417 protein-coding genes, 3 tRNA genes, 1 other RNA gene, 6 pseudogenes and 1 riboswitch (2 of these 428 only partly in view) are annotated in these 454,823 nt (G+C 64.8%); of the genes and pseudogenes, 260 read left to right on the top strand and 167 right to left on the bottom strand.

Annotated elements, in window-relative coordinates; translation table 11 throughout:
• From tssC to hisE, 14 genes are all read left to right on the top strand, one after another.
• Positions 1-1,065, top strand: partial view of a type VI secretion system contractile sheath large subunit gene (tssC, locus tag C7450_RS03285; RefSeq protein ID WP_170147019.1) — the 3' portion only. The gene continues 300 nt to the left of window position 1, outside the view; the window shows 1,065 of its 1,365 coding nt (coding positions 301-1,365); its start codon lies beyond the left edge, outside the window; its stop codon occupies positions 1,063-1,065.
• Positions 1,062-1,625, top strand: coding sequence for a type VI secretion system baseplate subunit TssE (locus C7450_RS03280; RefSeq protein WP_146227245.1), 564 nt, complete (start codon positions 1,062-1,064; stop codon positions 1,623-1,625). Before tssC ends, C7450_RS03280 begins: the two co-directional genes overlap by 4 nt.
• Complete coding sequence (gene tssF / locus C7450_RS03275; protein ID WP_110372921.1) at positions 1,618-3,429, top strand: type VI secretion system baseplate subunit TssF; 1,812 nt, start codon at positions 1,618-1,620, stop codon at positions 3,427-3,429. The genes C7450_RS03280 and tssF overlap by 8 nt, the downstream gene beginning before the upstream one ends.
• Positions 3,426-4,430, top strand: a complete 1,005-nt coding sequence (tssG, locus tag C7450_RS03270; RefSeq protein ID WP_110372920.1) for a type VI secretion system baseplate subunit TssG — start codon at positions 3,426-3,428, stop codon at positions 4,428-4,430. Before tssF ends, tssG begins: the two co-directional genes overlap by 4 nt.
• Before the next feature lie 134 nt (positions 4,431-4,564).
• Positions 4,565-5,428 (top strand): type 1 glutamine amidotransferase, encoded by an 864-nt coding sequence (locus tag C7450_RS03265; RefSeq protein ID WP_342588484.1) that lies wholly within the window; start codon positions 4,565-4,567, stop codon positions 5,426-5,428.
• A gap of 353 nt (positions 5,429-5,781) precedes the next feature.
• Positions 5,782-7,035, top strand: coding sequence for a glutamate 5-kinase (gene proB / locus C7450_RS03260; RefSeq protein ID WP_110372918.1), 1,254 nt, complete (start codon positions 5,782-5,784; stop codon positions 7,033-7,035).
• 73 nt (positions 7,036-7,108) lie between these two features.
• Positions 7,109-8,458 carry a glutamate-5-semialdehyde dehydrogenase gene (locus C7450_RS03255; protein ID WP_110372917.1) on the top strand — a complete coding sequence of 450 codons (1,350 nt, stop codon included), beginning with the start codon at positions 7,109-7,111 and terminating at the stop codon, positions 8,456-8,458.
• Complete coding sequence (locus C7450_RS03250) at positions 8,455-9,102, top strand: nicotinate-nucleotide adenylyltransferase (RefSeq protein ID WP_110372916.1); 648 nt, start codon at positions 8,455-8,457, stop codon at positions 9,100-9,102. The genes C7450_RS03255 and C7450_RS03250 overlap by 4 nt, the downstream gene beginning before the upstream one ends.
• Positions 9,103-9,207: 105 nt before the next feature.
• A complete protein-coding gene (gene rsfS / locus C7450_RS03245) occupies positions 9,208-9,675 on the top strand; it encodes a ribosome silencing factor (protein ID WP_110372915.1) in 468 nt (155 codons plus the stop codon).
• A 4-nt stretch (positions 9,676-9,679) separates the two neighbouring features.
• A complete protein-coding gene (gene rlmH / locus C7450_RS03240; protein WP_110372914.1) occupies positions 9,680-10,159 on the top strand; it encodes a 23S rRNA (pseudouridine(1915)-N(3))-methyltransferase RlmH in 480 nt (159 codons plus the stop codon).
• A gap of 78 nt (positions 10,160-10,237) precedes the next feature.
• Positions 10,238-11,605 (top strand): murein hydrolase activator EnvC family protein, encoded by a 1,368-nt coding sequence (locus C7450_RS03235; RefSeq protein ID WP_245449478.1) that lies wholly within the window; start codon positions 10,238-10,240, stop codon positions 11,603-11,605.
• Positions 11,605-12,954, top strand: a complete 1,350-nt coding sequence (locus C7450_RS03230) for a S41 family peptidase (protein ID WP_110373236.1) — start codon at positions 11,605-11,607, stop codon at positions 12,952-12,954. The genes C7450_RS03235 and C7450_RS03230 overlap by 1 nt, the downstream gene beginning before the upstream one ends.
• A gap of 183 nt (positions 12,955-13,137) precedes the next feature.
• Positions 13,138-13,692 (top strand): RNA pyrophosphohydrolase, encoded by a 555-nt coding sequence (locus tag C7450_RS03225; protein WP_110372913.1) that lies wholly within the window; start codon positions 13,138-13,140, stop codon positions 13,690-13,692.
• 207 nt (positions 13,693-13,899) lie between these two features.
• Complete coding sequence (gene hisE, locus C7450_RS03220; RefSeq protein ID WP_110372912.1) at positions 13,900-14,259, top strand: phosphoribosyl-ATP diphosphatase; 360 nt, start codon at positions 13,900-13,902, stop codon at positions 14,257-14,259.
• Positions 14,260-14,312: 53 nt separating this feature from the next.
• On the opposite strand, the gene C7450_RS03215 is transcribed toward hisE, so the two are convergent.
• From C7450_RS03215 to C7450_RS03200, 4 genes are all read right to left on the bottom strand, one after another.
• Positions 14,313-15,713: a surface polysaccharide polymerase gene (locus C7450_RS03215; RefSeq protein WP_110372911.1), complete on the bottom strand. Its 1,401-nt coding sequence runs from the start codon at positions 15,711-15,713 to the stop codon at positions 14,313-14,315.
• 87 nt (positions 15,714-15,800) lie between these two features.
• A complete protein-coding gene (locus tag C7450_RS03210; protein ID WP_110372910.1) occupies positions 15,801-17,936 on the bottom strand; it encodes a GumC family protein in 2,136 nt (711 codons plus the stop codon).
• Positions 17,937-18,210: 274 nt separating this feature from the next.
• Positions 18,211-19,587 (bottom strand): glycoside hydrolase family 5 protein, encoded by a 1,377-nt coding sequence (locus C7450_RS03205; RefSeq protein WP_110372909.1) that lies wholly within the window; start codon positions 19,585-19,587, stop codon positions 18,211-18,213.
• A 2-nt stretch (positions 19,588-19,589) separates the two neighbouring features.
• Positions 19,590-20,636 carry a glycosyltransferase family 4 protein gene (locus C7450_RS03200; RefSeq protein WP_110372908.1) on the bottom strand — a complete coding sequence of 349 codons (1,047 nt, stop codon included), beginning with the start codon at positions 20,634-20,636 and terminating at the stop codon, positions 19,590-19,592.
• 104 nt (positions 20,637-20,740) lie between these two features.
• Here C7450_RS03200 and C7450_RS03195 point away from each other — a divergent pair, with 104 nt between their 5' ends.
• On the top strand, positions 20,741-22,126 hold the full coding sequence (locus C7450_RS03195) for a lipopolysaccharide biosynthesis protein (RefSeq protein ID WP_245449450.1): 1,386 nt from the start codon (positions 20,741-20,743) through the stop codon (positions 22,124-22,126).
• A gap of 5 nt (positions 22,127-22,131) precedes the next feature.
• Here the strand turns inward: C7450_RS03195 and C7450_RS03190 are convergent, their stop codons facing one another.
• Positions 22,132-22,959 carry a WecB/TagA/CpsF family glycosyltransferase gene (locus tag C7450_RS03190; RefSeq protein ID WP_110372906.1) on the bottom strand — a complete coding sequence of 276 codons (828 nt, stop codon included), beginning with the start codon at positions 22,957-22,959 and terminating at the stop codon, positions 22,132-22,134.
• A gap of 246 nt (positions 22,960-23,205) precedes the next feature.
• On the opposite strand from C7450_RS03190, the gene C7450_RS03185 reads away from it, so the two are divergent.
• A complete protein-coding gene (locus C7450_RS03185; RefSeq protein WP_110372905.1) occupies positions 23,206-23,862 on the top strand; it encodes a class I SAM-dependent methyltransferase in 657 nt (218 codons plus the stop codon).
• A gap of 54 nt (positions 23,863-23,916) precedes the next feature.
• Here the strand turns inward: C7450_RS03185 and C7450_RS03180 are convergent, their stop codons facing one another.
• The 3 genes from C7450_RS03180 to C7450_RS03170 all read right to left on the bottom strand — a co-directional run bounded on the left by C7450_RS03180 (position 23,917) and on the right by C7450_RS03170 (position 27,073).
• Positions 23,917-24,672, bottom strand: a complete 756-nt coding sequence (locus C7450_RS03180) for a polysaccharide deacetylase family protein (protein ID WP_110372904.1) — start codon at positions 24,670-24,672, stop codon at positions 23,917-23,919.
• Positions 24,669-25,805, bottom strand: coding sequence for a GNAT family N-acetyltransferase (locus C7450_RS03175; protein ID WP_110372903.1), 1,137 nt, complete (start codon positions 25,803-25,805; stop codon positions 24,669-24,671). The genes C7450_RS03180 and C7450_RS03175 overlap by 4 nt, the downstream gene beginning before the upstream one ends.
• A 122-nt stretch (positions 25,806-25,927) precedes the next feature.
• The gene (locus tag C7450_RS03170; protein ID WP_170147018.1) at positions 25,928-27,073 is read right to left on the bottom strand and encodes a glycosyltransferase; all 1,146 of its coding nucleotides are present in this window, start codon (positions 27,071-27,073) and stop codon (positions 25,928-25,930) included.
• Positions 27,074-27,474: 401 nt separating this feature from the next.
• Between C7450_RS03170 and C7450_RS03165 the strand changes: the two genes are divergently transcribed.
• The 4 genes from C7450_RS03165 to C7450_RS03150 all read left to right on the top strand — a co-directional run bounded on the left by C7450_RS03165 (position 27,475) and on the right by C7450_RS03150 (position 31,591).
• Entirely contained in the window at positions 27,475-28,917 is a 1,443-nt protein-coding gene (locus C7450_RS03165; protein WP_110372901.1) for an undecaprenyl-phosphate glucose phosphotransferase, read from the top strand.
• Between the two features lie 628 nt (positions 28,918-29,545).
• Positions 29,546-30,130 (top strand): phosphatase PAP2 family protein, encoded by a 585-nt coding sequence (locus C7450_RS03160; RefSeq protein ID WP_110372900.1) that lies wholly within the window; start codon positions 29,546-29,548, stop codon positions 30,128-30,130.
• Positions 30,131-30,496: 366 nt separating this feature from the next.
• Positions 30,497-31,045 (top strand): Fur family transcriptional regulator Irr, encoded by a 549-nt coding sequence (gene irr, locus C7450_RS03155; protein ID WP_410369399.1) that lies wholly within the window; start codon positions 30,497-30,499, stop codon positions 31,043-31,045.
• 138 nt (positions 31,046-31,183) lie between these two features.
• On the top strand, positions 31,184-31,591 hold the full coding sequence (locus C7450_RS03150; protein WP_245449449.1) for a lysozyme inhibitor LprI family protein: 408 nt from the start codon (positions 31,184-31,186) through the stop codon (positions 31,589-31,591).
• A 25-nt stretch (positions 31,592-31,616) separates the two neighbouring features.
• Here the strand turns inward: C7450_RS03150 and C7450_RS03145 are convergent, their stop codons facing one another.
• Positions 31,617-32,903, bottom strand: coding sequence for an MFS transporter (locus tag C7450_RS03145; RefSeq protein WP_110372899.1), 1,287 nt, complete (start codon positions 32,901-32,903; stop codon positions 31,617-31,619).
• 489 nt (positions 32,904-33,392) lie between these two features.
• Here C7450_RS03145 and C7450_RS03140 point away from each other — a divergent pair, with 489 nt between their 5' ends.
• Complete coding sequence (locus C7450_RS03140) at positions 33,393-34,406, top strand: hypothetical protein (protein ID WP_110372898.1); 1,014 nt, start codon at positions 33,393-33,395, stop codon at positions 34,404-34,406.
• 103 nt (positions 34,407-34,509) lie between these two features.
• Here C7450_RS03140 and C7450_RS03135 read toward each other — a convergent pair whose 3' ends face one another.
• The 5 genes from C7450_RS03135 to C7450_RS03115 form a co-directional block, all read right to left on the bottom strand.
• Positions 34,510-35,025, bottom strand: coding sequence for a copper chaperone PCu(A)C (locus tag C7450_RS03135; protein ID WP_110372897.1), 516 nt, complete (start codon positions 35,023-35,025; stop codon positions 34,510-34,512).
• Between the two features lie 139 nt (positions 35,026-35,164).
• A complete protein-coding gene (locus tag C7450_RS03130; RefSeq protein ID WP_146227242.1) occupies positions 35,165-35,524 on the bottom strand; it encodes a DUF2946 family protein in 360 nt (119 codons plus the stop codon).
• Positions 35,525-35,801: 277 nt separating this feature from the next.
• Positions 35,802-35,875, bottom strand: a tRNA-Gly gene (locus C7450_RS03125).
• 283 nt (positions 35,876-36,158) lie between these two features.
• A complete protein-coding gene (gene dapA, locus C7450_RS03120) occupies positions 36,159-37,076 on the bottom strand; it encodes a 4-hydroxy-tetrahydrodipicolinate synthase (RefSeq protein ID WP_110372895.1) in 918 nt (305 codons plus the stop codon).
• 115 nt (positions 37,077-37,191) lie between these two features.
• Positions 37,192-37,479 (bottom strand): hypothetical protein, encoded by a 288-nt coding sequence (locus C7450_RS03115; protein ID WP_110372894.1) that lies wholly within the window; start codon positions 37,477-37,479, stop codon positions 37,192-37,194.
• 665 nt (positions 37,480-38,144) lie between these two features.
• Here C7450_RS03115 and C7450_RS03110 point away from each other — a divergent pair.
• Together C7450_RS03110 and C7450_RS03105 are read left to right on the top strand one after the other, a co-directional pair.
• Positions 38,145-39,263, top strand: a complete 1,119-nt coding sequence (locus tag C7450_RS03110) for a mandelate racemase/muconate lactonizing enzyme family protein (protein ID WP_110372893.1) — start codon at positions 38,145-38,147, stop codon at positions 39,261-39,263.
• 12 nt (positions 39,264-39,275) lie between these two features.
• Positions 39,276-40,775: a M81 family metallopeptidase gene (locus tag C7450_RS03105; protein ID WP_110372892.1), complete on the top strand. Its 1,500-nt coding sequence runs from the start codon at positions 39,276-39,278 to the stop codon at positions 40,773-40,775.
• 290 nt (positions 40,776-41,065) lie between these two features.
• Here the strand turns inward: C7450_RS03105 and C7450_RS03100 are convergent, their stop codons facing one another.
• A complete protein-coding gene (locus C7450_RS03100) occupies positions 41,066-41,785 on the bottom strand; it encodes a FadR/GntR family transcriptional regulator (protein ID WP_170147017.1) in 720 nt (239 codons plus the stop codon).
• 117 nt (positions 41,786-41,902) lie between these two features.
• Between C7450_RS03100 and C7450_RS03095 the strand changes: the two genes are divergently transcribed.
• The 6 genes from C7450_RS03095 to C7450_RS03070 all read left to right on the top strand — a co-directional run bounded on the left by C7450_RS03095 (position 41,903) and on the right by C7450_RS03070 (position 48,864).
• Entirely contained in the window at positions 41,903-42,835 is a 933-nt protein-coding gene (locus C7450_RS03095; protein WP_110373233.1) for a dihydrodipicolinate synthase family protein, read from the top strand.
• 14 nt (positions 42,836-42,849) lie between these two features.
• On the top strand, positions 42,850-44,070 hold the full coding sequence (locus tag C7450_RS03090; protein WP_110372890.1) for an aminotransferase class V-fold PLP-dependent enzyme: 1,221 nt from the start codon (positions 42,850-42,852) through the stop codon (positions 44,068-44,070).
• A 15-nt stretch (positions 44,071-44,085) separates the two neighbouring features.
• Positions 44,086-45,240, top strand: a complete 1,155-nt coding sequence (locus tag C7450_RS03085; RefSeq protein ID WP_110372889.1) for an amidohydrolase/deacetylase family metallohydrolase — start codon at positions 44,086-44,088, stop codon at positions 45,238-45,240.
• A 97-nt stretch (positions 45,241-45,337) separates the two neighbouring features.
• Positions 45,338-46,897 carry an ABC transporter substrate-binding protein gene (locus C7450_RS03080; RefSeq protein ID WP_110372888.1) on the top strand — a complete coding sequence of 520 codons (1,560 nt, stop codon included), beginning with the start codon at positions 45,338-45,340 and terminating at the stop codon, positions 46,895-46,897.
• A gap of 40 nt (positions 46,898-46,937) precedes the next feature.
• A complete protein-coding gene (locus C7450_RS03075; protein ID WP_342588487.1) occupies positions 46,938-47,846 on the top strand; it encodes an ABC transporter permease in 909 nt (302 codons plus the stop codon).
• A 64-nt stretch (positions 47,847-47,910) separates the two neighbouring features.
• Complete coding sequence (locus tag C7450_RS03070) at positions 47,911-48,864, top strand: ABC transporter permease (protein WP_110372886.1); 954 nt, start codon at positions 47,911-47,913, stop codon at positions 48,862-48,864.
• Between the two features lie 21 nt (positions 48,865-48,885).
• Here the strand turns inward: C7450_RS03070 and C7450_RS03065 are convergent, their stop codons facing one another.
• Positions 48,886-49,197 carry an NIPSNAP family protein gene (locus tag C7450_RS03065; RefSeq protein ID WP_170147016.1) on the bottom strand — a complete coding sequence of 104 codons (312 nt, stop codon included), beginning with the start codon at positions 49,195-49,197 and terminating at the stop codon, positions 48,886-48,888.
• A gap of 65 nt (positions 49,198-49,262) precedes the next feature.
• On the bottom strand, positions 49,263-49,781 hold the full coding sequence (locus C7450_RS03060; RefSeq protein ID WP_170147015.1) for an Lrp/AsnC family transcriptional regulator: 519 nt from the start codon (positions 49,779-49,781) through the stop codon (positions 49,263-49,265).
• Positions 49,782-49,974: 193 nt separating this feature from the next.
• On the opposite strand from C7450_RS03060, the gene C7450_RS03055 reads away from it, so the two are divergent.
• The 9 genes from C7450_RS03055 to C7450_RS03015 all read left to right on the top strand — a co-directional run bounded on the left by C7450_RS03055 (position 49,975) and on the right by C7450_RS03015 (position 59,746).
• Positions 49,975-51,039, top strand: coding sequence for an ABC transporter substrate-binding protein (locus C7450_RS03055; protein WP_110372883.1), 1,065 nt, complete (start codon positions 49,975-49,977; stop codon positions 51,037-51,039).
• Between the two features lie 78 nt (positions 51,040-51,117).
• A complete protein-coding gene (locus C7450_RS03050) occupies positions 51,118-52,227 on the top strand; it encodes an ABC transporter ATP-binding protein (protein ID WP_110372882.1) in 1,110 nt (369 codons plus the stop codon).
• A complete protein-coding gene (locus tag C7450_RS03045; protein WP_170147014.1) occupies positions 52,205-53,089 on the top strand; it encodes an ABC transporter permease in 885 nt (294 codons plus the stop codon). The genes C7450_RS03050 and C7450_RS03045 overlap by 23 nt, the downstream gene beginning before the upstream one ends.
• Positions 53,089-53,934: an ABC transporter permease gene (locus C7450_RS03040; RefSeq protein WP_110372880.1), complete on the top strand. Its 846-nt coding sequence runs from the start codon at positions 53,089-53,091 to the stop codon at positions 53,932-53,934. The genes C7450_RS03045 and C7450_RS03040 overlap by 1 nt, the downstream gene beginning before the upstream one ends.
• Positions 53,931-55,691: a M28 family peptidase gene (locus C7450_RS03035; RefSeq protein ID WP_110372879.1), complete on the top strand. Its 1,761-nt coding sequence runs from the start codon at positions 53,931-53,933 to the stop codon at positions 55,689-55,691. Before C7450_RS03040 ends, C7450_RS03035 begins: the two co-directional genes overlap by 4 nt.
• A gap of 3 nt (positions 55,692-55,694) precedes the next feature.
• Positions 55,695-56,489 (top strand): SDR family NAD(P)-dependent oxidoreductase, encoded by a 795-nt coding sequence (locus tag C7450_RS03030; RefSeq protein WP_110372878.1) that lies wholly within the window; start codon positions 55,695-55,697, stop codon positions 56,487-56,489.
• Positions 56,486-57,550 (top strand): ketopantoate reductase family protein, encoded by a 1,065-nt coding sequence (locus C7450_RS03025; protein ID WP_110372877.1) that lies wholly within the window; start codon positions 56,486-56,488, stop codon positions 57,548-57,550. Before C7450_RS03030 ends, C7450_RS03025 begins: the two co-directional genes overlap by 4 nt.
• A 24-nt stretch (positions 57,551-57,574) precedes the next feature.
• Positions 57,575-57,892, top strand: coding sequence for an NIPSNAP family protein (locus tag C7450_RS03020; RefSeq protein ID WP_110372876.1), 318 nt, complete (start codon positions 57,575-57,577; stop codon positions 57,890-57,892).
• A gap of 3 nt (positions 57,893-57,895) precedes the next feature.
• Positions 57,896-59,746, top strand: a complete 1,851-nt coding sequence (locus C7450_RS03015; protein WP_110372875.1) for a gamma-glutamyltransferase family protein — start codon at positions 57,896-57,898, stop codon at positions 59,744-59,746.
• A 328-nt stretch (positions 59,747-60,074) separates the two neighbouring features.
• Here C7450_RS03015 and C7450_RS03010 read toward each other — a convergent pair whose 3' ends face one another.
• Positions 60,075-60,656 carry a peroxidase-related enzyme gene (locus C7450_RS03010; RefSeq protein WP_110372874.1) on the bottom strand — a complete coding sequence of 194 codons (582 nt, stop codon included), beginning with the start codon at positions 60,654-60,656 and terminating at the stop codon, positions 60,075-60,077.
• Positions 60,657-60,667: 11 nt separating this feature from the next.
• The gene (locus tag C7450_RS03005; RefSeq protein ID WP_110372873.1) at positions 60,668-61,171 is read right to left on the bottom strand and encodes a CMD domain protein; all 504 of its coding nucleotides are present in this window, start codon (positions 61,169-61,171) and stop codon (positions 60,668-60,670) included.
• Between the two features lie 197 nt (positions 61,172-61,368).
• Here C7450_RS03005 and C7450_RS03000 point away from each other — a divergent pair, with 197 nt between their 5' ends.
• The 9 genes from C7450_RS03000 (at position 61,369) to C7450_RS02960 (ending at position 73,250) form a co-directional block, all read left to right on the top strand.
• Positions 61,369-62,406, top strand: coding sequence for a LysR family transcriptional regulator (locus tag C7450_RS03000; RefSeq protein ID WP_425351146.1), 1,038 nt, complete (start codon positions 61,369-61,371; stop codon positions 62,404-62,406).
• 23 nt (positions 62,407-62,429) lie between these two features.
• A complete protein-coding gene (locus C7450_RS02995; RefSeq protein WP_110373232.1) occupies positions 62,430-63,908 on the top strand; it encodes an NAD(P)-binding domain-containing protein in 1,479 nt (492 codons plus the stop codon).
• Complete coding sequence (locus C7450_RS02990; protein WP_110372871.1) at positions 63,895-64,755, top strand: alpha/beta fold hydrolase; 861 nt, start codon at positions 63,895-63,897, stop codon at positions 64,753-64,755. The genes C7450_RS02995 and C7450_RS02990 overlap by 14 nt, the downstream gene beginning before the upstream one ends.
• On the top strand, positions 64,752-65,675 hold the full coding sequence (locus C7450_RS02985; RefSeq protein ID WP_110372870.1) for an ABC transporter permease: 924 nt from the start codon (positions 64,752-64,754) through the stop codon (positions 65,673-65,675). Before C7450_RS02990 ends, C7450_RS02985 begins: the two co-directional genes overlap by 4 nt.
• Positions 65,672-66,523, top strand: coding sequence for an ABC transporter permease (locus C7450_RS02980; protein WP_110372869.1), 852 nt, complete (start codon positions 65,672-65,674; stop codon positions 66,521-66,523). The genes C7450_RS02985 and C7450_RS02980 overlap by 4 nt, the downstream gene beginning before the upstream one ends.
• Before the next feature lie 4 nt (positions 66,524-66,527).
• Positions 66,528-67,709: a M24 family metallopeptidase gene (locus C7450_RS02975; protein ID WP_110372868.1), complete on the top strand. Its 1,182-nt coding sequence runs from the start codon at positions 66,528-66,530 to the stop codon at positions 67,707-67,709.
• Between the two features lie 48 nt (positions 67,710-67,757).
• Entirely contained in the window at positions 67,758-69,254 is a 1,497-nt protein-coding gene (locus C7450_RS02970) for an ABC transporter substrate-binding protein (protein ID WP_110372867.1), read from the top strand.
• A 31-nt stretch (positions 69,255-69,285) separates the two neighbouring features.
• Complete coding sequence (locus C7450_RS02965) at positions 69,286-71,562, top strand: molybdopterin-dependent oxidoreductase (RefSeq protein WP_110372866.1); 2,277 nt, start codon at positions 69,286-69,288, stop codon at positions 71,560-71,562.
• Positions 71,563-71,852: 290 nt separating this feature from the next.
• Positions 71,853-73,250, top strand: coding sequence for a chloride channel protein (locus C7450_RS02960; protein WP_110372865.1), 1,398 nt, complete (start codon positions 71,853-71,855; stop codon positions 73,248-73,250).
• A 292-nt stretch (positions 73,251-73,542) separates the two neighbouring features.
• Here C7450_RS02960 and cysW read toward each other — a convergent pair whose 3' ends face one another.
• The 5 genes from cysW to C7450_RS02935 all read right to left on the bottom strand — a co-directional run bounded on the left by cysW (position 73,543) and on the right by C7450_RS02935 (position 78,812).
• Complete coding sequence (cysW, locus tag C7450_RS02955; protein ID WP_110372864.1) at positions 73,543-74,409, bottom strand: sulfate ABC transporter permease subunit CysW; 867 nt, start codon at positions 74,407-74,409, stop codon at positions 73,543-73,545.
• Positions 74,410-74,411: 2 nt separating this feature from the next.
• The gene (cysT, locus tag C7450_RS02950) at positions 74,412-75,248 is read right to left on the bottom strand and encodes a sulfate ABC transporter permease subunit CysT (protein ID WP_110373231.1); all 837 of its coding nucleotides are present in this window, start codon (positions 75,246-75,248) and stop codon (positions 74,412-74,414) included.
• Positions 75,249-75,335: 87 nt separating this feature from the next.
• Positions 75,336-76,370, bottom strand: coding sequence for a thiosulfate ABC transporter substrate-binding protein CysP (gene cysP, locus C7450_RS02945; protein WP_110372863.1), 1,035 nt, complete (start codon positions 76,368-76,370; stop codon positions 75,336-75,338).
• Between the two features lie 55 nt (positions 76,371-76,425).
• On the bottom strand, positions 76,426-77,532 hold the full coding sequence (locus C7450_RS02940) for a sulfate/molybdate ABC transporter ATP-binding protein (RefSeq protein WP_110372862.1): 1,107 nt from the start codon (positions 77,530-77,532) through the stop codon (positions 76,426-76,428).
• A gap of 173 nt (positions 77,533-77,705) precedes the next feature.
• On the bottom strand, positions 77,706-78,812 hold the full coding sequence (locus C7450_RS02935; protein WP_110372861.1) for a 2'-deoxycytidine 5'-triphosphate deaminase: 1,107 nt from the start codon (positions 78,810-78,812) through the stop codon (positions 77,706-77,708).
• A 527-nt stretch (positions 78,813-79,339) separates the two neighbouring features.
• On the opposite strand from C7450_RS02935, the gene apaG reads away from it, so the two are divergent.
• Positions 79,340-79,735, top strand: a complete 396-nt coding sequence (gene apaG, locus C7450_RS02930; protein WP_110373230.1) for a Co2+/Mg2+ efflux protein ApaG — start codon at positions 79,340-79,342, stop codon at positions 79,733-79,735.
• A 227-nt stretch (positions 79,736-79,962) separates the two neighbouring features.
• A complete protein-coding gene (gene argE / locus C7450_RS02925; protein WP_245449446.1) occupies positions 79,963-81,123 on the top strand; it encodes an acetylornithine deacetylase in 1,161 nt (386 codons plus the stop codon).
• 84 nt (positions 81,124-81,207) lie between these two features.
• Here argE and C7450_RS02920 read toward each other — a convergent pair whose 3' ends face one another.
• Genes C7450_RS02920 through C7450_RS02910 form a run of 3 tightly spaced genes read right to left on the bottom strand, consistent with a single transcriptional unit; the run spans position 81,208 to position 84,367 of the window.
• Positions 81,208-82,197 (bottom strand): Hsp33 family molecular chaperone, encoded by a 990-nt coding sequence (locus C7450_RS02920; protein WP_110372859.1) that lies wholly within the window; start codon positions 82,195-82,197, stop codon positions 81,208-81,210.
• A complete protein-coding gene (gene argF / locus C7450_RS02915) occupies positions 82,194-83,156 on the bottom strand; it encodes an ornithine carbamoyltransferase (protein WP_110372858.1) in 963 nt (320 codons plus the stop codon). Before argF ends, C7450_RS02920 begins: the two co-directional genes overlap by 4 nt.
• Positions 83,153-84,367, bottom strand: a complete 1,215-nt coding sequence (locus tag C7450_RS02910) for an aspartate aminotransferase family protein (RefSeq protein WP_110373229.1) — start codon at positions 84,365-84,367, stop codon at positions 83,153-83,155. Before C7450_RS02910 ends, argF begins: the two co-directional genes overlap by 4 nt.
• Positions 84,368-84,877: 510 nt before the next feature.
• Between C7450_RS02910 and C7450_RS02905 the strand changes: the two genes are divergently transcribed.
• A complete protein-coding gene (locus C7450_RS02905) occupies positions 84,878-85,417 on the top strand; it encodes a GcrA family cell cycle regulator (protein ID WP_110372857.1) in 540 nt (179 codons plus the stop codon).
• Between the two features lie 117 nt (positions 85,418-85,534).
• On the opposite strand, the gene phoB is transcribed toward C7450_RS02905, so the two are convergent.
• The 9 genes from phoB to C7450_RS02860 all read right to left on the bottom strand — a co-directional run bounded on the left by phoB (position 85,535) and on the right by C7450_RS02860 (position 93,742).
• Complete coding sequence (phoB, locus tag C7450_RS02900; protein WP_110372856.1) at positions 85,535-86,236, bottom strand: phosphate regulon transcriptional regulator PhoB; 702 nt, start codon at positions 86,234-86,236, stop codon at positions 85,535-85,537.
• Between the two features lie 55 nt (positions 86,237-86,291).
• The gene (gene phoU, locus C7450_RS02895; protein ID WP_110372855.1) at positions 86,292-87,011 is read right to left on the bottom strand and encodes a phosphate signaling complex protein PhoU; all 720 of its coding nucleotides are present in this window, start codon (positions 87,009-87,011) and stop codon (positions 86,292-86,294) included.
• Between the two features lie 31 nt (positions 87,012-87,042).
• Complete coding sequence (pstB, locus tag C7450_RS02890) at positions 87,043-87,822, bottom strand: phosphate ABC transporter ATP-binding protein PstB (protein ID WP_110372854.1); 780 nt, start codon at positions 87,820-87,822, stop codon at positions 87,043-87,045.
• The gene (pstA, locus tag C7450_RS02885) at positions 87,819-88,676 is read right to left on the bottom strand and encodes a phosphate ABC transporter permease PstA (RefSeq protein ID WP_110372853.1); all 858 of its coding nucleotides are present in this window, start codon (positions 88,674-88,676) and stop codon (positions 87,819-87,821) included. The genes pstB and pstA overlap by 4 nt, the downstream gene beginning before the upstream one ends.
• Before the next feature lie 5 nt (positions 88,677-88,681).
• Positions 88,682-89,677 carry a phosphate ABC transporter permease subunit PstC gene (gene pstC / locus C7450_RS02880; protein ID WP_110372852.1) on the bottom strand — a complete coding sequence of 332 codons (996 nt, stop codon included), beginning with the start codon at positions 89,675-89,677 and terminating at the stop codon, positions 88,682-88,684.
• A 32-nt stretch (positions 89,678-89,709) separates the two neighbouring features.
• A complete protein-coding gene (locus tag C7450_RS02875; protein WP_110372851.1) occupies positions 89,710-89,955 on the bottom strand; it encodes a hypothetical protein in 246 nt (81 codons plus the stop codon).
• A gap of 2 nt (positions 89,956-89,957) precedes the next feature.
• On the bottom strand, positions 89,958-91,007 hold the full coding sequence (gene pstS, locus C7450_RS02870) for a phosphate ABC transporter substrate-binding protein PstS (RefSeq protein ID WP_410369401.1): 1,050 nt from the start codon (positions 91,005-91,007) through the stop codon (positions 89,958-89,960).
• A gap of 211 nt (positions 91,008-91,218) precedes the next feature.
• On the bottom strand, positions 91,219-92,583 hold the full coding sequence (locus C7450_RS02865) for an ATP-binding protein (RefSeq protein ID WP_110372849.1): 1,365 nt from the start codon (positions 92,581-92,583) through the stop codon (positions 91,219-91,221).
• Between the two features lie 85 nt (positions 92,584-92,668).
• The gene (locus C7450_RS02860; RefSeq protein ID WP_245449444.1) at positions 92,669-93,742 is read right to left on the bottom strand and encodes a lysylphosphatidylglycerol synthase domain-containing protein; all 1,074 of its coding nucleotides are present in this window, start codon (positions 93,740-93,742) and stop codon (positions 92,669-92,671) included.
• A 301-nt stretch (positions 93,743-94,043) separates the two neighbouring features.
• On the opposite strand from C7450_RS02860, the gene ilvD reads away from it, so the two are divergent.
• A complete protein-coding gene (gene ilvD / locus C7450_RS02855; protein WP_110372847.1) occupies positions 94,044-95,897 on the top strand; it encodes a dihydroxy-acid dehydratase in 1,854 nt (617 codons plus the stop codon).
• 139 nt (positions 95,898-96,036) lie between these two features.
• Here the strand turns inward: ilvD and C7450_RS02850 are convergent, their stop codons facing one another.
• Entirely contained in the window at positions 96,037-98,790 is a 2,754-nt protein-coding gene (locus tag C7450_RS02850; RefSeq protein ID WP_110372846.1) for a DNA translocase FtsK, read from the bottom strand.
• Positions 98,791-99,496: 706 nt separating this feature from the next.
• On the opposite strand from C7450_RS02850, the gene C7450_RS02845 reads away from it, so the two are divergent.
• Together C7450_RS02845 and C7450_RS02840 are read left to right on the top strand one after the other, a co-directional pair.
• On the top strand, positions 99,497-101,203 hold the full coding sequence (locus C7450_RS02845) for an IlvD/Edd family dehydratase (protein ID WP_110372845.1): 1,707 nt from the start codon (positions 99,497-99,499) through the stop codon (positions 101,201-101,203).
• A 401-nt stretch (positions 101,204-101,604) separates the two neighbouring features.
• Entirely contained in the window at positions 101,605-102,678 is a 1,074-nt protein-coding gene (locus tag C7450_RS02840; protein WP_245449443.1) for an acyltransferase family protein, read from the top strand.
• A 219-nt stretch (positions 102,679-102,897) separates the two neighbouring features.
• Here C7450_RS02840 and C7450_RS02835 read toward each other — a convergent pair whose 3' ends face one another.
• The 3 genes from C7450_RS02835 to C7450_RS02825 all read right to left on the bottom strand — a co-directional run bounded on the left by C7450_RS02835 (position 102,898) and on the right by C7450_RS02825 (position 105,984).
• Positions 102,898-104,088: a M48 family metallopeptidase gene (locus C7450_RS02835; RefSeq protein ID WP_110372843.1), complete on the bottom strand. Its 1,191-nt coding sequence runs from the start codon at positions 104,086-104,088 to the stop codon at positions 102,898-102,900.
• Positions 104,089-104,124: 36 nt separating this feature from the next.
• The gene (locus C7450_RS02830; RefSeq protein ID WP_110372842.1) at positions 104,125-104,682 is read right to left on the bottom strand and encodes a LemA family protein; all 558 of its coding nucleotides are present in this window, start codon (positions 104,680-104,682) and stop codon (positions 104,125-104,127) included.
• A 120-nt stretch (positions 104,683-104,802) separates the two neighbouring features.
• The gene (locus C7450_RS02825) at positions 104,803-105,984 is read right to left on the bottom strand and encodes an alginate O-acetyltransferase AlgX-related protein (RefSeq protein WP_110372841.1); all 1,182 of its coding nucleotides are present in this window, start codon (positions 105,982-105,984) and stop codon (positions 104,803-104,805) included.
• A gap of 29 nt (positions 105,985-106,013) precedes the next feature.
• Between C7450_RS02825 and C7450_RS33835 the strand changes: the two genes are divergently transcribed.
• The gene (locus C7450_RS33835) at positions 106,014-106,247 is read left to right on the top strand and encodes a hypothetical protein (protein ID WP_170147012.1); all 234 of its coding nucleotides are present in this window, start codon (positions 106,014-106,016) and stop codon (positions 106,245-106,247) included.
• Between the two features lie 176 nt (positions 106,248-106,423).
• On the opposite strand, the gene C7450_RS02815 is transcribed toward C7450_RS33835, so the two are convergent.
• The 4 genes from C7450_RS02815 to C7450_RS02800 form a co-directional block, all read right to left on the bottom strand.
• Positions 106,424-107,602, bottom strand: a complete 1,179-nt coding sequence (locus C7450_RS02815) for an alginate O-acetyltransferase AlgX-related protein (protein ID WP_110372839.1) — start codon at positions 107,600-107,602, stop codon at positions 106,424-106,426.
• 266 nt (positions 107,603-107,868) lie between these two features.
• Positions 107,869-109,200: an MBOAT family O-acyltransferase gene (locus C7450_RS02810; RefSeq protein ID WP_146227241.1), complete on the bottom strand. Its 1,332-nt coding sequence runs from the start codon at positions 109,198-109,200 to the stop codon at positions 107,869-107,871.
• Positions 109,201-109,422: 222 nt separating this feature from the next.
• A complete protein-coding gene (gene polA / locus C7450_RS02805; protein WP_110372837.1) occupies positions 109,423-112,470 on the bottom strand; it encodes a DNA polymerase I in 3,048 nt (1,015 codons plus the stop codon).
• 66 nt (positions 112,471-112,536) lie between these two features.
• Positions 112,537-113,811, bottom strand: a complete 1,275-nt coding sequence (locus C7450_RS02800) for a peptide ABC transporter permease (protein ID WP_146227240.1) — start codon at positions 113,809-113,811, stop codon at positions 112,537-112,539.
• A 153-nt stretch (positions 113,812-113,964) separates the two neighbouring features.
• Here C7450_RS02800 and tal point away from each other — a divergent pair, with 153 nt between their 5' ends.
• Positions 113,965-114,942, top strand: coding sequence for a transaldolase (tal, locus tag C7450_RS02795; protein WP_110372835.1), 978 nt, complete (start codon positions 113,965-113,967; stop codon positions 114,940-114,942).
• 441 nt (positions 114,943-115,383) lie between these two features.
• Positions 115,384-116,637: a multidrug effflux MFS transporter gene (locus C7450_RS02790; protein ID WP_110372834.1), complete on the top strand. Its 1,254-nt coding sequence runs from the start codon at positions 115,384-115,386 to the stop codon at positions 116,635-116,637.
• A gap of 10 nt (positions 116,638-116,647) precedes the next feature.
• Here C7450_RS02790 and C7450_RS02785 read toward each other — a convergent pair whose 3' ends face one another.
• The 5 genes from C7450_RS02785 to amaB form a co-directional block, all read right to left on the bottom strand.
• On the bottom strand, positions 116,648-118,330 hold the full coding sequence (locus C7450_RS02785) for a thiamine pyrophosphate-binding protein (RefSeq protein WP_110372833.1): 1,683 nt from the start codon (positions 118,328-118,330) through the stop codon (positions 116,648-116,650).
• Entirely contained in the window at positions 118,327-119,538 is a 1,212-nt protein-coding gene (locus C7450_RS02780; RefSeq protein ID WP_110372832.1) for a CaiB/BaiF CoA transferase family protein, read from the bottom strand. Before C7450_RS02780 ends, C7450_RS02785 begins: the two co-directional genes overlap by 4 nt.
• 212 nt (positions 119,539-119,750) lie before the next feature.
• On the bottom strand, positions 119,751-120,212 hold the full coding sequence (locus tag C7450_RS02775; RefSeq protein ID WP_245449442.1) for a DUF559 domain-containing protein: 462 nt from the start codon (positions 120,210-120,212) through the stop codon (positions 119,751-119,753).
• Between the two features lie 211 nt (positions 120,213-120,423).
• Positions 120,424-121,614, bottom strand: a complete 1,191-nt coding sequence (locus C7450_RS02770; RefSeq protein ID WP_110372830.1) for an acyl-CoA dehydrogenase — start codon at positions 121,612-121,614, stop codon at positions 120,424-120,426.
• A 12-nt stretch (positions 121,615-121,626) separates the two neighbouring features.
• Positions 121,627-123,195, bottom strand: a complete 1,569-nt coding sequence (gene amaB, locus C7450_RS02765) for an L-piperidine-6-carboxylate dehydrogenase (RefSeq protein WP_110372829.1) — start codon at positions 123,193-123,195, stop codon at positions 121,627-121,629.
• 279 nt (positions 123,196-123,474) lie between these two features.
• On the opposite strand from amaB, the gene C7450_RS02760 reads away from it, so the two are divergent.
• Together C7450_RS02760 and C7450_RS02755 are read left to right on the top strand one after the other, a co-directional pair.
• A complete protein-coding gene (locus tag C7450_RS02760) occupies positions 123,475-124,380 on the top strand; it encodes a LysR family transcriptional regulator (RefSeq protein WP_110372828.1) in 906 nt (301 codons plus the stop codon).
• A gap of 130 nt (positions 124,381-124,510) precedes the next feature.
• On the top strand, positions 124,511-125,320 hold the full coding sequence (locus C7450_RS02755) for a hypothetical protein (protein WP_210206346.1): 810 nt from the start codon (positions 124,511-124,513) through the stop codon (positions 125,318-125,320).
• Positions 125,321-125,347: 27 nt separating this feature from the next.
• Here C7450_RS02755 and C7450_RS02750 read toward each other — a convergent pair whose 3' ends face one another.
• The gene (locus tag C7450_RS02750) at positions 125,348-126,562 is read right to left on the bottom strand and encodes a fumarylacetoacetate hydrolase family protein (RefSeq protein ID WP_110372826.1); all 1,215 of its coding nucleotides are present in this window, start codon (positions 126,560-126,562) and stop codon (positions 125,348-125,350) included.
• Between the two features lie 410 nt (positions 126,563-126,972).
• On the opposite strand from C7450_RS02750, the gene C7450_RS02745 reads away from it, so the two are divergent.
• Positions 126,973-127,197 (top strand): hypothetical protein, encoded by a 225-nt coding sequence (locus C7450_RS02745; protein WP_110372825.1) that lies wholly within the window; start codon positions 126,973-126,975, stop codon positions 127,195-127,197.
• Positions 127,198-127,284: 87 nt separating this feature from the next.
• On the opposite strand, the gene C7450_RS02740 is transcribed toward C7450_RS02745, so the two are convergent.
• From C7450_RS02740 to C7450_RS02690, 11 genes are all read right to left on the bottom strand, one after another.
• On the bottom strand, positions 127,285-127,623 hold the full coding sequence (locus C7450_RS02740) for a hypothetical protein (RefSeq protein ID WP_110372824.1): 339 nt from the start codon (positions 127,621-127,623) through the stop codon (positions 127,285-127,287).
• Positions 127,624-127,813: 190 nt separating this feature from the next.
• Entirely contained in the window at positions 127,814-128,998 is a 1,185-nt protein-coding gene (locus tag C7450_RS02735) for a Gfo/Idh/MocA family protein (RefSeq protein WP_245449441.1), read from the bottom strand.
• Positions 128,995-130,044 carry a sugar phosphate isomerase/epimerase family protein gene (locus C7450_RS02730; RefSeq protein ID WP_110372823.1) on the bottom strand — a complete coding sequence of 350 codons (1,050 nt, stop codon included), beginning with the start codon at positions 130,042-130,044 and terminating at the stop codon, positions 128,995-128,997. Before C7450_RS02730 ends, C7450_RS02735 begins: the two co-directional genes overlap by 4 nt.
• 56 nt (positions 130,045-130,100) lie before the next feature.
• Positions 130,101-131,153, bottom strand: coding sequence for a LacI family DNA-binding transcriptional regulator (locus C7450_RS02725; protein WP_110372822.1), 1,053 nt, complete (start codon positions 131,151-131,153; stop codon positions 130,101-130,103).
• A gap of 120 nt (positions 131,154-131,273) precedes the next feature.
• On the bottom strand, positions 131,274-132,227 hold the full coding sequence (locus C7450_RS02720) for an ABC transporter permease (RefSeq protein WP_110372821.1): 954 nt from the start codon (positions 132,225-132,227) through the stop codon (positions 131,274-131,276).
• Entirely contained in the window at positions 132,224-133,165 is a 942-nt protein-coding gene (locus tag C7450_RS02715; protein ID WP_110372820.1) for an ABC transporter permease, read from the bottom strand. The genes C7450_RS02720 and C7450_RS02715 overlap by 4 nt, the downstream gene beginning before the upstream one ends.
• Complete coding sequence (locus tag C7450_RS02710; protein ID WP_110372819.1) at positions 133,162-134,703, bottom strand: sugar ABC transporter ATP-binding protein; 1,542 nt, start codon at positions 134,701-134,703, stop codon at positions 133,162-133,164. The genes C7450_RS02715 and C7450_RS02710 overlap by 4 nt, the downstream gene beginning before the upstream one ends.
• A 2-nt stretch (positions 134,704-134,705) precedes the next feature.
• Positions 134,706-135,755 carry a substrate-binding domain-containing protein gene (locus tag C7450_RS02705; RefSeq protein WP_110372818.1) on the bottom strand — a complete coding sequence of 350 codons (1,050 nt, stop codon included), beginning with the start codon at positions 135,753-135,755 and terminating at the stop codon, positions 134,706-134,708.
• A 159-nt stretch (positions 135,756-135,914) separates the two neighbouring features.
• Complete coding sequence (gene rnk, locus C7450_RS02700; RefSeq protein ID WP_110372817.1) at positions 135,915-136,331, bottom strand: nucleoside diphosphate kinase regulator; 417 nt, start codon at positions 136,329-136,331, stop codon at positions 135,915-135,917.
• A 377-nt stretch (positions 136,332-136,708) separates the two neighbouring features.
• Entirely contained in the window at positions 136,709-137,659 is a 951-nt protein-coding gene (locus C7450_RS02695; protein WP_210206345.1) for a DMT family transporter, read from the bottom strand.
• Between the two features lie 291 nt (positions 137,660-137,950).
• A complete protein-coding gene (locus tag C7450_RS02690) occupies positions 137,951-139,378 on the bottom strand; it encodes an FAD-dependent oxidoreductase (RefSeq protein ID WP_245449440.1) in 1,428 nt (475 codons plus the stop codon).
• 145 nt (positions 139,379-139,523) lie between these two features.
• On the opposite strand from C7450_RS02690, the gene leuC reads away from it, so the two are divergent.
• From leuC to C7450_RS02595, 19 genes are all read left to right on the top strand, one after another.
• Positions 139,524-140,942: a 3-isopropylmalate dehydratase large subunit gene (leuC, locus tag C7450_RS02685; RefSeq protein ID WP_110372814.1), complete on the top strand. Its 1,419-nt coding sequence runs from the start codon at positions 139,524-139,526 to the stop codon at positions 140,940-140,942.
• A complete protein-coding gene (leuD, locus tag C7450_RS02680) occupies positions 140,942-141,559 on the top strand; it encodes a 3-isopropylmalate dehydratase small subunit (protein WP_110372813.1) in 618 nt (205 codons plus the stop codon). The genes leuC and leuD overlap by 1 nt, the downstream gene beginning before the upstream one ends.
• A 1-nt stretch (position 141,560) precedes the next feature.
• Positions 141,561-142,532, top strand: coding sequence for an oxidoreductase (locus C7450_RS02675; protein ID WP_110372812.1), 972 nt, complete (start codon positions 141,561-141,563; stop codon positions 142,530-142,532).
• A gap of 92 nt (positions 142,533-142,624) precedes the next feature.
• Positions 142,625-143,485: a GntR family transcriptional regulator gene (locus C7450_RS02670; protein ID WP_110372811.1), complete on the top strand. Its 861-nt coding sequence runs from the start codon at positions 142,625-142,627 to the stop codon at positions 143,483-143,485.
• A gap of 87 nt (positions 143,486-143,572) precedes the next feature.
• Complete coding sequence (locus C7450_RS02665; protein WP_110372810.1) at positions 143,573-144,796, top strand: ABC transporter substrate-binding protein; 1,224 nt, start codon at positions 143,573-143,575, stop codon at positions 144,794-144,796.
• 67 nt (positions 144,797-144,863) lie between these two features.
• The gene (locus C7450_RS02660) at positions 144,864-145,736 is read left to right on the top strand and encodes a branched-chain amino acid ABC transporter permease (RefSeq protein WP_110372809.1); all 873 of its coding nucleotides are present in this window, start codon (positions 144,864-144,866) and stop codon (positions 145,734-145,736) included.
• Positions 145,733-146,716, top strand: coding sequence for a branched-chain amino acid ABC transporter permease (locus C7450_RS02655; RefSeq protein ID WP_110372808.1), 984 nt, complete (start codon positions 145,733-145,735; stop codon positions 146,714-146,716). Before C7450_RS02660 ends, C7450_RS02655 begins: the two co-directional genes overlap by 4 nt.
• The gene (locus C7450_RS02650; RefSeq protein WP_110372807.1) at positions 146,716-147,462 is read left to right on the top strand and encodes an ABC transporter ATP-binding protein; all 747 of its coding nucleotides are present in this window, start codon (positions 146,716-146,718) and stop codon (positions 147,460-147,462) included. Before C7450_RS02655 ends, C7450_RS02650 begins: the two co-directional genes overlap by 1 nt.
• Positions 147,455-148,156 carry an ABC transporter ATP-binding protein gene (locus C7450_RS02645; RefSeq protein WP_110372806.1) on the top strand — a complete coding sequence of 234 codons (702 nt, stop codon included), beginning with the start codon at positions 147,455-147,457 and terminating at the stop codon, positions 148,154-148,156. Before C7450_RS02650 ends, C7450_RS02645 begins: the two co-directional genes overlap by 8 nt.
• An 11-nt stretch (positions 148,157-148,167) precedes the next feature.
• Positions 148,168-149,586: an MmgE/PrpD family protein gene (locus C7450_RS02640; RefSeq protein ID WP_110372805.1), complete on the top strand. Its 1,419-nt coding sequence runs from the start codon at positions 148,168-148,170 to the stop codon at positions 149,584-149,586.
• A gap of 1 nt (position 149,587) precedes the next feature.
• The gene (locus C7450_RS02635) at positions 149,588-150,466 is read left to right on the top strand and encodes an isocitrate lyase/PEP mutase family protein (RefSeq protein WP_110372804.1); all 879 of its coding nucleotides are present in this window, start codon (positions 149,588-149,590) and stop codon (positions 150,464-150,466) included.
• The gene (locus C7450_RS02630) at positions 150,463-152,196 is read left to right on the top strand and encodes a hydantoinase B/oxoprolinase family protein (protein ID WP_110372803.1); all 1,734 of its coding nucleotides are present in this window, start codon (positions 150,463-150,465) and stop codon (positions 152,194-152,196) included. Before C7450_RS02635 ends, C7450_RS02630 begins: the two co-directional genes overlap by 4 nt.
• A complete protein-coding gene (locus C7450_RS02625) occupies positions 152,193-154,283 on the top strand; it encodes a hydantoinase/oxoprolinase family protein (protein ID WP_110372802.1) in 2,091 nt (696 codons plus the stop codon). Before C7450_RS02630 ends, C7450_RS02625 begins: the two co-directional genes overlap by 4 nt.
• A complete protein-coding gene (locus tag C7450_RS02620; protein ID WP_110372801.1) occupies positions 154,280-154,894 on the top strand; it encodes a cysteine hydrolase family protein in 615 nt (204 codons plus the stop codon). Before C7450_RS02625 ends, C7450_RS02620 begins: the two co-directional genes overlap by 4 nt.
• A gap of 78 nt (positions 154,895-154,972) precedes the next feature.
• Positions 154,973-155,464 (top strand): tautomerase family protein, encoded by a 492-nt coding sequence (locus C7450_RS02615; RefSeq protein WP_110372800.1) that lies wholly within the window; start codon positions 154,973-154,975, stop codon positions 155,462-155,464.
• A gap of 4 nt (positions 155,465-155,468) precedes the next feature.
• Complete coding sequence (locus C7450_RS02610) at positions 155,469-156,863, top strand: FAD-dependent oxidoreductase (protein ID WP_110372799.1); 1,395 nt, start codon at positions 155,469-155,471, stop codon at positions 156,861-156,863.
• A 21-nt stretch (positions 156,864-156,884) separates the two neighbouring features.
• Positions 156,885-157,643 (top strand): aspartate/glutamate racemase family protein, encoded by a 759-nt coding sequence (locus C7450_RS02605; RefSeq protein ID WP_110372798.1) that lies wholly within the window; start codon positions 156,885-156,887, stop codon positions 157,641-157,643.
• 10 nt (positions 157,644-157,653) lie between these two features.
• Positions 157,654-158,334: an aspartate/glutamate racemase family protein gene (locus tag C7450_RS02600; protein WP_110372797.1), complete on the top strand. Its 681-nt coding sequence runs from the start codon at positions 157,654-157,656 to the stop codon at positions 158,332-158,334.
• Between the two features lie 178 nt (positions 158,335-158,512).
• The gene (locus tag C7450_RS02595; protein ID WP_110372796.1) at positions 158,513-158,908 is read left to right on the top strand and encodes a (R)-mandelonitrile lyase; all 396 of its coding nucleotides are present in this window, start codon (positions 158,513-158,515) and stop codon (positions 158,906-158,908) included.
• A gap of 85 nt (positions 158,909-158,993) precedes the next feature.
• On the opposite strand, the gene C7450_RS02590 is transcribed toward C7450_RS02595, so the two are convergent.
• Positions 158,994-159,974 (bottom strand): LacI family DNA-binding transcriptional regulator, encoded by a 981-nt coding sequence (locus tag C7450_RS02590; protein WP_110372795.1) that lies wholly within the window; start codon positions 159,972-159,974, stop codon positions 158,994-158,996.
• 227 nt (positions 159,975-160,201) lie between these two features.
• Between C7450_RS02590 and C7450_RS02585 the strand changes: the two genes are divergently transcribed.
• The 6 genes from C7450_RS02585 (at position 160,202) to C7450_RS02560 (ending at position 168,299) form a co-directional block, all read left to right on the top strand.
• Positions 160,202-161,482, top strand: a complete 1,281-nt coding sequence (locus C7450_RS02585) for an ABC transporter substrate-binding protein (RefSeq protein WP_110372794.1) — start codon at positions 160,202-160,204, stop codon at positions 161,480-161,482.
• 108 nt (positions 161,483-161,590) lie between these two features.
• Positions 161,591-162,532 carry a carbohydrate ABC transporter permease gene (locus tag C7450_RS02580; RefSeq protein WP_110373227.1) on the top strand — a complete coding sequence of 314 codons (942 nt, stop codon included), beginning with the start codon at positions 161,591-161,593 and terminating at the stop codon, positions 162,530-162,532.
• Between the two features lies 1 nt (position 162,533).
• On the top strand, positions 162,534-163,628 hold the full coding sequence (locus C7450_RS02575; RefSeq protein WP_110372793.1) for a carbohydrate ABC transporter permease: 1,095 nt from the start codon (positions 162,534-162,536) through the stop codon (positions 163,626-163,628).
• Between the two features lie 18 nt (positions 163,629-163,646).
• Positions 163,647-164,726 (top strand): ABC transporter ATP-binding protein, encoded by a 1,080-nt coding sequence (locus tag C7450_RS02570; protein WP_110372792.1) that lies wholly within the window; start codon positions 163,647-163,649, stop codon positions 164,724-164,726.
• Between the two features lie 18 nt (positions 164,727-164,744).
• Positions 164,745-167,063: a glycoside hydrolase family 31 protein gene (locus C7450_RS02565; protein WP_110372791.1), complete on the top strand. Its 2,319-nt coding sequence runs from the start codon at positions 164,745-164,747 to the stop codon at positions 167,061-167,063.
• A 510-nt stretch (positions 167,064-167,573) separates the two neighbouring features.
• The gene (locus C7450_RS02560; protein WP_170147010.1) at positions 167,574-168,299 is read left to right on the top strand and encodes an alpha/beta hydrolase; all 726 of its coding nucleotides are present in this window, start codon (positions 167,574-167,576) and stop codon (positions 168,297-168,299) included.
• A gap of 328 nt (positions 168,300-168,627) precedes the next feature.
• On the opposite strand, the gene C7450_RS02555 is transcribed toward C7450_RS02560, so the two are convergent.
• The 5 genes from C7450_RS02555 to C7450_RS02535 form a co-directional block, all read right to left on the bottom strand.
• Complete coding sequence (locus C7450_RS02555; protein WP_110372789.1) at positions 168,628-169,893, bottom strand: TRAP transporter large permease; 1,266 nt, start codon at positions 169,891-169,893, stop codon at positions 168,628-168,630.
• Complete coding sequence (locus C7450_RS02550; protein WP_110372788.1) at positions 169,890-170,390, bottom strand: TRAP transporter small permease; 501 nt, start codon at positions 170,388-170,390, stop codon at positions 169,890-169,892. Before C7450_RS02550 ends, C7450_RS02555 begins: the two co-directional genes overlap by 4 nt.
• 64 nt (positions 170,391-170,454) lie before the next feature.
• Positions 170,455-171,459 carry a TRAP transporter substrate-binding protein gene (locus C7450_RS02545; protein WP_170147009.1) on the bottom strand — a complete coding sequence of 335 codons (1,005 nt, stop codon included), beginning with the start codon at positions 171,457-171,459 and terminating at the stop codon, positions 170,455-170,457.
• A gap of 935 nt (positions 171,460-172,394) precedes the next feature.
• Positions 172,395-173,891 (bottom strand): amidase, encoded by a 1,497-nt coding sequence (locus tag C7450_RS02540; protein ID WP_170147008.1) that lies wholly within the window; start codon positions 173,889-173,891, stop codon positions 172,395-172,397.
• Positions 173,892-174,835: 944 nt separating this feature from the next.
• Complete coding sequence (locus C7450_RS02535; RefSeq protein ID WP_245449439.1) at positions 174,836-176,395, bottom strand: class I adenylate-forming enzyme family protein; 1,560 nt, start codon at positions 176,393-176,395, stop codon at positions 174,836-174,838.
• A gap of 315 nt (positions 176,396-176,710) precedes the next feature.
• On the opposite strand from C7450_RS02535, the gene C7450_RS02530 reads away from it, so the two are divergent.
• From C7450_RS02530 to C7450_RS02460, 15 genes are all read left to right on the top strand, one after another.
• Positions 176,711-177,898 carry an ABC transporter substrate-binding protein gene (locus C7450_RS02530; protein ID WP_110372784.1) on the top strand — a complete coding sequence of 396 codons (1,188 nt, stop codon included), beginning with the start codon at positions 176,711-176,713 and terminating at the stop codon, positions 177,896-177,898.
• A 280-nt stretch (positions 177,899-178,178) separates the two neighbouring features.
• Positions 178,179-179,045 carry a branched-chain amino acid ABC transporter permease gene (locus tag C7450_RS02525; protein WP_110373226.1) on the top strand — a complete coding sequence of 289 codons (867 nt, stop codon included), beginning with the start codon at positions 178,179-178,181 and terminating at the stop codon, positions 179,043-179,045.
• A 4-nt stretch (positions 179,046-179,049) separates the two neighbouring features.
• A complete protein-coding gene (locus C7450_RS02520; protein ID WP_110372783.1) occupies positions 179,050-180,075 on the top strand; it encodes a branched-chain amino acid ABC transporter permease in 1,026 nt (341 codons plus the stop codon).
• Positions 180,072-180,815, top strand: a complete 744-nt coding sequence (locus tag C7450_RS02515; protein ID WP_110372782.1) for an ABC transporter ATP-binding protein — start codon at positions 180,072-180,074, stop codon at positions 180,813-180,815. The genes C7450_RS02520 and C7450_RS02515 overlap by 4 nt, the downstream gene beginning before the upstream one ends.
• Complete coding sequence (locus C7450_RS02510; RefSeq protein WP_110372781.1) at positions 180,815-181,507, top strand: ABC transporter ATP-binding protein; 693 nt, start codon at positions 180,815-180,817, stop codon at positions 181,505-181,507. Before C7450_RS02515 ends, C7450_RS02510 begins: the two co-directional genes overlap by 1 nt.
• Entirely contained in the window at positions 181,507-182,889 is a 1,383-nt protein-coding gene (locus C7450_RS02505; protein WP_110372780.1) for an MmgE/PrpD family protein, read from the top strand. The genes C7450_RS02510 and C7450_RS02505 overlap by 1 nt, the downstream gene beginning before the upstream one ends.
• Positions 182,886-183,695 carry an SDR family NAD(P)-dependent oxidoreductase gene (locus C7450_RS02500; RefSeq protein ID WP_110372779.1) on the top strand — a complete coding sequence of 270 codons (810 nt, stop codon included), beginning with the start codon at positions 182,886-182,888 and terminating at the stop codon, positions 183,693-183,695. Before C7450_RS02505 ends, C7450_RS02500 begins: the two co-directional genes overlap by 4 nt.
• 93 nt (positions 183,696-183,788) lie before the next feature.
• A complete protein-coding gene (locus tag C7450_RS02495) occupies positions 183,789-184,952 on the top strand; it encodes a CaiB/BaiF CoA transferase family protein (protein ID WP_170147007.1) in 1,164 nt (387 codons plus the stop codon).
• Positions 184,942-185,736, top strand: a complete 795-nt coding sequence (locus C7450_RS02490; RefSeq protein ID WP_110372777.1) for an enoyl-CoA hydratase/isomerase family protein — start codon at positions 184,942-184,944, stop codon at positions 185,734-185,736. Before C7450_RS02495 ends, C7450_RS02490 begins: the two co-directional genes overlap by 11 nt.
• Before the next feature lie 16 nt (positions 185,737-185,752).
• Complete coding sequence (locus C7450_RS02485; protein WP_110372776.1) at positions 185,753-186,688, top strand: hydroxymethylglutaryl-CoA lyase; 936 nt, start codon at positions 185,753-185,755, stop codon at positions 186,686-186,688.
• 11 nt (positions 186,689-186,699) lie between these two features.
• Positions 186,700-187,905, top strand: coding sequence for an acyl-CoA dehydrogenase family protein (locus tag C7450_RS02480; RefSeq protein WP_110372775.1), 1,206 nt, complete (start codon positions 186,700-186,702; stop codon positions 187,903-187,905).
• A 10-nt stretch (positions 187,906-187,915) separates the two neighbouring features.
• Positions 187,916-189,289 carry an MmgE/PrpD family protein gene (locus tag C7450_RS02475; protein WP_170147006.1) on the top strand — a complete coding sequence of 458 codons (1,374 nt, stop codon included), beginning with the start codon at positions 187,916-187,918 and terminating at the stop codon, positions 189,287-189,289.
• Between the two features lie 21 nt (positions 189,290-189,310).
• A complete protein-coding gene (locus C7450_RS02470) occupies positions 189,311-190,102 on the top strand; it encodes an aspartate/glutamate racemase family protein (RefSeq protein WP_110372773.1) in 792 nt (263 codons plus the stop codon).
• Complete coding sequence (locus C7450_RS02465) at positions 190,099-190,986, top strand: MBL fold metallo-hydrolase (protein WP_110372772.1); 888 nt, start codon at positions 190,099-190,101, stop codon at positions 190,984-190,986. The genes C7450_RS02470 and C7450_RS02465 overlap by 4 nt, the downstream gene beginning before the upstream one ends.
• 48 nt (positions 190,987-191,034) lie before the next feature.
• Positions 191,035-192,060, top strand: coding sequence for a LacI family DNA-binding transcriptional regulator (locus C7450_RS02460; protein WP_110372771.1), 1,026 nt, complete (start codon positions 191,035-191,037; stop codon positions 192,058-192,060).
• A 95-nt stretch (positions 192,061-192,155) separates the two neighbouring features.
• On the opposite strand, the gene C7450_RS02455 is transcribed toward C7450_RS02460, so the two are convergent.
• From C7450_RS02455 to C7450_RS02445, 3 genes are read right to left on the bottom strand one after another with little or no spacing between them, the layout of a single operon-like run.
• Positions 192,156-192,710: a DsbA family protein gene (locus tag C7450_RS02455; protein WP_110372770.1), complete on the bottom strand. Its 555-nt coding sequence runs from the start codon at positions 192,708-192,710 to the stop codon at positions 192,156-192,158.
• Positions 192,707-193,216 (bottom strand): redoxin domain-containing protein, encoded by a 510-nt coding sequence (locus C7450_RS02450; RefSeq protein ID WP_110372769.1) that lies wholly within the window; start codon positions 193,214-193,216, stop codon positions 192,707-192,709. Before C7450_RS02450 ends, C7450_RS02455 begins: the two co-directional genes overlap by 4 nt.
• Before the next feature lie 36 nt (positions 193,217-193,252).
• Entirely contained in the window at positions 193,253-193,771 is a 519-nt protein-coding gene (locus C7450_RS02445) for a Dps family protein (protein ID WP_110372768.1), read from the bottom strand.
• 432 nt (positions 193,772-194,203) lie between these two features.
• Between C7450_RS02445 and C7450_RS02440 the strand changes: the two genes are divergently transcribed.
• The 4 genes from C7450_RS02440 to C7450_RS02425 all read left to right on the top strand — a co-directional run bounded on the left by C7450_RS02440 (position 194,204) and on the right by C7450_RS02425 (position 198,330).
• Positions 194,204-196,093: a PAS domain-containing sensor histidine kinase gene (locus tag C7450_RS02440; RefSeq protein ID WP_245449438.1), complete on the top strand. Its 1,890-nt coding sequence runs from the start codon at positions 194,204-194,206 to the stop codon at positions 196,091-196,093.
• Complete coding sequence (locus C7450_RS02435; protein WP_110372767.1) at positions 196,090-196,743, top strand: response regulator transcription factor; 654 nt, start codon at positions 196,090-196,092, stop codon at positions 196,741-196,743. Before C7450_RS02440 ends, C7450_RS02435 begins: the two co-directional genes overlap by 4 nt.
• A gap of 118 nt (positions 196,744-196,861) precedes the next feature.
• Positions 196,862-197,239, top strand: a complete 378-nt coding sequence (locus tag C7450_RS02430; protein WP_110372766.1) for a response regulator transcription factor — start codon at positions 196,862-196,864, stop codon at positions 197,237-197,239.
• Between the two features lie 248 nt (positions 197,240-197,487).
• Positions 197,488-198,330 carry an alpha/beta fold hydrolase gene (locus tag C7450_RS02425; protein WP_170147051.1) on the top strand — a complete coding sequence of 281 codons (843 nt, stop codon included), beginning with the start codon at positions 197,488-197,490 and terminating at the stop codon, positions 198,328-198,330.
• 709 nt (positions 198,331-199,039) lie between these two features.
• Here C7450_RS02425 and C7450_RS02420 read toward each other — a convergent pair.
• Positions 199,040-199,759 carry a TetR/AcrR family transcriptional regulator gene (locus C7450_RS02420; RefSeq protein ID WP_410369404.1) on the bottom strand — a complete coding sequence of 240 codons (720 nt, stop codon included), beginning with the start codon at positions 199,757-199,759 and terminating at the stop codon, positions 199,040-199,042.
• 179 nt (positions 199,760-199,938) lie between these two features.
• On the opposite strand from C7450_RS02420, the gene C7450_RS02415 reads away from it, so the two are divergent.
• The 12 genes from C7450_RS02415 to C7450_RS02360 all read left to right on the top strand — a co-directional run bounded on the left by C7450_RS02415 (position 199,939) and on the right by C7450_RS02360 (position 212,534).
• A complete protein-coding gene (locus C7450_RS02415) occupies positions 199,939-201,165 on the top strand; it encodes an ABC transporter substrate-binding protein (protein ID WP_110372764.1) in 1,227 nt (408 codons plus the stop codon).
• A 36-nt stretch (positions 201,166-201,201) separates the two neighbouring features.
• Positions 201,202-202,185, top strand: a complete 984-nt coding sequence (locus C7450_RS02410) for an amidohydrolase family protein (RefSeq protein WP_110372763.1) — start codon at positions 201,202-201,204, stop codon at positions 202,183-202,185.
• Between the two features lie 21 nt (positions 202,186-202,206).
• The gene (locus C7450_RS02405) at positions 202,207-203,748 is read left to right on the top strand and encodes an aldehyde dehydrogenase (protein WP_170147005.1); all 1,542 of its coding nucleotides are present in this window, start codon (positions 202,207-202,209) and stop codon (positions 203,746-203,748) included.
• 33 nt (positions 203,749-203,781) lie between these two features.
• Positions 203,782-204,633, top strand: a complete 852-nt coding sequence (locus tag C7450_RS02400) for a branched-chain amino acid ABC transporter permease (protein WP_110372762.1) — start codon at positions 203,782-203,784, stop codon at positions 204,631-204,633.
• Entirely contained in the window at positions 204,630-205,610 is a 981-nt protein-coding gene (locus tag C7450_RS02395; RefSeq protein WP_110372761.1) for a branched-chain amino acid ABC transporter permease, read from the top strand. Before C7450_RS02400 ends, C7450_RS02395 begins: the two co-directional genes overlap by 4 nt.
• On the top strand, positions 205,607-206,344 hold the full coding sequence (locus C7450_RS02390) for an ABC transporter ATP-binding protein (RefSeq protein WP_110372760.1): 738 nt from the start codon (positions 205,607-205,609) through the stop codon (positions 206,342-206,344). The genes C7450_RS02395 and C7450_RS02390 overlap by 4 nt, the downstream gene beginning before the upstream one ends.
• Positions 206,331-207,056: an ABC transporter ATP-binding protein gene (locus C7450_RS02385; protein WP_110372759.1), complete on the top strand. Its 726-nt coding sequence runs from the start codon at positions 206,331-206,333 to the stop codon at positions 207,054-207,056. Before C7450_RS02390 ends, C7450_RS02385 begins: the two co-directional genes overlap by 14 nt.
• Before the next feature lie 73 nt (positions 207,057-207,129).
• Positions 207,130-208,374 (top strand): FAD binding domain-containing protein, encoded by a 1,245-nt coding sequence (locus tag C7450_RS02380; protein WP_110372758.1) that lies wholly within the window; start codon positions 207,130-207,132, stop codon positions 208,372-208,374.
• 39 nt (positions 208,375-208,413) lie between these two features.
• Positions 208,414-208,827: a cupin domain-containing protein gene (locus C7450_RS02375; protein WP_110372757.1), complete on the top strand. Its 414-nt coding sequence runs from the start codon at positions 208,414-208,416 to the stop codon at positions 208,825-208,827.
• A 33-nt stretch (positions 208,828-208,860) separates the two neighbouring features.
• Positions 208,861-209,940, top strand: coding sequence for an alkene reductase (locus C7450_RS02370; RefSeq protein WP_110372756.1), 1,080 nt, complete (start codon positions 208,861-208,863; stop codon positions 209,938-209,940).
• A gap of 187 nt (positions 209,941-210,127) precedes the next feature.
• The gene (locus C7450_RS02365) at positions 210,128-211,789 is read left to right on the top strand and encodes an FAD-dependent oxidoreductase (protein ID WP_110373222.1); all 1,662 of its coding nucleotides are present in this window, start codon (positions 210,128-210,130) and stop codon (positions 211,787-211,789) included.
• Between the two features lie 79 nt (positions 211,790-211,868).
• A complete protein-coding gene (locus C7450_RS02360) occupies positions 211,869-212,534 on the top strand; it encodes an alpha/beta hydrolase family protein (RefSeq protein WP_110372755.1) in 666 nt (221 codons plus the stop codon).
• A 100-nt stretch (positions 212,535-212,634) separates the two neighbouring features.
• Here the strand turns inward: C7450_RS02360 and C7450_RS02355 are convergent, their stop codons facing one another.
• Positions 212,635-214,530: an ABC transporter ATP-binding protein gene (locus C7450_RS02355; protein ID WP_110372754.1), complete on the bottom strand. Its 1,896-nt coding sequence runs from the start codon at positions 214,528-214,530 to the stop codon at positions 212,635-212,637.
• Positions 214,531-214,838: 308 nt separating this feature from the next.
• Here C7450_RS02355 and C7450_RS02350 point away from each other — a divergent pair, with 308 nt between their 5' ends.
• Positions 214,839-215,846: an ABC transporter permease gene (locus C7450_RS02350; protein WP_110372753.1), complete on the top strand. Its 1,008-nt coding sequence runs from the start codon at positions 214,839-214,841 to the stop codon at positions 215,844-215,846.
• Positions 215,839-216,747 (top strand): ABC transporter permease, encoded by a 909-nt coding sequence (locus C7450_RS02345; RefSeq protein WP_110372752.1) that lies wholly within the window; start codon positions 215,839-215,841, stop codon positions 216,745-216,747. The genes C7450_RS02350 and C7450_RS02345 overlap by 8 nt, the downstream gene beginning before the upstream one ends.
• 24 nt (positions 216,748-216,771) lie before the next feature.
• Here C7450_RS02345 and C7450_RS02340 read toward each other — a convergent pair whose 3' ends face one another.
• From C7450_RS02340 to C7450_RS02330, 3 genes are read right to left on the bottom strand one after another with little or no spacing between them, the layout of a single operon-like run.
• Positions 216,772-218,040: an NAD(P)/FAD-dependent oxidoreductase gene (locus tag C7450_RS02340; protein WP_110372751.1), complete on the bottom strand. Its 1,269-nt coding sequence runs from the start codon at positions 218,038-218,040 to the stop codon at positions 216,772-216,774.
• Positions 218,037-218,783, bottom strand: coding sequence for an N-formylglutamate amidohydrolase (locus C7450_RS02335; protein WP_110372750.1), 747 nt, complete (start codon positions 218,781-218,783; stop codon positions 218,037-218,039). Before C7450_RS02335 ends, C7450_RS02340 begins: the two co-directional genes overlap by 4 nt.
• Before the next feature lie 6 nt (positions 218,784-218,789).
• Entirely contained in the window at positions 218,790-219,824 is a 1,035-nt protein-coding gene (locus C7450_RS02330; protein WP_210206344.1) for a MurR/RpiR family transcriptional regulator, read from the bottom strand.
• Between the two features lie 189 nt (positions 219,825-220,013).
• On the opposite strand from C7450_RS02330, the gene C7450_RS02325 reads away from it, so the two are divergent.
• Positions 220,014-221,711, top strand: coding sequence for a peptide ABC transporter substrate-binding protein (locus tag C7450_RS02325; protein ID WP_110372749.1), 1,698 nt, complete (start codon positions 220,014-220,016; stop codon positions 221,709-221,711).
• Between the two features lie 121 nt (positions 221,712-221,832).
• On the opposite strand, the gene C7450_RS02320 is transcribed toward C7450_RS02325, so the two are convergent.
• A complete protein-coding gene (locus C7450_RS02320; RefSeq protein WP_110372748.1) occupies positions 221,833-223,053 on the bottom strand; it encodes a helix-turn-helix domain-containing protein in 1,221 nt (406 codons plus the stop codon).
• A 107-nt stretch (positions 223,054-223,160) separates the two neighbouring features.
• Here C7450_RS02320 and C7450_RS02315 point away from each other — a divergent pair, with 107 nt between their 5' ends.
• On the top strand, positions 223,161-223,451 hold the full coding sequence (locus C7450_RS02315; RefSeq protein ID WP_110372747.1) for a hypothetical protein: 291 nt from the start codon (positions 223,161-223,163) through the stop codon (positions 223,449-223,451).
• 2 nt (positions 223,452-223,453) lie between these two features.
• Entirely contained in the window at positions 223,454-224,158 is a 705-nt protein-coding gene (locus C7450_RS02310) for a DUF899 domain-containing protein (protein WP_110372746.1), read from the top strand.
• Positions 224,159-224,380: 222 nt separating this feature from the next.
• Here the strand turns inward: C7450_RS02310 and C7450_RS02305 are convergent, their stop codons facing one another.
• Together C7450_RS02305 and C7450_RS02300 are read right to left on the bottom strand one after the other, a co-directional pair.
• Entirely contained in the window at positions 224,381-225,430 is a 1,050-nt protein-coding gene (locus C7450_RS02305; protein WP_110373221.1) for a DUF1214 domain-containing protein, read from the bottom strand.
• Positions 225,431-225,446: 16 nt separating this feature from the next.
• On the bottom strand, positions 225,447-226,883 hold the full coding sequence (locus C7450_RS02300; RefSeq protein WP_110372745.1) for a DUF1254 domain-containing protein: 1,437 nt from the start codon (positions 226,881-226,883) through the stop codon (positions 225,447-225,449).
• On the opposite strand from C7450_RS02300, the gene C7450_RS02295 reads away from it, so the two are divergent.
• Complete coding sequence (locus tag C7450_RS02295) at positions 226,882-227,670, top strand: Crp/Fnr family transcriptional regulator (protein ID WP_245449437.1); 789 nt, start codon at positions 226,882-226,884, stop codon at positions 227,668-227,670. The genes C7450_RS02300 and C7450_RS02295 overlap by 2 nt on opposite strands.
• Positions 227,671-227,840: 170 nt before the next feature.
• On the opposite strand, the gene C7450_RS02290 is transcribed toward C7450_RS02295, so the two are convergent.
• The 4 genes from C7450_RS02290 to C7450_RS02275 form a co-directional block, all read right to left on the bottom strand.
• The gene (locus C7450_RS02290) at positions 227,841-228,248 is read right to left on the bottom strand and encodes a hypothetical protein (protein WP_110372743.1); all 408 of its coding nucleotides are present in this window, start codon (positions 228,246-228,248) and stop codon (positions 227,841-227,843) included.
• Positions 228,249-228,364: 116 nt separating this feature from the next.
• Positions 228,365-230,059: an FAD-dependent oxidoreductase gene (locus tag C7450_RS02285; protein ID WP_110372742.1), complete on the bottom strand. Its 1,695-nt coding sequence runs from the start codon at positions 230,057-230,059 to the stop codon at positions 228,365-228,367.
• Positions 230,056-231,822, bottom strand: coding sequence for a SulP family inorganic anion transporter (locus C7450_RS02280; RefSeq protein ID WP_110372741.1), 1,767 nt, complete (start codon positions 231,820-231,822; stop codon positions 230,056-230,058). The genes C7450_RS02285 and C7450_RS02280 overlap by 4 nt, the downstream gene beginning before the upstream one ends.
• Before the next feature lie 111 nt (positions 231,823-231,933).
• Entirely contained in the window at positions 231,934-233,028 is a 1,095-nt protein-coding gene (locus C7450_RS02275) for an ABC transporter substrate-binding protein (protein WP_146227237.1), read from the bottom strand.
• On the opposite strand from C7450_RS02275, the gene C7450_RS02270 reads away from it, so the two are divergent.
• The 10 genes from C7450_RS02270 (at position 233,015) to C7450_RS02225 (ending at position 241,105) form a co-directional block, all read left to right on the top strand.
• Positions 233,015-234,316, top strand: coding sequence for an AraC family transcriptional regulator (locus C7450_RS02270; protein ID WP_210206343.1), 1,302 nt, complete (start codon positions 233,015-233,017; stop codon positions 234,314-234,316). The genes C7450_RS02275 and C7450_RS02270 overlap by 14 nt on opposite strands.
• A 156-nt stretch (positions 234,317-234,472) precedes the next feature.
• On the top strand, positions 234,473-235,933 hold the full coding sequence (gene atpD / locus C7450_RS02265) for a F0F1 ATP synthase subunit beta (RefSeq protein WP_110372738.1): 1,461 nt from the start codon (positions 234,473-234,475) through the stop codon (positions 235,931-235,933).
• Positions 235,930-236,412 (top strand): F0F1 ATP synthase subunit epsilon, encoded by a 483-nt coding sequence (locus tag C7450_RS02260; RefSeq protein WP_110372737.1) that lies wholly within the window; start codon positions 235,930-235,932, stop codon positions 236,410-236,412. Before atpD ends, C7450_RS02260 begins: the two co-directional genes overlap by 4 nt.
• A complete protein-coding gene (locus C7450_RS02255; protein WP_245449436.1) occupies positions 236,409-236,711 on the top strand; it encodes an AtpZ/AtpI family protein in 303 nt (100 codons plus the stop codon). The genes C7450_RS02260 and C7450_RS02255 overlap by 4 nt, the downstream gene beginning before the upstream one ends.
• Positions 236,708-237,001 (top strand): N-ATPase subunit AtpR, encoded by a 294-nt coding sequence (locus tag C7450_RS02250; protein WP_245449435.1) that lies wholly within the window; start codon positions 236,708-236,710, stop codon positions 236,999-237,001. Before C7450_RS02255 ends, C7450_RS02250 begins: the two co-directional genes overlap by 4 nt.
• Positions 236,998-237,699: a F0F1 ATP synthase subunit A gene (locus tag C7450_RS02245; RefSeq protein WP_110372735.1), complete on the top strand. Its 702-nt coding sequence runs from the start codon at positions 236,998-237,000 to the stop codon at positions 237,697-237,699. Before C7450_RS02250 ends, C7450_RS02245 begins: the two co-directional genes overlap by 4 nt.
• Positions 237,696-237,944, top strand: coding sequence for a F0F1 ATP synthase subunit C (locus tag C7450_RS02240; RefSeq protein ID WP_110372734.1), 249 nt, complete (start codon positions 237,696-237,698; stop codon positions 237,942-237,944). The genes C7450_RS02245 and C7450_RS02240 overlap by 4 nt, the downstream gene beginning before the upstream one ends.
• Before the next feature lie 13 nt (positions 237,945-237,957).
• On the top strand, positions 237,958-238,707 hold the full coding sequence (locus C7450_RS02235; protein ID WP_110372733.1) for a F0F1 ATP synthase subunit B family protein: 750 nt from the start codon (positions 237,958-237,960) through the stop codon (positions 238,705-238,707).
• Positions 238,704-240,245 (top strand): F0F1 ATP synthase subunit alpha, encoded by a 1,542-nt coding sequence (locus C7450_RS02230; protein WP_110372732.1) that lies wholly within the window; start codon positions 238,704-238,706, stop codon positions 240,243-240,245. The genes C7450_RS02235 and C7450_RS02230 overlap by 4 nt, the downstream gene beginning before the upstream one ends.
• Complete coding sequence (locus tag C7450_RS02225; RefSeq protein WP_110372731.1) at positions 240,242-241,105, top strand: F0F1 ATP synthase subunit gamma; 864 nt, start codon at positions 240,242-240,244, stop codon at positions 241,103-241,105. Before C7450_RS02230 ends, C7450_RS02225 begins: the two co-directional genes overlap by 4 nt.
• 397 nt (positions 241,106-241,502) lie before the next feature.
• Here the strand turns inward: C7450_RS02225 and C7450_RS02220 are convergent, their stop codons facing one another.
• The 3 genes from C7450_RS02220 to C7450_RS02210 all read right to left on the bottom strand — a co-directional run bounded on the left by C7450_RS02220 (position 241,503) and on the right by C7450_RS02210 (position 243,477).
• A complete protein-coding gene (locus tag C7450_RS02220; protein ID WP_110372730.1) occupies positions 241,503-242,147 on the bottom strand; it encodes a flavin reductase family protein in 645 nt (214 codons plus the stop codon).
• A 5-nt stretch (positions 242,148-242,152) separates the two neighbouring features.
• Complete coding sequence (locus C7450_RS02215; protein ID WP_110372729.1) at positions 242,153-243,121, bottom strand: carbon-nitrogen hydrolase family protein; 969 nt, start codon at positions 243,119-243,121, stop codon at positions 242,153-242,155.
• A 122-nt stretch (positions 243,122-243,243) separates the two neighbouring features.
• On the bottom strand, positions 243,244-243,477 hold the full coding sequence (locus C7450_RS02210; RefSeq protein ID WP_110372728.1) for a hypothetical protein: 234 nt from the start codon (positions 243,475-243,477) through the stop codon (positions 243,244-243,246).
• 159 nt (positions 243,478-243,636) lie between these two features.
• Here C7450_RS02210 and C7450_RS02205 point away from each other — a divergent pair, with 159 nt between their 5' ends.
• Entirely contained in the window at positions 243,637-244,569 is a 933-nt protein-coding gene (locus C7450_RS02205; protein ID WP_245449434.1) for an IclR family transcriptional regulator, read from the top strand.
• Between the two features lie 43 nt (positions 244,570-244,612).
• Here C7450_RS02205 and C7450_RS02200 read toward each other — a convergent pair whose 3' ends face one another.
• From C7450_RS02200 to C7450_RS02140, 13 genes are all read right to left on the bottom strand, one after another.
• Positions 244,613-245,122 (bottom strand): flavin reductase, encoded by a 510-nt coding sequence (locus C7450_RS02200; RefSeq protein WP_110372727.1) that lies wholly within the window; start codon positions 245,120-245,122, stop codon positions 244,613-244,615.
• A 37-nt stretch (positions 245,123-245,159) separates the two neighbouring features.
• Positions 245,160-245,915, bottom strand: coding sequence for an SDR family NAD(P)-dependent oxidoreductase (locus tag C7450_RS02195; protein ID WP_110372726.1), 756 nt, complete (start codon positions 245,913-245,915; stop codon positions 245,160-245,162).
• Between the two features lie 31 nt (positions 245,916-245,946).
• Positions 245,947-246,315, bottom strand: coding sequence for a hypothetical protein (locus C7450_RS02190; RefSeq protein ID WP_110372725.1), 369 nt, complete (start codon positions 246,313-246,315; stop codon positions 245,947-245,949).
• An 11-nt stretch (positions 246,316-246,326) separates the two neighbouring features.
• Entirely contained in the window at positions 246,327-247,475 is a 1,149-nt protein-coding gene (locus C7450_RS02185) for an acyl-CoA dehydrogenase family protein (protein ID WP_110372724.1), read from the bottom strand.
• A 399-nt stretch (positions 247,476-247,874) separates the two neighbouring features.
• Positions 247,875-248,327 carry a MarR family winged helix-turn-helix transcriptional regulator gene (locus C7450_RS02180; RefSeq protein WP_110373218.1) on the bottom strand — a complete coding sequence of 151 codons (453 nt, stop codon included), beginning with the start codon at positions 248,325-248,327 and terminating at the stop codon, positions 247,875-247,877.
• 76 nt (positions 248,328-248,403) lie between these two features.
• Positions 248,404-249,276 (bottom strand): alpha/beta hydrolase, encoded by an 873-nt coding sequence (locus tag C7450_RS02175; protein ID WP_245449433.1) that lies wholly within the window; start codon positions 249,274-249,276, stop codon positions 248,404-248,406.
• 12 nt (positions 249,277-249,288) lie between these two features.
• Positions 249,289-249,990, bottom strand: coding sequence for an ABC transporter ATP-binding protein (locus C7450_RS02170; RefSeq protein WP_110372723.1), 702 nt, complete (start codon positions 249,988-249,990; stop codon positions 249,289-249,291).
• Positions 249,984-250,763, bottom strand: coding sequence for an ABC transporter ATP-binding protein (locus tag C7450_RS02165; protein WP_245449432.1), 780 nt, complete (start codon positions 250,761-250,763; stop codon positions 249,984-249,986). The genes C7450_RS02170 and C7450_RS02165 overlap by 7 nt, the downstream gene beginning before the upstream one ends.
• Positions 250,756-251,727, bottom strand: a complete 972-nt coding sequence (locus C7450_RS02160; RefSeq protein ID WP_245449431.1) for a branched-chain amino acid ABC transporter permease — start codon at positions 251,725-251,727, stop codon at positions 250,756-250,758. The genes C7450_RS02165 and C7450_RS02160 overlap by 8 nt, the downstream gene beginning before the upstream one ends.
• A gap of 3 nt (positions 251,728-251,730) precedes the next feature.
• Positions 251,731-252,645: a branched-chain amino acid ABC transporter permease gene (locus tag C7450_RS02155; protein ID WP_210206342.1), complete on the bottom strand. Its 915-nt coding sequence runs from the start codon at positions 252,643-252,645 to the stop codon at positions 251,731-251,733.
• Positions 252,646-252,706: 61 nt separating this feature from the next.
• Positions 252,707-253,906: an ABC transporter substrate-binding protein gene (locus C7450_RS02150; protein ID WP_110372722.1), complete on the bottom strand. Its 1,200-nt coding sequence runs from the start codon at positions 253,904-253,906 to the stop codon at positions 252,707-252,709.
• Between the two features lie 51 nt (positions 253,907-253,957).
• Positions 253,958-254,869 (bottom strand): fumarylacetoacetate hydrolase family protein, encoded by a 912-nt coding sequence (locus C7450_RS02145; RefSeq protein ID WP_110372721.1) that lies wholly within the window; start codon positions 254,867-254,869, stop codon positions 253,958-253,960.
• Positions 254,870-254,881: 12 nt separating this feature from the next.
• A complete protein-coding gene (locus C7450_RS02140; protein ID WP_110372720.1) occupies positions 254,882-256,006 on the bottom strand; it encodes a cupin domain-containing protein in 1,125 nt (374 codons plus the stop codon).
• Positions 256,007-256,117: 111 nt separating this feature from the next.
• Here C7450_RS02140 and C7450_RS02135 point away from each other — a divergent pair, with 111 nt between their 5' ends.
• Entirely contained in the window at positions 256,118-256,876 is a 759-nt protein-coding gene (locus C7450_RS02135) for a GntR family transcriptional regulator (RefSeq protein ID WP_110372719.1), read from the top strand.
• A 20-nt stretch (positions 256,877-256,896) separates the two neighbouring features.
• Here the strand turns inward: C7450_RS02135 and C7450_RS02130 are convergent, their stop codons facing one another.
• Positions 256,897-258,054 (bottom strand): ABC transporter substrate-binding protein, encoded by a 1,158-nt coding sequence (locus C7450_RS02130; RefSeq protein ID WP_245449430.1) that lies wholly within the window; start codon positions 258,052-258,054, stop codon positions 256,897-256,899.
• Between the two features lie 412 nt (positions 258,055-258,466).
• Here C7450_RS02130 and C7450_RS02125 point away from each other — a divergent pair, with 412 nt between their 5' ends.
• Together C7450_RS02125 and C7450_RS02120 are read left to right on the top strand one after the other, a co-directional pair.
• Positions 258,467-260,617, top strand: coding sequence for a ferredoxin family protein (locus tag C7450_RS02125; protein ID WP_110372717.1), 2,151 nt, complete (start codon positions 258,467-258,469; stop codon positions 260,615-260,617).
• 8 nt (positions 260,618-260,625) lie between these two features.
• Positions 260,626-262,173, top strand: coding sequence for an indolepyruvate oxidoreductase subunit beta family protein (locus C7450_RS02120; RefSeq protein WP_110372716.1), 1,548 nt, complete (start codon positions 260,626-260,628; stop codon positions 262,171-262,173).
• Positions 262,174-262,379: 206 nt separating this feature from the next.
• Here C7450_RS02120 and C7450_RS02115 read toward each other — a convergent pair whose 3' ends face one another.
• Positions 262,380-263,015 carry a MarR family winged helix-turn-helix transcriptional regulator gene (locus tag C7450_RS02115; RefSeq protein ID WP_245449429.1) on the bottom strand — a complete coding sequence of 212 codons (636 nt, stop codon included), beginning with the start codon at positions 263,013-263,015 and terminating at the stop codon, positions 262,380-262,382.
• Between the two features lie 50 nt (positions 263,016-263,065).
• Here C7450_RS02115 and C7450_RS02110 point away from each other — a divergent pair, with 50 nt between their 5' ends.
• On the top strand, positions 263,066-263,554 hold the full coding sequence (locus C7450_RS02110) for an acyl-CoA thioesterase (protein ID WP_110372714.1): 489 nt from the start codon (positions 263,066-263,068) through the stop codon (positions 263,552-263,554).
• A gap of 35 nt (positions 263,555-263,589) precedes the next feature.
• Here the strand turns inward: C7450_RS02110 and C7450_RS02105 are convergent, their stop codons facing one another.
• Positions 263,590-265,206 carry an ATP-dependent acyl-CoA ligase gene (locus tag C7450_RS02105; protein ID WP_245449428.1) on the bottom strand — a complete coding sequence of 539 codons (1,617 nt, stop codon included), beginning with the start codon at positions 265,204-265,206 and terminating at the stop codon, positions 263,590-263,592.
• A gap of 157 nt (positions 265,207-265,363) precedes the next feature.
• Here C7450_RS02105 and C7450_RS02100 point away from each other — a divergent pair, with 157 nt between their 5' ends.
• A complete protein-coding gene (locus C7450_RS02100; RefSeq protein WP_110372712.1) occupies positions 265,364-266,992 on the top strand; it encodes an AMP-binding protein in 1,629 nt (542 codons plus the stop codon).
• A 166-nt stretch (positions 266,993-267,158) separates the two neighbouring features.
• Here C7450_RS02100 and C7450_RS02095 read toward each other — a convergent pair whose 3' ends face one another.
• From C7450_RS02095 to C7450_RS02070, 6 genes are all read right to left on the bottom strand, one after another.
• Positions 267,159-267,944 carry a cyclase family protein gene (locus C7450_RS02095; protein ID WP_110372711.1) on the bottom strand — a complete coding sequence of 262 codons (786 nt, stop codon included), beginning with the start codon at positions 267,942-267,944 and terminating at the stop codon, positions 267,159-267,161.
• 32 nt (positions 267,945-267,976) lie between these two features.
• Positions 267,977-269,215 (bottom strand): SDR family NAD(P)-dependent oxidoreductase, encoded by a 1,239-nt coding sequence (locus C7450_RS02090; RefSeq protein ID WP_110372710.1) that lies wholly within the window; start codon positions 269,213-269,215, stop codon positions 267,977-267,979.
• Positions 269,212-270,396 carry a thiolase family protein gene (locus tag C7450_RS02085; protein WP_110372709.1) on the bottom strand — a complete coding sequence of 395 codons (1,185 nt, stop codon included), beginning with the start codon at positions 270,394-270,396 and terminating at the stop codon, positions 269,212-269,214. The genes C7450_RS02090 and C7450_RS02085 overlap by 4 nt, the downstream gene beginning before the upstream one ends.
• A gap of 1 nt (position 270,397) precedes the next feature.
• Positions 270,398-270,829 (bottom strand): organic hydroperoxide resistance protein, encoded by a 432-nt coding sequence (locus C7450_RS02080; RefSeq protein WP_110372708.1) that lies wholly within the window; start codon positions 270,827-270,829, stop codon positions 270,398-270,400.
• Complete coding sequence (locus C7450_RS02075; RefSeq protein ID WP_110372707.1) at positions 270,826-271,641, bottom strand: aspartate/glutamate racemase family protein; 816 nt, start codon at positions 271,639-271,641, stop codon at positions 270,826-270,828. Before C7450_RS02075 ends, C7450_RS02080 begins: the two co-directional genes overlap by 4 nt.
• 363 nt (positions 271,642-272,004) lie before the next feature.
• The gene (locus tag C7450_RS02070; RefSeq protein WP_110372706.1) at positions 272,005-272,814 is read right to left on the bottom strand and encodes an alpha/beta fold hydrolase; all 810 of its coding nucleotides are present in this window, start codon (positions 272,812-272,814) and stop codon (positions 272,005-272,007) included.
• A gap of 101 nt (positions 272,815-272,915) precedes the next feature.
• Between C7450_RS02070 and C7450_RS02065 the strand changes: the two genes are divergently transcribed.
• The 6 genes and pseudogenes from C7450_RS02065 to C7450_RS02030 all read left to right on the top strand — a co-directional run bounded on the left by C7450_RS02065 (position 272,916) and on the right by C7450_RS02030 (position 279,562).
• A complete protein-coding gene (locus tag C7450_RS02065) occupies positions 272,916-274,067 on the top strand; it encodes an ABC transporter substrate-binding protein (RefSeq protein ID WP_210206341.1) in 1,152 nt (383 codons plus the stop codon).
• A 33-nt stretch (positions 274,068-274,100) separates the two neighbouring features.
• Entirely contained in the window at positions 274,101-275,144 is a 1,044-nt protein-coding gene (locus tag C7450_RS02060; RefSeq protein ID WP_110372705.1) for a branched-chain amino acid ABC transporter permease, read from the top strand.
• Positions 275,141-276,910, top strand: coding sequence for a branched-chain amino acid ABC transporter ATP-binding protein/permease (locus tag C7450_RS02055; RefSeq protein WP_110372704.1), 1,770 nt, complete (start codon positions 275,141-275,143; stop codon positions 276,908-276,910). Before C7450_RS02060 ends, C7450_RS02055 begins: the two co-directional genes overlap by 4 nt.
• Positions 276,910-277,620, top strand: a complete 711-nt coding sequence (locus C7450_RS02050) for an ABC transporter ATP-binding protein (RefSeq protein ID WP_425351129.1) — start codon at positions 276,910-276,912, stop codon at positions 277,618-277,620. Before C7450_RS02055 ends, C7450_RS02050 begins: the two co-directional genes overlap by 1 nt.
• A gap of 787 nt (positions 277,621-278,407) precedes the next feature.
• A pseudogene (locus C7450_RS35050) lies at positions 278,408-278,837 on the top strand (transposase); the annotation flags it as partial.
• A 26-nt stretch (positions 278,838-278,863) separates the two neighbouring features.
• Complete coding sequence (locus C7450_RS02030; protein WP_110372701.1) at positions 278,864-279,562, top strand: nucleotidyl transferase AbiEii/AbiGii toxin family protein; 699 nt, start codon at positions 278,864-278,866, stop codon at positions 279,560-279,562.
• Positions 279,563-279,941: 379 nt separating this feature from the next.
• Here C7450_RS02030 and C7450_RS33430 read toward each other — a convergent pair whose 3' ends face one another.
• Positions 279,942-280,655, bottom strand: a complete 714-nt coding sequence (locus tag C7450_RS33430; RefSeq protein WP_146227236.1) for an HNH endonuclease — start codon at positions 280,653-280,655, stop codon at positions 279,942-279,944.
• Between the two features lie 85 nt (positions 280,656-280,740).
• Here C7450_RS33430 and C7450_RS02020 point away from each other — a divergent pair, with 85 nt between their 5' ends.
• The 9 genes from C7450_RS02020 to C7450_RS01980 all read left to right on the top strand — a co-directional run bounded on the left by C7450_RS02020 (position 280,741) and on the right by C7450_RS01980 (position 291,825).
• Entirely contained in the window at positions 280,741-281,493 is a 753-nt protein-coding gene (locus tag C7450_RS02020) for a restriction endonuclease (protein ID WP_170147002.1), read from the top strand.
• A gap of 164 nt (positions 281,494-281,657) precedes the next feature.
• Entirely contained in the window at positions 281,658-281,855 is a 198-nt protein-coding gene (locus tag C7450_RS02015; RefSeq protein ID WP_110372698.1) for a type II toxin-antitoxin system Phd/YefM family antitoxin, read from the top strand.
• Between the two features lie 2 nt (positions 281,856-281,857).
• Positions 281,858-283,483 (top strand): DNA cytosine methyltransferase, encoded by a 1,626-nt coding sequence (locus C7450_RS02010; RefSeq protein ID WP_110372697.1) that lies wholly within the window; start codon positions 281,858-281,860, stop codon positions 283,481-283,483.
• Positions 283,483-283,902: a very short patch repair endonuclease gene (locus C7450_RS02005; RefSeq protein WP_170147049.1), complete on the top strand. Its 420-nt coding sequence runs from the start codon at positions 283,483-283,485 to the stop codon at positions 283,900-283,902. The genes C7450_RS02010 and C7450_RS02005 overlap by 1 nt, the downstream gene beginning before the upstream one ends.
• A complete protein-coding gene (locus C7450_RS02000; protein WP_110372695.1) occupies positions 283,902-285,380 on the top strand; it encodes an ATP-binding protein in 1,479 nt (492 codons plus the stop codon). The genes C7450_RS02005 and C7450_RS02000 overlap by 1 nt, the downstream gene beginning before the upstream one ends.
• A complete protein-coding gene (locus C7450_RS01995; protein ID WP_110372694.1) occupies positions 285,377-288,034 on the top strand; it encodes a Z1 domain-containing protein in 2,658 nt (885 codons plus the stop codon). Before C7450_RS02000 ends, C7450_RS01995 begins: the two co-directional genes overlap by 4 nt.
• On the top strand, positions 288,027-288,992 hold the full coding sequence (locus tag C7450_RS01990; protein WP_110372693.1) for a PD-(D/E)XK motif protein: 966 nt from the start codon (positions 288,027-288,029) through the stop codon (positions 288,990-288,992). The genes C7450_RS01995 and C7450_RS01990 overlap by 8 nt, the downstream gene beginning before the upstream one ends.
• On the top strand, positions 288,992-291,046 hold the full coding sequence (locus C7450_RS01985; RefSeq protein ID WP_110372692.1) for an AIPR family protein: 2,055 nt from the start codon (positions 288,992-288,994) through the stop codon (positions 291,044-291,046). The genes C7450_RS01990 and C7450_RS01985 overlap by 1 nt, the downstream gene beginning before the upstream one ends.
• A 209-nt stretch (positions 291,047-291,255) precedes the next feature.
• The gene (locus tag C7450_RS01980) at positions 291,256-291,825 is read left to right on the top strand and encodes a hypothetical protein (protein ID WP_110372691.1); all 570 of its coding nucleotides are present in this window, start codon (positions 291,256-291,258) and stop codon (positions 291,823-291,825) included.
• A 221-nt stretch (positions 291,826-292,046) separates the two neighbouring features.
• Here C7450_RS01980 and C7450_RS01975 read toward each other — a convergent pair whose 3' ends face one another.
• Complete coding sequence (locus C7450_RS01975; RefSeq protein WP_110372690.1) at positions 292,047-294,545, bottom strand: ATP-binding protein; 2,499 nt, start codon at positions 294,543-294,545, stop codon at positions 292,047-292,049.
• Complete coding sequence (locus C7450_RS01970) at positions 294,545-294,772, bottom strand: hypothetical protein (protein ID WP_110372689.1); 228 nt, start codon at positions 294,770-294,772, stop codon at positions 294,545-294,547. Before C7450_RS01970 ends, C7450_RS01975 begins: the two co-directional genes overlap by 1 nt.
• Before the next feature lie 370 nt (positions 294,773-295,142).
• Here C7450_RS01970 and C7450_RS01965 point away from each other — a divergent pair, with 370 nt between their 5' ends.
• The 7 genes from C7450_RS01965 (at position 295,143) to C7450_RS01935 (ending at position 301,933) form a co-directional block, all read left to right on the top strand.
• A complete protein-coding gene (locus C7450_RS01965; RefSeq protein WP_110372688.1) occupies positions 295,143-297,239 on the top strand; it encodes a ParB/RepB/Spo0J family partition protein in 2,097 nt (698 codons plus the stop codon).
• Positions 297,240-297,389: 150 nt separating this feature from the next.
• Complete coding sequence (locus tag C7450_RS01960) at positions 297,390-297,806, top strand: hypothetical protein (RefSeq protein WP_110372687.1); 417 nt, start codon at positions 297,390-297,392, stop codon at positions 297,804-297,806.
• An 89-nt stretch (positions 297,807-297,895) separates the two neighbouring features.
• Positions 297,896-298,591: a helix-turn-helix domain-containing protein gene (locus tag C7450_RS01955; RefSeq protein WP_110372686.1), complete on the top strand. Its 696-nt coding sequence runs from the start codon at positions 297,896-297,898 to the stop codon at positions 298,589-298,591.
• A 741-nt stretch (positions 298,592-299,332) separates the two neighbouring features.
• Positions 299,333-299,650 carry a DUF736 domain-containing protein gene (locus C7450_RS01950; RefSeq protein WP_110372685.1) on the top strand — a complete coding sequence of 106 codons (318 nt, stop codon included), beginning with the start codon at positions 299,333-299,335 and terminating at the stop codon, positions 299,648-299,650.
• A gap of 348 nt (positions 299,651-299,998) precedes the next feature.
• Positions 299,999-300,841: a DUF932 domain-containing protein gene (locus C7450_RS01945; RefSeq protein ID WP_110372684.1), complete on the top strand. Its 843-nt coding sequence runs from the start codon at positions 299,999-300,001 to the stop codon at positions 300,839-300,841.
• Positions 300,842-301,149: 308 nt separating this feature from the next.
• Positions 301,150-301,353 (top strand): transcriptional regulator domain-containing protein, encoded by a 204-nt coding sequence (locus C7450_RS01940; protein WP_105383659.1) that lies wholly within the window; start codon positions 301,150-301,152, stop codon positions 301,351-301,353.
• 70 nt (positions 301,354-301,423) lie between these two features.
• A complete protein-coding gene (locus C7450_RS01935) occupies positions 301,424-301,933 on the top strand; it encodes a DUF2285 domain-containing protein (protein WP_210206340.1) in 510 nt (169 codons plus the stop codon).
• Between the two features lie 2 nt (positions 301,934-301,935).
• Here the strand turns inward: C7450_RS01935 and C7450_RS01930 are convergent, their stop codons facing one another.
• Entirely contained in the window at positions 301,936-302,241 is a 306-nt protein-coding gene (locus C7450_RS01930; RefSeq protein WP_110373212.1) for a DNA -binding domain-containing protein, read from the bottom strand.
• A 134-nt stretch (positions 302,242-302,375) separates the two neighbouring features.
• Here C7450_RS01930 and C7450_RS01925 point away from each other — a divergent pair, with 134 nt between their 5' ends.
• From C7450_RS01925 to C7450_RS01885, 10 genes and pseudogenes are all read left to right on the top strand, one after another.
• Positions 302,376-302,597 (top strand): helix-turn-helix domain-containing protein, encoded by a 222-nt coding sequence (locus C7450_RS01925; RefSeq protein ID WP_092715099.1) that lies wholly within the window; start codon positions 302,376-302,378, stop codon positions 302,595-302,597.
• A 203-nt stretch (positions 302,598-302,800) separates the two neighbouring features.
• Entirely contained in the window at positions 302,801-303,070 is a 270-nt protein-coding gene (locus tag C7450_RS01920) for a helix-turn-helix transcriptional regulator (protein WP_110372682.1), read from the top strand.
• Positions 303,071-304,198 carry a replication initiator protein A gene (locus C7450_RS01915; RefSeq protein ID WP_110372681.1) on the top strand — a complete coding sequence of 376 codons (1,128 nt, stop codon included), beginning with the start codon at positions 303,071-303,073 and terminating at the stop codon, positions 304,196-304,198. It begins immediately after the preceding gene.
• Positions 304,195-304,713, top strand: coding sequence for a DUF2840 domain-containing protein (locus C7450_RS01910; RefSeq protein WP_110372680.1), 519 nt, complete (start codon positions 304,195-304,197; stop codon positions 304,711-304,713). Before C7450_RS01915 ends, C7450_RS01910 begins: the two co-directional genes overlap by 4 nt.
• Entirely contained in the window at positions 304,710-305,255 is a 546-nt protein-coding gene (locus C7450_RS01905) for a S26 family signal peptidase (RefSeq protein WP_110372679.1), read from the top strand. The genes C7450_RS01910 and C7450_RS01905 overlap by 4 nt, the downstream gene beginning before the upstream one ends.
• Positions 305,256-305,322: 67 nt before the next feature.
• Complete coding sequence (locus C7450_RS01900) at positions 305,323-305,658, top strand: DUF736 domain-containing protein (protein WP_110372678.1); 336 nt, start codon at positions 305,323-305,325, stop codon at positions 305,656-305,658.
• Between the two features lie 4 nt (positions 305,659-305,662).
• Positions 305,663-306,586 (top strand): lytic transglycosylase domain-containing protein, encoded by a 924-nt coding sequence (locus C7450_RS01895; RefSeq protein WP_110372677.1) that lies wholly within the window; start codon positions 305,663-305,665, stop codon positions 306,584-306,586.
• Positions 306,583-307,893, top strand: a pseudogene (locus C7450_RS34995) (relaxase/mobilization nuclease domain-containing protein); the annotation flags it as partial. The gene C7450_RS01895 and the pseudogene C7450_RS34995, both read left to right, overlap by 4 nt.
• 68 nt (positions 307,894-307,961) lie before the next feature.
• Complete coding sequence (locus C7450_RS34865) at positions 307,962-308,579, top strand: DUF3363 domain-containing protein (protein ID WP_281421450.1); 618 nt, start codon at positions 307,962-307,964, stop codon at positions 308,577-308,579.
• A gap of 331 nt (positions 308,580-308,910) precedes the next feature.
• A complete protein-coding gene (locus C7450_RS01885) occupies positions 308,911-311,070 on the top strand; it encodes a TonB-dependent receptor (protein WP_110372676.1) in 2,160 nt (719 codons plus the stop codon).
• A 69-nt stretch (positions 311,071-311,139) separates the two neighbouring features.
• Here the strand turns inward: C7450_RS01885 and C7450_RS01880 are convergent, their stop codons facing one another.
• Entirely contained in the window at positions 311,140-311,868 is a 729-nt protein-coding gene (locus C7450_RS01880; RefSeq protein ID WP_245449426.1) for an AraC family transcriptional regulator, read from the bottom strand.
• Positions 311,869-312,079: 211 nt separating this feature from the next.
• Here C7450_RS01880 and C7450_RS01875 point away from each other — a divergent pair, with 211 nt between their 5' ends.
• From C7450_RS01875 to C7450_RS35045, 20 genes and pseudogenes are all read left to right on the top strand, one after another.
• Positions 312,080-312,550: a hypothetical protein gene (locus C7450_RS01875; RefSeq protein WP_245449425.1), complete on the top strand. Its 471-nt coding sequence runs from the start codon at positions 312,080-312,082 to the stop codon at positions 312,548-312,550.
• A gap of 29 nt (positions 312,551-312,579) precedes the next feature.
• A complete protein-coding gene (locus C7450_RS01870; RefSeq protein WP_110372674.1) occupies positions 312,580-312,984 on the top strand; it encodes a hypothetical protein in 405 nt (134 codons plus the stop codon).
• A gap of 105 nt (positions 312,985-313,089) precedes the next feature.
• Complete coding sequence (locus C7450_RS01865) at positions 313,090-313,980, top strand: LysR family transcriptional regulator (RefSeq protein ID WP_245449476.1); 891 nt, start codon at positions 313,090-313,092, stop codon at positions 313,978-313,980.
• Positions 313,981-314,149: 169 nt separating this feature from the next.
• The gene (locus tag C7450_RS01860; protein WP_110372672.1) at positions 314,150-316,138 is read left to right on the top strand and encodes a conjugal transfer protein TraG; all 1,989 of its coding nucleotides are present in this window, start codon (positions 314,150-314,152) and stop codon (positions 316,136-316,138) included.
• A 10-nt stretch (positions 316,139-316,148) separates the two neighbouring features.
• Positions 316,149-316,613, top strand: coding sequence for a ribbon-helix-helix domain-containing protein (locus C7450_RS01855; RefSeq protein WP_110372671.1), 465 nt, complete (start codon positions 316,149-316,151; stop codon positions 316,611-316,613).
• 141 nt (positions 316,614-316,754) lie between these two features.
• Positions 316,755-317,738, top strand: a complete 984-nt coding sequence (trbB, locus tag C7450_RS01850) for a P-type conjugative transfer ATPase TrbB (RefSeq protein WP_110372670.1) — start codon at positions 316,755-316,757, stop codon at positions 317,736-317,738.
• A complete protein-coding gene (locus tag C7450_RS01845) occupies positions 317,735-318,067 on the top strand; it encodes a TrbC/VirB2 family type IV secretion system protein (RefSeq protein WP_110372669.1) in 333 nt (110 codons plus the stop codon). The genes trbB and C7450_RS01845 overlap by 4 nt, the downstream gene beginning before the upstream one ends.
• Positions 318,067-318,345 (top strand): VirB3 family type IV secretion system protein, encoded by a 279-nt coding sequence (locus C7450_RS01840; protein ID WP_069459779.1) that lies wholly within the window; start codon positions 318,067-318,069, stop codon positions 318,343-318,345. Before C7450_RS01845 ends, C7450_RS01840 begins: the two co-directional genes overlap by 1 nt.
• 13 nt (positions 318,346-318,358) lie before the next feature.
• Complete coding sequence (gene trbE, locus C7450_RS01835) at positions 318,359-320,803, top strand: conjugal transfer protein TrbE (protein ID WP_110372668.1); 2,445 nt, start codon at positions 318,359-318,361, stop codon at positions 320,801-320,803.
• Positions 320,800-321,567, top strand: a complete 768-nt coding sequence (gene trbJ / locus C7450_RS01830) for a P-type conjugative transfer protein TrbJ (RefSeq protein WP_110372667.1) — start codon at positions 320,800-320,802, stop codon at positions 321,565-321,567. The genes trbE and trbJ overlap by 4 nt, the downstream gene beginning before the upstream one ends.
• 20 nt (positions 321,568-321,587) lie before the next feature.
• Positions 321,588-321,866: a putative entry exclusion protein TrbK-alt gene (trbK-alt, locus tag C7450_RS01825; RefSeq protein WP_110372666.1), complete on the top strand. Its 279-nt coding sequence runs from the start codon at positions 321,588-321,590 to the stop codon at positions 321,864-321,866.
• 3 nt (positions 321,867-321,869) lie between these two features.
• The gene (trbL, locus tag C7450_RS01820; RefSeq protein ID WP_110372665.1) at positions 321,870-323,222 is read left to right on the top strand and encodes a P-type conjugative transfer protein TrbL; all 1,353 of its coding nucleotides are present in this window, start codon (positions 321,870-321,872) and stop codon (positions 323,220-323,222) included.
• Positions 323,219-323,908 carry a conjugal transfer protein TrbF gene (trbF, locus tag C7450_RS01815; RefSeq protein ID WP_110372664.1) on the top strand — a complete coding sequence of 230 codons (690 nt, stop codon included), beginning with the start codon at positions 323,219-323,221 and terminating at the stop codon, positions 323,906-323,908. The genes trbL and trbF overlap by 4 nt, the downstream gene beginning before the upstream one ends.
• The gene (gene trbG / locus C7450_RS01810) at positions 323,905-324,864 is read left to right on the top strand and encodes a P-type conjugative transfer protein TrbG (protein ID WP_110372663.1); all 960 of its coding nucleotides are present in this window, start codon (positions 323,905-323,907) and stop codon (positions 324,862-324,864) included. The genes trbF and trbG overlap by 4 nt, the downstream gene beginning before the upstream one ends.
• On the top strand, positions 324,861-326,012 hold the full coding sequence (locus tag C7450_RS01805) for a TraB/TrbI/VirB10 family type IV secretion system protein (RefSeq protein WP_110372662.1): 1,152 nt from the start codon (positions 324,861-324,863) through the stop codon (positions 326,010-326,012). Before trbG ends, C7450_RS01805 begins: the two co-directional genes overlap by 4 nt.
• Positions 326,013-326,014: 2 nt before the next feature.
• Positions 326,015-326,233 carry a DUF2274 domain-containing protein gene (locus tag C7450_RS01800; protein ID WP_110372661.1) on the top strand — a complete coding sequence of 73 codons (219 nt, stop codon included), beginning with the start codon at positions 326,015-326,017 and terminating at the stop codon, positions 326,231-326,233.
• Positions 326,234-326,692: 459 nt separating this feature from the next.
• On the top strand, positions 326,693-327,022 hold the full coding sequence (locus C7450_RS01790; RefSeq protein ID WP_110372659.1) for a hypothetical protein: 330 nt from the start codon (positions 326,693-326,695) through the stop codon (positions 327,020-327,022).
• Positions 327,019-327,372 carry a toxin-antitoxin system TumE family protein gene (locus C7450_RS01785; protein ID WP_110372658.1) on the top strand — a complete coding sequence of 118 codons (354 nt, stop codon included), beginning with the start codon at positions 327,019-327,021 and terminating at the stop codon, positions 327,370-327,372. The genes C7450_RS01790 and C7450_RS01785 overlap by 4 nt, the downstream gene beginning before the upstream one ends.
• Complete coding sequence (locus C7450_RS01780; RefSeq protein WP_110372657.1) at positions 327,369-327,758, top strand: HVO_A0114 family putative DNA-binding protein; 390 nt, start codon at positions 327,369-327,371, stop codon at positions 327,756-327,758. The genes C7450_RS01785 and C7450_RS01780 overlap by 4 nt, the downstream gene beginning before the upstream one ends.
• A pseudogene (locus C7450_RS35045) lies at positions 327,755-329,413 on the top strand (recombinase family protein); the annotation flags it as partial. The gene C7450_RS01780 and the pseudogene C7450_RS35045, both read left to right, overlap by 4 nt.
• Here the strand turns inward: C7450_RS35045 and C7450_RS01770 are convergent.
• Positions 329,384-329,460, bottom strand: a tRNA-Arg gene (locus tag C7450_RS01770). The pseudogene C7450_RS35045 and the gene C7450_RS01770 sit on opposite strands and share 30 nt — an antisense overlap.
• 205 nt (positions 329,461-329,665) lie before the next feature.
• The gene (locus tag C7450_RS01765) at positions 329,666-329,983 is read right to left on the bottom strand and encodes a plasmid stabilization protein (protein ID WP_110372656.1); all 318 of its coding nucleotides are present in this window, start codon (positions 329,981-329,983) and stop codon (positions 329,666-329,668) included.
• Positions 329,984-330,202: 219 nt separating this feature from the next.
• Here C7450_RS01765 and dapE point away from each other — a divergent pair, with 219 nt between their 5' ends.
• Positions 330,203-331,444 (top strand): succinyl-diaminopimelate desuccinylase, encoded by a 1,242-nt coding sequence (gene dapE / locus C7450_RS01760; protein ID WP_110372655.1) that lies wholly within the window; start codon positions 330,203-330,205, stop codon positions 331,442-331,444.
• A gap of 236 nt (positions 331,445-331,680) precedes the next feature.
• On the opposite strand, the gene truA is transcribed toward dapE, so the two are convergent.
• From truA to C7450_RS01745, 3 genes are all read right to left on the bottom strand, one after another.
• The gene (truA, locus tag C7450_RS01755) at positions 331,681-332,421 is read right to left on the bottom strand and encodes a tRNA pseudouridine(38-40) synthase TruA (RefSeq protein WP_110373210.1); all 741 of its coding nucleotides are present in this window, start codon (positions 332,419-332,421) and stop codon (positions 331,681-331,683) included.
• Between the two features lies 1 nt (position 332,422).
• Positions 332,423-333,355, bottom strand: coding sequence for a methionyl-tRNA formyltransferase (gene fmt, locus C7450_RS01750; RefSeq protein ID WP_110372654.1), 933 nt, complete (start codon positions 333,353-333,355; stop codon positions 332,423-332,425).
• A 152-nt stretch (positions 333,356-333,507) separates the two neighbouring features.
• Complete coding sequence (locus tag C7450_RS01745) at positions 333,508-333,840, bottom strand: DUF6968 family protein (RefSeq protein WP_110372653.1); 333 nt, start codon at positions 333,838-333,840, stop codon at positions 333,508-333,510.
• Positions 333,841-333,999: 159 nt separating this feature from the next.
• Here C7450_RS01745 and C7450_RS01740 point away from each other — a divergent pair, with 159 nt between their 5' ends.
• From C7450_RS01740 to fghA, 3 genes are all read left to right on the top strand, one after another.
• The gene (locus C7450_RS01740) at positions 334,000-334,293 is read left to right on the top strand and encodes a metal/formaldehyde-sensitive transcriptional repressor (RefSeq protein WP_110373209.1); all 294 of its coding nucleotides are present in this window, start codon (positions 334,000-334,002) and stop codon (positions 334,291-334,293) included.
• An 81-nt stretch (positions 334,294-334,374) separates the two neighbouring features.
• Complete coding sequence (locus C7450_RS01735; protein ID WP_110372652.1) at positions 334,375-335,487, top strand: S-(hydroxymethyl)glutathione dehydrogenase/class III alcohol dehydrogenase; 1,113 nt, start codon at positions 334,375-334,377, stop codon at positions 335,485-335,487.
• Positions 335,488-335,498: 11 nt separating this feature from the next.
• A complete protein-coding gene (gene fghA, locus C7450_RS01730; protein ID WP_110372651.1) occupies positions 335,499-336,344 on the top strand; it encodes an S-formylglutathione hydrolase in 846 nt (281 codons plus the stop codon).
• A gap of 70 nt (positions 336,345-336,414) precedes the next feature.
• Here fghA and aroB read toward each other — a convergent pair whose 3' ends face one another.
• Positions 336,415-337,554 (bottom strand): 3-dehydroquinate synthase, encoded by a 1,140-nt coding sequence (aroB, locus tag C7450_RS01725; RefSeq protein ID WP_110372650.1) that lies wholly within the window; start codon positions 337,552-337,554, stop codon positions 336,415-336,417.
• The gene (locus C7450_RS01720) at positions 337,551-338,153 is read right to left on the bottom strand and encodes a shikimate kinase (protein ID WP_110372649.1); all 603 of its coding nucleotides are present in this window, start codon (positions 338,151-338,153) and stop codon (positions 337,551-337,553) included. Before C7450_RS01720 ends, aroB begins: the two co-directional genes overlap by 4 nt.
• Before the next feature lie 98 nt (positions 338,154-338,251).
• Between C7450_RS01720 and C7450_RS01715 the strand changes: the two genes are divergently transcribed.
• Together C7450_RS01715 and C7450_RS01710 are read left to right on the top strand one after the other, a co-directional pair.
• Positions 338,252-338,395, top strand: a complete 144-nt coding sequence (locus C7450_RS01715; RefSeq protein ID WP_110372648.1) for a histidine kinase — start codon at positions 338,252-338,254, stop codon at positions 338,393-338,395.
• Positions 338,396-338,400: 5 nt separating this feature from the next.
• The gene (locus tag C7450_RS01710) at positions 338,401-339,384 is read left to right on the top strand and encodes a site-specific tyrosine recombinase XerD (RefSeq protein ID WP_110373208.1); all 984 of its coding nucleotides are present in this window, start codon (positions 338,401-338,403) and stop codon (positions 339,382-339,384) included.
• A gap of 174 nt (positions 339,385-339,558) precedes the next feature.
• Here C7450_RS01710 and metW read toward each other — a convergent pair whose 3' ends face one another.
• Together metW and metX are read right to left on the bottom strand one after the other, a co-directional pair.
• Positions 339,559-340,185 carry a methionine biosynthesis protein MetW gene (gene metW, locus C7450_RS01705; RefSeq protein WP_267211302.1) on the bottom strand — a complete coding sequence of 209 codons (627 nt, stop codon included), beginning with the start codon at positions 340,183-340,185 and terminating at the stop codon, positions 339,559-339,561.
• Between the two features lie 51 nt (positions 340,186-340,236).
• Positions 340,237-341,406 carry a homoserine O-acetyltransferase MetX gene (gene metX / locus C7450_RS01700; protein ID WP_110372647.1) on the bottom strand — a complete coding sequence of 390 codons (1,170 nt, stop codon included), beginning with the start codon at positions 341,404-341,406 and terminating at the stop codon, positions 340,237-340,239.
• Positions 341,407-341,673: 267 nt separating this feature from the next.
• On the opposite strand from metX, the gene C7450_RS01695 reads away from it, so the two are divergent.
• The 3 genes from C7450_RS01695 to C7450_RS01685 are packed head-to-tail and all read left to right on the top strand — an operon-like array spanning position 341,674 to position 344,673.
• Complete coding sequence (locus tag C7450_RS01695; protein WP_110372646.1) at positions 341,674-342,564, top strand: chorismate mutase; 891 nt, start codon at positions 341,674-341,676, stop codon at positions 342,562-342,564.
• A 47-nt stretch (positions 342,565-342,611) separates the two neighbouring features.
• Positions 342,612-343,724 (top strand): histidinol-phosphate transaminase, encoded by a 1,113-nt coding sequence (hisC, locus tag C7450_RS01690; protein WP_110372645.1) that lies wholly within the window; start codon positions 342,612-342,614, stop codon positions 343,722-343,724.
• Positions 343,717-344,673, top strand: a complete 957-nt coding sequence (locus C7450_RS01685) for a prephenate/arogenate dehydrogenase family protein (protein WP_110372644.1) — start codon at positions 343,717-343,719, stop codon at positions 344,671-344,673. Before hisC ends, C7450_RS01685 begins: the two co-directional genes overlap by 8 nt.
• 11 nt (positions 344,674-344,684) lie before the next feature.
• Here C7450_RS01685 and C7450_RS01680 read toward each other — a convergent pair whose 3' ends face one another.
• Positions 344,685-345,839 (bottom strand): DNA recombination protein RmuC, encoded by a 1,155-nt coding sequence (locus C7450_RS01680; protein WP_110372643.1) that lies wholly within the window; start codon positions 345,837-345,839, stop codon positions 344,685-344,687.
• 159 nt (positions 345,840-345,998) lie between these two features.
• Here C7450_RS01680 and C7450_RS01675 point away from each other — a divergent pair, with 159 nt between their 5' ends.
• A complete protein-coding gene (locus C7450_RS01675) occupies positions 345,999-346,520 on the top strand; it encodes a peptide deformylase (protein ID WP_110372642.1) in 522 nt (173 codons plus the stop codon).
• 59 nt (positions 346,521-346,579) lie between these two features.
• On the opposite strand, the gene recR is transcribed toward C7450_RS01675, so the two are convergent.
• From recR to ffs, 4 genes are all read right to left on the bottom strand, one after another.
• Positions 346,580-347,182 (bottom strand): recombination mediator RecR, encoded by a 603-nt coding sequence (gene recR, locus C7450_RS01670; RefSeq protein ID WP_110372641.1) that lies wholly within the window; start codon positions 347,180-347,182, stop codon positions 346,580-346,582.
• Between the two features lie 233 nt (positions 347,183-347,415).
• A complete protein-coding gene (locus tag C7450_RS01665) occupies positions 347,416-347,739 on the bottom strand; it encodes a YbaB/EbfC family nucleoid-associated protein (RefSeq protein WP_110372640.1) in 324 nt (107 codons plus the stop codon).
• Positions 347,740-347,764: 25 nt separating this feature from the next.
• On the bottom strand, positions 347,765-349,654 hold the full coding sequence (locus C7450_RS01660; protein WP_110372639.1) for a DNA polymerase III subunit gamma/tau: 1,890 nt from the start codon (positions 349,652-349,654) through the stop codon (positions 347,765-347,767).
• A 118-nt stretch (positions 349,655-349,772) separates the two neighbouring features.
• An RNA gene (gene ffs, locus C7450_RS01655) (signal recognition particle sRNA small type) lies at positions 349,773-349,870 on the bottom strand.
• Positions 349,871-350,038: 168 nt separating this feature from the next.
• Between ffs and nudC the strand changes: the two genes are divergently transcribed.
• The gene (gene nudC / locus C7450_RS01650) at positions 350,039-351,016 is read left to right on the top strand and encodes an NAD(+) diphosphatase (protein WP_110372638.1); all 978 of its coding nucleotides are present in this window, start codon (positions 350,039-350,041) and stop codon (positions 351,014-351,016) included.
• Between the two features lie 47 nt (positions 351,017-351,063).
• On the opposite strand, the gene C7450_RS01645 is transcribed toward nudC, so the two are convergent.
• Together C7450_RS01645 and C7450_RS01640 are read right to left on the bottom strand one after the other, a co-directional pair.
• Positions 351,064-351,660: a GNAT family N-acetyltransferase gene (locus C7450_RS01645; RefSeq protein ID WP_110372637.1), complete on the bottom strand. Its 597-nt coding sequence runs from the start codon at positions 351,658-351,660 to the stop codon at positions 351,064-351,066.
• 162 nt (positions 351,661-351,822) lie between these two features.
• On the bottom strand, positions 351,823-352,683 hold the full coding sequence (locus C7450_RS01640) for a prephenate dehydratase (RefSeq protein WP_210206339.1): 861 nt from the start codon (positions 352,681-352,683) through the stop codon (positions 351,823-351,825).
• 227 nt (positions 352,684-352,910) lie between these two features.
• On the opposite strand from C7450_RS01640, the gene C7450_RS01635 reads away from it, so the two are divergent.
• On the top strand, positions 352,911-353,468 hold the full coding sequence (locus C7450_RS01635) for a c-type cytochrome (RefSeq protein ID WP_110372636.1): 558 nt from the start codon (positions 352,911-352,913) through the stop codon (positions 353,466-353,468).
• A 430-nt stretch (positions 353,469-353,898) separates the two neighbouring features.
• Here C7450_RS01635 and thiC read toward each other — a convergent pair whose 3' ends face one another.
• Positions 353,899-355,782 carry a phosphomethylpyrimidine synthase ThiC gene (gene thiC / locus C7450_RS01630; RefSeq protein ID WP_110372635.1) on the bottom strand — a complete coding sequence of 628 codons (1,884 nt, stop codon included), beginning with the start codon at positions 355,780-355,782 and terminating at the stop codon, positions 353,899-353,901.
• A 228-nt stretch (positions 355,783-356,010) separates the two neighbouring features.
• Positions 356,011-356,131, bottom strand: a riboswitch (TPP riboswitch).
• Between the two features lie 216 nt (positions 356,132-356,347).
• Between thiC and C7450_RS01625 the strand changes: the two genes are divergently transcribed.
• A complete protein-coding gene (locus tag C7450_RS01625) occupies positions 356,348-356,740 on the top strand; it encodes a PRC-barrel domain-containing protein (protein ID WP_110372634.1) in 393 nt (130 codons plus the stop codon).
• 128 nt (positions 356,741-356,868) lie between these two features.
• Here C7450_RS01625 and C7450_RS01620 read toward each other — a convergent pair whose 3' ends face one another.
• A complete protein-coding gene (locus C7450_RS01620; protein ID WP_110372633.1) occupies positions 356,869-357,696 on the bottom strand; it encodes a pyrimidine 5'-nucleotidase in 828 nt (275 codons plus the stop codon).
• Between the two features lie 292 nt (positions 357,697-357,988).
• On the opposite strand from C7450_RS01620, the gene C7450_RS01615 reads away from it, so the two are divergent.
• On the top strand, positions 357,989-358,198 hold the full coding sequence (locus C7450_RS01615) for a hypothetical protein (protein WP_110372632.1): 210 nt from the start codon (positions 357,989-357,991) through the stop codon (positions 358,196-358,198).
• 63 nt (positions 358,199-358,261) lie between these two features.
• Here the strand turns inward: C7450_RS01615 and argB are convergent, their stop codons facing one another.
• From argB to map, 3 genes are all read right to left on the bottom strand, one after another.
• Positions 358,262-359,182 carry an acetylglutamate kinase gene (gene argB / locus C7450_RS01610; RefSeq protein WP_110372631.1) on the bottom strand — a complete coding sequence of 307 codons (921 nt, stop codon included), beginning with the start codon at positions 359,180-359,182 and terminating at the stop codon, positions 358,262-358,264.
• Positions 359,183-359,432: 250 nt separating this feature from the next.
• Positions 359,433-359,810: a DUF423 domain-containing protein gene (locus C7450_RS01605; RefSeq protein ID WP_246573143.1), complete on the bottom strand. Its 378-nt coding sequence runs from the start codon at positions 359,808-359,810 to the stop codon at positions 359,433-359,435.
• A gap of 24 nt (positions 359,811-359,834) precedes the next feature.
• The gene (gene map, locus C7450_RS01600; RefSeq protein WP_110372630.1) at positions 359,835-360,686 is read right to left on the bottom strand and encodes a type I methionyl aminopeptidase; all 852 of its coding nucleotides are present in this window, start codon (positions 360,684-360,686) and stop codon (positions 359,835-359,837) included.
• Between the two features lie 366 nt (positions 360,687-361,052).
• Between map and C7450_RS01595 the strand changes: the two genes are divergently transcribed.
• The 9 genes from C7450_RS01595 (at position 361,053) to C7450_RS01555 (ending at position 369,973) form a co-directional block, all read left to right on the top strand.
• On the top strand, positions 361,053-362,081 hold the full coding sequence (locus tag C7450_RS01595; RefSeq protein ID WP_425351127.1) for a bile acid:sodium symporter family protein: 1,029 nt from the start codon (positions 361,053-361,055) through the stop codon (positions 362,079-362,081).
• Between the two features lie 217 nt (positions 362,082-362,298).
• The gene (gene rpmH, locus C7450_RS01590) at positions 362,299-362,433 is read left to right on the top strand and encodes a 50S ribosomal protein L34 (protein ID WP_099056420.1); all 135 of its coding nucleotides are present in this window, start codon (positions 362,299-362,301) and stop codon (positions 362,431-362,433) included.
• Positions 362,434-362,449: 16 nt separating this feature from the next.
• Positions 362,450-363,007: a ribonuclease P protein component gene (gene rnpA / locus C7450_RS01585; protein ID WP_170147001.1), complete on the top strand. Its 558-nt coding sequence runs from the start codon at positions 362,450-362,452 to the stop codon at positions 363,005-363,007.
• Positions 363,004-364,854: a membrane protein insertase YidC gene (gene yidC, locus C7450_RS01580; protein WP_110372627.1), complete on the top strand. Its 1,851-nt coding sequence runs from the start codon at positions 363,004-363,006 to the stop codon at positions 364,852-364,854. Before rnpA ends, yidC begins: the two co-directional genes overlap by 4 nt.
• Before the next feature lie 224 nt (positions 364,855-365,078).
• Entirely contained in the window at positions 365,079-365,747 is a 669-nt protein-coding gene (gene yihA, locus C7450_RS01575; protein ID WP_110373204.1) for a ribosome biogenesis GTP-binding protein YihA/YsxC, read from the top strand.
• Complete coding sequence (locus C7450_RS01570; protein ID WP_110372626.1) at positions 365,740-367,173, top strand: FAD-dependent oxidoreductase; 1,434 nt, start codon at positions 365,740-365,742, stop codon at positions 367,171-367,173. The genes yihA and C7450_RS01570 overlap by 8 nt, the downstream gene beginning before the upstream one ends.
• Positions 367,174-367,317: 144 nt before the next feature.
• Entirely contained in the window at positions 367,318-368,655 is a 1,338-nt protein-coding gene (locus tag C7450_RS01565; protein ID WP_410369482.1) for a sensor histidine kinase, read from the top strand.
• Positions 368,656-368,900: 245 nt separating this feature from the next.
• The gene (catB, locus tag C7450_RS01560) at positions 368,901-369,536 is read left to right on the top strand and encodes a type B chloramphenicol O-acetyltransferase (RefSeq protein ID WP_110372624.1); all 636 of its coding nucleotides are present in this window, start codon (positions 368,901-368,903) and stop codon (positions 369,534-369,536) included.
• A gap of 360 nt (positions 369,537-369,896) precedes the next feature.
• A tRNA-Arg gene (locus tag C7450_RS01555) sits at positions 369,897-369,973 on the top strand.
• A gap of 106 nt (positions 369,974-370,079) precedes the next feature.
• Here C7450_RS01555 and C7450_RS01550 read toward each other — a convergent pair.
• The 5 genes and pseudogenes from C7450_RS01550 to C7450_RS01530 all read right to left on the bottom strand — a co-directional run.
• Positions 370,080-370,340: pseudogene (locus C7450_RS01550) on the bottom strand (TrbI/VirB10 family protein); the annotation flags it as partial.
• A 304-nt stretch (positions 370,341-370,644) separates the two neighbouring features.
• On the bottom strand, positions 370,645-371,847 hold the full coding sequence (locus C7450_RS01545; protein ID WP_110372623.1) for a M20 aminoacylase family protein: 1,203 nt from the start codon (positions 371,845-371,847) through the stop codon (positions 370,645-370,647).
• A gap of 84 nt (positions 371,848-371,931) precedes the next feature.
• Complete coding sequence (locus tag C7450_RS01540; protein ID WP_110372622.1) at positions 371,932-373,545, bottom strand: ABC transporter substrate-binding protein; 1,614 nt, start codon at positions 373,543-373,545, stop codon at positions 371,932-371,934.
• 221 nt (positions 373,546-373,766) lie between these two features.
• A pseudogene (locus tag C7450_RS34410) lies at positions 373,767-373,979 on the bottom strand (P-type conjugative transfer ATPase TrbB); the annotation flags it as partial.
• 181 nt (positions 373,980-374,160) lie between these two features.
• Positions 374,161-374,964 carry an AraC family transcriptional regulator gene (locus tag C7450_RS01530; RefSeq protein WP_281064258.1) on the bottom strand — a complete coding sequence of 268 codons (804 nt, stop codon included), beginning with the start codon at positions 374,962-374,964 and terminating at the stop codon, positions 374,161-374,163.
• Between the two features lie 133 nt (positions 374,965-375,097).
• Here C7450_RS01530 and C7450_RS01525 point away from each other — a divergent pair, with 133 nt between their 5' ends.
• The 3 genes and pseudogenes from C7450_RS01525 to C7450_RS01515 all read left to right on the top strand — a co-directional run.
• The gene (locus tag C7450_RS01525) at positions 375,098-376,276 is read left to right on the top strand and encodes a trans-sulfuration enzyme family protein (RefSeq protein WP_110373203.1); all 1,179 of its coding nucleotides are present in this window, start codon (positions 375,098-375,100) and stop codon (positions 376,274-376,276) included.
• An 82-nt stretch (positions 376,277-376,358) separates the two neighbouring features.
• A complete protein-coding gene (locus C7450_RS01520; RefSeq protein ID WP_210206338.1) occupies positions 376,359-376,541 on the top strand; it encodes a tautomerase family protein in 183 nt (60 codons plus the stop codon).
• Positions 376,542-376,793: 252 nt separating this feature from the next.
• A pseudogene (locus C7450_RS01515) lies at positions 376,794-377,099 on the top strand (FAA hydrolase family protein); the annotation flags it as partial.
• A 409-nt stretch (positions 377,100-377,508) separates the two neighbouring features.
• Here the strand turns inward: C7450_RS01515 and C7450_RS01510 are convergent.
• Positions 377,509-378,678 (bottom strand): ROK family transcriptional regulator, encoded by a 1,170-nt coding sequence (locus tag C7450_RS01510; protein WP_110372619.1) that lies wholly within the window; start codon positions 378,676-378,678, stop codon positions 377,509-377,511.
• 120 nt (positions 378,679-378,798) lie between these two features.
• Here C7450_RS01510 and C7450_RS34270 point away from each other — a divergent pair, with 120 nt between their 5' ends.
• Genes C7450_RS34270 through C7450_RS01485 form a run of 5 tightly spaced genes read left to right on the top strand, consistent with a single transcriptional unit; the run spans position 378,799 to position 384,244 of the window.
• Positions 378,799-379,806, top strand: a complete 1,008-nt coding sequence (locus tag C7450_RS34270) for an extracellular solute-binding protein (protein WP_110372618.1) — start codon at positions 378,799-378,801, stop codon at positions 379,804-379,806.
• 56 nt (positions 379,807-379,862) lie between these two features.
• Entirely contained in the window at positions 379,863-380,861 is a 999-nt protein-coding gene (locus C7450_RS01500) for an ABC transporter ATP-binding protein (RefSeq protein WP_210206337.1), read from the top strand.
• A 2-nt stretch (positions 380,862-380,863) separates the two neighbouring features.
• Positions 380,864-382,561, top strand: coding sequence for an ABC transporter permease (locus C7450_RS01495; protein WP_110372616.1), 1,698 nt, complete (start codon positions 380,864-380,866; stop codon positions 382,559-382,561).
• Positions 382,562-382,592: 31 nt separating this feature from the next.
• Positions 382,593-383,513, top strand: a complete 921-nt coding sequence (locus C7450_RS01490) for a sugar phosphate isomerase/epimerase family protein (RefSeq protein WP_110372615.1) — start codon at positions 382,593-382,595, stop codon at positions 383,511-383,513.
• On the top strand, positions 383,510-384,244 hold the full coding sequence (locus tag C7450_RS01485; RefSeq protein WP_110372614.1) for an inositol monophosphatase family protein: 735 nt from the start codon (positions 383,510-383,512) through the stop codon (positions 384,242-384,244). The genes C7450_RS01490 and C7450_RS01485 overlap by 4 nt, the downstream gene beginning before the upstream one ends.
• A gap of 415 nt (positions 384,245-384,659) precedes the next feature.
• Here the strand turns inward: C7450_RS01485 and C7450_RS01480 are convergent, their stop codons facing one another.
• The 5 genes from C7450_RS01480 to C7450_RS01460 all read right to left on the bottom strand — a co-directional run bounded on the left by C7450_RS01480 (position 384,660) and on the right by C7450_RS01460 (position 389,534).
• Positions 384,660-385,802, bottom strand: a complete 1,143-nt coding sequence (locus C7450_RS01480; protein WP_110372613.1) for a pectin acetylesterase-family hydrolase — start codon at positions 385,800-385,802, stop codon at positions 384,660-384,662.
• Positions 385,803-386,017: 215 nt separating this feature from the next.
• Positions 386,018-386,692, bottom strand: coding sequence for a TetR/AcrR family transcriptional regulator (locus C7450_RS01475; RefSeq protein ID WP_110372612.1), 675 nt, complete (start codon positions 386,690-386,692; stop codon positions 386,018-386,020).
• Positions 386,693-386,772: 80 nt separating this feature from the next.
• A complete protein-coding gene (locus C7450_RS01470; RefSeq protein WP_110372611.1) occupies positions 386,773-388,032 on the bottom strand; it encodes a TRAP transporter large permease in 1,260 nt (419 codons plus the stop codon).
• Positions 388,033-388,037: 5 nt separating this feature from the next.
• On the bottom strand, positions 388,038-388,532 hold the full coding sequence (locus tag C7450_RS01465) for a TRAP transporter small permease (RefSeq protein ID WP_110372610.1): 495 nt from the start codon (positions 388,530-388,532) through the stop codon (positions 388,038-388,040).
• 12 nt (positions 388,533-388,544) lie between these two features.
• Positions 388,545-389,534 carry a TRAP transporter substrate-binding protein gene (locus C7450_RS01460; protein ID WP_110372609.1) on the bottom strand — a complete coding sequence of 330 codons (990 nt, stop codon included), beginning with the start codon at positions 389,532-389,534 and terminating at the stop codon, positions 388,545-388,547.
• A 111-nt stretch (positions 389,535-389,645) separates the two neighbouring features.
• Here C7450_RS01460 and C7450_RS01455 point away from each other — a divergent pair, with 111 nt between their 5' ends.
• Genes C7450_RS01455 through C7450_RS01435 form a run of 5 tightly spaced genes read left to right on the top strand, consistent with a single transcriptional unit; the run spans position 389,646 to position 394,237 of the window.
• On the top strand, positions 389,646-390,467 hold the full coding sequence (locus tag C7450_RS01455; protein ID WP_110372608.1) for a nuclear transport factor 2 family protein: 822 nt from the start codon (positions 389,646-389,648) through the stop codon (positions 390,465-390,467).
• 21 nt (positions 390,468-390,488) lie between these two features.
• Positions 390,489-390,725 (top strand): hypothetical protein, encoded by a 237-nt coding sequence (locus C7450_RS01450; protein ID WP_110372607.1) that lies wholly within the window; start codon positions 390,489-390,491, stop codon positions 390,723-390,725.
• Entirely contained in the window at positions 390,722-392,053 is a 1,332-nt protein-coding gene (locus tag C7450_RS01445) for a hypothetical protein (RefSeq protein WP_110372606.1), read from the top strand. The genes C7450_RS01450 and C7450_RS01445 overlap by 4 nt, the downstream gene beginning before the upstream one ends.
• Positions 392,054-392,065: 12 nt before the next feature.
• Positions 392,066-393,481, top strand: coding sequence for an aldehyde dehydrogenase family protein (locus C7450_RS01440; RefSeq protein ID WP_110372605.1), 1,416 nt, complete (start codon positions 392,066-392,068; stop codon positions 393,479-393,481).
• A gap of 9 nt (positions 393,482-393,490) precedes the next feature.
• A complete protein-coding gene (locus C7450_RS01435; RefSeq protein WP_110372604.1) occupies positions 393,491-394,237 on the top strand; it encodes a sulfite exporter TauE/SafE family protein in 747 nt (248 codons plus the stop codon).
• A gap of 121 nt (positions 394,238-394,358) precedes the next feature.
• On the opposite strand, the gene C7450_RS34405 is transcribed toward C7450_RS01435, so the two are convergent.
• Both C7450_RS34405 and C7450_RS01425 read right to left on the bottom strand, forming a co-directional pair.
• On the bottom strand, positions 394,359-394,505 hold the full coding sequence (locus tag C7450_RS34405) for a hypothetical protein (protein WP_245449422.1): 147 nt from the start codon (positions 394,503-394,505) through the stop codon (positions 394,359-394,361).
• A gap of 561 nt (positions 394,506-395,066) precedes the next feature.
• Positions 395,067-395,825, bottom strand: a complete 759-nt coding sequence (locus C7450_RS01425) for a rhodanese-like domain-containing protein (protein WP_110372603.1) — start codon at positions 395,823-395,825, stop codon at positions 395,067-395,069.
• Positions 395,826-396,005: 180 nt separating this feature from the next.
• Here C7450_RS01425 and C7450_RS01420 point away from each other — a divergent pair, with 180 nt between their 5' ends.
• The gene (locus C7450_RS01420) at positions 396,006-397,226 is read left to right on the top strand and encodes a helix-turn-helix transcriptional regulator (protein WP_110372602.1); all 1,221 of its coding nucleotides are present in this window, start codon (positions 396,006-396,008) and stop codon (positions 397,224-397,226) included.
• A 546-nt stretch (positions 397,227-397,772) separates the two neighbouring features.
• The gene (locus C7450_RS33425) at positions 397,773-397,982 is read left to right on the top strand and encodes a hypothetical protein (protein WP_146227235.1); all 210 of its coding nucleotides are present in this window, start codon (positions 397,773-397,775) and stop codon (positions 397,980-397,982) included.
• Positions 397,983-398,282: 300 nt separating this feature from the next.
• Here the strand turns inward: C7450_RS33425 and C7450_RS01415 are convergent, their stop codons facing one another.
• Genes C7450_RS01415 through C7450_RS01395 form a run of 5 tightly spaced genes read right to left on the bottom strand, consistent with a single transcriptional unit; the run spans position 398,283 to position 404,143 of the window.
• Positions 398,283-399,107 carry a sugar phosphate isomerase/epimerase family protein gene (locus C7450_RS01415; protein WP_110372601.1) on the bottom strand — a complete coding sequence of 275 codons (825 nt, stop codon included), beginning with the start codon at positions 399,105-399,107 and terminating at the stop codon, positions 398,283-398,285.
• On the bottom strand, positions 399,104-400,777 hold the full coding sequence (locus tag C7450_RS01410) for a dipeptide ABC transporter ATP-binding protein (protein ID WP_110372600.1): 1,674 nt from the start codon (positions 400,775-400,777) through the stop codon (positions 399,104-399,106). The genes C7450_RS01415 and C7450_RS01410 overlap by 4 nt, the downstream gene beginning before the upstream one ends.
• On the bottom strand, positions 400,774-401,610 hold the full coding sequence (locus C7450_RS01405) for an ABC transporter permease (RefSeq protein WP_110372599.1): 837 nt from the start codon (positions 401,608-401,610) through the stop codon (positions 400,774-400,776). The genes C7450_RS01410 and C7450_RS01405 overlap by 4 nt, the downstream gene beginning before the upstream one ends.
• The gene (locus C7450_RS01400; protein WP_146227234.1) at positions 401,610-402,563 is read right to left on the bottom strand and encodes an ABC transporter permease; all 954 of its coding nucleotides are present in this window, start codon (positions 402,561-402,563) and stop codon (positions 401,610-401,612) included. The genes C7450_RS01405 and C7450_RS01400 overlap by 1 nt, the downstream gene beginning before the upstream one ends.
• Before the next feature lie 29 nt (positions 402,564-402,592).
• Complete coding sequence (locus C7450_RS01395; protein WP_146227233.1) at positions 402,593-404,143, bottom strand: ABC transporter substrate-binding protein; 1,551 nt, start codon at positions 404,141-404,143, stop codon at positions 402,593-402,595.
• Between the two features lie 180 nt (positions 404,144-404,323).
• Between C7450_RS01395 and C7450_RS01390 the strand changes: the two genes are divergently transcribed.
• Both C7450_RS01390 and C7450_RS01385 read left to right on the top strand, forming a co-directional pair.
• Positions 404,324-405,226, top strand: a complete 903-nt coding sequence (locus C7450_RS01390) for a LysR family transcriptional regulator (protein WP_110372596.1) — start codon at positions 404,324-404,326, stop codon at positions 405,224-405,226.
• Positions 405,227-405,267: 41 nt separating this feature from the next.
• On the top strand, positions 405,268-405,846 hold the full coding sequence (locus C7450_RS01385) for a TetR/AcrR family transcriptional regulator (RefSeq protein WP_170147000.1): 579 nt from the start codon (positions 405,268-405,270) through the stop codon (positions 405,844-405,846).
• Between the two features lie 139 nt (positions 405,847-405,985).
• Here the strand turns inward: C7450_RS01385 and C7450_RS01380 are convergent, their stop codons facing one another.
• Positions 405,986-407,548 (bottom strand): FAD-dependent monooxygenase, encoded by a 1,563-nt coding sequence (locus C7450_RS01380; protein WP_110372594.1) that lies wholly within the window; start codon positions 407,546-407,548, stop codon positions 405,986-405,988.
• A 244-nt stretch (positions 407,549-407,792) separates the two neighbouring features.
• Positions 407,793-409,079 (bottom strand): porin, encoded by a 1,287-nt coding sequence (locus C7450_RS01375; RefSeq protein ID WP_110372593.1) that lies wholly within the window; start codon positions 409,077-409,079, stop codon positions 407,793-407,795.
• Between the two features lie 502 nt (positions 409,080-409,581).
• Here C7450_RS01375 and C7450_RS01370 point away from each other — a divergent pair.
• The gene (locus C7450_RS01370; protein WP_170146999.1) at positions 409,582-410,043 is read left to right on the top strand and encodes a MarR family winged helix-turn-helix transcriptional regulator; all 462 of its coding nucleotides are present in this window, start codon (positions 409,582-409,584) and stop codon (positions 410,041-410,043) included.
• 243 nt (positions 410,044-410,286) lie between these two features.
• Here C7450_RS01370 and C7450_RS01365 read toward each other — a convergent pair whose 3' ends face one another.
• Together C7450_RS01365 and C7450_RS01360 are read right to left on the bottom strand one after the other, a co-directional pair.
• The gene (locus C7450_RS01365) at positions 410,287-411,069 is read right to left on the bottom strand and encodes a CoA-transferase subunit beta (protein ID WP_110372591.1); all 783 of its coding nucleotides are present in this window, start codon (positions 411,067-411,069) and stop codon (positions 410,287-410,289) included.
• Positions 411,066-411,923 (bottom strand): CoA transferase subunit A, encoded by an 858-nt coding sequence (locus C7450_RS01360; RefSeq protein WP_110372590.1) that lies wholly within the window; start codon positions 411,921-411,923, stop codon positions 411,066-411,068. Before C7450_RS01360 ends, C7450_RS01365 begins: the two co-directional genes overlap by 4 nt.
• Before the next feature lie 115 nt (positions 411,924-412,038).
• Here C7450_RS01360 and C7450_RS01355 point away from each other — a divergent pair, with 115 nt between their 5' ends.
• Positions 412,039-412,812: an IclR family transcriptional regulator domain-containing protein gene (locus C7450_RS01355; RefSeq protein WP_110372589.1), complete on the top strand. Its 774-nt coding sequence runs from the start codon at positions 412,039-412,041 to the stop codon at positions 412,810-412,812.
• Positions 412,813-412,887: 75 nt separating this feature from the next.
• On the opposite strand, the gene C7450_RS01350 is transcribed toward C7450_RS01355, so the two are convergent.
• Positions 412,888-414,006, bottom strand: coding sequence for a mandelate racemase/muconate lactonizing enzyme family protein (locus C7450_RS01350; RefSeq protein ID WP_110372588.1), 1,119 nt, complete (start codon positions 414,004-414,006; stop codon positions 412,888-412,890).
• 65 nt (positions 414,007-414,071) lie between these two features.
• Positions 414,072-414,845, bottom strand: a complete 774-nt coding sequence (locus C7450_RS01345) for an amino acid ABC transporter ATP-binding protein (protein WP_110373201.1) — start codon at positions 414,843-414,845, stop codon at positions 414,072-414,074.
• A gap of 228 nt (positions 414,846-415,073) precedes the next feature.
• On the opposite strand from C7450_RS01345, the gene C7450_RS01340 reads away from it, so the two are divergent.
• From C7450_RS01340 to C7450_RS01220, 25 genes are all read left to right on the top strand, one after another.
• Positions 415,074-415,757, top strand: coding sequence for a GntR family transcriptional regulator (locus C7450_RS01340; protein WP_110372587.1), 684 nt, complete (start codon positions 415,074-415,076; stop codon positions 415,755-415,757).
• Positions 415,758-416,052: 295 nt separating this feature from the next.
• The gene (locus C7450_RS01335) at positions 416,053-416,724 is read left to right on the top strand and encodes an amino acid ABC transporter permease (protein WP_110372586.1); all 672 of its coding nucleotides are present in this window, start codon (positions 416,053-416,055) and stop codon (positions 416,722-416,724) included.
• An 11-nt stretch (positions 416,725-416,735) separates the two neighbouring features.
• Positions 416,736-417,404, top strand: a complete 669-nt coding sequence (locus C7450_RS01330) for an amino acid ABC transporter permease (protein WP_110372585.1) — start codon at positions 416,736-416,738, stop codon at positions 417,402-417,404.
• A 10-nt stretch (positions 417,405-417,414) separates the two neighbouring features.
• A complete protein-coding gene (locus C7450_RS01325; protein ID WP_110372584.1) occupies positions 417,415-418,197 on the top strand; it encodes a transporter substrate-binding domain-containing protein in 783 nt (260 codons plus the stop codon).
• Between the two features lie 74 nt (positions 418,198-418,271).
• The gene (locus C7450_RS01320; protein WP_110373200.1) at positions 418,272-418,613 is read left to right on the top strand and encodes a UxaA family hydrolase; all 342 of its coding nucleotides are present in this window, start codon (positions 418,272-418,274) and stop codon (positions 418,611-418,613) included.
• On the top strand, positions 418,610-419,839 hold the full coding sequence (locus C7450_RS01315; protein ID WP_245449421.1) for a UxaA family hydrolase: 1,230 nt from the start codon (positions 418,610-418,612) through the stop codon (positions 419,837-419,839). Before C7450_RS01320 ends, C7450_RS01315 begins: the two co-directional genes overlap by 4 nt.
• A 32-nt stretch (positions 419,840-419,871) precedes the next feature.
• A complete protein-coding gene (locus C7450_RS01310) occupies positions 419,872-420,522 on the top strand; it encodes an RraA family protein (RefSeq protein ID WP_110372583.1) in 651 nt (216 codons plus the stop codon).
• Positions 420,523-420,532: 10 nt separating this feature from the next.
• Entirely contained in the window at positions 420,533-421,642 is a 1,110-nt protein-coding gene (locus tag C7450_RS01305) for an enolase C-terminal domain-like protein (protein WP_110372582.1), read from the top strand.
• Between the two features lie 12 nt (positions 421,643-421,654).
• The gene (locus C7450_RS01300) at positions 421,655-422,683 is read left to right on the top strand and encodes a zinc-binding alcohol dehydrogenase family protein (RefSeq protein WP_170146998.1); all 1,029 of its coding nucleotides are present in this window, start codon (positions 421,655-421,657) and stop codon (positions 422,681-422,683) included.
• A 111-nt stretch (positions 422,684-422,794) separates the two neighbouring features.
• Complete coding sequence (locus tag C7450_RS01295; RefSeq protein WP_110373197.1) at positions 422,795-423,565, top strand: SDR family NAD(P)-dependent oxidoreductase; 771 nt, start codon at positions 422,795-422,797, stop codon at positions 423,563-423,565.
• 126 nt (positions 423,566-423,691) lie between these two features.
• A complete protein-coding gene (locus C7450_RS01290; protein WP_110372581.1) occupies positions 423,692-424,402 on the top strand; it encodes an alanyl-tRNA editing protein in 711 nt (236 codons plus the stop codon).
• A 112-nt stretch (positions 424,403-424,514) separates the two neighbouring features.
• A complete protein-coding gene (locus C7450_RS01285; protein WP_110372580.1) occupies positions 424,515-425,690 on the top strand; it encodes a mandelate racemase/muconate lactonizing enzyme family protein in 1,176 nt (391 codons plus the stop codon).
• Complete coding sequence (locus C7450_RS01280) at positions 425,687-426,421, top strand: GntR family transcriptional regulator (protein ID WP_110372579.1); 735 nt, start codon at positions 425,687-425,689, stop codon at positions 426,419-426,421. The genes C7450_RS01285 and C7450_RS01280 overlap by 4 nt, the downstream gene beginning before the upstream one ends.
• A 39-nt stretch (positions 426,422-426,460) precedes the next feature.
• Positions 426,461-427,774 (top strand): ABC transporter substrate-binding protein, encoded by a 1,314-nt coding sequence (locus C7450_RS01275; protein ID WP_110372578.1) that lies wholly within the window; start codon positions 426,461-426,463, stop codon positions 427,772-427,774.
• Between the two features lie 161 nt (positions 427,775-427,935).
• The gene (locus tag C7450_RS01270; RefSeq protein ID WP_170146997.1) at positions 427,936-428,793 is read left to right on the top strand and encodes a carbohydrate ABC transporter permease; all 858 of its coding nucleotides are present in this window, start codon (positions 427,936-427,938) and stop codon (positions 428,791-428,793) included.
• A gap of 10 nt (positions 428,794-428,803) precedes the next feature.
• A complete protein-coding gene (locus tag C7450_RS01265; protein ID WP_170146996.1) occupies positions 428,804-429,685 on the top strand; it encodes a carbohydrate ABC transporter permease in 882 nt (293 codons plus the stop codon).
• A gap of 5 nt (positions 429,686-429,690) precedes the next feature.
• The gene (locus tag C7450_RS01260; RefSeq protein ID WP_170146995.1) at positions 429,691-430,440 is read left to right on the top strand and encodes an SDR family NAD(P)-dependent oxidoreductase; all 750 of its coding nucleotides are present in this window, start codon (positions 429,691-429,693) and stop codon (positions 430,438-430,440) included.
• Between the two features lie 11 nt (positions 430,441-430,451).
• Entirely contained in the window at positions 430,452-430,889 is a 438-nt protein-coding gene (locus tag C7450_RS01255; RefSeq protein ID WP_110372574.1) for a GlcG/HbpS family heme-binding protein, read from the top strand.
• On the top strand, positions 430,879-432,630 hold the full coding sequence (locus C7450_RS01250) for a GMC family oxidoreductase (protein WP_110372573.1): 1,752 nt from the start codon (positions 430,879-430,881) through the stop codon (positions 432,628-432,630). Before C7450_RS01255 ends, C7450_RS01250 begins: the two co-directional genes overlap by 11 nt.
• A gap of 101 nt (positions 432,631-432,731) precedes the next feature.
• Entirely contained in the window at positions 432,732-433,703 is a 972-nt protein-coding gene (locus C7450_RS01245; protein WP_110372572.1) for a GAF domain-containing protein, read from the top strand.
• Positions 433,704-433,855: 152 nt separating this feature from the next.
• Positions 433,856-435,373, top strand: coding sequence for an aldehyde dehydrogenase (adh, locus tag C7450_RS01240; RefSeq protein ID WP_245449420.1), 1,518 nt, complete (start codon positions 433,856-433,858; stop codon positions 435,371-435,373).
• 76 nt (positions 435,374-435,449) lie between these two features.
• Positions 435,450-436,481: an alcohol dehydrogenase AdhP gene (gene adhP, locus C7450_RS01235; RefSeq protein WP_110372570.1), complete on the top strand. Its 1,032-nt coding sequence runs from the start codon at positions 435,450-435,452 to the stop codon at positions 436,479-436,481.
• 103 nt (positions 436,482-436,584) lie between these two features.
• Positions 436,585-436,986, top strand: a complete 402-nt coding sequence (locus C7450_RS01230; RefSeq protein WP_110372569.1) for a DUF779 domain-containing protein — start codon at positions 436,585-436,587, stop codon at positions 436,984-436,986.
• A 215-nt stretch (positions 436,987-437,201) separates the two neighbouring features.
• Positions 437,202-438,503 carry an MFS transporter gene (locus tag C7450_RS01225; protein ID WP_110372568.1) on the top strand — a complete coding sequence of 434 codons (1,302 nt, stop codon included), beginning with the start codon at positions 437,202-437,204 and terminating at the stop codon, positions 438,501-438,503.
• 144 nt (positions 438,504-438,647) lie between these two features.
• Complete coding sequence (locus C7450_RS01220) at positions 438,648-439,883, top strand: MFS transporter (RefSeq protein WP_110372567.1); 1,236 nt, start codon at positions 438,648-438,650, stop codon at positions 439,881-439,883.
• Here C7450_RS01220 and mnhG read toward each other — a convergent pair whose 3' ends face one another.
• Genes mnhG through C7450_RS01190 form a run of 6 tightly spaced genes read right to left on the bottom strand, consistent with a single transcriptional unit; the run spans position 439,884 to position 445,941 of the window.
• Complete coding sequence (mnhG, locus tag C7450_RS01215) at positions 439,884-440,246, bottom strand: monovalent cation/H(+) antiporter subunit G (RefSeq protein ID WP_110372566.1); 363 nt, start codon at positions 440,244-440,246, stop codon at positions 439,884-439,886.
• A complete protein-coding gene (locus C7450_RS01210; RefSeq protein ID WP_110372565.1) occupies positions 440,243-440,524 on the bottom strand; it encodes a K+/H+ antiporter subunit F in 282 nt (93 codons plus the stop codon). The genes mnhG and C7450_RS01210 overlap by 4 nt, the downstream gene beginning before the upstream one ends.
• Positions 440,521-441,006: a Na+/H+ antiporter subunit E gene (locus C7450_RS01205; RefSeq protein WP_110372564.1), complete on the bottom strand. Its 486-nt coding sequence runs from the start codon at positions 441,004-441,006 to the stop codon at positions 440,521-440,523. Before C7450_RS01205 ends, C7450_RS01210 begins: the two co-directional genes overlap by 4 nt.
• Positions 441,003-442,655, bottom strand: a complete 1,653-nt coding sequence (locus tag C7450_RS01200; RefSeq protein WP_110372563.1) for a monovalent cation/H+ antiporter subunit D — start codon at positions 442,653-442,655, stop codon at positions 441,003-441,005. Before C7450_RS01200 ends, C7450_RS01205 begins: the two co-directional genes overlap by 4 nt.
• Entirely contained in the window at positions 442,652-442,996 is a 345-nt protein-coding gene (locus C7450_RS01195) for a Na+/H+ antiporter subunit C (protein WP_110372562.1), read from the bottom strand. Before C7450_RS01195 ends, C7450_RS01200 begins: the two co-directional genes overlap by 4 nt.
• Positions 442,996-445,941 carry a monovalent cation/H+ antiporter subunit A gene (locus C7450_RS01190; protein ID WP_110372561.1) on the bottom strand — a complete coding sequence of 982 codons (2,946 nt, stop codon included), beginning with the start codon at positions 445,939-445,941 and terminating at the stop codon, positions 442,996-442,998. The genes C7450_RS01195 and C7450_RS01190 overlap by 1 nt, the downstream gene beginning before the upstream one ends.
• 106 nt (positions 445,942-446,047) lie before the next feature.
• Between C7450_RS01190 and C7450_RS01185 the strand changes: the two genes are divergently transcribed.
• A complete protein-coding gene (locus C7450_RS01185) occupies positions 446,048-446,302 on the top strand; it encodes a helix-turn-helix domain-containing protein (protein WP_110372560.1) in 255 nt (84 codons plus the stop codon).
• An 85-nt stretch (positions 446,303-446,387) separates the two neighbouring features.
• Here the strand turns inward: C7450_RS01185 and tenA are convergent, their stop codons facing one another.
• From tenA to C7450_RS01165, 4 genes are all read right to left on the bottom strand, one after another.
• Positions 446,388-447,065: a thiaminase II gene (tenA, locus tag C7450_RS01180; protein WP_110372559.1), complete on the bottom strand. Its 678-nt coding sequence runs from the start codon at positions 447,063-447,065 to the stop codon at positions 446,388-446,390.
• 78 nt (positions 447,066-447,143) lie between these two features.
• Positions 447,144-448,439, bottom strand: coding sequence for a saccharopine dehydrogenase family protein (locus C7450_RS01175; RefSeq protein WP_110372558.1), 1,296 nt, complete (start codon positions 448,437-448,439; stop codon positions 447,144-447,146).
• Between the two features lie 44 nt (positions 448,440-448,483).
• Complete coding sequence (gene nspC, locus C7450_RS01170; protein WP_110372557.1) at positions 448,484-449,581, bottom strand: carboxynorspermidine decarboxylase; 1,098 nt, start codon at positions 449,579-449,581, stop codon at positions 448,484-448,486.
• Between the two features lie 667 nt (positions 449,582-450,248).
• Positions 450,249-450,752, bottom strand: a complete 504-nt coding sequence (locus C7450_RS01165) for a PTS sugar transporter subunit IIA (protein ID WP_110372556.1) — start codon at positions 450,750-450,752, stop codon at positions 450,249-450,251.
• A gap of 1,173 nt (positions 450,753-451,925) precedes the next feature.
• Here C7450_RS01165 and C7450_RS01160 point away from each other — a divergent pair.
• The 3 genes in view from C7450_RS01160 to C7450_RS01150 are tightly spaced (at most 2 nt apart) and all read left to right on the top strand, a layout consistent with a single transcriptional unit that may run on beyond the window.
• Positions 451,926-452,696, top strand: a complete 771-nt coding sequence (locus C7450_RS01160; RefSeq protein ID WP_110372555.1) for an enoyl-CoA hydratase-related protein — start codon at positions 451,926-451,928, stop codon at positions 452,694-452,696.
• Between the two features lies 1 nt (position 452,697).
• Entirely contained in the window at positions 452,698-454,239 is a 1,542-nt protein-coding gene (locus C7450_RS01155) for a 3-hydroxyacyl-CoA dehydrogenase (RefSeq protein WP_110372554.1), read from the top strand.
• A gap of 2 nt (positions 454,240-454,241) precedes the next feature.
• Positions 454,242-454,823: the 5' portion of an IclR family transcriptional regulator gene (locus C7450_RS01150; protein WP_110372553.1), read on the top strand. 231 nt of this gene lie beyond the right edge of the window; only the first 582 of its 813 coding nucleotides appear in the window; its start codon is at positions 454,242-454,244; the stop codon falls past the right edge of the window.

The following is a 454,823-nucleotide window of genomic DNA, read 5'->3' as shown; positions in this document are numbered from 1 at the left end:
GGCTTGCTGCTGGTTGATATCCCGGTGTCGCATACGCGGCGGGCGGATGGACAGGGGGATGATCTCGGCTGGCTGGCGGGGCTCGCTGCCATCGGCGCAGCGGCTTTCGCGCCGGTGATCCTGCCTGCCTCCCCCGGCCTCTTTGGCCTTTCGTCCTTCGACGAGATGTCGGCGACCGGCGATATCGAGGCCTTGCTCGCCGACAGGGATCACAGGCGTTGGCAGGCTCTGCGGCAGGCCGAAGGCGCGCGCTTTCTCGGCGTCGTCATGCCGCGCGTGCTGATGCGCGCGCCTTACCGCGACGACGGCTGCCGGCGCTACGGCTTCCGCTACAGCGAGGGGGCGCCGCGCGGCCATGATGACTATCTCTGGGGCAGCGGCATCCATGCTGTTGCCGCCCGGGTCGTTGCGGTCTTCGCCCGTCATGGATGGCTCGGCGACCTCTGCGGCATAGGGGCCGACGATGACAGGCGCGGCGTGGTCGCCGATCTGCCGGCCAGTCCCTTCGGATTGGGGTGCGGCGACAGCGATGGCATCGGCTTCGAGCGGCGCGCGGTGGAGGTCAACCTGCCCGAGGATCTCACCCATCGTCTGGCCGACTGCGGTTTCATCGCTCTCACGCCCTGCGCCTATCGCCCATGGCTCGCCCTGTTCGATTGCCCCTCGCTCGGGAATGGGGCCGCCCAAGGGCGTTCCGTCAGGGCAGCGGACCGGATCGCCGGCATGCTGCCGCATATCCTGAGCCTCTGTCGCTTCGCCCATTACATCAAGGTCATCGCGCGCGACCGCATCGGCAGCTTCACGGACATCGGCCGCTTCGAGGATGTCCTGAGCGGATGGCTGAAATCCTATTGCATCGGCAATCTCGATGCGAGCCCGGCGCAGAAGGTTCGCTACCCCCTGCGGGATGCCCGCTTGCGGATCCGCGAGGTTCCCGGTCGCCCCGGCGCTCTGGCCTGTCTTATTCATCTCGTCCCGCACATCGAGCCGCGGCAGGCTGTCGTCGGGTTCGATCTCTATACGGAGTTCGAGGGGCGCGTGGACAACCGGACGCGGCCGATATGAAGGACACGTGGCGTCGGAACGGCCCCCGGCATCAGATGGCCGGCGGGCATGAGGCGAAGACCCGGGATGAGGCGGGGACCCGGCCTCGATCCGGCGGGACAGGGCGTTTCGCCGCCGCTCTCAAGGAGCGGCTGGCGTCTGATGGCGTCGTTCATGTGGATTTCCCGCGCCTGCGCGACCGCCTGCGCGCGGATATCGAAATGGCGCTGAACGCGCGGCGGCCGGCTGTACCGTTGCCGCCTGCTCTGCCCGAGCTGCAGCGATCCCTGCTGGCGTTCGGGCTTGCGGATTCGTCCGGCGGTCCGGGCCTTGACGCTGCCGACAGCGAAGGCTTCCGCCGGCAGGTCGAGCTGTGTCTGCCCACCCTCCTGCCGCAACTCATGTCGGTCTGCGTCGAGGTCGCCGACACCGACAACAGGGGAGACGAGAGCGACATCTGCATCCGGCTGCGGATCAGTGCGGTCATCAGCGTTGCGCAAGGGCCGCAGGCGCTGACGTTCGACACGCGCTACAGCGTCGACACCGGACGGTTCGAGGTTGAGGGCGCCGGCGATGACTGACGATTTCCTGCGCGCCTACAACGACGAACTCGCTCATCTCCGCCAGGCGGGGCGGCGCTTTGCCGCCGCGCATCCGGACGTTGCGGGCCGCCTGCACTTCAGCACAGAGGGGGTGGACGATCCCTTCGTGGGCCATCTCACGGAAGCCTTCGCCTTCCTTACGGCCCGGCTGCGGCAGAAGCTCGACGACGACCTGCCGGAACTCACGGATCCCTTCCTGGAGCAGCTCTATCCTCATCTCATGGCGCCGGTACCGTCCACCGCCATCCTGCAGTTCACGCCCAGGCCGGATCTGACGGCGTCCTACCATCTTCCGGCCGGGGCGATGGTCGAGACCGAACCGGTCGACGGGCATCGATGCCGCTTCCGGACGGTCTATCCCGTCGCCCTTTGGCCCCAGACCCTCGTTTCGGCCGAACTTGGGGGCGGCGCGCCAGCGGCTGGAGCCGGAGCGCCGGTGCATGGCGCCCGTGGGATGCTGAAGCTTACGTTTGCGCCGCTGGCGAATGGCGCCGCGCCGGCGCCCTGGCCACACCGCTTGCGGCTCTACCTGCGCGGCGCACCGCTGGAGGCGAGGCGTGTCTATGCGCTTCTCGGCCAGGATGTCACGGCGGTTGGCTTTCGTCCTTGCGGTGCGAGCCCGCCCGCTGGGGAGCGGGTCCATCTGGGCGAGGCGGATTGCCTTGCGCCGGCAGGGCTCGCGGTGGATGAAGGGCTCTTGCCCTATGGCGGGCAATCCCTGCTCGGCTACCGGCTCCTGGGCGAGCTTTTCGCCTGTCCCGACAAGTTCATGTTCCTCGACATCGCCTTTCCGCCGGCGCTCGCCGGGCAGATGCCAGAGCCCGGCAAGGCCGGGATCGAGATATCCATCCACCTCAAGCAGTGGCCGGCAGCTCTCGAACGCCAGATTTCCACGGAGAGCTTCGCCTTGGGCTGCACGCCGGTGATCAACCTGTTTCCCCACAGTGCCGAGCCCCTGCGCATCGCCCATGGCATGGGAGAATATCGCGTCGAGCCGGATGCGCGACGCCCGGAGGCCTTCGAGATGTACCGTGTGGACACGGTCGAGGTGATACGCCGCGATGGCAGCGTCGCGCCTTGCACGCCGTTCTTCGCGGCAGCCGCGGGGCGGGGGCCCTGCTGGCAGGCGCGCCGGCGGGACAATCCTCTCGGCGATGCCGGCGAAATGGCCCTGATCCTCACCGATGGCGAGGGCGGGCCGCTCGATCTCGTGGGATCGACGCTCGCCATCTCCGGCCTTTGCAGCAATGGCGACCTGCCGGCGCGTCTGCCCTTCGGCGGCCGGCGGCCTGTCTTCACGCTGGCGGCCGAGGCACCGGTGGAGGCGGTCACCTGCATGACGCCGCCGGCACCGGTGCTGCGCCGCCGCGATGCCGCGGGGAGCCACCGCCGTCTCATGTCGCATCTCGTGCTGAATCACCTGTCCTTGGCGGGCGGGGAGGAGGCACTCACCGCCCTCAAGGATATTCTCGCGCTGCACGATCTACGCGGCACCGCGGAAAGCCGGGCCGCGATCGACAGCTTGCGCGGCCTGACTGCTCGGCCGGCCGTGGCCCGCCCGCCGGGGAGCCACGGCGCGCTGTGCCGCGGCATCGATCTTGTCGCGACATGCGATGCCGGCCGTCTCGACAGCGGTGAAGGCTTCCTGCTCGCCACCGTCCTGGAACGCTTCTTTGCGCTCTATTGCGGGATCAATGCCTTCACGCGGCTCTCGCTGGCCCGTGAGGGCGGCGAGATCGTCAAGACCTGGCCGGCCCGGGCCGGCGACCGGATCATCCTGTGAACCGCACCGTCGTCGCAGCGCTCGACGCCATCGGGCTTGACGCGTTCTCCTTCGTCGAGGCCATGCGTTTTATCGAAGCCATGCGTTTTATCGAGGCCGCCGGGCCGTCGGGGCGCCGCGCCCGCCGCGTGTTCCTGAAGGGCAGCACCGGTCTGGCATTTCCCGCCGCGGAGGTAGAGCGGATTGAGGAAACGCCGGACGGTGATATCGCCATGACGGTCGCCGTCATGGGGCTGACCGGTGCGCTCGGGGCGCTGCCGATGGCGCATACGGAAGCTCTCCAGCGGCTCATCCGCGCCAAGGACTTCGGCCTTCGCGATTTTCTCGATATCTTCAACGGTCGCCTGCTCGATCTCCTCTACGAGGTGCACGCCAAATACCGGCTGCCGATCGCCTTTGGCCGCAGACGGGGCGCGGCGCCGGATGCCATCACCGAGGCGATGCTGGCTTTGATCGGGCTCGGCCAGCCGGGCCTGCGGGGGCGCCTTGGCTGGGATGACGAGCGCCTGCTCCCCTTCGCGGCGGTGCTGGCCCGCCCGTGCCGCGCGGCGGGCGATGTCGCGGGGGTGATGATGGCGGTCACCGGCTGGCCGGTCCGCATCGAGCCCTTCCATGGCGAATGGGTCGATCTGCCGGCCGAGGAGCAAAGCCGCCTCGGGGCGGGACGCGGAGGGCACGGCCGCCTTGGCATCGATACGATCGCGGGGGCGCGGATCTTCGATCTTGCCGGCGGCGTCCGGGTGGATGTCGGCCCGCTGCGCTACACGGATTTCATGGCCCTGGCCAGCGGCGGCGATACGGCCGGCGCTCTGACGGCGCTCGCCCGTTTCGCGCTCGGGCCGGAGTTCGCCATCACGCTCAGGCTCATATTGCGGCGCGATGACGTGCCGGCCTTTGAGCTTAAGGCAGGCGCCGGGCGGGGACGCCGGCTGGGCTTGGACAGCTGGCTCGGACGCCCTGATGGCGATCCGGCCGTGACACGGCGCTGCCGAAATGTGTAAACGGCGCCTCTATGCGGGAATAATGGGGCCCCGAGCCCCTTTCACCATTTTCGTCGGCCTTTGAATTGCCCATATGTAGGGCGTTATCGATTACTGCGAAGGTGTCCGAATTGTCTGATCGAGGAATGTCCAGCATGCGGCCGCGCATACTTGTTGCCGAGGGCAATACGGCGGAGGCGCGTCAGCGCCGGGTTTCGCTGGCCGGCGCCACCTATAGCGAATCATACGCCGACGTGCTGCACCGGCTGGCGCCGCATGCCGTCATCGATATCTGCTACCTCGCCGATGCGGGCGCCAACCTGCCGGACGCCGCCGGACTGGAAGGTTACGACGGCGTCGCCATCACCGGCTCGTCGCTCAACGTTTATTCCGCCGAGCCGGAAGTGACGCGGCAGGTCGACTTCGCGCGGGCTGTCTTCGCGTCGGGCGTTCCCTTCTTCGGCTCCTGCTGGGGGCTGCAGGTCGCGGCCACGGCCGCAGGCGGCAGCGTGCGCCGTTCGCCCAAGGGGCGCGAGATGGGGCTCGCCCGCAAGATCCATGTCACGGAAGCGGGGCGCAACCACCCGCTGCATCAGGGCAAGGCGCCCGTTTTCGATGCGCCGGCGATCCACACCGACGAGGTCGATGTGCGGCCCGCGGGCATGATCGTGACGGCGACCAACGCCTTTTCCGAGGTGCAGGCGGCCGAAATCCGTCATGACGGCGGCACCTTCTGGGGCGTGCAGTATCACCCGGAATTCACGATCACCGACATCGCCATCATCGTCGCGAGCCGCGCCGAGACGCTGCTCGATGAAGGGCTGTTCCGCGATGCCGCCGACATTCGGGCCTATGTGGCCGATATCGAGGCGCTGGCCGCGGATCCCACGCGTGCCGATATCGCCTGGAAGTTCGGCATCGACGCGGATGTCATCGATCCCGGCCTGCGGACGCGCGAATTGCGCAACTGGTTGGAAGCCATGGTGGCCCCCGCGATGAGCGCGCGGGGACGGGCCTGAGCTTTGCCGGTCATTCCGGGACGCGCGAAGCGCGGGCCCGGAACCTATGAACACCGTCGGGCCTCCATGAGTTCGGGCCTCCATGAGTTCGCGTGGTGTTCATGGATCCCCTTCCCGGCGCTGCGCGCCGCCGGGGATGACAAGAAAGCACCGACGCTTACGCAGCTTGTCATCCCCGGCGGGCTGCTTTGCAGCCCGGGAAGGGGATCCACGGAATTCGTGGATCAACGAAGGGATGGCGGGCAATTCCTGTGGTGTCACCGCCGCAGCCGCGGTCGGCCCCGCCGATTCCCATCCGCACACCATTGTGCAGGGCGGGCAGGTTGATCTATTGCGATGGCCGAGGTCCGAACATGACAACCATCGCCACCCCGTCTCTTGCCGATTTCCGCCGCGTCGTCATCAAGGTGGGGTCGTCGCTCCTGGTCGACAGCGCCACATCCCGGACGGGCAGTCGCCTGCGCCATGCCTGGCTTGCAGCGCTTGCCGAGGACATTGCCGAGCTGCACGGCCGCGGGACCGACGTGCTCGTGGTGTCATCCGGTGCCATTGCGCTCGGCCGCACCGTGCTCGGCCTGCCAAGCGGCCAGCTGAAGCTGGAGGAGAGCCAGGCGGCTGCCGCCGTCGGCCAGATCGCGCTGGCGCGGAACTGGGCCGAGGCCCTCTCCCATCACGGCATCACGGCAGGGCAGGTGCTGGTGACGCTGGCCGATACGGAAGAGCGCCGCCGCTATCTCAATGCCCGCGCGACGACCGCGAAGCTCCTCGAGATGCGGGCCGTGCCCGTCATCAACGAGAACGACACCGTCGCCACCAGCGAGATTCGCTACGGCGACAACGACCGCCTGGCGGCGCGCATCGCCACCCTGGCGGAGGCCGATCTCCTCATTCTCCTGTCGGACATCGATGGGCTCTATACGGCGCCGCCGGCGACCGATCCGACGGCGCGCCCCATTCCGGTCGTCGAGGCGATCACCGCCGGCATCGAAGCCATGGCGGGCGGGGCGGCCTCCGAGTTCTCGCGTGGTGGCATGCGCACCAAGATCGAGGCCGGCAAGATCGCCACCGCGGCCGGCGCCCACATGGTCATTGCCGACGGTCGCGTAAAAAATCCCCTGAAGGCGATTGCCGATGGCGCCCGCTGCACCTGGTTCCTCACGCCGTCCAACCCGGTCACGGCGCGCAAGCGCTGGATCGCCGGCACGCTGGAGCCGCGCGGCACGGTCCATGTGGACGCCGGCGCCGCCCGGGCCTTGCGCGGTGGCGCGAGCCTGCTCCCTGCGGGCATGACGCGCGTCGACGGTGCCTTTCGCCGTGGCGATGCGGTCATTCTCCGGGATGAGGCTGGCCGCGAGATCGGCCGTGGCCTCATCGGCTACGACGCCGAGGAGGCGCAGCGCATCGCGGGCAAGTCGAGCCGCGCCATCGCGGCAGTGCTGGGCTATGGTGGCCGCGCGACGGTCATCCATCGGGACGATCTGGTGCTCGTCGGTCGCGACGATGCGGATATGGCGGGCGGTGCGACGGGTCCGGCCGCGCAGGATCTGCGCGATCCAATTGGGCTTGACCCAAATGGGCTTGACCCAAGCCCGCAATCCCTTACCTAACAAGGTCAAGGTTCGGTAAGGGCGCGCGACGCGACAGGGCGAGGGGCGGCTCGTCGATGGTGGAGGCAAGGCGATGGGCAAGGTGGTGAGCTTCGGCGAGGCAGGCAATGCGGCGCGGCATGCCGGCTTGCCGCCAGCCAGCGCCGCATCCGAAACCCCCACCGTCGATGTGCCGCAACTGATGGCCGACATGGGCCGGCGGGCCAAGGCCGCCGCGCGCGTGCTGGCCCTGGCGCCTGCCGCGACCAAGGCCGCTGCGCTGGAGCGGGCGGCCGATGCCATTCTTGCGGCAGCGCCTGCCATACTCGCCGCGAATGCCGACGATATTGCCGAGGCGCGGGCCAACGGGCAGGCGGCTTCCTTCATTGAACGGTTGGAATTGAACGAGGCCCGCGTGGCCGGCATGGCGGATGCGGTCCGGCTCGTGGCCGGGCTTCCGGATCCCGTCGGCCGCGTGCTGGCCAGTTTCGAGCGGCCGAACGGGCTCAGGATCGAGCGCGTGGCGACGCCGCTTGGCGTGGTCGGCGTGATCTTCGAGAGCCGCCCCAATGTCACCGCCGATGCGGCCGCGCTCTGTGTGATGGCTGGCAATGCCGTGATCCTGCGTTCCGGCTCGGACGGCCTGCGGTCTGCCACGGCCATCGCCACCGCTTTTGCCAAGGGCTTGAGCGAGGCCGGTCTTCCGGCCGATAGCGCGCAGCTCGTGCCGGTGCGCGACCGTGCGGCGGTCGGTGCGATGCTGACGGGGCTCGATGGCGCCATCGATGTCATCGTGCCGCGCGGTGGCAGGAGCCTCGTGGCGCGCGTGCAGGAGGAAGCCCGCGTGCCCGTCTTCGCCCATCTCGAAGGGCTGTGCCATGTCTTCGTGCATGGCGCGGCCGACCTCGGCATGGCGCGCGACATCGTGCTCAACGCCAAGATGCGCCGTACCAGCGTCTGCGGGTCCGCGGAGACGCTGCTCGTCGACAAGGCCTGTGCCGCCACCCATCTCTCCCCGCTGATCGCCGCGCTGGCGGACGCCGGCTGCGAGATCCGTGGGGATGCGGCGGCTCAGGCCGCCGACCCGCGCGTGAAGGCGGCAAGCGAGGAAGACTGGCGGACGGAGTATCTCGACGCCATCATCGCGGTGCGCGTGGTCGACGGGCTCGACGGTGCGCTCGCACATATCGGTGCCTATAGCTCGCATCACACCGATGCGATCGTCACGGCCGATGACGCGGCGGCAGAGCGTTTCCTGCGCGAGGTCGATTCGGCCATCGTGCTCCACAATGCCTCCACCCAGTTCGCCGACGGGGGCGAGTTCGGCTTCGGCGCCGAGATCGGCATCGCCACCGGCCGCATGCATGCGCGGGGACCGGTTGGCGTGGAGCAACTCACCTCATTCAATTATCGCGTACACGGCAGCGGTCAGACACGGCCTTGAACGACAGTCAGTCGCGCCGGCGGGCGCCTTTCCCCGTCCTGCCGCCGCACGGCCCGGGTCTTGCGATCGGGCTGTTCGGCGGCTCGTTCAATCCGCCGCATGAAGGACACCGGCTGGCAAGCCTCGCCGCCATGAAACGCCTGGGGCTCGACCGGGTCTGGTGGATCGTGACACCCGGCAATCCCCTGAAGGACAACGCGCGCCTGCCGCAGCTGGCGGCGCGGCTGGCTGTGGCAAAGGCCGTGGCCGATCATCCGCGCATCGATATCACCGGCTTCGAGGCGGCTATCGGGACGCGTTTTACCTATGACACGCTGGCCTATCTCAGGCGGCGCTGCCCGCGCACCCGATTCGTCTGGATCATGGGGGCAGACAATCTTGCCACCTTCCATCGCTGGCAGAACTGGCGGGGGATAGCCGCGCTCATGCCGATCGCCATCATCGATCGCCCGGGAGCGACGATCAGGGCTGCGCGCGCGCCGGCGGCGGTTGCCTTGCACCATGCACGGGTGCCCGAGCGATACGCGGCGGCTTTGCCGGAAGCCACTCTTCCCGCATGGATTTTCCTGCATGGGCCGCGGTCCGCGCAATCCTCGACGGCCCTGCGGGCGCGGGCGAGAGGATCCTCAGGGGCCGTTGGCTGAAGATACGCGTGCCATGGTCATTGAAGATAAGGCCAACCACGGCTATCTTGGTGTTGTGGCGATTGCGCCACGTGAAGCGAGGAACTGGCACTGAATCCTTTGCCCATGCTTGGAGCGAACAATGGGTCGCTCCATCCGGCAGCCGGAGTTACAGCCGAGGCTCCCGGGAATGGTTATGGCGGCGACGCAACGGCGATCGCTGTTCATTGTCTCGAGGACATGAAAGCCGAGGAAACGGTCGTTATCGATCTTGTCGGCAAGACCTCGATCGCTGATACCATGATCGTCACCTCCGGTCGTTCGCATCGCCATGTCGGTGCGATCGCGGAGAAGGTTGTCGAAGCCCTCAAGGCGGCGGGCTATGGTCCCGTGCGTGTTGAGGGCATGACGACCTGCGATTGGGTGTTGATCGACGCCGGCGACATCATCGTCCATATATTCCGGCCGGAAGTCCGGGGCTTCTACAATCTCGAAAAGATGTGGGGCGCGGACAGACCGAACGAGCGCGCGGCGCCGGACGCCGCGCGGGACGATCACGAGCAGGCTTCCGTCAGTAAACGGGCGCACGGCTGAAACCATGCGCTTGACGGTGATGGCGGTCGGCCGCCTGAAGGCGGGGCCGGAACGCATCCTCGTTGAGCGCTATCTGGAACGGTCCGCGCCGCTGGCGCGGACGCTGGGTTTCGGCACGGTCGACGTGGTGGAATTGCCCGAGAGCCGCGCCAAGCGCGCGGCGGAGCGCAAGGCCGAAGAAGCGGCGGCGATTGTCGCGCGCTGCGACAATGGCATTGTTCTGGCCTTTGACGAGACGGGCGCGTCCATGCCGAGCCCCGTTTTCGCGGAGCGTTGCGCATCCTGGCGCGACAAGGGCGTGGACAGCATTAATTTCGTCATCGGGGGAGCTGACGGGCTCGATGCGCGCGTGCATGCACGGGCCGACGGCCTGATGGCCTTTGGCGCAGCCACCCTGCCTCACCAACTCGTGCGCATCCTGGTCGCCGAGCAGATCTATCGCGCTATGACAATCCTAACGGGTCACCCCTATCATCGGGTATGATCGATTCGCATGGCCGCGCGGTCTCCTTCTCGAAGCTACAGATCTTATGACGCTTTCGCGAGTTCATCCTTGTCTGTGATGCCCGGCTTCTCGATGTCCAGGAGGGATGGAACGCGGCTGGCGACGGTGGCGGTTGCAGCGGGCACGCTGCTGGTCGCCGGCCATGGCTGGGCGCAGAACGCATCCCCGCCGCCCGCGACATCCTATGCGCCGCTCGAACAGGCCCAGCGCGCCCAGGAGGACAAGCTCCGCCACGAAGAGGAGCTCAAGGCGATCGAGAACGAGATGCGCGCGCGCGCCGATGCGCGGGCCAAGCTCGAAGGCGAGATTGCGTCATTGCGGGAGGATCGCGCCCGCCTCAACGCGGCGCTGATCGAGACGAATCAGCGCACCAACGCCGCCGAGACGCGGGTCAGTCAGATCGAGCAGCGCTTGTCCGTGCTCAATGCCAGCGAACAGGCGATTCGCCGGTCGCTCGCCAGCCGGCGCGACGTGATCGTCGAGGTTCTGGCGGCCCTCCAGCGCATGGGCCGGCGACCGCCGCCGGCCGTGCTGGTTCACCCCGACGACATGCTGGAGGCCGTGCGCAGTTCCATCCTGCTCGGCGCAGTCGTGCCTGAATTGAAGGCAGAGACCGAGGCGCTGGCCTCGGATCTCGCCGAACTCGTGCGCCTTCGCGAGACGATTGCCCATGATCGCGAAGCTTTGAAGACCGATCTCGCCACCCTTGCAGGCGAACGGGCACGGCTTTCCGGGCTCGTCGTGCTGCGCCAGCAGCAGCTCGGCGATGTGGAAAAGACGGCAGGCGACGAAGCGTCGCGCGTCGCGGCGCTGTCGTCCCAGGCCAAGAACCTCAAAGATTTGATCGATCGCATGGAGAGCGAGATCGCCTCGGCCCAGCGTGCGGCGGAGGCAGCGCGGCGGGCAGCGGCAGCCCAGACGACGCAGGAAAACGTTGCTGGCACTGCGTTCCGTGATCCGGCGCGGCTCTCGCCGAAGATTGCCTTTGCCGAGGCACGGGGGCTTTTGCCCCTGCCGGTCAGCGGCTCAAGATTGCGTGACTTCGGCGCATCCGATGGTTTCGGTGGAACCACCAAGGGCATATCTCTGGCAACGCGTCCGGCGGCGACCGTCGCATCGCCGGCGGACGGGTGGGTGGCCTTCGCCGGACCCTTCCGCTCTTTCGGACAACTCTTGATCATCAATGCGGGTGGCGGGTACTATATATTGCTAGCCGGAATGGAGCGGATCAACGTGGCGCTCGGGCAGTTCGTGCTGGCGGGAGAGCCAGTCGCTGTCATGGGTGAGACGGCGTCGCCGCTCTCGACGGCATTTGTAGGCGGATCGAACGGTCCCGTTCTGTATGTGGAGTTCCGCAAGGACGGTGGATCGATCGATCCGAGCCCGTGGTGGGCGAAATCGCAAGGCGAAAAGGTACGCGGATGATGCGTAAAGTTACTCTCGTGATGGTTGGCGCGCTGATCGGCGCGAGTGCGGCCGTGGTCGCCACGCAGTCGCCTCTTCTGACGAGTACGAGTGCGATTGCCGCTTCCGCTGAGACCTATCGTCAGTTGACGCTGTTCGGCGACGTGTTCGAGAAGATCCGCTCGGATTATGTGGAAAAGCCGGATGAGAGCAAGGTGGTCGAAGCTGCGATCAGCGGCATGCTTTCCTCGCTCGATCCGCATTCGAGCTACATGGATGCCAAGAGCTACCGCGACATGCAGGTGCAGACGCGCGGCGAGTTCGGCGGCCTCGGCATCGAAGTGACGATGGAAGACGGCCTCATCAAGGTGGTGAGCCCGATCGACGATACGCCCGCGGCACGCGCCGGCATATTGGCGAATGACATCATCACATCGATCGACGGCGAGCAGGTGCAGGGGCTGACCCTCAATCAGGCCGTCGACAAGATGCGCGGCCCGGTGAAGACCGACGTGAAGCTGAAGGTCGTCCGCTCGGGCCAGAAGGATCCGCTCGACATCACGCTGACGCGCGACGTCATCCGCATCAAGGCGGTGCGCTCCCGCGAGGAGGACGACGTCGGCTATCTACGCGTGTCCCAGTTCAACGAGCAGACCTTCGAGAATCTGAAGGAAGGCATCGAGAAGATCTCGGCGGCTATCCCCCAGGACAAGCTGAAGGGCTATGTGATCGATCTGCGCAACAATCCGGGCGGTCTGCTCGATCAGGCGATCCTGGTGTCGGATGCCTTCCTCGATCGTGGCGAGATCGTCTCGACCCGTGGGCGCAATGCCGACGAGACGCAGCGCTTCAACGCAAAGGCCGGTGATCTGGCCAAGGGCAAGCCGGTCGTGGTGCTCATCAACGGCGGCTCGGCTTCCGCGTCGGAAATCGTGGCCGGCGCGCTGCAGGACCACAAGCGTGCGACCGTGCTCGGCACCCGTTCCTTCGGCAAGGGCTCCGTGCAGACGATCATTCCGCTCGGCTCCAATGGTGCACTGCGCCTGACGACGGCCCGGTACTACACGCCGTCCGGCCGTTCCATCCAGGCGCGCGGCATCGATCCCGACATCGACATCGTGCCGAACGTGCCGGACGAGATAAAGGGCAAGGACGAGACCAAGGGCGAGGCGGGACTTCGGGGCCATCTGAAGAACAGCGACGACGAGCGTGGTGCGTCCTCGAGCTACATGCCGACCGACGCGACCAAGGACAACCAGCTCATAGCGGCATTCGATTTCCTGCGCGGCAAGGCCAATCCTGCCTTGCAGCCGAAGAAGGCGGATGCCTCCGCGGCTCAGAAGGACGGGGCGGCCCCGGCCAAGAACTAGGTTGATCTGAAAGCCGGTTTTTGCCGGGCGAGACCCCCGGCAATTGCCATCGGCAGTGCCGACCCGTAGAAGGGCGGCAGTCACGTTGCAGCACGGCCCCTGCGCAACCCGCGCAGGGGCCGTCCGCATTTGTCCGGCCGGCAGGGATGGCCCTTGCCGGGCCACGCATGCAGGGAGAGCGTCATGGCGGGGAACGATGCCGTTGAAGCGGGCGCGAGCCTTGGCCGGGAGGGCCAGGCCGAATTGCCCTATCGCCCCTGCGTCGGCGTGATGTTGCTCAATGGGCGCGGCGAGGTTTTCGTCGGGCGGCGTGCGGCTGGCAACGATCCGGAGCGCGTGGCCGCGCATTTCGCCTGGCAGATGCCCCAGGGCGGCATCGATGACGGCGAGGATCCTCTGACAGCCGCCCATCGCGAGCTCTACGAGGAAACCAATATTCGCTCGTCACGCCTCCTGGCGGAAGCGCCGGAATGGTTCAACTACGATCTGCCGTCGGAACTGATCGGCAAGGCCTGGAAGGGGCGCTATCGCGGTCAGACCCAGAAATGGTTCGCGCTCGGCTTTACCGGCGATGAAACGGAAATCGACATTCACACGCCGGGTGGGGGCGCCCATAGACCCGAATTCGAGGACTGGCGCTGGGAACCGATGGCGCATCTGCCTGAGCTCGTCGTGCCCTTCAAACGGCCGGTCTACGAGCAGGTGGTGGCGGCTTTCCGGCATTTGGCGGGGTCGTGAGAAGCCCCTGCGCATCTGGCCGGCGCAAAGGTATGGCACCCTGATCCGTGAATCGGGATGCGTTATGGTTGTGTTCTTCGTATAGTAACCAACCATGAGGCGTGGGACTTGATTTGCAAGTGATTGTCTGAGCGATGCCGCGTCGAGTGTGGTAGGGCGTCTTGCGACGAGCGGGGGGCGCGATTGTGAGGTCGCGGACGGACGACAATGAAGCATAGTGATGAATTGGGGCTATCCCCCGGGAGCGATTGCATCGAGCGCCTCTATGAGGCCGTGGTGGCGATCAAGCGTCATGGGCAGGGGGCTCCGCGGACGGTCAAGCTCGCCCAGGAAGGCGTCGCCAAGATGGCGAAGAAGCTCGTCGAGGAAGCCGCGGAAGTCGGGCTCGACGCCGTGCAGGGCGACCGCCCGCAGGTCATCCGTGAGAGCGCGGACCTTCTCTATCACCTCACCGTTCTGTGGGCGGAAACCGGCATCGATCCGGCTGAGGTTTGGGACGAGATGGAGCGCCGCGAGAAGCTCTACGGCATTGCCGAGAAACTGCTGAAGCCGGGCAGTCGCCTCTGACCGAGGCGGCAGGCGGGAGCACCTCCGTCGCTTGATCTCATCGGTCGGACCGGTCAGGTCGCATCCGCGAGGTTTAGAGCATTTTCGAGCGAAGTGGACACCGGTTCGCGTGAAGAAAATGCGCTAAAACAAAGACATGGATCATTTTCGCGATTCGGAGAAACGCGAAAATGCTCTAGTCCCGCGTTCTGCCTCTTGAGCCTGTCGGCGAAGTCCTTTCGCCGGACATCCTGGGCCATGGCCTCGGGGCTGCGCGCGCAGATGCCGGCGAGGAACCACAAGAGGGCGGCTGTCTTGATGGTTGCGAAAGAGACGCTGATGCACAGAAGCAGGATGATGTAGAAGGCGACAAAGAGTGTGAAACGCCGGGGCTGGCCGTCCGGCACGCGGATGAACACGAACACGGCCCATATCGCCGCGAATCCCAGGACGCCGAGCTGCGACAGGGCATAGGCATAGCCGGAGTCGTTGAAATCGGTGCTGGTATAGACAAGACCCATGGCCTCGCCGAGGTCGAGCGTGTTGATGAGCTGCCCAGCCAGCAGGAACCGGCCGAAGATCGTGTTGTCCCAGGCGATGTTGCCCTTCACCGCGGCATAGGTGATGAGGGCGATGATGGCGAGAAAGGGCGCGACGAAGATCACACCGGGGCGCACCAGCGGCGCGACGAGATAGAGCGCGAGCGTAATCCCGCAGAGATACATGCCGAAGCGCGCATCGCCGAGCACGAGGATCGTCATGATGGCGAGCGTTTTGGGGATCAAGGCCGCGGGTCGGTGAAAATCGCGGCTCAGCACCCAGGCGAAGGCAACCGCGCCGAAGTTTCCAACGGACACGGGTTCCAGGAAAACCGACGAAACGCGGTGCTCGCCCAGGAAAGGGAGAAGCGTCCGTCCCTCGAAGCGCGTGCCGGAGATGAAAAGCCCGGATTCGCCAGTGGATGCGGCCGCATCGACTGAACCACGCGACACATAATAGCCGATCACGTCGAAATATTTGAGGAAGGTGTCGAGGAACATCCATTCGAACAGAGCGGCCCCGAGCACGATAAGGATCGACCAGGTCACGGCTCTGTCGCCAAGGGCGAGATTGCCCCGCTTGAGGCCGAGACTATAGAAGACGACCGGAATCATGAGGTCGCGCAGGATCTTCGGGTCGATCACGCCGCGAAACAGCATCAATGCGCCGACGTAGGAGAAGATGCCGAGCAGCACGAAATAGAGCGCTTGGCTCCGGTCGGCCACCAGGAGAAACGCACAGCCGACCAGGACGACCTCGACCAGCATGACCATGCTGGCACCAACCCCCATGACATTCGTATTGACGAAGCACAGGGCGAAGTTGAAGGCGAGCGCAGCCAGCAGGATCGGAAGCACCAGGGACTGGCGAAAGTCGCTCTGCACTGGAGCCATGGCCACGGTCTGAATGCGGTTTGCTGCGTCTGCAACGCTCATAGCGTGATGCCATCACGGGGGCTAGGCCCAATCAACAGCCGGGGATAGGCGGCGTCCCTCGTCTGGAGGGACGCCAGGCCAAGATGCCTACGCCTCGATAAACACCAGGCCGACCGCGCGCGGACGCAGAGCGCGGATCGAGGCAACCGTCTCGTTCAAGGCGTGCTGGCGGGTCACGCCCTGGTCGACGAGGACGAGGACCATGTCGGCGGAGGCAATGAACCGCTGGACGGAGAGGTCATCCTGGGGCCGGGCCGCATCAACGAGCATCAGGCTCGGAGCATCGGCGCCCGCAGCGCCGATGTCGTCGAGCAGCGCGCGCTGGGAGCGCGCCATCTGCCCGGTGGCCGTGGCGCCCATCGGCAGGATGCGCAGGCTTGCGCCGGCGGGCAGGGGGGTGATGACGTTCTCGCTGGTCGCCTCGGTTGCCAGGACACGCTGGGAGAGCTGGCGGCTACGCGAGTCGCCGTCCACAAGCAGCGTGCGCTCGCCGTCCTGGGTGAAGGTCACGGCCAGGTCCACCGCCACCTTCGCCCGCAGGTCGTTGGCGTCCGGCGAAACGATGACGACGGTACGGGTATCGGACGGGGGCAGCATGCTCTCCAGGGAGAAGGCAAGTTGCCCAAGCAGGAATGGCTTGGTGACGGCCAGCTTCTCGATGGTCTTGAGATTGCTGCGGCCGCCGCGGCTCGAAGCCGGGAAGTTGAACTGGCTGCCGGGCGCGCGGCGCCAGGCGCCGGGCACGCTGGCGAGGATAGGCAGGGCGCTCGCGGCTGCGGCCTGATTGGCATCGCGCAGGCGGTCGTCGATCTGGTCGAGCCCCCAGGCCAGCGTGGTGCCAAGGCCGGCGCCAAGCAGAAGGCCGGCAGCGATGATCAGGAGAGGGGAGGCGCCGCTGCGGTCCTGCGGCAGCACGGCATCGCTGATGATGCGGGTGTTGCTCGTGTTCACGCCCTGCTGCTCGCTCAGTTCCTTGCTGCGCTGCAGATAGGACGCATAGACCGTGCGCGACGAGTCCGCTTCACGCTCCAGCTCGCGCAGCTGCACGCTCGTCTCATTGGTCGACAGCACGTTGTTCCTGAGGGCGGCGGCGCGCTTTTCCAGATCCGCGGCAGTCGCCTTGGCGCGGTCGAGATTGGCCGACATGGCGGTAGCGATGCGGCCGATCTCGGCGCGGATGAGCTGGCGGACCTGCTCGGCCTGGGCGGCGACAGCCTTCATTTGCGGGTGTTGCGGCAGCAGCGACTGGCCGAGCTCGGCCTGCTGGCGCATCAGCGCCGCATACTGCTCCTTGAGGGCCGAAATGCTGCTCGCCTGCAATGTCTCCGGCAGGACCAGCGCGTCGACGGCGCGGTTGTTCTGGACGGCTTTGACCTGGTCGACGCGCGACTGCAACTCAGCGACCTGGGCCTGTGCCGCCAGCAGCTGGGTGTTGAGGCCGCGCAGGTCCTGCTCGTCGGCGCGGCCACCGTCGATGCCGATGATGCGGTGGTCCTTCTTGTAGGCCTCCACCTTGCCCTCGGCGACCGTCACGCCCTCGCGCAGCTCCGAGAGGCGCGCCGCAAGCGCCGCATTGGCGCGGCCCACGGCTTCGGCGCGGGCGCGCTGTTCCTCGCCGATATAGACGTCGGCGACGGTGTTGGCGACGTGCTGGGACGTCTGCGGGTCTTCGGTCACGACGCCGATGTCGATGACGAAGGAGCGGTCGCCGCGGCGCACCGTCAGGCTCTTCTGCAAGGCCTTGAGAGCCTTGGAGAACCGGTCCTCGCGCGTGTCGGCGCCGAACAGTGCCATGACCCGGCTGCGCAGGCCGGCCGGGCGGGCCCCGAACTGGGGGTCGTTCTCGAGACCGGCCTTGTCGATGACCTTTTCGAGCACACTGCGGGACTCGATGACCTGCCGCTGGCTTTCCATGGCGATCAGGTCGTTGTCACCGGTCGTGGCGCGGTTGGCGATGTCGTTGTCGAGAATGCGCAGGCCGCGCGTGTCGATGAGCACCTGCGTCGTCGCGGTGTATTTGGCCGGCGTCACGGCGACGTAGCCGATGGCAAGAAGGGTCGTCGCGGCCGCGACGGCGCCGATGAGCGGAAGCCTGCGACGCAAACCCTGGAGCGTCGCCCATGGATCGAAACGGGCTGTGGCTTCGCCGATAAAGGGTTCGCTGACCGCGTTCATGGCGCGCAGATTGCCCAGGGGTTCGAAGCGAGAACTCATAACAGCCATGGTTGCCTCTCAGGCTCCGCAGGAGCGTCCGCCGGACCTTTCCCTCGCCTGCTCGAAACGTAATTGTCTCATTTCGGGACAATTACACAGGCTTGGGAGCGCCGACACACTCTGTTCAGCAAGCGGCAGGCCATGGCCCGGCATCCGTTCGGAACGCGGCGCTCTGGCTGATGAAGTTATTGATTCCTAATATCTTATGTAGAAAGGGATCGCTCGCTGCCGCGGCGCCTCTGTAAGGGCCCGTCTGTCCCGCGGCTGGATTCGGGGGCATTCCTCATCGCTTTGATACAGGCTGGCAGGATGCCGGCACCGTGAGGCCGATGGCCTGTATGAGAGCGGCGGCGGGACAATCGGCGCGCTCCATATCCTCCAGTCCGAAGGGCGGGCTCGCGAGGAGCCACAGTGTCCAACCCCATCCGTTGTCCGCGATGGCGGTTGCGACGTCACGCAGCCAGCGGGCACGTGAGGCATCATCGCCCGCTGTCGCGCCTTCCGGCCGCATCGCGCCGAATTCCGTAAAGACGATCTGCGCGGGGCGGATGTCGTTGCGCGTCTGCCACGCCTTCAAGCGGTCGAAGGCCTTGTCGATCGTGGCGCGGTCTGTGGCCGCCGTGAAATACCAGCGGATCGCCTTCTCCGCGGCGGCGTGCTGCCTGTCGCGCTCGGCCGGCTGCCAGCGGGACGTAGCGGCGAAGGCCGCCTCCGTCCGCGCAAGGGTGTCCTCGACACGGCCGCTTGCGGCCGGATAGGGCACGCCGCGTACCTCGGCGAGAAAGGGCAAGGTCCAGGTCGAGCCCTGGTGGGTGAAGACGAACGGGTCGTAGAAATGCGCGCTCACCAGGTTGCGTCGATCCCTGAAAAGGGAACCGTCGAGCCTGACGAGCCCCTTGATGGTCGACCAGCAGCCTCCTGTCAGCAGGAGCGGCAGCGTCCGACCGTCCTTGCGCAGCGTCTCGACGAGGGCTCGCTGGTGCACGGTCCAGTCCGTTCGCGTCTGCGCGCGGCAGGCCTGCTGCGGCTCATTCATGAGTTCGAGCGCGACGGGCGGGCCGGCCGGCAGACCATCGAGCCTGCGCGCGATATGGCGGGCGAGCGCCCGATAGCGCCGAAACTGCGGGCCATGGACCCCGTCGAGAAAGGCGTCCGGCAAGGCCCCGTTCAGGCCCGGTGCCATCAGCGTAATGATGACCCCGAGGCCCTCCGTGCGATAGCGCCTGACGGCCTGCTCCACGTCATCGAGCAACTTGTCGCGGCCGTGCCGGTCATTCTCCAAGAGGGGCCCGAAATCCATCGGCAGCCGGACATGGTCGAATCCGAGGGTCTTGAGGCGGGCGGGCTCGGTTATATCAGGCGCTGCATAGGGCGCGGACGCATAGACGGTGCGCCCGGCGCGGACATCCGTCGCGGGGAAAGCAAACCAGGTGACATTGGTGCCGCGCCGGAATGCGGGGACGGCATCATCCGCACGAAGCGCATCCATGGGGGCAGAACCGACAGGCGCAGACCCCGCGGGCGCAGGATCCGCGGAGGCGCCAGCCAGCGCAGGCGACTGCGCCGCGGCCAGCGTGACGAGCGTGACGCCGGTCAGCACGCTCCGCAGAAGCCGGCCCATGGAATCGCCCGTTCGGACGGCCATGCCGTGGAAGGACATGCTCAATGCGCGACTTGCAGGAGATCGAGATAGGAATCGACCATGCGCTCGCGCGCATATTTGGCCGTTACCGCGCGGGCCGCCTCCCGACGCATCGCCGGCGGCGGCGGATTGCGCAGCATCTGCCCCAGCGAATCCTTCCAGCGCTTCACATCATGCGGATTGGCGAAGCGGATCGGTGCGATTTCGCCGGTGGCGAGGACCTCGCGCAGCACATCGAGATCGGCGACGACCGAGGGCAGGCCGACCATGGCCGCCTCGACCGCCGCAAGCCCGAATGTCTCCCAGACGGAGGGAAAGGCGAAGACATCGGCGGCCGCAAACAGTTCCGGCACGTCGGCCGGCGCGACATTGCCGAGCAGGATCAGCCGCTCCTGCACACCAAATGCCTGAGCGAGCGCTTCGATTTGCGCGCGCCGCGGGCCGTCTCCGGCGATGACCAGCGTCGCACCCGGCAGCGCCGGCAGGGCCTTGACCAGCACGTCCTGGTTCTTCTGGTCCACGAGGCGGCCGACATTGAGGATGAGCTTGCCCGTGGCAGGCAGGCCGAAACGCTGCCGCGCCTGCGCCATCGTCAAGCTGGGACGCGGCGCATCGAGGCCATGCTCGATCAGCTTGAGGCCGCGCCGATATGTCATCGGGTATTGCGTGAACTCGTTCTGCGTGAAGACGGAATTGGCGATATTGGCGGTGTAGCCGCCGGTGGTTCCGACGAGGCGGTCGAGCCACCGCACAATGGGCGCGGTTTCGCGGGGAACCGCGGTCTGATGCACGATGCGGTGCTTGTAGCCCGCGAGGCGGCCCGCGGTGCCCACCAGGATGGACGCCGTCGCCTGATAGGCGATCGCCGCGTCGTAGCCGCCGCGCATGATGCGCCGCGCCATGGAAATAGCCGCTCTGAGCTTGTCCTTCGCCGGCATGAAGGGACGCGGGAACATGATCGCCGTCTCGACATCGACGCCATGCTGGGCGAGCCCCTGTCCGATCATATTGGCGAGGGTCTGGATGCCGCCAATCTCGTCGGTATGGAGGATTTGCAGGACTTTCATCACATTCCCTGACGGTCGGTGGCTTGTAAGGGCGCGCGAGACATTGGATAGGATGCGGGGCGGGCGTCTTGGCCCGGTCGCAATAGCCAATGAAGCAAGGTCACATGCTGCTTTTCCTTGCCGCGCGCGTTCTGTCGGCGGTCGGCAATCTGGTCGCCCTTGCCATCTTCTCGCGGATGGCAGGTCCAGTGACCTATGGTGAATATCTCCTGATCTTCGCCTGGACCAGCATCGTCTATGGCTTCTCCACGCAATGGATGCGCTTCGCCTTCTTCGGCGTATACCGTCGTGAGGCTGCTGGCGACTATATCGCCTCTTTCGGCGTACTGTTGAGCATAGCGCTCGTCGGTGTTGCCGGCGTCCTCTCGGGGCTGTGGGTTGTGGGGATCGCCGGGCCCGAGTTCCTCGTGGCCGTGTTCATCCTGCTCGTCAGCATGGCCGGTTACGAGGCGCTGCTCGAAATCAGCCGCACGCGCCTGAAGGCCGGCACCGTCGCCGTGCTCATGCTGTTGCGCGCGGGCCTGGTCATTGCTTTCGGTGCGGCTGCGCTGACGATGACCGGCAGCGCCGTCTCGCTCGCCTTTGCCGTGGCGCTGGCCCATGCCGGTGCCGCCATCCCCGGCATCATGGCCATTCGCGACGTGCGACTCGTGCCGAGCCGGCACGCCATGCGCTCGCTGGTGGTATACGGCTGGCCGTTGCTGATCTCCTTCGGCGTCATGGCCGTGGGACAAAGTGTCGACCGCCTGCTGCTCGCCCATTTCGGCGGCCCCGGAGCGCTTGGCCCCTATGGCGTCGTGGCCGATTTCCTGCGCCAGGCCTTCATGGTTGTTGGCGAATCGATCGCCATGGCGCTCGTCACCGTCGCCAAGCAGCATGCCAATTCCGGCGAGCGCGACGATGCGGATCGGGTTTTGCGCCATGCTTTCAATGCCTGCATGGCCACGGCCACCTTCGGTGCGGTGTTCTTCCTCGTCTTCGGCGACGTGGTGGTGCGGCTTCTCGTTGGCGAGGCCTTCTATGAGCCGACGCGGACCCAGATCCCCCTGTTCGCGATCGCCTTCGGCTTCATGACCATGCGCAACTTCTACTTCGCGCAGGTCATCTATTTCTCGAGCGCCAGCCATCTCGAACTCGTCGTGTCGCTCATCTTCGTGGCGACATCCGCTCTGCTCGCCACCCTCCTGGTTCCCTGGGAAGGCGCCATGGGCGCGGCGATCGCGCTGATGTCCGCGCATATCCTCGCCTGCGTCATCTTCGTCATTCTCGGTCGCCGGTATTACCGCATGCCGGTTGACAAGACGGGACTCGTTGTCATCAGCCTTCTGGCGCTCGCGACCCTCGTCGCGGATATCGCCATTGAGCAATTCATCACCGCCCCCATGGCCGCGCTCGCAGCCAAGGCACTGGTCTTCGCTGCCTTGGGTGGCGTAGCCATTCTGCGCTTTGATCTGCTGCATCTGTCGCGTCCGCGCAAGGGCAGGGCTTAGTCTGGTCATCCCCGTGTCCAGACAGGCGTGCTGTGGGGTGCGAGGCGTTCTCTTGCAACCCGCGCGAGGAAAGCGAAGTTCCCCCGAAGGTAACGGCGTGCCATGCGGCGCGGTTCCAGCAGGAGGCGGAAGACCCATTCACATTGCAGGCGCCGCACGAGCGCCGGGGCTCGCGGCTTGGTGCCTGAGGCAAAATCGAACAGTCCACCGACCGAGATGCCGATGCGGCAGCCGGTGTCGGCCAAATAGCGGCTCATCCAAAGCTCCTGGCGCGGGCTTCCCAGCGCCACGAGCACGAGATCGGCTCCCGAGGCCGCGATGGCGTCGGCGACGCCAGACGCCTCCCGATCGGTGAAATAGCCGTGCCGCGTCCCGACATAGCGATGCTGCGGCGCGCGGGCCTGGAAGGCTGCGCGCACCTTCTCGGCAACCCCCTCGGTGCCGCCCAGGAGGAAGATGCGAAAGATCCGGCTCGTCCTCTCAAGATAAAGCGGTACGAAATCAGTGCCGTTGAGGTTGTCCGGGAAGGCCTCGCCATGCAGGAGGCGCGTCGCGATATCCAGTCCGATGCCGTCGTTGAGGACGAGCCCACGCCGAAAGGCGGCCGCGACGTCGGCATTCTCCCAGCAGAGATTGGCATTGTGGGCGTTGAGAAAAGCGACCTGCAGCGGTTCGCCCGCTTCTGCGGCGCCGCTCAGACGATCGAGCTCGTCGATCATGACATCGCTCGTCGCCGCGGTGACCGGAATGCCGAAAATCGGCCGGTTGCCATTGGGACGGTCTGCGCCGGTTAACGCGCGCTGTCCGGGAATTGTGCAATCGGCATGTGCCATTTTAATACACTCCACACGCTTCTGGCGGGTCTCGCTGTCCGGGTTGCAAGAGCTGAACCACACCGCCGAAGTCTGCGTAGGACCATTTGGAGCCAAGCGGGACTTGGGTTTCAGGCCGTTGGCATGGTCTGTCGCGTTGCAGCGCGTCAACTGGCGCGGCCTTTGCTCTCAGTGGTAGCGAAGCGGCGGTTGGTCCCAAGCAAACACACTGTCCGCCCCTCATTTTTTCCCTAAAGGGGATTTGTCATGTCGCTCGCTACCACCGAAACCGCCGTCTATCAGAACAAGTTCCGCCGTCGCCGGCTGGAACGCTTCCTCGGCCTCGTCGACGAAGTCCTCAAGACGAAGCGCCATTGCCGCGTGCTCGATGTCGGCGGCGGCGTTTCCTACTGGAAGGGGCTTGAGGACCTGTGGAGCGACAGGCCGCTCCATATCACCCTGGTGAACCTGACCGCCGAGACGGTGCCGGACAGCCGCTTCGTGAGCCTCGCCGGCGACGCCTGCAGCATGCCGGATTTCGACAACAATGCCTTCGACATCGTCCATTCCAACTCGGTGCTGGAGCATGTCGGCAGCTTTGCCAACAAGCGCCGCATGGCGGACGAAATCCAGCGCCTCGCGCCGCGCCATTTTGTGCAGACGCCGAATTTCTGGTTCCCGATCGAGCCGCATTTCCGCACGCCGATGATCCACTGGCTGCCTGAGCCGCTCCGGGTTGCCGCGGTGATGCGCAGGAAGCTCGGCTTCTACCCCAAGGCGGAGACGCGTGATCAGGCCTATGAGATCCTGGGCGATGCAAGCCTGCTCGATGTGCGCGACATGCAGTCGCTTTTCCCGAACTCCGCGATCGAGCGCGAAAAGTTCTATGGCTTCACCAAGTCGCTGATCGCCGTTCGCGGCTGAGCGGCGTAACGTCCGGCGGGCTTGCCGCGTCGGCCCTTGCCGTCCTTCGCGGCCTCAGGCCTCCGGCAGGCCGATCCGCGCGAGCGCTTCCCGCACTGTCACGCAGGGAAAGCCGCGGGCCTCCACGGCTTCGATCACCTCGGTCATGAGCCGGGGGGAGGCGCCAATCCAGCTCGGGTTGTCGGCGACGTCATGGGTGTAGAAGATGACCCAGCCGTTCTGCGCCGCCGCCGCATCGAGCGTCCGGGCCAGTTTGTCCGCTGTCAGCGTCCGGTCGTAGAGTTCGGTGACCCGCAGCATGGCTCGGTCGATGCGGCCGGCGTTCAGGCCTTCATAGACGCTGCGGCAACTGGTGAAGCGGCGTTGCAGATCGCGCTTGCGCGGCAGCGACTGGCGGCCGAAGGGATAGGCGAAGTTCGGCAGGTCGATCGGGCCGCAGATGGCGGTCAGCGCGGCGTGGTTGGCGTCGCATTGCGCGGCGAGTTCCGCCGCGCTCAGCTCATCCACCTTGCGGTGGTCATGGGTATGGCAGCCGATTTCGTGCCCGGCCGCATTCAAGCGGCGGATATCGTCGGCCGTCGCCAGGTTCCAGAATTCGTCACGGGTGCCGAGAAGGCCCGCGGCGACATAGAAGGTGCCCTTGATGCCATGGGCGTCGAGAATGGCCGCGCCGTGACGCGCCGCGGAATCGGCAATATCGTCGAAGGTGAAAGAGACCAGCGGTTCGCGGTTGCGCATTCCCAGCGGCTGCGTGTTGAGGTGGCGGCCCGCCTTGCGGGCGAGGCCCGCCATGAACTCCCTGAGCTTCATCCCCTGCGGCCTCCTTCGTTCCTGTGTTGCCGCCCGGCGGGCTCTTGCCGGTGCAGCCGTTCGCGCAGGCGAAAAGCGGCACAATAGGCAAGTCCCGCTGCCGTCCGGGCCGACAGATGCGTGGAGAGGGGGAACGACCCGGTGATCCACGCATCCTTCCAGCGCTCGGCGCCGCAGCCGAGGTCGACGATCCCGTCGCCGGAACGGGCGACATGCCGCAGCACCTCCAGCAGAAGCGCGGAGCCGATCGACGTCTTGCCGAAGCGCGCCCGGTCGAGGCTTGGCAGGATGTAGTAGAGGTGGTTGCCGCAGAGGTAGCCGAGATGCGTGGCCGCGAGCTGCCCATCGATGGTAGCGGTTGCGACGGTGCGCAGCGCCTTCGCTTGCGATCTCTCGGCCAACCCGGTGAAAAACGCGCGCTGTCCGGGGAGTTCCAGCACGTCGAGGCCGATGGTCGCGACATATTGCGCGCTCTTCTGCCGGAAGGTGAAATCGAGAATGGCCGGCAGCGCGGCTGAGGGCGGATCGAAGTCGATCGTCACCGCGCCCCGGCGCTGGAGCTGACCGAGCTTGCTGGCGGCCTGCCGCGCCTGTCCGCGGCGGGCGGGATCCTTGATATAGGCGTCGAGATCCGGCCCCGGTGCGATGAACGTGCCGCGATCGCCGCTCACGCGGAGCGCCAGATGGGCCAGCGGGTTCGGCGTTCCGAGGACGGTGGGCGGAACCTTGCGGAGGTCGACGGCGTCGATGCGCGGCAGGGCGCGCAGGATGCTCTGCCACAGGCGGTGAAAGACATCGGCCTCGAATTGATAGCCGCGGCGGATGATCGGGGCGCCATAGTCCGCAACGCCACCGTCCATGAAGCGCAGGATCTGCAGGCCCCAGCGCGCCTCGCGCGCGAAAGCGAAGCGGCAAACCGCACCATCGCCGTCGCTGACCGTGACGAGAAGCCCTTGGGAGCGCCGCGCGGCGCCGATGGTGTCCATCCACAGGGCGAGGAATTCGCGCGTCTGAAAGGCATGGACATCAAAAGAGCCGCTGTCCGCGGCCGAAGGCCAGTCGACGGCGGCGAGGTCTTCGCCGGCATGGATCTCGATCAGGTAGGGCTCATGACGAAGGCGGGCAATGGGCAAGGAACGGCGGATCCATCTATCCGGGGTAATGGCAGAAACGGCCGGTCAAATCATCGACGCGATCTATTGCAAAAGACAAGCGAATGATCGGGCTGAAATGGGCAATCTCGGCCGTATCGGTTTTACGGGGTCGCGAGGCTGAGGTGCCTGACAGATGCTCTAATATGCCAGGCTATGCTGAGAAATTCCGCGGCTGCACGATCGGTCCGGTGCTCGAGCCCCCGCTCCATCAAGGCGTTACGATCAACCTCCCGCCCGAATTCACCGGAAATGGCGGCTGCGAGGTCACGCGGGTCGCGGGTTGGCACGAGCCTCCCGAAGCGCCCATGATCCAGGATCTCGCGGGGGCCATAGGGGCAGTCGGTGGCGACGACCTGCGTCCCGCAGGCCAGCGCCTCGACGAGCGAATTGCCGAAACCTTCATAGAGCGAGCAGGATACCGCGATCTCCGCACGCTGGAACCAGGGGAACGGATCACGTGCATAGCCGGCAAAGGCGATTCGATCATCGAGGCCAAGCCGGGTCGCCAGTCGCTCGAGACGGGCGCGCTCCCGCCCCTCGCCGACGAGGAGCAGCCGCCAGGCGACGTCGCGTGGTACGAAGGCCATGGCGCGGATCAAATCGCGGTAGCCCTTCTCCGCCGAGAGGCGCCCCATGGCCACGATGAGGCCGGCTTCGCGTGCCGATTGCGACGCATGGGCGCGCAGCGATGCCGCGACGGCCGGTGTGATGATCGGCTTTGTGCGCAGCACGGAGATCATGGCCGCCGGAACGCCAAACAGATCAATCAGATCCCGGCGCGCACCCTCCGTCAGGGTCACGACATGATCGGCATGGCGGTAGAGCCGCGCCATGCGGTAGGCCAGCCTGTTCTGCACGTAGGGATCGTGCTTGATGCCGACCGAAGGAACGCCGACCTCGCGCAGGATAAGCCCGGGGCGATCGGAGCGGGGGAGCAGGCGAACGGCCAGCACGCAGGCGATGTTGAGGCTGGCCTCGGAGCTCAGCACGATATCGAAACGCGCGTCGAGGAAGACACGACGTAACCGATGGACGGACATGCGGATGCGCGGTGCCAGTTCGACCACGGGGATGCCCTTGTCGAGCAGGCAACTGAGCGGCCCCTGGCTGCGCAGCACCATGACCGTGACCTTGGCGCCCGTCCGCGCAAGCGCATTCGCGAGCAACACCGCGTCCCGCTGCGCGCCGCCGCCGGCAAACCCCCCGAGGATGACGCCGATGGATATCTGTCCGGCTGGCTGATCCATTAATCCCGCTGACATGCGGGCCTGATATGCCGCAGCCCGCTCCCCGTTCACACGCTATCGGTTCTTAACGCGGGCCGCACCTGCCTTCAACACGTGCCTGGGGCGTCCACGGCGCATGACCGCCGGCCGGGGTGCGGCGTGCACCCGCGGCTGTGCCAATGCCGGGCAGCGCTGTGTCGCGAAGACCGCGCCGACATATTTCGTTAACCTTTGCAGGAGCGGCCCGGACCCCAGGGGTCCGCCGGATTCTTGAAAAAATTAATGAAATCAAAACCCTAACGGGAGGTTGAGGGCATCTGCGAATGCTGGCATGCGGCCTGCAACCCATGGGCTCGCAGGCGACGGTTGTTTCAATAAGAGACAATGGGCCGCCTCCGCGAGTTCCTTAGGGCTTAACGCGCATGGCCGAGACCGACACCATCCCTACGCATGCTGATTTTTCCGCCGAGGGCACGACCTTGTCGCGGAGTGTGTTTTCCGCGGCCGCCTTGGTGGGGGACGTCGCCGTCATCGTCGGTGCATCGTGGCTGACAGGCATAGCCTACCATTGGCTGGCCTACGGTGACGCCGGGCCGCTCGCGCTTTTTCTCAATGCGGGGCTCGCAACTGCGGTGCTCTTCGTTGCCTTCGGGGTGCTCTCAGGCGCCTATCATCATACGCGGTATCTCTCGTTCCGCTCGCATGCGACGAGCGTTGTGCGCTTGTGGACGCTGGCCTTTCTCTCGGTCGTGCTGCTTCTTTTCGTCCTGAAGACGTCGGAAGACTATTCCCGCGGCGCCTTTCTCCTCCTTTACGCGGTTTGCCCGATCGCGCTCCTCGTCGGCCGCTACGCCATGGTCGCCCTGGTATCCGCTGCCAATGACCGCGGACTGATCGCGAGCCAGCGCCTGTATGTCGTTGGCGGCAAGAGCGATATCGCGGCGTTTCTCAAGCGCTACCGGCCGGGCAAGTTCGGCGTGAAGGTGGTCGGCACCGCCATCATTGAGCCGCGCCAGGCCGGTGAAGACGCGGAGGATGCAGCCGGCCTGCGCCATGCCGTGGAGAGCGCGCGCCGCCTGAACTCCGACTCGGTGTTCATCGCCTTGCCTTGGTCCGATCTCGCGACCATCGACCAGACCGTCAAGGCATTCTCGAAGATCCCGGCCGAGATCCATCTCAGCCCGGAGCGGATTCTCGAGCGCTTCGAGGATGTCAGCCTCGTGCAGCGCGGTCCGCTGTCCAGCCTGCAGCTCGCGCGCCCTCCGCTTGCACCGTACGAAGTCATTTTCAAGCGCAGCTTCGATATTGTGGTCGCGAGCCTTGCGCTGATCATGCTCAGTCCGTTGATGCTGATCGTGGCCGCGCTCGTGCGGCTCGACTCCAAGGGACCGGCGCTCTTCGTCCAGCGGCGCTTCGGCTTCAACCAGAAAGAGTTCCGGATCTATAAGTTCCGCACGATGATGACGCAGGACGACGGTGACGTCATTCGTCAGGCAACCCGCAACGATCCGCGCGTGACGCGCATCGGGCGCCGCCTGCGCCGCTGGAATCTCGACGAGTTGCCACAGCTGATCAATGTCCTGCAGGGACATATGTCGATTGTCGGGCCGCGCCCGCATGCGCTGGCCCATGACCGGGAGTATGAGGCCAAGATCGGCTCGTATGCCCGCCGCCACAACATGAAGCCCGGTATCACCGGCTGGGCGCAGGTGAATGGCTATCGCGGCCAGACCGACACGGATTCGAAGATGGAGAAGCGGGTCGAATTCGATCTCTACTACATCGACAACTGGTCCCTTTTCCTCGACATCAAGATCATGGCCATGACGGTGTTTCACCCGCATTCCTACCGGAATGCCCTCTGATCGATGGGCTTTGACCAATTCACAGGCCTGGTGGGATCAGAATGTTCCCGGCGATGGAGCGACGCGGTCGGTCCATCGCCTTGGTCTTGCTCGCCACGCAAGCCGTAACGCGCGGGTGACCGGCCGGCGCCCACGCGCGCGGGACAGTCCAAAATCAGCATGCGATCAAGGGCCTGTGGCGGCTTTCGCCGAGCAGGTTTTCACCAAACGCTGGATGTGCCAGTCCCGGGAGGCTCGGCTCGTCATCCCCAAGTTCGCTGCAAAAGCAAGTTCGCTGCCCAAGCAAGTTCGCTGCGCGAGACAGCGCTGCGGCGAATTTTTCGATCAGAACGAAAATGGAAGCAACGGATGCTAGTGGTTCTGCTCCGACATTTGCATCCGCCTGATACGGGCCTCGGAGCAAATGTCGGAGTCAAGAGAACCACTAGCAAGTTAATGGTTCTAGTGGAGCTTTTGAATTTGACATTTGATCCGGAGCCTGATGTGAGGCGGGACTCAAATGTTAAATTCGCTCCACTAGTGTCCTTGTGATTCTGAAACGCATCGGCACTGTGATCGAGATTCGTGCGTTTCGGGCGTGGGACATCTGGCTGCGTCCGCCAGCCGGGAATAATGGATTGCGATCGATATGCTGCACCGTGTGACGGGCTTGGGGGACGTGGGTATCCTGTTGCCCGTCGGCGTCGTCATCACGTTGTTTTGCTGGTTTGGCGGCCATCGCCGCCTGGCGCTGCAGTGGCTCATTCTCCTCATTGCCGGCATGGGGCTGACGGGTGTCGCCAAGCTGGCGTTCCATGTCTGTGGCGACGTGCTGACGGGCGATCGCATCCGCAGCCCGAGCGGGCATGTCGCGCTGAGCCTCATCGTCTATGGCGGATTGGCGATCAGCTTGTCCGGCGGTCGTTCGCTCCTCACCAAAGTGCTGTTCGCAGCGGGAGGGACACTGCTCATTCTGCTCATCGCCTGGAGCCGCGTGCGGCTTGGGTATCACACGCGCTCGGAGGTCCTCGCCGGTTTTCTTCTGGGCGGCTTCTGCCTTGCCGGCTTCGCCGCAACCTATCGCCAGGAGCGCCTTTCCATCGTCAGCCTCATCTTGGTCGCTGTGGTCCTGGCGAGCCTGGCCTATCTGCTCCGCCAGCTATCTCTGACGCCCGAGCACCACGTGCAGGACCTTGCCGAAGAGATCCAGCAATGGCTCGACCTATGCCGATGAAGACGGACGCGATGATGGGGGAGGTCGCGGGCATGGCGCGCTGCGGACATCGCGCCATGGGGCGGCTGTGTGAAACGGCGGCTCTGAGCTGTAAAGGCGGGAGACGGTGCACTTTCGTGCTGTTGCGTCAGCGGCGAGAGTCTCTGCGCTGGGTTGCGCATGCTTCCTCACTTGCCCTGCACGATCTCGTCGCAATAAGCCATGATCCTGTTTGTAGAACTGTTCTGAATCGGAGCAAAATTTAATTTAAAACAGTTATAAACTGAGAATAGATCGATCGACTTGATGATGGCTCGGTGGATTTTATTGCTAAATCATGTTGCAATGGAGAATGCCTCGCGTATAGGTGTGATCGAGGAATTTGATATGTCAGATCATCTACGCCTTCCCACAGCGCGCGGGATCCCCGTGCATTCCGAGCTGGCCGCTCTGCTCGAAAGTCCGATGGCGCCGGTGAAGACCGGTTGTGGCTTCCATGATGTGCGGGAGATCCTGCGTGCGGCCGGTCTCCGGCCGACGCGCCAGCGCCTCATGCTGGGTTGGCTCCTGTTTTCCAAAGGCCACCGCCATGTGACGGCAGAGCTTCTCTATACGGAAGCGACCCGTGCCAAGGCGGCGGTGTCGCTCGCCACGGTCTACAATACGCTGCACCAGTTCACGGAAGCGGGCCTCCTGCGCCAGTTGGCCGTCGATGGGACCAAGAGCTACTTCGACACCAATGTGTCCGTGCATCACCACTATTTCATCGAGGATGACCAGGCCCTCGTCGACATTCCGGAAGGGGTGATTTCGGCCAGCGCGCTTGCTGGCCCCCCGCCGGCTGCACCGGAAGGCATGGAACTCCTCGGCGTCGAACTCATCGTGCGGGTTCGCCGCATGGTTCGCAAGGGCTCGCGGCATACCGGCGAGGCCTGACAAGGTGCGCAGGGCCAAGGAAGGTGCCGCCAGGAGGCCGGTAAGGCGCTGAAGGTTCCGCTGCCCTTCGTCATCAGAGCTTCAATCATCGCGGCAATCACTCTATACCGGCACGTCCGACGGTGTGAGGAATGCACAATGGCGATGAACAAGCCCTTGGCCGCGCTGGTTGCGCTGACGCTCGGCCTCTCGTTTGCCTTACCGGCGGCATGGGCGGATGAGGCCTATGATCGCTGCATCAAGCAGGCGAACGCGACCACCATAACCTATAGCACCTGCGGCAGCGACTGGCTGAAGCGCGAGGACGGCAAGCTCAACGCCGCGTGGAAGCGCGTTTTCGCGCAGGCACAGGGCCAGACCAGGACGGATCTGCTCGACGCGCAGCGCGCCTGGATTGCCTACAAGGAAAAGGCCTGCGGCTTCTACGCAAATGGGGATTGGGGAACGGATGGCCGGGCTATCCAGTATCCCATCTGTCAGGCCGCCGTCATCGCTGCACGCACGCATGATCTGGAGGCGATCGGCAAGTTCCTCGCGCCGCAATAGCAAGCGCGCGAAGCCTCTCAACGTCTCAACGCTCATGCATCGTCGGGGCCGTGCGTATGATCCGCGCGCGATGACCGGTTCGGGACGTCATCGCCGCAAGGCCAAGCCCAAGCGCGATGATGGCGATGCCCCAGGCCCGATAGTAAAGGCTGATGTCATTGATGGTCACCAGCGTAGGCAGCAGGTAAACCGCCATCCCGATGGCACTTGTCAGCATCGCGGTCAATGCCTGCGTGCGGCCGATCTGCGCCGGATCGGTGAGCATCAGGAGGCGGCCGTTGCATAATGCCCGGGACAGGGAGAACAGGCCGCCCATGATCGCATAGATGATAACCGACAGGCTGACCCATTGTGACAGGGAGAAGCCGATCATCGTCAGGCCGAGAAGCGCAAGCAGCAGAAATTCAAGCCAGCTCTTGTAGGTGCGGCGCTGCAGGGTCGCCGATACGGCCAGGATCAAGCCGCCGCCAGCCGACCAGGCGGCTTCGAGGAGGCCGAAGACATCGCTGCCGGCGTGGAGCGTATCGCGCACGAAGCCCGGTACAAGCGTATTCGTCATTTGTGCGACCGAGAAAAGAAGAGCGACGCCAATCATCAAGGGCAAGATATGGCGAGTCTCGAAAGCATAGCGAAGACCGGCGCGCCAATCTTCCGAAAAACTCGCGCGTGTTTTCTCCGGCGCCTGCGACATGCCCCGTGTGAAATACTCGCCAAGTAGCAGCAATGCGATAGCGATTACGATGAAGATTATGATGCACGTCTGGGCACCCCAGAGATGGAGCACGATGCCTGATGCGCCGCTGCCCAGGATGAAGCCGGCCTGCCCGACGATGGACAGGCGCAGAATGATGTTCATGCGCTTGTCGGCGGGAAAGAAGGATTGAAAGGCGCCACCCATGGCGCCGACGCTGATGGCCGGGCCCGCCGCACTGAGAATCGTGAAGCTGAACAGGCCGAGGGTCAGCCAGGCCTGGTCCTGAAGCCCGGCGAGAAGGGTGCAGGCGGCGATCACGCGTAGAAGCTGGCTACGCAGAATCATGCTGCGGCGGCTCTGGCGGTCGACGAGCACGCCGCCGACAGCGGAGAAGCTGATGCTGACGGCGCTGCCCGTGAAATAGAGCTGGCCCACGAGGGCAATGGACGTGTGGTCGATAGCGATCCACGAGACGACAATGAGCCCGGTGCCGACGAGGAACATCGAAAAAAAAGAGAACAAGACATAGCAGGTGAAGGCCCAGTTCGGGCCACGTTCGCCGTCGCCGGAATCCGGCTGTTTTTGCCGTGAAGGGGCGTTCGTTTGGGGAACTTGCATGCCTACCGTCAACTATCCGGCTTTTCATGGGGCGGACCCGGCGGAGTCGCCGTGTCGGGCACTCTCGTTCCAGGCAAATAGCGCAATCGCCGCGCTCGTATTCTTGAGCTATTATAAATCATAGTCGTGGTCAACTTCATAATTTGCCAGCAAATTGAAACCATATTTTGCTTAATTAAGTTGAGTAAATAATATTCACAATGTGTATTGACGCTCGATTGCGATTTGTTATTTGTTTGAAGTTGGCATTACATGTATCGGTAATGCGAGTGTATCGCGCAATGTGAATAATATATTGCGTGGATACAACTGATATACAGAAAGGTAAAGAGATGGATATTGATACGGAAATGGTCCTCGATCTTGACGCTCTCATGGGTGACATGGAGGCCTGCTTGCAATCGCCGGAATGCACCGACAACGGCCCGACGGAGACCCAAACCTGAGGCGGACAAAGGGACGCGTGCCATCCGAGACATGACAGGACGCATGGAGGCTTTTTTGGCAAGTAAAAGTCAGGGCAGAGGGGACTGCCAGGAGGGAACGTTCGTTCGCCTGCCGCTGGATGGCTGCGTCGACTTCATCAAGACGCTGCAAAGTGATGGGCGGTGCCCCGCGACCCTGGCGGGGGTGCAGGGCGCCGCCTTTTTTGCCGACTATACATTCGCAATTGATACGTTGTTGGCGGAAAAAATTCGTCTCATCCGGAGCCGGCTGGGCGATGCGGATTGCGGAATTGTCGCCATTGATATTCCCGAGGGTATTGTCGCCGATCCGACGGCCGATGCCTTGATGGGCGCCATCATTGCATCGGCCATTACGTCGGCTTTCATGGTGCCGTCGGTCGATCGGCGCAACGGCACGCCCTTCACGATCTATACGGCCTCACAAGCGAATGAAGCGGCACTACAGAAGGCTGGGGTGAAATTTTATTCGCCGAACGAGCGCTTAGGGTTCCATACCGATGGAATGTTGCGAGAGTCGGCCGTTTATGTTCCACGCTATATTGCGCTGTACAACATCATTATTGCCTATAACAAGCCGGGTTGCTTCTACTGGGTGCCATTTGCTGGTTGGCCGCAGTTCGATGTATGGGCTGGCATGTTGGGGTGGAACAGGCCCTATCGTTTCGAGGCGACGCCGATCGTCTATGCGGGGGCGCTGGACAGGGCCGAGGACACGCGCGGCCATGTCATCGAAGCGCCAGTGTTCTGGCACGACGCGGGCGGGGGTGATCGCGCGGTGTTCATGAACGGGGAACTGTTGGGACCCGTCGATGGCGACGAGGCGTTCGACTATGGCCTCGTTGCGCGCATGAAACGGTCGATTGCGTGCGACGCCAGCCGCATCGCGCTGCCGCAGCGGCAGCGCCGCCTTCTCCTCATGAACAATACGGCGGGGTTCCATGCGCGTGATCTGTTTGACGAACCCATCCCCGGGGCTCGCTATACGCGATCCTTCATGCGCAGCGTCGCCTCGGAGGGTCCGCGGATCACGGCGTGATCCGCGCGATCGGCGCAAGTCCGGCTTGGGCAGTATCAGACGATTCCATCGAAGCCGGATTTGCTTCGCAGTGTCGAGGCGAGCCGAAGTCGCCAAAGCTCGTCTAGTGGCTGTGGCCGTCCTTTCCGGAGGGTGAAGCGCCGATCGCTTCGACCGTGAAGGATACGGGAACGGTGCCTGCCTTCTCGAAGGTCAACGTGCCGGAGAAGGGTTCGCCCTGTTTCGGTGCCTTCTTGAGGTCGAGAAACATCACGTGATAGGAGCCGGGCTGGAACGCGACTTCGCCCTTGGCCGGCACTTCGATTCCCTTGGGCATCTCCCGCATCGTCATGACGCCGTCCTTCACATTCATCTCGTGGATCTCCGTGCGGCCGGCGATTTCCGCGGTCGCGGATATCAGACGGTCAGCGGTATCACCGGAATTGACGATGACGAAATAGCCGCCAGCGACCTTCGCCCCAGGGGGCGTGGCGCGCGACCATGGATGTTTGACCTCCAGGTTGCCGGCCTTGAACTCGTGGGCGACGGCTGCGGGCTGAGCCGCAACCAGCAGAGGGGCGGCGAGGGCGAGGGCGGTCAGGACGCGAACGACCGGACGGTGGATGGCTGACGAGACCATGAAAAGCTCCGTGAATAGCCAAGGCTCAGAAGTCGAGCCGGGTATGGAAATGCGAACGGGCGGTATCGCAGCGCCCTGACCGGCGTGAAACCGGTCGTCGCAAGAGCGAAGGCTTGAGTATCAGAAGAAGGCTTGGGTTTCAGATCAGGATGAGGACTTGCCGTGGCGGTGCACGCGCGTGTCCCGCCCTGCGCGGATGCGCATGGGGCGGAGCGTCCGGAACCCAGGTGAGGACGCGCGTCATCGCGGAGGGATCGCGGCCGATGACGGCAGAAAGGGGAGGCGGCGGGGCCATGCCCTGCCCGGACATCCCGCAGCCAAGAACGCAGCAGGCCAGTATATGCCCCCGCTCAGGCGAAGAGGAAGGCGGTTGTTCGCCGCTCGGCGTGCAGAGAATGGTGGCGGGACCGACGGGCATCGCAGCCGCCTGCATGCCGACGATCACACCCATGAGCAGCATCTCGATGGCGACGACATAGGCCATCCCGAGCGCGATCATCGCGCTCCAGCCCATGCTGCGCCTTTGCCTCTGCCTGCTCAGGACGTTGCCCTCATGTTTTGATCGCCATCGACCTAGCATGCGGCCGGGGGGAGGGAAACCCGCCGGTTGATTGATGTCGCCATGGCTTCGCCGGGTCTGGCCCGGACGGCCCCTCATCGTTGACCAGGAGAGGCCGCCCCGACAGGAGGCTTGGCGCGACTAGACGACATTGATGGTGCTAGCGGCAGGCTTGACACCCGCGGGCCGCGCCGCGAGGAGACGAAGGGGGGAGGGCTGGAGCGGGCGAAGGGAATCGAACCCTCGTATGCAGCTTGGGAAGCTGCCGTTCTACCATTGAACTACGCCCGCCTGAAACGCGCTTGATATCGCAGCGTTTTTCCCAATGCTGTCCGGCAAGAACCGTAAGCGGGACACCTCAGGTTCCTGATTGGTAGCCTACCGGCCTGTGCTGATCAAGCCCATTGATATGTCGTTTTAGGAGGCTCGCTCCGCGTGCGCTGAGCTGCATATAAGCTTCCATCCGCTGCTGGATGAGCTGTCCGATATGGAAGATATATCGGCGAAGGCGTTGCATCGCTTGAACCGTCAATACTACGCCACCTCATCAGGACTGATCGCTCGGGGCAACGCCTCAGGCGGCCACGGATGTTTTCGCCAGGCCGATTTCATCGTCAGCGAGAAGCCGCTGGGTGATCTCGGCCAGGCGGTCCATTGTCTGTGCCGTGGCCGGCAGAAGGGGAAGCCGGGGCACAGGGTTACAAAGGCCGAGCAGGCCAAGCGCTGCCTTGACGGGCGTGGGGTTCGTTTCAAGAAACATGAGGTCATGCATCGGCGAAAGCCGCTCCGCGATGTGCTGAGCCTTTCTGACGTCGCCGCGATCCCAGGCGGCATGCATGTCGGCGCAGAGGGCTGGCACGAGGTTGGCCGTCACCGAGATGCATCCGGCGCCTCCCGCGGCCCTGTAGGCCAGCGCGGTCGCGTCATCGCCTGAGAGCTGGACGAAATCGTCACCACACAGGCGACGGAGCCGTGCCGGACGGGCGAGATCCGCCGTCGCATCCTTGAGGCCCTCGATGACGCCCTCCGCGCTGAGCTGGGCGATCGTCTCGTCGCGGAAAGCTACGCCCGTGCGGGATGGCACGTCGTAAAGCAGGATGGGCAGCCGTGCGGCCGCGTAGACCGCGCGAACATGAGCCTTCAGGCCCTCCTGCGTGGGCCGCACATAGGGAGGCGCGGAGACCAGCAGCGCGGTCGCGCCGGCCTGCCGCGCGGCCACAGCGAGACTGGCGGCTCGCTGCGTCGAGGGCGCCCCCACACCCGCGATGACGGGAACGCAATCTCGCACGGCGTGCGCGACAACGGCGATGGCCTCACCATGCTCCTCAGCGCTGAGAGCGGGGGCCTCGCCGGTGCTCCCACAGACGACCAGGGCTGACGATTTCTGCTCGACCGCGCGGATGGCAAGCCGCGCCAGCGCCTGCTGGTCCAAGAGCGCGAGATCGTCCGGATGAAAGGGTGTGACGAGGGCGGGGATTGACCCCGTTAACATGTGGCAGGGCCAGGAACGCATGACGGAAGACCTTTCCGTAACATCTGTTATGGAGCCGCGATGGCAAAGTCTGATGGGGAAGGCGCGTTGAACGGTCTGCTCGCGCGCTTCCGCATCAAGCTGCGCGCCTCATCCGATGGAGTATTGTAGGGTCGGCATGGCCCTCGACGCCGGGTGAGGCCGTTGTCAGGCTGAGCTCGATGATGCCTGCGACGAGGGCGATGGCCTGGGGCCGCTTGCCGCATTCGGACAGCGCGAATTTCATCGCGTGCTCACGACTGGTGAACAGGCCGCCTTTGCTGCCGCTTTGATTGCGGACCACCCATTCGCCATGTCGGTTCTGGCCGACGAGAAAAATCAGACCTGATCGGGAGTTGGAACTTGGAGGCTCTTTGTCGTCCATGATCTCAAGCTGTCCTTGTCTATAAGGCTCTCAGTGCCGATACTGCGGTGAACGATGGGTTGTTGAACCGATTGTCGATTGGGTATCGCTGGCCGCGGATGATGACGAGGTCATGCGCTGAATGGCCGCCGGAAATTCGCTCTGCATGAATGGCTTGGACTGACGCTGTTCAGGCATCGACAGTCCTTGTCGATGCGGTCATCGCATCGCGTGCTGTCATGCTCCGAACCTGTCCCGCGACAATGAAGTCGCATCTGTGCCTCCGAACGACCGGTCGCGCTTCTGCCTCGATCCGGCACCCCATTAAGATGCCGAGCGACGCATAGGAAAGCGAGAGGAGCCTCGACCGATTTTCATAAGAAAAGAAAAGTCGCGGTCTGCGTCTTTGATCGCGAAGACTTGTCGTCAACCCGTTGATCCAAAACATGGCGTGATCAGCGCCTCCTGTTCGCCGCACTCAGGGCGACGCGGCCACGGGGTGCTTGCGGATTTTCCCAAAGTTGTATATTTGTCGAACATCATCGTAGCGCGTCTCAGGAGAGCACGCTTTGCACAGGCGGGCGCCGTTGTTTTTGTCCATCCTCGCTGTGGAGCGGAGATGGGTAACAGCGCAACCGCGATAATCCGGCGCATCAACGGCCGGCCGGTCCGGGTGGGGAAGAACCGTGAAGATAACGGATATCGAAGGCATCATCCTGAGGCTTCCGGTGGTGCGCGCCATCGGCGACGGCTGCCAGTCGGTGCTCCTGATCCGCGTGCATACGGACGAGGGGCTCGTCGGTATCGGGGAAGCCCATACCAATCCGCTCGTCAGCAAGGCGATCCTCGATGCGCCGCTATGCTCGGTTTCCGCGGAGGGCCTGCGCAGCCTGCTGATCGGCGAGGATCCGCGCGACATCGGCCGGCTCTGGGACAAGATGTACAAGCACTCGGCGACCTATGGCCGGCGGGGCGCCCTCATGCATGCGATGAGCGGGGTCGATATAGCGCTGTGGGATCTCCTGGGAAAGATCGCGGGTCTGCCGATCCATCGCCTGCTGGGCGGGCCACGCCGTGACGCTGTCCGCGCTTATGCGAGCGACCTGTCCCAGCCGGATCTCGGCGATACCATCGCGCTTGCGCGCCGCCACTGCGAGGCCGGCTTCAGGGCCATGAAATTCGGCTGGGGGGGCCTCGGGCAGAATCCGCGCGCCGATGCCCGGGCGGTCGCGGCGATCCGCGCCGAGATCGGCGACGCCATGGATCTGATGATCGACATCGGCGTGCCGATGCCGCTCGACGATGCGCTTTATCTCGGCCGCGCCTTTGCCGATTCCGGGGTGTATTTCCTCGAGGAGCCCCTGTCGCCGGATGACGTCGCGGGCTTTGCGCGGCTTGTCGCCCAATCGCCGACGCCGATTGCCACGGGCGAGAAGGAAACGACGCAATATCCCTATCTCGACCTGATGGACCGTGGCGGCCTGCGCATCATCCAGCCGGATGTCGCGCGCGTCGGCGGAATTTCGGAAACCTTACGCATCGTGCATCACGCCGAGGCCCGCGGCGCCCGCGTCATCCCGCATTGCTGGTCGACCGATATCCTCGTCGCGGCGACCCTGCACGTGCTGGCCGTGCAGCGGGATGCGCCCTATCTCGAGTTCAACGCCACGGACAACCCGCTGCGCACGGATCTCCTGGTCGAACCCATGCGGGTCGTCGACGGCTTCGTGCGCGTGCCGGACGGGCCGGGCCTCGGCATCACGCTGAACGACGACACCATCGCGCGCTATCGCTGGACCGGCTGAGGATTTGCGGACATGCCCAATATTGCCATTGCTCGTTTGGGGCACGAAGGAAACAGTTTCGCGAGCATCAAGGCGACGCTGGACGACTTCAGGAATTTCGAATGGGCGAAGGGCGAGGAGGCCGTATCCTTCTATCGCGGCAGCAACACCGAGATCGGTGGTGCCGTGGCCTTCTTCGAAACCCATCCGGAGTGGCAGCCCACCTATCTGCGCTGCACCTTTGCGACCCCGTCCGGCGAAGTCACCCGCGATACCTATGAAGAGCTTCTCGCCGAGCTTTTGGCCGGGCTCGCAGCGGGACCGCCGGACGGCTCCGGCCGGTGGGACGCCGTCTATCTCGGCCAGCATGGCGCGATGCAGGTCGAGGGGATCGACCACGCCGACCACGACCTCCTCACCCGCGTGCGCGCGGTCATCGGCGAGACCCCGCTCGGCGTGTCCTACGACCTCCACGCCAATATCACGCAGCCGCAGCTCGACCTGTGCGATATCGTCGTGGGCTACAAATGCCACCCGCATACCGACATGGCGGAAACCGCGCAGAAATGCCTGACCTTGCTGCTGCAGCGCGTGGCCGGCAAAATTCGCCCTGTCGGCGTAGTGCGGCCGATGCATGCGCTTCTGCCGAGCATCAACGCCCGCACGACCGACGGCCCGATGGCCGAGGCCGCGGCTTTCGCCCGGGGCTTCGGCGAGGGCGCGGGCCTGCTCGATCTCACGATCTACCAGGGCTATGCCTATGGCGACCGGCCGCATGCCGGCGCTTCTGTCGTCGCCTATGCCGACGGCGACGCTGCGGCGGCGGAGCGGGCGGTGGAGGCCACGCTCGGCGAGCTCCGGCGGATCCGTGATCGCCTGTTCATCGCCATGCCGACGGCCGATGTCGGAATGGCGCGCGCGCTGGGTATCGCCAGACAGGGCCAGGGCCCTGTCGCGGTGATCGATTCCGCGGACTATCCCGGTGCCGGCGCCAATGCCGACACGCCCGGGCTGCTCCGGGCCGTGCTCGACGCCCGGCCCGATGTGCCGACGGTGATGGCCTTCTTCTGGGACCCGGCGACGGTTGCGCGAGCGGTCGAGGCCGGCATCGGCGGGGAGATCGAGGTTGCGCTGGGCGGGCGGCTGACGTCTGACTTCGGTTCGCCGGTCACCGCGCGGGCCAGGGTGACGCGCCTGACCGACGGGCGGATCGTCAATACGGGGCCTTTCTGCAACGGTCTTGCCTTTGACTACGGCCAGACGGCCGTTCTGGACATCGAGGGCATTCAGGTGATCATCACCGAGACCTGCCTGACGGTGACGGATCCGAGCTTCTTCGACCTGCACGGCATAGACTTGAGCCGCATCGGCATTCTTGCCATCAAGGCGAAGAACCAGTTTCGCGCGGCTTTCACCAGCGTCTTCCCGACCATGATCGACGTGGATGTGCCGGGGCCGGCGGCCTACGACTTCGCCAGCCTGCCGTTCCGGCGGGTGCCGCGGTCGCATTTTCCCTTCACGCGGGAGGCGTGAGCGGGCTGTTGCAAAACGGTTTCTCGAGCCATTCGCGTGTCATCCCCGGCGCGATTGGCTAAGCCAATCGTGGGAAGGGGATCCATCATCATCAAGCGTTACGTCATTGTCCTGGATTCCCTTCCCCTCGGGCCTTGCGGCCCTCGGCCGGGAATGACATTGCCACGAATGACATTGCCCCAGCAAAGCCTGCGCTGCTCAACAGCCTGATCTAGGCGTCCTAAGGTCGCCTTCATCCTGAACTCGGCCTGATGGCCGCCAGGGGGGGGCCAGATCGGTCCGGACCGCCGCTACGGCTCCGTATCGGACACGAGCCGTGTCCGGGCGTTATCGATGTGATGACGCATGGCCGTGCGCGCCCGGTCGGCATTACCCTCGACGAGGGCCGAAATGATCGCCGCATGCTCGTCCTGGACGAGGCGGTGGCGTTCCGGGCGCTTCTTCAGCGACAGGCCGCGCGTCATTTTCAGGCCCGCATCGAACAACGGACGGAGATTGCGCAGGGTCGCGACGAAGAGCTCGTTATGGGCCGCCTCCGCGATCGCCTCATGCAATTCGATGTCGATCTCGCTGCCCACCTGGCGCGCACCGATGATGGCCTCGAGCCGCTGGTTGATCGACTGGATATGCGCGAGATCCGCCTCCGTGCGGCGCTGCGCGGCGTGATAGGCAGCCTCGCCCTCGATGGCGATGCGCAGCTCGAAAAACCGCAGGACGTCCGCAACCGCCCCTTTGGGGGCGTAGTCGAAGAATTCGGAATTCGGCCGGCGCTGGACATAGGTGCCGGAGCCTTGGCGCGCTGCAACCAGTCCATCGACCTGAAGCCGCGACAGCGCTTCGCGAACGATGGAGCGCGAAACTCCAAAGACGTCAGACAACTGATTCTCCGAGGGCAGGCGTGCCCCCTCGGCATATTCGCCGGATACGATGCGCTGGAGGATCTGCTCATAGAGCTGGTCTCCTAGCCGCAAACGCTGGGCCGGCCGATATTTCGCAATGCTGCCGCTCATCTCTGTTCCATTATCCGCCATAGGTTTCGACATGGGTTGGCATGGCACGCCGGTCGCTTGACTCGGGTTTCAATCAAGCTATAAATACATCTGACATTTATACAAGTGGGGGGTGGCGTGAAGATTGATGCGGTGGCCTTTCACGATCTCACACGGTCTGTCATCGCGGTTCCTCCCTTGGCGCAGACGCCTGCGCTGACCTTGGCGAAAGCCGCCAATGCCACCTTGATCAATTATCTCGAGCAAGGTGGGGTCTCGACCCTGATGTATGGCGGCAACGCCAATTTTTACAACCTTCCCGTTAGCGCCTACGCCGAAACCCTTACTTTCCTCGCTGAGGCCGTCGCGCCGGACACATGGATCATTCCGGCCGTCGGGCCGGATTTCGGCCGCATGATGGATCAGGCGCCCGTCGTACGTGATTTGAAATTCCCGACCGCGATGGCGCTTCCGGCCTATGCCGGCAGCTACACATCCGCGGGGCTGGCCAGGTCGCTGCGCTACTTGTCCGACAAGATCGGTGCCCCGGTCCTGATGTATGCCAAGCATGACCGCTGCATCGCGCCCGCCGACCTCCGCCGCCTCGTGGATGACGGCGTCGTCGGCTGGGTGAAATACGCGGTCGTGCGCCAGGATCCCGCGGAGGACGATTTCCTGCGCGCGCTGATTGATGTTGTCGATCCACGGCGCATTATCAGCGGCATCGGCGAGCGCCCCGTGATCACGCATTTCGAGACCTTCGGGCTATCGAGTTTCACCTCGGGTTCGGTGGCGGTGGCGCCGCGACTGTCGAGCGCCCTGCTGAGGGCGCTTCAGGCCGGTGACCGTGCCGCCGCCCATGCCATCAGGGATTTGTTCATGCCGCTCGAGGATTGCCGGGACGCCTTCGGGCCGGCCCGCACCCTCCACGATGCGGTGACGCTGGCTGATGTGGCCGACATGGGGCCGATCGCGCCCTTGCAAAGCAATCTCAACGAGACGGAGCGGGCGCAGGTGGCTGCGGCAGCGCGCGATCTCGCCAACAATGACGTCGCTGCCCTTGCAGCCTGAGCGGGTTCACCATCATGTCCTCCTTTTTCGAACAGCACGGCTTGCGGCGCGTCATCAATGCATCGGGAACCGAAACCGTTCACGGTGCGAGCCGGTGCTCGCCGGCGGTCGTGCAGGCTGTCACCGATATCCTGCCGAACTGGGTGGAGATCGCCGATCTGCAGCGCGCGGCCAGCGAGACGATTGCGGCTGTCACCGGCGCTGAAGCCGGGATCATCACCGGCTGCTCGGCGGCGGGCATCGCCATCTGCGTGGCGGCTGCCATGACCGGTCAGGATCTCGCGAAGGTCGAGCAACTGCCGGACACCACCGGCATGAAGAAGCGTGTGATCCTGCAGAAAGGCCACGAGGTCAATTTCGGCGCGCCGGTCAGCCAGATGGCGCGGATCGCCGGCGCTGAGGTCGTCGAGATCGGGACGGCGACGTCCTGCGCCGTCTTTCAGCTCGAGGCCGCGCTGGCCGGCGACGTGGCCGCGGCGCTCTATGTCATTTCCCACCACACCGTGCAAAGCGGGATGATCGATCTCGCCACGTTCTGCGCGACATGCCGGAAGCGCGGCGTGCCGGTCATCGTCGACGCGGCGGCTGAATATGACTGGCCCGCGATGATCGCGGCCGGCGCAACGGCCGTCATTTTCAGCGCGCAGAAGGCGGCCGCCGGAACCACCGCCGGCATCATCGCCGGCGAGGAGGCCTTCATCCGCGCCTGCTATTATCAGGATCGCGGCGTCGGCCGGGTCATGAAGGCGGGCAAGGAAAGCATGGCCGGCGCCATGGCCGCCTTGGCCCAGTGGCAGGCGGCAGACCGCGCGGCGATCAAGCGCGGCGAAGAAGAGCGCCTGGCCACGGCCGAGAGGCTGCTCGCCGGCATTCCCGGGCTTCGGCTGGAGCGCCAGCCCGACCCGCCCGGCAATCCTTTCGAGCGCCTCATGCTGCATGTCGACCCTTCCGTCGCGGGCCTGAACGCCCATCAACTCGGCGAGGCGCTCGCCGCGGGTGACGTCAAGGTGGTGCTGCGGTCGCTCCACACCGACCGCGGCTACCTCCTGCTCGATGTCCGCCGGATCGATGACGCCGAGCTTCGGCTGATCGCCGACAAGGTCCGCGACAGCCTCGCCAATGCCACCGAGACGGACAGGACCGCCGCAGTTCCCGCGAAGGGCGACGTCGCGCGACGCGCCCTCGCGGCATGGCCCGCCCGCTCAGCCCCGAAATCGCCGGTTGATACGGCCTGAACAGAAGAGTTCGACATGGCTTATGATCTCCTCATCAAGAACGGCCATGTCATCGACCCCGACCAGGGCATCGATGGCCTCTTCGACGTCGCCTTTGCCGACGGCCGCGTGGCGGCGCTAGCGCCGTCGATCAGCGATGCATCAGCCGGGGAGGTGCGCGATGCGGCCGGGCTTTATGTCGTGCCCGGATTGATCGATCTGCACACGCATGTTTATTGGGGCGGCACCCTGCTCGGCGTCGAGGCCGAGCGCGTCGCCCGGGCGTCCGGCATGACGACGGCCGTCGATGCCGGCAGCGCCGGAGCCGGCAATATTCGCGGGTTGATCGACCTCGTCGCCCCGCGTTCGCCGGTACGGATCCTCGCCTTCCTCAATCTGAGCCTCGTCGGTATTTTCGTCGGTGACGGCGTTCACGTCGGCGAAGCCGAGGACCTGCGCTTTCTCGACATTCCGCTCTGCGTCGGGGCTGCCAGGGCCAACGCCGAGCATGTCGTTGGCGTGAAGATCCGCGTGGGCGCATCGACGACAGGGGCGCTTGGCGCCATCCCGCTGCATATGGCCATCCGCGCCGCCGAACTGGCGGGGGATCTGCCCGTCATGGTGCATGTCGGTGCCGGCATGCCGCCGCGCATCGAGGACATCGTCGATCCGCTGCGGCCGGGTGATGTGCTGACCCATTACTGCACGCCTAAGGAAAACTCGCCTCTGACCAGCCGCGGGCAGCTGCGGGATTGCATGATCGCTGCGAAAGAACGCGGGGTCATCATGGATGTCGGGCATGGATCGGGATCCTTCGGCTTCGACGTCGCGCGTGTCATGCTCGAATCCGGCCTCTCGCCGGATGTGATCTCCAGCGATGTCCATATGAAATGCATCGACGGACCTGCCTATGACGTCCTGGCGACCATGTCGAAGTTCCTGGTGCTCGGCATGCCCCTGGCAGAGGTGATCCGCGCGGCCACCGCCACGCCGGCGGCGGTCTGCCGGCGGAGCGATCTCGGCACGCTGCGGCCCGGTGCCCACGGCGACGCAACGCTCCTCGAAATCCGCAAGGGCGCGGTCGTCTTCAAGGACAGCATCGGCGGATCGTTGCAGGCCGACCGACGCTTCGTCCCGCGTGGCACGGTGATCGCGGGCCAATGGTGGCACGATGGTGCGGCGGCAGCCTGATGGTCGTCCCGGCTTGTGCCGTCGGCTGCGCGTTCCTTTGGAGATGAAGAAAATAAGTAGATCCGGCTGAAATACAAACAAGAGGGGAAATACAACTATGTTGATTTCACGCAGAGGACTGATTGCGGGGGCGCCGGCGACGGCCCTCATGTTGGCGAACCGCAAGGCTTTCGCGCAGATCGCCGGAAAGAAGGGCGGCGATATCATCGTCGGTATCGGCAGCCCCATTCCGTCGCTCGACATCATGGGGACGACCGACGACGTCGGGCGGATCATCAACCTGCATCTCTATGAAGCGCTGGTGACCCGCGACGAGAAATTGCAGCCCTCGGCTGGGCTCGCGGAATCCTGGGACATTTCGCCGGACGGGCTCACCTATACCTTCAAGCTGCGCAAGGGCGTCAAGTTCCATAACGGCAAGGAGATGACGGCGACGGACGTCAAGGCATCCATCGAGCGCTATCAGCGCATGAGCCTGCGCCGGCGCTATCTCGACCAGATCGCTGAGGTCAGCATCGTCGATCCCGGCACGGTGGCGGTCAAGCTCAAGGCGCCACAGCCGCTTTTCCTGAACAACTTCAGCCAGCCGGAAGTCTTGGTGGCCATCCTGCCGGCCGAAGACGGCGACAAGGATCCGGGCAAGACCAGTTTCATTGGTACGGGCCCCTATAAGCTCGTCGAGAACAAGGCCGACAGCCATGTGAAGCTGGCGCGTTTCGACGACTACGCGCTCGATACGCGCTATCCCGGCCCGAGCGGCTATGGCGGGCGCAAGGACGCCCTGTTCGATACGCTCACCTTCCGCATCATCGCCGAGCCCTCGGCCATGGTGGCGGCCATCGAGACCGGGGAGATCCATCTCGCCGATCTCGTGCCGGAACATGCGGTCCCCGGTCTCAAGAACAACACGGCGCTCACCGTCATCAACCGCATGCCGACGGCCATGCAGAATATGAACATGAACATGGCCGTGGCGCCCATGGACAAGCTCCCGTTCCGCCAGGCGATCGCCTCCATCCTCGATATGGACGAGATCCTCGCGGGCGCGAGCGACGGCAACTATCGCCTCAACCCCTATTTGCAATATCCGGGCTATCCGCTGTATCCCGAAGGGGTCAAGGCGCCGCTCTACAATATAAAAAACGCCGAAAAGGCCAAGAAACTTGTAGCGGAGTCGGGCTATAAGGACGAGGTTATTCAGATCATCGGCGCCAGCACCTTTCCCTGGCACTCCAACACGGCCCTCATCGTTTCCGAGCAGTTGAAGTCGATCGGCATCAAGACGCAGATCGAAACCATGGACTGGCCGGCCGTCGTGGCGCTGCGCGTGAAGAAGACAGGCTGGTCGCTCAACCCCGGCCAGTTCGGCACCGGCCCGTGGCTGGGCGATCCCGTGTTGTCGATCGGCGATCTCGGCGGCAAGACGTCGGCCAATAACGTGGAAGATCCCGTCCTGGCGCAGATGGTGGCCGACATGCAGTTGAAGCCGACAGCGGAGGAGCGCAAAGAGGCGTGGTACAAGGCGCAACAGCACATCATCGACAATGTTCTGTCGATCAAGCTGGGCGATATCGGCCAGACCCAGGTGCGCAGCAACAAGGTCGTCGGTTTCACGCCGTTCCGCACCACGCGTCTGTGGGGCGTCAGCTTTGCATGACAACGTCAGCCTGAGCGAGGCCCCCCGGGTTTCGACCGTTGTGGCCTCGCAAGCCGGAGCCTCTTCTGCTGACGTCTTGCCCGTGGCACCCCGGCAGCGCTTCTGGCGCTCCCGGGTTTTCCGGCAGTTGCTGGCGCACCGGAGCTTTGTGTTAGGATTTACGATCGTCGCCTTCATGACGCTGGTCGCGATCCTGGCGGGATGGCTGATCACCCAGGATCCGCTGCGCATTCAGATGCGTTACCGCTTCCAGCCGCCGTTCAGTGGCCAGTTCTGGCTCGGCACGGACCATCTCGGGCGTGATCTCTACAGCCGCCTGGTGATGGGGGCGCGCGTATCGCTGCGGATCGGCTTCTGGGTGATGATCGTCTCCGGTGTACTCGGGACCATCATCGGAGCCTGCGCAGGCTATTTCCGAGCCTTCGACGGCATCATCATGCGCTGCATGGATGCCTTGATGGCCTTTCCCTCGATCATGCTGGCCATCGCCATCGCCGCGGCGCTGGGGCCTTCCGACCTCAATGTCGTGCTTGCTCTCTCGGCGATCTATGTCCCGACCACGGCGCGGATCGTCCGGGCGTCGGTGCTCGTCGTGCGCGAGATGAGCTATGTCGAGGCCGCCGTCTCGGCCGGAGTGAAGCCCTTCATCGTGCTCCTGCGCCACGTCCTGCCCAACAGTTTCGCACCGCTGATCGTGCAGCTCAGCTTCATCTTCGCTTATGCGGTTCTCGCCGAAGCGGTGCTGAGCTTTCTCGGCGTCGGCACGCCGCCGCCCACGCCGAGCTGGGGCAACATCATCGCCGACGGGCGGTCCTATATCCGCGAGGCGCCCTGGATCACGCTTATTCCCGGAATTGCCGTCACCTTGACGGTGCTCGCGCTCAACTTGCTCGGTGATGCGCTGCGCGATGTGCTCGATCCACGCTTGAAGGACAGGGCGGACGCATGAGCGCGCGGCAGATCTCCAGGATGGCGCCCAGCCCTGCTTTCCGCCGGCCCGGAGGGACCGCAGCATGACACGCTATATCCTGCATCGGCTGATCGCCTCGATCCCGGTGATCTTCCTGGTCACGCTGATCGCCTTTTCGATCATGCAGCTCGTGCCGGGCGATCCCGCCGCCGTCATCGCCGGCGCGAATGCCACGCAGGAGGAGGTCGAGCTCGTCCGCCAGCAACTCGGGCTCAACGAGCCGTTCCTCGTCCGGCTGATGCAGTGGTACGGTTCCCTGCTGCAGGGCGACCTCGGCCAGTCCATCCTGCTGCAGCGCAGCGTGACCAGCGCCATTATCGAGCGCATTCCGGTGACATTGTCGCTCACCGCCTATGCCATGGTGCTGACGGTGACCTTCGGCGTGGCCGCGGGTGTCGTCGCCGCGGTCTATCGCGGGAGCTGGGTCGACCAGGCCTGCATGGCGAGCGCGTTGCTGGGCGTCTCGCTGCCGAACTTCTGGCTGGCGCTCATTCTGATCTTCGCCTTTGCGGTGGGGCTCGGCTGGTTTCCGACCGGTGGCTACGTGCCGTTCAGCGAGGATCCCGCGGGCTGGCTGAAGGCGCTGACCTTGCCGGCCTTCACGCTCGGCTTCCTGCAGATGGGCCTTCTGGCGCGCATCACGCGGTCCAGCATGCTGGAGGTGCTGAACCAGGACTATGTGCGCACCGCCCGCGCCAAGGGGCTGCCGAGCTGGCAGATCATCAACAGACATGCCCTGCGCAATGTCGTCGTGCCGGTCGTCACCGTCATCGGCATCATCACCAGCCACATGGTGAGCGGCTCGGTGGTGATCGAGACGGTCTTCTCGCTGCCCGGCATCGGGCGGTTGGTAATCCAGGGCATCCTGCGCCGGGACTATCCCGTCATTCAGGGCGGCTTGCTCGTGACGGCCGTCGCCTTCGTCCTGATCAACCTCATCGTCGACGTGCTCTATTCCCGCCTCGACCCGCGGATCCGCCTCGCCGCCCGCGCCTGAATCCGTGCAACATGGAGGCCTTTACGGCGCGGCAAACGGCACGGAGCGGAAGATCTGGCTGTCTTTGCTCTGGATGAGCGGGTGCAGTTCCTCGCTCATGGCTTTGAAGCTCGCGTCGGCATAGAGCGCCGCGCGGCGGTGGTCCCGGTCCTCCCAGCTCTCATAGCCGAAGATCTGCACGACCTGCTCGATCGGCCCGGTCTCCGAGGTGAGGAAGCCGAGGCATTGGCCGAGATGTTTCTTTTGCAGGGCAAAGCCGATGCGGTGGAAGGCCGCGAGATACTGCGCCATCGTCCCCGAGCGGAAGGTGTAGGTGCGGATTTCAACGATCATTGGCGAGGGTCCATCTTTGGACATCGGTTGACGAGGCCGCGGGAGACGGCATGAGGGGCACGGACCTATTCGGGATCATCGATCGGTGATGCGGGCGGAAAGCCCGCTTCCTGTTCGAGCCCGAACCAGGTTTCCCAGGTCCACGAACTCTTCAGCGTCTCCACCTGCGGGAACACCTCCACTGACGTGATATGCGGCAGTTGGGCCGGCATTTCGTTGCGGATGAAGTTGTGCAGCGAGTGCATCGTGGTGTGTAGGCTCTGCAGGATGATGTCGGCGCTGCCGAAGGAAATCGAAACGAAGCGTACGGAGGCATATTCGGCGATCCGGCGCGCATAGTCGTCGACATAGGCCGGCGGCACCTTGAGATGGATGAGGGCGACGACGTCGAAGCCGAGCGCGATGAAATTGCCGACGGCTGCAATGCGAATGAGGCCGGAATCCGTGAGGCGGCTGACGCGCTGGCGGACCGTTGCCTCCGACACTTTCAGGTCGCGCGCGATCTCGCGATAGGGCTGGCGGCCGTTGCGGGAGAGCGCGGCGATGATGCGCTTGTCCAGCGCATCGAGATTGATCCCATTCACGTCTCTCTCCTCTGGCTTCGCGATAGGCATATTGCTGCTCAAAAAATTCATATTTTGCGCATGAGAGTCGCATTCATATCTATTGACTGCGTATCAAACCGACGTTTAGCATTACGCATTGCGTATCATAAAGCCGCTTTTGCGCAAATACACAGCCAAAGCGCCAAAGGCAACGAACAGAGAGGGTGCAACGATGTCGGCGAAAGCCCTGTTATTCGCGACGAGTCTCCTCGCAGCAGCCGTGGCAAGTGGTCCGGCGGCGCTGGCGCAGGCTGAGCGGGATGCGAAGATCTCTTTTTTCATGTTCGCAGGTTCCGGCTCCGACGTGGTGCCGAAGGAAGTCATCGCCGATTATCTGAAGAAAAATCCGAAGGTCGGCATCGATATCGTCGAGACGACAAACGCGATCATCTATCCGAAGATGGTCACCGCGCGTCGTACGACACCGGACCAGCCGCTCGTCCATTGCGGCTTCTTCAATGCCGATACAATCAATCGCGGCGATGCCGATGACATGTGGGAAACGCTGAACAAGGCGAACATCCCCAATATGGCGAATACGCTGCCGTCCTATGCGCGTCCTGAGGCCCGCGGTGTTCCCTACCAGGCGATGGGCATCGGCCTGCTCTACAATACGCGCGTGATGAAAGAGCCGCCGACCTCCTGGAGCGTGCTCTGGAGCCCGGACAGCCGGGGCAAGATCGTCACTTTTGATAATGACCTGCGGCTTGTTGGCCTTGTCTCGAAGCTCAACGGTGCCGATGAAAAGAATCCCGACATCGGCTTCAAGCTCTTGTCCGAAAATGCCAAGAACTTCCGGGCCCTGGTCGATTCCAACGACGCGCTCAAGAATCTCGTGATCAGCGGCGATGCCCCGATCGCACCGTGGTTCTCGTCCGTCTCGGATGTCTGGATCAAGGAAGGCTCTCCCGTGGGCTTTGCCGTGCCGAAGGAAGGGGCGATCGCCTTCCCGATCTATATGGCGATTGCGAAAGGCGTGACGCCGGCCCAGCGCGCCGTCTGTGAGGATCTCCTCAATGAGCTTCTGACGCCGGACCGGGCAGGCCGCTATGCGCTCGTCACGTCGTCGATACCCCTCGTCACCAATGCGACCTTGTCCAAGGAGCAGGTCGAGAATCCCATTCTCAACCCTGCCATCGCAAAGAACGCTGTTCAGATCGATTTCGCCTATATCGCGACCGTCGCCGCCGACTGGCGTGATCGCTGGGCGCGCGAGATCAAGCTGAAGATGCGTTGAGTCGTCGGTGGGTCGTGCCGCGCGCACCGCCCGCGAAGTCTTATCCTTTAACGTGGATCGTATCCGGGACCTAGCCACGTGTCAGGAACTGTAGAACTGGTCGGCGTGACGAAGCGTTTCGGCTCGCATCTTGCGGTCGATGCCATTTCGTTCGGGATCGGCAGCGGGGAGTTCTTCTCGCTGCTGGGGCCGTCGGGCTGCGGCAAGTCGACGACGCTTCGGATGCTGTCGGGTTTCGAGGCGCCCGATGAAGGCATAATCCGCATCGCCGGACAGGACATGGCTGATGTGCCGCCCTACCGGCGGCCGACCAACATCGTCTTCCAGCGCTGGGCCTTGTTCCCGCATATGAGCGTCGAGGCCAATGTCGCCTTCGGGCTGGAGGCGGAAGGCCGGCCGCGCGCCGAGATCCGCAGCCGGGTCGGCGACGCGCTGGCGCTCGTCGGCCTGTCGGGCTTCGCCGCGCGCAAGCCCGGCCAGCTTTCCGGCGGGCAGATGCAGCGCGTGGCGCTGGCGCGCGCCCTGGTGAAGCGGCCGAAGGTGCTGTTGCTCGACGAGCCCCTGAGCGCGCTCGACCTCAAGCTGCGCCACCAGATGCAGATCGAGCTGAAGCGCATCCAGCAGGAGATCGGCACGACCTTCGTCTTCGTTACCCACGACCAGGGCGAGGCGCTTGCCATGTCGGACAAGGTCGCCGTCATGAACGCCGGCCGGGTGGAGCAGATCGCTTCCCCGCAGGAGCTTTATGACGCGCCGGCGACGCGCTTCGTGGCGGGCTTCATCGGCCATGCCAATCTCCTGCCGGTGACGGTGGACGGCGTGGCCAATGGGCTGGCGATGGTCCGGCTCGGCGACCTCCATTTTGCCGCCGCGCTGCGCGAGACGTCCATCGGGGACATGCCGTCCGGGGAGGCGATCCTGGCGCTGCGCTTCGAGCGGGTGCGCATCGGCGCGGGACCTGCGGCGGAAGCGGCCGGGGCAGCGGGAGCCGGCGTCGCGCGCGCGACCGGCGTCGTGCGGCAGATGATCTTCGGCGGCGCCAGCGTGCAATATGTGGTGGGGCTCGATGCCGCACCGGTGGAGATCACCGCCGAGCAGCCCCATGGCGCGGGCGCCCCGGTCTTCGCCCAGGGCACCCCCGTCACCCTCTCCTGGGAGCCCGCCGATGGCCGCCTCTTCAAGGCGTGACGGCGGCGCGGCGGGGCGCGCGAAGGCCGAGCGCTCGGCCTGGGTGCTGCTGACGCCGATGTGCCTCCTGATGGCGGTGGCCTTCATTCTGCCGGTCGGGCTTTTCCTGCTCTACAGCTTCTATCGTTTCCGGGGTGGGCGGCTCGAGGAGACCTTCACCCTGGAGACCTACTGGCGTTTCATGACGGATGAGCTCTATCTCATCACGATCTACGACACGCTGCAGCTCGCGGTGCTGGCGACACTGCTCTGCCTGGTGATCAGCTATCCGCTGGCCTATGCGATGTGGCGCATGCGCAGCCCCGGATTGCAGAAGCTCATCGCCTTCATCGTCTTTGCGCCGGTTCTCGTCAGCGTCGTGGTCCGCAGCTACGGCTGGACCGTCGTGCTCGCCGACCAGGGACCGGTGAACTTCATCCTGACCCGCCTCGGCCTGACCTCCGGGCCTGTATCCCTCGTCTATAACATGACGGGCACGGTCATCAGCCTCGCCCATGTCTTCCTGCCCTTCGTCGTGTTTCCGATCCTGGCCTCCATGCTGCGGCTCGACCCGACCCTGCGCGAGGCGGCGGAAGACCTCGGCGCGAGCTGGTGGAAGACCTTCCGCAGCATCACGCTCCCCCTCACGCTTCCCGGCGTCGTGGCGGGCGCGCAGATCTGCTTCACCCTGTCGCTCGGCTCCTTTGTCACGCCGGCGATCCTGGGCGGCGGACGCGTGCTCGTGTTGCCGATCCAGATCTATACCGCCACGAGCGACATCAACTGGCCGGTCGCGGCCGTCGGCGGGCTCTGCCTGCTCGTCATGGCCTTCATCGCGGTGGTCGCCTTCGGGCGCCTGTCGCAATACAGCGAGGCCGTGTGATGGCGGCTCGCATTGCTCGCGCCGGAAGGCTGCCGGCCTGGCGGCATCTCGCGCTCGGGATCTTCACGGTGGCGGCCGTCGTCTTCATCCTGGCGCCGCTCGTCATCGTGATCCTGACCTCGTTCTCCGCCCAGAGCTACGCGATTTTCCCGCCGGAGGGCTATTCCCTGCGCTGGTATGCGAACCTCGCCGCGCAGACCACCTTCTATGTCGCGGCCCTGCGGAGCCTCATCCTGGCCTTGGTCGCCACCGCGGCATCGCTGGTGATCGGCACGATGACCGCCTATGCGCTGGTGCGCTATCGCCCGCGCGGCCATTCGGCGCTCAAGGCAATTTTCCTGTCCCCCGTCGTTCTGCCCAAGATGGTGCTTGGCGTCGCGGTCTTCATGCTGGTCATCAAGATCGGCTTCTACGGCAGCAGCTGGAACCTCGTTCTCACCCATACCCTGATCTGCGTGCCGTTCGTCATCGCCATCGTCGCGGCATCGCTGGCCAATTTCGACTGGTCGCTGCAGGAGGCCGCCCTCGATCTCGGCTCGAAGCCGCTCCCCACCTTCCTCAAGGTCATCCTGCCGCAGATCTCCGTCAGCGTCTTCATCTCCGGGCTCTTGGCTTTCGTCACGTCCTTCGACCAGGTGGAAACGACGATGTTCCTGATGCGCCCGGGCGAGAGCACCCTGCCGATCGAGATGTTCCTCTATCTGCAGCGTTGGCAGGATCCGACCATTGCCGCGCTCTCATCCGTCCTGATCGTCTTCGCCATCTTCCTGCTCGTCATGACGAGCCTCGTGCTGGGCCGGCGCAAGATCACCACCCTGCAGACCTCAGCGGAACCTCAACCATGAACGACATCGCGCTCCACGCGCTTGCCGCGCGCGTCGAAGGCCCGCGCCTGATGAACCATCTCACGGCTTTCGCGCGATGGACGAAACATGCGGGAACGCAGGGTGAGCTGGACAGCCTGGCCTATGTCCGCGCCGAGCTCGACGCCTATGGCTACGCGACCGAGCTCATCCTGCATGACGCCTATATCAGCCTGCCGGGACGGGCGTCGGTTACCGTTGCGGGCGAGACCCTGCCGGCCATCACCCAGTCCTTTTCGCGGAGCGCCCCGGAAGGCGGCCTCGCAGGCGAGGTCGTGCCGGTCGGCTCGGGCAGCCCGGCGGATTTCGCCGCGCGTGACGTGCGCGGCAAGATCGTGCTGGTGGAGGGCATCGCGACGCCCGCGGTCTCGCAGCGCGCCGGCCGTGCCGGGGCGATCGGCCAGATCCACCTCAGCCCGAGCGTCCACGCGCATGAGATGTGCATTTCACCGGTGTGGGGCAGCCCGACGGACGAAACCGTCGGCGATCTCCCCGCGACCGTCGTCGTGACGCTCGCAAAGGCCGATGGCGACCGCCTCAAGGACAAGCTCGGCGCGGCCCCGGATACGCCGGTCACGCTCAATGCCGTTGTCGACACGGGCTGGCGCAAGACGCCGATCCTCGTCGCGTCACTGGATCGCGCCGGCGCCGCGGCGGATGAGCCCTTCGTCCTGTTCTCCGGCCATCACGACACCTGGTACTACGGCGTCATGGACAATGGCGGCGCCAACGCCACCATGCTCGAAGTGGCGCGGCTCTGTGCCGAGGCGAGGAGCGAATGGCGGCGCGGCCTCAAGATCTTCTTCTGGTCGGGCCATTCCCAGGGGCGCTACTCCAGCTCGACCTGGTATGCCGACACGCACTGGGAAGAACTCGCCACCCGCGCCGTCGCCCATGTGAACATCGACTCCACCTGCGCCAAGGGCAACACGGTGCTGACGGATGTGCAGGCGGCGGCCGAGCTCGTCCCCTTCGGCCGCAAGGTCATCCGCGCCGAGGGCGATCAGGAGCTGTTCGGCCATCGCATCACGCGGGCGGGCGACCAATCGTTCTGGGGCATCGGCATTCCCGCCATGTTCTCGAACCTCGGCGAGCAGCCGGCGAGCGGCGCCGCGCCGGCCGCCTCCTTCCTGTTCGGCGGCCCGAACAAGCAGGGCGCCGGCACCGGCTGGTGGTGGCACACGCCCGAAGACACCCTCGACAAGATGGATGAGGCGATCGGGGTCCGCGACACGCGCGTCTATCTGCATGCCGTGGCGGGGCTTTTGACGGCCGAGATCCTGCCGATCGACTACGCGGCCCATGCGGCCGTGCTTCTTGCGCAGATCGACGGCTTCGCCAAGAGCCTGGGCGAGCGTTTCGATCTCGCGCCGCTCCGGACGCGCGCCGAAGGCCTGAAGGCAAGGGCGGAGGCGCTGGCGACACAGGTCGCCAAGGGCGTCAAGGACAAAGAAGCCGGCCGGATCAATGCCTGCCTGATGGCGGTGTCGCGCGCCCTGGTGCCGGTCGACTACACCTCCGGGGACCGCTTCGACCATGACCCGGCGCTTGCCCAGCCCGCCTATCCGTCCCTGGCGGCCCTCGGCCGGCTCGCGGCGACCGAGCCGGGATCGGATGCCGAGAAATTCGCGACCGTTGCCGCGCGGCGCGGTGTGAACCGCGTGCTCTTCGCCCTGCGTGAAGCCAATGCCGCGCTCGTTACCTGCCTCGCCGATCTCGCTTCGGGTAAGGGAGCCTGACCCATGCGCCTTTCAGGCCACACCGCCTTCGTCACGGGAGCCGCCGGACTTCTTGGCCGCGCCATCGTCGCCGATCTCAGGCGCGAGGGTGCAAAGGTCGTCGCCTCAGACATCAATGCCGAGGGATTGGCGGCGCTTGTCGCCGGCGCCAAGGCCGATGGTCCTTCGCTCGCGGCCGTTATCGGTGACGTCACCGCCGAGAACGACGTCGCGCGGATGGTCGATGAAGCGGACAGGCTGGCCGGCCCGGTGGATATCCTGGTGAATTGCGCCGGCAAATATCTGAACCAGCCGGTTGTCGCCATGACGGTCGAGGAATGGGACCGCGCCATGGCCTTGAACCTGCGCAGCACCATGCTGATGTGCCGCGAATACGGCCGACGCTGGATCGCCGCCGGGACGCGCGGCGCGATCGTCAACATCTCGTCAGGCGCCGGCACGTCCGCACGCGCCGGCAGCGCGCACTATGCGGCGGCCAAGGCCGGCGTGAACATGCTGACTGAGGTGCTCGCCATCGAATTCGGCCGGGAGGGAATCCGGGTCAACGGCGTGGCGCCGGGGGTCGTGCTCGACCATGTGGTCGAGGAGGAAAGCCCGGATAATCACGCCTATATCAACCTCAGCCTGCGCGGCATCCCGCTCGGGCGAACGGGCCGGCCGGACGACATCGCCCGGGCCGTCAGTTTCCTCGCGTCCGACGACGCGGAATGGATCAACGGCGTGACGCTCGAGGTTAACGGCGGCTCGCATTGCGGCCGCACCCATGTGCCGCTCACCTTCGACGCCAATTTCAAATGAACGCGATCACCGCCAAGGAACCCATCCTGATCATCGGCGCCGGCGCCATCGGCGGCACGCTCGCGGCCTCTCTCACGGCAGCGGGCGAGCATGTGGTAGCCGTCGACGGCAATGCCGCCCATGTCGAGGCGATCCGCGCGAATGGCCTTGTGGTTTCAGGGGTGCGCCCCCTCCACGTGCGGGTGGAGGCGCATCATCCGTCGACGCTCGTCGGCGCGTTCAACCGGGTCATCCTCGCGGTGAAGGCCAAGGACACGGAGGCGGCGCTCGCCACGGCGCAGGCGCATCTGGCGCCGGATGGCTGGGTGCTTCCGCTGCAGAACGGCCTCGGCATGCTCGCCGTCGCGGCGGCGGTCGGGCAGGAGCGCACCGTCGGCGCCGTCATCGCCATCGGCGCCCACTACAAGGTGCCGGGTCAACTGGCGCTCCTCGGCTATGGCGAAACCCACGTCGGCGAGCTCGATGGCGTGGCGCGGCCCCGCACCCATGAGGCGGTCGCGTTGCTCAGCCATCTCCAGCCGGCCGAGTTGACCGGCAATATCCTCGGCCATGCCTGGGGCAAGCTGGTCCTTGCCGCGATCTATTCGGCGACGGCGCTCGCCGACCGCGATGTCCCGGCACTCTACGATGATCCCGAGGCCTGCGCCATTCTCGCGGCGGCCGGCAGCGAGGTGGTCACGGTGGCGCTGGCGGAGCGCGCGCAGCTCGAGCCGGCGGACGGCCTGGAGCCGATGCGGCTGCTCGATCGCGACAGCCTTGCCTTCGGCCCCGACGATGTGTGGTCCGGCCAGCGCGCGGCCTGGCGGCGCTACGCCAACACGCGCACCGGCATCTGGCGCGATCTCGCCGAGCTGCATCGCCCGACCGAGGTGAATGCGATGCTCGCGCCCGTCGTGGCCGCGGCGCGGCGGCATGCCATCGCAACGCCCTGTCTCGACCAGCTTCTTGCGCTCGTCCGCAGGGCCGAAGCGCATGAGATCGCGCTGGGGTCGGCGACATTCATGCAGTTGGCGCCGCGCACGAACAGCCGCGACGGAAAGCCGGCCACGGCCCCTTTTTAACCGTCCCAGCAGGAAGATAACCCGATGATCTATGAGCTTCGCCACTATACGCCTGCCCCGGGCAAAGCTGACGCCCTGGCGCGCCGTTTCGAGGAGCATGTCTTCCCGCTTCTCGCCAAATATAGCTTCAAAGTGCACGACTACTGGGAGACCACCGATGGCGCCCGCGAGATCTGGTATGTGATGGAATGGGCCGATGAGGCGGCGATGAAGGCTGGATGGGACATGTTCCGCGACGATCCCGCCTGGGCCGCCGCCAAGGCCGCCACCGAGACCGATGGTCCGCTTACGGCGGGGTTGCGTTCCATTGTCCTGAAACGCCCCGGCTATTTCCGCCGCTGAGCCATGGTCACCGTCTATTCCAACGGCCCCTTTACCACCCGGCCGGAAATCCGCGGGACGTTCGGCTGTGCTGCGGCCACGCACTGGCTGGCGGCGGCAACGGCGATGCGTATCCTTGAACGGGGCGGCAATGCCTTCGATGCGGCGGTTGCCGCGGGCTTTGCGCTGCAGGTCGTCGAGCCGCATCTCAACGGCCCGGCGGGCGAGGTCCCCATCCTTTTCTATGATGCGCGGAGCGGCAAAGCCGAGGGCATCTGCGGACAGGGCGTAACGCCGGCAGCCGCGACGCCTGAACGCTTCCGTGAACTGGGGCTCGATATGGTGCCCGGCACCGGACATCTCGCCGCCTGCGTGCCCGGTGCTTTCAGTGCGTGGCTTCTGCTCCTGCGCGACCACGGAACGTTGCGGCTCAGGGACGTCCTGGAGCCGGCCATCGCCTTCGCCGGCGGCGGCTTTCCCCTGACGCTCCGCGTGGCGCGTACGATCGAATCCATGCGCGGGCTCTTCGAGAGCGAGTGGACCGATTCCGCGGCCGTGTATTTTCCCCACGGAAGGGCTCCGGAGGCCGGCGCGCTGTTCCGCAACCCGGCACTGGCCGCGACCTATCGGCGGATCGTCGATGAAAGCGAGGGCGGCAGCCGCGAGGCTGAACTGGGGAAAGCCGAAAGGCTCTGGTACGAAGGCTTCGTCGCCGAGGCCATCGATCGCGCGAGCCGGTTGGCGGTGCTCGATTCCTCCGGCAGACGCCACGCCGGGCTTTTGACCGCGGATGATCTGGCGCGCTGGCGGGCAAGCTATGACGCGCCGGTCAGCCGCGACTACAATGGCGTGACCGTTCTGAAATGCGGTGCCTGGACGCAGGGGCCCGCCTTCCTGCAATGGCTCGGTTTGCTCGAGGGGTTCCCGCTCGGCGATCTCGATCCGCTGGGGGATGAATTCGTCCATCTCGTCACCGAGACGGGCAAGCTCGCCCTGGCCGATCGCGATGCCTGGCTCGGCGATGGCGACGCGCCGCTCGACGCGCTCCTTGACCCGGCCTATATTGCGCAGCGGCGCGCGCTCGTTACGGCGGCAAGCTCGGCGGAATTTCGGCCCGGCGCGCCGGGAGGGCGGGAACCCGCCGCCATCCCGCTGCGGGAAGCGGTGGGTAAGGCGCCGGCGGGTGCCGGCGAGCCCACATTCCAGGCAGCGCTCGGCGAGCCGACTTTCCAGGCCGGTGGCATCGCTGAGGCGGCGCTCGCGGCCCATGTCGAGCGGCGCGAGGGTGACACCTGCCACATCTGCGTGACGGACCGGCACGGCAACATGGTGGCCGCCACCCCGTCCGGCGGCTGGCTGCAGGCGAGCCCGGTCATCCCCGAGCTCGGCTTCGGCCTGTCGACGCGCACGCAGATGTTCTGGCTCACGCCGGGCCTGCCTTCGTCGCTGGCGCCCGGCAAGCGTCCGCGGACGACGCTGACGCCGACGCTGGTCCTGCGGGACGGCTTGCCCTATCTCGGCTTCGGAACCCCGGGCGGGGATCAGCAGGAGCAATGGTCCATGGCCTTCCTGCTCAGGGTGCTCCACCACGGTTACGGCTTGCAACAGGCAATCGACGCACCGGCCTTCCACACCAGCCATCTCATCGCGTCGTTCTGGCCGCGGGACTTCAAGCCCCGATCGTTGACCGTGGAAGGGCGCTTTTCGCCGGAGGTCATCGCCGCCCTAGACAGGCGCGGCCATGACGTGACGGTGGCAGGCGACTGGACGCTCGGCCGATTGTGCGCGGTCGGCCGCGAGACGGCGGAGGGCGCCCCGATCCTGCGCTCCGCCGCGAACCCACGCGGCATGCAGGACTACGCGGTGGGGCGATAGGCTGAATCGACATTCGAGACTTGCCGTAAGAGTTATCACCGTCATCACCGGGCTTGTCCCCGAAATCGGATTTATCCGAATTTCGGCTTTTGGTCAGGAACGCGGCAACAGCCGAGTTCCAATGATCCCGATCGGAAAGGCGCCTCGATATATCGGGATGGCAACGGAACTCGGCTGTTGCCGAGTTCCGCGTTGGACAGACTGAAGTCGGGCAAGCCCGACTTCAATGACAAGCCCGGCCATGACAGCTGAAAGCGCTGAATGTCGATTGATCCTGGAGCAAGTCCGACTTGGATGGTGTCGGACGATTCCATTCAAGCCCCTGTCCTCAGGCGGACGGGCGCCGCGGCTCGCCGAGCGTGTGCATGAGCCGGTTGGCCCAGCCGAAGATGGCGGCCGAGAGCACGAGGTCGGCCATTTCCAGCGCCGACAAGCCGGTGTCGCGCAGCGCGACGGCATCCTTGTGCGTCACTGCCGGCGGTGTCTCTGACAGCTTCACCGCGAAATCGAAGATCGCCTGCTGGTGTTCCTCCAGCTCGGCCGCCGGTCCGTCGGCGAAGATCCGTGCGATGACGTCGGTTCTTTCCGTCAGGCGGTTGAACTGGGCTGCATGGACCGAAGCGCAATACACGCAACGGTTGACGATGGAGGCGCCGACCGCGCCGAGCTCGCGCTCAGCGCGTGACAGGCCGTCGCGGCCATACATGATGGCGTTGAAGAGCGGCGAGCGCACGGCGAGCGATTCCGGATCATGCGCCAGGGTCAGCACATAGTCCGACACCTTCTTGTTGGAGGGCGTCACCTTCATCGCGTCGAGCTGCTCGGGGGTCGCCTCATCGAGCCGGACCGGCGTGAGATAGGGCGACCATTGCAGGGGCTCGGCGGTGAAAGTGTGGACCGGTTCGCTCATGACAGTTCCCTTCACATCACGTCCTGGAGGCAGCGAAAGCCGGCGATGACGCGGGCCTGGTAATTCACGAAGGCCGCAAGCTCTGAGAGCCGCACGATATCGGCCTCGTCGAGCCCGGCCGCCCTCAGCGCCTCGATGTCGGCGCGGGTGGCTTCGCGGGGTTCGCGCGTCACCAGATCGACGTGCCGGACGATGGCTGCGAGCCGCCGCTCCGCCGGCAGGGACTCTGTCGTCGCCACCGTGGCGGCGAGGTCTTCGGCCGCTTGTCCCGATCCGGCTTCCTGGAGCAGGGCCCGATAATGCGCCGCCAATGCGTCGTTGCCGAGCCATGCGGCCATGCGCGCGGCTAATGCGGCGCGCAGGGCATGGCTCAACCCTCCGGGCGTCTTCGGCCGCAGAACGGCTTCGTGGCTCGCGTCGCTCAGCCGCATGATTTCGGCCCGTGCCTTCAAGGCCTCCGCCAATGGCGATCCGCTGCCGATGCCGGCGAGCCGCTCGATGATGTCAGTCTGCATTGCGTCGCTGCTCCCATGCGCAGGCCGTCCAGCCCGGCGCTTCAACCCGTTGTCACCCGTCTGGCGGCCCGCAACTTAATATGCGTTTTCCAAATTTATATTGCCATATAATTCAAATCATAGATAGTAGGATGCGCAGAGGGGCAGTGGAGCCACGCAAAAGCTTCACTGTTGATAAAAATGATAGAAATAATAAGATACGAAATATGAATTTTGAGACATTAGACCTCCGGCAGCTGGATGCTTTCGCCGCCGTCATGTCGGCCGGCAGCATCACCGGTGCTGCGCGCCTGCTTGGGCGCTCGCAGCCAGCCGTGACGCGTCTCATTCAGGAGCTCGAGGCCAATCTCGGCTTTGCGCTCTTGCATCGCAACGGCCCTCGCATCACGCCCACCAACCGCGGGGTTCTGTTCCACGAAGAGGTCGAGCGGCTGCTCGTCAGCCTTAAGCACATGCGCGAGCGCGCCCTCGCCATCAGCCAGGATGCTCCGCTCGCCATCGAGATCGCCGCAATTCCCGCCCTGGCGGCCGGCCTCGTGCCGCGGGCGCTTGCGGTCATCGATGCAGCGGTGATGCCGAAGCAGGTGCATGTCCAGTCTGCACCTGCGGAACGCGTGGTGCAGTCGGTGTTGGCGCGTTCTGCGGATGTGGGCTTCGCGAGCCTTCCGCTGGAGCATCCCGGCCTCGATATCCAGTGGATCGGCGAGGCCCCCTGTGTGGCGGCTGTGTCGGCGAGCGATCCGCTCGCGCGCGGCGAGGTGGTTCGTCTCGCCGATCTCGCCGACCGACGTATCGTGACCATGGCCAATCCCTACCGGCTGCGCGGCCGGATCGACGAGGCCCTGGCGAAAGCGGGCGTGAACCCATCCGACATTCTCGACACCAACGCATCCTTCACGGCGCTCGGTGTCGCGCGGTCCGGCCTCGGGGTGGCGCTGGTCGAGCCGGCGACCGCCTACAGCCTGCCGATCGAGGGCTTGGCGATCCGGCCGCTCGACGTCCACATCCCCTTCGTCTTCGGCATCGTCACGCCGCTCGCGAAACCGCTGACTCCTGGCGTCGAGGCCCTGATCAGCGCCTTCGATGTCGTGTCCGCCGCGCTCGTGCCGCGGCTGAAGCGACTCGATCCCGGCGGGCGCGAGAGCCTCGCCGACGTCCTCTATGGTCACGACCGCCGGCCCCCCGGCGAGGACGGTGACCGATCCGCTCCCGGTGAGGAAGGGACCGACCAATGACAGTGACTGCAGACGCGACCGCGATGACCGCCGGTGCCGATGCCATCGGGCTCGAAGCCCTGGAGGCGCGGCTGCGGCAGGACCTCGCCTGGCTCGAACTGCCGGCCAAGCCGTGGGTGCCCGAGCGCGTCGCTGACGGCGAGACGGTGCGTGACGTGGTGATCGTCGGTGCGGGAATGGCCGGGCTCGTCGCATCGGCCATGCTGAAGCGCTACGGCGTTGCCAATCACGTCGTCTACGACAAGGCACCGGCCGGGCGGGAAGGGCCGTGGGTCACCTATGCCCGCATGCAGACCCTGCGCTCGCCGAAGCAGCTCACAGGCCCCGCCATGGGCCTGCCGGCCCTGACCTATCGCGCCTATCATGAGGCGCGCTTCGGTCTCGCGGCCTGGGAGGCGCTCGACAAGATCCCGCGCGAGATCTGGATGGACTATCTCGTCTGGTATCGGCGGGTGCTCGACCTGCCGGTGGTCAACGAGACGACCATCACCCATGTGGCGGCGCGTCCTGACGGTCTTCTTGACGTGGCCATCAAGCAGGGCGGCCAGCCCGGCCGCGTCATCGCGCGCCATCTCGTGCTGGCCACCGGCCGCGATGGCCTCGGCGGCCCCTATGTGCCTGACTTCGTCAAGCGGCTCGATCCGCGCTTCTGGGCGCATTCCGCCGACGCGATCGATTTCGAAGCGTTGAAGGACAAACGCGTCGGTGTGGTCGGCGCGGGCGCCTCGGCCATGGACAATGCCGCGACCGCGCTCGAGGCCGGCGCCGCCCGGCTCGACCTCTTCATTCGCCGCACGGACATTCCGCGCATCAACAAATTCACCGGCATCGGCAGCCAGGGCGTCGTCCATGGCTTTGCCGGCCTGCCGGATGAGTGGAAGTGGCGCTTCCTGCACACGACGCTGTCGGCACAGACGCCGCCGCCGCGCGACAGCACCTTGCGCGTTTCACGTCACCCCCATGCCTTCTTCCACCTTGGCAGCCCGGTGACGGACGTTCACGAGAAGGGCGATCATCTCGAAATCGTTACGCCCAAGGCGCGCTACGCCATCGATTTCATGATCTTCGCCACGGGCTTCAACGTCGATCTCGGCCTGCGGCCGGAATTGGCCGCCTTCGCACCCTATATCCGCTTCTGGGGGGATCGCTTCGCGCCGCCCGACGGCATGGCGAATGCCGAACTCACCTATTCGCCGGATCTCGGGCCGAGCTTCGAATTCCTGGAGCGCGAGCCCGGCACCTGTCCTGCGCTCCGTTCCATCCATGCCTTCAATTTCCCGGCGACGCTCAGCCACGGCAAGCTCTCCGGCGACATCCCGGCGATCAGCGAGGGCGCGGAACGCCTCGCGCGGGGCATCGTGCAGGCCCTGTTCGTCGAGGATCGCGAATTGCACTACGCCAATCTCGTCGCCTTCTCGACGCCGGAACTTGTCGGCGACGAATGGGTCGATGCGGATCAACGGAACGAGGCAAAGCAGGGGCTCGATCATGCAGCCGAGTGAAGCACGCCGCATCGCACTCAACGGCGCGACCTTCGTCTATGACGTCGCCGGCGACGACAAGGATGAGACGATCGTCGTGCTCCACGGCGGGCGCGGGATCGGCGACCACAGAGGCGACTTCAAAGCGTTCCTGCCGCTCGCGGACCGCTATCGGCTCCTGGCCTATGATCAGCGCGGCTGCGGGCTCTCCTCGCTCACGCCGCCCTACAATTTCGAGCAATATGCCGACGATCTCGAGGCATTCCGCCAGACGCTCTGCGGCGGCCGGCGCATCATCCTGATCGGCGGCTCCTTCGGCGGCATGATCGCGCTGACCTATGCGGTGAAATATGGCAGCCGCGGCCTCTCGCGGCTCATCCTGCGCGGCACGGCGCCGAGCCACCACCATGAGGCGGAAGCGGTCGAGAACTTCAAGGCGCGCCTCCACAAGGCCACCAGCGCCTCGCTCGGCATGGTGGAGAAGATGTTCTCGGACAAGGTGGTCGACGATACCGAGCTCCGGCTCATCTGGCTCGCGCTGCAGCCGCTCTATTTCGAGACATTCGACCCGGACGCCGCACTGGAGCGCACGCGCGTCATGCATCTTCACGCCGAGACGCACAACGCGCTGTTCACCGCCAAGGACTATGACCTGCGCGACAAGCTCCCCGCTATCGACGTGCCGACCCTGGTCGTTGTCGGCGGCGCGGACTGGATCTGCCCGCCGAGCCAGTCGCGGCTGATCGCGGAGAAGGTGCCGGGCGCGGAACTCCTGGAGATCGAAGGCGCCAATCACGCGGTGCATGTCGAGGCCAACGCGCGCGTGCTCGCCGGCATTCGCGACTTTCTCGCCAGGACCGCCGCGTGATCCGCTACGTCATCGGCAAACTCGGCGAGGCGATCGTCGCCGTCTGGGGCGTGGTCACGATCGTCTTCTTCGTGACGCGCCTCCTCGGCGACCCGGCGGCCCTGTTGCTGCCGGTCGGCGCCTCGGCGGAACAGCTCGATGCCTTCCGCGCCGCGCTCGGGCTCGATCAGCCGCTCTGGCAGCAATATCTGAGCTTCCTCGCCCAGGCCGTGCAGGGCGATTTCGGGCAGTCCTTCGTCTTCAACCGTCCCGCCATCACCGTCGTGCTCGAACGGATGCCGGCAACGATCACGCTCGCGGTGACGGCGATGGTGTTTGGCGTGCTGATCGGCGGCGGCGCGGGCGCCATCGCGGCGACCCAGCGCGGCAAGTTCGCCGAATTCGCCGTGATGACGCTCGCACTGCTCGGCCAGGCGACGCCGGTCTTCTGGCTCGGCATCATGCTGATCCTGTTCTTCGCCGTGGACCTCGGCTGGCTGCCGACCGGCGGCTACGGCAGCCTCGCCCATCTCGTGCTGCCGGCCTTCACACTCGCTGTCTTCGTCAGCGCCTCGATCGCGCGGCTCCTGCGATCGAGCCTCCTTGATTCCATGAAGGAGGATTATGTGCGCACGGCGCAGGCCAAGGGCTTGCCGCCCGGGCAGGTCTTCGTCTGGCATGCCTTGCGCAACGCCCTCATCCCCGTCGTCACCATGGTCGGCATCCTGTCCGGCGAACTCCTTGGCGGCTCGGTTGTGACGGAAACCGTTTTCGCCTGGCCCGGCGTCGGCCGGCTCATCGTCCAGGCCATCGAATCCAAGGATTTTCCCGTGGTGCAGGCGGGCGTCGCGGTGATCGCCACCGTCTATGTGAGCATCAATTTCCTGGTCGACCTGCTCTACGGCGTGCTTGATCCGCGCATTCGGAGGAAAGGGCAATGAAGGCTTTTCTCCGGGCCCTTGTGCAGAGCCGCGGCGGGCTCTTCGGGATCCTCATCCTCATGCTGCTCGTCGCTGGCGCGTTGCTCGCGCCCACGCTCGGCCTGCCGGATCCGGTCCGCGGCGACCTCCGCGCGCGCATGGCGCCGCCGACCTGGACCGGCCTCTTCGCGCCCGGCGCTCACCCGCTCGGCACGGACCAGCTCGGCCGCGACATCCTGAGCCGCATCGTCTACGGCAGCCGGATCACGCTGACGATCGGCGCCTATGCCGTCGTGCTCGGCGGCATCGTCGGGGTCATGCTCGGCATCGTCGCCGGCTATTGCGGCGGCATCACCGACCGGCTCCTGATGCGGCTCGTCGACATCCAGCTCGCCATACCGCTCATGCTGCTGGCGCTGCTCGTGGTCGCCGCGCTTGGACCGAGCCTCACCAATCTCGTCATCGTGCTCGCGCTGACGAGCTGGATCCGCTACGCGCGCATCATCCGCGGCCAGGTGCTCGCCCTGCGCGAGCGCGAATTCGTGCAGTCGGCACGGACCATCGGCGCGAGCACGGCGCAGATCATGCTGCGGCATATCCTGCCCAATGTCATGACGCCGGCCCTCGTCGTCGCGACGCTCGAACTCGCGCGCATCATCATCATGGATGCAGCCCTCAGCTTCCTCGGGCTCGGCGTCCAGCCGCCTGCCGCGAGCTGGGGGCGCATGCTCGCCGAGGGCAGGGTCTATATCTCAACCGCCTGGTGGGTCGTGACCTTTCCCGGGCTCGCGATCATGCTCACGGTGTTGAGCGTCAACCTGCTCGGCGACTGGCTGCGCGACTATTTCGACCCAAGGCTGAGGACCTGACGACATGAACACGATGTCCCATCAACCCCGTCTCGAACGCCTGCGTCGGCGCATGGAAGAAGCCGGCATCGACGTGATGCTGTGCTTCAAGCCGGAAAACAGCTTCTACCTCACGGGGTTCAACCCGATCATCTACAGCCATCCGGTTGTGGCTATCCTGCCGCGCGAGGGCAAGGCCTCCATGCTGGTGCATGCGCTGCGCGACGACCATGCGCGCGCCTCCACATTTCTCGAGGACATCCGCCTCTATGGCGCCTGGTCGACCAAGGTCACCATGGGGCCGAGCTGGCTCGAAGCCCTCAAGACCATGCTCACGGAAGGCGGCTTCGCTGAGGCGGTCGTCGGCATCGAGGAAGATTTCCTCCCGATGACACGCTATCGCGACCTGCAGGGCATCCTGCCGGGGGCGCGCTTCGCCGATGTCTCGCAGCTCGTCTTCGAGACGCGGCTCATCAAGGATGCGGACGAGATCGCGAATGCCCGCGCGGCCGCCGCCATCGCCGATGTCGGCATGTATGCAGCCGTCGATGCGGTCGGCCAGGGCGGGAATGAACGCGAGATCGCCATCACCTCCATGGCCGCGATGAACCGCTACTGGGCCGAGACCTATCCCGACGCCGAGGTTTGTGATTTCGGCAGCCTCGAAGGGGGCGTGCAGAACGGACTGTGGACCTGGGTGTTCACCCACGAGCGGATTTTCATGAACTGCGACAACCCGACGGTGCGCAGGCCCGTCAAGGGCGAGCCGGTCTTCATCGACATCTGGACGATCGTCAACGGCATTCATGCGGAGAATGAGCGCACGGTCGCGGTGGGCACGCTGCCGGACGAGATCAAGCGCGCGATCGAGTCCATCATCGCCATCCGCGAGAGCATCGTGCCGCTGATCAAGCCGGGTACGCCGATTTCCGAGCTTTATGCCCAGGCGCGCCGGGGGCTGGAGGAGAACGGCTACGGCCGGTTCCTGCCGGGCCGCATCGGCCACGGCATCGGGCTCGGCGCCCATGAGGGGCCTTCGCTCGATGCGAAGACGAGCTTTCCGCTGGAGGCGGGCATGCTCCTCACGCTGGAGCCGAACCTGCGCATGCCGGGCGTGTGCGGCACCCAGATATCCGACACGATCCTGGTGACGGAGACAGGCTGCGAATGTCTCACCCGCTCGCCCAACGGCTTTCTGCAAGTCTGAACCTGCAAATCTGGAAGAACCTGCAAGTCTGAAAAAAGGGGAACTGTCATGCGTCACTGGTCACGGATTATCGGTGCGACAGCGGCGGTGGTCGCGGTCAGCCTGCCGGTCTTGGCGAGCGCTGAAACGCTCACCATCGCGCTCGGCACGAACGTCAATACGCTTGATCCGCATATGTCGGCATCCGTCGGCACGGACTTGAGCGTCCTCAGCCATATCTATCCTTCGCTCGTCATCCGCGGGCCGGATCTGAAGCTCCAGCCTGCCGTGGCGAAGTCCTGGAAGCAGGTGGACGATCTCACCTGGCGTTTCACGCTTGTCGATAACGCCAGCTTCGCCAATGGCGAGAAGGTCGACGCCGAGGCGGTGAAATGGAACCTGGACCGCGTGCGCGACCCCAAGGTCAACGCGCGCATCAAGGCTTGGTTCGACCTCGTCAAGGACGTGAAGGTGGTGAGCCCCACCGAGATCGAGGTGACGACCTCGGCGCCCTATCCGGCTTTCGCCGACCAGCTCTCGATGTTCTTCCTCTTGCCGCCGCAATGGGCAGCGAGCCACAAGCCCGCCACCGAGACGCTCTCCGGCGGGCGCTATGAACTCGCCGAGAACGTGCCGGGCGATCACATCACCCTGAAGGCCAATCCCAAGTGGTGGGGCGAGAAGCCGGCCTTCGACACCGTGATCTTCCGCAATATCCCGGAGAGCGCGAGCCGCGTCGCCGCGCTTCTGGCCGGCGAGGTCGATCTCATCACGAGCATCCCGCTCACCGAGGTCAAGCGCATCAAGGACAGCGGGAGTGCTACGGCCGGCTCCGTGCCGAGCACGCGCAGCCTGTTCATCAAGTTCAACACGCAGAAGCCGCCGTTTGACAACAAGGTCTTCCGCCAGGCCCTGAACTATGCGGTCGACAAGCAAGGCATCACAGAGGCCATCTTCGATGGCGCGGCGGACGTGTCCCAATGCCAGGTGCTGTCGCCGAACTATTTCGGCTTCAATCCGGACCTGAAGCCCTACCCCTATGACCCCGCCAAGGCGCAGCAGCTCCTGAAGTCCTCGGGCGTCGATTTGAGCCAGCCCATTGCGCTCGACGTGCCGACCGGCGTCTATCTCCAGGGCACGGAAGTCGCGCAGGTCGTTGCCGACCAGCTCACGCAGGTCGGCCTGAACCTGAAGATTTCCGAGATGGATTTCAGCACCTATATGAACAAATATCTGCGCTCGCGCGAGCTGGCGCCGATGTCGGTGCTGGCGCAGGCCTGGCCGACGATCGATGCGGATGGATTGCTCACGCTCTTTGCGCCGGGCAACCAATATGCCTATTGGGACAACGCGGCCTTCGGCAAATTGCTCGAACAGGGCCGCTCGACCACCGATAAGGCTGCGCGGCAGGGCTTCTACACCAAGGCGACCGCGCTGATGTGCGAGGAGGCGCCGGCGCTCTTCCTCTATGTGCAGCCGGCGACCTATGGCACATCGAAGCGCGTGTCCTGGGCCGCGCGTGGCGACGACTGGGTGCGGGCGTTCGATCTGAAGCCCGTGCAGTAGCGAGCTTCACGCAGAATATTCGGAGTAAAGCATGCACCTCTTCGGCACGCATTTCGGCACCTATGAGGTTGTGCATGACGGCGAGGGGCGGCCGGAACTGCGTGGCTTCCGGCACGATCCGAGGCCCTCGCCGATCGGCGCGGGTTTCCTCGAGCTCGCCGATCACCCCGAGCGCCTGCGCCAGCCCATGGTGCGGCAAGGCTGGCTTGATACCGGCGAGGGCGCGCGCGACGGCAGCGGGCGCGGCCGTGAGCCCTTCGTCCCGGTAGACTGGGATACGGCCGTAAGGCTGGTCGCCGACGAGATCACGCGGATCCGGGCGACGCACGGCAACACGGCGATCTTCGCCGGCTCCTACGGCTGGGCGAGCGCCGGGCGCTTCAACCACGCGCCGAGCCAGCTCAAGCGCTTCCTCAATCTGTGCGGCGGCTTCGTGTCGTCGGTCAATACCTACAGCTACGGTGCTGCCGCCGTGCTGCTGCCGCATGTCATCGGCCCGGCCTTCGTCGGCGCCACCGATGCCGCGCCGAGCTGGGATCTCATCGCCGCCCATGCGCGGATGGTCATCTCCTTTGGCGGCTTCCGCCTCACCAATGCCCAGGTGGAAGCCGGCGGCACCGGCCAGCATCGCGCCGAGCGCTGGCTGGAGCGCCTCGTGGCGAAGGGCGTGCGCGTCGTTGTCGTGAGCCCCGTCGGGACGGACGTGCCCGATATCGCCGGACGCGCGCAGATCGAGCATGTCGCCATCCGCCCGAACACGGATACCGCCGTCATGCTGGCGATGGCTGAGGTCCTGCTGGCGGAGGGCCTCGCCCGGCGCGATTTCCTCGATCGCTACACCACCGGCTTCGACACCTTCGCCGCCTATCTCACGGGTGCCAGCGACGGCGTCGCCAAGACGCCGGAATGGGCGGAGGCCATTTCCGGAATGCCGGCGGAGACGATCCGCGGCCTGGCACGCGCCTTCGCCGAGGCCCCCGCCCTCGTCAACGCCTCCTGGTCCCTGCAGCGCGCGCGCTTCGGCGAGCAGCCCTATTGGGCGGCGATCGCGCTGGCGGCGATGGCCGGGCAGATCGGCCGGCCCGGCGCGGGCTTTGCCTTCGGGCTCACGGCGGTGAGCTCCGTCGGCCAGCCCATCCGCCACCTCAAGGGGCCCGCCCTGCCGCAGGGACCGAACCCGGTCAAAGCCTTCATTCCGGTGGCGCGCATCACCGAACTGCTGACGCGTCCGGGGGAGAGGCTCGCCTATAACGGCCGCGATCTCACGCTGCCGGACATCCGGCTCGTCTGGTGGGCCGGCGGCAACCCTTTCCACCACCACCAGGACCTCAACCGCCTCGCCGAGGCGTGGCGCCGCCCGGAGACGGTCATCGTCAACGAGAGTGTGTGGACGGCGACCGCCCGCCACGCGGATATCGTGCTCCCGGCGAGCCTGCCCTTCGAGCGCGACGATATCGCCGCGTCCTCACGTGACAACTGGCTGGTCGCGAGCCGGCAGATCATGGCGCCGCCGCCGGGCGTGCTGAGCGACTTCCGCATTTTCGCGCGCATCGCCCGGGAACTGGGACTGGAGGAGGCCTTCACCGAAGGCCTCAACGAAGACGGCTGGCTGCGCCGGCTCTATGGCGGCTACCGCGAGCGGCACCCGGAGCTGCCGGATTTCGAGACCTTCCAGGCCGAGGGCTATGCCGGCCTCGATCTCGGCGAGGAGGCGGCCGCCCCCGGCGTGCCCTTCGCCGATTTCATCGCCGATCCCTTGGCCCATCCGCTCGCGACGCCCTCGGGGCGCATCGAGATCGTGTCGGACACGATCGCCGGGTTCGGTTATCCCGATATTGCCGGCCATCCCGTCTGGATGCCGCCGGAGGAATGGCTCGGCGCGCCGCTCGCCGAGACCTATCCGCTGCATCTCCTGTCGCCCCAGCCGGCGCATCGCCTGCACAGCCAGCTTGAACTCGTCGGGGAAAGCCAGCGCGCCAAACGGACTGGACACGAGGTCGCGCTGCTCAATCCCGTGGACGCGGGGTCGCGCGGCATCGCTGACGGCGACATCGTCGAGATCTTCAACGATCGCGGCCGTAGTCTGGCCGCCGCGCGCCTCTCCGCCGAGGTCATGGCCGGCGTCGTGGTGTTGCCGACCGGCGGCTGGTTTGATCCGGTGGTAATGCCGGACGGCACCAGCGTGGACCGGGGCGGCAACCCCAATGTGCTGACGTCGGACCGTCCGACGTCCCACCTCACGGGCGGCGCGGCGCCCAACAGCTGCCTGGTGGACGTGCGGCGAGCCCAGAGCAAATCCGGCCTATAGGGAACCGTCCGGTTTCACATAAGATTTTGAATTTGCTCGTTAATTATATTTAAGTGGAGCAAGTCCGCAACAGACGGACTTGCTCTGAGCACGCCCGGTCTCGCGCGACGTTCTTCCAGCAGTGCGCGCCTCCGGCCCCCCGCGCGCTGCCGCCTTTTCCCCGGCGTTAGCCCCCTTGCGGCAATGCGTCCACCTCGCGGCTGGACTTGAGCGCTGCGGGCAGGCAGGTTAAGCCTCTGCGCATCTGACGATTTCTCCTCGAAATCTGACTAAAATGGAGAGGTTTATCCTTGCTTAAGCCCCGTCGCACAGGAAGGGCGAAGCTGTGGCGCAGATCCCGTGTCATCTGGGGTAATGCAGCACAGTGGAAGCCAAGGCTCGTCTTCTGGCTGGGTGCCATCTCCATTGGCATTTTCGGGGTTTTTTTCGCAAAGGCTGCGGACTTCGCGCAGGCAATATTCCACGCCATTCGTGGGTCCGGCGAGTGGGGCTATCTTATTCCTCTTGCCTTGACGCCTGTCGGCTACCTCGTTTGCGCCTATCTGACATTGAGAATTGCGCCGAACGCGCAGGGCAGCGGCATTCCCCAGGCCATGGCCGCCCAGAACATCGTGACGCAGGCCGGGCGGGCACGGCTGCTCTCGCTCAGGATCGCCGTCGTCAAGGTCGTCATGACCATCGTCGGGCTCGGCTGCGGCGCCTCGATCGGACGCGAAGGCCCGACGGTGCAGGTCGGCGCCTATATCATGCAACTGTCGGCGCGCTGGGGCGGTGTCGGCAACGCCCGCGGTCTCATTCTCGCCGGCTCGGCGGCAGGCATCGCCGCCGCCTTCAACACGCCGCTCGCCGGTATCGTGTTCGCCATCGAGGAGATGAGCCGCTCCTATGAGTCGCGGGCCAACGGGCTTGTCCTGAATGCCGTCATTCTTTCGGGCCTTGCCGCCCTCGCGCTCGTCGGCAACTACACCTATTTCGGCGAGACCCATGAGGTAATGCTGCAGGCGCACGACTGGCTGCTGGTGATCGCCTGCGGCGTGGCGGGTGGCTTCCTCGGCGCAGCCTTCAGCCTCGCCGTCCTGCGCGGGACGCTGCGTCTGAAGCGCTGGGCCCAGCCGCAGAAGATGCTCAGGCTCGTTCTGGCCGCCGGGGTCTGCGGCTTCCTGGTCGCAATCCTCGGCGTCGTCTCGGATGGAAATGCCTTCGGCTCCGGTTACGAGCAGGCCCGCCACGCCATCGAGGGACAGCCGGCGCCGCCGCTCTATTTTCTGAGCAAGCTGCTCGCGACCTTTCTTTCCATGATGTCCGGCATTCCAGGGGGCATTTTCGCGCCGTCGCTCTCGGTGGGCGCAGGTCTCGGCAGCAGCATCGCCCTCCTTCTGGGGAGCAAGGTTGGCCTTGGCGCTCTGTTCGGTATGGCCGGTTACTTTGCCGGCGTCGTTCAATCGCCGATGACGGCCTTTGTCATCATCCTCGAGATGACGGAGAGCTCCGACAATATCCTCGCCTTGATGACGGCGTCCGTGCTGGGCTACGTCACGTCCCGGCTGATCTGTCCAGAACCGCTCTATCACGGCCTCGCCCGCAACTTCCTGGCGGAGGACCTGCGCGCCACGCGCGCTGAGGATCGCGCGCCGGCTAATGCTTCCGCCAGCGCTTCAGACGCTGTCGCCACCGCTCCGGAGCGTTGAGGATGAAGAAGAAGCCGACGATGACGACGGCCCCGATGACGAGCGAAACGGCGATGACTTCCCAGGTATTGAGAATGTAAGTTTCTTCGCCCATACCAGCCACACAACCCGTCAGATTAAAAACCCGGCAGCTCCAGATGAGCTCAATCGGGGCCAATCTAGAGCATTGGCCCGCGCAAGGGAAAGCTCATTCCGGTAGGCCCGGCGCGCATCACGCGCATGGACGATGGCCGACGGATTTGATCTTGCTCCTTGACAGGCGGTCTCGTCGCGAAGTCTGGCGGGGAAGGCCTTATCCGGCGCCGCCGATCCGCCGCTCGATAATCGCCTTGATGAGAAGCGTGATGAGCGCGATCACCGTCAGTGTGGAGGCTGCGGCAAAGGCGCCGGCGGCGTTGTAGTCGTTGTAGAGTAGCTCGATCTGCAACGGCAGGGTGTTGGTTTCGCCGCGGATGCGGCCGGATACAACCGAGACCGCGCCGAACTCGCCGATGGCCCGCGCGCTGCACAGCACCGTGCCATAGAGCAGCGCCCAGCGGATATTCGGGAGGGTGACGCGCCGGAAGATCTGGAAGCCGGTCGCGCCCAGCGTGGCGGCGGCCTCTTCCTGCTCGGATCCCTGCGCCTGCATGAGCGGAAGCAGTTCGCGCACCACGAAGGGGCTCGTCACGAACAGCATGACGAGCACGATCGCCGCCGGCGTGAACATGATGCGGATGTCGTGATCGGCGAGCCACTCGCCGAAGAGGCCCTGCGAGCCATAGACGAGCAGATAGGCGACGCCGGCGACGATCGGCGAGATCGAGAAGGGGATCTCGATCAGGCTGATCAGGGTCTTCTTGCCGGGGAAGCGGAACTTCGCGATGGCCCAGGCCGCCGCCACGCCGAAGACCATGTTGATCGGCACCGCGATCAGCGCGGTGACGGCGGTCAGCCAGATCGCGTGCAGCGTCTCGGGCTGAACGATGGACGCGCGATAGGCGGCGAAGCCGCGTGAGAAGGCCTGGGCGAAGATTACGGCGACGGGCGCGACCAGGAAGAGGGCGGTGAGCACGAGCCCGGCCGTGATCAGCACGCGCTGCCCCGACCGCGTCGTCCGCCCGTTGGCGCCGACGGCGGCCGCCTGCGGGAAGGCGCGCGCCGGGTCCAGTGCAGCCATACTCATGATGCGGCCTCCCGGCGGCGCAGCCACCGTGCCTGCAGCACATTGGTGGCAAAGAGGATGATGAAGGCGAGCGCCAGCAGCACCGCGGCGATCGCCGACGCGGCTGGGTAGTCGAACTCCTCGAGCCGGATGAAGATGAGGAGCGCGGCGATCTCCGTCTTGAAGGGCAGGTTGCCGGCGATGAAGATGACGGCACCGAATTCCCCGAGCGAACGGGCGAAGGCGAGTGCGCAGCCGGTGAGATAGGCCGGCGCGATCATCGGCAGGATGATCCGGCGAAAGATCGTGAAGGGATAGGCGCCGAGCGTCACCGAGGCCTCCTCGATCTGGCTGTCGAGGCTCTCCAGCACCGGCTGCACCGTGCGGATGACGAAGGGGACGCTGGTGAAGGCCATGGCGATGGCGACGCCCGTAATGGTGTAGGCGACCTGAATGCCGGCCGGCTCCAGCCATCGGCCATACCAGCCCGTTCCGGCGAACAGCGTCGTGAGCGCGACGCCGGCGACGGCCGTCGGCAGGGCGAAGGGCAGGTCGACCAGCGCATCGACGAACCGCTTGCCGGGGAAGTCGTAGCGCACGAGGATCCAGGCCATCAGGAGGCCGTAGGCCGCGTTGATCGCGGTCGCGATGAGCGCGGCGGTGAAGGTGAGCTGGAAGGAGGCGAGGACCCTCGGGCTGCTCAGGACCTGCCAGAAGCCGTCAAGGCCGATCTCCGCCGATTTCAGGATGAGGGCGGCGAGCGGCAGCAGCACGATGACGCCGAGATAGGTCAGCGTCAGCCCCATGGTGAGGCCGAAGCCCGGCAGGACCCGGCGCGCCCTGACGGCCTTCATCACCGGCGGGGGGATGAACTGGCCCCCATCATCGCTATGCAGGGGCCCGATCACTGTCGCTGTCACGGCTTTGTTCCTTCGCGGTGGTCAGCGGTTGACGAAAACCTTGTCGAGGATGCCGCCGGAGGCGAAGTGCTCCTTCTGCACCTTGGCCCAGCCGCCGAACACGTCCTCGACCTTCACGAGGCGCACCTCCGGGAACTGCTCCTTGTATTTCGCAATGACGGCCGGAGCGTGCACGCGGTTGAAGAAGCTCGCCAGGATGTCCTGCCCCTTGTCGGTGTAGAGAAATTCCAGATAGGCGGTCGCCACCGCGCGGGTGCCCTTGCGATCCACCACCTTGTCGACCACGCTCACGGGGAATTCCGCGAGCAGGCTGATGGGGGGAACGATGACCTGGAAGCCCTTGTCGCCGTATTCGCGGCGGATGCCGTTGACCTCGGACTCGAAGGTGATCAGCACGTCGCCGAGGTTGCGCTCGACGAAGGTCGTGGTCGCGCCGCGCCCGCCCGTATCGAACACCGGCACATTGGCGAAGAGCTGACGCACGAAGTCCTGCGCCTTGGCCTGGTCGCCACCGTTTGTCTCGAGCGCGTAGGCATAGGCCGCGAGATAGGTGTAGCGGGCGTTTCCGGAGGTCTTCGGGTTAGGGAAGATAACCTTGACATCACTTCTGATGAGGTCATTCCAGTCCTTGATGCCCTTGGGGTTATCCTTGCGCACGAGGAAGGCGGGCAGCGAATAGAAGGGCGAGGCGGCATTGGGGAGGCGCTTCTGCCAGTCGGCCGCGACAAGATTGCCGCGGTCATGCAGGATCTCAACGTCGGTCACCTGGTTGAAGGTCACGACGTCAGCCTGCAGACCCTCCAGGATCGCACGGGCCTGCGCGGAGGTGCCGGCGTGAGACTGCTTGATTTCGACCTTCTGGCCATTCTTCGCCTGCCATTCCGCAGCGAAAACCGGGTTGATCGCCGCGAACAGCTCCCGCGCGACGTCATAGGAGGCGTTGAGGAGTTCCACCGGCTGGGCCGGTTTGGCATCCTGCGCGCGTGCGGCGGGGGAGGCGGCGAAAGCAAAGGCGCTCGCCGCGAGCGCGAGGGCAATGCCAAATGGACGTTTCATGGTCGAAGGCTCCGGTCAGGGCAGGCGGCATCATCGCCGCCGCCGTCTTGATCGATCAATGTGTGCGGGCGGCTTGGCCGGCCCTGCCGCTTGCGCTCGCCAGGGGCTGGCGTTTCGGCGGGTGGAAGACGCGACCGCGCAGGATGTTCACGCGCACCGCGTCGCCGCGGGTCAGCGTGCGGTCGCGCGCCGCCTCCCGCGCAAGCTCCACCTCGATGACCTTGTCGGTCTGGGGCAGGGCGACCTCGTAGCGGATGAGGGCGCCGCTCGGCACAATATCCTTGATGACGGCGGTGCCGGTGGCATCCGGCACGAGATCGATCTCGTGCGGCCGCACGAAGAGCATGGCCTGGCCATCGCCGAGTGCGAGGCGGCCGACGCGGCTCGTGTCGGCGCCTGCCACATGGACATGGCCTGCGTGCAGTTCCGCCGGCAATTCGTTCACCCCGCCGAGGAACCGCGCAACGAAGGGGCTCGCCGGCTGCTCGTAGATGTCGTCGGGCGTGCCGATCTGCTCGATGACGCCTTCGCCCATCACGACGACCCGGTCGGCCAGTTCGAAGGCCTCCTCCTGGTCGTGCGTCACGAAGATGGTCGTCATGCCGAGCCGCTCGTGCAGCCCGCGCAGCCAGCGCCGCAGATCCTTGCGGATGCGGGCATCGAGCGCGCCGAACGGCTCGTCGAGCAGAAGCATTTTCGGCTGGATGGCGAGGGCGCGGGCGAGGGCCACGCGCTGGCGCTGGCCGCCGGAGAGCTGGGCCGGATAGCGACTGCCGTAGGCGCCCATCTGCACGAGGTCGAGCAGCTCGACGACCCGCCGCGCGATATCGGCCTTCGCCGGCCTGGTCTCGCGCGGGCGGATGCTCAGCCCGAAGGCCACGTTCTCGAAGACGCTCATATGCGGGAAGAGCGCATAATGCTGGAAGACGAAACCGATCTGGCGTTCCTGTGGGTTGAGCCGCAGCCAGTCGGTATCATCGACGAACACCTCGCCGGACTGGGGCCAGTCGAGGCCCGCCAGAATACGCAGCAGGGTGGTCTTGCCGGAGCCGGACGCGCCGAGAAGAGCGATCAACTCGCCGTCGGCAATCGACAGGTCGACGCCCTTCAACACGGGCGTGGTGCCGAATTGCTTGAAAATATTGCGGATTTCGATGCTCATGCAGACTGCCCAGCTTGCCCCGACCGGCGGCTGCACGCAGCGCACCGAGGACGGCACGATTTCACAGCGCGCTGCATGGCGTCAACAATAAAATACTTAAATCAGTGTGAGATTATAAATAATTACATCATTATAATGTAATTAGACGGCGGCGACCTTGAAGCCTCGTCGGGTTATTCACCCATACGGAAGTGCTTGGAGAGCTTCAGGCCCTGAGCCTGATAATTGGATCCCGCGCCCGCGCCATAGAGAACGCGCGGCCGTGCGGCCATATGCTCATAGACCAGCCGGCCGACGATCTGGCCGTCTTCGATGATGAAGGGCACGTCGTGGGAGCGTACCTCGAGCACGGCGCGCGATCCCGCGCCGCCCGCCCCCGCATGGCCGAAGCCGGGATCGAAGAAGCCGGCATAGTGCACGCGGAACTCACCCACCAGCGGATCGAAGGGCACCATCTCGGCCGCATAATCCGGCGGCACGTGCACGGCCTCCTTGGACGCGAGGATATAGAACTGGCCGGGGTCGAGCACCAGTGAGCCCTCGCCATGGCCGTAGAGTGGCTCCCAGAAGTCGTGCACGGCATAGGCACCGATCCTGTCGACATCGACGAGGCCGGTATGGCGCTTGGCGCGGTAGCCGATGAGCCCGCCGCTGTCGAAGCCGGACAGGTCGACGCTGACGGCAACGCCGTCCTGGATCGAGGGGGCGGCCGATGTGACGATACGCTCGCGGTCGTGAAGCGCCGCAAGCGCCGCATCGTCGAGCCGGCTCACGCCCGCGCGGAACCGCACCTGCGAGAGACGCGCGCCCGTGCGCACGAGGACCGGGAAGGTCCGCGGCGAGATCTCGGCATAAAGGGGGCCGGTATAGCCGGCATCGATGATGTCGAATTCGCGCGAACCGTCGACGATCACCCGGGTGAAGACGTCGAGGCGACCGGTCGAGCTCTTGGGGTTGGCGGAGGCGGCGAGTTCCGCCGGGAGTGCGAGCCCCTCGAGGATCTCGGCGATATAGACGCAGCCTGTTTCCAGGACTGCCCCCTGGGTCAGGTCGATCTCGTGCAGGGCAACGCTCTCCAGCCGCTCCACCACGCGCCGTCCAAGGCCGGGCAGGAAGCTGGCGCGCACGCGATAGGCGCGGCGCCCGAGCCGGAGGTCGAGGCTCGCCGGCTGCACCTGGTCGCCCGCAAAGGGCATCTCCGTCGTGATGACGCCAGCCTTCTCGAGCTCCAGAATGGCTTCGGCCGGCTGAATGCCGGGTCGGATCGTGGAAAAGGCCATGGCGTTTCTCTGGCTATGCGGGCGCGGCGACCATCGACGAAGCGATGCCTGCCCTCCTAGTGGAGCGAATTTGACATTTGAGTCCCGCCTGACATCATGCTCCAAATCAAATGTCAAATTCAAAAGCTCCACTAGAACCAATAACTTGCTAGTGGTTTTCTTGACTCCGACATTTGCTCCGAGGGTGCTATCGGGCGGATGCAAATGTCGGAGCAGAACCACTAGAGCAAATCGGGCTTGGATGGAATCGTCTGATACCTGCTTCCAACACTTACCCGCGGGGCCGACACACATGGGATGCACATGTTGGAAGCGAACCACTAGAGCAAGAGCGACGCGCATCAAAGCGAAATGAGCGGTTCCAACCGTGCGTAGCAATCTTGTCGCGATGCAGCGGAGTTCATGCCGCCGGGATTGACGCTCACACATGCAGAGGCTTAACCAAGGGCGGGCTGTTGCAAACGGCCCTTGTGTTCGGGCGCCGGCGTTCCCTCGTCGAGGCGGCGTCCCAATCGGAGGCGGCAGCCATGTATGAAGCGGTCACGCGCAACATTCGCGTCGGTGTCGTGCCGCGCTTCCTGGAAAAGGAGTCGGCTCCGGCGAAAAAAAGGTTCTTCTGGGCCTACACGATTGAAATTACCAATCTCGGCGAGGAGACAGTGCAGGTCATGGGGCGGCACTGGCATATTACCGATGGGCAAGGGCGCCAGCATGAAGTGCGGGGTGAAGGGATTGTCGGCGAAAAGCCGGTGATCGCGCCGGGCGATAGCTTCAACTATACCAGCGGCTGCCCGTTGCCGACGCCGCATGGCACCATGACGGGCACGTACCAGGTGCAAAGCCGGACCACGGGCGAGACCTTCGCGGTCGATATCCCGCTGTTTCCATTGGAAAGCCCGTATGTGAAGCGCGTTGTGCACTAGAGCAAGTCCGTCTGTTGCGGACTTGCTCCGCTCAAGAATTAACGAGCAAATTCAACGGCGTAGATGGTATCAGATGATACAATCTATGCCGGATTTGCTCTGGTTAAAGATCCGTAATCGACGGACCGGCCCTATCAGTCGCCGTTGGACATGCCGGGGCCGCGACGTTCTATCCGCATGGACCGTGCTCGCTTGGAGCTCAAGATACGATGACCGGAAGACACGCTATGGGTGGTACACGCCTGACACCGCTCGATCTCCTCACTGATCTCGTTGCCTTCGATACGGAGACGCCGAAGTCGAACCTGGCGCTCATCGCCTATGTCGAGGCCTACCTCGCGGGCTGGGGGGTGCCATTCGTGCGGCTGCCGAATGCCGACGGCGACAAGGCGGCCCTTTTCGCAACGATCGGCCCGGCGATCGACGGCGGTGTCGTGCTCTCCGGCCATACGGATGTGGTGCCTGTCGCCGGCCAGACCTGGACGAGTGATCCCTATCGGCTTCGTGTCGAGGACGGGCGCGCCTACGGGCGTGGCGCCGTCGACATGAAGGGCTTCGTGGCGCTGGCGCTTGCCCACGTGCCCGATTTCATCGCGGCCGATCCGGCGAAGCCGATCCACCTGTTCCTGTCCTACGACGAGGAAACGACCTGTCTCGGCGTGGTCGACGGCATCAATCGCTTCGGCGTCGATCTGCCCCGTCCGGGCGCCGTGATCGTCGGCGAGCCGACCGATCTCACCATCGCCGATGCGCACAAGAGCGTGGTGACCTTCACCACCACGGTCAAGGGCAAGGAGGCCCATTCCGCCAAGCCCGCGCTCGGCGCCAGCGCCGTGATGGCGGCGGGCCTCCTGGTGGCGGAGCTGGTGCGCCTGGCCGATGTCTATGCCGCACGGGGTGATGCGTCGGGGCGTTTCGATCCGCCGTGCTCCACCATCCATGTCGGGACCATCGCCGGCGGCACCGCCCGCAATATCATGGCCAAGGAATGCCATTTCCACTGGGAGTTTCGCGGGCTGCCCGATCTCGATGGTAACGAGATTCCCGCGCGCTTTTCGGCCTACGCGGACGAGGTCCTCGCCCGCATGCGCCGCACCGCGCCCGAGGCGTCGATCGAGACCATCTGCCATGCGGACGTGCCGGGTCTGCGGCCGCTTCCCGGCTCGCCGGCGGAAGAGCTTGTCAAGGCGGTCACGGGGCGCAACAGCACGCTCACCGTCTCCTATGCGACGGAGGCGGGCCGGTTCCAGAACGCAGGTGTGCCGACCGTCGTCTGCGGTCCGGGCTCCATCAACCGCGCCCACCAGCCGGACGAGTATATCACGCTGGCAGAACTCGAGGCCGGCGCGGACTTCATGCGCCGGCTCGCTGCCAAGCTGAAGGGATAGGGCAAATCGGCCGAGCCGGCCGATAGGGGAGAGCCGACCGTCCTGCCGGGCAGCCCCCGCCATGCAGGCCGGGAGACGGTCGCCTCAGACCGGCTCGTCTGCGAGTTCCGCGGGCTCGACCTCGTAATGACGCGAGCAGAACTCGCACGTGATACCGATACAGCCGTCGTCGCCGACCATGTCGTCACGGTCCTGCTGCGAAAAACTCCGCAGCGTTGCGAGGATGCGCGGGCGCGAACAGCGGCATTCCTCATGCACGGACTGGCCTTCGAAGACCCGCACGCCGCGTTCGTGAAACAACCTGAGCAACAGGCGTTCGCTCTGCAGCGTCGGATCGATGAGCTCGTGGTCCTCGGTCGTATCGGCGAGGAGCTTGGCCTCCACCCAGGCGTCATCCTCGAATGCGTCGGCATCCGCAATGTCATGCCCCTCCGGCGCGTCGCCGGGGGGAAGGTCCGCCTGCCGCTGCCGCTCGGCCGAGTGGGGCAGGAATTGCACCATCAGCCCGCCGGCACGGTAGCGCATGCCGGAGGCGTCATTGTCGCTGGTGAAAGCCTCGCCGACGGCAAGCCGGACCCGCGTCGGGATCTGCTCGGACTGGAGGAAATATTGATGCGCCGCCGCTTCGAGATCATTCCCCTCGAGCGCCACGACGCCCTGGTAACGGGACATCTCGGCGCCCTGATCGACGGTGAGCGCGAGATGGCCATGACCGAGAAGGTCCCCGGTCGTCAGGGTCCCCGCCTCGGCCATGGCAGCCAGGCGTTCGGCATCGAAACGCGCACAGGCGCGCAGCCGGTCGGGCGCATCGAAATCGACCACCAGCATGTCGATCACGCCGTCGGTGCGTGTCTGCAATTGGAAACGCCCGTTAAACTTCAGGGCGGAACCGAGCAGGGCCGTTAAGGCTGTCGCCTCGCCGAGGACACGCGCCACCGGCGGTGGATAGGCGTGGCGACGCAGGATGCGGTCGAGTGCCGGGCCGAGCTTGACCACCCGGCCGCGCACGTCGAGGCCTTCGACGGCGAACGGCAGGACCCGGTCGTCTTCGGTCCGAACACCCACATCCCTCATTCCTGAACGGCCCCCATGCACCACGCCAGAATGCCCTTTTGGGCATGCAGGCGGTTCTCCGCTTCGTCGAAGACAACGGACTGCGGCCCGTCCATGACCTCATCCGTCACCTCCTCGCCGCGATGGGCGGGAAGGCAATGCATGAAAATGGCGCCTTTATTCGCTGCCCCCATAAGCTTGGTGTTGACCTGGTAGGGTTGCAAGAGGTTGTGGCGGAAGCTCTCATCCTCATCACCCATCGACACCCAGCAGTCGGTGATGATGGCGTCGGCCCCCTTCACGGCGGCGAAGGGGTCGTCCGTCAGCATGATCTCGGCACCCTCGCGCCTCGCGCGGGCAATGAGATCCGAGCGCGGCGCCAGCTCCGGCGGCGTCGCGATATTGATGCTGAAATCGAGGCGTGAGGCGGCTTCCACCCAGGACGCAAGGACGTTGTTGGAGTCCCCCGTCCAGGCGACGGTGCGCCCTTTGATCGATCCCTGGTGCTCCTCGAAAGTGAGGATGTCGGCCATCACCTGGCAGGGATGGGACAGCTTGGTGAGGCCGTTGATGACCGGCACCTCGGCGAATTCCGCAAGCTCCAGCATGGCGGAATGGTCGAGAATGCGGATCATGATCGCATCGACGTAGCGCGAGAGCACGCGCGCCGTATCGGCGATCGTCTCGCCGCGACCGAGCTGCATCTCCGCGCCCGTCAGCATCAGCGGCTCGCCGCCGAGTTCACGCATGGCCACGTCGAAGGATACGCGCGTCCGGGTGGAGGGCTTGTCGAAGACCATGGCCAGCACCTTGCCGTCGAGCGGACGGGTGGCCTGGGGCTGGCCTTTGCGGCGCACCGCCTTCAGGGATGTGCTCGCCGCGAGGACACGGCGCAGCTCATCTCCCGAGAAGTCCGCGAGATCCAGGAAATGCCGCGGTGCGGGACTGGATGCAGTCGTTGGTGTCGAAGAGGACGTCATGGAGCCAACTCCGGCTGGCCTGCATTGGCCTTCTTATGCGCCTCCGACACCGCCTTGGCTGCGGCGTCGATGCGTGCCAGGCCTTCTGCCATCTCGGCTTCTGTAATGGTCAATGGCGGGATCAGCCGCACCACATTGGCGCCGGCCGCCACCACCAGCGCTTTCTGCGCACGGGCCGCGTCAACGAATTCGCCGTTCGGGGTCGCGAGTTTCAGGCCGAGCAGCAGCCCTTCACCGCGGATCTCCGTGATGACGTCGGGATAACGATCCTTCAGTTCGGCAAGACGTTGCTTGAACAGGAGGCTTTTCTGGCGAACCTGTTCCAGGAACCCGTCTTCAAGGATCACGTCGAGGACAGCGTTGCCCACCGCCATGGCGAGCGGATTGCCGCCGAAGGTCGTACCATGGGTACCGACCGTCATGCCCTTGGCTGCCTCGGCGGTCGCGAGGCAGGCGCCCATCGGGAAGCCGCCGCCGATGCCCTTGGCCACGGCCATGATGTCGGGGGTCACGCCGGCCCATTCGTGGGCGAACAGCTTGCCGGTGCGGCCGACGCCGGTCTGGACCTCGTCCAGGATCAAGAGCAGGCCCTTGTCGTCGCAGATCTGGCGCAGGCGCCTGAGATCGGCCGGCGGCACGGAACGGACCCCGCCTTCGCCCTGGATCGGCTCGATCAGGAGCGCAGCCGTCGCATCGGTGATCGCGGCTTCCAGCGCGTCGAAATCGCCGAACGGCACCTGGTCGAAGCCCTCGACCTTCGGGCCGAAACCTTCCAGATATTTCGCCTGGCCGCCAGCGGCGATGGTCGCCAGCGTCCGCCCGTGGAACGCACCTTCAAAGGTGATGATGCGGAACCGCTCGGGATGCCCGCTGACCGCATGGTATTTCCGTGCCATCTTGATCGCGCATTCCAAGGCTTCCGCGCCGGAATTCGTGAAAAAGACCTTGTCGGCGAAGGTGGCATCGACCAGCCGCTGCGCCAACCGTTCACCGCCCGGGATGCGATAGAGATTGGACGTGTGCCAGAGCTTGGAGCCTTGTTCTGTCAGGGCTTCCACGAGATGCGGATGGGCATGGCCGAGGGCGTTCACGGCAATGCCGGCGCCGAGGTCGATGTATCGCTCGCCTTGTCGCGTGATCAGCCATACGCCCTCTCCCTTTTCGAACTCAACGTCGGGACGCGCATAAGTCGGCAGCAACGGCGAAATCACGATTTCAACCTCCGCAAGGGGCAAGTTTCCAGAAAACGACGGCCGGAAGACACTGATATCGGCCCGCGTCTCGGAAAATCAAAGTGCCGCCCATGGAGGGGCGGCACCGTGCTAATTCTAAAGGTCATACTTTCCATGTCAATTCAAAGACTGTGATCGCTTGCATCAACGCGTGTGGGGCCGCGGGGCGTTCGGGAGGCCGACCAGAGGCGATACGGGGCGCGTGCGCGCCCCTGCCAGCCGGGGGATTTTGATATGTGCCGGAACCGAAGGCGTTTTTTCGGCCCTGGCCGCTACACGAGGTTCTTGGGGAAAACGGCAGGTGTGGCAGGGGGACTCTTGCCCCCGAGTCGCGGCATATTGTAGTTTCCCCTTCAACGACTACGACATCTCGTGTAGCGGAACTTATCACTCGCGTTCGTTGTCAAGTTGCAACGGGGTTTGGCTTCTGTGGGGCTGGCCGCGAGAGACAAGGGATTCCGCGCATGTCAACCGCTGACGGAGAAGGCGATGACCGACCCGAGCCAATCTTGGAGCGATGAGCGCGTTGAGCTCTTGCGCAAGCTCTGGTCTGATGGCCTCAGCGCCAGTCAGATCGCCGCCGAGCTTGGCGGCATTACGCGCAACGCCGTGATCGGCAAGGTGCATCGCCTCGGCCTGTCGGGCCGTGCGAAGAGCACGGCAAGCGCGGCGCCGCGCCCGCGCAAGCCCACCCGGCAGCCCGGGCCCGCGGCCGCCGCGCCGGCCGCGGTCATGCCGGGGGCTATGCGCACCAGCGCGGCACTTGCGCCCCAGCCCGCCGCCGAACCCGCGCCCATGCTCATGCGTCTGCCTCAGCCGCGCGAGGAGGTGGTGATCCCCATGTCCGAGCGGGTCACGATCATGGAGCTGCGTGAATCCATGTGCCGCTGGCCGATGGGCGATCCAACGACACCAGAGTTCCGGTTCTGCGGCGCGCGATCCGAGCTTGGCATGCCCTATTGCGCGCATCATTCGCGTATCGCCTATCAGCCGGTTGCAGACCGCAGGCGGGATCGCAAGCGCGCCTGACGCACGCGCTCACAATTCGAAGACAAGCCGTCACGGCCTCGCCGCGGCGGCTTTTCTATGTGTATCCCGCAGCCGGCCCGTTAGAGACGGCCGCGGCCTGGAGGCTCCCGGACGTTGTCAACCGGCCTTTGCGAAGGTCTCGTCAAAGGAATAGCCGGCCCCTCGGACGGTGCGGATCGGATCGGGACGGCGCATGCGGTTGATCGCCTTGCGCAGGCGTCCGACATGCACATCGACCGTGCGCTCGTCGATATAGACGTCGTGGCCCCAGACGCGGTCAAGCAGCTGTTCGCGGGTGAAAACGCGGCCTGGGCTCTGCATCAGGAATTCGAGCAGCTTGAATTCCGTCGGCCCGAGATGCAACTCGCGCCCACCGCGCTTGACCCGGTGGGTTTCACGGTCGAGCTCGATGTCGCCGGCGATGAGTTGCGCTGCGACCTGCCCCGGCTTCGTGCGCCGCAGCAGAGCGCGGATGCGTGCCAGAAGTTCCGGCACGGAGAAGGGCTTGACGATATAGTCGTCGGCGCCGGTGGCGAGACCCCGCACGCGCTCGGCCTCCTCGCCGCGCGCCGTCAGCATGATGATCGGCAGCCGCTCCGTCTCTTCCCGCGCGCGGATGCGCCGGCACAGCTCGATCCCCGAAAGGCCCGGCAGCATCCAGTCCAGCAGAACGAGGTCCGGCACCGCCTCGCGCAGCCGGATTTCCGCCTCATCGCCGCGGGCGACGCTGTCGACCGTATAGCCTTCGGCCTCGAGGTTGTAGCGCAGGAGCAGCGTCAGCGGCTCCTCGTCCTCGACGATCAGAATACGTGGTCCCATTGAAGATCCTATGGTGCCACTGATTGGCCCGCCCCCGCATCAGGCCTCAGTGGATTCAGCTGCTGGGATCGGCCGGCGCCTTGGTGAAGCTTGACGTGTCACCCTTGGGGCGGTCGACGGACAATGTGACACCCGTCGCCAGATAGTGAACCGTCTCGGCAATGTTGGTCGTGTGATCGCCGATACGTTCAATATTCTTGGCGAGGAAAAGGAGATGCGTGCAGGACGTGATGTTGCGCGGATCTTCCATCATGTAGGTCAGCAGTTCCCGGAAGATCGAGGTGTATAACGCGTCGATGCGGTCATCACGCTGCCACACATCGAGGGCCTGCGCATCGTCGCGCTGCACATAGGCATCGAGCACGTCCTTGAGCTGCGCCTGCACGAGGTCGCTCATATGCTGCACGCCGATCACGAGTTTCTGCGGCTGCGTTTCGCCGCTGATGGCGACGACGCGCTTGCTCGTGTTCTTGGCGAGATCGCCGATGCGCTCGAGATCGGCCGCCACGCGAATGACCGAGATCAGTTCGCGCAGATCGACCGCCATGGGTTGGCGCCGCGCGATGGTGAGCACGGCGAGCTCCTCGATGTCGCGCTGCAGCCCGTCGAGGCGGGCGTCGGCGGCGATGACCGATTGGGCGAGCGCGCTGTCGCGCTTGACCAGGGCGAGCGTGGAGTCGGCGAGCATCTTCTCGGAGACGCCGCCCATCTCGACGATCCTGGTCCGCAGTTCGTCGAGATCCTCGTCGAAGGATGAGACGATATGTTCGGGCATTGCCTCGGGTCCTCTAGCTTTGGCCATCGGCTCAGCCGAAGCGGCCGGTGATATAGTCCTGCGTACGCTTGTCATGCGGCGCGGTGAAGATCTTCGAGGTATCGTCGAACTCGATGAGGTCGCCGAGATACATGAAGGCCGTATATTGGGAGACGCGTGCCGCCTGCTGCATGCTGTGTGTTACGATGGCGATCGTATAGTCACGTTTAAGTTCGTCGATCAGCTCTTCGATCTTGGCCGTCGAGATCGGATCGAGTGCCGAGCACGGCTCGTCCAGCAGAATGACTTCGGGTTTCACGGCAACGGTGCGCGCGATGCACAGGCGCTGCTGCTGGCCGCCGGAGAGGCTGAGGCCGCTCGCGTGGAGCTTGTCCTTCACCTCTTCCCACAGCGCGGCGCGGCGAAGCGCCGATTCCACGCGATCGTTGAGCTCGCTCTTCGAGAGGCTCTCATAGAGACGCACACCGAACGCGATGTTGTCGTAGATCGACATCGGGAAGGGCGTGGGTTTCTGGAAAACCATGCCGATCTTGGCGCGCAGGAGGTTCAGGTCCTGCTTTGGCGAGAGCACGTTCTCACCATCCAGCAGAATCTCGCCCTCGGCGCGCTGCTTCGGGTAGAGGTCGTACATGCGGTTCAGCACCCGCAGGAGGGTGGACTTGCCACAGCCCGACGGTCCTATGAAGGCCGTCACGATATTCTCATACAGCGGCAGGTTGATGCCCTTCAATGCGAGCGAGTCACCGTAGAAGAACTTGAGGTTCTTCACCGAGACCTTCTCCGCGTGCGGCTTTTCCGTAACAATGGTCATTTCTGGTTCCTCGGCGAAGCGAGCGTCCGTGCCGTGATGCTGAGGGCAAGAACGGCGAAGGTAATGATGAGGGCGCCGACCCAGGCGAGCGCCTGCCAGTCCTTGTAGGGGCTGAGAGCAAACTGGAAGATCACCGCGGGCAAGCTGGCCATCGGCGCATTGAGATCCGTGCTCCAGAACTGGTTGTTGAGTGCCGTGAAGAGAAGCGGCGCGGTTTCGCCGCTGATGCGCGCCACGGCGAGGAGAACGCCGGTGACCATGCCCGCCTTGGCGGCGCGATAGGCGATCTTGCGGATCACCACCGAACGCGGCAGGCCGAGTGCCGAAGCGGCTTCCCGCAACTGGTTCGGCACCAGGTTGAGCATGTCCTCGGTGGTTCGCACGACCACCGGCACCACGATGATGGCGAGCGCGACGGCACCCGCCCAGGCGGAAAAGTGCCCCATCCGCGCGACCATGATTTCATAGACGAAGAGGCCGATGACGATCGAGGGGGCGCTGAGCAGGATGTCGTTGATGAAGCGGATCACCATCGACAATTTCCCGTAGCGTCCGTATTCGGCCATGTAGGTGCCGGCGAGGATGCCGAGCGGCGTGCCGAAGAGCGTCCCCAGGACCGTCATGACGAGGCTGCCGACGATGGCGTTGGCAAGGCCTCCCTGGCTTCCGGGCGGCGGCGTGTTCTCCGTGAACACGGCGACGGAGAGGCCGCCGAAGCCCTCCCACAGAAGCGTGCCGAGGATGAGGATCAGCCAGCCGAGGCCGATGCCCGCCGCGGCGATGCACAGGCCCATCGCGATCGAGCTCGCGCGCTTGCGCTTCGCGTAGGCTGCGGGGTTCTTCGCAACGTCCATGACGATCAGCCCCCGGTGCGCTTTTCGATCTTGAGCAGCAAGAGGCGAGCCGCTGCAAGAACGAAGAAGGTGATGACGAAGAGAATGAGGCCAAGGGCCACCAGCGAGGACGTGTAGACGTCGCCTACGGCCTCGGTGAATTCGTTGGCGATGGTGGCTGATATCGTCGTGCCCGGCTGGAGGATGGATGCCGAGATGCGGTGCGCGTTGCCGATGACGAAGGTGACCGCCATCGTCTCGCCCAGTGCGCGGCCGAGGCCGAGCATGACGCCGCCGATGATGCCGACGCGCGTGTAGGGAATGATGACGCTGCGAACCACTTCCCACCGGGTGCAGCCGAGACCGTAGGCGGCCTCCTTCAGTACGGCGGGAACCGTCTCGAAAACGTCGCGGGAGATCGAGGCCACGAAAGGCAGGACCATGATCGCCAGGATCAGGCCGGCGGTCAGGATGCCGATGCCGTAGGGCGGCCCTGCGAAAACCGCGTTCAGCACCGGGATCGGCCCGAACAGCGAGATGAGGAAGGGCTGCACCGTGCTCTGGAGGAACGGCGCGAAGACGAAGAGGCCCCAGATGCCGTAGATGATGCTGGGGATGCCGGCGAGGAGCTCGATCGCCGTGCCGATGGGGCGGCGTAGCCACGGAGGGCAGAGCTCGGTGAGGAAGATCGCCGTGCCGATGCCGATCGGGATGGCGATCAGCATGGCGATGAACGACGTCATGATCGTGCCGTAGATCGGTGCGAGCGCGCCGAACTTCTCCGTCACCGGGTTCCAGGACTGGCCCCACAGGAAGCCGATGCCGAAGGCCCGGAAGGCCGGCATGGCGCCCTCGAAGAGGGCAATGATGACTCCGCCGAGGAGGATGAGAACGGTGACGGCGGATCCAAGCGTCACGTATTTGAAGGTCGCATCGCCAAATTTAAAGCGGGTCAGAACGCGGCTGCGATCGACGGATGCGCTCGAGGAAAGCCCGCTATTTTGCAGCGCCAAGTCTGCCATAGCCCGTTGCCTTTGCGTGGATGTCATGGAAATCAGCCGCCCTCGTCCTCATCGCGCTTGCGGACATTAGGCGAGGTCGAGCGTGGTACGCCAGCCTTCAGGGCCGACGGGGCGTCGTAATTCTCGGACCTTCCGGAGGCGATTCCTGTTGTCTCAACGGAAGGGTCGGGGAAGACCATGGCGGCCGGGATGACGGCCTGTCGACTGTCAAGCGGCTTCGATTGCTCGATGAGCCCCAGGTCATCAGGCGGGCCAAAGCCCGCCTGATCCTGTCGCATGCTTAGTTCGAGACGCTGTAGAGCGGCTTGCCGGCGGCGTCCTTGATGTCCGAAGCCCACTTGGCCTTGACCGTCGAGACGACGCTGGCCGGCATGGGGATGTAGTCGAGCTCTTCGGCCAGCGTGCCGCCCTTGGTGTAGGCCCAGTCGAAGAAGCGCAGGGCTTCCGCGGCGTGCTCGGCGTTCGCGGGGGTCTTGTGCACCAGGATGAAGGTAGCGGCGGTGATCGGCCAGGAGTCGGCGCCGGGCTCGTTCGTCAGCACCACGCCGAAGCCGGGGACGCTGTTCCAATCCGCATTGGCGGCAGCCGCCTGGAAGCTCTGCGTGACGGGCGCGACGACCTTGCCGTCCTTGTTGACCATCTTGGTGTGCGAGAGCTTGTTCTGCTTGGCATAGGCATATTCGACATAGCCGATGGAGCCCTTGGTCTGGCTCACATTGTTGGCCACGCCCTCGTTACCCTTGGCGCCGATGCCGACGGGCCATTCGACGGCAGTGGCCGAACCCACCTTGGACTTCCAATCCGCGCTGACCTTCGAGAGGTAGTCGGTGAAATTGAAGGTCGTGCCCGAGCCGTCCGAACGGCGGACGACGGCGATGCCCTGCGACGGCAGGTTGATGCTGGCATTCAGCTTCTTGATGGCCGGGTCGTTCCAGTTGTTGATCTGGCCCATGAAAATCTTGGCGAGCGTGTCACCGTCGAGAACGAGCTCGCCGGGCTTCACTCCGTCCAGGTTGACGACCGGCACGATGCCGCCCATGACCATCGGGAATTGGACGAGGCCGTCCTTCTGAAGCTCTTCGCCGCTGAGCGGCGCGTCGGTGGCACCGAAGGTGACGGTCTTGGCCTTGATCTGCTTGATGCCGCCGCCGGAACCGATGGACTGGTAGTTGATGCCGTTGCCCGTTTCCTTTTTGAAGGCCTCGGCCCATTTGGCATAGACGGGATAGGGGAAGCTGGCGCCGGCGCCGGAGATGTCGAGGGCTGCCGCTGGCGTCGCGAAGGCCGCGACGGCGAGCCCTGCCGCGGCGATGAGTGAAGACAGTTTCACGAGAAGTCTCCCAAATTGGCGAACGTTGCCTTTGCCCCGCGCGTCGCGGGCGGATCTGAAGGCTGGATGAGCGAACGCTGTATCTCTAATGTCTCTGCGCCTCGTCTCTATGACGCTTGCATGACAGTTGGATGACATCGCTTGAGCTTGGCGGGTCGGGAGCACGTGCGTCGGTCGTGCGCCGCCGCCTGACATGAGCCAGCCGGCTTTGCTAGGCCACGCGCGACCGATCGGGCTGCGGGTCTCCAGCGGGCGGCGGCGCGACGACCGGCAATTCGCGCATTGTACTCGCCGCCAGCGGCAACTGCACGCGGAAGGTTGCCCCCTCGTTGAAGGTGGAGTCGATGAGCAAATGCCCGCGATGGCGATTGACGATATGCTTGACGATGGCGAGCCCGAGGCCGGTGCCGCCCTTCTGGCGGCTATCCGTGGCGCTGACCCGGTAGAACCGTTCCGTAAGCCGTGGCAGGTGCTCCGGTGGAATGCCGGGCCCGAAGTCGCGGACCGCCACCTCGACCTCGTCCCGCCCGCCGGGCCGGTCGTGGGAGGTGGTTACGGTCACCTCCACCCGCTGCCCGGATTGGCCGTATTTGACGGCGTTCTCGATGAGGTTCTCGAAGACGCGCAGCAGTTCGTCCCGATCGCCCTTGACCTCGATGGGGCCTTCCGGCGCGTCCAAGGCGATGGTCACACCACTCTCGGCCGCGAGCGGCGAGAGCGTGTCGATCATATGGCGCACGATCGCGAGAAGATCGACGGTCGTCGCGGGTTGGACATGCGCATGCATCTCGATGCGCGACAGCGACAAGAGATCATCGATCAGGCGCGACATCCGCCGTGCCTGTTCACGCATGATGGCAAGGAAGCGCTCGCGGGCCTTGGCATCGTCACGGGCAGGGCCCTGCAGGGTCTCGATGAAGCCGAGCACCGAGGCGAGCGGCGTACGCAATTCGTGGCTCGCGTTGGCGACGAAGTCGACGCGCATATGTTCCAGCCGCCGGGCCGCGGTGAGATCGCGGAACATCAGCACGGCACCACGTCGCTCCTGGCTTGCGCCGTCGAGGGCCTCCAGCGGCGCGATATGCACCTCATAGCTGCGCTCGATCGGCACGCGCTCGATAAGCTCCACGCTGCGTGTCTCGCCATTGCGCAGGACGGCCTCGATCCCGCCCAACACATCCGGCGAGCGCAGTGCGAAGGAGAGCGGCGTCGCCTCCCGCAGCGCCGGCAGCATGGTCTTGGCTGCGGCATTCATGCCCGTGACGAGGCTGCGCCTGTCGACGACGACGACGGGCTCCGGCAGGGCGGCGAGCACGGCCGCCGGCGGAATGCCTTTGTCCCCTCGCCTGGCCGGCGCCTTCAGGCGTTGCTGCAGGGGCGTGGTGTTGCGGAACAGCACAATGGCAGCCAGCAAGGTCAGGACGGCGCCGCCTGCCATCCACAGGAAGGAGCCGTCCCCCAGGATCGCCGCAAGCGCGAAAATGCCGATGGCGACGAGAGCCGTCCTGACGGCGATGCCACGGGCGCTGAGGGACAGGGATCCGTCCCGTCTCGTGGAATCTCCGCCGCCCGTCATCCCGGTCACCTCCCGTATCGGTCCCGTTCGCCCGCCTGCGAAGCGGGAGGGAAACGATCCATTATCGACAATATCTGTGACAGTTTCACTTGGAATCAGGCCCGGCAGCCCGGGCATTGGCGCGGTTGACGCGTCGGCGGGTCTCATGGACGAACAGCATCGCCAGGGCGATCACGAAAGGCACGAGATAATAGAGCAGCCGGAACAAGAGCAGCGCGCCGAGCACGCCGCCCGTCGGCAGGCGGTCGAGCGCGATCAGGATGGTTGCCTCGAAGACGCCGATGCCGCCAGGTGCGTGGCTCGCGATGCCGAGCATGCAGGCGACGACATAGACGGCGAGGAACGTCTCGTAGCTGAGCCCATGGCCGCCCGGAAGCAGCACGAACAGCACGCCCGCCGCCGCGCAGACGTCGCCGGCGCCGATCAGCATCTGGATGAACGACAGTCTCGCCCGCGGCAGCTCCAGCCGCCATCCGCGCACGTTGACAACCGGGTGCTTCCAGATGACCCAGATGAAATAGGCGGCCAGCGCCGCAAAGCCGGCGACCCCGGTGAGCTGGGTTAGGCTGAGCCCGGTCTTGGCCAGCACCGACACCTCGGCCGCATGGCGCACGAGGCTCCAGGACAGAACGACGCTCATGCCGAGCCAGAAGGTGATGCCGGCGATGACGGTGAGGCTCGCGATCTTCGCGGCCTTGATGCCATGCGGCGAGTAGACCCAGTAGCGCACGGTTCCGCCTGTCACCAGGGGAAAGCCGAGCGTGAACGAGATCGCATAGCTGGTGAAGGACGCGAAAGCCGTGATGCGGTAGGCGATGCGCTCGCCGAGCTGCTTCAGCGCCACGTAGTCATAGCCTGTGAGCAGCGCATAGCTCACGGCCGTGAGGATGATCGCGATCGTGATTTGCCGCAGGCTCGCCGAGCGAAAGGCCGTCGACAATTCATCGAGATCGATCTTGCCGAGGATGCGCCACAAGACGACGAAGGAGCCGAGAAAAAGCGCGGCACTGAAGACGGTGCCGATGATGGAAAGCCGCCGCCGGCGACGATCCGCCGCCGTTTCCCGATCGCCGGAGACGCTCACCGCGAGGTCCTTGCGGTCGGCGGCGGCCGTTTCCGCGGTGCGCCTTGTGGGCGATGCCTGGTCAAGGTCGGCCACGGATTCAGCCTCGTTGTCTTGCATGCACCCTTGCCGCATTTCTGTCCCAAGTGGTCGATCGTCCCGCCGAGGGTGCATGACCAGCCTGCCGGTCGACGTTATGATGGCGGGTCGCCCGGATCGCAAGCGGCTCCATGCATGGCTCGGTCCCGCCTGCGGCAGGGCGGCTATGTCGCTCAGGCACATCGCAAGGGATGCGCGCGCGGCGGCGATGCGCTAAAGAGAAGTGGAATTGCTCTATAATTCGCCCTTTGCGCGGCAATCGCCTGCCGCGCGACAGGGCGCCCAAGGACACCGCGTTATGCCAAGCTATCGTTCCCGTACTACGACCCATGGCCGCAACATGGCCGGCGCGCGCGGCCTGTGGCGCGCCACAGGCATGAAGGACAGCGATTTCGGCAAGCCGATCATTGCCGTCGTGAATTCGTTCACCCAGTTCGTGCCGGGCCATGTACACCTCAAGGATCTTGGCCAGCTCGTCGCTCGCGAAATCGAGAAGGCAGGCGGTGTCGCCAAGGAGTTCAATACGATCGCCGTCGATGATGGCATCGCCATGGGCCATGACGGCATGCTGTACAGCCTGCCGTCCCGAGAGATCATCGCCGATTCCGTCGAATATATGGTCAATGCCCATTGCGCCGACGCGATGGTGTGCATTTCCAACTGCGATAAGATCACGCCCGGCATGCTGATGGCGTCGCTCCGCCTGAACATCCCGACGATCTTCGTGTCCGGCGGGCCGATGGAGGCCGGCAAGGTGACCATGCACGGCAAGAAGGTCGCGCTCGATCTCGTCGATGCCATGGTCGCGGCTGCCGACGACAGAATTTCCGACGCGGATGTCGCCGTCATCGAGCGTTCAGCCTGTCCGACCTGCGGCTCCTGCTCCGGCATGTTCACGGCCAATTCGATGAACTGCCTGACGGAGGCGCTCGGCCTGTCTTTGCCGGGCAACGGTTCCACCCTCGCCACCCATTCCGACCGCAGGGAGCTGTTCCTCGAGGCCGGCCGGCGGATCGTCGCCCTGGCCAAGCGCTACTACGAGCAGGACGACGCCACGGCGCTGCCGCGCACCATCGCCTCGAAGGCGGCGTTCGAGAACGCCATGGCGCTCGACATCGCCATGGGCGGCTCGACCAACACCGTGCTGCATATCCTGGCGGCCGCGCACGAGGGCGAGGTCGACTTCACGATGGACGACATCGACCGGCTGTCGCGTCGCGTGCCCTGCCTGTGCAAGGTGGCTCCGGCCAAGGCAGACGTGCATATGGAAGATGTGCATCGCGCCGGCGGCATCATGGCGATCCTCGGCGAGCTGAGCCGCGCCGGCCTGCTCAACACCGACCTGCCGACCGTGCATGCCCCGACGCTGGGCGAGGCCATCGCCCAGTGGGACATCGCCGTCACCGACAACAAGGCCGCGCTTGACCTGTTCAGCGCCGCGCCGGGCGGCGTGCCGACCCAGGTGGCCTTCAGCCAGAGTTCACGCTGGGAAGAGCTCGACACCAATCGCGAGACCGGCGTCATCCGCGACGCCCAGCATCCCTTCTCCAAGGATGGCGGCCTGGCCGTCCTCTACGGCAACATCGCGCTCGACGGCTGCATCGTGAAGACCGCCGGCGTCGACGAATCCATCCTCAAGTTCTCGGGCCCTGCACGCATCTTCGAGAGCCAGGATGCGGCGGTCGAGGGCATTCTCGGCGGCAAGATCAAGGCCGGCGACATCGTGCTGATCCGCTATGAAGGCCCGCGCGGCGGTCCGGGCATGCAGGAGATGCTCTATCCCACGAGCTACCTGAAGTCGAAGGGCCTCGGCAAGGCTTGCGCCCTTGTCACCGACGGCCGCTTCTCTGGCGGTTCGTCTGGTCTCTCGATCGGTCATGTCTCGCCGGAAGCGGCGGAAGGCGGCGCCATCGGGCTGGTCGAGGACGGCGACGTCATCGACATCGACATCCCCAACCGCCGCATCAACCTCGCCGTGTCGGACGAGGTCCTGGCGGAGCGCCGCCGCGCCATGGAGGCCAAGGGCGCAGCCGCCTGGCATCCGGCCGCGCCGCGCAAGCGCAACGTCACGACGGCCCTCAAGGCCTATGCGGCCTTCGCCACCAGCGCCGCCCGCGGCGCCGTCCGCGACGTCAGCGCGTTCAAGCGCTGACGGACGCCGCCCTTCACCTCTCCCATGCCAAGTTGGCGACAGCCAACTTGGCGTTCTTATAGTACCCAACACGGCAACAGCCGTGTTGGGCAGGGAGAGGTAGGACGCGCAGCGTCCGGGTAAGGGGTGGGGGAGCGTCTCACAATTCCTTCAGGATCTCGCGCTTGCCGGCGTGGTTGGCCTGGCCGACGATGCCCTCGTTCTCCATCCGCTCCATGATCGAGGCGGCGCGATTGTAGCCGATCTGCAAGCGCCGCTGGATGTAGGAGGTCGAGGCCTTCTTGTCCCTCAGCACAATCATGACGGCCTGGTCGTAGAGATCACCGCCTTCCTCGCCGAAGCCCATGCCGGTCTTGTCGAAGACGGCGCCGTCCTCACCTTCGGCGGCAGCCTCGGGTGCAGGTTGCTCATCCTCTTCGCTCGTCGTGACGGCGTCGAGATAGTCCGGACGGCCCTGCAGCTTGAGATGATCGACGACCTTCTCGACCTCGCGATCAGAGACGAAGGGCCCGTGCACACGGGTGAGACGCCCGCCGCCCGCCATATAGAGCATGTCGCCCTGGCCGAGGAGCTGCTCGGCGCCCTGCTCGCCGAGGATGGTGCGGCTGTCGATCTTCGACGTCACCTGGAAGGAGATGCGCGTCGGGAAGTTCGCCTTGATCGTACCGGTGATGACGTCGACCGAGGGGCGCTGCGTCGCCATGATGAGGTGGATGCCGGCGGCGCGAGCCATCTGCGCGAGGCGCTGGATCGCGCCTTCGATGTCCTTGCCGGCGACTATCATCAGGTCGGCCATCTCGTCCACCACCACCACGATATAGGGCAGGGGGGTCATGTCGATGGGCTCGCCATCGCTGTCGAGGAAGTCGTCCTGGGTGCCCTGGGCGCGCGCCTCGACGGCGCGGGCGTTGAAGCCGTCGATGTTGCGCACACCGAGCTTCGACATCTTCCTGTAGCGGTCCTCCATCTCGCGGACTGCCCATTTCAAGGCGACCACAGCCTTGCGCGGATCGGTCACGACAGGCGTGAGCAGATGCGGGATGCCCTCGTAGATGGAGAGCTCCAGCATCTTCGGATCGATCATGATGAGCCGGCATGCCTCCGGCGAATGCCGGTAGAGCAGGCTCAGGATCATGGTGTTGATGGCGACCGACTTGCCCGAGCCGGTGGTGCCGGCGACGAGCAGATGCGGCATGCGGGCGAGATCGACGATGATGGGCTCGCCGCCGATGGTCTTGCCGAGGCACAGGCCGAGCTTGGTCTGTGCCGTCTCGAAGTCGCGGCTGGCGAGAAGTTCTCTCAGCCACACCGTCTCGCGCGTCTTGTTCGGGAGTTCGATGCCGATGACATTGCGGCCGGGCACCACGGCGACGCGGGCGGAGATCGCGCTCATGGAACGGGCGATGTCGTCGGCCAGCCCGATCACGCGCGAGGACTTGGTGCCGGGGGCGGGTTCGAGCTCGTAGAGCGTCACCACCGGGCCGGGATTGGCGTCGATGATCTCGCCGCGGATGCCGAAATCATGCAGGATCTGCTGCAGGCCGACGGAGTTCTTCTCGAGGACTTCCTCGGCATGCTCGAGGTTGGGCTCGCTGGCGGACGGCTCCGTGAGAAGTTCGAGTGACGGCAGATCGAATGTGGTGCCGAGCAGGCGCGGCGCGGGACGCGCGTCGGGCGTCGGCTCCGTTGCCGCCTCCGTCACCTTCTCCGAGGCCGCCACGGGGGCGGCAGCGAGGGCGGCAGGAAGCTCGGGTTCCTCCGCGGTTGGTGCCGCGATCGCGACGGTGACCGCCGGACGGGCGTCTTCGAGGGATGCGACGGCGGGAGCCTCGGCTGCGTCGCCCTGTTCAGGGCCACCGGCAGGCACGTCGGGGGCTGCAGCGGGCGTCGCGGTGAGCGGCAGCCAGCCGAAGGAGACATTGACCGAGACCGATGGGGCGATCGGCGCGGCCGCGGGCGTCGGAGCCGGGCTGGATGCGGCCGGAGGCTCACCCTTCCGGCGTGCGATCAGCGGTGGCGGACGCCGGACTGGCGGCGCCTCGGCGGGAGCTGGCGCCGTGCTGTCCGCGCATGGCTTGTCGGCGTCGGGATCGTTGTCCTGCAAATCCGACTTGCGCGGCAGCGTCGCGAGGCCGATCTGGATGATCTCGGCGAGATTCTTCAGGCGCGACACGCGCGCGGGCATTGCCGCCGTCTCGGTCGGTTCCTCATCATCGATCACCTGGAACGGGTCCGTCTCCGGCCATTCGAGTTCTGACATGTCCCAGACGCCGTCGGGCCAGGGCTCGCCTGCCGATGTCGCGCTGGTGCCATAGGCTTCGCTGGCCTTGTGCGTTTCATGGCCCTCGTCGACCACATGAGGCGCGGTGACGCGGGCGACGGATGATGGGGACGCGGCAACAGGCGGGTCGGCCTCCTCGGACGAGGCTGGACCGCTCGCGCTCAACTGGCGCGGTGCCTCACGCCAGACATACTGCCTTTCGGCAGCCGATGGGACACTGGCAGGCATCAGCGAGGGCGGCGGGAGGACGGTCGGAGGCAGCCGCGTTTCCATGGCGGCACGGTCTTCGCGATAGAGCGCGTCGGCAATGTCGCTCGCGGCCGGCATCAACCGGGCGCTGTCACCCGCCGCGGCAGGGGAATCATAGTCCGTCCGCAGGAGGTAATCCGGTGTGCGGGTGAAGCGCGCGTTCGAGCCCATCGCGAAGAACTGCAGCCAGCTTGGGGCTGGTGGGCCTTCCAGCGGATCGGGCCGCAGCCCGATCGGCGCATAACCTGACCGCTCATGGACATCGGAAGCCGCAGCCGGCTTATGTCCACGCTCCCCGCCCTTGGCGAGGTACGAGTCACCACGCGAGTTGTTCAGTTTCGGAGGCTGTGCCGGAGATTGCATGTGCCGTCGACTACCCTGTTACGCCTACGCTCAACGCTTCGAGTGGTGACCTTGGCAGGGAATAGTGAATTACATCCTTAACGAAGGATGGGTTCGTCGCGCTATTCTGTGCGCTGGGGCACGCCATCCGCCTATGCGCCTTTCCAGGCGGCTCTCCATGCCCGCCTGTGTGCCGGCGCTGCAAGCCGCATCACGGGACATCGCACCGGCGCGGGGAGCCCGGCGACCGACAGGACGCGGGCTTCGGTCCGGGCACAGGGGCGATTGCGACGTCATCCTACCCGCCGCGGAGGCTTGCGGCTTTCAAGCCGGTCATCCTTTTCTCTGGCCATGTGGCGCATGGGGCACAGTCCAGGGCGGGGCTGCGCCGGAGGGTGGCGCTCGGACTTGCTCGGGAAGCGCGCGCCGGCTCTTTAGAGCATTTTCGAGCGAAGTGGACACCGGTTCGCGTGAAGAAAATGCGCTAAAACAAAGACATGGAGCATTTTCGTGATTCGGAGAAACGCGAAAATGCTCTAGGCCGGACCAGACGCCTGTGATCGCGCGCTGAAAGATCAATCGCCACCGCCAAAAAATCGCCGCCCTGGCCCCTCCCGAAGGTCGCCCCCGCGCGGGGATGACTTTAGAGTGGTTCCATCGAACCGCCGAGAAGCTCAGTTTTCAAGGAGGTTCGGGATAACCAACAGACGATGGCGAGGAAACGGATATGACCCGTGGGTTGCGCAAGGGTTTGACCAGCTACGGCGACGATGGCTTCTCGCTGTTTCTTCGCAAGGCCTTCATCAAGGCGATGGGTTATTCCGACGACGCTCTTGATCGACCGATCGTCGGCATCACCAACACCTACAGCGACTACAACCCCTGCCACGGCAACGTGCCGCAGCTCGTGGACGCGGTGAAGCGCGGCGTCATGCTGGCGGGGGCCATGCCGATGGTTTTCCCGACGATTTCCATCCACGAGAGCTTCGCGCATCCGACCTCCATGTTCCTGCGCAACCTGATGGCGATGGACACCGAGGAAATGATCCGCGCCCAGCCCATGGACGCGGTGGTGGTGATCGGCGGCTGCGACAAGACACTGCCCGCGCAGATCATGGCGGCGGCCAGCGTCAACCTGCCGACGGTGGTCGTGCCGGTAGGACCCATGGTCGTCGGCCATCACAAGGGGGAGGTGCTGGGCGCCTGCACCGATTGCCGCCGCCTGTGGAGCGCGCATCGCGCCGGCGAGATCGATGCGGCGGAGATCGATGTCGTCAACGGCCGCCTCGCCCCTTCGGTCGGCACCTGCATGGTGATGGGGACCGCCAGCACCATGGCCTGCGTGATCGAGGCGATGGGCCTGTCGCTGCCGATGAGCGGCACCATCCCCGCGCCCCATGCCGAACGCATCCGCCTGGCCGAGGCAAGCGGGCGGCGCGCAGCCGAGATCGCGGTATCCGGCGGGCCAAAGCCCGGCGACCTCCTGACGCCGGCCGCGTTCCGCAACGCGGCGGTTGTCCTGCAGGCCATCGGCGGCTCCACCAACGGCGTCGTCCATCTGGCGGCCATCGCCAGCCGCACCCCGCACGCCTTCACGCTGGACGAACTCGACGCGATCGGGCGACAGGCCCCGGTGCTGGTCGATCTCAAGCCCTCCGGCCAGCATTATATGGAGCATTTCCATCATGCCGGCGGTGTTCCCAAGCTCCTCGCCCATCTCGGCGACCTCATCGATCTCGATGCGCCGACCGTGGCGGGCGGAACGCTGCGTGATGCGGTTGCTGCTGCCGAGGACGTGCCGGGCCAGGACGTCATCCGGTCGCGGGACAAACCGATCAAGGCCGTTGGCTCCATGGCGGTGCTCTATGGCAATCTCGCGCCGCGCGGCGCCATCATCAAACAGGCTGCGGCGAGCCCGGCCTTGCTCCAGCACACGGGGCGGGCCGTCGTGTTCGAGAACGTCGCCGATATGGGCGCCCGGATCGACGATCCCGACCTCGATGTCACCGCCGATGATGTGCTCGTGCTTCGCAACACCGGGCCGAAGGGCGCGCCGGGCATGCCCGAGGCCGGTTATCTCCCGATCCCGAAAAAACTCGGCCGTCAGGGCGTCAAGGACATGGTGCGCATCTCGGATGCCCGCATGAGCGGCACGGCTTTCGGCACGATCGTGCTGCACATCACGCCGGAATCGGCCGTCGGCGGGCCGCTGGCGCTGGTGCGGACCGGCGATCTCATCCGCCTGGATGTCGCCGCGCGGCGCATCGATCTCCTCATCGACGCGGCGGAAATGGCAGCGCGGCAGTCGGCGTGGGACGCGCAACCGCCGCAGCCTGTTCCGGAGCGCGGCTATGCCCGGCTGTACCATGAGAGTGTCACGCAGGCCGACGAGGGCTGCGACTTCGCCTTCATGGCACGGCGGCCCGGCGAATAAGCCGCCCTCACGAGGGCGAATATGGTTGCCGCGGCGCCCCCACCCCTTACCCCTCCCCGCAAGGGGGAGGGGCGACGGCAGCGTGGAGCTTTTCCGTTAGATTTTTGCGTATCGGGACGCTTTGGAGCGCCAGCGCGCTGTCAAGAAGTCGCGACGCCGAACGCGCCCCTCCCCAACGCAAGTCGGGCTTGCGCGACTTGCGTAGATGCCTGCGGATCTTGGACAAGCCCAAGATCCGTGGGGGAGGGGTAACGGGACGTGACAGACGGCGAACGTCTTGAAGAGGCGAGCTCCCTCCAAGCGGCACATCTCTTGCTCCCGTGAGTTTCAGCGGCACCATGCAATGGTTGCCTTAACCGGCCTGTGCCAGGCTGAAACTGTCCTGTATCGCGGAGGCGTCCTTGGCTGGCTTGAATGGATATAGCGGAACCGTGCCGGCGCCGGGGCGCGTGGCGTGGGTCGACATCGCCAAGGGCATCTGCATCATTCTCGTCGTCATGATGCATTCGACCCTCGGGCTCGAATATGCCGCCGGCCGCGAGGGCTTCATGAACGCCATCGTCGTCTTCGCGCGACCATTCCGCATGCCCGACTTCTTCCTGATTTCCGGCCTGTTCCTGGCCCGCGTGATCAACCGCGACTGGCGCAGCTACGGCGACAAGCGCGTGCTGCACTTCATCTATTTCTACGTGCTCTGGTACCTCATCCAGTTCGGCATGAAGGGCTGGGGCATGGCCGAGGGCAACCCGGCCGAATTCCTGCGGCTGTTTCTGCTCGGCTTCATCGAGCCGCTCGGGACGCTCTGGTTCGTCTATCTGCTCGCCGTGTTGTCGGTCGTGACCAAGCTCCTCAAGGGCGTGCCGGGCGTGATCCTCTTCGCGGTCGCCGCCGCGCTCGAGATTGCGCCCATCGCGACCGGCTGGACCGTCATCGACGAATTTTGCGAGCGCTGGGTCTTTTTCCTCGTCGGCTATCTCTGCGCGCCGATGATCTTCCGTTTTGCCGCGCAGGTGCCGAAGCATCGCCTGGCAGCCCTCGGGGGGCTCGCGGTCTGGGCGCTCGTCAACGGCTTCTTCGCCTTCAGCGCGAGCCCCGTCGAAGGCTTTCCGACCTTCGCCAGCCTGCCTGTGCTGAGCCTCGTCCTCGGCATTGCGGGCGCGACGGCGATCATCACCGTCGCGGCCCTGCTCGTCTCGCTCAACACCGGCGAAGCGCTGCGCTATTGCGGCGAGAACTCCATCGTTATCTACCTCGCCTTCTTCCTGCCGATGGCAGTGACGCGCGTTCTCCTGATGAAGACAGGCGCGCTCGACGTCATCGGCGTGGGCTGGGGCGCGTTCCTCGTCACGGCCACTGCGGTCGTCACGCCGCTGATCCTCGCACGCATCATCCGCGGAACGTGGCTCGATTTCCTCTTCGTCCGCCCGGCCGCCTTCCGCCTGGGCCCGAAGCGGAGGCTCTCGCCGGCCGAATAGCGGCGATCCGGATTCAACTGGGCGAAGCACTCTCGGCTCGTGTCATCCCCGGCGTCGCGCAGCGACGGGAAGGGGATCCATGAACCGGGACGGCTCGATCTTTGGATCCCCTTCCCGGCCGGTTGCACCGGCCGCCGGGGATGACACCGGGGTGCCGCGCGGCCTCCACTCCCGCCCCTCGGCAGGGCTACCCTGATCCCTGAAGAATATCGATGGAGTCTAACGCCCGCCCCCGGGCGGGAAAAGCGGCCCCCATGGTCCTTGCGGGATCGAGCCTTGGGACTGGGAAGAGGATTGCCCGGGGCCGGGCTGCTGCGCAGAGCCCTCCGGCAAGGCGGTGCCCCACGGACCGGCGTGAGGCTCCGCGCCCGTGTCCGTACTGTCACCAGATGCTTCTTTGGTGGGCGGCGGCAGTTCCGGCATGCGGCCCCCGGCAAATCGCACGAGCCGGTCGACGCGCGATGCGATCGAGGGATGGGTCGCAAAAAGATCCGTGAAGCCCGAGCGCGGATTGTCGATGCACATCTCCATCACCGCCGAGGGGGCGCTCGGCAATTCGCCCCGGCCGTCGATCTTGAGGAGGGCGGAGATCATCGCATCCGGGTTCTTGGTGAGCTCCACGGCCCCGGCATCGGCGAGATATTCGCGCGCGCGTGACAGCGCGAAGCGGATGACCTGGGACAGGAGCCAGGACAGGACGATCAGCGCGACTGCGATGAGGATGGCGACAAGCGCCCCGCCTCCGCCGCCCTTGCGGTCGCCGTTCGAGGACCTGCGCGGCATGCGGATGCCTCCCGCACCGAAGGACATCCGGGTGAGGCTGCGGAACAGGATCTCGCCGAAAAAGGAGATGACGCCGGCGATGACGACCGCGATCACCATCATGCGGACATCGCCGTTGCGGATATGGGTCAATTCGTGCGCCAGAACGGCTTCCATTTCCTGGTCGTCGAGCGCTTCCATCAGGCCGCGCGTCACCGTCACCGCATATTGCTTCTCGTTCATGCCCGAGGCGAAGGCGTTGAGGACGGGGCTCTCCATGATGTAGAGCCGCGGCATCGTGAGGCCGCGCGAGATGCAGAGATTTTCGAGGAGCTGGTAGAGCTTCGGTTCCTCCGCACGCGTCACCGGATGGGCGCCGGTGGCGAGCGCGATGATCCCGCGGTTGAACCGATAGGCGATGAACAGCCAGACGAGCGCGGCGATCGTCGCCCAGGGGAAGGCCGCGATCAGATCACGGAAGGCGCGCGCCAGGATCACGTCAAGCGGCGGCTCGCCATAGGCGAAGGCCTCGACGACCAGCGCCCCCGCGAAGACCATCACATAGATGAGCAGGAACAGTCCGGCGAGGAGGAAGCCGGAGCGGATCCTGTTCGCGCGAATATGGGTATAGAGGCCGAAGGCTTGCATAAGGCGCGGCCCTCAATGCGGCCCGGCGGGCTGGTGTCAGAACTTGACGGTGGGCGCGACGTCCAGCGTCTGCCGGGCCTCTGTCCCGACATCGAAGAACTCGCGCGGGGTGAAGCCCATCTGTGCCGCGAAGAAGACCGCCGGGAAGGCCTGGATCGACGCGTTGTATTCGCTGACCGCATTGTTGAAGAAGCGCCGCGCCGATGCGAGCTTGTTCTCGACATCCGACAGGTCGTTCTGGAGCTGCTGGAAGTTGGCGCTCGCCTTCAGGTCCGGATAGGCCTCGCCCAAGGCGATGAGGCGGCCGAGCGCACCGGACAGCTGCTGCTCGGCGGCCGCCTGCTGCGCCGGTCCCTGCGCGGCGATGGCCTTGTTGCGCGCCTCGACGACCGCCTCGAAGGTCGCGCTCTCGTGCTGGGCATAGCCCTTCACCGTCTCGACGAGGTTCGGAATGAGATCGTGGCGCTGCTTGAGCTGGACGTCGATATCCGCGAAGGCCTGATTCACGCGTTGCCGCAGCCCAACGAGGCCATTGTATGTTGTAATGCCATAAATCACCAAAACGGCGATGATGGCGAGGATCACCCAGCTCATGAGCCTGCTCCTTGCGTCCAGCTCTGCTATGTGGCGGATTCTTATGGCATTTTAACCGGGCTTGGGAAAGCACCGAAACCGCGGCTGCAGGGTCCGCCGGACAAGCCCTGACGATCGCGATCAGGGATCCGGCAGGCGTCCGTTCGCACCTTCGCCGGTCAGCGCCGCCAGAGCCGTCTCGAAGGCCTCGATATGCGGCGAGCCGAGCGCCGTCTCGTTCGCTTCCAAGATGACGGCATTGCTCAAGGGGAACGTCTTCGGCAGGTCGGGCGCGGCCTGAAACGGCACCTTGGACTCGAAGATGCCGCCATCGCGGAAATCGACGATGCGGCTGAAATAGAAATAGAACTTGCTGTCGCCCAGGGCCTTGTTCATCGACAGGATGCGCAGGAACTGCCACATGAAGCTCGAGCCCACCACCATGAGTCTTGGCGGCGTGCCCTCCGGCGAGGCGGTGAACCGGCCATGCGGCGAGGGATAGACCGGGAGCGTGATGGGCAGGTTGAGGAGCCGGGCGAGGTCGTCCTCGTCGTCGAAGGGCCAGTTGTCGACGTCGACATGGCTCAGCGTGAGCCGGCGCGGCGGGGCGTCGAGCTGCTCCCCGATGGCGGCGAGCGTGTCGCGGATGGCGGGATAGACGCTGATATCGTTCCAGTGGATGCCGTCGCGGTTGAAGACCGGCAGGTCCTGGGACGCCTTGGCGGCCTGCGCGAGCCTGTGGCCGTCGATCACGGGCAGATCGTAGCGGTCGAGTGCCGCCCGCAGCCGGTCATAGTCGCGGCTGACCGCTGGCGTGCAAGGTTCCGGCAGGCCCTCCGGGTAAAGCGCGACTTTGCTCGGGCTGATGATGAAGACGAAGGCCTTGCCGGCTCGCTTCACCGCCGCCACGATACGGGCGATGCGTGCGGCCTGGGCCTCGGCATCGATGGGCGTGCCGCGCCCGCACCAGTCGTCGATATAGGTGGTCTCGTAGAGCATCCGGTTTTGGCCGATGACAATGCTTGGCACCGTGCTGCGGCCGAGCGCATAGGCGATGCCGTTATTGATGCGGATATAGGTTTCACGCGGCTGGCCCATGCGCTCGGTGAGGGCGGCCGCGACGCTGGCTTGTAGGGCGCCGGAGCGCAGCGTGGCGAGGCTCGGTTCGATCGGCGGCAATGTGGGCGTGACGCCCGCCAGCTTGGCGACGGAAAAGCGCTGCGGCCCTTTCAGCGGAATGGCGCGCGCCACCATCGCCGCGGCCGGCGCCAGCACGAGGAGCGCGACCGCGATCAGGAACCAGTGGCGGGTTATCGCTTTCAAGCGTCTCTCCGCTTTAGAACCGGAAATAGATGAACGGCTTGAAGGTCTCCGTAAGGGCTCCGCCGAAAGCCCAGACGGCGAGACAGAGCATCACGATCTGCTGCGCGAACGGGAGGGCAGACCCCGCGATAGACATCGACGAGATAGGTGATTGCCTCGAAGACGATGAAGGAGATGCCGAGCGGCAGGATCACCTCCGGCCTGGGCACATCCATCTTCACGAGCAGCGCATGCCGGTTGTCGAAGAGGAAAAGGAAGACTGAGGAGTTGAAGGCCGTAATGTTATCATAGCTTCCAAACCGGCAATGATGGCGAGGGTCGCTCGACTCATAAGCATGCTCCCTGCTTACGAGCCCTGCCATATCGCGGATTCTTATGACATTTCCTGTGGCGATGCGAAAGCGACGAAAGACGCGTCCGCACCGCACTTAAGCCTTGTTCACGGATCCGGCAGGCGCCCTTTCGAGCTTTCGCTGGTAAGGGCGGCGAGTGCGTTCTCGAAGGCCTCGATATGCGACGAGCTAAGAACAGCTTCATTGGCTTCAAGGACGACCGCATCGGCGGATAAAAAGCCCTTCGACAAATCGGACGCGGGTTGCCGCGCCTTCCCGGCTTCAGTCAGGCTGTCGTCATGATATTCAAAAGTACGGCTGAAATAGTAATAGAATGTGCTGTCGGCGAGCGCGCCGTTCAACGAAAGGATCCTCAAGAAGCGCCACATGAAACTCGTCCCAACGACCAGCAGGCGTGGTGGCGTGCCTTTGGCCGAAACGATGAAACGCCCGTGAGGCCAAGGGTAGACTGGTGTGTTCGGCAGGTTAAGGAGTAGGACGAGGTCATTGTCGTCGTGAACGGGCAGTCTGTCGGCGTCGACACGGCTTAGCGTGAGCTGGCGCGGCGGAACATCGAGCTGCTCCCCAAGCACCGCAAGTGCCTCGCGTATGGCGGCGTAGGCGCCGAGGTCATTCCAGTGAGTGCCGTCACGATTGAAGACGGGATGCTCCTGGCTGGCCTTTACGGCAAGCGCGAGCATATGGCCATCGATCACGGGCAGGTCGTAATTGGTGAGCGCCGCCCGCAGCCGGTCGTAGTTGCGGGTGGCGGCCGGAGCGCAGGGTTCGGGCAGATTTTCCGGATAAAGCGCCGCCTTGCTGGGGCTTATGACGAACGCGAAGCCTTTGCCGGCCCGCCTCACGGCGGCTGCGATACGTGCGATGCGTGCGGCCTGGACTTCAGCATCGATGGGTGTGCCGCGCCCGCACCAATCATCGACATAGGCGGTCTCGTAGAGCATCCGGTCCCGGCCGATGATGATGCTCGGCACCGTGCTGCGTCCCAAGGCATAGGCGATGCCATTGTTGAGGCGGATATAGGTTTCGCGCGGCTGGCCCATGAGTCTGATAAGCGTGTCAATCACCGCCGTTTGCCAAATGCCTGAGCGAACTGTGGTCAGGCTTGGCTCGATCGGTGGCCGCTCGGGCGTCACGCCCGCCAATTTTGCGATGGAGAAACGCTGCGGCCCCTTGAGCGGAATGGCCCGCGCCATCATGGCAGCCGCCGGCGCCAGCACGAGAAGCGCGACCGCAATCAGGAACCAGTGGGGGACAATCGATTTCAAGCGTCTCTCCGCTCCAAAATACACGAGCCAATTCACTGGAATGTCCAATCCGGATTTGCTCAAGGTCAAGTCTGTCTGTTGCGGACTTGCTCTGCTCAAAAATTGACAAGTAAATTCAACGTTTTATATGGTATCAGACGATTCGATCTAAGCCGGATTTGCTCTAGAGCATTTTCGCGCGAAGTGGACACCGGTTCGCGTGAAGAAAATGCGTAGAAACAAAGACTTCAAGCATATCCGATGAACCGGAGTTCACCGGATTTGCTCTAGAACCGAAAGTAGATGAACGGCTTGAAGGTCTCCGTAAAGACCCGGCCGAAGGCCCAGATGGCAAAACAGAGCATCACGAGTTGCTGCGCGACCGGGAGGGCGCGCGCCAGAATGCGGCGCCCGAGGTGCTGCATGGCGCCGAGCGGGAGGAAGGACAAGACGAGGCCGGCCACGAGGCACAAGGCCGTGTCCAGTTGCACCCACGGCAGAGGCGGGGCATCGCCCCAGGGCGTTACCATCGCGGCCAGGAAGCCGCCGGCCTGCGCGAGGCTCGCGGAGCGGAACAGCACCCAGCCGATCACGACGAGGAAGAACGTGATCGCGATGCCGGCCGCGCGCGGCAGCAAGGGCCAGACGCGCCTCATGCCGAAATGGTCCGCCGAGACGAACAGCCCGTGGAAGGCGCCCCAGATCACGAAGGTCCAGCTCGCCCCATGCCACAGGCCCGAGGCGAGGAAACAGATCCACAGGTTGAGATAGACGCGCCAGGGCGGCACGCGGTTGCCGCCGAGCGGCACATAGAGGTAGTCGCGGATGAAGGTGGACAGCGAGATGTGCCAGCGCCGCCAGAAATCGGCGAAGCCCACCGCCAGATAGGGCTGGTTGAAATTCTCGCGCAGGCGGAAGCCGAGCATGCGGGCAAGCCCGATCGCCATATCGGTATAGCCGGAGAAATCGAAATAGATCTGCACCGTGAAGGCAAGCGCGCCGAGCCAGGCGGTCGCGAAGCCGAGTTCGCCCGGCGGCATGGCGAAGACCTGGTCGGCCAGCACCGCGACCTGGTCGGCGACGAGGACTTTCTTGGCGAGGCCTTGCAGAAAGCGGAAGGCGCCTTCCTCCAGGTCGTTGATCGTGACCCGATGGTGCTCGATCTGGCCCTTCATCTCGTGGAACTTGAGGATGGGGCCGGCGAGCAGCTTGGGAAACAGGAAGACGAACAACAGGTAGTCGCGGATCGAGCGGGCCGTGCCGCAGACCCCGCGATAGACATCGACGAGATAGGTGATTTTCTCGAAGACGATGAAGGAGATGCCGAGCGGCAGGATCACCTCCGGCCGCGGCACGTCCATCGTCACCAGAAGCGCGTGCAGGTTGTCGAAGAGAAAGCCCGTGTATTTGCAGTAGATCAGCAGGCCGAGATTGGCCGATACCCCGAGCGCAAGCCAGAGCTTGCGCAGGCGCGGCGCCCGGCTGCGGACGATCGCCTCGGCGAAGGCCATGTCGATCAGGCTGGAGGCGATCGCCACCAGCACGAAGACGGGTTCGCCCCAAGCATAGAAAAAGATGCTGGCGACGACGAGGAAGGTGTTGCGCCAGCCCGCCGGCATGGTCGCGTTCACAGCGACGACGAATGGCACGAAAAGAAAAAGAAAAATTGATGAGGTGAATTGCACGAAAAATACCTTAAAATTTCCTTAATCTCACCGATACCTCTTCCTCCGGCGACGCAAACAGGGTCATCGATATCGCGTTCCCTGCAGAGCGGTCGGCTTTTGCCATTCCGCCTAAATTATATGCGACATCGAAGAACGATCGCTCCCACGATCGCCTCAATGTGCTTCCTCCCAGTTCGATGCCGCGCGCGCATCCACATGCAGCGGCACCTTGAGCGCCACCGCCGGCAAGGGCGCATGCTCCATCACCTGCCGGACGAGCGGCAGCGTGTCGGCCACCTCGGCATCGGGCACCTCGAAGACGAGCTCGTCATGCACCTGCAACAGCATGCGGGCGGAGAGGCGAGCCTCGGCCAGTGCCGCCTCCATGCGCGTCATCGCCCGGCGGATGATGTCGGAGGCGGAGCCTTGCAGCGGCGCGTTGATCGCCTGGCGCTCCACGAAGGCGCGCTGCGACGGGTTGGAGGACTTGATGTCGGGGTAGTGGCAGACCCGGCCGAAGATGGTCGTCACATAGCCATTGTCCCGACAGAACGCCTTGGTCTGGTCCATGTACTCGCGGATGCCGGGGAAGCGTTCGAAATATTTGCGGATATAGGCGCCCGCTTCCTCGCGCGGAATGCCGAGCTGGTTGGCGAGGCCGAAGGCCGAGATGCCGTAGATGATGCCGAAATTGATGGCCTTCGCCCGGCGCCGGATCATCGGGTCCATGCCCTGGACCGGCACGCCGAACATCTCGGAGGCCGTCATCGCGTGGATGTCGATGCCGTCCGAGAAGGCTTTGCGCAGCTGCGGGATGTCGGCGATATGGGCGAGCAGGCGCAGCTCGATCTGGCTGTAGTCCGCCGAGATCAGTTTCATACCCGGCGTCGCGACGAAGGCGGTGCGGATCTTGCGCCCTTCCTCCGTACGCACGGGGATGTTCTGCAGGTTGGGCTCGGACGATGACAGCCGCCCCGTCGTGGTCGCCGCCAGCGAATAGGACGTGTGCACCCGCTGCGTCTGCGGGTTCACATAGCCGGGCAGCGCGTCCGTATAGGTCGATTTCAGCTTGGCGAGCTGGCGCCATTCCAGGATCTTGACGGGCAGGGCATGCCCCTCGGTGGCGAGATCCTCGAGCACGCTCGCCCCGGTGCTCCACTGCCCGGTGGCGGTCTTCTTGGCGCCGGGCAGGCCCATCTTGCCGAACAGGATATCGCCGAGCTGCTTGGGCGAACCGATGGTGAAACGCTCGCCCGCGAGTTCGTAGATCTCCTCTTCCAGCCGCGCGAGCGTCTGGGCGAAACTTCCCGAGAGCCGCGACAGGATCTGGCGGTCGATGGCGATGCCGCGCCCCTCCATGCGGGCGAGCACCGCGAGCAGGGGACGCTCCAGCGTCTCGTAGACCGTCGTCTTGCCTTCCGCGACGAGGCGCGCCTTGAACACCTGCCACAGCCGGAGCGCGACGTCGGCATCCTCGGCCGCATAGGCGGTCGCCCGGTCGAGCGGCACCCGGTCGAAGGTGACGGCGTTGCGTCCCTTGCCGGCGACGTCGCCGAAGGCCAGCGGCGTATGGCCGATGAATTTCTCGGAAAGGGCGTCCAGCCCGTGGCCGGCTATCCCGGAGCGCCCGGCATCGAGCGCATAGGACATCAGCATCGTGTCGTCATAGGCGCTGATGGTGATGCCGTGCCGGCTGAAGATCAGCCAGTCATATTTGAGGTTCTGCCCGATCTTGAGAACGTCGCGGCTCTCCAGCACGGGTTTCAGCCGCGCGATGGCCTCGCTGATGGCGATCTGGCCCGAAAGAAGGCCGCCGCCGAACAGGCCGTCGCCGCCCTCGGCCTTGTGTTGCAGCGGGATGTAGCACGCTTGCCCCGGCGCAACGGCGAGCGAGATGCCGACGAGATCGGCCTGCATGGCGTCGAGCGAGGTCGTTTCCGTGTCGATCGCGACGCGGCCGGCGTCCCGCGCCATGGCGACCCACTGGTCGAGGCGCTCGAGCGTCGTCACCATTTCATACGCGTCGCGATTGACCGGCGTCGCCAGGGCCTCACCGGCGCGTTTGGCCGCGAGATCGGCGGGCGTGCCCAGGCCGTTCTCGGCTTGGCCCCGGGCCGCACCTGCGCTGGCCGGCGCGGGCGCGGCTTCGGTCGCGGATGTCATGTCCGCGGATGCAGCGGGGATGCCCGGATCGCCAGCCGTTGCGGCCGCGCCGCTCCAGATTGCGCCCGTGCCGACGGCGAGCCGCGGATCCGGCTCGATCTCGGCGGCATCGACGCCATAGAGCTCGGACACGCGCTTCGTGATGGTGGTGAATTCCAGCGACTTGAGGAAGGCGACGAGCGGCGCGGCGTCCGGCTCGACGAGGCCGAGATCGGTGAGCGGTGTCTCGACCGCGACATCATTGACGAGGGACACGAGCTGCCGGGAAATCTGGATCTTCTCGACGATCTCCGGATTGGTGAGCGTCTCGCGCCGCTTGGGCTGCTTGATCTCGCCGGCGCGCGCCAGCAGCTCATCCAGGCTGCCATATTCGCTGATGAGCTGCGCGGCCGTCTTGATGCCGATGCCGGGTGCGCCGGGCACATTATCGGTGGAATCGCCAGCCAGGGACTGGACATCGACGACCTTGTCCGGCGTCACGCCGAAATAGTCCACGACCTCGTCGAGGCCGATGCGCCGCTCGGGACGGAAGCTGCCCTTGGATTGCGTGCCGGACGCCGGGTCATACATCGCGACGCGGGGGCCGATCAGCTGCATCAGATCCTTGTCGGCGGAAATGATCAGGACATCGGCGCCGGCGGCGGTCGCCTGTTTGGCATAGGTCGCGATGAGATCGTCCGCCTCGTAGCGGTCCTGCTCCACCGGTTTCAGGCCAAAGGCGCGCACGGCCTCGCGCATCAGCGGAAACTGGGGGACGAGATCCTCCGGCGGTTCCGAGCGGTTGGCTTTGTAGAGCGGATAGAGCTCCTTGCGGAAGGAATTCTCCGACTTGTCGAAGATGATGGCGAGGTGGGTCGGTCTCACCCCGACAGCCCCTTCGCGCACGAACTGAAACAGCTTGGTGCAGAACAGCCTGACCGCGCCGGTGGGCAAGCCATCGGAGCGATAATTGTACTTCCGGTCCTGGTTCATGGACTGGAAATAGGCGCGGAAGACGAAGGACGAGCCATCGACCAGGAAAACGTGGTCGCCGGGCTTCAGAGGGGCTGCTTCACTCATGCCCAGAGGGATACCGCAATGCGGCCTCCCACACCATATGCCTCGGCGATTTGGGAACCGTCGCTCTCAGCGATCGTTGGCCGCCATCCACAGCCGTGCCTTCGGCCGGCTGGTGCGGAACTGCCCGCGCTCGATGGCGACGAAGGCAATGGCGGTGATGCTCAAGGTGGTCACCCACCAGGCAATGGCCGTGCCGGCGCCCATGCAGGCCAGGACGAAGCCCGCAGTCAAAGCCGCCGCGATGCCGGGCACGAGCACCGCATGCGCCGCCGCCGCGCGCTGCGCGGCCCAGCCCAGCGCCAAGGCCAGCGACACCGCGCCGACGAGGCCGAGCTCATACCAGATCTCGAAAGGCAGGCCGATGGGTGCACTCATCGGGATTTCGCCGGCGACACGACCCCGCAGGCTCGCGTCGAATCCATAGCCGGTGATGAGCCGGAGCGGATCGGCGCGGACGATGCTCGTCCAGGCGCGCATCGTCTCCGTCCAGGGATGGGCGACGCCCAAGGCGAGCTTGACCAGGGGTTGCAGGACAAATGGCATGAAGGGCGCGGCCAGGATGATGCCGGCCATGCCCCACGACACCACGCGGATCCCGATGTTCGGGCGAATCGAGGTGAGCCCGAAGATGAAGGCACTGATCGCGAAGGCGAGGATGGCCATGGGCATGGTCCCGGCAACCACGGCGACCGCCGCGACGGCGGACAGCGCGAGCGCGAGCGTGTTGCGTTGGCGCGAGACAAGCCAGGCCAGCGCCGGCCAGACCATCAAGGCGAGGCCGGCAAGGCCGCGTCCGAGGCTCGCTGTCGCATCGGGATCGTCGTCGGGACGGTCGATCATCGCCAGCGCGATCGCCAGAACAGCCGCTGCCGCGACGCCGATGCCGGTGAGATAGAGATTGGACGAACGCACCCGTTCCGGCAGGGCGGCGGTACCGGCGAGAGCCAGCACGATTGCGCCGACGATATTGACAAGCTTGTTGCCACCGGTGCTCGGAAAGCGCGTCCAGATCAGGGACAGGCCGGCCCAGGCGACCAGCATGAGCAGGGCGAGACCGGCACGCGACGTCACGATGCGGCGAACCGTCGCAAGCATACGGGCCTGGCCGTCGAGCAGGGCCGCCATGACGAGAAGCGCAACGCCGATCGGCTCCATGACCACAGCGGCGCGGCGTGTGACCAGCGCGGCGACCGGCACGGCGACGACGAGCATGGCGAAGCCAATGCGCCGCAAAAGGGCAGCTGCGTCGGCCGCTGGATCGAGTACCGTGGATTGCGAACGCGTGACCATGAGCAGCCCGAATGGAGTGGCGGTGCCCCCGTTGGCCACGCCAGAGTGCACGCTAGCCTGCTCACCGTGCAGAAGCTGTAGGTCGAATGCAACACTCCTGTATTGTTCTAACGAGCAATCGCCGCAGCTTGAGCCGGGACAACGGGCTCATCATGGATTATGAAGCAGGCCAACACCATATCTCATGTTTTAGGGAGAAGCGTGATGGCTTCGGCGCTGGCAACCTCAACGAAACTCGACGATCTGCGGGAGATGACCGTGGTGGTCGCCGACACCGGCGATATCGAGGCGGTGCGCCGGCTCAAACCGCAGGATTGCACCACCAATCCGACCCTCCTGCTCAAGGCGGTCGAGACGCCGGCCTATGCCACGCTGGTTGACGAGGCCCTTGCGTGGGGCGCCAAACAGAGCGCCGGCGGGGCGGGCCTCGCGGAAGCCGTCTGCGACCGTTTGGCTGTGAATTTCGGCGCCGAGCTCGCCGGTATCGTGCCGGGGCGTGTATCGACCGAGGTCGATGCGGACCTCTCCTTCGACACGGCCGCCACCATCGCCAAGGCGCGTGCCTTGATCGCGGCCTATGACGCGCGCGGCATCGGCCGCGAGCGCATCCTCATCAAGGTCGCAGCCACGTGGGAAGGCATTCGCGCGGCTGAGCAACTACAGCGCGAGGGTATCGACTGTAACCTGACGCTCCTGTTCTCGTTGACCCAGGCGGTTGCCTGCGCGGATGCCGGCGCTTTCCTTATTTCGCCTTTCGTCGGGCGGATTCTCGACTGGCATGTGAAGGCCGGCGGCGGACCCTATTCAGGAGAGACGGACCCCGGCGTCGTGTCCGTGCGCAATATCTACACCTATTACAAGTCCCACGGCATCAAGACCGTCGTCATGGGCGCCTCCTTCCGCAACACGGGGGAGATCGAAGCCCTGGCAGGCTGCGATCGCCTCACCATCGGGCCGGCCCTCCTCGATCAGCTTGCCGCGGAACCGGGGCCACTGCCGCGCAAGCTTGATCCCGCTCACGTCGCCGAGACGCCGGCGCGGCTTGAGCTCGACGAGAAGCGGTTCCGCTTCCTGATGAATGAAGATGCGATGGCGACGGAAAAGCTGTCTGAAGGCATCCGCTCCTTCGTCAAGGATCTCAAAGCATTAAGAACTCTTGTCGCTAAGCGGCTCGATGCGTGATGTGACATGCGTGACGCGCTAGAGCATTTTCGAGCGAAGTGGGCACCGGTTCGCGTGAAGAAAATGCGTAAAAACAAAGGCCTGGAGCGAATTTGACATTTGAGTCCCGCCTGACATGAGGCTCCAGATCAAATGTCAAATTCAAAAGCTCCACGAGAACCAATGACTTGCTAGTGGTTCTCGTGGCTCCGACATTTGCTCCGAGGCCCGTATCAGGCGGATGCAAATGTCGGAGCAGAACCACTAGGTGCGATTTTGCACCACACGATTGCGCGGGACATCGCAATATCCGCAAATTAGCGCTATTTAATCTCAATCAGTTCGTATCGATCATGCCGCCCGCATCCAGCGGGCGGTATTTGTTTGGGCGTCCGGCAAGGCCTGGTTAGCCCAGCCAAGTCTTTGCGTCTTTGGCTCGTCTTGCTTCTTGGATTGCGTGTCATGCCTGCACCAGTGTCGCCCGCCGGCGCGCCGCGCCCGAAATTTCTCGGCCATGCCATCATCCTCGGGCTTCTGTCCGCGATCGGCCCCTTTGCCATCGACATGTATCTGCCTGCCTTGCCGGCCATCGGCGAGAGCCTGCGCGCAGACAGCAATACGGTTCAGGTCAGCATCATGGCCTATTTCATGGCGCTGGGATTCGGACAGCTCTTCTACGGCCCCGTGTCCGACATGGTCGGCCGCAAGCCGCCGCTTTATTTCGGTATCACGGTGTTCGCCATCGGCAGCCTGGGCTGTGCCTTGGCGCCGGATATCACGACGCTGATCGCCTTCCGCTTTGTCCAGGGTATCGGCGCCTGCGCCTGTTCGGCGATCCCGCGCGCCGTCGTCCGCGATCTGCATCGCGGCCCGGATGCTGCGAAGCTGATGTCGCTCCTGATGCTGGTGTTCAGCGTCTCGCCGATCCTTGCGCCGCTGGCCGGGAGCCTCGTCATCGGCGTTGCCGGCTGGCGGGCCATCTTCTGGGTCATTGCCGCGAGTGCTATACTTGGCCTCGTCCTGACGGCCATGGGGCTCAAGGAGACCCGGCCGGCGTCACAGCGGGTGGAAAGCAGCATCGGCGGGGCCTTCCGCGCCTACGGCAGCCTCCTGAAGGACCGGCATTTCCTGGGGCTCGTCTTCATCGGGGCCTTCGGGATGTCGGGCTTTTTCGTCTTCCTGGCGAATTCGTCCTTTGTCCTCATCAACCACTACGGCCTGTCGCCGACGCTCTACAGCTTCGCCTTCTCCATCAACGCGGTGTCCTTCATCGGCGTCTCGCAGTTCACCAGCATGCTGGGCCGCCGCTACGGACTGCGCGCCATCGTGCGGCCTGCGGTGACCATCTATGCCGTCCTGATGGTGCTGCTGTTCGTGCTGTTCGCCCTCGGCTTCGATCATCTCGCGATCATGGTCGTGCTGCTGTTCATCGCGAATGGCGCGCTGGGCCTGGTCATCCCCACCTCAGCGGTGCTGGCTTTGGAGGATCATGGTGCGCTCGCAGGGACCGCCTCCGCGCTCATGGGCACGTTGCAATTCGCGACCGGGTCGGCGGTGATTGCCCTGGTCGGGCTTTTCGTCGACGGGTCCGCTCTGCCCATGATCGGCGGCATGGCGGCCTGCGCGGTGACCAGCTTCACCTTCGCCTTTGTCACTTTGCGGCATGCGTCCCGAGGCGGCACAGCCCATGCCTCGGTGAAGGCCCCCGCGGAATGACCGCGGGGCGCTAGCGGGCCGCTGCTTGCGCCTTCTCGCGGATCGCGGTCAGGGTGGTCGTCGGCGTGATCACTTCCGGATCGAGGATCATGTGCAGGATCGCCGGCTTGCCCGAGGCGATGGCGCGGGCGAGTGCCGGCGCGAATTGCTCGGTCGTCTCGACCCGCTCGCCATAGCCGCCATAGGCGACGGCGAGGGCCGCGAAATCCGGGCTTTTCATCGACGTGGCGGAGACGCGGCCGGGATACTCCCGCTCCTGGTGCATGCGGATCGTGCCGTAGATCGCGTTGTCGATGACGAGCACGATGATCGGCAGGTCATATTGCACGGCGGTGGTGAATTCCTGCCCGTGCATCAGGAAGCAGCCATCGCCGGCGAAGGACACGACCGTGCGTTCGGGATAGAGCTTCTTCACGCCGACGGCCGCCGGCAGGCCATAGCCCATGGAGCCGGAGGTCGGCGCCGCCTGGGTGCCGTAGCGGCGGAAACGGTGAAAGCGGTGCAACCAGGTGGCGTAATTGCCGGCACCGTTGGTCATGATGGCGTCATCCGGCAGCACTTCCGCCAGATGTTGCATGATGGCGCCCATCTGCAACGGCCCGACGTTCGTCACCGCACGCGGGTCGCTCCAGGCGAGATAATCCGCATGGGCCTGCGCCGTCCCGGCGGCCCAGGGCAGGTCCTCGGGTGGACTGACGCTGTCGAGCGCCGCGGCGAAAGCCGTCGGTGAGGCGTTGATGGCGAGGGCCGGCGCATAGACGCGCCCGAGCTCGCCCGAATCCGGATGGACGTGGATCAGTTCCGTGCCGGGGCCGGGAATGCCGAACAGGGTGTAGCTCTGGCTCGGCACTTCCGAGAGGCGTCCGCCCACCATCAGCACGAGGTCGGCGTCCTTGATGCGGGCGAGAAGCTTCGGGTTGACGCCAAGCCCGAGGTCGCCGGCATAGCAGGCGTGGTCCGCCGGAAACAGCATCTGGCGCCGAAAAGAGCAGACGACGGGAAGCTTGAAACGCTCGGCGAAGCGGGCGAATTGGGCGACGGCATCCGCCGACCAGCGGCTGCCGCCGACGATGGCGATGGGGTTCCTGGAGGCCGACAGGCGCCTCTGGAGATCGGCCATCTGCGCCGGGGCGGGATAGGTCTCGACAGCCTCGACGTAAGTTGCATCGGCAACCGCGGCGACATCCGTCAGCATGTTCTCGGGCAGGGCGATGACCACAGGGCCGGGCCGTCCGGACATCGCGACATGGAAGGCGCGCGAGACGATCTCGGGGACACGCGCGGCATCGTCGATCTCGGTCGCCCATTTGGCGATGGGGCCGAAGGCCGCGCGGTAGTCGACCTCCTGGAAGGCCTCGCGCTCGCGCATGCCCGTCTCGATCTGCCCGACGAACAGGATCATCGGCGTCGAATCCTGCTTGGCGATATGGATGCCGGCTGAGGCGTTGGTGGCGCCGGGGCCGCGCGTCACGAAGCAGATGCCGGGGCGGCCGGTGAGCTTGCCCTGCGCTTCCGCCATCATCGCGGCGCCGCCTTCCTGCCGGCAGACCGTGACAGGGATCGCAGCGTCATGCAGCGCGTCGAGCACCGCGAGATAGCTTTCGCCCGGCACGCAGAAGATATGCTCCACCTTTTGCTTCACGAGTTGGTCGACCAGGATCTGCCCGCCGGTCCGGGGCTTCAACGCGGTCATGGCTGGCCTCCCCAGTTCGGATCGCGCAGGATCTCGTCTGTTTGCTCGCCGACGGCGGGCGATGAGCGTTGCGCCACCTGGGGCACGCCGTCGATGACGATGGGTGAGCGGACCGCGGGAATCGCGCCGCCGGCAGCAGCCGCATTCGCCAGGTCGACCCTCATGCCGCGCGCCAGCACCTGCGGGTCGGCAAAGACATCCGCGACGGTATTGATCGGCCCGGCCGGCACGCCCTGCGCCTCCAACTGGCCGAGAAGATCGGCCCGGCTGTGCTGCGCCGTGAGCTGGGCCAGCAGCGGGCAGAGCTGGTCGCGGTTGGCGACCCGCGCCTTGTTGGTCGCATAGGCTTCCACATCCGCCAGCGCCGGAGCGCCGAGGACCGTGACGAACCGCCGGAACTGCCCGTCGTTGCCCACGGCGACGATGATATGGCCGTCGGACACAGGGAACACCTGGTAGGGCACGATGTTCGGATGGGCGTTGCCGAGCCGCTTGGGCGATACGCCGGAGACGAGAAAATTCAGCGCCTGGTTGGCGAGCACGCTGACCTGCGTGTCGAGCAGCGCCATATCCACCATGCCGCCGAGGCCCGTCGCGTCGCGGCGGCGCAGCGCCGCCATGATGCCGATGGTGGCATAGAGGCCGGTGAAGATGTCGACATAGGCCACGCCGATCTTCATCGGCTCGCCGTCCGGCTCGCCCGTCAGATCCATGCTGCCGCCCATGCCCTGGATCAAGTAATCATAGCCGGCGCGGGCGGCATAGGGGCCGTCCTGGCCGAAGCCGGTGACCGAGCAGTAAACGAGCCGCGGGTTCACCGCCTTCAGGCTGTCGTAGTCGAGGCCGTATTTCTTGAGGCCGCCGACCTTGAAGTTCTCGATGAGCACATCGGCTTCCGCCGCGAGCCGGCGGATGAGCGCCTGGCCTTCGGGGCTCTCGAAATCGGCTGTTATCGAGCGCTTGCCGCGATTGGTCGCGTGGAAATAGGCTGCCGAGAGGTCACCGTCACCATCCGCCCTGGCCACGAAGGGCGGGCCCCAGCTGCGGGTGTCGTCGCCGGCGCCGGGCCGCTCCACCTTGACGACATCGGCACCGAGATCGGCCAGGAGCTGGCCGGCCCACGGCCCGGCCAGGATCCGCGCGAGTTCCAGGACTTTCAGTCCATGGAGGGGCGGAAGCGCCGCCGGCTTGTCGTCGGTCGTACTCATCGTCTCTCTTTCAAGCCCTGCGGATGCGGTCTGCGACGGAAAACCCCGCCCGACCCGGCGCTGCGCGCCGGGCCACCCTCCTCACACAACGCGGGTGTTCCCGCGTTGTGCGATGAGTGCGCAAGTCGCGAACACCCGACTTGCGTAGGGGAGGGATCGGTGCCTTGCTTGTCAGCGTCATCGCTTGTCGTTTCGCCCCATCCGGTCCAGCTTCATGATCCCTCCCCCTTGGGGGAGGGTGGCGGCAAAGCCGCCGGGTGGGGGCCACTTGCCGTCAATGCCGTATAGATGGTGTCGAGGACGGCCCGCTTGTCGCGGTCGACGTCGCCATTGGTGAAACGCAGGACGCGGAATCCAAGGGCCGCGAGCTTGGTGTCGCGTGTCCGATCGGCCGCATGATCGTCGAAACCATGCTGGATACCATCGATTTCGACGACAAGGCTGTGTTTGAGACAAGCGAAATCGACGATGAAGCGATTGATGGCGACCTGCCGGCGAAAATGAAACCCCGCCGGTATGATCGCCTCGCGCAGCCAGTTCCAGACCTTGACCTCCTGCGGGGTCATCTCATGGCGCAGCTTGCGCGGAAGAGCCGTGGGTAGATGCGAGCGTGGCCGGCGGCGGGCGGCCCCACCCGACCCGTCGCCAAGCGCCGGGCCACCCTCCGCACACAACGCGGGTGTTCCCGCGTTGTACGATGAGTGCGCAAATCGCGAACACCCGACTTGCGTAGGGGAGGTATCGGTGCCTCGCTCGTCAGCGTCGCTCATGGCATCGCCTGTTGCTTCACCACATCCGGCCTAGCTCGGATTGATCCCTCCCCCGAGGGGGAGGGTGGCGGCAAAGCCGCCGGGTGGGGTAGCCGCCGGGTGGGGCTGAAGGCGCTCAGAAGAACGCCTGGATCCCTGTCTGGGCGCGCCCGAGGATCAGCGCATGCACGTCGTGCGTGCCCTCATAGGTGTTGACCGTCTCCAGGTTCTGCGCGTGGCGCATCACGTGGAACTCTTCCTGGATGCCGTTGCCGCCGTGCATGTCACGCGCGACGCGGGCGATGTCGAGCGCCTTGCCGCAGTTGTTGCGCTTGACGATGGAAATCATCTCAGGCGCCATCCGGCCCTCGTCGAAGAGGCGGCCGACGCGCAAGCTCCCCTGCAGGCCAAGCGAAATCTCGGTCTGCATGTCGGCGAGCTTCTTCTGGACGAGCTGGGTGGCGGCGAGCGGCCGGCCGAACTGCTTGCGGTCCAGCGTGTACTGGCGGGCGCGGTGCCAGCAGTCCTCGGCGGCGCCAAGCACGCCCCAGGAGATGCCGTAGCGGGCGCGGTTGAGGCAGCCGAACGGCCCCTTCAGGCCGGATACGTTCGGAAGAAGCGCGCTTTCCGGCACCTCGACGCCGTCCATGACGATCTCGCCGGTGATGGAGGCGCGCAGCGACAGCTTGCCGCCGATCTTCGGCGCGGAAAGCCCCTTCAGGCCCTTTTCCAGCACGAAGCCGCGGATCTGGCCCTCATGGGCGGCGGATTTCGCCCAGACCACGAAGACATCAGCGATCGGCGAATTGGAGATCCACATCTTCGTGCCGATCAGCCGATAGCCGCCGTCGATCTTTTCGGCGCGGGTGGTCATGCCGCCCGGGTCGGAGCCGGCGTCCGGCTCGGTCAGGCCGAAGCAGCCGACCCACTCGCCCGAGGCGAGCTTCGGCAGGTAGCGCTTGCGCTGTTCCTCGGAGCCATAGGCATAGATCGGGTACATCACGAGCGAGGACTGCACGCTCATCATGGAGCGATAGCCGGAATCGACACGCTCCACCTCGCGGGCCACGAGCCCGTAGGAGACATAGGACGCAGCGGCGCAGCCGTATTCTTCCGGCAGGGTCACGCCGAGCAGGCCGAGCTCGCCCATCTCGTTGAAGATTTCGCGGTCGGTCTTCTCATGGGCATAGGCTTCCAGGATGCGCGGCTGGAGCTTCTCCTGCGCGTAAGCCTGCGCCGTATCGCGGATCATCCGCTCGTCATCGGTCAGCTGGCTGTCGATCAGGAACGGATCGGCCCAGTCGAAGGAGCCCTTCTTGTCGCTCATTGTTACGCCTCGTCAGATCACGATGGGGTGGGTGGGGCGGAGCTTTTCGGCTGACGCATCCACGTCGAAGGTCACGCCCTGGGCCAGGGGCAGGGTCGTGCCGTAGTTGATGGTGTTGGTCGCGCGGCGCATATAGGCCTTCCAGGCATCGGAGCCGGCCTCGCGGCCGCCGCCGGTCTCCTTTTCGCCGCCGAAGGCGCCCCCGATTTCCGCGCCCGAGGGGCCGATATTGACGTTGGCGATGCCGCAATCCGATCCCGCGACGGAGACGAAGCGTTCGGCCTCGCGCAGGTCGAGCGTGAAGATGGAGGACGACAGCCCAGCCCCGACTGCATTGTGCAGCGCGAGGGCGTCGTCGAAATCGGTGTAGCGGACGACATAGAGGATCGGCGCGAAGGTCTCGTGGAGCATCGGGCCGGCCTGGGACGGCATCTCGACGAGCGCCGGCGCGGCATACCAGGCGTCCGCCCCGCCGATCTCCCGGCGGCCGCCGCCATGCACGGTGGCGCCGAGCGCCGTCACCTCGGCGAGCGCCTTCTCCATGCCGTCGAAGGCAGCCTTGTCGATCAGCGGGCCGACGAGTGTGCCCGCGGTGCGCGGATCGCCGATGGAGACGGTTGCATAGACCTTGGCGAGACGCGGCACGAGCGCGTCATAGACGCTGTCGTGAACGAACAGGCGGCGCAGCGTCGTGCAGCGCTGGCCGGCAGTCCCCATGGCCGCGAAGGCGATGCCGCGCAGGGCGAGGTCGAGATCGGCCGTCGGCGCCACGATGGCGGCGTTGTTGCCGCCGAGCTCCAGAATGGCGCGGGCGAAGCGCTCGGCAAGCTTGGGGCCGACCTTGCGGCCCATGGCGGTGGAGCCCGTCGCGGAGACGATCGGCACGCGGGCGTCCTCGACCAGGGCCTCGCCGGCCTCGCGACCTCCGACGATGACTTCGAGCAGGCCGGCCGGGACCTCGCCGAAGCGCTTCGCGGCGCGGTTGAAGATGGCCGCGACGGCGAGTGCCGTCAGCGGGGTCTTCTCCGAGGGCTTCCAGACCACGGAATCACCGCAGACGAAGGCGAGCGCCGCGTTCCACGACCAGACGGCGACGGGGAAGTTGAAGGCCGAGATGACGCCGCAGACGCCGAGCGGGTGCCAGGTCTCCATCATGCGGTGGTCCGGGCGCTCGGTGGCGATCGTCAGGCCGTAGAGCTGGCGCGAGAGGCCGACGGCGAAATCGCAGATGTCGATCATCTCCTGGACCTCGCCGAGGCCCTCGGACGTGATCTTGCCGGCCTCAATGGTGACGAGGCGGCCGAGGTCGGCCTTGGCGGCGCGCAATTCCTCGCCGAGGAGGCGCACCAGTTCGCCGCGCCGCGGGGCCGGGACGCTACGCCAGACCTTGAAGGCTTCATCCGCCCTGCCGATGGCGGCTGCCGTCGATGCCCTGTCGTCCTCGCGCAGCACCGCGACGGTCTCACCGGTGATCGGCGAGCGTGCGTCGAGCCCGGAGGCGGCATAGGCGCTGTCGGCGACACCAAGGCCTTTCAGGATGGCAAGCGCTTCGTCTTTCACCGTCGGGATCGCTGCGGGCATCGTTTGTCCAATCTTGTGTCACGCGCATAGCGGCGCCTTGTGACCAAGGCGCCGTTGCGGCTTCATCATCGCTCAATCGAAGGGCGACCGGTTAAGACCACCCCCGCGGCTGGCGGGCGACAAGACATGCGAGCCATGTCAGCGAAAATCACCTCAAGCGGCACGGCACATTGCGCCAGTCTCGCGGACAATGCCGATGTGCGGCCTGCCTTTCAACCGATATGTTCTCACCAAGTCATGAACGCTTGGAATGATCTCGATCCGTTGTAAGGTCGCGCCATGCACAAACATCGCCTCTCGATCCCCCCGCTCGCGGCGCTGACCGCCTTCGAGGCAGCCGCGCGCCACGGCAGTTTCACCAAGGCGGCGGAGGAGCTCAATCTCACCCAGGGGGCGGTCAGCCGCCAGGTGGCGCTGATCGAGGATCAACTCGGCCTCAAGCTGTTCGAGCGCGTGCGCCAGCGGGTCATGCTCACGCCCGCAGGCGCGGCTTATGCCGCCGACATCCGCGACAGTCTCCGGCAGTTGTCGGCGGCAACCATCAATGCCATGGCATTCCGTGGCACGGGCGGCGTCTTGAATCTCGCCATCCTGCCCACTTTCGGCACGCGCTGGCTCATTCCCCGCCTTCCCGGCTTCTTCCAGACCTATCCCGGCGTCACCGTCAATTTCGCGACGCGCCTTGTACCCTTCGACTTCAAACCTGAGGGGCTCGATGCGGCGATCCATTTCGGCGATCCGATCTGGCCGGGCGCGCGGCTGCACCGCCTGATGGGCGAGGTCATCGTCCCGGTCGCGAGCCCGGAAATGATCGCGCGCTTCCGTCTGCGGGAACCTGCCGATCTCTTGAACGTGCCCCTGCTGCAGCAGGCGACGCGCCCGCATGCCTGGAAGAACTGGCTGCAGGCGCAGGGCCTGCCGACGGAGAGCGCGGTGATGGGGCCGCGCTTCGAACAGTTCGCCATGGTCGCGCAGGCTGCCTGTGCCGGCCTCGGCGCCGCCATCGTTCCGCATTTCCTGGTTGAAGATGAGATCCGGTCAGGGGCGCTCGCCGTGCCTTTCGAGCGCCCGTTGATGAGCAGTGAGGCTTACTATCTGGTCTACCCGGAAGAAAAAGCGGAGCGCCCGGCGGTTGTCGCTTTTCGGGAATGGCTTCTCGCGCAATGCGTCAAGCCTGACATATAGGTCTTGTGCAAATCTATCAGTCGAATTCTTCGCATATAAGTATATTTTTGAAAATTTAAGTAAAAAATATCATAGTCCGTGCTAAATTTTTCTGAAAACTTATGGTCTAATTTGGAATACGGTTCTTATTATGATTGATGAAATTCATATCCCTATTTTATATCAACAGGGTTCGTCGGTATCTTACGGAGCTATCGATGTTCGGCAGGGTGGGGCGGGGAGCATTCTTGCCCTGCAGATTCGCGATGCCTTGGCGAAAGCCGTGCCGCTTGCGTTATCCTCGGCGGCCGGCACGGCGGTGGTTATAGGCGGAGGCGATATTGGTGCTCGACTTGCGTTCCAGGGCGGCGACGGGATCAAGCTCATCGGCCGTACGCTCGGGCGCATGGCGGTGCAGCCGCTCTGGGGAAGCGCTGAGGCCGGGTTGATCACGCCCATCACCGATCGGATGTCATCCCTGATGCTACCGAGGGATCGTCCGCTGCCATGTCCCAATGTTCCGGTCGACCGCATCATGTTCGGCGTCTCCCTTTTGACGGAGACGGCGAAGGCGGTGCTCATCGCGGTCTTTTTCCCCGCAGGGGCATCGATGGCCGTCTTTGTCGTGATCGAATTGGGCGCGACCTGTGCCGCATCGGCGGTCGCGCATTTTGCGATGAATCGCTACGATCAACAGCTGGAATGGCCGCAGCCGCCGGCAGGCGTCGGCTGCACAACGGTCCTGTGGGGCATGGCCGCCGGGGTCGTAGACGCTTTGGTCACCGCACTCGGAGCCGGATACACCTACCTCGTGCACTCCCCCGGAACGATGTCCCGTAGCGTCATGGCTGGAATTGTCGCCTGCACGGCCACAGGTCTCCGAGGTTGCATGAAGGGCGGTCTGATGCGCCTTCGAAACTGGGTGCCGAGCACGTCGACACCCGCCTATGCGGACCTTTGAGGGGGACTGTCCGGTTCGGCGCGGCCTCTACAGGAGCCCGCGTCCGGCGAGATTGCGCATCAGGTCGGCAAAACCGAAGCTCCAGGGCTCGCAGCGATCCGTATGGCGGATGCGGTTGACGAGCCGGCCGAGCTGCGGGGTGGCGATGGTGACGATGTCGTCCTGCTTGTGGGTGAAGCCCTTGCCGGGCGCGTCGCGGTCTTCGACCGGTGCGAAGAGCGTGCCGAGGAAGAGCACGGCGCCGTCGGGGTAATGGTGATGCTTGCCGAGCATCTGCCCGACGAGATCGGCGGGATCGCGGCTGATCTTCGCGATGGTCGAGAAGCCGTCGAGCCGGAAGCCTTCCGGCCCTTCAACGGTCAGCGTGACGTCCATGCGGCGGATATCGTCCAGGGTGAAGTCATTGTCGAAGAAGCGCAGGAACGGCCCTATCGCGCAGCTCGCGTTGTTGTCCTTGGCCTTTGAGAGGAGAAGCGCGGAGCGGCCCTCGACGTCGCGCAGGTTGACGTCGTTGCCGAGCGTCGCGCCGACGATGCGGCCGGTGGAGGCCACCGCCAGCACCACCTCCGGCTCCGGATTGTTCCAGGTGGACATGGGGTGGATGCCGGCATCCATGCCGGTGCCGACGGCCGACAGCGGCTGGGCCTTGGTGAAGATCTCCGCATCCGGGCCGATGCCGACCTCCAGATACTGGCTCCACGCGCCCTGCGCGATGAGCACCTCCTTGAGGCGCATGGCTTCCGGGGAGCCGGGCTTCAGCTTGGCGAAATCGTCGCCCACCAGGCCCACGATCTCGGCGCGGATGGCGGCGGCGGCATTGGCGTCGCCGCGCGCACGCTCCTCGATGACGCGTTCCAGCATCGATACGGCAAAGGTGACGCCGGCGGCCTTGATGGCCTGCAGGTCGATGGGAGCGATGAGCCACGGCGCGGACGGGTCGCGCTCGTCCGGCAGGGTGTTGGCGAGCACGACGTCGAGCGGCCCGAGCGGCTCGCCATCGGCCTGGCGCAGAGCCGCTGCAGGGTCCGGTGCCTCGCACAGGTCGCGCATGGTCGGAAATTCGGCCGTGATGTCGACGAGCTGGCCGTCGCGAACGGCGACGACGGATGGGCCGCCCACATCAGGACGGAAGACGCGTCCGGCCAGGGCGGCCTTGCCCGCATCATCGGGGAGAGTGGATGCGAGCGTGACCCGGCTGCGCAGGGCCGCGTCCTGTGTCTGATGTCCCGAAGTCGCTGTCATCACTCATCCATCCCCATGCTGACCGGTCGTCCTTGCCGTGCGAGGCCTTCCGGCATCCATGCGGTGATCGGTCGCCACGGTCAAGCCGGAAGGATTTTTGCGGTGCAGTAAAAGATGATGTCCAAGGCGAGGTTGTGCTCGGCCATGCATGAGGTGCAACCCTGCCCGTCAAAAGCCCGATTTCATGCGTTTTTAAGCCCTTCGTCGCGAAAAAAGGCCGATTGGTGCTGCAACGCACTGGAAGTTTGTGCGTCGCAGCATTAAAGATGAGTCGGTCATCGCCGCCTTGGCGAGGACGAAGGAATGAACGTTTCGGAGTAGGATCGTTGAGAGCGAGAACAGAGCAGCCCCCGCGCATTTTGCGTCCTCGGCATGAGCCGCCGACCATTCGGGAAGCTTTCGAGGCTGCGATGGATCTGGCCGATCGCTTCGAAGATCGGGTCAGCATCGCCGCAGGTCTCATGGGATGCAGCGAGGACGAGGTCCGCGAGCAGGCCATTGCCTTCAAGGCGGCCACGGCCCGTCCTCGGCTGTCAATTTCCGTTCCCCAGATGTCGTCACCGCGCTCCCGCACCATGGCGCCGCGCCGCGAGGTCATCGTCGAGCGTGTCCGCCCGCGCATGATCATGCGCTGACGCGACGGCCGTGCCGCCTCGGCATGGGGTAGCCCGGCATACCGGTTATGAAGCTCGCTGGCTTGAGTTTAGAGGCCAGCGAGCGGTTTACCAGAACTCGTCGCGCCAGTCGCAACGCCCGTCCGCAATCTTGAAATCCGGCGGGTCGCACGGATTCGTGTCACGTGGGCACCACGGCCGGCATTGTTGCGGCACGGCCTGGCGGTTGCGGTAGACCTTTTTCTTCTTCTTGTTCTTTTGGGTCTGGATCAGCACGACCTCGCTGCTCGGCTCGGATATCGCCGCCCTCGGCTGGCTGGCCGCAGCGGGCCCCTCCATGCCGAAATTGGCGGCGAGTAAGAAAACCGCCGCCCCAAGCATCGTGACGCCGGTTCTGCCGAAGTCGGCTTGCGGGCGCGGGCCCTGGCTTCCTTGCGGTTCGGACATCCTGCCCTCCTCTCCGCGGCTCGTGTCACACACGGGGGTCCAGCGTTAACCGCCGGGGCGTGGCGAACGTTCCAGGGGGGCGAAGCTGACGGGGCCCTGCCGCTATGTCAGACGTGCGGTGCCAAGCGCTGCTCCCTTGGCCCGTTGCTCCCTCGGCCCTCTGCTCCGCTGGCCTGCCGACCTCTCAGCGTTACGTCGCGATCGTCGTCCAGCGCCCGTCGTCGCGTGACGAGGCAATCGCGGCCTCGATGAAGGCCATCCCCGCAAAGCCGTCGGCGATCGTTGGAAAGTCCACCTCGGCGGGCAGGGCAGCGCCCGCCTGCCGCGCACGGATGGCGCGCGCCACCTCCGTATAAATGGTCGCGAAGGCCTCCAGATAGCCTTCCGGATGGCCGGACGGCACGCGCGTCACCCGCGCGGCCGACGCATTCGCCCCCGCTGCGCCGCGCGCGATGATGCGCGGCGCCTCGCCGAGCGGCGACCATCTGAGCTGGTTGGGATGCTCCTGCGCCCATTCCAGTCCGCCTTTTTCGCCATAGATGCGGATACGCAGGCCGTTTTCGTTGCCGGGCGCGACCTGGCTCGCCCAGAGCGTGCCGCGCGCGCCGCCGGCATAGCGCAGGTTGACCTGGACATTGTCGTCAAGCCGCCGGCCGGGGACGAAGCTGGTCAGTTCCGCGCTCAGGGCGACAGGATCGAGACCGCTCATGAAATGGGCGAGTTGATAGGCATGCGTGCCGATATCGCCGATGGCACCGCCGGCGCCGGACTGCGCCGGGTCCGTGCGCCAGGCCGCCTGCTTCTGGCCGGTCTGCTCGACCGGCTCGCTCAGCCAGTCCTGGGCATATTCAACCTGGATGACCCGGACTGCGCCGATCTCCCCGGCGGCGATCATGGCGCGCGCTTGCCGCACCATGGGGTAGCCGGAATAATTGTAGGTGACGGCGAAGATCACCCCGCTTTTCGCGGCGGCCTCCCGCAACGCCCGCGCTTCCGCGAGGCTCGTCGCCAGCGGCTTGTCGCAGATGACATGGATGCCCTGCTCCAGGAAGGCGAGCGCCGCCGGTGCATGCCGGTGGTTCGGCGTGACGATCGAGACGGCGTCGATGCCGTCCGGCCTTGCGGCCTCCGCTTTTGCCATGGTCGCGAAGTCGGGATAGCTGCGTGCCGGATCGAGCCCGAGCGCCGCGCCTGATCGCAGCGATTTCTCAGGCGTCGAGGAGAGCGTCCCCGCGACGAGCTCGTAATCCCCATCGAGGCGTGCCGCCATGCGGTGGACGGCGCCGATGAAGGCGCCTTCGCCGCCGCCGACCATGCCGAGGCGGATGCGCCGGGGGGCTGCGGCCGATGGTGTTTTGTCCGTCGCGTCAATCATGGCTTCAGCCCCAGGAGCTTGCGGTTGGTGGCCTTGTCGCTCTGACTGGCCGCGAAGTCGTCGAACATGCGCTCAGAGCGCTTGATCATGTGGCTCAGAATGAAAGGCGCACCTTCGGAGGCCCCCTGTTCCGGGTCCTTCAAGGCGCATTCCCATTCGACGACGGCCCAGCCCTCGTAGTTGTATTGGGCGAGCTTCGAGAAGATCGCGGCGAAATCCACCTGCCCGTCGCCCGGCGAGCGGAACCGGCCGGGACGCTCCACCCAGCCCTGGTAGCCGCCGTAGACGCCGGAGCGGCCGGTCGGGTTGAACTCGGCATCTTTCACGTGAAAGGCGCGGATGCGCGCGTGGTAGATGTCGATGAAGGCGAGATAATCGAGCGCCTGCAGCACGAAATGCGAGGGATCGTAGAGGATCGAGGCGCGCGGGTGGTTGCCGACCGCCTCCAGGAAGCGCTCGAAGGTGATGCCGTCATGCAGGTCCTCACCCGGATGGATCTCATAGGCGAGATCGACGCCGGCCTCCTCGAAGGCGTCGAGGATGGGCTTCCAGCGGCGCCCGAGTTCCGCGAACGCCTCTTCCACGAGGCCGTTGGGGCGCTGCGGCCAGGGATACATATAGGGCCAGGCCAGCGCCCCGGAGAAGGTGGCGTGGGCATCGAGCCCCAGATGGCGCGAGGCCTTGGCAGCGAGCTTGAGCTGCTCGACGGCCCAGGCCTGGCGTGCCTCCGGCTTGCCGCGCACCTCCGGCGGGGCGAAGGCGTCGAACATCAGGTCGTAGGCCGGGTGGACCGCGACGAGCTGGCCCTGCAGATGGGTCGACAGCTCGGTGACGACGAGGCCGTGCTTGTCGAGGCGCGCGCGGATGTCGTCGCAATAGGCCTGCGACTCGGCGGCCTTCTCCAGATCGAAGATGGCGGCGTCCTTCGTCGGCATCTGCACACCGGCATAGCCATGGCCGGCCGCCCAGCCGGCGAGGCCGTCGAGCGTGTTGAAAGGCGGACTGTCGTCGACGAACTGGGCAAGAAAGATGGCGGGACCCTTCATGATGTCGTCCTCCTGCGTTGGAACGGGCGGTCAGCCCGATTATTGGCCGGCTTCCTTCATGCGGATGATACGTGTCCCCGCAGGCGTGAGCGCCTTGCGACGCCGTGTCTGGGACCGGTCGAGCCCCGGATGATCAGCCGCGTTTCCATGAGGATATCCGGCGTCGTCGCGGGCGCCTTGTTCGAGAGCATCGCGATCATTTGCGCCATGGCCTGCCGGCCGATTGCGAAACGCGGCTGATGCACGGTCGTCAACGGCGGTTCGAAGGCATCGGCTAGAACGATATCATCGAAACCGACCACGGAGATGTCGGCCGGTACGTGGTGTCCGCGTGCCCGGAGCTCACTGATCGCGCCCACGGCCATCTGGTCACTGGCGGCGAAGATCGCGGTGAAGGCGGTATCCGTCTCGAACAGCCGCCGCACGGCGCGACGGCCTGCGGCGAGGCTGAAATCCCCGTTGAGGACGAGGGCCTCGTCCTCGCCAATGCCATGCTCGGCCAAGGCGGCGCGATAGCCGGCCAGCCTGTCGAGGGCCAGTCGCTCCGGCATCGGGCCGGTGATATGGGCGATACGCCTGTGGCCAAGGCCGATGAGATGGTTCACGGCCTCGCGGGAGGCGGCGATATTGTCGATCCTGACCGTCGGCAAGGCGATGTCGGGGAAGGTCTCGAGCGCGATGACGATCGGCGGCAGGCGCGGGATCTCCGCCTTCAGCGCCTCGGGGAAGCGACCGATCATCAGGATGAGGCCGTCGGCGTGGCGGGCGCGCACGGTGTCGACATAGTGCTGGATGCGCTGGTCGTCGTCGCGGGCATCGCCCATCAGCACGCTGTAGCCGGCCTCGACGGCCGCTTCCTCCACGCCCTTGTAGATCTCCAGATAGAACGGGTTGGAGATGTCGCGTACCAGGAGGATGACGGTGCGGCTTGCCCGGCTGCGCAGGTTTCGCGCCTGGGAATTGGGCACGAAGCCCGTCGCCGCCACCGCCTCCATGATGCGCCGGCGGGTCTCCGGCTGCACCTTGTCCGGCCGTTGCAGCGCGCGCGACACCGTGGCGGTGGAAACGCCCGCGAGTTTCGCAACGGTTGCAAGGGTCGGTGTGGCCATGGCGAGCCCGTTGTCCTCTCGAGCAAGTCCGTCTGTTGCGGACTTGCTCCAATCACAAATTAACGAGCAAATTCAACGACTTGGATGGAATTAGACGATTCCATCCAAGCTGGATTTGCTCTAAACGCGCAGACGGCCCTGGCGCCCGTAGAGCAGCATGAGCACAAGGAGCGTCATGCCGAAGATGATCTGCCGGCCGTAGTTTTCGAGCTGCAATGTCGTCAGGACGCTCTGCAGCAGCACGAGTGCCACCGCGCCGAGGACAGTGCCGATGTAGCCGCCCGCGCCACCGGCGAGCGATGTGCCGCCGATGACCACGGCGATGATCGACGACAGCACATACTGATCACCGACGCTGATGAAGGAATTGCCGGTATAGCCGATGACGCAGACGCCCGTGAGGCCGGCGAAGAAGCCGGACAGGCCGTAGAGCAGGCAGCGGATGCGGTTCACCGGCAGGCCGACCAGCATCGCCGCCCGTTCGTTGGCGCCGATGGCATAGACCGCATAGCCGAAGGCGGTGCGCCGCAAGAGAAAGGTGAGGCCAACGGCGATGATTGCCCAGACGAAGAGGATGCCGGGCAACCCGAGGACGAGCGGGCGGTTGATGAAGGCCATCAGTGCCGGCGCCGCGTTGCCGGAAGGGATGCCCTGCGAATAGACGACGAGCCCGCCCTGGACGATCGCCGTCATGCCGAGCGTCATGACAAGCGGGGGAATGCGCACCAGCGTGACGCCGAGCCCGTTGACGATGCCGATGAGGAAGGTCACCGCCGTCGCCGCGAGGATGGCCGGCAGGATCGCCGCATTGGCTCCAGCCATGATGTTGCCGGCGATGACGGCGCCGAGCGAGATCATCGGGCCGACCGAGAGATCGATGCCTTCGCGCCCGCCGAGAATGACGAGGTTCTGCCCGGCGGCGACGATGCCGAGGATCGCGGCGACGGTGAGCAGCCGGACGATCTGGTCGCCGCGCGCGAAGCCGGGTGACAGGGTCTCGCCGACGGCGAGCAGGGCGAGGATGGCGATGGCCGCCAGCGTCAGGGGATTGGTGAGGCCGGATCGCAGCGTCATCGGCGTGTCACCAGCACACCGCCGGCGAGCGCGGCGAGCACGATCAGCCCCTGCACCAGCGTCTGCCAGGCGAAGGGCAGGCCGGCGAAGAAGATGACATTGCCGATCATGCCCAGGACGAGCGCGCCGAGGATGGAGCCGACCGGCCCGCCTGAGCCGCCGGAGAGGGCGGTTCCGCCGAGCACCACCGCTGAGATCGACGACAAAGCGAGGCTCTGGCCAAGCAGCGGGTCGCCGCTCGCCGTCTCGCCGGTGAGGCACAGGGCGGCGAAGCCCGCGAAGAGCGCGGACAGGACGAAGGCGCCGATGCGCACGCGCGACAGGCTGAGGCCCGTCTGGAAGGCGCCGACGCGGCTGCCGCCGACCGCCGTGAGATGGGCCACGAAGGGCCTGCGTCCGAGGAATAGCGCAAAGGCGAGGCCGGCGAGGAGGATCCACAGCACCACGGGCAGGCCGATGAGCGTCGCGCCATAGCTGCGCCAGAAGGCCTCCGGAACCGGCAGGCCCGCCTGCGGAAGGACGAACAGGGCGGTGCCGGCGAAGACGATGCCGGTGGCGAAGGTGGTGACGATGGCCTGCAGCCTGAGCACGGCTACGAGAACGCCGTTGATGACGCCGCAGACGACGGCCGTGGCGAGGCCCGCGGCGAGCCCGGCGATGATGGGCGTGAGCCCGTCACCGCCGACCGCCGCGATGGCGCTGACGGTGACCACATTCACGAGCGCCGCGATCGCGCCCACCGAAAGGTCGATGTCGCCGCCCATGACCACATAGGTCTGGCCGATGGCGACAAGGGTCAGCGGCAGGAAGGTGGTGAGATTGGATTGCAGCACCGCGGGCTGGACAAAGCTCGGCTGCAGCGCCGTATTGACGGCGACCAGCACGGCAAGCGCGATGAGCGTCAGTAGCCAGGGGCGGGAGCGGACAACCGCGCTCATGCCGCCTCTCCATAGGCGGCGCGGGCGAGGTGGAAATGGTCCAAGGTCGGCCCGGCGAGCTCGGTGACGATCCGTCCGCTGTTGAACACCAGCACGCGGTCGCACCATTCGATGAGTTCGGCATCTTCCGAGGAATAGATGAGGATGCTGGCGCCTTCGTCGGCAAGCTTGCGCATGATGGCGAGGAGATCGCCCTTGGCGGCGAGGTCGATGCCCTTCGTCGGGTCGTCGAGCAGGAGCACGCGCGGGCCGGTGGCGAGCCAGCGGGCGATAAAGATCTTCTGCTGGTTGCCGCCGGAGAGCGTGCCGATGGGGGCATCGAGCCCGGCATATTGGGTGTTCAGGCTGTCGGCATGGCGCGTCGCCAGCGGATCGAGCTCGGACGGCCGCACCAACCGGCGTTTTTCGCGCACGAGAAGCGCGGCCACCAGATTCTCGAAGATGGAGCGGCCGGTGAGCGCCGCATCCCGCCCGCGATCGCCGGAGACATAGGCGAGGCCGCGCCGGATGGCATCGGCCGTGCGGGTGAGGGCGACCGTCTCGCCGGCAATGGTGACGCGCCCAGCTGTGAAGGGCAGGGCGCCGAACAGGCCCTGCAGCAGCGCCGACTGCCCTTGCCCCTGCAGGCCGCCGAGGCCGACGATCTCCCCCGGCCGGAGCGAAAGGGACACGTCGTGGACCCGCGCATTGCGCACGCCCTGCGCCGTGAGGCGCGGCTCCGCCAGGGCCGGGGGCATACGCTGGCTGGTGACGGGATGGATGCGCGCATCGCCGACCATGTGGCGGACCACCTGGTCACGGTTTGTCCCGGCGGTGACGAGCTGCGCCACGGTTGCGCCGCCGCGCATCACCGTGATGCGGTCTGACACCGCGAAGACCTCGTCGAGGCGGTGGGAAATCATCAGCGTGGAGACGCCCTCGGCCTTGCGCGCGCGCAGGATCTCGAACAGGCGGGCAGACTGGCGCCCGTCGAGGGCAGCCGTTGCCTCATCGAGAATGATGAGGCGCGGGCGCCGCGCGAGGACTTTGAGGATCTCGACGATCTGCCGCAGGTCCGGCGTCAGGTCGGCAACGATGGCCTCAGGCTTCAGCTCCGCCCCCGCGACGCCGGCGAACAGCGCGATCAGAGCCTCCGCCTCGCTATTGAGCCGGCGGCGATCGACGAAGCCGAGGCCCGTGCGCGGCTCGCGGCCGAGGCCGATATTGGCCGCGACGCTCAATTGCGGGATCAGGCTGAGCTCCTGGTAGAACAAGGCGATGCCGGCCTGTTCGGCATCGCGCGGATTGCGGAACTGAACCACGTCGCCGCCGACGGCGATGGTGCCGGAATCGGGAGCCACCGTGCCGGCGATGACCTTGCAGAGTGTGGACTTGCCGCAGCCGTTGGCGCCGAGGAGGGCGTGGATCTCGCCCGCCTCGACCCGCAAACGCCCGTCCGACAGGGCGACGACCGCGCCGAAGCGCTTGCCGACACCCTGGGCATCGAGAAGCGCCGCGTCTTGCCCGCCTGCCGCGGTCGCGGCCTCTCCCGGCGTCATGGCTATTTGAAATACTGCTGGGCTTCTTCGGGCGTGACGACCGCCGTGACCGACCAGTAGCCCGGCTTGCCTTCCGCCTGTTTCAGCGCCTGCGCGAGGTTGCTGTTATCCACGAAGGGGATCGGGATATAGATGGCGTTGCCGTACTGGCCCTTGAAGATGCCGTCCTTGAATTCCTTGCCCATCAGGCGATGCACGGCGACGTTGAGCGCCGAGGCCATGACGCCGGGCGGGTTCACGGAGGCGCCGGAATTGAGCTTCTGCTCCGACCAGCGCGTCAGAAAGTCCTTGCGGATCTCGCCGGTCGCGGCGATCTGATCCTTCTTGCCCGCGGCCTCGATGGCGCGCCAGGCGCCGTCGGCCATGCCGTCCTGCACCCAGACGCCGTTGATATTGGGATAGGTGGCGAGGAGATTCTGCATCACCTGCTGACCCTTGGCCTGGTCCCAGTCCGCATTGGCCTGGTTCAGCAGCTTGATGTCGGGATGCTTGGCGAAGACCTCGCGATAGCCCGCGACGCGCATCTCATTGGCGGGGTGGCCGGCGATGCCGTTGATGGTGACGACATTGCCCTTGTTGCCGAGCGTCTTGGCGAGCCACTCGGCCGATTTCACCGCCCAGTCCTTCTGGTCGATGCCGACATAGATCGCGTCCTTGGAGGACACCTCCGCGTCCGTCGAGACCACCAGGATGTTGCGCGCCTTCGCCTGCGCGAAGACGGGGTCGAAGGCCGTCGGGCTGTTCGGGTTGATGATGATGGCATTGACGCCCTGGTTGATGAAGTTGCGCACATGGCCGATCTGCCCCTGCACATCGACGGTTGCGCTTTGCACCACCACCTCGACATTGACGCCCTTGGCCTTCCAGGCCGCGGCGGCGGCCTGCGCCTCCTCGATCATCTGGGTGCGCCATTCGCTGCCAACCCAGCCGTTCGACAGCCCGATCTTGAAGGATTGCTGGGCTTGGGCGGTGCCACCGAAGGCAACCAAGCCGCCTGCCGCGAGCAAGGCAGCGGCGCCGAGAACGGCCCGGCGCGTAGCGGTTCTTTTCATCATCGTTTCCTCCCCGATCGTGTTCACTGCGGAACCTGTCGGGGAAGGATGTAATCGATTGCATCGGGCGTCAAGACAGCATTCGGTCGACCTTTGGCGAATGCCGAGCCATGTGGTCCGCGACGGGCGGACGGGTAGCGCGGCCGGGCCGCACCGCCATTACGATGTCGTGGCGGGTTGCTCGACGGCGACGACCGTCAGTTCATGCTGGCGTCCATCGCGGGCGATCCAGTTGATCGACTGGCCGGGCGACAGACCGATCAGGGCCGTGCCGATGGGGGTCATGATCGAGATCTTACCGTCGGCGATGTTCGCGTCGCCGGGATAGACCAGCGTCACGCGGCGCTTTTCACCGTCGGCCGTCTGGTACTCCACGGTCGATCCCATCCTGACCGCGTTGCGCGGCACGGACTTCTCGGCCACCACAGAGGCGCGGTCCATTTCGGCGAGGAGCTCTTCTGCGACCTCGGGGATACGGTCGAGCGCAGCCGTCGCGAGGCCGACGAGACGATCGTATTCCGCCTCGCTCACGACAATCTTGGGCTTGCGTCGCTTCTTGGCTTGCGTGCTGGACATCGGGCTTAAGGATCCTGTGGCTGGAGGGTTTCCAAGTCGAAACGCGGGCCCGCGCACGGCGCGCCGTGGACAATCCGGTTCGACAGGGGGGAAAGGGAAGAGCGCCTGTTCTGTGACCGGCCACCGCGATGGCGGTTGCGTCAACGCGCCCCCGGAGCTCGGGGCGCACGGGGCCGAGCTCGGGGGCTAAAGGCCCGCGATCGGGCAAACCCGATGAAAATTGACGAAGAGAATGGCGCCCGTGGTGATCATGGGCTTAACGTTGGCCTGTTCGCGCCGGAAGTCAAGGGAGCGCCGAAGGACGGATGTGCGCGGCCTGCATAGGCCGGCACGACCCACGCGCCACCCCCCGAGGGGCGCGGGAGGCCGGGGCTCCGCTAGGCCCTCCCGACCGCGGCGGTGATCTGGCGGTGAAGCAGACGCCAGGGACGGCCGTCGATGGCGGCGAGCCCGAGGCTGATCAGCGCCATGCCGGCGAGCTGCTTCGGCATGAGCGTCTCGTTCAGGACAAGGACGCCGAGCAGGATCGCGCTGACGGGAATGAGGAAGGTCACCAGCAAGAGGTTGGTGGCGCCGGCCGTGGCGAGGATGCGGAAGAAGAGCACATAGCCGAGCGCCGTTGACAGAGCCGCCACGCCGATGAGGGCGCCGATCGCCTCGAGGCTCGGCATCGGCAGCGTCCATGGGCGATCGACGATCAGCATGACGGGGATGAGCATGAGGCTCGACGCGGTCACTTGGCCCGCCGCAGTCACCATGGGCGCGACCCCCATGGCATGGAAGCGGCGCCCGAAGATGCCGGCGAGGGCATAGGATATCGCGGCGGCAAGGCACATAAGTTGTGCCGCGACATGCCCGCCCAGCGTCGAGAGGGCATCGAAGCCGACCATGACGGCGACGCCCAGGAAGCCGATGAGGACGCCGAGAAGCCGGTTGCCGGTCAGCTTCTCGTCGGTCGTCAGGACGTGCGCGAAGAGGACCGTGAACAACGGCGTCGAGGCGTTGAGGATCGAGGCGGCCCCGGACGCGATCTGCTGCTGGCCCCAGACGATCAGCGAGAACGGGATGGCATTATTGAGGAGGCCCATGCCGAAGAAGGCCGCCCAGATGCGGCGGCTTGTGGGCATGGGTTGGCCCATCATCCTGAGGACCGTGAGCAGAATGATGGCCGCCAGCCCGACACGGGCGACGACGACCGTGAAGACCGGTAACTCCTTGACCGCGACGGCATTGAAGAAGAACGATCCGCCCCACAGGGCCGACAGGGCGATGAGCATGGCCCATTCCCGCCACGTCATGGCGCGATTGGCAGATGGGGATACCGACATCGACCGTCCTCCGACCAGTGGCGCCACGCAATCCTTAGCGCACGCAATCCTTAGCGCAGTCTTGCCATGGCGCAGTCTTGCCACGGCGCACTCTCGCGCGAACGGGGCAACTGCCCGGAGATATGCCGCGATCACAGGCGCGACGATATCCGTTTCTTGCGGCCGAACTGCAACGCCCAAGATGCAAAATGCCGCGGACGTCGTCCGTCTAGTGGAGCGAATTTGACATGTGAGTCCCGCCTCACATCAGGCTCCAGATCAAATGTAAAATTCAAAAATCAAATAGAACCACTAGCCGGCCCCGCCGCCCGCTATCTTCTCCCCCGCAGCCCGGCCCGCGACGCGGCCGAGGGTGACGGCGGTGAGGAGGCCGTTGCCGGAGAGGTAGCCGGCGGCCTTCGCGCCGGAGACGCCGCAGGCGGCGCCGCCCGCGGCAAAGAGGTTCGGCAGGGGACGGCCGGCGCTGTCGAGGACCCGGGCTTCGTCGTCCACCACCAGTCCGCCCTGGGTATGGAAGAGCGCGCCGGTCACCTTCACCGCGCAATAGGGCGCCGAGAGCTGCGGTACGCCGGTGAAGTCCCGGCCGAAGGCATCGCGCGCGCCGGCTGTGCGGGTGCTTGCGGCCTTGGCCTCCGCGGTTGCGGTCATCGTCGCCGTAAGCGCCTCGGCCGGCACGCCCATGCGCGCGGCCAAGGTCGGCCAGTCGTCGGCGGTGACGATCGCGCCCATGGCCTCGGCGCGCTTGTAGTCCTCGAACTGGCGGGTGATGGCGGCGATGCGGTGGTCGAAGACCGTCCAGGCAAGACCCTGCGGCTGCGCCAGAACTTCGGCCGCCTGCTCGGAATAGCCGCGGGATTCGTCGCAGAAGCGCTCGCCCGCCAGGTTCACCTGGACGCCGCCCTCGCTGATCGTCGCCCAGCTGATGAGGATGCCGGCGGGATAGGCGACGGAGCCGTGGCCCTGATGGCCGGAGAGGTGGCGGGTGGCCGCGCCGAGCGCCTCGCCCCACAGGAGCGCGTCGCCCTTGTTGCCCTCATGGCCGAAATAGAGCGCCTCGGCGAGGGACGGAATATGCGCCTTCACGAGATCTTTATTCCCGCCGTAGCCGTTGCAGGCGAGAATGAGCTGGTCGCAGCCGACCTCGTCGCGCGAGCCGTCAGGCCTCACGAAGGCGAGGCCGGTGACGCGGTTGTCGGCGTCGGCGAAGAGCGTCGTGACATGGGCCTCGCAGAGAATGTCGATGCCGGCGTTCTCGGCGGCGCCCCGCAGGGCGTCGATCAGTTCCTCGCCGGAGCGGGTCGGCAGGCCATGCATGCGCCGCGCGCTGTGGCCGGGATAGCTGAAGTCGGCGATCACGGAGAAGGGCAGGCCATAGGTGGTGCCGAGCCATTCGATGGTGGGGCCGGCTTCTCGGGTGACCAGCGCGACGAGGCCGGGGTCCGGCTCGTTCTTGGCCTTCGCCATGACGTCGGCGGCGAAGACCTCTGGGCTGTCGGTGATGCCGGCGTCCTTCTGCCAGCGGGTGCCGGCGGCGGGAATAAGGCCGGCGGACAGCGCGGTCGAACCGCGGGGGAGGGCGTCGCGTTCGAGGACCAGCACGTCCGCGCCGGCCTCCCGGGCGGCGAGCGCGGCGATGAGGCCGGCGGCGCCGGCACCGATGACGACGACGGGTACGGCGAACGCGAAGGTCTTGTCGCCGTCACGGATCACTTCACTCACGGAAAGCCTCCCTGCACCGTCTGGTCACACACTTAGCTGTCCCATTTATGCGATATAAATCTGTATTAGAATTAAAACAAGATTTGCCTTGGAAGGCCAGTTGGGCGTAACCTTCATCAAGGAGAGGCAACAAGGAACAAGGCCGATGGCATTGGTCGCGGGCCCGCGCGCATTATTCGACAAGGTCTGGGATGCGCATGTCGTCGTTCAGCGTGAGGATGGACAGAACCTCCTCTGGATCGACCGGCATTTCCTGCATGAAGGCTCCTTCCATGCCTTCGACAAGCTGAAGGGGCGCGGCGCCGAGGTGGCGCGGCCGGATCTCACCTTCGGCATCGAAGACCACTATGTCCCCACGCGCGTCCGCGACCTCGCCAAGATCGATCCGGCGATCCGCGACATGATCGAGCGGCTGCGCGGCAATGCATCCCGCCATCATCTCAAGCTGTTCGGCCTTGATGATCCCGGCCAGGGCATCGTCCATGTGGTCGGGCCGGAGCAGGGGCTGACCCTGCCGGGCCTCACCATCGTCTGCGGCGACAGCCACACGGCGACCCACGGGGCGTTCGGCGCTCTCGCCTTCGGCATCGGCGCATCCGAGGTGGCGCATGTGCTGATGACCCAGACCCTGTGGCAGAAGCGCCCGAAGCGCATGCGCATCAATGTGGATGGCAAACTCGCGCCCGGCATCGTCGCCAAGGATATCGCCCTGTCGATCATCGCGGCCATCGGCGCCGACGGAGCGGCGGGTCACGCCATGGAATATGCCGGCTCGTCGGTTCGGGCGTTGTCGATGGAAGGGCGCCTCACGCTCTGCAACCTGTCCATCGAGGCGGGCGGGCGCTGCGGCATGGTCGCGCCGGACGAGACGACCATCGCCTATCTCCGGGGCCGCCCCTTCGCGCCCCAGGGTGCGGATTTCGACCGCGCCGCTGCCGACTGGCTGGCGCTCGCCAGCGATGCCGACGCGGTCTTCGACAAGGAAGTGAGCCTCGACGGGTCCGGGATCGCGCCGATCGTGACCTGGGGCACGAGCCCCGAGGATGCGCTCCCCATCACCATGGCCGTGCCGGACCCGGACAAGGCGGGTGACCCCGGCCGCGCGGCGCATATTCGCGACGCCATCGACTATATGGGCCTGAAGCCAGGGCAGAAGCTCACCGATATCCGGGTGGACCGCATCTTCATCGGCTCCTGCACCAACAGCCGTATCGAGGACATGCGCGCCGCAGCCGCCGTGCTCGCCGGCCGCAAGGCGCAGGTCCCGGGCCTCGTCTCGCCGGGCTCCGCGCAGGTGAAGCGCCAGGCGGAGGAGGAAGGCCTCGACCGCATCTTCACCGCGGCGGGCCTCGAATGGGTCGATTCCGGCTGTTCGATGTGCGTCGGCATGAACGGCGACCTCGTTGCGCCGGGCGAGCGCTGCGCCTCGACCACCAACCGCAATTTCCGCGGCCGCCAGGGGCCGGGCTCCCGCACCCATCTCATGTCGCCCGCCATGGCCGCGGCGGCGGCTGTCACCGGCCATCTCACGGACATGCGTCCGCTTTTGAAGGGGCGCAACTGATGGAGGCCTTCACCAAGCTGAACGGCATGGCCTGCCCGCTGCCGCTGTCGAGCGTCGACACCGACCAGCTCATTCCGGCCCGTTTCATGAAGCGTTCGCGCGCCGAGGGCTATGGCGGCTTTCTCCTGCACGACCTGCGCTTCGACGAGGCGGGCGCGCCGCGGCCGGACTTCCCTCTGAATGCGCCGGAACGGGCCGGCGCGCAGGTCATCGTCGCGAGGCGCAACTTCGGCAGCGGCTCCTCCCGCGAGGCGGCGGTCTATGCGCTTGTGGACTACGGGATCCGCTGCGTCATCGCGCCGAGCTTCGGCGACATCTTCGCCTCCAATGCGGTGAACAACGGCCTCCTGCCGGCCAAGGTCACGGAGGCCGATGGCGAGAGCCTCATCGCGGCGCTGGAGGACGGCGCGCACGACATGCTGGTCGATCTGGAGGATTGCCGCATCGTGGTCGGCAATCTCAGTGTGCCCTTCACGGTTGACCCGGTGTGGCGCACCAAGCTCCTCAACGGCTGGGACGACATCGACCTCACGATGAGCCAGGCGGATGCCATCAAGGCTTTTGTCGCGGCCGATGTGCAGGCTCGGCCCTGGGCCATGCCGCGGCGGGGTGGTTGAAATGAGCCTCGCCTCCACGCCCTTCACCATCGGCGGGCTCACGCTCAAGAACCGCATCGTCATGCCGCCGATGCAGCAGTATCAGGGCACGGCGGAGGCCTTCGCGACGGACTATCACGTGCATCACTATGCGCGGCGGGCGCGAGGCGGGGTCGGGCTTGTCATCATCGAGTCGACGGCGGTCGCGCCGGAAGGGCGGCTGATGGCTGATGACATCGGCCTGTTCAGTGACGCCCATATGGCGCCGGTCGCGGCGATCGCTGCGGCGGTCAAGGCCGAGGGCGTTCCGATCATCATGCAACTGAGCCATGGCGGCCGGAAGTCCCGCCCGCATCCGGGCTCCCGGCTGATCGCGCCGAGCGCCATTCCCCATGACGACGACTACGGCATGCCGGAGGCCATGAGCCGCGACGATATCACCCGTGTCGTCATGGCTTTTGCCACGGCGGCCCGCCGGGCGCTTGCCGCAGGTTTCGACGGTTTGGAGCTGCACGCGGCCCATGGTTACCTGCTGCATCAGTTCCTCTCGCCGCTGTCCAACACCCGTACCGATGCCTACGGCGGGGATCTCGAAGGGCGCAGCCGCATCATCGCCGATGTCATTCGCGCGGTGCGGGAAGCGGTGGGGCGCGACGTACCCGTCACCATCCGGGTGTCGGCGAGCGATTATCAGCCAGGCGGGCTGACCGCCGATAGGGTCGCCGCGGCGCTGGAGAGGCTGGTGCCGCTTGGCCTCGATGCCGTGCATGTGTCGTCCGGCGGTCTCTCGCCTGAGCCGCCACCGAATGCCGGGCCGGGCTACCAGGTCGGCTTCGCGCGGACCATCCGCGAGAGGATCAAGGTGCCGGTGATTGCCGTGGGTAATATCAGGACAAAGGCTCAGGTCGAGGACATCCTGGGTGAAGGCCACGCCGATCTCGTGGCGATCGGCCGGCCCTTGCTGGTACATCCGGATCTGGGCCGCGTCTTATGAAAAGGCCACTTTGCCGCGCTTGACAGGCCGCAGAGACGTGTCATGAATAATACAGGTTTCTGTATCTGATATAGAACAGAAAGAGGGGCGGGATGTCGAGCGTCGAGCCTTTAAAGGCGCGCAGACTCTATTTGCTGTTGCGTGACCGCATCGTCAGTGGCGAGGAGCGTCCGCAAAGCCGCCTGCCCAGCGAGCCCACCCTTGCCGAGCAGCATGGCGTGTCCCGCGTCACCGTGCGTCGCGCCCTCGACAAGCTTGCCAATGAGGGTCTCATCGAGCGCCGCCCCGGCTCCGGCACCTTCGTCAACGGCAGCAAGGCGAATTTCCCCGTCACGGCCGATTTCTCGAACCTGTTGTCCCATCTCGTGGAGATGGGGCGGCGCACCGAGGTCAAGCTTCTGTCCTTCGGCTATGTCCCGCCGACTCCCGTCCTCGCCGAAGCGCTGCGCCTGGAAGCTGGCGAGCGGGTGCAGCGTTCGGTGCGCCTGCGCGTCATCGACGGGCAGCCCTTCTCCTATCTCGTGACGCATGTGCCGGAACGTATCGGCGTGTCCTATTCGGAGGCGGATCTGGCGTCGAAACCGCTGCTCGAACTGCTGGAGCGCTCCGGGCTCGTGGCCGAACGCGCCAGCCAGACGATCGGCGCGACGCTCGCCGGGCCGGACATCGCCGAGGCGCTGGGGCTCGAGATCGGCGCAGCCCTTCTTGCCCTGACGCGCGTCGTCTACGCCCCGTCCGGCCAGGGCATCGAGCATCTGCACGCCTTCTACCGGCCGGATCGCTATTCGTTCCAGATGGATCTGGTGCGCACGGGGGCTGGCAATTCACGGTCCTGGACGCCCGTCGAGCGTGCGCGGAAAGGTGATGCAAAGCCGCGCAATGAAGCCTCGGCGCGGCCGGAATCGAACCCCCAGATGCGGCGGGGGGATGTGCCGCGCAGGACGAAGGCCTGAGGATCGCAACCGCCCGCCGGTTGTGAACGATGTCACCAAAAGCAAGGAGGCCGCCACCGAGGGGGCGGTTGTCAGAGGAGATTTGTGATGACCCTGTTCATGAAACCAGTGAGCCGCCGTGGCGCTCTCAAGGGGGGGATCGCCGCTGCTGCTGCCATCGCCGCACCGTCGGTGCTGCGGGCGGCCGAGCCGCCGGCGGTGAAAGTCGGCATCCTGCAGCCGGTGACGGGCGCGCTCGCCATGGATGGTGAGTTCGGGCGCACGGGTGCCGAACTTGCGATCGCCGATATCAACGCGGCGGGCGGTATCAAGGCGCTCGGTGGTGCCAAGATCGAGATGGTGTTCGGCGATGCGCGCTCCAATCCGGAGGCGGGCGTGCAGGAAGTCGAGCGCATGCAGAGCGAAGGCGTTGCGGCCATCGTCGGCGGTTTCGCGAGCCCGATCTGCCTCGCGGCGACCCAGGCCGCCGCGCGCTATGACCTGCCCTATATCGTCGACGTCGGCGTGTCCGATCAGATCATCCAGCGCGGGCTGAAGAACACCTTCCGCTTCGCGCCGGGCTTCGCGATCTGCACCCAGGCCGCCATCCAGAACCTGGTGCGCATCAACGAGGCCGCCGGCAAGCCCGCCAAGACCATTGCGCTCGTCCACGAGGACGGCCTGTTCGGTTCCGGCCTCGCCAAGCTGATGCAGACCGAATTGCCGAAGCACGGCTTCGAGATTGCCGAGACCATCGCCATCCCGACGCCTTCGCGCGACCTGTCCAACGTCGCGCTGCGCCTGCGTTCGCTCAACCCGGATCTCGTCATCCCGAGCACCTACTACGGCGAGACGGTGCTCCTGGCGCGCACCATGCAGCAGCAGCGCGTGCGGCCCAAGGCCGTCTATGCCGTGCTCAACGGCGCGGCCTCGAACATGCGCTTCGTCAAGGAGTTCCCGGAAGCGGCCGAGAACATCATGGACGTCAACCATTGGCAGGACCCGCGCAACCCGAAGAATGCCGAGCTGCAGAAGCGGGTCGTCGATGCCGGCAAGCAGTGGAACTACAACACCCCGCTCAACTACTCCTGCGTCATGCTGCTGGCCGATGCCATCGAGCGCGCGGGCTCTGCCGATCGCGCCAAGCTGATCGATTCCATCGCCGCTTCCACCTACGACAAGCACCTGATGCCCTACGGGCCGACGAAATTCGTGGGCGGCCAGAACCAGGGCGCGGCGCCGGTGTCGACCCAGGTGCAGAAGGCGACGATCCGGGTGGTCTATCCCGAGGCCTTCTCGGACGCCAAGCCGATCTTCCCCGTCCGGGGTTGATCTTCCCGCCGGGCGGCGCCTTCGCGGGCGCCGCCCGCTCCTCCCGTATTTGCAAGCGGATCGCTCGATGTACTCCCTTCCCATCGTCGCGGAAGCCATGCTCAATGGCCTTCTGACCGGTGCGGTCTATGCGCTGATCGCGCTGGGTCTGACGCTGGTGTATGGCGTCCTGCACATCATCAACTTCGCGCATGGGGCCTTCCTCACCTGCGCGATGTTCGCCGTCTGGCTGGCCAATACCTTTCTCGGCCTGGACCCCTATCTGGCGATCCTGCCGCTCACCCTGATCTTCTTTGCGATCGGCTATGCCGTTCAGCGCTTCGTCATCGGCCCGGCGAGCCATGGCGACGATGGCAATATCCTGCTCATCACGCTCGGGCTTTCCATCGTCATCGAGAATGCGCTGCTCGCCGGCTTCCGGTCCGATACGCGCTCACTCATGACGGATTATTCGTTCAACGTGTTTGAGGTCGGCCCCCTGCTCATCTCGCAGGCGCGGCTCTTCGGCTTCCTCGGGGCGGTTGTCGTCACGGGCCTCCTATGGCTGCTGCTTGCAGCCACCGATACCGGCAAGGCCATCCGCGCCGTCGCCAAGGAAAAGCTCGGCGCGCGCCTCGTCGGCATCAACGTCAGCCATGTCTTCGCGGTGACCTTCGGCATCGGCTGCGCCACGCTCGCCATCGCCGCCTGCCTGCTGATGCCGACCTTCTACGTCAATCCGCGCGTCGGCGGTGCCTTCGTGCTCGTCGCCTTCACCATCGTCGTTCTCGGCGGCATGGGCTCGATCACCGGGGCGCTCATCGGCGGGCTCTTCATCGGTGTCGTGGAAAGCCTCTGCGGCCTGTTCCTGGGCGAAAGCCTCGGCCAGATCGGCATCTTCATCATCTTCATCCTGGTGCTGCTGTTCCGGCCCACCGGTCTGTTCGGAGCACGGGCATGACGCGACGCGGCTATCTTCCCATCCTTCTCGTCCTCGCGGTCCTGGCGCTGCTGCCTTTCGCGGTGACATCGAACGTCGTGCTCAACTTCGTCGTCTTCGTGCTCATCATCACGCTGGCGGCGCAGGGCTGGAACCTTCTCGGCGGCGTCGGCGGGCAATCCTCCTTCGGCCATGCAGCCTTCTTCGGCACCGGCGCCTATGTCTCGGCCATCCTGCAGGTGCGCTTCGGCATCAATGCCTGGGTGGCGACGGCCGTCGCGGTCGCCGCAGGCGCGGCGGTCGGCTGGATCATCGGCTTCCTGTCCTTCCGGGCCGGGCTGCGTGGCTCCTATTTCGCGCTCGTCACGCTCGCCTTCGCCGAGGTGCTGCGCATTCTCGCCAATGCCGCCGGCTTCACGGGCGGCGCCGCCGGCCTGCTGATGAAACTGGACGTCGGTTTCTGGAACATGCAGTTCACCAGCCGCGCGGCCTTCCTCTGGCTCGCCCTCGGCTTCGTGGCGGTCGGGCTCATCGTCTCCCAGATGATCGCCAACTCTCGCTTCGGCGCGCAACTCGTCGCCGTGCGCGAAAACGAGGAGGCGGCGCGCGCCCTCGGCGTGGACGTGCTCTCCGTCAAGCTGAAGGCGATCACCGTGTCGGCGGCGCTGACGGCGGTCGCCGGCTGCCTCTATCTCCAATATTTCCTCTATATCGATGCCAATATCGCCTATGGCCTGTGGATCTCGGTCGAGGCGCTGCTCGCGCCGATGGTCGGCGGCCGCGGCCTCGTGCTCGGGCCGATCATCGGCGCCTTCACGCTGCATGGGCTCGGCGAGGCAAGCAAGCTTCTCGCGGGGCGCGTGCCGGGCATCGATCTCGCCGCCTATGGGGCGGTGCTGATCCTGGTCGTCGCCTTCGCGCCGGGCGGTGTGCTCGGCCTCCTGCGCAAACTCCGCTTCCGGTCGCAGCCCGTGGCTAAAACCGCCGAGGAGACCGCGTGATGCTCGAGGTCAAGGATATCACGATGCGCTTCGGCGGGCTCACCGCCGTCGGCGGCGCCTCCCTCAAGGTCGACAAGGGCCGCATCGTCGGGCTCATCGGCCCGAACGGCGCGGGCAAGACCACGCTGTTCGCCATCATCGCCGGCTTTCTCGATCCGACCGCCGGGCGTGTCATTTTCGAGGGCAGCGATATCACGCCGCTGCCGGCGCATGAGCGGGCGAAACTCGGCATCGCCCGCACCTTCCAGATCGTGCAGCCCTTCGCCGGCCTCGACGTGCGCGAGAATATCGCTGTCGGCGCCTATCTGCGCCATGCGCGCGCGGCGGAGGCTCACGCGAAGGCGGAGGCCGTGGCAAGGCGGGTCGGCCTCGGCGGCGATCTCGACAAGCAGGCGTCGAGCCTCACGGTCGCCGGCCGCAAGCGGCTCGAACTGGCGCGGGCCTTGGCGACCGAGCCGAAGCTCCTGCTGCTGGACGAGGTGCTGGCGGGCCTCAACCCATCGGAAATTCGCGACATCGTGCCGGTCATTCGCGCCATCCGCGACGAGGGCGTGACGATCCTGATGATCGAGCATGTCATGCAGGCGGTGATGAACCTCTGCGACGAGGTCTATGTCCTGGCGCAGGGCAAGATGATCGCCCAGGGCACGCCGCGCGAGGTCTGCGTCGATCCGCATGTGGTCGAGGCCTATCTCGGCAAGGGCGCGGCCGACCGTCTGCGTGCCGAGGAGGCGTCCCATGCTTGAGATCTCCGGTCTGCGCGCCGGCTACGGCGAGGTCGAGGTGCTGCGCGGCATCGATATCGCCGTGCACAGCGGCGAGATCGTCGCGGTGCTCGGCTCCAACGGCGTCGGCAAGACGACGCTGAATCATGTGCTCTCCGGCGTTCTCACGCCCCGCGCCGGATCGATCACATTCGAAGGCCGTTCCCTGATGGGCGCCGCTTCCACCGCGATCGTCGAGGCCGGGCTGATCCATGTGCCCGAAGGCCGCAAGATTTTCCCGAACATGAATGTGCGTGAAAATCTGGAGCTCGGCAGCTACCGTCGCGCGAAAAACAACCGGGCCCGCAATCTGGAGCGCGTCTTCGAGACCTTCCCGCGTCTGCGCGAGCGCATGGGCCAGGCGGCCGGCACACTCTCCGGCGGCGAGCAGCAGATGGTCGCCATCGGCCGTGGCATGATGGCGGAACCGCGTTTGCTCATCCTGGACGAGCCCTCGCTCGGCCTGTCGCCGCTCCTCGTCGAGGAGATGTTCACGCTGATCCGCAAGCTCAATGCGGATGGCATGCCGATCATGCTGGTCGAGCAGAACGTGGTGCAGTCGCTGGAAATCGCGCAACGCGCCTACATCATCGAGAACGGCATCGTCACCATGGCGGGGACGGCTGAAAGCATCGCGAGCGATCCCGAGCTCAAACGCGCCTATCTCGGATTGTAAGGAAAAGCCAAATGGGCATCGTGACCCCAAACGTTGTGCCGGCCTCGGTCCTGCTGGCCGAGCCGCAACCGGCCTGGCTCATCTGTTTCGCGGAATTCGCTAGGGCGCTTGATTTCGACGATCTCGACGCGGCGCTCGTCGCCCAGGCCAAACTGGTGCTGCTCGATTGCATCGGCGCGGTCGCGGCGGGCATGCAGGAGCCCGAAACACATGCGCTGGTGGCGCGTCTTGCGCGCCGGGGCGGACAGGAAGGCGTCGCCGCCATCGGCGCCGGGCGCCGCCTGCGCGCCGATGATGCGGCTTTCGCCAACGGCGTGGCCGGCACCATGCTGGAACTCGACGAGGGCAATTCCTTCGCCCGCGGCCATCCCGGCATCCACGTCCTGCCGGCGGCGCTCGCCGCGCGGCCGCTCGCCGAGGTCAATGGCCGGGATTTCCTGCTCGCCTTCATTCTCGGCTATGAGGTGGGCGCGCGGGTCGGCGCGGCCTCGCGCCTGCGCCCGACCGTGCATCCCCATGGCACCTGGGGCACCGTGGGGGCTGCCTTCGCGACGGCCTATCTGGACGGCGCCGACACCGACGCGCTCGTCGAGACCATCAATGTCGCCTCGACGCTCAGCATCGGCGCGAGCCTGCGCGCCATGCTCGAAGGCGCCACCGTGCGCAACAGCTTCGCCGGCTTCTCCGCCCGCAACGGCCTTTCCGCCTGGGATCTGGTGGCGAGCGGCTTCACCGGCGAGATCGACGGCGTGCGGACCGTCTACAGCGGCATCCTCGCGGAGGGCTTCAACCCCGACGTGATGGTGGAGGAGCTCGGTGCCCGCTGGGAAATCCAGCGCAACTATTTCAAGCGTCACGCCGCCTGCCGCTTCACTCACGGGGCGCTCGACGTGGTGGCGAAGCTGCTCGCCGCGCATGGCCCAATCGATCCGGCCGAGATCACCGGCATCGACGTGGTGACCTATGTCTGGGCGGCGCAACTCGACGGGCAGGAGCCCGCCAACATGCTCGCCGCGAAATTCTCGCTGCCCTTCGCCGTCGCGACCACGATCGCCCATGGCAGCGCCTCCGTGCCGGCCTTCCGCGCGCCGGCCCTGGGCGACGCCCGCATCGTCGCGCTCGCCAAGCGCGTGAAGGTCGACGAGGACCCGGCGATGAGCGCCATGCTGCCGGACAAGCGCCCGGCGCGCGTCACCATCCGCCTCGCCGACGGCCGTGTGCTCGCGGGCGAGACCTTCACCAACCGTGGTGACGCGGTCGATCCCTATGGGCCGGATGAGGTTGTCGCGAAATTCATGGAACTCGCCGTGCCGGTCTGGGGCGAGAGCCATGCAAACCGCATCCGGCAGGCGATCGACGGGCTCGATGAGATGACCAGCCTGACGGATTTGGACGCGCTGCTCGCGGAGCCGGCGCTCGAGGATCATTGAGATGAGTCTGAAACAACGATTGACCAAGAGCGGCCCGGTGGTCGCCCCCGGGATCTATGATGCGCTCACCGCATCGATCGCCGCGGCGGCCGGTTTCGAGGCGCTTTATCTGTCCGGCGCGGCGATCGCCTATACGCGCCTGGGGCGCTCGGACATCGGGCTCGTCTCGATGAATGAGGTGGCCGACGTCATCACCCTCGTGCGGGATCGCGTGCCGACCCCGCTGATCGTCGACGCCGACAACGGCTACGGCAACGCCCTCAATGTGCAGCGCACCGTGCGCCTGTTCGAGCGGGCCGGCGCCACGGCCATCCAGCTCGAGGACCAGACGCTGCCGAAGCGCTGCGGTCATCTGCAGGACAAGAGCCTGGTCAGCGCCGGCGAGATGGCCGGCAAGGTCAAGGCCGCCGTCGATGCGCGCGACAGTGAAGACACGCTGATCGTCGCGCGCACGGACGCAGTGGCGGTCGAGGGGCTCGAGAGCGCGCTCGAACGCGCGCATCTCTATGCCGAGGCCGGCGCTGACGTGCTCTTCGTCGAGGCGCCGCGCTCCAAGGAGCAGCTCGTGGCCGTGACCGGCGCGCTCGGCGGCACGCTGCCACTGCTCGCCAATATGGTGGAAGGCGGCGACACACCGCTCGCCAGCGCCGACGAACTCGGCGCTCTCGGCTTCAAGATCGTGATCTTCCCCGGCGGCATCGTGCGCGCGCTCGCCCGCGCCGCGCAGGATTATTACGGCTCGCTGAAGGCCCATGGCACGAACGATCCGTTCAAGGAGCGGATGTTCGATTTCAACGCCCTCAACGCGTTGATCGGCACGCCGGAGCTGCTGGCGCTCGGCCGCACCTACGAGGACTTCAAGAAGGGACCCGGGGCATGACCAGTATCGATCCTGTCACCCTTGCCGTGCTCAAGGGGCGCCTGGAGCAGATCGCCGACGAGATGGACGCCACGCTGTATCGCTCGGCGTTCAACCCGATCATCGCCGAGGCGCGCGATGCCTGCCACGGGCTCTACCACGCGACCACCGGCGCGACGCTGGTGCAGGGCACCAACGGCCTGCCCATCTTCGTCGGCGCCATGGCCTTCGCGGTCAAGGCGGTGATCGACAAGGTGGCGCGCGAGGGCGGCCTTGAGGAGGGCGACACCTTCCTGTTCAATGACCCCTATGTGGGCGGCACCCATCTCAACGACTTCCGCCTCGTGCGGCCGATCTTCCGCAGCGGCGAGCTGTTCTGCTGGCTCGCCTCCGCCGGCCATTGGCTCGATATCGGCGGCAACGTGCCGGGCGGCTATAATCCCAAGGCGACCGAAAGCTTTCAGGAGGGCGTGCGCTTCCCGCCGGTCAAGCTGTTCTCCGCCGGCAAGCTGAACCAGGATATCGTCGATCTGCTCGCCGCGAATTCGCGCGTACCGACCTCGAACTGGGGCGATCTCAACGGCCAGCTCAACGCGCTCGATCTCGGCCAGCGCCGCTTCGAGTCGCTTCTCGACGAATACAGCCCGGCGACCGTATCGGCCGCCTTCGAGGCCTTCTCCGATCGCGCCGAAGCCCTGATGCGCAGCGCCATCCGCGCCCTGCCGGACGGCCGCTATTCCTTCGAGGACGTGCTCGACAACGACGGCATCACCGACGACATGCTGACCGTCGCGCTCGATCTCACCATCGCCGGCGAGACGATGACGCTTGATTTCTCGCGCTCGTCGCCGCCGGCGCAGGGGCCGATCAACATTTCCTACGCGACGACGGCGGCCGCCTGCTACGTGGCGCTGAAGCACATCTTCACGGATGTGCCGGCCAATGCCGGCTGCCTCAGGCCGATCGATTTCGTCATCCCGCCGACCACCTTGCTCGGCGCCACCGCCCCGAAGCCGATGGCCGGCTACACCGAGACCATCCTGCGCCTCATCGGCGTTGTGCTCGGCGCGCTGGCGAAGGCCGATCCGGAGCGCGCGACCGCCGCGCCCTTCGGCACCATCAACGCGCTCTCCTTCGCCGGCCATCGCGCCAATGGCGACCGCTGGGTGATGTTCTCCTTCTTCGGCGGCGGCATGGGCGGCAACCCGGAAACGGATGGCCTCAACCACGCCAACAACCCGATCTCGACGGCGACGATCCCGCCGCTCGAAATTCTCGAGGCGAGCTATCCCGTGATGTTCCGGCAATGGGCGCTTCGGCCGGATTCGGCCGGCCCCGGCACCCACCGCGGCGGTCTCGGCGCGATCTATGAGGTGGAGGCACTGTCTGATGCGGAGGTGTTCCTGCTTGGCGAGCGCGGCAAGGTGGCGCCCTTCGGCGTGCGCGGGGGTGGGCCGGCCGGGCTCAACCGCTTCACCTGGGAGGCTGAGGACGGCGAACATTCGCCGCCGCTCGTCTCCAAGGTCACCGGCGTGCCGGTGCCGACCGGGCGCGCCGTGAAGCTGCAGACGCCGGGCGGCGGCGGCTGGGGCAGTCCGCTGGCGCGTGCGGCCTCGCTCGTCGCGCGGGACGTGCGCCTCGGCTACATCAGCGCGGAAAGCGCGCGCCGGGATTATGGGGTCGCCGTGAGCGACGACGGAGAACTCGACGAGGCGGCGACGGCCAGCCTCCGCAAGGGAGCCGCGGCATGAACGCGCCTGTCAAGAACGCGCCAGTCAAGAACCGCGAAGGGCGCATCGTCGGCGTCGACGTCGGCGGAACCTTCACCGATCTGTTCTTCTATGACGAGCCGGCCAAGGCCTTCCGCACCGCCAAGGTGCCCTCCAACCGGGGTGACGAGGCGGTCGGCTTCCTCAACGGCCTGAAGGTCTTCGGCGCGATCGCCGATCTCACGTCGGTCGTGCACGGGACCACGGTCGGCACCAATGCGCTCCTGGAGCGCAAGGGCGCGCGCTGCGGCCTCATCACCACCAAGGGTTTCCGCGACGTGCTCGAGATGCGCCGCCGCGACCGGCGCCATACCTGGGGCCTGTGGGGCGATTTTGTGCCCGTGATCGACCGTGATCTGCGGCTTGAGGTCAACGAGCGGACGCTCGCCGACGGCACCATCCGCGAGGCGCTCGACGAGGATGCCGTGCGCGAGGCGGCGCTGGAGCTCGTCGCCGCGGGCTGCGAGGCGCTCGCCATCGTCTTCGTCAACGCCTATGCCAACCCCGAGAACGAGCAGAAGGCACTCGCCATCGCGTCCGAAGTCTGGCCGAACGGCAATGTCGCCTGTTCCAGCCAGATCCTGCCGGAAATCCGCGAGTTCGAGCGCACCTCGACGACGGCACTCAATGCCTATCTGCAGCCGGTGGTCGGCAGCTATCTCGCCAAGCTCGACGATGCCCTGCAATCCGAGGGCTTCGGCGGACGCTTCCATATCGTGCAGTCGAACGGCGGCGTCATGTCCACCGAGACGGCGCGCCGCCTGCCGGTGCGCACCGCGCTCTCCGGTCCCGCGGCCGGCGTCATCGCCGCGGCGGCGATTTCGGAGGCGGCCGGCTTCCCCAATGTCATCACCGGCGATCTCGGCGGCACGTCCTTCGACGTCTCGCTCGTGGTCGGCGGCAAGACGGCGCTCGCCGCGCAGACCACCATCGATTTCGGCCTCGTCATCCGCACGCCGATGATCGAGATCACGACGATCGGCGCCGGCGGCGGCTCCATCGCCCATGTCGATGCCGGCGGCATGCTGCAGGTCGGCCCGGAAAGCGCCGGCTCGCGGCCGGGTCCCGTCTGCTACGGGCAGGGCAACACCCGGCCGACCCTGACAGACGCCAATGTCGTGCTCGGGCGCATCAATTCCGACCGGCCGATCGGCGGCATGCTGAAGCGCCTCGACATCGAGGCCGCGCGCGCCGCCATCGATGAGCATGTGGCGAAGCCCCTCGGCCTCGATGTGATGGTGGCGGCCGAGGCGATCGTCCGTATCGCCGATGCCAAGATGGCCGGCGCCATTCGCCTCGTGTCCATCGAGCGCGGGCATGATCCGGCCAAGTTCGCCGCCGTGCCCTTCGGCGGCGGCGGGGCGCTGCATGTCGGCGCGCTGATCAAGGACGTCGGCCTCAAGGCCGCGCTCGTGCCGCGCTATCCCGGCGTGACCTCGGCGCTCGGCTGCGTCATCGCCGATATCCGGCATGACCAGGTGCAGACCGTGAACCTGAGCCTCGAGGGCATCGACGCCGCCGCGCTCGACAAGCGGATGGTCGCCGAGGCGGAAGAGGCGCGGGCTGTCGTCGAGGCGGCGGGCCTTGCGGTCGATCGCATCGACGTGCTGTTCGAGCTCGACATGCATTATGTCGGCCAGACGCACACCGTCTCGGTGCCGCTGCCGGTGACCATTGCGAACGGCACGACCGGCGTGACGGAGGCCGTCATCCGCACAGCCTTCGAGGAGGCCTACCGCAATTCCTTCAGCCGCCTCCTCAACGGCGTGCCGGCGCGCATCGTCAACCTGCGCACCGCCGCCATCGGCCGTCGTCCGCGCTTCGACCTCGCGGCGCTCCGGCCGAGCGGCGACGCGAGCCTCGACAAGGCGCATCTCGGCCACCGCAATGTGTGGTTCGACGGCGCCTGGCATGAGGCGGCGATCTACGCCCGCCTCGACCTGCCGGTCGGCACCGTGGTGCGCGGCCCCGCCATCCTCGAGCAGCCCGATGCGACGACGGTGGTCGATCCCGACCTCACGGCGCGCATCGACGATTATGGCAACGTCATCGTGGAGCGCGCATCATGAGTCACGCGGAGATCCCGCTGTCGAAGACGGCCCTGCTGACGGTCGACCTGCAGAACGACTTCATCCATCCGGATGGGGCCTATGGCCGGGCAGGCCAGGGCGCGCCTGAGATCGCGGCGCTGCCGGCGCGCATCAAGCCGCTGGCCGACCTCCTGCGCCAGAAGGGCGGGTGGTTCGTCTCCACGCAGTTCACGCTGGTGCCGGCCAAGGGCGGCGAGCCCCTGATCTCGCCGCATCTGAAGGAGCTGCGCCCCTTCCTCAAGAAGGGTGATTTCCTGCCCGGCGCCTGGGGCCACAGCCTCGTGGACGAACTGCAACCGGCCGATCTCACCGTCGAGAAGATCGCCTATTCCGCCTTCTACATGACCCGGATGGAGTGGGTGCTGCGCAAATGCGGCATCGAGAAGCTCATCATCGGCGGCATCGTCACCAATGGCGGCGTCGCCTCGACGGTGCGCGATTCGCATGTGCGCGACTTCGCGACGGTGGTGCTCTCGGATGGCTCGGCGGCCTTCAACACGGCAACCCACGAGACGGCGATCGCCGCTTTGAAGCCGGTGTGCCGCGTCGCGACCATCGCCGAGATGATCGACGAGATCGCGGCCGCCTGAGCGCCGCGGCTACTTCGTGAATACCAGCGCCGGCCGCGCCCGTGGCCGGCACCCCCAGGATCAATCGGGAGGCCATGGATGCCCGTCGTCGAAACAACCGTCATCGAAGGCTATGACGCCGCCACCAAGGCGCGGCTGCTGAAGGGCATGACGCGCGTCGTGCGCTCCGTGATGGCCGCGCCGCCGGACGGCGTCGTCACCATCCTGCGCGAGGTCTCGCCGAGCGCCTATGCCCGCGGCGGCGTCTCGCGCGTGCCCGGTCCGCCGCTGCCGCCGGCCACCGAGGTCGCGGCCCAACTCGCGGAATCGCTCGCCAAGGGCGATGCCGCCGCGGCTTCGACGCTGGTGACGGAGGATTTCGTCGCCGTCGATAGCGAGGGGCGTGGCACGGGCCTTGTGGATGCCCTGGCGGCTGCGCAGCAGGCGGGCAAGCGCTATGAGAGCTTCGTGGAAGCCCTGACGGACGACGGCAGCCTCGTCTTCGGCCATGGGACGCTCGCCAGCGGCAAGCGCTTCATCGACCGCTTCCGCCTGGCCGGGCCGGTGATCGCCGAACAGGTGAGCTGGTAAGGCCATGGCGCAGGTTCGCCCCGCCGGCGAGGCCACGGCGTCCACAACGGCTGATGTCGTCATCATCGGGGCCGGCGCGGCCGGGCTGTGCGCCGCCCTGGCGGCGCGCGATGCCGGCGCATCGGTTACCGTTCTGGAGCGCGACGCGGTGCCCTCCGGCAACACTGCGCTGACGCTCGGCATGCTGCCCGGTGCGGGCACGCGTTTCCAGCGCGAGAAGGGCATCGCGGACAGTCCCGAACTCTTTCTCGCCGACATCCTGAAGAAGGCCAAGGGCCGGACTGATGAGGCTCTGGCGCGCGCCGTCACGGCGGCCTCGGGCCCTGCCGTGGAATGGCTGGCCGACAGCCACGGCCTCGGCTTCGAGCTGCTCGACGATATCCTCTATCCCGGCCATTCTCGCCATCGCTACCACGTGCCGAAGAGCCGGACGGGTACCGAGATGGAGGAGGGGTTGCTGGCGGCGGCCCGCAAGGCCGGCGCCACCCTCATCACCTCCGCGACGGTCGAGACGCTCTATGCCGACGCTGACCGCCGCGTGACGGCGGTCGGCTACCGGGACGCCGACGGCGCAGAGCGCATCATCGGCTGCCGGGCGCTGGTTCTGGCGACGGGCGGCTACGGCGCCGATCCCGCCGTCGTCGCCCGGCACATCCCCGAGATGGCCGACGCCGTCTATTGCGGCCATGACGGCAGCCGCGGCGAGGCGCTCGACTGGGGCGATGCCCTGGGCGCCGCGCAGGCCGATCTCGGCAGTTATCAGGGCCACTGCGTCGCCAACGGCCCGAAACTGCCGCTGACATGGGCACTCGTGATCCGCGGCGGCTTCCAGGTCAACCGCGACGGCGAGCGCTTCTCGAACGAGATGAGCGGCTATTCCGAACAGGCCTCCGCCGTGCTGGCCCAGCCCGAGGGGACGGCCTGGACGATCTACGACCGGCGCTGCGAGGAGCCGGCGCTCACCTTCCAGGACTATCACCGCGTCTTGGAGAAAGACGCCGTCGTGACGGCCGAGACTGTTGGTGAACTGGCCGACGCCATCGGCGTGCCGCGCGCGGCCCTCGAAGCGCGTTTCGCGGAGGTTTCCTCCTATGCGGCGGGTGAGGCATCGGACCCCTTCGGCCGCGACTTCACGGACAATCCGCCGCTTAAGGCGCCCTATCTCGCGGCGAAAGTGCGTGGCGCGCTCTTCCACACGCAGGGCGGGCTCGCGGTCGACACGGAGGCGCGCGTGCTCGGCCGCGATGGCGTGCGCCTGCCCAATCTCTTTGCCGCCGGCGGTGCCGCCCGTGGCCTCTCGGGCCCCTCGTCCTGGGGCTATCTCGGCGGCAACGGCCTTCTGACCGCCGTCGTGCTCGGCCGCTTCGCGGGCGCGGGCGCGGCGCGGCTCTCGTCATAATTGCAGGGAGATCAGTCCACCATGGCCAGGGTACTGGTGATCGTGCCGTTTCCGATGGATGCGGACAATCTCGAGAAGCGCAAGGCGCAGCTCGGCGCCGTGAAGCTCGGCCCGGATATCGCATTCGACTTCAAGCCGGTGCGCATCGCGCCCGTCAACTACGTCAGCCAGCAGGATTCCGTGCTCGCCGATGTCGGCATGCTCGAAGCGGGCCTTCAGGCGGAGGCCGACGGCTATGATGCGGTCTGCATCGACACCGTCAGCGATTCCGGCATGGCGCCACTGCGCTCCGTGCTCAACATCCCGGTGATCGGGGCGGGCCGCCATGCCATGCTCACCGCGCTCATGCTGGGCGACCGCTTCTCTATCCTTGCCATGTGGGACCGCTGGCGCCATCTCTATGCCAAGACGCTGGCCGAGCTCGGCCTTGGCGCCAAATGCGCCTCGGTGCGCTCCGCCGGCCTGCAGCCCAACAACCAGAGCCTGCTCGCCGGCAAGGAGGACGAGTTCTTCCCGGCACTCCACGAGGCGGCGATGCGTTGCATCGAGGAGGACGGCGCCGATGTCATCATCCTCGGTTCCACCACGATGCACGAGGCCCATGCCTATCTCGCCGCGCGCCTGCCGGTGCCGATTATCAATCCGGGGCCGCTGACCTACCGCCTGGCGGAAACCGCGATCCGGCTGAAGCTCAGCCACAGTCGCGTCACCTTCCCGTCGCCGGCCGCGCCCGCGACCGCGCGCCTCGCCGCCATGGGCGACGCCGCGGCGCGTGTCTGAGGAGAGAGCGATGTCCCGCATCCTGATGATTGTCGCCGCCGATCGCGCCGCTCCCCTCAGCGGCGAGGCCGAGGTCGAGCTCCGTGTCGCGCCGGGCATCCCGGCCGCGCCGATCAGCGCCCATGACTGGACCCTCGCCGATCTCGCCGTGCTCGCCGCCGGACAGAACGCGGAGGCGGAAGGCTTCAGCGCCGTCTGCGTCGGTGAGTTTGGCGATTTCGGCGCCAATGCGCTGCGTTCCGTGCTCGACATTCCCGTGGTCGCGGCGGGTCGCAGCGCGATGCTCTATGCGCTGACCCTCGGCGCGCAGTTCGGCATCATCGCGCCGCCGGCGGGTTATACCCGCGCCAAGAAGCTCGTGCAGGAATACGGCCTCACCGCTCAATGCACCGGCGTGCGCGCCTATGCGGAAACGGCAACCGAGGGCGCCATCCTGACCGCCGCCAAAGTCGCGATCGAGGAGGACGGCGCCGAGGTGCTCGTGCTTGGGGAGCCTGTGTCCCCGGACATGGCGGCGCGGCTCGCGGCGGCGCTGCCTGTGCCGGTGGTGGAGCCTGCCTCGCTCGCCGTGATGCTGGCGGAGAGCTTCCTCGGCCTCGGCCTTGGGCAGAGCCGCCGCACCTATCCCGTGCCGCAGGCGCGCAAGCCGGAGCTGATCGCCAAGCTCATCGCCGCGGGAGAGGGGGCGTGATCGGGCTGAACGGCCAGCTCCAGCCCGTCATGACCGAGCAGTCGGATGAGGCGAGGGCGCTCGAGCGCGTTATCGCCGGGTTGGAAACCGTGGAGCGCATCGAGACGATGTGAAACCGTCTGTTGCGAGCGGGCGGTCATGCCAGTTTCGATGGTGCAGGACAGCGAGGAGACGTGACATGGACATCGCGCGGAACGGATCGCGACCCTCGGGACGGGGGCCGGCGGAATATTTCACGGGAGCGGTTCGTATTGATCCCCTTCTCGACGCGCCGGAGCCGGCGCGTGTCGCAGGCGCCCTCGTCACCTTCGAGCCTGGTGCGCGGACGGCCTGGCATACGCATCCGCTCGGACAGACGCTGATCGTCGTGTCCGGCTGTGGCTGGGCGCAGCGCGAGGGCGGCCCGATCGAGGAGATCCGGCCGGGTGATGTGGTCTGGTTTCCGCCGGGCGAAAAGCACTGGCACGGCGCCACGCCGACGACGGCCATGAGCCACATCGCCATCCAGGAAAAGCGCAACGGCACGGCTGTGGACTGGATGGAGCATGTGACCGACGCGCAATACCGGAAGTAGCGCCCGAAATTTTCGCGCGCCGCGCCGCGGGTCAACGGAGAGCGAGTCGCTGGCGGCCATTCCGTGAGGCGCTGCGGGCGGCCCGTCAGAAGCGATAGGGAAGCAGGCGGTCCATGCTTGCCGAGCCGGTCCAGATGGCATTGAGGCTGGCGAGGACTTCCTGCCCATAGGCGATATAAGGGATCTCTACTGAGACCAGCCAGGGCGCGACCCATTTGTTGAGCGGGCTCCCGTCGATGCTGACGAGCGAGCAGTCGCCGGGCACGTCGAGCCCGCGCTCCAGCGCGCGCCGGCGCACGCCATAAGCGATCTGGTCGCTCACGCACAGGATCGCGTCCGGCTTGTCGCCGGCCGAGAAGATCTTTTCCGCCGCTTCGTAGCCCACCTGCAGGTGCGACAGGCCCGATCCCTCGCCCTGGATGACCGAGGCGGCCGGCCGTCCGCGTTCGGCCAGCCGCGCAAGGAAGCCTAAGACGCGGTCCCGGGTCGCCGATGAGCCCTGTTGCGGAAAGGCAACCGCCGGGGCACGCCGGCCCTCGTCGATGAAGCGGTCCGCGACTGCGGCCCCTGCAGCGCGATCGTCGATCCCGACGAAGGGGCCGCGCCCGGCGGGCGCCCGGCGCGTCACGAAGACCATGGGCGCCCCCTCTGCCGAGAGGTCCGCCAGGCCCTTGCTGGGCACGGACGCGACCATGACGAAGCCGCGGACGAGCTGCGCGCGCAACGCGCTCAGATAATCGTCCTGGAGATCGGCGCGGTCATGCGTATCGCAGAGCATCATGACATAGCCCGCGCTCCGCAGCGCCGCCTCGGTCGAGGAGGCGATGGTGGCCATGGCCGGATTATCGAGATTGGCGACCAACATGCCGACGACCTGGCTCTGGCGCCGTCTGAGGGCACGCCCGACCGGGTTCGGCCGATAGCCGACGGCCTCGATGGCATCGCGGACGCGGGCGATCGTCGCGGCGGATGCGCGTCGTGTTTCGCCGTTGACGATCCGCGAGACCGTGGAAATCGACACGCCGGCTCTGGCTGCGACCGTCGTCAGTGAAACGTCTTCCGGCATTATCCCGCTCGAATGTCTATGAATCTCTTGTTTCATCGACGCCAGCGCTTGTCGAGTGCGCAAAGGAGCCATTGACAGCTTTGGCAAACGTTTGCCAAATGAGAAAGAGAGGCCAAGGAATGGCCCGAAGCAGTTTTCCACATCCGGATCTGCCCACGGCAGCCGGCGCGGGAGTGCTTCGCAAAGCGGCTCGCCGCCGAACGGGCGATAGGGAGGAACGAACGACCATGCGCTTATTCAAACCCCTCATGTTGGCATTGCTCTCCGCCGCTGCGATCTGGGGACCTGCCCGGGCCGAGACTGCGACCATCCGGATGACCTGGTATTCCGATGGCAACGAAGGCGAGGTGATGGCGGATCTGCTCAAGCGTTTCGAAGAGCAGAACAAGGACGTCAAGGTCGTTCTCGACCAGGTGCCGTTCAAGGCGATCAATGAGAATCTGCCCGTGCAGGTGGCCTCCGGGCAGGGGCCGGATATCGCGCGCGTCGTCGATATCGGCGGTCTGTCGCGCTATTATCTCGACATGCGACCGCATCTGAAGGATGCAGCCTATTGGGAGCAGAATTTCGGCCCGTTCCTGGAGTGGATGCGTCCTGCCGGCGATACGCAGTCTATACCCGGCTTCATGACGCAGCTCACGGTGACCGGCCCCTTCGTCAACAAGACCCTGTTCGATCAGGCCAAGGTGCCCATGCCCGGCGCCAAGGCCACCTGGGAGGATTGGGCCAAGGCGACGAAGGAGGTGGCCGCCAAGGTGCAGGTGCCGTTCCCCATCGCGCTCGACCGCTCCGGCCACCGCTTCTATTCGCTGGCGATGTCGCAGGGCACCAAGGTGTTCGGCGCAAACGGCGAGCCCGAGGTGGTGGACGAGGGCTTCAAGCGCGCCGCTCAGCTCGTCTATGATTGGCACGCCTCCGGCGTGATGTCGAAGGAGCTGTGGGGCTCGGTCTCCGGCACCGCCTATCGCGGCGCCAACGACGAGTTCAAGAACGCCCAGGTCGTGCTGTACCTGTCCGGGTCCTGGCAGACGAGCCAGTTCGACAAGACGGTCGGTAACGCCTTCGACTGGATCGTGGTGCCGAACCCTTGCGGCCCCGGCGGCTGCAGCAGCATGCCGGGTGGCGCAGCACTGGTCGCCTTCAAATCGACGCAGCATCCCAAGGAAGTCGCCCGGCTGATGGACTATCTGGCGAGCGAGCCTGTCCTGTCCGAGTTCTATTCACGCACGCTGTTCGTTCCCGGCCATCTGGGGCTGGCGAAGAAGGGCGTCGCCTATCCCTCCGCAAGCCCGCAGGCTGCTGCCGCATTGAAGACCTTTACGGCAAGTGCCAGCGAGATCTCGCCGCTCGCTTACCGCACGCAGGGCTATACCAATAGCCGCATCATCTTCAATGCGGTGATCAGCCGGCTCGGCCAGGCGATCGCCGGGGAGACGACGCTCGACGAAGCCTACAAGCGCATCACGTCCGATGTCGCGCAGCAGATCGCAGAACGCGCGAAGAAGTAACGCGGCGTGGCAGTGGAGACGTCAGTGCCCTCCGGGGAGAGGATAGGTCTGCGCGGCCGGGTCGGGGCCGCGCTCGGCGCGGTCGCCGGCGCGCTCGCCGCGCTCCCCATGCGTCTTCTCGACGGACCGATGCAGGCGTGTCAGCGCCTCATCGGCGCAGGACGTATGCCCTACGTCTTCCTCGTCCCGAATTTCGTTGTCTTCGGCCTGTTCGTCTTCCTGCCGATCGCCATCAATATCGTCTTCTCGGTGACCGGCGGGCCGGCGCTGTTTCCCTCCGAGCGTCCCTATGTCGGGGCCGGGCAATATGCCTATCTCTTCGATTGCGGCTCCTATCTCGACCCCAATTCCTGCCGCGAGGACCATTTCTGGCGTGGTGTTGCCAATACGGCGAAGTTCGTCCTGTTCCAGGTCTCGGCGATGGTGCTGTTCTCCCTGGTCACGGCCCTCGTGCTCAACATGAAGATCAGGGGGCGCGGTTTCTTCCGCGCGGTGTATTTCTTCCCCGTCTTGCTGTCGCCCGTCGTCGTTGCGCTGATCTGGAAATGGATCCTGCAGCGCGACGGGCTCCTCAATGCAGCCATCACGACGCTGGGCGGCCAGAAGGTCCTGTTCTTCATCGACCCGAGCTGGGCGATGTTCTGGGCGGTCTTCGTCTCGGTTTGGGCCCATATGGGCTTCTACACCCTGATCCTTCTCGCCGGCCTCCAGGCGATCCCGGCGGATCTCTACGAGGCGGCGGAAATGGACGCGACGCCGCGCTGGCGCGTCTTCCGCCGCATTACGCTGCCGCTTCTGTGGCCCAACATGATCGTCGTGATCGTGCTCGCGCTCATCAAGGGCGTGCAGACCTTCGACGAGGTCTTCGTCCTCACCGGCGGCGGGCCGGGCACGGCAACCTTGATGGTGGTGCAATACATCTATGAGACGGCCTTCGCCAACCAGGTCCAGAACTTCGGCCTTGCCGCGGCGGCCTCGGTCGTGCTCGGGCTCGTCCTGTTCCTGCTGACCCTCGCACAGCTCGCCCTCGCGCGCCGGAAGGAGAGCTGAGATGGCCTCCCTATCTCTCGGCAGGCTCTCCCTCGCAAGGCTCTCCCTCGCCAGGCTCGCGGGCCAGCGCCGTGGCGGTCGCGGCGCTCCGCTCCACTGGACGGATATCGCGGCCTACGCCTATCTCGCGCTGGGCGTCCTCCTGATGTTCGGCCCGGTGGCGTGGCTCGTCCTGTCGTCCTTCAAGACGCAAAGCGCGCTTCTTGAATTTCCGCCGTCCTTCCTGCCCTTCGCGCAGCAGGAGGTCAGCGTGCCCGGCCAGCCGCAGCCGCTGCCTTTGTTCCGCGTCACCTTGCCGGACGGGTCCGTGCGGGAGCTCGCGCAGGTGCGGCGCATCGGGATCATGGCGCAGATGGTGGATCCGAAGGATCCCGCGCTTGAGTTCAGCATCCCGATCGACAAGCGCGAGCCCGTGCGCAAGGTCGCCTTCGCGGTCGAGAACTATACCGAGCCGCTCGCGCAATTTGCCTTCCTGCGCTTCCTCGGCAATTCGGTCTTCGTCACGGTGGTGGCGACGCTCATCACGCTCCTCATCAACTCGATGGCCGCCTATGCGCTCGCCATCTACGAGTTCAAGGGCAAGGGTGCGGCGATGCTGGCGGTGATCGGCACGCTGATGATCCCGATCACCATCATCCTCGTTCCGGTCTATCTCGTGGTCACGGAGCTCGGGCTGGTCAATTCGCTCTGGGCGGTCATCCTCCCGGGCGCGGCCACGCCAACCGGCGTTTTCCTGCTGCGCCAATACATGCTGACCCTGCCGCGGGATCTGATCGAGGCGGGGCGCATGGACAAGGCCTCCGAATGGCAGATCTACTGGCGTATCGTCATGCCATTGACGCTGCCGGCCTTGTCGGTGCTCGCGATCTTCTCCGTCATGTGGCGCTGGAACGAGTTCCTCTGGCCGCTGGCCGTCTTGACCAAGACGGAGGTCTATACGCTCCAGATCGGCCTCAACGCTTTCCAGGGCGAGCTGCAGACCCAGTGGCACTATCTCCTCGCGATGACCGTGGTGACGCTCATTCCCGTCACCCTCGTCTTTGTCTTCCTCCAGCGCCTCATCACGACGGGCATCGGCTCGACGGGGATGAAGTGATGAACCAGGGCGTGTTTCATGGCTGAACTCAGGCTCGTCGGCGCGCGCAAGTCCTTCGGTCCGGTGGATGTGCTGCACGGCATCGATCTCGCGGTGCAGGACGGCGAATTCGTCGTGTTCGTCGGCCCGTCCGGTTGCGGCAAGTCGACGCTGCTGCGCGTCATCGCCGGCCTGGAGACCGTGACCGAAGGGGAGGTCTATATCGACGGCCAGCGCGTGACGGATCGCCCTGCATCCGAGCGTGACCTCGCGATGGTGTTCCAGTCCTACGCGCTCTATCCGCATATGAGCGTCCGGAAGAACATGGCCTTCGCGCTCGAGAACATGGGTTTGAAGTCCGCCGAGATCGATGCGCGGGTCACCCGCGCCGCGACCATGCTGCGCCTCACGGACTATCTGGAGCGCCGGCCCAAGGCGTTGTCGGGTGGGCAGCGCCAGCGCGTCGCCATCGGCCGCGCCATCGTGCGCGATCCCAAGATCTTTCTGTTCGACGAGCCCCTGTCGAACCTCGATGCCGAGCTGCGCGTCGCCACCCGCAAGGAGCTCGCGGCGCTCCATGCCGAGATCGGCGGCACGATGATCTATGTGACCCACGACCAGGTCGAGGCGATGACCCTCGCCGACCGGATCGTCGTGCTGCGGGCCGGACGCATCGAGCAGGTGGGCTCCCCGTTGGAGCTCTACAACAGCCCCTGCAATACCTTCGTGGCGGGTTTCATCGGCTCGCCGCGCATGAATCTTTTGCCGGCTACGGTGACCGGCGATGACGGGACGCTGCGCCTCAATCTCGCCGGCCGCGCCATCGCGGTTGAGCGTCCGGCAGCGGGCCTTGCGCCGGGAAAGCCCGTCACCCTGGGAATCCGTCCCGAGCATATCGTGATGGCGAAGGCCGATGCGGATCTCACCCTGACGGTTGATCTCGTCGAACATCTCGGCGGGGAGACCTTCGTCTATGCATCCGCGCCCGGCCTGCCGCAGATCACCCTGCGCCAGGACGGCCAGGCGCGTCTCGCGCGCGGTGAGGTGATCGGGATCCGCTTCGACCCCCCGCATCTTCATTTCTTCGACGAGGCGGGCGCAACGCTCGCCCGGCCGTGACCGATCCGGAGACCGATCATGAAAGCCCTGACGCACGGCCGCTATCGCGGCCTGGATGGCAATGCTGCCGTATTCGAGGTGGGGGCCGTCGCCACGCCGCTCGCGACGATCCGCGTGGCGATCCTCGAACCCGATATCGGCCGCGTGACATTGAAGCGCACGGAGGGCTATCGCCTCGATCGCGGCTGGGCCATCGCGCCAAACGGCCAGGAACCGCCGTTCGCAGGCCGCGCCAGGGATGATCTGTCGGGCTTTGCCAATCCCGCCGTTACCGTGAGGGAGGGGGACGGCACCGTCGTCGTCGCTGCGGCGGGCCTCTCCGCCACGGTGACGCTCAATCCCTTCGGGATCGTCTGGCGGCGCGCGGGCGAGGCCGAGCCTTTCCTGAGAGATCGCCCGACCCAGGCCTATTTCCTCTCGCGGAAGACCGGCGCCCTTGCCCATAGCATGGCGCGACATGCCGATGAGCGCCACTACGGATTGGGCGACAAGGCGGGCCCCCTCGATCGCACTGGGCGGCGTTTTGCCATCGATGCGGTCGACCCCTGCGGCTTCGATGCGGAATTGTCAGATCCGCTCTACAAGATGCTGCCGTTCTTCATCGTCGATGGGCCGGCAGGCGCGCACGGCTTATACTATGATAATCTTGCCGTGGGTGAGGTCGATTTCGGATGTACGATCGACAACTACCATGGCCTCTTCCGCTCCTACAAGGCCGACGACGGCGATCTCGACTATTACGTCCTCGCCGGCCCGACCGTGCCCGACGTCACGCGGCGCTTCTCCTGGCTGACCGGGGGGCAGGCCTTCGCCCCGCGCTGGTCGCTCGGTTTTGCCATGACCAGCATGGCCATCGCCGACGCGCCCGATGCCGACGCGCGTATCTCGGCCTTCGTCGCGGACTGCAAGGCCCATGGCATCCGCTGCGACAGCTTCCACTTCGGCTCGGGCTATACGTCAATCGGGCCGCGCCGCTATGTCTTCAACTGGAACAACGACAAGTTCCCCGATCCCGCCGCCACCATGGCCCGGTTGAAGGCGGCCGGCATGCAGCCGGTGACGAATATCAAGCCGTGCCTCCTCGACGACCATCCCCGCATAGCCGCGGCAAAGCGTGATGGCATTCTCGTCATGGACGGGAGCTCGGGCGAGCCGGCCGTCGCCCAGTTCTGGGACGGGCTCGGCTTTCACGTCGACTTCACCAATCCCAGGGGGCGCGACTGGTGGGCGAACGGGATCCGCACTCAGCTTCTCGACTATGGGGTCGTCTCGATTTGGAGCGACAACAACGAATTCGAGATCTGGGACGAAGATGCCGAATGCGCCGGTGACGGGCGCCCCTTCGCGCAGAGCCTGGCGCGCCCTGCACAGGCGCTCCTTATGCACAAGCTCGCCTATGAGGTGCAGGCGGCGCATGCGCCCGGCAAACGCCCCTATGTCATCACGCGCGCCGGCGGCGCCGGCATTGCCCGCTATGGCCAGACCTGGACGGGCGACAACGAGACCGCATGGAAGACGCTGCGCTTCAACCTGACGCAAGGGCTCGCCATGAGCCTGTCGGGTCTGTTCAACATCGGCCATGATGTCGGAGGATTTCATGGGCCTGTGCCCGGACCGGAACTCTTCTGTCGCTTCGTCGAATTCTGCGCGCTGTGGCCGCGTATGGTGATGAATTCGTGGAAGGACAACGGCACCGTCAACACACCGTGGATGCATCCCGAAGTCTTGCCGCAGGTGCGCGCGGCCATCACGCTGCGCCATAGTCTCATTCCCTATATGTATACGCAGATGTGGCGCGCGTCCCGCGATGACATGCCGGCGGTCCGGCCGTTGTTCTGGGATTTTCCGGAGGATGACACCGCGCGCCTCGTTGAGGATGCATTCATGCTTGGGTCGGACCTTCTCGTCGCGCCCGTGCTGGAGGAGGGCGCGGCGACACGCGACGTCTATCTCCCCGCCCATCCCGGCGGCTGGTATGACTGGCACGACCATTCGCATTGGGAGGGCGGCCGCGTGGTGACGGTGCCGGCGCCGCTCGGGCGGCTGCCGCTTTTTGCGCGCGCGGGTGCGATCATCCCTGTCGCGGAAGGGGCGGAGACGACGGCGGTGATCTTCGGGACCTCGGCGGATACCGCGTCAGGCGTCATCTATGCTGACGACGGGGAGACGGTTGACTGGCGGCAGGCCGGCAATGTCATCACCCTCAGCCTCCGGCCGGAAGATGGAAGCCCTACATTGACAGCGAGCGCTTCGACAGCGCTCCCGCGGATCAGTGTAAGGGCCGTCGGCCTCCAGAGCGTGCGGCTTGCAACGGCAGGGCTCGTCCTGAAGTCTTGAAGGTTCGCGAGGGACCCGCCGCGACATCCTCTCTGCGGATATTCCTTTGCTGCCAGTCGACGCAGCTTAAGCAGGGCCAGCACTTGCTGGCAGCCATGGTGGTCGGGCTATCGCACAGATGACTTGCGCTGCACTATCAATGGAGCATGCCCAAATTCGTCTTTATGCACGAATTGCATTGAGCGGCCGTTGTCCGCCAGCAGCGCCGCGGAACCTGTGATACCCGGTCTCCTTCCGCACGCATTTGCGGGAGCAGGTCATGAATGCGGCGCCGCGTCGCCGCGCCGACCTTCCTCAGGAATGCGCGAATACGCCGGCTCCGTCACCATGCTGGGGTTGGAACGTGGAGGTCAATCGGCATTGAGGCGCCCCACCAAGGACTTGCGCAGGGGCGTTATTCTGATATATGAATTAGTTTGCGTTTGCGCACGGGAGGCGGGCATTAATAGAAGACGGCTTCTCGAGACTGTCGCGGTCGGTGTGATCGCCGCCGCATCATCAGGGGTTGCTATGGCACGGGAGGTCAGCCCGGAAGCCACCTTCGTACTCGTCCATGGCGCCTGGCATGGCGGATGGTGCTGGAGCCGTGTGCGGCCGTTGCTGGAAGCATCAGGCGCCCGAGTGACGACACCCACCCTGACCGGCCTTGGCGAACGTCGGCACCTTATTCGCCGTGAAATCAATCTCAAGACGCATGTCGCCGATATCGTGCAGCACATTGAGAATGAGCAACTGACGAACGTCGTCTTGGTCGGCCACAGTTATGGTGGCTTCCCGGTGACGCTGGCCGCCACGCAACTCCCCGGGAGAGTTTCGCAACTTGTGCTGCTGGATGCCTTCTTCCCGCACGAAGGCGAGACGATCTTGCTCCATGCTGGGCCAGAGATCGCCAACGACTACAACGCCAAGGCAGCCGCCACTCTTGACTGGAACATTCCGGTGCTTCCGGCCTCCGTCTTCGGCCTCGTCGGCGAAGACGCAGCATGGGTTGACAGCCGTCTCACGCCCCATCCCATTGCAACCTATACGCAGGCGGCAGCTTATGGCGGCGGGGGATTGCCAGCAAACCGCAGCTTTGTGCTATGCAAGCAAAGCTCGGTCGGCGCAGTCCTCGCAACCTCCCTAGATCACGTCAGGGCGGACCCGGACTTCAATCTCGTGGAGATCGAGGCGGGCCACGACGTCATGGTGGACAATCCGCAATTGCTTGCTGACACTTTATTGGCGTTGCTTTGATACCTCCCCGCAGGGCGGGCGGCGCTCCGGTGCAAGCGCCGTAAGCCATCGGCAAGTTGCGAGCGTTTTCAAGCGAAGTCGGCACCGGTTCGCGTGAAGACAATGTGCGGGAACAGAGATTGAGAGCATTACCGGTGAACCGGAGTTCACTGGTAGTGCAATGAAGAGCAAATCCGGCTTAGATGGAATCGTTTGATACCATCTAAGCCGGTTAATTGGCTCGTCAATTTTCAAGGGGAGCAAGTCCGCAAAAGACGGACTTGCTCTAGGCTGGCCCGGTCTGCAATCGGGCAGCCGCCTTGGCACCTTGCGGAATCGGCCCTGCCCGTTATCCGCGGCCGAGGAACACCAGGGACAGTTGCGGCACCATGATGGTGATCAGCAATACGACCAGCATGATGACGATAAAGGGCAATACGGACTTGCACACCTCGGCGAAGGACGCCTTGAACACCACGGTCGCGACGATGAGGTTGATTGCGACCGGGGGGACGACGTAGCCGAGCTGCAGGTTAACGATGACGATCATGGCGAAGTGCACCGGGTCATAGCCGTAGGCCGCGCCCAGTGGTGCCATCAGGGGAGCAAAAATAACGATGGCCGAACCTTCGTCCATCAGCGCTCCGGCCAGCACCAGCAATGAATTGACCACCAGCATGAGCTGCCATTGGGAATGGATGGCTTGGCTGGACCACGCCACGACGGCCTGTGGGACGCCCTGATAGTCCAGGATGGTATTGAGGCTGCCGGCCACCGCCAACAGTGGTAAAATACTACCTATTAGCGAAATGGATTCGGTGGCGATGCCACGGATATAGTGTGGCTTTAGGTCGCGATGAATGAGCAACTCGATGATAAGCGCATAGCCCAGTGAGATTGCGGAGGCCTCGGTGACGGTAAAATGGCCCGAATAGATGCCGCCGAGCAGGATGACGGGCATCATGATCGACCAGATGCCGTCGCGCAGCGCTTGAAGGAGCTCCTTGCCGCTGAACGGCGTCGTCGGTGTCCGGCTGTTGAGCAAGAGGGTATAGGCGCAAAGAGCCGCCACCATGGTGAGGCCCGGGCCCCAGCCCGCCTTGAACATATCCGTGATCGAGACTTCGGTGGAGACGCCGTAAAGCACCATCAGTATCGAGGGCGGGATGATGACCCCCAGCGTGCCTCCCGAGCACATCAGCCCCAGAGAATAGGACCGGCTGTAGCCGGCGGAAATGAGCGCCGGGAACATCAGCGTGCCCACCGCCATCATAGTCACCACCGACGCACCGGAAATGGCCGAGAACAAGGCCATCGTGAGCACCGCAGCGATGCCCAGCCCGCCCGGGACGGGACCGGTGATCGCCTTCATCACGCGCACGAGCCTTGCGGCGATGGACCCGCGGGACATGATCACGCCGGCGAAGATGAACATGGGCAGGCTGAGGAGGACTTCCCGGTCCACGGTGAACCAAAAGTCCTGGAGCAGGAATTCGAATGAACTGTCGGCGTACCAGACGTGGATGAGCCCCACCACGAGGGCGAGCGTTATGGCGACATTCACCCTGAGGATGGTAAGGGCCACAAAGATTGCGACAAGAACGAACACGTTCATGCTGCCACCGCCGGTTCTTCAGGGCGCAATTGCGGCCAGATGGCGAAGACCACATAGCGGCTCGTTGCAGACAGGAACATCCAAGGAAGGACCATCTGGAACGGCCAGACCGGCATGCCCAGCGACAGGGCCATTTCGTTCTGCGTGATGGTGCCGGCGACGAACCGTATGGCCCAGTAGGCCAGCAGCGCACAGATCAGCGCAGAAGCGATATCGCCGAGCCGCGTAACAATCGGTCGCAAGCTGATGGGCACGATGCCGTCCAAAGCGCTGATACGGACGTGGCTGTTGCTGGCGACACAAAGACCGAAGCCCAGGAGTCCCGAGATGGCCATGGCATAGACCGCGCCGCGCAGGGCGCCGAACAGACCATGATTGAAAAACTCACGACCGACGACATCGGCAAGAAGGAGGCCGGCGATGATGAACAGAGCAATCGACGCGATGAGACTCTCAAGCACCCACAGGATTTGCAAATATTGACGTGCCACGTTCATGCGGCCCCCCACTGACTTGAGGTGGAAGCAATAGGTTTCTTCCGCCCTGCCGCCGTAAGACCAACTACCGCGCCGCGAATTCCGCACGCGCCTTCTGGATGAAGTTGTAGTACGCGACCGCTGCTTCGCCCGCTTTCGCGACGAAAGCGGCCTGTCCGGCGCTCACGGCATCAAACCACAGCGCCTTCTGCTCCTTGCTGAGGTCCCAAATCTTGCCCCCCGTGGACTTGAAGGTCTCTGCGAGGGGTGTTTCGGCTTGGGCGAATTCCTCATTGAGCTGATGCAGTGTGGGCAGATTATCGCGAATATTCTGTTGGGCAGCTGTATTCAGACTGTTCCAGGCCTTGCTGTTTACCACCACCGCACTGAAGTTGTAAGCGTGCCGGGTCAATACATAGTTCGGGGCCAACACCGCCGCCGGTGAACTGACATAGAAGGTGAAGGGCATATCCGCCCCCTCAACCACGCCGAGTTCCAGAGCACTGAACACTTCACCTATCGGCAACTGCACCGGATTGGCCCCTACGGCCGACCAGAAGAACTGCGAAGCCGGTGCCGGGGATGCGCGGATCTTACGGTTGATTACGTTCGCCGGGGTGAGGAAGGGCTCTTTGCCGACCACATTCGTCCAGCCGCCTGCTGCGTAACCGACCAAGGTCAGTCCCTTCTCGGCCAGCAATTCGGCCAGGCGCGGACCGGCCTTTTCGGCGATCACCCATTCAGCTTCTGCTTCCGATGCCCAGAGATACGGGGTGAGCAAGACGCCGGCTTCGGGCGTGACCGCCGCCAGCGCGATCATGGAGATCACTCCCCCTTTGAGCCGTCCGCGAGCAATCTGTTGAAGGGCCTCTCCCTCGCCGCCGACATACTGGAAGGTCGAGATCACCGCGCCATTGCTTTTGGCGCCGATAATAGCGGCTATGCGCTCATGATGTTCGCGCAGTATGCCGGTCGCGGGAGCCGCCGAAGCAATCCGCCAGTTGTCTTGTGCAAAGGCCGCGTTTTCATACGTATTCGCAAATAAAAATACGGCGATACCCAGAGTAAATAGTGCCTTTCGTCTAGTCACGTCAGGTCTCCAATATGAGATGACTTTTTTCGTGTCTGGAAGTGCCTTGAACACATGATCGTGGATGACATGACGCCAGGGGCCATCAGTGCTCAGTCGGACTTTCGGCGTGCCCAGCGCCTGCTGGACACAATGGCACGATCTGGCTTTGCTTTACCCCTCAATCAGTTCTTATTTTAGAACTCATGCACTTATGTGAACAAACGACAGATAGCGGGCCAAGTCAAGCCCTTGAAGCAAGGGATGGCGCGCAGATCGGGAGCGAAGTAAGTATCGGAAAAATATGAGAAATGATCACAGTCGCGGACGCGATCAGCCGACTTGGCTCCACATCAATTCGCGGATGTCATCTTTCGCCTCATATGTGAACAGGCTCGGATCCTGTGTCCGTCGATGCCCCGGCGTGCCGTATCATCTGCCGTCAGGGTCATTGAACCGCTGGCATCTTCGGGGAGTTGAGGCGACGGCTGGACGCACATCCATCATGGACGCACGCGACGTCCGCACGATCCGAGAGCAAGTCCGTCTGTCGCGGACTTGGCGGCGCTCCAAATTGACGAGCAAATTCACCGGCTTGGATGGTATAAGACGATTCCATCTAAGCCGGATTTGCTCTAGTGAAGCGAATTTGACATGTGAGTACCGCCTGACATCAGGCTGCAGAACAAATGTCAAATTCAAAAGCTCCACTATAACTATTAACTTGCTGGTGGATCCCGTTGCTCGGACATTGGCTGCGAGGCCGTATCAGGCGGATGCAAACGGCGGAGTCCAACTACGAGAGCATTGTCGAGCGAGGTGGACACCGGTTCGCATGAAGACACTGCTTGGAAACGAAGATTGCGAGCATTGCCGGTGAAACGGAGTTCGCCGGCAATGCACGAGCGACCGATCGACCCGCCGGTCGGCCTCTTGTCAGAAGCCTTTGCGCCGCATCACGCAAACGTCGGGAAGCGCCCGTCGGCGAAGAGCGGCGGGCGCAGCTGAGACCAGTTGGACGCGAACTGGAACGTATCGAGATCGGCGAAAGTCTGGCCAATGGCCTGCATGCCCGAAGGCATCCGATCCTCAACCACACCGAGCGGAACGTCCATGACCGGGTAGCGGTTGAGGAGGTTCCACGGCCATGTCAGCGCATATCCGAACCCGGTGCCCGCCCACACGTCCACCTTGTCTTCCTTGCTCTTGAACATGTCGGCCTTGACCAGCGGCGTCGCGATGGTGGGCATGAGCAGGAGGCGATAGCCCTTGCCGAAGACGCGCTGCTGGACCTGCCGGTGGAGCTGTTCCAGCAGGGTCTCCGCTGCCTCGGCCTGCGCCGGCCCGACGGGTCCGACGAGGTCGATCACCTCCGCCATGTAAGGCGAGAGCAGATCCCGATGGGCGTTCGAGGTCTCCAGCAACGTGCCGATCGACGTCGCGAAAAGCCCGCGCATGTAGACGAACTTCTGGTCCTTCGAGAAACCGCAATCCACCTCGTCCACGACGCATCCCGCGGCGCGCAGCGCGTCGATGCCCTTGAGCATGGCCTCCTTCACCGATGGTATGACGGTGGCAATGCCGGCGCCCCAATCTACCGCGATCCGCCACCCCGACAGGTCCGCATAGCGGGCGGGATAGTCGAGGCGAGGCCGGATCGCCGCCATCACTTTGTCGGACGGGCCGACGATAGCGTTCTGGAGATGGACGAGATCGTCGCAGCGGCGCGCCATGGGGCCAGAGGTCGAATAGGGGATCTCCCCGCTTGCGACTCGGCCGAACGTCGGCCTGAAGCCGTAGAGGCCGTTTTGCGAGGCGGGGAGGCGGATCGAGCCACCCATGTCCGAGCCGAGCGCAAGCGTGGCGAAGCCGGCGGCCAGCGCCGCTCCCGATCCCGCCGACGATCCGCCCGGAGAATAGTCGAGGTTCCACGGATTATGGGTGGTGCCCCAGGCGCGGGTGGAGGCACCGATGAAGAGGTAGAATTCCGGCACTGTCGTCTGGATGGGCATGACGGCGCCGGCCGCCTCGAGCAAATCGATGATGGCGGCGCTTTCCGTCGCGCGGGGCGAGTCCTTGTAGATGAGCGAGCCTTGCGTGATCCGCCAGCCCGGCCGGGCGAATTCGTCCTTGATGGCGACCGTGATCCCTTCGAGCGGTCTCGCCTCGCCGCGCCGGTAGCGCGCCTCGGACTCCCGCGCGTCTTTGCGCGCCTCGTCGAAGTGCGCGTCGGTGATACAATTGACTTTTGCGTTAAGAGCTTCGATCCGCTTGATCTGCGCCTCCAGGAGATCGACCGGCGAAGCCTTCTTGGCCTTGAACATGCCGATGAGCGTGTCGACCGAGGCATAGCTGAACGGATCATCGGCCTTGGCCATGGCGGCCGGAGAATCGAGCGCCGAGGCTACAACCGCCGCTCCGACACCCTTGACGAGACTTCTTCTGTCGATCATGTGCGCCTCCGCGCTGTGGGGGGATCGGTGCGAGGCCCCTGAATTCGCGGCACGCATCGGTCGCCGAAGCAACACAAGGTGGCGACGCACGCGCGCCCATCACAGTCCACTGCGTTCATTGCCATTATTTGCCTCGTTGATGGAGGCCTGCGGTCTGCACAGAATACCTACATCGTGGAATTCGCGTTTGATCTCGCTCAAATGCTGAGAGAGTGCGAGGCATCTTCTGGTTGTTGACTATGTATTGAGTCCCGAAACGTGGTGCCTGTCGTAATCTCCGTCGGCGGGGATGCTTTATCGGGCAGGTTTTACAAGGGAAGCGAAACGCCGCGACCGCGCGCGCCCTTCGAGCGGAGCGACAGCGAGCGCATCCGGTCCGCCGTCAGGCAAGTCACGCCATGCTGGGACCACGGATTGCGGTCCTTCTGGCGAAGTCCGGTTCACCGCAATGCTCTCGATCTTCGTTTCCAAGCCGTGTCTTGACGCGAACCGGTGTCCACTTCGCTCGACAAGGCTCTCGTGGTTCGTCGACATTTGCATCCGCCTGATACGGGCCTCGGAGCCAATGTCGGAGCAACGAGAACCATTGGCAAGTTATTGGTTTTAGTGGAGCTTCTGAGTTTGACATGTGATCTGGAGCCTCATGTCAGGCGAGACTCACATGTCAAATTCGCTCCACTAGGGTCAGGACCCATTAATATGATGGAAATGGCGCCTGAAACGGCAAAGAGATGCCAGGAGAGACGCGAAGGTCGATGGGGTTCCATCGGCCGAGTGGCTCGACGCCGCAGGTCGCAGCCGTTTCGGCGTCCTTCGGATGTGGTCCATTTGGCCGGCAACTGCGTCGCGGAGGGCTCGAAAGCCGAAAGGCTTCCTTCACCTCCGCTTCTTGTATCCGGCCAAATGGCCTCACACCATTTCAACCAGATTAATGGGTCCTGACCCTAGTCCAATGCACCGGCGCGCGAGGAGCGCGACGGGCTGGCGCGTTCCTCTAGCGCCGGATAGGCACCTTGCGTCAGCCGGAAGCGCGACAGGATCTCACTGCGGATCGTGCTGCGCATGATCTTGCCGATGCCGTTGCGCGGCAATTCGTCGAGGGCGATGAGGAGGCGCGGGCGCTTGTAGGGCGTCATCGCCTGGAGAGCCGGCTCCAGCCGCGCCTCCCAGCCGGGCGCGGGCGATTCGACCGCCGCCAGGACGATCTCCCCCCAGTAGTCGGATGGAATGCCGACCACGGCGATCTCCGACGGCTGCAGCGCCGGCGCGAGTTCCCGCTCCACTTCGTCCGGGGAGATCTTGTAGCCGCCGGATTTGATGACGTCGGCGAGCCGCCCGGTCAGATGCAGCCTGCCATCGCCATCGAGGTGACCGAAATCCCCGGTGTCGTGATAGCCGTCCGCGCGGATCGGGCGGAAGCCCTCCGTCGTGACGTAGCCGGTCATCAGATGCTGCGCGCGGATCATCACCTCGCCGGTTTCGCCGGGCGGGAGGGGGTGACCATTCTCGTCATGGATCGCGATCTCGACGCCGGGCGCCGGCCAGCCGACGCAGGCATCGCCATTGCCCTGCGCATACCAGGCCTCGGTCTCGGCGGCCTCGAGCACGGTGATCGGATTGAAGACCTCGCTCTTGCCGTAGGTGACGCGCACGACCGGCCCGAAGATCGCTTTGGCACGACGGTAAAGCGTCGGCTTCAGCACGGCCGTGCCGCAGAAGATGGTATGCAGAGCGGTGATGACCAGGCCGTCGGCAGCATCGACGATCTTTGCCAGGACGGTCGGCGGCGCAAACATCGCGTCGCATGTCCCGCTTTCGAGCAGTGGCAGGACGAGAGTGGGATCAACACCGTCAATGAGCGCAACGGAGGCCCCCGCGGAGAGATAGGCGAAGGTCATCAGGGATGTGCCGTGCGAGAACGGCGTCATCAGCAGCACGCGGCTATCCCGGTTGGGCGCATGCGGCAGGGCGGCGCGCAGCATCAGGTTGGCGATCCAGCGCCCCTGCTGCGCGTGCACCGCCCCCTTCGGCTTGCCTGTCGTGCCGGACGTGAAAACGATTCGCGCCGGGGCGTCTGGCGCCACGCTGGGGAAATCTTCCGGCCGCAAGGGCCGCCCGTCGATGGAATCGACCGCGATGACGCGCCCCAGCCCGGCCTCGCAGCCCGCCGCAAGCGCCTCGCTCGTCAGCACGAGGCGCACCTGCGCGACAGTGTGGCAATGGAGGCGGTCGGCCGCGCCCAGCGCCGGGTTGATCGGCACCTCGACCGCGCCGCTCATCATGACCGCGAGCATCGCGGCGGCGGCGTCGGCGGTGTTGCGGAACAGGGTTGCAACCGCATCGCCCGGGGCTATCCCGGCGGCCATGAGCGTATGGGCGATGCCCGATGCCTTGGCCATGAGGGCGGAATAGGTGACCGTGTCTGTCGCGTCGGCGATGGCGACGCGGTCGCCGTAGCGCTGCCCCAGGACGGCGATTTCTGCGGCCCAGCTGATCGGTCTCAAGAGTGTCCTCCCATCAGTCACTTTTTGATGAAACGTTTCATTGACAGTGCCCGCATACCAGCATAACTTTTGGCTCAACGCCACCAGGCAAAGGCGATCCGGGAGAGATGCTGACGATTGAGGGCGCAGAACTTCGGTTCTGCCAATGCGGGAATGCGGTCGCTCCTGACACCACCCGCACGGACAAGCCTGATTCCAGCAAGACGTGAAGACCGCTTGCGCTGCACGCGCCGGCGGACCTGCGTCTCGCCCGTTCCTGTCCACCTTAAGAATATCGGCCACACGAGCCGAAAGAGATCACGCAGGGAGGAACCAATGAAGACGACGCGACGCAATGTCATTCTGTCGGGAGCCGCGGTCGGCGCGGCCATGGTCGTGCCGCGCATGGCCGCATTCGCGGCTGCGCCCGAGGTTAAGCTCGGGGTCGTCGGCGTTCTGTCGGGTCCCGCGGCGCAATGGGGGCTTGCCCTCAGAGGTGCGGTGGAATTCGTCGCCGCCGAAGCCAATCGGGACGGGCTGATCAAGATCGACGGCCAGCCGGCCAACGTTTCGGTCGTGGCGATCGACAGCAAATATACCGCCGAAGGCGCCGCCGCAGCCGCCAATTCTCTTGCCGGGCAAGGGGTCAAGATGATCCTCGGACCGATCGGCTCGCCGGAATTGACCGGCATCAAGCCGATCGCCCTGCGCAATTCCATGCTGGTGATGGGGAATGGCTATGCCAAGGATGCGATCGGCCCGCAATGGCCGCTCGTCTTCCATCAGGGGCCGGGACCATCGGGCTGGGCCGATCCGATCATCAAGATCGCCAAGGCAAAATTCGGCATGAAGAGCGTCGTCGTCGTTGCGCCCAACGACCAGGGCGGCACCGACATCGCCAGTGTTGACGCGCAGGCCTATAAGGCAAATGGCATCGCCGCGACGGAGGAATACTATCAGCGCGGCACGACGAACTTCGCCCCGATCGTCACCCGGATCATGAACCAGAAGCCCGAGGCCGTGGATCTCGCATCCTCGCCGCCGGGCGATGCCGGCATCATGGTCAAGCAATTGCGGCAAGCGGGTTTCGAGGGGGCGATCGGTCGCCTCGGCGGTCCAGGTTACAGCGAGATTTCACGTGTCGCCGGTGGCGACGAAGTCTTGAAGGACTTTTACTGGTACGAGCCCGTCTTCATCGACGAAAAGGTCCTCAAGATCGCCGACGATTACAAGACGCTGATGAAGACTGAAAGGCCGGAGAACAATCTGTTCTTTCAGTGGGTCTCTGCGGCGCGGATGGTGGCCAAGGCGATCGCGAAGGCAGGAACCGCCACCGACACACAGAAGATCGCCGCGGCGCTGCGTTCGCTCCCCGTCGAGGACCCGAATTTGGGCGCCGGCGGCTGGATCGGTCAGAAGTTCTTCGGCGTCAACCAGGAACTCTCCTTCCCCTTCGGTGTCGGGCTTGTCGTCAATGGCAAGGTCCAACCCGTCCAGCGGGTCGACGCGGCCACCGAGACATAACCCCTCCTGGCCAGCGGCGTGCGCCGCCAGCGCGAATGCCGTTCGCGTTCGTCCCATCCCCGAGCCTGTCCTGTGATGGGACGGGGGTGGCCCGAGGTCAGTAAGAAAGCCGTGCCTGGGGAGCTATGCCCATGATCTCGTCAGTATGTGCCCAAATCGCCTTGGTCGTGATGGCCGGTTGTTCTTTCGAAGGTGGTGCTCGCGCATCGGGTTTGGAAACAGACGGACCGCTTCGGAGTGCACCTCTGCGGCCTGCACAAGCAAGAAACTGGAGATGAATGTGGAAGGCCTTGTCGCGACCGGCCTCATCGGCATCAGCCTGGGCGCGCAATATGCGCTGCTTGCCCTCGGCTTCACCCTGATCTTCGGCATTCTGGGCGTGGTCAATTTCGCCCATGGCGGATTCTATGTGCTGGGCGGCTACATCGCCTATGCGACGACGACACATCTCGGTGCGCCTTATCCCGTGGCGGTCGTGATCGCCGCGCTGGGCACGGCAGGGCTGGGCTACGTCTTCGAACGCTTTCTGCTCGAACGGCTGGTCGATGACCATCTCGCCACCCTGATGCTGACGCTTGGCCTCTATCTCATGATGTCGAGCGGCATCCTGGTCGTCTTCGGCCCTGAATCACCGAGTTTCGAGTTCCCGATCACGGGCGTTCTGCGCGGAGGCGGCTTTTATTTCCCGCTTCAGAACCTCATCGTCCTGGCCGTCTGCATCGTCGCGATCGTGACCCTGTACTGGCTGGTCTACCACACCGATTTCGGCCGTGCGCTGCGGGCTTTGGCCGATGATCGGGCGGTTGCGGCTGCGCAGGGATTGCGGCCCAAACTACTGTTTCCGCTGGCTTTTGCTCTGGCGACCGGGCTCGCCGGACTGACCGGGGCTCTGGTGACGCCGATCCTGTCGCTCGCGCCCCATATCGGCGATCCCGTGCTCGCGACCTCCTTTCTCATCGTCATCCTCGGCGGCCTCGGCTCGGTCGGCGGCGCAACGGTGGCAGCCTTCATCGTCGGGCTGATCGAGGCCTATTCAGCGGTTTATCTGGGTGGTTCGAAGGGCGCGCTCGCCTTGTTCACGCTGGTGCTGCTGATGCTGGTCATCCGGCCGTCCGGCCTGTTCGGCCGCGAAGCGCGGGGAGCCTGAGACCATGAACCCGTATCGTTCCACGCTTTTCCAGCGCATCGGCTTCGGCGAGACTTTGACCGTCGCCCTGATCGCGCTGACCTTCCTGGTGCCGGCCTTCGCCACCAATCCGATCGTCTTCTCGGTGACCAACCAGGTCCTGGTCGCGTCGACCGCCGCGTTCAGCGTCTACATCATGCTGCGCATGAACCTGCTGACCTTCGCGGTGCCGACCTTCATGGCACTGGGCGGATATACGGTCGCCATCTTCGGCCTGCGCTTCGGTGTCACCGACGTCGTGCTGCTGGCGGCGCTCGCCTTCGTGGTGCCGGCGTTGTTTGCCTTGCCTCTCGGCGCGCTCGTGCTGCGCTTGCGCGGCGTCTATTTCGTGCTCGTCACCTTCGTTCTGACCGAGATCACACAGCTCGTGCTGTTTGAGACGCCGGGGCTCAGCGGCGGCTCAAACGGGCTTGTCGGCATCCCGATCGTGACGTTCTTCGGCATTCCCCTGGCCGACAACCGCGCGGTGCTGGAGGTCACGATCGGGCTTGCCCTCGTGGCGGCCCTGGTCACCGCGGCGCTGACGGTCCGCTTCCGCCAGCATTTCGCCGCCATCGAGGAGAACGAGCTTCTCGCGCAGAGCCTCGGCCTCGTCGTCTGGCATTACAAGGCGCTGGGCTTCGTCGTGGCCGCCGGCGTCTCGGGACTGGCGGGGTTCGCGCTCGTCAACATGCTGCTGATGGCGCACCCGAGCTCGTTCAACCCGCTCTCCTCGGTCAATTATATCGCCTACGCCATCATCGGCGGAAAGGGCTCGATGCTGGGGCCGGTGGTGGGTGCGACGGTGCTGGTTTTCGCCTCCGATCTCTTCGCGATCAAGGGCGAATATTCGCAGTTCCTCTTCGGCTTCCTGCTCGTCACGGTCGTCCTGGTGGCGCGCGACGGCATCGTCGGCACCATCAGGCGGTGGATCTGCCGGTCGGCGCGGACCTCGTCCGAGGACCGCAAGGCAGCCGTTCCCCTGGCGGTCGCCTCGGAGGGTCGGTCATGAGCCCGTCCGGTCACGAGACGCTCGAGGTCGTGGGGCTGAGCAAGCGCTTCGGCGGCCTGCAGGTCTTCCAGGAGATCAGCTTCACCCTGCCGCAGGGCGAGGTGCTCGGGGTGATCGGCCCCAACGGTGCCGGCAAGACGACGCTGATCAATGTCATCAGCGGCAAGCTCGCCCCCACCGCCGGGCGCGTTCTGCTGGGCCGGCGCGAGATGACGGGCCAGCCGCTGCATGCGGTGAGCCGCGCCGGCATCATGCGCAGCTTCCAGCAGACCAACACCTTCAGCACGGCGAGCGTCGGCGAGAACATTGCGCGCGCCATCACCTTCAGCGGCGGTGGCTCCGCCGCCTGGCAGGCGATCACCGGCATGCTCGACGAGTTCGAGCTCGCGCCGCGCCTGGACGAGCAGAGCGACAAGCTTCCCTATGGCCTGCAGAAGATGCTCGGTCTCGTGCTGGCCTTCGTGACGCGGCCGAAGGTGCTGCTGCTCGACGAGCCCGCCGCGGGTCTGGAGGGGCGCGAGCGCGGGCGGGTCGATTCCTTCGTGCGCCATGCCCGCGAGGAGCTGGGTTGCAGTGTCCTGATCGTCGAGCACGACATGGACCTCATCCGGCGGCTCTGCCCCAACATTCTCGTGCTCGATGCCGGCCGCCTTCTCGCCTCCGGCCCGCCGGCCGAGGTGCTCGCCCGCAAGGACGTCATCGACGCCTATGTCGGCGCCGTCGAAGAGGAGGTCGCCTGATGCTCGCGGTCGAGAATCTCGAAGTCCGCTACGGCGGCATCATGGCGTTGCGCGGCGTCTCGATCGAGGTCGCCAAGGGCGAGACGGTGCTGCTCGTCGGCGCCAACGGAGCCGGAAAGTCGAGCCTGATCAACGCGGTCATCGGCCTGGTGAATGCCTCGAAAGGCTCCGTCCGCTTCGCGGGGCGGGATCTCAGCGCGCTGTCCTGCGATTGCCGGGCTCGCGCCGGAATTGGCTATTCGCCTGAAGGGCGTCGTGTCTTTTCGACGATGTCCGTCAAGGACAACGTGCTGACCGGCGCCCATGGCCGCGGCAAGGTGGCACAGCGCGAAGCCTGGGACTGGCTGTCGGGCATCTTTCCGCTGCTCAAAGAGCGCGCTGCGCAGCCGGCCGGGCAGCTTTCAGGCGGCGAGCAGCAGATCGTCGCCTTTGCGCGGGCCATGAGCTCCTTCCCGGACCTCGTCCTGCTCGACGAGCCTTTCCTGGGCCTCGCCCCGGTCTGGATCGCCCGCATCAGCGAAGCTGTCCGCCAGATGCAGGCGCGCGGCACCACCATCCTGATGACCGAGCAGATGGCCCGCCCGGCCCTGAAGCTGGCAACCCGCGGCTATGTCATGCGCGGCGGCGAGGTCAGGCGCAGCGGCACTGTCGCGGAGATCCGCGATCTGGCGCTGGCTGAGGAGTATCTGTGATGAATGCGACGCAACGCCTCGGCACCTTTCTCGCGCGGCACGCGGATAGCGCGTTGGCGCCGCCGGTCGCCTCCAAGGCGGCGATCTGTCTGATCGATGCGCTCGGCCTCGCAATCGTCGCCCGTGACGAGCCCACGGCGGCCGCCGCGCGCGCCCTGGCGACACCAGTAGGCGAGGGCGTCGGCACGGCCCGTATCTGGGCCGATGGCAGCCGGGCCGCGCTCGCGGAGGCCGTGCTCGCCAACGGCGTCGCGGTTCACGCCCATTTCCAGGATGACACCGAGCATGAGTCCTGGTCGCATCCGGGCTCGCTCGTGCCGCCGGTTTCGATCGCGCTGGGCGAGGCGCTCGGCCAGTCGCTTGCCGATGTGCTGCGCGCCACCGTTGCGGGCTACGCCACGATGAAATGGCTTGGCGCCGGCGAGATCGTCGCGCGCGCGCTGATCGGCCGAGGCATCCGCACCAGCCCGACGCTCGGGACGATCGGTGCTGCGGCGGCGGCGGCCGTCGCCCTCCGCCTCGATGCCGCGAAGGCGGCGAGCGCGGTCGCGATCGCGGCCAACACGACCGGCGGCACGCTCGAGCCGGTCCGCTGTGGGTCGGACGAATGGCGTGTGCAGAACGGCCGCGCGGCTCAAGGCGGGTTGACGGCGGCGCGGCTTGCCGCGCAGGGCGTTGTCGGCGCTCCCGACGCCCTCGAGGGCGCCAAGGGCTTCCTGCGCGCGCTGGCGGGGCTGACCGAGACGCCGCCGCATTGGGCGCGGGATCCCGACCCGGCAATGATGGCAGAGGTCAATGCCAAGCCCTTCGCGACACTAGGCGACAACATGGCGGCCGTCATTGCCGCCCGCGTCGTCCATCGCGACGGGATCGACCTGGCGCAGGCCAGGCGCATCACCGTGCGGATCTGGCGGCCCTACAGCGAATATCCCGGCACGTCCTTCAAAGGCCCGTTCGAGCGAACCGTCCAGACGCAGGCAAGCACCGCTTTTGCCGTTGCCGCCATGCTGGTCTACGGCGAGCTCGACTACGCCATGGGCGTCAACAACCGCCGGGATCCGCGCATCCTGGCGCTGATCGAGACGATCACCGTGGTTCCCGACGACGAGGGTGGGCCGATGGACGGCACCGTCGCGGTCGAACTGGCGGATGGCCGGGTTCATCGGCGCAGTGCGGCGGACTCGACCGAGACCCTGATCTTCCAGGACGAGCCGCGCGCCACAGACGTCTTCGAGCAGCGTCTCGTCGGCGCCGGGCGCCCCGCCGGCCTCGGTCAGGCACTCGCCGCAGACATCTTTGCCTCCGTCCGCGATGGCGGCGGCATGCCGATCAGGACTGTGATCGACCGCTTGACGAGCGGTGCCAAGGGAGAACACGCATGAAACTCGGACTGGAAGGGCGTACCGCGATCGTGACGGGCGGCAGCAAGGGCATCGGCCTGGAAACCGCACGGCTGCTCGCCGAGGAAGGCGCCAGGGTGATGATTTGCGCGCGCCGCGACTCTGCGCTCGCGGAGGCCCGCGCGGATATCGAAAGCACGACCGGGGTGAAGGTCGAGACGCATTCGCTCGACGTGACCGATCTCGCGCAGATCAAAGAGTTGCCGGCCGTTGCCAAAGAGCGCCTCGGGCGCATCGACATGCTCGTCAACAATGCCGGCACCGGAACCTACAAACCGTTTCTCGAAGTCACCGACGACGAGCTGCAATACGGCATGGCGATCAACTTCTTCGCACAGTTCCGCATTTGCCAGCGCATCATTCCGCTCATGATCGAGCAGAATGGCGGCGCGATCGTCAATGTTGCGGGCGAGACGGGCATCATGGTGACGATGCCGCCCTTCCTCTCGTCCTGTACAGGCCCGGCGAAATCGGCCGAGATCCGCTTTTCCAAGATTCTGGCCAATGAGTTCGGCCCGCACAATATCCGGGTCAACTGTGTGGTGCCCGGCTTCGTCACCACGCCGGAACGCTTCGCGAAATGGGAGCGCGAGCTCGCCAAGCGCGCGCTCAGCCCGGAGGAGGCGGACGCCGAGCGCCGGCTCTGGTCCGAGAACAATGCGATGCGCAATACGCGCTGGGGCACGCCCGAGGAACTGGCCAATCTGATCGTCTTTGCGCTGTCGGGCCGGGCGAGCTTCGTCAATGGCGCCGTGCTGGTGGCCGACAACGCGATGGACAAGTCCTGACAGGTGGCACGTTACCGGCGTGATGCACGATTTGATGAAACGTTTCATATGCGACGCCGCGGCGGAGCTTCGGCGCGGTTGCAGGAGGTGAGTATGAACAGCGTCGACAAGCCGCTGGCGGGCATCACGGTCGTCGAGCTTGGCCATAGCGTGGCGGCGCCCTATGCGGGGCTTATCCTCGCCGATCTCGGCGCGCGCGTGATCAAGGTCGAGAACCCTGGCAGCGGGGATTATGCCCGCGGCTGGGGACCTCCGTTCTTCAAGGACACGGCGAGCGCCTTCCACAGCCTCAACCGCGGCAAGGAGGGCATCGCCGTCGACTTCGCCGATGGGGCGCAGGCGGACGCGTTGAAGCGCCTCATCCTGACGGAGGCCGATGCTGTCATCCAGAATCTGCGGCCCGGCATCCTCGACAGGTTCGGCCTGACCGCCGACCTCATGCGCGCGAGCAAGCCCGAACTGATCTGGTGCGATATCGGGGCCTTCGGTGCGACAGGCCCCTTGGCGAGCAAGCCGGGCTATGACCCGCTGGCGCAGGCGAGCACGGGCATCATGAGCGTGACGGGCGAGGGCGACCGGCCGCCGGTGCGCGTCGGCGTCTCGCTGATCGACATGGGCTCGGGCATGTGGGCGGTGATCGGCCTGCTGGCGGGGCTGGTGGCACGGCAGGAGACGGGACAGGGGCGCGTCGTCGCGACCTCGTTGTTCGAGACCGGGCTTGCCTGGATGACGGTGCCGCTCGCGGGCTACGAGGCGTCCGGCGAACTGCGCAGGCCCTTCGGCTCTGGCACCGCCGAGATCGTGCCGTATCAATGCTTCGAGACGTCGGATGGCTGGCTGATGATCGCGGCCGGCAACGACAATCTCTATCGCAAGCTGTGCGGCGCGTTGGGGCTGACGGCCCTCGCCACCGACGCGGATTTCGCCACGAACATGGCGCGCGTGGTCAACCGCGAGAGGCTGATCCCGCAGATCTCGGCGGTCACCAGGACACTGAGCACGGACGCGCTCGGCCGCAAGCTCGACGACGCCGGCGTGCCCAACGCGCCGCTCCTCACCGTGGATCAGGTGTCGAACCATCCGCAGACGCAAGCGCTCGCCATGACGGTCAGGTGTTCGGCAGACGATATCGACCTGATGGGCGTGCCGCTGTCCTTTGACGGTCAGCGGCCGCGCAGCCGTGTGCGCGCGCCGAAGCTCGGCGAGCACAACGATATCCTGAAGATCGCGAAGCCGGAGACCGCCGATGCGCGCTGAATACGAGACCATCACCGTCGCACGCCGCGACGACCACCTCCTGCTCGTCACGCTGAACCGCCCGGCGGTCTACAACGCGATGAACACGCAGATGGGCCTCGACCTGATGGAGCTCTTCGAGGGCTTCGCCATCGCCGACGAAGGCGTGCGCGCCATCGTCCTCACCGGCAGCGGCGACAAGGCCTTCTGCGCCGGCGGCGACCTCAAGGAACGCAAGGGCATGAGCGACGCGGCGTGGCAGTCGCAACACGCCATCTTCGAACGCATGCTGCGCGCCATCATGGGCTGTCCGATCCCGCTGATCGCCGCCGTGAACGGCATCGCTTATGGCGGCGGCTGCGAGATCGCGGCCGCGACCGACTTCGTCTATGCCGCGACGACCGCCCGCTTCGCCTTGACCGAGGTGACGCTTGGCATCATGCCGGGCTCCGGCGGCACGCAGAACCTCGCCCGGGCGGTGGGGGAGCGCCGCGCCAAGGAGATCATCCTGTCGGGCCTGCCGTTCTCGGCCGAGGACGGCGAGCGCTGGGGCCTCGTCAACAAGGTGCTGGCGCCCGAGGAACTGGTCGGGGGCGCGCTGGCGATCGGCGCGCGCATCGCCGGCAACGGCCCGATTGCCGTCCGCCAGGCCAAGCAGGCAATCCACCGCGGTCTCCAGATGTCGCTCTGGGACGGCCTCGCCTTCGAGATCGAGGCCTACAACCGGATGATTCCAACGGAAGACCGGCGCGAGGGCGTGCTCGCCTTCAACGAGCGCCGCAAGCCGAATTTTCAGGGCCGCTGAGAGAAGGAGCGCAACCATGCGCGAACGCGTCCACGTGCGGGAGGTCGGCCTCCGCGACGGCATCCAGATGGTCAAGACCATGCTCTCGACCGCGAGGAAACTCGGCTGGTGCGAGGCCACCGCCGCCGCCGGCATCCGCGATATCGAGGTCACCTCCTTCGTGCCTGCGAAGGTCGTGCCGCAATTTTCCGATGCGGAGGAGGTCGCGCGCGGCGCCCTCGCGCTGGGCGGCTTCACCGCCTCCGCGCTCGTGCCGAACCTCAAGGGGGCCGAGCGCGCCTTCGCCATCGGCCTGCCGCTGGTGAACTACGTGCTCTCCGCCAGCGAGGCGCACAACCTCGCCAATGTCCGCCGCACGACCGATGAATCGATCGCCGATTTCGCGCGCATCGTTGCCGCGCGGGATGCCCATCCCGGCCCGCGCATCGCGCTCGGGGCCGGTATCGCGACCGCCTTCGGCTGCACCATCTCCGGCGCGGTTGCGGAGGCGCGCGTCGTCGCCATCGCCGAACACCTCGCCGCGGCGGGCGCGGACGAGATCATCGTCGCCGACACGGTCGGCTATGCCGATCCGCGGCAAGTCGGCCGGCTGTTGGGCAAGGTCGTCGCTGCGGTCGGCCGCCTGCCGGTCGCCTGCCATTTCCACGACACCCGTGGGCTCGGGCTCGCCAATGTCGTCGCGGCACTGGACGCTGGCGTGCGTCGCTTCGATGCCTCGCTCGCGGGCCTCGGCGGCTGCCCCTTCGCGCCTGGCGCCACCGGCAACATCAATACCGAAGACACCGTCTACATGCTCGAGCAACTCGGCTTCGACACCGGCGCGGATGTCGAGGCGCTCGTGGCGTTGCGTCGCGAGGTCGAGAGCTGGCTGCCTGGCGAGCGCTTCTCGGGCGCGATCGCCCGCGCCGGCCTGCCCAAGACCTATCGCGCACGCCTCGACGCTGCAGCCTGAAAGGACCTTCGATGCCCCCCCACAGCAACGATCTTTCCACCGATGCCACGATCACGATGGATCTGGGCGAGGACTTTCCCGAGCTGCGCGACGCCGTGCGCCGGATCTGTGAACGTTTCCCGGGCGAATACTGGCGCAACCTCGACGATCGCAGCGGTTATCCGACCGAGTTCGTCGCCGCGCTGACCGAGGCCGGTTTCCTCGGTGCGCTCATCCCTGAGGACTATGGCGGCTCGGGCCTCCCGCTGCGCGCGGCGGCGGTTGTGCTCGAGGAGATCAATGCCAATGGCTGCGTGGCGAGCCCCGCCCATGCCCAGATGTACATCATGGGTACGCTGCTGCGGCATGGCAGCGAGGAGCAAAAACGTCGCTATCTGCCGGATATCGCGTCGGGCAAGGTGAGATTGCAGGCCTTCGGCGTGACAGAACCGAATACCGGATCGGACACCACGCAGCTCAAGACGCGCGCGGAGAAACAGGGCAACAGCCATTATCTCGTCAACGGCCAGAAGGTCTGGACCTCGCGCGCCCTGCATTCGGACCTGATGCTGCTGCTGGCGCGCACGACCCCGCTCGACCAGGTCACGAAGCGCACCGACGGCCTCTCGGTCTTCCTCGTCGATTTGCGTAAGGCCAAGGGCAATGGTGTCGAGATCCGCCCGATCAAGGCGATGATCAACCACAACACCACCGAAATCTTCATCGACAACCTCAAGGTTCCGGTCGAGAACCTGATCGGCGAGGAAGGCAAGGGCTTCCGCTACATTCTCGACGGCATGAATGCCGAGCGCATTCTGGTCGCCTCCGAATGCGTCGGCGACGGCCGCTGGCTCCTCAAGAAAGGCGTCGCCTACGCCAATGAGCGGCGGGTCTTCGGCCGGCCGATCGGACAGAACCAGGGCGTCCAGTTCCCGCTGGCCCGGGCCTATGCCGAACTGGAGGCGGCCGACCTGATGTGCCGCAAGGCCGCTGCCCTGTTCCAGGCCGGCCGGCCCTGCGGCACCGAGGCCAATATCGCCAAATTGCTCGCCTCCGAGGCGACCTGGAAGGCTGCCGACACCACGATGCAGACCTATGGCGGCTTCGGCTATGCCCAGGAATACGACATCGAGCGTAAATGGCGCGAGGTCCGCCTCTATCAGACCGCCCCCATCTCCACGAACATGGTGCTCGCCTATGTCGCGCAGCACGTGCTCGGTCTTCCCCGTTCCTATTGAGGAGGCGACCATGCTGGATATCACGCGTCAAGCGGCGGAATTCGTCGCCGCCATCAAGCCGCCCGACCTGCCCCAACGCTGCATCGAGGCCGCGCGCATCGGCATCGTCGACTGCGTCGGCGTCATGATTGCGGGCGCCGCCGAGGAGCCGGTGCGCATCGTCGCGGCGATGCTCGCGGCCACCACCCAGAACGACGGCGCGCCGGAGATCCCCGGGGGCCGCAACCTCGTCGCGTCCGACGCGGCCCTGGTCAACGGCGTCGCCGCGCATGTGCTCGATTATGACGACGTCGCGCTCGCCGGCCATCCCAGCGCGGTGCTGGTTCCGGCGATCCTGGCCGAGGGCTGGACGCTCGATGCGAGCGGGGCGGAGGCGATCGCCGCCTATGTTGCGGGTTACGAGCTCTGGGCGCAGCTCGCCGCCCTCGAGCCGGGCCACCTCCATGAACGCGGCTTCCACCCCACCGCGGTGATGGGCACGCTCGCGACCGCCGCCGCCTGCGCCCGCCTGCACGGGCTCGACGCCGAGAAGACCGGCCATGCCATCGCCATCGGCGCCTCGCTGGCGTCCGGTCTCGTCGCCAATTTCGGCACCATGACCAAGTCGCTCCATGCCGGGCGCACGGCACAGTCCGGCGTGCTCGCGGCACGGCTGGCCGCGCAAGGCTTTACCGCCTCGCCGGACGTGCTCGAGCACCGCACCGGCTTCCTGCGCGCCCATTCGCCGTCGGGCACCCCGGACATCGAGCACGGCACGATTGATCTCGGCGCGAACTGGCGCCTCGCCGATCTCGGCATCAACGTGAAGCGCTATCCGACCTGCTATGCGACGCATCGCTCGATCGATGCGATGCTGGGGCTCGTCGCTGCGCATGGCCTCAAGGCTCAGGATGTCCGCGAGATCCGCGTCCACACCGGCCGCACGCAGAAGCTGATGCTGCGCAACGCCAATCCGCAGACCGGGCTCGAGGCCAAGTTCAGCATGGAATTCGCCATGGCGGCGGCCTTGATCGCCGGGCGCGTCGGCCTTGCCGAACTGACGGACGGCTTCGTCCTGCGCGACGATGTCCGCGCGGCGATCGGCAAGGTGCGTTGCACCACCACCGACGAAGTGATGCCGGGCGACCAGCCTTTCGCGCCGGATGATCGTGTGTCCGTCGTGCTCGCCTCCGGCGACGTGCTGGAGCATGCCCCTGTCGTCCACGCCAAGGGCAGCTGGACGATGCCGCTGACGCGCGAGGAACTCCGGGACAAGTTCCTTGATTGCGCGACCCGGGTCTTCGACAATGCGCAGTCGGCCCGGCTGTTCGACCAGCTCTGGCGTCTCGACGCGCTGAAATCGCTGCGTGAACTCGAACTGACCAGCCATGCGTCCCGGAGTTGAGCGCGAAGGGAGAGCTGTCCGATGACCCGGATCTGGCATCAGTCCGTGAATGAACTCCAGCATTTGCAGGTCTATAAGAAGGCGCTGGAAGACCATGGGCGCGAGGTGATGGGAAGCGAGGCCGAACTTGTCGTCCACGGGCTGCCGAGCGGCACCTATGGCGGTCTTTCCGCCACGGCGGCCCTGGGCAACGCTTATGCCTATCACCGCTTGCTCGGCTGCGTGATCGAGAATGCGATCGAGGCCGAGCGCGAGGGCTACGACGCCTTCGTGATCGGTTCGTTCAGCGAGCCCTTCCTGCGCGAAATCCGCTCGGCGGTGGACATTCCCGTGGCCTCGCTGACCGAAGCGGGCTTGCTCGTCGGCTGCTCGCTCGGCCGGTATATCGGCCTGGTCTCCAATGCGCCGGCGGTGCAGTGGATGACCCGGACGGCGGTGGACAAGCATGGGCTTGGGGCGCGCGTTCTCGATGTCGTCGCGCTCGATCCCGCACTCGACGAGCCTGCGCTGGCCAAGGCCTATGCCGATCCTGAGCCTGTCATCGCCAGCTTCACGACGGCCGCCGAGCGCCTCGTCGCGCGCGGCGCGGACGTCATCATTCCCGCCGAAGGCGTGCTGGCCGAATTGCTCATGCGCCACGGCGTCCGCGCGGTCGCCGGGGCGCCGATCATGGACGTGGTCGCGGTGGCCTGGGCCTATGCGCTCATGCAGATCCGTCTCTGGTCCACCACCGGCCTGCGCGTCGGACGCGCCTGGCATCACCGGCGCGACGATCCAGCTCTCGTCGCGCGCCTCGCGGAGCAGCCCCGATGACCCCTCATCCTTTCAAGCAGGTCCCTGCCGTCTATCACCGCCAGCTCGGCGATGTGCTCGTCACGGGCCTGAGCGACGGCTATATGGACATGGGCTATGAGATCTTCCGCGACATCCCCGAGGACGAGGTCAGGGCGATCCTGGCGCGCGAACACCGCATCGCGCCGCCGCGCATCTCGATCAACGTCTTCGCGTTGCGCTTTGGCGGCAAGACCTATCTGGTGGATTGCGGCTCCCAGCACTTCATGGGGCCGACCTGCGGTCGCCTGATGGACAATCTCGCCGCGGCCGGGATCACGGCGGGTTCGGTCGATGGTGTGATCCTGACCCATGTCCATCCCGATCATTCCAATGGATTGACCGACGTCGCGACGGGGCAGCCGATCTTCCCCAATGCCGAGGTCATCGTTCATCAAGCCGAGATCGATCATTGGTACGACGACGCCGCGATGGCGCGGGCGACGGAGCGTCAGCGCCTGCGCTATTTCCAGTGGGGCCGCGAGCAACTCGATCCTTACAGGGCCGCCGACAAGGTGAGGACCTTCCGCGATGGCGAAATTCTGCCCGGCATCATCGCAATCCCCTGTCCCGGGCATACGCCGGGGCATTGCTCCTATGTGGTGTCATCCGGCCGCCAATCCATGATTGTCTGGGGTGATACGGTCCATGTGCCCGAAATCCAGCTGGCACGGCCCGAGGTCGCGATGCAGTTCGACACGGATCCGGAACGCGGGGTCAGGTCGCGCCAGCGCATCCTCGATATGGTGATCGCCGATGATCTGCTGGTGGCCGGCATGCACGTGCATTTTCCGGGCTTTGGCCATATGAGAGGTGAAAACGGGCGCTATTCGATCGTCGCTGAGCAGTGGGCCTACACGGCCTGAGACAGCGCGTGGCGGTCCCGCGGCGAAGGAAAGCAACAGGTTCAGTACATGGCGACCCGTGGCACGAAAAATACCATCCGTGACGTCGCCTTGGCGGCGGGCGTCGCGGTTGGGACCGTGTCGCGCGTGCTGAACGGCCACAGCACCGTCAAGCCTGAGATCAAGCGCCGCGTGCAGCGCGCCATCGACGAGATGGGCTACTCGCCCAACGCGATCGCGCAGAGCATGCGGATCGGCTCGACCTTCACGATCGGTTGCGTGCTGCGCGAGATCAACGTTCCGCAGCTCGCCGGCTTCGTGCGCGCCGCGCATGACGTCCTCGACGAGGCCGGATTCTCCCTGCTGATCTCGAACTCGGAGGGGCGAAGCGAGCGCGAGCGCGGGCTCCTCGAGCGCCTGGCGCGGCGCCAGGCCGATGGGGTGATGATCGGGCCCTATACCCCGATCGTCGGCGAATTCGAGGCCTTCCTGCGCGAACTCGGCATTCCGATCGTGCTGGTCGATCGCGACCCCGTCGACTGGGCCGATGGCGTCATGGCCGACCATGCCGGCGGCACGCGCCTGGCCGTTGAGCACCTCATCGGCCTCGGCCATCGGCGGATTGCGCTCATCACCGGCGAGAAGGATCTTTATCCGGCCAAGGAGCGCATCAAGGGCTATTATAAGGCCTACGAGGCGTTTGGGCTGACAGTCGACCCTTCTCTCGTCCAGACCGGGAGCTTCCTGCCCAGCGCGGGGTTTCGCTTCGCATCCGCGCTCTTGGGGCAGCGCAACCCGCCGACCGCGATCCTCTCGGGCGGCATCGACATGCTGTCAGGCGTGCTGCGCGCCATTCGCAGTCGCGGCATGAGTATTCCCGGCGACATCTCGGTGATCGGTGCCGGCAATTCCGAACTCGCCGAACTGCATACGCCACCGATTTCGATCGTCAGCTGGGATCAGGCCGAGGTCGGGCGCGTCGCGGCGGGGCTGCTGCTCGACCGGCTGCGTTCCCAGGCGGCAGCGGAGGGGCGCCATGTCCTCGTTCCCAATGAATTCCATCTGCGCGCATCGGTCGGGCCGCCACGGACCTGAGACGATACGCGGCCGCGCCACCCCGCCTCGAGCCGCATGTCACCAAGATCGAGCATCCTTGGACCAAGGAAGCGCAACCCCGGAGGAGCCGCAATCTAGCGATGCATGCCGGCGCGGGGGCGGATGGCTTCGCGGGCGGCATGCCGCAAGGCATCGACGAGGCTGTCGACGTCGCGTTCGCCGTCATAGCGGAGCCCGTTGATGAACAGGCTCGGTGTGCCGTTCACGCCGCTGCGGACGCCGCCCATGAAATCGGACCGGATCTTCGCGTCGAAGCGGCCGTCCAATCCCTCTGCCACCACGTCGGAAGCGAGCCCCAGGCGCAGGCCATAGCCGAAGAGGTCCGCGTCGGTCAGTGCGGCCTGGTTTTCGTAAAGCATGTCGTGCGCCTGCCAAAACCGGCCGAGGCCAGCGGCGGCCTCTGCGAATTCCGCGGCGCGGACCGCATGGGGATGCAGTTCGGAAATCGGGAAGTTGCGGAAGACAAAGCGCATCTGGTCGCCCATGGCGTGCTGTACGGCCTTGAGGATCGGATAGGCTTCGCCGCAATAGGGGCATTCATAGTCGCCGTATTCCACGAGGGTGACGGCCGACTGGGCCTGGCCCTGCGTGTGGTCCTGGCTGCCGACGGGAACCGCGAGATGGGTCATGATGGGTTTCCTTCCGCAGGCGCTGCAGCGCCGAGTGTTTCGAGAGCCTCGAGGATTCCATCGGCCCCCGGGTTGATGCCGAGCGGGGAGACGAAGCTCCAGCGGATGATGCCGGCCCCGTCGATGACGAAGAGCGCGCGCTCGGCGATCCCTTCCTTCTCGCGATAGACGCGATAGCGGCGGGCGACGGCGCCCTTCGGCTCGAAATCCGCCAGCAGCGGAAAATGCAGCTTGCGGTCGTTTGCGAAGGCGGCGTGGCACCAGACGCCGTCCACCGAGATACCCACCAGCTGGGCTCCGGCCTTGTGGAACTCGGGCAGGATCTCGTTGTAGAGCGCCATCTGGTCGCCGCAGACCGGGCTCCAGTCTGCGGGGTAGAAAGCGATGATCACCGGTTTGCCGCTGAGATCGTCCAGCGAGACCATCTGATCGGGCGTCGCCGGCAGGCTGAAGGCGGGAGCAGGCGTGCCTGCAGCCAATGCCTCATCCGAATGCGTGTCTGACATGGTCTTGTCTTCTCGTTAGCGCGTGGGGAGAGGCGCTCAGCGCGCCGGCCGTGTCATCTCGTAGAGGAACCAGCTGCGGCGCTCGGCTTCGTCGATCCAGACCTCGATCAGGCTGGTCGAAGCCACGTCGTTATGGGTTTCGCAGACCTCGTGGGCAGCGCGCAGGTAGCCGGTCAGGCTGCGGTTGTCGTCGGCAAGCTCGGCCAGCATGTCCTGCGGAGTGACGTAGTCGGCATCGTTGTCGAGGAGGCGCTGCAGCCGGCCGATATGGCCGATCGAGCGCAGCGTCGTGCCGCCGACCTTGCGGACGCGCTCGGCCAGTGCGTCGGTCGTCGCGAAGATCTGGTCGCCCTGGTCGTCAAGCAACAGGTGATAGTCGCGGAAATGCGGGCCGAACATATGCCAGTGGAAGTTCTTGGTCTTCAGATAGAGCGCGAACATATCGGCGAGGACGCCGGTGAGCGCTGCAGCGATGTCCGTGGTGGCGTTGGCGCCGAGATCGGTCGGGGTGCGCAGCGCGGCGCCGGGGACCGTTTGGAGGGACAGGTCGTTCATGGCAACTCTCCAGTTGGATGACGAGGAACCGTGTTCCCCGATGTCCTGACCGTAGAGCGCCGCGGGCCTTGCCTGAATCGAACGAAGGCATATCCGTCTCATACCTGTGTTTATGGACGGCGGGCGGAGCCGACACTGCGGCACCTGGATACGCCTTCCCGCGCGATGGCGATGCCGAACAGGAGGATGCCGGGCTCGAATGCCCGGTGCGCCTTGATCCGTCGGGAAACCACCGCTGATTTTTCCACAGGCCGTATCGATGATGCGCCGTTGCGGACGGCGCGGATGATCTATGGTGAGCGAGCTTCGTGCTCGCCGGATTTCATTCATGTCGTCCCCCTTCTCTCCGATCGTGGCGATCCGCCCCGCCCGTTCTCAAAGGACGCGGGGCCGCCCAGTCCACCGCTCAAGACAACCCGCAGGACAGCGAGCATGACATCGACCATGAGGAGGACGGCGTTTCGCATGGCGGCGGCGCTGCTCGCGCTCTTCATCTTCCTGTTCGACACGCTGTCGCCGCTGGAGGGCGCGGTCGCGGTTCTCTATGTTCTGGTTGTGCTTCTGGCGGCGGGCACGGGCAGGCGCATCGACATCATCGTGGCGGCCACTGCCAGCCTGGTCTTGACCATCGTCGCCTATATGGGCACGCACAGCCTGCACGCGGGAGCCCCGATATTGCGGGCGCTGGTGAGCGTCGCGGCGACAGCCATCGCGACAGCGCTCGCGCTGAAGAATCAGGCCGCGACGGCGACGCTTGCTGCGCAGGCGAGGCTGCTGAACCTCTCGCACGACATGATCTTCGTGCGCGACCCGCTCGGGCGGATCACCTTCTGGAACCGCGCGGCGGAAGATATCTATGGGTGGTCTTCGGCCGAGGTCATGGGGCGGGTTGCCGACGCGTTGCTCGAGACGCGCTACCCCATACGGCGCGATGCAATCGACGGCATTCTCCAGGATACCGGACGCTGGGACGGCACCCTTGAGCATCGCACCAAGGCGGGCAACTGGATCACGGTTGAAAGCCGGTGGGCCCTCCAGCGCGACGGGCACGGCGAGGTCGTCGGCGTGTTCGAGACCAATACGGATGTCACCGAACGCAAGGCGGCGCATACCGCGTTGGTCCGCAGCGAAAGGCGCTATCGGCACATGTTCAATGCCAGCCGGGTCGGCGTCGTGCAGGAGGACTGGACCGCGACGCGGGCCGAGATTGCTGCGCTCGGGATCCAGGGCGGCGCGGCGATGTCCGCCTATCTCGCCGGCCATCCCGAATTCGTCGCGCGCTTGCGCAGGTTGACGCGGATCGTCGATGTCAATCCCGCCTTCCTCGCCATGATGGGCGCGGAGACCCGCGCGGATTTCCACCGCTCGGTGGATAACGTGCTGGTGGAGGCGGACCCGACCTTCGGGCCAGCTCTCGCCGCCTTCGCCCGCGGTGACGGCTTCCACGAGGGCGAAACCGAAATCGTCACGGTTGATGGCAGACGCGTACCCGTGATCTTCACGATCACCTTTCCGACCGCCGCCGACGGCGACGGCAATGTGCTGGTCTTCGTCGTCGACGTCACGGACCGCCGCCGCGCCCAGGATGCTCTGCTGCAAGCCCAGGCGGAACTCGCGCATGCCGCGCGCGTCGCGACGCTGGGCGAACTGACCGCCTCCATCGCCCATGAGGTCAACCAGCCGCTGATGGCGGTGGTGACCAGCGGCGAGGCCGCGCTGCGCTGGCTCAGGCGCCCCGAGCCCGACCTCACGGAGGTCGACAGCGCGCTGGGGCGCGTGGTCTCCGAAGGGCGCCGGGCGAGCGAGATCGTCAAGCGGATCCGGGCCTTCCTGACCAAGACGCCGGCTCCGCCGACCCCCCTCGACGTCGCGACCCTCATCGAGGAGGCGGCGCAGCTCGTCCAGCGCGAACTCGTGCGCGCGCAGGTCGAGTTCCACGTCGAGATCCCGCCTGGCCTGCCGCCCGTGATCGGGGACCGGGTTCAGCTCCAGCAGGTCGTCGTCAACCTGATGGTCAATGCCGGCCAGGCGATGGCCGAGCATGACGGCCGGCGCCTGCTGACGATAGCGGCAGAGCACAGACCCGAAGCCGGCATCGAGATTGCGCTGAGCGATACGGGGCCCGGCATCTCCGCGGCAAATCTCGAACGCCTGTTCGATCCCTTTTTCACGACCAAGCCGGACGGGATGGGCATGGGGCTTGCGATTTGCCGCACCACCGCCCAAGCTCATGGCGGGACGCTCACGGTCGAAAGCGTGCCGGGCGGTGGAGCGACGTTCCGTCTCACGCTTCCCGTTCTGCAGCATGGTGAATCAGCATGATCAGACATTCATCGGTGAAGGCGGTTCCGGCGGCTCCGGCCTCGCCGCTTGTCGTGATCGTCGACGACGATCCCGCCGTGCGCGAGTCGCTCGACAGCCTGTTCCGCTCGATCGGGCTTTCGACGCGGCTCTTTGGCGCGCCGGCGGAGCTTCTGCAGCAGCCTCTGCCTGACGGCCCGGGGTGTATCATTCTCGATGTCCGGCTCCCGGGTATCAGCGGGCTCGACTTCCAGGACCAGCTCGGCAGGCATGGTATCGCGTTGCCGATCATCTTCATGACCGGTCACGGGGACATCCCCATGACCGTGCGCGCGATGAAGGCCGGGGCGGTCGATTTCCTCGCAAAGCCGTTTCGCGATCAGGAAATGCTCGATGCCGTGACGGCGGCGATCGAGCGCGACAGGGAGCGCCGCAGCGCGTCGGCGGCTCTTGAGGATCTGCGCGCCGCTCATGCGACGCTGACCGCCCGCGAACGCGAGGTGATGACGCATGTGGTTGCGGGCCTGATGAACAAGCAGGTCGCCGGCATCCTCGGCCTCAGCGAGATCACCGTGAAGATCCATCGTGGCAACGTCATGCGAAAGATGGGCGTGCGGACGCTGGCCGACCTCGTGCGCACGGCCGAGGCGCTGGGCATCCCGAAGCCTTGAATCCGGCCGCTGCAAACCTGCGTATGATGGTCGCCCGGCGCGCGATCCGTCATAACGAGCCTAGGCCGCGCACCCGGATCTTCCCTTCGTGCGACCATCGGCATGAAGAAGTACGGATATGCAACACAGACTGACAGTCGCGATCGTTGACGACGACGACGGTGTGCGCGCTTCGCTTTCAAGTCTCATCCGTTCGCTCGGCTATGAGGCGCGAAGCTATGGGTCCGCGCCGGCTTTTCTCGCCGACGTTGAGCGCGGCGATCCCGACTGCATGATCGCCGACATCCAGATGCCGGAGATGACGGGCGACGAGCTCCAGGCCGCATTGCTCTCAGCCGGGCGGCGCTTCCCGATGATCTTCATGACCGCATTTCCGACGGCGCCGGTGCGCGAGCGCGTCATGGCGGCCGGCGCCTGCGCCTTCCTCGACAAGCCGGCGGAGCCCGATACCATCGCGCATCATCTCGCCTCGGCCCTCGGGCATGGTCGCGCCTGAGCGGCGCCCCCCAAACCTTCGTATGAGGCGCTGATCCAAGCGTAGGATTTCGAACCCGGCGCCCGCCCCGTAGCCTGTCCTTGTCAGCCACCCATTGCGGAGACAAGGCCATGTCCAACCTCGATCCTCACTTCACCCGGCGGGGCATTGTCGCCGGCGCGGCCGCCGTCTCGGCAGCGAGCCTGATCCCTGCGGCGGCATTCGCCCAGCCCTCCCGACCCATCCAGACCCCAAAAGGAAACACGACAATGAGCAGCGGCTTCGTCAAGACCAAGGACGGCGTTGATATCTTCTACAAGGACTGGGGTCCCAAGAGCGCCCAGCCGATCGTGTTCCACCACGGCTGGCCGCTCTCCGCGGACGACTGGGACGCCCAGATGCTCTTCTTCCTCGCGAATGGCTACCGCGTCGTCGCCCATGACCGTCGCGGCCATGGACGCTCCTCGCAGGTCGATACCGGCAACGACATGGACCATTACGCCGCCGATGCCTTTGCCGTGGTCGAGCATCTCGACCTCCGGAACGCCGTCCACATCGGCCACTCGACCGGTGGCGGCGAGGTCGCCCGCTATGTCGCGAAATTCGGCCAGCCGCATGGCCGGGTCGCCAAGGCGGTCCTCGTCAGTTCGGTTCCGCCGCTGATGCTCAAGACCGAGACGAACCCGGGCGGCACGCCGATCGAGGTCTTCGACGGCTTCCGCAAGGCGCTGGCCGACAACCGGGCGCAGTTCTATCTCGATGTCGCCTCGGGCCCCTTTTATGGGTTCAACCGCGAGGGTGCGAAGATCTCCCAGGGCATCATCAACAATTGGTGGCGCCAGGGCATGATCGGGGGCGCGCTGGCCCAATACCAAGGCATCAAGGCTTTTTCGGAAACCGACCAGACCGAAGACCTCAAGGCGATCACGGTGCCGACGCTCGTGACGCAGGGCGACGACGACCAGATCGTGCCCTACACCGACGCCGCGATGCTTCAGATCAAGTTGCTCAAGCATGGCACGATCAAGATCTACAAGGGGTTCCCGCACGGCATGCTGACCACGCACGCCGAGGTCATCAACCCGGATCTTCTGGCCTTCGTGAAGGGCTGAAGCGAACGCGTTCTTGCGCAACAGGCGAGGGGAGGGCGGATCATCTCCGCCCTCCCTTTATCATGACAGGACGAGCAGGGGCGCCAGGTTCCTGGAGCACGTCCGTCTGGTGCGGATTGGCTCCGCATAGGAATAGGCAAAAAAATCCAACGGCTTGATGGTATCGGACGATTCCATCCAAGCCGGATTGGCGCTGGTGAGTTTCCTTCGCGCGCCAGAGGTTTCGCGCGCGAAGGATGGGGGAGCCCGGCCTGGATCGCCCGCCCTGACAGCCGGCGGGTCAGCGTGGCAGAAGATTTTGTCGCCGACATGGTGCCTCGCATCACTCGGTGTTGGACATATTCGCTGGCCGCGAGGAGCCTCGGGGGCCAGCGTCGCAGGCGACGGGCTGCGGGATATTCGCCGGGCGCGATCACCCGAGGGGATCGGCGCTTGCAGGCCCGCACCCGCATTCCACCCTAAAAATCGAGCCCAAAAATCGAGCGCCTCCAAGTGAGGACCCCGCTTTGGTGCTCGGCGCCTGGCCGTCGATGACAGGTCTGGTGGTCGGCATCGCGCTTGGGCTTGCGGCCAGCGTGATCCAGAGCGCGCGCCTCATTCGCGGTGCACGCGACCCGCGCACGATCTGACGGCGCCCCTCACGGCCCCCAGAGGCCAGGAATCACTGCGATGCGACTGAAAGCCGGCCTCGCGACCGGAACCGTCGCCTTCAGCCGGCGGTGGTCGTGGCGTCGCGCACAACAACCCCGACGCCATCGACGAAGGATAGAACCTTCATCTCGATGATCGGTTCGAGCGGGCCGACCGGCATATTGTAGATGAATTTGCGGACGCCGAGGTAAAAGATGGCCGCGTGAAGGCTCCAGACGGCTTCGACCTCAATGTCCGTCGGGGGCTTTTCGGCGGTGCCGGGCGCGCCGAACTCGAGCCGCAATTCATCGACGAGCGTGTTGAAGACACGCCGGCGCAAAAGCTCGAGATAGCGCGTATTGAAATCCAGCCCCTTCAGCCCGGAGAACATGAACAGCCGGATCCACTCATAGGTGAGGATCGCCTTCGCATAGTCCTGGTAGAAGGCCACCATGCGCTCCCGCAGCGGCTTGCTGCGATCGCCGATCACCTCGTCCCAGAAGGGGTTCCAGCGCCGCAGGAACACCTCCTGATAGACGCGTTCGACCAGCGCATCCTTGGTCGCGAAATAGCGGTAGAGCAGCGGCTGCGTGATATCGAGCCGCCGCGCGAGTTCGCGCGTGTGACCCTCGAAGCCGAATTCGGCGAAGAATCTGACCGCCTCCTTGACAATGACGTCCTCGCGCTCCGACGGGCTCATACGTCGCCCGCTCCCGGCGGCCTGGCGCCGGCGGGCCGGCCGACGATTCTTGGCGGCGATTTCGCCGCGGACAGTGATCGGTGCGTCTTCATTCGTCATGCCAGTCGTTTATCACTTGAAAGGTTCGGTGAGAAGCCGGGACGGCGATGAATGGGCAATTAACCGATTGAGCAGCGCCGAATCCTTGATCGTCATGCTTTAAAGGGGTCTTGACGGCAAAATCGGCGCGTGCAAATAATGATCATACGATAAATAAAGAGCCGATAGGGAGGCGTGTGATGATTTCCAGAAGGCAGTTGGTCGCCGGTGCCGGAGCGGTTCTCGCGTTGCCGTCGGCCCGGGCGATCGCCCAGGCGGGCCCGATCCGCATCGGCATGCTCACGGTGAAATCCGGTGCACTCGCGGCGGGCGGCCGGCAGATGGAGGATGGCTTCCGCCTCTTTCTCAGCGAACGCGCCAACCGGATCGCCGGTCGCGAAGTCGCGTTCATGGTCGCCGACACCGGCGGTCAGCCCGCCCTGGCAAAGACGCGCGCCCAGGAGCTCGTCCAGCGCGCGGGCGTTCATGTCGTCGTCGGCCCCGTCGCTGCCTTCGAGGCGCTTGCGATCAACGACTATCTCCAGGAGGCCGGCGTGCCGTTCCTGTGCGCGTCCGCCGCGGCCGAGGACCTGACGCAGCGGCGGATCAATCCCTGGTTTGTGCGAACCTCGTCGACCTCGGCCCAGCCCTGCCATCCGCTCGGTGAATATGTCGCGCGCGATCTCGGCTACAAGCGCGTCGTGACAATCGCCGATGACTTCGCGTTCGGGCAGGAGCAGACGGCCGGTTTCCAGCGCGCCTTTGTGGCATCGGGTGGGACCGTCGTCAGAAAGCTCTGGTCGCCGCTCAACGTGGCCGACTACGGGTCCTATATTGCCCAGATCGGCGAGCCCGATGCCGTCTTTGCGGCCTTCGCCGGCGCGAACGGCCTGCGCTTCCTGCGCCAATACGCCGAATACGGCCTGAAGCAGAAGATTCCGATCATCGGGGCCATGACGACGGTCGACGAAGGTGTGCTGCACAGCATGGGCGACGAGGCGCTCGGAATCGTCTCGGCCGGATGGTATTCGGCGGCCTTGCCGGGCGATGCCAATCGGCGCTTCGTTACGGAATTGCGCAAAGAGACGGGTGTGGATCCCGGCTTCTACTCGGCGGGCGCCTACTCGGCCGGCCTCGCGCTGGAGAACGCTCTGCAGAACATCGACGGCAAGGTCGAGGACAAGCAGGCGTTCATGGCGGCGCTGCGCAAGGTCGAGATCGCCGATGACCCGCGCGGCCCCTGGCGGCTCGACAGCTACGGCAACCCGATCCAGAACATCTACATCCGCAAGACCGAACGGAAAGGCGGCCGGCTCGTCAATACGGTCGTCAAGACTTATGAAAACGTATCGCAGTTCTGGACCTATAACGCCGAGGCCTTCCTCTCCGCGCCGGTCTACTCGCGCAACGACCCGACGAAGCTCTGAGCGTACCCTGTTCTCAATTCAACCGGCCAGGCAGTCATGATCGTCGACGCCCATAACCACGTCATCCCGGCATCCATCCTGCGGCACCTCGAGGACAACCCCGAGCCCTTCGGCGTCAGGGTCGATCGCTCGGGCGCCGGGACGCGGCTCGCGCACCGCGAGGGCTTTGCCTATCCGCTCTTCGACGAGTTCGTCGCGCCGGAGGAAAAGCTGCGCCAACTCGATCGGCGCGGCATTGACGCGGCGATCATCTCGCCGTCGCCGACGCTCTTCTTCTACCGGATCGCGCCGGAGGCCGAGGCGGCCTTCGCACGGCGCGTCAACGACGCGGTGGCGGCCTTCGCCGCGGCCGCGCCGGAGCGTCTGCGCCCCATGGGGACGCTGCCGATGCAGTCGCCGGAGGACGCACTCGCCGAACTCGACAGGATCACGACCGATCTCGGCATGCGCGCGGTGACAATCGGCTGTCATATCGACGGGCAGGCGCTTTCGGAACCGAAATTCCGCCCGGTCCTGCGCCGCGCCGCCGCGCTCGGCGTCCTGATCCTGACACACCCGTATTATTTCGGTGCGAAGCCGGGGCTGGAGAAATACTACCTCACGAACCTGATCGGCAATCCGCTCGACACGGCCGTGATGGCGGCGGACCTGATCTTCGGCGGTGTTATGGACGAGGTGCCGGATCTGCGGATCTGCCTGTCCCATGGCGGCGGTTTCCTGCCCTACCAGATTGGCCGGCTCGTGCATGGCCGGACGGTGAGGCGCGAAGCGCAGACCATTCCGAGCTCGCCGAAGGATCTGCTCAAGCGCTTCTACTTCGACACGATCACCCATGATGCGGCTGCGCTTGGCTATCTCATCGATCTCGTCGGCGCCCGGCAGGTGCTGCTGGGAACCGACATTCCCTTCGACATGGCCGACGAGACGCCGATGCGGACGCTGGAAGCCGTTCCCGGACTCTCGGCCGACGCACGCGCCCTCATCGCCGGCCGGAACGCTTGGCGCCTGACCGGCGCCTGAACACCCACAACGGAGGCAGATATGGTCACCCACAGCCAGCCGGCCCCGGCCGCAACGCAACGCCATGAGCCGCGGCGCGGTCTCTTCATCGACGGGCAGATGGTCGACCCCGGTCCGCGCGCGCTGATGACCATCATCTCCCCCGGCACCGGTGCGACGATCGCCGAGGTCCTCGAAGCGACGGCCGGGGACGTCGATCGGGCCGTGGCGAGCGCGAGCGACGCCTTCCGTTCGCGGGACTGGCGCGGCCTCTCGGCGCGCACCCGGGCGCGGCTCGTCAACAAGCTCGCCGATGTCATGGACGCGCATCTCGACGAACTCTTCGAGCTCGAGACGCTGAACAATGGTCGCCCCATCCGCGAAACCCGGGCCCAGCTCGCCCGGGTGCCCGATCTCTTTCGCTACAATGCCGCGCTCGCCATGGCGCGGCGCGACGACGTCATCCCCGTCGAAGGTGAATATCTCACCTATACGCGGCGGCTGCCGGTCGGGGTGGTGGCGAATGTGACGCCCTTCAATCACCCGCTGCTGATCGCCTGCCGCAATCTCGCGCCGACCTTCGCCTCGGGCTGCACGACGGTTGTGAAGCCTTCCGAATATACGCCTCTGACCACCTTGCGGCTGGCCGAGATCTTCGCCGCGGCCGGTCTTCCGCCGGGCGTTTTCAATGTCGTGACCGGCGGCGGCGCGGTGACCGGCCGTGCTCTCTCCGAGCATCCCGGCATCCGCAAGCTCGTGCTGACCGGCGGGACGGAGGCGGGGCGCCGTGCGGGCGCAGCAGCCGCGAGCAATTTCGCCCGTCAAACGCTTGAACTGGGGGGCAAGACGCCGGTCGTGGTCTTCGACGACTATGACCTCGACCAGGCGGTCAATTACGCGGCCTTCGGCGCCTTCGTCGGTGCCGGGCAGACCTGCGTCTGCGCGGCGCGCCACATCGTCCAGCGCCGCCTCTACGATGCCTTTGTCGAGAAGCTCGCGGCAAAAGCCCGGGCCATCGCGATCGGCGACCCCTTCGCCCCCGATACCCAGATGGGCCCCGTGATCTCCGAGCGCCAGCGCCAGCGTGTGCTCGACTTCGTCCGGATCGGTCGCGAGGAAGGTGCACGGCTCGTCGCGGGCGGACGGGTCCCGCCCGCCCTCGCGGCAAATGGCGGCTTCTTCATCGAGCCCACGGTCTTCGCCGATGTCGCGCCGCACATGCGCATCTTCCAGGAGGAGGTCTTCGGCCCCTTCACCGTCGTCACGCCCTTCGACACGGAGGACGACGCGGTGCGCATCGCCAATGACAGCCCCTATGGGCTGGCCGCCGCGATCCGTACCCGCGATGTCGCCCGCGCGCACCGCGTCGCGGATCGCATCGACGCGGGGATCGTCTGGACCAACGATCATCATCGCGTCGATGCGGCGTCGCCCTGGGGCGGCTTCAAGCAATCCGGGATCGGGCGCGAGTTCGGCAAGGAGGCCTTCGACGCCTATTTCGACGTCAAGGCGGTGATGGTGAACGTCGGCGACCAGCCTTTCGACTGGTTCGACATGGCTGCTGCGCAGCCGCGGCTGAACTGAACGGACGTTGCCCCACCCCCGGAGACTGACGCCATGTTCTGGATAAATGGGTTGCTGAACAGCCTGGCCTTCGGCGCGATCCTGTTTCTCCTCGCCGTCGGCTTCTCCCTCATCTTCGGTCTGATGCGCGTCGCAAACCTCGCCCATGGCGCCATTTTCATGCTCGGCGGATATATCGCGACCTCGATGATCGGCTTCGGCTTCCTAGCCGCCGTGCTCGCCGCGGCACTGGCTTGCGCCGCCTTCGGCGGACTGGTCGAGCGCAGCTTGATCCGCCGGCTCGCCGGCCGCGAACTGGCGCAGGTGCTCGGGACACTGGGGCTCGCCTTCATCATAGCGGACCAGTGCCTGCTGGTCTGGTCGGGCGACCCGATCGCGCAGCCGGCGCCTGCGTTGCTGCGCGGCACGGTTGAAGTCGCGGGGGTCGTCTTTCCGGCCTATCGCCTGGCATTGATCGCCATCGCCGCCATCGCGCTCGCGGCCATCTGGCTGCTCGTCGAACGCACGACCCTCGGCGCCCGGATCAGGGCTGCGGTCGATGATCGGGAGATGGCGCGTGCCATGGGCATCCCCGTGTCGCGGCTGTTCACCACGGTGTTCTGTCTCGGCGCCGGCCTGGCCGGCATGGGCGGAGCGCTCGCCGCGCCGGTCATGTCCGTCTACCCCGGCCTCGATGCGGAGATGCTGCCGCTGGCGCTGCTGGTCGTCATTCTGGGCGGCATCGGCTCATTGTCCGGCGCCTTCGTCGGCAGCCTACTGATCGGTCTGATCTACACCTTCGGCCAGATGCTCCTGCCGGACCTGGCCTACGTCATCCTCTTTCTGCCCATGGTCGTCGTGCTTGCAGCGCGGCCGCAGGGCCTCTTCGGGAGGCATATGGCATGAAGCCCCTTCTGGTTCTCGTTGTCGCCGCTGCGGCGATGCCGCTTCTGCTGCCCGGGGAATTCTACCTCGCTATCGCGACCCAGGTTCTGGTCTATGGCCTCTTTGCCGTCAGCGTGAACCTGATCGCGGGCTATTGTGGCATGGTCTCGCTCGGGCATGCCGCCTTCCTCGGTATATCGGGCTATGCGTTCGCCCTCCTCAGCGTCGGGGCGGGCTGGCCGATCTGGGCCGCGACGACCGCTGCGCTCGGGCTCACCAGCCTGACGGGAGCCATGTTCGGCCTTGTGGCGCTGCGCACCTCGGGACTGAGCTTTCTCATGATCACGCTCGCGCTCGGGCAGATCGTCTGGGGTATCGCATTTCGCTATGTCGACCTGACGAATGGCGAGAACGGCATCTCGCTGCCGCGTCCGGACGGTGTCCTGCTCCACGGAACGGGCCTCTATTACCTCTGTCTCGCCGTCACGGCCGGCTGCATGCTGTTCGTGACCGTTCTGACACGCTCGCCGCTCGGTGCTGCGATGCAGGGCGTGCGCGACCAGCCCCGCCGGATGAGCACGCTCGGCTACGATGTCTGGGCGATCCGCTACGTGTCCTATGTTCTGTCGGCTCTCCTGGCGGCGGCGTCCGGCATTCTGTATATGCTGACCTTCCGCTTCATCAGCCCGCATGCACTGTCGCTGACCGTGTCGTCCGAGGCGGTGCTCATGGTGATTGCCGGGGGGCTCGGGACCACGTTCGGGCCTCTGCTGGGCGCCGCGCTCGTCGTCCTGCTGAAGAACGTCGCCAGTGCCTATACCGACCGCTGGCCGACCCTGCTCGGATTGATCTTCCTTTTCATCATCGTCGTCGTGCCCGAGGGGCTGCTGCCTGGAGCCCGCCGGCTATTGGGCGCGCTGAAAGCCCGCGTCGTGGCCCCGGATAATATCGGCGCAAACCTGACCCGGGCGTCGCGCATCGAAGGAGCCCGTCAATGACTGCTCTTCAGGTGAACAATCTCCGCAAGAGCTTCGGTGGCCTCGATGTCATTCAGGACGTCTCGTTCACCGTGGAGCCCGGCGAACGCCGCCTCCTGCTTGGGCCCAACGGGGCCGGCAAGACCACGCTGTTCAATCTGATCGCCGGCGATCTTCGCGCCAGCGGTGGCCGGATCCTGCTGCAAGGCCGCGATGTCTCGGCCCTGTCGACCAGCCAGCGCGCGGCCTGCGGACTGGGGCGCACCTTCCAGATCCTGACGCTGTTCGGCCGCGAGACCGTGCTCGGCAACGTCGTCATGGCCCTGCTGGGTAGCAGTCCCAAGCGTTGGAAGCCGTTCGGGGCAGTCGTCCACGATACGGCGCTTCGGAGGCGTGCGCTGTCCGTCCTCGCCCGGGTCAAGCTTGAAGGGCTTGCCGACAGGCCGATCCAGGAAACCTCATACGGCGAGAAGCGGCGCCTCGAAATCGCGATGGCGCTCGCGCAGGACCCGCAAGTCCTTCTGCTCGACGAGCCTTTGGCGGGGCTTTCGAAGGAAGAGCGCGGAACGGTCAGCGCGCTGCTCGAGGATCTCCCGCGGTCTCTGACCATCGTCATGATCGAGCACGACATGGACGTGGCGCTCGCCTTCGCCGAGCGGATCGCGCTGCTCAATCACGGCCGGCTGCTTGTCGACGGAACGCGTGACGAGGTGATCGCCGACCCGCGTACCCGGGAGGCCTATCTTGCCCAGTGAGCCCGCCCTGTCGCTGTCTGGCGTGAACGCCTTCTACGGCGATAGTCATATCCTGCATGACATCTGCCTCGAGCTGCCGCAGGGCGAAATCCTGGCCTTGCTCGGCCGCAACGGGGCCGGCAAGACGACCTGCATGAATGCGATCGCGGGGCTGCTGCCGCGCCGGAGTGGACGTATCGCGGTGGGGCGGCAGGACATTTCCGCGCTCTCACCGGAGGCGATCTGCCGCGCGGGCGTGGCACTCGTGCCGCAGGGGCGGCGCATGTTCAGGAGCCTATCGGTCGAGGAAAACCTCACCGTCGCACGCCGGGCCGCGCCGCCCGCCGGCCAGCGTCCCTGGACCATCGCGCAGATCTACGACCTGTTCCCGCGCCTGCAGGAACGACGCGCGAACCTTGCCGGGCAGCTATCCGGTGGCGAGCAGCAGATGCTGGCGATCGGGCGGGCGCTGATGACGGCGCCGCGCGTGCTGCTGATGGACGAACCAACGGAAGGGCTCGCGCCGCAGATCGTCGCCGAGGTGGGGGCGATCGTTCGAAATCTCCGCGCGGCGGGCCTCTCGGTCATTCTGGTGGAGCAACACATGGCCTTCGCGCTGGGATTGGCCGATCAGGTCGTCGTCATCAATACCGGCAGGGTCGTGGAGCGTGGGGCCGCATCGGCGTTGCGCGCGGATATGAGCCGGCTCGAGGAGCAGCTTGGCATCCACTGACGCGGACGGGGCGGCAAGGGTGCCCTGTGCGTTTTAATTGATCGATCGATCACTCAGATGAGGGAACCAAGACATGTCCGACGATGGAAAGAGCAATCCGGGCCGCCGGGCCATCGTGATCGGAGGCTCGATGGCGGGGCTGTTTGCTGCCCATCTCCTCCTTGCCCAAGGCTGGGACGTCGCGATTTACGAACGAATCTCGGCGGAACTGGCCGGCCGCGGCGCCGGCATCGTGACGCATGACGAACTCTTCGAGGTGCTCCGTCTCTGCGGGATCGACAGCGAGACGGCGCGTATCGGCGTCGCGGTGAAAGGCCGGCGCGTCTTCGCTGCGGACGGAACGCTGGCGGGCGAGCATCCTCTGCCTCAGGTCCTGACGTCCTGGGGGCGACTTTACAGCCTTCTCCGCGAGGCGTTGCCCGAAGGCCGGTATCACTACGGCCGGAACCTTGAGCGGCTCGTTCTCGACGGGGAGGGAGTGACCGTCCACTTCTCGGCCGGCGAGCCCTTGCGGGCGGAGCTGCTCGTCGGCGCGGATGGCATTTTTTCCACCGTCCGCAAGCAGGTGTTGCCCGAGGTCATGCCCTCCTATGTCGGCTACATCGCCTGGCGCGGGCTGGTGGACGAGGTGGATCTGTCCAGGGAGACGCGCGCGGCGCTGTTCGACAGCTTCGCATTTTCGCTACCGCCGGGCGAGCAAATGCTCGGCTACCCCGTCGCCGGTGCCGACGAGTCGATGGAACCGGGTCGGCGGCGCTTCAATTTCGTCTGGTACCGGCCCGCTCCGGACGCCGTGCTGCGCGATCTCCTGACCGATGTCGATGGCATGCAGCACGAGCTCTCGATTCCGCCCAACAAGATCCGGCCGCGTGTCCAGCAGGAGATGCGGCGCGCGGCGCGGCAGCTGCTATCGCCTCAGTTCGCCGAAGTCGTCGAGAGGACGCCGCACCCGTTCATCCAGGCGATACAGGATCTCGAGACGCCCCATATGGCGATCGGGGGGCGCGTCGCTTTGATCGGCGACGCCGCCTTCGTCGCGCGGCCGCATGTCGGCATGGGCGTCACCAAGGCGGCCAGCGATGCGCTCGCCCTCGTGCAGGCGCTCGCCCGGAGTGATGGAGACATTGCGGCTGGCCTTGCCGCGTTCGAGGCCGAGCGCCTGCCATACGGTCGCGCGGTGATCCGGCGCGCGCGCCATCTCGGCGCCTATATGCAGGCGCAGCTGCTGACCGAAGAGGAGCGGAGGCTCGCCGAACGCCATCGCCGACCCGAAGCGGTCATGTGCGAAACCGCGGTCGCCACCGGCATCGCCGCCTGACCGCGCCGACAGTCCTGCCACCGACACAAGGACCCTATCATGAGCCAGAAAGCCGTCGCCTTTGATTGGCCGTCTCCACCGGCCTCCCTCTCCCCCGATCACCGGACCGAGTTCATCGCCAATCGGGGGAATGGTCGTGTCGGCAGCAGGCTTGTCTCCGAGACCGAGCGTGTCCGGGTCTGGACGCTGAAACTCGAGCCGGGCGAGCGCATCGGCTTCCATACACATGTGCTCGACTATTTCTGGACGGCAGTCACGGGAGGCCGGGCCCGCTCGCAATACGCCGATGGCCGCGTCGCCGAAATGTGCTACGAGCCGGGTGACACCCAGCATCACACCTACGGCGCCGGTGAGTTCATGATCCATGACCTCCACAATATCGGCGACACCGAACTCGTCTTCACCACTGTCGAATTCGTCCAGAGCGCCAATGCTCCTTTGGATGTTCGTTGACGCAGTCGACATAGTCAGGTCCTGGAGGGCTGCATGCCATCATTGTTCGACCCCATCCGCATCGGCGCGCTGAAGGCGCCAAACAGGATCTTCATGGCGCCCCTCACGCGCGCACGGGGAACGCGTGACCATCTGCCGACACCGATCATGGCTGAGTATTATGCGCAGCGTGCAAGCGCCGGCCTGATCATCAGCGAGGCGACCGGCATCAGTTCCGAGGGGCTCGGCTGGCCGTTTGCGACCGGCATCTGGTCGGATGCCCAGGTGGCGGGCTGGTCGGTTGTGACGGATGCCGTACACGCCGCCGGAGGCCGCATCTTCTGCCAGCTCTGGCATATGGGACGCGTCGTCCATCCGAGCTTGCGTGGCGGTGCGCTCCCGGTGTCATCCTCGCCCACCACGGCGCCTGGCCTCGCACATACCTACGATGGCAAGCAGCCTCATGTGCAAGCGCGGGCCCTGACGCTGGACGAGATAGGTCGCGTGATCGACGATTATCGCCGGGCCGCACGCAACGCCCTGCGCGCGGGCTTCGATGGCGTCCAGATCCATGCGGCTAACGGCTATCTGATCGACCAGTTTCTGCGGGCCAGCGCCAATCTGCGGACGGACGCTTACGGTGGCTCGATCCCGAACCGTATCCGATTGCTGCGGGAGGTCTGCGTGGCCGTAGCCGACATCGTCGGTCCGGATCGTCTGGCGGTGCGGTTGTCGCCAAACGGCGAGTCCCAGGGCGTCAACGATCCCGAGCCGGAACCGTTGTTCGTCGCGGCCGCCGAGGCCCTGTCGGCGCTGGCGATTGCGTTTCTCGAAGTGCGAGAGCCGCCTCCGGATGGCACGCGGGGCAGACCCGATCACCCGCCCATCGCACCGGCGATCAGGGCGGCCTTCCAAGGCGTACTGGTCCTCAATTCCGATTTCGGTCGAGACCGGGCAATCGCTGCCGTGTCGTCGGGACAGGCCGATGCAATCACGTTCGGAAGAGCCTTTCTCGCCAATCCCGATCTTCCCGAGCGGCTTCTCAGAAACGCCGCCCTGAATCCTGATGTCATCGAAACCTGGTATTCGCAGGGGAACGCGGGATACATCGATTACCCGACGATCGCGGAATGACCGTCAGATAGAACCTTGGAGCGAGGCAGTCCGTTGTGTCGCCCGCATCGGCAGACCGCTCTGCCGAAGCCCCTAAACCTATGTATGGATGGCGCGGGCCGGCGCGGTCGGCGATGACATGGGGACAGGGTCGGTCTCGCGACGTCGCCGCGCACATGCGATGCCGCAGCACAGCACGGAGTTTGACATGAGCACGGTCGACATGCGCGAGCACCAGATGTTTCCCGTCCTCAGCCCGCGTCAGATCGCGACGTCACGCCGCTTCGCCAGTGGCCCGGAAACCCGCTTCGCGCCGGGGCAGACGCTGTATGACATCGGCGATCACGGCGCTCCGGCCTGGCTTGTCCTTGACGGATCGATCGAGGTCTTCCGCCGCGATGGGCTGAGCCGCGAAGCCGTGGTGACCACCCATGGCGCCGGCCAGTTCTCCGGCGAGGTCAATCAACTCGCGGGCCGTCCCTCGATTGCGGCGGGGCGGGCCGGGCCTGACGGCTGCACCGCACTCCCCTTCGACCCCGCGCATCTGCGCGCGCTGATGGTCGGGTCGGCCGATGTCGGCGAAATCGTCATGCGCGCGCTGATCCTGCGGCGGGTGAGCCTGATCGAGCATGGGAGTGCCGGCACGATCCTGGTCGGCGTCCCCGGCAGCGCCGATATCCTGCGCTTGCAGGATTTCCTGGGCCGCAGCGGCCTGCCCAACCTGCTGCTCGACGTCCGCTCCGACGAGGAGGGCCGGGCGCTGATCGAGCGTACCGGCGTGTTGCCTGAAGATCTGCCGCTCGTGGTCTGCCCCACCGGGCCGGTGCTCAAGCGTCCGAGCAATGAGGAGCTGGCAGCCTGTCTGGGCGTCGTGCCTGAGATCGATCCCGAACAGCTGTATGACGTGGCGGTCGTCGGTGCCGGCCCCGCCGGGCTTGCAACGGCGGTCTACGCGGCATCCGAGGGGCTGTCCGTGATCGTCCTCGATTCGCGCGCCATGGGCGGGCAGGCCGGCGCATCCGCGCGGATCGAGAACTATCTGGGCTTTCCCACCGGCATATCGGGGCTCGCCCTTGCTGCACGGGCGTTCAACCAGGCGCTGAAGTTCGGCGCCGAGATGGCCGTTCCCGTTGCGGTTGAGAAGCTGCAATGCGAGCAGTCCGAACTGACCCTGCTGTGCGCCGGCGATCGCCATGTGCGGTCACGCGCGGTCGTCATCGCATCGGGCGCGCATTATCGCCGGCCGGCCATTGCCAATCTGGCGGAGTTCGAAGGCGCCGGCGTGTCCTATTGGGTCTCGGCAATCGAGGCGCGCCTGTGCGCCGGCGAAGAGGTCGTCCTGGTCGGCGGCGGCAATTCGGCCGGGCAGGCGGTCGTGTTCCTGGCTCCGCAGGTCAAGAAGCTCCATCTGGTGGTCCGGCGTGATCTGGCGCAGACCATGTCGCGCTATCTCATCGATCGCATCGCCGCGCTTCCCAATGTCGAACTGCACGTGGGCAGCGAGATCGTCGGCCTGGAGAGCAGGCGGGGACAGGACGGCGGGCTGGGGACCGGGCTTGCTGCGGCGACATTCCGTGACATCAACACGGGCGCGCTTCACCGCCGGGAGGTGTGCCACGTGTTCCTCTTCATCGGCGCTGATCCCAATGCCGAATGGGCCCAGGACTGCGTGGAGGTCGACGCGAACGGCTTTGTGATCACCGGCGCCGGACCCTGGCCGCTCGGAACGAGCGTGCCCGGCGTCTTCGCGATCGGCGACGTCCGCGCGGGCTCCACGAAGCGCGTTGCCGCCGCCGTCGGCGAGGGCGCCGCGGTGGTGGCGCAAATTCACGCGATGTTCGCCAAAGACGGCAATCGGACAAGCCGATGATGTTCCTGCCGGATTCACGTTGCAAGCGACGCGGATCTTGCTAGCCTCTATCCCTGAAGAGGCGAGTTTTCATAAGCCGATGTTTCTTTTCGACGGCCCCGACAACGCCGATGTGACGATCCTCCTGGCGCACGGGGCCGGAGCACCGATGGACTCGCCGTCAATGACGGCGGCCGCAGAGGCGCTGGCCGGCGTGGGCTTTCGCGTGGCGCGCTTCGAGTTCGACTATATGGCTGCCCGACGCACGGGTGCAGGCCGCACCCCACCCCCGCGGGCTGAGGCGCTGAATCCGCACTATCTGGCTGCCGTCGACGCGCTTGGCGATGTTGGAGCCCTCATCATCGGCGGCAAGTCCATGGGGGGCCGCGTCGCGAGCATGGTGGCGGATGCGCTGTTCGAGAGCGGCCGGATCCGCGGCCTTCTCTGTCTCGGCTATCCCTTCCATCCGCCCGGCAAGCCGGACAAGCTCCGAACCGCGCACCTCGCCGATCTGGCGACCCCGGCTCTGATCGTTCAGGGAACGCGCGATGAGTTCGGCACTCCGGAGGATGTCTCGACCTATGAGCTCTCGCCGCGCATCGAGATCCTTTGGCTGGAGGATGGCGATCACGATCTGAAACCCCGCAAGCGGATTTCCGGCTTTTCAGCCGCCGATCATCTCAAGGCCATGGCCGAGGCGGTTTCCGTCTGGGCCGCGCGTCTCGAGCAAGTCCGTCTTTTGCGGACTTGCTCGGCTCAAAATTAACGAGCAAATTCACCGACTTAGATGGTATCAGGCGATTCCATCTAAGTCGGATTTGCTCTCGGCGCGTCCCCCGCTACTTGAACGCCTGCCGCCGGGCTGGTCAGGGGGCAAGTGGGGCATCGGCGGGCATCTGAAGCACGAGATGACCGGGCGCGACTTCGGTATAGAGTGAGGGCGGGGGAACGTAATCGGCCGGATGGATGGGCGAGCGCAGCACCGGGTGACCCGTCAGGCTATGGGCTTTCCGGCGAGACGGATCGGCGATCGGAACGGCGGCCAGAAGCGCCCGGGTATAGGGATGCTGCGGGGTCTCGAAGATCGCCGCGCGCGGGCCGATCTCGACGATCCGCCCGAGATACATCACCGCAACCCGATGGCTGATCCGCTCGACGACCGACATGTCGTGGCTGATGAACAGACACGCGATGCCGAGGTCCGCCTGCAGCTCCATCAGCAGGTTCAGGACCTGCGCCTGCACCGAGACGTCGAGCGCGGACACGGCCTCGTCGGCGATGATCAGCTTCGGCTCGAGCGCAAGCGCGCGGGCGATGGCGACGCGCTGACGCTGGCCGCCCGAAAGCTCGTGGGGATAAAGGTCGATGAAGGCGGCGGGCAGGCGCACGCGGTCGAACAGCTCCGCCACGCGCCGGTGCAGGGCCTGCCCCGACATCCGGGTGTAGTTGACGAGGGGCTCCGCCACCTGGTCGAAGAGGCGCATCCGCGGGTTGAGGCTCGCATAGGGATCCTGGAAGATCATCTGCATCTTGCGGCGCAGCGCGTGCATCCCCTGGCTCGACTGAGCCAGGACGTTCTGTGTCTCCAGCATCACCTCGCCCGACAATGGCTGGATGAGCCGCAGGATCGAGCGGCCGCAGGTCGACTTGCCGCAACCGGACTCGCCGACGAGGCTGAGCGTCTGGCCCGGGTTGATCGTGAAGCTGACATCCTCGACGGCGTGGACATTGGCGATCGTGCGGCGCAGCAGCCCCTTCCGGACGGGGAACCGGGTGCAGAGGTGGCGCACGTCGAGAAGCGGCGCGTCCGCCGCCGCGGCCGGCGTTGCGACCGGTCTCGGCGTCGCCGCGCTGGATTGGTCGCCGGTCGCGAGGCCGCGCATCGGCGCGGGGAGGGTTGTGCCGCGCATTTCGCCGAGGCGGGGGACGGCGGCCAGCAAGGCCCGCGTATAGGCCTGTTGCGGGTCGGAGAAGATCGCCTCCACCGGGCCTTCCTCGACCTTTTCGCCGCGATACATCACCACGACCCGGTCGGCCATCTGCGCGACCACCGCCATGTCGTGGGTGATGAACAGCACGGCCGTTCCCGTCGCGCGCTTCAACCGGTCGATCAGGGCGAGGATCTCGGCCTGGACCGTCACATCGAGCGCGGTTGTTGGCTCGTCGCAGATCAGGAGGCGTGGCTCGCAAGCCATGGCCATGGCGATCACGACGCGCTGGCGCATGCCGCCTGACAGCTCGTGCGGATATTGCTTGAGGCGGCGCTCGGGTTCGCTGATCTGCATCTCGGTCAGCAACGCGAGGGCGCGGGCACGCGCTGCCGCCGTCGGGATGCGCCGATGGGTCAGGATCACCTCGGTGAGTTGGCGCTCGATGGTGAAGACCGGGTTCAGCGCCGTCATCGGCTCCTGGAAGATCATGCCGATCTGGCCGCCGCGGATCGCCCGCATCCTCGCCTGATCGGTCTGGGCGAGGTCGATGACGCGCCCGTCCGCCTGCCGGAAGCGCAGCTCCCCTGCCGCGATCCGGCCACCCCCGAATTCGACGAGCCGCATCAGCGACAATGCCGAGACGGACTTGCCCGAACCGGATTCGCCGACGACGCACAGGCATTCGCCAGGGGAGATGTTGAAGCTGACGTCGCGCACGCCTGCAATCGGACCGGAATGGGTCTCGAACACCACGCGCAGCCCGGCGATTGCAACGAGCGGGTCACGCGGCTTCAGGCCGGATGCTTGCGGGGCATAGGACGTATCGACCATCAAACCTCCCAAGGCAGAGGGCCAGGGCAGGACCAACGCAGGACGGGAACAGGGCAGCGCCAAGCCGGGTGCCCGGGCCATGCCTTCGGCCTGAACGTGGCACGTCGGCCGGACGCGAGCGCCCGGCGCGGGGCTCTCTCGGAAAAGTATTATTTGTTACATATTGACTGCGAGACCGCATGTTTGCAATCTATTTTACATAAGCTGGCAATCGGGGAACAGGTGCCATCAGCATGGATCAGGACGTCACAGGCTGCGCCGCCGGGGGCCGCGGCCCGCGGGATCGGGCCGCGGGCGGCTAGGGTCAGATGCTTCATTACACGCTCCGCCGCCTGCTGATGGCGATCCCCACGCTCCTGGCGATCAGCCTGATCATCTTCCTCCTGCTCGGCCTTGCGCCCGGCGATCCGATGGCGCAGCTGCCGCTGACGATTCCGCCCGAGGTGAAGGAGAAGATGCGCCAGTCGCTCGGGCTCGGCGATCCCCTGATGCTGCGCTACCTCCTGTGGCTCAAGCAGTTTTTCCTGGTCGAGCCGCTGCATGTCCTCGACACCTTGTTCGGGCTGGATTTGGCTGGAGAGAGCCAGCGCGTGGTGTCATGGCAGTCGCGCGCGCCCGTCGCCGACATCATCGCGCAACGCCTGCCGCAGACGCTATGGGTCGTCGGCCTCGCCTATCTGGTGGGGATCGCCATCGCGCTGCCGATCGGCATTCTGTCGGCCTATCGGCAGCACAGCTGGTTCGACCAGATCGGCACCCTCGTGGCGATGATCGGCTTCTCGGTCCCGACCTTCTTCACCGGCGTCGTGCTGATCGTGGTCTTCTCGGTCGAGCTCGGCTGGTTCCCGTCGCTCTACGACACGACGCTGAGGGTGACCGGTTGGGACAGCTTCGTGGCGCAGCTGCGCCAGATGGTTCTGCCGGTGACGGTGCTCGCGCTCTACAATGCCAGCCAGATCAGCCGCTTCATGCGCGCCTCGATGCTCGACAACCTCCGGCAGGACTACGTTCGCACCGCCCGCGCCAATGGCCTGTCCGAAAGGGTCGTGGTGCTGGTCCATGTGCTGCGCAACTCGATGATCCCGGTCGTGACCGTCATCGCCATGGGCGTGCCGCAGATCTTCGGCGGTGCCATCATCACCGAGCAGGTCTTCAAGGTGAACGGGATCGGCGAATTGCTGATCTCGTCGATCCAGGCCAACGACGTGCCGATGGTGCAGACGCTGACCTTCATCTTCGCGGTGCTGATCGTGCTGTTCAACCTGATCGCCGACATCCTGTACGGCATTCTCGATCCGAGGATCCGCTATGACTGAGGCTGTCGCGGCCGCGCCCCGCCGGCGCTCGAGCCAGGCGCGCGATGTCTGGCGTCAGTTCCGCAGCCATCGCGGCGCGATGATCGGGACGGTCATCCTGGGGGCTATTCTTGTCGTCGTCATCGCCGGCCCCTGGCTGTGGCATCTCGACCCGACCGCTGTCGCCATGCGGATGCGCAACCGGGGCCCGTCGCTGGAGCATCCGCTCGGCACCGACCAGCTCGGGCGCGACATGCTGGCGCGGCTCATTACGGGCGGGCGGGTTTCGCTGACCGTCGGCCTGACGGCGATGGCACTATCTCTTGTGCTGGGGACGCTGGTGGGGGTCTGCGCGGGCTTCCTGCGCGGCCTCGACGGCATCCTGATGCGGCTGACCGACCTGTTCCTGGCACTCCCGCTGCTGCCGCTGCTCCTCGTCATGTCGATGCTCTTCCGCGAGCCGCTGGCGCAATGGCTCGGCGCCGAGACCGGGGTGTTCCTGCTGATCGTCACGGCCATCGGGGGAACGAGCTGGATGCATGCCGCGCGCCTCGTGCGCGGCGAGGTGCTGACCCTGAAGGAACGCGAATTCGTCCTGGCCGCCCAGTCGATCGGCACGGGGCGCGGCAAGATGATCCTCCGCCATATCCTGCCCAACGTGCTCTCGCCGATCCTCGTGTCAGCGACGCTCGGGATCGCCAGCGCGATCATCACCGAAAGCTCCCTGTCGTTCCTCGGGCTTGGCTTCCCGCCGGATTTCCCGACCTGGGGGCGGCTCCTCTACGATGCGGTCGACCAGATCCAGCTCTATCCGATGCGGGTGATCCTGCCCGGCATCGCGATCTCCCTGACGGTGCTGTCGGTCAACTATATCGGCGACGGCCTGCGCGACGCGATGGACCCGCGCGCCCGGGCGCGCTGAGCGGGGCCGCCGCGGAGGGGGCGTTCAGCCCTCCATCCGATCCCGCAGCTGATTGAACGGTCCCCGGCACAGCTGCACCATCTGGCCCAGCAACGCGCGGGCGATGACCCGCGGCGGTTGCCGCTGGGGCCACCAGTCGCGCCCTGCGGCGGGGTCCTCGAGGGTTCGGGCAAAGGCGACGGACAAGGCCGCCGAGGTCGGCACCCCCCGGCCGGACCAGCCGGACAGCGCCCAGAGCCCGTCGTCGAGCCGCTGGATCGAGGGCGTCTGGTCGAGGGCCATGCTGACCGTGCCGGTCCACATGAATTCCCAGTTGAGCCCCGCGAGCACCGGCCAGATCCGCGACAGCCGGCGGGTCATGAAGGCCGCCGTATAGTCGAAGCGGCGGCCGCGGCCGGGTTCCTGCAGGCCGCCGGTGATAATCCGTCCCGCGGCGTCGATGCGGAAGAACATCGGATCGTGGTGGGTATCGCCGAAATTCATGCCCGAGGGCATGACATTCGCGCGTTCTTCCGTCGTCAGCGGGCGGCTTGCGACGGCATAGCTCGTCAGCGGGAAGAAGCCCCGCGTCACCGCCCCGGGGATCGCCGCGGTCGAATAGGCATCGGTCGTGAGGCCGACCGTCCTGGCGCGGATCTCGCCTTCGGGGGTGCGGATCGACCAGCGGCCGTTGCGGCGCGTGAAGGCGGTCATCGGGCTGTCGGTGAAGACCTCGATCCCGAGCGACAGCGCGAGCCGTGCGAGTTCCCGCGCATAGCCGAGCGGATTGACATGCCCCCCATCGCGGTGGACCCATCCGCCCAGGAAGGCACGGGTGCCGGTCAGCTCAGCAATCTCCCCTGCGTCGAGATAGCGGTCGCTCTTGCCGTAGCGCGCGTATTTCGCCTGCGCCGCGCGCGTCGTCGCCAGGGTCCGGTCGTTAAAGGCCGCGCTGAGGGTGCCCTTCTGGACGGCCTCGCAGCGCAGGCCGTGGCGCGCGATCCGGTCGAAGACCATGGCCCCGGCCTCGGCAAGGAGGCCGGTGCCTTTTTCGGGCAGGGTGGCGGACCCGAGATAACGAAAAACGGGAATGCATTGGCCGTGATTGCGGCCGGATCCGCCCGCGCCGATGTCCCGCGCCTCGATCACGGCGACTCGGGCGCCGGCCTCGGCCAGTTCGATCGCGGTCAGCAGGCCGCCATAGCCGGCGCCGACGAGGAGGATATCGACCTCGCGCGCGTCGGTGAGGCGCCCGGTCGCCGGTGCGGCGACCGCGGTCAGTCCATAGGGAGGTTCGGGGGAAAATAGGGTCACGCGGCAACTCCAGTCGCGATGGCCGCGGTCAACGCGCCGGCCAGGCGGCAGGCCCAGCGGGCGCGGTCTGGTCCGGTCTCGAGAAGATCGTTCGTCACCTCAAAGCCACAGGCCGGAAGACCCGTGCCGTAGCTGTGCCAGTCGACGGTGTAGACACCGTTCCTGCCGGAATAGGGCTGGTTATCCCCCAGGACGAGGCCCTCTTCCGTCCCGAGATGGTGGAGCAGATGGCGCGACAGGGTATCGTCGTCGTGCCAGATCGTGCCGCCGTCCCAGGGGCGGTGCACGCCCTCGAAAACGCGGGTGCAGCTATGCAGCGCAAAAAAGAAGGGGCGCGCATGGCGAGCCATCTGGCGCTCCCAGATCGTGCCCAGCACCTGGTGATAGGGCCAGAAGACGGCCTCCTGCCTGGCTTCCCGCTCGGCGCAGGACAGCGCGGCATTGGCGGTGATCGGCGTGTTTTCGAGCGCCACGGGTATGGAGCGGGGATCATCGACCCAGCGGTTCACATCGATGACGAGGCGGCTGACGTCGCAGAGCACGATCGGCACGTCGATCAGGCCCGCAAGTTCCTGGGCCAGTTCCGCCACGCCCAGATCGCAGAAATAATGGCTGTCCTGCCATGCGGGGGCGAGCCCGAGATCGCCGAGTCCAGGCGGAATCGACCGGCCGGCATGATCGACCGCGATCAACCCGGGCAAGCGGCCTCCCGCGTTCAACACGATGGGCGGGTTGGCGCGCATGGGACGTCAGCTTTCCTTGGCGGGGAAGGTGGAGGACGACTTGGAAGAAGCCTTGCCGGGGGGCTCGGAAGAAGCCTTGCCGGGGGGCTCGGAAGAAGCCCTGCCGGGGGGCTCGGAAGAAGCCCTGCCGGGGGGCTCGGAAGAAGATTTGGAAAAGGATTTTCCAGGAGTTTTGGTGGGGGACCCGGGAAGGGGGCCGGCAGCGCCTAGGCTCCGCAATTCCTCGATCCGGGCGAGCCGGTCGCGGCTCCAGTCGCGGCAGCGCTGACTGACGGCGGCGACGATCGCCTCGATCTGCGCCGTGGCGACGACGCGCGAGCCGAAGGGCGAGGGCGAGGCGTCGGGCGACGTCAGCACCGCATCCGCATATTCCGCGATCGGCGAACGCCAGATGTCGGTGAACAGGCAAAGGCGCGCGCCGCTTTGCCGCGCGCCGCGCGCGAAGGTCAGGAGCTCGTTCTGGTAGCGCCGGTAGTCGAAGATCACGAAGACGTCCTGCGGCCCGGCGTCGACCAGCGTGTCATAGGTGAAGCCCAGGGCGAGCGGGGTGAACAGCACACCGGGCCGCAACTGGCTGAGCTGCGTCGCCAGGCGCTGCGCGAGATTCTGGCTGTAGCGTCCGCCCAGAAGCTTGATCGTTGCGCGCGGCGACACCAGCAGGTCGACGATCGCATCGAATTCGGCAGGCATGGCCTGCGCGGCCGCGACCTGGAGCGCCTCGGCCTGCATCAGCAGGGTGCGCTGGTAGACATGCGCGGGTGGCTCTGTCGGTGCCTCGGCATGGATGTTGTTCAAGGGCGAGCCGAGCTGGCGCTCGACATCGGCGATGGCCGCGGCCTGGAAGTCGGCAAAGCGCGAGAAGCCGATCTTGGCCAGGAAGCGCAGCACGGTCGGTGCGCTCACCGAAGCCTGTTTCGCCAGCACGTCGACCGTCGCGAGGGCGCGCGTCGGGTAGCCTTCGAGCAAGACCGAGGCCACCTTCCGCTCGGCCGTCGACCGGGCTTCACTGCGTATCCTGTCGAAAAGGGCTGTTGCAGCCATTCCTGTATTCTTTATTACATATTGACTCAGTTCGGGCATTTTGCACAGTATGTTACAATAATCAATGCGCGTCCAGGTGGCAGCGGCTGTCCCCCGCCCACAAGTGTCATTCGCTGTCACCCGCCCACAACTTTAATCAGCCCGTCAGCCCAGGTCAGAGATCCGGGGCCAGCCACAGGAGAAGATGGAATGAGCATGGCCAAGTTCCTGACCGCGGCCGCGCTTGCGCTGCTGCCTTTTGCTGCGCATGCCGAGCGCGGTTCGGATGGAGATCTGAAAATCCTGTACTGGCAGGCCGCTTCGACGCTGAACCCTTATCTGTCGGGGATCGGCAAGGAGGTCGATGCGGCGGCACTGGTGGTCGAGCCCCTGGCCCGGTTCGATCCTGAGGGCAAGCTGGTGCCGCTGCTGGCGGCCGAGATTCCGACGAAGGAGAACGGCGGCATCTCGGCCGACACGACGATGATCACCTGGAAGCTGCGGCCCGGCGTCAAATGGTCGGATGGCGGCGCCTTCACCGCGAAGGACGTGGTCTTCACCTGGACCTACTGCACGGCCCCGGGCGCGGGCTGCGCGGCGTCGAATGCCTTCGACGGCATCAAGGATATCGTGGCCAAGGACGACCTGACGGTCGAGATAAAGTTTGCGCAGCCGACGCCCTATCCCTATGTGCCCTTCGTCAGCTCGACCACGCCCATCCTGCAGGAAGCGCAGTTCAAGGCGTGCATGGGCGCCAAGATCGCCTCCTGCACCGCGCAGAATTTCGCGCCGATCGGGACCGGCCCCTACACGGTCAAGGATTTCAAGCCGAACGACGTCGTCGTCTATGCGATGAATCCGCTCTACCGCGAAGCCGGCAAGCCGCATTTCTCAGGCGTCACGATCAAGGGCGGCGGCGATGCGATGTCCGCCGCGCGGGCTGTCTTCGAGACGGGCGAGACGGATTACGCGTGGAACCTGCAGCTCGCGCCCGATGTCATGGCGAAGCTCGCTTCGTCGGGCAAGGCCCGGCCCGTGACGGCCTTCGGCTCGATGGTCGAATACTTGTTCCTGAACCTGACCGATCCGGGATCTGAGCTGGGCGACAAGCGCTCGACCGTGGCAGGCGGCCCGAACAAGATCCTGAGCGACATCCGCGTGCGCAAGGCGCTGTCCCTTGCCATCGATCGCGCCGAGATCGCGGAGGCTCTCTACGGCGATCAGGGCAAGCCGACCTGCAATGTCGTGCCGGCACCGGCGCAATACGTCTCGACGGCCAATGACGGCTGCCTGAAGCCTGATGTCGCGGCGGCCAAGGCTTTGCTGGACGAGGCCGGATGGAAGCCCGGCGCCGACGGTATCCGCGAAAAGGACGGGCAGAAGCTGAAACTGTCCTTCCTCACCTCGACCAGCGGGGTTCGGCAGGATACCCAGGCCATGCTGAAGGAATACTGGAAGGCGCTTGGCGTCAGCGTCGATCTTCGTAATGTCAGCGGCTCGGTCTTCTTCGGCGGCGATGCCGGCAACCCCGACACGCGGCAGAAATTCTACGCCGATATCGAGATGTACACCGACAACTCGAAGGGCCTCGACCAGGAATCCTACCTGAACAAGTGGACCTGTGCGGCGATCCCGTCGCCGGCCACGCAATGGCAAGGCAGCAACATGCCGCGCTACTGCGCGCAGGATTACGAGGCCTTGTCGCAGACCCTGCGCAAGACCGACGGGATCCCGGCGCGCGCCGACCTCGCGCGCAAGATGAACGACAGGCTGGTGCAGTCCTACACCGTCATCCCGCTGGTGCATCGCGGCAATATCTCGGGCGCGGCCAAGTCGCTCAGCGCGGTGTCGATGAACCCGTGGGACAGCGAGCTGTGGGACGTGGCAAACTGGTCGCGCGCCAAGTGAGCAAACCGACTGCGGTTGAGCTGAGGCGCGGGCGGCAGGGCCCGCGCCGTGGTGGGGCAGGCGCGTGCCGGAGGCTCATTCTTTGGTGTCACCGGAGCAAGTCCGCAACAGACGGACTTGCCTAGCCGACAACGCCGACGGCAGGGAGTAACAAGCTCGTCGGGAAGCCCGGAACGCACGTAGCGATCCAGCGCCGTGCCCGGCCGTGGCCGAACCATTCCGCCTTGCCATTGTTCGCAAGGATGTCGAGCGCCCGCTGCACCGTACGCGGACTGACATCGAGCGCCAGCGCCAGCGCGGAACTCGACCAGGCCTCGCCGTCAGCAAGCAGCGCCAGCACTTCGCCATGCTCCTCTTCGACAGGCGGGGCAAGCACTGCGACCGTGCCAGCCTCATGGCGTTCCAATATGAAACCCCGTTCGGTGGCGTGTATCTCCGCTATGGGTCTGATCGCCTCACGCAAGCGCCCGATCTCGACCCGCAGTCGCGTACGATGTGATTCATCGGCCTCCCGCGCGCGAAAGGCGCGGAGGAGAAGCTCCTCCCGCGAGGCATCCTCCGGCCAGGTCTCACCGAGCAAGCGCGCGAGCGCGAACAGGACAGGACGACTGGCCAGAGAAACGACGGCTGTCCTGGCGCGCGTGACGTTCCGGCACGCGTCGATGACGAGCGCATCCGATGCGATCAACGCTTCGATCTCATTGAGCTGAAGAAGCCGTTCCCCACCGCGCGCAATCAACCGAGCGGCGGGCGCTTGAAACGCCTGCACGGCTCGCTCGACCTCGACCGTCAACGCAGCATTCCCGACGCTGACGGCCGCAGCCCTGGCCCGTTCGAGCGCGTCGCGCGCCGGCTTCGCGCATATGCGGCGCATGGCGATGCCTGCGACCACCAATGCGTATCCCGCACGTGATGTGGCGGGCAAGGCATCCACATTGACGTCACCGAGGATCCGCTCAGCCTCGTCGAGCCGGCCGATCAATAGCAAGCGCCGTGCGTCGAGATAGCCGGCATGCGCGGCGTTCGTGAGGTCTCCGAAAGTCTCCAGCGTGGCTCGTGCGGCGCGGAGCCCCTGCATGGGGCGGCCGAGGTCGCGCGAGACCAGGGCGATTTCGGCTTCGGCAACGTGGCAACGTGCGCGGGCGACAGGCTCCTCGGCGCCAAATGACCGCGCCGCGTTTCCCAGCAGCTCTCTTGCGCGCGCAAGGTCGCCGAGTTGCGCCATGGCGATGCCGCGCAAGGCAAGCGCCGGCGCGTCGTCGCGCAGGGAGACGCGCTTGAGTGCCGCAAGCGGATCGCCCGCAGCGAGCGCGTTCGCTGCGGCAGAAATCAGAGCGTCCATTCGAATCCCGTCACACTTGTTACTCACGCTTTCAAGGCCTCTGGCCGTACATCTCTCCTGTGTCTAGCGCCGGAAAGTATTGGCAAAGCTTAACTGGAAGTTCGACAATGACGACATCCATAGTAGCAGAAAAGCGCTCCCCCGGTACCCAGCAGTCTCGCCATGCTGCGAGTTGGCTCGGTCTTGCAGCTTCGCCAACCTTCGCATTGATGGCCTGGGTCTCGACCAATGACACGCAAAGCATGCTGTGCGTGTCGGGTCCCAGCATTCTGCCCGTCAGCAACATGGCCTTCATGTACCTGCTGATGAGCTTTTTCCACCTGTCGCCCTGGCTGAAGCTCGCGCCCGCCCTCCCGCGACACCGCACGCAATCACCATCCCAGAACCGAGGAGACTGACCATGCATCCAACCATCGTTTCACGCGGAGACTGGCTCACCGCGCGCAAGGCGCTTCTGGCCAAGGAACTCGAGATAACTCACGCCCTCGACGCCTTGCGCGCCGAACGCCGGCAGATGCCCTGGGTCAGGGTCGAGAAGGGCTATGTCTTCGACGGCTCCGACGGGAAGTGCAGCTTGCTCGACCTGTTCGGCGATCGCAGCCAGCTCGCCATCTATCACTTCATGCTGACGCCGGGCTCGGATCATCTCTGCCCTGGTTGTTCCTATACGATGGATCACGTCGACGCCGCGCGGCAGCATTTCGAGCAGGCCGACCTCGCCTTCGCAGCCGTTTCACGCGCGCCGATCGTGCGGATCGAGCAGGTGAAAGCCCGCATGGGCTGGACGTTTCCCTGGGTTTCGTCTGGAGACGGCGACTTCAGCTACGACTTCGGCGTGTCCTTCACCGAGGCAGATCGCGCCGCCGGCCGCGCGCTCTACAACTACGACAAGACCAGGATCCAGAAGTCCTCGGACATGTTCGGCGTCAGCGTCTTCGTCAAAGATGGGAATGAGATCTTCCACACCTACTCGACCTATCACCGCGGCACCGAACTGCTGATGGGCGCCTTCAACTGGCTCGACCTCACGCCTAAGGGCCGCAACGAGACCGCCGGCATCATGAGTTGGGTTCGTCTTCATGACGAGTACCCGCACTCGCAATGAGCCACGCACGGCAACCCGCCGCGACACCGGAAATAGGAGGACGTGATGTCCGCAACCGTTGCAAATCAAAACGGCCCTCTGCGCCCCGGTGATCGCGTCCCAGCTCCGAATACCGTTCCGGACGTGGGAGGGCGTCCGACCAGGCCGTCACGCGCATCGGACGGCATGCGAACGACGGCCTCGGCGCTCCCGCGGCCGGTATAGTCTCGACCGGAGCACGGCCTATCTCGCGACGGCGGCGGGGAAAGTCCAGGTGCCGTTCAGGATGTCCGCGTGGGGGCGATAGAGCCGGATCATGTAGTTCCAGCCGGCCGTGACCGGCAGGCAGTTCGGGATCGTGCCGTCGCAGCCGCCGAACCGGATGTCGACGCTGCCGTCGGCACTCTTTTTCGCGGTAATGTTGTTGAGCGAATAGGCGTTGAAAGCATTCGGGGTGAAGAAGCCTTCGGCGTTGTAGACGGTCACGGACCAGAAGCCGTCGACCGGCACGCCCGCCGGCACCTTCAGACCATAGACGGTCTTGCCGTCGTTTTTCTCGGGGAACACATTGAGATAGACGGCCTCCTTGTCGGGGTTGCCGCCCCAGGCCGAGGCGGTGCCGAGCAGGAAGCGGACCGGATCGACCTCCGCACGCGTTCCGAACATCCGGTTCTTGTCGGGCAGGGTGTCGGACAGAACGATCAAGAGGTCGCGGATCTTCTTCTGGCTGGCCTGATCCCACGCCGGCACCTCGAACGTGCCCGGTCCTCCCGGCTGCTCGACCTTGATCGCGTCCTGCACCGCATGGGCCTGCGCCATGTCCTTCTTGTCGGCCGGATCGGCCAACGTCCGGAACGCCACCGCGACATAGCGCGTGCCGATGGTCTCGCGCGTCAGGGTATAGGGTCCCGGCTTGTAGGCGACCTGGGGGGTGTAATGGTCCTCGTTGATCACCTGCATGGACATGAAGCGCTGACCGGCATCTGGGATCGTAATCGTGACCGGCCCGGCATCGAGGTCGAACACTGCGGACGAGTAAAGGGTGTCGCGGTTGAGACGGATGACGGTCTGCTTGTCGAGCGGTGCCGGCTCCCGCGTGTGGTCGAACGTGCCGAAGCCGCCATTCTTGACGATGCCGGCGAAATAGAGATCCGACTCGGCCCGCGCGAAATTCTCGACATTGACGGGCACTGGCTTGGAGTTAGGCGCCGGATTTGCCGTGGGCATCTGCGCCTGAGCGGGCCAGCTTGCGGAGATCACGGCGGCTGCCGCCAGTGCGAACGTCTTTCTCATGATCGCTTCCTTTCTGTCAGGCGGCGCGAACAAGCGGCGGCTGCTTCCACCGGGGATCCAGCGCCTCGGGCTTGGGCCAGTAGAGCCGCAGCGTTGTCCAGAACGGTCCGGCGGGGACGGGCAGCCAGTTCGCTTCACGGTCCGGTCCCGGGGATTCGTGCTGAAGATGGAGCGTCACCAGCCCATCCGGATCGCGCTTCAGCGCCGGCAGCATCGGCGAGTTGATGAGGTAGCGATTGATCGCGTTCGCGGAGAGCAGGCTCTGCGGCAGCGCGTAGACGGTGAGCGACCAGAAGGCGTTGACGGGGAACGAATTCTTCGGATCGAACCGCAGCGTATAGCGCCCGTCCTGGCCGTTCAGCGGCTGGCCGGCGGAATCGGAGTAATAGAAGGGGTAGAGGGCCTCCTCCTTTGAATTGCCATAGATTCCGAGCGCGGCCGAGGCCATGCGGATCATGTAGTCGTTCTTCAGGAAGCTCCGCGTTCCGAAGCCCTCTGCTGCCGTGCGCTTGCCGGTGTCGAGCTCGCCCGCCTTGAAGGCGGCGAAGGCCTTCCAGGCATCGGCCATCCCGTCCTCGAGCGCCTTGCGCCGTTCGGGCTCAAGATTGGCGATATCCATGGCCTTGCCCGGTCCGACGCCGATGCGGGCGAAGCGCCGACGCAAATCCCGCTCGGAAGCATGTGTCGGGCAGAATTGCAGGACGAAGTTCAGGATCGGGAAGAATTCGGCCGAGCTGCGCTGCTGCTCCGGCGAGAGCGGCCGCGGAAAGTCGATGGCGGGCGCGGCCGCCGGTGCCGGCTTGCCGAGAAACTGCGAGAGCGGCTGCACCGCGTAACCCGCCTGGATCGCCTTGACCTTCTCGATATCGCTCGGCGCGAAGAGCTGGGTCCGGTAGAGCACGAAGGCGAAATCGGTTTCGCAACGGATCACGCCCTTCACGCCCGGTGGCGTGCGACCCTTCCAGCGTGGGCCAGCGAGCAGGAAGCTTCCGGCCCCGTTGCCCGTGGCGCGGCTGCCGACATAGGCGAAGTTGAAGGTGTACTGATCGATGAATTGCAGCGAGTAGTAACGCCCCGCCTCCACGGCGGGGACCGTGATCACCAGGGGCTCGGTCCGCAGGTCGGCGCCGATATAGGAATAGGGCGTGTCCGAGTTCGGCGTCTGGATGGCCTTGTCTTCGGGCGTGTAGACGCGCGCCGTGTTGGCGATCACGTTCCAGGGCGCCTTGAATTCGGGCCCGCCACGATCCGCAAAATAGGAATACTGGATGCGGTAATTGTCGACGAGCGGGAAGCCCCAGATCGTCGCCTCCTTGGCGATCGCGCGCAGCGTATCGGCTTCGGTTGCCCGGGCGGCCGAAGGGCTCGCGCTCAGGCTCAGGGACGTTCCCGCACCAATGCTCGCCAGCGATGCGAGGAGGGCGCGTCTGTTCATGGAGGAGGCGCTTGTCATGACGATGGTCTCCCGGCTAGGTCGCGCCGCAACCGCTAGTTTAAGCGCTTGGAAAAGTATATTTGTCCGGAATCGGACAAAGCCGAGGTTTTTTTTCATGGAGCGCGTCAGCAAGGCTTACGCAGATGAGGTCATGAGCGAACGCGGCTGGCTGCCACTGGTGCCGGAGGCGTTCCGGACCGAGGTGCTGCGGCGCGCGATGGTGCTGCACCTCGCTCCAGGCGAGCCGGTGTTCCATCTCGGTGATCCGCCGGGCGGGGTTTACGGGCTCGTGGCGGGCACCGTCAGCGTCAGCCTCGCTCCGGCCGATGCGACGCCGCGCCTGATCCTTCTGGGGGTCCCAGGGCACTGGACCGGAGAAGGCTGCTTTCTTACGCGGACGCCACGAAAAGCCGAACTCAGGGCCGTCGTCGAAACGACAATGCTGCACCTTCCTCTCGATGCGATGGACCAGATGGCGGCGCGCGATCCGGCGGTGGTGAACCATGTCGCGCTCATGCTGATGATGACTGTCGAGTTCCTGTTCCGGGTGATCCACGATCTACAAAAGCCCCAGGCGGACCGGCGGATCGCCTCGGTGCTTCAGCGCACGACCTGGATCGGACAGGCACCGATCCCGCTCACCCAGAGCGAGCTCGGTGTCATGGCCAATGCTTCGCGCAAGCAGGTCAACGCCGCCATCAGGCGCTTCGCCGAGGCCGGATGGCTGAGTAACACTTACCGTTCCATCACCATCACCGACCCGGGCGCCCTTCGCCGCTTCGCCGAGGGGGAGGGGACCGATTGATCACGAACACCCGTTGTCCGATACCGGGCGATGGAGCAACCGGCTGATGACTGCTCGAGCAAATCCGGCTTAGATGGAAGCATCTGATGCCATCTAGGTCGATGAATTTGCTCGTTAGTTTCTGAGCGATGCCAAGTCCGCAAAAGACGGACTTGCTCTAGCGGCCGCTGTCAGAGCTTCTCCGCCGGTGCCCGCGCCCGCCTGACGATCCGCGCTACCGGGCCGCGTATGATCATATACGGAACGATGGCGAGCAGAATGGCGATGACCATGACTTCACCGGGGTAGACGGCCCGATACACGATGGCCTGATAGATTATATCGAGCACCGCCGCGAGAATTACGATCCTCGACGTCGAGCGCCATCCGTTCCTTAAGGCTTCCCGCCGTTGGTCGGCGGCACCAAAGATGGCAAGAAGATAGGGTGGCGCACCGGTCTTGCCGTCGCGAATGCCATCGCGGATCGCCAGAATGGCAGCCATGATCGGCTGCAGGATGAGGCGAAACGCCATGGGTCCGTCAGGCCGTTCCAGAATGTGGGCGAGGAACCGGGTCGCAGCTTCCTCGAGCGATGCCATGGGGTGAACCTCGAATCAATAATTGACGAGTGGCCCTTCGATTCCGACATTTGCGCGATCGCCCTCGACCAAGGGGACGCAGATGTCGGGATCGGGCCACCAGGATATCGGCGGTCTCAGCTGTCGAGCACGCCGCGATGGTAACGGGCGAGCATGCCCCCGGACATCGTGTGTGCCCGGTAGCCGTTCTGCAGCAGGATGCGCGTCGCATAATAGGCGCGCTGGCCCGACCTGCAGATCACATGGATGTCGCGATCCCGCGGCAGTTCGGTGATCCGTTCGCGGAGCTGGCGAAGCGGAATGTTGACCGCCCCGGCCACGCTTTCCACGCGCAACTCGGCCGGTTCCCGCACGTCGAGCAGGATTGCCTCCGAAGGGTCGCCCCAGTGCGAGATGGGCATATCGCCCCGGAGCACGTCCGCAGCAACCATGCCCGCGAAATTCACTGCATCCTTGGCGCTTCCGAACTGCGGCGCGTAGCACAATTCGGCCTCCTCAAGGTCATACACCGTTGCGCCCATCTGGATGGCCATTGCAAGGGTGCTGATGCGCTTGTCGACTCCTTTCATGCCGACCGCCTGCGCACCGAGAAGGCGTCCATCCGTCCTGGAGAACAGGACTTTCATGGCGATGGGCTTGGCGCCGGGATAATAGCCGGCATTCGAGTTGGGATAGAGGTAGACCTTCTCGTAGTCCTGCCGGCCGGCATTCTGCAGCGCCTTTTCGCTCGCGCCCGTCCAGGCTGCCGCCCCGTCGAAGAGACCGATGATCGAGGTTCCCTGCGTTCCCCTGTAGCGGCTGTCGCGTCCAGCAATCACGTCTGCCGCGATCCGGCCCTGCCGGTTGGCCGGTCCGGCCAGAGCGACGAGACTCCACGCCCCCGTGACCGTATCGCGCACCTCAATTGCATCGCCGACGGCGAAAATCTCCGGGTCGCTGGTCTGCATGTGGTCATTGACGCGAATGCCGCCAAGCTTTCCGATTTCGAGACCCGCCGACCGGGCCAGCGCGGTATCCGGGCGCACACCGAGCGCAAGGATCACGATATCGGCCGGGAACTCGGTCCCAGAACGGGTCGCCACCTCGATGGCACCGTCCTCCCTTGGGGTAAACGCCGTTACGGCATCACCGAGCACGACGCTGACACCGTGATGGTTGAGATGGCGCTCAACGATCTCCGCCATCTCGCGGTCCATCGGGGCGAGAACCTGGTCCCGCAGCTCGATCACCGTCACGTCAAATCCGCGATGGACCAGATTCTCGGCCATCTCCAACCCGATAAACCCGCCTCCAACCACCACGGCACGCGTCTTCGGACGGGCCGTCTGGAAGCCTGAATATTTGCTCATCCCTGTGAGGAACAAGGAGCCCTTCTCGATCCATTCCCGCACGGCGCGAGCGTCGGGCACGGTGCGCATTTGGAAGATGCCAGGCAGGTCGATGCCCGGGATGGGCGGCGCCACCGATGGAGCGCCGGGCGAAAGGACGAGCTTGTCGTAGCTCTCCGTCGTCACTTCCCCCGTCTCGAGGTGTCGCAGATCGACGGTTTTGGCCTTCCTGTCGATCGCGATTGCCTCGCATCTCGTCCGGGCGTCGATATTCAGGTTGGCCTTGAAATATGCTTCGTTCGCGACGAGCAGATCCTGCTCCCGCGCGATGATGCCGCTGGTGTGATAAGGAAGGCCGCAATTGGCGAAGGAGACGAACGGGCCCCGTTCCACGAGAAGAATTTCGGCCGTCTCGTCCAGCCGGCGAAGGCGGGCGGCGCAGGATGCGCCACCGGCGACACCGCCAATGATCATGACTTTCATGCGGGTTCTCCTCGTCCATGACGGGACGTCTTCGCGTTGCGGAAAGCGTCCATCGCCTGTCGATTGGTTGGAAACATCGGGGCCTCGGCGACCAGTTCATGCAGACCGAGCTGGCCGAACTGCGCCACCAGGGCGGGGCTCGCCCGCGTGATGATCAGGGTGACACCTTTGCTGTCGAGCATTTTCGCCACCTGGTGCAGGGTCTCTGCTCCGGTCGTGTCAAGTTCGGAGATCGCCTCGGCATCGAGCACGAACCAGACGAGCGGCGCCGTCCGGGATTCGAGGATGGCCTCGACATCCTCGAGGAAGGTGTTCGCGTTGGCAAAGTAGAGCGCAGTGCCGAAGCGATAAACCAGAAGCGGGGCAGCGGTATCTTCCTCACCCGGTGGAACGGGTTCGAAATGGCTGCCATCGGAGACCGCGGCCAAAAGCCAGCTTTCCGGCCGCGATGCACGACCGACGACGTCGATGATCGACATCAGAACAGCGATGAGGACCGCCTGCATGGGGCCCAGAACCAGCACGCTCAGGAAGCAGACCGCGGCGATCCAGAACTCCGTCTTGCGCATCCGCCAGAGGTCTCGGAATTCTGAAACGGACACGAGGCCGATGACGGCATTTGCCACGATCCCCGCCAATGCTGCATTCGGCAGATAGGCGAGTACGTCGGTGAAGAACAGCATCACGATTGTGATCGTCACGGCCGCCACCAGGGAGGGTAACTGGCTCTGCTGGCCCGCAGTGTCCATGGCCGCCGTGCGAGATGGACTTGCGGCGGTCAGGAAGGCGCCCGAAAGTGCAGCAGAAACATTGGCCGCCCCGAAGGCGAAGAGGACCTGGTTGCCGTCAGCCTTATATCCATATTTGCGGCTGTAGCGGCGCGACAGGAGAAGCCCTTCACACAGCGTGATCGCGACGACCGCGAGTGCCGCGGGCAGGACGTCGAAGAAGGCAGAAAGGGGCACGCGCGGAAATGTCAGCTGGGGCAGGCCTGAGGGAATGGCGCCGAGGACGCTGACCCCCTTCTGGTCGAGCCCGAACGCACCCACGAGAACCGTCAGGATCGCCAGCACGACGAGAGAGCCGGGCACGGCCGGCGCGAAGCGCTTGAGCAGCCGGACCATGAAGAAGGCGGCGAGCCCGACGACGACCGACCAGAGGTTCGCATGTGGGATAGTACGCGCCAGGGTGGCCAGCTCCAGAAAGAACCCCGTCGTCTCGAACGGCAAGGACAGCGCGTCGCGTGCGGTCGCGGCTGCCGTGCCCGTCATGTCGATGTGTGGCGCTCCAAGGATCTTGAAGACCTGGCTCACAAAGACTTCCAGTCCCAAGCCCGAGACGAATCCGGCCATCACCGGGCGGGATAGAAAGTTGGCGAGGAACGCGAGGCGGAACGCCCAGAACATGAAAAACAATCCGCCTGCGACCAGTGCCATTGCAAGCATGTAGTCGTAGCGAACCGTGCTATCGGGCAGCTGCAATCCTATAAGCGCCGCCGATGCCAAAGCGGTAAGCGACGCGTCGGGACTGGTGATGAGGTGGCGCGACGAGGTGAGCAGGGCGAAGACAACGAGCGGAATGATCGCGGCATAGAGCCCCGCGGTCGGTGGCAGGCCTGCGACCTGCGCATAGCCGATATTAAGCGGAATGATCAGCGCTGCGAGCGTAATTCCCGCGGCTATCTCGCGGGGAGCGCCACTCAGGGTCGCGCTTCGCAATCCGGAGAACGGCACCGGCCAGCGGCCAGGTTCAGTGCGGCGCATGCGTATCCCCCTCGGGGTCTGATCCCGCGAGCTTTCCCATCCCCATGGTGCCACGGCCGGACGACGCCAATCAGCATGAACCAGGCTGATGGCGCCCCCGGTTTGATGGAGCTAGCCGAGGCGCGTTCCCTCCACGTCGAGACCGCCGCCAGCGGGCAGCTTGCTCCAGCTCCGCCGCTCCCACTCCTCCTCGAGAACTTCGATTGCAGCCTTCTCGAGGAACTCGGGCGCGGCCCATTCGGCGACGTCGAAATCATTCTTGATGTAGCCATGCTCGAACATGAAGTCCTTGCCGATGCGGATGCATTCAAGGTTCTGTGCGCTCAGGCTCGGCACCATGTCGACGTGCTTGATCCCTTCATAGGTATGCTCGGCATCCAGGTAGAAGGTCTGCCGGTTGAGGATCTCGGCTGCGGCCGCCTTGTTTCTGTTGGCCCAGCGGCCGACTTTGATCATGGCCTTCATATACGCGACGACCAGTTCGGGATGCTCCTTGGCCATCACGTCCGTGCAGGTGATCACGGCAGGCGTGTTGGCGACCTGAATGGTCCAGTCGGGCAGCCTCGACAGGTCGAAGATCGACTTGATTTCGCCCGTCGCCTCCGAGAGCTGCCCCAGCTGGCCCATCTGGTTGTAGATGGCGTCGACGGTCCCCGCGAGCAGGGCCTTCTCCAATGGCCGGAAGGCATAGTCGCGCTTGTGGTCGCGCCGCATCCAGAGTTCGGACGGGTTGTTCATCGGTGGCACGAGCATCTCGGGCTTGTCGTACCAGTCGTCTGCGTAGGGGAACTCCACGATCTCAACGTCGTCGATAGTCATGTCGTGCAGCTTCAATATGTTCAGGATGCCCATGTGCTCCTGAATTCGCCACCAGTCGTTCTTGATCGTGTTCAGGCTCTTCGTGAGCCCGATCTTTTTGCCTTTCAGATCCTGGACGCGGAAGATCTTGTCGCGGGCGCGAACCTGCATCACCCCGCCCTCATAGACCCAGGTCGCTCCAAGCAGAACGGTCCGGCGGATGTCTGCATTAACTTGGATCGGCGGATAAAGCCCGCCAAAACGGATCAGGTTGTCCAGATTGTGAATATAGTGAGGGTACCAGTTGTTTTCCGGTGCGTGGCGGAAATAGGCGTATTCGACGCCGATTTTCTTATATTCCTCCCGACACCAGCCAAGTTCCTGATCAACATTGTTGGCTGACACCATCGGGCAGTTCGTGAACCAGACCTGCTTCCAATCGAGTGGAACCGTTGTTGAAACGCGTTGGGTGGTCATCGATTTTCCTCCAGATGGACTGCCGACCGCCAAGGTCATCATTGTTCACCGTGGAACACGTCCTGAACTCAGCCAGTTTTCGCCCGAAGCCCGTCGTGTGGGAATTCTTCGACCGGCAAGAGCCTTCCGAACAGGTCCGATCTGGACACCAGGTGGACAGATTGGGACAATACAGTATATAGAGGCGGCCGTGCAAACAGTTCGGAAAACAAGTGATCAGGCGATCCTGAGGATCGGAGCCACCCTTGGAGTGCCCGACGTGCTGCGGGAGCTCCGGGCAGAGCCTTCGGAGAATGCTCTGCTGCCTGAGTTTAACTCGACGCTCTTCGGCAGCCCGGATAATCGGATCTCGCTGTCGGCACGCGGTCGACTTCTCGAGCGATACGCCAAGATTACAGGCTGTCCGTATTTCGGCCTTCTGGTCGGCAGCCGGAGCCGACTTGAATCACTTGGTCTTGTGGGGCTCCTGGCAAAGCACTCTCCAGATGTCGGGAGCGCGCTTCGAAATCTTTGCCGGCACTTCTTCCTTCATGCTGACGGGGTCGCCTTGCACCTCCATGTTGACGGGGGAGCAGCGACCCTGTCCTACAGAATTACCGAACCGCGAATTCCCGGGGTCGATCAAACGGGCGATGGCGCGGTGGCCGCGATCCTCAACGTTATGAGAGACCTCTGCGGAAATGATTTCAAGGCGATAGAGGCTCGATTTGCACATGGCCGGCCCAAGGCCTTGGAGCCGTACAAGAAGATTTTGGGCGTGCATCTCGAATTCGATGCTGAAAGTTACGGCCTTGTGTTTTCGGCCACCTGGCTGTCCCGACCACTGCCGCCGACCGAAGCGGCCCTGACCCGTCTGATCCTCGACAAGGTTGCTGAGGAAGAGCGGGTTCATGCGCGTTCCTTCCCGGACCAGGTGCAAGCGGTCATGAGAACGGCCATGACATTCGATCACGCAAGGGCCGACCGTTTGGCGAAATTCTTCGACATGCACGTCCGCACATTTCACCGGCGCCTGGCCGAGCATGGAGTGAGCCACCAGGAACTGTTGGACAAGACGCGTTTCGAGGCTGCCTGCGAGTTGCTCGAAAGGACGTCGCAAAAGCTGCCGCAGATCGCCGATATTCTGGGCTATGCCGAACTGCGATCCTTCATCCGCGCCTTTAGGCGGTGGAGCGGCATCACACCTTCGGAATGGCGGAAGCGACGGTCTGTCGTGTGACCTCCCCCTGCGACCCGTGCCCGCTGTGAACACGTTCCGCAAGCCCCATCTCCACGTATTGCCTCGGCACCTTTTCAGGCGTTGAGTGGTCCGCGACTTGATCAGGGTCAAGAATGATAGCCTGGCGACAGCCTATCATGCCTGCGGAGGCGCAGGATGGATAAAGGTGGACACATCATCGCCGTTCGGGGCGCGGTGGTTGATGTCATGTTCCCAGACGCGGCGCTGCCGGAGATCAATCACGCTATCCTCATCGGCCAGGAAGACGGCGCGATTGTCGCGGAAGTCCAGGCCCATCTCGACGAACACTCGGTCCGGGCCATTGCGCTCCAGGCGACCACGGGTCTGCGGCGGGGCGATGCCGTGACGAAGACAGGCGGGCCCATCGCGGTGCCGGTGGGCGAGGCCGTGCTGGGGCGGTTGCTCGACGTGACAGGCCGGACCGGCGACCGGAAGGGTGATCTGCCGGCGGACGTTCCCCGCCGGCCCATCCATCGGGCCGCGCCGCCGCTCTCAGAGCAGAAGGGAACGTCGAGCCTCTTCTCCACCGGCATCAAGGTGCTCGATCTCCTCACCCCGCTCGCGCAGGGCGGCAAGGCCGCCATGTTCGGCGGGGCCGGGGTCGGCAAGACGGTGCTGGTCATGGAGCTCATCCATGCCATGGTGGCGAGCTACCAGGGCATCTCGGTCTTCGCCGGCGTGGGTGAGCGCTCGCGCGAGGGCCACGAGATGCTGCTCGATATGGCGCATTCGCAGGTGCTGGAGCGTACGGTGCTCGTCTATGGACAGATGAACGAGCCGCCCGGCGCCCGCTGGCGCGTGCCGATGACGGCGATCACCATCGCCGAGTATTTCCGCGACGAGCGCCACCGCAACGTCCTTCTGCTGATGGACAATATCTTCCGCTTCGTCCAGGCGGGGGCGGAGGTCTCGGGGCTTCTCGGCCGGCTTCCCTCGCGCGTCGGCTACCAGCCCACCCTCGCGAGCGAGGTGGCGGCGCTGCAGGAGCGCATCGCCTCCGTCGGCGGGGCGGCGGTCACCGCCATCGAGGCGGTCTATGTTCCGGCGGATGATTTCACCGACCCGGCCGTGACCACCATCGCCAGCCACGTTGACAGCATGGTGGTGCTATCCCGCGCCATGGCGGCGGAAGGCATGTATCCGGCCGTCGATCCGATCGCCTCTTCGTCCATCCTCCTCGATCCCCTCGTCGTCGGGCAGGAGCATGTCGATGTCGCCAACGGCGTTCGCGAGGCCATCGAACACTACCGCGAATTGCGCGACGTGATCTCGCTGCTCGGTATCGAGGAACTCGGGACGGAGGACCGGCTGATCGTCGGGCGGGCGCGTCGCCTCCAGCGGTTCCTGACCCAGCCCTTCACCGTCACGGAGGCTTTCACCGGGGTGCCGGGGCGTTCGGTTCCGGTGGCCGATGCCATTGCCGGCTGCCGCGCGATCCTTGCGGGCGAATGCGATGATTGGCAGGAAAGTTCGCTCTACATGATCGGCACGCTGGAGGAGGGGCGGCAGAAGGAGGCTGCGGCGCGCGGCCCCGGCACCACGCCACCGCAGCCGGCGTCGACGCAGCCGGTGAAGACGCAGGAGCGGGCCGCATGAGCGCTGCCCTGCATCTCACCATCACGACCCCGTCAGCCGTTCTGGTCGACCGCGACGATGTCGGGTCGGTGCGGGCGGAGGACGAAAGCGGCGGCTTCGGGATCCTGCCGCGCCACGCCGATTTCCTGACTGTGCTGCCGGTCTCGGTCCTGCGCTGGCGAGGGCCGGACAAAGTCGAGCATTATTGCGTGGTGGAGGGCGGCGTCCTCTCGGTGACGGGCGGGCAGCGCGTGGCCGTCGCCTGCCGGCAGGGAACGGTTGGTGACGATCTCCAGCGCCTCGAGGCCGATGTCGCGGCGATGCGCGCCGAGGCCAGCGACCTCGCGCGGCGCGCCCGCACCGACCAGATGCGGCTGCATGCCCGCGCCGTGCGCCAGCTCATGCGCTATCTTCACCCGCTGCAGCCGGCAGGAGCCCCGACCGACGGGATGCAGGCCAGCGAGGCGACGCCGGACACCGGTGCAGGAGAGCCCGCGTGAGCGCCGCACCACCGGACCAGGAGCCCCCCTCGCCGAACGACCCGATGACGGCGGCTGCCCGGCAGGCCGCCGAACGGGCCGAAACCGGTGCCAGGACACCCGAGCCTTCGCTCGGCGCCCGTCTTGGCCAGATCGGCATTCTCGGCTGGACCATCGTCGTGCCGACGCTCCTTGCCCTCTTGCTGGGGCGGTGGCTTGACAGGATTTTTAGCAGCGGCGTCTTCTTCTCGGCGCTGCTCATCATGATCGGGGCCGGCATCGGCTTCTGGTCCGCCTGGAAATGGATGCATCGTCCATGATGGAACTGTTCAGCAACGAGATCGTCGAGACGGCGCTCCACACCGCGCTCGGGCTCGGCGCGGGGGCGCTGCTGGGCCTTGCCCATTTCGCCACCCTGCGCTCGAACACCGCGCTCTATCTCGGCAAGAACCTCGCGCTGGGCCTCGGCCTCCACCTCCTGCGCTTCGCGGTGCTCGGTGCGGTCCTTTTCGGGCTTGCGCGTCTCGGTGCCGCCGCGCTGCTGAGTGGCGCGCTCGGCCTCCTCATCATGCGCCGCGCGGTCCTTGGCCGCGCCGGAGGCCTGCCGTGACCTCACCCCTGATCCTCGAGCCGGTCTTCCAGATCGGTCCCGTGCCCATCACGGAGCCGGTTCTCGTGACCTGGGCGATCATGATCGGCCTTGCCGCGCTTGCCTTTCTCGTGACGCGGCGACTGTCGCTCCAGCCCTCGCGCGCCCAGGCGGCGCTCGAAGCCGTCGTGAGTGCCATCGATGGCCAGATCGCCGATACGATGCAGGCGGATCCCGCGCCCTACCGGGCCCTCATCGGCACGATCCTGATCTATGTCCTTCTCGCCAACTGGTCGTCGCTCGTGCCCGGCATCGAACCTCCCACGGCCCACCTCGAAACCGACGCGGCGCTCGCCCTCATCGTCCTCGGCGCGACGATCGTCTACGGCGTGCGGATGCAGGGGCTCGGCGGCTATCTCAAGACCTTCGCGGAGCCGAGCTGGGTCATGATCCCGCTCAATCTCGTCGAGCAGATCACCCGGACCTTCTCGCTGATCGTCCGCCTGTTCGGCAACATCATGAGCGGCGTCTTCATCATCGGCATCATCCTCTCGCTGGCCGGCCTGCTGGTGCCTATCCCGCTGATGGCGCTCGATCTGCTGACGGGCGCCGTGCAAGCCTACATCTTCGCTGTTCTCGCCTGCGTCTTCATCGGCGCGGCCATCGGCGAAAACCGACCGCCCCGGAACGCTTCCGGAAAGGAGCACGACACGCCATGAACGATACCATCCAAGCTGTCAGCATCATCGCCGCAGCGCTTGCCGTTTCTTTCGGCGCCATCGGGCCGGCGCTGGCCGAGGGGCGGGCGGTGGCGGCGGCCATGGACGCGATCGCGCGCCAGCCGGAGGCCGCGGGCACCTTGTCGCGTACCCTCTTTGTGGGCCTCGCGATGATCGAGACCATGGCCATCTACTGCCTGGTGATCGCGCTTCTGGTTCTCTTCGCCAACCCGTTCATCAAGTGAGCATCGGGCGGCGATGCGGATAGACTGGTGGACTCTCGGGCTGCAGACGATCAACGTCCTCGTGCTCGTCTTCATTCTGAGCCGGTTCCTGTTCCGGCCGGTGGCGGCGATGATCGAGGAGCGGCGCGCTGCGGCCGCGAAGCTGCTCGACGACGCGCGGGCAGCACGCGCCGCGGCCGAGGCCGAGCGGCAAGGCGTTGAAAAGCAGGCAGCAGACCTTGCGCAATCCCGCGGCGAGGCGATGAAGGCGGCGGCCGAGCAGGCCGAGGCCGAGAAGCGCACCATCCTTGCGGCCGCGCGCGCGGAAGCCGATCGCCTGCGGGCGGCCGCCGCGGCGGACATCGCGCGGGAACGCCGGGAAGCCGCTGCCGCCACCTCCGATGAGGCGAGCCGGCTCGCCCTCGACATCGCCGCGAGGCTGTTGTCCCGGCTGCCGGAGGAGGCCCGCGTGACAGGCTTCGTCGAGGGGCTGGCCAAGGGCGCGGCAGATTTGCCGGAATCGGTACGGGCGGGCATGGGCGCAAATGGCACGCCCATCCGCCTCAAGGTTCCCCGCGCCTTGAGCGCCGACGAGGCGCTGGCCTGCCGCGAGCGGCTGTCCCAGGCGCTCGGCCGGGCGGTGGAGATTACGCCGATCGTTGATCCCGCGCTGGTGGCCGGGCTGGAGATCGACATGCCGCACGCGGCCGTGCGCAACAGTTTCCGGGCCGATCTCGACCGGATCACTGCGGCCCTGACCCAAGACGGGCGACAGTCCCCATGACCGCCGGTTCAGCCCCCACCGAGAACAGTCTCGCCGAGGCGTGGCTGGAACGCAGCCGCGAGCGGCTGGCGCATACGGAGCTGATCCCGGAAGCCATGTCGCTGGGGCGGGTCGAGCGGATCGCCGACGCCATCGCGGAACTTTCGGGGCTGCCGGAGACGCGGCTCAACGAACTGCTGCGCTTCGAGGGGGGGCAGATCGGCTTTGCCCTGACGCTCGATGCCCATTCCATCAGCGCCGTCATTCTGGATGAGGCACGCACGATCGAAGCCGGATCACGGGTCGAGCGCATGGGAAAGGTCCTGGAGGTCCCGGTCGGGCCGGGCCTGCTCGGACGTGTCGTCGACCCGCTCGGCCGGCCGCTCGACGGCGGCAAGCCGGTTGTGGCGGAGGCCTTCCATCCGGTGGAGCGGCCGGCGCCGGCGATCATCGAGCGCGATCTCGTCGCGGAGCAGGTGAATACCGGCCTCCTGGTGGTGGACGCCCTCTTCACCCTCGGCCGCGGCCAACGCGAGCTCATCATCGGTGACCGGGCGACCGGCAAGACGGCCGTCGCGCTCGACACGATCATCAGCCAGAAGCATTCCGACATCGTCTGCGTCTACGTTGCCGTCGGCCAGCGCGCGACGGCGGTGGAGCGGGTGATCGAGGCGGTGCGCGCGCATGGCGCGCCGGAGCGATGCATCTTCGTCGTCGCCTCCGCCTCATCCGCGCCCGGGCTGCAGTGGATCGCGCCCTTTGCCGGAATGACGATGGCGGAGTATTTCCGCGATCGCGGCCGGCACGCGCTCATCGTCATCGACGACCTGACCAAGCATGCGGCGACCCATCGCGAGCTCGCGCTTCTGACCCGCGAGCCGGTGGGGCGGGAGGCCTATCCGGGCGACATCTTCTATCTGCATGCCCGCCTGCTCGAACGAGCGGCCAAGCTCTCGGCGGAACTTGGCGGCGGCTCGCTGACGGCGCTGCCGATCGCCGAGACCGATGCGGGCAATCTCGCCGCCTATATCCCGACCAACCTGATTTCCATCACCGACGGGCAGATCGTGCTCAACACGCAGCTCTTCGCGGCCAACCACCGCCCGGCGGTGGATGTCGGCCTCAGCGTCAGCCGCGTCGGTGGCAAGGCCCAGCATCCGGCGCTGCGCCAGGTGTCCGGACGCATTCGCCTCGACTACTCGCAATTCCTTGAACTGGAGATGTTCACCCGTTTCGGCGGCATTACCGATACGCGGGTGAAAACGCAGATGATGCGCGGCGAGCGCATCCGCGCGCTGCTGTCCCAGCCGCGATTCACGCCCCTGCGCCCGGTGGATGAAATTGCGCTTCTTGCCGCGTTGGCGACTGGGGCTCTCGACGACCTGCCGCTCGAGACCATGCCGGAGCTGCGCAGGCGTCTGCCGGGCCATCTCGATGCTGTCGTTCCGGACCTGATGAAGGAGCTCGGCGGAAGCGGCGCCCTTGATGATGCAGGCCGGGAGCGTCTCGTGGCGGCGGTGCGTACACTCGTCGACGACTTGCGCGGGGGCGGTGGATGAGCGAACGGCTGAGCGACGTCGCCGTGCGCATCGAGTCGGTGCGCCAGCTCTCGGCAGTGGTGGCCGCCATGCAGGGGATCGCGGCGGCGCACTCGCGCGAGGCCCGCGGCCAGCTTGCGGGCGTCCAGTCCTATGCCCGCACCATCGCCACGGCGATCGGCCAGGCGCTCGCCTATCAGCCGGCGGGCGCGCAGGCCGCTCCCGGCCCATCGCCCGCTGGCCGCCATGCCGTCGTGGCGATCTGCGCCGAACAGGGGTTCGCCGGCCTCTTCAACGAGCGCGTGCTCGATGCCGCCGAAAGACTGGTTGCGGCAGCGCCGGAGCCCGTGCAGTTGCTGCTTGTCGGCGACCGGGGGCTGATGGCGGCGGGAACGCGCAGGCTGGCGGTTGCCTGGTCCGCGCCGATGATGGCCCATGTCGGGCAAGCGACCGCGCTGGCAAACCAGATTGTCGAGGAGCTCTATCGCCGGATCGACCGGGAGGGCGTGTCGCGCATATCCGTCGTCCATGCCGTCCCCGGTTCCACACAGGGCGTCGACGTCCGCGAGACGGTGCTTCTTCCCTTCGATTTCGCACGCTTCCCGCCTGCGCGGCATGCCGCGCAATCTCTGATCACGCTTCAGCCGGATGTCCTCCTGGCGCGGCTTGCGGAAGAATACGTGTTCGCGGAACTGTGCGAGGCGGTCACGCTCTCGTTCGCGGCGGAAAACGAGGCGCGCTTGCGGGCCATGGTCACCGCCAAGAGCAATGTCACGCGAACGCTCGCCGACCTCACCGCAAAGTCCCGCCGGCTGCGGCAGGAGGAGATCACCAGCGAGATCCTCGAGCTCGCCGGCGGACAGAATGCCCGGTCGCAATGAGTGACGTTGCCCCTCGCCTCCCATCCAACTTGAAGTTCGTTCTGGCCACACTTCCTGCCTTCGGACGTGGACAGGCCATCGCCATCGAACGCGAAAGGATCAAACGCCAGACCATCCAGCAAGGACGCTTGCAGCATCGGCTGCGGGCCGCATAGCCTCAAACCAAGATGACCCAGAGCCTACGTTCCTGACGAACCAAAACGGTCTCAAACCATCAGACGACGGACACGCTCGATCCCGCTGCGCAATGCTCATATATCCAGGTGTATAGCTTCGCCAGGCTCTCGGTTATGCCGAGCATAGCCCCGAAACTGTCGAATATATCGCCAGCATCGGGACTGAGGCTATCAGCTGTGCACTTCCCAGCTTTGTGCTTCGTCCTTGAGGCTTCCAGCGGCTATATTGCTCCCGCATGGCGCTTTCCCCGCCTACTCTCCCAGCTCGGCCGCTCCATCTGGAAGTGGTCCGTCGAGCGCAGATACCCCCCGCTCGCGTGCAGACGGGCAATGAGCTTCAGCCCCAGCGTATCGATGTAGCGGCGCTCGGCATCGATGACGAAGCGGTCGTCGATATGGGCATTGAGCACCCTGCCGATCACGATGGTTTGGAGCGGTCCCGTGACCAGCGAGGTCAGGACTTTGCATTCGAGCGCGACCGGTGCCTCGCTGATGCGCGGCGGCTGGACGGCGTGCGACGGCAGCGGCGTCAGCCCCGCCAGGGCGAGTTCGTCGACCTCGGGCGGGGCGTCGATGCAGGTCTCGTTCATCGCCTCCGCATTCGCTTCCGCAACGAGATTGACCACGAACTCGCCAGTTTCGAGGATGTTGGCGGCGGTGTCCTTTAGCCTGCCGTTCTGCGGCATGATGCCGATCGCGACCGTCGGTGGGTCGTTGCCCATCATGTTGAAGAAGCTGAAGGGGGCGGCGTTGATGATGCCTGCGCGTGACAAGGTTGTGATCCAGGCGATCGGCCGCGGCACGATGGTGGCGGTCAGGATCTTGTAGCGATCCTGCGCCGGCAGAGCTTCCATGTCGAACAGCATCGAGATCAGCCCTGCTGTGCGGTGTCTTTGTCGGCGAGCGTCGCGACGGCGCGCTTCGGCCGGTCATCGACCGTGAGCTGGAACACGTCCGGCCTGGCATAGTGCCCGGCCACGTCGAAATCGAATTTGCCGCGGGCGATCTGCGCGAGATCGATCTCGGCGTAGAGGATCGTTTCGCCTTCGAAGTTGGGCCCGGCCAGGACGGTCCCGAGCGGATCGACGATAGCGCTGCCGCCGCGCATCAGGACGACCTGCGGGTCGTCGCCGAGTGCGCATTCGAAATCGTCGGAATAGGCGCCGCGGCGAATGTGCTGGCATGCGCTCAGCACGAAGCAGCGGCCCTCCAGGGCGATATGGCGCATGGAGGGCAGCCAGGTGTCGCGATCGTCGGCGGTGGGCGCGCAATAGATGCCGATGTTCTGCGCGAACATGTGCATGCGCAGCATCGGCATGTAGTTTTCCCAGCAGATCACAGCGCCGATCCGCCCCAGCGAGGTCTCGATGACCGACATGGTCGACCCGTCGCCAAAGCCCCAGATCAGCCGCTCCCCCGCGGTCGGCATCAGCTTGCGGTGCTTGCCGACCAGACCCCGCGCGCCGTCGAAGAACAGGACCGTGCAATAGAGCGTGCCACCGTCGCGCTCGATGCAGCCGATGACGGCGAAGAGACTGGTCTCGGCCGTCGCCTCAGTGATCAGCGCAACCTCGGGTCCGTCAAGCGCGATGGCCGCTTCCCAGTAGCGGCGGAACGCCTCCCGGCCCTCCGGCTTGCGCATGCCGACCGGCGCCCCGAAGGAATACCCCTTCGGATAGCCGCCGAGAAAGGCCTCCGGAAACACGATAAGGCGCGCGTCGGCCTGCGCCGCCTGCCGGATCAGCCCGGCGGCCTTCGCCGCTGAAGCCTGCGCATCGTCCGGAATGGAGGCTGCCTGCGCGACGGCGGCCTTGTAGCGTGGCAGGGGTTGCTGCTGCATCGGATCAACTCGCTTCTGCTGATGATTGCAAGTGCGCGGCAGCCCGGATCGGAGCCGCCGCGTGGCTGGGGGGGATCAGTTGCCAGGCTCAAGCTCGGGACGGTTCGGCAGCAGCGATCCAATCACGCATACCACCGCAGTGATGACGATGGGATACCAGAGCGATTGCCGGCGTCCAGCAGCGATGAGAACCGCGGCGGGAACAGGACCGAACTCATGAAGACGGCGAGCGAGTCGTAGATGAAGAAATCATACCACGCGAAGATCGTCCCGAGCGTCGAAGCGAGGACGACCTGCTTCTCCTCCGATCGTGTGAGATCGTGATGGGCCGCTCCGGCTCGCATCGCGGTGTCCATGATATCCCCCTGTCCCCGGTCGTCGTGCTTCAGGTCGACGCCGGCAGTCGCTGCACTTTCTCTATCGTCAAATCTGATTGATATTATCAAACAACGCAAGCTTGAAATTTCATCCCGCCTTGCCCACAATTCAGGCACGCCGCGAACAGGGTTATTCAATTGACGAAAAAGGGAAATTTGCCGGGCGCTGCCGATTCGAAGGGGCGTCTGGCCCGATCGCGATCCGCCTCATCCGCGCAGGCCGAGCGGCCCAGGCCGGCCGCGGAGCAATTCTTCGCGGGTGCAGATGACAAGGCCGGACGCCCGGCTCGGCGCGGCATCCAGTCGATCGAGATCGGCTTCCGCATCCTCGATCATCTGCGCATGGCGCCGCGGCCGTTGCCGCTCAAGGCCATCGCCGCGGGCACCGGCATGTCGGCTGCCAACGTCCACTACTATCTGGTCAGCTTCCAGGCGGTGGGAATCGTGCGGCAGGAGGAGGACACCGGCTGCTATGCACTCGGCCCCTATGCGCTGAAGCTCGGTCTGGCTGCGATGGAGCAGTTCGATGTGTTCACGGCGGCGAGGCCGGCCATGACCGATCTCGCCGAGGAGATCGGTCAGACCGTCTTCCTCGGGGTCTGGGGCAATCGCGGGCCGACGATCATCTACCGTGTCGAGGCCGGCGGGAATCGCCCCATTCTGGAGCTTCGCGTCGGCAGCGTGCTGCCGCTGCTTCGCTCGGCGCTCGGGCGCAATTTCGTCGCGCATCTGCCGCCCGCGTTCAGCGAGGAGCTCGTTGTGGCGGCGCTCAAGGAGGAGCGGACGCGGCACGAGCACGGAGGGTCTGACGACACGCCGCGCGATCGTGGCGAGCTCGAGACGATGCTGGCCTCGATCCGCGCCGCAGGCATCAGCCGCTGCCGTGACGCACTCCTGGCGAATTTCACGTCGCTCTCGGCCCCGATCCTCGATCAGACCGGGTTGATGATCGCGGCGATCACCCTGATGGGACCGATCGGCACCATGGACGACGATCTCACCGGTCCGATCGCCGAGGCGCTGCGCTCACGCGCCGCCGCCATATCCAAAGCTGCAGGCTGGGGCGATTGATCGCGACGGGAGCCTGAAGGAGCACGAGGATTGCCGCAGCGGTTCAGGCCGGGCCGCTCTGCTCCGGCAGCGTCGCCTTCAGCGGGTGATAGCGGCGTTCGAACCAGATCAGGGTCTCGGCCGCCTGTGCTGATTTGAGCAGGGCGACTACCCTGGCATAGAAGACCGAATGACTGCCGATCGCGCGACGCTCCATGATGCGGCAGTCGAAGGCGACGACCGCGTCCGCCAGCACGGGAGCGCCGGTCTGGAGGGTTGTCCAGCTGCCGGCCTCGAAGCGGCCCGTGTCGCCGCGCCCGGCGAAGGCGTCGGCCAATGCCACGTGCCGTCCGGCGAGGACGTTGACGCAGAGATTGCCGTTGCCGTTGAAGACGTCGTGAGAACGGTTCTTCTGGTTCACGCAGACCAGCAGCGTCGGCGGACTGTCGGTGATCGAGCAGACGGCCGAGGCGGTCATCCCATGGCGCCCTTCGGGGCCGCCGGAGGTGATGAGGCTGACTGCGGCGCCGAGGCAGCTCATGCCTTCGCGGAAGCTTGCGGCGGTGACATCCATCGGCTCTCTCCCTCGAATTCGTCTGGTGCGTCGTGCCTCATCGCATGAAGAGGCCGCCATTGACGTCCCAGCAGGCTCCCGTCACCGAGGCGGCGGCCGGCGAGGCGAGCAGCACGATCATCTCGGCGACGAAGCCCGGGTCGATCAGCTGCCCCACCGGGATGTTGGCGAGCAGGCCGGGCATTTTCTCCGCCGGCACAAGCGCATGGACGAGCGGAGAGTCCATCGGGCCTGGCGCGATCGCGTTCACGGTGATGCCGAATGGCGCCAGATCGCGCGCGAAAACCTTGGTCAAGGTCAGGATCGCACCTTTCGATGCGGCGTAATGGGCGCCTGTCGCCGTGCCGCCGTTCTGCCCGGCGAGTGAGGCGAGGTTGACGATGCGGCCATAGCCGCGCTCCTTGAAGTGCCTGCCGAGAATCTGGCTGCCGGCGAAGACCCCGCCGGCGTTGGTTGCCATAACGGCGTTGAATTCGGCCGGCTCGATCTCCAGCAGCGGCCGCGCCACGGTCACGGCCGCATTGTTGACGAGAATTTCGACCGAGCCCCAGCGGCCGACCGCCTCGTCGCGCACGCGTTCGAAATCCTCGGGCCGGCGGATATCGAGGGTGGCTGCGGTTGCCGTCGCCTCGGAAGGATCCAGCTCCTTGGCCAGACGCCCTGCCGCTTCGCCATCGACATCGGTGACGACGACGCGATGGAAGGCCCGGTGCAGCGCGCGGGCGGCGACGGCGCCGAAGCCCGAGGCCGCGCCGGTGACGATAGCGGTGTGAGGCGTGTCGCTTGCGGTCATGCTGGCTCCTTACGGGCGATGCGCGCCGTCTTCAGAGGTTGGTCGGCACTTCGAGGGCCCGGCCCATGCGGGCCTCGACCCGGCAATACTTCCAGAGCCGTTCGTCGGTGTCGCCCACCGGCGTGGTGCGGAAGAGGTTGCAGGCTTGCCGTACAGTCTCGCGGTCCGGCACGTCGGCCATGATATAGGCCGTCCAGGGGAAGCCTGTCGGAGAGGTGCCGACCATGGTCTCGTCGTCGTCGAGCATACCAAGGATGGTGACGCCGGGGAGGTCCGAAATCCCCTTCATCATCGTGCCGAATGCTTTCCAGACCGGACCGATCTGCGAGAAGGGCAGGTCGAAGAAATTCTGCTGTACGGCGATGCAGAAGAGCACACGGATGGGCTTGGCTTGAATCATTGCCGATCTCCTTAGGGATAGCCGGGGAAATTGGGCTGGCCGAGCAAGGCCGCGCCGGCGGACGTCCAGGTGCCTTGGCCAAGGAAGGCATGCTGCGCCACGGCGGCGGCATCGAGCATGCAGCGCGAGATCAGATGGCCCCTGCGGATCGCCTCGGATCCCGCCATGACGAAGGCCATGCGGGTGACCTCGGATCCGGCCGCGGCCGCCTCGGTTGCGACCAGGCGCAGACGGACATGGAGATCGCGCTCGAGGTCGCGGCCGGCGAGGATGACCTCCCATGCCTCTTCGATCGTGTCGTAGAAGAAGCTGCGGGCTGATCGCAGCCTGGCCTCGGCGCGGCCCAGCTCAGCCTGGATATACGGGCGGGCGCCGATCGGCGGGGCGCCCGTGATCGCCGGCTTGTCGCGCGCCTCGCGATGCACCCAGTTCAACGCCTCACGGGCTGTTCCGAGCCCGACGACGGCCAGCACCTGGGCGGCCAGCGCCATGGAGGGATAGCGGAAGACCGGCTCGTCGCGGTGGGGGGGCGCGCCCCGGATGAAGGTCCATTCCTCCGGGACGATCACGCAATCGGCCACCACGTCGTGGCTGCCGGTGGCGGACAGCCCGAGCGCGTCCCAGCTGTGCTTGATCTGGACCTTCTCGCGCGGCATCACCGCCATGCGCGGCAGGCCCGAGGAGGAGCCGCCTTCGACGCGGATGCCGGCTCCGATCAGGCTCGCGCCCATGCACCCCGAACAATAGGGCCAGCGTCCCTGGACTTCGAAGCCGCCCTCGACCTCGCGCGCGGTCTGCGGCGGGAAAAGCGCTCCGGCGAAGACGGTATCGGGATCCTCCCCGTAGATCGCCTTGAAGGTCGCAGGGGGCAGTGCGGCGAGATAGACGGCGGAGACGCCGAAGCTCGCAACCCACCCGGTCGAGGCGTCCGCTTCCGAAAGCCGTTCGATGAGCCGGCAGAATTCGGCCGGGCTGCTTGCGTCGCCCCCCAGTTCCTTCGGCACGAAGGCACGATAGGCTCCGATGGTCTTGAGCTTGCCGACCATGTCGAGGGGCACGTAGGTCAGCTTCTCGAACTCGTCGCGCCGGGCGCGGATCTCGGCGAGGAGGTTCGTGAGAGTGGCTTCCCGGGGTAGCTCTGGGTCGATGATCTTGTTCATGACGCTCCCTCCATGTGTCGGCCGACGCTGCTCGTCGCCAATAGGGCTCTCCGCCACGTGGCGCGGGACATGCCGTTGTGATGGGTCTGCACGAATGCGCGGCTATCGCCGGCTTGGCAGCTCCGCCGTCCAGGCTCAGGCCAATGCAGAACTGTGGCAGTGCATTGAAATCCCCGTCGTTCTTATTTACGTGAATTTTCACGTAATGTGACGGGTCATCGCGGGCTTGGCAAGTGCTATTTCGAGGAGACGGCCGGTATCGGCACAAGCGGCCGATTCCTGCGGCGAAAGCCTGGACAACGTGGCGGAACGGCGAGTGCTTGCGGCGTTTCGTGAAAGCGCGACATCGTACCTTGCGTCGTCCGGGGGCGTCCGCAAGAAGCGGGGAGGTCCGCGCAATCAGCCTTTCAGGCGCCCGAACACACCGGCGAGGAGGCTGTTCAACGCCTCTCGTTCGGCATCTGAGACGCCTTCGAAAGCCTGCGCCAGAACGCTCTCGGCGATCGCCTTGACCTGGTGGCGCAGCGTCTCCCCCTTGGCCGTCAGGCTGACTTCCGTGACGCGACGGTCGCGGGGGCTCGGCCGCGTCACGACCAACCCGTCTGCCGTCATGCGCTGGACGATGCGCGTGGCAGTGCTGAGCTTTATGACGCAGGCATCCGCAATCGCCGAGACGCTGACATGGTGGTCCTCGTACAGCGTCATCAGCACGCGATAGCTCGGAACATCGATGCCGATCGGCTCCAGCGCCGTCTCCATCGTCTGGAAATAGCGGCCTGTGACGCGCGCGATCCAGTAGAACGGCCATTTGGCGCGGTGGAAAGGCGGTTCCGTTGGCGGGACATCGGTCATCGCGGCGAGATTCCCCAATTTGCCCGCGAAGTCCAGCTTTTCCAGGCCTGGCCGACGGCCGATGCCGCTCGGCTCATCAGGCCGCTTGTCGTTTTACCGCAGCCGCGACCGCTCTCGCGAGGACGCTGTCGGAAGATCCGAGGCTCGCAGCGATGTCGAAATGGTTGTGATGCGGCATGGCGACCGTCTCGGCGCGATGTCCGGCATCGGCCCAGGCGGCGGCGTAGGCTGAGGTCTGGCGGCGAAACTCGCTGGTCTCGCGCCCGCCGACAGCGGTGATCAGCGTCGTCGACGAGCGGCTGGGGATATGGCGTATGGGGCTGTTGCGGTCGATCATCGCATCGTCGAGCGAGAGCCAGCTATTGACCTCGATATGACGAAGCGGCTCGAGCTCGTGCAGGCCGGAAAGGTCGAGCGCGACCTCGATCACATCCCCTGGCATGCCGTAAGCGGCATGCCAGCCGCCGGCGAGCAGCATCGCGGTTAGGTGCCCGCCGGCCGACGAGCCGCCGATCGTGATGGCGCCGAAATCGTAGCGCGACCGCTCGCGGTGCAGGAAGGCGAGGGCGGCGCGGGTCTGGCGGACGATCTCGTCCAGCGAGGCCTGCGGCGCCAATGTGTAGTTCATGACCGCGACGGCCATGCCCTGGGCCTTGAGCCCGGGCACGACGAAAGCATTGTCGTCCTTCGAGCTCGCTCGCCAGTAGCCGCCATGGATCCACAGGAAGAGCGGTGCGCCGGGTTCTGCCGGATAGAGGTCGAGCGTTTCGCCGCTCGCTGCATCATAGACGATGTCGGCGATGCGCCGGTGTTCGCGCTGCGCGACCTCGCTGCCGGCGACGTAGCGTGCGTATTCCGCATCGAAGGACGGCACGCTGCCGCGCGCATCGTATTCGCGGGCCAGGGTTGCCCGGTCCATGCCGCGATAGAGGATTGCTGCCTGCGTCATCGTCGGCCTCCGTCAGATACCGAGATAACGCTTGGCCAGATCGGCCTCGCGGTCGAGCTCGTCGGGCGTTCCCGACCAGACTACGCGGCCTTTCTCGACGATGTGATGGCGGTCGACCAGTGCAGCCATCTCGCCGAGGTTCTTGTCGATGACGACGATGGTCTGGCCCGCCTCCTTGAGCTGGTGCAGGCAGCGCCAGATTTCGGCGCGGATCAGCGGCGCCAGTCCTTCGGTTGCTTCGTCGAGGATGAGCAGGCGCGGGTTCGTCATCAGCGCCCGCCCGATCGCCAGCATCTGCTGCTCGCCGCCCGACAGCGTCCGGGCCGATTGTCGGCGACGCTCGCCGAGGCGCGGGAAGAGCGCCACGACCCGCTCGAGCGTCCACGCACCGCTGTTTTGCGCGTCGGCGCGCGCGGTGGCGACGAGGTTCTCCTCGACCGTGAGCGATGGGAAGATCCGCCGTCCCTCCGGCACGAGCCCAAGGCCTAACCGCGCGATCGCATGCGGCGCGAGACCGGCGAGCGAGCGGCCGCCGAAGCTGACAATACCGCCGGTCGGACGGGTCATGCCCATGATGGCGCGCACCGTCGTCGTCTTGCCCATGCCGTTACGGCCGATGAGCGAGACGACCTCGCCGGCCCGCGCGAGCATCGACAGGCCGAACAGGACCCGGCTCTGTCCATAGCCGGCTTCCAATGCCTCGATCGTCAGCATGGCCGATCCTCCCCGAGATAGGCGGCGCGGACCTCCGGGTGCTCGCGCACCTCCTCGACCGTGCCTGTGAACACGACCCGCCCGTAGACGAGGACGCTGATGCGGTCGGCCAGTGCGAAGACGGCATCCATGTCGTGCTCGACGAGGAGGATGGCGTAGCGGCGCTTCAGGCTCTGGAGCAGTCTGGTGAGGCTCATCGATTCCTCCGCTCCCATTCCCGCCATCGGCTCGTCGAGCAGCAGCAGCTTGGGCTGGCGCGCCAGCGCCACCGCGATCTCGAGCTGCCGACGCTCGCCATGCGCCAGCTGCGCGACCGTGCGGTCGCCCTGCGCGGCAAGGCCGACCTGGTCGAGCCAGTTCCGCGCCAGTTCGAGATGGGCGGCATTCCGGCGCGGATTGGACAGCATGTCGAAGGAGCCGCCATGCCGCGCCTCGATCGAGAGCAGCACGTTCTCGATCGCGGTGAAGTCTGGGCAGAGTTGCGTGATCTGGAAGGTCCGGCCGAGACCGAGCCGTGCGCGCGCCGGCGCCCGCAGTGCGGTGACGTCGCGACCCTCGAACAGGATGCGGCCGGCATTGGGTCTGATCTCGCCGCAGATCTGCGTGATCAGGGTCGACTTGCCGGCGCCGTTCGGTCCGATCAGTGCGTGCAGCTCGCCAGGTCCGACCTCCAGCGAGACATTGTCTGTCGCGACCAGAGCGCCGAAGCTCTTGCGGAGGCCTTCGATCGCGAGCACTGGCGTCGCGGCGTTCTGCAGGAGGGCGTCAGTCACGGCGCCCTCCGAACAAGCGACCGGCGATGCCTCGCCGGCCGAAGAGCGCAACCAGCGTGAGGACCGGTCCCATTACGATCATCCAGTGCTCAGTCCAGGCCGACAGGAGCTGCTCGAGCGCAATGAACACCGCCGTGCCCGCGATCGGGCCGAGCAGGGTGCCGAGCCCGCCCAGCACGACGATCGCCATGAACTCGCCCGATTTGCTCCAGGCGGCCATGTCCGGGGTGACGAAGCGCGCGTAATTCGCCCAGAGCACGCCGGCGAGGCCGGTGCCAACCGCCGAGATCACGAAGGCCGCGAGCCGAAACGGGAAGGGGCGGATGCCGAGATTGATGGCGCGCCGCTCGCTCTGGCGCAGCGCCTGGAGGACGAGACCGAAGCGCGAGTTGACGATCAGGGCGCAGATCGCCGTCCACGCGACCAGCAGCGCCAGGCAGAGATAATAGAAGGTCTGCGGCCCGGCGAGATCGATCAGAGGCAGCTGGTTGCGCCGTTCCAGCATCAATCCGTCGTCGCCGCCATAAATCTGCAGCGAGACCAGGACGAAGAAGACCATCTGCGCGAAGGCGAGCGTGATCATGATGAACTGGACGCCGCTCGTGCGCAGCGTCAGCGCGCCGACCACCAAGGCGATGAGCGCGCAGACGAGGAGCGCGAGCGGCCAGACGATCAGCGCCGCGTTCGTGCCCGACCAGCCCAGCAGGGGCTCGCCGCCGAAGGTGTGGTAGGCAACGATGCCGACCGTGTAGCCGCCTAGGCCGAAGAACATGGCATGGCCGAAGCTGACCATCGCGCCGTAGCCGATAATCAGGTCGAGGCTGACCGCGGCGATCGCATAGATCAGGATGCGGTTCGCAAGGCCGAGCAGCGCCGGGCTGCCGCCCGCATCGACAGCGGGCGGAACGGCTACGAAAAGTGCGAGGCCGAGCAAGATTGTCATCGTGCGCAGGGTGCGGCGCATCAGTCAGCTCCGCGCGGGCAGGAGGCCGAGGGGCCTCACGAGCAGAACGATCGCCATCAGGACGTAGATGCTTGCAGAGACAAGACCCGCGCTGAGCGTATCGGCGACCGAGGGCGGCAGCAGCATCTGCAGGCCCTGGGGCAGGTAGGCGCGGCCGAGGCCATCGACCATGCCGACCAGCAGAGCTCCGACGAGGGCCCCGCGGATCGAGCCGACGCCGCCGATGACGATGACGACGAAGGTGGTGATCAGCACCCGCTCGCCCATGCCGATCTCGACCGCGAGCAGCGGCGCCGCCATGACGCCGGCCAGTCCGCAGAGCAATCCGCCGAGACCGAAGACGAGCGTGTAGAGCCGGCGGATATCGACGCCGAGCGCAGATACCATCTCGCGATCGTCGGCGCCCGCCCGCACAAGCATGCCGAGCCGCGTGTGGTTGACGAGGAGCCAGAGGCCGACGGCGACGAGGCCGCCGACGCCGATGAAGGCCAGGCGCATCAGCGGATAGTCGAGCCCGGGCAGGACCGTCACCGAACCCTGCAGGAAAGGCGGGATGTCCATCAGGGGCGGGCGACGGCCAAAGATCAGGCTCACCGCTTCGTTGGTGAAGAGGATCAGCCCGAGCGTCGCCAGCACCTGATAGAGATGATCGCGGCGATAGAGCCATTGCACGACGGCGAGCTCGATCACGACGGCATAGAGGCCGGCGCCGGCAAGGGCGGCGGCGATGCCGACCAGAAAGGAACCGCTCTGCAGCACCGCACTGGCGGCGCAATAGGCGCCGACCATGTAGAGGGAGCCGTGGGTCAGGTTGATGACGCCCATGATACCGAAGATCAGCGTCAGTCCGGACGCCAGCATGAACAGCATGGCGCCGTATTGCAGGCCGTTCAGGACCTGCTCGATCAAGAGGATCATCCCCGGACCGCCCTTTTATGGATTGAGAGCGCCACCGTTCGACCGCCGGCGGCGCGCGACGTCAGTCGATCTTGCAGCGCGCGGCATAGGCGTCGCCGTAGTCCTCGGCGACTTTCCTGACGACGGTCTGCACGATCTCGCCGGACGCGTTCTTGACGAATTTCGTCAAGTAATAGTCCTGGATCGGGTGCTGGTTCGGACCGAGTGAGAACTTGCCGCGTACCGCCGTGAAATGCGCCTTTCGCAGGGCGTCGCGGAACTCCGCCTGTTTGCTGATGTCACCGTTGACCGCCTTGAGCGCGCTGCCGATGAGGTTGGCCGTATCGTAGGCCTGCTGGGCATACATCGTCGGGGTGCGCGAATAGGCTTTGCGGAAGGCTTCGACGAAGGCCTTGGACGCAGGATTGTCGCTTTCCGTGGTCCAGATCGCGGAGGCGTAGATGCCGTCCGCAGCCTCGCCGGTGGCGCCGATCATGCGCGCATCCATCGAGAAGCTCGGAATCAGCATCGGGACGGATTTCGACAGGCCGGAATTGGCATATTGCTTGGCGAAGTTGATTCCGGCACCGCCGGGATGGAACTGGTAGATCGCGTCGGGTTGGAGCGAACGCACGCGCGCAAGTTCGACCGAGAAGTCGGTCTGGTCGAGCTTCGTGTAGATTTCGCCGATGATCTCGCCTTTGAAAGTCCGCTTGAACCCTTCAAGCGCGTCACGTCCGGCCTGATAGGCCGGCGCGAGCAGGACGACGCGCTTGTAGCCCAGCAGGTTGGCGGACAGGCCTGCCGCCTCGTGGAAGGCGTCGTTCTGATAGGACGCGACGAAGTAGTTGCGGTTGCACTTCTCGCCGGCGAAGACCGACGGCCCGGGATTGAGGCTGACATAGACGCCGCCCGCTTCGAGCACGCCCGGCACGACCGCGGCAAGCACGTTCGAGAAATTGACCCCGGTGAACAGCTTGATGCCCGACTGGATCATGCGGTCGGCGGCCTGTTTGGCATTGGCCGGCTTCAGGCTGTCATCCTCGATCTGGAGCTTGACCGGCACGCCGCCGAGCGTGCCGTCCTTCAGGGCAAGCTGGAAGCCGTCGCGGATATCTTCGCCGATATAGCCGGCGGGCGTGGATAGCGTCGTGATGAAGCCGATCGTGGTCGGCGTCGCCGGGCCGCTCTGGGCGCTGGCCGGCGCGGCCAGGATTACGGCCAGGATCGCTGCGAGGAAGGCCGCGGCGACGGCCTGCCACGATGAGGATATCCTTGTCATCTGTCGGTCCCCCGTTGTTCTGTTTGATGAAAACCCGTCCGTCTCGACCCGTCACACCGCCACGACCGGGTGGCGGATCGTGCCGATGCCGTCGACGCCGGCTTCCACGATGTCGCCGGGCCAGAGCCATTCCTGAGGCGTCCTGCCGGCTCCGACGCCGTCTGGTGTGCCCGACGCGATGATGTCCCCGGCTTCCAGTGTGATCGCGGCGCTGATGTCGGCGATCAGCATCGGAATCTTGAACAGCATGTGGCGCGTATTGGAGCGCTGCTTGGTCTCGCCGTTGACAGTGAGCCAGAGATCGAGCGCATGCGGATCGCCGACCTCGTCGGCGGTCACGATGCAGGGTCCGAAGGGGGCGTAGGTGTCCTGTCCCTTCGAATAGATCCATTGCCCGGCGCGCCGGTTGTCGCGGGCGCTGACATCGATCAGCACGCTGTAGCCGAAGACGTGGGCGAGGGCGTCGGCCTCGGAGACGCGCCGGGCGGTCCGGCCCATAATGACTGCGAGCTCGACCTCCCAGTCGAGCTGCTGGGTGATCGCCCGGTTGTGCTCGATTGCATCGCCCGGCCCGATGACGCTGGTCGGCGGCTTCGAGAAGATCACCGGCTGCTTGGGCAGTTCCTTGGAGGTGTCGAGTGTGCGGGCCGATTCCGCGACATGCTCGACATAGTTCAGGCCGATGCCGAAGATGTTCTTGCGTGGGCGCGGGATCGGCGCCAGCAGCCGGACATTGCCGAGCGGCAACGCCGCGCCCACCGGCCAGCGCCCGCGTTGATCGTCGAGCGCCTGGCGCAGGGCCGCCAGGGCGGCTGGCCCGAGATCGATGAATGCGAGCATGGTGGAAGGAAAGCCCAGTCCGGCCTTGGCACCGAGTTGCTCGACATCGACGACGAGATCGTCCTCGATCACGCCGAGGCGGGCCGCAGCGTCGACGACGCTGCGATAGGTCACGAAACGCATGATTGAAGGTCCTCAGGCCACCAGGGGCTGCTGCCCGCCGTTTTCGCCGAAGGCCTCCTCGCGATAGAGGCCAAGTGCGTTCATCACCGGCATGTCGTTGAAGCAGAACAGGACGGCGTCCTCGCTGTCAGAGGCGTTGGCGTGCTCGTGCCAGGCCCAGGAGGGTACGCAGAAGATGTCCCGCTCCTGCCAGTCGAAGCGCTTGCCGTTGATGACCGAATAGCCTTTGCCCTTCGCCGCCTGGTAGATGAAGCTGCCGGTGTGGCGATGCGCCCTGGTGCGCTCGCCGGGGCGCAACAGCTGCATCGACGCGCCGATCGTCTGCATCACCGGCCCGCCGGTCACCGGATTGATGTAGTTCATCAGGATGCCGTCGAAGGCAGAGCCATCCGTGACCTTGGCGTAACGCTGCAGCGCCTCGTAGGTCGGCGCCCATTCGTATTTGAAGAGCGGCGAATACGGCTTGTCCCATTGCGTGCCGTAAGGGCGCAGGCCCGGGTTGCCCCAGGTCCCCGTGGCGTCGTCGACGGGGTAGCCGACGGCCTGCTGCAGGTCCTCATGCACAGCGTAGAAATTGGCTTCGAGGGTGTTGACGAGCGGGATGTCGAGCCCGTCCTGCCAGAGGCAGGGCGAGCCGTCGGCGGCGACGCCGTGCTCGTGCCAGGTACCGTTCGGCGTCAGTACGAAGTCGTTGGCGCCTAGCGTCATCTTGTGACCGTCGACGATGGTGTAGGCGCCTGAGCCTTCCATGATGAAGCGCAACGCCGAGGCTGCATGCGCGTGAGCCGACGCGACTTCGCCCGGATTCATCACCTGAAGGCCGGAATAGAGCCAGCCCACGGCCGCCGAGACGTCGCGCCTGCCCGGATTGTTGAGATAGATCACGCGGCGCCCCGCCTTTTCCGGCGTGACGAGTTCGATCGAGCGCAGCACATGTTCGCGCAGATCGCGATAGCGCCACAGCACCGGCTCGGATTTCGATTTCGGCTGCCAGGGCTCGATCTTGTTGGCGACGGTCCAGAGCGCGCCGGCCTCGAGGCGTTCGAGCTGATCGTAATAGGCCAGCAGCTCTGATGTGTCTTCGACGTTCGCGCGACCGGCGACGTCCTCGCGGTGGTTCTCTCGGGAATTGGACATGCGAGCCTCCGTTCAGATCACGATAGGGTTTATATGACACGCCATATTTTCGAAAGAAAGATATTTTTGCGTTAGACGTCACGCTGGTGTAGAGCCTGAGGGGAGAGACGAATGAGGAGACACCGGGTGCGTGTGGGGCGAAGCGGGCCACAGCCGGCGAATGACGAGATCCTGGATGCTCAGGGCGGGGTCGCGACCTTGGCAGAGGCCGCCTATCGGCGCCTGCGCCAGGATATTGTCGCCGGCGTCTTCGCGCCGAGCCAACCCTTGCGGCTGGAGCTGCTCAAGCAGCGCTACGGCCTGAGCTTCTCACCTTTGCGCGAGGCCCTGAACCGGCTCCAGACGGAGCGTCTGGTCGTGACCGCGCCGCTGCGCGGCTTTTCGGTCGCGCCGGTTTCGATCGAGGAGATGTGGGACGCGACCGAGACGCGTATCCTGATCGAGTGCGAGGCGCTCCGTCGTTCGATCGCCCATGGCGATGACGATTGGGAGGCCGGCATCGTTGCCGCCTTCCATGCGCTCGATCTGCAGGTTCGCCGCAAGGCGGCCTCAAGCGGAATTGGCGATGACGAGCTGATCGCGCTCGAGACGCGGCACCAGGATTTCCACCGCGCCCTTATCGTCCGCTGCCGGTCGCGCCGCCTGATCGATATTGCCGACCAGCTCTATGTCGAAACGCAACGCTACCGCCTGCCGACGCTGGCAGGCCAAAATCCCGCCGCCAGCCGCGACGTGGCGCTCGAACACCGCCAGATCATGGAAGCGACGCTGGAGCGCCGTGGCGACGAGGCCGCGGCGCTCCTTGCGGCGCATTATCGCAAGACCTCGACTATCGTCGAAAGCTATATGGAGCGCGCGCCGGCCAAGTAGGCCGGAGCGCCATTCCAGGGTCAGGGCAGGAGCTTCCAGCCGCCCTGTTCGCTCTTCACCAGAACGCGGGAGCGCTCGTCGACACCGAAGCTGCTTTGCGGCGTGAAGTTATAGACGGCGTGGGTGCCGACGACCTCCTTGCTCGACATCAGCGCCTGGCGCAGCGCCTCCTTGAAGGCGGGCGTGCCGGGCTTGGCGCCGCTCTCCAACGCCCGCCTGGCGGCATCGGTGAAGACGATCCAGCCGTCGAAGGCATAGGCCGAGAAACCGTCCGTCGGCTTGCTGCCGTTCGCCTTCTCATAGGCCGCTCGATAGGCCAGCGCGACCGCCTTGATCGGATTGGTGTCAGGTAGTTGCTCGGCGACGGCAACCGGCCCGGTCGGGCAGATCAGGCCATCGGCAGCCTTGCCGGCGACGCGCAGGAAATCAGTGCTGATCATACCGTTGTTGCCGTAGATCGGGCCCTTGTAGCCGCGCTCGCTCAGCGCCAGCACGGGGAGGGCGCCCGGCGTGGCGGTGCCGCCGACCATGATCGCGTCGGGGCGGGCTGCGATCGTCTTCAGCACCTGCGGCATCACCGAGGTGTCGGTGCGGGCATAGCGCTCGTTGTTGATGACCTTGATGCCCGCTTCCTGCGCCGCCGCGGTCAGCGAATTGTACATCAGGTCACCAAGCGCGTCGCTGAAGCCGATGAAGCCGACCGTCTTGACGTTGCGCTTCTTCATATCCGCGACGACGCCTTGCGCCAGCAGCATCTGTGGGTGCGGGATCTGCACGACCCAAGGGCCGCCATCGCCTTTCGCCGGCTCCGCGATCGGCGAGATCGCGACCATCGGCACCTTGAGCTCGGTTGCGACCGTCGCCATAGCCACTGTCTGGGGAGCGCCTGAGGTGCCGATCAGGAAATCGACCTTCTCCTGCTCGACGAGCTTGCGGGCATTGCGCACCGCGGCCGTCGGGTCGGAGGCGTCGTCGAGCTGGATGATCCGGATCGTCTCGCCGCCGACCTCGCTCTTATAGGCAGCGCCCGCCGCGATGCCCTTGGCGTTGGGGATACCGATCGACGAAATCGGCCCGCTCAGGCCGGTGACGAAGCCGACCACGATCTCCGCGCGTGCGGACGTTGCAGCGAGTACGAGCGAGATGGCCGTTGCGGCGGCGCAGATCCGGTGACGCATCGAGATTTCCCCTGTTGTTAATACTGATCGTTTGAAGCGTTGCCATGCGCGGCACGCCATCTGCATCTGCGTGGCATGGCCCCGTCCAATCGCAGGATATTTGCGACCCCGCGCTTCGCGTGACCGCGCGGTAGAACAATCCGTGCCTGAACAATCGCTGTCAAGTTTTCGATGAAATGAAATTCTTACGAAAATACCTGAAAAGAGGATATCATGAGGAATCTCAATATATTGCCGTGGAGGCGAGCATGGTCAAAGCGGGGTCTGGCCCTGCGGCAGGCTTGACGTGAATTAGTTAAGACATAAAGTAATTAGCGAGAGAGCCTGAAGACCGCGCGGTTCGGCTTGTGCGCCCCGAGGGGAAGGGGCGTGTATCGAGCGGTTCCGCCGTCGGCTTGGCGTGGAGGGATTGATGGCGGAACGCTCATTTGCGCGCGAGGTCGAGGATCTGCGCCTCGGCGAGGGCGAGATCTTTCGGGGCGAGGGCATCCTCGCCATCACCAAGGCGCTTCTGCAATCCGGTGTGTCCTATGTCGGCGGTTATCAAGGCTCGCCCATCTCCCATCTGATGGACGTGCTGGCCGACGCCAAGGACGTGCTCGACGAGCTCGGTGTCCATTTCGAATCGTCGGCCTCGGAAGCGGCCGCCGCCGCTTCGCTCTCGGCCTCGGTGATGTATCCGCTGCGCGGCGCCGTGACCTGGAAGTCGACGGCCGGCACCAATGTCGCCAGCGACGCCTTGACCAATCTGGCCTCGGGCGGCGTGACCGGCGGTGCGCTGATCATCCTCGGAGAGGATTACGGCGAGGGCTCCTCAATCCCGCAGGAACGCAGCCACGCCTTCGCGATGAAATCGCAGCTCTGGCTGCTCGACCCCCGTCCCAACCTCGAATCCATCGTCAAATCGGTCGAGGACGGTTTCGAGCTCTCCGAAGCCACCAACACGCCGGTCATGCTGCAGGTCCGCATCCGCGCCTGCCATGTCCACGGCCAGTTCGTCGCCAAGGACAACCGCAAGCCCGCCTTCACCATCCGCGAGGCGCTGGAGAATCCACAGCGCGATCTCAACCGCATCGTGCTGCCGCCGGCCTCGATGCTGCAGGATCGGCAGAAGCTGGAACAGCGCTGGCCGGCGGCGGTCGACTTCATCAAGCGCCGCAGGCTCAACGAGTTCTTCGGCCCCGATGCCGGCGAAATCGGCATTGTCATGCAGGGCGGAATGTACAATTCCGTGATGCGCGGGCTGCAATATCTCGGCCTGGCCGACGCCTATGGCGACAGCAAGATCCCGCTCTACGTCCTCAATGTCACCTATCCGCTGGCGGACGACGAGGTCGCCGATTTTTGCCGCGACAAGCGCGCCGTGCTGGTCGTGGAGGAAGGGCACCCGGAATATATCGAACAGGCGATCGGCACGGTGCTGCGCCGCCGCGGCATCGCCGCCACGCTCGCAGGCAAGGATGTGCTGCCACTCGGAGGCGACTATACCGCAGCCGTGCTGAGCAAGGGCATCGGCGCCTTTCTTGAGCAGAACGCTCCGCATCTGCTCGGCAACCGCCCGCCGCTGCCGAGCGCGGATGCGATCGTTGCGGCCGCCCCCGTCCAGAAACTGGTCGAGATCGTGCCGCCGCGCCCGGCCGGTTTCTGCATCGGCTGTCCCGAGCGGCCGATCTTCGCGGCGATGAAGCTCGTCGAGAAGGAACTGGGCGCGCATCAGATCTCGGCCGATATCGGCTGCCATCTCTTCTCGATCCTGCCGCCTTTCAATCTCGGTGGCACGACGATGGGCTATGGCCTGGGGCCCGCTTCGGCCTCGGCCTTCAATGTCGAGGCCGGGAAAAAGCCGATCTCGATCATGGGCGATGGCGGCTTCTGGCATAACGGCCTGTCGTCCGGCGTCGGCAACGCCGTCTTCAACAAGCAGAACCAGGTCATCATGGTCGTCGACAATTACTATTCGTCGGCGACCGGTGGGCAGGACATCATGTCTTCGCGCGCCGACAGCGACCGTCGCTCGACCAACAATCCGATTGCCAGGGCCGTGCGCGGCATCGGCGCCAAATGGGTGCGCGAGATCGATCGCACCTATGACGTGGCGAAGATGCGCGACACGCTGAAGGCTGCGCTGACGTCGAAGGAGGAGGGGCCGAAGATCATCATCGCCTCATCCGAATGTATGTTGAACAAGCAGCGCCGTGTGAAGCCGCAGTTCAACAAGGCGGTCAAGGAAGGCAAGCGCTCGGTCAAGCAGCGCTTCGGCGTGGACGAGGATATCTGCACAGGCGACCATGCCTGCATCCGCCTCTCCGGCTGTCCCTCGCTCTCCGTCAAGCATCTCGACGACCCGCTGCGCGACGACCCCGTCGCCGCGATCGACAACAACTGCGTCGGCTGCGGCAATTGCGGAGAGGTCGCGGAGGCCGCCGTGCTCTGCCCGTCCTTCTATCGCGCTGACGTCATCTACAACCCGACACGGCTCGATCGCTGGATGGCGCGGTTGCGCGGCGCCGTGATCGGCTCTATCCAGCGCCGCCGCAACGCGCGCAGGGTGGTGTTCTCGTGAATGCCGTGATGCCCCTAACCCCTGTCGGTCCGGCAACCTTCGACCGCCCCCTGTCGATCGCCATACTCGCCATGGGCGGCCAAGGCGGCGGCGTCCTGACCGACTGGATCGTTGCCGCAGCCGAACACGCCGGCTGGATCGCGCAATCGACCTCCGTGCCGGGTGTGGCCCAGCGGACCGGTGCGACGATCTATTATGTCGAAATGCTGCCGCCGCGCGACGGCCGCCATCCCGTGCTCTCGCTGATGCCGACGCCGGGCGATGTCGATGTCGTGGCTGCCGCCGAATTCATGGAAGCCGGCCGCGCCATGCTGCGGGGCTTCATCACGCCGGACCGCACGACGCTGATCGCCTCGACCCATCGCAGCCTGGCAGTGAGCGAGAAGGGAAAGCCTGGCGACGGCATCGCATCCTCCGAGCCGGTCTTCGAAGCTTCTGATTTCGCCGCGCGCCACGCAATTCAGTTCGATATGCAGGCGCTGGCGGAGCGGAACGGCAGCGTGATCTCGGCCGTGATGTTCGGCGCACTGGCCGGGTCCGGCGTGCTGCCGTTCCCGCGCGAGACCTTCGAAGCTGCCATCCGCGAGGGCGGCAAGGGTGTCGAGCCCAGTCTGCGCGCCTTCGGAGCCGGCTTCGAGCGGGCGTCGCGTCCGGCCGAGACCGCGCCTGCGCCTGACGCGGAAGCCCCGCCGCCGGTCCCGACGAGTGTCGGGGTGCCGCAGCTCGATGGATTGCTGGTGCGTATTCACGGCGAGTTTCCGGAGACCCTGCGGCCGATGCTGTTCGCCGGCGTCAAGCGCCTGACGGACTATCAGGACGTCGCCTATGCCGGCGAATATCTCGATCGGATGCGTGATCTGCTGGCGCTCGACCGCCGTCAGGGCGGGGAAGCTGCGGGCCATGCCTTCACCGATGCCGCCGCAAAGTATCTCGCCGTCGCCATGGCCTATGACGATGTCATCCGCGTCGCCGATCTCAAGACACGGGCGTCACGTTTCGAGCGCATCGACAAGGAGATCGGCAAGCGAGACGACCAATTGCTCTACATGACCGAATTCATGCACCCGCGCATGGAGGAGGTCATCGGCACCATGCCGAAAGGACTCGGCCTCTGGTTCGAACGCAAGCCCGGCCTCGTTCGCCTGCTCGACCGTGCGGTCAATCGCGGCCGCCGGGTGAAGACCGGGCATGTCGGCTGGTTCTTGTCCCTCAACTGCGTCGCTGCCCTGCGCCCGGCACGCCGTCTGCTGCTGCGCCATGCGCGTGAGATGCAGCATATCGAGGCATGGTTGGCGCTTGCCACCCGCACCGCCGAGCAGGATTACGCGCTCGCCGTCGAGGTTCTGCACTGTCGGCGACTGGTGAAGGGCTACTCCGACACTCATGCGCGCGGCGAGGCCAAGTTCGATCATGTCCTTGCGGCTGTACCAAGCCTTCTCGGCAAGCCCGACAGCGCCGGCTGGCTGCGCCGGCTGCGCACAGCCGCGCTCGCCGACGAGGCCGGCGAAGCCTTGGCCGGCGCGCTCATGACGCTGGAGCACGCCTTCGAGGCATGAGCGTCATGGCGCCCGAGCAGGGGCCTCATGAGAGAGACCCTAGAGCATTGTCGAGCGAAGTGGACACCGGTTCGCGTGAAGAAAATGCGTAAAAACAAAGGTCTGGAGCATATTCGGCTTAGATGGAATCGTCTGATGCCATCTGAGTCGATGAACTTACTCGTCAATTTTTGAGCGTTGCCAAGTCCGCAACAGACGGACTTGCTCTAGCGCCGCGGCTCGCTCTTGTTGGCGATCAGTGCGCGCTTCAGCGAGGCAAGCTTCTTGCCGATCTCGTCGATTTCCTCTTCGGGGAATCCAGCCATCGCATCGGCCAGCCAGGCGTTGTGCTTCTTGGCCATGCGGCGGAATTTCTGCCGCCCTTCGATCGTCAGGCAGATGATCTGGACGCGCCGATCCAGATTGGAGGGGCTGCGGGTAACGAAGCCGTCGGCGATCAGGCGCTCGATGATCGGTGTGACATTGGCTTGCGAGACCATCAGGCGCTTTGATAGCTCGCCTTGCACCAGACCGCCGGGCTCGCGGTCAAGCTGCGCCAGGATGTCGAAGCGCGGCAGCGTGAAGTTGAACTTCTCCCTGAACTGCCTGCGTAATTCGGCTTCAATCAGAGTCGAGCAGGCGAGCAGCCTGAGCCATAGGCGCACTTCGGCGCGGTGGTCCTGATCGCCCGCGCGCTCGCCGAGGCGAAAGTCGTCCAGATCTTCCTGAATGCTCAATGCATTATCCTTTTGCGGCTGCCGCATGTCGCAGGCGGATCGCGATTGCTGCTGATATCGCGCAAAAACGAGCGCAGTGGAACCATCTATTTTTGGATGGGACTCCGTTTCGCGCTCGACTCCCATTTCAGTCGTCGATATAAATTACTTAGTGCATTAACAAATTTGTGAGGCCGATGCCACGCTTCACCCTCATGCGGGCGAGCAACCTTCCGCCGGGAATCTGGCGCTGTCCGCTGGCGATCCGTTTCGGGCACTGCGACCCCGCCGGGATCGTCTACACACCGCAGTATTTCCACCTCTTCAATACCGTCCTGGAGGACTGGTACGGGCAGGCGCTTGACACCTCCTATTACGATCTGATCGGCTCGCGCCGGATCGGGCTCGGATATGCCCACGCCTCGGCCGATTTTGCGACACCGGCGCGGATGGGCGAAACGCTTGAGGTCGCCGTCGTCGTCGACGCGGTGGGCCGCAGCTCGGTGACCTTGTGCCTTCATGCCTTCAAGAACGGGATTGAGTGCGCGCGCGCGAACTTCGTCACGGTAGTGACCTCGCTGATCGATCACAAGGCCATGCTGGTGCCTGATGACCTCCGTTCGGCGTTCGAGGCCTATCGGGAGCGCTGCCGCATGCCTGAGCCGCCTGCGGCGTCGGCGGTCTGATCCATGCAAGGGCACCAAGGGCACACCCTGGCGCCTCAGCGCTTTACCTGATAGCCGGATTTTTCGCGATCCCAGGTCTCGGGGCGCCGGCCCCTCTCGCGCAGCGTCGGCTTGCTGATCTTGCCGTTCTCGGTCAGCGGCATGGCTTCGACGAAGGTCAGGAAGCGCGGCAGGGCGAAATAGGCTAGTCGGTCCTCGCAATGGCGCAGGACCTCCTCGGGCGTCAGCGTGGCGCCCGGCTCGAACTGGATGGCCGCCGCGACCTCGTCTTCGCCGAGTTCGGAGGGGAGAGGATAGACAGCGCAGGCGCCGATCGCGGGATGCGCGAGCAGGATCTGCTCGACATCCCAGGACGAGACGTTCTCGCCCCGCCGGCGGATCGTATCCTTGATGCGGTCGATGAAGCGGTAATGGCCGCCGGGCTCGCGCACGACCCGGTCGCCGGAGTGGAACCAGAGATTGCGCCAAGCCTCGACCGTCTTTTCGGGCATGTTGTAGTAGCCCGTGGCGAAGGAATAGGCTTCGGTGGGTCGCAGCAGCAATTCGCCCGAGACGCCGTCGGGGACCGGCGCGTCGTTCTCGTCGACGATCAACGCCTCGATGCCAGCGGCGAGATAGCCCAGGCTCCCCGGATGATCGGAGGGGATTGGGCTGGCGAAGGCGAAATTGGTCTCGGTCGAGCCGTAGCCGTCGAGCAACGGCACGTTGAAGCGCTTGAGGAAGACGTCATGGAACCGGGCCGGCACGCCGCCTCCGAGCGCGACGCGCAGCTTGTGTTCGCTGTCCTCGGGCCGCTCCGGCTGCGCCAGCAGGATCGCCGCCATGGCGCCGAGCAGATAGCCGACATTCGCCTCGTGGCGCCGGATCGAATCCCAGAAACGCGATGCCGAGAATTTCGGCTCGAGCACATAGGTGCAGCCGTTGAGGATCGCCTGGTAGAAGGCATTGAGCGCGTTGGTGTGGAACAAAGGCAGCGTCGTCAGCAACGTCTCGCCCTCGCGAATGCCGAGCGCGCGGGCCGAATAGACGCCCCACCAGAACATCTGCGCCTGCGGGCAGCAGACGCCCTTGGCAGGTCCCGTGGTGCCTGAGGTGTAGAGGATGGCGACGGTGTCGCCCGGTCGCACCGCTCCGGGCGCAATGCTCTCGCCGAGTTCGGGCAGTCCGGACCAGCCTGCCGGCGTTTCCGGCGGCGCAGCATCGCCGACGATCCAAACCATTTCAGGCAGGAGCTTCGAGTCGATCGTGTCGAGAGCCGGAATCGAGGCGTCCTCGACGACGAGGAGCGACGGGCCGGCATTGCGCAGCACATGCTCGAGCTGGCCACCGCGCAAGGCGAGGTTGATCGGCACGGCGATGATGCCGAGCCACGCGCAGCCGAGATAGACCCGCAGGAATTCCGGCCGGTTCGAGCACAGGATCGCGACGCGGTCGCCGTGACGCAGGCCGGCATCGGCAAGCGTCCGCGCAGAGGCCGCGGCAATCCTGGCGGTGTCGGCGAAGCTCCAGACCGTATCGCCGAAGACGAGGAGGCGGCGATCGCCATAGCGTTCGGCCTGACGCCGCAGGAGAACCGGCAGCACGCGCTCTGCCGGTGGGAACCGCTTCACCACATCGACCGGTTCCACGAGGTTGCGATCGAGATCGCCCATGCGGTTCTCCATACTTTGCGATAACGACAAGGCTCGCGGCCGGTGCCGGCGACGCGTGATAAACTTAGTTCATGCATGAAGGAAATTTGCAAGCGGTTATCGCATTTACGGCGAGATAGCTTTATAGATGAGGAGCTTCTAGTTCGGAGAAAGCTTCATGAACGTTCTTGGCCGCTTTCCGTCGCCGCATGACGCCTTCCGGAGCTCAGCTCTCCGATCGCCGGATGCTCCCTTCCTGATAGCGCCCGCGAGCGCCGGGCTGCCCTATGCCCGCGACGGCTTCCGCCTCGCCTATGGCACGATCGCCGGCGAGGTCGAGGCGGCGAGGCAGGTCTATGCCCGCGCCGGCTACGGCCGTGGCGCGCGGGTGGCGCTGCTGCTCGACAATCGTCCGGAGTTCTTCGTCCACTGGCTCGCGCTCAACGCGCTCGGCGTCTCGATCGTGCCGATCAATCCGGACCTGCGGCCTGAGGAACTCGCCTTCCAGCTGACGCTCGCCGATGCCGATCTTGCCGTCGGCCTGGGCGAGCGCATCGCTCCGCTCGCCGGCCGCGCCGATTTCGCCGCTTTCCGGCCGGTCGAGCTCGGCGCCGCCATTCCCGATAGCCGCAAGACGGTGACGGCCCAGGCCGGCGATCTCACGGCCGAATGCGCTCTGCTCTTCACCTCGGGCAGCACCGGCAAGCCGAAGGGCTGCATCCTCTCGAACCGCTATTTCCTCCAGGTCGCGCAATGGTATCACGGCCAGGGCGGCATCGCCGCCTTGCAGCCGGAGGGCGAGGTCAATCTCACGCCCCTGCCGATGTTCCATATGAACGCGCTCGGTTGCAGCGCCGTCGGCATGATGGCGCAGGGCGGGGCGGTCGTGCCGCTCGACCGCTTCCATGCCAGCCGCTGGTGGGCGAGCGTCGCCGAGAGCGGCGCGACTGTCGTCCATTGCCTCGGCGTCATCCCCGCCATCCTGCTGCAACTGCCGCCGAGCCCGGACGAGCGCCGGCACAAGGTGCGCTTCGCCTTCGCGCCGGGGGTAGACGTGCGCCACCGCGCCGCCTTCGAGGAGCGCTACGGCATCCGGATCGTCGATGCCTGGGCGATGACCGAGACCGGTGGTGCCGCGGCGACCACGACGGCACGGGTTCCGTCCGGTTTCGGTGCGCGCTGCATCGGCGAGCCCGCGGCCGGCATGGAATACCGGATCGTTGACGAGCAGGGTGGCGATGTCGCTGCCGGGCAGGCCGGCGAGCTCCTTGTCCGGGCGGCCGGCGCGGAGCCGCGCGCCGGCTTCTTCAGCGGCTATCTCGACGATCCCGTCGCGACCGAGGAGGCCTGGCAGGGCGGCTGGTTCCACACCGGCGACTTCGTCCGGACCGGCGAGGACGGGCTGCTTTATTTCTTCGACCGTAAGAAGAGCATCGTGCGCCGCAGCGGCGAGAACATCGCCGTCCTCGAGGTCGAGTCGGTGCTGCAACGGCAGGAGGGTGTGCGGGCCACCGCCGTCACGCCGGTGCCCGACGAGTTGCGCGGCGAGGAGGTCTTCGCCTTCATCGTCGCCGATCCCGACGACATCACGGACAAGGCCGCCTTCGCCGAGCGGATCGCGCGCGCGAGTGCCGCCCTGATCGCCTATCACAAGCTGCCGGGCTATGTGGCCTTCGTCACGGAGCTGCCGCTGTCGGCGACAAGGAAGCTGGCGCGCGGCGAGATCAAGCAGCTCGCCGCCAAGGCCGTGAGCGAGGGCACGGCCCTCGACCTGCGCGCCCTGAAGGCCGGGCTGCGCAAGCATTGATGGCGCGATGCAAGCATCCCGCTCGCGCGGAACGCCCCGACAATACCAACTTTCGAACAGACAATTCCGGGTTCCGGGCTCCTGCCTGCCCCGGAATGAGGGCGTGGTTCGCGTCAGACCAACACGGTCCCAGGCCGATCAAGGCTGTGAGCGAATCCTGCTGCGTTCACCCCTGCGCGCCGACCAGCGCCAGCACGCGGACCGGGCTGCCGGAGCCGTTCACGATCTTGAGCGGCGTCGCGATGACGATCGCGCCAGTCGGCGGCAATTGGTCGAGATCGCGCAGGCACTGCAGCCCATAGCGCCCGCCGCCATGCAGGAAGTGGTGCGCCGGGAAGGGCGGTTGCAGATGCGCAGCCTGGCCGGCGTCGGTGCCGATCGTCTCGGTGCCGAAGCCGATGATGCCGCGCTCCTCGACCAGCCAGCGCATCACCTCCGCGTCGGGCCCCGGCGTATGCGGACCGCCCTCGCCGAGATTGGCGTAGTCGCGCCCCTGGCGCTTTGACCAGTCCGTGCGCAGCAGCACCCAGTTGCGCTCGGGAATGCGGCCATGGCGCGCTTCCCAGGCTTCGACATCGGCGATGCCGAGGAGGAAATCGGGATCGGCCGCGGCCTGCGCCGAGCAGTCGATCACGCAGGCCGGCGCGATCATGTCGCGCACGGGCAGGGTGTCGACTGCGTTGTTGGGCAGGTCCTTGCCGGTGAACCAGTGGATCGGCGCGTCGAAATGCGTGCCGGTGTGCTCGCTCAGCGTGATGTTATTCCAGTACCAGGCCGGGCCGGCGGCATCGTAGCGCGAGATCTGCTCGACCCGAAGCGGTGAGGCCTGGCCGAATTCGGGCGGCAACACGATGACCGGGAAGTCCGGGCTCAGCGTGAAGGTAAGGTCGATCACCCGCACCGAGCCGTCGGCGAGCGCGCTGGAGAAGCTCAGAAGGTCGAAAGCGCCCATGGCGAGGCTCCTGTCGGAAGGGGTAACGTCGATCAGCTCAGTTCGCGTTCGAGCGCCTTGGGATTGGCTGCGAGGCGGCGGCGGACGTCCTGTGCCACGTCGCCGACGAACACCTCTTCCAGCCCGTTGCGCAGGCCGGAGACGATCGCCTCCGCGACAGCGCGCGGCGCCACCTTCGGCGGCGGCAGGGTCTGGAACCAGTCGCCGTCGATCGGCCCGGTGAAGACGTTCATCACCTTGACCCCGCCGCTGCGCAATTCGGCGCGCAGGCAGTGGGACAGCGAGAGGCAGCCTGCCTGCGCGGCCGCGTGGGCACCAAAGGGCGGCCAGTTCGCCAGCGCATAGACGGAGAGGACATTGACCCAGGCAGCGGCGCTGTCGACGCCGTCGGCGCCGCGCATGCGCATGGTCGGGCCGAAGCTCTGGGCGAGATGCACCAGGCCCATATAGGTCTCGGCCAGCTCCATCTGAAAGAAGCTGGTGCCCTTGCGGTCGGTGAGTCCGCCCGGCCGCACGAATTCGGCAGTGTTGACGAGGATGTCGGTCTTGCTGGCGATGTCGGCCGCGAGGTCGCGAACCGAGCGCTCGTCGCCGAGATCGAGCGGGACGAGCTTGACGCCGGGGAGAGTGCGCAAACGCTCCTCCTCCGGGAATGGCTTCCAGCGATCAGGCACGCCGACATGAACGATGCGCGCCCCGGCCTTGACCAGGGCGTCGACGGTGGCGAGCCCGACGGCGGAGCGCCCGTTCGTCACCAGGGCGCGCCGGAATTTCGGGTCCGCGGTCAGTTCCCGCCATTGCCGGTCGTCCTGCATCGCCGGAGTCTCCTCTTGCGGCTTGGCGAAGGCGACCGCCTGTCCGCTCTTGTCGAGTTGCAGCGAGAGGCGCACCCGTTCGCCTGCGACGCAGTCGCCGTGGAGATGGGAGACCAGGATCGGGCCGCAGTCCAGCTCGACCAGGCCGATGCGCCAGGGCGCCCGCTCGCGGAAATAGACGTCCGCCGGCACGCGCACTGTCGTTTCCGACACGAGCTTGCCGCCGTTCGGGGCGTCGACGAAGGGCAGGTCCGTCGACAGGCATTGCGGGCAGATGTCGCGGGCCGGGTAGCAGAACGCCCCGCAATGGGTGCAGCGCTGGAGGGCGAAGCGGCCTTCCGCCGCGGCACGCGTCAACCCGTGCGAGGTTCGGCTGCGCGCGGCCGGTGGCTGGGAGGGAAGCTGCGTTCGATTGAGCGGACTACGCTTGAGCGGAGGCGAGAGCGGCTCGGTCATGCCGATGGTCCCGTGAGTATCGCGGCGCCGGAAGACAGCCCGCGGTCATAGTTGATCATGCCGAAGCCGGAAGCCAGCGCCGTGCGCGCGCCTGCGACCTGGGTCGGGCCAGCCATGCCGAGGACCTGGCGCAGGGCCTCTGTCATCCCGAGATAGCCGCCGCCGGCTCCGGCCTGGCCGACGGAGAGCTGGCCGCCGGAGGTGTTGTGCGGAAAGTCGCCGCCGATGGTGAAATCGTGCTCGCGCACGAAGCGCGGTCCCTCGCCCTTGGCGCAGAAGCCGAGATCCTCGAACTGCATCATCACCACGAAGGGATAATCGTCATAGGTGAGGACGACGTCGATGTCGTCCGGCTGTACGCCGGCCATGCCGTAGAGATCGGAGACGTCCATCGCCCAGCCGCCGCGGGTCTGGACGACGTCCTCGGCGAAGGCGTTGTGGCGCTCGATCGTGCCGGCGATCCGGGCCGCCGGCAGGTTGAGCGAGGCCGCGATGTCCTCGCGCATGACCAGGAAGGCCTCGGCGCCGGCGCAGGGCATCACGCAGTCGAACAGATGGATCGGGTCGGAGATCGGCCGCGCCGCCATATACTGCTCCAGAGTGAGCGGCGTCTTCATCAAGGCATGCGGATTGCGCAGCGCATTCGCCCGTTGCGAGACGGCGATCCGGCCGAAATCCTCCCGCGTCGCGCCGAAGCGCGTCATGTAGTGCCGGGCGATCAGGGCGAAGCTGGCATTGGCGCCGCCGGCGCCATAGGGGTAAGCGGCATCCTGGGCGAAGCGTGAGAAATTCTCCAGCGTCCGGCGGAAGGTGTCGACCTGGTTGGTGTCGCCGGCGATGCAGGCGACGACATCGGCATCACCGGCCTGGACGGCGCGCGCCGCCTTGCGCAGGCCGGCGATGCCGCTGACGCCGCCGAGGGGGATCGTGTCGAGCCAGCGCGTGCTCAGCCCGAAATGCTGGGTCAGCGCGACGGCGGAATCCGGCTGGAGCGTGAAACTCGACACCACGAGCCCGTCGATCGCGCGCTTGTCGAGCCTTGAGGTCTCGACGAGTGCCTTCAGAGCCCGGCCGATCCACCATTGCGCGCTCTCGAGCGAGTAGCGCTCATAGGGGATCGTCACCGGCGCCGCGACCACCACGCCGTCGTAGGGGCGGCGCAGCCTTGCCGCTTCGCTCATCTCAGACGACCGTCAGTACGACGGGGACATTGCCGCGCGTCGCGTTGGAATAGGGGCAGCGCTGATGCGCGCCTTCGACGATCTTCTGCGCCAGAGTCCGCTCGACGCCGGGCAAGGAGACCTTGAGCTCGACCGCGAGCGCATAGCCGGTGGCGATTGGGCCCATGCCGATCCGGGCGGTCACGCTGGCATCGTCCGTCAGCGGCACTTTGCTGGTGCGGGCGACGAGCTTGACCGCCCCCAGGAAGCAGGCGGCATAGCCGGCTGCGAAGAGCTGCTCGGGATTAGTCCCCTCGCCACCCGGTCCGCCGAGTGCCTTCGGCAGCGACAACGTCAGGGCGAAAGCGCCGTCGGGGCTGCTCGCCGTGCCTTCGCGGCCGCCGGTCGCTGTCATCTCGGCCTCGAAGAGGATCTTGTCGGGAACGGTGGTCATGGGCGGTCCTCGCTCGATGCTGCTGTGATGGAGGTGCCGCCATGTCGGGCGAGGCGGCTGAAATCGTCACGCGCGCGCCGGCTGGCCAGCGCGAAGCTCGGGCCTCTGCTCGGCTGCGTACCGTTGAGGCGCTGGAGCTGGACCCACATCTCGGCCGATTTCAGCGCTACGGCGGCGCAATTCACCACCGGCGCATGGGCGACCCTGAGATTGTGCTCGGAGCAGAGCAGCAGGCCGGGCAGGACGCCTGCCGGCACCAGCACGTCGCAGCCCGCCTCGATCAGGGGCTGGGCGCAGACGGTGAAATCGGCGAGCATGCTCAGTCTGGCACTCTCGTTGCCGGCGAAGGCCTCTGAGAAATCCTCCGGCTTGCAGCCGAGCCCCACGATGCCGCCGATGCGGCTGCCGAGGCCGTAGCGATCGGCCTGCTCGTAGTGATAGGTCGCAAACACTTTGTCGATCGTCACCAGCCCAAGGCGGCGGCCGAGTTGGGAGGCCGCGAGCAATGTCGCCTCGCCGGTGCCGACGACGGGGATCTGAAGGGCCGAGCGCAGCTCGTAGAGCCCGGGGTCCTGGAAATGGCCCATGACATAGGCGTCGAAGCCGTCATCTTCGGCTTTCAGCCCGTTGTCGATCGCTGCGACGGCACAGCGCAATTCGCTGAGCCGGCCGAAATCCCGGTCGGGTGGCGTCAGCCCGGCGACATGGACGCTTGTGTCCGGCGCCGCAATCTCGTTCAGATAGGAGGAAAGCTTGATGAGATAGGCCGCGTTCAGGCTTGCATCGACGAAGCTTTGCCAGAAAATCTTCATGAGCCGCGAGATCCCTCGGGGTGTGGGCATCATCGCTCGTGCCCGAATTAATTAAAGCACGAAGAATCGTTCGGTCAAGCGCGAGTAGCGGCGATGCGATGGGCGACGCTCTCCCCATATGTTCGGTTTGGCCGCACCGATCCGGCGCGTTCTGCCGCGATCTCTTGGGATTCTGCCAGCTTTCGTCAGCTGAGAAATACGGAAAGTCCGCGTTATGACGGTTGACGGATTTTCGAAAGATATTTAGGACATTAAATAATTGCTCCCCGCCGCTCTCTCCGCGGCGAGGTGAGGCGCGGGGGAACGGAGAAGACGATCGTGGCGAGGCTCACTTTGTCTGCGGAACGCATCCCATTCCCGGGATCAGCAGCCATGGTCGCGCAGGAAGCCATCGACTTGCTCGGCGAAGATCGCCGGCATCTGGTCGGGGAAGGGCACCTGCGCACCAGGGATGCTGCGCATCACGCTGCCGCAGATCGCGGCTGCGACCGCATTGCCGGATCGGGCATTCGGGTCATTCTCGGGTACCAGCACCAAGGTGGGGCAGGCGATCAGGCCGAGCCGGTCTTCCATGCGGTAGCGATTGACGACGCGGTGGCCTTCCACCGCCAACGGTCCGCTGCGCAGCGCGTCGGCCATGAAGCGGCGCAGCAGCTCGGTGTCGTTTTCAGGATAGAACGGGCGGCGACGGTTCCAGAGCTCGGCGAGATGACTGCCGTCGGCGCGCTCGGTCACGTCGTCGATGACGCGCTGGTTCGCATGGCGCTCGCGGCGGGCGGCGTCGACGAAGGGGCAGGCCGAGAGCACGGCCGCCGCGACGCGATCCGGCGCGCGAGCGGCGATCTCGGCTGCGATCGCGGCGCCGGTGTGATGCCCCACGACGGCGAAACGCTCGACAGCCAGGGCGCTCAGCAGCTCAAAGGCAGCCGCTGCCCAGCCCTCGATCGTGGGTATGCCCGGCAGCGGCTCGGAATCGCCGAAGCCCGGCGTGTCGATGGCGATGGCGCGCCGGTGCCCGCCGATCAGTGGCAGGACGTCGCGATACTCGTCCCAGGAGCGCGGGGTCTGGTGGAGCAGCAGGACGGGAAAGCCTGCGCCGCACGTCGCGGCGTGCATGCGGCCATATCCGACGCCGATGAAGTTGCGTTCAATGATGGGGTCAGTTTTCGGCATGAGAGATGCATTCCGGAAACAAGAGATCTGCGATGACAGGTTGATTCAATACTGCTATTGATCTTCGATAATCAATGTAAAACAGGTGAGGGGAAATAAAGATGTCACGCTTTGGCAAGGTCTGTATTTCGCTCGCTGCGCTCGCAGCGATGACGTCCGTCGCCCGCGCCGACATCACCGTCGGCTTCGTCACCTCGCTGAGCGGGGCAGGTTCTTCGATCGGCATTCCCTATGGACGCGGCATCGCCGCGGCCTTCGCCTATCGCAGCGAAGTCGCGGGCCAGAAGATCAAGCTGATCCAGCTTGACGACGCCTCCGATCCGTCCGCCGCCACCCGCAACGCGCGCAAGCTCGCGGAGGAGGAGAAGGTCGATATCCTGATCGGCACCGCGACCGCGCCCTCGACCATCGCGATGGCGGCCGTCGCCAGCGAGCTGAAGGTGCCGTTCATCGCCATCTCGCCGATCCAGCCGACGGCCGACCCGAACAATCAATGGGCGATCGCGATCCCGCAGCCGGCACCGCTCCTGGTCAAGGTGGTGGCCGATCGCATGAAGCGCGACGGCGTCAAGAAGGTCGGCTATATCGGCTTCTCCGATGCTTGGGGCGATCTCGTCTACAATGGCGCCAAGGCTGCCGAAAGCCGCGGTGACATCGAGGTCGTCACCAATGAGCGCTATGCCCGCACCGACACCTCCGTCACGGGCCAGATCCTCAAGGTCGCCGCCGCCCGTCCGGATGGCGTCCTTGACGGCGGCTCGGCGACACAGGGCGCGCTGCCGCTGCTGGCGCTGGCTGAGCGTGGGTACAAGGGCAAGATCTACGGCACGACGGCCCTGGTCAATCCCGATTTCGTGCGCGTCGGTGGCAAGGCAGCCGAAGGCATCCTGGTCTCGACCGGTCCGGTCATCGTCGCCGATCAGCTCCCGGACGGCCACTTCTCCAAGGCTCTTTCTGCCGCCTTCCGGGAAGCGTTCCTGAAAGCCAACGCGGTCCCGTCGACCGACGGCTTCTCGGGTTACTCGTTCGACGCCTGGCTCGTGATGCTCGATGCGGTGCCGCGCGCGCTCAAATCCGCGCAGCCGGGTTCACCCGAATTTCGCACCGAGCTGCGCAACGCCTTGCTCTCGACCAAGGAAGTCCCGGGCGTCCATGCCGTCTACAACTTCAAGCCGGGCGCGACCCACGGCGTCGACGAGCGGAGCCTCGTGATGGTTCAGCTGAAGAACGGGACCTGGACCTACGCACCCTGAGGCGCGGCCAGGAGAGGATAGAGAACCATCGGCATGACGAGCGATATCGCGGCGATTCTCGCCATCGACGGAATAGCGACCGGCGCCATCTATGTTCTGGTTGCAGTCGGGACGGTACTGATCTTTACGGTCACCCGCGTGATGTTCATTCCCTTCGGTGACATCGCGGCCTTCACGGCGCTGACCCTAGCGGCTCTCGAAACCGGGCATCTCCCGGGAACGGTCGGCCTCGTCCTGGTGCTTGCAGTGCTGGCCTCGCTGGCCGAGTGCTGGTCGCTCGGCCGGAGCGGGAGGGGGCGTCATATCCCGAAGGCGCTGGCCTTCTATCTGCTGCTGCCAGTGCTGGTCGCCTTGTTCGTGCGGTTGGCCTTGCCGCTGGCGCCGTCCATGCCGGTCCGCATCGTGCTGGCGCTGCTGCTTGTCATGCCGATCTCGCCGCTGCTCGACCGGATCGTCTTCCGGCCGATCGCGGATGCGAGTGTGCTCCTCCTGCTGATCGTCTCGATGGCGCTGCATTTCGCGCTGGTTGGGCTCGGCCTGCTCTTCTTCGGGCCGGAGGGGGTGCGCACCCAACCGCTGACGGATTCCGCCTTCGAGGTGCTCGGCGTCCACGTCAATGGCCAGACGCTGCTGATCGTGATCGCCTCGATCGTGTTCAGCGGGCTGCTCTATCTGTTCTTCGGCTTCACCCTGACCGGCAAGGCCTTGCGTGCCACGGCGGTGAACCGCACCGGTGCGCGGCTGATGGGCATCCGCCCGGCCAGGTCGGGCACCATCGCCTATCTCGTCGGTTCGCTGATGGCCGGCGTCTCCGGCATTCTGGTCGCGCCGGTCAACACCATCTTCTACGACTCAGGCTTCCTGCTCGGCCTCAAGGCCTTCGTCGGCGCGATCATCGGCGGGCTGGCCAGCTATCCTGGCACCGCTATCGGCGCCGTCTTCGTCGGCGTGCTGGAAAGCTTCGCCTCCTTCGAAAGCAGCGCGCTGAAGGAGGTGATCGTCTTCTCCCTGCTCATCCCGATCCTGATCTGGCGCTCGATCGTGTCGCCGCATATCGAAGAAGAGGTCGAGGAATGACTCGCGCCCAGCTTGCCACCGTGAAGATCGTGGCCGTGCTGGCGCTCGCCGCCGCGCCTTTCCTGCTCAGCCCGTTCTCGATCACGCTGCTGAACTATGTCGGCATCTACTCGCTCGTTGCCGTCGGCCTCGTCCTGCTTACAGGCATCGTCGGCATCATCTCCTTCGGCCAGGCCGCCTTCATCGGCATTGCCGCCTATGCCACGGCATGGGTCTCGGCGATCAACGGCCAGTCGCCCTGGCTCGGCCTGGTCCTGGCGATCGTTCTCACCTGCACCGTCGCGGCCGTGCTCGGACTGGCGACGCTGCGCCTGCAAGGGCATTTCCTCTCGCTCAGCACCATCGCCTGGGGGCTGTCGATCGGCTTCCTGTTCGGCAATATCGACGGGCTCGGCGGCTTCAACGGCCTGTCCAACATCCCGCCGATCTCGATCGGCTCCTATGCGCTGAGCGAGGGCTGGCAGATCTACTACCTGATCTGGGCGTTCGTGGTGGCCGTGCTGATCCTGCTGAACAACCTGCTGAACTCGCGCCTCGGCCGGGCCATGCGCACCATGCGCGGTGGCAAGACGCTGGTCGAAAGCCTCGGCGTCAGCGCTTATTGGGTCAATCTCACCGCTTTCGTCATCGCCGCCTTCCTCGCGGCACTGTCGGGGTGGCTCTACGCCCATCTCAGCCGCTTCATCAGCCCGACACCATTCGAGCCGCTGGCCGGCATCGAGTACCTGATGATGGCGATGATCGGCGGTGCGACCAGCCTGCTCGGCGGCATCGTCGGCGCGGCGGTGATCATCTTCCTGAAGAATGCGGTGCAGGACTATCTGCCTGTGATCGCCAAGGGTGCCTCGGGCCAGCTCGAGATCGTCGTCTTCGCCAGCATCTTCATCTTGTTCCTGCAGCGTGCGCGGCAGGGCATCGTGCCGTTCCTCTCGCGTTTCCTGCCTCAGCCACAGCCGAAGCGCCCGGAGCCTGCGCCGCCCCTGCCGCTGCGCAACCAGCCGGCGCCGGGCGAGGTTCTGCTGCAGGTCGAAGGCGCCGAGCGACGCTTCGGCGGGCTCATCGCCGTCAACAAGGTCTCGTTCGAGGTCCGCGCCGGCGAGATTCTGGGGCTGATCGGCCCCAACGGCGCCGGCAAGAGCACGATGTTCAACCTGCTGACGGGCGCGCTTGCCTGCAACAGTGGCAAGATCGTCTTCGCCGGCCGCAGCATCGAGCGGCTCTCGCAAGCGAAGATCGCGCGTGCCGGCATCGCCCGTACCTTCCAGCATGTGAAGCTGCGGCCGCGCATGACGCTGCTCGACAACGTCCTGCTCGGCACTTATACGCGGACCAAGGCCGGTCTCATCTCCGGCGCCCTCCGGCTGGAGCGGCAGGAGGAGGCGAGCGCCCGCGCCGAGGCGATGCGGCAACTGGAGCGAATCGGCCTCGGCGATCATCCTTTCGAACTCGCCGGCAACCTTCCGCTCGGCAACCAGCGGCTGCTGGAGATTGCCCGTGCATTGGCCGCCGATCCGTTGCTGCTTGTCCTCGACGAGCCTGCAGCCGGCCTGCGCCGCAACGAAAAGCAGAAGCTCGCCGAGCTTCTCGCTAATCTGCGCCGCGAGCATGTCACCATCCTGCTGGTTGAGCACGACATGGAATTCGTCATGAACCTCGTCGACCGCATCGTCGTCATGGATTTCGGCACCAAGCTCTGCGAGGGCGATCCGGCGGCGATCCGCAACGATGCCCGCGTGCAGGAAGCCTATTTGGGGAGCACGGTCTGATGGCGCTGCTATCCCTCCGCAACGTCAGTGTTTCCTACGACAAGGTGGAGGCCGTGCGCGACGTCTCACTGGACGTCGAGGCAGGCCAGATCGTCTCGGTGATCGGGCCGAACGGAGCCGGCAAGACAACGATGATGCTGGCGACCATGGGGCTTCTGCCGTTGGCGGGGGAGGTGATCTTCGAGGGCTCCAGGCTCAACGGGCTCGAGGTCGAGGAGCGCGTCGAGCGTGGCATCTGTCTCGTACCGGAAAGGCGCGAGCTGTTCGCCGACATGTCCGTCGCCGACAATCTGATCCTCGGCTCGTACAGCCTGAAGGACCGCTCCGGCGTCGATGCGGCCTTGCAGCAAGTCTACCAGCGCTTCCCGCGGCTGCTGGAGCGCCGGCGTCAAAAGGCCGGCACGCTGTCGGGCGGTGAGCGTCAGATGCTGGCGCTGGGCCGAGCCCTGATGGCCAAGCCGAAGCTGCTCATCCTTGACGAGCCGAGCCTGGGCCTGGCACCGCTGATCGTGCGCGAGATCTTCCGGACGATCGCATCGCTGCGCGAGCTTGGCGTCTCCGTCTTGCTGGTCGAGCAGAATGCGCGTGCTGCGCTAGAGACCGCGGATTACGGCTATGTGCTGGAGACCGGGGAAGTCATCCAGGAAGGCTCGGCGAGCTCGTTGATTCACGATCCTAAACTCATAGCAGCCTATCTCGGCGGACACTGAGGCCGTTCAGGCCTCGGTCGCGCGGGATCGCTCTCGTTCACGGGATCGCTCTCGCCCGCGCGCCAGCAATCGCAGCCGGCATTTGGCGGGAGAGCGAGGGCTCAAGGCCCGGTCCTTGGCAGAGCGTGTCGAGCAGAAGGCCGTGGATGTCGAGCCCCTTGAGTGGCAAGGAGCCTCATTGCCGCGGACATTAGGTAGGCACGACTTGTGTCATAGCCCGCGGTAGAGGGGAACCTTCATCGGCTCGTGTCAAATGCCGCGTGAAGTGTTGCTCGCGGCGACGCCTGACGAGAGAGATCAGCCAGCACAGCACGAAATAGATGACCAGCAGGAAACCGTACACGAGATAGGCCGGACGGCCGCCGGGCGTGAGCATAGTCTGCTCGATGATGACCTGATCTGCGCGGAAGACTTCTTGCCCGCGGCACAAGGTTTACGAGGGCGACGGATGGAGGCTCTATACACCGCGCCACCGGCCCGACGCTAGCCTCGGCGGTCATCTCACCTTCGCGCTTCGCTATGAAGGGCTCGATATCGCCGTTCTGAAGAGACTGTTCCTGGCCACGGGGCCGGAGCCGATTGCGGCGCTTGTCCGTGCAGCGCCAACCGGCTCTCACGCACGGCGGATCTGGTTCCTGTACGAATGGCTGCTCGATGCCCGGCTAGATCTGCCTGACACCACCCAAGGGAGCTATGCCCTTATCGTCGACCCCGGCCAGCAACGGGCGATTGAAGGGACGACATCGTCACGCCATCGCGTGAAGAACAATCTGCCCGGCACGCCCGCCTACGCACGGTACTCGAGAAGAAGCCGACCGAGGGCACGCACTGGACGGTCCGATCCGCCGCCGCCGAGACCGGCCTCTCCAAGACCGGCCCCCTCCAAGATCGGCCTCTCCAAGACCGGCCTCTCCAAGACGGCGGTCGCCCGTATTCTCGCTCTCTTCGGTGTGCAGCCGCATCGTTCGAAGAGCTTCAAGCTTTCCACCGATCCCGCCTTCGTCGACAAGGTGCGTGATATCGTTGGCCTCTACCTCAACCCTCCCGACAACGCCATCGTGCTGTGCATCGGTGAGAAGACCCAGATCCAGGCGCTCGAACGAACCCAGCCGATCCTGCCGTTGGGGTTGGGGTACGCCGAGGGCGTCACCCACGACTACATCCGACATGGCACGACGCCCCTATTCGCGGCGCTCGACATCGCCAATGGTCAGGTGACCGCGTCCGTCGCGGAGTAAGGAACATGGCAACCGCCATTCAGAAAATCACCCTGTCGTCCTCGCGCGACATCCCCTTCAACAAGTTGGTGCTCAGCCAGGCGAACGTCAGGCGCGTGAAATCCGGCGTCTCGATCGAAGAACTGGCCGAATCTATCGCCCGACTTGGCCTCATTCAGTCGCTGCAAGTCCGTCCCGTCGTCGACGCCGAAGGCGCGGAAACCGGCATGTTCGAGGTTCCTGCGGGCGGCAGGCGCTATCGGGCGCTGGAACTGCTTGTGAAGCAGAAGCGCCTCAACAAGACCGCGCTCGTGCCGTGCGTCGTGTCCGACGCTAACCGCGCCATCGATGTTCTCTGCTATGAGCCCGGCTACACTCTTGTCGAAAAGCTCCAGACCCTTTCCACCAAGTTCCGGCAGCAGCAGGCTTCCGGAGAGATGCCCGTCAACTTCATGCGTCACGACTACGACGTCTCCTGTCTCCTGGAGGACGAAGGCGTCCGGGCTTTCATCGGCACCCCGGAATACCGGGCACACAAGGCCGATCGATTCCGAGGCGGGGATGAGCCGAACCTGCGGCGGAACGAAGCCTTTCGTCTCAGCGACCCCGCGACCCGACAGATCTATGCTGATGCCTATGAGCGAACCCGCGCCCTCTACTACAGGGATCGGCCTTCGCTCGACGCGATCCTCGCTCAACTGGACGCGAATCTCGATGGATTGTGATTCCTTGAAGGTCAGGCGTGGTCGGCAGGGGCGAGATGGCAGGCCGTGGTAGACCAAGCCTCTGTCAGTCTGAAATTGCCATTCTTGCGGTGACACTTCGGTGACACTGGCAATTTTTACGAGACAGCACTTTCAACTAAGTTGTTGATTTTTATTGGCGCGCCGCACCGGGTGATGATGAGAACTATGTCTACGCTATAGCCCTCCATTAAGAGGAGCTCGAATCCTTCTCGTTCCGCTGCGTGCGCTCTCAGGTGATGGAGGGTGTCAGCTTGCGAAATGCCGGTTGGCTTTCGGAATATGGCGCGGCTCCATCAATGGCTGGGACTTCCGCTGCTCCTCATCCCTGGAAGGCTGTCGCTCGGCGTTTATCAAACCCTTAGTGCTCCCAATGGACCTCCGTCGCAAGGTATTCCCATATAACCGACCTAACCCGCAGGCCTTGGCTATCGTCCACCGTGTAACGATAGGTGCCGTCTTGCACGACGATCCAGTTTCGATCCATGTCCAAGCCAGTGGCAATGCGTGTCATCATCCGACTGCCCACCTCGGGCCACGCGGCCGGGCCGCCCGCGGCGCCTAGCCCTTCGAAATCCTCGCGTTCGTATTCCGACATGCTTTCCAACGGGCGAGCCCAGACTCGGAGTGGCGCTTCCATCTTCGGCTCGCCGTATTCGAAGTAAGCATGGCCTCGCGCGTTCTTGAGGACCACGCGATCGATACGGTCCATGTCTGGTTGCCAGACGATGCGCGTTTCCCCTCCCGCCGTCTGAAACTCTCTCTTTGTCCGATCAATCATTGCGCGCAGGGCCGCGCTTTCGGTTAGAGCTCGCGCCGCACTCGCACTCCGTTGCTTTTCGGGATCAGTCGAGCCGGCGAGAACGCAGCTCAAGAAGGTGACGGCATACTGCTCGTCTCGTGAAAAGCCGTTGTTGCAATCACGACAGATTGTGACGATGGGGAGGTGATGCGGGCGAGGTTTGATCAGCAAGCTCTTCGTCGGAACGTGATCCTCGGTCGTATCGAGTTCAGTGAGCCATTTCGTGCAGTGGATGCACCACGACTTCTGTCGGTCATCTACGAATTCTTCCACTCTCTCCAAAGTATCCTCCTGCGCTCCGGATAGTGTAGCATGCTTGCCGCTGGGCGGTGGTATGCGTTTTGGGGGGGCGATCACGATGAAGGACGTGTGGGAAGACTGGAAACTCTACGAGCGCTTGGTCGCTCGATTGATGGCGGACCAGCTTTCGACGGAGTTTTGCGTGACTCCGAACGCTTCGATTCGGGGGGGCATTACAGGTATCAAGCGACAGATCGACGTTCTGATCGAAGCGCGACATGACACCGACAACACTCGGCGGATCATCGTTGACGCGAAGCGGCGGAAGCGCAAGATCGATGTAAAGGATGTAGAGACCTTCCGGGGGATGATGGAAGACGTAGGCGCAACCCATGGCTATCTCATTTGTCCTTACGGACACACGCCAGCGGCGGAGAAGCGAGCCCAAACCGCGGTGAGCATTCGCTTGCTGCCGCTCGACCGTCTTGAGGATTTCGATCCGAGAACTTGGCCTCGCTGCTCTCGCCCGAAGTGCAGGAACGGACGCGTTTTCTGGGACGGCTATCCGGAGGTCTCGCTCGGCCTTCTTGCCCTTAACGGCACGCCGACACGACGCGCGTTCGTCCATAGCGTCGGCAAGTGCGATCGTTGCGGAGTCTTTCATGTGTCCTGTGCGACCTGCCATCAGATCCTCTGCGTTCCCGAGGACGACGATACCGACATAGGTCATCAGTGCGCGTGTCGACTGCCGTGGTTCTGGCTCGCCTCGATCGAGGCGGATGAGCGAGGTGCGCAGTCAGCCGAACTTCATCTCGTTATGGGCCTTTGCGAGGTCCGGACGGTAAACCGACGATCTCTATCTACGGCGTGATTGCCCGCACGATGTGCAATGTAGCGGCACGAGCCGAGATGCCGTCACGTCACTTCAAGGTGTGTTCGAAGAGCGTGGGTTGCTGATCCCCAACTGCGATCGATTGCTATTGCATTCACTCACGGAATAGCCAAAATAGCTATTTTAAGGGATACGGTGCTCTCATGCGAACGATGTCCGCGAAGGACGCAAAGAACAGTTTCGGCATGCTTCTGGACTATGCGCGTGCTGCGCCGGTTCAGGTCGAGAAGCATGGCAGGCCGGTTGTCGTTGTGATGAGTGTCGAGGAGTTCCAGCGTCTGAATAAGCCGGCTAAGCGGCCAGATGACGCGATGCGGAATACGGTGAAGGTCGGTCGTTGAGAATGCTGGAACAGGGGGAGATTCAAACACAGACGGGATCGGCTTCGGAAGTGGCGCCGCATGACGCCGATGTCGCAGGCGAGGCGGTAACTGGATACCCTGTCATAGACGTCTTCGCCGGCCCCGGCGGACTTGGGGAAGGTTTTGCGTCGGCGCTCGACGATAAGCTGCGTCGTCGGTTCCGCAGTGTCGTGTCGATTGAACGGGACGCATTCTCACATCAAACACTCCTGCTTCGTCATTTCTTTCGCCACTTTCCTGACGGGGAGGTCCCGGAAGACTATTACGATTTTCTAGCTGGCCGTATTACGGAGGCTGAACTATTCGCTCGGCACCCTGCTGCGCATGCCCATGCCATGCGCAGCGCACTGCGAATCTCGCTCGGCCGCGAAACTCATGCAGAGGTGCGCAGCGTCATCCAGGATCGCCTCCAGGCCAACGAGCTATGGGCACTCGTCGGCGGCCCACCCTGCCAGGCATACTCTTTGGTCGGCCGTTCCCGGATGATGGGACAGCCGGGGTTCGAAAAAGACGAGCGGCATACCCTCTATCTCGAATATCTGAGAATCATCGCGGATCATCGCCCTCCTGTTTTCGTCATGGAGAACGTGAAGGGACTTCTTTCGGCGACCATCGAGGGGAAGTCGGCCATTTCCCGCATAGTGCAGGATCTCGCAAAGCCGGCCACCGCAATTTCTGACGCGCCGGCCGACCTTACCTACAAGCTCTACTCGCTTACGCAGGAAGAGGCGGCCGAGGGAGAGGTCGATCCGCGCCTGTTTCTGGTTCGAGCAGAGGATCATGGCATTCCGCAGGCGCGACATCGAATGTTCATTGTCGGCATCCGCGGTGACCTGAAAGCTCGACCGGCATTGCTCAAGAAGATGCTCGCGCCAACGCTACGGGACACAATTGGCTCTCTGCCTCCGATCCGAAGCGGGTTGTCGCGGGAAGAGGACAGTCCGACGGCGTGGCTACGAGAGATCCGCCAGATTTCGAGCATGAACATTCGTCGTGAGCTGAACGGCGCCACATATGCCGGTCCCGTTGCACGCAGCCTCAAGTTTGAAAATCTCATCGAGATGCAGTCGCCGCGCGCCACTTCTTCGACGCGCTACAGGTTCCGGCGGCCGAACCACGGCGTTCTGCGCAGCCTGTATGATGAACGGTTGCCGGTTCTGACCGCACATGAGGCTCGCAGTCACATGGCGTCCGATCTTCGCCGCTATCTATATGCTGCGACCTTTGCGCAGGAAACCGGGCGCAGTCCGAAACTTGCGGATTTTCCTGCCAATCTTCTTCCCGACCATCAAAATGTTGAGGAAGGGCGAACTGGAAAAATGTTCTCGGACCGATTCCGGGTGCAGCTTGCCGAGCAAGTGTCGACGACGATTACGTCACACATTTCGAAGGATGGCCATTACTTCATTCACTACGATCCGGCCCAGTGCCGAAGCCTGACTGTGCGCGAAGCTGCGCGCCTTCAGACTTTTCCGGACAATTATCATTTCGCAGGACCACGAACGGCACAATATCACCAGGTCGGCAATGCGGTGCCGCCGCAGTTGGCGAAACAGATTGCGGAAGTTATCGCCCAAGTGCTGGATTCCGTCCGGAGCGGACGATGATGGCAGACACGCTGACGAGCGAACGCAGAAGCTGGAACATGTCAAGGATCAGAGGCCGGGACACCGGCCCTGAACTGGTGCTGCGTTCGCTGCTGCACCGCGCGGGATTCCGCTTCCGGCTCCACGCGAAGCAGCTTCCCGGCCGCCCTGACATCATTCTCCCCAGATATCGGACTGCGATCTTCGTTCACGGCTGCTTCTGGCATCGGCATCCTGGCTGCCGGAATGCAACCACGCCCTCGACGCGCCGGGAATTCTGGCAGGCGAAGTTCGATGGCAATGTCAGCCGCGACGCTCGCAATCAAGCAGAGCTCGAAGCTGCCGGTTGGACCGTCCTGACCGTTTGGGAGTGCGAGCTTAAGGCGGATGCGGAAGGTGTTGCTCGTCGTTTGGCGAGCGATCTGCGGAAGGACGATTGATGGCGCGCGCCCACCATCTTCCGCCGAGCGCCTCCAGCCTGACGGCATCTCTCCGCGATCTCGGCTACTCGCTCGAAACTGCGATTGCCGACCTGATCGACAACAGCATCTCCGCAGACGCAACCGACATCCAAATCTTTTGCGACATGAGCCGAAGCGCTCCGGTCCTCGTCATTATCGACAATGGACGGGGCATGACGGAAGCCGAGGTGATAGCCGCCATGCGCCACGGTGCGGCGGACCCCCGCAAGAAACGTGGGCCGAAGGACTTGGGACGCTTCGGTCTTGGGCTTAAGACTGCGTCCTTCTCCCAATGCCGTCGGCTCACCGTCGTGAGCGCCGTGAGCGGCCATCGTGCCGGCGCAGAATGGGATCTCGCCCAGGTCGAGGAGGACGATGACTGGTTCATCGCCGTTCTCGAGCCGGCTGATATCGCGGCGCAGCCGTTCTTCGAAATGCTGGGCGATACCGGCACGCTGGTCATCTGGCGTGACCTCGACCGACTGTTCGAAGATGAGACCGGGCAGAAGCGGGATGAAATTGTCAACGAGAAGCTGGCCATCGTCGAACGACACCTATCGCTGGTGTTCCACCGCTTCCTCGCAGGTGAAGTGAAAGGCCGACGGAAACTGGCGATTCGCATTAACGGCCATCCGATCACACCCTTCGATCCCTTCTGCAGGAGGAATACGGCGACACAGATCCTCCCCGAGGAAACCGTCTGGGTCGATGACGTGGCGGTTTCGATGCAGCCTTACATCCTGCCTCACCACAGCAGGCTGTCCGCATCGGAGTACGACTATTATCAGGACCGCAGCGACTTCATCTCCAATCAGGGCGCTTACATCTATCGGAACGGACGATTGATGGCGTGGGGTGACTGGTTCCGACTCGTGCCCAAAGGCGAAGCGACGAAGCTCGCTCGGGTCCAGATCGATTTCCCCAACAGCCTCGACGAGGCCTGGACCATCGACATCAAAAAATCGCGCGCTCGCCCCCCGCAGGTCGTGCGGGAGCGCCTTCGCCAGATCATCACTAAGATCACCGCCCGCAGTGTGACCGTGCATCGTGGTAGGGGGCAGAAGCTGTTTCAGGAGAACCAGGCTCCGCTCTGGGAACGCTATGCCGATCACGGCGGCATCCGCTTCTCGATCAATGAACAGCATCCGCTCATCACATCGCTGAGCGAGAGGCTTTCGCCTGAGGATATGGTGTCGCTTCGCGTGCTGCTCGATTCAATCGCCGCTGCCCTGCCAGTTGAAATGATCTACTCGGATTACTCGACCCATCCGCGCGAAGTGAGCCAGACAATTGTGGACGAGAACCGGACGCTGGACCGGCTGAGGAGCCTCAAGCAGGTCCTCTACGGAGACGGCCCGGGCGACCCGAACGCTTTTCTAAATATTGTGCGCTCGACGCACCTCTTCGATGGCCAGATTGAGGCGGCCGAAAAATTCATCAGCGAGGCTTTTGCGTGAGCGCCACCACAATTACGGAAGAACGGAATATTGCCAACGCGCTTATCTCGGGTCTTGCCAATCTGACCGAGACACCGACGCGCGAACAGGTGGAGGAAAAGGCGAAGCAGATCGCCGCCATTTTCGGCTACACCGGCGATCTCCGCAACATCATCACCGAAGCGATGATCTCGGTCGATACGCGCATGGGCGCGGGTGTCTCGCTCGTCGACGTCACCGCGAAGCATGATGATCAGTGGGTCCGCAAACGCGAGGATATCACCTGGACCTATGGCGGCGCCTACGAGAATTTCCTGTTGAAGGACGGTTGGCCGCCCCGGATGGTGCAGTCCCTGAGCGACGTTACCAGCCGCATCCTGGGGCATCTCCAGGACCCCCACAGCGAGGGCACGAGCTGGAACCGCCGCGGGCTGGTCATCGGACATGTCCAGTCCGGCAAGACGGCCAACTACACCGGCCTGATCGCCCGCGCCGCCGATGCCGGCTACAAGTTTATCATCGTCATTGCCGGTATTCACAACAACCTGCGCAAGCAGACCCAGGAGCGCATCGATGAAGCCTTCATCGGGCGGTCCAGCGACCCCGAGGACCGTCGCTCCATCGGCGTCGGCCTCGACCTCGGCTATCCTCATCCTGCAACGCTCACCAACATCAACGAGGATTTCAACAAGAACACCGCGGCAAAGAGCGGCTGGAAAATCAACGATTTCTCAAAGCCGATCATCCTCATCATCAAGAAGAATGTCACGACGCTGACGGCCCTCCACAAGTGGCTGAAGGCGCTTGACGCCGAAGGCGACGGCCGGATTTCCGACGTGCCGATGCTACTGATTGACGACGAGGCCGACAATGCCTCGATCAACACCAACAAGGAGGATCTCGACCCGACCCGCACGAACGCCATGATCCGGCGCATCCTCGGGCTGTTCGCGAAATCCTGCTACGTTGGCTACACGGCGACTCCGTTCGCCAACATCTTCATCAATCCCGATGCCTATGACGATGACGTGCGCGAGGAGCTGTTCCCGCGCGACTTCATCTACTGCCTCGACGCGCCGACGACCTATTTCGGTGCGGAGAAGGTCTTCCTCGACGACGAGACCAGCCAGTCGATCGTGAAGCCGATCGACGACTGCGAGGACTTCCTCCCTTACAGGCATAAACGTGACGACCCCGTCCCGGAGCTGCCGCCCAGCCTCTACCACGCCCTCGACGAGTTCATCGTCGCGCGTGCCATCCGCAACCTGCGCGGGCAGACCGGCAAGCACTGCTCGATGATGATCAACGTGTCGCGGTTCGTGCCGGTGCAGCAGGCCGTGCGCGATTTCCTCAGCCTGCGCGAGAAGAAGATCAGGGAGGCGGTCCGGACCAACTATCTGATGCCGGAATCTGTTTCCTCGGCGAATGTGTACATGCAGGGTCTGAAACAGGCGTTCGACGCCGAATATGCTGATGCGGGCTTCACTTGGTCCGAGGTAAAGGCGACGCTCAATAGCGCGTTCGATCAGCTCCATCTCTACGTCATCAACAGTAAGAGCGACGAGGTTCTCGACTACACCCGGTACGAGAAGGAGGGCGTCGGTCTGACCGCGATTGCCGTCGGCGGGCTCAGCTTGTCACGCGGCCTGACCATCGAAGGTCTGACCGTCAGCTACATGTATCGCAACACCAAGATGTACGACACGCTCATGCAGATGGGCCGTTGGTTCGGCTACCGTCCGGGCTTCGAGGACCTCTGCCGCGTCCACCTCTCGCGCGACTCCATCAATTGGTACTCGCATATCGCTGAGGCCGCGGAGGAACTCACCCAGCAAGTCAAGCGGATGAGGCGCGACGGACTTAGCCCGAAGGATTTCGGTCTGTATGTCCGTTCGCACCCGGACAGCCTGCTGATCACCGCTACCAATAAGATGCGGTCCGGCCAGGAGGTCACGGTCGAACAGAGCTTCAGCGGGCGGTTGCGGGAGAGCTACGTCGTCTCGACCGATCCGGAGGTGAACGCTCGGAACTTCGAGCTTATCGCCGAGCACTGGCGCGGCGGCTTCGGAGGGCATCCGGAGGAGGCCACCGAAAAGGGCGTCATCTTCCGCGACGTTCCGATTGCGGTGGTCGAGGATTTCCTGACCCGGTTCGAGTGTCACTCGACCTTCACTGGCATAAAATCGGACGTGTTGAACTACCTCGAACGGATCGCGGAAAAGCGTCCGCTGACCGACGTGCTGCTAATCTCTCCCTCGGGCGTACCCGGCGAGAAACCCTTTACCCTGAGAAACCAGGTGCGCGTCGTCGGCAAGGATCAGCCGAACGGAACCGCGTGGCGCTTGAACAAGGATCGCGTCGCCTCCCGCGGCGACGAGAAGCTCGGGCTCGACGATGCACAGCGGGAGGAAGCGGAGGCGCTAGCCGGCGATGAGGATGGAACCGGAGCGGTGTCCGACACGCATTATCGGATGGTCCGGAACAGACCGCTCCTCATGATCCACAGCCTCGAACCCAGGGACGAGTCTGTGACGGGGCCGATCGCCGCTTTTGGCGTGAGCTTTCCCTACGGAGACTATTCGACCACCATCAACGTGGTCGTGAATAAAGTCTGGCTCCAGCAGATGCAGGGCTACGGCGATGACCCGGACGAGGAGGAAGACTACGATGTCTGAGTCCTCGCCTTGGGATGACATCGCGGTTCCCGGCGCGGACTTCAACGTCCGCCAAGTGCCTGGCGAAACCGCCGTGCCTTGCTTCTGGGGACGGGACACGACTGGCGCCTGTCTGTTCATTGTGGAGCTTCAGGGCGACCACACCGACCAGTTCCGGAAGAATGCGGTCACGGTGCATGGCATTGAAGTCGATCTTCGCGGAGGCGAATCGGGACGGCAGCGCCTTGTCCTCACCCTTGAGAAACAGGTCGATCGCGATCTTTTCGAGGGGCTCTGCCTCACGCTCGCATCCGCGCTGGAGCGCGCCACCGACTCCGCCAGTTCGCTCGCCGTCGCGCTGGCCCATATCCGGCGCTGGAAAACCTTTCTGTCCGGTCGCAGCCAACACCTGTCGGCCGAGGAGGTCCGCGGCCTCTTCGCCGAACTCACCTTTCTTCTGGAACTGATCGAGCGGCAGGCTTCCACCACCGCAGTCGTCGAGGCCTGGCTCGGCCCGGAAAAGTCGCATCAGGATTTCATCTTCGGCAACACGGCGGTGGAGATCAAATCGCTCTCCGGCACCGAGCGCAGCACAGTCCGCATTTCTTCAGAGGATCAGCTCGAATCGCTCAATGATGAACTGTTTCTGCGCATCTACAGGCTGAGCAATCTGCCTGACGCTACGGGCGCACGATCGCTCAACGAGATCGTCGGCGCCGTGCAGACGCAGCTCGCGGAAGCGGAAGCCGTCGAGGCATTCGATCGAAAGCTGGTCGCGCACGGATATGCGCCATTACCCGACTATGACGGACCGCGCTTCGTCGTCAGCGATGTGCACAGCTATCGCGTCGGCGACGGTTTTCCTCGGCTCATGCGGTCGCAACTGCCGACCGGCATCGACAGAGTCGCATATGATATCCGGCTGGAAGCCATTGCGCCCTACGAATGCGACAACGAGGAAGCCTTCGGGGGGAACTGATGGAACAGACGGTCGAGGAGTTCTTTCACGACTTCCGTCAGGAGACGCTGGCCGACGCCGAGGCCAATAGTACCTATCAGCTTGAAGCCTTCATGGAGGCGGTCTCCACCGAGCTGATCGAAACCGGCTTCATCGAGGGATTCGAGCACTGCCACTACCGCGCTCCGCGCGGCATGCGCGTCGATGGCTATTGGTTCAATGACGAGGGCGCACTCGACATCTTCGTGGCTGACTTCGACTGCCGCCGTGAACTGGAAACCCTGACCCGAACCGACGTGGATGCGGCCTTCAAGAGGGTCGTCAACTTTTTCGAGGCAAGCCTTCAGCGCACACTGGAGCCCGACGTGACCACACCGGAATACGGTCTCGTCCGGCAGATCGCCGACCGCCGCGCAATGCTTCGCCAAGTCAATTTCTACCTGACCTCCGAGCGGCTGCTCAGCGACCGCTTCCAGGCGTTTCCGGATGGCGAGGTGGGCGGTATCCGTGCCACCTACCACATCTGGGACATGGCGCGGTTCCAGCGCCAGCGCAGCTCGCGCGGCCACAAGGAGCCGCTCAATATCGATTTTGTGGAGCTGTTCGGGAACGGCATCAACTGCCTGCCCGCCAATCTCGGCTCGGACTCTTATCAATCCTACCTGATCGTTATGCCGGCCAATATCCTCGCCGCGCTCTACGACAGATACAGCGCCCGCCTGCTGGAGCAGAATGTGCGGACGTTCCTCCAGGCCCGCGCGCAAGTGAACAAGGGCATCCGCGCAACCATTCTCAATGAACCGCAGATGTTCTTCGCCTATAACAACGGCATCACCGCGACGGCGCAGGAGGTCGAGACGCGGATGACCGATACCGGGCTCCAGATCGTCCGCATGACTGATCTTCAGATCGTGAACGGCGGCCAGACAACAGCCTCACTCTTCCACACCCAGCGCCGCGACAAGGCCGACCTGTCGGGCATCTTCGTCCAGATGAAGCTGTCAGTGATCGACAGCGAGCAGAGCGAGATGGTCGTTCCCCGCATTTCGGAATATGCCAACACTCAGAACCGGGTGAACGCGGCCGACTTCTTCTCCAATCACCCCTTCCACGTCCGAATGGCCGAATTCTCGCGCCGCATCTGGGCTCCCGCTCAGCAGGGCGCGCAGCGCGAGACCAAATGGTTCTACGAGCGGGCACGCGGTCAGTATGTGGATGCGCAGTCGAAGCTGACGGCCAGCGAACAGAAGCGCTGCCGGGCGGAATATCCCAAGACGCAGATGCTCACAAAGACCGATCTCGCCAAGTTCGAGAACGTCTTCGACGATCACCCCCGATGGGTGAACCTTGGCAGCCAGAAGAACTTCGCCCGTTATGCCCTCAGGATCGGTAAGGAATGGGAAAAGTCGTCGGACGCCTTCAACGAATTGTATTTCCGTCGGGCGATTGCGCGGGGCATTCTGTTTCGCGCGACCGAGAGGCTCGTTTCCGCGCAGTCCTGGTACAATGGCGGCTACCGCGCGAACATCGTAGCCTACACGCTTTCCATGCTCGGAGAGATTACGAAGCGTCGGAAAACAACGCCGGATTATCAAAGAATATGGGCCGCTCAAGGGGTGGACGAAGTGCTTTCACAGGCGCTGGCTACCATTGCGACGGCCGTGAACGAGGATATCATCCGCCCGCCACAGGGCATCTCGAACATCTCCGAATGGTGCAAGAGGGAGGGTTGCTGGACACGGTTGTTCGAACAGGCCGACGACATCGCCGAGCTTCTGCCCGAGGAGTTCTGGGCCGCACTCGCGTCCGTCGAGGATAACCGGCACGAAGCGAAGACCGCACGGCAGACTCAGAAAATCGACAACGGGATCGAGGTGCAGAAGCAGGTTTTCGAAGTGCCGACGGCACATTGGTCCCTCATTCTGAAGGAAGGCACAAGCCGTCGGCTTTTGACGCCGAAGGAGATGGGTATACTCAAGATTGCGGAGCAGATGCCCACAAAGATCCCTACGGAAAAGCAGAGTGCTGTCCTTATGGAAATCCTCGGCAAGGCTCAGCATGAGGGGATACTCTAACCAGCAAACGACATCTTGGGGTACAAACAGAGAAACGGCATTTTGTGATGAAATGTGGAATTCTGATCATAGGCTCACTTCTCTGGGACTCTGAGACAGACGGGCGGGTAAACTGGCGAAACACGCGGCTGGACATCGGCAGGCGTATGCCGGTGAAAGCGCCGATATATTATGGCCGTAGATCACGTTCGCGCGGGAATACCTTTACGATGACCCTTCGATCGGACGACCCTTCCGGCGTGGCGATTCTGGTGCCCTGTCAGCTTGAGATCGAAACGATCGATGACTTGGTGGTCGAGGCTGGTGCGCTATGGAAGGCCGAGGCGCCCACATCTGCGCCCGGCGCGATCGGGAGCGGTTGGGGATGTGTGGGTGCACTACTCGGGAGCGATAAAGCTAGAAAGTTATTGGCCGCTCACTGGAGTAATCATTTCCGGGAAGTAGGCGCAAAAGGTCTTTCGATCGTGAAACCTGACGGGCATCTGGATATCGGATGGCCGAGCGGTGCGGCCGGCGAAGTGCTGGATATCGACATCATCCTGGCAACCGCGACGGTTCCAGACGCTCGGCTGCCTACAGTAGATGCCGTTGCCGATGCGTGGATAGACCAGGATGGCGGTCATGAGCGCTATTTCCTGGAAAATGTGCGTCACGGTATCCGCACCGAAGCCGATCTCGAAATCTGGAGCCACGTCGAAAGGGCGGCGCCATGCTGGTTAACTACTGATACATATAGCGATGTCATCACGATGTTGCGTAGCGAAATGCTGGAAGCTTAACGCCTTTCAGAAAGCGCCTTCCCCTGCGGTCACGCCTTTCGTCTCGACCGCTCCCCCTGCGGGCATGTGCCTCAACGCCCTGCTATAGTGCTGATCCTCTGCAGCCATCGCCGCTCGACAGTTAGGCATCCGCGGAGATATTGGCCGTTCTTCACTAAACGCGCATCTACATCTACCGCTCGGGCCCGCCGCGCAATAGTCTGAGGAAACCGGCACGCCGGCTACCATTGTCCCAGATTCCGATACCATTTCCGCTCGGGCGGCGTCTTGGACGTATCATCGTACCGAAAGCATTCGGCGAGGTCGTCCACGGATTGCAGCACGCCGAGCAGCACATGGGCGTTGATCGGTGTGCCGCCGCCTGTCTCATAGTGACTGACGTAGTTCGCGATAATCGCAGGGACATGCTGGTTGCGGAAATCCGTCTTCTGTTGCGCGCTCAGTACGATTCTGCCGGCGCTGTCGAAAAGGTCGATGGCCGATGAGATGGCGTCGAGAGCATTCCCGACAGTCTTGTTGTCGCTGCGGATGGCATAGTCGGGCGGCACCGGAATCTTCAGCTTGGAGATGATCTGCGACAACTTGAACTCCAGATACTGCCGCACGAACGGCTGGCCGATGTCCACCTGCCCGGCCTGAAGATGCGTCGTCGCCAGATTCTTGAGCCGGTTCGCATCGAGCTGGCTGGCGTACACGTTCCCCGTCGGGGCGGCACCTTGCAGGCGCTGGTGGTGCCAGCCCACCTGTTCGCTCGCTGTCTTGTCGAAATACTTCTCCAAAAGCGTGTCGTGGCTGAGCACGATGAATTGCAGGCCGTCGGCTGCCGCTGAAGCCTGCAACTTGGTGCGCAATGCCTCCATCAAGGCGAACTGGTGGCCGCCATCGAAGCTGGAGGTTATGTCGTCGAGCACCATGAATCGGGCGGGACCGCTCTGCTTGACCGCCGCCGCGAAGAAGATCGAGCCGGCTATGGCGTTCCGGTAGCTCTCGGACAGGACGGCCCGTGCCGAGATGCCGGCCTCGCCGTAGAAGTTCTCCAGCTTCAGATCCACGTCTTCGCTGTCCGCCGACCGCTCCAGTTTGGGCCGCATATCCACGCCGCCCCGCACCAGACCCCGAAACAGGTCTTGATAGCTCGCCTCAATCGCGTTGATGCGCTGGGTCGCCAGCCGACTCTCCGCCTCACCCACGGTCTTGGCGGCGGCGCCGATGAAGGTTTGCCACCGCTCTCGCCATTTCTTGTGCGACCGCCAGGCGCTTGCTTCCTTTGCCGCTGTTCGATGTCCAAGGATGGCTTCACGGAAGCGGCTTCCGGCTTCGAGTTGCTGGGTCAGTGCGACAAGCGACGGCGGCAATTCGGCCTGAAGCTCCTGTTCCCGCTTCTGCGCGGTCTCAAGTGCGGTCTTTCGCTCCTCTTCGAGCGGCTGCGCGTTATCGACCGCTTCCCGCAGACGACCCTCAGTCAGGCGGTTTTCGTTCGCCAACTGTCGGATGCTCGCCCGGTGCTTCTTGTCGTCCGCGACGGTCAGGGCGGCGCAACTTTCCAGCTTGTTGAGCCAATCCAGCCAGACGCTGGCGGTCACGGCCTGCTTGACTTCTTCGCCGAGTTGGTCCGCCTCACGATAGCGCTCAAGCAGCCGTTCCATCCGCGTGGCAATGGGCTCTTCGATATGCGTGTCGCAGACGGGGCATTGGTGAGGATCGCTATAGTCCGCTTCCTCGACCACGCCCTTGGCGGCCTCGAAAAGGTCCTGCCGGCTCTTGCTGCCGGCGAGCGCGACCGCCGCGTCATGACGGCGTGCCAGGTCGAGCAGCGTCCCGATGTCGGCCGCCGCTTCCGGCGTGGGCGCGCTCTGGGAAAGCGCCTCGATATTGCGCAACACCTTCTGATACTCGGCCTTCGCGGGACCGCCCTCCGCCGCGACGATGGCGGCGCGGGCGGCATCCATGTCCACCGTCAGGATGTCTTTTCCGGCGAAGACTGGCGCGAGCGTTGGAATGGCAGCCAGTGCGGCCGTGATTTCCGCGACCCGCTGCACTTCTGCCGACAGGTCCTGGATTGCCGTTCCCGTCACGGCCTCATAAGCCGACAACGCCGCAGCCCGATGATCCCGCACGAGCTTTTCGGCGGCTTCAAGCTTCGCCTTCAACGCGGCCATCTGGAAATCGGTGTTGAAAGCCCGTGTGTTGCTCGCCTGATCGAACCGTTGGCGGAGGTGCGCGAAGCGGGCCAGTCCGATCAAGGAGGAGAAGGTGCGCCCCCGATCGAGGGGCGAATCGTCGATAAAGCGCGTGAATTTGGCGTAATCCACGACCGTGAAATCTTCGGCCAACGCGGCGAGGAAAGCTTCGGGATCGGCATGTCCTGTCGGGCTCGTCACGGTGCGCTGACCTGCGGCCGTGCGCTGGACGACGATTTCGACCGCCGCTGTGCCGTCGTCCGGTGTAAACTCCAAGGAGATGGAGCCGACCCCGCCCGTATGGAAGCGATTCACATAGTATGTCTCCGGCCGCTCGCTCCGCTGGAGCCCGTCGAGCTTGGGCAACTTGTCGAAGATGGCGTAGCTGATGGCCTCGAACAGCGAGGTCTTGCCGATGCCGTTCTGGGCATAGATGGAATTGACCGCGTCTGGCTTGAAGCGAAGGGTGAGCGGATCTCCCTCGTTCTTGATGCCTCGAAACCCTTCAACGCCGAGCTTGGTCAGGTAGTAACGGGGCATCACTCGCCCCCCTGAGAGTCTATCTCCGCCTGCGCGGCGGCCTCCAAGGCTTCAAGGACCTTCTGATTGAAATCCCGCCGCGCGTTGTTGTCGCCAGCTTCCAGGATGGCGAGGTTATCGAAGAGGATTTTGACGCACTCGGCATCAACTGTCTCGAGATGCACCTTCAGCCGGCCGATGTTTGTCGACCAGTCCTCATCGAGTGAAAAATCAAAACTGCCCGACATACTGATGCCCCCCCGAGCGATCGCCCACAGCCACAATATACAACCGCTGCAATTTGCTCAATTGAAGTAGAAGATCGGCAAGGCTCCAGATCTTGACGGTGTTGCGACTTTTCTCACTGATCCCAAGGGCTCGCACCGCCTTTCAGGGCTAAGGGCTCCGCCCTCGCGGCGGGCAAGAGCGGGCGGGCGGTATCCCCGACCTTCCGCGCGGATAAAGCTTTCAGCACTTCACGTTGAAGGAAACCCGCTTGTGCAGGCCGGGTGATCCCCCTCCGCCCGACCGCTCTTGCCCTCTGCTACCCCGGTCTCGCCGACGGGCAGGGTTGCAGCGCAGCGCTGCGCTCCAACCCAAGCCAATAGGAGAAAGACCATGGCCACGACTGCAAACAACCCCCCGATCGTCGAAAATGGCGCGACCGTCTTCATCCCGCTCAACAAGCTCAAGAAGCACCCGAAGAATGCCCGCAAGACCCCGCACAGCGAGGCGTCTATCGAGGCGAAGGCCGCGAGCATTGCCGCCAAGGGCATCCTGCAAAATCTGGTGGTGGAGCCGGAGCTTGATGCATCCGGCGAACCGACCGGCTTCTATCTGGTCAGCATCGGTGAAGGCCGCAGGCTGGCGCAGATGCTGCGCGTGAAGCGCAAGGAGATCAAAAAGACCGAGCCGATCCGCTGCGTCATCGACATGGCGAACGATGCCGCCGAGATCAGTCTTGACGAGAATGTCACGCGCGAGAACCTGCACCCTGCCGACGAGTTCGAGCGCTTCCGCGAGCTTTCGGAGGATCGTGGATGGGGTGCGGAGGAAATCGCCGCCCGGTTCGGCGTGACCGCGCATGTCGTGAAGCAGCGGATGCGGCTCGGCGCTGTCAGCCCAAAGCTCTTGCAGGTCTATCGCGACGGCGAACTGACCTTGGACCAGTTGATGGCCTTCGCCATCACCGACGATCACGCACGGCAGGAACACGTCTATGAAAACCTGTCCTATAACCGCGATCCGTCGATCATCCGGCGCGACCTGACCAAGATGAACGTGGCAGCAACGGAACGGCGCGCCGTCTTCGTCGGCGCGCAGGTCTATACCGAGGCAGGCGGCAACATCATCCGTGACCTGTTCACCGAGGATCGCGGCGGCTTCTTTGAAGACTCCGCGCTGCTGGACCGGCTTGCCATCGAGAAGCTGGAACGGATCGCCGCCGAGGTGCGGGAGGCCGAAGGCTGGAAATGGACCGCCGTCTATCTCGACTTCCCCCATGCCCATGGGATGCGGCGCGTCTATCCGCATTCGGTGGAGCTTTCGGAGGCGGACGCCAATGCCTACGACGCCGCGCAGGACGAGTTTGAGCGCCTGACGGCGGAATGGGAGGACGCTGACATTGACCTCCCGCCCGAAGTGGATGCGCGGTTCGCGGAGCTTGAGGCCGAGATCGAGCGGATCGACGCCCTGCGTCATGCCTACGATCCCGACGAGATCGCGCGCGGCGGCGTGTTCGTCGTCGTGGCCCATGACGGCGAAATCCGTATCGAGCGCGGCTTTATCCGGGCCGAGGACGAGGCACCGGAACCGGAACCGGAAGCCGCCGAGGATGGCGAAACCGTCATTGAAGGGGTGCGCGTCAACGGCGATGGCGAAATTCTCGACGGCGACGAGCAGGACGGCGATGGCGGCGAGGTTTCCGCGAGCGAGCCGGAGCCCGAAGAAGAAGCCGGGGATGACCGCAAGCCGCTGCCCGATTCTCTCATCCGCGACCTGACCGCGCATCGCACCCTTGCGCTGCGCCTTGCCCTCGGCGAGCAGCCGGACATGGCGCTTGTCGCCGTGGTTCACGCTCTGGCCGCGCAGACCTTCTATCGCGGCGGCGGGGAGGCCCATTGCCTCGAAATCCATCCGACCAGCAACTACCTCGCGGCCCACGCGGACGGTATCGAGGACACGGCGGCGGCGAAGATGCTGGCGGATCGTCATGCCGGATGGGCGGCGGACATGCCGCGCGATGTTGCGGACCTGTGGAGATTCGTCGCCGGTCTGGACTATGCGAGCCTCATGGCCTTGCTCGCACATTGCGCCTCGCTCACCGTCAATGTGGTGAAGCTGCCTTGGGAAACCAGCAAGCGCTGCGCCCATGAGACGGCGGACAAGCTGGCGACGGCGGTGACGCTTGACATGACGGCGCACTGGACGCCCACCGTGCGGACCTATCTCGGCCGCGTCACCAAGGCGCATATACTCGCCGCCGTGCGCGAAGCCCTTGGCGACGAGGCGGCAGAGCGGATTGCGGACAAGAAGAAGGTGGAGATGGCCGAAGCCGCCGAACAGCTTCTAGCTGGGATCGGCTGGCTTCCGCCCGTGCTACGCACCGAACGGCCCGCATGGCTTGCGGAACAGCAGTCCGATGCTTTCGCCATCAACACCGAGATCGTGCCGGAAGCGCGGAACGACGCGCATTTCGCCATTGCAGCGGAGTGAGGAAGACAGGCCGGGACCGTGCGAGCGGTCCCGGCCTCTCGCTGGAAAAAAAACGGCCGCGCTGTTGCGCGGCCGGATGACCTCGACCGTCACGACGAGAGGCCCTGTTCGACATCGACAGGGCGAGCACCTCCAGAGAGGAGAAGAACAATGGCCGCTGTCATGATTATGAGCGTCGCGCTGATCGCGATGCTTTGCGTCCTGGCCTATACGCTCGCCGTCTATGCTCTCCCGTTCATGCTTGGACTGACCGCAGCGCAATTCGCCTATCAGACAGGCTCCGGCCTGATCGGCGCGGGCCTTGTCGGCCTTATCGCAGCCGGTGCGGCCTTCAGCATTCTGGCGTTCCTATTTCACGCGCGGCGTCCGCCGATCCTGCGCCTCATTGCGGCGCTTGCCTTCGCCGCGCCAGCCGCTGTCGCCGGATACGCGCTCGTTCATGGCGTGACGAAGGTTTCCGTACCGTCCGAAATCTGGCGGCAGATTTTCTGCCTCATTGGCGGCGGTTTCGTTGGTGTGTCGGCAGTGATGCGGTTGGGCATCTCGCCGATGCCGCAACAAACGTGACCTTGGTTCGGATTCCGTTCGGGTCGCGTTCGGGGACAATCAGGTGCTCAATACGCAAAATGGTTGCATCTCAACGATGGAGAGCAACAATGGAAACCATGGAACGTGATCCCGCTTATATTGCCGAACAAGTTAAGTTCATTCGCAAGCTGCACAAGCTCACACAGGAAAACCTCGCCGACGCAGCGGGCTTGACCACACGAACCATTGAAAAAATCGAAAGCGGTCGTCACCGGCCGGATGAACAGACGCTACGCAGTATTACTCGCGCCATGCAGATCGACGTTCGTTACTTCGAGAAGCCCACGCCCGAACAAGAGGCTCGACAGAAAGCGGAGATGGAACGGGCGCTCCGTAAAATGGTGCTGGTGACGACCCACCCTATCTGCAAGGCAAGCGACTTCCTCTCAGCGTTCGGTCAGCAACACGCTTTCCGTATCGATACCTCCGCCGTGACGGACGATGTGGCGTTGGAGACGGCCGCCGCCATGACGGACTGGATCACGGATTTGAACGACGTGTGGGACGACTGCCCCATGTCACAGCGGCTTGAATATGCGCGTAGCTTCATAGAGTTGTGCCAAGACATGGATAAACATGGGTTCATTTGCCATATGGGAACCCACAAGCAGCAGCTTCGTCAAAAAGACCGACCGACTCTTGTCTTCACAGTAGGTTTGATGACCCTTCTGCCCAAAGATGGTTCAGAGGGGAGCCGCTTCGCCCTAGTCCAGCTTGAAGGTGGATGGGAAAGCCTGGAATCGGATCGAGGTTCGTTAGGATAGAGGCAATAGCGTTGCTCTTCGGGCCGCGCTTTCGGCTGCGCCGGAACCACGCCTACGGCGCATTTCCACCATCCGGCTTCAATCGCTAACGCGAAGGCGGCGACGGTCATTTCGCGGGCCGCCCCGTTGTGGACGAGGTTCCCGAAAGGCTGGCCTCAGTCGCCGTTTGCGGCAGGACCAAATGAGGTGAGACCGTTTGGCCCCGGTCGGCTATCAGGCGACGGACCAAAGCCGGGAAACTCGGATCATCCAGCAGCCCGGGAACTGGCTGAGCATCGTGCGAGCACACTGCTGGCAGCACCTGCCGGTCTGTGCAGCGATGGAGCGAAGCGGGACCAAGCGTCCCTCGCTTCTCGCCGAGGAGCCAGTGGGCCGGCCGCGACGGCGAGGATCAGGGCGATTGTGCATAGGCCAGCGAAACCCGCCTGTTTTCGTTCTCGAGCGTTGAGGCGCAGGGAAGGTCGCCATTGTCGTATTCCCTCGATTTCCTGAAACGGCGCCCCATCCGCGATCTCGATTGGCATGGGTCTGACCGAGGACCGGCTTCGCCTCACTCGTCTCCCGCAACGTCCGTCGCCAACTTTTTTCCGCCGCCTTCGGCTTGCATCGCGAAGCAAAAAAGCCGTCGCCGGCCGCCTTCCACTTTGTTCCAGCCCTTCGGGTGCAGGGCCGATCGTCCCCGGTCTCACGACCCCCATTGAGGTCGCAATGGTGCGGCCCGACAGGAAAAGGAATACGACAATGGCGACCATCGGCACCTTCACCAAGAACGAAAACGGCGCGGGCTTCACCGGCGCGGTCAAGACCCTGACCCTCAACGTCAAGGCCAAGTTCGTCCCCTCGGAGGGCGAAAGCGAGCGCGGCCCGGACTTTCGCATCTTCGCCGGCGCGACCGAGTTCGGCGCGGCCTGGAAGAAAGTCGCCCGCGAGACCCAGCGCGAATACCTCTCGGTCAAGCTGGACGATCCGAGCTTCCCGGCCCCGATCTACGCCAGCCTGGTCGAAGCCGAGGATGGCAGTGGCCACAACCTCATCTGGTCCCGCCGCATCGGCGACTAAGACCAGCCCTTCAGGAGCCCCGCCAAGAGCGGGGCTTCTCTATGCTCATGCCCGCCGCCTTCAAGGAACAGGGAGATCGGTATCCCGATCGAATCGTCATCCCGGCTTCCGCCTCCGCTTCAGCCGGCAGTCTGGCTAGGGGCGCTGCCCCCGCGCGGCGCAAGGGATCGCTGACGCTCGGCCGGGCCGGTCTCCCCGGCCTTCCTCCACGTCGTTCCTCCGTTCCGTGCAGGCCGGGTGATCCCCCTCCGCCCCGGCCGCCCTTGCACCTTTCTACCCCGGTCTCGGCGACGGCCAGGGTTGCAGCGCAGCGCTGCGCTCCAACCCAGACCCACGGAAGGAAAGACCATGTATCACCAGCTCGCCACGCGGTTCGGCCGCAATGCCCATCAGATCAGCGGACGCGAACCGCTCGACAATGAGGCTCTGTTTCGCCACGTCCCTTCCATCTTCGCCCGCGAGGCCCATGACAGCCGGTCCGAGCGTTACGTCTATGTCCCCACCATCGACATCGTGGAGGGCTTGCGCCGGGAGGGATGGTTCCCGTTCTTCGCCGTGCAGTCGGTTCCGCGCGACGGCAGCCGCCACGGCCACGCCAAGCATATGCTGCGCCTGCGCCGGGATGGCGGGATCGGCAAGCCGGAGGCCGCCGAAGTCATCATCGTCAACAGCCATGACGGGACGAGCGCCTATCAGATGTTCGCGGGGATGCTGCGTTTCGTCTGCACCAACAGCATGATTGCGGGCGAGCGCTTCGAGGAAATCCGCGTTCCCCACAAAGGCGGCATTCAGGATCAGATCATCGAGGGCGTCTATACCGTCGCCGAGGACTTCCCGCGCCTCATCGACGCCACCGAGACGATGAAGGAGACGCGGCTTTCGCGAGACGAGCAGCGGGTTTTGGCCGAGGCCAGTCTTGTCGCCCGTTATGGCGAAGAGGAAAGCCCGGTTCAGCCGGACCAGATCATCATGCCCCGCCGGCACGAGGATGCGGGGCAAAGCGTCTGGAGCACGTTCAACGTCATTCAGGAAAATCTCATCCGGGGCGGATTGCGGGGACGCCGCCAGACGTCAGACGGCCGCATTCGTCGCACCCAGACCCGCGCCATCAACGGCATCGACCAGAATGTGGGCCTCAATCGCGCGCTCTGGACGCTGGCGGAGGGTATACAGCGCTTGAAGGGGCTTTGACCCCGAACGCGACAGGGCCGCCGTCCCGGCGGCCCTGCCTCTTCCCGCGATCACAGGAGCGGAAAAATCGCGCCGATCCGACGTTGCGGATCGGCGGTGCGGCCATGCCCGAGATCATGGCCGCGCTCGCCGGGCTGCGCCCGGCTCGCAGAAACACGTAAGCACTGTTAAGAAGAAAATAACCAAACGATTGATCGCGTTAACCGATCTAGTTATCTCGATAGCGCAGCTACAGTTATTCCAATCGATGCTTGAAGGTCTCTATCCGGGCGTTGCTTTGCGTGTGTCCGGTGTAGAGAGGTAGCGCCATGCTGAGCATCGACTGGCGTTCTCCGGCGGCGTACAGATTTGCCAAGAGCATCCCCGCCGCCGGTTTCGCCTGGGAATATCTTCGCCGCGATGACGAGTATCGTCGCGAGTTTCAAACCATAACCGCGTCGCACGAGCCAGACCCGGAGCGGTTGGAAGCCTTCATGCAACGCTGGGGGCTGCGATTTTCCGACCGATCCTGAAACCCCATCGGATCGGCAATCCCTGTTCTGGAGCCCAAGCCTTCAGCCGCAAGCCATATGGCTCTCTCCCGTGCAGCATCACGACAGCGAAACGGAGCCGATCATAACGCTGGCGCATCTCGACGGCCTCGATCTGCGCCAGGCCGCAGATGGCTGGCATGGCATCTGGCTGGTCGAGGGCGTAGCGCATCAATTCTGGTTGCCACACGCCGTTCCTGACGCCGCGACTTTCTATGGAACAGTCCTGCCGATGGACGACCTCTACGATCTGCGCGCTCACGCCGCCCGGAGGCTTTGGCGCTCCCTCAAAGGCCGACCGCCCGGTCCTGATTTTCGCGCGCTGCCGGAGCAGCTTCGGCAATGGCACATCCTATCTCTGCGCGCACTCGACGCCCGCCTTCGCAGCGAGAGCTACCGCACGATCGCTGAAGTCCTGCTCGGCTTCCGTGGCACCAAAGAGGATTTTGAGGTCGACCCGCGCAAGAACAAGGCCCGTCGCCTTGTCGCCCATGGCATCAAGATGATGCTCGGTGGCTATCGGCTGTTGCTGCATTATCCGATCAAAGCGTTGGGCAAGTAAACCTACGCCTGCTTGCCGCCGCGTGCAGCCATCGCGACGGCCTGTTCCAGAATGCGCCGATAGCCCGAGCCCGAGAGCCATTGCGCGCGCGCCAGATGGCTTTCCCAACAACGGCGAGTGCGCGCTTCTTCCGCGGCGGGATCGCGATGCAGAACGATGCGCGCGACCTCTTGCCAGTCGGCGCCGTCCCGGCTGGCGTCTAGCAGGCGTAGGTAAGTGACGAAGTGCTGTTCGTCATAGGGCGTAATGTCTAACCCGTCGGGAGCCTCATCTTCAACATCGGGATCAAGCTGAGGCCGTTCACGCATGAATTCCGCCTTTTGCATCGAGAACGCGGACATAATGAAGCAAGTTCAGGACAACCTGATGAATAGCATGGTCTGATACGAATAGGAACGATCATTCCTAGAATGATCGTTCCTATGCTGGTTCCCCTCTGGTCATGGATCTCAAGGAGGTCATGGCGAGGAATCTGCGTCGGGCACGTCATGATAAAAAGCTGACGCAAGAAGAACTCGCTGATCGGGCGGGCCTGAGTATGCGCTATGTCGGTGCGATCGAGCGTGGCGACGTATCCGCCAGTGTCACCGTCCTTGGCCAGATTGCCGATGCCCTTGAGATCGAGCCCGGCGAATTACTGAAGAAGGTCGGCGCGCCAAAATAGCAGGCCGATCACAGGGCCGAACGTCGCTGGCTAGGTCCGCCGAGCGACCGTACGACAATCCCAGCCACAACAGCCGGAGGGGTGCCGCCAGCGCGTGAGCGCAAATGCGGCACGCTACCCGCCGCCGATCCCTCGCCATGGTTCGCCGTAGCCCGCCGCTTTGTCTGCGGCGCGCATTAACGACGAACTCCAGAGGTGATCCCATGGCCAACCCCTTGGCGGGCCTGCCGCCACGACTTTTGCGCACGCAGGAAGCTGCCCGCTTCCTCGGCATTTCCATCCGCACCCTTGAGAAACACCGGACCTACGGAACCGGCCCGACCTATCGCAAGATTGGCGGGCGCGTCCTCTATACCGTCCACGACCTCGAATCCTGGTCGGAGATCGGCACCCGCAAATCCACCCGCGAGACGACGCCCGGCACGGTTTTCCCCGCGCGTCCGCTGACGCCCGAAGAGCGGGGCAAGTGCTGAATGCTGCGCGACGACGATCATAGACCCGCGCAGCCGACCGATGCGAGCGAACGCAGCCATCTCAACCCCTTCGTGGTCGCGACCGGCGATGCCGCCCCGCGCGACCAGCGTGATTTGATGGAGCGGCCCTTCTTCTCGCTGGCGAAGACGCCGCGCACCAAGCCGATTCTCTACAAGGCCGCCGATGTCGAGGTGCAGGTGCTCGCCATGCCCGAACACGGCATGGCGACCATCTGGGACGCCGACGTGCTGATATGGGCCGCCTCGCAGATCGTCGCGGCCGAGAACGACGGCCTGCACACCTCGCGCTTCTTCCGCTTCACGCCCTATCATCTGCTGCGCGCCATCGGGCGGCCGACCGGCAACCGCCAATACGTGCTGCTGAAGGCCGCGCTCGCGCGCCTGCAATCCACTGTCATCGCCACGACGATCCGCAACGGCCCGCATTGGCGGCGTCGGCAATTCTCGTGGATCAACGAGTGGGAGGAGATGACGACGCGCGCCGGCCGCGTCGAGGGCATGGAATTCGTCCTGCCCGAATGGTTCTACAACAGCGTCGTCGACCGCTCGCTCGTCCTCACCATCGACCCGGCCTATTTCCGGCTGACCGGCGGTATCGAACGCTGGCTCTATCGTGTCGCCCGCAAGCACGCCGGCCACCAGCGCCATGGCTGGCTGTTCGAGGTCGCGCACCTCCATGCGAAATCCGGCAGTCTCGCCCGCGTCTCCGATTTCGCGCTCGACCTGCGCCGCATCGCCGCCCGCCAGCCGCTCCCCGGTTACCGCCTCCAGATCGAGCGGGAGCACGGCCGCGAGTTGCTGCGCATTCGCCCCGAAACGCTGTGCACAGTGCCTGTGGATACCCCTGTGGAAACCATCGGCACATCAGGCGCGCGCGGTATCGGCACATCGGGCGCAGCCCTATCGGTACATCAGGCGCAAGGGCCACAGCTAAACCTATGGCCTGAAACGCGGAATCCGGCTTCTAACTTAGAGTCTAACAGAGAATCTAACTCTTCTTCTTTGACGCATGCGCACGCGAGGCGTGGTGCCGGTGCCGCTCGTTCCATCGCCGACGTGCTGCGCGACATGCTCGCCGCCGATGACCGCCATGGAGGCCGGTCATGAGCGACAGGGCTTCCCACCGCGCGCATGGTCGTCCGCTGACAGAGGGGCCAGCGCCGTTCACCACCCTGGTCGAGCTGATCTTCGAGAAACGCAAGGTCGAGCACTGGATCAGGTTCGGGCGCAAGAGCTACGAACAGATCCTCGACCGTCGCCGCAGCGTCGTCGGCTTCGCGCCCGACAGCATCTTTGCCTTCGTCCGCTGGGCGGCCGGCGAGCATGGCACGATCATCTCGCGCATCGACATCGTGCGCGCCATCCGCCGCGGCGAGTCGTTCCAGACGCTGCCCTTCGTCCGGCCTGGCGGCGACATCCTCCTGCGCCTCGGCGGCTGGCCGAAGGTTCAGCGCGCGCTTGCCGCGATCGACGCCGTTGAAGCGCTCGGCCTCGATCCGGCAGACGCTTCGCCTGATCACTGGCGGCATGTCCATAACCGGCTTTCCGCCGGTCTGGAGCCGAGCGCCTACACGCCCGAGCGCCATGCGGCATGGATCGGCCGCCGGAGGATCGACCCATGAGCCGCCGCCGCATCCTCGCGGTGACGCTGCTCGCGGTCATCGGCATCGCCGCCACCAGCGCGGCCGATATGCAGACAATACTCGTCTGGAACGCCACGGCGAGCGCGCCGGTCGGCTTCTACACGATAGAGCCGGCCGACCGGATCGAAGTGCCTGAGCTGGTCGCCATCAGGCCGCCGGAACCGCTCGCCGGGTTCATGACCGAGCGCGGCTATGTCGGGCGCGGCGTGCCGCTCCTGAAGCGCGTGATCGGTCTTCCCGGCCAGCGGGTTTGCCGCACCGGCAGCGCCATCACCGTCGATGGCGTTGAGATGGGCGATGCGCTCGACCGTGACCGGATGGGCCGCGCTCTGCCGGTCTGGCAGGGCTGCCGCGCCATCGCCGACGGCCAGCTCTTCCTCATGAATTGGGACGTCCCCGACAGCCTCGACGGCCGCTACTTCGGACCCATCCTCGCAAGCTTCGTCATCGGCCGCGCCCTGCCGCTCTGGACCGACGAGGACGGCGACGGCCGCTTCGCCTGGCGCGCACGGACCCGCTGACCGCTTCCCCATCGACGGAAGCGGTGTCCGCCGATGGCTTTTCCAACACCACCGCATGGAGACAGTCATGCCGCAAATCGGTCAATTCACGCGCGAAGGTTCCGGCTTCACCGGGCGCGTTCACACCCTCACGCTCTACCGTGAACTCACCATCGTTCCCGCCGGGCATTCCGACGCGGAGAACGCGCCGGACTACCGCGTCCATCACGGCGCCGATGACGGCCCGGAGATCGGCGCGGCGTGGAAGCGCACCGGCGAGAAGGCTGGCGAATATCTTTCGGTGCTGCTCGACGATCCCGCCTTGCCGCAACCGATCCGCGCGAACCTCTTCCGCGACGGTGATGCCGGCGCATCATGGTCGCTGCACTGGACGCGCCCGAAGCCGCGCGAAGAGCGGGACTGAGGCCATGCGGTCCCGTGTCATCATCGGGCTCAAAGCCTCTATTCCTTTGTTCGCGGGAAAGCCGCCTCATTCCTTCGTCCCGCTCGACCTAAAGTCGGCCGACGCGCGCAGCGAAGGTCAAGGGCGGTCATCGGCCGGCGCTTCGCGCGTACCCTTGACCGCAGCGAGCACGCTGGCAGGCTGGTGGTTCGGCGGAGAAAGGCCGTCACGGCGCTATCCCGTTATCCTGCTCGCTTGCGGGCTTGTGCTCGGCGCGGGACCGGCAACGACAATGGCGCAGTCCGCGCCCGTCGCGCGCGCGGTCGCCGCCGATCCCCTTGGTGGCCACATCACCGAGGCGTCGCAGCGCTTTGGCATTCCCGAGCACTGGATTCGCGCCGTCCTGCGCGCCGAGAGTGCGGGCGAGGTGCGCGCGATCTCGTCGGCGGGCGCGATCGGGCTGATGCAGGTCATGCCCGACACCTGGGCGGGCTTGCGTATCCCATATCGTCTCGGTCGCAATCCCAACGATCCGCGCGACAACATTCTCGCAGGCACCGCCTATCTGCGCGAGATGTGGGACCGCTACGGCAACGTCGCGGCGATGCTCGCTGCCTACAATGCCGGTCCCGGTCGTTATGACGAGCATCACGCGACGGGCCGGCCGCTTCCGGCCGAGACCCGCGCCTATGTCGCCGCACTCGCGCCGCTGCTCGCCGGTGCGGCACCATCGAGCAATCCAGCGAAACGCGCGGAACCGCCGCCCGATTGGCGGGACGCACCGCTGTTCGTCATGCGTCCGACCGGCGCGCGAATGGCCGATCCGGCGCAGGCTATCGGCACATCAGGCGACACTCGCCCATCCGTTCCGGTGCGCGAGCGTCGCGATGCGGAACCGCGAGACGGCAGCATGTTCGTCGCGCGCGCCGACGACGGGAGAATGCCATGACGATGGCATTCTCCCGTCCGATTGCGCCTGGTCCGGTGTGCAGTCAGGCAGGGTCGCGCCGGGCTGCATTCCCTGTCGGAAGGGCAGAAAGGTCAGAAAAGGCGGAGGGCAAGATAAAGGAAACCGGCACCACGTTGGGCCGGTTTCTGAAGTTGTTGTTGTCTGCACACTGTTTAGGTGGGCCGCGAGCGGCACCATGGTTTTGGACCCCGCGTGCCGCGATTTGGCGCAAAGCCCGGGCTTTGCTGGATTTCGACCGGCACCGTGGCCGCCGAATGCCCGATTTTCTTGTGGTTTGGCCGGAGGCGCAGCGTGACGGCACGTCGCGCGATGGCGAGCGCGGCCAGCTCTATTCGGCGGCCGAGGACCGCGCCGATGGCAATGCCTTCCTTGAGCGCGGCAAAGAGGACCGACACCAGTTCCGGTTCATCGTCTCGCCGGAGGACGGCGAGGACCTCTCCGACCTCACGGCACACACCCGCGACCTCATCAGCCGGATCGAAACCGACCTTGGCACGAAGCTCGATTGGGTGGCGGTGAACCACTACAATACCGGCCATCCCCATGTGCATGTCATCGTCCGGGGCAAGGACGATCTGGGCGAGAACCTTGTCATCAACGGCGACTACCTCGCCAACGGCATCCGCGAGCGGGCGAGCGATCTCGCCACGCTCGAACTCGGCCCCGTGACCGAGATCGAGCAGAGCCGCAAGCTCTCGGCCGAAATCGATCAGGACCGCTTCACCCGCATCGACCGGGCAATGACCGAGGAGGCCGACGACAGGTTCCTCGACCTTCGCCATGAGCCGGCCGAACCGAAGCGGCAGTTCAATCGCACGCTCCGCCTGCGCCGTCTCGCCAAGCTGGAGAAGATGGGGCTGGCGACCGAGCACGCGCCCGGTGTTTGGGAGTTGAGCGAGCGCATGGAGCCGACCTTGCGCGAGCTGGGCGAGCGCGGCGACATCATCCGCAACATGCACAAGGCGCTGAAGGCGGATGGCCTGGAGCGCGATCCCATGACCTTCTACATCCACGAAGGGCCGCCCGAGACGCCTATCGTCGGCCGCGTCGTGGACAAGTATCTGTCTGACGAGCTGGGCGAGAACCTGACCGTCGTGCTGGACGGGATCGACGGCCGGACGCACCATGTCGCCGGCATCGACCCGGCCCGGGTCGAGGATGCACGGCTAGGCAGCGTCATCGAGATAGGTCCGGTAGACACCACGCAGCGGCCGTCCGACCGCACTATTGCCGCCATCGCCAAAGACGGCATCTATCAACCGAGCCGCCATCTGGAGCAGGCGAAGTTTGAGGGGCGCGTTCCAAGCAGCGACTACGAAAGCTATGTCGATGCCCATGTGCGCCGACGGAGGCGCTGCGCCGGGCCGGCATCGTCGAGCGGATCGACGCGGACCAATGGCGCATCCCCGAAGATTTCGAGAGCCGCGCCGCCGCCTATGACGCCGGACGCAATCGGCAGGCCAGCGTTCGCGTGCTTTCGGTGCTCGACCTTGAGAACCAGATCGGCGCGGACGGTGCGACCTGGCTCGACCGGCGATTGGTATCGCCCGATGCATCCGACCTTGTGCCGGCCGGTTTCGGCCAGCAGGTGCGGGAGGCGATGGAGCAGCGCCGCGAGCATCACATCGAGCACGGCGATGCTGCGCGTCGGCAAGACGGTCGCGTCTTCTACCGGCGCAACCTTCTCACCACGTTGCGCGATCGGGAGGTTGCCCACGTCGGCGCGGAGATGACGGAGAGCAAGGTGCTGCCTTTCCGCGCCGCAACGGACGGCGAAACCGTCAGCGGCAAGTTCACCGGCACCGTGCAGCTATCGAGCGGGAAATTCGCCGTGGTCGAGAAGGCGCACGAGTTCACCCTTGTCCCGTGGCGGCCGGTCATCGACCGCCAGCTCGGCCGCGAGGTTATGGGCGTTATGCAGGGCGGTTCGGTGTCGTGGCAGCTTGGACGGCAGCGGGGATTGGCCCGCTAGGGCTGGCTGCAAAATCCTGCTTTGTCGGGTGACATCGCGGCGCCTGCGGCCAATTCTGCCTCGTCGTCGATATCCTCTACTGTCTCGTGGCTCCGGCCGAGAAAGAGAAAGGCGACGAGAAGAGGGACATATCTATGAGTATCGGCCCTCAGCAGCATTTCTGAGGTATCTCCGCCCCGCGGCGGCAGAGCTGAGAGCCCGCAGTTTGGCCGGATTGACAAACAGATTGGCGGGACAGCGAAATCTTGTTTCTCTGACTCCAGTTTATTCAGGCGTTAACGCGGATCATTCGCGATTTGTCGACCGCAGTTTACTCAAAGCGGGGTGACAAATGACTGATTTGAATAATTATAAGCTGTCGGCGAGCCCTATATATTTGCTCGCGACGTTCCTTGCTTCGGGATGGGGCTGTGTCGCAGAGGCGCAAACGGCATCAGCACAGACAAAGCCCATTCAAACGAATGCCGAGGCCGACGTTACGGTCCTCGATCCTATAGTAGTTACGGCCAGAAAAACTAACGAGGATCTTAAAAATATCCCTGAAAGCATCACCGTAGTTCCCCCGGAAAGTTTGATGGCTGCACCATTCGATCCCGGCGCAGCCATTGCCCGCAATTCGCCGAATGTGCAGTGGATCAACAGAGCCACAGGTTCGCAGTTTTTCTCTATTCGTGGCGTGAGTTCGCTCGGAACGCCTGTCAATTTTTCCGATGGCACGGTCGCCTTCAATATCGACGGTGTGCCGAACAGTTTGATGAGCGCCTCCAACGTTCTCCTCGATGTCAATCGGATCGAGGTTATGCGCGGCCCACAGGGCACACTGTGGGGCAGCAATGCCCTCGGCGGCGCCATCAATGTCGTTACCAATCAGCCGGACGGGGCGCGCGATATCCATGTGACCAGCGAGATTGGCACAAACGGCTATCGCATGGGTGAGATGGTTCTGGGCGGCAATATCATCCCAGATGCGCTTGATGGACGCATGGCCGTACGTTTCGGTCACCAGAACGGTGACGTCCGCAGCTTGTTCACCGATGACCTCGGCGAGCGCGATATCGCGGCATTTCGTGGCGGGCTGCGCTTCACCGGGATCGACAATACGACTGTCACGCTTACTGGCAGCTATCTGCGGGATGAAGGCAACGCACCGTTCTACCTCCTGCGCAATACGTCACGATTTCCAATCAGCGGAACCTTGACCGAACCGAAGTCGGTGGCGACCCAGGGCGGCACCACGCTGACCGTGGAACACGAATTTGACGCTTTCAGATTCACCTCCGTCAGCGCCTATCAGCACAACGAAATGGACGCTAAGACCGACAACGCCGACAAGCTGCTCTACGACGCGATTGGATTTCCGGCTTTCAGTTCTCGCGGTCACCTCGACGATAAAGAGAACATCTTCAGCCAGGAGCTTCGGCTGAATTCGCTTGAAGGCGATCCGATCCGGTGGGTCATGGGCGCCAGCGTCACGCGCACCGAGGGGAGCCGTGCATGCGTCAGCGCGCAATGCGCGCCCGCGCCTTACTTCGACGCCATTAGAATGGACACCGACCTCAACAGCACCAACCTTGGCCTGTTCGGTGACATTTCGATCCCGTTTGCGGAGCGATGGGAGTTTTCGATCGGCGGTCGATTGAACCATGATCACATTGAACTCAAGCGCGGGAACTCGCGGGATATTGCCGATCTGACAGGCTCAAACTCGACCTCGCAAACCTATCCGACGGGCCGAATGGCGCTGGCTTACAAGTGGACGGATGAGGTCCAGACCTATGTCTCGCTGGCGCGCGGCCACGCCACGCGTGTCTATCCGTTGTTCGGTTACCCGGTGAATGGCGTGGTGGCCGATCCATATCCGGCGGCGACCGGCTGGACATATGAGGCAGGCATAAAGGCGAGCCTGTTCGACGACCGCCTTGAGCTCGGTGCCAGCGTCTATCACAACGACATCAAGAATGGCGTCATGAGCTACCTTGATCCTGCGCTCGGGGCGTTCCGCACGACCTATCAGGATTATGAGACCAGTGGCTTCGAGCTTCAGGGCCGTATGCTCATCGCAGATGGGCTGACCCTGACGGGTGGCCTCGGCTACACTCATAGCGAGCTGGGAGCCAATGGTGCCAACACCAACACCGTCGCGGGGAACGGGGTACCCAACACGCCGAAATGGACCGTCACGACAGGGCTGCAATACGATACCTCAGCCAGCGTCCTGAATCTGCCGGGTTCGTTGTCCTTTGGGGTGCAGTATCAGTTCACCGGGAGCCGTCCCGCCGATATCGACGATTCATTCGATCTGAAGCCTTACCATATTGTGGACGCCCGGATCGGGTGGAAGAACGATGTCGGCGACCTGGAGCTCTATGCCTTCGGGCGCAATCTCCTCGACGACCGCTACGAGACGTTCGGTTCGGTCTATGGTGGCCTCGAAACCGTCGCGGTCGGACCGGGCCGCATCGTCGGGCTCGGGATCACCAAGAGCTTTTGATCGTGAACATTTCGAGTGTCGGGACGGCCACCTCGCTATGCGGCGATCGTGAATGAAACCCAGCAGTTCCTATCGCTCGCCGTGATCGTGAGGTGCAGGCCTAAGCCGCTCGAGCAGATAGCGGCTTGGCGGCTTGCCGACCATCTTTCGGAACATGGTCACGAAACTGCTGGCGCTTTCATAGCCGAGATCCATCGCGACGGCCTGGACCGTCTGGCCGGTGCTCAGATGCCGTAAGGCGAGGACAACATGCAACTGCCGGCGCCAGCGGCCGAAACTCATGCCCACCTGTTCCGCCAGCATACGGTTCAGGCTGCGCTCGCTGACCGCGATGCGGGAGGCCCACTCCGCGACGGTCGCATGATCCGCCGACGCCGCGATCAACAGGTCGGCGAGCTTCTTCAGGCGCGAATCGCTGGGGATTGGAAGGCGGAGGTCTTCGACCGGCGCCGCAGCCAGCTCATCGAAGATAACGGACACGATGCGGCCGTCCGGACCGTCGACGTCATAGCGCTCCGGTAACTCGTTGGCCCGCATTAGCAAATGACGAAAAAAGTTCGACACCGTGATCGTGCAGCATTCGTTCGGCAGGTTCGGAGCCTCAGGAGGTTCGATGAAGAGGGAGATGCACTCCACCTCGCCTGAGCCGAAAACGGTATGGGGCAGCCCGCCGGGAATCCACACGGCGCATTGCGGCGGCACGATCCAGACAGCGTCTTCAACCTCGCAGTTGATGACGCCACGGACCGTGAAAAGCAGTTGCGCTTTCTGATGCGAGTGCCGCGGCGATTGCTCCAAGGTCTCAAGACTGGCGACGGCGTTGGCCGCGACGAGAGCGCGAGGAATCTCATCGACATAGGAAAGCCAGTCGCTGCGGACATCTACATACATCAAAGGCCTCGGCGTTTTTCCATTTCGGCCGGATTAAAACATACAATGGCAGGATTGCGCAATGACGCCACTAGCCGACTGACTTATTGCTTTCAGGCAGAAGGGACACGCGGCGATCATGATCACGCTCCTCTTCGAGAGGGGCAGCGCTCAACTGCCCTATCGAGCAAATTCGGATAGGAGTGTTGACGTGATCGAAAAGAAACCAGTTAAGCTCGCACTCGCGTGGCTTGTCCCAGCGGTCGGTGCCGCGATCTTCGTCACGATCCAGTGCTTCTCTTATCTGAACGATTACGTCAGAAGCGGCGGGATGATGCAGGCCATTACGTTCGGCCCAGCCGCGTTGTGGGGAGTATCTATTTTTTACGGCGCCTGGGTCGTCCCGCCGTTGCTGGCGCTTGCAGGAAGGCGCGCGAGCGACTGGGCCATGCTCGCCCTCGGCGGTCTCCTTTTCACCATGAGCACGCTCGCCGGCGTATCGGATGGCTTGCGCGACGGCGGCCATCTCGTTGCCTTGGAGCTGCTGGCAGTCACGCTTCCGGGCGCGGTCGCGCTGATCATGTCGTGGCGGCACATCCGCTCGAATTGAAAGCATCCATCCCCGTAAGGAGACAATACATGCCTTTGGACAGCACGAACTTCCCGCTCGTCTGGATGAGTTATGACGAAGGTCCCGATCACGACCACGACGAGGACTTCGAGGCGTTCGAGGCGAATCTAAAGCGCGGCGCACCGTTCGTGCTCTTGACCGATTCCGCTCCGACCGAAGACCACGAGCATAGCCAGGAAGAAAAGAAGCGCACCTCGCTGTGGATGAAGAAGCACAAGGCAGAACTACGCACGCTCGTGCTGGCGATGATCGTGATCGAGCCGAGCGCCGCCAAGCGTCTGACGTTCAAGGCTTTCGGTGTAGCCTTCGCCAAATTCTGGGGCTATCCGATGAGGCTTGCCTCGTCTCGCGAGGAGGCCATGGAGATCGCCGGGAAACTGCTGTCGGAGCGCGCCGGGTCTGCCACAGCCTGACAAACGACTGAGCGGACGATGCGAAGACGATCTTCAGTTCACGCTGGCCATGAAAGGCTATTGCTTGGTGATGGCTACCGCTCACCTCTCGGTACGCGCATTCCGCTGGCGGCATTGATTCAGACGTTGGCGGTGGCGGAACACCTGAACTTCCGTCATGCAGCGAATGCGCTCGGCGTCAGTCAGTCAAGCGTCAGCGCCCGAGTGAAGACTCTGGAGGACGATCTGGGCATCCTCCTGTTTGAGCATCACACGCGAGGTGTTCGGCTGACGGACGCTGGCAGGCATTTCGTGGAAGGGGTCGCCGCAGGCGTCGACCAACTCGATCATGCGGTGAAGACTGCCGGCATGGCGGCGCATGGTGACTGCGGCTGCCTGCGTATCGGCGTCCATGCCCTGATCCCAGGGAGCTTCCTCGCAGAACTGATCGGGCAGTATCGACAGGACTACTCTCGTATAGAGGTCGAGATCACTGAGGGCACAGCGCGCGACGCGGTCATGCAGCTTCGCGCCGGCCGGCTGGACATTTCGTTCGTGGTAGGCACGCCGAAACTGCCCGACTGCCATTCCCGGCGGATATGGACCGAACCGCTCATGGCCGCGCTGCCGGATCGTCATCCGCTCGCCGATCGCTCCGCTGTCGCCTGGGCCGATCTGGCGGCAGAGACGTTCCTTGTCCGCCATGGCGGCACCGGGCCTCAGGTTTATGACCATATCGTCCTGCGTCTCGCCGGGAGCTGGCCAGCGCCTTCGATCCTGCGTTTTGCGGTGGAGCGAAGCACGCTGCTATCGATGGTCGGACAATACTTCGGAATTACCGTTGCTGGGGCAGCCACGTCGTGGCTACCAACGTCGGGCGTGACGTTCCTGCCTATCGCCGACGAGCCCGAGCCGATCACATTCTCAGCCGTCTGGTCGCCGTTCAATCGAAGCGCGGCGCTCCAGAACCTTCTTGCCCTCGCAAACAAAATGAGTCGATCGGCTCGACACGTCTGATTTGTGAACGAAACGATTCAGCATCCTGCGAGCGAATGGGCGCATGCCGTAACCCGTCCTATTTGTACGCCACAGTATCCAGCAGCCCTCCTGCTTCATTTTTTCTATTGCTGCGCGCGGAAACGCCTTTTCTCTGATCGGCTCCATCTCTTTTGCCGATTGGAGCCTTATGCGTGGAGGCCGAATTCTTTGGGGTCAGATCGCCGCCGTCGTTGCCATCGTGATGGTGACGATCTGGGCGGCGACGCAATGGACCGCATGGCGGCTCGGCTTTCAAGGCCAGCTCGGTAGTCCATGGTTCGAGTTGGCCGGCTGGCCCATCTACTATCCTCCGACCTTCTTCTGGTGGTGGTATGCGTTCGACGCCTACGCGCCGACAATCTTCGTCGAAGGCGGTATCATTGCGGCGTCGGGCGGTATCATTGCCATCGCCGTCGCGATCCTGATGTCGATCATGCGCGCCCGCGAGGTGCACAACGTCGCGACCTACGGTTCCGCGCGATGGGCCGACGACAAAGAAATCCATGCCGCCGGCCTGCTCGGTCCTGATGGCGTCGTGCTCGGCCGATACAGCCAAAACTATCTGCGCCATGACGGCCCAGAGCATGTGTTGTGCTTTGCACCGACCCGAAGCGGCAAAGGCGTCGGCCTCGTCGTGCCAACGCTGCTGACCTGGCCGGGAAGCTGCATCGTCCACGACATCAAGGGTGAGAACTGGACGCTGACGGCGGGCTTCCGCGCTAAGCACGGCCGCGTGCTGCTGTTCGACCCGACCAATGCGAAATCCTCGGCATACAATCCGTTGCTAGAGGTCCGGCAAGGCGAATGGGAAGTCCGCGACGTCCAGAACATTGCCGACATTCTGGTCGATCCTGAAGGCAGTCTCGAGAAGCGCAACCACTGGGAAAAGACCAGCCATTCGCTTCTGGTCGGCGCGATCCTGCATGTCCTTTACGCTGAGCCCGACAAGACGCTGGCTGGCGTCGCCAATTTCCTTTCCGATCCCCGCCGCCCCGTCGAAGCGACGCTGCGCGCGATGATGGACACGCCGCATCTGGGAGAAGCTGGCGTTCATCCCGTTATCGCGTCGTCGGCACGGGAACTGCTCAACAAGAGCGATAACGAGCGGTCCGGCGTGCTCAGCACCGCCATGTCATTCTTGGGCCTCTATCGCGATCCCGTCGTCGCGCGCGTCACCGCGCGCTGCGACTGGCGCATTGCCGATCTGGTCGGATGCCGCCAGTCGGTCAGCCTCTACCTTGTCGTGCCGCCTTCCGACATCAATCGTACCAAGCCGCTCATCCGGTTGATCCTCAATCAGATCGGACGGCGGCTGACCGAAGAATTGAAGACCGTGGGCAAGCGTCATCGCCTGCTGTTGATGCTCGACGAGTTTCCGGCGCTGGGGCGGCTCGACTTCTTCGAGAGCGCCTTGGCCTTCATGGCGGGCTATGGCCTCAAGGGCTTCCTGATCGCGCAGTCGCTCAATCAGATCGAGCGCGCCTATGGGCCGAACAACGCTATCCTCGACAATTGCCATGTGCGCGTCAGCTTCGCGACCAATGACGAGCGCACCGCCAAGCGTGTGTCGGATGCGCTCGGCACCGCGACCGAGCTGCGCGATTCCACCAACTATGCCGGTCATCGTCTGTCGCCCTGGCTCGGCCACCTGATGGTCTCGCGGCAGGAGACGGCGCGCCCGCTACTGACGCCAGGCGAGATCATGCAGCTCCCACCCTCCGAGGAAATCGTCATGGTCGCGGGCACGCCGCCGATCCGCGCCGCCAAGGCCCGGTATTTCGAGGACGCGCGCTTGCAGGAGCGCATCATCACGCCGCCCGAGCTGGCGGCGGCTTCCGCCGTCAATGCCATCGCAACGGATGATTGGTCCGGCCGCGTCGTAGCGGCGGCGGGCCAGACCGGCGCGGGCAGCGTCGGCGCCGACGGCGGCGATCCCGCCAATGCCGGCATCCGCCGCGAGCCGGAATTGCCAGAGCATGAGGAAATCTTACCCCTGCCGCCGTCGCCCGCCCAGGAGTTCGAGCTTCTGGACGACGAACCCGATGTCGACGCCGCCAAGGCCAGCGCCCTGCGCAGCCGTATGCGGACGGTCGCACGGCAAGCCTCGCTCGACCCCGGCGACGGCATAGAGCTTTGAGGACCGCGCCATGACGACCCGCACCCGCATGAATGTCTATTTCGACCCGGCTTTGCTCAAACAGGTCGAGGCGCTGGCGCTGCGCCGGAACATCTCGAAATCCGCCATCGTCGAAGCAGCCATGGCGTCATTCCTGTCCGGCGATACGACCGAGAAACTGGAGGCGGCCATGTCGCGCCGCCTCGACAAGCTCGGCCGCCAGATCGACACGCTCGACGAGGATCTCGCCGTACTCGGCGAGGCCGTCTCGCTGTTCGTCCGCTATTGGCTCACCTTCACCCCGGCATTGCCCGAGGCCGCGCAAGCTTCGGGCCGCGCCAAGGGCCTTGAGCGGTTCGAGGGCTTCATGCAGACGCTCGGCAAGCGACTGGCGACCGGAGACAGGATCCTGAAAGAACTTTCGCGTGATCTCGACTCGGTTCGACCGGGCGGTGAAGGCACCGCGCCGCAGATGAACGGCGGCTCGCCGGAATAACCGATCCATCCCATTCACCGCTGATCGCCGCCGACCGCCGCACGGGCCTAGATACTTGTTGAAGCGACCCGATTTCAGGCTCTTTTAATCATCCCCGATCGGGGAACTGTCTGCTGCGTCCCCTTGGATTTTGGGGACAGCATGACTTCTTCACATCAGAAACCGGAGGCGATCCAGCGCGGCGCGCGCATGTTGCGCACCGCGCTCGGTCCCGCCATTGCGCGCTTTCTCGAAGACCCAGCCGTCGTCGAGGTGATGCTGAACCCCGACGGGCGCATCTGGATCGACCGGCTTTCCGAAGGACTGGCCGATACGGGCGAGATTATGTCGCCCGCCGATGGCGAGCGCATCGTGCGCCTGGTCGCGCACCATGTCGGCGCGGAGGTTCACGCCCGAAGCCCTCGCGTCTCGGCCGAGCTGCCCGAGACGGGGGAGCGGTTCGAGGGGCTTCTTCCCCCGGTCGTCGCCGCGCCGGCCTTCGCGATCCGCAAGCCCGCCGTCGCCGTCTTCACGCTCGACGATTATGTCGCCACCGGGATCATGTCGGCGGACCAGGCCGCGACGTTGCGCGAAGCCGTCGCCGCCCGCGCCAACATCCTCGTCGCGGGCGGCACCTCCACCGGCAAGACCACGCTGACCAACGCGCTCCTGGCCGAGGTCGCCAAGAGCGCCGATCGCGTCGTCATCATCGAGGACACGCGCGAGCTGCAATGCGCCGCGCCCAACCTCGTCGCCATGCGGACCAAGGATGGCATCGCCACGCTCTCCGATCTGGTGCGGTCCTCGCTGCGCCTGCGTCCCGACCGCATCCCCATCGGCGAGGTGCGCGGCGCTGAAGCCCTCGACCTCCTCAAAGCCTGGGGCACCGGCCATCCGGGCGGCATCGGCACCATCCACGCCGGGACCGGCATCGGCGCGCTACGCCGGCTCGAACAGCTCATTCAGGAAGCCGTCGTGACTGTCCCGCGCGCGCTGATTGCCGAGACGATCGACCTCGTGGCCGTCCTCTCCGGCCGCGGTTCCGCGCGCCGGCTCGCCGAACTCGCCCGCGTCGAGGGGCTGGGGTCGGACGGCGACTACCGCGTCACCCAAGCCATCCCCACCAGCACAGGAGAACCAGAATGATCCGCACCACCATGCGCATTCGTCGCACGATCGCGACCGCCGCCACCTTCGCCTACGTCAATCTCGTCCTAGTCCCGGCCGCCCATGCCTCCGGCTCCTCCATGCCGTGGGAAGCGCCGCTCCAGAAAATCCTCCAGTCGATCGAAGGCCCGGTCGCCAAGATCATCGCGGTCATCATCATCATCGCGACCGGCCTGGCGCTCGCCTTCGGCGACACATCGGGCGGCTTCCGCAAGCTGATCCAGATCGTCTTCGGCCTGTCGATCGCCTTCGCGGCGTCGAGCTTCTTCCTGTCGTTCTTCTCGTTCGGCGGCGGGGCGCTCGTCTGATGGCGGTCGCGTTCGAGCAACTGGACGTGCCGGGATTCACCGTGCCGGTCCACCGCGCGCTGACCGAGCACATCCTGCTCGGCGGCGCGCCGCGCTCCATCGCGATCCTCAACGGGACGCTGGCCGGGGCCGTTGGCCTCGGCCTGCGCCTCTGGCTGGTCGGCTTGGCTATCTGGGCCGTCGGCCATTTCGCGGCGGTCTGGGCAGCCAAGCGCGATCCGCTCTTTGTCGAGGTCGGGCGCAGGCATCTGCGTATCCCCGGCCACCTGTCAGTTTGAGGGAGGCGCAACCATGATGAATCTTGCCGAGTATCGCCGCTCCGCCAGCCGCCTTGCCGACTATCTGCCGTGGGTCGCGCTCGCCGCCGAAGGCGTCGTGCTCAACAAGGACGGCAGCTTCCAGCGCACCGCGCGCTTTCGCGGTCCCGATCTCGACAGTGCCGTCGCCGCCGAGCTGGTCGCCGTCGCCGGCCGCATCAACAACGCCTTCCGCCGTCTCGGCTCCGGCTGGTCGATCTTCGTCGAGGCACAGCGCCACGAGGCTGCGACCTATCCCGACAGCGTGCTTCCCGATCCGGCGTCCGGCCTGGTCGACGCCGAGCGCAAGGCCGATTTCGAGGAAGCCGGCGCGCATTTCGTGTCAGGCTATTATCTGACCTTCCTCTATCTGCCGCCGGCCGAGGAAGCCGCCCGCACTGAGGCCTGGCTCTACGAGGGCCGCGAGCGCAGCGGCGTCGACAGCCAAGAAATCCTGCGCACCTTCACCGACCGCACCGGCCGCGTGCTGGCCCTGCTCGACGGCTTCATGCCCGAATGCGACTGGCTCGATGACAGCGAGACGCTGACCTATCTGCACTCGACCGTCTCGACCAACCGGCACCGCGTCCGCGTCCCCGAGACGCCGATCTATCTCGATGAGCTTCTCGCCGACCAGCCGCTGACCGGCGGGCTCGAACCGCGCCTTGGCAGCGAGCACCTGCGCATCCTCACCATCATCGGCTTTCCGACCGCGACGACGCCCGGCCTGCTCGACGATCTCAACCGGCTCGCTTTCCCGTATCGCTGGAGCACGCGCGCGATCCTGCTCGACAAGACCGACGCGACCAAGCTCCTCACCAAAATCCGCCGCCAGTGGTTCGCCAAGCGTAAGTCCATCGCCGCGATCCTTAAGGAAGTCCTGACCAACGAGGCGTCGGCCCTCGTCGACACCGATGCGTCCAACAAGGCGGCCGATGCCGACATGGCCTTGCAGGAGCTTGGGCAGGATGTCGCCGGCATGGCCTATGTCACGGCCACGATCACGGTCTGGGACGCCGATCCGCGTCTTGCCGACGAGAAGCTACGGCTGGTCGAGAAGGTCATTCAGGGCCGCGACTTCACGGCCATGATCGAAACCGTCAACGCCGTCGATGCCTGGCTCGGCTCGCTCCCCGGACATGCCTACGCCAATGTCCGCCAGCCGCCGGTCTCGACGCTCAATCTCGCTCACATGATCCCCCTCTCTGCCGTGTGGGCGGGGCCGGAACGGGACGAGCATTTCGGTGCGCCCCCCTTGCTTTACGGCAAGACCGAAGGCTCGACCCCGTTCCGGTTATCCCTTCATGTCGGCGACGTCGGCCACACGCTTGTCGTCGGCCCGACAGGTGCTGGCAAGTCCGTGCTGCTGGCGCTCATGGCCTTGCAGTTTCGGCGCTACGAGCGGTCCCAGGTCTTCGTGTTCGACTTCGGCGGTTCGATCCGCGCCGCCGCGCTCGCTATGGGCGGCGACTGGCACGATCTCGGTGGCGGCCTGACCGAAGGCTCCGACGCTTCGGTCTCGCTCCAGCCGCTCGCCCGCATCCACGATTCCTACGAACGCGCATGGGCTGCCGACTGGATCGTCGCGATCCTGATGCGCGAGGGCATCACAATCACGCCCGAGGTGAAGGAGCATATCTGGACGACGCTGACCTCGCTCGCCTCCGCACCGGTCGAGGAGCGCACCGTTACCGGCTTTGCCGTCCTGCTCCAGTCCAACGACATCAAGCAGGCGCTCCGGCCCTATTGCGTCGGCGGTCCTTATGGTCGGTTGCTCGACGCCGAGGCCGAACATCTTGGTGCCGCCGACGTGCAGGCGTTCGAGATCGAGGGGCTGGTCGGCACGGGCGCTGCGCCCGCCGTGCTGGCCTATCTCTTCCACCGCATCGGTGACCGGCTCGACGGGCGGCCGACGCTGCTCATTATCGACGAAGGCTGGCTGGCGCTGGACGACGAAGGCTTTGCCGGCCAGGTCCGCGAATGGCTGAAGACGCTCAGGAAAAAGAACGCATCGGTCATCTTCGCCACACAGTCGCTGTCCGACATCGACAATTCGAGCATCGCGCCGGCGATCATCGAAAGTTGCCCGACGCGGCTGCTGCTCCCGAATGAGCGCGCGATCGAGCCGCAGATCACGGCGATCTATAGGCGTTTTGGGTTGAACGACCGCCAGATTGAGATTTTGGCCAGAGCGACGCCGAAGCGCGACTATTACTGCCAGTCGCGGCGCGGCAACCGCCTATTCGAGCTGGGCCTTAGCGAAGTCGGCCTCGCGCTCTGCGCAGCTTCCTCCAAGTCCGACCAGACCCTGATCGCCAACCTTGTCGCCGAGCACGGCCGCGAAGGTTTCCTCGCCGCGTGGCTGCGCGCCCGCGGCGCGACCTGGGCCGTCGATCTCATCCCGAACTTCCCCCAAGCCGAAAAGGAGACTGAATCATGAAGACCCGTACCTTCCGCTCGCGCGCCGTCGCGCTCGCCGCGACCATGCTCGCGGCCACGCCACTTGCCCTGTCGCCGATGATGGTGACGCCCGCGCACGCCCTCATCGTGTTCGATCCCAGTAACTACGCCCAAAACGTGCTGACTGCCGCGCGCACGCTGGAGCAGATCACCCACCAGATCACCTCGCTCCAGAACGAAGCGCAGATGCTCATCAATCAGGCTCGCAATCTCGCAAGCCTGCCGTTCTCCGCGCTCCAGACCTTGCAGCAGAACGTCCAGAAGACACAGCAGCTCTTGAGCCAAGCGCAGGGCATCGCGTTCAACGTCCAGCAGATCGACCAGATGTTCAGCCAGAAATACGGCAACATTTCCATGTCGTCGTCGGATACCCAGCTCGTCGCCAATGCCCGCGACCGCTGGAAGAACACGGTCGGCGGCTTGCAGGACGCCATGCGCGTGCAGGCCGGCGTCGTTGGCAATATCGACAGCAACCGCACGCAGATGTCGGCGCTCGTCAGCCAAAGCCAGGGCGCGACCGGCGCGCTTCAGGCAACGCAGGCCGGCAATCAGATCCTCGCACTGCAATCGCAGCAGCTCTCCGATCTCGTCGCGCTGCTCGCCTCCAATGGCCGCGCCAGCGCACTGACCGAGGCCGAGCGCGCCGCTGCCGCTGAACAGGGCCGCGAACAGCGCCGCCGCTTCCTGACGCCGGGCTCGGGCTACACGCCCGGAAACGCCCAGATGTTCAACACCGGCAAGTAGCCGCCAGAAGGAGCATTCCCATGGACGGCAAGATGCTGGCCCGCCTCGGCGCTATCGTGTTCGTCGCCATCGCCATCACCGCGACGGTCATCGAACTGAACCGCAAGGAGGACGCGCCGGCATCTTCGCCGGCCGCCCTTCATTCCCCCGACCGCGATCCGCTGCGCGAAGGCCAACGCCGATGCCAGTGGCTCGGCCAAGCGGCGGCCAGCGACAGCGCTTGCATGGCGGTATGGGCCGAGACCCGTGACCGCTTCCTTGGCCGCGCGCCCGCGCCGGCCGCCCCGGAAGGGCGGTGAGCCATGGGCGGCGCAGGCGTCATCGACAACTTCCTCGGCGTATTCACCAAATACATCGACAGCGGATTCGGCCTTCTCGGCGGCGAGGTCGGCTTCATCGCAACCACCCTGATCGTCATCGACGTGACGCTCGCCGCACTCTTCTGGTCCTGGGCGGCCGATGACGACATCATCGCGCGCCTCGTCAAGAAGACGCTGTTCGTTGGCGTCTTCGCCTATCTCATCGGCAACTGGAGCAACCTCGCCAAGATCGTCTTCGAGAGCTTCGCCGGCCTTGGCCTCAAGGCAAGCGGCACGGGCTTCTCGACCGCCGAGCTGATGCGTCCTGGCAAGGTCGCGCAGACCGGCCTCGACGCCGCACGGCCGCTGCTCGAATCAATCTCCCACCTGATGGGCTGGGTCGCCTTCTTCGAGAACTTCATCCAGATCGCGTGCCTGCTCTTCGCCTGGGCGCTGGTCATCCTCGCCTTCTTCATCCTGGCGATCCAGCTCTTCGTCACCCTGATCGAGTTCAAGCTGTCCACGCTGGCCGGCTTCGTGCTGATCCCGTTCGGCCTGTTCGGCAAGACTGCCTTCATGGCCGAGCGCGTGCTTGGCAACGTGATTTCCTCCGGCATCAAGGTTCTGGTGCTGGCCGTCATCATCGGCATCGGCTCGACGCTGTTCAGCCAGTTCACGCGAGTGTTCGGCGGCCAAGCACCGAGCATCGACGACGCTATGGCCGTCGTGCTCGCCGCCTTGTCGCTGCTCGGTCTCGGCATCTTCGGCCCCGGCATCGCCAACGGCCTCGTCTCCGGCGGGCCGCAGCTCGGCGCAGGAGCCGCGGTCGGCACGGGCCTTGCCGCTGGCGGCGTGGTGCTCGCCGGTGCTGGCGCTGCGGGCCTCGCCGCCAAGGGCGGCGCCGCAGCGCTCTCGACGGGCGCAGCCGCCGTGCGCGGCGGCGCGACGGCCGCAGGCGCGGCGTCGGCCGCCTTCAGTCTCGGTTCGCTCGGCCAGTCCGGCGCGTCCGGCGTTGCATCGGGCATGGGCGGTGTCGGTCGCGCTGCTGGCAACGCCGCCATGTCGCCGCTGCGCCGCGCCGCGGCCAGCGTCAAATCCAGCTTCTCCGATGGCGTGAAGAGCGGCTTCGGCGTCACCGGCGGCTCCTCGACCATGGGGACCGTTGGCGGTGCGACTGAGGCCGCAAGCGACGGCTCCGCTGTCCAGGCCGCCAAGGGGCAACCCGATTGGGCGAGGCGGATGCAGCGCTCGCAGCGCCTCTCGCACGGCGTCCAGACGACAACGCACGCCGTCCGCTCCGGCGACAGCCACGGCGCCGGCTCTTCCGTCAACCTCTCTGAAAGTGACCGCTCATGAACCTGTTTCGACGACCCGCCGCGCATTACGGCAAGACCCCACAACCCGAGACGCCATACCAGAAGGCCGCACAGGTCTGGGACGAGCGCATTGGCTCCGCCCGCGTCCAAGCCAAGAACTGGCGCTACATGGCCTTCGGTTCGCTGTTCCTGTCAGCCGGTTTCGCCGCCGCACTAGTCATCCAGTCGGCGCGCGGGACCGTCGTGCCCTGGGTGGTGCAGGTCGACAATCTCGGCCAGGCACAAAGCATTGCGCCGGCGACCGCCGACTATCGCCCGACCGATCCGCAGATCGCATGGCATCTTGCCCGCTTCATCGAGCAGGTGCGCAGCATTCCCGCCGATCCGGTCATCGTCCGCCAGAACTGGCTTCGCGCCTACGAATGGACGACCGATCGCGGCGCGGGTGCGCTCAACGACTATGCCCGCACCAACGATCCCTTCGCCAAGGTCGGCAAGCAGCAGATCGCCGTCGAGGTTTCCAGCGTCATCCGCGCCTCGGCCGACAGCTTTCGCGTCGCTTGGACCGAGCGCCACTACGAGGATGGCAAGCTCGCCACGACGGAGCGGTGGACGGCAATCTTGACCATCGCCCTTCAGCGGCCCCGAGACGCCGAGCGGCTGAAAGCCAATCCGCTCGGCATCTACGTCAACGCCATCAACTGGTCGCGGGAGCTGGGCCAATGAGCCGGGCATTCCCTAAATCCGCATTGGCCGCTGTTCTCTTGTCCGCGACAGCGCTCGCCGGCTGCGCCACCAACCGCCCCCCGGAAATCTCCTACGACGCCAGCGTGCCGCCATTGCCGGCCATTCCCGCCGCCGTCACCGACGATCGGCCGAAGCCGGTGCATATTCCACCAGCCTGGACGGTCGCGCGCGGCGGCACAGCCGCGGCGACACCGACCGGCCGTGTCGAGAATGCCAACGCAGCCGCCCGCGTGCAGCCGCGCCGCGAAGGTTACTTCAACGCCATCCAGGTCTATCCGTGGTCGGAAGGCGCGCTCTATCAGGTCTATGCCGCCCCCGGTCAGATCACCAATATCGCGCTCGAGCCCGGCGAAAGCCTGACCGGCGCGGGACCGATCGCGGCGGGCGATACGGCCCGTTGGATCATCGGCGATACCGAGAGCGGATCGGGCGTGACGCGCCGCGTGCATGTGCTGGTGAAGCCGTCGCGCGCCGACATCGCCACCAATCTCGTCATCACCACCGACCGGCGCACCTACATGGTAGAGCTGCGCTCCGGCGAGAAGCCCTATATGCCCGCCGTCGCCTGGGCCTATCCGCAGCCGGCGGGAGGCGGGCGACAGGCCCTTCCGGCCACGCCTGTTATCCCAGTGGTCGCAGCGCGCAACTATCGCTACAGCCTGACAGGCAGCACCAATCCTCCATGGAAGCCCGTCGCCGTCTATGACGACGGCCGCCGCGTCTATGTCGAGTTCCCGCGCGGTATCGTGCAGGGCGAGATGCCGCCGCTGTTCGTCATCGGCCCCGGGGGCGAAGCCCAGATCGCCAACAGCCGCATCTATCAACACATCCTGATAGTCGATCGCCTGTTCGGCGCGGCCGAGCTGCGCCTTGGCGGCGGCGACCGCCAGCAGACCGTCAGGATCGTTCGCACCGACGGGAGGCCGCAATCATGATCGAAACCGATAACAGCAATGCCGCTCCGATGCGCCTGCGCGCCGAAGCCCCGCGCGTCACGCGCCTGTCGCGCAAGATGCTCGCGAGCGTCGCTGCCGTCGCCCTGGTCGGCATCGGCGGGGCGCTGATCTACGCGCTCCAGACCCGCGGGCCGGGCAATGACGGTCAGGAGCTTTATTCGACGGCGAACCGCCAGCCTGCCGATGGTCTTGTTGGATTGCCGCGCGACTATACCGGCCCGATCCTCGGCCCGGCGCTACCCGGCGATCTCGGCCGCCCGATCCTGAGCGCGCAGAATGCGGGGCAGCCCGTTGCGCCGCCGGTCGTGCCGACATCGGGCGTCGACGAAGCCGAACAGCGTCGCCGGGCCGAGGAGGAAGCCGCCCGCACCAGCACCGTCTTCTTCCAGGCGCGCGGCGGATCGCCCGCGCCGGCAGGATCGGCGGGCATGTCGACGCCGGGGCTCGCCGGATTCGACATGCCCGGACAGGCCAGCCAACCGACGACGCAGGACAAGCAACTGGCCTTCCTCAATGGTCCCGTCGATCGGCGCACCACGTCGTCGGATCGCGTCACGGTTCCCGCATCTCCCTTCGTACTTCAAGCAGGAGCCGTCATTCCGGCCGCGCTCATCACCGGCATCCGCTCCGATCTTCCCGGCCAGATCACCGCCCAGGTGACGGAGCCGATCTATGACAGCCCCACCGGGCGCATCCTGCTCGTGCCGCAGGGTACGCGCATCATCGGCCAGTACGACAACAACGTGCAGTTCGGACAGCGCCGCGTGCTCCTCGTCTGGAACCGCCTCATCATGCCGAACGGCCGCACCATCGTGCTCGAACGCCAGCCCGGCGCGGACACGCAGGGCTATGCGGGTCTGGAGGATGGCGTCGATTATCACTGGTGGGATCTCGCCAAGGCCGCCGGCCTCTCGACGCTGCTGGCCGTCGGAGCCGAGCTTGCCGTCAACGACGAGAACCGGCTTCTGCGCGCAATCCGCAGCGGTGGCCAGGACACCATCAACGATGCCGGCCAGCAGATCGTCCGCCGCCAGCTCAACGTCGCGCCGACCCTGACCATCCGGCCCGGCTTCCCGGTCCGCGTCATCGTCACGCGGGATCTGGTGCTCGAACCTTATAGGAGTTGACCATGACCAAGCTGAAACTCGGCCCTATCGCCGACGACAAGCCCGTCAAGATCGCGGTGGAGCTGCCGGCGGCGCTCCATCGCGATCTGACCGAATACGGTCGCCTGCTCGCCGAAGGCGGCGCGGCAATCGAACCCGCCAAGCTCGTCGTGCCAATGTTGGAGCGATTCATCGTGACTGATCGTGGATTTGCGAAAGCGCGACGAGCAACGAAAGAGTAATTTTGCCATCTGGCGATGGCGGGTGAGTGCTTAGCCTGACAGGGCCGAACCAGACCATGCGCCTGTCCCGATGGCCCAAGTTGTGTTGATGGCCGAAGCCAGCTTCAGTTTGGGTTTCTCAGTCTCATAGGCAGTTTCTGTTTTCATATGGTTCTCCTTTCCATTCGTTGTCGACAGCAGCGCAACGGCATAGGCCAGGCCCCAAAGGGCCATGAATGTAAGAAGGCCACCGAGACAGAGAACATGAAGGGGAATCGAACCCCAACCCACCAGACCTGTCAGGCTAAGGACTCACACGCGGTAGATAGGTCGCTGGGTGCCTTGAGGCAAGAATCTCAAGGGGTGCTGCCGACGCATATGCGCGAATGCGGCACGCTACCGCCCGCCGATCTTCCTCCATGCTTCGCATAAATCCGAGCCTCGAGGTCCGGAAACAACCAGCGAACTATGGAGGACTCTATGTCCGGGCAACACTCCCGCGCCCGAAAGGGGCGGCAACGGCGGCCAGTCCCACATACACTTCCCGATGACCTGTACGATTATGGTGGCGGCGAACCCGCACCATTGTCGGCATCGCGGCGACGCGATCCATCGCCCGGTCGCTTCGACATCGAGCGCTTACCTGTCATCGACGATTGGCCTGAGCGCGTGCCGGTCACGGAAGCCGAGATCGATATCTTCGAGCGCTATTTCGGCGAAGTGCTCGATAGGCTGTTCAGTCCGAACGAGGCCGATAGCACAAATGGGGCCTTGCGGAAGTTAACATCAGATGTTAACAGTACGCCATGAGCGAGGATCGTGACCCGAGCCTCGACACGCTTCTGGACCTCGACGGTCAGGTGCTCGTAGTCGACCCCGAGGGCGGTCATTGGGTGAAGTTCGTTGTCACCCGCGTTCCGGTCTCGCCGGAGAAGCCGCATGGCCTCGATTACTCGCTCACGCTTCACGGGCCTTCGGGCGACCGGCTTGTCGGCTTCGACAACGCTCATCCGGTCGGCCGGGGCAGACGCGGCGAGCCGATGGATCATCGTCATCGCCTCCAGACCGTGAAGCCATACGCTTGGGAGGATGCGGCCACGCTGCTGGCCGACTTCTGGCAGACGGTGGACACGGTGTTGAAGGAGCGAGGCGTATTATGACCACCCTGAAAGTCGGGATTGCCGACTACGACGAGATGAAGGCCCGCACCATGCGGATCGCGCGCGGCGACGAGAAGCCGGCGGCGGACGACCCGAAAGTGTGGTTCACCTCGACCGAATCCTTCGCGCAAATCCTCTCCAGCGGAAACCGCGAACTGCTGCGCGTCATAGACGAACAAGCCCCCGGTTCGCTGGAGGAGCTGGCAGAGATCACCGGCCGGGCCAAATCGAGCTTGTCCCGAACCCTGAAGACGATGGTGAACTACGGTCTTATCAGCATGGAGCCCGGCCAGGGCCGGAAGCTCATGCCGAAAGTGCTGCATGATCGCGTGGCCCTGGAACTGCCCTTGCTCGAACGACGTGAAGCGAAGGGAGGCGCGCGATGAACCTTCAAAGTTCCCATGTCGCCCAACGCGCCGCGCTCTATCTGCGCGTCTCTACGGTCCGTCAGGCCGAACATGACGTGTCGATTCCCGACCAGCGTAAGCAGGGCGAAACCTATTGCGCCACGCGCGGCTATCAGCTTGTCGATACCTTCGTGGAAGCCGGCGCGTCCGCGACCAACGACCGCCGCCCTGAATTCCAGCGCATGATCGAAGCCGGCACATCGAAGCCCGCGCCGTTCGATGTCGTCGTGGTTCACTCGTTCAGTCGCTTTTTCCGCGATCACTTCGAGCTGGAATTCTACGTTCGCAAGCTCGCCAAGAATGGCGTCAAGCTCGTCTCCATCACGCAGGAGATGGGCGACGATCCCATGCACGTCATGATGCGCCAGATCATGGCTCTCTTCGACGAGTACCAGTCGAAGGAGAACGCCAAGCACGTCCTGCGCGCCATGAATGAGAACGCCAGACAGGGCTTCTGGAATGGCGCGCTACCGCCCATCGGCTACCGCATCGTCGCAGCCGAACAGCGCGGATCGAAGACCAAGAAGAAGCTGGAGGTCGATCCGCTGCACGCCGACACGGTGCGGCTGATCTATCGGCTCTTCCTTGACGGCGACGGCAAGACCGGCCCGCTCGGTGTCAAGGCGATCACCTGCTATCTCAACGAGCGCCGCATCTTCACCCGCGACGGCGGACGCTGGGGCCTCGCGCAAATCCATGCGATCCTGACCCGCACGACCTACATAGGCGAGCACAGGTTCAATACGCGCTCGCACAAGGATCGGGAGAAAAAACCCGAGAGCGAGGTTGCGATCATGGCAGTGCCGCCGCTCATCGACCGCGACATCTTCGACACGGTGCAATCCAAGCTGAAATCCCGCAATCCCAATCTGGTACCGGCTCGCGTCACCAGCGGACCGACCTTGCTCACGGGCATCTGCTTCTGCGCCAAGTGCGGCGGGGCCATGACGCTGCGCACTGGGCGGGGGAGCGCAGGCGCGACGTATCGCTACTACACCTGCTCGACCAAGGCTCGGCAGGGCAAGACAGGCTGCGCAGGGCGCACGATCCCGATGGACAAGCTGGATGACCTGATCGCGGGCCATCTGGAGGAACGGCTCCTCCAGCCGGAGCGCCTTGTAACCATCCTCGGTGGCCTTCTCGATCGTCGCCAAGACCGCACCGAGCGCCGCCGCGAACAACTCGCAGAACTCAATCGGCGAATCACGGAAACCGACCAGCGGCTCAATCGCCTCTACGACGCTATCGAAGCCGGATTAGCCGATCTGAATGATTCGGTGCTGAAGGAGCGTATGGCCGGTCTTAAGGCGATCAGGGATCAGGCCACAGCCGATGCGGAACGTATTCAGTTGACGCTCGATAGCGCAGGCAATCAGGCTGTCACGCCCGATATGCTCGACGCATTCTCCGGTGCTGCCCGGGACGGGCTGAGGCTCGAAGGGGGCGGCTATCGGCGGGATCACCTGCGCGCTTTCGCTCAGCGCGTCGAGGTCGCAGATGACGAAGTTCGCATTATGGGATCGAAATCAGAACTGCTGCGAACGCTCGTGGCCGCTTCCAGCGGGAAATCGGCGGTGTTCGGCGTTCATAGTTCTGTACTGAAATGGCGCGCCCGGCACGATTCGAACGTGCGACCTTTGCCTTCGGAGGGCAACGCTCTATCCAGCTGAGCTACGGGCGCTTCCAGCCTGCAGGGCATAGCCCCCGACCTTGCAACGTGGCGGCAACCTAGCCCAGCGACGGCCCGCCTGTAAATGGGCTTTATCGCAAATCGGCGTCATACGGGGACGAACGGCGGGCGGGGCTGCCGCCGCCTGTGGATTGCGTGCCTTCGGCCCGTCGAGCAGGTGCACCGGGAGGTGCGGCTCGGCGGGGCGGGGCTGCCCTCAGCCCGCCCGGCGTTCCTCGGCGTTGCGCTTGCGGGTTGCTGCGGCCTTCTTGGCCGAGGCGGAGCGCTCAGCGGCGCTGCGGGAAGCCGCGACCTCTCCACCCCGCTTTCCGCCTTTCCTTGCGGACAGGTTGGTATCGGCCTTGCCGCGGCCTGAACCGCTCTTGTTGCCGCCGCCGCTGTCCTTGTTCACGGTTGCCCAGGCGCGCCGTTCGGCTTCCTTTTCGCTGACGCCACGGCTTTCGTAACCTTCTTCAATATGCTCCGCCTTCCGTTTCTGCTTGTCGGTATAAGCTGATTTGTCACCGCGAGGCATGGCACTCTCCCTGGTTGTCTGCGATCTTCTGAAAGAACGAATTTCGCGCTCGGCTGTTCCCTTTCCACGCAACCGATCGTCGGAGCGGATCGCGGGAGGATTTGCGGCCCGTCATCAATTTCATCCTTGGCACTGGGGGCTGTCATCGTATCGGGCTATCATGGACAATGCGTGATCGGTCGAATCGCGCCGTCCCTCCAGTCCACGGGCCCCTCGTCCATGTCGTCATCTGGCACATCCTCCACCCCGGACCATCCCTCGGAAACGCCGCTTGCCCCGACGGGCGCGCCGGCGGCGGAGCTGACGCTGGCGGTTGCCCTGGCGCAGGATCTCATCCGTTGCAGGTCCGTGACGCCTGAGGAAGGCGGTGCCCTCGCTTTGATCGACCAGAGGCTGGCGGAGGCCGGCTTCGCGACGCATCGGCTCACCTTTTCGGCGCCCGATACGCCCGACGTGGAAAATCTCTATGCGCGTTATGGCCGCGAAGCGCCCTTTCTCCTGTTTGCCGGCCATACGGATGTGGTGCCCCCGGGTGATGAGGCCCGCTGGAGGCATGATCCTTTCGGCGGTGCGATCGAGGAGGGGCTCATCTTCGGCCGCGGCGCCTCCGACATGAAGGGCGGGGTCGCGGCGATGGTCGCGGCAGCGCTCGAATTCATCAAGGCCAATCCCAACTTTCCGGGATCGGTCGGCTTCCTCTTGACGGGAGACGAGGAGGGGCCGGCCGTGAATGGCACGGTCAGGCTCCTCGAATGGGTGAACGACGAGCGCGGCGACAAGTTCGACCAGTGCATTCTGGCCGAGCCCACGAATCCGAATGTGCTCGGCGAGATGATCAAGATCGGCCGGCGGGGCTCGCTCTCCGGCCGCGTCGTGCTTTCGGGCAAGCCGGGCCATGTCGCCTATCCGCATCTGGCCGATAATCCGATCCAGCATCTCCCTGCCCTGATCGCGGCCCTGAAGGAGGTCCCGTTGGATGAGGGAACGGCCCATTTCGCGCCGTCCAACCTCGAATTCACGACCATCGATACCGGCAACCCTTCGGCCAATGTCATCCCGGCGGAGGTGCATGTCGCCTTCAACATCCGCTTCAACGACATCTGGACGCCGGAGACGCTGGCCGACGAGATCCGGCGTCGGATCACGGCAGCCGGCCTTGGCGAACGCGCGCGCGTGACCTTCCGGCCGACCAACGCCACGGCTTTCGTGACCGAGCCCGGCCCCTTCGTCTCGGTGCTGTCGCGGGCTGTCGAGGCGGAAACGGGATTGAAGCCCGCCCTGTCGACCTCGGGCGGCACATCGGACGCGCGCTTCATCAAGGACTATTGCTCGGTCGTCGAATTCGGGCTCGTCGGGCAGACGATGCATCAGCTCGATGAGCATGTGGCCACCGCCGATATCGACGCGCTGACGGCCATCTTCCGCCGCGTGCTGCAGGACTATTTCGCGCCCGCCCGGTAGTTCGATGCCGTGCAGAGGGTTTGTCGCCTCGACCTTGTCGCGGCCTCGCCGTCATTCCGGGGCTTCGCGTCAGCGAAGAGCCCGGAAACCATGAACACCGCGCCGGACAAGAAGACGCGTCGGACCAATACTCTATTCGTCTGCGGGCGTGTTCATGGATTCCGGGCTCAGGCCTGCGGCCTGCCCCGGAATGACGACGAAGGTTCTGCCTTCACCGCGGCAACCGTCCGCATGCTCTAGGGATAATCCACGCCGATGAGATAGAGCCCTGTGGCGGGTGCCATGGGGCCGCAGGCGGCGCGCTGGCAGGCGGCGAGGGCTTCAGCCACCTGGGTCACGGGCCACTGGCCGGTGCCGACGCGCTCCAGGCTGCCCACCATCGAACGCACCTGGTGATGCAGGAAGGAGCGCGCCGCGGCGAAGACGCGGATCTCCTCGCCGATCCGTTCCACATCCAGCCGGTCGAGCGTGCGGATGGGGCTTTTCGCCTGGCAGTCGGCGGCGCGGAACGTCGTGAAATCATGCCGGCCGAGCAGTGTCTGCGCCGCGTCATGCATGGCCTCGGCGTCGAGCGGACGCGGCACGTGCCAGACCCGGCCGATCTCGATCGCCGGCGGCGGGCGCCGGTTGAGAATGCGGTAGAGATAGTGGCGCTTGATCGCCGAATGGCGCGCATCGAAGGCATCGCCCACCTGCAGCGCTGAGAGAATGGCCACGGGCTCCGGCTTCAGATGGGCATTGGTGGCATCACGCACGGTGTCCGTGCGCCAGTCCTTCTCCAGGTCCACATGCACCACCTGATGCGTCGCATGCACGCCGGCGTCTGTGCGCCCGGCGCATTGCACCCGCACCGCATGGCCGGCAAAGCGCGCAATCGCCTCCTCGACGGCCTGCTGGACGGCGCGGCCGTTGTCCTGCCACTGCCAGCCGCAATAGGCGCGGCCGTCATATTCCACGACGAGCTTGTAGCGCGGCATATCAGGCGAGCACCGCGCCGGGCGCAAGCCGCGCGCCGCGCAGGAAATCCTCGGCGTTCATCGCGCCCTTGCCGGCGCGCTGCACCTGCAACAGGCGAATGGCGCCGTCGCCGCAGGCCACCGTGAACTGGCTGTCCAGCAATGTGCCGGGGGCGCCCTGTCCCTCGGCGGGCGTGCTGCGCAGGGCGCGCACCCGCTCGGGGCCCTTGCCGAGATCGACTTCGAAATAGGCGCCGGGGAAGGGCGAGAGCCCGCGGATCTGGTTGTGCAGCTCGCCGGCGGGCCGGGACCAGTCGATGCGGGCTTCCGCGTTGGTGATCTTCCTGGCGTAGGTGATGCCGTCCTCGGATTGAGGCACGAAGTTCAGCGCGCCGCGGGAGAGCGCGGCGAGCGCCCGCGCCATCAGGTCGGCGCCGAGGCGCGAGAGGGTGTCATGCAGTTCGCCGGCGGTGGTCTCTTGGCCGATGGTCACGCGCTCGACCATGGCGACGGGCCCGGTGTCGAGCCCTTCCTCCATCTTCATCACGGCGACGCCGGTCTCCGCATCCCCGGCCATGATGGCGCGCTGGATGGGGGCGGCGCCGCGCCAGCGCGGCAGCAGCGAGGCATGCAGATTGAGGCAGCCGAGTTCCGGCGCATCGAGGATCGCCTTGGGCAGGAGCATGCCATAGGCCACGACCACGGCGGCATCGGCCTCAAGCGAGACGAAGGTCTCTGTAGCCTCGTCCGTGCGCAGGGTCTTCGGCGTGAAGACGGGGATGCCGAAGCGCTCGGCCATGGCATGGACGGGGGAGGGGCGCTCGGCGAGGCCCCGGCCGCTCTGCGCCGGCGCCCGTGTGTAGACTGCGACGACCTCGTGCCCCTGGCCGATGATCTCGGCGAGGACCGGCACGGCGAAATCGGGCGTGCCCATGAAGACGATGCGCAGCGACATTGGGATGAACTCGGCGTGACGGGTGGCGACCTTGAGGCCTTGATGGCTCAGGGGGGCTTTTAGCGGATGCGAGGGGAGAAGGGAAATCGGGTCTTCGCGCCCAGGGACATCGCACGCGAGCCGTCATCGCGAGGGTCCCTTCTTCCCGGTGGTCAGAAGAACTTGGCGTCGTCGCCTTGCAGCAGGTCGCGGATGCCTGCTGGAACCGGGAAGCCGTAGCCGCCGCCCGGGACCTCAGTCGTCAACCTGCCGGACTGATGATAGCTGCTCGTATAGATGTCGGCGCCGATCATCTGTAGCGCGAGCACGAGCGCCTGCACGGAATCTGCCCCGCCAGCCCGGCCGTTCTGCCGCCCCTCGGGCCAATCGATCTCGTAGCGGCACATCCAGGATGTCGCGTCCCGCTCGGGCGCGAAGATGCGGATGGGTATGGCGAGCTCCCCATCGGGATGGCGAAGACGTAATGTCCGGTCTGCTATGACCATAGAATCCTCAGGAATTTAAAGGACTATCGGACGTCCGGCCCGGGAAGGGGACCGAGAACGCCCGCAGGCCTCGACGGTCTCGCCGTCACCAGCTTGACATACTCCCATGGAGTATAATAGTGCCGAGGTGGAATACTCGGCTCCAGTATGTGGACGGCCATGCCGCATTCACCGGACGACAAGAAGCGTGCCATCAACCGTCTGCGCCGGATCAGGGGGCAGGCGGAGGCGCTGGAGCTTGCGGTGGAGCAGGGGGCCGACTGCGGCGCGCTGCTCCAGCAGATCGCCGCGCTGCGCGGCGCCGCAACGGGGTTGATGGCCGAGGTGCTGGAAAGCCACCTGCGCGAGACCTTTCTGGAGGCCGGGCGTGGGCCGGATCAGCGAAGGCTGGCCGACGGCGGCGCGGCAGAGATCGACGGGATCATGCGCATCGTGCGCTCCTATCTGAAATAATGGCTTCAAGCGGTCAGCCCCGTCTGACCGACAAGCCGTAACGACCTTTGCGGGACATCCTCAGGGAAGAAGGAACAGGACATGAAAAGCCGCGCAGCCGTTGCCTGGGAGGCGAACAAGCCGCTCACCATCGAGACCGTCGAGATCGGCGGCCCGAAGCCTGGTGAAGTGCTGATCGAGGTGATGGCGACCGGCGTCTGCCACACCGACGCCTACACGCTCTCCGGCCTCGATTCCGAGGGCAAGTTCCCGGCGATCCTCGGCCATGAGGGCGCCGGCATCGTGCGCGAGGTCGGCGCCGGGGTCACCGCCGTGAAGGTCGGCGATCACGTCATTCCGCTCTACACGCCGGAATGCCGCCAGTGCAAAACCTGCCTGTCGCGGCGCTCGAACCTCTGCACCTCCATCCGCGCCACGCAGGGCCAGGGGCTGATGCCGGACGGCACCTCGCGCTTTGCCTGCGACGGCGGCGAGGTGTTCCACTACATGGGCTGCTCGACCTTCTCGAATTTCACGGTGCTGCCCGAGATCGCGGTGGCGAAGGTGCGCGAGGACGCGCCCTTCGACAAGATCTGCTACATCGGCTGCGGCGTCACCACGGGCATCGGTGCGGTGGTCTATACCGCCAAGGTCTGGCCGGGTGCCAATGTCGTGGTCTTCGGCCTCGGCGGCATCGGCCTCAATGTCATCCAGGGCGCGCGGATGGTGGGCGCCGACAAGATCATCGGCGTCGACCTCAACCCCGCCAAGGCCGAGATGGCCAGGAAGTTCGGCATGACCCATTTCGTCAATCCGGACGAGGTCGGCCGCGACAAGGTGGTCGAGGCGATCGTCGATCTCACCGGCGGCGGCGCCGACTTCTCCTTCGAATGCATCGGCAATGTCCACACCATGCGCCAGGCGCTCGAATGCTGCCATCGCGGCTGGGGCGAGTCGATCATCATCGGCGTGGCGCCTTCCGGCACGGAGATCGCCACGCGGCCGTTCCAGCTCGTCACCGGCCGCGTCTGGAAGGGCTCGGCCTTCGGCGGCGCGCGCGGCCGCACCGACGTGCCGAAGATCGTCGACTGGTACATGGAGGGCAAGATCAACATCGACGATCTGATCACCCACACCATGCCGCTCGACGAGATCAACACGGCCTTCGACCTGATGCATGAGGGCAAGTCGATCCGCTCCGTCGTCCTGTATTGAGGGCCGAGCGGATGGCCCTTACACTCGTCTCCAGCGCGCGCTCCTTCGGGGGCGAGCAGCGCGTCTACACCCATCGCTCCGCCGAGACCGGCACGGACATGCGCTTCTCCGCCTTCGTGCCGCCGCAGGCGGCCGCCGGCAAGGTGCCGGTGGTGTGGTTCCTCTCGGGGCTTACCTGCACGGAGGAGAACTTCACCGTGAAGGCCGGCGCCCAGCGCGTGGCGGCGGAACTCGGGCTCATGGTGATTGCGCCCGACACCAGCCCGCGCGGGGAGGGCGTGCCGGACGATCCCGACGGCGCCTATGACTTCGGCCTCGGCGCCGGCTTCTATGTGGATGCCACCGTCGCGCCCTATGCGCGCAACTACCGTATGGCGAGCTATATCGGCCGGGAACTGCCGGAGATCGTCGGCGCGGAATTGCCGGCCGACATGGTGCGGCAGGGCATCACCGGCCATTCCATGGGCGGGCATGGCGCCTTGACGCTCGCCCTGAAGAACCCCGGCCGGTTCAAGGCCGTGTCGGCCTTTGCGCCGATCGTCTCACCGACGAACTGCCCCTGGGGCGAGAAGGCGCTGGGCGGCTATCTCGGGCCGGACAAGGCGGCCTGGCGCGCCTATGACGCCTGCGCGCTGATCGAGGATGGCGCGCGCGTCGCCGACATCCTGGTCGATCAGGGCACCGCCGACGGCTTCCTCGCCAATCAGCTCAAGCCGGAGCTTCTGGAGGCGGCCTGCGGCACGGCGGGGATTCCGCTGACGCTCCGCCGGCAGGAGGGCTACGACCACTCCTACTACTTCATCGCCACCTTCATCGCCGATCATCTGCGCTGGCACGCCGAGCGGCTGGGGGGCTGACGACGAGCCTGCATCGTCCCGGCCTTGAGCCGGGACCCTGGCATGCATGGGGCGCGCGATGCGCCCCCACTCACGCCTCGGCCAGTTCCTTGACGAGGAAGGCCCTCACGCCGTCGGCCTCGACGCCGCGGGCGATGAAGCTCTGGCCGATGCCGCGCGCCAGGATGAAGGTCAGCGCGCCGCGCTTGACCTTCTTGTCCTGCGCCATGGCCTCCACGAGGCTGTCGGCGGTGCCGATATCGCCCGGCACATCCTGCAGCCGGGTTGGCAGGGCGACGCCGGCGAGGTGAACGGCGACGCGCGCGGCATCTTCTGGGGGGCACAACCCGCGTTCCACCGAGAAACGGAAGGCGAGTGCAAGCCCGACCGCCACCGCCTCGCCATGCACCAGCCGGCTGCCGTCATAGCCCGTGGCGCGCTCCAGCGCATGCGCGAAGGTATGGCCGAGATTGAGCAGGGCGCGGTCGCCGTCCTCGCGCTCGTCGCGCACGACGACGGCGGCCTTGGCGCGGCAGCTTGTGGCAACCGCATGATCGCGCGCCGGACCGGGCCCGAAGATTCCTTCAGCATTGGTCTCGCACCAGGCGAAGAAGCCGGGATCGTCGATGAGGCCGTATTTCACCACCTCCGCATAGCCGGCGCGGAATTCGCGCGGGCTGAGGCTGTCGAGGAGCGCGGTGTCGGCCACGACGAGGCTCGGCTGGTGGAAGGCGCCGATCAGGTTCTTGCCGTGGGCGGAGTTGATGCCCGTCTTGCCGCCAACCGAGGAATCGACCTGAGCCAAAAGGCTCGTCGGCACCTGCACGAAGCGCAGGCCGCGACGCACGATGGACGCCGCGAAGCCGGCGAGATCGCCGATAACACCGCCGCCGAGCGCGATGACGAGATCGCCGCGCTCGATGCGGGCGGCGAGAAGTGCCTCACACACCTCGATCAGCCGCGGGTAGCTCTTGCTGCCTTCCCCCGCCGGCACGGTGATGATCGTGGTCCTGAGCCCGGCCGCGGCGAGAGCGTCGCTGAGGGCCTGGCCGTAGAGCGCGCCGACATTCGCATCGGTGACGATGGCTGCGGCGCCGCCCGGCGCCAGCCCCGCGATGCGCGCGGTGGCCTCATTGAGGACGCCTCGACCGATCATGATGTCATAGGCGCGCTCGCCCAGGGGAACATGCACGGTCTCGCGGCCGGAAGAAGGAGGAATTGCAGTCGTCATCGGGCGAGATCCACTTTGGAAACGTTGAGATAGCGACGCACGGCCTCGACGATTTCCTCGACGATGGCCTCGTGCGGCGCATCGCGGGATACCACGGTGATGTCGGCCTCGGCATAGGTCGGGTAACGCTCGTCGATCAGGCGCCGCAGGGTGCCTTCAGGATCCGTAGTATGCAGCAGCGGGCGACCGGGCCGCTTGCGCACGCGCCGGAACAGCACGTCGAAGTCGGCCTTCAGCCAGATCGAGATCCCGGCTTCGGCGATATGCGCGCGCGTTTCGGCATTCATATAGGCACCCCCGCCGGTCGCCAGCACCTGCGGCCCCTCGCCGAGCAGGCGGCCGACGACTCGGCGCTCGCCATCGCGAAACTGCGCTTCCCCCTGGCTAGCGAAGATGTCCGGTATCGTCATGCCCGCCGCACGCTCGATCTCGTGGTCGGCATCCACGAAATTGAGGTTGAGACGCGTGGCGAGACGCCGCCCGACCGTGCTCTTGCCCGACCCCATCATGCCGATGAGAACCAGTGACCGGCCCCGGAGAGCCCGGTGCAGGGCTTCGATCTCGGGGTCGACTACCCCAGTGTTGCGCGACTCGTCCATACGGCTTTCACTATCATGGAGTTTTTGTTTACGTCATTCCTGTAACTTGATGCGGGCCGTACTTTGGGCCGAAATCACGCGATGGGTTGAAGATAGCTGTGCCGACCGTCTTCCGCTTCCTCATGTTCATCGGGCTCATCGCTGGCCTCGGCTATGCGGGTCTCTATGCCCTCGCGACCTTGGTCGAGCCCAAGCCGCGCACCGTGACCGTAACGGTTCCAGCGTCCAAATTCGAGAAGTGATGCTGATGGCCGCCGCGTTGCAGGCGCAAACGACTGATTCGGCGAACCGGCGCGAACCCCACGCTGGCGGCCTTGCCGAGCGTTTCCTGGAAATGCTTGCGGCAGAGCGCGGTGCCGCGCGCAACACCCTGCAGGCCTACGAGCGCGACCTTGCGGACTATCTCGGCTATCTCGCCCGCGCCCGCGTGACCGCGACAAGCTGCACCCAGCCCGATATCCGTGCTTTTCTGGCCGAAATCCATTCCCGCGGGCTCAAGGCGTCGTCGGCGGCGCGGCGGCTGTCCGTGGTGCGGCAGTTCCACAAGTTCCTTTATCTCGAAGGCCTGCGCAGCGACGATCCGACAGTCACTATCGAAGGGCCCAAGATCGGGCGCCCGCTCCCCAAGGTCCTCAGCGTGGACGAGGTCGACCGGCTTCTCGCGACCGCGCGCGAGGGGATCGACGACCCGAAGCGGCCGCTTGTCGAGCGCCGCCGCGCGGCGCGTCTCACCTGCCTTCTTGAGCTTCTCTATGCGACGGGCCTGCGCGTGTCGGAGCTGGTCTCGCTGCCGCGCAGTGCCGCCAGGACCCGCGAGCGCTTTCTCCTCGTGCGCGGCAAGGGTGACAAGGAGCGCCTCGTTCCCTTGACCGAGGCCTCGCAGAAGGCGGCGACCGTGCATCTTGAGCTCATTGCCGCCGACAGGGAGGTTGCCCGGCAGAAGCGCTGGCTGTTTCCCGCCGACAGCGCCGAAGGACATCTCACCCGCCAGGCCTTCGCCCGCGACCTCAAGGATCTTGGCATTGCCGCCGGTATCGCACCGGATCGCCTGAGCCCGCATGTCCTGCGCCATGCCTTCGCCAGCCACCTCCTGCAGAACGGCGCCGATCTGCGCGTGGTGCAGGAGTTGCTCGGCCACGCCGATATCGCGACGACGCAGATCTATACCCACGTGCTCGATGCGCGCCTCACCGCGATGGTGCGCGACCTCCACCCCCTCGCGCAGGACTAAGGGAAAGCTGCATTGAAGGCGTGGACGAAGCTCTGCGTCATCAAGGCAGTTCCGGTGCGTTAGATTACGTTGTCTCATCCGCCGCGCCGATCCCTCCCCTTCAGGGGAGGGATCGGCGCGGCGCCCAGGAGATTTCAAGACAACGGGAGCCAGGACGGCGAGGCTTCGCCTCTGTCACCCCCGCCGCAGCAGGAACACCGCCTGCTCGCCGAACAGGTTCCACACCCACCAGGGCATGTTGAACCGAACCGGCTGGCCGCTGGAATTCAAGGCCAGCGCGCGTTCGGTTCGGGCGTTCAGCTCGTTGCAGAGCGCGACAAAGTCGCGGATCGTGCAGAAATGGATGTTGGGCGTATCGTACCAGCTCTCGGGCAGGTTGTCCGTCACCGGCATCCGCCCGGAGAGCGCGAGATCCGCGCGCACGCGCCAATGGCCGAAGTTCGGAAAGGAGACGATCGCCCGGCGGCCGATCCGCAGCATGTGTTCCAGCACCACGCGCGGCCGGCGCGTCGCCTGGATGGTCTGGGACAGGATGACATAGTCGAAGGCATCATCGGGATAGGCGAAGAGGTCGGTGTCCGCGTCGCCCTGGACGACGGACAGCCCCCGCGCCACGCATTGATTGACGCCTTCGCGCGACAGCTCGATACCCCGGCCGTCCACACCGCGCCGCTCGGCGAGCAGAGACAGGAGCGTGCCGTCGCCGCAGCCGACGTCCAGCACGCGCGCGCCCCGCTCGACCATCTCGGCCATGAGGACGAGATCGACGCGTTGTGTCGCGATGGGATCATCATGGGCCAAGGTAGAATGCCTTTCGGGAATTCGGGGTGGAAGATCCGGCGCGGGAGGCCGTCAGAGTCCGCGCGCCCGCGCGGCGGAATCGAGGAAGCCGCGCATGGTCGCGAAGAAGACGGGTTCGTCGAGGAGGAAGGCGTCATGGCCCTTGTCGCTCTCGATCTCGACAAAGCTGACGGAGGCCGCGGCCGCATTGAGGGCGTGGACGATCGCGCGCGAGTTCGGCGTCGGGAACAGCCAGTCCGACGAGAAGGAGGCCACGCAGAAGCGGGTCTTGATGCCGCGGAAGGCATTCGCCAGCACGCCGCCGTGGTCGGCCGCCAGATCGAAATAGTCCATCGCGCGCGTGATGTAGAGATAGCTGTTGGCGTCGAACCGCTCGACGAAGCTCTCGCCCTGGTAGCGCAGATAGCTCTCGACCTGGAAATCGGCGTCGAAGGAAAATGTCGGCGCGTCGCGATCCTGCAGACGGCGCCCGAATTTGCGGTGAAGCGCGGCCTCCGAGAGATAGGTGATATGGGCGCCCATGCGGGCGACGGCGAGACCTTTTGCAGGACGCACGCCGGCCTGCAGGTAATGGCCGCCGCGCCAGTCGGGATCGGCCATGATGGCCTGGCGCCCGACCTCGTGGAAAGCGATGTTCTGCGCGGAATGGATGGGGCCGGTGGCGATCGGCATGGCCGCGAAAACGCGGTCGGGATAGCTCGCGGCCCATTGCAGCACCTGCATGCCGCCCATGGAGCCGCCAACGACGGCGAAGAGTTGCGCGATGCCGAGGTGGTCGAGCAGCATCGCCTGGGCGCGCACCATGTCGCGGATCGTCACGAGCGGAAAGCTCAGGCCCCAGGGCTCGCCCGTTGCCGCATTGAGCGACGCGGGGCCGGTGGTTCCCATACAGCTGCCGATGACATTCGAACACAGGACGAAGAACCGGTCCGTGTCGATGGGAAGGCCGGGGCCGACGATATTCTCCCACCAGCCGGGTTTGCCCGTGATGGGGTTGCGGCTGGCCACATGCTGGTCGCCGGTCAACGCATGGCAGATGAGGATGGCGTTCGAGCGGTCGGCGTTCAACGTACCATAGGACTGATAGGCGATCTGCCAGGGCGCCAGCGTTGCGCCGCTATCGAGCACAAGCGGCCGGTCAGCGCCGAAACGGGCCACGAGGCTGTCCGGTTCGTCGACCTGCGATGCGGGAACCGGGGCAATGTCAGCACTAACCAACATGAGACTGGTAAACCCTTTTCCGCCTTGATCGCGCGCCCCGCAAAACTATAGCGCGTTCGCTATATCGAACACAGCCCCTCTTCGGCAACTGGTCTTGCGGCGAATGGTGGCGATCCGGCCCCCCCGGCCGTCTTCTGTGAGATGGCCGGTTGGTTGTGCGCTTTCAACGTCTTGCCTTCGCGCGACCGCGCCTTAAAAGTGTTCCGCTCGGACGGGCCGAATGGCCTATGGCCGGATCCATTTTACAGGGACGCGGAACTCACAAGCATGGCCAATCCGGTGACAAGACCCGCAGCGAATGCTCCCGCTTCTTCCGCCGAGCCGCCCGTCGAGCTTGCCCTCCTGCGCGCGGATATCGATCGCATTGATGCTGCCATGCACGAACTCCTGATGGAGCGGGGCGACATCATCGACAGGTTGATCGCCTTCAAGCGCACCCAGGGGCCGGGATCCGCCTTTCGGCCGGCACGCGAAGCGGCCATGATGCGCAGGCTGGCGGAGCGCCATCGCGGTATCCTGCCGCTTGATACGGCGGAGAGCATCTGGCGCGTCATCATCGGCACGTTCACCTATGTGCAGGCGCCGTACAGCGTCCATGCCGATATTTCCGGCGGTGACGGACCGATGCGCGATTCCGCGCGCTTCCATTTCGGGTTCACGGTGCCGTACATCGCGCATACCAGCGCGGAGGACGTCATCCGCGCCGTGGCGGAGTCGAGCGGCGACCTCGGTATTTTCCGGCCGGACGGCGCCGCCGCATCAGGGCCGTGGTGGGCAGGGCTTGCCGGCAAGGACAGCCCGAAGATCATTGCGCGGCTGCCGTTCATCGACCGGCCGTACCATCCCGCCGCGACGCCGGTTTTCGTCATTGCGAAGCCCTTGACCGACGGCGGCTCCAGCGAGGTGCGGCTCGTCGCGGCGACCGTCGAGCGATGGCGGGAGCAGGCGCGGGAGGCCGTCGGCCGGCTCGGCGGCGAGGTGCTTGGCTCCGCCGGCGTGCGCGATGGATTGTCGGTTCTGATCTCCGTTCCCGGCACTGTGACGCTGGAAACCCTCGATGAGGCCTTGACGGCGGAGCATCTGGGGCGCATCGACCTCAGTGAAATCGGAAGCCACGCCGAGGTTTTCGTGCTCGACAAGCCGGGAAGGGGAGGCTGATCTCCCATCGCGCGGCTTCCGTTCGTCCTTTATCCGGAGTGTCTATCATGGGTCTTGTGGCCGATCGTCCCGTCCCGCGGGCCGGAATTCTGTCGATCGATGCCTACGTGCCGGGCAAGAGCAGCGTCACGGGCGTCGACAAGGTCTACAAGCTGTCGTCCAACGAGACGCCGCTTGGGCCGAGCAAGGCCGCCATCGAAGCCTACAAGCGCGGTGCGGAGACCCTTGAGCATTATCCCGACGGTGCCGCCACCCGTCTCAGGGAAGCGATCGCCTCACGCTTCGGGCTCGACCCGGCGCGCATCGTTTGCGGCGCTGGCTCCGACGACATCCTCAATCTCCTGACGCACGCCTATATCGGCCCGGGCGACGAAGGCGTCTATTCCGAATACGGCTTCCTGGTCTACAAGATCGCCATCACTGCCGCGGGCGGCACGCCGGTCGTCGCCAGGGAAACGGACCTGACGGCGAGCGTCGACGCGCTTCTGGCCGCCGTCACGCCGCGCACCAAGGTGGTCTTCCTCGCCAATCCCAACAATCCCACCGGCACCTATCTGCCGTTCGACGAGGTCAAGCGCCTCCATGCGGGTCTGCCCCCGCATGTGCTGCTCGTGCTCGACGCGGCCTATGCCGAATATGTCCGGCGCAACGACTATGCCTCGGGTCTCGAGCTCGTCTCGACCAGCGAGAACGTCGTCATGGTGCGCACCTTCTCCAAGATCTACGGGCTTGCGGCGCTGCGCCTCGGCTGGGTCTATGGCCCGGCCCATGTCATCGACGCGATCAACCGTATTCGCGGTCCCTTCAACGTCAACGCGCCCGCCATCGAGGCGGGGATCGCGGCGATCGCCGACGAGGGCCATGTCGCCGCCTCCATCGCGCATAACGAGACATGGCTGCCCTGGCTGACGAAGGAGATCGAGGCGCTCGGCCTCAAGGTGACGCCGAGTGTCGGCAATTTCGTCCTGATCCATTTCCCCACGGAGGCGGGCCGAGATGCCAAGTCCGCGGACAGTTTCCTGTCCAAGCGCGGGCTCGTGCTGCGCGCCGTCGGGTCCTACGGGCTGCCCAACGCCCTGCGCATGACCGTCGGCGACGAGGAGGCCAACCGCCGCGTGGTCGCTGCGCTCAAGGATTTCCTTGGGGGTGTGGATGCCTGACCGCCTCGGGCCGCCGCGCTCTGAACCGCTGATCGGACGGCTCGCCATCATCGGGCTTGGCCTGATCGGCTCGTCCATCGCCCGCGCCGTTTCCCACCTCAAGCTTGCCGGCACGCTTGTCGTCAGCGACGCCTCGCCGGACGTGCGCAGGCGGCTTGGCGAGCTTGGCCTTGGCGACGTGGTGGCGGACACCGCGGCAGAGGCTGCGGCTGGCGCGGATATGGTGATCCTCTGCGTACCCGTTGGTGCCTGTGGCACCGTCGCGGCCGAGATCGCCGGGGCGCTCAAGCCCGGCGCGATCGTCTCCGACGTCGGTTCCGTCAAGGGTGCCGTTGTTGCCGCCGTCGCGCCGCATCTGCCGGCGGGCGTGCATCTCGTGCCGGCCCATCCCGTCGCCGGTACCGAGCATTCCGGCCCGGACGCGGGCTTCGCGACGCTCTTCCACAACCGCTGGTCGATCGTGACGCCGCCGGACGGTGCCGATCCCGATGCCGTCGCTGTGACGCGCGGGCTGTGGGAGGCCATGGGTGCCATGGTCGAGATCATGACGCCGCAGCACCATGACCTGGTGCTCGCCATCACGAGCCACGTGCCGCATCTGATCGCTTACAACATCGTCGGCACGGCCGCTGACCTCGAAACCGTCACCCAGTCCGAGGTCATCAAGTTCTCGGCCGGCGGCTTCCGCGATTTCACGCGCATCGCCGCGTCCGACCCGACCATGTGGCGCGACGTGTTCCTCACCAATAAGGACGCCGTGCTCGAAATGCTCGGCCGCTTCAACGAGGATCTCGCGGCGCTTCAGCGCGCCATACGCTGGGGCGACGGTGACGCGCTGTTCGACCTGTTCACCCGCACCCGCGCCATCCGCCGCAGCATCATCGATCTCGGCCAGGAGACGGCGGCACCGGACTTCGGCCGCCGCCAGGGTGAGAGCAAGGACGGCTGATCGCAATGCCGTTATTCGGCGGCGCGAATATCCCGCGACGGTGACGCCTCGTCGAAATCGAGCGCCTCGATGCGCTCGCCGCGCTTGACGATCTTGTCCGTCGAGGTGCGGATCTGCGCGACGTCCTCCTGGGCCTGCCGGAAATGGGTGTCGAGCTTCTCCACCCGGTCGCGCAGGCGCCCGACATCCTCCAGGATGCGGCGCACCTCGAGCTGGATGGTCTCGGCTTCCTCACGCATGCGCGCATCGCGCACCAGCGACTGCATGACCTGGATGGCAAGCGCCAGAAGCGATGGCGAGACGATGATCACCCGGGCGCGGTGGGCGCGCGCGACGATATCCTCGAAATATTCCTGCAAGTCGGCGTAGACCGCCTCCGACGGAACGAACAAGAGCGCCAGATCCTGCGTCTCGCCCGGCACGAGGTATTTCTCGGCAATGTCCTTCACATGGGCCGAGACATCCGCCTTCACCCGCGCCGCTGCAGCCCGGCGCGTCTCGTCGCTCGTCGCGCCGCGAAAGGCGAGGAAGCTCTCAAGGGGAAACTTCGCATCGATGACGAGGGGATGATCGCCGGGCAGGTGGATCAGGCAGTCCGGCCGGCGGCCGTTGCGCAGCGTCGCCTGGAAGGCGTAGTGCCCGGCGGGCAGCCCATCGCGGACGATCGTCTCCATGCGGCCCTGGCCATAAGCGCCGCGCGCCTGTTTGTTGGCAAGGATATCCTTGAGGCCGACGACCTCGCCGGTAAGATCGGTCAGGTTTTTCTGGGCGGCGTCGATCACCGCCAAACGCTCGTTGAGACGCGCAATATGTTCGCCCGTGGTGCGCGAAGAAACCTCCAGCCCCTGCCCGACGCGATGCTGCAGGCCGTCGAGCCGCTCCGCGACGAAGCGGGCGAAATCCTGCTGCCGGGAGCCGAAGATCTCGGCGATCGTCTGCAGTCGGCCCGTCATCTCGGCCTGGATGCGGTTGAGCTCCGCGACCTTGTCGTCCATCTCCCGTGCGCGCTCAGCCGCTTCCGCGGCTTCAAACCGTCTGTCGCGATTGGTGCGCGCCACAAAGACCGCGAGCATCAGCAGAATAAGGAGAAGAGCCCCCGTCGCCCCGATGATCACCTCGCCCGCTGTGAGCGGGTATCCTCCCAGGGTCAACAGGGTCTGATTCATCACGGAACTGAGACTCACCTTCGCCCGATCGCGAACAAAAGAAGAACACATTGACCCTTGCGGTGCAAGTGATTATGTGGCTGTTACACGATCGTTTTCCGCCCTCAGGGCCCTTGCCGCTGAAGGCGTTTGCCCAGAAAGCCCAATTCAAGTCGCGCCATGGCTATAAGACCGATCATCCTCATCCCCGACCAGCGGCTCAAGACGGAATCGGAGCCGGTGACGGATATCACCGACGAGATCCGGACGCTCGCCGCCGACATGCTGGAGACGATGTATGACGCGCCGGGCATTGGCCTTGCTGCCGTGCAGATCGGGGTCATGAAGCGTCTGCTCGTCATCGATGTCGCCGGCAAGGAAGAGCCGCGGGCGCCGATGGTGGTCATCAACCCGGAGATCACCTGGGCGTCCGACGAAGAGTTCAGCATTCACGAGGAAGGCTGCCTGTCGATCCCCGACTATTACGAAGAGGTGGAACGCCCCGCGAAGATCCGCGTGCGCTACATGGACCTCGACGGCAAGACGCTGGAGATCGACGCGGAGGGGATCCTCGCCACCTGCTTGCAGCACGAGATCGACCATCTCGATGGCGTCCTGTTCATCGACTATCTGTCGAAACTGAAGCGCGATCGCGTGATGAAGAAATTCACCAAGGCGGCCAAGCGCGAAGCCGTGGACTGAGGCGGCACGCCCGGAGACGGGCGCTTTTCTGCAAGCCGCCTGCGCTGATCGCGTGACCTTCAGAACGTCGTGCGCTGGCGGATCGCTGCGGCGAGCGTCCCTTCGTCGAGATAGTCGAGCTCCCCGCCGACAGGCACGCCATGGGCGAGGCGGGTGATCTTCACCGGATAGGGGGATAGCAGGTCGGTGATGTAATGCGCCGTCGTCTGCCCGTCGACGGTGGCGTTCAGCGCCAGCACGATCTCGGTCAGGCCCGGCTCGGCCGCACGGGCGACGAGCCTGTCCAGGTTGAGGTCCTCGGGGCGTATCCCGTCGAGCGCGGAGATCACGCCGCCCAATACGTGATAGCGCGCATTGATGACGCCGGCCCGCTCCAGCGCCCACAGATCCGCGACGTCCTCCACGACGACGAGAAGCGTCGGGTCGCGTCTCATATCGCAGCAGATGGTGCAGGGATCGGCGGTGTCGATATTGCCGCAGGATGTGCAGACCAGCACACGCTCGGCCGTGATGCGCGCCGCTTCGGCGAGCGGCACGAGCAGCTGCTCCTTCTTCTTGATGAGCGTCAGCGCCGCGCGCCGCGCCGAGCGTGGCCCAAGGCCGGGCAGGCGGGCGAGCAACTGGATCAGCCGCTCGATCTCGGGACCGATGGGGGATGCCATGACGTGGAACGGTTCCCTGCTAGAGCGATCCGGCTGAGATGGAATCATCTGATGCCATATGAGTCTCAGATGCTCGTCAGTTTTTTAGCGGATGACGTCTGCTAACGGACTTGCTGCAACAGTTCCCACTGTCATCACCGGGCTTGTCCCGGTGATCCCGATCGGAAAGACGCCTCAATATGTCGGGATGGCCGGGACAAGCCCGGCCATGACGGCTGAGAAAGCGATTGATCCTAGAACGGCAGCTTCATGCCGGGCGGGAGCGGCAGACCCTTGGTCATCTCGCCCATCTTGTCCTGCATCAGCCGCTCGGCCTTGCCTTTGGCATCGTTGACGGCGGCGACGATGAGGTCCTCGAGGATTTCCTTTTCGCCGGGAACGATGAGGCTCTCGTCGAGCGCGATGCTCTTCATCTGGCCCTTGGCGGTCGTCACCACGGTGACAGCGCCGCCGCCGGCCGTGCCGGTGACTTCGAGCGCCTCGAACTCGGCCTGCATGTCGGCAAATTTCTGCTGCAGGCCCTGAGCCTGCTTCATCAGTCCCATCAGGTCGCGCATGGGTAACTCCCGTCGAATCCGCGGATCACATGTCGTCTAGATAGGACAGGTCGTCGTCGGATGCGAGGCTTCCTTCATCGTCCGCGACCTCGCCGGTACCGGCCGGCGGTGGCTGGGTCTCCTCGGCGGCGGCTATATCGCGGATATCGACGATGGCGGATCCGGGAAAGCGCGACAAGACGGCTTGCACGAGCGGGTGCCCCTCCGCACCGCTGCGGCGCTCGGCCTCACGGGCCTGCGCCATTTCATGCAGCGTCGGTGCGCCAGGCTTCGACGACAGCGCCACCATCCAGCGCCGGCCGGTCCATTCCTGCAGGCGCTTGCCGAGGTCGCCGGCAAGCGTGCGGCTGCCGCCCTCGCGCAACGCGAATTCGATATGCCCGTCGTCGAAATGAACGAGATGGGCATCCTGCTCAAGCGCGCGCTTCAGGACGATATCGCGCTTCTCGCCGGCCAGGGCCACGACGTCCTCGAAGCGCGCGAGCCGGATCTGCGGTTCGGCCGCGGCGCGCAGCGCCTCCTGGGCAGGATCCGGCCGCGGCGTCGCATCGGCCAGCAGGGCGGAGCCGGTGCTGGCGATGGCCAGACGCGGCCCGCCACCGTTGCCGCCGCCACCGCTTGGGCGGGCGCCGCCGCCATTGCCGCCAGCGGCTGGAGCGCCGTCGCGCAGGGCGCGCAGCGCCTCGTCCGGGGTCGGCAGGTCGGCGGCATAGGCGAGGCGCACCAGCAGCATTTCGGCGGCGGCGATGGGCCGCGCGGCCTGCTGGACCTCGGGAAGGCCCTTGATCAGGATCTGCCAGCTGCGCGCCAGGATACGCAGGGAGAGGAGGGACGCGAGATCCGCGCCGCGCAGGCGCTCGGCTTCCGTCAGCGCGGCGTCCTTGCCGGCGTCGGGCACGAGCTTGAAGCGGGTGACGAGGTGGATGAAGCCGGCGAGGTCGTTCAGCACGACATAGGGATCTGCGCCGGCGTCGTATTGTGCGGTCAGTTCGGCCAGCGCGGCGGCGAGATCGCCGCGCATGACGGCCTCGAAGAGGTCGATGACGCGGGCTCGGTCCGCGAGGCCGAGCATGGTGCGCACCTCCTCGGTCGTCACCGCGCCGCCGCCATGGGCGATGGCCTGATCGAGCAGCGACAGGCTGTCGCGCGCCGATCCCTCGGCAGCGCGGGCGATGAGCGCCAGCGCTTCCGGGTCCGCATTCACGCCTTCCGCCTCGGTGATGCGGCCGAGATGGGCGACGAGCGCGCCGGCATCGATGCGGCGCAGGTCGAAACGCTGGCAGCGCGAGAGGATCGTCACCGGTACCTTGCGGATCTCGGTGGTGGCAAACACGAATTTGGCGTGCGGCGGCGGCTCCTCCAGCGTCTTCAGGAAGGCGTTGAACGCCTTCTCCGAGAGCATGTGGACCTCGTCGATGATGTAGACCTTGTAGCGCGCCGACGACGGTGCATAGCGGATGCCGTCGATGATCTGGCGCACGTCCTCGACGCCGGTGTGGGAGGCGGCGTCCATTTCCAGCACGTCCACATGGCGCGATTCCATGATCGCGGCGCAATGGCGACCGAGCGTCGGCATCTGGATCGTCGGCTGAGAGGGGCTGCCGTCGAGCGGCTCGTAATTCAGGGCGCGCGCCAGAATGCGCGCCGTGGTCGTCTTGCCGACGCCGCGCACACCGGTCAGCATCCAGGCCTGCGGGATGCGGCCGGTCGAGAAGGCGTTGGAGAGTGTGCGGACCATCGCCTCCTGCCCGATGAGATCATCGAAGCTCAGAGGGCGGTATTTGCGCGCGAGGACGCGGTAGGCCGGGGCGGGGGATGCCGCCGGCTGCGGCGCACCGAAGCCGGGCAACGCGGGACCTGCTTCATCCTCGACGGAGGCGTTCGGCACGTCGTTGGTGCGCGGCTGATCGGTCATTGCACCCGTTCGGTCATCTCATCGGGCCGGTCAGGGCTGAGCCCTGGCGCCGGCGGGAGCCTGTGCCTGGCGCAAGATCCCATGCGGACGATTGTCGCCGGAGATCCGACGAGGACAAGGTGGGAGGCTGGACGAAGACCCGCCCGATTCTCGTTAGGGCTGCTTCCTTCCGGACCTGACCCGGTTGGCGAGTGGAACGTCCAACGCCAACCTCCCACCGCCTATATCGGGGAAAGACGGGGCCGATGCAAGCCGTCCGGAATGGAATTCGCACGCCTGTGCATGACCCCGCGGCCGCGCGAACGGCGCAGCTCCCGGCCATGCCCGAAACGTGCTTCTGTCCGCCGCCGGGCTCAGGTAGAAGAGGGGCCGAAAGGCAGTGCCATGACGCATGATGATTCCAACGCCGTGCCGGTTGTTCCGCTCGCTGGCCTGCGCGACCGCTCCGCGCGTGTGGGCTTCGCCATCAATCGGCTGGAGCGCCACTCGGAGGGGCGGGAAAACGCCGATACGGTTGGTGCGTTTCGGCAAAGGCCCGATGCCGGAACCTTCGTGCTCGCCGGCGATGTGCCGATCCTGAAACGCCAGCCGTCGCTCGATCCGCGCTTCACGCTGGCGGAGGCCGCGGCTCTTGGTGCCGATGGCGAGAGTATCTTCCTCGGGACGATCGACGGCGTGCCCCTGTTCACGGCGGCGCTGGCGACTGATGCGGCCAGCGTCATCGCCGATCGGCCGCATCTCGATGCCGTCGATCTCAGGTCGCTTGCCTCGCAAGGTCTGTTGGATCCGGATGTCCTCGGGCCTCTTGGCGAGGCCAAGGCCATCCTCCATTGGCATCAGCGCCATCGTTTCTGTGCCAATTGCGGGGCCGCGACACGGGTTGAAGCCGCCGGCTGGCGGCGCATCTGTGATGCGTGCGGAGCCCAGCATTTTCCGCGGACGGATCCCGTCGTCATCATGCTCGCAGTGCGGGAGGGGCGCTGCCTGCTCGGACGGCAGCCGCGCTTTGCCGACAAGATGTATTCATGTCTCGCCGGTTTCGTCGAGCCGGGCGAGACGATCGAGGATGCGGTGCGCCGTGAAACGAAGGAGGAAGCGGGGCTCGCCGTCGGCCGGGTTCGCTACCTTGCATCGCAGCCCTGGCCCTTTCCCGCCTCGCTGATGATCGGCTGCATCGCGGAAGCGCTGCACGACGACATCACCATCGACAGGCTGGAACTCGAGGATGCGCGCTGGTTCTCCCGCCAGGAAGCGGCGGGGCTCCTGGCCGGGACCCATCCCGATGGGCTGATGTCCCCGAAGCCCTTCGCCATTGCCCATCACCTCCTCCACGCCTTCGTGCATGAGGAGGAGCAATTCTGAGCCGGACCCGACGCCGGCTCGGCACAAGGAGCCTCTTGGCAAAGGGCCTATTTGCAGGCCGGGATACAGGGCGCAAAGGGCATCAGGCCAAGTCCATGCCCCGAGCCAGACTGGGCCAGCCGATGCTGGCCGTCGTCGAACAGGGCGAGATCGCCGGCCTTCGGCCAGACAAGCGCCAGCTCGGTATGACCGGCGCCGTGCGTGTCGCCGCGCGAGCCGGCGACGATCGCACCAAGCGAGCGGGCGAAAACGACGGCCGTCACGTTGCGATGGAACACCCAGAGCCCGACGCCGGAGACGTCACGCTCGGCGAATTCCCGGGCCATCCGTCCCATGAGCGCACTGCCGATGCCGCGCGAACGAAACGGCCGCGCGACGTGGACTGCGTAAATCTCGCCGAAAGTGCCAAGTTCACCATCCCGCGCGGGACCGCAGGCGCCGAAGCCGACCAGTCGGCCCTCATGTTCCGCGATGACGACGCTGCCGTTGCCGGCGGGCAGCGCCCGCCAGTCGCGACGCGCACGCCAGCTCTTGAGTTCCCGATCGTCCATGAGGCTGAGATAGGTCTCATGCCAAACGTCTTCGTAGAAGCGGGAGACATTGGCCATGTCGCAGCTGTCTGCGTGTCTGAACGTGGGCGTCATTGGCCTTCCCTCTCATCGTGCGGAGGTAAACTCGCGTGAGAGAAAGGCCATAAAAGGGCGACGAAGGGATGACGGCCACCTTTTTTCGGTGCGCATTGAAAATGCTTGGTAAATGCTTGCCTGGACAGCAAAGCTTGCGCGCGTCGATCCGCCCGCCGTGACCTATTCGGCCGCGTCGATCTGCGTCGCGCGGAACGGATGTGCGGGGTACACACCGAGGATGCGCAGCTCCTTCGAGAAGAAGCCGATCTCCTCGAGCGCATTCTTGAGCGCCGGGTCCTCGGGATGGCCGTCGACCTCGGCATAGAACTGCGTGGCCTGGAAGAGCCCCCCCACCATATAGCTCTCGAGCTTGGTCATGTTCACGCCGTTGGTCGCGAAGCCGCCCAAGGCCTTGTAGAGCGCCGCGGGCACGTTGCGCACGCGGAAGACAAAACTCGTCACCGTCGGCCCGTTTCCGGCCGGCGCCCATTGCGGCTCCCGCGCCAGCACGACGAAACGCGTCGTGTTGTGGGCCTCGTCTTCAACATCCTCCATCAGCGTGTCGAGACCGTAGATCTGCGCGGCGAGGCGTGGTGCGAGCGCGGCCTGGGTCGGGTCGTTCCATTCGGCGACTTGCCGTGCCGAGCCGGCCGTGTCGGCGGCAACGACAGCGCTGAGGCCGAGCTTGCGGATGATTCGCCGGCATTGGCCGAGCGCATGCACATGGCTGTGCACCGTCTTGATGGTGGCGAGCGTCGCGCCCTTCGGCGCCAGCAACTGGAAATGGATCGGCAGGAAATATTCGCCGACGATATGCAGCCCCGAGGTCGGCAGGAGATGATGCATATCGGCCACGCGGCCGGCGATCGTATTGTCGATCGGGATCATACCGAGGCTGGCCGTGCCGTCGGCAATCGCTGCGAGCGCATCCTCAAAAGTCGCGCAGGGCAAGGATTGCCACGTCGGATACACATCGTCGCAAGCGATATGCGAATTGGCGCCCGGTTCGCCTTGGTAGGAAATCACGTCGGGCAGGGACATCGGCTCGTCTCCTCGAAATCATCACGCCCCGCCGGCTCGTGCCGAAAAGCGGCAAAAGGTAGCAAAGGGGAAGCCGCTTATACGAGTTGCCAACCCGGCTTCAAAGCGGGTAATCAGACTTTGCTGCATGTCTTCGTGCCGTGCAGCATCACTGTCGCATGAACCTTCGCCTGAAGTCTGCCAATCGGCCTTAGCCCTATGGCCGCACCGGAGCCGCTGTTTTGTCGATGCATCAGCTAGATTCCTTTGAGCTCAACAAGATCTTCGGCGCCATTCTTGGCACCTGTGTATTTGCGATGGGCCTTGGCATTGTGGCCAGCGCGATCTTCTCGCAACATCCACCCGCCGTTCCCGGCTATGACCTTCCGGCGCCGGAAGAAGGGGCGAGCGCTGCAGCGCCCGCAGCGGCGGAAGTGACGCCGATCGCCGTTCGCCTGCAGACCGCCGACCCCGCCCGGGGCCAGAAGGCTGCGGCAAAATGCGCCGCCTGCCACAATTTCGTGGAAGGCGCAGGTTCGAAGGTCGGCCCCGACCTCTACAACATCGTCGATCGCGCGAAGGGCTCCGTCGAGGGCTTCGGCTATTCCGCGGCGATGAAGGAGCATGCGGCCAAGGGTGAGAAATGGGGCTATGAGGAGCTCGACCACTTCATCGCCAATCCGCGCAGCTATATGAAGGGCACGATCATGAGCTTCGCCGGCATTGCCAAGCCGGAAGAGCGGGCCGACGTCATCGCCTATCTGCGCAGCCTGTCCCATGCGCCGGCCCCGCTGCCCAACCCCTGATCGGCGCTCGCAAGCACGGTTTTCTGTCGAAGGCGGCGTTCGTGGAGCGAATTTGACATTTGAATCCCGCCTGACATGGGGCTCCAGATCAAATGTCAAATTCAAAAGCTCCACGAGAACCAATGACTAGCGAGTGGTTCTCGTTGCTCCGACATCTGCTCCGAGGCCCGTAATAGGCGGATGCAAATGTCGGCGCCGAACCACTCGGGTCGCCTTTTTGCTGTTGGCAATGAAGGGAACGGTGGGCCGCGCGCGCCCGCAGACTGTCGCGGTGTGCCTGCCTGTCATCCCGGGGCCCTGCGCAGCAGGGAGCCCGGGATCCATGAACACTATCGCTCCTCTCTGGTGACCATCGGAGTGCATGGGTTCCGGGCCCGCGCTATGCGCGTCCCGGAATGACCGTCGATCTTCACGTGCCTCCAGCGCCCGCCTATTCCGCCGGAAGATAGAGGGACGCCCCCTTCTCGTTGAACTCCCGCGCCTTTTCGGCGAGGCCGGCGAGGCGACCGCCGTCATCGCCCGAAGGCTCCATGGCCAGTGCCTCCGCGCGCAGATCCTGGGTGATCTTCATCGAGCAGAATTTCGGCCCGCACATCGAGCAGAAATGCGCCACCTTATGCGCTTCCTTCGGCAGCGTTTCGTCGTGGAAGGCGCGCGCGGTGTCGGGATCAAGCCCCAGGTTGAACTGGTCCTGCCAGCGGAACGCGAACCGCGCCCGCGACAGGGCGTCGTCGCGCAGCTTCGCGGCGGGATGGCCCTTGGCGAGATCGGCGGCATGGGCGGCGATCTTGTAGGTGATAACGCCGGTTTTCACGTCGTCGCGGTTGGGCAGGCCGAGGTGCTCCTTCGGCGTGACGTAGCAGAGCATGGCGGTGCCGAACCAGCCGATCATCGCCGCGCCGATGGCGGAGGTGATGTGATCGTAGCCCGGCGCGATATCGGTGGTCAGCGGCCCGAGCGTATAGAAGGGCGCCTCGCCGCAGGTCGCGAGCTGCTTGTCCATATTCGCCTTGATCTTGTGCATGGGCACATGGCCCGGGCCCTCGATCATCACCTGGCAGCCCTTGTCCCAGGCGACCTTTGTCAGTTCGCCGAGGGTATCGAGCTCGGCGAATTGCGCGGCGTCATTGGCGTCGGCAATGGAGCCCGGCCTGAGGCCGTCGCCCAGCGAGAAGGTGACGTCATAGCGATGCATGATGTCGCAGATCTCATCGAAGCGCTCGTAGAGGAAGCTCTCGCGGTGATGGGAGAGGCACCAGCGCGCCATGATCGAACCGCCGCGCGAGACGATGCCGGTGACCCGCCGCGCCGTCAGCGGCACATAGGCCAGCCGCACGCCGGCATGGATGGTGAAATAGTCCACGCCCTGCTCGGCCTGTTCGATGAGCGTGTCCTTGAACACCTCCCAGTCGAGCTTCGCCGGGTCGCCATCGACCTTCTCGAGCGCCTGGTAGATCGGCACGGTGCCGATGGGCACGGGCGCGTTGCGCATGATCCACGAGCGGATGTTGTGGATGTTGCGCCCGGTGGAGAGGTCCATCACCGTGTCGGCGCCCCAGCGAATGGCCCAGACCAGCTTCTCCACCTCGTCGGCGGCCGAGGAGGTGACGGCCGAATTGCCGATATTGGCGTTGATCTTCACCAGGAAGTTGCGGCCGATGATGGTGGGCTCGAGCTCGGGATGGTTGACATTGGCGGGGATGACCGCCCGACCCCGGGCCACCTCCTCGCGCACGAAGTCCGGCGTGATGAAGGCCGGGATGGCGGCGCCGAAGTCCTCGCCGTCGGCGCGCCGCTCCTCGGCGCCCGCGAGCATGGCCGCGCGCCCGCAATTCTCGCGATGCGCGATATAGACCATCTCCTCGGTGACGATACCGGCGCGGGCGTAGTCGAGCTGCGTGACCGGCCGTCCGGCCTGGCCGGACAGCACGACGCGTTCGGCCGGGCAGGGCGCCACGAGCTTGTCCGGGGCGATGTTGCCGTTGTCTTCCGGCTTCACCGCGCGCGGCGCAATTGCTTCGAGACCGCGCGCGGCGAGCCAGGGCGCGCGAGGTTGGGCGAGGCCGCGGTTGAGATCGACGACGGCGTCCGGATCGGTGAAGGGGCCGGAGGTGTCATAGACGCGGAACGGGGCCTCGCCGGAGGAGGGATCGAGCGCGATCTCGCGGAAGGGAACGTGGATATCGGGACGACCCGCGGGACTGGAATAGATCTTGATCGAGCCTGCGATCGCGCCGGTCGTGACGGCCGCAGGTGTTGAGGTGACAGTCTGGCGTGCCTTGGCGCGCGTCTTGTCTGGATGATGAATGTTCATGGATCTCCTGTTCCGGAGAACCTTCGCCGGAGCGAAGGCGCCCCGTTTCATCAATGAGGAGAGCGCCCGCGCGCGGCATCTTCAGGCGAAATGAAAGCAGTTTCGCGTAAAGACGACGCAATTGATCGAACCCGATCCCGATTCGACAGAATCGGAACGGGCCGCAAGCGGACGCACTCCTGGTTCGAGGAGATCCGGGTGACAGCGATCTGATGGAATCGTGAGGAGCTTTGCACCTTTTTCCGTCCCTTCGCCGGCATGACCCGGATCAGGTCCTAAGGGTCACCGCGGTGCTCATGGCGAGCCGGCGGAATCTCAGCCCCCTCACGGGGCCCCCCTCGGAACAGATGACGAGCATGGGCGTTTGCAGACACGCTGTCAATGGACGCGCGGGCGTCGGCGGGGTTGGCCATAGCCGGACGGCCCACGATCCTGCCAAATGGCGCCTTGATCGCGGATCGTTTGGATACTTCATGATGGAAAGTGGAACTAAATCATAGAATTGACGTTTTAAATAACGGAAGCCCCGGATATTTCATTCGGAGCGCATAGTTGGAGTTGATTGATGGTTCGAGTTGCAGCGTTAATCGCAGCTATTGGTATTTCAACAGCGGCATTCGCGCAGACTGCCCCCACGCCAAGCCAAGCGCCCAATTTTGTCACTGTTGAACAAGGCGCATTGGCCAGTTCACTGAAGGGGTTGAACGTCCGGAATGCTGGCGACGAAAACGTCGGCGAAATTGAAGATGCGGTTATCGATGGGACTGCGATCCGCGCCTATATCCTCTCTGTCGGTGGTTTTCTGGGGATGGGCACGCATTATGTCGCGGTGTCCCCTGCAGCACTCATGCTGACGTGGAGCGAGGCCGACAAGAAGTGGAACGCGCGCATCAACGCGACGAAGGACCAGCTGAAAGCCGCGCCACAGTTCAAATATGAAGGTCGTTTCGCGAAATAGCGCGAGATCCTTCTCAACGAGCGACGCAGAAAGGGCGCCATCTGGCGCCCTTTTTTCGCTTGCGCAGGTCACCCATAGACATGCGGCGGTACGGGATGGCGAGCCTGACGCTCGCCGTCCGCCGTCTTTTAGCCGCCTCGCATGCGCACGAGGAAATCGGCCAGGTCGTCGGTCATGAAATCGATATGCGGCGCGACGCTGGGGGCCTGTTCCGCGGCCTCCCGGAACGGGTCGATCGTTTTCGGCAGGACGAGCACGGTTGCCATGCCCAGCGCATGCGGCACGACGAGGTTTTTCTCGATGTCCTCGAACATCACGGCGCCCGCGGGATCGACCTGATGGCGATCGAGAAAGCGCTCATAGGTGCTTGGCTCGGGCTTCGGCACGAAACCGGACGCGACGATGTCGAATACGTCCTCGAAATGCTCGCGGATCCCGAGCTTGAGCGCAACCGCTTCCGCATGCGCCCGCGACCCATTCGTGAGGATCAGCTTGCGGCCCGGCAGCGCGGCGATGGCCTCGCCGAGCGGCGGATTGGGCAGGAGCTCGGAATAGTCGATGCTATGGGCGAAATCGAGGAACTCCTCGGGATCGATGCCGTATTCCTCCATCAGGCCGCGGAGCGTCGTGCCGTAGCGATGGTAATAGTATTTCTGCAGCGCGCGGGCGGAGATGCCGTCGAGACCGCAGAGTTCCGCGAGGAACAGGGTGATCCTCAGGTCGACCTGCGGCCATAGCTTGGCGTCATGCGGATAGAGCGTGTTGTCGAGATCAAAAATCCAGGTGTCGACATGCGTCAGCGATGGCTTGGGCAGGAGCGTCTCCCGCAACGGCGAGTGCTGCGAGGGGCCTTGTTGCAAGACGTCGGACAGGTTGTCCGGCAGGGATGGCAGGTCGGTGGGCCTGCTCTCTTCAAGCTTGCGGTCGCTGGTTGGCTTGGGGGTGGACACGTTCATCGAGGCTCCGTTCCCGGAGCATGAGGTCGAAGGCGCGGCGCGGCCCGGCCTGACGGGGCGAAGCTGCCTTTGGTCGATATCACGCTCCCGATTCTAGACCTCGGCCTCTGTGATTGGCTGAGGGGGAACCGATTGAGATGGGGGCATCGGGCAGAAGATACAAGGTTGGATGTGCGCCTGCGTGAAAAGGCTGTCATCCCGCGCAAAGGCTGGCTCCTGACGCAGGGGCCGGAACCCCGTCGGCCATGGCGGATTGTCTGGCCAGTTGCTTGATTGATTTGAGGACCAGCGGATGATGGACAGTGGCGATGATGATGCGCGCCTCATGCGGCCGCTCGCCGAGCTCACGAGCGCGGCGAGCCTCGATGCGCTCAATGCTGCACTGGCTTCAGAGCGGGTCGATGCCGCGCGGATCGTTGCGGTCGTGTTCGAACCGGCGTTCTTCGACCCCGTCGGCCGGCTCGTGAAGCCTGCCTATCGCGTCCTTTACAGGCGCCCGTAACCGCCCCGATCCGGTTGCGCGGATGGGGCTTCAGGGCGCTGCTGCGCATGCAGGATCGTCCTGCTACCGCCGGATGAGGGTGCCGGCGCCGTGGTCGGTGTAGAGCTCCAGCAGCACCGCATGCGACACCTTGCCGTCGAGGATGACGACCCCCTCGACCCCCTGTTCGAGTGCGTAGATGCAGGTCTCGACCTTGGGGATCATACCGCCGGTGATGGTGCCGTCGGCGATGAGATGACGGCATTGCTCCACCGTGAGCTCGGGCAAGAGGTTCTTGTTCTTGTCGAGCACGCCCGGGACGTCGGTGAGCAGCAGCAGGCGCTTGGCGCGCATGGCGCCGGCGATGGCGCCCGCGAAGGTATCGGCGTTGATGTTGTAGGTCTCGCCGTCGGTGCCGGCCGCAACCGGTGCCAGCACGGGGATGATTTCCTGGCCGAGCACGGAATCGAGAACCGTGCGATCCACCCGTTCGGGCTCGCCGACGAAGCCGAGGTCGATCACCTTCTCGATGTTGGAATCCGGGTCGACGACCGAGCGCGTCACCTTGCGCGCGGTCACCATATTGCCGTCCTTGCCGCACAGGCCGATCGCCTTGCCGCCCTCCGCCGCGATGGTCCCGACGATCTGCTTGTTGATGGAGCCTGCGAGCACCATCTCGACGATCTCGACGGTGGCTTTGTCGGTGATGCGCAGGCCGGCCGCGAATTCCGACTTCACGCCGAGCCTGGTGAGCATCTGGCCGATCTGCGGGCCGCCGCCATGCACGACGATCGGCTTCACGCCGGATTGCTCGAGGAGGACTATGTCCTCGGCAAAATCCTCCGCCGCTGCGGGATTGCCCATCGCGTGGCCGCCATATTTCACGACCACGATCTCCTGGTCGTAGCGCTGCATATGGGGCAGGGCCTGCACGAGCACCTCGGCGCGGGTGTGCACGTCCGGCAGGTCGGCGAGCGGGGAGGGAGCGGCTTTGGTGTCGGACATGGCATGTCTCGCCGTTGGCAGGATGCAGGTGCAGGATGCGGATGGCGCAGTCTTTTAGCGGTTCGCTTCCAAGATTTGCATCTCGTTTGTATAGGCCCCGAGGGCAAATGTTGGAAGCGGGAGAACCGCTAAGAGTTTATGATTCGCGTGGAATTTTCGAATTTGACATTCGGTCTCGAGACCGACATCGAGCGGGTACCGAATGTCAAATCCATTCCACGCGCGAAGACACACGACTTTGTCGTGTCTTTCAAGCGCGTCGCGGAATGATCGCCGACAGGCCGATGGCAACCCAGCCGATCATCAGCAGCGTGCCGCCCGTGGGGGCGGCCATGGCGAAGAGCGGCGTACCCGTGAGCGCGCGCATGGCGAGGTCTCCGCTGAAGCCGATGAGCCCGAGAACGACGAGCGCGCCGCCAAGCCGCAGCAGGCCGGCGCGGCCGAGCCCGACGTGGTCGGCAATGGCAATCGCCACCAGGACCGGTGCATGGAACAGCAGGAAATCGGCCGCCGTGCCGAGGGAGCCGGTGCCGGTGACATGGGCGGCTGCCGCTGCTGCGACGACGCCGGCAAGGCCGGCGACGGCACCCAGAACCACGAACAGCCGGTCGATCAACGAGATTGGCATGGGTGAGACCTCATCGCTCCGGTGTCAGGTGGCGGGATAGGGGGGCTCGGTGAAGCCTTTTGGCGACAGGGTGAAGATCTCGACGCCCGTCTCGGTCACCCCGACGGTGTGCTCGAACTGCGCAGAGAGCGAGCGGTCACGCGTCACGGCGGTCCAGCCGTCGCCCAGCACCTTCACGCCGGCTTTGCCCGCATTCAGCATGGGCTCGATGGTGAAGAGCATGCCGGGCTCGAGGACGACGCCCGTGCCGGGCTCGCCATAGTGCACCACTTGCGGCGCATCGTGGAAGACCTGTCCGAGCCCGTGCCCGCAGAAGTCCTCGACCACCGAGAAGCGTTCGCGCAACGCGACGGTCTCGATGGCATGGCCGACGTCGCCGAGGGTGTTGCCCGGCTTGACCTGGGCTATACCTGCCATCATCGCCTCATAGGTGGTGTGCACGAGGCGTGCGGCTTTCACAGGGACCTCGCCGACGAGATACATGCGGCTCGAGTCGCCATACCAGCCGTCCAGGATGGGCGTCACGTCGATATTGAGGATGTCGCCTTCCGAGAGGAGCTTGTCGGAGGGGATACCGTGGGTCACCACGTGGTTGACCGAGATGCAGCTGGCGTGACGATAGCCCTTGTAGCCGATCGTCGCCGGCACAGCGCCGGCCTTTCGCATGAATTCCTCGCACAAGGCATCGAGCTCTGCCGTCGACACCCCGGCCCGGACAGCCGGCGTGATGAAGTCGAGAGTTTCTGCCGCCAGTCGGCCTGCGCGGCGCATGCCGGCAAATGCTTCCTCGCCATGAATCGGAACGGGACGACCTGTCACGTCGACCTGGGTGGAATACTGGAGCGTCACATCGAGCCCTTCATACTGGGAGTTCATCTTGTGGGGCCTCTTCATTAGCTGCGATGCGGTTGCCGTCAACTATCCCGCGAGCATTCCTGCCGTCGCGTGGCAGCATGCATCAGCGCATGTGGTGCATACCGCAGGTGTCGGGCAAGGGCTTCACAAGGGCGTCTGAAGCGCTTTATGTGCGGGCTTATCCCTTGATCATTGCTAGGGGAGCGAATTTGACATGTGAGTCCCGCCTGACATGAGGCTCCCGATCAAATGTCAAATTCAAAAGCTCCACTAAAACCATTAACTTGCGGGTGGTGCTCTCGACTCCGACATTTGCTCCAAGGCCCGTATGAGACGGATGCAAATGTCGGAGGCGAACCACCACCCCGTGATCATCGACAAAGGCCCGTGATCGTGCGTTTTCGTTTCCGGCCCGACACCTTCATCATCATCCTGCTGACGGTCGTCCTGCTCGCGTCCCTCATTCCGGCACGCGGCGGGTTTGTCGCCTATCTCGGCTATCTCACCGATTTCGCGGTCGCCCTGCTGTTCTTCCTGCATGGCGCGCGGCTCTCCCGGGATGCGGTGGTGGCCGGCTTGCGGCACTGGCGGCTGCATCTCGTGATCATCGCAGTCACCTTCGTGGTGTTTCCGTTGATCGGGCTGGCGCTCGCGCCGTTGTCCCCGTCCCTGCTGACGCCGACGCTCTACTCCGGCATCCTGTTCCTGTGCGTGCTGCCGTCGACCGTGCAGTCGTCGATCGCCTTCACATCGATGGCGCGGGGCAATGTGCCTGCGGCCATCTGCGCGGCATCGGCCTCCAACATCCTAGGGATGGTCCTCACACCCGTCCTGGTTGGCGTGCTGCTGCATACCCAGGGCGGGGGCGTTTCCGGCAATGCGGTCATCGCCATTCTGCTGCAGCTCCTGGCGCCATTCGTCGCGGGCCAGCTCCTGCAGCCGCTCATCGGCGGCTTCGTGCGCCGGCACAACCGCGTCCTCGGCCTGACCGATCGCAGCTCGATCCTGCTGGTGGTCTACGGCGCCTTCAGCAAGGCGGTCGTCGCCGGGCTGTGGCAGACCTTCGATCTCACGACTCTCCTCGTCATGGCGCTCGTCGACATCGTGCTTCTGGGCGGCGTCATCCTGGTGACGACCTACGGCAGCCGCCTGCTCGGCTTCTCGAAGGAGGACGAGATCACCATTGTCTTCTGTGGGTCCAAGAAGAGCATGGTGAGCGGCATTCCGATGGCCAATGTCATTTTTCCCGCGCAAGCTGTTGGCGCGATCGTGCTGCCGCTGATGCTCTACCATCAGATCCAGCTGATGGTCTGCGCGGCCATGGCGCAGCGTTATGCCGCGCGTCGTCCGCCGGACGCCGGCACGCCCGCGGAGGGTGGCAACGCGGCCAAAAAGGAGGCCGCGACGTCCGTCTGACGCCGTTGACTTTCGAAGTGCCTTCCGCCATAAGCCGCTCAGGTCGACGGCGCTCTTCACGGGCGCCGATCGTCGTCTTGGTCGTCGTCTCGGCGTTCATCGTTCCGGGACGGCAGCCGACAGCAAGCCATCATCAAGGTCGTTACCGGCATGCCGGGGCGATGTCGGGCGCGGGGCTCACGAGCTGTCGCGCCCCTGCGGGACCGGAGACTGGGCCGTGAAAAGGACGTATCAACCGAGCAAGCTCGTGCGCAAGCGCCGGCATGGCTTTCGTGCACGCATCGCGACCAAGGGCGGCCGCAAGGTTATTGCTGCGCGTCGCGCGCGGGGCCGTAAGCGCCTGTCGGCCTGACACGGCACGGGCCGGCATGTGCGACGTCCCAGCGGTTCAGCGTGGACGGCGCTCTGCCGAATTGCCGCGCCTCACAAAGCGTTCCGAGTTTCTGGCTGCTCAGCGCGGCAAGCGGTTTCACACTGAGCGCATGAGCGTTCAGTGGATCGACCGCAAGCGCGGCAAATCGCTGGCCCGGCCTATTCCCGACGCCGATGCTCCCGAGCACGATGTCGTGAATGCGCCGGGTTTTGGTTGCTTGTCGCAGGCTGATGCCGGCCTTTCGGGGACGTCTGCGACGGCGAGGCCGGTTCCGGGGCCGCGCTTTGGCCTTACCGTGACGAAGAAGACCGGCAACGCCGTCGAGCGCAACCGCATCAGGCGCCGCCTGCGGGAGGTGCTGCGCGAGCTCAGGCCCGACTGGCCGGTCGCCGCGCTCGATGTCGTTGTCGTGGCCAGGCGCGGCGCTTTGTCCGCACCCTTTGATGCGCTTATGGTTGATCTCAAGCGGGCCATCGCCACATTCTCGTCAACGCGGAAGCGGGCAGAGCGGCCTTCCGCCCACAGTCCTGCCAACACAACGGATCGTTCATGATCGGCGATAACAAGAACCTGATCCTCGCCATAGTGCTATCGATCGTGGTGCTGACGGGCTGGAACTATTTCTTCGGTATGCCGAAGGTGGATCAGCAGCGGCAGGCGGCCACCCAGACGCAGCAGACCGGGACGCCCGGGCAGCCGTCGAGCACGGCACCGCAGCCTGGCGTTCCGGGCGACGCCGGGTCGGCGCAGACGGTGCCGGGACAGGCCGGAGGCGCCTCCGCGCCGGTCAGCCGCGAGGCGGCCCTTGCGCGCAGCCCGCGTGTCGTCATCGACACACCGAAAATTGCGGGCTCGATCGCCCTGCGCGGCGGGCGCATCGACGATGTGTCGCTGAAGGCCTATCACGAGACGGTCAACCCCAAGAGCCCCAACATCATCCTGCTGTCGCCATCGGGCAGCCCGCATCCCTATTACGCCGAGTTCGGCTGGGTCGGCAGCGGCGAAGGCGCACCCGCGTTGCCCAATGCGGAGACGCTGTGGACGGCTCCCGAGGGGGCGCGTCTCACGCCGCAGACGCCGATTACGCTGACCCATGACAATGGCCAGGGGACGACCTTCCGCCGCACCATCGCGGTCGATGACAATGCCATGTTCACGGTGACGGATAGCGTGGAGAACACGGGCACGACGCCCCTCACGCTTCACCCCTATGGGCTCATCTCACGCCACGGCCTGCCGCAGACGCAGAATTTCTACATCCTGCATGAAGGCCTCGTCGGCGTGCTCGGCGACAAGGGCCTGCAGGAGGTGAGCTATTCCAAGCTCGCCAAGGAGCCGGCCCTGCCGGGCGGCGGTACGGGCCTCCAGTTCCCCGACGTCACCGGCGGCTTCGCCGGCATCACCGACAAATATTGGGCCACCGCGCTCATTCCTGATCAAAGCCAAGCCTATACCGGGCGTTTCTCCGAGCGGCAGTTCAACAATCAGCCGAGCTACCAGGCCGACGTTCTCGCCGGGCCCCTGACGATCGCGCCCGGTGCCACGGCGCAGACCACCACGCATCTCTTCGCCGGCGCGAAGGAAGTGGCGGCCATCCGCGGCTACGAGACGTCGCTCGGCATCAAGGGTTTCGACCTGCTGATCGATTGGGGATGGTTCTACTTCATCACCAAGCCGATGTTCTGGCTGATCGACTTTTTCTACAAGCTCTTCGGCAATTTCGGCATCGCCATCATCACCGTGACGGTGCTGGTGAAGCTCGCCTTCTTCCCGCTGGCCAACAAGTCCTATGCCTCGATGGCCAAGATGAAGGCCGTCCAGCCCGAAATGGCCGCCATCCGCGAACGCTACGCTGATGACAAGATGAAGCAGCAGCAAGCCCTCATGGAGCTGTACAAGAAGGAGAAGATCAATCCGATCGCCGGCTGCTGGCCGATGCTGATCCAGATTCCGGTCTTCTTCTCGCTGTACAAGGTGCTCTTCATCACCATCGAGATGCGGCACGCGCCGTTCTTCGGCTGGATCAAGGACCTGTCGGCACCCGACCCGACAACGATCTTCAACCTGTTCGGCCTGATCCCCTGGGATCCGGGCACGGTGCCGGTGATCGGGCACTTCCTCCTGCTCGGCGCCTGGCCGATCATCATGGGCTTCACGATGTTCGTCCAGATGAAGATGAACCCGACGCCGCCCGACCCTGTTCAGCAGATGATGTTCTCGTGGATGCCGGTGATCTTCACCTTCATGCTGGCGTCGTTCCCCGCCGGTCTTGTCATCTACTGGTCGTGGAACAACCTGCTCTCAGTGCTCCAGCAGGGTTGGATCATGCGCAAGAACGGCGTGAAGATCGAACTATGGGATAATCTGCGCGGCATGTTCATGAAGAAGGCCAAGGCCTGATCATTGCGCCCCGCGCCCGGTGTCATGCGCCGGGCGCCCTGTCTCCGCTCGTTCTTCCATGCCGCCGGAGCGTTGAAGCACCGCCTTGCCGATCGGGACGATACCCTGCGCCGTATGGGACTTTGCATACGGCGGCAGGGTCATTCTGCCAAAAACGCACACCCTGATTACCCTATGCGACGGTGGCGCTTGCAGAATTCCGGCCAAAGCTGGATAAGATGCGCATGACCCTTGCGACATCCAGCACTGATGCCACCTTGCTCGAAACCGGGCGCAAGCTCTTTGCGGGACCCGCGGATTTCGTCTGGGCGGCTGCCGCGCGAGATAGCCTGCCCCCGCTCGGCGGGCTCGAAATTGCCTTCGCCGGCCGCTCGAACGTGGGCAAGTCAAGCCTCGTCAACGCCTTGACGGGGCGCAAGACTTTGGCGCGCACATCGCATACGCCCGGGCGCACCCAGCAGCTCAACTTCTTCACCATCGGCGCGGGGCCCGCCTTTACCCTGGTCGATATGCCAGGCTACGGTTATGCGGCGGCGGGCAAGGACAAGGTCGCAGCCTGGACACGCATGATTCGCAGCTATCTCAAGGGGCGTTCCACCCTGGGACGCGTCTATGTGCTGATCGATGCGCGGCACGGCATCAAGGATATCGACGCGGACGTGCTCAACATGCTCGATGTGGCGGCTGTATCCTATCAGATTGTCCTGACAAAGGCCGATGAGCTCACAGCCGCGGCACTCGCTGCCCGGCTGGAGGAAACGCAGGCGGCGATCGCGAAACGCCCCGCTGCATTTCCGGGCATCGTCCCCACCTCGAGCCGCAGCGGCACGGGCATCCCGCAGCTGCGGCAGGCCATCGCGGATCTCGTTGCCGAGCGGGGCGGTCATGGCTGAGATCCTGCGTCCCGACCTCTGCGTGGTCGGCGCCGGACCCGGGGGCTTTACCGCGGCAGCGACCGCTGCGCTGTTCGGCGCGCCGGTGGTGCTGGTGGCGAACCAGGCGATTGATGGCCCTTGGCGCAGCGCCGGCGCTGCGGCGTCGGCAGCCCTTTCCTATGCGGGCGCGCATGTGCGGGCCGCGCGCGATTCCGCTTTTCTGGGCATGGGCACCAGTACGGCACGGATCAACCATCCCCGCGTTCATGCCCATGTTCAGCGCGTGGTAGCGGCTTCCGTCGCTGAAGAATCGCCCTATCGCCTCGCCGCACTCGGCGTGCGCGTCCTGCAGGATGAGGCGCGTTTCATCGACCGTCGCAGCCTGCTCGTCGGTGAAACCACCGTCACGCCCCGGCGATTCCTGATCGCGACCGGTTCTGAGCCCGTCATCCCGGATATTCCGGGCCTCGCCGATATCGACGTGCTCACCGACGACAGCATCCTCGATACGACCCATCACCCTGAACGCCTCGTCATCATCGGCGCCGGCCGCACCGGCGTGACGTTGGCCCAGGCGCAGCGGCGCCTGGGAGCCGAGGTGACGCTGATCGATCGTGGGCCGGCGCTGCGCCGCGAGGATGCGGAGATTGCAGCTTTTGCCCTCGCAGCGTTGCGTCAGGAGGGCATCACCATCCATGAGCGTGCCACGATCAAGCGCGTGGAGGCGACCCGCGACGCAAAGCGTGTTGACGTCGAGACCGAGGCTGATGGCAGTATCGTTGTCGAGGCGAGCCACATTTGTGTCGCGGTCGGCCGCAAGCCCACGTTCGGGGGGCTGGACCTTCAGGCGGCCGGCGTCGCCACCGGCGGAGCGGGGATAGCGCTCGGTCGCGGCTCCGCGACCAGCAACCGCCGCATCTATGCGCTGGGCCTTGCCTCGGGCGAGGGGGCCGACAGTCATTTTGCCGCGCATCTCGCCAAGGATGAAGCGCGCCGCATCGTCCGCGGCATGCTCTTCCGCGCCGCCCCGGCAGCCCCGGTCGTTCCACGCCTGACGATGACGGATCCGGAGATCGCCACGGTCGGCCTCAGCGAAGCCGAGGCACGTGCCCGGCATGGCGACGTGCGGATCCTGCGTGCGCCGTTCGCGCAGAATGAACGTGCGGAGGCGGATCGCGCGGTGGCCGGTGAGATCAAGGTGGTGCTGACCAGGCGCGGCCGAATCCTCGGCTGCGCGATCGCCGGCGCGGCGGCGGGGGAACTCATCATCCCCTGGACACTGGCCATAGCGGAAGGGTTGACGATCGCACAGGTTTCACGGCTCGAGATGCCGACATTGACCTATTCCGCCGTTTCGCGCGATGCGGCCTTGAGCTTCTATGCACCGCAGACGCGCAGCCGATGGGTGAGAGGCATGGCACGTTTCCTGCGATTGTTCGGTTGACGGACCAAGCGGATGGAGGGCTCGCGATCCCAACTTCCGCCGGTCCTCGGGGATGAGGGCGCGTCGCGGCCTCAGCCGGGAGGCGCCGTTGTGCCTCTGTTCGGGCTCTCGGCGCGCCTCCTGATTCTCACCGGGCTCTTCGTCATGATCGCCGAAGTGCTGATCTACGGGCCTTCGATCGCAAGCTTCCGTGTCTCGTGGCTCAACGACCGCTTGTCGACCGCGCAGGTCGCGGGCCTCGTGCTGGAGGCGGCGCCGGAGGGAGGCATCAATCCGGCCTTCGAGCAGAAGCTGCTCGCGGGCGTCGGCGCGCAGGCCATTGCCGTGAAAGTGGGCGGCGCCCGCCACCTCGTCGCGCTGGCCGATACGCCGGCCGAGGTGGCCGAGACCATCGATCTGCGCGAGCCCGACTGGCCGACCCTCATTGTTGATGCCTTTCGCACCTTGCTGGGGACCGGCGACGAGCCGGTGCGCGTGATTGGCCCCGGTATGGGCGCCGCCGCCTTCGTGGAAATGATCATCGATCCGCGGCCGCTGCGATCAGCGATGCTGGATTTCTCCCGCCGGATTCTCGTTGTGTCTCTCATCATCTCGGCGATTACGGGCGGTTTGGTTTATTTGGCCCTGCACTGGCTGATTGTCCGTCCCGTGCGGCGCCTGTCCGCGAATGTCGCAGCCTTCGCCGCAGCGCCGGAGGACGCCAGCCGGATCATCGTGCCCTCGGAGCGGACCGACGAGATCGGCATCGCCGAGCGGGCGCTGGCCGAGATGGAGCACAGCCTCGCCGATGTCCTGCGCCAGAAGCGGCATCTGGCCGCGCTCGGACTGGCCGTCAGCAAGATCAATCATGATCTGCGCAACATGCTGACGGCGGCCCAGCTTTTGTCCGATCGTCTGGCGCAGGTCGCGGATCCGGCCACGGCGCGCTTTGCGCCACGGCTCGTGGCGACGCTCGGACGCGCCATCGATTTCTGCCAGGCGACGCTCGCCTATGGGGGGGCGGCCGAGCCCGTGCCCCAGCGTCGGCGAGTGCCGGTTGCATCCCTGGTATCGGACCTGCGTGATCTCCTCGATGTCGGCGATGATCTTCAGTTCGTCCAGGACGTCGCGCCGGACCTGGTGATCGATGCGGATCCCGAGCAGATGTCGCGCGTGCTGCTCAATCTGTGCCGCAATGCCCTCCAGGCCATGGAACAGGCCCCGCCCTCCGGCGAGCCGCGCCGCCTTGTGGTAGCGGCCCGGCGCGACAACGCGCACCCGGCTGCGGTCACCATCGATGTCATCGACAATGGCCCCGGTGTTGCCGACAAGGCCCGCGGAACGCTGTTCGAGGCGTTCCAGGGCACGACACGCGCGGGAGGCTCGGGTCTCGGCCTCGCCATCGCGGCCGAGCTCGTCCATCTCCATGGGGGAGACATCACGCTCGAACCCTCAGAGAAGGGCGCGCATTTCCGCATCGTTATCCCCGATCGCTCCGCCTGACCTCCGTCGAAACGAACTGCTGCGGGGTTGCCGCGCTGCGCGGAGCGCGGGTCTTGGACGACGGCCGCATCCCGGCTAGAAAAGCAGCATGAAGGCAGCACCCAGTACCATCTGCATCGCGCCCCTGCGGGACTGATACCTCAGACCCGCGCGAGGAGCCTGTGCGCGAGGCCTCCGAGGCTTCTCGCGACGTTGCCGCTTGGACGAAGGCGAGCGGCGAGCAAACTCATGCAGAAAGAACCGCGATGAACAACTATTTCGAAAGCCCGTTCAAGGGCGTGACGCTGGACAAGCAGGTCACGAACCCGAATATCATCGTTGGCCGCTACAGCTATTATTCCGGCTACTACCACGGTCACAGCTTCAACGATTGCGCCCGGTATCTCCTCCCTGACGACGGTGCCGACAAACTGGTGATCGGCAGCTTCTGCTCGATCGGGTCTGGCGCGGCCTTCATCATGGCGGGCAATCAAGGCCACCGAAACGACTGGATCAGCACCTTTCCCTTCTACTGGATGCCGGACGTGCCCGCCTTCGCGGGGGCGGAGAACGGATATCGGCCTGCAGGCGATACCGTGGTCGGAAACGACGTCTGGATAGGCTCCGAGGCTGTCATCATGGCCGGGGTTCGGATCGGCGACGGTGCGGTGATTGGCACGCGCGCGCTGGTGACGCGCGATGTGGAGCCCTATGCCATCGTGGGTGGGAACCCTGCCAGGACGATCCGCAAGCGCTTCGATGACCATCAGATCGCGCTGCTTCTGGACATGCAATGGTGGGACTGGCCCGATGATCGGCTGGCGGCGGCGATGCCGCTCCTGACCGATGGGGACGTCGAGGCGCTCCATCGCCACTGGCGGGCGTCCATCACAAGCGGCTGATCGCGGGGCCCTGGCCCGCGGGCGCCGAGGCAGATGGCGGCCAGAGCAAGTCCGTCTTTTGCGGACTTGCTCCGTTCGAAAATTGACGCGCAAATTCACCGACTTGGATGGTGTCGGACGATTCCCTTCAAGTCGGATTTGCGCTAGCGCCTTTTTCCACTGTGGCCGGCGCCCGCGTGGCAAAGGCGCGCTTTATCGCCTTTGCACCATGACGCTTTCAGGACGGGTCACAATGGGTTATCCCCAATTGGTCATTTTCTTGCGGACTTGGGGCTAAAGGGGCTTGCCAAGCGGGGCGGGAGGTTCTAATTCACCGACCTCACCTGATGACAGCAACATATTGCTTCATCGCAGTGATGCGCGCCGGTAGCTCAGCTGGATAGAGCACCAGACTACGAATCTGGGGGTCGGGAGTTCGAATCTTCCCCGGCGCGCCAATGACTTTAGTCATTCCCTCCCTTCCTGATTTGCTGTTTTTGGATCCACCGGGCAATCCAAGCCGGATTGGCTCTCGCTAAGCTGGCGCCTCTGCGGCCTTCTTCGCGGCCGCGGCGGACCGAGCTTCGGGATACCGGCATAATCTTTCGGCAGGCCGGCGAGGCCGTCGGGCGTCGTCCGGTTGTCTGTCGAATAGAGCTCCTCGGTGGTCTTGCCGCCGTGCCGGGTCTGGAGCGCGTAGATCAAGGTGCCGCCGATACCGGTGCCGGCAAGCACACCGAGGGCGATCAGCACCTTTCGCGACAGGCGCGTCACGCGTGGCGGTTCGGGCCGCAGCCGCATCGGCGCGACCGGCTCACCGGTCAGCGGGCGGGACTCCTGCTAGAGCATTTTCGCGTTTCTCCGAATCGCGAAAATGCTCCATGTCTTTGTTTTAGCGCATTTTCTTCACGCGAACCGGTGTCCACTTCGCTCGAAAATGCTCTAGGACGTCTCGGCGGGACGTGGTGCGGCAGGCGTCGCACCTTCCTCCGTTTCGGGATGTTCCTCGCTCACGATGCGGGCCTCCCGTCGGTGCGCGAGATACGCACGCGCTTCTGATCTTTCGCCGCGCCACGCTCCGGACCAGCCCACAGGCAGCCAAGACGGCCGGACCCGCGCCCCCCGGATCTCAGCCCGCGGCCAGCCGGCTTTCGACCAGGCGTGACAGGACCGAAGCCCCGATGGGCAGCAAGCCATCGTCCAGGATGAAGCCCGGATTGTGCAGTGGAACCATGCCGTTGTGACCGATCGAGAAGAATGCGCCGGGGGCATGTTTCAGGAAATCCGCGAAATCCTCGCTGCCCAGGATCCGGGCCTTTTCAACCACGACCTTGCTGTCGCCCAGAACCTGCCGCGCCACCACCGCTACGTGGTTCACGCTGTCCGGGTCATTGGTCAGTACCGAAAAGACATCTCGGATCTCGACCTCGGCTACAGCCCCATGCGCCGCTGCGACATGGTGCGAAATGGCCCGGATCCGCTCGCGGACGACCTCGCGAATCGGGTCCGAAAAGGCTCGCACCGTGCCCGCGATCGAGACCGTCTCGGGGATCACGTTGTACGCCGTCCCGCCATGCACCCTGGTAATCGACAGCACGACGGGGTCGGTGGCCCTGACATTGCGGCTGACGATGGTCTGCAGCGCCTGGATCAGTTCGGCCACCGCCGGAATCGGATCATGCGCGGTATCCGGATGCGCCGCATGGGCGCCCTTGCCCCTGAGCGTGATGTCGAAGAAGTCAGCCGCCGCCATCGACACGCCGGGCGATACGCGCAGATGGCCGGGCGGTAGGTAGGTGCCGGGCGCATTGTGCAGGCCGTAGATCTCATCGACTGGGAAATCCCGAAACAGCCCGTCGGCGAGCATCGCGCGCGCGCCGCCCAGCCCCTCTTCGGCGGGCTGGAAGATGAACTGCACTGTTCCGGCAAAATCGCGCGTCTCGGCCAGGTAGCGCGCGACCCCCAGAAGGATCGCGGTATGGGCATCATGACCGCAGCCGTGAAAGACCCCGTGATGAACCGAAGCATAGGGAAGGCCGGTCGCTTCGACGATCGGCAGGGCGTCCATGTCGGCACGCAGCCCCACCACGCGGTTGCCCTCGTGCCGTCCCTTCAGGCGTCCGACAACCCCGGTCTTGCCGTAGCCCCGGTACACCTCGATGCCCCACTCGGCCAATTTCTGCGCCACGATTTCCGAGGTGCGGACTTCCTCAAACCCGATCTCGGGATGTTGGTGAAGATCGTGCCGGAGGGCCACGATCTCGTCGGCGAAGCCGGCGATGCGGGGAATGATCCCGGTGCCGGCGGCGGTGGCGGTCTGGTCTGCGGTCATGACGTCCGATCTTGTCTCGGTTTGAAGGAGAGCGCGCCGGGTTCCCCGGGCGCGGCGGGTTCCGGGGTCAGGGCTCGTCCACGGTCAGCGCGCCAGCCACACATGCGCGCCGCGGCTGCCGAATCCGTCGACGGTCAGCGTGTGGTCGCGTACGCGGGTGTTGTAGACCGTGAAAGCGTCGGGTGCGACGAGATGCAACGCCGGCAGATCGGCGACCACCTGCCGCTGGAACGCATCGTAGAGGGTGCGCCGCCGGACGGTGTTGGTCTCGATGGCGGCCGCTTCCAGCAGGCGGTCGGTCTCGGCGCTGCGATAATGCGCGGCATTCACGAAGGGCACGCCCGGCTCGATGCTGCGCGACCAGAACAGCCCCTGGATCCCGGCGACCGGATCATAGAGATTGCTCAGCCCCTGCAAGGCGATGTCGAAATCGCGCGCGGTATAGATCCGCCGGACATAGGTGGCGAAGTCCTGCCCTCGGATGGTCACCCGGATGCCGATCTTGCCCAGGGCCTGCGCGATATAGTCAGCCGTTTGGCGAATTGGCCCCGTAGGCTGCACCGGGTCGAGGAAGACCTCGAACCGCACCCCGTCGGCGCCGCGCCTGAGGCCGGCCTCGTCGAGGAGGGCCTCGGCGCGGGCGGGGTCGACGGCGTAGCGCGGCAGGTTCGGGTCGTAGAAGGCAGCCAGACCGGGGCTGACCGGCCCGTAGAGCGGCGTGGCCTGACCCTGATAGGCGGTACTGGCGATGGTTTCGACATCAATCGCATGGGCAATGGCCTGGCGCACACGAAGGTCGGACAGATGCGGATGGTCGAGGTTAAATTCCAGCCTGACGATCGTATTGTTGTAGCCAAACCCGCGCGTCTCGATGCCGAGCTGCGGATTCCGGCGCAAGCGGTCGAGTTCGCTCAGCGGCACGCCCGTCGGGGTCAGGTGAACCTCGCCGGTCTCGATGCCTGCGACCTGCGTCAGAGGGTCGAAGACGAAGCGATAGACGATCCCGTCCAGATAGGGGCGCGGCTGGTCCCAGTAGTCGTCATTGCGCTCCAGGATGATGTGGCTGCCACGCACCCATTCGACAAAGCGGAAGGGGCCCGTGCCGATGGGGGCATTGTTCGCCGGGTTGGCCGCGATATCGGTCCCGGCATAGATATGGGCCGGCGCGATAGGCACGCCCGAGCCCGCAAAGGCCACCAGCAGATAGGGCGCAGGTTCGGATAGCAGGATCTCGACCTCGTGCGATCCCAGGGCGTTGACCGCGGTCACGTTGCGGAACACGCGACGGCCGCGCGGGTGGACATCACGCTGCAGCAGGATCGAAAAGACCACGTCCTTGGCGTCGAAGGGCTTGCCGTCATGCCAGCGCACACCCTCGCGCAGACGGAACCAGTAGCGCAGGCCATCCTCGCTGACGGCCCATTCGGTCGCTAGTTCCGGCTGGGGATTGTAGTCGAAGTCATAGCTCAGCAATCCTTCGAGGATCTTCGAGCTGATGAAATAAGCAAACGGCGTCGTGTTGTTCACCGCCGCGATCGACCCGGCCTCGGTCGAAAGCGAGACCGTCAGGATACCGCCACGCACCGGCGTGTCCTGGGCCGACAGCGGGACAGGAAGGGTGGAAAGCCCGAGGGCAGCCAGGGCGCCGACCATTGCCCGTCGCGTAAGGGGCAGGCCGTCGGGAGGGAAGGAAGACATCGCGTCGATCCGTTTGGAGTGTTGGGAGATACTAAATTACACATAATCTATAGAAAATATCAAGATATAGATCTTGGCCATCGAAGTCGCTCGATCTCCTCTCTGCGGGATGCCCAGCGCGATATGGATATCGCGTCAGGCCATCGCCCCATCCGGCATCGAGGCCTGTCCGCGCGACCCGACCTGGACACAGTCAATCTGCTGTCGCTAATCCCGTGCCCGAGGATGCGCTCGCCATCAGCCGGCGACAGATGCTCGCCGGTATCCGACAGCCCTTCGGAAAGCCGATCGATCCAGATGCGCCCATCCGGATTCAGCATCACCTCGACGATGGAGGCGTCTTCCAGAAGCCGCGTAATGGCCGGACCGAGAGCGGTGCGCAGCATCCGTGCGCCGCGTGCAAGCCCTTCAGAATTGTGGCGTGAAGCTTTCATGTCGTCCCGCGTTCACCGGGGATCAACTGGCCTTCCCCTTGCGAAGTCGATTGAAAGAGCCTGATTTAGGGCGGATTCAACAAGGTTTTAGCGGCGTAGTACCGTAGCGTGCAAATACAGGAATTCGGCGGCTTGGCTTTCAATTTGGTGTGGAGAAATTTCGGAGAGGTGTTGGCGACGACTATGCGCCAATCCCTTGCAGATTTCGCCGATAGGCTGCTGGAGGCGTGCCGACGATTTCTCTGAAACGCTTCGTGAAGTGGCTCTGATCTGCGAATCCTGCAGCGAGCGCCACTTCGGCAACAGGTAGTCCCTGCCGCAAAAGCCTCTTGCCAAGTTCGACCCGAAACTGGGTTTGCAGAGCGTGCATCGGAATCCCGGTATGTCGCCGGAATTCGCGCATGAGATGGTAAGGACTGATCTCCAAGGCAATGGAAATATCGGATATGGACAGTTCCTCTCGATAATGCGCCTCAATCAGGGCGTAAGCGTCGCGAACGTGGTTCGGCGCCTCTGCGGCCCCTCGATCAGCGGGGCGCCAATCGGAACCATAGCGTCCGACGAGAAGTTTGAGCGCTTCAAGCAGCAACTGGTCTCGTTCCAACTTGGAACCGCACTGTACAATGGACAAATGCATGGCGCCCAGGGCGTTGAACAATTGCCCGTCGTCAATAATCCCCGAATGAAATCCCGGCGGGGCGTCGAGGTTGTTGGAACCAGACAGGTTGGCCAGAAGATTCAATGGAATGTAGAGAGCCCGATATTTCAACTCGTTACCTTCGGCGCGACTTCCCGTATGAAGATCGCCCGCATTGACCACCGAAATCGCACCGGGGTTCGCGACGAACTGCTTCCGTTCGCGCATGAACGACTTGCTGCCGGCATCGATCAGCCCGATCATTAGTCCGTCATGGGTGTGAGGGCGAAAGCAATGGTTGCGAAACCGGGCAGCGGCCGCCTGAAGCCCGTCATATGACGGGTCCATCCAGAAGGTAACGCGGTCGGTTTGGGCCGGCGACAATCGCTCATCGAGCCGATCAGCAGGATCAGACAAGACGACAGTGGTACCGGCGTCATAAGGCTCGGCTATGTTTCTGCCTGACGGGGAACCGCTCTTCATGACTTACGACTTAGATCCATCCACCTTCCTGGCGCAAATCCAAGTTCAAATGCCAACCTATTCGAACCCGATCGCGCCGCCCATCTTCCAGACGTCGACTTTCGCCGCAGAGGATGCGCAGTCCTTCGCGAACATGGCCACCGAACCTTTACATGCCGGATTTTATACGCGTTATGGCAATCCGACCACCCGTGCGTTTGAAGATGCCGTGACGGCGCTAGAAGGTGGCGGAGCTGGGCTCGCGACCGCCTCGGGAATGGCCGCCGTTGTCGCGACGCTTCTGACTTTCGTGGCGAGCGGCGAGCATGTCGTTGCCCAGCGGGTCCTCTATGGCGGAACAACGGGTTTTTTGAAGAACGTCGCTCCGCGCCTTGGGATAGAGGTGTCCTTCGTCGATCAGATCGACACGGCCGCGTTTCTCGATGCGGTCAGACCCATGACACGACTGATCATTCTCGAAAGCCCGTCCAACCCGATGATGCGGCTGACCGATCTCGCCGCGATCGCCGACTTCGCCAACCGCGCCGGGATCGCGACATTTGTCGACAACACGATTGCTTCGCCGCTCAACCAACGCCCGATCAGCATGGGCGTCGATCTCGTCATGCATAGCGCGACGAAATATCTGGCCGGACACAGCGACGTCTCGGCGGGAATCGTTGTCGGCTCCAAGGAGAAAATCTCCGCAATATGGGAAAAGGCCTATATCCTCGGCGCAACGCTCGATCCGTTCGCGGCATGGCTGGCGCTGCGGGGCCTTCGCACCTTGCCGATGCGCATCGCGCGTCACAACGATACAGCCATGCGAGTGGCTACCTTTCTTGCCCAGCACTCTCAGGTCGAAGCGGTGCACTATCCGGGCTTGCCGAGCCACGCCCAACACGATCTCGCGCGCCGGCAGATGACGGGTTTCGGCGGGGTCCTGAGCTTTGAGGTGAAAGGCGGCGCGGTTGAAGCCGAAAAGGTCGTGTCCAACCTTCATCTGGCGCACCGTTCCGCGAGTTTTGGGTCGTTTTCGACATTGGTCGTTCATCCGGCCGCGATGTGGGCCGGCATGATGAGCGCAGAACAGCTTCGGGATGCAGATCTCCCCGCCAATCTCATCCGGCTCGGCGTCGGTTTTGAAGCTCCCGAGGCTTTGATCGCCGATCTCGATGGCGCGTTGGCCAGCCTGTAGCTGCGGCCATCATACGTTCGATCACAAAAGCAAACCAACGAAAGGACCTCATTTGCCATTGATCATCTACGAAGCGGGACAGATGAAGCCGGACGTCAAAGCCGAACTCATGCGGCGCCTGACCGACGTCGCCGTCGAAGTTACAGGCATTTCCAAAGCGCTGTTCTTCGTGTCCGTTCATGAATTGCCTGACAGCGACATAGCCGTCGGCGGCGTTACGGTCACCGAACTTAAGGCGCAGCTTGCCGCGGAGCGAGGCGGATAACAGGCGGGATCCCATTCGGATCAGGCCAAAGCAAGCTGCTTCAGTCGTGGTCGTTGTGCCCCGAATGCATCACATTGGCCGCCTCGAAATCCTCGCTGATCTTCTGCCGGAGCTTAAGTGGGGCGTATGGAACGCCCGATTTGCCGCGTCAGGTCCGGAAGCCTGTCGCTCGATAAGCGGGGCTTGCTGGTCCGTGATTACGGCTCAGTGGAAGCTGATTCTCCTCGGAACCTATCCGGTCGAGGAGATCTGGCGGCCACTGGGATCGTGATCGGGGGGAGACCGACACGACCAGATCAGCTCGATCTCCGTTGGGCGGGAGCAATCGTGACGCGGAACGCTCAGGTCGAGGAGACAGGGCTCGGAGCTGGGGTTCTCAATCACCCGGCCCAAGGCGTCGCATGGCTGGCACGTCGACTGGCTCGGTACGGCGGGCAGATAGAAGCGGGGCAGGTTGTACTCTCGGGCTCCTTCATACGGCCGATAGAGACCAAACACGGCGATACAATAGGCGCCGATTTCGGGCCGCTCGGGTCGATCTCCGTACACTTCGAGTAGCATCCCGCTTCAAAACGAGCTGGGCTGCGCTTGCTAAGCGTTCCGTCGAGTTTACTTTTCGGCATGCTCGATCGAGCGGCTAAACAATAATCGCCCCATCTTGCCCCCTTTTTCTCATGTGAAATTTCTTTGATTGGCAGGGGGATGTGGCTTAGGAGTATAGACAGAGCGAAGAATAAAATTTGAGGGGCATGCAATGCGAAGCTCTCTGGCGGCGCAATAAAGAGCCTGCGACGAGTGCGCGACGGTTCTATAGAGAGCGCCAGCTAGGCTAAGCGTCTCCAACATATCCAACGCCAAGGCGGTATTCTGGATTAAAAACCGCAATCTAATGACCATGCAAGGTGGTCGGCGGACGTCTCTTACATAGATTTATTTAAGGCCTGCATGCGAGATAACGTGACCTGTGTCATCGGCGCAGGCTATTTGTATTGCCCCGCCAACCGTTCCTGTAGTTGCTGAACGTATCATTCACCGCGCCCGCGAAATAGTTTGCAAAGAGCGGCAGGCTTGCGGCCCCGACCGAGCCGGAGCACTGCCCGAGCTTACTGGGAACAAGGCCGACAGTTTTCAGCCCCCGCGACGGGCCAGGGTTCTTACCGATAAATTCTCCCGCGCGATCGGAGAGTCCTTCATTGATCCACCGAGGCAGGCGTCCACCGATCAGGATCATCGTTGGGTCGAACAAGCCCGATATGATCTGCGCGGTACGACCGAGTTGTTCGCCGGCCCGATTGATCCAGGCATTGATAAATGGCCGCGCCTCACCACCATTGAGGTCGTCGTCGGTTAGTTCGATATCGGGAAGGCCTTGCTCGGCAAGATGATCGAGCAAATCCTGGCCGGACGGACGGGCGGCACCGATCGGATAAATGGCCCCGGGCAGGCAGGCATTGCCATTCGCGCCCTTGAACAGACGTCCTTCGACAATTCCGCCCCCGCCAACGCCGTGCCCGACATGAATCAAGAACACATGGTTCGTCCCGCGCCCGGCACCGAACATATATTCGCCGAGCACAGCGCAGGCACCATCATTCTCAAAAAAGACCGGTGCATCAAACAGCGCGACGAGATCATCCGCAAAGCTCAGCCCCTCGATTTGCGGAAACAGTTCGTGGGCGCGAAAATCTCGCGAATTGCGCCCGAAATTGCCCGGCACGGACACCCCGAAGCCGACGAGATCGGCCCGTGTCCGCGCATTTTCATCCAGCAATTTTGCCAATCCGCGTCTCGTCGCCGCGACAATCTGCTTGGCGTGGGGTTCCGTGATCGGGGAATTTTCAACGCCGACCACGTGCCCGGCCAAATCGATAAGTGCAAGTTGAACCTGCTTACGCGAAAAGTTAACGCCGGCACTCAATCGTCTGCCGGCAACAATAGAGAGGTTGCGGCGCGGTTGGCCTTGCTGGCCGCTCTTTTCGGAACTTTCATCGATAAGCCCCTCGTCCATCAGCCGCGAGACAATTCGCGTAATGGATGCGCCTGTGAGTCCCAGTGTCTGCGCCATCTCAACGCGAGATACCACAGTTCCAAGGAACACCAGTTCGAGCACCTGCCGTTCGTTGAATGAGAGATGCATGCCTGCCTCCGAATTCCGGAAAGACTAGGGCTGATAATTAAATTACGCAATGTAATAAATGTGTCATCGACACACGCTATTTTCTGGGTCAGAAACCAAGCCTAGGAAGGAGTTCTCCCAATGTCGGTGAAATCGGTGCTCGCCACTCTCATGCTCGTGGCCATCCCATTTGTCGTGAATGCCAAGCCCCTCACCATTTATTCCCCGCAAGGCGGGGACGAACGCGGCACATTCATCGCCCAGAAGGCCAAGGAAGCTGGACTGGACGTGCAGTTCCTGGGCGGCGGCGGCGGTGAACTCTTCGATCGTCTCGTCGCAGAGAAGAGCAATCCGCAGGCCGACCTCGTGCTCGGGCTGACCCAGCCGTCCATGTACGCCTTGAAGGCACAAGGCATGTTTGCAACATTCGTCCCGACATGGGCGGCAGCGCTCGGCCCGGATTTCAAGGATGCCGACGGTGATTTCCACATGTTCTGGCAAACGCCAATCGTCCTTGCTTACAAGACCGATGGCATGACGGGCATACAGGTTCCCAAATCTTGGCTGGATCTCGCCAAGCCTGAGTACAAGGACAAATTTACTGTCGGCGCAATCAATGGGCAGACCACACGGATGATCCTCGCCGGGCTTCTGTGGCGTTTCACCGATCCGAAGACAGGCGAGATCTCAAAGGAAGGCTGGGATTTACTGAAGGCGGTCTACGCCAATTCCCGCGTTCTTCCTGAAGGGACGGATTATTGGAAGACGGTCGCCAGCGGCCAGATGCCGGTGATCCTGTCGTGGTACGGCGGCGTCGTGAACAATGCGGCCAAGAACAAAATCCCCATCAGCTTCGTCGATACCGAGGGCGGTACGCCGATAGTTGCGGAATCCGTCGGCATCATCAAGGGCACCCACGAACTGGAGCAGGCCAAGAAATTCGTCGAATGGTTCGGCACGCCGGCCTTTATGGCGGAGTATGCTGTCAGGTTCAATCAGGCTCCGGCGCATCCAGAAGCGCTGGCCAAAGCGCCCGAAGCGATCCGCGCCGGTGTTTCCCAGTTTCATCCGCAGCCCATCGACTGGGCGGTCGCGGCCAGCAAGCTGAACGGCTGGCTGGAAAACATCCAGCTCAACATCATGCCGTGAAGATTGAGACTGTGGGGCGCGCTTTCCGCCCCGCAGTCTGCCCTCGGAGACGTGCCGTGATCCGCTTTGAGCAAGTCGATATCGCATACGACGGCAAATTGGCCGTCCCCAATCTGAGCATTACAATCGAGGATGGTGAGTTCTTCACCCTTCTCGGGCCGTCCGGCTGCGGGAAATCCACCATCCTGCGGTGCCTCGCCGGCTTCGTGCCAGTTATCAAGGGGCGCATCCTGCTTGCCGGCCGGGACATTTCCCGTCTTGAGGCCGAGAAGCGTGGTGTCGGTATCGTCTTCCAGAATTATGCCCTGTTCCCGCATCTGACTGTTGCGGAGAATGTGGCCTTCGGGCTGCGAGCCAGCGGGACGTCCAAGGCCGAGGTCGCGGGCCAGGTCGCCGACATGCTGGAGCGTACCGGGATTTCCGAACACGCCAACAAGCGGCCAGCGGAATTGTCAGGCGGTCAGCAGCAGCGTGTCGCCATCGCCCGGTCCCTGATCATGGGGCCGAGGATCATGCTGATGGATGAACCGCTGTCGAATCTCGATGTCAAGCTAAGGGTCTCCATGCGCAACGAGATCAAGCGCTTGCAACGGCAGCTCGGCTTCACCACGATCTATGTGACGCACGATCAGGAAGAAGCCCTGTCGCTGTCGGACCGTATCGCGGTCCTGAACAAAGGCGAGGTCGAGCAGATCGGCACACCCGAGGCGATTTATAACCGGCCAGAAACCGAATTCGTCTGCCACTTCATCGGCGAGGCCAATCGTCTGACACCGGCGATGCTCGGCGAAATCCGTGCTGACGGCGGCGATGGACCAGCCTTCGTCCGGCCTGAATATATGTCCATCGACGATGGAGCCCCCAATACCTATCGCATCACGGCAACCGTCGCCGACACCGTCTTCCTCGGCAACTTGATCCGCTACCGAATGCAGGCGGTCGATGGCCATTTTGACCTGATCAGGTCGGGCGCCGCGGAAAAGCTAACCGTCGGCAGCCAGCACGTCGTTTGCTTTCCCCATCACGCACTGCTGCGTCCCGCAGGGAGGGCATAACGATGTCGTCCACCCTCTGCGTTGGGAAAATCGCCCGCCTCATTGCCCTGCTGGCCATCGGCTGGATGGTCATCGCGTTTCTCTTCTATCCCGTGGTCTACGTCCTGCTGGACGCATTCTTTCCGAATGGACAGTTTTCGGCGGGTGCAATCGAACGCCTGACTGGATCGCCCCGCGTGACCCGCAGCATCTGGAGCACGATCCTGGTTGCGATAGTGACGGTCGTCACCGTCAATGTCGTCGGCCTATTTCAGGTTGCGGTCCTGGAATTTTTCAAGGTGAGGCTGGCCCCGCTGCTGCTGCTCGCCTTTTCCACGCCGCTGGTCTTCTCCAGCGTCGCAGCGGTCTCCGGGTACAATTTCGTCTATTCGTCGCATGGCTTTCTCACGAAAGTGCTGCTGACAATTTTCCCGGACATGAACCCCAATTGGTTCACCGGCGCCTTCGCCGTCATTTTCGTCCACACCTTCACGATGACCGGCTACCACATCCTGTTCGTGCGGGCCGGGCTGCGGCAGATCGACTTTTCCATCGTCGAGGCGGCCCAGAGCCTCGGCGTGTCGCCCGCCCGCGCCTTCCTCAAGATCGTCCTGCCGATGCTGGCGCCGGTCCTGCTGGCAACGAGCCTCCTGGTCCTGCTCGGCGCGCTCAACTCCTTTGCCGCACCCTCCATGCTGGGCGGACGCGACTTCTACATGCTCAGTTCGATGATCCAGTCCCTGGTGAGTCTCGGCCGTACCGACATGGCCGCCCTCCTGTCCCTGCTCCTCGGCGCGATCTCACTGATGGTCTTCCTCTGGATGAAACGTATCGAGCGGCGCGGTAGAGCAATATCGACCTCGAAAAGCCAGTCCCCCCTGCGAAAAACAGAAATCCGCAATCGTCCCATGAACCTTGCGGTGCATGTTATCGCCTATCTTTTGTTTCTGATCTACATGGCTCCCATCCTGATCACCGTCGCTTTCTCCTTCGCCACGACGGAGAGCATCGTGCAGGATCCGTTTCCGACACGCTTCACGCTCCAGCATTACATGACGGTTTTCTCCGATCCGCGCGCTTTCGGTCCGCTCGGCAACAGCCTCGTCCTGTCCTGTCTTGCGGTCAGCGCGGCATTGGCCGTAAGCCTGTTCGCGGCACTTCGCATCCGCGCATCCAAGGGCATCGTCAGCGATAGCCTGGAGTTCTCGCTCTTCATTCCCTGGGTGCTCCCGTCGATAATGCTCGCGGTGGGTCTCATCGCGGCCTATGGCAAACCCTCCATGCTCATCTTCGGCGCCTCGCTGGTCGGAACCTATTGGCTCCTGCCGATCGCCTATGTGATCGTCATCATTCCGATGATGGTGCGAATGCTTGGCGCGGCGCTGGCCGGGATCGACCCGAACATCGACGACGCGGGCCGCTCGCTTGGCGCTTCCGGGATGTATCGCTTCACCCGCTTGACCGCGCCGCTGCTCGCCCCGGTCATAGCATTGGTGGCGGCAATATCCTTCAACGAACTCTTGTCGGAGTATACGCTCTCGGTATTTCTCTACAACATCAACAACACGCCGCTCGGCGTCGCGCTTCAGAATGCGGCTCGCGCTGATGGACCGGACCAGATTGCCATTTCGATGGTCTACGTTGTCCTGCTCCTCACCTTTTCACTCATCGTCATTCTTGCCTCCAGCCGCCTTAGTTCCGGGCGCGCGGGCCGGACCTGACCCTCCCATCCCAATTTCAAGGAGACAAGCTATGTACTGCATGACTGTATGGCATCCCGATCACGGCGACCGCTGGTATGATGAGGGTGTTCGCAAGAGCCTTCAGCTCATCAAGGAAGCGGGCTTCACCCATATCAACTGGAACCCGGACTCTGGGTGGTCCTATGTGTATGCACCGTCGGAAATGCGCTTCATCGCCAAGATCGTTGCCGACGCAGGCTTAAAGACATACACCATTCACGCCGCGAATGGCCGCAATGCCAGAACCGAATGGGGCTACGGCCCGGCGATGGAAATGCGCAAGGATATCGCCTCGCCGCACAAATGGCAGCGCGAAGCAGGCATTGACCTCTTGGCCAACCGCGTCGATCTGGCCGCCATGATGAACGCACCGAATATGGTCCTTCACATCGACATCGACTCGTTCGATTCCAGCGGTCGTGGGGCAAACGAAGAGTTTTACGGTTATCTCTTCGAGTCCCTTGATGCTATTCGGCCCTACTGCCTGGAAAAGAAAGTTGCCATTGCAGTCGAAAACATCTTTGGCGGCGGCATCGACCAGTTCGTTGATCTCTTTGAGCGTCTGTTTACCCGCTATGAGCCGGAATTCATGGGCCTGTGCTTTGATTCAGGCCATGCCCGTGTCATCGATCCCGACGGCTTCACGTTGCTCGAGCGTTTCCGCTCCCGCCTGATCGCCACCCATCTGCACGACAACAGGGGAGCAAAGGATGATCATCTGCTGCCATTCGACGGTGTCATTGACTGGGCAAAGATGATGAGCCTGATCGCGGATTCTCCTTACGAACTGCCATTGAATTTCGAGACGCCATTCGATCGCTACAGCCTCAAGGAATTTCCGTTCTACGAACGCGCTATGAAGGCTGCCGTGCGTCTTACCGATATGGTGCTCGACGCTCGCCTTTCAAACTCTCGGATGGTGGCAGAATGACTGACTTTCAGCAACGATTAGGACATGCTGAGCAAATCGTCGCCGCCTGCGCGGAGGTGGCCCTTGGCCACTTCCGTGCAACAAAGGACCTGGCGGTCGACTTCAAGGGGCCGCGGGATTTCGTATCTGAGGCAGATCGTCAGGTTGAAACAACGGCCATCGAACTGTTGGCAAAGCATTACCCTGACGAACCGCTGATCGGTGAGGAGTTTGGCGGTCACGCCACCGGTGATTACTGGCTCATCGATCCGATAGACGGAACAACCAATTTCTTGAACGGTCTGCCGTTGTGGGGAGTTTCCCTGGCATTTGTTCGCAATGGCGAGCCGGTTGTCGGCGTCATTGCGCTTCCGGCGCTGGACGAGGTCCTCTCCGCCGCCAAGACCCTGGGATTGAGATCGACGATCGACGCGGCACTGGGTTTGACTTCGGCTGAATGCGGTCTCATGGGGGTTGGCCGAAATGGCCGGTGGGCAGGCGACGACCGTTTCCGGCTCGAGCAGGCACTAGAGGCAAGCGGTCTTTCGGTCGTCTGTCTCGGCAGTTGCGCAACCTCCCTGGCGATGGTCGCTTCCGGGCGGATGCTTGGCTATGTCGAACGCTCGGCCAAACCCTGGGACGTCGCGGCCGGCATCGTACTCTGTGAGGAAGCTGGCATTGAAATCGATGCAAGATGCGAAAATGAGTCCGTGGACATCTGGGCAGGCAGCCTCGTCGGCAAGCCTCGGTGATTAGCTAGGTGACTCGACTCGCGCAAGAATACGTGCGCAAATTCTTCAAATATTGATAATTAAGCGAATTGAAACTGGGCCAAAAACGCAACCGGCGGAATGAGGTCGAAGCTCCGATTGAGCAATTACGGCCACTTCAACGGCAGCTTTTTGTTACACGCCACTAATAACGGCCAGTCAGCGATCGGCCCCATTTCAGACCATTGAAGATCGAGAGATAGTGAAGGAATCTGGCGCTTGCCATATTGCTTCGCATCACTGCGCAGTGGATTGGATTGGTAAGGTCGACCGGCTTCCAGGCAGTGCAGGGTCACGTGTAATAACCACCCGTGACGCATCTGTTTTGCGGGAAGCCAGCCGGGCGCCGCGGCAGAAATGTGACCAGAGTTACAGTCTTGTCCGAACCGGAAGAATCCTATTCCGGTTCCTTCGCGCAGGACTCCGGTTCACCGCAAGTGACGCTTTTGACCTCGCGGCCTTCCGCCACGTCGCGGAACCAGTCCACCGCGCGGACGCCTTCCTCTTCATAGGTGTAGAAACGGTCGAAAACGAGCAGCGTGTGCGCCTTGCCCCGGCTCGTATAGCCCGCGAAGCCAGGGATCGCTTTGGCCTGTTCCGCACGGTTCTGCAGCAGCAGCGGGTAGAGCCTGGAAGGAGTGCCGAAGGCCTTCTGGAACCTTTCCTGCGCCTGGTCATAGGCGGTGTCGAGTTCGACGACGCGCAGGCGCGGCGCGTGTCTCACCGCCGCGCGGCCGAGGTCTTCGAACGTCGCGCTCTCGCGATCGACGCCGCCCGTCCATTCGGGCGCGCCATCCCAGAAGCCCCAGTTCTGGATCAAATCCGCAATCTTCGGGGACCGATAGCCGCCCGCGCCGTCCGCGACGGCGGCAATCTCGACGTCCGGATAGTGATCCGCGACTTCCGCCGCATAGATCGGCGCGGCAATGGCGCCCGCGCTCGACCCGGCGACGACGATGCGCTCGGGCTTCTTCACGTTCTGATAGACCCAACTGAGCACCGATTCCACATTTGCACGGCCCCGGTGGCGCACCGCCACCTCCCGGCCGTCCGCCGTCTTGTAGGTCACATCGCGATTGCCGAGGTATACGTCGCCCGTGCAATAGGAGGCATAGACCTGCGTCCATTTGGCAACCGGGTTTTCCGGGTTGCCGAGGTCGAAGACGCCCCGCCAGCCGCGCGGGTCGTTTGGATCAACCCGTTCAGAGAGTCCAAGGCGACCCATGTATTCGCTCCGCCAGCGCGGTTCGTTTGGCTGAGGACGCGCGAAGGGAATGTAAACCGCCGAGCTGGGGTCGCATTGCTCGCCCGTCCAGCAGGCGCCACCGCCACTGAGAAAGATCATGAGCTTTGCGGCGTCCGCGCCTTCGCCCGGCTTCACATGGAAAGCATAAGGCGTCCCTGTCGCGCAGGAGGTTTCGCCACCCGGCTCAATGGTCTTCCAGGGGGTCATCGCTACCTGGCCTTGTTCCTGCGCCATGACGCTGGCCGGAGCGAGCAAGAGGGGAAGGGCGACGGCGACGGCGCGGCGGATCTGCATAGGGTTTCTTCCTTCCGGAGTAGTTCTTTGATTGGCGGCAGGTTCTTCCCGCCCGATAAAGCAGAAGACTACGGGGCTACCGCCCCCCCTGTCTGCACGAGCGTTTCGGCTCGCTGTCCCACGCGATCGCAGCCCGATCGCTGGCGAATATCATTACGAGCATTTTGTGCATGGCCCGCCTGTGCGTCTTGATCGCCTCCTGATCCCGCCCGCGTTCAACCGTTGCCTGCTTCGTCCAGTGGGAGCCGCATATATGCCTTCAGCGCCTCACGAAGTCCAATCCGAAGCGTTTCGTCCTTGGCCGAGAAGACGTGGTAGTCGTTAACCAGATCGTTCTGCAGCGTGCCGACGATTAGTTGAAAGCAGAATGACAGCCGGACGGTGGTTTCTTCGGGGTCGAACGCCGGGAATTCATGCGCCAAGGCCCTGCGGTAGTTGCGAATGATTAGACGTGCAGAGTCGCGCATTGGTGCCCAGGGGTCATCGGGCTCCAGGATACGGAGCAAGGATTCCCGGAGGACGCCGCGGATGGGGCTGGTGAATATGTCGGCCATCAGGTCGACCAACTCGTCCAACGCCTCGGCCGGCGCCATCTCGAACAGCCTGTCCATGTTCACCCTGCGATGAATTTCCCGGTTGCAGGCGCCGATGGCAGCGGCGCGCAGCGCACGGAAAAAGGCGTCCTTGTCCTCAAACCGGGTGTAGAAACTGCCTACCGAACCGCCGCAATCCTCGGCCAAATCCGATATCCGGATCTCGGAAAAGCGTCGGGTGTTCAGCAAGCGTATCCCGGCTTTGATATAGGCGTCACGAATGCGGACGGACCGCTTCTGCCTAGCCGAGTGCACACCCTGGATATCGTCTTCGAGATGGATCGTATCGAAATCCACGTCCTGTCCTTATCGTTTTCGTGCAGGAGTGTAACGGTGCGCACCCGACGCATCTGCCAGTTCTGTCGAATTTGCCCTGCTCATTTCAGAAAGAAAAGCGCTGTCTGCGGCACGAAGGTGACAAGCAGCAGCACGCCCAGGATCAGGACGATGAAGGGCAGAACCGCGCGGCAGATCTCGCCGAAACTTTCGCGGAAGGCGGTCATCGCGACGATGAGATTCAGACCGACCGGTGGCGTCAGGAAGCCGATTTCGAGGTTGATCACCATGATGATCCCGAAATGCACCGGGTTGATGCCGTAGCCCATCGCCGGGATCAGTAACAGCGGCGCGAGGATCAGGATGGCCGAGATCACGTCGAACATGCAGCCGACGATCAGAAGGAAGACTGTAACCATCAGCAGGAAGACGATCTTGCTGGTCGCGATGGTCGAGATCCAGAGCGCGAGCTGGTCGGGGATTTCCTCAATGGTGAGAATGGTCTTGAGGCTCAACGCCACGGCGACGATGGGAAAGAGCATCCCGAGGAGCTTCGCGGTATCGACTGCAGTGTCGAAGAAGTCGATAGGCTTCAGTTCGCGGTGAATGACGATCTCCACGAAGAGCGCGTAGAACAGTGCGACAGCGGCCGCCTCTGTCGCCGAGAAGTAGCCGGTATAGATCCCGCCCAGCAGGATTACCGGCAGCAGCATGGCCCAGGCGCCCTTGCGCAGCGCGCCGGCGAATTCGGAGATGTCGAAGTTCTGCGCGGGAAGATGGCGGTTAGTCCACCAAGAATAAAGCGCGAGAACCGAGGCGATCAGAATGCCTGGCACGATGCCGGCGACGAAGAGATCGGAAATCGAGGTCTCTGTCACGACGCCGTAGAGAATCAGCGGGATCGAGGGCGGGATGATGATGCCCAGCGTCCCGCCCGAGGTCAGCGCGCCAAGGGCAAAGCGCTTTCCGTAACCGTTCTCGATCAACGCCGGATAGAGGATGGTGCCCACCGCCAGCAGCGTCACCGGAGAGGAGCCCGAGATGGCGGCGAAGATGGCGCAGCTTAGAATGGTCGCGACGGCCAGCCCGCCGGGGATGGGCCGGGTTACAGCGATGGCAAGGTCGATCAACCGCCGCGCAATGGACCCGCGCGTCATGATGTTGCCAGCCAGCAGGAACATCGGGATCGCCAGCAGCAGCGCATTGTCGAGGCTAATCCAGAGGTCTTCGGCCAGGTATTCGAGGTTGCCGTCGCCCCAGACGAAGTGGACGTAGCCAGCGGCCGCCAACAGCACCACGATGATGTTCTGGCGCAGCGCCAGCAGGCCCAGGACAAGGGTCAGGAGAAGAAGTGCCGACATCCGGATTACCCCATGGTCTCGGACGCAGCGGGCTTCAGTGCTGGGTCAGCCGCGAAAATGAGATGTTTCAGCCCCGCCGAGGCGAAGGCGTAGGGAATGACGAGTTGGAGCGGCCAGAGTAGGAAGTAGAGCACCGGCGCGCGGTCTCCGCTGTCCATGGAATGGGCCACGAAGGACCAACATATCCATGCACCGGAAAAGAAGAATGCTGCAGAGACCACGTCGCCCAGCCGTTGTACCAACTGCTCCAGCCGCGGCGGAGTTAGCCGGTCGAGCAAGGCCGGTCGCAGATGCGCATTGTCGGAAGCGGCGAGCGTCAGCCCGAGGAACCCCGCGATGATCGCGCCATAGACGGCCAGTTGCTGCAGGCCGAGGAAGGAGGTGTAGAACACCTCCCGCCCGATCACGTCGACCATCAGGATCACCGCAACCACCGCGTAGGAGATCGTCGCGGCGATGGCTTCCGTCAAGGTCACGGTTCTGAGGGTTGCACGAAGCATCCGTCCGGCCCGTCAGTTTTGGGTGCAGGCGGATTTGGCCGCCAGGATCGCATTCCACTTGGCTTGCGCCTTGCCCCCCAGTTCGTCGAGGATCTGCTTCTGCGCGGCGGGGGCGAGAGCGCGCCACGCGTCGAGCTCCTTGTTGCTCAGCTCGATCACGTTAGCACCCTCGTCGGCCACCTTTTTCAATAGGGCGACTTCGGCCCCGCGGATTGCCTCGCGCAGTTCGAGAAAGACGGGGGCGGCTTCGTTGATCCAACCCTTTTCCTCGTCGCTCAGCTTGTTCCAGGTGCGCTTGGACATGATGATCGCGCCCACCTGGTGCTGGTGGCGGGTCAGAACGATGTTGGGTGCGACCTTGTCGTAACTGGAGACGATACCGAAGACCGAAAGCTGGGTCGCGGCGTTGACCTGGCCGGTTTTCATCGCCGGGATTACGTCATTCGGATCCAGAGGCACTGCGGTCCCCCCGGCTTCCTTGATGAACAGCGTATCGGTGACCGAAGGGGCGGTGCGGATCTTCACCCCGGCAAGGTCGGAGGGCAGGCGCATGTCCTTCTGGCTGAAAATCGACTGATAGCCCACTTCCATCCAGCTCAGCGTGACGATGCCAGCCCCGTCGAACTCCTCGCCAAACGTGTCCAGAAGGTGGTTGTCTGCAACGCAGTCAAACTGTTCGGCGCTGTCGAAGGCATAGGGCGAGGTCAGAAGGCCAAAGCTTGGCACCAGAAGCGACACCGCCGAGTTCGACATCACGCCCATGTCGATGCGGCCACGGGCGATCTGCTTTGCGACATCCTGCTCAGCACCCAGCTTGCCGCCCATATAGGCCTTGATCTCCAGTTCACCGCCAGAAACCTCGGCCACGCGGTCGACGAACTTCTGGGTGATCACGCCCCAGGGTGAGGCGGGGGGCGGGGCCGCGCCGAGGCGCAACTCGCGCGCTTCGGCGGCAAGTATTCCGGCCAAGAGCGCAGTAAGGACAATGGCAATGGCCTTCATCGTGGCCTCCTCCCGTCACATGAATCGCTGAGCGCGTTATTTCGTTACCTGTACGCTAGACGGTGAACCTCATGCCGTCAATAAAAAAAGAATCCATATTCATTAACGAAAATGGCACCAGAAGGATATGACAAAACTGGCGACTTTCGCGTTCATAAAAATGAATTCATATTCTCTTATCTTGACGCGCGCGACGTGGAGCCATTATTGTGGCGATCAGAATTTCACTGCAGCCTGCGAGGATCGATGACGCGAAGTATCGCAAAGTCCACCCCGGCGCCCGGCAAGCAGCCGTCAGTCGAGACGATTCTTGTGGGCGGTGGCCAGATACGCGCCAATGGTGCCGCGCAAAAGGTTGAGGCCATCGCGCCCAGTCCTCTGGGCGAGCCGCGACGCGGGGTGGGTGCCGCGACCCTGGCCAATCCGGTCGAGCAGGCGGTCGAGGACATCCAGCCCGCATCGCCGGCATCGCGGCCGGATGGTCCGCGCCTGTCCACAGGTGCGCGGATCGTCGAGAATCTCGGCTCGCGCCGCAGCGAAAAGATCGCTCGCAAGACGCTGCCCGTATTGGCGGGCGACGAGATGGCGCGCAAGAAGCTCTTTACACGTTTCGAAGAGGCATTCCTGACCGCCGACATCGCCGCCCTGCGCGCGTGTCTCTCGCCGGCCTTTCAGTGGCACCTGCCCAACGGCCAAGTGGTCTATGGCCGTGAAGAGGCGCTGGCCGAGATGGGGCGGCGCTTTGCCATGCCGAACAGGCCGAAGTTCTCGGGCACGGTCTGGCGATTCAAGGACAGCACCGTGATCCAGACCTACGACGTGGAATTCCTCGGCCCTGATGGGCTTTGGCGCCAATCGCGCGGCATGGATTTTTACGACATCGGCGGAGGGCTCATCACCCGCAAGGACGCCTACTGGAAAATGGTCCCCTGAGGGCCGGGAGGAGAGAAACCCATGAAAATCGATTCCGCGGCCGGCGAATTCGCTTTTGACATCTCGAATCTTGAACTGCGTGACGGCGGCATCGTGTTGACTGGCAAGATGGGCGTCTGGGAGGCCGAGACCACCATGACCGACGCCGACCTGCGCCGCCTCGTGCGGCTGGTCCTGCTGAAACCCGGCGCCTGGGGTTACCTCTTCCGGATGATCCTCGGTGCCCGAACCGAAGCCAAGGCGGAGGCGGCCCGATGACCAGCCTGAAACCCGATGGCCTGCCGCCACAGGCGCAAGCCGCCTGGGATTATCCCCTCTACGACGCCATCCTCGGCCGGCGCTCGCGCCGATTCGGGCTGGGGATGGAGATGGCATCGGGCCCATTCAAGTACCGCTCGGACAAGGAACCGGTGGGCCTGAACGACCTTGAAACTGCCATGCTGGTGGCTGCGGCCACCGCGACCACCGGTCCGATCCTGGCCGAGACCACGCTGCCCGGCGGCATGGTCAAGACCATCGGCAAGCCCTATCCGTCGGCGATGGGCTCGCACCGGGCGCGGCTGTTCTTCACAAACGATCACGGTGTCTTCGTCGTCAATGCCGACCAGGCGAAGATGACTAAGATGAAGGAATACGAAGACAAGTCCGACCGCGAAAAGATCCTCGGCTTCTACGACACCTATGTCGAAAAGCTCGACGATGGCCGCATGGATCTGCCGCCGAAGGAGCCGGGCGTCTGGCCGCATAACCAGTGGGTCACCAACATGCCGGGCACGACGCTCTTCATGCCGGTGATCGACGTCACCAAGGACCTGATCAAGCTGATCCTGAACCTCTGCGACAGCAAGGCGGGGCGCTACGCGGGGGAGGGCGGCGGCTATTTCATCGTCGACGACCGCAACGGGATGAAGCCCTGCGGCAACCAGCAATGGGTCGACAACGGCTTTCTGTCGAAGAAGAAGATCATGACTCTCTCGCGGTTGGAAAAGATCATTTCGGACGGGATGCTCGCGGAAGGCGCTTTCATGTCGCAACTGATCGCGCTGGCCATGCACGCCACCGGCATCGGCGGCTGGATCTATGGCGGGTTTTCCTCGACCGTGGTGCTGGGCGGCACGCCCGCCTGCCGGGGCCTGGGGTTCCGCTTCATCCAGTCACCCAGCGACCCTTTCCCGATTCCGGTCGGCCGCGCGGGCGTGTTCGAAGCCTTCTGCCCACCCAACTACGCATCGATGCGCGAAGCGGTGGATGCCGCAATCGCCGGAGCGACCATGACCATGGACCAGTGGGAAGCCAAGGGTATGATCAAGCCACACACCGCGCCCAATTCGCAGTTCGACAAGAACACCGCACAGGCCAGCCCCGACGGCGTGGAATGCGTGAAGGACATCTGTTCCTACATCTACGACACTTACGGAAAATTCCCCGCGACGGTCGATCCGATGCAGATCTCACTTTTCGCGCAAGCGCATCACCTCGATCTCGACTTCTACGACAAGCACATGAAGCCGGGCGCATATTCCGACAGTCACAAGAACCATTTCCGCGACTGGCACGGCAACGAGATGCCGAAGACGCGGACCTGAAGGAGCGACCACATGGACCCCTTTCGCCTGATCATCGATGGCAAGAAAGTCCCGACGAAACAGTGCTTCGAAGTGTTGAATCCGGCAACCGAGAAACCCGCGGGGCTGGCCCCTCTGGCCGAAGCCGAGCATCTGGAAGATGCCGTGCGCGTGGCCAAGGCCGCTTTCAAGTCGTGGCGAAACGAAAGCGAGCGCAAGCGCCAGACCGCCTGTCTGCGCATTGCCGAGATCATCGAAGCGCATGCAGAGGAATTGGCGCAATTGCTGACCGCCGAGCAGGGCAAGCCCCTCAACGGTATGGGCTCGCGGTGGGAGGTAGGCGGCGCAGTCGCCTGGACGCGCTATACCGCCAGCCTGTCGTTACCTATGAAGTTGCTCCAGGATAACAACGACGGTCGGGTCGAGATTTACCGCATGCCGATCGGTGTGGTCGGGTCGATCACGCCTTGGAACTTCCCGGTGATGATCGCCATCTGGCACATGATCCCGGCTATCCTGGCGGGCAATACCGTGGTCATCAAGCCATCGCCTTATACTCCGCTGGCAACGTTGCGGCTGGTCGAGTTGATGAACCAGGTGCTGCCGCGCGGTGTCGTGAATTGTGTCACCGGCGATGATACGATCGGCCCGCTGATGACGGGCCACAAGGACATTGGAAAGATAGTCTTCACCGGCTCCACCGGCACCGGCCGGCGGATCATGGCCAGCGCCGCAGAGACGATGAAACGGCTGACGCTGGAACTGGGCGGCAATGATGCTGGCATCGTTCTGCCGGATGTGGACCCGAAGCAGATCGCCGAGCGGCTGTTCTGGGGTGCCTTCATAAATGGCGGCCAGACATGCGCGGCGCTGAAACGGCTCTACGTGCATGACGACGTCTACGAGGATGTCTGCGAGGAACTTGTGCGCTTTGCCCGCAAGGTTCCGGTAGGTATAGGTAGCGACGAGAGTGTCATGATCGGTCCGGTCCAGAACGCCCGGCAACTCGAGATCGTCACCGATCTGGTCGAGGATGCGAGGCCGAAGGGCAGAGTGCTTCTCGGCGGCGATGCGCCCTCGCGCAACGGACGAAAGCAGGGCTACTTCTTCCCGCTGACCATCATCGCCGATCTCAAGAATGGCGACCGGCTGGTGGACGAAGAGCAATTTGGTCCGGTGCTGCCGGTGATCCGCTACAGCGACATCGACGAGGCGGTGGACAAGGCCAATGACAATCCCAACGGCCTCGGCGGGTCGGTCTGGGGCCGCGACATCAACGCCGCGCGCAGCATCGCGGCGCGGCTCGAATGCGGCTCCGTCTGGATCAACAGGCACGGTGCGATCCAGCCCAACGCGCCCTTCGGCGGCGTCAAGCAATCGGGGATCGGTGTAGAGTTCGGTGAGGAAGGCCTGGCGGAATACACGAATCTCCAAGTCGTCTTTTCCTGATCCGCCACCATGGAGCTGCTGTTCGATTTCTCTGCGGTGCCCCTGCTGGTGCTGGGTGCGGTTTTCGCGGCGTCAATCCTGCAATCCATCACCGGGATCGGGTTCGGCGTGATCGCCGGGCCGGCGCTTCTCATTTCCATGGGAAGCGCCGTGGCGATTCAAGTGTCGATCGTGCTTAGCTTTCTCATCGCGCTGATCCTTGCGCCGAACACCCTGCCGCGAGTGGACCGGAACCTGCTGAAGGACCTGTTTCGCGGCGTGGTGATCGGTACACCGCTGGGAGCGCTGGCGCTGGCGTCGCTCTCCATCGGCGCGCTGAAGCTCGTCGCCATCGTGGTGGTGGGCTGCATGACGCTGATCGCTACGGGCCTTCTGTCGCGCTATCCTGTGTTCGAGCGGGACGGCAAGGGACGGAGGCTCGTCGTCGGTGGGGTCAGCGGCATACTCAACACAGCGCTGGCGATGCCGGGGCCGGCACTGGCCGCCTATGCCACGGCGATCCGTAGCACGCCGGAGATTGTGCGTTCGACGACGCTTGTGACATTTCTACTGGCCTATCCGGTAGCGCTGGTCGTACAAGCTGGGGTGGTCGGCCTGTCGGCGGAGCTCTGGCTGGCCGCCGCGCCTTTGGTGCTGCCCACGGTGGCGGGAACACTGATCGGCATCGGCGCCGCGCGGTTCGTCAACCCGCTCCTCTTTCGTCTGTTGACCATCGGATTCCTGCTGGCCAGCACGATCGCACTGGCGCTTGGCTGATACGGCTTATCAGCCCTCCAGCGATCGTTCGAGCGTAGCAAGATCCGCGGCGTCACAGCCGCGGCCACGCCGGAAAAACCCTTGGTCGACCTGCTGTCGGCAAAGGGAGGGACCAACTTTCTCAGGCGTGGCTGCGCGGATTGCGCGCGAACATAATCGAGAAGTTATTCTGTCCGATCATCAGGTCGGCGGCTTCGATCTGCCTGACCGCAGACATTTGGCGCAAGATGTCGAACACCTTCATCGAGCACGGCGTATCCTTGAGCATCTCGGCAGCCTCGGCACTGATCCCCCCCTAGAGCATTTTCGTGTTTCTCCGAATCGCGAAAATGCTCCATGTCTTTGTTTTAGCGCATTTTCTTCACGCGAACCGGTGTCCACATCGCTCGAAAATGCTCTAGCAGCCGGAGCCGTCGAAGAACGGCTTGGACTTCAAGTCGTCTTCGCCCGGTGCGGCGCGTCCTCGCCAATCGGTACGAGAACACTGCTGCAAGCTTCCTCCGCATCCACTGCCTCGCTGCCGCCCTCGATTGGCTCAGGCGCTAGGATCAATCGACATTCAAGAATTGCCGCAAGAGTTACGTTGTCATCACCGGGCTTGTCCCCGAAATCGGGTTCACCCGATTTCGGCTATGGATCGGGAATGCGGCAACAGCCGCGTTCCTATGATCCCGACCGGAGAGGCGCCTCGATACATCGGGATGGCAACGGAACTCGGCTGTTTGCCGAGTTCCGCGTTGGACAAGTTGACGTCGGGCAAGGCCGACGTCAATGACAAGCCCGGCCATGACAGCTGAGAGCGCTGAATGTCGATTGAACCTAGCAGGCCTTAGTTTTTGGTGACTGCGGCCAGCAGCGTTTCGAAACTACCAGGGAAGTAAGCCACATTGTGCCAGGGGCGCTTGCTGAGAGCGTCGGCGAGTGCGCGGGCCTGGGCGTCATCACGGCCGAAGACCACGATGCGGGTATTGAAATCATCAAGCGGCATCGGGCCGCCCTGCACGGTCGCTGCTGTTTCGGGAGGGAGGTTCTGGGCTCGCGGAAGGCTCCGCTTGGCAAATTCTTCTGCCGACCTTGCATCCAGAAAGACCGCAGTATGGTCATTCTTATGGATACGGATGACGCCATCGAGCTCAATGACGGTCGGGCCGCCCAGTGCACGCCAGATCGGCATACCCAGTTGGTATCTGCGGACATTGGTGAATCCGGAATCCCGCAATTGGCCACTCAATCGGCGGCTGGCCTGACAGAACGGACCATTGCAATAGAGCACCAATGCCTTGCTCTTGTCGCCGCCGACCAGCCGCTCGACCCCGGCAACAGCCGCCGAAGGCGGACCTTCGAGATACTTCGCACCGGGAATGTGGCCATTCACGAACTCAGCGTGCGGCCGCGTGTCCAGGACGGTCGCACTGCCGTCCGACAGGATTTGCCGCATCTGTTCGGTGCTGATCTCCTCCGTCTTCTGGTCGGTCTCTCCGATTTTGGACTGATAGATGTTGATCTCATGCGCGACTGCCTCACCCGCGGACAGCGCCGCTGCGATGACGGCAATTTGAAAGAAAGTTCCAAATCTGCGACCACGCATATTATGCCTCACCCCTTTGTCATGCGGTCTTAGTTATCGAGCTGTTCGGGTGGCTCTCGCCCGGCACGGGATCACCGCATCTCAATGTAGATCGGCTCGATAGCGCGTCGAACGGAGTGGCGCATCGGGTGTTCATCCGATATACTTTTGTTTATTTTCCGGACCGTCGGGCATCCTGCTATGGGACATACTCATGCTATCGGTGCCGCGGCCTCGGAGCGGCTCGCATCCGGGCATCTCTCCGACCTCATTGGAGCGATCTATGATTGCGCCCTCGAGCCCACCTTATGGGACCACACGCTTTCCGATATTGCAGCCGCGCTCGACTGCGAAAATGCGATTCTGTCTCTGAACGACCTCCGCCACGACCGTGTCCTGATCAGCAAGAGCGTGGGCTGGGAACCCTATTGGCTGCAGCAAAGGGCAAAGCATATTCCGGAAATTCACGGTGCGATGTCCGGATGGCTCGCGCGCCAACCTCCCCCGGACGAACCGTTCGTGGCTTCGCGGGATGTCCCCGCTGGCAAACGAGAGAGTTCTCCCTATGTGCGGGATGTTTTGGGCCCCCTCGGCATTGTCGACATCGCGCATTTCGTCCTCATTTCGACGTCGACCCATTTTTCCGAGCTGGTGCTCGGCCGTCTGGACCGGCAGGGCATCATCACTGACCGGGAGATCGGGCTGGGTGGGCTGCTTTTGCCGCATCTGCGCCGCGCCATCACGATCAGCGACCTGATTGACATGCGGAGCCTTGAACAGCAGGCGCTTGGCGCGACCCTCGACAGCATCGCCGTCGGCGTCGTCATCGTCGCCGACGGCGGCCGCATTCTGCACGCTAACGAAGCGGCGCGTGCCATGCTCGACGCCCGGTCGCCAATCCTTGCGTCAAGCGGATGCCTCGCCGCGGTGCATGCCGACGCGACCGCCGAGCTTATGAAGGCGATTGAGCTGGCACGTGATAACGAGGGGGGAATCGGGGCGACCGGAATAGGCGTCCCGCTCGTGTTTCAAGACATGGCGGCCGCGACCGCGCATGTGCTGCCCCTCGCATGCGGCAACTTGCGTACTCGGCTCGTCCAGCAAGCGACAGCCGCCGTGTTCATCGCACCGGCGGACACTCCGCTTCCGGTCGATCTCGGCACCGTCGCCCGCATGTTCGGGCTGACGCCCGCCGAGACTCGCCAACTCGATCAGTTGATGGCGGGCGCGACTCTCGCAGAGGCCGCGGCCGCGCTCGGCGTGAGCAAGGCCACCGCAAGGACGCACCGGGAGCATATTTTCGCAAAGACGGGCGTTTCGCGCCGAAGCGATCTCGTGGCTCTGGTTGGTCGCCTCGTCCCCCCTGTACTAAGGCCTGCGCGACGTTCTGAGGGTGGCGCCGGCGGCTTGGGCCACCGATGATGACGGTGTCCGTCCCGGTGAAAGCGTTGGCAAAGAAGATGAAGAATGCGCCCCATCGCCAAGTGGCGGCGGGTACAGGACCTGCTGCGCCTCCCATGAACGCCGACGAGAGCAACGCGGGCCTCTTCGCGTTCATCCGAGGGTGAACCTCGCATGCGAGACTGCCGTCGGCGCGGTCCGGCAAGAAAGCCACCGGTAGAGAGACTGCCAGCCTCCAGCATGCTTGCTTGGTTTGCGATTTCGACCGACAGAGTTGGGTCACCTGAACTAGGCTAGTGGAGCGAATTTGACATTTGAGTCCCACCTGACATCAAGCTCCAGATCAAATGTCAAATTCAAAAGCTCCACTAGAACCAATAACTTGCTAGTGGTTTTCTTGACTCCGACATTTGCTCCGAGGGTGGTATCGCACGGATGCAAATGTCAGAGTCGAACCACTAGTCTCTATGATATCCCGAAACTAGTCATAGGAACGATGCCTTTTATTTCAGCAATTTAGGATTGATGACGTGTCGCGCATTTTGGAGGGCCGTGGCGTAGACATAGTTGTCATCTTCACCCTGTGCGGTGCGCCATTTTCCTGAAAATCATATTATTCCCGAACTGATTTCCGCCGATTTACCGGTATTCCCGCTTTCTGGCGCGGCGACCGCCGGGCTCATGACATCGTCCTCATTGAAGCCCATTGGCCTTTACATGGAGCTGTCGGAAAATCACTTGAATACCGAGAGCCACGACGTGGCCGCGCCGATGTAATCTCCAAGAGCGCTCAACAACATTCGCAATGGGCGGAACAGGAGCAGCGCTCTTAGAGCCAATCCGACTTGGATGGAATCGTCTGATGCCATCGAGGTCCATGAATTTACTTGTTAATTTCTGAGCGATGCCAAGTCCTGAGCGATGCCAAGTCCTGAGCGATGCCAAGTCCGCAAAAGACGGACTTGCTCTGGCCTTCGCCGAAAATGCGGAGCGCAAGTCCGGCGCTTTGGATACGCACCGACACAACCGCGTCTTTCACCGCCCTTCGTTGACGTCGCGCTTCAGCGGAGCTTGCGATCAGAGCGCAAGACCGGCAGCGCGCAGATGGTCGACGCCTCGGCGCACGCCAGCCTGATCGCGCACTTCAATGATCAATCTTGGCGTCTGCGGCAGTCTGGCGATGGCAGCGAAGATCGCTCTCCAGTTCAATTCGCCGTCGCCCGGATGCCAGTGGCGGTCGGCATAACCATCTGCATCCTGAAGATGGATATGGTGTAGGTCCGCTCCGGCGATGCTGACATAGGCATCGACCGGCGGGGCGTCCGTTGTCTTGTGGGCGTAGAAAGCGTGCCCGGTATCCAGCGAGACTTTGACGGTGTCCTTCCCGTCGTTGAGTTCCCGCGCCAAATTCACGCGGGCTGCGGGATCGATGTCCTCGATATTTTCCAGAACGAGGCAGACGCCATATTCGGCCGCGCGCGCCACGACCGGCTTCATCAGGTTCGTCGTGCAGGCGATCTGCCGGAGCTTGTATTCGGGGAAGGCGGCATGGTTGGGATTGTCCCAGCTTGTCACCGGCGAATGGACGACCATCTGGTCCGCCTTGAGTTCGGCGCAGATGTCGAGGCATTTCAGCAGGCGGTCCTGCACGACCGGTACGATGCCTGGATCGGGGCAATCGATCTTGAAGCCGAAGAACGGCCCATGCAGCGTCAGCCGGCCTTCGAAACCGTCGAGCATAGCCTTGATCTCCGCGACCGGCTTCGTCGGGTTCAGAAGCTTCTCGACATAGATGAAGTCCTGCATTTCGAGGTCGCGCTTTTCGTCCTTGATCCAGTCGCAATGCGACTTCAGAAAAGGCTGTGTCAGTGCAACGCCGACCTTCGGCAATTCGTTCGTCATGGGATTAGCTCTTCACGTTGATGAGCGGGATGAGGGGCGGGCGCGGTGGTTTCAGCCAGAACGCCCGCTGCAAACAGCGCCTTCGCAGCCTCCGACTTCGGTTGCCGGAAAACGTCTGCCGTGCGGCCGGCATCGACGATGCGGCCCTGCTCGAGCACGATGACCTGCTGCGCCCGCTCCCAGACGGTGCCGAGATCATGGGTGATCATGACGATCGACACGCCGGTCTGGTGCTGGATGTCGGCGAGTGTCGACAGCACCTGCATCTGCACGGAGGCGTCGAGCGCGGAGGTGATTTCATCGCAGACGAGGAGATCGGGGCGGGCGACGAAGGCGCGGGCAATCGCCACGCGCTGCTGCTGACCGCCGGAAAGCTGGCGTGGAAACCGCGTCAGCAGCGCCTCGGGCAGGCCAAGGCGCGCGAAGAGATCGGCTGTCATGGCTTCCGCCTCCCGACGGCTGACGCCAAGGAAGAAGCGGGCAGGCCGGATCACGGCTTCCGCGCAGGTCTGGCGCGGATTGAGCGAGGAGAGCGGATCCTGAAACACGATCTGGATTCTCCGCCGCTGCTGGGCGTCGCGCCGGCTTGAAAGCTTGCCAATATCCCCACCCTGGAACGACAACGTTCCGCCGGAGGGCGCAAGCAGGCCGGCAACGATCATGCCGAGCGTCGTCTTGCCCGACCCCGACCCGCCGATGACGCCCAGCGTCTCGCCGGCGGCAAGCGAAAAATCGATTTCCGTGAGCGCCGGACGAGCCGCTACGGCTTTGACAAAGCCGCGCGGCGCGGGATAGCTGAAATGGAGGCCGCATGCTTCCAGAACAGACGGTTCCGTTGATGTCTTGCGGGCGCGCGGCGGCTCGCCTGTGGGCTGCGCCGCCTTGAGAAGCATCTTCGTATAGGGATGCGCCGGACACTCGAAGACCTGCGCCGTTGCGCCGGTTTCGACCAGAACGCCCTTTTCGAGCACCGCGACTTCGCTGCAAATGCGCGAAACGGCGCGCAGATCGTGGCTGATCATGACGAGCGCCATCTGGCGCTGCCGGCGGATGCGGTCGACGAGATCGAGCACCTGCGCTTCGATCGTCTTGTCGAGCGCGCTGGTCGGCTCGTCAAGAACGATCAGCGCCGGATTGCAGGCAAGCGCCGCCGCGATCACGACGCGCTGGCGCTGCCCGCCGGACAATTGATGCGGATAGCGCCGCGACAGAGCCGCCGGGTCCGGCAGCCCGACCTCGATGAAGAGGTCGAGCATGATCTTTTGAGCCTCGGCGGTGGTTTTCCCGGCCCTGTATTTCAACACTTCGAGGACCTGATCGCCGACCCGCATGTGATAGGTCAGCGACGTCAGCGGGTTCTGCATCGCCATGGCGATGCTGGTTCCGCGCATGGCCGCGATGCTACGCCGGTCCGCGCCGATCATGTCCGTGCCGAGCACGTCGAGGCTGCCACCGATAAAGCTCGAGCCCGGTCTCAGATGTCCGAGAAGTGCCCGCGCAAAAGTCGATTTTCCGGAACCACTTTCACCGACGATGCCGAGTGTCCCGCCGGGCTTTAGCGCCAGCGTCACATCCTTGAGCACCTCGGTCATCCGCCCTGCGGCATTGCGATAGGCGATCGTGAGATTGTTCGCGGCGAATACCGAGCGTGGAGGCGCGATCCGGCTCACGCGCCACCTCTCGCGGCTTCCAACCCGAAGACTTCAGAGAGGCCTTCGGTTGCGAAATTGATGCCAACCACGAGCGAGGAAATCATCAGCGCCGGCATCACAACGAGCCAGGGCTGATAGCGCAGCGACGACAGGCCCTCGCTGACCATCAGCCCCCAGTCGGGCGTCGGCGCGGAAATGCCGAGCCCGAGGAAGGAGAGCGCCGACACCAGAAGAAAGGCCGAAGAAGCGCGCAGCGCGAATTCGACGGCCAGAAGCTCGGCCGCATTCGGTAGAAGCTCGCGCAGAACGATGGACAACCCGCTTTCGCCACGCAGGATCGCCGCCTTGACATAGCCCGATTGCATGAGGTTCAGCCCCTGCGCCCGCGCCGTGCGGATGACGCCGGTCGAAAGGATGATGGCGGACACGGCCACCAGAACCGCCGTCGACTGCCCCAGCGCCGCCACGAAGAGCGAAACGGTGAGGATCGGCGGGACGGACAATTGTACTTCGGTAAAGCGCGATACGACGTCATCGAACCAGCCACCGACACGGGCGGCGGCCAGGCCCAGAAGCCCGCCGCCCAACGTAGCGATACCGCCGGCAAGAAGCGCGACCGAAATTGCGGTACGCCCGCCATAGAGCAGGCGCGTGAGGAAATCGCGACCGAGTTCGTCGGTTCCCAGCAGCGCCTCCGGTCCCGGCGGCTGGAGCGGCATGTCGAGAATGGAAAGAGGGTTCACGCTCAGGACGACCGGCGCCAGGACGGCCATCGCGACATGCGCTAGGACCAGAACAACGCCGAAAACGGCCAGCGGGCGGGAACTGAGACGGATCAAGCTGGCCAGCATCAGCGTCGCCTCGGATCGAGCAGATAAAGCGCGAGATCGGCGGCGAGATTGGTTGCCACTACCGCCAGCGCCGAAAGGATGGCAATCGCCTGGATGATCGGGATCTCGCGCGTGGAGACCCCCCGCACCATCTGCTGGCCGATGCCCGGATAGGCAAAGACGAGTTCGACCACGACAATGCCGGACACGAGCGCGGCCGCATAAAGCGCCGAGGCCGTCAGCGCCGGCCCGACGGCCGCCGGCAGCGCATGGCGCAGCACGATGCGATATTCGGGAATGCCCGTGAGCCGTAGCCGCTCGACGAAATCGGACGACAGCGCCTCGATCATGCCGGCGCGGAGCACGCGGGCGAGATAGGCGACCGAACCGATGACGACGGTCGCGACCGGAAGGGGGGCGGCCGCCAGAAGTTTCAGCGCCGGATCGTTGGTATTAGCCGTAACGGTCGCCGGAAAGAGCGGCCAGGTGACGGCGAAGAGCAGGACCAGAACCGTGCCGATGACGAATTCCGGCACCGAATAGCCGAAGATCACGGCGACCGAGATCAGGTGATCCGGCCATCTATTATGAAACAGCGCCGCCACGCAGCCAACGAAAAGCGCCAGCGGAATGGCGACCATCAGGGTGGCTGCCGCCAGAAGCAGCGAATTGCGGAAGGGCATCCAGACGATATCGGCAACAGGCGCGCGGGTGATCAGCGTCCTGCCGAAATCGAGCCTTGCGACATGGAGGACGAACCCGGCGAAGCGTTCGATGGCCGGCCGGTCGAGGCCGAGTTCGTGTTTCTTCTGCGCCAGCGCGTCTGGCGGCATGGCGGCCATTTCATCGGCCGTCATCGTCAGATCAAGCGCATCGCCGGGCAAAATTTCGGTGGCGATGAAGATATAGCCCATCAACAGAAAGAGCGTCAGTGCGGCGACCGCGAGGCGGCGGAGAAGCTTGATTGCGAACATGGACCCCTCCGCCGCGAACGCTCTGCCGCTCAGGCCTTCCAAGTCTTTTCGAACCGGATCGACCAGACTTGCGGATGATAGGGCATGGCCTTGACGTTCTTGCGATGGACGAGAAAGTTGTCGCCCCCGGCCGGCAGCAGGGCCGGAACCTCGTCGAAGAGGATGTCCTGCATCTGCGCATAGATCGCCTTGCGCGTTGCCGCAACCGGCTCGACCATGGCCTGGCCATAGAGCGCCATGTAGCGGTCATGCCCGGGGCCACGCCAGTAGCCGGATTCCACATAGGCGTTGCGCATGCGAAAGAGGCTGATGCCGGGGTTGCGCGAGCCGACGGCAGTCATCGCGAACTTGTGGTAATTGCCCTTGGAAAGGTCGGCGTCGCCGGTGCGGAACTGGATGTAGCCGTCATTGGGACGCTCTTCGAGCTTCACCTTGATGCCGGCTTCGGCCAACGACTGCTGAAGCACCTGGAAATAGCGGCCGGCTTCGGGCAGCTGCGGCGACCAGTAGAGCGTGCCGAGATCGACGCCACTGGCAAAGCCGGCTTCTGCCAGAAGCGCCTTGGCCCTGGCGACATCGCGCCCGCCCGGACGCGGCACGAAGGACGGGTCCGTCACCACGAGATGGCTGTCATTGCCCTTCCAGCCGAACTTGCCGCCATAGGCGACGCGCACGATGGCGTCGCGGTCGACCGCAAAGGCCATGGCCTGGCGGACGCGCTTGTCGTCCATCGGCGTACCCGGCACCTTCGGCAATTGCAGGACGAAACTGTAGCCCCCCTTGGCGGCCTCGATTTGCAGATCGGGGTCCTTGGAAAGATCGAGCGCGGCGCGCGCGTCAATGCTCAGAACGGCGTCGAACTGGCCGGAACGCAGGCCGTTCAGCGCGGCTTCCTGCTGGCCTTCTCGGTTGTAGATTTCGATGCGGTCGAGATAGGCCGGGCCGGCAAAGTATTTCTCGAACTTCTCCATGAAAAGCGAGCGGTTGGGGTCGCTCTCAACAATGCGGAACGGGCCGGAGCCGATACCGTCCATGCCGATGGTCGCCAACGGCGCAGCCGGCATGATGACGCTGTTATATTCGGCAAGAACGTAAGGAAATTCGGAATTGCCGCTGTCGAGATAGAAGCGGGCCACATATTTCGAGACAGCCTCGATGCGCTTGATCTGACGCGCGAAGGGCGCGTTCTGGCGGTGATAGTCGAAGGAGGCGACGACATCTTCCGAGGTCATTTCCTTGCCGTTGTGGAAAAGAATGCCTTCCTTCAGCTCAGCTTCCCAGACCGCAAGCGACTTGTCCGTCGGCTCGACGCGCTTTGCCGCCTCCAGTTCCCAGCCGAGCTGCGGGTTGACCCAGGTCAGGCAGTTCCATTGCAGGCGGACGTTGGAATCCACCACAAAATAGGGATGGCGCGAATTGGTGGCATCGGCAGACCGGCGATTGGCCGAGAGCTGCGCATAGGCAAGCTTGCCGCCGCTCTTGGGCGTTTCCGACTGGCCGAGAACCAGAGTGGGGGCAAGCGGAAGGGCTGAGGTTGCCAGCATGCCTTTCAGGGCAGTTCGGCGTGTGATGAACGACACTGGGCAGTTCCTTTTTGGCTAAACGACGTGAACGCTATGCGGCTGGGCGGCGCCGGCGATGGAAATTTTCTGTCACCTGCGGCTCCAAACGACGCTCGTTGTGGCTTGCCCTATAAATAAATTTAATTTATAGGTTCCCCTCTAACTTAGTTTTTTCTAATAATTGTGTGTGAAAATCGTATGACGGATGAGCGTGGAATCCGCACGGCCGGACGCAAAGAGGGCGGCATCACCTTCGGCGGCATCGCCACCTTCATGAAGGTCGCCGAAACCTTGAGCTTTTCACAAGCGGCCAAGGCGCTTGGTGTGAGCCAACCCAGCGTCTCCGTGCAGATCGCGACGCTGGAAACGGCCTGCGGTCTGCCGCTCTTCAATCGCCGCCCGAGGCTGGAACTGACGGATTACGGGCGGGAGTTCTTTCACCGGGCGCGCGCGGTCATCAGCCGCATGAGCGAGCTCGACGACGTCATGCGCGACTTGCGCGAGCTACGCCGGGGAAAGCTCACCATCGGATTTTCGACACCGCATTACGCCATGCCGCTGGTCGCCAAATTCATGGCGACGCATCCTTCGGTGGATATCGCGACCCGGCTCGGCAATACGACCCAGCTCATTGAGCTCATTGCCGATTGCAAGGTCGACCTCGGCATTATGTCGCTCCCGGCCCCCAATCCCGGGCTCTTCTGCCAGATGTTTGCGGCCCCGCGCCTCATGATCGGGGTTCATGTCGACAATCCTCTGGTCGGGCGTCGGGAACTGTCGCCCGATGACATTCGCCATCAACCTCTGATCCTGCGCGAAACCGGTTCGGTCACACGGCAAGTCTTCGAAGCAACATGCCGCGAAGCTGGCTTCGACCCGAGGCCGTTCATCGTGGCCGGCAGCAACGAGGCCGTCTGCGAAGCCATTGCGGCAGGGATCGGCGTGGGGCCGATTTTCGACGGGACGTTGCGGGAACACCAGACTGTCAGACTCTTGCCTTTCGGGACTATTCCCGAGACCTGCGGCGTCTATGTCGTGATGGCAAAAGAGGCCAGACAACTCCCCGCAGTCGATGCCTTCATGCAGATTGTTCAGACATGATAGAGACCGGCCCAGATCGTACGACGCGTCGCAGTTATCGGATGAAGGACCGCGCCAAGGCCCAGGCCGAAACGCGCGATCGCATCGTGAGCGCGACGATGTTGATGCATGACGAGAAGGGGGTGGCGGCAACGTCCTTCGTCGACATTGCCAAACGCGCCGGTATCGGCGCGGCGACGGTCTATCGCCATTTTCCGACCTTGGGATCATTGGTCGCGGCCTGCGGCGCGCATGTCTGGAAAGAGATGGATCCGCCGGTGCCCGAACGGGCCTCGGAAACGTTCAAGGACATCGTCGGGATGGACGATCGTCTGCACCGCCTCGTCGACGAGGTTGACCGCTTCTACCGACGTGGAGCGCTTCGGCTCACCGCCGCCTATGCCGACCGACATCTCATCCCCGAACTGGACGGCTTTCTGCGTGCCGTGGAGGCGGGCGTTGCCGCGCTTGTCCGCGAAGCCGTCAAGGATCAACCGCTGCCGGACGCCGTGCTTCAGCTTGTGATCGCGCTGATGGATTTTCCGGTGTGGACCGCGATGCAGCGGGTAGCGGGCAACGACCTGGAGCGGCGCCGGCTTGTCGCCGGGCTGCTCGGCTGCGCCATCCACTCGGCGCGGTGACAATTTACGCTTGTCGTCAACCGTGGTTCCGGCACGGTGCGCTGCCCGTCTCGCCCTTGCCGCATAGCGGGCAGCCAGCAGAGCTGCGCAAGTCGGCGCACTGCAGACGTGCAGGCGAGATCTCGCGCCTGCTCCAACCTTAAACCTGTGCAACCGCGGCTGGCGCCTCTGCGGCCTTCTCCGCCGGCAGCGGCATCAGATACGACGCCAGATGGATATCGAGTGCGTCGACGGCAGCGTCGTCCAGCGCAGGGGCGCGAAAACCGATGAAGCCGTCGGGCCGGACGAGGACGGCGCCGCGGTCGGACACGCCAGCCGCTGAGGGCTCCAAGCCAAGGCTCCGCCCTTCGACGGCCGCGACGGCGTGCTGCCAGCGGGCGTCGAACGCCTGACGGCCCGGCGTGTTGTCGAAAATGATGAGGTGGTGGCTCGTTCCGGCGAGTCGATGCCAGGCCGGAAGGCGGCCGCCAACGGCATCATCCGCCGATTGCGCTGCGATCAATGGACTTCCCGTGTATGAGACGTCGAGCATCGACCGTCGACGCAAGCCGAGGAGGACCTCGGCCGGGTCACCGGGGGGCAGGGATGGCGCGCTATCGGCGCCGCATTGCATGACGAGGCCCATGATGAAACTGTGGACTTCATCGGACACGTCAAGCACGTGCTGGTCGGCCATCCCTCGCTCGACGGCATAGCTGTCGAGGATGGCCGGCTTGGCCGCCCCGTGGGCCACCAACGCCAGCTTCCACGCAAGATCGGCCGCGTCCATGAAGGCCGCGTTGATGCCCTCGCCGCCGAGCGGGCTCGACATATGTGCGGCGTCGCCGAGCAGGAAGCGCCGTCCGTCGCCCAGGCTGGGCACGGCGCGCTTGTGCATCTTGAAGTAGGACACCCAGCGCAGGTCGTGCAGCCCGACGTCCGCGCCGGCGCGCGTATTGAGGAGGGTGCTGAGCTCCGCCTCGGTTGGCAGCGCGTCGCGCACATCGTCGTCGTTGCGATTGACAAAAATCAGCCAACGATGGTCCGGGAGCGGCGACACCAGAACAAAGCCGTCAGGTCCGACAAGGACGCGGCCATAGGCCGGCGGCGTGGATAGCCTGAGCGCCACATCCGCTACGATATAGCGTCCGTCGTAGGTCGAGCCGACGAGATGCTGGCCCATCATGTGTCGCGTCACGCTGTGCCCGCCGCCGGCGCCCAGCACATAGGCGGCATCCAGGGTTTCCGTGCGTCCGTCTGTCTCGAGCGTCACCTCGACGCCTGTAGGGCCCTCATCGATCGATGTGACGTCGATTCCGTACTCGACGTGGAGCCCTTGGTCCGCCAGATGCTCACGCAGGATGGTCTCCGTGCGCCACTGGGGCAGGCTGCACTGGAACTCGTATTTGCAGCCTATGCCTGCGAGATCTGCGCGCGCCAGTTCGCGCAGGCCCGGCCCAAGGATCTGGATGTGCTCGATACGCGTGCCAGCCTGGAGAAAAGGGTCGATCAGGCCACCGCGATCCAGGATTTCCAGGACGGCGGGCTGGATGACCGTGCCGCGTGTTTCATGGTGCGGCGCGAGCCTCTTCTCGACGATACGCGGCCTGACGCCATGGCGCATGAGCTCCGAGGCGGCGAACAAGCCCGCCGGACCGCCCCCGACAATCAGAACGGGGGCTGCGCTGGCAGGATTGTCCTGCTCACCGGAACGTGGCGTCATGGTCTTACCCCCCGTAACACATGGAATCGTCAACCGTTCGAGAGTGCGCCCGCCTGTATAGGGGAATCCAGAGCCTTCTGCGAGCGGTTCAAGCTTATCTCCGGGCGGCGACAACTCTTTCGACGGCCGCGACGAAATCCTGGGACCCGCGCCGGGGCCTGAAAAGGAAAGGCCGGCGCCCCTTGGGACGCCGGCCTCACACCATCCTGCCAGCCGACGGTCGTCGACCGGTGGGTCCAGGAGATCAGAAGTCGCGCTGGAAGCGGACGCGGCCCTGCCACTGATCTTCGGAGCCCTTCTGGTAGACCTCGTCGTTCCAGCGGCGGCTGGGGTCGAACTTCGCGTAGAGCACCTCGACACCGATATCCATGGCCTTGACCGGCGACCAGATCAGAGCCGAACCGGCCTGGTAGATCTTGTAATCCCGGAAGACCGTGTTGTTGGTGACCGTGCTGCCGTAGTCGATCTGCCAGAAGCTGCCGAACAGCGTGGAGCGCAGGCTGGGCGTCCAGTAGTGAATGAGGTTGCCGAGAACGTTCCAGCCCTTCGTCTTCTCGATCTGGCCATTGACGAGAACTGCGTCAGCGGTGGGGATATAGGCGGACGTGTAGGTACCCAACGTCGGCCCGGTGATGCCGAGATAGTTGAGACCGCCATCCGCGTAAGCCGCCTGCAGCCACAGGGCGTCGCCCGCGGCAAGCGCGGGCAGGTTGATCTTCACGCCGGCCTGGATGGCATAGCCCCATTCGGTGTCGACGCGGCTCGAATTGTTATAGCCATAGAGTGCACCGGAGTTGAGCTGGCGTAGCGCACCCGACAACTGGGCCGAACCCCACCCCTGATCGACGCGGAGTGCGGCTACGACGTCGGGCATGCGTTCGCCGGCGACGTCGTAATAGTTGCCGCCGACGTTGCGCTGGTTGCGGTCTTCGATGGCGATCGTCGCCGAGAAGCCCTGCCCAAAGGTTGCGGTATAGGCGAGCAGCTGGGTGTTGCCGTTGTCCGAGCCCATCGACGTGCCCGGCGCCGAGGCGAAGTTCGCGGCCGAGGCGTAGAAGTCGAAGAAGGACTGGGCCACACCGGCCGTGATGCCGGCGAACTGGATGAAGGCCTTGTCGAGGTTGGAATTCGTGGTGCTGCCCTGCGGGCCGTCGTAGCTCGCACGGAATGCGCCCGAATCACGCGTCAATTGAAAGCGGAAATACGCGCGGACCACGCCCCATTCGGAAGACGTGCGGGCGTCGACATCGAGCTGGCCGCGACCACGGAAGCCGGTGGCGTCACGATAGCGGCCTTCGCCAGCCCCGTTGTTGAGCGGCTGCTGGTACATGAATTCGGCGCGGACGCGGCCGGCCAGCTTGATGCAGGTGTCGCTGCCGGGAATATAGAAGAACCCGGCGCCATGCACGGAGCACACGCGCACATAGTCGACCGGCGCGGCCTTGGTCATGGGAAGATCGGCGGCTTGTGCTCCGGCAACGGCGGCAAAGCCGGCAGCGCTGCCGAGCAAAAGGCTCTTGATCAGCTTCATCGTAAATCTCCGGTGTCTCAATGTGCTGCAGAGCGTTCGCGTCATGCAGTTCGTCTTAGGTTCACCAGAAAGCGACGATAAGCAATTCCAATGAGGCAGCTTAGTGGCAATAAAAGGCATTAGAAATGCAGGTGTGATTGCTTGGGCACAATTACTTAGCATAATCAATGATGTATCTTATCGATAGAGCGAACATCGTTATGGGCTTGACTTAAGGAGGTGAATCCGACGAATTGGCACGTGATATTTGGAATGACCTCCAAATATTGACCCAACTCAATAGGCGGCGCTTGCGCCGCCTTCTTTTTTACTTGGCGGTTTCGCATTTTTTTAGCCTGGTCCGCTGTCCGGTGTGCGCTAGCGCACTTACAGTCGGCGCTTGTGCACGATTAAACCATCCAGCGCATCAGATTGCCCGATCGCGCGAATTCTCAGCCGTGGGATTCGCTTCGGGTGATCGCTTCTATCCAGGTGATGGGCTGGGCTGGCAGAGGATCGTATGGTGAGCGTCCGGAAAGAAGAGGCTTCACCGAGACAGGATGCTGTCCTTGGGAATGAAGTTCTTTCAGAGCTCTTGAAGGTCAGACAGAGACTCATCAACTCCTTCAAGGAGGAACTGCGTCATCAGGGGGTTACTCTGGCGCGCGCACGCGCTTTGCTCGCCCTGTCCAGGGAAGGGGAGCTGACGCAGACATCGGTCGCTGCCTATCTCGAGATTGAAGGCCCAAGTGCTGTGCGCCTGATCGATGAGCTGGAGAAGTCCGGCCTCGTGCTCCGGCAGCAGGATGTGAATGACCGCAGGATCAAGAAGCTCCTCTTGACCGATAAGGGACGGGACATGTCACAGCGGCTTCTGGACAAGTGGCAAGAGATTTGTGACAAGACAGTCTTCAACATAGAAATTGATGATCAGAGAAGCTTGCTGACCAATATGAAAGCCATGCTTGTTAATTTAAGAAGGTAAACATAAGTCGCCCGTGGGGAATTTTTAAGAAGAATTGGATGCCGGCTGCCCCCTTATCAAGCAAGCCCGGCATCGGCCGGAACATGCATTCCTGTCGAACCGCGACGGTCCGCCTCCATGGAGCCGGAAACGGGCATGGGATCAGTCGCCGTGGCAGGTCAATTGCCCGGCAGCCCGGCAATATTCGATCGCCCTCGTTCACGCAATCTCGCGCGGAAACCGTCGTGACGGTCGCGCAAGTGCTCAGGCCGTGGTGGCCTGGCCCTTGTGCGCGGCATCCGTGCGCGCCTTCAGATCGCGCAATGTTCTCAGTTCGAGCTCCGTGGGGGGCGGCGTCACGGCGACGTCGTCGGCGAATTTGACCGGCCAGCCACATGTGTCCTGGACCTGTTCACGTGTCACGCCGGGATGTAGCGACACGACCGTGAATTCCTTGGTGACCGGGTCAGGCTTCCAGATGGCGAGATCGGTGATCAGCAAGGTCGGCCCCTGCGTGTCGATGCCCAGGCGCTGGCGATGGTCGCCACCCTCGCCGTGGCCGAATGAGGTGTAGAAGGCGATTGTCTCGACCATGCCGCGCCGTGACTGCGCCATGGTGATATAGACTTGCTGCGACGAGGTCGCGATTTCCGGGGCGCCTCCGCCGCCTGGCAACCGCGTCTTCGGATGATGATAATCCCCGATCACGGTCGTATTGATATTGCCGAACTTGTCGATCTGCGCGGCACCCAGGAAGCCGATGGAGATGCGGCCACCCTGCAGCCAGTAGCGGAACATCTCCGGCACGGACACCGTCGTCGTGGCCGTTTCGCACAATTCGCCGTCGCCGATGGACAAGGGCAGCACATCGGGCGCGGTACCGATCGTGCCGCTCTCATAGATCAAGGTGATGTCGGGCGCATGGGTAAGGCGGGCGACATTGCAGGCCGCGGAGGGCGCGCCGATGCCGACGAAGCAGACGTCATCGTTCTTCAAGGCGCGCGAGGCAGCAATCGTCATCATCTCGTTGGGGGTGAACGCGCTCATGCTGCTTTCCTCAGATTCGCAACTCTGCCTGCGAAGTCCTCGACACCGGCCTCGATGACATTCTTCTGCATCCATTCACGGAACCGGTCGCGGTCGGCGGCGATCGCGTCCCATTCGAGATAGGCGGCATTGTCGCGCGCGTAGTAGCCCTGCGTGTAGGACGGGTGCGAGCCGCCCGGCACCACGGCGATCGCCGTCACGGTCCAGGCCGGCAACACTGTCAGGTTGGGGTGGAGGTCGTCGAAATCGTCGACCACCTCCTCGACGGTGACGACCGCTCGCTTGGCGGCCAGAACCGCTTCCTTCTGGATGCCGATGATGCCCTCCACCAGGACATCGCCCCGCTTGTTCGCCTTCTGGGCGTGGATGAAGCTGACATCCGGGCGCAGCGCCGGCACGGCGGCGAGAACCTCGCCTGTGAAGGGACAGGTGACATGCCTGATATTGGGATTGACCTCGGCGAGGCCGGCACCGCGATAGCCGCGGAAGATCGCACAGGGCAGGCCGGCCGCGCCCGCCTCATAGGCATTGGCCATTGCGGCGTGGCTGTGCTCCTCAATCGCAATCGGATGTGGAAAGCCATTCTCGATCGCATCCCGCATGCGTCTGAGCAGCCCGACCCCGGGGTTGCCCGCATAGGAAAAGATCACCTTCTTGGCCATGCCCATGCCGATCATCTGGTCGTAGACCAGGTCGGGGGTCATGCGGATAAGGGTCAGGTCCCTAAAGTTCTGCCGAATAGCCTCATGCGCCGCCGCGGTCGGGATGAGATGGGTGAAGCCCTCGAAAGCGGCGATATCGCCATCATTGAGGTTTTCGGCAACCGCTTGCGCCAGTGGCAGGAACTTCGCCATGGGCGATCCCTCTCCAATAAAGTTCGCATTGCGAACATATGTTTTCTATGTGATACATTATGGGGAGTTTGATGGCGAGTCAACGTTGTGCCAGCGATGCCGGGGGACTGATGAAATGACCGGAGAGAAGCCCTCTCGTGACTTCGTGGGCTCACTCGGACGAGGCTTGGTTGTGCTTGAGATCCTGGCCGCCCATCCCTCCGGCATGACGCTGGCCGAGATGGCTGCGAAGGCGGGTCTGACGCGCGCCGGCGCGCGCCGCTTCCTGCTCACTTTGGTGGAGGCCGGTTACGCGACCCAGTCGGGGCGGCTTTTCTCGCTTTCGCCCAAATTGTTGTCCGTGACCCGGACCTGGCTGGGCGGGACGGGTCTGTGGTCCTACGCGGAGCCCATCTTGCGATGGGTCACCGAGGAACTCGGCGAGTCCTGTTCGGCGTCGGCCCTCTCGGGGGACGATGTCGTTTATGTCGCCCGTGTGCCTGGCCCGTATATCGTGATGACCGACCTTCATATCGGAGCCCGACTGCCGGCTTACTGCACGTCGATGGGCCGCGTTCTGCTATCCGGGCTCCCGCCCCAACAGCTTGAGGCTTTTCTCGCGCGCGCAAGGCTTGCAAAGCGGACGCCGAATACGATCACGGATCGAGGCCAGCTTGCAGGGCTCATCGGCAAGGTGGCGGCGCGTGGCTACGCCATCGTCGACGAGGAACTGGAGCTCGGTCTGCGATCGATCGCCGTGCCCATCCATGATCGATCGGGCGCCATCGTCGCGGCGATCAATGTCTCAACGCAGAGGGACCGCTTCTCCGTCGAGGACATGGAGAAGACCTTTCTTCCGGTGCTTCTCGGGGCGAAGCACCGTGTCGAGGATTTTTTCGTTCTGCAATGAAGCCAATGTCGCCGCAAGCCGGTGGCGATGCGCGTCAATTGTCGAGCGGCGCAGGTCCGCAACGCAGGGATTGGCCTACGCGATGGGCTGGCTGAACCCCGCAAGGCTCTTGGCCAAGGGCGTCGTGCCGGCGCCCGGATGCTCCGGCCTGACGTAGAATCCATCCTTGACCGCGATCGGCTCCGCGAAGTGATCCTTGATCCAGGGGATATACTCCAGGATGCTGGCCGCGGGATGCCAGAACGACAGATGCACATGCACCTGGCTCATATCCCCGGCATGCGGTGCGATCGGCAGACGATACGCATGGGCGAGATCGGCGACCTGAATGTATTCGGTAATGCCGCCGAGCCGCGTGACATCCGGCTGCACATAATGCACGGCCCCGGCCTCGATAAAGGCCCGGAAGGCATCGAGCGTGTAGAGCTGTTCGCCGAGCGCGACCGGGATGTTCGTGGCGCGGGCGAGGGACGCGTGCGAGCTGACGTCGTCGTACCACATCGGCTCCTCGAACCAGAAGATGTCGAGATCCTTGGCGGCATGGCAGAATCTGAGACACGTCGGCAGGTCCCACTTGCCGTTGCCGTCGATGGCGATGCGGATCTCCGGCCCGACGGCGCGGCGCACGGCTGTCAGCCGCGCAATGTCGGTCATCGGGTTGTCGTGGCCCACCTTGATCTTGATGCGGCGGAACCCATCCACCTCAATGGCGCGTTTTGTGGATTCGAGCATCCGATCGAGCGAGAACGACAACCAGCCGATATCGGTGTTGTAGGCCTCGACGCCGGCGTTATGGGAGCCGCCGAGATAGCGCCACAGCGGCAGTTGAGCCTGCTTCGCCCTGAGATCCCATAGCGCGATATCGATGGCCGCGAGCGCGAGATGCGTGATGCCGGCGCGTCCGACCCACTGCAAGGCGGGATGGCGCGCAAGCTTGGTCCACAGCCGCGCGTTCTCCGTTGCATCCTCGCCGATCAGCAAGGGCGCATAGCAGTCACGGATACAGGCGGTGATCAGCCGGTCGGAGGGCAGATGCGCGTGGGTACCGGTGAAGCCGAACCCCTCGAGTCCGGTGTCCGTGGTAATTTTCGCGCCGACGACGCCCCAATGCGTGATGTTATGGGTGGAGTCCGAGATGGAGCTCGCGGTCAGCGGCAGATGGAGGATGAAGGGCTCTACAGCAACGATCTTCATGGAATGTGTCCCGGTCGGGGGAAGAGGGGGTGGCGGCGCGGCTGTGGGTCGTGGACGGCCGGCTTTCAGTGCAGAAGTCGCGCCAGGAAGGCGCGGGTGCGCTCATGGCGGGGCGCGCCGAAGAAGGTGGCGGGCGGTGCCTCCTCGACGATGCAGCCGCGATCCATGAAGATCACCCGGTCTGCCACCTGTCGCGCGAAGCCCATTTCATGGGTCACGACCAGCATCGTCATGCCCTCTTCAGCGAGCGCGACCATGGTATCGAGCACCTCCTTGACCATCTCCGGGTCAAGCGCCGAGGTGGGCTCGTCGAACAGCATGATCTTCGGTTGCATGCAGAGCGCCCGCGCGATCGCGACGCGCTGCTGCTGCCCGCCGGACAACTGCGCTGGATATTTTTCCGCCTGATCCTCGATGCGGACCTTGCGCAGAAAGGCGAGGGCGATGTCCCGCGCCGCCGGCCGCGCCTGTCCGCGGACCTGGACGGGGGCCAGCATGCAGTTCTCAAGCACCGTGAGGTGCGGGAACAGGTTGAAATGCTGAAACACCATGCCGACCTCGCGGCGCAGCGCGATCAAGGCGCGGCGTTCCCCGCTGAGGACGGTGCCGTCAATGGTGATCGATCCGCTCTTCACCTGCTCGAGGCCGTTGATGCAGCGGATAAGCGTCGACTTCCCCGATCCCGATGGACCGCAGACGACGATGCGCTCGCCGCGTCGCACATCGAGATTCACGTGGTCCAGCGCCTGGAAGGCGCCGAAGTATTTTGTGACGTCCCGAAGGGTCACGAAAGGCGCAGCGCTGGACGCGGCAGGCGCGGTTGCCGCCAGGCTTGTCATTGTCATGCGGTCTCCCCAGGGCGTCTTATGTCTTGGCGTTCCATGTCCTGAGGCCGGCAGATCCCCGCGTCGGTCTTCGCCGGATGGCTGCGGGCATGGGCGCGCCTCGGCCGAGGCGGTCGCCGCCTCAGGAGACTCAATCCTAGCCGAACAATCTTCCATATAAAATAGAAAATTTTTTATCTAGCGTCTTGCCAAGCGCGTCGTGACATGTGAAATGGTGCCGCTATGGCAAGCTTCGTCCGCGCTACCTTGGCTGATCAGGCCTACCGCGAACTGCGGTCCCGCATCCTCAACGGCCAGTTGGCCGGTGGGCGGCGGCTGTTGCCGGAAGAGCTGGCGATCGAGCTGTCGATCAGTCCCACGCCGATCAAGGAAGCGCTGCTGCGGCTGGAGGCCGACGGCCTCGTCGTTTCACCGCTGCGCAAGGGCGCGGTGGTCAGGCGTTTCACCAGCGCCGAGGTCGATGAGATCTATGAAGCGCGGATCATGATCGAAATGAACGCCGTGCGTAAATTGTTCGACCGGGGACAGATGACGCCGGAATTCGTGGCATCACTCGAGCACACACTCGAGCGGCACGCCCATTTCGCACGTCTGGATACGCCCGATGATCTTGCAACCGCGCTCGTCTTCGATCGGGAGTTTCACCAGAAAATTATTCTAGCGGCGGGAAATTCACTTGTCGCAGAATGGCATATGCGTCTTCTTGAGCAGACGCATACAACTTTCATCTATAATGCGTGGGATCATATTCGTTCGGTAGGCGAGCATCGCAGGGTCATTGACGCGATCGGGGAGGGTTCGCTGGAGAAGACGTGCGAAACGCTTGAGTATCACCTCCAATGTAGCCGCAAAGATGCCTTGGCCAGCGTCGCGGCTGCATTGGAGAGCGACGGCGACGGTTCCTGACGGATGTTTTGCCGCTTTCGATGGCGGCATTTTCCAGGTATGGTTTTCTATATCCCGCGCGTCCTGGGGTATTGGAAAAGGTTATGCGTTGCGTTACTCGAAAAATGCCCGTGTTTCGTGAGCTGGTATCCAGAATAGGGCCGCCTTCCTGCAACGGATCGGCTCACTGATATTTGACGGTAGTTTCGTGTAGTCCTGAACTGCATCGGCCCGGAGAAGAAGACCGTTTGAGGTCTCCGCTGAGCCGGCCGTGAGAAACGTGCAGCCATACGGCGCCCGAGCCCGGGGAGGATGGATGTTCTATTTCGAGTTTTCGGGCACGCTTGCCCGATGGCCAGAATTCGTGCACGCGGGCGTATTCACGGTCCTGCTGTCGGCCACGGCCATGCTGCTTGGCCTCATCATCGGGATCGCCGGTGCGTTCGCGCGGCTGTCGTCCGTAAGGCCGGCGCGCGTCATTGCCGGGTCTTATGTCGAAATTATCCGGAATACGCCGTTTCTTGTACAGATATACATCATATACTTCGGGTTGCCGGCGATAGGTGTGCGGCTGGACGCTCTCACCGCAGGTATCCTGTCGCTGTCACTCTACGCCGGAGCTTACATAACGGAGATCGCGCGCGCCGGCATCGAAACGATCGACAAGGGGCAGGTCGAGGCCGCGCGCGCCTTGGGTCTCTCGCCGTATCTCACGTTCCGCCACGTCATCCTCAAGCCGGCCATGGCGGCCGTCTATCCGGCGCTGACGAGCCAGTTCATCCTGATCATGCTGGCGACGAGTGTCGTTTCCGTCATTTCCATTCCGGAGCTGACGGGCGTGGCCAACGATATCCAGGGCCTGACGTTTCGTAGTCTTGAGGCCTTCCTGGTCGTCGCCGCAATTTATCTAGGGCTCACCGCTGCCTTCAAAGGTCTGTTCACAGTCTTCGATCGCACGATATTCTCCTTTAAATATGTCGGGCGTTGAGGAGAAGCGGCATGTTCCAGACCTTTTCCTTCAATCACGTCCTTTTCCTCGCGCAAGCCGGATTGTGGACCCTGCTTCTGTCCTGCATGGCGCTGTTTGGCGGCGCCATCTTCGGCGCTCTGATCATGCTGGCGCGCATCTCGCTTTACGCGCCCCTGCGCTTCATCGCCAAGGCGTATATCTACGTGATCCAGGGGACGCCCCTTCTGGTTCTTCTCTTTATTGCTTACTTCGGGCTCGCCTTCGCGGGTTATGACGTGCCGGCGCTGGTTGCGGCCGGCTTTGCCTTCACGCTCTATGCCGCGGCCTTTCTCGGCGAGATCTGGCGCGGTTCGATCGAGGCGATCGGCAAGGGGCAGTGGGAAGGTGCGGCCGCCATCGGGCTCAACTGGCCGAAAACGATGCGTTTCGTCATCGTGCCGCAAGCCGTGCGCGTGGCTATCCCGCCAACCGTGGGCTTTTTCGTCCAACTTGTGAAGAATACGGCACTGGCTTCGATCATCGGCTTCGTAGAACTCACGCGCGCCGGTCAGATCGTCGCCAATGCCACCTATCAGCCGCTGAGCGTCTACATGACCGTTGCAGCGATGTATTTCGTCATATGTTCCTGCCTGTCATTCGTGAGCCGACGGCTGGACGAGAAGTTTCAAAACAATGGCGTTCATCAGCCGATAACCTAGGGAGAACAACATGCTTCGTGTATTGAAAGCTGCAGCAGTCGGATTGGCGCTTGTCGCCTCAGCGGGTGTGGCATCCGCGCAGAACCTGCTTGACGACATCATCAAGCGCGGCACCATCAATGTCGGGATCAGCCTCGGCACCCCGCCTTTCGGACTGACGAACGACAAGATGGAGCCCGATGGCTATGATGTCGGGCTTGCGAAGCTTATCGCGCGCGACCTCGGCGTGAAGTTGAATGTCGTCGACACCGTCGCTTCCAACCGTATTCCGAACCTGACAAGCGGCAAGATCGATATCGCCATATCGTCATTCTCGGTCACGCCGGAGCGTGCCAAGGCCATCGCCTTCACCAATACGGTCTATGTCGACCAGCAGGTCTTTCTCACATCGAAGGACAGCACGCTGACGAGCCTCGCCGATCTCAAGGGCAAGAAGATCGGCGTTACCCGTTCGACGACGAATGACATCGCGGTGACGAAGCGCGCGGTCGAGGGCACGCTGATCCAGCGTTACGACGACGATGCGTCAACCAGCCAGGCTCTGCTTGCGGGTCAGGTCGAGGGCATCGTGACCAGCGGCGGACTGGCGGCTGCCTTCATCCAGCGCAATCCGAATCTCGCCGTGAAGTTCGTGGTGGCGTCCGCCCCCATGAGCATCGGCCTGCGCCGCAATGAGGCGGATTTCATGCATTGGTTGAATACGGCAATATTCATGGCGTGGACGACAGGCGAGATCCAGGAATTGCAGAAGAAGTGGATGGGAACCGTCAACACGTCATTGCCGACATTCTAATATATGCATCTGCGATGCCGCGCGCGCGGAAGCGCCCGGCATCGCCCATGGAGCGCCGAGGCGGCGATAACATGATGGAAGCTGAAAGACGCCAGGATCATGAGCACGACGAGCGCGTGATACTGCTCGGGCCAGACGATAACGTGGTCGTGGTGCGCCGGCGCATCGACGCGGGAAGCCTCGTCCGCATTGGCGGGCGCGATGTCAGCCAGCCCAAGGATATCCCGCTCGGCCACAAGCTTGCGTCGCGCTCGATCCGCCGTGGCGAGAAGATCATCAAATACGGAGCCCCCATCGGCTCTGCAACGGCCGATATAGGCCCTGGCGAACATGTGCATGTGCACAATATGAAGAGCGATTACACCGCGACCCATACGCTCGATGAAGCGCGCGCGCGCCACGGAGACGTGCCATGAAAACGGATTCGGGCGCCCCCATTTCCCCGGTGTCCATGCGCGGTTTCCTGCGGGCCGACGGGCGCAAGGGCATCCGCAACGTGATCGCGGTCGCCTATCTCGTCGAATGCGCGCATCATGTGGCGCGCGAGATCGCCTGGCCCTTTCGGGACCAGGACGTCCATCTCATCGGCTTTCCAGGCTGCTACCCGAACGGCTATGCGCAGCGCATGATGGAGGCCTTGTGCACGCACCCGAATGTGGGGGCGGTGCTTCTGCTGTCGCTGGGCTGCGAGAGCTTCGACAAATACGGTCTCGCCCATGTCATCAGGCAGAGCGGGCGGCCGGTGGAGACGGTCGTCATTCAGGCAAGCGGCGGCACACGCGCCTCGATCGCCGAGGGGCAGGCCTGGGTGCGGGCGCAGTTGCCTGTGCTTGCGGCGCAGGAACCTGTGCCGATGGGGGTCGAGGAACTCATCGTCGGCACGGTCTGCGGCGGGTCCGATGGCACATCGGGCATCACGGGCAACCCGGCCGCGGGCCGCGCGTTCGATCAGCTTGTCGGCGAGGGGGCTGCCTGTATTTTCGAGGAAACGGGCGAGCTCATCGGCTGTGAGCATATCATGGCGAGCCGCGCCGTGACTCCGGAGCTCGGAGTTATACTTGAGGAAAGTGTTGCGAAAGCGGCACGCTACTATGCCACACTTGGCTATGGCTCCTTTGCCGCCGGAAATGCCGATGGTGGTCTGTCGACCATCGAGGAGAAATCGATGGGCGCCTATGCCAAATCCGGCTCCTCGCCGATCGCCGGGCTCATCAAGCCGGGAGACCGCCCGCCGCGGGGAGGCCTCTATCTCCTCGACGTGGTGCCCGACGGCGAGGTGCGTTTCGGCTTTCCGAATATCAACGATACCGCGGAAATCGCCGAGCTCATCGCCTGCGGCAGCCATGCCGTTCTATTCGTGACGGGGCGCGGCTCGGTCGTCGGATCGGCCATCTCCCCGGTCGTCAAGATCTGCGCCAATCCGGAGACCTATCGCCGGATGGCTGATGACATGGATGTCGACGCCGGGCGCATCCTGGCGGGCGAAGCCACCCTCGACGAAGTCGGGCGTGAGATCCGCGACCTCGTCGTGTCGCTTGGCCATGGCAGGCGAACGAAGTCAGAAGAACTCGGCCATCGCGAATTCGTGCTGACCTACAAGAGCTTCGAGCCAATTGGCCCGGCGTGCCTGCCCGCTGCCTGAGCGATGATGTGTTCATCAGAGGATATGTGTCGATGAAAGATGAAATGACCACGCGGCTCGAGCGCTGCTATACCGGCGTTGTGCATGATGTGATGCGGGCGATGGGCCTGAAGAATTTCACGCTGCCTGCGGAGATCAGGCCCAATATGCCCGAGAAGGTGCTGGCCGGGCCGGCCTTCACCATCGATGGCCGCGTCGACCCCACGGCGGACCCGCACCAGACCTTGCTGGAATGGACAGGCCTTCTTTCCAAGGCCAAGGCCGGCCATGTCTGGGTTTCGCAACCCAACGACCGGGTCGTTGCCAATATGGGCGAGTTGTCGGCGGAGACCCTGAAGAACAAGGGCGTTCTCGGCTGTATTGCCGATGGCTATGTCCGCGACAGCAACTTTCTTCTGGCGCTTGAATTCCAGACCTGGTCGCGTGGCTACACGCCCCGGGACGTCGTCGGCTATTGGCTGCCGCGCGCTTTCGATGTCGATATCAAGATCGGCGATGTCGTGATTGCACCCGGCGACTATATGATCGGTGACCGTGACGGTTTGATCCGCATCCCGCAGGCGCAGGTCGAGGAGATCGTAGCCGCTGCCGAGCAGGCGATCGCGACCGAAAACCTCGTCCGCAAGGCCATTCTCGAGGGGGTGGACCCTCAGGAAGCCTATCTGCGCTTTGGCAAGTTCTGAGGCCGATACCATGAAGATCAGCGAAGTCGAAGTGCGCTGCTGTCGGCGCTTGCCCGACGCATTCGACGCGGGTGCCTTCCGCACCGGCGATTTCTCCGCGTTCCAGTTTCTGGCCGTCACCATGAAAACGGACGAGGGGTTGAGCGCGACCACTTTTGGTTTTGCCGGACGATCGGCGGAAGGCGCCGGCAAACTCATTGCCGATACACTGCGGCCCTTCATGCTGGGGCGCGATCCGCGCGACCGTGAAAGGGCCTGGCATGAGTTCCGCACGGCGGATCGGTGGTGGGGGCATCTGCCCATTTACGGCTATGGTCCGTTCGATACGCTGCAATGGTTGTTGTCCGCCGAGGCGGCCGGCCAGCCGCTTTACAAGTATATCGGAGCCTATCGAGACGATGTTCCGGTCTATGGCAGCTCGATGATCCTCGCAAAGCCGGAGGATTACGCGAAGGAGGCGTTGCGCGCCAAGGCAGAGGGCCTCAAGGCCTACAAGCTCCACACGCCGGGCAAGGATCTGGAAGAGGATTTGGAGGCGCACCGGCTTGTTCGCGAGGCCGTCGGTCCCGATTTCACGCTGATGTCCGATCCGGTATCGACGTTCAACCTGGAGCAGGCGATCCGCTTTGGGCGCGCCTTGGAGGCGCTCGGCTACTACTGGTATGAAGAACCGCTCTACGACGAGGATGTGCATGCGCTGCGCGAGCTGACGCGGACGCTGGAGATACCGCTGGTCGGCACCGAAGTGCTCGCCAAGCATCCCTACAGCATCGCAGAATGTATCGCGACCCGTGTCGTCGATCGTGTGCGCGCGGATGTGTCCTGGACCGGAGGCGTCACCGGCGTCATGAAGACCGCGCGGCTCGCGGAAGCCTTCGGCGTCAATTGCGAGATCCACACATCGATCTTCCACCCCGCGGAGATTGTCAATCTGCATTGCTGCGCGGCCGTGAAGAACTGCGATTTCTTCGAGCTGCTTTATCCTGTCGAGGGATTTGCCTTTGGCTTGAAGGACCCGCTGCCGATCGAGAACGGTGTCGCAAAACTGCCGTCGCGGGCCGGGCTCGGCGTGGATCTCGATTGGGACGATATTGATCGCTGCACCGTGGCGATCGTTTGAGTGGAATGTGTGATGAAAGCTCTGTCCATCGATCAGCCCGGCGCGCTCTCATTCACGGCGCTGCCGTGGCGGCCCGCCGGCAGCGGCGAAATCGGTATTCGGATCGCGTATATCGGCTATTGCGGATCGGATCTGAATAGTTATCGCGGCAAGAACCCCCTGGTCCAGTATCCGCGCGTCCCGGGACATGAGATCTCCGGCGTCATCGAGACGATCGGCGCGGATGTGCCTGAACATTTCCATGTTGGCCAGCAAGTGTGTGTCCTGCCTTACTTCAACTGCGGCACCTGCAACGCCTGTCGCATGGGCCGGCCCAACGCATGCAAGCATAACGAAACGCTGGGCGTCCAGCGTGAAGGAGCGCTGACCGAATTCATCGCAGTGCCGCACGGCAAGGTCATCCCCGTGGATGGGTTGGCCCTGCGCGATCTTGCCCTGATCGAGCCGCTCGCGGTCGGCTTTCACGCCGTGCGCCGTGCGGAGGTGGCGGAAGGCGAGCGTGTGGTCGTTCTTGGATGTGGTGTGATCGGCCTCGGCGCGGTGCTCGGCGCCGTCACCCGCGGGGCGCGGGTCATCGCGGTCGATCTGGCGGCGTCCAAGCTTGCGCAGGCGAAGGCCCTCGGCGCCGAGGATGTGATCGATGCGTCGCAGATCGACGTCGGGGATGCCGTGCGCGCGCTCACGGGTGACGATGGACCGCAGGTCGTCATCGAAGCCGTCGGCGCGGAGCAGACCTTCACGCAGTCCATCGACATCGTCGCGTCCTGCGGTCGGGTCGTCTATGTCGGCTATGCAAAGAATCCGGTGACCTATGAGACCCGGTTTTTCCTGATGAAGGAAATCGATATACGAGGCTCGCGCGGCGCTCAGCTGGCTGATTTCGGCGATGTCATCACCGCGTTGAAGCAACGTCCGGAGATTGGTGATCTCGTTGTTTCTCGGGTCGCACCCTTTTCAGAGGCTGCCGACGCGATGCGCGCGTGGGATGCTGACCCCGGCGCTTTCACGAAGATCCTCATCGACATGCGCGGCGCGGTCTGAATAGCCGGCTTCGGGCCGACTGCGGTCCCGCAGGCCGGCCAGCGGTGCATGGCTTGCGCTGCGCGCGCGAACCCATCGAGAGCCTTGATGATTGAGGGGAGGGAGGTGCCCGTGCAGGACATAGTGAACAGCGTCTTCGGGCTTGCCGGCCACCACGCCCTGGTCACCGGCGGAAGCAGCGGATTGGGTTTCGATATCGCGCGCTGCTTCCTGGCCGCCGGCGCGCGCGTCACGATCACCGGGACGGACAGAGCGAAGCTCGATAGCGCCGTGACGGAACTCGGCGAGAACGCGGCGGGTTTCGTCTGCGACGTGACGCAGCTCGATGCTGCGGATGATTTCGCGGGAAGGGTGGCGTCAGAGCGTGGGGCTGTTTCAATCCTGGTCAATAATGCGGGACGAACGGTCAAGAATCCGCTTGATGCAATGACCGCAGAGGAATTTCAGGCCGTTCTGAATATTCACGTTTCCGGCGCATTCGCCTGTTCGCGGGCCTTCGTCAAGCAGATCGAGGCGAGCGGCAACGGCTCGATCCTGTTCACGGCGTCGATGAGTTCGTTTCTCGGCATACCGAACGTGATCGGCTATTCCGCAGCGAAGGCCGCGCATGTCGGCATGGTCCGTGCGCTTGCCACGGAGCTTGCCCCGCGCGGCGTGCGCGTCAATGGTGTCGCGCCCGGCTGGATCGATACGCCGCTGTTCCGCAAGGCGACCGCCAGCGATCCCGCGCGGCGCGCCAAGATCGACGGGCGTATTCCGATGGGGAGGTTGGGGCAGGGCGCGGATATCGGCTGGGCGATGACCTATCTCGCCTCGCCGGCCGCGAACTATGTGACGGGTCACATCCTGGTCGTGGATGGTGGGGCGCTGCACGGCTTCTGATGCGATCGCGCGGCGCGGATGCCCGGGGGGCATAGCCTTGGCGCCTGAGAGGAATCTGCGTCTTGCGTGGTGGTCAGCGGCGGCAGATACTTCTCAAAGGCCGCTCGATGCTCTATCGATTGGTCCATGAAAACGCAGCTTCTCTTCCGTGACGATGCCTATCTGCGCGAAACCACAGCGCGTGTGATCGCGGTCGACGACGCGGGCATCCAGCTCGACCAGACCCTTTTCTATGTGCAGGGCGGGGGCCAGCCCGGTGATCGCGGCACCCTGACCCTGGCGGATGGCACCAGTCTTCCGGTCTTGAATGCGGTCTATGGCGCGGATCGCGCGACGGTCGTGCATCAGATCGGCGCGGGTGTCCGCGGGCCAGAGGTGGGCGAGGCCGTGTCGCTCACGCTCGACTGGCCGGTTCGCTACGCGCGCATGCGTGCGCATACGGCGCTGCATCTGCTCTCGGTGATCCTGCCCTACCCGGTGACCGGCGGGTCGGTGGGCGATGGCGAGGGGCGGCTCGATTTCGACATTCCCGAGGCCACGCTCGACAAGGAGGCGCTCAGCGCCGAACTCACGGCGATGGCGGCGCGGGACGCGGTCGTCAGCGAGCGCTGGATCACCGACGATGAGCTTCTGGCCAACCCCTCGCTCGTCAAGACCATGTCGGTCAAGCCGCCCATGGGCACGGGCCGGGTTCGGCTTGTCGAAATCGCCGGTCTCGATCTCCAGCCTTGCGGAGGAACGCATGTGCGTCGCACGGGCGAAATTGGCGCGGTAACGGTCACTGGCATCGAGAAAAAGGGCAAGCAGAACCGTCGCGTACGGATTGCGCTCGCCTGACGATCGTTTTCAAGTCATTGTAAGGAAACAGGAAAAGACGCAATCGCCATGATGCGCATCGCCGCTTGAAAAAAATAAATTATAATTTATAAGTTTCGGGGTGAGGTGGCCCATGAAGCTCGTCGGCATTCGCGTTTATCCCTTGGCTGCAACATTTGCGCGCCAGTATGGCGGGCTGGCCAATGTGCCGCCTGAAGTCCTGGCGCCAGCGAGCCATTTCCGCCGCATCCCGCGGACCGGCCAATATGCGACGCTCGTCAAGGTGACGGCCGCCAACGGCTTGAGCGGCTGGGGCGAGGGGTTCGGCTTGCCCTATCCGCTTGCCGCCGCAAGCCTGATCGAGAATGTGGTCGCGCCGGCCATCATGGGTCAGGACATCGAAGAGCCCGCCTGCATGCTGGCCGACCTCGCGACCTATTTCCGGGCTCTCGGCCATACCCGCGGTCCGGCGATCGAGGCGCTTGCCGCGGTTGATATCGCCCTATGGGATCTCATCGCCAAGGCTGCCGGCCAGCCACTTGCGACCCGCCTGGGCGGTTCGCCCGGCCCCGTCGAAACCTATGTCAGCCCCGTTGCGTTGTTGCCGACGCCCGCGGCATCCGCCGCTGCGGCGCGCGATTTCGTCGCGCAGGGCTATCATGCCGTGAAGCTGAAGATCGGCCGCGGTGTGGCGGTGGATCTCGATCATATCGCAGCCGTCCGGGAGGCGCTGGGCCGTCATCAACTCATGCTTGATGCCAATTGTGCCTATGGGGTGGAAGACGCCATTGCGCTCGCGGAGGGCTTGCGGGATCTCGATATCGCCTGGCTCGAGGAGCCTATCCCGCCCGATGATCCTGCGGCTCTCGCCGCTGTGCGGCGCGCCTCGCCGGTGCCGATCGCGGCCGGTGAAAACGAATTTACTTTGCCGGCTTTCGAAGCTCTGGCCAAGGCCGGCGCCGTCGACATCCTGCAGCCCAACATCACCCGGGCGGGCGGTGTCAGCGGCCTCATGGCCATCGGCGAGCTCTGTGCCCGCGAGGGTCTGAAGCTTGCGCCCCATGGCGTCGGCACGAGTGTCGGCGTGTCGGCGGCGCTGCATGTCTGCCGGGCGCTGCCGGCGGCCTGGTGCTACGAGGCCAACCGCATGCCGAACGCGCTGCGGGATGAGCTGCCGCTGGTGCCGCTATCCCTTGCGAACGGAGATCTCGTGGCGCGCGATGCGCCGGGGCACGGCGGCGACCCGGATGTCGATCGCCTCGCTGAGTTCCTGCTCTCCCAGGCTGACGCACCCAAGGTGCCCGCATGACATCCGCCCTGCCAGATCCCGCAGAACTCGGGCAACTCGTCGGCAAGCCAGGCGAGACGTTGCAGGAGACGCTGCACCGCACGCTTCTGGAAATGATCCTGTTCGGATATTTCGAGCGCGGGGCGCGTCTCTATCCGCAGGAGCTGTCGCTGAAATTCGGTGTGAGTCTGACACCGGTGCGCGAGGCGTTGATGCGTCTGGCGACGGAGGGCTACATCGAGGCGATTCCGCGGCGCGGTTTCCACATCAGGACGCCGACGCCGAAGCAGGTCGCGGATCTGTGGCAGGTGCGTTTCGGCCTCGAGGTGATGGCGGGCGAGCTCGCCATCGGCCGTCTCGCGGCGGGTGAGCTCACGCCGAAAAGCCTGGGGGTGCTGGAGACGATCCAGGGCAAGCTGGAGGCCGCGCCCCGCCGCATGTCGCACCGGCTGCATGTGGATCTGAATGGGCGGTTCCACCACTCCTTGGTGGAGCTGAGCGGTAATGATCTCCTGATTTCGCTCTACCGCTCGATCCAGATGCAGCTGCTCGGCGCATGGATCCAGCGAGGGCTCAATTCCTGGCGCGATCGCCTTGAAAGCGAAGGTGTCGAACATCACGCCATTATCGCCGCGCTGCGCGCCCGCGATGTGGAGCAATATCGCGCGGCGACGCGCAAGCATATCGACAGGTCGTTGCAGGGCGCGCTCAACGATCTGTCTGCACAAGAACCAGATATGACGCTCGAATAAATCGCGGAAACTTAAATCAGAATAGGGGAGGAGATCATCATGACAACGATTTGGTCAAGACGGCTGCGTCGCGCCGGAAGCGCCGGGCTGCTCATTCTGGCGGCTTCGCTTCCCGTCTCGGGGGCGATGGCGGAGACGATCCGCATGTGGACCTTCCTCAACCCGGCCGGGAACGCGCCGCGGGAGAAGGCTCTGGCCGAGATCATCGCCAAGTTCGAGGCCGCCAATCCCGGCGCCAAGATCGTGGTGGAGCCGCAGGTCTGGGACCAGATGACGCCGAAATTCCTTGCGGCGAGCCGCGGCGGCAACGCGCCCGATGTCATCTGGGTGATCACCGATCTTCTCGGGGATGCGATAAAATCCGGCTCGATGGCTGATCTGCGCAAGCTCTTCATCGACAAATGGACGAAGGAGCAGGTCGCGGACTATGCGGGTGCCTATTGGGACCAGTGCGCGATCAATGGAAAGCAGTATTGCCTGTTCACGTCCCGCAACTATATCTCGGTGATCTATCGCGCCGATCTTCTGAAGGAAGCAGGAATTGACCCGGCGACGCTGACAACCTGGGATAAATTCACCGAGGCGGCAAAGAAGCTGACCGTCAAGGACGCGTCCGGCACTATAACCCGCTGGGGCTTCGGCCAGGGCTTCAGCGAGGCGCAGGCCGACCCGCAGATGATGATCCCGGCGACGCTGGCGGAGCAGGGCACGATCTTCGAGGAGAACGGCAGGGCGCGCTTCGCGACGCCCGCGGGCGTCGCGGGGCTCAAGCTGCAGACGGATATGATCACCAAGGAGGGCGTGACCCCGAAGCAGGCGGCGACCTGGACGCCGGACGACCTGATCGAGCAATTCTCGGCGGGGCGCCTGGCGATGTATACGGGCGCGAGCGTGCGCGTTTCCAGCGTCCAGGCCAAGATCGGCGCAGACAAGGTCGGGCAGATGTTGTGGCCTGGCAATGGCAAGAAGCCGCATTCGCCGGCCGTCATGGCAGGCTGGGCGGTCGGCGTCTGGTCCGGCTCGAAGAACCAGGAGCTCGCGGGCCGGTTCCTTGACTATATGACCGGGCCGGAAGGCGATTCAATATGGGTGACGGTGGGTGGACAGGCGCCGACACTCGGAACAACCATCAAATCTCTCGCGTCTTACTTCGACAAGCCGGGCAATGGCTACATGACCGTGACGACCGAGGGCGCACGGGACTTCGGGTGGCTTGCCCCGATCGACTTCGGCGTCGGCGGCTATCGTCAGGCGCTGAACAAGGCGGCGCAGAACGTCGTCGTCAACGGCATGGAGCCTAAGGCGGCGCTCGAGGAGGCGGAGAAGGAATTCAACCGTCGCAACAACCGTTAATGGCATCGGGGGCGTGCGCCAATCCCGCATGCCCCCGCCCTCGCGCAGCAACGTCGTGCGGATGGTCTGTATCGTTCTGTGGATGCGTCGCCAAGGTCAGCCGTTGTGCATGCCCCTGGATTTGCCTCCGTTACCTTTTCGAGCCAAGGCGTGAGATCACCATGAGACCGAGCGCGACCGCATATATTTATATAGCGCCGGCCTTCGCGCTACTTTTGTTTGTTCTGTTTTCGCCCGTGATCTATGGATTCTGGTTCACCCTTTTCCGGATCGAATACGGGGCGCCCACAGACTTTATTGGTCTCGGCAATTATGTGCGTCTGATCGAGGACCCCACCCTTCTGCCGACGCTCAGCCGCAGCGGCGTCTTCACGGCGGCCTGCGTGGTGTTCACCATCATCATCGCCATGGCGCTCGCGGTCTGGATCAATCGGCTGCCGGCGCGCACGGCCTTCATCGTGCAGATGGTGGTCATCGTGCCGTGGATCATTTCGGCGGTCGTCGCAACTCTTCTCTTCCGCTGGGTGTTCGTCAACGATATCGGGGTCGCGAGCTATATCATTCAGCTCATGGGCTTCGACGCGGTGCAGCCGCTGAATAACCCCACAGGCGCGATGGTGCTTCTCGTCGCGGTCTCCGTCTGGAAGCGTATCGGCTATGCGGTCCTCGTTCTCCTCGCGGGTCTCAAAAGCATCCCCGATGATTATGACGAGGCGGCGCGCATCGATGGTGCCAACAACTGGCAGATATTTCGCATGATTACGTTGCCGTTGTTGAAGACGCCGCTCCTTCTCATCGCCATCGTGCTGACCTTGTCGACCTTCAACACGGTCGAGACCCCGTTGGTGATGACGGGCGGTGGCCCCGGCGATGCCACGCGGATCCTCGCCATGGATGTCTATGAGCGCGCTTTCACGAACTACGATCTCGGCTCGGCGACGGCGCTCGCGATCATCATGTTCGCCGGCAATATTCTCCTGGTGATGTCCTATGTGCGGCTTGCCCGCTGGCAGGCGTGAGGAAAAGCGCATGAGCACCATCACATTGTCATCGGCGGCTCGTGCCAGGGCGACAGGGCGGCATTTCGTACCCCGTCTCAGCTGGTTGTGGAGCGGGCTCTTCGGCTGCCTCGTCATCCTGAATATCGCGCCGTTGATCTGGGGCATCCTCACATCGTTCAAGGGGCAGGCGGATCTGTTTCGCTTTCCGCCGGCCTTCGTCAGCTTCACGCCCACACTCGAAAACTACGAGCGTGTGTTCCTGAGCGGCTTCGGCGGCAACCTGGGCATCAGCCTCGTCAACGCGCTTGCCGCCGTGGTGCTCGCGCTCGTGCTCGGCCTGCCGGCGGCCTATGCATTCGACCGGTTCAATTTTCCCCTGCGGCGCCTGCTTTTCCTGGCGGTGGTCGCCAGTATCCCGCTGTCGATCGGTGCGGCTGCCCTTCTCATCCCGAACTACGTGTATTTCGCGTCGCTCGGGCTCACGAATACGCCGATCGTGCTGCCGATGCTCTACGCCGCCCATCAGCTTCCCATGGCGATCTGGGTGATCAAGGGAACGATCGAGGGCATTCCGCGCGAGCTCGATGAGGCAGCAACCGCTGACGGTTGCACGACCTTCCAGATTTTGCGCTACGTCATTCTCCCGCTCGTGCGTCCGGCCTTGGGCGCCGCCGCCATCCTCGTCTTCGTGGGTTCGTGGAACGAATTCGTGGCGAGCTCGGTGATGGTGGATTCACCGTCGCTCCGCACGGTGCAACCCGCGATCTACAGCTTCATCGGCTTTTTTGGCCGCGAATGGGGGCCGCTGACGGCCTCCGCCACGCTCGCGATTTTGCCGATCCTCATCATCTTCGCCCTGTTCGGCCGCCTCATGGTGTCCGGGCTTACCAAGGGCTCCGTCAAGGGATAACCGACATGACAGTCTCACGTCTCGACGGCCGCGTGGCCGTCGTTACCGGAGCCGGACGCGGCATTGGCCGGGCCGTGGCCGAGGCCCTCCACGCACGTGGCGCGCGCGTCGCCATCGCCGATATCAACGGCGACACGGCGCGCCGAACCGCCGATGCCCTTGGGGAGGGCGCATTCGCTGTCGTCGGCGATGCCGGGCGCGGCGACGACGTGGCGCGGATGGTGGCCGAGGTCGAGCGCGGCCTCGGCAACATCGACATCCTCGTCAACAACGCCGGTCAGGACAATGCGCTCTCCATCCTCGACATCGACGAGGCGGAGTGGGACCGTCTGATGACGACCAATCTGAAGAGCGTCTTTCTGTGGACCAAGGCGGTGCTGCCCGGCATGATCGCCAAGGGGCGTGGGCGGGTCGTCAGCATGTCGTCCCTGGTTGGCCGGCAGGGAGCGATCAACGGCGGCATCCACTATGCCACCACCAAGGCCGGCATCCTCGGCTTCACCCGCACGCTCGCCCGGCAGATGGCGAAGCACGGCATCACCGCCAATGCGGTCGCCCCCGGGCTGATCGATACGGATCTCATCCGCGAGAACGTCACGCCGGAGACACGCGAGCGGCTGCAGCAGGCCATTCCGCTGGCACGGCTTGGGGCAACCGCCGATGTCGGGAACGCGGTCGCCTTCCTGGCGTCGGACGAGGCTGCCTATATCACCGGCGCGACGCTCGACGTGAACGGCGGTTTCTGGATCGGCTGAAGGGACGTATCATGCAGGTCATCACCCGCATCGGCCTCAGCGAGGCCAACCACGTGCTCGATGCCGCGCAGCGGCAGGCGGAGGCGATCGGCGTGCCGCAGAACATCGTGGTGGTCGATGAGAGCGGGCATCTGGTCGCCGCGCGGCGCATGGACGGCGCGAAGTTCATCGCCATGGACATCGCCATCAACAAGGCGCTGACGGCGGCCGGCAGCCGCAAGGCGACGCGCGATCTTGCGCCGGTGGTGGTGCCGGGGCAGGCGGCCTTCGGCATCCACGCCCAGGCGAACGGCCGCTTCACGACGCTCGCCGGCGGCATTCCCCTCATCGTCGACGGCGTGGTGGTCGGCGCGGTCGGGGTCAGCTCCGGCTCGACTGCCGAGGATCAGGCGGTGGCGGAAGCCGGCGCCAGCGCCTTCGCGGAACGGTTCGCCGGCTATGCCGAGTGAGGCGGCTGCCGGGCCCGAGAAGGGCCCTGCCTCCGATGCCTTCGATATCGTGATCGTCGGCGGCGGCAGCAGCGGCTGTGTGCTGGCGAACCGGCTCTCCGCCGATCCGCGGCGGCGCGTGCTCCTCATCGAGGCCGGGCGGGACATCAAGCCAGGTGAGGAAACGCCGGCGATGCTCGATATCTATCCCGGCCGCGTCGCCTTCGATCCCGCCAACCACTGGCCGGCGCTGCCCGCCTATTTCCGGCCCGTCGCGCATAATGCTCCGGAGCGTCCCCCGCTCGGGCGCTACGAGCAGCCGCGGCTGATGGGCGGCGGCTCCAGCATCAACGGGCAGGTCGCCAATCGCGGCACGCCCGACGACTATGACGAGTGGGAGCGGCTGGGGGCGACGGGCTGGAACTGGCAGTCGGTGCTGCCCTATTTCAGGAAGCTCGAGCGGGATCTCGACTATGGCGGCCCGCTGCATGGGGATAGCGGGCCGATCCCGATCCACCGGGTTCCGCGGGAGCGCTGGCCGGCCTTCTCATTGGCGGCCGAGGCGGCGCTGGAGGCGGCCGGCTTTGCCGCGCTCGGCGACCAGAACGGCCGCTTCGAGGACGGCCATTTCCCGATGACGCTGTCGAACGACGGCGTACATCGCGTGTCGACGGCGCGGGCCTATCTCGATCGCGAGACCCGTCGGCGCCCCAATCTGGTCGTCATGGCGGATGCCGCCGTCACGGGCCTTCTGTGGCAGGACCGCTGCGTGGCCGGCGTCGCGATCCGCGGCGCCGACGGTGTGGCGCGATCCATCAAAGCCCGTGAAACGATCATCGCTGCCGGCGCCATCCACAGCCCGGCGCTCCTGATGAAATCCGGGGTGGGGCCGGCGGCGGATCTGCGCCGGCTTGGCCTGCCGGTGGTCCATGACCTTGCCGGCGTCGGCCAGAACCTGCAGGAGCATCCGGGGATTTCGCTGTCCGCCTATCTCGCCCGCGCGGCGCGGCTGCGCGGCACGACACGGCGGCACATCCATCTCGGGCTGCGCTACAGCTCGGGCTGCGCGGGGGGGCTGCCCTCTGACATGTATATGATGGTGGTGGCGAAATCCGCCTGGCACCCGCTTGGCCGGCAGATCGCGACGCTGCTCTCCTGGATCAACAAGCCCCATGCGCGCGGCAGCGTCACGTTGCAGAGTGCGGACCTCTCCGTGCCGCCGCTCGCGGCCTTCAATCATCTGGCCGATATTCGCGATGTCACCCGGTTGACGGCTTCGGTCCGTTTCATGGCGCGGCTTCTGGCCTGCGAGGCGCTGGCGGGCCATGTGGCGCATGCCTCGCCGTCGCGCTATAGCGGCTTCGCCAAGGCGCTTGGGCGTTATGGTTTGCGCAACTTCCTCCTGACCGCGCCGGCGGCGGTGGCGCTCGACGTCCTGCCCTTCCTGCGCGCGCCCTTCTTCAGGCATTTCGTCGCCGGCGGCATGAGCCTCGCGGATCTGCTCGCGAGCGACGAGGCGATCGCGGCTTACGTGCGCGACAATGCCTTTGGCCAGTGGCATGCCTGCGGCACCTGCCGCATGGGTTCGGCGGGAGATCGCGAGGCCGTGATCAACCCGGTCTCGGGCCGCGTGCATGGCGTCGGCGGGCTCCGCGTGATCGACGCCTCCCTGATGCCGACTGCGCCCCGCGCCAATCTGAACATTCCCGTCATCATGATGGCCGAGCGCCTCGCCGATGCCGTCATCGCCGGGAGTGATTGACTTCCGCCCCCTTCAAGCCGGACTATGGTGCCCGAAGGCATGAGAGCTCTTGGCTGTGAAAGCTCCGGGCCGGCAAAGGCGGAAACGGAAAGGTCGCAGGGATGGGCGAGACGGCGAAGGCGCACCATGCCGCACGCATCTATTCCACGCTCAGCGATGGCGCCTCGGCGGCGCGCTCGGCGGTCGCCGCCTCCTGGTCGCGATCCGTCACGCAATATGGGCTCGATCCGGACCAGCATCGCCCGCCGCATCGCCTTGACAGTGCGGCCTTCAACCAGGCTTTCGCGCGGACCGAGCGGCTGGTGCGGCTCGCGCAACCGACGCTCGACCGGCTGTTCGAGGCCGTGGGTGACGCTGGCTGCTGCGTGCTTCTGACGGATCGCGATGGCGTGCCGCTCGATCGCCGCGGGGCTGCCGGTGACGACGCAGATTTTCTCGATCTCGGCCTCTGGACCGGCATGGTCTGGAGCGAGGCGAGCGAGGGCACCAACGGCGTCGGCACCTGCCTGGCCGAGGGGCGCGCGCTCACCATCCATCGCGATCAGCATTTCCTCACGCGCAACATCGGCCTGAGCTGCACCGTGTCGCCGATCTGGGACGCCGAGGGCCGGCTGGTCGCCACCCTCGATGTCTCCACTTGCCGCGCCGATCTGACACCGACCATGCTGCGCCTCATCGCAACGGCGGCGAATGAGGCAGCGCACGGCATCGAAGCGCGCCATTTCCGCGAGACCTTCAGCCACGCGCGCGTCATGCTGGGGCCGGACCTCGGCAAGGGCGCGGCCGGCCTTATCGCGGTCGACCGCGAGGATCTCGTCATCGGCGCCAACCGCGCCGCACGCCTGGCTTATGGCCTCACGGACGCGCGCCTTGGCTCGCCCTTTCCCGCCGCGGACCTCTTCGAAGGCCCTGACGGTCCCGGCGAGGATCTCATCACGGCCGAACGCGGCGCCGTGCAGCGGGCGCTGTCGCGCGCCAAGGGCAATGTCTCGGCCGCCGCCCGCCTGCTCGGCGTCAGCCGCGCGACCATGCATCGCAAGATCGCGCGCTTCGGGCTCGGCCGCAGCCACTGACGGCGCGCCGGCACCTGTCGCAGTCCTGCGACAGGGTGCACTGCAAAACAGCCGCTGCCCCGCTGACAGGACGGGGCGACGAGCGCGATGATCCCTGCAGGAGACCGCGGCGCCTTACGCGACCGCGAAAAACTCGGATGCAGGAGGAAATTTTGAACAAGCCAGAGATCGTTCGCGCGACGGCCACGCCCTTCAAGGCGCGCTACGGCAATTTCATCAACGGCCAATGGGTCGCGCCGCAGGCCGGCCGTTATTTCGAGAACACGTCGCCGGTCAACGGCAAGCTCCTCTGCGAGGTCGCGCGCTCCGACGCCAGCGATATCGAGGCGGCGCTCGATGCCGCGCACGCAGCCAAGGACGCCTGGGGCCGCACCAGCGTGGCCGAGCGCGCCCTGCTGCTCAACCGCATTGCCGATGTGATGCAGGACAATCTCGCCCTCCTCGCCGAGGCCGAGACCTGGGACAACGGCAAGCCGATCCGCGAGACGACGGCCGCCGACCTGCCGCTCGCCATCGACCATTTCCGCTATTTCGCCGGCGCCATCCGCGCGCAGGAGGGCGGCATATCGGAACTCGACCACGACACGGTCGCCTACCATTTCCACGAGCCGCTTGGCGTCGTCGGCCAGATCATCCCCTGGAACTTCCCGATCCTGATGGCGGTGTGGAAGCTCGCGCCGGCGCTTGCCGCCGGCAACTGCGTGGTCCTGAAGCCGGCGGAGCAGACGCCCGCGTCGATCCTCGTCCTGGCGGAACTCATTGCCGACATCCTGCCGCCGGGCGTCCTCAATATCGTCAATGGTTTTGGCCTCGAGGCGGGCAAGCCGCTGGCGTCCAACCCGCGCATCGCCAAGATCGCCTTCACCGGTGAGACGACGACCGGCCGGCTGATCATGCAATATGCCAGCCAGAACCTCATTCCGGTGACTTTGGAACTCGGCGGCAAGTCTCCGAACATCTTCTTCAAGGATGTGACGGCCGAGGACGACGACTATCTCGACAAGGCCATCGAAGGCTTCGTGATGTTCGCCTTGAACCAGGGCGAGGTCTGCACCTGCCCGAGCCGCGCGCTGATCCAGGAATCGATCTATGATCGCTTCATGGAGAAGGCGCTTGCGCGTGTGAAGGCGATCAAGCAGGGCAACCCGCTCGATCCCGCGACGATGATCGGCGCGCAGGCCTCGTCGGAGCAGCTCGAGAAGATCCTCAGCTACTTCGACATCGGCCGCCAGGAAGGGGCCGAGGTGCTTGTCGGCGGCGAGCGCAACGATCTGCCGGGTGACCTCGCCGGCGGTTTCTATGTCAAGCCGACCGTCTTCAAGGGCCATAACAAGATGCGGATCTTCCAGGAGGAGATCTTCGGCCCCGTCGTTTCCGTCACCACCTTCAAGGACGACGAAGAGGCGCTCGCCATCGCCAATGACACACTTTACGGCCTCGGCGCGGGCGTGTGGACGCGCGACGGCAACCGGGCCTATCGCTTCGGCCGGGCGATCCAGGCCGGGCGCGTGTGGACGAACTGCTACCACGCTTATCCCGCCCACGCGGCCTTCGGTGGCTACAAGCAGTCCGGCATCGGCCGCGAAAACCATCGCATGATGCTTGACCATTACCAGCAGACCAAGAACATGCTGGTCAGCTATTCGCCGAAAAAGCTTGCTTTCTTCTGAGCAAGGTTGATCTTGGTCATGGGGCAGCCTCCCGGCTGCCCCTAGCTTAGCCCGGTCAATGCAAGGAGAAAGCTCTATGGCAAAGACCATGAAAGCCGCCGTCGTGCGGGAATTCCGCAAGCCCCTCGTCATCGAGGAAGTGCCCGTGCCTGAACCGGGACCGGGCATGATCCAGGTCGCGATCAAGGCCTCGGGTGTCTGCCATACCGATCTGCACGCCGCCGAAGGGGACTGGCCGGTGAAGCCGAACCCGCCCTTCATCCCTGGCCATGAGGGTGTCGGCTTCGTCTCGGCGGTCGGCGCCGGTGTCACCCATGTGAAGGAAGGCGATCGCGTCGGCGTGCCTTGGCTCTACACGGCCTGCGGCCATTGCCGGCACTGCCTGGGCGGCTGGGAGACGCTCTGCGTCGAGCAGCAGAACACGGGTTATTCCGTCAATGGTGGTTTCGCCGATTATGTCATCGCCGACCCGAACTATGTCGGGCATCTGCCGGCGAACCTCGGCTTCGTGGAGATCGCCCCGGTGCTCTGCGCGGGCGTGACGGTGTACAAGGGGCTGAAGGTCACGGACACCAAGCCCGGCGACTGGGTCGTCATCTCCGGTATCGGCGGTCTCGGCCACATGGCGGTGCAATATGCCAGGGCCATGGGGCTCAATGTCGCCGCCGTCGACATCGACCCGGCGAAGCTCGATCTCGCCCGTCGCCTCGGGGCGAGCATGACCGTCAACGCCAAGGAGGAGGATCCCGCCGCGGTCATCAAGCGCGAAACCGACGGCGGCGCCCAGGGGGTGCTGGTCACGGCCGTCAGCCCCAAAGCCTTCGAACAGGCGATTGGCATGGTCGCGCGTGGCGGCACCGTCGCGTTGAACGGTCTGCCGCCGGGCGGCTTCCCGCTCGATATCTTCGGGATGGTGCTGAATGGGATCACCGTGCGCGGTTCCATCGTCGGCACGCGCCTCGACCTCCAGGAATCGCTCGATTTTGCCGCCGCCGGCAAGGTTCATGCGACGGTCTCCACGGCGAAGCTCGACGACATCAACACCGTCTTCGACAAGATGCACAAGGGCCAGATCGAAGGCCGCATCGTGCTCGACATGGCGGCCTAGCTGGCGGCCTAGTTGGCGTCCTGTGCGCGCTCCCTCGCGCAACCTGGCCGGACGGGATCGTCCCGTTCGGCCTTTTTCTTTGAACGTGGACAGGAGCAATGCAATGGCGCAAGCCTCCGCTTCCATGGGCGGAATCCCGGACAGGGTCACCGCGACGCCCGCGGCGATTGCGCTCATCAAGGAGCTCCAGGCGCAGCATGGTCCCATCCTCTTTCACCAGTCCGGAGGCTGCTGCGATGGCTCCTCGCCCATGTGCTATCCGCAGGCTGAGTTCATTGTCGGGGATCGGGATGTGAAGCTCGGCGAGATCGCGGGCGCGCCGGTCTATATCAGTGCGTCGCAGTTCGAGGCCTGGCAGCACACGCAGCTGGTCATCGATGTCGTGCCCGGCCGCGGTGGCATGTTCTCGCTCGACAACGGCACCGAGCAGCGTTTTCTCACGCGCTCCCGCCTGTTCTCGGGCGAGGAGATATGCGCTCTGCCGACGCCATCCCGCGGCCGCTGACCGCAACTCACAATTCGCAGACGTCCCGTAGGGGGGCGCTTCAGGGCGGGCCGCGCCACGACGCGATGCATAGCCGCTATGCGCCTGCGCTGCCATATCACGCTTGGCTTTCCGGCGCCCGTCGACTATCCGGGATCATGGCGAAACTGCACAAGGTCTGTGCAGTCATCCAAAAACCGGCATCACAAGTCCGGCGTTGAGGGAGTTCTCGATCCATGGCCAGGTCGCAAGCGGTTGCGTCCGGCGTCGGGCAGCCTGTGTCGGCACAGCCGGCGTCTGTCCTCGTCGGGACGGCGGCTTTCGGTGCACCGCTCCTCGTGCTGGCCCTCGGCCACATGCTCTCCAACATGCTGCGCACCCTGCCGGCGATCGCCACGGACGTGATGGCGGTTGATATCGGCGTGAGTGCCGAGGCGCTTGCCAGCCTGACCGGCGCCTATCATTTCGCCTTTGCCGCGGGCCAGATTCCGGTGGGCGTTGCGCTCGACCGCTATGGCGTGCGCACGGTGTCGCTGACGCTGTTTGCGATCGTCACGGTGGGTGCGGCGCTGGCGGCGGTGGTCGGCGGGGCTGCCGGCTTCTTCCTGGCGCAGATCGTCCTCGGCGTCGGCTGCTGCGGCATGCTGCTCTGTCCGATGACCTTGGCGGCAAAGCTGCTGACGCCGGCCAAATTCGGGCTGTGGTCCGGGCTGATCCAGGGGGTGGGCAATTCCGGCATGCTGTTGTCGGCGAGCCCGCTCGCCTGGTTGATCGAGATGGCCGGCTGGCGCGCCGGCTACGGCGTGGCGGCGATCGCGGGGGTCGTCATCGCTGGCCTCGTGTTTCTCCTGGTGCCCAATACGCCGCCCGAGCGGGGAGCAGGCCATGCCACGCTGCGCTCGGAGGCGCGGGAGGTCGTGCAGATCGGCCTGTCCGCCCGCATGCGCGGCATCATTATTCTCGCCCTGGTGTCCTTCGCCGTGATGATCGGTATCCGTGGCCTGTGGGGCGGCCCATGGCTCATGGACGTGAAAGGCTTGAGCCGGGTCGAGGCCGGCGCCGTGCTGATGCCGCTGACGATCGCTCTCGTCCTTGGCCCGATTGCCTTCGGCATGCTGGATCGCCGCATCGGGCATCGCCGGGCGCTGATCATCGCCGGCCACGCGGTTGCCGGGGCCATGCTCCTCCTGCTCGCAATGGGTGGCCCAGCGGGCACCTTGTCGAGGCTTCTCGGCGAGATGAGCCTGCCCGTGACCTTCGACACGACGGTGCTGTTCATCTTCGGCGCGACGATCGCCGTGCAGCCCCTGCTCTTTGCCATGGGCCGCTCGATCTTTACGCCGGACAAGGCGGGCAAGGCGCTCGCGGCGATCAATTTCGCGTTCTTCGCCGGCGCGGCCATCTTCCAGCCGGTGACCGGCGCCGTATCCGCGGTCTGGGGCACCGCCGGGGTGATCGTCTTCCTCGGTTTGCTCATGCTCACCTGCACCCTGGCCTTCGCGCTCATGACCGAGCGTCGCGCGACAGGCGGGCGATAAGCTGGCCAAAGAGAGCGATAGAGGCCGGATTGGTCCTAGAGCAAGTCCGTCTGTTGCGAACTTGCTCAGATCAAAAATTGACGAGTAAATTCATATAGTTAGATCGTATCGGACGATTCTATTCACGCCGGATTGCTCCAGGTGATGTCGACGTCAGCGACCCTTCAGGCCCGGTGGGACGGGCGCCAGCTCGCGCTCCTCGGCAAGGTGTGTTTGGCGCATTTCGTCAGCCATTTTCACATCATGACCCTGCCGGCGCTGATCCCGCTCCTGCCCGCGCATTTCGGTGTGGGCTTTCTCGAGATCGGCTTCGCCCTCACGGTGTTCAATCTCGTGACCCTGGTGGCGCAGACGCCGGTCGGCTTCCTGACGGATCGACTGGGGCCGCGCCGGCTGCTGGTCGCCGGTCTCGTCCTGGGCGGGCTGAGTTTTATCGGGCTCGCCTTCACCCCGACCTATCCGCTCCTCCTCGTCGGGATGGCCTGCGCGGGGCTCGCCAATTGCGTCTACCATCCGGCTGATTATGCCTGGCTGTCGCATGGAATCGATGGCGGCCGCATGGGCAAGGCCTTCTCCTTCCATACCTTTGCCGGCTATTTCGGTGGCGCGATCGCGCCGGCCGTTCTGTTGGGGACCGCGGCCTTCGGCGGCATTCCCTTGGCGTTCGCGGTCGCAGGCGGGATCGGCTGTCTCGTCGCCATCGTCATCGCGATGACGCCCGGGGATGGTGTGCATCAGGCGAACGGTCTGGCGCCCGCGCAAGGAGCCGGCCAGGCAACGCGCGGTGCCGGGATTGCGACGTTGCTCAGCCCGGCCATTCTCGTTCTGGTCGTGCTCTTCATGCTGCTCAACCTAAGCACGGGCGGCCTGCAGAATTTCTCGGTGTCGGCGCTGACGACGGGATACGGCGTCGATCTCGTCATGGCCAATGCGGCGTTGTCGGGCTTCCTGTTCGCGAGCGCTTTCGGCGTGCTGGCCGGCGGCGTCCTGGCGGATCGCACCAGCCGTCACGGCTATGTGGCGGCGGGGGCTTTCGGCATCACCGCAATCCTCGTGGCCATCATCGCCGTGGCCAACCTGTCCGACATGGTGCTCGTCGTCATGCTGACCGCGGCCGGCTTCCTGTCCGGCGTCATTGCGCCGTCACGCGACATGCTGGTCCGCGCCGCCGCGCCGCGAGGTGCGGAAGGCCGCGTCTTCGGGATCGTGACGACGGGATTCAACATCGCCAATTTCTCGGGCCCGCTCTTCTTCGCATGGCTCCTGGATCGCGGGCTACCGTCATTCGTGTTCGGCGCGGCGGCCGTCTTCATGGTGCTGACGGTGGCCCTGACCCTCGGGCAGGAGCGGTCTGCTGCGCGGCAGCGTGCGGAAACCTGATCAAGCAGCCGTGTCACCGGCAGCCCGTTTCTCCAGCGGATCCTTCTCCTCAAGGCGGTCGCGGTAAAGCGTGGCCTGGACCAGAAGCATCAGCGTCACGGGCGTCGTGACGGTGACGAAGACGCCGATCAGGATCTCGTGGACCACCGGCCGCGTCTGGAGCGCCGAGAAGCAGACGATCGACGCGGCGAGGATGCTCAGCATGCCGAGCGTGGCGCCAAGGGTCGGCGCATGGACACGCTCGTAGAAGCTGGCGAAGCGAATGAGGCCGATATTGCCGATGAGCGCGAGCCCCGCGCCGAGCAGCACGAGGAACGCCGTTATGAGGGCAGCCCAGGCTGGGAGGGCGGCGAGATTGTTCATTCGATCACCTCGCCCCGCATAAGGAATTTGGCGAGAGCAACGGTGGCGACGAAGCCGAGGAGACCAATCGCCAGCGAGATCTCGAAATAGAGCGTGCGACCGGTGCCGATGCCGAGGACGAGCAGCAGCAGCATGCCGTTCACATAAAGCGCGTCCATCGCCAGCACACGATCCTGCGCGCGCGGGCCGCGCATGATGCGCCATGCGGCAATCGCCATGGCCAAGGCCAGGAAGATCTGTGCGAGGAGGAGTGACCAGCCGAGGATCGCCGCGCTCATTCGAAAATCTCCATCAGCAGTTCTTCGTACCGGGTCTTGACGATCGCACCCCAGTCGTCCTCGTCATAGAGATCGAGGACATGGATGATCAGCGTACCGTCGGCCGGGTCGAGGCTCACCCAGGCCGTACCCGGGGTCGCCGTCAGAATGCAGGCGAGCGCCGCGTGGCCATAAGGCGAACGGATGGCCAGCGGGATGGCGACGAAACCGGCGCGCCGCTCCAATTTGGGTTTCAGGATAAGGCGCGCGACGTTCTTGTTCGAGCGGACGATATCGACCGCCATCCGGCCGAGAAGGCGCAATATCGCCCACGGCTTGCGGATGGTGAGCTGCGGCACGTCGAGACGGGTCAGCACCAGCGGTCCCAATAGCGCGCAGATCCCGCCGATGAGGACCTGGCCCGGCGAGACGCTCTGGTTGAGGATCAGCCACATCACCAGAAGCAGCAGCGATATCGGCGGATAGGGAAGCAGGCGCCTCATGGCGGTCCTCCATCGGCTGTCGTCGCGACCGGCGCCGCCTTGAAGGGCTCCGTTTGGGCCGGCGGCGCCGCGAAGACTGCGCCGATGTAAGCGCCTGGCCGGGCGAGGCCTTCGGCCGTCATCCGCATGTACCGCATGGCCCACCCCGCCTGCACCGTGAGCATGATGCACAGGATGAGCAGGATCGCGACCGGAGCAAGCTCGACCACCCGTACATGCGGCAGATCGCGGTCGATCGAGGCCCAGAATGTGCGGATACCGGCGCGGGTCATGGCGATCAATGTTGCGAGCCCGGACATCAGGATCGTCGCGAAGACCGCCCAGGCGCCCCAGCTTTCCGTAGGGCCCCGGGTCGGCTCCACGAGCGCCGACAGGATGGCGAATTTGGCCACGAATCCCGACAGAGGCGGCAGTCCGGACAGAAGCACCGCGCAGGCGATGAAAGCAGAGCCGAGGATTGCCATGATCGCTGGAATGGCAATGCCGACCTCGCCGCTATCGTCCGCTTCGTCCGGATCGTCGAGCCCGTAGGCCTCCAGGGTGACGGCAAGAACGTCGTCTGCCGGGGCACGGCCGCGCTCGACGAGTTCGATCAACAGGAAGAACGCCGCGATGGCGAAGGTCGATGAGACGAGATAGAACAGCGCGCCGCCGGTCACCGCCGCGCCGCCGTATCCGATGGCCGCGAGCAGGGTCCCGGATGAGACGAGCACGCTGAAGCCGGCGAGCTTGGCCATCTCCTGCGAGGCCATGATCCCGATCATGCCGAACAGGATGGTGGCGATACCGCCCACCATCAGCCAGTTGCCGCCGAACAGCAGCGAAACGTCGTCCTCGCTCGACGACACGAGAAACCCAAGCCTTAGCACCGCGTAGATCCCCACCTTGGTGAGGATCGAGAACATCGCGGCGATCGGCGGCGCCGCGGCCGCATAGGTGTTGGGCAGCCAGAAGCCGATGGGCCACATCGCCGATTTGACGAGAAACGCGACACCGAGCACGGCCACGCCGATTTCGAACAACAGCCGCTCGTCGGGCGGCAGGCCGGCGATTCGGGTGGCGAGCGCCGCCATGTTCAAGGTGCCGGCCGTGCCATAGATCAGGCTGGCGCCGATCAGGAAGAGCAGCGCCGCGACAAGATTGATGGCGATATAGTGCAGGCCGGCCTTGACCCGGGCCGGGCCGGAGCCGTGCAGGGCAAGCCCGTAGGAGGCGGCGAGGAGCACCTCGAAGAAGACGAAGAGATTGAAGATATCGCCGGTGAGGAACGCGCCGTTCAGTCCCATGAGCAGGAACTGGAACAGCGGGTGAAAAAAAGCGCCCGCCTTGTCCCAGCGTGCGAGGGCGAACAGAAGTGTGGCAGAGCCGAGGATGGCGGTGACGAGCAGCATCAGCACGGAGAGGCGATCGGCAACCAGCACGATGCCGAACGGCGCCGGCCAGTTGCCGAGCAGATAGACATGGCCGCCCGCATTCTGTCCGCCCTCGAGCGCGACCAGCATGATGGCGACGACGAGCAGCGACAGGGTCGCCACAACGTTGATCGCGGCCGCAACAGTGCGGTTGCGGCCGTCGAGCAGCAGCATGAACCCGCCCGCGACCAGCGGGATAAGGATGGGCGCGACGGTGAGATGTTCGAGCCAGTTCACGGGTCGACCTCGCGGCCGTCGACATGGTCGTTGCCGGTCAGCCCGCGCGAGGCGAGGAGCACCACCAGGAACAGGGCCGTCATCGCGAAGCTGATGACGATCGCCGTCAGGACGAGGGCTTGCGGCAGCGGATCGGCATAGGTTGCGAGATCGCCGGTGCCCGACGGGCCGAGCACGGGCGGCGCGCCGGCGCGCAGGCGCCCCATCGCGAAGATGAAGAGATTGACCGCGTAGGACAAAAGCGACAGGCCGATGATGACCTGGAAGGTGCGCGGGCGCAGCAGGAGCCAGATGCCCGAGCTCGCGAGCACGCCGATGGCGATGGCGATGACGAGTTCCATCAGCGCGCCTCCTCGATGGCGTCCGTCTCGGCCGCCTTGGCGGCAGCCATGGCGCGGTAGATGCGGATCGACTGATGGGCGAGGGCGATCAGCACCAGCACGGTGGCACCCAGCACCAGCGAGAACACGCCGAAGTCGAAGACAAGAGCACTGGCCAGCGGTACGCGGCCGAGCACCGGCAGATCGGCATACTGGAAGGCCGAGGTCAGGAAAGGACGATCGAAGACGAGCGCCGCCAAGCCGGTTGCTGCGGCAACCAGCAAGCCGACGCCGATCCAGCGGACCGGCAGGACACGCAGGCGCGCCTCCACCCAGCGTGCTCCGCCGGCCATGTACTGGAGGATGAAGGCGATGGCGAAGGTGAGCCCGGCGACGAAGCCGCCGCCCGGGGCGTCATGCCCGCGCATGAACAGGAAGACGGCCATCATCGCCACCACCGGGAACAGGAGCCGCATGATGAGGCCGGGCACGATCATGTAGTGCGCGGCGATGCCGGCTTTCGGCGCGTCATAGCGGTCCGCGTCGAACTGGTTCTGGAAGCGCTTCTGTCGCGGCGCTTCCACCGAGACACGCGCGGGACGGAAGCGCCGCAGCAGTGCGAAGACCGTGATGGCGACGATGCCGAGCACGGTGATCTCGCCGAGGGTATCGAACCCGCGGAAGTCGACGAGGATGACATTCACGACGTTGCGGCCGCCGCCCTCGCTGTAGGCGCGTTCCAGAAAAGTGCTGGAGATGCTGTTGATCTGTGGCCGGGTCATCACGGCATAGGCGATTGCCGCGAGGCCCGCGCCCCCCACGATGGCGATGCCGAGATCCCGCAGACGCCGCAAACGCGCGCCAAAGCTGATCCGCACGCCCGTATCCTCGAGACGTTGCGGCAGCCAGCGCAGGCCAAGCAGGAGCAGCACCGTCGTCACGATCTCCACCAGGAGCTGGGTCAAGGCGAGATCCGGCGCCGAGAGCCAGGCAAAGGTGATGCAGGTGGCAAGCCCCGCGCCGCCCATGATGATGACGGCGGCGAGGCGATGATACTTGGCCTGGTAGGCCGCGCCGAGGGCGCAACCGCAGCCGACGATCCAGAGGAGCACAAAGCTCGGATCGACCGCAAAGGGCCAGTCGACGTCGAGGGCAAGGGCCCCCGAGGCAAGGGCGCCGGCGGAAAGCGGCCACAGGGCGGCCAGCATGGCGATGAGGAGGAGCAGGCGCAACTGCGGCTGCAGCCGCGTGGTGCCGACGATGTCGGCGATACGGCGCGCCCAGCGCCAGGACAGGATGACGATGGCGCGCTCGAAGATGCGTTTGCCCTTGAGCCGGCGGAGTACGGGCGCGCCTTCGATATTGCCCGAGAGATAGGTCTTCAGCGTGAAATAGGTGACGACCCCGCCGATCAGGGCCACGAAGCTCATGATGAGCGCCGGGGTGAAGCCGTGCCAGACAGCGAGGCTGTAGGACGGCAACTGGGGGCCGAGCACGCCTTGCACCGCGGTCGCGAGGAAGCCGCCGACGGTCGGGCCCGGCAGGATGCCGATCAGCAAGCAGATCAGCACGAGCAGGCCGATCGGCACGAGCATCCAGATCACCGGATCGTGGGGCTTGCGCGGCAGGTCCGTCGCTGCGGGTCCGAAGAAGACCTGGTCGATGAGGCGCACAGAATAGGCGACGCTGAACATGCCGGCGAGCGTCGCAAGATAGGGCAGGTTGTTGTCCAGCACGGAGTTTCCGTGGCTTTCGATGGTCTCGGTGAAGAACATCTCCTTGGAGATGAAGCCGTTGAGCAGCGGCACGCCGGCCATCGACGCCGCCGCCACCATGGCGAGCGTCGCCGTGATCGGCATGGCGCGGAACAGCCCGCCGAGCCGCCTGACATCGCGCGTGCCGGCTTCATGGTCGATGATGCCGGCGGCCATGAACAGAGAGGCCTTGAAGGTGGCGTGGTTGATGATGTGGAAGACGGCCGCGACCATCGCGAGCGGGCTGCCGAGCCCCAGGAGAAGGGTGATCAGCCCGAGATGGCTGATGGTGGAATAGGCCAGGAGGCCCTTCAGGTCCTGCTGGAAGAGGGCCATGAAGGCACCGATCAACAGCGTCAGCACGCCGACCGAGGCGAAGATCCAGAACCAGTACTCGTGGTTGGACATGACAGGCCATAGCCGCGCCAAAAGGAACACGCCGGCCTTCACCATCGTGGCCGAATGCAGGTAGGCCGAGACGGGCGTCGGGGCCGCCATGGCGCGCGGCAACCAGAACTGGAAGGGGAACTGCGCGCTCTTGGTGAGTGCCCCCATCGCCACGAGCAGCAGCGTCGGCAGGTAGAGCGCATGGGAGACGATGCGGTCTCCCGACGCGAGCACGACGTCGAGATCGTAGCTGCCGACGATATGGCCGATGATCAGCATCCCGCCGAGGAGGCACAGGCCGCCCGCCGCCGTGACCGTCAGCGCCACACGGGCGCCGTCACGCGCGTTCTGGTTATGATGCCAGTAGGCGATCAGGAGGAAGGAGAAGAGGCTCGTCAATTCCCAGAAGAATACGAGCTGAATGAGGTTGCCGGCGAGGACGACGCCCGTCATGGCGCCCATGAAGGCGAGCAGGAACGAGAAGAAGCGCGGCGCCGGATCAGCCGGCGACATGTAATAGCGCGCGTAGAGGACGACGAGAAACCCGATGCCGAAGATAAGAATTGAAAAGCACCAGGCAAACCCGTCCAGGCGCGCGATGAAATTCAGGCCATAATCAGGAAGCCACTCGTACTCGGCGCGCACAACCTTCGCGTTGCGCACCGAAGGCAGAAACATAATGGTTATGACGAGATTGGTGAGCGACACCGTGCCGGCAAGCCAGGCTTCTGCGTTGCGTGCATTGGTCGGGAAGAAGGCCGCGATGACGCTGCCCACGAAGGGGAGCGCGATGAGAATGGTCAGATAGAGCGCGGCATCCGGCATGTGCGACGGCAGGACCTCTTGCGAAGTTGATGAGGGGGCGGGGAGTGTTGCTCAAGTTCATCCATTATGGTTGACTTCGGGTGGCAATTGCAATGGCCTCAAGTCCATGAATTTACGTCCCGAACAATGTCGCGCGGCCCGCGGGCTGCTCGACTGGACACAAGATCAACTCGCCACCGCCGCCGGTGTGTCCCGAAGCACAGTGCGTGACTTCGAGTGTCATCGGCATGAGTTGCAGCGCACGACGGAAATGCTCGTCATGAAGGCTCTCGAGGAGGCGGGTGTCCGCTTCCTCTCGGCCAACCGTGAGGGACCCGGCGTCCGGCTCAAGAAGCCGGCCGCGCCGGGAAGGGCGCCCTGAGGGTGCTTTCGGGCGTCATTCCGGGCTCGGGCCTTTCGGCCCGCCCCGGAATGACGACGGTGGTTCCGGATGAAATCAGCATGCCTTAAAACCGGCGCTCAAGCCCCATCTGCCAGAAGTCGGCTTCGAGGCGCGTCGCGTCCCGGAAGGTGCCGCTCAACGCCGCGAAACGCGCCGGATCAACGGATGCCAGCCGCGCGTCCAGCCAGCGGCGCTCGGCATCGGCGGCGTCCTGGAACTCCTCGCTCGCATACATCGCGATCCAGCTCGCATAGGGGTTCCCGTCGCGCATGAGGAACGGCTGGGCATTCAGCCAGGTCGCGATTTCGGCATAGCCGATCATGCACGGCGCCAAGGCCACATGGAGATCGAGCAGGTCGCCGCGATGGCCGGCATCGAGCACATAGCGCGTATAGGCCATCGTCGCCCGCGCCTCCGGCACGCGCATCAGATCGTCCTCCGACACGCCCCATTGCCGGCAATAGTCGACATGCAGGCCAAGCTCCACGTCGACGATCGCCTTCAGCATGTCGAGCCCCTGGCGGAGTTCGGTGATCGTCCGGCTCTTGTAGACGGCGAGCCCCCAGGCACGGGCGAAATGGATCAGGAACAGGTAGTCCTGCTCCAGATAGTGCCGGAAGGCCGCGCGGGGCAGCGTGCCCGCCCCGAGCTGGCGCACGAAGTCGTGCTGGCAATAGGCGCGCCAATCCTCGGCTGAGGCAGCTTTCAGCCGCTCGAACGGTGAGACGTCAGTCGCGGTCATGGCAACACCGGTGTTGTCGTGCGGGCGGACCCGGCCGGAGCAGTATGGCTTCGGCCGGGGTGTCATAGGCTGGGCCTGTCAGCGTCGGCCGGAGGCGACGCGCCGGGCCAGAACAGGCTCGTCCGCCGCATCGTCCGAAAAATCGAGCGCGCGGTCGCCGGTCTCATCCCGGATGCGCGTCGGCAGGCCCATCTGGTTCAGGAGGTCGAGGAAGGGGCGTGGCGGCAGTTCCTCGACATTCGCCATGGTCCTCACGTCCCAGTCGCCGCGGGCGATGAGCATGGCGGCCGCGACCGGCGGCACGCCCGCCGTGTAGGAAATGCCCTGGCTGCCGACTTCCGCGTAGGCCGCCGCGTGATCGGCGACGTTGTAGATGAAGACCTCGCGCTCGCGGCCGTCTTTCACGCCTTTTACCAGGTCGCCGATGCAGGTCTTGCCGGTATAGTCGGGCGCCAGCGACGACGGATCTGGCAGCACGGCCTTGACCACCTTCAGCGGTACGACCTCGAGACCTTCCGCCGTCTTGATCGGCTGCTCGGACAGAAGGCCGAGGTTTTTCAACACGGTGAAGACCGTGACATAGCGCTCGCCGAAGCCCATCCAGAAGCGGATATGCGGCACATCGAGGTTCCTCGACAGCGAATGGATCTCGTCGTGGCCGGTGAGATAGGACGTGCGCGTGCCGACGACGGGAAGGTCCCAGTCCTTGCGCACCTCGAACATCCGGTTCGATGTCCACTCCCGGTTCTGCCAGGACCAGACCTGTCCGGTGAACTCGCGGAAATTGATCTCCGGGTCGAAATTCGTGGCGAAGTAGCGCCCGTGCTCGCCGGCATTGATGTCGATGATGTCGATCGAGTCCATGCGGTCGAAATAGTCGTCGCGCGCGAGAGCCGCATAGGCATTGACCACGCCGGGATCGAAGCCGGCGCCGAGCACCGCCGTGACGCCGGCCTTGGCGCAGGCTTCGCGGCGCTTCCACTCGTAATTGCCGTACCACGGCGGCGTCTCGCAGATCTTCAGCGGATCCTCGTGGATGGCCGTGTCGATATAAGCCGCGCCGGTCTCGATACAGGCCTGGAGCACCGACATGTTGATGAAGGCCGAGCCCACGTTGAGCACGATCTCGGTCTTCGTCCGGGCGATGAGCGCCTTGGTGGCTGCAACGTCGAGCGCATCGAGCGTATGGGCCTCGAGGATGCCCGGACGCTTCATGGCCTTCTTCTCATGGACGGAGGCCACGATGGCGGCGCATTTCTCGACCGTGCGTGACGCAATATGGATGTCGCCCAGGACGTCGTTGTGTTGCGCGCATTTATGCGCGACGACCTGAGCGACGCCACCGGCGCCGATGATGAGGATGTTGCGTTTCATTGCGGCTCGGTGCCTCCTAACCACGAGTTCAGGGAATGGCCGCCTCAGGAGAGGCTCGCCTTGTAGTCGTCGAACGAGAATTGCCTGATCAGGCGGATGCTGCCGTCGCGCTCGCGCAGGGCGATGGACGGCATGCGGACGCCGTTGAACCAGTTTTTCTTGACCATGGTGTAGCCGGCGGCATCCTGGATCGAGATGCGATCACCGACCTTGAGCGGCGCGGCGAAGCGAAACTCGCCGAAGATGTCGCCGGCGAGGCAGGACTTGCCGCAGACCATATAGGCGTGGGCGCCGGTGTTCGGCTCGACCTTGGCGCTCTGGCGATAGATCAGGAGATCGAGCATATGCGCCTCGATCGAGCTGTCGACGATCGCGAGATCCTTGCCGTTGTTGAGCGTGTCGAGCACCGTGACCTCGAGCGTCGTGCTGCGGGTGATCGCCGCCTCGCCCGGCTCGAGATAGACCTGCACGCCGTAGCGCGCGGCGAAGGCCTTGAGGCGCGCCGAGAAGGCCTCGACGGGGTAGCCCTCGCCGGTGAAGTGGATGCCGCCGCCCAGGCTGACCCAGGAGACGCGCGCGAGGAGAGCGCCGAAGCGCTCCTCGACCGTCGCGAGCAGGCGGTCGAACAGGGCGAAGTCGCCATTCTCGCAGTTGTTGTGGATCATGAAGCCGTCGATGCGATCCATGACGCCTTCGACGCGGGCGATGTCCCATTCGCCAAGACGGCTATAGGGGCGGGCGGGGTCCGCCAGATCGAAGTCCGACGAACTGACCTGCGGATTGAGCCGGAGCCCGCGTTGCAGGCCGGCGGCCTTGTCCGCGTAGCGCGTGAGCTGGCCGATGGAGTTGAAGATGATCTTGTCGGCATGCCGCACGACCTCGTCGATCTCGTCGTCGCCATAAGCCACGCTATAGGCATGCGTCTCGCCACCGAACGTCTCGCGGCCGAGGCGCACTTCATAGAGCGACGACGAGGTCGTGCCGTCCATATAGGCGCGCATCAGGTCGAACACCGACCATGTGGCGAAGCACTTCAGGGCCAGCAATGCCTTCGCCCCGGACTGCCGGCGCACCTCCTGGATGATGCCGAGGTTGCGCAGCAGCTTGGACGTGTCGATGAGATAGTACGGCGTCTGGATCATTTGGCTTGCACGATGGTCGGGCTAGGGCGACCAGCTTGGCGGCCGGCGCGATAGCGCGGATGTGATGGGCGGTGGCTGTGGATCGTTCCCGAGAGCACGACGAAGCAGCCGTGAACCGGGCGCGGCCTGGCTCACGAGCAACACGGCTGTCGCCTGCAGTCAGCTCAACGGCGCTGCGTCATCCCCGCTCACAGAGGAAGCGGGTGAACGATGCACACGTCGCGTGACGGGCAGGCGGCGCCGCTTAGGCGGCGTATCGATTCGAAGCGCACCGATGGGATGGAGGAGGCATCGCGCCAAGGCGCCGGCGGGCCGTGCCGGCCCCGGCATATGCGATCATGCTGAACCTCTTCAGCCGATTGCGTCCTGTCGATGCGTCTGCAGCAGCCGTATTGCGTTGCGCATACAACGCATCATTGACCGGAGCGCGCGCCTCGGCGGCGTCTAAGCGAAGAGATTCTTCCGTTTGGGAGGCATTCAGCAAAACTGCGCCCATCCCCAATTGGAAGAGGGCGTCGTGCGACATGGCGTCCTCCCCAACCAGCAGATGTTGCCCGCAGCCTGCGGGCGCGCTGCTTATAGCGGCTCGGTGGGGACAATTCAACCAGCGACGCGGCCATTGCCGGTGGCAGCGGCTCGCAAGGGCCCGCCGGGATCGTCGCTCTGTTCAGGCGCGGAGCTGGCCGAAGCTGCGGGTGCCCTGGCGCGGTGGAGGGGCCTGCTCATGGGCCGCGTCGAGACACTGGCCGATTTCATCGGCATGCGTGGCCTGACGTAGCTTGGCCAGCAACGCGGGTTGGCGCAGCAGGCGGCACATCGGGGCAAGGTGCTGGAGGAAGCCATCCTTGCAATGCGTCGGCCATATGAATGCGAAAACGACGTCGACGAGCCCGCCGTCCTGGGCGCCGAAATCGACAGGCTGCGCCAGCCTGGCAAAGGCCGCGGCGTGCTTCGTCAGATCATCGAGATGGGCATGGGGAATGGCAACGCCGTGGTTGATGGCCGTGGAGCCGAGGCGCTCGCGCGCGTTCAACGCGGTCAGGAGCCTGTCCTTGGCAAGGCCTGTGCGCCGGCTGAGGGTGGCAGCAAGCGCATCGAGAACCGCCGATTTGCCGCGCACGTCCACATCAAGCGCGATGTCGTCGGTATTGAGGAGATCCATGATCTGCATCCCGTTCCTCCATGGATGCTGGAGGTTCTTACGGCAGTGCCGCGCCTGTCGCGGTGCTGCTGCCGGTTGTGAAGGGTGAATGGTTCGCCTTTCGAACAGGCCGTGCTCCAAAGACGTCAAGCAACAGCGCGGCGCGGCGGCGAGCCGCGTCTTTCATCGCGATGGGGATCCGAATAGTCACTGTCCGAAGCGGTCATCAGCGAGCCGCCCACTGCGCAAGTCGCTCAGACCAAAAGTCGCTCAGACGAAAAGAGAAGCCTGCGGCAGGGCTGGACAAAGATCTTCTGTCCGCGGCTCACGTCCGAGGATGAGGAACTTTCTGTCAATGACAAGCTGCAAACCCTTAGAGCAAGTCCGTCTTTTGCGGACTTGCTCCACTCCAAAACAAACGAGCAAATTCACCGGCTTGGATAGCATCGGCTGAACCGATCCAAGCCGAATTTGCTCTGGGCGCGACCGGTTTCCAAGAAGCTGGATGACTTGATCCAGTCAAAAACGACGCGTTACGCACCTGTCCCACTCGCCAGCGATGGCGGGCAAACCTCCGAGAAATCGACAACACGATAACTAGGGTCAGGACCCATTAATCTGGTTGAAATGGTGTGAGGCCATTTGGCCGGATACAAGAAGCGGAGGCGAAGGAAGCCATTCGGCTTTCGAGACCTCCGCGACGCAGTTGCCGGTCAAATGGGCCACATCCGAAGGACGCCGAAACGGCTGCGACCTGCGGCGTCGAGCCGCTCGGCCGATAGAACCCCATCGACCTTCGCGTCTCTCCTGGCATCTCTTTGCCGTTTCAGGCGCCATTTCCATCATATTAATGGGTCCTGACCCTAAGCATGGCGAGCGGAAAGTAACTCGACGCCCGTGGAAGTCAAGCCGATGCACAATAGCGGGCCTTAACCGATGGTTAAGCGGTTAATTCTTATGCGCTTTCCGCTTCTTCAGCGGTATACTGACGCTGTGGTTTTCACGCCGCGCGCAGAGAAAATCGCGCGAGATTGACGGCTTGCCTCCGATTCGACGCAAATCTATCACCGTGCGGGGCTGAGTCGCCTTAACAAAGGGATATTCCGTAAAATGGAATTAATTTCTGGATTCTTGATCTCAGCGTGATGCCGTTGTAACGCTAGAATAAGAAACAGAAATTTATTCCGTATAATGGAATTTGCCATGTCTGCTGTCCTTCTCGAACGGCCCACTGCATCCATCGGCTTGCTGCGGCTCAACCGCCCGGAAGTCCGCAATGCCATCGACGACACCGTGCGCGCCCTTTTGGTCGACCATCTGGCTGCGCTCGATGCCGATCCGGACATTCGCTGTGTCATCGTCACCGGCGGCGAGAAGGTCTTTGCGGCAGGCGCCGACATCAAGGCGATGTCCGTGATGAGCGCGGCGGACATGGCGGCGAGCCCGGCGGCCGCGGCCTATGCGGCCATCCGCGCCTTCAGGAAGCCGGTCATCGCCGCGGTCTGCGGGTTCGCCCTCGGCGGCGGCTGCGAGCTTGCCATGCATGCCGATATCATCGTCGCGGGCGAGGGGGCCAAATTCGGCCAGCCGGAGATCAAGGTCGGCATCATGCCGGGTGCCGGCGGCACGCAGCGCCTTCCGCGCGCGGTCGGCAAGTTCAAGGCGATGAAGCTGCTGCTGACCGGTGACTTCATTTCGGCGCGCGAGGCGGACGGTCTGGGGCTGGTCTCGGAGGTCGTGCCGGACGCGGAGGTGCTGCCTCGGGCGCTTGCGCTGGCCACCGCGATCGCCGGCCTTCCGCCGATCGCGGCACGGGAAATCAAGCGCGCGGTTCTTGAGGGCGCGGACCTGCCGCTCGCCGATGGACTCGCCCTGGAACGCCGCGCCTTCGTGCAGCTGTTCGACACCAAGGACCAGAAGGAGGGCATGATGGCCTTCCTCGAAAAGCGTCCCGCCGATTTCAAGGGTGAATGAGATGGCCATCGACCCACAATCTCCAAGCCTCACGATCGGTATCGTCGGCGCCGGCGTCATGGGCCGCGGCATCGCCCAGGTGGCCGCCGAGGCCGGCATCACCGTATTGCTCGCCGATGCGCGCAAGGGCGCGGGCGAGGAGGCGCGCGATGTCTGCGCGGGGCTGATCCGCCGCAAGGTGGAGAAGGGCCAGCTCACGCCCGCCGAGGCGGAGGCCGCCATCGCGCGCATCCGGCCGACGGATGCCGGACCTGAGGCCGGTTATGCGGCCTTTGCGCCTTGCGATCTCGTGATCGAGGCGGTGGCCGAGCGCATCGACATCAAGACCGCGCTCCTCCGGGATCTGGAGGCGGTGGTCCGCGACGATTGCATCATCGCCACCAACACCTCCTCGCTCTCCGTGACGGCCTTTGCCGCGGCAGCGCGCCTGCCCGGCCGCGTGGCGGGTTTCCACTTCTTCAATCCCGCGCCGCTGATGAAGATCGTCGAGGTCATCGGCGGTGTTCTCACAGACGAAGGTGTCGTCGAGACGCTGCTGGCCATCGGGCAGCGCATGGGCCATTTCGCCGTGCGCGCCAGCGATACGCCGGGCTTCATCGTCAACCACGCCGGACGCGGCTACACGACAGAGGCGCTGCGTATCGTGCAGGAAGGCATCGCCGGTTTCGCCGATATCGACCGGATCATGACCGAGACCGTCGGTTTCCGCATGGGGCCCTTCGAATTGCTCGACCTGACGGGGCTCGACGTGTCCCATCCGGCGATGGAGGCGATCTATCGCCAGTATTACGAGGAGCCGCGCTACCGCCCGGTGGTCATGACGGCGCAGCGCCAGACCGGCGGCTTGCTCGGCCGCAAGACCGGCCGCGGGTTCTATGCCTATCCCGAGGGCAAGATCGAACGGCCGGCCGAGCCGGCTGCGCCCGCGGTGCCGGATGGCGCAACCGTCTGGATCAGCCAGCGGCACCCGGCCGCCGCGGCCTTGCTGAAAGAAGCGATCGGCGCTGCCGGTGTTACCATCGAGACAGGCGAGCGCCCCGCCGCCGGCGCGGTGATCATGCTGACGCCGCTCGGCGAGGATTGCACCACGGCAGCGCTTGCGGAAGGCGTCGACCCCGCCCGCGCGGTGGCCGTCGATTGCCTGTTCGGCCTCGAAAAGCGGCGTACGCTGATGCGCAATCCGGCGACCGCGCAGGAGGTTGTCACGGCGGCGCATGCTATTCTCGCCGCCGGCGGCCACGCGGTCACGGTCATCAACGACAGCCCCGGCTTCGTCGCCCAGCGTATCGCCGCGGCGATCGTCAATATCGGTGCCGATATGGCGCAGCAGCGGGTGGCACAGCCCGCGGACATCGACCGCGCGGTGGAACTCGGGCTCGGCTATCCCAAGGGGCCCCTCAAGCTCGGCAATGCTGTCGGGCCCACGCGCATACTCGCGATTCTGGAGGCGATGCACGACTTCTACGGCGATCCGCGCTACCGCTCGAGCCCCTGGCTGAAGCGCCGGGCGCGGCTTGGGCTTGATCTCCACGCGGGGGATTGACGATGCGCCGGCGGGAAATCGCGCTGGCTGCGCCCGAAGCCGACAGCGAGGGCAGTCGCGACGCGCAGTTCGTGACCGCGCTCGCCCGCGGCCTTGATGTGCTGCGCGCCTTCCGCCGCGGGGATCCGCCCCTCGGCAATCAGGAGCTCGCGCAGCGCACGGGCCTGCCGAAGGCGACCGTGTCCCGCCTGACCTACACCTTGAGCAGCCTCGGCTTTCTCGCCTATGCACCTGTGACGGCGAAATATACGCTCTCGATCCGGGCGCTGGCGCTGGGCTTCACCGCGCTGGGCAGCCTCGGCGTGCGGGATGTGGCGCGCCCTCACATGCAGGCGCTCGCCGACGAGACCGGTGTGTCCGTCGCGCTTGGCGCGCGGGACGGCACGTCGATGGTCTATATCGAGCATTGCCGCGGCGCGAGCCCCCTGCATATGGGCATCGAGGTCGGATCCCATATCAGCCTCGCGCGTTCGGCGATGGGGCGCGCTTTCCTCGCCGGGCTTGATCTGGCGGAGCGTGTGCAACTCATGGAAGCGATGAGCCACCGCGACAATTGGGCGGAGATCCGGCAGGGCATCGAGGAG

The sequence above is a fragment of the Chelatococcus asaccharovorans genome (assembly GCF_003201475.1).
GTDB classification, from domain to species: domain Bacteria; phylum Pseudomonadota; class Alphaproteobacteria; order Rhizobiales; family Beijerinckiaceae; genus Chelatococcus; species Chelatococcus asaccharovorans.
This window is presented reverse-complemented; position numbering and strand designations above follow the sequence as displayed.

Bases quoted from the DNA above. Each gene is read 5' to 3' on its own strand.
- C7450_RS03280 (WP_146227245.1), top strand. From the start codon at position 1,062: ATGAAGGACACGTGGCGTCGGAACGGCCCCCGGCATCAGATGGCCGGC.
- tssF (WP_110372921.1), top strand. From the start codon at position 1,618: ATGACTGACGATTTCCTGCGCGCCTACAACGACGAACTCGCTCATCTC.
- C7450_RS03265 (WP_342588484.1), top strand. From the start codon at position 4,565: ATGCGGCCGCGCATACTTGTTGCCGAGGGCAATACGGCGGAGGCGCGT.
- proB (WP_110372918.1), top strand. From the start codon at position 5,782: ATGACAACCATCGCCACCCCGTCTCTTGCCGATTTCCGCCGCGTCGTC.
- C7450_RS03255 (WP_110372917.1), top strand. From the start codon at position 7,109: ATGGGCAAGGTGGTGAGCTTCGGCGAGGCAGGCAATGCGGCGCGGCAT.
- rsfS (WP_110372915.1), top strand. From the start codon at position 9,208: ATGCTTGGAGCGAACAATGGGTCGCTCCATCCGGCAGCCGGAGTTACA.
- rlmH (WP_110372914.1), top strand. From the start codon at position 9,680: ATGCGCTTGACGGTGATGGCGGTCGGCCGCCTGAAGGCGGGGCCGGAA.
- C7450_RS03235 (WP_245449478.1), top strand. From the start codon at position 10,238: ATGCCCGGCTTCTCGATGTCCAGGAGGGATGGAACGCGGCTGGCGACG.
- C7450_RS03230 (WP_110373236.1), top strand. From the start codon at position 11,605: ATGCGTAAAGTTACTCTCGTGATGGTTGGCGCGCTGATCGGCGCGAGT.
- C7450_RS03225 (WP_110372913.1), top strand. From the start codon at position 13,138: ATGGCGGGGAACGATGCCGTTGAAGCGGGCGCGAGCCTTGGCCGGGAG.
- hisE (WP_110372912.1), top strand. From the start codon at position 13,900: ATGAAGCATAGTGATGAATTGGGGCTATCCCCCGGGAGCGATTGCATC.
- C7450_RS03215 (WP_110372911.1), bottom strand. From the start codon at position 15,713: ATGAGCGTTGCAGACGCAGCAAACCGCATTCAGACCGTGGCCATGGCT.
- C7450_RS03210 (WP_110372910.1), bottom strand. From the start codon at position 17,936: ATGGCTGTTATGAGTTCTCGCTTCGAACCCCTGGGCAATCTGCGCGCC.
- C7450_RS03205 (WP_110372909.1), bottom strand. From the start codon at position 19,587: ATGTCCTTCCACGGCATGGCCGTCCGAACGGGCGATTCCATGGGCCGG.
- C7450_RS03200 (WP_110372908.1), bottom strand. From the start codon at position 20,636: ATGAAAGTCCTGCAAATCCTCCATACCGACGAGATTGGCGGCATCCAG.
- C7450_RS03195 (WP_245449450.1), top strand. From the start codon at position 20,741: ATGCTGCTTTTCCTTGCCGCGCGCGTTCTGTCGGCGGTCGGCAATCTG.
- C7450_RS03190 (WP_110372906.1), bottom strand. From the start codon at position 22,959: ATGGCACATGCCGATTGCACAATTCCCGGACAGCGCGCGTTAACCGGC.
- C7450_RS03185 (WP_110372905.1), top strand. From the start codon at position 23,206: ATGTCGCTCGCTACCACCGAAACCGCCGTCTATCAGAACAAGTTCCGC.
- C7450_RS03180 (WP_110372904.1), bottom strand. From the start codon at position 24,672: ATGAAGCTCAGGGAGTTCATGGCGGGCCTCGCCCGCAAGGCGGGCCGC.
- C7450_RS03170 (WP_170147018.1), bottom strand. From the start codon at position 27,073: ATGGATCAGCCAGCCGGACAGATATCCATCGGCGTCATCCTCGGGGGG.
- C7450_RS03165 (WP_110372901.1), top strand. From the start codon at position 27,475: ATGGCCGAGACCGACACCATCCCTACGCATGCTGATTTTTCCGCCGAG.
- C7450_RS03160 (WP_110372900.1), top strand. From the start codon at position 29,546: ATGCTGCACCGTGTGACGGGCTTGGGGGACGTGGGTATCCTGTTGCCC.
- irr (WP_410369399.1), top strand. From the start codon at position 30,497: ATGTCAGATCATCTACGCCTTCCCACAGCGCGCGGGATCCCCGTGCAT.
- C7450_RS03150 (WP_245449449.1), top strand. From the start codon at position 31,184: ATGGCGATGAACAAGCCCTTGGCCGCGCTGGTTGCGCTGACGCTCGGC.
- C7450_RS03145 (WP_110372899.1), bottom strand. From the start codon at position 32,903: ATGCAAGTTCCCCAAACGAACGCCCCTTCACGGCAAAAACAGCCGGAT.
- C7450_RS03140 (WP_110372898.1), top strand. From the start codon at position 33,393: ATGGAGGCTTTTTTGGCAAGTAAAAGTCAGGGCAGAGGGGACTGCCAG.
- C7450_RS03135 (WP_110372897.1), bottom strand. From the start codon at position 35,025: ATGGTCTCGTCAGCCATCCACCGTCCGGTCGTTCGCGTCCTGACCGCC.
- C7450_RS03130 (WP_146227242.1), bottom strand. From the start codon at position 35,524: ATGATCGCGCTCGGGATGGCCTATGTCGTCGCCATCGAGATGCTGCTC.
- dapA (WP_110372895.1), bottom strand. From the start codon at position 37,076: ATGTTAACGGGGTCAATCCCCGCCCTCGTCACACCCTTTCATCCGGAC.
- C7450_RS03115 (WP_110372894.1), bottom strand. From the start codon at position 37,479: ATGGACGACAAAGAGCCTCCAAGTTCCAACTCCCGATCAGGTCTGATT.
- C7450_RS03105 (WP_110372892.1), top strand. From the start codon at position 39,276: ATGCCCAATATTGCCATTGCTCGTTTGGGGCACGAAGGAAACAGTTTC.
- C7450_RS03100 (WP_170147017.1), bottom strand. From the start codon at position 41,785: ATGAGCGGCAGCATTGCGAAATATCGGCCGGCCCAGCGTTTGCGGCTA.
- C7450_RS03090 (WP_110372890.1), top strand. From the start codon at position 42,850: ATGTCCTCCTTTTTCGAACAGCACGGCTTGCGGCGCGTCATCAATGCA.
- C7450_RS03085 (WP_110372889.1), top strand. From the start codon at position 44,086: ATGGCTTATGATCTCCTCATCAAGAACGGCCATGTCATCGACCCCGAC.
- C7450_RS03080 (WP_110372888.1), top strand. From the start codon at position 45,338: ATGTTGATTTCACGCAGAGGACTGATTGCGGGGGCGCCGGCGACGGCC.
- C7450_RS03070 (WP_110372886.1), top strand. From the start codon at position 47,911: ATGACACGCTATATCCTGCATCGGCTGATCGCCTCGATCCCGGTGATC.
- C7450_RS03065 (WP_170147016.1), bottom strand. From the start codon at position 49,197: ATGATCGTTGAAATCCGCACCTACACCTTCCGCTCGGGGACGATGGCG.
- C7450_RS03055 (WP_110372883.1), top strand. From the start codon at position 49,975: ATGTCGGCGAAAGCCCTGTTATTCGCGACGAGTCTCCTCGCAGCAGCC.
- C7450_RS03045 (WP_170147014.1), top strand. From the start codon at position 52,205: ATGGCCGCCTCTTCAAGGCGTGACGGCGGCGCGGCGGGGCGCGCGAAG.
- C7450_RS03040 (WP_110372880.1), top strand. From the start codon at position 53,089: ATGGCGGCTCGCATTGCTCGCGCCGGAAGGCTGCCGGCCTGGCGGCAT.
- C7450_RS03035 (WP_110372879.1), top strand. From the start codon at position 53,931: ATGAACGACATCGCGCTCCACGCGCTTGCCGCGCGCGTCGAAGGCCCG.
- C7450_RS03030 (WP_110372878.1), top strand. From the start codon at position 55,695: ATGCGCCTTTCAGGCCACACCGCCTTCGTCACGGGAGCCGCCGGACTT.
- C7450_RS03025 (WP_110372877.1), top strand. From the start codon at position 56,486: ATGAACGCGATCACCGCCAAGGAACCCATCCTGATCATCGGCGCCGGC.
- C7450_RS03020 (WP_110372876.1), top strand. From the start codon at position 57,575: ATGATCTATGAGCTTCGCCACTATACGCCTGCCCCGGGCAAAGCTGAC.
- C7450_RS03015 (WP_110372875.1), top strand. From the start codon at position 57,896: ATGGTCACCGTCTATTCCAACGGCCCCTTTACCACCCGGCCGGAAATC.
- C7450_RS03010 (WP_110372874.1), bottom strand. From the start codon at position 60,656: ATGAGCGAACCGGTCCACACTTTCACCGCCGAGCCCCTGCAATGGTCG.
- C7450_RS03005 (WP_110372873.1), bottom strand. From the start codon at position 61,171: ATGCAGACTGACATCATCGAGCGGCTCGCCGGCATCGGCAGCGGATCG.
- C7450_RS02995 (WP_110373232.1), top strand. From the start codon at position 62,430: ATGACCGCCGGTGCCGATGCCATCGGGCTCGAAGCCCTGGAGGCGCGG.
- C7450_RS02990 (WP_110372871.1), top strand. From the start codon at position 63,895: ATGCAGCCGAGTGAAGCACGCCGCATCGCACTCAACGGCGCGACCTTC.
- C7450_RS02980 (WP_110372869.1), top strand. From the start codon at position 65,672: ATGAAGGCTTTTCTCCGGGCCCTTGTGCAGAGCCGCGGCGGGCTCTTC.
- C7450_RS02975 (WP_110372868.1), top strand. From the start codon at position 66,528: ATGAACACGATGTCCCATCAACCCCGTCTCGAACGCCTGCGTCGGCGC.
- C7450_RS02970 (WP_110372867.1), top strand. From the start codon at position 67,758: ATGCGTCACTGGTCACGGATTATCGGTGCGACAGCGGCGGTGGTCGCG.
- C7450_RS02965 (WP_110372866.1), top strand. From the start codon at position 69,286: ATGCACCTCTTCGGCACGCATTTCGGCACCTATGAGGTTGTGCATGAC.
- cysW (WP_110372864.1), bottom strand. From the start codon at position 74,409: ATGGCTGCACTGGACCCGGCGCGCGCCTTCCCGCAGGCGGCCGCCGTC.
- cysT (WP_110373231.1), bottom strand. From the start codon at position 75,248: ATGAAGGCCGTCAGGGCGCGCCGGGTCCTGCCGGGCTTCGGCCTCACC.
- cysP (WP_110372863.1), bottom strand. From the start codon at position 76,370: ATGAAACGTCCATTTGGCATTGCCCTCGCGCTCGCGGCGAGCGCCTTT.
- C7450_RS02940 (WP_110372862.1), bottom strand. From the start codon at position 77,532: ATGAGCATCGAAATCCGCAATATTTTCAAGCAATTCGGCACCACGCCC.
- C7450_RS02935 (WP_110372861.1), bottom strand. From the start codon at position 78,812: ATGGCCTTTTCCACGATCCGACCCGGCATTCAGCCGGCCGAAGCCATT.
- apaG (WP_110373230.1), top strand. From the start codon at position 79,340: ATGTATGAAGCGGTCACGCGCAACATTCGCGTCGGTGTCGTGCCGCGC.
- argE (WP_245449446.1), top strand. From the start codon at position 79,963: ATGGGTGGTACACGCCTGACACCGCTCGATCTCCTCACTGATCTCGTT.
- C7450_RS02920 (WP_110372859.1), bottom strand. From the start codon at position 82,197: ATGAGGGATGTGGGTGTTCGGACCGAAGACGACCGGGTCCTGCCGTTC.
- argF (WP_110372858.1), bottom strand. From the start codon at position 83,156: ATGACGTCCTCTTCGACACCAACGACTGCATCCAGTCCCGCACCGCGG.
- C7450_RS02905 (WP_110372857.1), top strand. From the start codon at position 84,878: ATGACCGACCCGAGCCAATCTTGGAGCGATGAGCGCGTTGAGCTCTTG.
- phoB (WP_110372856.1), bottom strand. From the start codon at position 86,236: ATGGGACCACGTATTCTGATCGTCGAGGACGAGGAGCCGCTGACGCTG.
- phoU (WP_110372855.1), bottom strand. From the start codon at position 87,011: ATGCCCGAACATATCGTCTCATCCTTCGACGAGGATCTCGACGAACTG.
- pstB (WP_110372854.1), bottom strand. From the start codon at position 87,822: ATGACCATTGTTACGGAAAAGCCGCACGCGGAGAAGGTCTCGGTGAAG.
- pstA (WP_110372853.1), bottom strand. From the start codon at position 88,676: ATGGACGTTGCGAAGAACCCCGCAGCCTACGCGAAGCGCAAGCGCGCG.
- pstC (WP_110372852.1), bottom strand. From the start codon at position 89,677: ATGGCAGACTTGGCGCTGCAAAATAGCGGGCTTTCCTCGAGCGCATCC.
- C7450_RS02875 (WP_110372851.1), bottom strand. From the start codon at position 89,955: ATGCGACAGGATCAGGCGGGCTTTGGCCCGCCTGATGACCTGGGGCTC.
- C7450_RS02865 (WP_110372849.1), bottom strand. From the start codon at position 92,583: ATGACGGGCGGCGGAGATTCCACGAGACGGGACGGATCCCTGTCCCTC.
- ilvD (WP_110372847.1), top strand. From the start codon at position 94,044: ATGCCAAGCTATCGTTCCCGTACTACGACCCATGGCCGCAACATGGCC.
- C7450_RS02850 (WP_110372846.1), bottom strand. From the start codon at position 98,790: ATGCAATCTCCGGCACAGCCTCCGAAACTGAACAACTCGCGTGGTGAC.
- C7450_RS02845 (WP_110372845.1), top strand. From the start codon at position 99,497: ATGACCCGTGGGTTGCGCAAGGGTTTGACCAGCTACGGCGACGATGGC.
- C7450_RS02835 (WP_110372843.1), bottom strand. From the start codon at position 104,088: ATGCAAGCCTTCGGCCTCTATACCCATATTCGCGCGAACAGGATCCGC.
- C7450_RS02830 (WP_110372842.1), bottom strand. From the start codon at position 104,682: ATGAGCTGGGTGATCCTCGCCATCATCGCCGTTTTGGTGATTTATGGC.
- C7450_RS33835 (WP_170147012.1), top strand. From the start codon at position 106,014: ATGAACGGCTTGAAGGTCTCCGTAAGGGCTCCGCCGAAAGCCCAGACG.
- C7450_RS02810 (WP_146227241.1), bottom strand. From the start codon at position 109,200: ATGCCGGCGGGCTGGCGCAACACCTTCCTCGTCGTCGCCAGCATCTTT.
- polA (WP_110372837.1), bottom strand. From the start codon at position 112,470: ATGAGTGAAGCAGCCCCTCTGAAGCCCGGCGACCACGTTTTCCTGGTC.
- tal (WP_110372835.1), top strand. From the start codon at position 113,965: ATGGCTTCGGCGCTGGCAACCTCAACGAAACTCGACGATCTGCGGGAG.
- C7450_RS02790 (WP_110372834.1), top strand. From the start codon at position 115,384: ATGCCTGCACCAGTGTCGCCCGCCGGCGCGCCGCGCCCGAAATTTCTC.
- C7450_RS02785 (WP_110372833.1), bottom strand. From the start codon at position 118,330: ATGACCGCGTTGAAGCCCCGGACCGGCGGGCAGATCCTGGTCGACCAA.
- C7450_RS02780 (WP_110372832.1), bottom strand. From the start codon at position 119,538: ATGAGTACGACCGACGACAAGCCGGCGGCGCTTCCGCCCCTCCATGGA.
- C7450_RS02770 (WP_110372830.1), bottom strand. From the start codon at position 121,614: ATGAGCGACAAGAAGGGCTCCTTCGACTGGGCCGATCCGTTCCTGATC.
- amaB (WP_110372829.1), bottom strand. From the start codon at position 123,195: ATGCCCGCAGCGATCCCGACGGTGAAAGACGAAGCGCTTGCCATCCTG.
- C7450_RS02760 (WP_110372828.1), top strand. From the start codon at position 123,475: ATGCACAAACATCGCCTCTCGATCCCCCCGCTCGCGGCGCTGACCGCC.
- C7450_RS02755 (WP_210206346.1), top strand. From the start codon at position 124,511: ATGATTGATGAAATTCATATCCCTATTTTATATCAACAGGGTTCGTCG.
- C7450_RS02750 (WP_110372826.1), bottom strand. From the start codon at position 126,562: ATGACAGCGACTTCGGGACATCAGACACAGGACGCGGCCCTGCGCAGC.
- C7450_RS02745 (WP_110372825.1), top strand. From the start codon at position 126,973: ATGGATCTGGCCGATCGCTTCGAAGATCGGGTCAGCATCGCCGCAGGT.
- C7450_RS02740 (WP_110372824.1), bottom strand. From the start codon at position 127,623: ATGTCCGAACCGCAAGGAAGCCAGGGCCCGCGCCCGCAAGCCGACTTC.
- C7450_RS02735 (WP_245449441.1), bottom strand. From the start codon at position 128,998: ATGATTGACGCGACGGACAAAACACCATCGGCCGCAGCCCCCCGGCGC.
- C7450_RS02730 (WP_110372823.1), bottom strand. From the start codon at position 130,044: ATGAAGGGTCCCGCCATCTTTCTTGCCCAGTTCGTCGACGACAGTCCG.
- C7450_RS02725 (WP_110372822.1), bottom strand. From the start codon at position 131,153: ATGGCCACACCGACCCTTGCAACCGTTGCGAAACTCGCGGGCGTTTCC.
- C7450_RS02720 (WP_110372821.1), bottom strand. From the start codon at position 132,227: ATGACGCTGCGATCCGGCCTCACCAATCCCCTGACGCTGGCGGCCATC.
- C7450_RS02715 (WP_110372820.1), bottom strand. From the start codon at position 133,165: ATGAGCGCGGTTGTCCGCTCCCGCCCCTGGCTACTGACGCTCATCGCG.
- C7450_RS02710 (WP_110372819.1), bottom strand. From the start codon at position 134,703: ATGACGCCGGGAGAGGCCGCGACCGCGGCAGGCGGGCAAGACGCGGCG.
- C7450_RS02705 (WP_110372818.1), bottom strand. From the start codon at position 135,755: ATGAAAAGAACCGCTACGCGCCGGGCCGTTCTCGGCGCCGCTGCCTTG.
- rnk (WP_110372817.1), bottom strand. From the start codon at position 136,331: ATGTCCAGCACGCAAGCCAAGAAGCGACGCAAGCCCAAGATTGTCGTG.
- C7450_RS02695 (WP_210206345.1), bottom strand. From the start codon at position 137,659: ATGTCGGTATCCCCATCTGCCAATCGCGCCATGACGTGGCGGGAATGG.
- leuC (WP_110372814.1), top strand. From the start codon at position 139,524: ATGGCATTGGTCGCGGGCCCGCGCGCATTATTCGACAAGGTCTGGGAT.
- leuD (WP_110372813.1), top strand. From the start codon at position 140,942: ATGGAGGCCTTCACCAAGCTGAACGGCATGGCCTGCCCGCTGCCGCTG.
- C7450_RS02675 (WP_110372812.1), top strand. From the start codon at position 141,561: ATGAGCCTCGCCTCCACGCCCTTCACCATCGGCGGGCTCACGCTCAAG.
- C7450_RS02670 (WP_110372811.1), top strand. From the start codon at position 142,625: ATGTCGAGCGTCGAGCCTTTAAAGGCGCGCAGACTCTATTTGCTGTTG.
- C7450_RS02665 (WP_110372810.1), top strand. From the start codon at position 143,573: ATGACCCTGTTCATGAAACCAGTGAGCCGCCGTGGCGCTCTCAAGGGG.
- C7450_RS02660 (WP_110372809.1), top strand. From the start codon at position 144,864: ATGTACTCCCTTCCCATCGTCGCGGAAGCCATGCTCAATGGCCTTCTG.
- C7450_RS02655 (WP_110372808.1), top strand. From the start codon at position 145,733: ATGACGCGACGCGGCTATCTTCCCATCCTTCTCGTCCTCGCGGTCCTG.
- C7450_RS02650 (WP_110372807.1), top strand. From the start codon at position 146,716: ATGCTCGAGGTCAAGGATATCACGATGCGCTTCGGCGGGCTCACCGCC.
- C7450_RS02645 (WP_110372806.1), top strand. From the start codon at position 147,455: ATGCTTGAGATCTCCGGTCTGCGCGCCGGCTACGGCGAGGTCGAGGTG.
- C7450_RS02640 (WP_110372805.1), top strand. From the start codon at position 148,168: ATGGGCATCGTGACCCCAAACGTTGTGCCGGCCTCGGTCCTGCTGGCC.
- C7450_RS02635 (WP_110372804.1), top strand. From the start codon at position 149,588: ATGAGTCTGAAACAACGATTGACCAAGAGCGGCCCGGTGGTCGCCCCC.
- C7450_RS02630 (WP_110372803.1), top strand. From the start codon at position 150,463: ATGACCAGTATCGATCCTGTCACCCTTGCCGTGCTCAAGGGGCGCCTG.
- C7450_RS02625 (WP_110372802.1), top strand. From the start codon at position 152,193: ATGAACGCGCCTGTCAAGAACGCGCCAGTCAAGAACCGCGAAGGGCGC.
- C7450_RS02620 (WP_110372801.1), top strand. From the start codon at position 154,280: ATGAGTCACGCGGAGATCCCGCTGTCGAAGACGGCCCTGCTGACGGTC.
- C7450_RS02615 (WP_110372800.1), top strand. From the start codon at position 154,973: ATGCCCGTCGTCGAAACAACCGTCATCGAAGGCTATGACGCCGCCACC.
- C7450_RS02610 (WP_110372799.1), top strand. From the start codon at position 155,469: ATGGCGCAGGTTCGCCCCGCCGGCGAGGCCACGGCGTCCACAACGGCT.
- C7450_RS02605 (WP_110372798.1), top strand. From the start codon at position 156,885: ATGGCCAGGGTACTGGTGATCGTGCCGTTTCCGATGGATGCGGACAAT.
- C7450_RS02600 (WP_110372797.1), top strand. From the start codon at position 157,654: ATGTCCCGCATCCTGATGATTGTCGCCGCCGATCGCGCCGCTCCCCTC.
- C7450_RS02595 (WP_110372796.1), top strand. From the start codon at position 158,513: ATGGACATCGCGCGGAACGGATCGCGACCCTCGGGACGGGGGCCGGCG.
- C7450_RS02590 (WP_110372795.1), bottom strand. From the start codon at position 159,974: ATGCCGGAAGACGTTTCACTGACGACGGTCGCAGCCAGAGCCGGCGTG.
- C7450_RS02585 (WP_110372794.1), top strand. From the start codon at position 160,202: ATGCGCTTATTCAAACCCCTCATGTTGGCATTGCTCTCCGCCGCTGCG.
- C7450_RS02580 (WP_110373227.1), top strand. From the start codon at position 161,591: ATGCGTCTTCTCGACGGACCGATGCAGGCGTGTCAGCGCCTCATCGGC.
- C7450_RS02575 (WP_110372793.1), top strand. From the start codon at position 162,534: ATGGCCTCCCTATCTCTCGGCAGGCTCTCCCTCGCAAGGCTCTCCCTC.
- C7450_RS02570 (WP_110372792.1), top strand. From the start codon at position 163,647: ATGGCTGAACTCAGGCTCGTCGGCGCGCGCAAGTCCTTCGGTCCGGTG.
- C7450_RS02565 (WP_110372791.1), top strand. From the start codon at position 164,745: ATGAAAGCCCTGACGCACGGCCGCTATCGCGGCCTGGATGGCAATGCT.
- C7450_RS02560 (WP_170147010.1), top strand. From the start codon at position 167,574: ATGGCACGGGAGGTCAGCCCGGAAGCCACCTTCGTACTCGTCCATGGC.
- C7450_RS02555 (WP_110372789.1), bottom strand. From the start codon at position 169,893: ATGAACGTGTTCGTTCTTGTCGCAATCTTTGTGGCCCTTACCATCCTC.
- C7450_RS02550 (WP_110372788.1), bottom strand. From the start codon at position 170,390: ATGAACGTGGCACGTCAATATTTGCAAATCCTGTGGGTGCTTGAGAGT.
- C7450_RS02540 (WP_170147008.1), bottom strand. From the start codon at position 173,891: ATGATCGACAGAAGAAGTCTCGTCAAGGGTGTCGGAGCGGCGGTTGTA.
- C7450_RS02530 (WP_110372784.1), top strand. From the start codon at position 176,711: ATGAAGACGACGCGACGCAATGTCATTCTGTCGGGAGCCGCGGTCGGC.
- C7450_RS02520 (WP_110372783.1), top strand. From the start codon at position 179,050: ATGAACCCGTATCGTTCCACGCTTTTCCAGCGCATCGGCTTCGGCGAG.
- C7450_RS02515 (WP_110372782.1), top strand. From the start codon at position 180,072: ATGAGCCCGTCCGGTCACGAGACGCTCGAGGTCGTGGGGCTGAGCAAG.
- C7450_RS02510 (WP_110372781.1), top strand. From the start codon at position 180,815: ATGCTCGCGGTCGAGAATCTCGAAGTCCGCTACGGCGGCATCATGGCG.
- C7450_RS02505 (WP_110372780.1), top strand. From the start codon at position 181,507: ATGAATGCGACGCAACGCCTCGGCACCTTTCTCGCGCGGCACGCGGAT.
- C7450_RS02500 (WP_110372779.1), top strand. From the start codon at position 182,886: ATGAAACTCGGACTGGAAGGGCGTACCGCGATCGTGACGGGCGGCAGC.
- C7450_RS02495 (WP_170147007.1), top strand. From the start codon at position 183,789: ATGAACAGCGTCGACAAGCCGCTGGCGGGCATCACGGTCGTCGAGCTT.
- C7450_RS02490 (WP_110372777.1), top strand. From the start codon at position 184,942: ATGCGCGCTGAATACGAGACCATCACCGTCGCACGCCGCGACGACCAC.
- C7450_RS02485 (WP_110372776.1), top strand. From the start codon at position 185,753: ATGCGCGAACGCGTCCACGTGCGGGAGGTCGGCCTCCGCGACGGCATC.
- C7450_RS02480 (WP_110372775.1), top strand. From the start codon at position 186,700: ATGCCCCCCCACAGCAACGATCTTTCCACCGATGCCACGATCACGATG.
- C7450_RS02475 (WP_170147006.1), top strand. From the start codon at position 187,916: ATGCTGGATATCACGCGTCAAGCGGCGGAATTCGTCGCCGCCATCAAG.
- C7450_RS02470 (WP_110372773.1), top strand. From the start codon at position 189,311: ATGACCCGGATCTGGCATCAGTCCGTGAATGAACTCCAGCATTTGCAG.
- C7450_RS02465 (WP_110372772.1), top strand. From the start codon at position 190,099: ATGACCCCTCATCCTTTCAAGCAGGTCCCTGCCGTCTATCACCGCCAG.
- C7450_RS02460 (WP_110372771.1), top strand. From the start codon at position 191,035: ATGGCGACCCGTGGCACGAAAAATACCATCCGTGACGTCGCCTTGGCG.
- C7450_RS02455 (WP_110372770.1), bottom strand. From the start codon at position 192,710: ATGACCCATCTCGCGGTTCCCGTCGGCAGCCAGGACCACACGCAGGGC.
- C7450_RS02450 (WP_110372769.1), bottom strand. From the start codon at position 193,216: ATGTCAGACACGCATTCGGATGAGGCATTGGCTGCAGGCACGCCTGCT.
- C7450_RS02445 (WP_110372768.1), bottom strand. From the start codon at position 193,771: ATGAACGACCTGTCCCTCCAAACGGTCCCCGGCGCCGCGCTGCGCACC.
- C7450_RS02440 (WP_245449438.1), top strand. From the start codon at position 194,204: ATGACATCGACCATGAGGAGGACGGCGTTTCGCATGGCGGCGGCGCTG.
- C7450_RS02435 (WP_110372767.1), top strand. From the start codon at position 196,090: ATGATCAGACATTCATCGGTGAAGGCGGTTCCGGCGGCTCCGGCCTCG.
- C7450_RS02430 (WP_110372766.1), top strand. From the start codon at position 196,862: ATGCAACACAGACTGACAGTCGCGATCGTTGACGACGACGACGGTGTG.
- C7450_RS02425 (WP_170147051.1), top strand. From the start codon at position 197,488: ATGAGCAGCGGCTTCGTCAAGACCAAGGACGGCGTTGATATCTTCTAC.
- C7450_RS02420 (WP_410369404.1), bottom strand. From the start codon at position 199,759: ATGACGAATGAAGACGCACCGATCACTGTCCGCGGCGAAATCGCCGCC.
- C7450_RS02415 (WP_110372764.1), top strand. From the start codon at position 199,939: ATGATTTCCAGAAGGCAGTTGGTCGCCGGTGCCGGAGCGGTTCTCGCG.
- C7450_RS02410 (WP_110372763.1), top strand. From the start codon at position 201,202: ATGATCGTCGACGCCCATAACCACGTCATCCCGGCATCCATCCTGCGG.
- C7450_RS02405 (WP_170147005.1), top strand. From the start codon at position 202,207: ATGGTCACCCACAGCCAGCCGGCCCCGGCCGCAACGCAACGCCATGAG.
- C7450_RS02400 (WP_110372762.1), top strand. From the start codon at position 203,782: ATGTTCTGGATAAATGGGTTGCTGAACAGCCTGGCCTTCGGCGCGATC.
- C7450_RS02395 (WP_110372761.1), top strand. From the start codon at position 204,630: ATGAAGCCCCTTCTGGTTCTCGTTGTCGCCGCTGCGGCGATGCCGCTT.
- C7450_RS02390 (WP_110372760.1), top strand. From the start codon at position 205,607: ATGACTGCTCTTCAGGTGAACAATCTCCGCAAGAGCTTCGGTGGCCTC.
- C7450_RS02380 (WP_110372758.1), top strand. From the start codon at position 207,130: ATGTCCGACGATGGAAAGAGCAATCCGGGCCGCCGGGCCATCGTGATC.
- C7450_RS02375 (WP_110372757.1), top strand. From the start codon at position 208,414: ATGAGCCAGAAAGCCGTCGCCTTTGATTGGCCGTCTCCACCGGCCTCC.
- C7450_RS02370 (WP_110372756.1), top strand. From the start codon at position 208,861: ATGCCATCATTGTTCGACCCCATCCGCATCGGCGCGCTGAAGGCGCCA.
- C7450_RS02365 (WP_110373222.1), top strand. From the start codon at position 210,128: ATGAGCACGGTCGACATGCGCGAGCACCAGATGTTTCCCGTCCTCAGC.
- C7450_RS02360 (WP_110372755.1), top strand. From the start codon at position 211,869: ATGTTTCTTTTCGACGGCCCCGACAACGCCGATGTGACGATCCTCCTG.
- C7450_RS02355 (WP_110372754.1), bottom strand. From the start codon at position 214,530: ATGGTCGATACGTCCTATGCCCCGCAAGCATCCGGCCTGAAGCCGCGT.
- C7450_RS02350 (WP_110372753.1), top strand. From the start codon at position 214,839: ATGCTTCATTACACGCTCCGCCGCCTGCTGATGGCGATCCCCACGCTC.
- C7450_RS02345 (WP_110372752.1), top strand. From the start codon at position 215,839: ATGACTGAGGCTGTCGCGGCCGCGCCCCGCCGGCGCTCGAGCCAGGCG.
- C7450_RS02335 (WP_110372750.1), bottom strand. From the start codon at position 218,783: ATGCGCGCCAACCCGCCCATCGTGTTGAACGCGGGAGGCCGCTTGCCC.
- C7450_RS02330 (WP_210206344.1), bottom strand. From the start codon at position 219,824: ATGGCTGCAACAGCCCTTTTCGACAGGATACGCAGTGAAGCCCGGTCG.
- C7450_RS02325 (WP_110372749.1), top strand. From the start codon at position 220,014: ATGAGCATGGCCAAGTTCCTGACCGCGGCCGCGCTTGCGCTGCTGCCT.
- C7450_RS02320 (WP_110372748.1), bottom strand. From the start codon at position 223,053: ATGGACGCTCTGATTTCTGCCGCAGCGAACGCGCTCGCTGCGGGCGAT.
- C7450_RS02315 (WP_110372747.1), top strand. From the start codon at position 223,161: ATGACGACATCCATAGTAGCAGAAAAGCGCTCCCCCGGTACCCAGCAG.
- C7450_RS02310 (WP_110372746.1), top strand. From the start codon at position 223,454: ATGCATCCAACCATCGTTTCACGCGGAGACTGGCTCACCGCGCGCAAG.
- C7450_RS02305 (WP_110373221.1), bottom strand. From the start codon at position 225,430: ATGAGAAAGACGTTCGCACTGGCGGCAGCCGCCGTGATCTCCGCAAGC.
- C7450_RS02295 (WP_245449437.1), top strand. From the start codon at position 226,882: ATGACGATGGTCTCCCGGCTAGGTCGCGCCGCAACCGCTAGTTTAAGC.
- C7450_RS02300 (WP_110372745.1), bottom strand. From the start codon at position 226,883: ATGACAAGCGCCTCCTCCATGAACAGACGCGCCCTCCTCGCATCGCTG.
- C7450_RS02290 (WP_110372743.1), bottom strand. From the start codon at position 228,248: ATGGCATCGCTCGAGGAAGCTGCGACCCGGTTCCTCGCCCACATTCTG.
- C7450_RS02285 (WP_110372742.1), bottom strand. From the start codon at position 230,059: ATGAAAGTCATGATCATTGGCGGTGTCGCCGGTGGCGCATCCTGCGCC.
- C7450_RS02280 (WP_110372741.1), bottom strand. From the start codon at position 231,822: ATGCGCCGCACTGAACCTGGCCGCTGGCCGGTGCCGTTCTCCGGATTG.
- C7450_RS02275 (WP_146227237.1), bottom strand. From the start codon at position 233,028: ATGGTGTCAGCCAACAATGTTGATCAGGAACTTGGCTGGTGTCGGGAG.
- atpD (WP_110372738.1), top strand. From the start codon at position 234,473: ATGGATAAAGGTGGACACATCATCGCCGTTCGGGGCGCGGTGGTTGAT.
- C7450_RS02260 (WP_110372737.1), top strand. From the start codon at position 235,930: ATGAGCGCTGCCCTGCATCTCACCATCACGACCCCGTCAGCCGTTCTG.
- C7450_RS02250 (WP_245449435.1), top strand. From the start codon at position 236,708: ATGATGGAACTGTTCAGCAACGAGATCGTCGAGACGGCGCTCCACACC.
- C7450_RS02240 (WP_110372734.1), top strand. From the start codon at position 237,696: ATGAACGATACCATCCAAGCTGTCAGCATCATCGCCGCAGCGCTTGCC.
- C7450_RS02235 (WP_110372733.1), top strand. From the start codon at position 237,958: ATGCGGATAGACTGGTGGACTCTCGGGCTGCAGACGATCAACGTCCTC.
- C7450_RS02230 (WP_110372732.1), top strand. From the start codon at position 238,704: ATGACCGCCGGTTCAGCCCCCACCGAGAACAGTCTCGCCGAGGCGTGG.
- C7450_RS02225 (WP_110372731.1), top strand. From the start codon at position 240,242: ATGAGCGAACGGCTGAGCGACGTCGCCGTGCGCATCGAGTCGGTGCGC.
- C7450_RS02220 (WP_110372730.1), bottom strand. From the start codon at position 242,147: ATGCTGTTCGACATGGAAGCTCTGCCGGCGCAGGATCGCTACAAGATC.
- C7450_RS02215 (WP_110372729.1), bottom strand. From the start codon at position 243,121: ATGCAGCAGCAACCCCTGCCACGCTACAAGGCCGCCGTCGCGCAGGCA.
- C7450_RS02210 (WP_110372728.1), bottom strand. From the start codon at position 243,477: ATGGACACCGCGATGCGAGCCGGAGCGGCCCATCACGATCTCACACGA.
- C7450_RS02200 (WP_110372727.1), bottom strand. From the start codon at position 245,122: ATGGATGTCACCGCCGCAAGCTTCCGCGAAGGCATGAGCTGCCTCGGC.
- C7450_RS02195 (WP_110372726.1), bottom strand. From the start codon at position 245,915: ATGACCGCAAGCGACACGCCTCACACCGCTATCGTCACCGGCGCGGCC.
- C7450_RS02190 (WP_110372725.1), bottom strand. From the start codon at position 246,315: ATGATTCAAGCCAAGCCCATCCGTGTGCTCTTCTGCATCGCCGTACAG.
- C7450_RS02185 (WP_110372724.1), bottom strand. From the start codon at position 247,475: ATGAACAAGATCATCGACCCAGAGCTACCCCGGGAAGCCACTCTCACG.
- C7450_RS02180 (WP_110373218.1), bottom strand. From the start codon at position 248,327: ATGACCGATGTCCCGCCAACGGAACCGCCTTTCCACCGCGCCAAATGG.
- C7450_RS02175 (WP_245449433.1), bottom strand. From the start codon at position 249,276: ATGACGCAGGCAGCAATCCTCTATCGCGGCATGGACCGGGCAACCCTG.
- C7450_RS02170 (WP_110372723.1), bottom strand. From the start codon at position 249,990: ATGCTGACGATCGAGGCATTGGAAGCCGGCTATGGACAGAGCCGGGTC.
- C7450_RS02160 (WP_245449431.1), bottom strand. From the start codon at position 251,727: ATGCGCCGCACCCTGCGCACGATGACAATCTTGCTCGGCCTCGCACTT.
- C7450_RS02155 (WP_210206342.1), bottom strand. From the start codon at position 252,645: ATGATCCTCTTGATCGAGCAGGTCCTGAACGGCCTGCAATACGGCGCC.
- C7450_RS02150 (WP_110372722.1), bottom strand. From the start codon at position 253,906: ATGACAAGGATATCCTCATCGTGGCAGGCCGTCGCCGCGGCCTTCCTC.
- C7450_RS02145 (WP_110372721.1), bottom strand. From the start codon at position 254,869: ATGCGTTTCGTGACCTATCGCAGCGTCGTCGACGCTGCGGCCCGCCTC.
- C7450_RS02140 (WP_110372720.1), bottom strand. From the start codon at position 256,006: ATGTCCAATTCCCGAGAGAACCACCGCGAGGACGTCGCCGGTCGCGCG.
- C7450_RS02135 (WP_110372719.1), top strand. From the start codon at position 256,118: ATGAGGAGACACCGGGTGCGTGTGGGGCGAAGCGGGCCACAGCCGGCG.
- C7450_RS02130 (WP_245449430.1), bottom strand. From the start codon at position 258,054: ATGCGTCACCGGATCTGCGCCGCCGCAACGGCCATCTCGCTCGTACTC.
- C7450_RS02125 (WP_110372717.1), top strand. From the start codon at position 258,467: ATGGCGGAACGCTCATTTGCGCGCGAGGTCGAGGATCTGCGCCTCGGC.
- C7450_RS02120 (WP_110372716.1), top strand. From the start codon at position 260,626: ATGCCCCTAACCCCTGTCGGTCCGGCAACCTTCGACCGCCCCCTGTCG.
- C7450_RS02115 (WP_245449429.1), bottom strand. From the start codon at position 263,015: ATGGGAGTCGAGCGCGAAACGGAGTCCCATCCAAAAATAGATGGTTCC.
- C7450_RS02110 (WP_110372714.1), top strand. From the start codon at position 263,066: ATGCCACGCTTCACCCTCATGCGGGCGAGCAACCTTCCGCCGGGAATC.
- C7450_RS02105 (WP_245449428.1), bottom strand. From the start codon at position 265,206: ATGGGCGATCTCGATCGCAACCTCGTGGAACCGGTCGATGTGGTGAAG.
- C7450_RS02100 (WP_110372712.1), top strand. From the start codon at position 265,364: ATGAACGTTCTTGGCCGCTTTCCGTCGCCGCATGACGCCTTCCGGAGC.
- C7450_RS02095 (WP_110372711.1), bottom strand. From the start codon at position 267,944: ATGGGCGCTTTCGACCTTCTGAGCTTCTCCAGCGCGCTCGCCGACGGC.
- C7450_RS02090 (WP_110372710.1), bottom strand. From the start codon at position 269,215: ATGACCGAGCCGCTCTCGCCTCCGCTCAAGCGTAGTCCGCTCAATCGA.
- C7450_RS02085 (WP_110372709.1), bottom strand. From the start codon at position 270,396: ATGAGCGAAGCGGCAAGGCTGCGCCGCCCCTACGACGGCGTGGTGGTC.
- C7450_RS02080 (WP_110372708.1), bottom strand. From the start codon at position 270,829: ATGACCACCGTTCCCGACAAGATCCTCTTCGAGGCCGAGATGACAGCG.
- C7450_RS02075 (WP_110372707.1), bottom strand. From the start codon at position 271,641: ATGAAGATTTTCTGGCAAAGCTTCGTCGATGCAAGCCTGAACGCGGCC.
- C7450_RS02070 (WP_110372706.1), bottom strand. From the start codon at position 272,814: ATGCCGAAAACTGACCCCATCATTGAACGCAACTTCATCGGCGTCGGA.
- C7450_RS02065 (WP_210206341.1), top strand. From the start codon at position 272,916: ATGTCACGCTTTGGCAAGGTCTGTATTTCGCTCGCTGCGCTCGCAGCG.
- C7450_RS02060 (WP_110372705.1), top strand. From the start codon at position 274,101: ATGACGAGCGATATCGCGGCGATTCTCGCCATCGACGGAATAGCGACC.
- C7450_RS02055 (WP_110372704.1), top strand. From the start codon at position 275,141: ATGACTCGCGCCCAGCTTGCCACCGTGAAGATCGTGGCCGTGCTGGCG.
- C7450_RS02050 (WP_425351129.1), top strand. From the start codon at position 276,910: ATGGCGCTGCTATCCCTCCGCAACGTCAGTGTTTCCTACGACAAGGTG.
- C7450_RS02030 (WP_110372701.1), top strand. From the start codon at position 278,864: ATGGCAACCGCCATTCAGAAAATCACCCTGTCGTCCTCGCGCGACATC.
- C7450_RS02020 (WP_170147002.1), top strand. From the start codon at position 280,741: ATGAAGGACGTGTGGGAAGACTGGAAACTCTACGAGCGCTTGGTCGCT.
- C7450_RS02015 (WP_110372698.1), top strand. From the start codon at position 281,658: ATGCGAACGATGTCCGCGAAGGACGCAAAGAACAGTTTCGGCATGCTT.
- C7450_RS02010 (WP_110372697.1), top strand. From the start codon at position 281,858: ATGCTGGAACAGGGGGAGATTCAAACACAGACGGGATCGGCTTCGGAA.
- C7450_RS02005 (WP_170147049.1), top strand. From the start codon at position 283,483: ATGGCAGACACGCTGACGAGCGAACGCAGAAGCTGGAACATGTCAAGG.
- C7450_RS02000 (WP_110372695.1), top strand. From the start codon at position 283,902: ATGGCGCGCGCCCACCATCTTCCGCCGAGCGCCTCCAGCCTGACGGCA.
- C7450_RS01990 (WP_110372693.1), top strand. From the start codon at position 288,027: ATGTCTGAGTCCTCGCCTTGGGATGACATCGCGGTTCCCGGCGCGGAC.
- C7450_RS01985 (WP_110372692.1), top strand. From the start codon at position 288,992: ATGGAACAGACGGTCGAGGAGTTCTTTCACGACTTCCGTCAGGAGACG.
- C7450_RS01980 (WP_110372691.1), top strand. From the start codon at position 291,256: ATGACCCTTCGATCGGACGACCCTTCCGGCGTGGCGATTCTGGTGCCC.
- C7450_RS01975 (WP_110372690.1), bottom strand. From the start codon at position 294,545: ATGCCCCGTTACTACCTGACCAAGCTCGGCGTTGAAGGGTTTCGAGGC.
- C7450_RS01970 (WP_110372689.1), bottom strand. From the start codon at position 294,772: ATGTCGGGCAGTTTTGATTTTTCACTCGATGAGGACTGGTCGACAAAC.
- C7450_RS01965 (WP_110372688.1), top strand. From the start codon at position 295,143: ATGGCCACGACTGCAAACAACCCCCCGATCGTCGAAAATGGCGCGACC.
- C7450_RS01960 (WP_110372687.1), top strand. From the start codon at position 297,390: ATGGCCGCTGTCATGATTATGAGCGTCGCGCTGATCGCGATGCTTTGC.
- C7450_RS01955 (WP_110372686.1), top strand. From the start codon at position 297,896: ATGGAAACCATGGAACGTGATCCCGCTTATATTGCCGAACAAGTTAAG.
- C7450_RS01950 (WP_110372685.1), top strand. From the start codon at position 299,333: ATGGCGACCATCGGCACCTTCACCAAGAACGAAAACGGCGCGGGCTTC.
- C7450_RS01945 (WP_110372684.1), top strand. From the start codon at position 299,999: ATGTATCACCAGCTCGCCACGCGGTTCGGCCGCAATGCCCATCAGATC.
- C7450_RS01940 (WP_105383659.1), top strand. From the start codon at position 301,150: ATGCTGAGCATCGACTGGCGTTCTCCGGCGGCGTACAGATTTGCCAAG.
- C7450_RS01930 (WP_110373212.1), bottom strand. From the start codon at position 302,241: ATGCGTGAACGGCCTCAGCTTGATCCCGATGTTGAAGATGAGGCTCCC.
- C7450_RS01925 (WP_092715099.1), top strand. From the start codon at position 302,376: ATGGATCTCAAGGAGGTCATGGCGAGGAATCTGCGTCGGGCACGTCAT.
- C7450_RS01920 (WP_110372682.1), top strand. From the start codon at position 302,801: ATGGCCAACCCCTTGGCGGGCCTGCCGCCACGACTTTTGCGCACGCAG.
- C7450_RS01915 (WP_110372681.1), top strand. From the start codon at position 303,071: ATGCTGCGCGACGACGATCATAGACCCGCGCAGCCGACCGATGCGAGC.
- C7450_RS01910 (WP_110372680.1), top strand. From the start codon at position 304,195: ATGAGCGACAGGGCTTCCCACCGCGCGCATGGTCGTCCGCTGACAGAG.
- C7450_RS01905 (WP_110372679.1), top strand. From the start codon at position 304,710: ATGAGCCGCCGCCGCATCCTCGCGGTGACGCTGCTCGCGGTCATCGGC.
- C7450_RS01900 (WP_110372678.1), top strand. From the start codon at position 305,323: ATGCCGCAAATCGGTCAATTCACGCGCGAAGGTTCCGGCTTCACCGGG.
- C7450_RS01895 (WP_110372677.1), top strand. From the start codon at position 305,663: ATGCGGTCCCGTGTCATCATCGGGCTCAAAGCCTCTATTCCTTTGTTC.
- C7450_RS01885 (WP_110372676.1), top strand. From the start codon at position 308,911: ATGACTGATTTGAATAATTATAAGCTGTCGGCGAGCCCTATATATTTG.
- C7450_RS01875 (WP_245449425.1), top strand. From the start codon at position 312,080: ATGATCACGCTCCTCTTCGAGAGGGGCAGCGCTCAACTGCCCTATCGA.
- C7450_RS01870 (WP_110372674.1), top strand. From the start codon at position 312,580: ATGCCTTTGGACAGCACGAACTTCCCGCTCGTCTGGATGAGTTATGAC.
- C7450_RS01860 (WP_110372672.1), top strand. From the start codon at position 314,150: ATGCGTGGAGGCCGAATTCTTTGGGGTCAGATCGCCGCCGTCGTTGCC.
- C7450_RS01855 (WP_110372671.1), top strand. From the start codon at position 316,149: ATGACGACCCGCACCCGCATGAATGTCTATTTCGACCCGGCTTTGCTC.
- trbB (WP_110372670.1), top strand. From the start codon at position 316,755: ATGACTTCTTCACATCAGAAACCGGAGGCGATCCAGCGCGGCGCGCGC.
- C7450_RS01845 (WP_110372669.1), top strand. From the start codon at position 317,735: ATGATCCGCACCACCATGCGCATTCGTCGCACGATCGCGACCGCCGCC.
- C7450_RS01840 (WP_069459779.1), top strand. From the start codon at position 318,067: ATGGCGGTCGCGTTCGAGCAACTGGACGTGCCGGGATTCACCGTGCCG.
- trbE (WP_110372668.1), top strand. From the start codon at position 318,359: ATGATGAATCTTGCCGAGTATCGCCGCTCCGCCAGCCGCCTTGCCGAC.
- trbJ (WP_110372667.1), top strand. From the start codon at position 320,800: ATGAAGACCCGTACCTTCCGCTCGCGCGCCGTCGCGCTCGCCGCGACC.
- trbK-alt (WP_110372666.1), top strand. From the start codon at position 321,588: ATGGACGGCAAGATGCTGGCCCGCCTCGGCGCTATCGTGTTCGTCGCC.
- trbL (WP_110372665.1), top strand. From the start codon at position 321,870: ATGGGCGGCGCAGGCGTCATCGACAACTTCCTCGGCGTATTCACCAAA.
- trbF (WP_110372664.1), top strand. From the start codon at position 323,219: ATGAACCTGTTTCGACGACCCGCCGCGCATTACGGCAAGACCCCACAA.
- trbG (WP_110372663.1), top strand. From the start codon at position 323,905: ATGAGCCGGGCATTCCCTAAATCCGCATTGGCCGCTGTTCTCTTGTCC.
- C7450_RS01805 (WP_110372662.1), top strand. From the start codon at position 324,861: ATGATCGAAACCGATAACAGCAATGCCGCTCCGATGCGCCTGCGCGCC.
- C7450_RS01800 (WP_110372661.1), top strand. From the start codon at position 326,015: ATGACCAAGCTGAAACTCGGCCCTATCGCCGACGACAAGCCCGTCAAG.
- C7450_RS01790 (WP_110372659.1), top strand. From the start codon at position 326,693: ATGTCCGGGCAACACTCCCGCGCCCGAAAGGGGCGGCAACGGCGGCCA.
- C7450_RS01785 (WP_110372658.1), top strand. From the start codon at position 327,019: ATGAGCGAGGATCGTGACCCGAGCCTCGACACGCTTCTGGACCTCGAC.
- C7450_RS01780 (WP_110372657.1), top strand. From the start codon at position 327,369: ATGACCACCCTGAAAGTCGGGATTGCCGACTACGACGAGATGAAGGCC.
- C7450_RS01765 (WP_110372656.1), bottom strand. From the start codon at position 329,983: ATGCCTCGCGGTGACAAATCAGCTTATACCGACAAGCAGAAACGGAAG.
- dapE (WP_110372655.1), top strand. From the start codon at position 330,203: ATGTCGTCATCTGGCACATCCTCCACCCCGGACCATCCCTCGGAAACG.
- truA (WP_110373210.1), bottom strand. From the start codon at position 332,421: ATGCCGCGCTACAAGCTCGTCGTGGAATATGACGGCCGCGCCTATTGC.
- fmt (WP_110372654.1), bottom strand. From the start codon at position 333,355: ATGTCGCTGCGCATCGTCTTCATGGGCACGCCCGATTTCGCCGTGCCG.
- C7450_RS01745 (WP_110372653.1), bottom strand. From the start codon at position 333,840: ATGGTCATAGCAGACCGGACATTACGTCTTCGCCATCCCGATGGGGAG.
- C7450_RS01740 (WP_110373209.1), top strand. From the start codon at position 334,000: ATGCCGCATTCACCGGACGACAAGAAGCGTGCCATCAACCGTCTGCGC.
- C7450_RS01735 (WP_110372652.1), top strand. From the start codon at position 334,375: ATGAAAAGCCGCGCAGCCGTTGCCTGGGAGGCGAACAAGCCGCTCACC.
- fghA (WP_110372651.1), top strand. From the start codon at position 335,499: ATGGCCCTTACACTCGTCTCCAGCGCGCGCTCCTTCGGGGGCGAGCAG.
- aroB (WP_110372650.1), bottom strand. From the start codon at position 337,554: ATGACGACTGCAATTCCTCCTTCTTCCGGCCGCGAGACCGTGCATGTT.
- C7450_RS01720 (WP_110372649.1), bottom strand. From the start codon at position 338,153: ATGGACGAGTCGCGCAACACTGGGGTAGTCGACCCCGAGATCGAAGCC.
- C7450_RS01710 (WP_110373208.1), top strand. From the start codon at position 338,401: ATGGCCGCCGCGTTGCAGGCGCAAACGACTGATTCGGCGAACCGGCGC.
- metX (WP_110372647.1), bottom strand. From the start codon at position 341,406: ATGTTGGTTAGTGCTGACATTGCCCCGGTTCCCGCATCGCAGGTCGAC.
- C7450_RS01695 (WP_110372646.1), top strand. From the start codon at position 341,674: ATGGCCAATCCGGTGACAAGACCCGCAGCGAATGCTCCCGCTTCTTCC.
- hisC (WP_110372645.1), top strand. From the start codon at position 342,612: ATGGGTCTTGTGGCCGATCGTCCCGTCCCGCGGGCCGGAATTCTGTCG.
- C7450_RS01685 (WP_110372644.1), top strand. From the start codon at position 343,717: ATGCCTGACCGCCTCGGGCCGCCGCGCTCTGAACCGCTGATCGGACGG.
- C7450_RS01680 (WP_110372643.1), bottom strand. From the start codon at position 345,839: ATGAATCAGACCCTGTTGACCCTGGGAGGATACCCGCTCACAGCGGGC.
- C7450_RS01675 (WP_110372642.1), top strand. From the start codon at position 345,999: ATGGCTATAAGACCGATCATCCTCATCCCCGACCAGCGGCTCAAGACG.
- recR (WP_110372641.1), bottom strand. From the start codon at position 347,182: ATGGCATCCCCCATCGGTCCCGAGATCGAGCGGCTGATCCAGTTGCTC.
- C7450_RS01665 (WP_110372640.1), bottom strand. From the start codon at position 347,739: ATGCGCGACCTGATGGGACTGATGAAGCAGGCTCAGGGCCTGCAGCAG.
- C7450_RS01660 (WP_110372639.1), bottom strand. From the start codon at position 349,654: ATGACCGATCAGCCGCGCACCAACGACGTGCCGAACGCCTCCGTCGAG.
- nudC (WP_110372638.1), top strand. From the start codon at position 350,039: ATGACGCATGATGATTCCAACGCCGTGCCGGTTGTTCCGCTCGCTGGC.
- C7450_RS01645 (WP_110372637.1), bottom strand. From the start codon at position 351,660: ATGACGCCCACGTTCAGACACGCAGACAGCTGCGACATGGCCAATGTC.
- C7450_RS01640 (WP_210206339.1), bottom strand. From the start codon at position 352,683: ATGTCCCTGCCCGACGTGATTTCCTACCAAGGCGAACCGGGCGCCAAT.
- C7450_RS01635 (WP_110372636.1), top strand. From the start codon at position 352,911: ATGCATCAGCTAGATTCCTTTGAGCTCAACAAGATCTTCGGCGCCATT.
- thiC (WP_110372635.1), bottom strand. From the start codon at position 355,782: ATGAACATTCATCATCCAGACAAGACGCGCGCCAAGGCACGCCAGACT.
- C7450_RS01625 (WP_110372634.1), top strand. From the start codon at position 356,348: ATGGTTCGAGTTGCAGCGTTAATCGCAGCTATTGGTATTTCAACAGCG.
- C7450_RS01620 (WP_110372633.1), bottom strand. From the start codon at position 357,696: ATGAACGTGTCCACCCCCAAGCCAACCAGCGACCGCAAGCTTGAAGAG.
- C7450_RS01615 (WP_110372632.1), top strand. From the start codon at position 357,989: ATGATGGACAGTGGCGATGATGATGCGCGCCTCATGCGGCCGCTCGCC.
- argB (WP_110372631.1), bottom strand. From the start codon at position 359,182: ATGTCCGACACCAAAGCCGCTCCCTCCCCGCTCGCCGACCTGCCGGAC.
- C7450_RS01605 (WP_246573143.1), bottom strand. From the start codon at position 359,810: ATGCCAATCTCGTTGATCGACCGGCTGTTCGTGGTTCTGGGTGCCGTC.
- map (WP_110372630.1), bottom strand. From the start codon at position 360,686: ATGAACTCCCAGTATGAAGGGCTCGATGTGACGCTCCAGTATTCCACC.
- rnpA (WP_170147001.1), top strand. From the start codon at position 362,450: ATGTGCGACGTCCCAGCGGTTCAGCGTGGACGGCGCTCTGCCGAATTG.
- yidC (WP_110372627.1), top strand. From the start codon at position 363,004: ATGATCGGCGATAACAAGAACCTGATCCTCGCCATAGTGCTATCGATC.
- yihA (WP_110373204.1), top strand. From the start codon at position 365,079: ATGACCCTTGCGACATCCAGCACTGATGCCACCTTGCTCGAAACCGGG.
- C7450_RS01570 (WP_110372626.1), top strand. From the start codon at position 365,740: ATGGCTGAGATCCTGCGTCCCGACCTCTGCGTGGTCGGCGCCGGACCC.
- C7450_RS01565 (WP_410369482.1), top strand. From the start codon at position 367,318: ATGATCGCCGAAGTGCTGATCTACGGGCCTTCGATCGCAAGCTTCCGT.
- catB (WP_110372624.1), top strand. From the start codon at position 368,901: ATGAACAACTATTTCGAAAGCCCGTTCAAGGGCGTGACGCTGGACAAG.
- C7450_RS01545 (WP_110372623.1), bottom strand. From the start codon at position 371,847: ATGACCGCAGACCAGACCGCCACCGCCGCCGGCACCGGGATCATTCCC.
- C7450_RS01540 (WP_110372622.1), bottom strand. From the start codon at position 373,545: ATGTCTTCCTTCCCTCCCGACGGCCTGCCCCTTACGCGACGGGCAATG.
- C7450_RS01530 (WP_281064258.1), bottom strand. From the start codon at position 374,964: ATGGACCCGTCATATGACGGGCTTCAGGCGGCCGCTGCCCGGTTTCGC.
- C7450_RS01525 (WP_110373203.1), top strand. From the start codon at position 375,098: ATGACTTACGACTTAGATCCATCCACCTTCCTGGCGCAAATCCAAGTT.
- C7450_RS01520 (WP_210206338.1), top strand. From the start codon at position 376,359: ATGAAGCCGGACGTCAAAGCCGAACTCATGCGGCGCCTGACCGACGTC.
- C7450_RS01510 (WP_110372619.1), bottom strand. From the start codon at position 378,678: ATGCATCTCTCATTCAACGAACGGCAGGTGCTCGAACTGGTGTTCCTT.
- C7450_RS34270 (WP_110372618.1), top strand. From the start codon at position 378,799: ATGTCGGTGAAATCGGTGCTCGCCACTCTCATGCTCGTGGCCATCCCA.
- C7450_RS01495 (WP_110372616.1), top strand. From the start codon at position 380,864: ATGTCGTCCACCCTCTGCGTTGGGAAAATCGCCCGCCTCATTGCCCTG.
- C7450_RS01490 (WP_110372615.1), top strand. From the start codon at position 382,593: ATGTACTGCATGACTGTATGGCATCCCGATCACGGCGACCGCTGGTAT.
- C7450_RS01485 (WP_110372614.1), top strand. From the start codon at position 383,510: ATGACTGACTTTCAGCAACGATTAGGACATGCTGAGCAAATCGTCGCC.
- C7450_RS01480 (WP_110372613.1), bottom strand. From the start codon at position 385,802: ATGCAGATCCGCCGCGCCGTCGCCGTCGCCCTTCCCCTCTTGCTCGCT.
- C7450_RS01470 (WP_110372611.1), bottom strand. From the start codon at position 388,032: ATGTCGGCACTTCTTCTCCTGACCCTTGTCCTGGGCCTGCTGGCGCTG.
- C7450_RS01465 (WP_110372610.1), bottom strand. From the start codon at position 388,532: ATGCTTCGTGCAACCCTCAGAACCGTGACCTTGACGGAAGCCATCGCC.
- C7450_RS01460 (WP_110372609.1), bottom strand. From the start codon at position 389,534: ATGAAGGCCATTGCCATTGTCCTTACTGCGCTCTTGGCCGGAATACTT.
- C7450_RS01455 (WP_110372608.1), top strand. From the start codon at position 389,646: ATGGCACCAGAAGGATATGACAAAACTGGCGACTTTCGCGTTCATAAA.
- C7450_RS01450 (WP_110372607.1), top strand. From the start codon at position 390,489: ATGAAAATCGATTCCGCGGCCGGCGAATTCGCTTTTGACATCTCGAAT.
- C7450_RS01445 (WP_110372606.1), top strand. From the start codon at position 390,722: ATGACCAGCCTGAAACCCGATGGCCTGCCGCCACAGGCGCAAGCCGCC.
- C7450_RS01440 (WP_110372605.1), top strand. From the start codon at position 392,066: ATGGACCCCTTTCGCCTGATCATCGATGGCAAGAAAGTCCCGACGAAA.
- C7450_RS01435 (WP_110372604.1), top strand. From the start codon at position 393,491: ATGGAGCTGCTGTTCGATTTCTCTGCGGTGCCCCTGCTGGTGCTGGGT.
- C7450_RS34405 (WP_245449422.1), bottom strand. From the start codon at position 394,505: ATGCTCAAGGATACGCCGTGCTCGATGAAGGTGTTCGACATCTTGCGC.
- C7450_RS01425 (WP_110372603.1), bottom strand. From the start codon at position 395,825: ATGCGTGGTCGCAGATTTGGAACTTTCTTTCAAATTGCCGTCATCGCA.
- C7450_RS01420 (WP_110372602.1), top strand. From the start codon at position 396,006: ATGGGACATACTCATGCTATCGGTGCCGCGGCCTCGGAGCGGCTCGCA.
- C7450_RS01415 (WP_110372601.1), bottom strand. From the start codon at position 399,107: ATGACGAACGAATTGCCGAAGGTCGGCGTTGCACTGACACAGCCTTTT.
- C7450_RS01405 (WP_110372599.1), bottom strand. From the start codon at position 401,610: ATGCTGGCCAGCTTGATCCGTCTCAGTTCCCGCCCGCTGGCCGTTTTC.
- C7450_RS01400 (WP_146227234.1), bottom strand. From the start codon at position 402,563: ATGTTCGCAATCAAGCTTCTCCGCCGCCTCGCGGTCGCCGCACTGACG.
- C7450_RS01390 (WP_110372596.1), top strand. From the start codon at position 404,324: ATGACGGATGAGCGTGGAATCCGCACGGCCGGACGCAAAGAGGGCGGC.
- C7450_RS01385 (WP_170147000.1), top strand. From the start codon at position 405,268: ATGAAGGACCGCGCCAAGGCCCAGGCCGAAACGCGCGATCGCATCGTG.
- C7450_RS01380 (WP_110372594.1), bottom strand. From the start codon at position 407,548: ATGACGCCACGTTCCGGTGAGCAGGACAATCCTGCCAGCGCAGCCCCC.
- C7450_RS01375 (WP_110372593.1), bottom strand. From the start codon at position 409,079: ATGAAGCTGATCAAGAGCCTTTTGCTCGGCAGCGCTGCCGGCTTTGCC.
- C7450_RS01365 (WP_110372591.1), bottom strand. From the start codon at position 411,069: ATGAGCGCGTTCACCCCCAACGAGATGATGACGATTGCTGCCTCGCGC.
- C7450_RS01360 (WP_110372590.1), bottom strand. From the start codon at position 411,923: ATGGCGAAGTTCCTGCCACTGGCGCAAGCGGTTGCCGAAAACCTCAAT.
- C7450_RS01355 (WP_110372589.1), top strand. From the start codon at position 412,039: ATGACCGGAGAGAAGCCCTCTCGTGACTTCGTGGGCTCACTCGGACGA.
- C7450_RS01350 (WP_110372588.1), bottom strand. From the start codon at position 414,006: ATGAAGATCGTTGCTGTAGAGCCCTTCATCCTCCATCTGCCGCTGACC.
- C7450_RS01345 (WP_110373201.1), bottom strand. From the start codon at position 414,845: ATGACAAGCCTGGCGGCAACCGCGCCTGCCGCGTCCAGCGCTGCGCCT.
- C7450_RS01340 (WP_110372587.1), top strand. From the start codon at position 415,074: ATGGCAAGCTTCGTCCGCGCTACCTTGGCTGATCAGGCCTACCGCGAA.
- C7450_RS01335 (WP_110372586.1), top strand. From the start codon at position 416,053: ATGTTCTATTTCGAGTTTTCGGGCACGCTTGCCCGATGGCCAGAATTC.
- C7450_RS01330 (WP_110372585.1), top strand. From the start codon at position 416,736: ATGTTCCAGACCTTTTCCTTCAATCACGTCCTTTTCCTCGCGCAAGCC.
- C7450_RS01325 (WP_110372584.1), top strand. From the start codon at position 417,415: ATGCTTCGTGTATTGAAAGCTGCAGCAGTCGGATTGGCGCTTGTCGCC.
- C7450_RS01320 (WP_110373200.1), top strand. From the start codon at position 418,272: ATGGAAGCTGAAAGACGCCAGGATCATGAGCACGACGAGCGCGTGATA.
- C7450_RS01315 (WP_245449421.1), top strand. From the start codon at position 418,610: ATGAAAACGGATTCGGGCGCCCCCATTTCCCCGGTGTCCATGCGCGGT.
- C7450_RS01310 (WP_110372583.1), top strand. From the start codon at position 419,872: ATGAAAGATGAAATGACCACGCGGCTCGAGCGCTGCTATACCGGCGTT.
- C7450_RS01305 (WP_110372582.1), top strand. From the start codon at position 420,533: ATGAAGATCAGCGAAGTCGAAGTGCGCTGCTGTCGGCGCTTGCCCGAC.
- C7450_RS01300 (WP_170146998.1), top strand. From the start codon at position 421,655: ATGAAAGCTCTGTCCATCGATCAGCCCGGCGCGCTCTCATTCACGGCG.
- C7450_RS01290 (WP_110372581.1), top strand. From the start codon at position 423,692: ATGAAAACGCAGCTTCTCTTCCGTGACGATGCCTATCTGCGCGAAACC.
- C7450_RS01285 (WP_110372580.1), top strand. From the start codon at position 424,515: ATGAAGCTCGTCGGCATTCGCGTTTATCCCTTGGCTGCAACATTTGCG.
- C7450_RS01280 (WP_110372579.1), top strand. From the start codon at position 425,687: ATGACATCCGCCCTGCCAGATCCCGCAGAACTCGGGCAACTCGTCGGC.
- C7450_RS01275 (WP_110372578.1), top strand. From the start codon at position 426,461: ATGACAACGATTTGGTCAAGACGGCTGCGTCGCGCCGGAAGCGCCGGG.
- C7450_RS01270 (WP_170146997.1), top strand. From the start codon at position 427,936: ATGAGACCGAGCGCGACCGCATATATTTATATAGCGCCGGCCTTCGCG.
- C7450_RS01265 (WP_170146996.1), top strand. From the start codon at position 428,804: ATGAGCACCATCACATTGTCATCGGCGGCTCGTGCCAGGGCGACAGGG.
- C7450_RS01260 (WP_170146995.1), top strand. From the start codon at position 429,691: ATGACAGTCTCACGTCTCGACGGCCGCGTGGCCGTCGTTACCGGAGCC.
- C7450_RS01255 (WP_110372574.1), top strand. From the start codon at position 430,452: ATGCAGGTCATCACCCGCATCGGCCTCAGCGAGGCCAACCACGTGCTC.
- C7450_RS01250 (WP_110372573.1), top strand. From the start codon at position 430,879: ATGCCGAGTGAGGCGGCTGCCGGGCCCGAGAAGGGCCCTGCCTCCGAT.
- C7450_RS01245 (WP_110372572.1), top strand. From the start codon at position 432,732: ATGGGCGAGACGGCGAAGGCGCACCATGCCGCACGCATCTATTCCACG.
- adhP (WP_110372570.1), top strand. From the start codon at position 435,450: ATGGCAAAGACCATGAAAGCCGCCGTCGTGCGGGAATTCCGCAAGCCC.
- C7450_RS01230 (WP_110372569.1), top strand. From the start codon at position 436,585: ATGGCGCAAGCCTCCGCTTCCATGGGCGGAATCCCGGACAGGGTCACC.
- C7450_RS01225 (WP_110372568.1), top strand. From the start codon at position 437,202: ATGGCCAGGTCGCAAGCGGTTGCGTCCGGCGTCGGGCAGCCTGTGTCG.
- C7450_RS01220 (WP_110372567.1), top strand. From the start codon at position 438,648: ATGTCGACGTCAGCGACCCTTCAGGCCCGGTGGGACGGGCGCCAGCTC.
- mnhG (WP_110372566.1), bottom strand. From the start codon at position 440,246: ATGAACAATCTCGCCGCCCTCCCAGCCTGGGCTGCCCTCATAACGGCG.
- C7450_RS01210 (WP_110372565.1), bottom strand. From the start codon at position 440,524: ATGAGCGCGGCGATCCTCGGCTGGTCACTCCTCCTCGCACAGATCTTC.
- C7450_RS01205 (WP_110372564.1), bottom strand. From the start codon at position 441,006: ATGAGGCGCCTGCTTCCCTATCCGCCGATATCGCTGCTGCTTCTGGTG.
- C7450_RS01195 (WP_110372562.1), bottom strand. From the start codon at position 442,996: ATGGAACTCGTCATCGCCATCGCCATCGGCGTGCTCGCGAGCTCGGGC.
- C7450_RS01190 (WP_110372561.1), bottom strand. From the start codon at position 445,941: ATGCCGGATGCCGCGCTCTATCTGACCATTCTCATCGCGCTCCCCTTC.
- C7450_RS01185 (WP_110372560.1), top strand. From the start codon at position 446,048: ATGAATTTACGTCCCGAACAATGTCGCGCGGCCCGCGGGCTGCTCGAC.
- tenA (WP_110372559.1), bottom strand. From the start codon at position 447,065: ATGACCGCGACTGACGTCTCACCGTTCGAGCGGCTGAAAGCTGCCTCA.
- C7450_RS01175 (WP_110372558.1), bottom strand. From the start codon at position 448,439: ATGAAACGCAACATCCTCATCATCGGCGCCGGTGGCGTCGCTCAGGTC.
- nspC (WP_110372557.1), bottom strand. From the start codon at position 449,581: ATGATCCAGACGCCGTACTATCTCATCGACACGTCCAAGCTGCTGCGC.
- C7450_RS01165 (WP_110372556.1), bottom strand. From the start codon at position 450,752: ATGCAGATCATGGATCTCCTCAATACCGACGACATCGCGCTTGATGTG.
- C7450_RS01160 (WP_110372555.1), top strand. From the start codon at position 451,926: ATGTCTGCTGTCCTTCTCGAACGGCCCACTGCATCCATCGGCTTGCTG.
- C7450_RS01155 (WP_110372554.1), top strand. From the start codon at position 452,698: ATGGCCATCGACCCACAATCTCCAAGCCTCACGATCGGTATCGTCGGC.